Below are 461373 nucleotides of genomic sequence, written 5' to 3' on the forward strand. Positions count from 1 at the left end.
GTCTCCCTCCACGGTAATTACGTCGGCCAGGGCTCCCACTTCGGCCAGCAGCTTCTGATCGCTGTCGATCACCGTGATGTCGTGTCCGTTTCCGCTGAGCATCCGCGCCAGATGGCTCCCCATCTCCCCGGCTCCCGCTATTACGATTTTCATACGCGCATCCGAATTAAATCCGCATTCAATCCGCAGCCGTTCAGTACGGCACGGCCCCCGACCGCTACCGGCCGGGCAACATTCTTGCAATTTATCTTACAAATATATACATTTGTCCCCGAAAGCCAAAATTTAAACCCGTAAAAACCGTCCCGCCATGCCCGCCTGGTTAATCGTCCTGCTCTGCGCCATCGCCGCCGTCGCCTTTTTCGTCGTGGGGATGTCCCTCACGCTGATGATCAAGGGGCACCACATCGACTCGGAGATCTCCACCAACAAGGACATGCAGCGCCTCGGCATCAAATGTGCCGTGCAGGAGACCCGCGAGGCCGACGGTTCGGCCGAGTGCTCCGACAGCCACACCGCCGCCGGATGTTCCGGGAACTGCGGAGCCTGCGACATCGAGCACAAGACCGCCAAATAGTTCCCGGAGTATCGACAGCCCCGGCCACCCGCCTTCCCGACCGCCCGACACGGCACTCCTCTCCACGAAAAATCCCGGCATCCGCATCGGACGCCGGGACCTATAATATAAACAGGTGCGCTCTGCCGCCCGCTCAGAACGGGCAGAACTTCGACCGGCAGTGGAACCACGGATTGTGCAGGTCCTCCTCGTTGTAGCGCAACACCCCGTCGTCGGGCAGCGACCGCGTCGTGCCGCCCGCTTCCGAAAGGATCAACTCCCCGGCTGCCGTATCCCATTCATAGGTGTGGGTCGTGCGCACGTAATAGTCGACCCGACCCTCGGCCAGCAGGCAGAACTTGTACGAACTCCCCTGCTCGACAACCTCCAGGTCCGGGTAGCGCTCCCGCAGGCGCGCCACGTACTCGTGCGTCTCGGGGGTCTGGTGCGAGCGCGACAGCGCAACCCGAAGGTGGTCGTGATGCGCCTCCGAGGCCAAAGGAAGCGGCGTCCAGTCCCGCACGATCTCCTCGTAGGTGTACTCCGCACCCGCATCGGGTACAATCCGCTCCTTGAGGTAAGAACCCGAATCCCGACCCGCAATATACATCTTCTCATAATAGGGTACGTAGATCACCGCCCCCATGCAGACGTTGTTCTCCATCAGCGCGATGTTCACCGTAAACTCGTTGTTCCCCTTGATGAACTCCACAGTCCCGTCCAGCGGGTCCACCAGCCAGTAGAGCTCCCAGTTGCAACGCTCCTCGTAACGCATCTCGCGCCCCTCCTCCGAAAGAATCGGAATCCGCGTCGGCCCGAGATACTCCCGGATCGTCCGGTGTGCAACCCGGTCGGCCTGCGTAATCGGGGTCCGGTCGTCCTTCAGGCTGATATCGTAGTCGTCGAGATTCTTGTATACTTGCATGATCGAGGCTCCAGCTCTGACTGCCGCATTGAACAGCGGCGGCAGCAGATACATACGCACCTTGTCGTTTATCATCGTCGCTCGTAATTTTAGATCGGAATGTTCTATTGCCATCGTAAAGGTAACAAGAATTTATGAGACCGGAAAATTTTTCGAACCACAACACACCTCTTCCCGTCAAAGAGTACAGATTCGATCCGAAAATCGCCACTCGCTCCCGCCAAAACCGTGCCTCGGACACCCTTCTCCGATTTTTTTCTCGTTTCTGTATGGTTTCTCGAAAAATATTCCTATATTTGCAACCCGAATTCATTCAATTACACGTAGAATGTACGTAATCGTAGAGATTGCAGGTCAGCAGTTCAAGGCTGAAAAAGGTCGGAAACTTTATGTTCACCGTCTCCAGGGCGAAGAAAATTCGTCCGTAAGTTTCGACAAAGTCCTGCTCACAGACAACGACGGTCAGGTCAAAGTCGGTGCACCTGTTGTAGAAGGCGCCGCAGTAAAGTGCAAGATCCTCAAGCATCTGAAGGATGACAAGGTTCTGGTTTTCAAAAAGAAACGTCGCACCGGATACCAGAAGTGCAACGGACACCGCCAGTACCTTACCCAGATCCTCGTGGAAGAAATCGTTGCATAAACCTTTAAAAACTGAAGCATCATGGCACACAAGAAAGGTGTAGGTAGTTCGAAGAACGGCCGTGAGTCGGAAAGCAAGCGACTCGGCATCAAACTGTTCGGTGGTCAGTTCGCAAAGGCGGGCAACATCATCGTTCGTCAGCGTGGAACGGTACACAATGCCGGTGAGAATGTCGGCATGGGCAAGGACCACACGCTCTTCGCTCTCGTAGACGGAACCGTCGAGTTCTGCAAGAAAGGCGAAGGAAAATCGTATGTCAGCGTAACCCCGCTGAGCGAGTAATTCCTCGCGCGGGAAACGCCCCAACTTCACAAAAGAGCCCCCTCGATGAATCGAGGGGGCTCTTTTCGTGTCAGGGCCGGGTCCGGAAGCGCCCCGAAAGTGCCGCCTTCACGAAAACGCCGCCTCTCCCCAGCGGAAAAGCGGCGTCACAGGATCACTCCGGGATTCCGAAAGCCCCTATTCGGCAGCCGGCGTACCGCGGAATTCGGCAACCACCTGCCCGCCGTCGAGCAGCTTCAGATCCGAACCCTTGATTTCATAGCTGTCCACACCGTCGAGCATCCGCACGAACGAATCCTCGTACTCCATTTCGGGGCAGGCCATCCGCGTCATGCCCAGCGGACCCATCTTCAGGCTCTTGCCCGTGCGTTCGTATTTGCCGAAAAAGCGGTTGCAGTTGGTGCGTCCGGCCACCAGCGTATCGGCGGCATTGAACTCCAGCGTGAAGGCATCCTCCTCGGCGTCGACGGCCGAAGCCGGAATCGACTCCATCCTGGCAAGTTTCCACGTGGTACCCTCCAGCGGCAGTTCCTTCTGCGAAGAGTCTCCGCACGCGGTCATGGCGAAAAGCAGCGTTGCAGCTGCAAAAATCCGTGTCATCATCTTTTTACCTTTTTATTATAATAGTACAACTCCTGCCCCCGGAACCCTCAAATCACAGGCCAAAATTCCAACCGGGGCCGGTCCGCAAAGATAGCCAACAGAATCGGCAAAAACAATCCCCCGAAAGGCAAAAAGCCCCTTTCCACGGATTTCCCGGCAAATAATCTTTGCACTTGTCGCATTTTTTCTTACTTTTGCATCGTTTTCCCCAGAAAACGGTCCCGTAGCTCAGTTGGATAGAGCAGCAGATTTCTAATCTGCCGGTCGCGCGTTCGAGCCGCGCCGGGATCACTTTTTACCCCTTTCGCCCGGCTTTTTTCACCTTTTTTTTGGCCAGACCGTTTTTTTTCCCTACATTTGCACGCTTAAAAGCCCGAACGGGTGAGCGTTTTTACTTTATTAACAAAATTTTATAGCAAATGGCTGTTAAAATTCGTCTGGCACGTCACGGTAAGAAGGGATACGCCTTCTATCACATCGTTGCCGCAGATAGCAGAGCGCCACGTGATGGTAAATTCATCGAAAAGTTGGGTACCTACAACCCCAACACGAATCCTGCTACGATCGATCTGAACTTCGAGAAAGCTCTGGATTGGTTACTCAAAGGCGCACAACCTACGGATACCTGTCGGGCTATCCTCTCCTACAAGGGTGTACTCTACAAGAAACACCTGCTGGGTGGCGTGGCTAAAGGTGCCTTCACCGAAACCGAGGCCGAGGCCCGCTTCAACAAGTGGTTGGAGGCCAAGACCGGAAAGATCGAAGCCAAGACCAACAAGATCGCTTCCGACGCCAAGTCGGCCGAGAAAGCCCGTCTGGCTGCCGAAACCAAGATCAAGGAGGAGCGCGCTGCAGCAATCGCCGAGAAGAAGGCTGCTGCCGAAGCTGCTGCCCGTGAGGCCGCAGAGGCTGCCGCTGCCGAGGCTGCAAACGCCGAGGAGGCTGCTCCCGAAGCTCCCGCCGCCGAGTAAGTTCGGCACAGGAGGGGCGAAAAGCTCCCCGCCGCCGAGCAAGTTCGGCACAGGAAGGGCGAAAAGTTCCCCGCCGCCGAATAAGCAGGTTTTCAATTTTGATAAAACAGGAGATCGCCCGAAGGGGAGATTTCCTGTTTTTTTTGTACTTTTGCCCCAAATCCTTTCGCAAATGGCTCTATCCGCTGGACGCATCAACAAACTCTTCGGAACCGACGGGGGCGTCATGCTCTCGCTCTACCCCGCGTTCCCCGACGATTTCGACCCCGCCGCCACCCCGCTCATGGTCACCATCGACGGCCTGGAGGTCCCGCTCTGGTGCGACCGCTTCGAACGCCGAGGCATCTCGGGGGCTACCGCCACCTTCGCCGATTTCGATACCGAACGCCGCGCCGAGGAGCTGCTGGGGCTCGAATTCCGCATCGAGGAGCCCGACGATGAGGATGATGACGAATTCTATCTCGAAGACCTCATCGGATTCGCCGTGGTGGCCGAAGAGGCCGGAACCGACCAAAAAAGCTCCGGGACCCTCACGGACTACTACGACAGCGACGCAAACCCCCTCTTCGAACTGGAGATCGGCAGCCACCGCGTCCTGGTCCCCGCCGTCGGGGAGTTCATCGCACACATCGATTTCGAGGGCCGCACGATCCATCTCGTCCTGCCCCAGGGTCTCTTAACGCTCGAATAGCATGGCTCGCGTAGTAATCGGTCTCTCGGGCGGCGTCGATTCGTCGGTCGCCGCCTGGCTCCTCAAGGAGCAGGGACACGAGGTCATCGGCCTCTTCATGATCAACTGGCACGACACAACCGGTACGCTCGAAGGCGACTGCCCGTGGCACGACGACCGCGTCTTCGCCGAGCTCGTCGCCCGCAAACTCGATATTCCGCTGCACGTCGTCGACCTCTCGGCCGAATACCGCACCCGCGTCGTCGACTACATGTTCGCCGAGTACGAACGCGGCCGCACACCCAATCCCGACGTGCTGTGCAACCGCGAAATCAAGTTCGACGTCTTCCTGCGCGAAGCCCTCAAGCTCGGCGCCGATTACGTCGCAACGGGCCACTACTGCCGCAAGGCCGAAGAGACCCTTCCCGACGGCCGGGTCATCTACAAGCTCCTCGCAGGCAGCGACCCCAACAAGGACCAAAGCTATTTCCTCTGCCAGCTCTCCCAGGAGCAGTTGAGCCGGGCGTTGTTTCCCGTCGGCGGGCTGCTGAAACCCGAAGTGCGCCGCATCGCCGCCGAGCAGGGGTTGGCAACCGCCAAACGCAAGGATTCGCAGGGCATTTGTTTCGTGGGCAAGGTCGATTTGCCGACCTTCCTCCAGCAGAAACTCGCCGCCAGGCGCGGCAACATTCACGAAATACTCCCCTCGTGGCCGAAATTCGTGCGCGCGGAGGTCCCAGCCCCCGGTGCGGAGCCCTCCGACGAACAGTTGGCCCGGCTGGCCGAACCGTGGCACTACACCGTGCGCGACGGCAAGAAGATCGGCGAGCACAACGGAGCCCACTACTACACCATCGGTCAGCGGAAGGGGCTCGGAATCGGAGGCCGCAAGGAGTCGCTGTTCATTCTCGCCACGGACACCGCACAGAATGTCATCTATGTGGGTGAGGGCGACGCCCATCCGGGTCTGTGGCGTCCGGCATTGCGGATGTTGCCGGGGGAGGTGCACTGGGTGGACCCCGCTCGGGAGTTACGGGTCGGCGAAAGCGCACGGTTCGCGGTCCGCATCCGTTATCGGCAGCCGCTGCAGGGTGCGCGGTTGTTCATCCGTGAGTCGGGGGCTTATCTGCTCTTCGACGAGCCCCAGCGCGGCATTACGCCGGGGCAGTTTGCCGCCTGGTATGACGGCGACGAACTGGTCGGCTCGGGTGTAATCGACGCTTAGCTCGCCTAAGAGGCGGGCGCATACGACCGTCGGGAGCGGTGTTTTGTTTCCGAACCTTTCAACCTTCCTTCGCCCACAGAACCCGGTTCTTAACCGGGGCTTTTTGCATCGGCAAAAAGCGGTTTTATTTGTTTTAAATCAAAAAAGCATTTCTATTTTCCACAAAAGCACCCAGTTATTACTGAGCATCGATTGTGTATACGCAAGCATACGATTTAAGAAGTTGCATAGCTTTACGAATCAAAACTGTGCCACTTGTGATATATCCGATCGACCAATATATTATTGACGCAATTCGCAAAGAGAGAAAACGCCAGAATATTTCGCAATCCATGCTGGCGTATGGAATCGGTGTATCTAAAAGTTTCATCGGACAGGTCGAAAGTCCCAAGTACAATATCAAGTACAACCCTCATCACATCAACGAGATCGCCAAGTACCTCGGATGCTCACCCCGGGATTTCTTGCCTGAGAAACCGCTTTAACAACTTATGCCCTTATAACAAAAGTTTCTCAAAAAATCACCGTGAAACCGAAAAGCGAATTCGATCAGTATGTCAGCGCAGCAGTTCGCCAAAAGCGTATTGCCCAGGATATTACGCAGGCAGATCTGGCAATCGGAATCGGTGTAACCGACGGTTTCATCAGTCAGGTGGAGAGCCCCAAACGTCCATCCAAATACAATCTCAACCACCTGAACAGAATCGCCAAATACCTCGGCTGCTCGCCCCGCGATTTCCTGCCCGAAAATCCCCTTTAACCCGTCAGCCGCCCATGTCGCGTTCGCTGTCGATCCTCGCAATCCTCGTGCTGGCAAGCCTTGCCGCCGCGGCCAAAAGTCCCGTCGGAATCGTCTTCTATGACGTCGACCGCATCTACGACACCATCCCGGCACTCTTCTACGACGACTCCGACTATACGCCCGAAGGGCGTTACGGCTGGAACTCGGAGCGCTATACGCGCAAAATCCGAAATACCGCCGCCGTGATCGACTCCATGGCCCTCGACATCGTGGCCCTGTGGGGCGTGGAGAACGAACAGGTCGTCCGGGACCTCTCCGCCGCCTGCCGCGAAGCGTACACCTATCTCCACCGCACGCTCAATACACTCGACGGCATGGACTTTGCCCTGCTCTTCTTCGCCGACCGCTTCGCGCCCGAACGGGTCGAAACCGGACGCCGCTACCTCTATGTGGAGGGTGAATGCGAAGGCCGGACCCTGGGGCTGGTGCTCTGCGGCGATGCCCGCACGACCGAATGGCTCGTCGCGGACCTGAGGGAAGAGCATCCCGGCGTGCCGCTCGTCGTCATGGGAAGGGTCGGAAGGATCCCCGCCGAGCGGTTCGGACTCCGCGACGCAACGGCCCGCGTCGAAAAGGCCGGAAGAGGCAACATCCGCCGGGCCGGACGCTGGGAAATGAGGGACCGGATGCTGGTCGACACCCTGCTCGACAGTTCGGATGCCGATGTCTTTGCCCGCCGCTATCTGGTTGACCAAAAGAGCGGTAACCCCCTCAGAACCTATTCACGCGGGGTTTACAGGGGCGGATACGGATATTCGCTTCCCGTATTCGTATATATCCGCTGATGAGATTTGTTTTTTTAGAAAAGTTTTCGTATTTTCGCAATCCCTCCGGAGGAAAAGTTCATTTTAATACGCGGTCGAGATGTCGTAACCGCGATTTTTTCGGATCCGAAGGGTTGATTTTGTGAATTTTTATTTATTTTTATAGATACAATCCAAATTCAGAAAACTATGGCAGACGTTAAACGAGTCTACACCTTCGGCAACAAAGAGGCCGAAGGAAACGGCAAAATGCGGGAACTGCTCGGCGGCAAAGGCGCAAACCTCGCCGAAATGAACCTCATCGGCATTCCCGTACCCCCGGGCTTCACCATCACCACCGAGGTGTGCACCGAATATTACAGCCACGGAAAGGAGGCTGTCATCAAACTCCTCAAACCCGAAGTCGAAAAGGCCATGACCAATATCGAGAAACTCACCGGCATGAAGTTCGGCGACAAGGAGATGCCCCTGCTCGTTTCGGTACGCTCGGGAGCCCGCGCCTCGATGCCCGGTATGATGGACACGATCCTCAACCTCGGTATGAACGACCAGGCCGTCGAAGCCGTCGCCAAACGTACCGGGAACCCCCGTTTCGCCTGGGACTCGTACCGCCGTTTCGTACAGATGTACGGCGACGTCGTGCTCGGCATGAAACCCGTCTCGAAAGAGGACCACGACCCCTTCGAGGAGATCATCGACACTCTCAAGGAGAAACGTGGCGTAAAGAACGACACCGACCTGACGACCGACGACCTCAAGGAGCTCGTCAAGGAGTTCAAGGCCGCCGTCAAGAAGCAGACCGGCGAGGAGTTCCCGACGAATCCCTGGGACCAGTTGTGGGGTGCCATCTGCGCCGTCTTCGGTTCGTGGATGAACGAGCGTGCCATCCTCTACCGCAAACTCAACAACATCCCCGCAGAGTGGGGTACGGCCGTCTCGGTGCAGGCCATGGTATTCGGCAACATGGGCAACAACTCCGCAACGGGTGTCGCCTTCTCGCGTGACGCCGCCACGGGTGAAAACATCTTCAACGGCGAGTATCTGATCAATGCCCAGGGCGAGGATGTCGTGGCTGGCATCCGCACCCCGCAGCAGATTACGATCGAAGGCTCGAAGCGCTGGGCCAAGGCGCAGAACATCTCCGAGGAGGAGCGCAAGAGCAAGTATCCTTCGCTCGAAGAGGTCATGCCCGAGGTTTACAAGGAGCTGAACGAGATTCAGCACCACCTGGAGCAGTACTTCACCGACATGCAGGACATCGAGTTCACGATCCAGGACGGCAAGCTCTGGATGCTGCAGTGCCGAAACGGGAAACGCACGGGTGCCGCCATGGTGAAGATCGCCATGGACATGCTGCGCGAAGGCCTGATCGACGAGAAGACCGCCGTGCTGCGCTGCGAGCCCGCAAAACTCGACGAACTGCTCCACCCCGTCTTCGACAAAAAGGCTATCGCTACGGCGCAGGTCATCACGAAGGGTCTGCCCGCTTCGCCCGGCGCCGCAACGGGTCCCGTGGTCTTCTTCGCCGAGGATGCCGAGAAGGTCTATGCCAAGAGCGGCCAGAAAGCCGTCCTGGTACGTATCGAGACCTCGCCCGAGGACCTCAAGGGCATGTTGGACGCCGCAGGTATCCTGACCGCACGCGGAGGTATGACCTCCCACGCCGCCGTCGTGGCCCGCGGTATGGGCAAGTGCTGCGTATCGGGTGCCGGAGAGTTGCAGATCGACTACAAGGCCCGCACCATTCAGGTCAACGGTTTTACCGTCAAGGAGGGCGACTGGATCTCGCTCAACGGTTCGACCGGCGAAGTCTATCTGGGTCAGGTAGCCACGAAGGCCGCCGATTTGAGCGGCGACTTCGGCAAGCTGATGGAGCTGGCTGCCAAATACTCGGTACTGAAGGTCCGCGCAAACGCCGACACCCCGAAGGATGCCGCACAGGCATTCGAGTTCGGGGCCGAAGGTATCGGTCTCTGCCGCACCGAGCACATGTTCTTCGAGGGTGACCGCATCAAGGCCATCCGCGAGATGATCCTCGCCGACGACGAGGCAGGACGCCGCGTGGCCCTGGCCAAGCTGCTCCCGATGCAGCGCGGCGACTTCGAGGGGCTCTTCAAGGCCATGAACGGATATCCCGTGACGGTGCGCCTTTTGGACCCGCCCCTGCACGAGTTCGTGCCCCACGATGAGAAGGGTCAGAAGGAGATGGCCGAGGAGATGGGCGTTTCGCTGCAGAAGATCGTCGCCAAGGTCGAGGCGCTTGCCGAGTTCAACCCGATGCTCGGCCACCGCGGCTGCCGCCTGGGCAACACCTACCCGGAAATCACCGAAATGCAGGCCCGCGCCATCATCGAGGCCGCCATGAACGTCAAGGCAACGGGCATTCCCGTACACGTCGAAATCATGGTCCCGCTGGTCGGAAACCACAAGGAGCTCCGCTACCAGAAGAACATCATCGACTCGACCGCCGAGCAGGTCTTCACCGAGCGAAACGACAAGATCGACTACATGGTCGGCACGATGATCGAGGTGCCGCGCGCCGCCGTCACCGCCAACCAGATCGCCGAAGTTGCCGAGTTCTTCTCGTTCGGTACCAACGACCTCACGCAGATGACCCTCGGATTCTCGCGCGACGACATCGGCAAGTTCCTCCCCATCTATCTGGAGAAGGGCATCCTGAAGAACGACCCGTTCCAGATCCTCGACCGAAACGGCGTGGGACAGCTGATCCGCGAAGCCGTCTTCAAGGGACGCGGCACGCGCCCCACGCTCAAGTGCGGAATCTGCGGCGAGCACGGTGGGGAACCTTCGTCCGTGGAGTTCTGCCACTACGCAGGTCTCAACTATGTGAGCTGTTCGCCCTTCCGCGTGCCCATCGCCCGCCTGGCCGCCGCTCACGCCGCCCTCAACCAGAAGTAATCCGGGCTCTGCTCGTCGTTCGGAAAACCCGCAGTTTACGCTGCGGGTTTTTCTTTCGGTTGACAAAACAGCAGGATTCGTTGATTTTTCTTGGCAGAAAGTCGGATTTTTTTTATTTTTGTATATTGGTAAACTTTTGGACGACATGTTCAACAAAAACTACGGGAATATGAAAAAGATTCTTCTTTCGGCGATCGCCGCGCTGTTCGCGGTAACGGCTGCTTCGGCTCAGGATGCAGGAAATTGGGCAGTAGGCCCCCGCATGAACATCTACACCAATACGGGTGAAACCGTTGTCGGCCTGGGAGCTTACGGCCGCTACAACTTCGATGGCAACTGGCGCATCGAGCCTTCAGTCATGGCTCTGCTGCACGAAGGTTGCTCGCTCGACATCAGTTGCGATGCCCAGTATGTCTTTCATGTGGGAAGCGGATGGCATCTTTACCCTGCTGCCGGTCTGACGGTCAATGACATCGGCCGCTGGGCCGCCGGTCTCAACATCGGAGGAGGATTCGACGTCGAGGTTGCACAGAATTGGGATATTTCCGCCGGATTGAAATGGCAGCCCATGTTCGACGACATTCGTCCGAATCCCGTCGTCATCAGCGTCGGCGCCAGCTACAAATTCTGACCCAAGAAGGGGGGGGGTGAGAGAGAGTGTGTGTGTGAGTGAGTAAGAGAGAGAAGAGTGAGTGAGTGAGTGAGTGAGTGAGGAGAGAGTGTGTGAAAAATCAGGCTCGCTTCCTTTGCCGAGCCGACCGGGTCCCCTCAAAGGGAAGCCCTCCCTGCCCCGAAAACATAAAAAACGTCTTCCGAATGGAAGACGTTTTTTTATGACAGAGAGCAACCAGGAAAGCCCGGAGAAATGCGGCACGCATCCGGATATGGCATCAGGGAACAGGCTCAACGCGCCTCGTTCACGCGGATCATTTCGAAGATCCGGTAGCCGATCGGGGCATACGACCGCCATGCGGAGCGTTTGGCCCGATAGGTCCACGGCTGCCCGTCAATATAGAGCGTTACAACGGGCAGATGTGTCTCGTCGAAGAACCCGCAGAGTTGCGAAGCGTCCAAATCGAACGTATAGCGGTGTTTCCAGTCCCGCTTCCCGGGTTCGAGGTAGAGTTTCTCAACCGGGCCCGCCAGCACCACCCCGCCCGAGACAAAACGCACGGAATCCACCTCGTCGGCACGCGCCATCCGGCACGTGAAGTTCAGCGTCGCACGCCCCTCACGGTGCTCCTTGTAGGTGATGTCGAAGGTCAGATCTCCCGCCTCCGGATGTTCGAACAGCGTCACAGGGAAGGTATGGTAGATCACCCCGTCCGCCTCGGCCTTCGAGACGTAGTGCGGACGGATGTTCTGCCCCGCGGCCGTCAGTGTGGCCCCGGCGAACAGCACAGCAGCCGCTCCCCGTAAAAAGCGATCAGTCACCGTAGACAATGATGGTGTAGATCGTATAGACCCCGACGTAGGATTTCGACTGGTAGTCCACGTGGTGGATGCGCGTGATGCCGGCTTCGCGCGCCGCGGTCTGGATGCTCGCATCCCCCATGGCCACCACGCCGACATAACCCTTCACCTCGGCCGTTCCGACCTTGCTCGATCCAGCATTGCCCGTCACGGCCAGGCCGTCCTTTACGTCGGTATAGACGCCGCCTACGACCGGCGACTTGACACAGCCCGTGCCCAGCAGGGCCGCAGCAAAAAATGCGCAGGCAAGAAATTTTTTCATGCTATCTGGTTTTGTAGGCGCAACGGTATTTCCCTTTCGCCAGGTTCAACAGTTTACCCTTGAGCAGCTGCCGCCGCAGGGGCGAGATCCGGTCCGTAAAGACCTTGCCCTCGATGTGGTCATATTCATGCTGAATGACCCATGCCTTAAGGCCTGAAAACTCCTCGTCGTGCTCCACGAAGTCCGTATCCTGGTAACGGATCCGGATCGACAGCGAGCGCGGCACGTCGGCGTAGATCCCCGGAAACGAAAGGCAACCCTCGTTGTAGGTCTTCGTCTCGGCGGAATATTCATAGATTTCGGCGTTCACGAACGCCCGCTTGTAGTCGGCGCACGACGGGTCCTCCTCGGCCCACGGCGTGCAGTCGACGATGAAGAAGCGCAGGTTCCTGCCCACCTGCGGGGCGGCAAGGCCCACACCTCCGGCTTCCTCCAGGGTGAGGAACATATCCTCCTCGAATTTCTTCACATCGAGGCTCTCGGGCGTCACCGGTGCGCAGGGCTTCCGCAGCACCTCGTCGCCATAGATCACGATCGGATAAATCATCGGTTGAATTCCATGTAACTTTGTAAAATAATCGTGGCGGAAATCTTGTCCACCAACGCCTTGTCGCGGCGGGCCATCCGACCGATGCCGCTTTCGAGCATCGTGCGGTGCGCCAGCACCGAGGTGAAACGCTCATCGTGGAAAACCACCTCCTTGTCGGGCCACCTCTGTTGCAAACGCCTTGCCAAAGGCTCGATGAAACGCCACGTCTCCGACGGCGTGCCGTCCATCTGCAAGGGCTTCCCCAAGACGACGGTCGAGACATCCTCCCGCGCGAAGTAGTCCGCCAGCCAGCGTTCCAGATCCTTCGTCGCAACGGTCTCCAGACCCCCGGCAATCAACCGCAGAGGATCGCTCACCGCGACCCCCGTGCGTTTCGTACCGTAGTCGATGGCCAGAATCCGTCCCATTCCGGAAGAGGTCGTGCGCGGCTACAGGTTCAGTTTGCGGAACAGTTTGCGGTAGGAGCACTCCTCGTCGACCAGACGGTAGAGGTCGTCGATGGCGACGCGTTCCTGCTGCATCGTGTCGCGGTAGCGGACCGTCACGGTGTTGTCTTCAAGCGTCTGGCCGTCGACCGTCACGCAGAACGGCGTGCCGATGGCATCCTGACGGCGGTAGCGCTTGCCCACCGAATCCTTCTCGTCGTAAACCACGTTGAAATCGTACTTCAACAGGTCGACGATCTTCTGTGCGACCTCCGGCATCCCGTCCTTCTTGACCAGCGGCAGCACGGCAACCTTCACCGGAGCCAGTGCGGCCGGGAAACGCAGCACGACACGCGAATCGCCGCCTTCCAGCGGCTCCTCGGTATAGGCCGCCGACATCACCTGCAGGAACATGCGGTCCACGCCGATCGACGTCTCCACCACATAGGGCACGTAGCTCTCGCCCGTCTCCGGATCGAAATACTGCAGTTTCTTGCCCGAAAGGCGCTGGTGGTTCCCCAGGTCGAAATCCGTGCGCGAGTGGATGCCCTCGACCTCCTTGAAGCCGAACGGGAAGTTGTACTCGATGTCGGTGGCGGCGTTGGCGTAGTGGGCCAGCTTCTCGTGGTCGTGGAAGCGGTAGTTGTCATCCCCGAAGCCCAGGGCGCGGTGCCAGGCCATCCGCGTGTTCTTCCACTCGTTCCACCACGCCATCTCGGTGCCCGGGCGGACGAAGAACTGCATCTCCATCTGCTCGAACTCCCGCATCCGGAAGATGAACTGACGGGCCACGATCTCGTTGCGGAAGGCCTTGCCGATCTGCGCAATACCGAACGGCAGCTTCATGCGGCCCGTCTTCTGGACATTCAGGAAGTTCACGAAGATACCCTGCGCCGTCTCGGGACGCAGGTAGATCGTCGAAGCACCCTCGGCCGTCGAGCCCATCTGCGTCGAGAACATCAGGTTGAACTGGCGCACCTCGGTCCAGTTGCGCGTCCCCGAAATCGGGCAGGCGATCTCGCAGTCGAGGATGATCTGACGCAGCTCCGCAAGGTCGTTGGCATTCATCGCCCCGGCAAAGCGGCGGTGCACCTCGTCGCGTTTTGCAGCCGTCTCGGCCACGCGCGGCGACGTCTCCCGGTATTTCGCCTCGTCGAAGTCCGCTCCAAAGCGCTTGCGGGCCTTCTCGACCTCCTTCTCGATCTTTTCATCCTGCTTGGCCAGCCACTCCTCGATCAGCACGTCCGCACGGTAGCGTTTCTTCGAGTCCCGGTTGTCGATCAGCGGGTCGTTGAACGCCGCCACGTGGCCCGAAGCCTCCCACGTCTTGGGGTGCATGAAGATCGCCGCGTCGAGCCCCACGATATTCTCGTGCAACTTGACCATCGAGTCCCACCAGTAGCGCTTGATATTGTTCTTCAGCTCCACACCGTTCTGGCCGTAGTCATAGACCGCACCCAGACCGTCGTAGATCTCGCTCGACGGAAATACGAACCCGTACTCCTTGCAGTGAGCGACCAGCTTCTTGAAAAGTTCCTCCTGAGTCATCGTATTCTGTTTTACTGATTTTCCAAAAGGCAAAAATACAAAAAATTAAGAAACCTCGGCCCTCGTACCGATTTTATTTCCACTTTTGCCGATGACGGCAACCCGTTCCGGCCGCGGCAAATCCGAAAACACCGTTTTCTCAAGGTCCCATGATCACCTTTCCCTATTTTTTCGTATCTTCGTTCCGCCAAATCCCAAACATATGCTGCCTATTACGGAACGCAAACAAATCATCGGCCTGATTCAGCGGGAGGTCATCCCCGCCATCGGATGTACCGAACCCATCGCCGTGGCGCTGTGCGTAGCCCGGGCCGCCGAAACCCTGGGCACGGAGCCCGAACGGATTTCGGTGCGGCTGAGCGCCAACATCCTCAAGAACGCCATGGGCGTCGGGATCCCCGGCACGGGGATGATCGGACTTCCGATCGCCGTGGCACTCGGGGCAACGATCGGACGCTCGGAGTACCAGCTGGAGGTGCTGCGCGACGTCACGCCCGAAGCCGTCGAACACGGTCGGCGGATGATCGACGAAAAACGCATCGCCATCTCCCTGAAGGAGGGTATCACCGAGAAACTCTATATCGAAACGGAGGTCGAGGCCGCCGGACACCGCGCCGTGGCGATTATCGCCGGAGGCCATACGGCATTCGTCTACGTCGAACGCGACGGCGAAGCACTCCTCGACAAACGCAGCGCCTCATCCTCGAAGGAGGAGGATGGTGAAGTGCCCCTGACCCTGCGCCGCGTCTGGGAGTTCGCCATGACCACGCCGCTCGACGAGATCCGCTTCATCCTCGAATCGAAACGGCTGAACAAGGCCGCAGCCGAAACCTCCTTCACCGGGGAATACGGGCACTCTGTGGGCCGCACGCTGCGCTGCGACCGCGAACAGCGGATCATGGGAGACAGCATCTTCACCCGCATCCTCTCCTATACCTCGGCAGCCTGCGACGCCCGCATGGCCGGGGCGATGATCCCCGTGATGAGCAACTCCGGAAGCGGGAACCAGGGTATCGCCGCAACACTTCCCGTCGTGGTCTACGCCGAAGAGACGGGGGCTTCGGAGGAGCAGATGATCCGCGCCCTGACGCTGAGCCACCTGACGGTTGTCTACATCAAGCAGAGCCTCGGACGCCTCTCGGCACTGTGCGGCTGCGTCGTGGCGGCAACGGGGTCGAGTTGCGGCATCGTCTACCTGATGGGCGGCAGTTACGAACAGGCTGCCGCTGCGGTCAAAAACATGATTGCCAACCTCACGGGCATGATTTGCGACGGCGCTAAGCCGAGTTGCGCCATGAAGCTCACGAGCGGCGTCTCGACCGCCGTACTCTCGGCCATGATGGCCATGGACGACCGTTGCGTCAGCCCCGTGGAGGGAATCATCGAGGAGGATGTCGACCACTGCATCCACAACCTCACGGCCATCGGGCGCGACGGAATGAACGAAACCGACAGCCTCGTGCTCCACATCATGACCCACAAGGGCTGAGAGGTCGAGTAGCCACAAGGGCAATGGAGGGGGGGGCCGGAGAGGACGAAGGGGCCGAAGTATCCGAAAAGGCCCTGGAAGGCCTGGAAAATCCACAAGGGCAATGGGGCCGAAGGGACTGGAGAGATCGGAGAGATCGGAGAGATCGGAGAGATCGGAGAGATCGGAGAGGTCGAAAAGGCCCGCCGGGATTCCGCCCGACAGAAAAGCACCCCGGCTGCGGATGTCGCGGCCGGGGTGTTCCGTATCGTATCCGTTTCCGGAAGCCGTTACTTCTGGAAGATGGTCTTGACGATGATGTTCGTGGCACCCTGATGGCGGGTCGTATAGTCCTTGGCGATCCGGCTGGTCTTCTGCAGGAAAACCTCGTTGTCACGCAGCGGCGTGAACCAGTCGCGCAACTCCTCGTAGTTCGAAACCGAACGGGCCGCCCCCAACGTCACGAGATCCCGGGCCTCCTTGAATTTTTCGTAATTCGGGCCGAAAGCAATCGGCAACCCGAATGTCGCGGCTTCGAGCGTATTGTGGATCCCCACCCCGAAACCGCCGCCGATATAGCTCCACGTTGCGTATCCGTAGACCGAGGAGAGCAATCCCACCGTATCGAGAATCAGCAGCTGGCGCGTTCCGTATCCCGTGCGCGAGGTGCACTGCGTATAGCGCAGGGCTCCGCCGCGGGTCTCCTCGATGAGCCGGGCAATGCGCCCCTCGTCCATTTCGTGCGGCGCGATAACGAACTTCACACCCGGATTGTCGTTCATCAGCCGGATCAGCAACTCCTCGTCCGGACCCCAGGTCGAACCCGCCACAAACAGCCGGTCCTCCCCCTTGAAGCGCTCCACAATATCGACGTGCTTCGCCGCCCGGGCAATCTCCGCTACCCGGTCGAAACGGGTATCCCCCGCCACCAGCACATTGTCGAAGCCCAGCGTGGCCAGCAGCTTCTTCGACTCCTCGTTCTGGACGAACATCACGTCGAACGACTCCAGCGCCTGGCGCCACATCCCGCCGTAAGGGCGGAAAAAGACCGAATTGCGGCGGAAAATCGCCGACACGACATAGGTCCGGACCTTGCGGCGGCGAAGTTCGCGCAGCAGGTTCAGCCAGTATTCGTATTTGACAAAGACGGCGATCTCGGGGTGCGCCGCATCGAGGAACCGCCGGGCATTGCGCGGCGTGTCGATCGGCAGGTAAAAGATGTAGTCGGCACCCTTGTAATCCTTGCGGATCTCGTATCCCGACGGCGAGAAAAAGGTCAGCAGAATCTTGTATTCGGGATGCAACTTCCGAAGTTGTTCGATGATGGGACGGCCCTGCTCGAACTCCCCGAGCGAGGCTACATGGACCCAGATGATGCGCGCCGCAGGATCGATACGTTCCTGCATCCGCCGGAAAAGATCCTTACGCCCTTCGAGCCACAGTTTGGCTTTCCGATGGCGCGGCGCCACGAGCCGAATGGCCCAGACGTAAAGCATCAGACCGAAATTATAAAACCACATCAGCAGTCTACGGTGTTGAATTTTTCTTTTTATCGGGAGCCCCTCAAAATTTATCGGAAAACCCCTCAAAACCGACTCCGCCCGGAACCCTCTCTCACGCAGTCCATCAGATTCATCCGGGCCTCACGCCCACACAACCCGCCGGATTCACCCCCGGAATTGTTCAGCTTGGCAAAGATAGCATATTTTGACATTTCTGCAAAATTACCAGTTGTATTCCATGGCGTTTTCAATCAGCTCCACCCGGGCCTCCCCATCCGCAGCCATTTCAACGGCCGCCACGTCAAACTGAACCTCTCCCGTCCAGCCCGTCGTCCGAAGATAACAACCCGCCGCCCGCGTCAAAGCCCGGAACTTGCGCCGCGTGGCCGCCGCCTCGGGCGGCGTCAGCGAACCCGACCGCCGGGTCTTGACCTCCACGATGTGCAGCACCTCCCCGTCCGTAGCCACCAGGTCCAACTCGTCCCGCCCCTGCCGCCAGTTCTGCGCCAGAATCGAGTAACCCTTCGCCCGGAGGCACTCCGCCGCCGCGGATTCGCCCGCATGTCCCGTTTCGGCCGTCGTCATCAGTGGAGAATCCGTTGGATGGTGTTGGCTCGCTCCATCGCCGCCTTCAAACCGTCGGCATCGTCGCGTTCGAGCATCTTGCGCAGGATCTGCAGCTGGTGGATGTGCTCGCGCAGCACATCCAGGACGTTATACTTGTTGCGCAGCAGGATCGGGACCCACGTCGCCGCGGAACTCTTCGCCAAACGCACCGTACTCTCGAAACCGCCGCCCGCCAGATCGAAGATATGCCGCTCCTCCCGCTCCTTTTCGAGCACGGTGAGCGCCAGGGCGAACGACGTGACGTGGGAGATATGCGACACGTAGGCCGTATGCAGGTCGTGCTCCTCGGGATCCATGTAGACGGCCGGGCACCCCAGCGTGCGGAAGATCCGCTCCACGGTGTGCAGGGCGTCGCTGTCGCTGCGCACCGTGTCGCAGAAGACGACGTTGCGGCCCGAAAAGGCCCCGCGCTGGGCAGCCTTCGGCCCGCTGTACTCCGTGCCCCACATCGGGTGCACGGCCACGAAGCGGCCCCGGCGGGCATGCATCGAGATCACTTCGCACAACTCGCCCTTGATCGATCCCATGTCGATGACGACCTGGCGGTCATTGACCCGGTTGAGGGCCTTGACGGCCAGCAGCGGAATGGCATCCACGGGGGTGGCCAGCACGATGAGGTCCGCTTCGGCGAGCCCCTCCTCGAACCGGACAATCCGGTCGGCCAGTCCCAGACGGAGCGCTTCGGCGGCGTGTTCCTCGGAACTCTCGACCCCGAGGATCTCTTCGGCCAGTTCATGGTCACGCAGGGCCAAGGCGAACGAGCCTCCGATCAGGCCCAGTCCGACGATCATTGCTTTCATTTGCTGTCGAATTTATGGCTTGTCCTCGTATCCGCCGCATTCGCCCCGCCCCACACCCGGCAGACGGGTTCCCGCGCCTTCCAACGGCCGGGCCCGTCGTTCGGAGCCCACCGCCGTCCGGCCCGGGAAGTTCCCGGTCCATCCGCAGGATGGCCGCAAATCGGTCGGATACCTATATTTATAATAAAAAAGAGAGGTCATCGCCGGGTTGCACCTCGAAAGTCTCGACCCCTTTCCTGAAGATTCGCATCGGACGCGAGCCAAGCAGCTCCAGGCGCCCTTCGTCATAGCGCAGCATACACCCCTCGCGCAGTCCGACCACCCAGCGCCGCGGATTGGCCTCGATGAACTCCAGGATCCGCTGCTCGCGCGTCTCTCCGGCGTGCCCCGCAGGGTTGGCATCCAGGTAGTGGGGATTGATCTGGAACTTCACGGCCCCGATGGCCCGGAACGACGCGGGTTCGACAATCGGCATGTCGTTCGTCGTCGAAATCGTCGGGCAGCAGACATTGCTCCCCGCCGACCACCCCACGTAAGGCGTCCCGGCCTTGATTTTCCGCAGAATAGCCTGCATAAGGCCCTGTTGCTGCATCTTCCGCGCCAGGGCAAAGGTATTACCCCCGCCCACGCAGACCGCCTCGGCCGTGCGGATCAGCGCCGCGGGGTCCTTCGCCCGGTGGACGGAGCGGACCCGGATGCCGAGTTCCGAAAACCGGGCCTGAACCTTCCGTTCATACTCCGCGTAGGAGAAGGTCACGGCGGCATAAGGTACGAAGACGACCTCCCGGATCCCCGTAAGGAACCGTCCGATTTCCGGCAGCGGATAGCGCAGGTATTCTTCCCCCGCATTGGTCGAATTCGAGATCAGAAGCAATTTCATAAAGCACTGTATTTTAAATCATTAATCGCAATTTTGTGCTAAATATCGAAAAAGTTGTGAATAAAAAATCACGGTCTTTTGTCAAAAGTAATAAAAAAAGTGTTACTTTTGCGCAAAATTACTCTGGAAATATACTGAACTGTTTCCAAATAATTGTTTAACTAAAAACTTAAGATTATGTCAGAAGTTCAATCAAAAGTTGTCGAGATCATCGTTGACAAACTGGGTGTCAAGGAGTCGGAAGTAGTACCCGAAGCCAGCTTCACCAACCACCTGGGCGCAGACTCGCTCGACACCGTAGAGCTGATCATGGAGTTCGAGAAGGCTTTCGATATCCAGATCCCGGATGAGGACGCTGAGAAGATCGCTACCGTAGGTGATGCTATCAACTACATCGAGGCGCACAAGAAATAATTTTTTTATCCGTATTTTCATTCACGGCAATTTAAGTCTTAAATTTATGGCAGAAAGAAGAGTAGTTGTTACGGGCATCGGTACGATCAACCCGATTGGTAATAATATTGAGGAATATTTTTCGAATCTGGAAAAGGGAGTCAGTGGTGCCGCACCCATTACTCATTTCAACGCCGAGAAATTCAAGACCCAGTTCGCTTGTGAAGTAAAAAATTACGACCCGAGCCAGTACTTCGATCGCAAGGAGGTCCGAAAATACGACCTCTTCACCCAGTATGCCCTCATCGCCGCCACACAGGCCGTCGAGGACTCGGCGCTCGACCTCGAAAAGGTCGACAAGGAACAGGTGGGTGTGATCTGGAGCTCGGGCATCGGAGGTATCAAATCCTTCTTCGATGAATGTCTGGGCTGGGCCGCTGGGGATGGGACCCCGCGGTTTAGCCCCTTTTTCATCCCCCGCATGATCTCCGACATCGCTGCAGGGTTCATCTCCATGAAGTATGGCTTCATGGGCCCCAACTACTGCACCGTCTCCGCCTGCGCTTCGTCGAACCACGGCATGATCGCCGCATTCGACGCAATCCGCTACGGAAAGGCCGATGTCATGGTAGCCGGAGGTTCCGAAGCTGCCGTCAATGAACCCGCCGTCGGCGGTTTCAACTCCATGCAGGCGCTCTCCACCCGCAACAGCGATCCCCAACACGCCTCGCGTCCCTTCGATGCCGATCGCGACGGATTCGTGATCGGAGAAGGAGCCGGAGCCCTGGTCCTCGAAGAGTACGAGCACGCCAAGGCCCGCGGTGCCAAGATCTATTGCGAAATCATCGGTGGTGCGGCTTCCGCCGACGCCTACCACTTCACGGCTCCCCATCCCGAAGGGAAGGGTGCCATCAAGGCCATGCGCGACGCCATCAAGGATGCCGGAATCCGTCCCGAAGAGATCGACTACGTCAACGTACACGGAACGTCGACCCCTGCCGGTGACCTCCCCGAACTGAAGGCCGTCGCCGAAGTCCTCGGAGAACACGTCTACGATGTCAATATCTCGTCGACGAAATCCATGACGGGACACCTCCTGGGTGCCGCCGGCGCCGTCGAGGCCCTGGCCTGCATCTTCGCCATGACCCACGGAATCGTCCCGCCTACGATCAACTGCGAAAACCTCGATCCCGCCATCGATCCGAAACTCAACCTCACGCTCAACACGCCTCAGAAACGAGATGTGAAGTGCTGTCTGAGTAACACGTTCGGATTCGGAGGACACAACTCGACGGTCATTTTCCGCAAACTGTAATATCCCGTAACGTCCGCACGCCGTGATCGATTTCATCCTGCGTCCGCTGCGGCGGAATTTCGGACGTGACCGTGCGTATTACAGAATGGTCGACGACCTGTTCGGGTTCATTCCCCACAACGTCGAGATCTACAAGCTGGCTTTGATTCACAAGTCAGCTTCTTTGATTTTGGAGGACGGACGGCCCATCAACAACGAACGACTCGAATACCTCGGCGATGCCGTCATCGAGGCTGTCACCTCCGATTACCTCTTCATCGAATTCCCCGACCGCGACGAAGGGTTCATGACACAGCTGCGGTCGAAAATCGTCTCGCGACAATCCCTCAACGCCCTGGCCGTCGAACTCGGACTCGACCGATACGTGGTTTCGAACGGCGGGGCCGGAATCGCTCAGAAACATATCTTCGGAGACGCCTTCGAAGCCATGATGGGCGCCGTCTATCTGGATCAGGGCTACGATTTCGTCAACCGGCTGCTGATCAACCGGATCTATTACCGCCACCTGAACATGGAGAAACTGACCGAATCGGAGACCGATTTCAAGAGCCGGTTGATCGAATGGAGTCAGAAAAACCACCACCGGATCTCCTTCCGCACCGAAACAGAAAAAGGCTCGGCAGCCAATCACCCGCTATTTTACAGCACGGTGATGATCGACGACATGGAGGTCGGACACGGATCCGGAGGCTCGAAAAAGGAGGCGGAACAACACGCCGCATTCTCCGTATCGCAATACCTGACTGACGAACAGTGCGCTACGCTGCTGGACAAGGTCGACCGCCTGTCGCGCTGACCGTCGGGCCGAACACAGCAACCATGGAGAACATTCGCAACAAAATGGCTTCCCGGGGCGTCGAAGCGCTCGATGACCGGGAGTTGCTGGCCCTGCTCATCGAGGATAAGGCATTGGCCGAGCTCCTGCTGAACACTTACGGAGGGTCGTTGGCCCGGCTCGCCGGCGAAGCCGAAGCCCGGCTGCGCATGGTCGGGGGACTGGGGCTGAAAAGGGCCCGGATGCTGCGGCTCGCCGCGGAGTTCGGACGCAGAGTCGCGGTGTCCGGAGCCGAAGATGCGGACTTCATCGCCACGAGCGACGATGTCGTGCGCCTGTTCCGTCCGCAGCTCGAACGCCTGCCCCATGAAGAGTGCTGGGCGGTGTACCTCACCTCCTCGAACCGCATCATCGAACGCCAGCGCGTAAGCCAGGGCGGAGTGACGGGAACGGTGGTCGACCACCGGCTGATCGTCAAACGCGCGCTGGAGCTGCTCGCCACACAGATTATCCTGATCCACAACCACCCCTCGGGAACCCCCGAGGCAAGTCCACAGGACAAGGCCCTGACCGATCGGATAGCCCGGGCCGCCGCGCTGTTCGACATCCGGCTGCTGGACCACCTTATCATTGCCCGTGACGGGGATTTCTCGTTCCGGCGCGAAGGGTTGATCAACTAACCGGAGGAGGAGGACAAGAGATCCGCATCCGCCTTAAATCGGGCGGGGCCGGGCGAGCGGGGAGGGGTATTTTTCCAAAAAACGGCGGAAAGGCCGGCTAAACAAGGCGGTTCGCGCAAAACTGGCGGCCGGGAACAAACGGGATTTCCAAAAACGGCGGAAAGGTCGGCAAAACAAGGCGACATCTACAAAAAAGATCGGGTGGCGAGGAGAAAAATTCTCCCTCCGCCCGATTTCGGTGTTCGGCTCCCTTCGATCGACAATCGACAGGGGCGAATCCTCGAAAAAAATGTCGCATCGGTATCCAAATCGCATAAAGATCTGATTTTTTCCGTATTTTCGCAATATGAAAGACCCGAAAAATCGAAAATGGAAGGTCCTCACGAGCGAGTATCTCTTCCGCAAACCGTGGTTCACCGTGCGGCACGAAAGTCTCGAACTCCCCGACGGCCGGCGTGTCCCCGACTACTACGTCCTCGAATACCCCGACTGGATCAACGTCACGGCCATCACCCGCGACGGACACTTCGTACTGATCGACCAGTACCGGCACGGTCTCGGCGAAACCTGCTACGAAATCCCGGCCGGAGTCTCCGAACCGACCGACAACTCGATGCTGGCCGCGGCACAGCGCGAACTGGCCGAAGAGACCGGCTACGGAGGCGGGGAATGGCAACTGCTTACGGTCGTGGCGCCCAATCCGGCCACGCAGACCAACCTTACCCACTGCTTCCTCGCAACGGGAGTCGAGCGCATCTCGGAACAGCACCTCGATCCGACCGAGGACCTGCGCGTCCACCTCATGACGCGCCGTGAGGTGCTCGAACTGCTCCGCACGAACCGCATCCGCCAGGCTCTGATGGCCGCTCCGCTGTGGCGTTACTTCGCCGAGCATCCCGAACCGGAGGATACCCGTCCCGGGCGATGATCCCCGCAACAAGCGAATCTCACACCCCCAAGACTTCTCCTCAAAATACGCATCCCATGCCGAACAAGATCTACGACTCGATCCGCACCGTCTACTTCTCACCGACCGGCACCTCGAAGAAGATTGCCGAAGCCATAACCCGGGGAATTGCGGCCCCCGCAAACGGGAGCACGGTCTTCACACTCCCGGGCTCCGCCTCCCGCCTCGCCGCGCAGACCATCGATTTGACGCACCTCTCCGAACCCGCAGCGGTCGAGCTCCCCGCCGAAACCGTCACCGTAATCGCCGCTCCCGTTTACGGGGGCCGCATCGCTCCGGTGGCCGTAAAAAGGCTGGCCGGGATTCGCGGATCGGGAGGTCCGGCCGTCGTGGTCGCCCTCTACGGAAACCGGGCCTTCGAACACGCCGTCGCGGAACTGGCCGCACTGGCGGCACATCAGGGATTCGTTCCCGTTGCCGCCGCGGCATTCGTCGGCGAGCACTCTTACTCGACCCCCGCGACACCGATCGCCGCCGGGCGTCCCGATGCGCAGGACCTGGCTGCGGCCGAGGCGTTCGGACAGGAGGTCCGGCAAAAACTCGAATCCGGAGATGCCGCCCCGGTCGATGCGTCGCAACTCAAGGACCGCCGGGCCCCAAGTCTGTCGACCCTGCGGTTCATCCGCTTTGTCCTCGGGTACCGCCGCCAGCAGAGACGCAATCCGGTGGTCTATCTGCCCGAATGTGATGCCGAACGATGCACGCAATGCGGGCGTTGTGCGGCAATCTGCCCCGTCGGGGCCATTTCGCGCGGAGACGAGACCCGCACCGATCCGGCACGCTGCATCCGCTGCTGTGCCTGCGTCAAGGGGTGCCCGACCGGAGCCCGCACCTTCCATACGCCCTTCGCCGAGGCGTTGTCCCGCAACTTCTTCCGCCGCAAGAAACCCGTCACCCTTCTGTGATCGAAAGACTTCCGACACCCGCTCCTCACGAACTCGACGCCCTCACCGCCCTTTGGGAACGGTCGGTACGCGCCACACACCGGTTTCTCAAACCCGGGGACATCGGCTTCTTCCGACGCATCGTACGCGAGGAGGCCCTCGCGGCCGTGGAGCTCTTCGTCGTCCGCAACGCTACGGGAGAGTTCGCAGCCTTCGCGGGGGTGGCGGGCGAACAACTCGAAATGCTTTTCGTCGACCCCGCCGAACGCGGAAAGGGAATCGGCCGCGAACTGGTCCGGCACGTCGTACGGCAGTGCGGAGTCCGACAGGTCGACGTCAACGAACAGAATGCCCAGGCGGTGGGATTTTAGGTAATGATGCCAAAAGTGGTTGGTGTCGTATTGGATCAAATGACCAGAATTGTACGATTCTGGTCATTTGCGTTTCTTAATAATTCCATCATTGCTGTTCAGGAAAAGATACCACTTTACAAAGTCCTTAAAATGTTGTTCCGAGAGTCCACGATGGATTCTTAAATTATCCTTCAAGTGACCGAAGAACGACTCAATAGAATTTGAAGATTTAGGTACATTAGGGTATCGCGTGTATGAAAACAGATCGGGTATGGCACGCTTGATATGCGAGACACTTCGATGCAGCATCTTATGCGTAAACCACCATCTTCCCGACAGCTCATCTACGGTTTTTTCATTGATAAATGGTTCGTGTCGCCGATACCAGTCAATAAAAGCCCGTATCCATAACTGTGCCTCATCATGTGTTTGTACTCCATTTAACAAGTGCACCAGTTCGAGGAGTTCCTGTGCCGCTACGGTCTGTGGTTTGCGTGTAATCCACGTCTCTATCTCTCGCGCTACATGTACCGTACAACGCTGCAAGATCGCCTCCGGACACACTTCCCGCACCGCTTTTATGATATTGGGAGATCCATCACAGGTGACACTCTCAATTTGAATGCCGACATCGCGTATAGCCGTTAGGTCTGCTTTCAAATCCCGCAGCGTTTCACTCCTGGTTATGCGATAGAGGAGGGTCATCTTGATGTTGTGATCCCGATATACAACCAGACAAATCTTATTTGAGAAGTAGGTGCCGTCGATCAGAAGATTTACCTTCTCGCGTCGCTGTATCTGCCATAAAGGGCACTGGGGCAAGAGCCGATAGAAGTATCTTTTTAGGGTGCGTTCGCTGTATCCGCTCTCACTCGCAAGGTCACAAATACGCTGTTTACCGCGAACCCAACGCGCGAACCATATAAACTTGTTTTTATCGGAAATCCAGTCTCGACGATCCGTAAAATAGCTGCCACAATTCTTACAATAATAGCGGCTGCAACCGCTACGAGTACCCCATTTTATTGTCTCTAAAAAGCCACAATGAGGACAGCGTATTTTTCGTTTTTTTGACATAAAAATAGAGATTAGTAGAAACCCGTTTCTACTAATCTCTATTTTATCCTTATAACTACCAAATATTATGTCGGTTACATTTTATACCACCAACCAATTTTGGCATCATTACCGGATTTTACGAACGGATGGGATTCCGCACCTTCGGGCGCGACCCCCTCGATCCGTCGGGCAAGCCCTACCCCATCCTGCATCTCAGGCTGGAACCATCCGCCCCGCCCCATACGGAAAAGGCGGGCGCCTTCTGACGGACGCTCGCCTTTCCCGTACCCGACGCAAACGGATCACTCCATGCAGCCCGCGACCGACAGCGGCTCGTCACCCACCTCGACCGTCACCTCCGAAAGTTCTCCCCGCGCATTCTCATAGCGGAACGTATAGCTCCCGTGCTTCTCCAGCAGGATGCGGAAACCGTCGTTCATGTCCTGTTCGGGAGCGGCTGTACGGCCCCCGCCCACCTGTTCCGCACCGCGGAAAACATCGACGTTCACAGCAACACGCCCCGCCGAGGTCCCCTCGACCGATGCCGTGCGGTACATCGTAAAGCGGACCGGGACGTGTGTTCCTCCAGCCAGCAGCGCCTCGGTGTGTGCGGCTCCGAATTCCCGGTAGCGGCGCGTGACATCCACGCCGTGGACGCTGCGCGACGTTTCACTCCACACCATCGGGAACCAGTCGCCCGTCGGCCGGAACGACACGGCATAAATCGCATGGGAACGCTCCCCCACCGTGGCCTGCCCCGCATCGGCCAGGAACCACGCACGGTCGAAATCCGTAAAATAATACTCCGTAAAGTGCCAGCCGCCGTCGAACCACACCTCCGTCCAGCTGTGGTTGCCGCGGTCGTCGTGCCACGCCGGGGTCCCGACGAACCGCGCCGGGATCCCCACCGACCGCAGGGCATCGACCAGCAGCACCGAAAGTCCCGTACAGGAGGCCATGTGTTGGCGCATCGACTCTGCGGGGCTCTGGTTGGTCTTCTCGCGCTGCGTGTTGTACTCCACGCCGACCCGCTCGACGATGGCGCGGTTCACCGCCTCGGCCGCTTCGCGCAGCGTCCGGCATCCGGCCACACAGGGCGCAAAGCGTTCGTAAAAGTCCGCCCGCCACGAGTCGCGCACCTCGTCGACCACGGCATAGGGCAACACCTCGTTCAGAAAGATCGAATCCGGCAGTGTCCTGCTCCACGGGAATTGCGCCCGAGCCCGGCAGGCACAGGAGACGTTCTCGCGCAGCAGGTCGAGCCGCATCGTATCGCGGTCGCCGCACGGCATCCAGGCAATCAGCCAGGCCATCGCTTCGCGTTCGGCGCGCGGCGTTTCACGCAGCAGCTGCCGCAGGCTGTCGGCTCGCGGGCTCCCGGAAAGGGCCGCATCGAGCAGCGGATCGTAACATGCGGGGATGCCGCTCCCGTAACGGCTGCCGCCGCAGGCGCAGAGGCCCACACTCAGCAAAAGGATCAGCCATCGTATCATCGTTCGAGTTCCTTGAGAATCTGTCGTACCAGCGCCTCGTCGGCACACGGAACCGCGTATTCGGGGATCCCCGCCACACCGCCCATCGAGACCCGCGGATTGCGGAAGCGCATCCGGCTCTCACGCCAGCCCCGGGCGCTGAAGTGCAGGGCATCGACCCCCGCCGCGGCCAGCAGACGGGCATTCGAGGCGTTCACGCCGCTGCCCGCCATGATTTCGAGGCGCCCGGCCGCCCGGGCGACCAGTTCGCGGAGCGTCGCAAGTCCCTCCACGGCGGTGTTGCAGCCGCCCGAGGTGAGGATCCGGCGGCAGCCGCACGCCACGACCGCTTCGAGTGCCTCGAACGGGTCGCGCGTCATGTCAAAGGCCCGGTGGAAGGTCACCTCCAGGCCGTCGGCCACCGCAACGAGCGCCGCGGTACGCACCCGGTCGACCTCGCCGTCGGGGGTCAGCACGCCCAGGACCACCCCGTCGGCCCCGCACGCCCGGGCAAAGCGGATCTCCTCGGCCATCTGCTCCAACTCGGAGTCGGTATAGCAGAAATCGCCGCCCCGCGGGCGGATCATCACCTGGAGCCGGATGCCCGGGACCTCACGCGCCCGGCGGATCGCGGCAGCCGAAGGCGTCGTCCCGCCCTCCCAGGGCGAAGCGCACAATTCAACCCGTATCACCCCGGCCCGGGAAGCGACCAGACACGAATCGACGGAATAGGCACAAAGTTCGGTTGTCATATACGCGATTTTTACAGCAGGTATCGGGGAAACGGGCTGCCGCACGACATTTCGCCTCGCCCCCCACACGGCATCACCGGTTCACGCCGCGCAACACCACCGTCACCGACATCGGACCATGGGCCCCGAAAACCAGCGCCTGCTCGATATCAGCCGTCTTCGACGGTCCCGACATGAAGCATCCGTATCCGAAATCGTCCACCTCGGGGCGCACGACGGCTTCGTGCATCGTATCCACCAGGGCATCCTGCGGGATGACAATCATCAGGGCCGTAGCGCCGAAATAGAGCGCCTTGTGACGAATATCCTGTGCGATCCACACCGCACCGTTCTCCGCCACGCCGAACGAACCCCGGACCACCCCCAGGTCCACATCCACCAACTCCCGCGGATCCTCCACCGCATCGGGATCAATCGTCGCCAACGTCACCTCGGGCAGCGCCGAGGCAATCCGCCGCGCCTCCGGATAACACCGGCGGATCACCCCGTCGAGGGTCTCCCCCGGCAGCATCCGCACGGCACGCCCCCCGGCCGCCTCCAGCCGTTCGGCAAACACCGCCTCGCGCGCCTCGAAACGCTGGGGAACAAAATCCATTTCCGGATACGGCGACTCGGGCATCCCGTCCGCCGCAAGACGTTTCAATATCTCTTCCTTGCTGTTCATCTTACTTCCTTTCCTCTTTTTTCCATCCGGCATTGAAACTCCGCGGCGCAAAGGGCGGCATGGCCCGCCCCGGAGCACTCCACGGATTCAGGCCGTTTTCGAGCATCCACCGAGGCAGTTTCCCGGCCGCACGCCCCAGTGCAATCGCCCCGTAAAAGCGGTGCGGACCGCCCATCACGAAATCCATCCCCTTCACCATCAGTTTCTTCTTCCGATCGGCCAGCCCCAGTTCATCGAGCTGCTGCCGCCACTGGTAGATCTGCTCCCCGAGGTCGATCTTCGCCGGGCAGACCCCCGAACACGAATAACAGAGCGAGCAGGCCGACACATTGCCGCGGTGACGCTCCGCAGAACGAAGCATCCCAAGGTTGATCCCCAGCGGCCCGGGAATGAAATAGCTGTAGGAGTAGCCGCCCGAACGCCGGTAGACCGGGCAGGTGTTCATGCAGGCCCCGCAGCGCAGGCATTTGAGCATGTTGCGGTGCCGGGCGTCGGCCAGCCACTCCGAACGCCCGTTGTCGACCAGGATCACATGGATCTCCCGCCCCGGAGCCGGACGACGGTAGAGCGACGTGTAGGTCGTGACGGCCTGGCCCGTCCCCGAACGCGCCAGCAGCCGCGTGAAGACCCCCAGGGCCTTCATGTCGGGAATCACCTTCTCGATCCCGAGGATGGCGATATGCAGGTCGGCGAACGACGTCCCCAGATCGGCATTGCCCTCGTTCGTGCAGACGGCCAGCGCCCCGGTCGAAGCCACGGCGAAGTTGACCCCCGTCATCGAAATATCCGCATCCAGGAATTTCGGACGAAGGGCCCGCCGGGCGGCATGGGTCAGGTAGGTGGGATCGCTGTTGCCCGCCTCGGTCCCCAGCTCCCGCTCGAACAGCGCACCGACCTCCTCGCGGCGCACGGCAATCGCCGGCAGCACGATGTGGCTCGGCGGCAGATGCAGCAGCTGCATGATCCGCTCCCCGAGGTCGCTCTCCACCGCCTCGACACCCCGCGCCTCCAGGTAGGGCGTCAACCCGCACTCCTCCGAAAGCATCGACTTGCTCTTGACAAGCCGCCGCCCGCCGTGTGCGCGGATCAGACCCCAGACCGTCTCGTTCAGCTCCGCGGCATCCGACGCCCAATGGACCGTCATGCCGTTGGCCGTGGCGTTGCGCTCGAACTCGCAAAGGTAATCCCCCAGATGGCTCAGCGTATGGAGCTTGAGCTCCGACGACAGGCGCCGCAGCGACTCCCACTCGGGGACCGTCGCCATCATCCGGTCCCGTTTCTCCCGGACGGCATACAGCGCCCGGTCGTGCCACGCCAGACGCTCGGCGTTGGCGACAAAGCGTTTTGCAGATTGGGAATGCGTACTCATGGCCTCGAATTCAAGATTTCAACCAGATGGATCGTCCGGATCGGAAGACCTTCCCGCGTGATGATCCCCTGCATGTGCATCAGGCACGACGAATCGGCTCCGGTAATGTACTCGGCTCCGGTGGCAAGATGGCGTTCGACCTTCGCCCGTCCCATGGCCACCGACACGGCGTTCTCCTCCACGGAGAACATCCCGCCGAACCCGCAGCACTCGTCACGCCGTTCGGGTTCGACAACCTCGACCCCCTCGACCAGCGACAGCAGGTCGCGCAACTTCGAACGGGGAGGCTCCTGCAGCTCGCTCGGCGACGAAAGGCCCATCTTCCGGACCCCGTGGCAGGAGTTGTGCAGGCTCACCCGGTGCGGGAACCGGGCGTCGAGATGCGTCGGTTTCACAACGTCGTGGAGAAATTCGCAGATCTCCCAGATCCGCGCATCCAGGCACGCATGTTCCCGGTAATCGGGCAGCAGCCGCGGGTAACCCTCCCGCACGAAAACCGCACAGCTCGCCGACGGCCCCACCACGTAGTCGTATCCGGCAAAGAGCCGCTCCATGCGTTCGGCCAGCTCCCGGGCATCCTTCTCGAAACCCGCATTGGCCATCGGCTGGCCGCAGCAGGTCTGATCCAGCGGGTAATCGACCTCGCAGCCCATATGCCGCAACAACTCATACGAAGCACGCCCCACGTCGGGATAGAGCGCATTGATATAACAGGGAATGAACAATCCGACTTTCATCCGTATTTCCGTTTGCCGGGCCCGCAACGCACGGACCCGCTTCAAAGATAATCCTTTTCCGCGTTCGCTGTTCCGTGTCCCGGACTTTTTTCCTCGAAAAACACCCCAAACGCCCCCAAAATGCAAAAAAAAGAGAGCCCCGCATTGCGGGACTCTCCCAAACCGGTTACCGACCGATCATTTGATCTCGATCTGGCGGGCAGTCGAAGCGGTCTCCATCACCTTCTTCTTCGGAATGTCGATGCTCATCACACCATGCTCCACTTTTGCGGAGATCTTCTCCCGCTCGACATTGTCCGGAAGCAGCAGACTCTGCTGGAACTGCGTGTAGGAAAACTCCCGACGCAGATAGGTGCCCTTGTGCTTCTTGTCCTCCTCCTTCTCCTCGTTGTGCTTCTCCATCGAGATGATCAGCTCGTTGTCCTCGTTGATATGAACCTTGAAATCCTCCTTGGTCATACCCGGAGCTGCGACTTCGATCTTGTACTCGTCGTCGTTCTCAAGGATGTTTACGGCCGGAGCCGTCGTGTTGCGCCGCTCCATCAACCAGTCGTTGTTCAGAAAATCGTTGAAAATGCTCGGCAGCCAGTTTTGATTCCGTCTTACAGGTACCATAGTTGTGTCCTCCTTGTTTATTTTGGTTTAACATTTGTTCTTGCGTCCCCGCCTCTTCCGAAGCGGTTTCAACCCCCAATGGAACAAAACCTGTGCCACAGCATGAAATCGGAAATTTTGTCACTATTTGTCACAAATCCCGACATTTCGGGACAGGTTGTGACAAAAAGTCAGCCATCCATGCAGACAAGACGACATCCGGCGATCTTTTCGTACCTTTGTGCCGGGGATCGGTCCGCCCGGCAGCCGGAGCGGTACCTTCCCGGAATGCCGAACCTGCAGACTCCGCCCATGGAACAGACCCTTTTTCGGTCGGCAACCCCTGCCGACGTCCCGCGCATCCTGCAAATCATCCGCCAGGCCCAGCGCCGCATGGCCGCCGCCGGAAGCCTCCAGTGGCAGGACAGATACCCCGCCCCCGGGAATATCGACGACGATCTGAAACACCGATACGGCCATGTGATCACCCGGGAGGGAGCGTCCGGGGGGCCGACGGTCATCGCCTACGGTGCGATTGTCTTCGACGGGGAACCGGCCTACGAGGCCCTCGACGGAGCGTGGCTCACCCGAGGCGACTATGTGGTCGTGCACCGGCTGGCCGTGGCCGACGAAGCACTGGGAAACGGAATCGGGAGGGAATTCCTGAAACAGACGGAACAACTCGCCCGCGAACGCGGGATCCGGGCCTTCCGCATCGACACCAATTTCGACAACCGGCGCATGTTGCGGATCCTCGCCCAAACGGGATTCGTGCGCTGCGGGAAGGTCGTATACCGCAGCGGCGAACGCGAAGCCTTCGAGAAGGTTCTCTGACTCCCGGAAGGCTCCTCAGAAACAGAACGGCACAAAAAATCGGAACCGAAACGAATGTTCGATCCCGAATCCTTTGCTCAAATGGACATGTACACTCCGTTACACAGCCTTTTCCTCATGTCGGGCGGTTTGCCGCTGCGTCTCGATCTCCTTAAAAAACTCCTCCAGGGAAATCCCGTAATAATCGCATAAATCGGCCAAAGTCGTCAAGGATATACTGTGGCGGCCGCTTTCGATCCGCCCGATATTCAGATCGGTGTCGAAACGGACATTCTCCTGGGTCAACCCCCGGGTCCGACGGATTGACTTCAACCGCTCGATCACCTGCTCCACCAAAATGTCATTACGCCGCTGTCGTTTCATAATACAAAGAAGCGGATTTCTGCACTCAAAAGTTACTACACACTTGTCATACGGTTCGGAATCCGCTATTTCCGGATGCCGGGCGGGGGCTCGAACCGACACTGCCAGATCCGCCCTACTATCGAAAAAAGAGCCGCTTCCGGAGTTCCGGCACACGCCCGACAAGGCAAATTGCGAACTGCGGCAAAGGTAAACTTTTTCCAATTTGCATCTGCCGGGCCGCGACCTGTCTTTGATGCGGTCAAAGATACGGAATTAACGACAAAAACAGGCGGGAGGAGACGAAAATCGGCCTGTACGGCGGATTCAGGGTGGAGGCGGTCGGTCGAAGGATGGGTTAAGGGCGGAAAAAATCGACATTTTTCATCGAAGGATTTGCAGATTCATTTTTTTTGTTTACCTTTGCACCACGATAGGACCGAAGAGGTTATCGTCGGATGGTGCCATAGCTCAGTTGGTAGAGCAAAGGACTGAAAATCCTTGTGTCCCCGGTTCGATTCCTGGTGGTACCACTTGAAAATCAACGGCTTACAGCGATGTAGGCCGTTTTTTTGTCTTTTTCGTAGCGGTTTTATGCATATTTAAACAGGTTGTTTAAACCGTTGTTTAAACCATGAGTACCACAATTGAGGTCGTTTGCTACAAATCCAAAGTATTGGCAAACAATGAATCACCGCTAATGTTACGAATCACGAAAGACCGGATACTGTTTCAAAGAGTGTGTCTAGGGGGGGGTAAATAAAAAAGTCTACAGATTTTTTAGATTTGTACAGGGAATCAACAAAAAACTAAAAAAGGAGTAGACTTATGGTGTTGACAAAGGAACAACTTTCCGAATTAATATGCAAACATTCGGAGCGAGAAAATGGTCTTCAGGATCTGTTGGAGATCTTATTGGAGAGTATGATGGTCTCGGAACGCCGGGAATATCTCCGGGAAAACTCCGCATCAGGAAATAAATGCAACGGTTTCCGTCCGGGGCATAGTTACGGTCATGGCCGTACGCTGACGTTCCGGATACCTCGAGATCGCTACGGGAATTTTCATCCCCGGATTCTGGCGATCCTGCGCCATCAGGAGGATGAATGCGAACGCCTTGCCGGAACGCTGTATACGAAAGGTCTTACGCAGGAACAGGTTGGCGAGGTATTCCAGGATATCTATGGCGAGCACTACAGCAAGGCGAGCATTTCGCGGATGCTGGACTACCTCCGAGAAGATGTCTCGCAATGGCTCACGCGCTCTCTGGAGGCTTATTACCCCATCGTCTTCATCGATTGCGTACACATGAAGATCCACCGCAAGCGGAGCGTAGAAACAGAAGCTTTCTATGTGGTGCTAGCTGTGCGTGAAGACAAGCGGCGTGAAGTGCTGGGGATCTTCAACAAGCCCACGGAGAGCGCCCTGGGCTGGGGCGAGATGCTCACAGAGCTGCAGGAACGAGGCGTTCGGAAGATCGGCCTGGTGTGTGCCGACGGGCTGAAGGGTCTGGAGGATGTCATCAGTGCGGTCTTTCCCGGAACCCCGCTACAACGCTGTACGACGCACCTGAAACGCAATCTGCTGAGCTGCGTGCGCAACGGCGACAAGGGCGAGCTGGCCGAGGATCTGCGACAGGTCTTCCGTACGGGGGATCGCAGCTATACGGTGGAGAGAGCCTGGGAACAATGGCAGGCGCTCTGTGAGAAATGGGGTCAGGATTATCGCAGTTTTCGACGACGGGGCGAAGACCCAGCCTACAAAGCCTACTTCACCTATCTGAATTACGAGGCAAGGATTCAGTCGATGATCTACACGACGAACTGGATCGAGCGTCTGCAGAAGGATTTTCGACGGGTTACACGCATGCGGGGAGCCATGCCCAGCGAGGAGTCGGTACTGCTGCTGATGGGTAAAACGGCCATGGATAAGAAGTCCTACCTGAGGCCGGTGCCGCGGATCGACCTGGATCGGGAATTATTCCCCGAGTGAAGACTATAACACAAAAATATGAACAACACGCCGCGGCGTGTTGTTCTAAATCAAGAATCGCTATATTTGCATATCTGAAGAATCTGAAGGCGCCTGCACAGACACACTTTTTGAAACACTACCAAAGACCGTAAGTTAAAATATTCCAGCATCGGTATTTCTGTCAATCCCGCATTGTGGGATTTCGAGAAAAACAGACCGCGTAGAAATTGCCCGAATCGCCTGCATATCGAACGCCTTATTGCAGATAAAATAGAAGCCTATCGTACAAAGATGATTGAATTGCAGGCCGAGAAAAAGGAGTTTACCGCGACATCGTTACATGAAAGAGTTGCAGACAAGACTACGAAACGCACCGTTGGCGAGGTGTTCCTATCACAAATTGAGAACTTAAAGCAAACGGGGCGAACGGGCTATGCGCTATCGCACAGAGAGGTCTACAATTCTTTGGTGAAATTCAACGGACATCTGAACATCTACTTTTCAGACATCGACACGGTTTGGTTGAAACGCATCCGCAGAGGCACGGAATCGTCTACAACGATAGGAAATTAAATCGAGAATCCGCCAACCATTGCCAGTTTTTGCGCCGGTTCAGGTCCGTTTCACGGCGGAGCAGCATCAACGACACCTACGTGCGTTCAAATAAAAGACGGATTTTCCCATCAATACAAACTCAAAAAACGAGGCCCGCTCATGTTATGAGCGGGCCTCATCGCATTACGACTTTCCCAATCAGAAAAGCGCTCCGTGGAAAGCGGCAGGTGCTTCACCGTCAACCAAAACGACCTGACCCATGGAATAGGAACCGAAAGTAACCGGCGACCAGTCGATCTTGAAGGTTTTACCCGACCAGAACAGCGGCAAGGCCGTATAAGCACTCGCAAAGAGAGCCCCGTTGCCGTAGGCATCGTCATCGAACGACATCCCGGTAACCGTAAACTGATCCTCCGTTTCGTTGAACGACAGGGAGTAGGTAACCCAGCCCTGATAACCGCTGCAATCGTATACCATCATCATGCGCGGAGCTCCTCCATCCGTCATGTAAAACTCCAGATCCAACTCCTGCAACTGCAACCTGTATCTCTGGGCAATCGACGTATAGGCCTGGACGAACAGATAGGCAAACTCATTCTCCGAAGCGGAATACGACGGATACATGTCCAACATCGAGGCCAGAACGGTATAAGTCTTATTCGGGCCCAGCATGTAATGGAGCGGAATAACCGGATCGGCCTGCGCATCGACAGTCTGCGGAGTCCCCGCAACCTCGGCCTCGAATGCCGACGCCGAAGCATCCCAGGCAAAACCGGTCAACGTCTCCCCGGCAACCTCGATCGGCTCCAGCAGGCTGATGTTCCCCTCCAGGTCGGTCAGCGTATAACCCGAAGACTGGATCACATTCCCCTCCGGATCCACATACGAAATGTCGATCGACCGTGCATTGAGAATCAGGCTCACCTTCGTATCGCCGACCATGAAGTAGCAATACTCGCCCGAACGGTAACGCTGCGCATTGGTGAGCACATCCATCAAACCGCCCGATTTCACCGAAGCGGACTCTTCGGCCGTGGCCTGCCGCAGCGTCGCCGCAACCCGGTTGACACGGCCCGTCAGCGAGAAGACGCCATCCGTGAAGGTCTCGACCTCGAACTCGAAATCCGTCTGAAGACCCATGTTTCCCGAACCGTGGCTGATGCCGTCGTCCGGATCGTTGATCACGGCCAGATACGAATAGGTGTCGAACGACAGCGTCGGGCGCTGCAGCGAACGAATATTGTAGGTCGAAGTCTTGGGAACCCCGTTCCACTGCGGATAATAGAGGTTGTCCGTATACATCGTCACCATGTTGTCATCGGTGAACTCCATGTAGAAACGGTAGTTGCCCTCGCTGGTCATCACGTCGAAAATCCAGCCGTTCTCGGCAGCGGCAAGCTCCGAAATGTAACCCTTGATCACCGCATCGACCCGCGCATCGGCACTGCCGTCCATCGTCACCGTCGACTCGCACGACGTCAGGAACGACAGGCCGAAGAGTAATGCTATTATGCTGATAGTTTTTTTCATGTTCTGTTGTTTTTTGAATGGAACTTACTCCGTCGGCGGCGTCGCTACAACCGTGGCAACGGCCTCCTGGACATAACTTTCAAGACCGCGCTCGCCCGTCACCTCATTGTCCAGGAACTGAATGCCCCAGGAGTTGAGCAGATAGGTCTCCACGATCGACAGCTTCTGCTGGAGGGCATTGTAGGCGTCGGTCTCTTCGGACTCCTGGGCGACAGGAAGCACCGTCTCGTCGAACCACTGCTTGCCGTAGACCAGAATCATCGAGAGAACCTCCACGAAATCCTCGTCCTTGCTGCTCATGGCATAGTTGCTGACAAAACCGCGGGCATAGGATTCCGGATTATAATCCTGAGACTGGTTCCGGTCGTACTCCTTCCATCCCGTCGCGCTGTAAAAGCCCGCACTGATGTCCTGATACGTCTTGTCGAACATCACCGTCTGGTGCAGAATATGGGCAAACTCGTGCAGAATGGTATGCAGGGCCTGCTTCAAACCCGCCTCGTCGGTCGGATCGAAATTGTTGGCATTGAGCAGCAGGATCTTGCGGGCGCCCTCGGCCTGGCCCAGCTTGATCGAACCGTTCTGGTATTCGGGGCTGCCGACCAGCACCACCTTCTTCGGAGACATCCGCTTGATGAAGTCCACGCCCGCGGCCTGGACATAGGGCTTGAACCACACGTCGCGGATCGCCGCCATCATGGGTTTCACGGCATCGTACTCCACGGGCACCAGCCGCGAGGCAAGCGTCGTGTACATCTGGGCCGCGTCCCAGCGATAAACCACTTCGATGTTGTAGGGCTCGGTGAAATTCTCATAGAGCCATTTGTCCAGTTCGTTGGCCGCCTCTTCCGTTCCGCCCAGACCGGGAATTACGATATCGTCGGCAATCGTCTCCTTTTCCCGACACGAGAGCGTCCCGAGGGCCAATCCCAGCAACAGGACACCATATAGAATCTTGGTCTTTTTCATACTCTTTCTTTTTGCTTTTTCTGTCATGACTAACTCCAGGGCTGAGGAATATGGTCGTAAGGATTCTTCTCAAGGCCCGAAAGCGATGCGGTCTCCGGGATCTGAATCACACGGCGGTCGTCGTCGGGCGTCAGCGTGCTGCTCTCGCCCGAAAGCATCGTGTGCGTAACCGGAATGTTCCAACGCAGGATGTCGAACCAGCGCATTCCCTCATAGATGTACTCCATGCGGCGGGCATCGAGTACGGCCAGAACCAGGCCCCGCTGCAGTTTGCCCTCGTAGGTCGAAAGATCGGCCTTAAAACGCCCTGCATTGAAATTGGAATTCATGTAGTGATCCGACAGCGTCAACACATCGGTGTAATAGTCTACGACCTTGTCGCGCGAATAGTAATACTGAGCGACATTGGTGCTCTGAACCCGCCGCTGGGAGAACATCGTCAGATCGGCCAGGGCCAGGTCGTATTCGCCCGTCATGGCGTAGGCCTCGGCACGTGCCAGCAGCGCCTCCTCCAGCCGGAACAGGGCTACCCGGACATACGGCTGGCCCGTATTGGCGTTGATGTTGGACACCTTGAAGTCCTCATAGATCTTGGGCAGGAAGCCCGGGGCATCCGCCGGAGCGCCATTGAACCCGTAGGTCGGCATGTGCCAGTTCACGCCCGACGCATTCGCGCCCAGAATCGCATTGAACTCCTTGCCCCCGTGCGTATAACGGGTATAGGCCGTCGACATCGCGGTTCTGTTGAGCAGCGAGTAGGGTTCCGCAGCCAATATGACGTTCGCATTGTCGGCATTGCTAAAGGCCAGCTGCAACTCCGTCGATCCCGAATACATGCTCATCGCGCTTCTCCAGTCGAACAGGTTGCTCACGCAGAACAGCGATGCGAAATCATTGGGATGCGGGATCTTGACCTCCGAACCGTCGGCATTGAGCAGGGGCTCCTGCTGCTGATTCACGATACTGGCCCAGGTCGTCGGCTGCGGGATCAGCTGGGAGGCATAGGAGATCACCGTGGGATAATCCCGCTCGAAGAGCGCGACACGCAGCGCCAGCATCCGGGCCGCATCGAGCGTAAAGTGGAACTTCGGCTGCTCGAAATCCGCGGACGTACCCACCCCTTTCAAGCCTTCGGAGAGGTCGTCCTTCACCTTGGCCAGCGTCGCCGAAACCGTTTCACGATCATACTGTTTGTTGACCACATCCTCCGGCTCCGTCACATAGGGGATACCCGGATTGGTTCCGCGGTTGGCCTCGTCGAAGAAGTCCGTGAAGAGCGTCAGCAGGCAGAAGTGCGCATAGGCCCGGCAAAGCAGCGCCTCGGCACGGTAGGGTTCGCTGCCCTTGGGGTTCCCCAGTTTGTCGAGCGCCTCCAGGGCATGGTTGGCCGCCGCAATCGCCCCGTAGCAGGAGGTCCAATAGGCTTCGGCATCGTCGGAGTTCTCCATGCTGGGGTACTCGTCCCAGCGATAGGCCGTATAAATGAAGGCAAAACTGGAACTCGGCTGCGTTCCGTCCATCGTGGCGCCGTGGTCGGCCATCCCGTCGCAGCGGGGTTCGAGCCACGTCGCATAGAATTTTCCCGGATAGGCCGTCACGAGCAACGCCTTGACCTTCTCCAAATTGTCTATCTGTGTCCGGTTATCGGGCATCTCATCGAGGAATTTGTTGCAGGAGGCAAAAAATACCGCCGCGGAAACGACCGACAACACTGCTATCAATTTTCTCATAACTGTCTCTTTGTTGTTTCAATAATGACTTAGAATCCGAGGTTCAGCGAAAGCGTGAACTGCGTGGTGGTAGGCATGGCCACACCTCCCGTATTGAAGAACTCGGGATCCTGGCCCTTGAGCGCCTTGTCCGCATAGATCAGCCACGGGTCCTTGACCGTCAGACGCAGGCTTGCGGTCCGGAAGAAGCGGCTCTTGCTGACCCACGCCGGGGAGAAATCGTAATTGAGCGAAATGGTCTTCAGACGGATGAAATCACCCTTCACGACCCGAGCCGTCGAATAGTTGTAGTTGACGTAGGGATAACCCACGTCGAGCGAGATCGACTGGTGCACCCAGTCCGAAATCGACGGCGAGATGTTGTCGCCCGTCATCAGGAAGCGGTTCTTGAATTCGTTCGACATGGCGTCCAGATCGCTGTACTGGGCGTTGTAGGCGGGCGTCAGACGGATCTTGTTCCCGGCCTGGTAGGTGAAGAAGGCGTTGAACGTGAAGTTCTTGAAACGAACCGACGTATTGAAACCGCCCGTGTATTTCGGGTCCACCGGGCCTTCGTATTTCAGGAAGTCGGTCTCCGTACCCTGCATGTTCACATCCTGGCTCTCCACACCGTCGGCATTGATGAACAGCGGAATACCGGTCTGGGGATCGAGCCGCGTAAAGGGAATCGAGAAGAGGCTGTTCACCGGATAGCCCTCCTTGTTGCCGCCCTCGCTCTTCACCAGATCGTAAACCGACGGTTGGTCCTTGGCGTTCTTGATCGTATTCTCCGAATAGCCGAACGTGAAGTTTGCGGTCCAGGTCACGTTCTTCGTCCGGATGAGCGTACCGCCCAGCGTGATGTCCACACCGTGCGAGTCGAGGTCGGCGTAGTTGGCCAGTTTCCACGACTGCCCGCCGATTCCCGAGGTCTTGATATAGGCGATCAGGTCAAAGCCCTGACGGTTGAAATAGTCGATCGAGAAGTTGAGCCGGTTGTCGAAGAGCGTGAGGTCGAAGCCCGCATTGAACTGGTAGCTCTTCTCCCACGTCAGTTCGGAGTTGGCCAGCGCATCGATGCTGATCTGGTTCTCGCTCCAGCCCGGACGGTATACCTGGGAGCTGTAATAGACGGCTGCGGCATTCGACGCATTGGGCATACTGGCCGTCAGACCGTAACTCAGACGCGCGCTCAGCACATCGATCCACTCCACATCCTCCAGGAAGGGTTCGTTCTGCAGGTTCCACTTGGCACCGAAGTTCCACGTAGGAAGCCACCGGGCGCTCGAACTCGAACCCAGCGCATTACTTCCGTCGTAACGCACCGTGGCCGAAACGGAGTATTTCCGGTCGAAGGCGTAGTCGGCATTGGCATAGAAGGCCACGAAACGATCCTGATAGGTCGTCGCCGTGAAGAGATCCAGCTGGCGGTCGTTCATCATGCGGTAGAACAGCGGGTTGTTGAAGACCACGCCGCCCATGTTGTACTGATAACCGGCCTGGATCGCCGTCTCCTCGTCACGCTCCAGGTACTTGATCTGCGTACCGGCCAGGATGCTCAGCTCATGCGTGCGGGCATTGTTCCAGACCTTATTGTAGGCGAACGAGGCGCGCACCTCGTAGTTGAGCATCGTATTGTTGGTCGTGTTATAGAAACCACCCTGCTCCATGACCGAAACCGGCTCGGCATTCGGGTCGTCGGGATTGGTCCACAGGTAGCGGTTCCGCTGGCGGATCGTCGAGTTGCCGTCGGCACGGTAGGCTCCGGCGACGTTCGACTCCTCGGTAATCCGGTGAACCTGGTCGCTCTTGACATAACGGAGCATTCCCGTGAAGTTGAACCGGAGCCCCTTGACGATGTTGTAGTCGAACTGTCCCTGCAGTTTGGCATCCATCACATTGAGCTGTATCTTGTTCTCCTGCAGCTCTTTGAGAATGTTGAACGGAGCGTAGTTCATCGTCACGTACTCCAGATTACCGTCGTTGTCGTAGGGGCGGACCGTCCGGCTCGTATTGAGCGCATAGCTGAAGGGGTTGATGTCGAAGTCACGCGACCACTCGCCGCTCACCACGTCGATCGACCGCTGATAGGATCCCGGCGCCTCCTGCTGACGCAGCGATGCCACGGCCTGGAAGCCGACCGAGATCTTGCGGCTGATGTCGTAATCGTTGCGGAAGTTGAGCGTATAACGGCTCACATTGTCGGCAACCGACCATCCGGCGTCGTTCATGAAACCGATCGAGGCGTAGGTCCGCGACTTTTCGGTACCGGTCGAGATGCTCAGCGAGTGCTCCTGAAGCAGGTTGTGCGTAAAGAGAAGATCGAACCAGTCGGTATTCGCCTTGGCATACTGCATCAGGAAGGCATTCCGCGCCTCCCGCGTATTGGCCAGTCCGAATCCGGTTTCGGGGTCGTAGGCCGCAATGGCATTGTACATCAGTCCGTAGACACCCGAATTCGAGGTGTTGACGATATCCTGATTGAGGAGGCCCTTGCGTTCGAACTCCGAATAGACGGCCATCTGGTCGGCGGAGTTCATGATGTCGAAATTCGAATAGCGCGGTTTGGTACGGATCGTGAAGTTGCCCGTATAGGAGATCCGGGGAGCGCCCTGCTTACCTTTCTTGGTGGTGATCACTACGACACCGTTCATGGCGCGGGCACCGTAGAGAGCCGTTGCGGCGGCATCCTTCAGGATGTCGAACGTCTCGATATCCGAGGCGTTGATACCGGCCACGGAGGATCCGAGCAGCGTCGTGGGGTCACCGCTCGAAAGCTGGTCGTTGGAGATGTTGACCACATCCTCCAGGACGACACCGTCCACGACCCAAAGGGGTTTGTTCTCACCGCTGAGCGACGTCACACCACGGATACGGACCTTGGGGGCCGAACCGAACGTACTGGAGACGTTCTGGACCGAGACACCGGCTACCTGGCCTTCGAGCATACGGCTCACGTCGGTCACACCGGCGATAGCTATATCATCGGCACTGATCTTGACCGAGGATCCCGTAAAAGTCTCCTTCTTGGCATTTTTGAAACCCGTCACGACGACATCGTCGATTGCGGTGGTCGATTTTTCGAGTTTCACGTCCACACGGGTCATACCCTTCGACACGGCGATCACCCGTTCCTGATACCCGAGGAACGAGACGATGATCGTTCCGGGGGTGGAAGGCAGCGAGATGGTAAACGCACCTTTCGTATCGGTGACGGTTCCGCTGGAGGTTCCCTTCACAGTCACGGTAGCACCGATAACCGGCATTCCGTCTTCGGAATCCGTCACGCTACCGGACACCTTAACCTGTGCAAAAGCACTCGACAAGCTCAGGTTAATGATGATTAACAGCAGTAAAAATTTTCTCATGCATAAATGGTTTAAAGGTGAGTGTACGAGTCCATAATGCCCGAAGGATGTATTCGGGTTCTTCAAGTTGAATGGGATAAAATGTTATTTCGCTGTTTTTTTAAAATAAAAAGTCCACAGGACGGGCATAACCGCCGGTTCCCTGATTGTGAGTATGTTGACACGACGATCCGCATAAATCCGCAAATTGTTGATTGTGAGCGGACAATCGATTTTTCCGATCCGAAGATGCTGGTGTTCCGTTACCGGGAGGTAACTCCGGACAAGGGATTATTCCTCTGAGAATATGCTCTTTGGATTTGACCATGGGAGATTCCGTCGTTACTTAAACGTTACCTTTAGGGATCGAAATCGTAGGTTATGAGTATGAGAAACACGTTTAAAATCCTGTTTTACGCCAAGAAAAATGCCCCGCTGCGGAATGGGAATATTCCGATCATGGGGCGCATCACCCTCAACGGCGAACGCACGCAGATCTCAACCCGCCAATCCGTCCCGCTCAAGCTTTGGAATGCCAGTCTGGGACGTGCCGTCGGACGGAGCAGCCAGGCGCTGCTCGTCAATGAGCAACTCGACCGGATCCACTATCGCATTGAACATTGTTACCACATGTTGCTTTGCGAACAGGTCCCGGTAACTCCCTGCATGATCAAGGAGCGCTATTGGGGAATCGATCAGCGAAAACACGGCCTGCTGGACTTTTTCCGCAGGCACAACGACGAATTTTTCCGCATGGTCGGAATCTCCCGAAGCAAGACGACCTATTATAAATACAGAAGCGTATACCGTCATCTTGAAAGGTTCATTCCGGAGCATTATGGGTGCAACGACATACATTTCAAAGAGATAGACCGCAAATTCCTGGCGGATTTTCACCGTTACATGATGTTGGAATGCAACCGCAAGAAGAATACGACCTGGGTCTATATGATTGCCTTCAAACATATCCTCATGCTGGCGCGGGAACACGGATACATGGATCGTAATCCGTTCGCCGACTACAAGTTGAGTTGCGAATCCGTCGCCCGGAACTACCTTTCCATGCCGGAACTGCGGAGCATCATACGCCTCAGACCCGAGTCGCCGACCCTGCAACTGATCCGGGATGCCTTTCTGTTCAGCTGCTTCACGGGACTCTCCTATATCGATCTCCGCAGGCTGACGCCCCGGCACCTCCAAAGGACACGCGATTGCCTGTGGATCCATACGTTCCGGCAGAAAACCGGCGTTCCGGTCCATATACGGCTGTTCGACGTGGCCTGTGCGATCGTCCGGAAATACCTGCCCGAGGAGTGTGACCGTCGGATATTCGACCTGCCGACCAACGGTTGGTGCAATGCGTGCCTTGAGCGGCTGATGGCCATGGCGGGCATCAGCCGTCGGATTACGTTTCACGCGGCCCGCCACACGTTCGCCACCACGATTACGCTGTCGCAGGGGATGGCAATCGAGACGATCAGCGAGTTGTTGGGACATAAAAGCGTGCGGACGACACAGATCTACGCAAAAATCACCCCCTCGAAACTCGAAAGGGAGATGATGCTTCTTTCGAAAAAGATCGACAGGCTCTATCAGGATCCGGTTCCGGTTGAAATCTGATCATCGTCCGAGGGCCTGGAAAGGGCCTGGAAAGGGGTGGAACCTGGAGAAAAAAAGGCGAAAAAGGGAATTTACGGCCCAAAAACCGCGAAAATGCCGGTTTCAAATTATAACTTACCATCCCCAAACACTGTCAAAATGCAATGTATTTTTACAATAAACGAGCAATAATATCACCTTGCTTGATTTTTTTAACCGTTAATTTGTAAAGCATTCCGCATTTATCTACCTTTGCCGTGGACTTTTTATTTTAAAAACAATTAAAATTAACGCTTATGGTAAGAAATTTCCTACTATCGTTAATTGCCATTGTGGGGGGGGGAGTGTTGCTCGCCTCCGCGCAAAGTAAGCAAGTAACCGGTACGGTTGCCAATACGGACAATCGACCGATCGCCGGAGCTACGGTTCTGGTGGAGGGTACGACTGTCGGTACGACAACCGATGCCAACGGACGTTTTTCAATCTCGGCTCCCGCTGACGGTACACTGAAAATCTCGTTCATCGGCTACCAGACCCAAACAGTATCAGTTGCCGGCAAGACCCAAATCAACGTATCCTTGCAGGAAGATACCCAGGCCATCGACGATGTGATTGTCGTGGCATACGGTACCGCCAAAAAGGAGTCCTTTACGGGATCCGTCAGCGCAGTATCCGGGGAGGAACTCAAAAAATTGCAGGTCTCCAACGTTTCTAAAGCTCTCGAAGGTCTTGTTCCCGGTGTTCAGGTAGCCTCCCAAACAGGACAGCCAGGATCGAGTTCCACCATCTCGATCCGAGGTATCGGCTCGATCAACGCTGGAAGCGACCCGCTCTATATCGTGGACGGAGCTCCGTACAACGGCAGCATCGCAGCCATCAATCCGGCGGATATCGAATCCATCTCCGTTTCGAAGGATGCCGTGTCAACCGCACTGTACGGTTCCCGTGCCGCAAACGGTCTGGTGATCATCACCACCAAAAAAGGTAACGCCACCCGCACAAATGTCCAGTTCGACGCTCGCGTGGGTGTCAACTCCCGCGGTATCGGCAATTACGACATCATGACCTCTCCCGACCAGTATCTGAAGACCTTTTATCAGTATCTGGTCAATACGGAAGGGGATGGAGCTACGGCAGCAAGCGTCATCTTGAATCGCTTGGGATACAATCCCTATATTTCGGCCACTCCCGACAAACTCATGACCGAAGACGGAGAACTCATCTCCACCCAGCGCCGTTATACGGATGACTGGAGCGACGAAGCGCTTCATGCCGGTCTGCGCCAGGAGTACAATGTCAGCATCTCGGGTGGAAATGACAAACTCAAGCACTTCATGTCTCTGGGTTATCTCAACGACGAGGGTATCATCAAGAATTCAGACTACTCGCGCTATTCGGGACGTGCCAATGCCTCCTACCAGGTCAACAAATGGGTCGACCTCTACGGAAATCTCGCCTATTCGCACGGAGAACAGAATGCACAGATGATCTCCTCGCTAGCCAATTACAACAACACGTTCATGTTCATCCAGAGCATCGCCCCGATCTACCCGGTCTACGCCTACGACAAGGACGGAAATCTGATCCGCGACGAGAACGGAGGTCGGATCTACGACTTCGGAGACGGCACCTATGGAACCCGCTCCTGGGGTAAGGGACAGAACATCGTGGCTACGGATAAGGCCAACAAGAATGAAACACTGACCGATCAGATCAGTGCCCGTGCCGGTATCAACCTGAATATCCTGTCAGGGTTGAAATTTTCGGCCAACCTCTCTTATGACCTGACCAATCAGCAGAATGTCAGTTTCATGACGCCTTCGTACGGCGACGCCAAGACCTACAACGGAACAGGAACCCGCTATACGCTCCGTGATCAGACCCTGACAGGCAACCAGTTGCTTACCTATGAAAAGAAGATCGGCAATCACGCCTTCAGCGTCATGGCAGGTCATGAGTCCTATAAATGGGAATACCGCTATTTCACGGGAACCAAGCAAAACTACTACGACCCGGAAAACAGCGAATTCAGCAATGCCATCTCCATGCAGAATCTCAACTCGTACACTTACGACGAAACGATTGAATCGTGGTTCGGAAGCATCCATTACGAATATGGCAATCGCTATTACCTGGATGCCAATATCCGTGGTGATGGTTCGTCCCGCTTTGCCAAGGAGAACCGTTGGGGTGTATTCTGGTCGGTTGGAGCCAACTGGCGGCTTTCGCAGGAAAATTTCCTCAAAGACGTGGCATGGATCAACAATTTGGCGCTCAAAGTCTCTTACGGTACGACCGGAAACAACCAGATTCCGAACTACTATCCCTACAAGGATCAGTATTCCGTAAGTCCCAACGGGGATGAATTCTCCGTCACCCAGGTCTATTGGGGTAATCCGGATCTGACGTGGGAGGTTTCCAACAACCTCAATGCAGGTATCAACGCATCGCTGTTCGACGCACGGCTCAACCTCAACGCGGAATATTTCCACAAGAAAACGAGCGACATGCTTTATGACATGCCGTTCTCGCCGTCAACCGGCATTCCCAGCAAGCCGATGAACATCATGACCATGATCAACAAGGGCTTCGAGTTCACGCTCAGCGCCGTTCCTCTGCGGACGAAAAACACGTCGCTGGAGGTAATCCTGACCGGAACGACCTATACCAACTCCGTGACGGATCTGCCGGCCGACAAAGTGGAAACGGGTATCACCCACCTCGCCTATTACAACATCAAGGACGGCGGCTCGGTATGGGACTTCTACGGGCTCAAATCGGCCGGAGTGGATCCCGAAACCGGAGATGCCCTTTACTGGCACCGTGAAACCGGAGAAAACGGAGAAGAGACGCTGAGCAAGGTAACCTATGAGAATGTGGATGCCGTAGGTGACAAATTCTATCTCGGTACGGCCATTCCCGATTTCATTGGCGGCATCACGGTCAACTTCAACTGGAAAGGGCTGGATTTCTCGATTGCCGGAAACTACCAGATCGGCGGCAAGGTGTACGATGCGATGTACAATGGCCTGATGCACGCCGGCACTTCGGACGGCGCCAACTGGCACAAGGATATTCTGAATGCCTGGACCCCCGAAAACACCAACACCAACGTGCCCAAACTCAACGGCGGCACCAATCAGACCCAGGCTCTGGATCCCTATATGATCAGCGCCTCTTACTTCAACCTGCGCAACATCACCCTGGGATACACCTTGCCGCAAAAGTGGGCAAAGGCCATCAAGATGTCGAGCGTGCGCATTTATGTTGCGGCGGACAATGTGGCCTTGCTGTCGAAACGAAAGGGTCTTGATCCGCGCCAGTACATTCAGGGACAGTCGCAGGCAAACTACTCGGTTCTGCGCACCGTTTCTGGCGGCGTTACCATCAACTTTTAAATAGCAGACAAACATGAAAGCAAATCATATCAAATACCTTCTCGTGCTGGGCACGGGGGCTCTGATTGCATCTTGTTCAAGTGATTTCCTGGAAACCGAGCCCACGAACGTAGTGTCGGGGGATCGGCAGAACGAGATACTCCTCGAAAAACCCGAGATGCTCGCCTCCATCATCAGCGGTGCCTATACGACTATTTACAGCGGTGATCCCTATATGAGTTCATCCCAGGATGACTATGGAATGTCCTCTTACAAGATCGCAACGGATGTCATGTGCGATGACATTGCCTTCTTCATCAACTCCGGAGGGTTCGCCTCCGACCAACAGTTGATCTTCCGGGAGCCGGATTATCGGCGCCCCGTTTCGATGTGGCGGCAGTTTTATCACATCGTATCCTCGGCGAACTCCGTTATTAAGGTTCTGAAGGATGTCGAGGGTACCAACAATGACCTCGATGCGATGTTGGGTCAGGCGTATGCTTTGCGGGGATGGGCCTATTATTGGCTCATCAACATGTGGCAGCAACCCTATGATGCCAATCCCGACGCATTGGGCGTTCCGCTGATTCTCGAAGAGGAATCCGAGAGTATCTCCGGACGGGCTCCCGTCAAAACTGTGTATGCACGCATCGATACCGACCTGTCCAAAGCCTGCGACCTGCTCAAAGACAAGCAACTCGGCAATACGGCCCTCAATGAATACGCCGCATCGGGAATCTATGCCAATGTGCTGATGTTCCTGGGTCGTTACGATGAGGCGGCCACGCGGGCTGAATATGCTACCAAAGGTGGCCGACTGGCCGGAGCCGATGAGTTGCTGGCCGGAATGAACAGCGTCTCGATGAGCGAGGTGATCTGGGGTTATGCCGTCACCGAGGAGTGGAATCTTGTCTACGGATCCTTCATGTCCCACATGAATCCTTATGTCGACGGATATGCGCCTCCCGGATACTTCCCGAAACTGGGTGCCAGCGCCCTGGTTGACAAAATCGATGCAAACGACATCCGCAAAGGATGGTTCGGATACAGCGAGACCCTCAATACCAACAAGTTCGACTTCTCCCAGATTGAGCAGGCCGGGTTCGCGGCCTATGTTCCCAACAAGTTTCTCTGCCCGAACAGTTTCCTGTGCGATCTGATCTACATGCGTGTAGCCGAGATGTATTTCGTCGCAGCCGAGGCCCACTACCTCAACGATGATGAAACGAATGCCCGCAAATGGCTCACCGACGTCATGTCGACCCGTATTCCGGGATACGATGCATCCGGCAAGTCGGGAGATGCGCTCTACGAGGAGATTTGCTTCCAGAAGCGGGTTGAGACATGGGGTGAGGGGTGCCGCATCTTCGATGCGAAGCGCCGCAACGAAACCATCGACCGAACGAAATCCACCAACTTTGCAGCATCTCTGGCCAGCACGGATGCCATGACATACAGCGCCCGGGACTATCGGATGATCTACAAGATTCCGACCTTAGAGATGGAGAACAACACGGAAATTTCCTCGGATCAGCAGAATCCTTGATGGAAATTAAGTCCACACCGAAATTCAGAATCACCTCTGTTGCAACGGCAACAGGGGTGATTTTTTTGTAGACTTCCTCGATATGAAATTTGCAGACAACCTTAAAAAAGGGTCTACAGGGAAAAGAAAGATTCATATTTCTGTTTTTTTCGTAAATTTGCGCAGAACAAAACTGGACGTTTATGGCAATCACTCAAATCGCACCCGGCATCCACTATGTCGGCGTCAACGACCGGACCACAACCCGTTTCGAAGGGCTCTGGTCGCTGCCCCAGGGCGTTTCGTACAACGCCTACCTCGTCGTCGGCGAAAAGGTCGCACTCATAGATACCGTCGAGGAGGCTTTCGGCAGCCGCCTCGAAGCCAATATCCGCGAAATAATCGGCGACCGCAAGGTCGACTACCTCGTCGTCAACCATATGGAACCCGACCACTCGTCGTCGATCACCGCCCTGCGGCGCATCTACCCCGACCTGCAGATCGTCGCCAATGCCAAGGCCCTGCAGATGATCGAGGGTTTCTACGGCCTCTGCGGCAACACGGTCGAGGTCAAGGAGGGCGACACGCTCGATCTGGGCGGCAAAAGCCTCTCGTTCCGCATGATCCCGATGGTCCACTGGCCCGAAACGATGGTTTCGTGGTGCCCCGAGGAGCAGGCGCTCTTCTCGGGCGACGCCTTCGGATGCTTCGGGGCCCTCGACGGAGGCATCACCGATTCCGAGGTCGATCCCGAACGCTACTGGGACGAGATGCGCCGCTACTACGCCGCAATCGTCGGCAAATACGGCGCTCCGGTGCAGAAGGCGCTCCAGAAACTCGCCGGGCTCGAAATCCGAAGCATCTGCCCGACCCACGGTCCCGTCTGGCAGGAGCAGATTGGCCGGGTGGTTGACCTCTACGACCGCATGAGCCGCTACGAAGGGGAACCGGGCGTGGTCATCGCCTACGCCTCGATGTACGGGAACACCGAGCAGCTGGCCGAGCGCATCGCCCGCGAACTGGCCGCCGAGGGGGTGCGCAACATCCGCATCTACAACCTCTCGTATGCCGATCCGTCGGTCGTGCTGCGCGACATTTTCTGTTTCGACACGCTGCTGGTCGGAGGGCCCACCTACAACGCCGGGCTCTTCCCGCCCGTAGCCGAGTTGCTCGACAAACTCGCCGCACGCTGCATTCCGCAGCGGCGCTTCGGCTGGTTCGGCTCCTTCACGTGGGCCGGAGCCTCGGTCAAACTGCTGGGAGAGTTCGCCCAGAAGATGAAGTGGGAAACGCTCGGCGCACCCGTGGAGATGAAGCAGGGTTTCTCCCCGAAAATGTACGACAGCTGCCGGGCCCTGGCGCATGACGTCGCCGAAAAGTTCCACGGCAAAGCCTGACGCCCAATGATGAGGATCGCCATCGTCGGGACCGGATACGTCGGGTTGGTTTCGGGCGCCTGTTTCGCGGAGATGGGGCTCGACATCACGTGCGTCGACACCGACGTGCGGAAGATCGAGATACTGAACGCCGGGCGGATCCCGATCTACGAACCCGGGCTCGAAGCGCTCGTCGGGCGGAACGCCGCCGCCGGAAGGCTCCACTTCACGACCGACCTGGCATCGTGCCTCGACCGGGTCGAGGTGGTCTTTTCGGCCGTCGGAACCCCGCCCGGGGAGGACGGTGCGGCGGATCTGAGCCAGGTGATGGAGGTGGCCCGCACCTTCGGGCGCCACATCCGCCGCTACACGCTGCTCGTCACGAAGAGCACCGTGCCCGTAGGCACGTCAGCCCGTATCAAGGCCGTGATCGAGGAGGAGTTGCAGGCCCGGGGCTGTGAGGTGCCGTTCGACGTCGCCTCGAACCCGGAGTTCCTGAAGGAGGGTGCGGCAATCAAGGACTTCATGTCGCCCGACCGCGTGGTGGTGGGCGTCGAAAGCCAGCGCGCCCGGGAGTTGATGGCGCGGTTGTACCGTCCCTTCCTGATCAACAACTTCCGCGTGCTCTTCATGGACATCGCCTCGGCCGAAATGACCAAATATGCCGCCAACGCCATGCTGGCAACCCGCATTTCGTTCATGAACGACATCGCCAACCTCTGCGACCGGGTGGGTGCCGACGTGGAGATGGTCCGCAAGGGCATCGGCTCCGACGCGCGCATCGGCAACAAGTTCCTCTACCCGGGGTGCGGATACGGGGGTTCGTGCTTCCCGAAGGATGTCAAGGCCCTGGCCCGCACGGCCCGCGAACACGGCTACACGATGCAGGTCATCGAGGCCGTGGAGCGCGTCAACGAGGCGCAAAAGAGCGTGGTCTTCGGGAAACTCCGCACGGCCTTGGGCGATTTGGCCGGGAAACGGGTGGCGATCTGGGGCCTCGCCTTCAAGCCCGAGACGGACGACATTCGCGAAGCCCCGGCCGCGGAGGTGATCGGGCGGTTGCTCAGGGCCGGAGCCGAGGTGTGCGTCTGCGACCCCGTCGCGGTTCCCGAATTCCTCCGCAAACACGGCGATTGGGAGTTCCGCACGGCCCGCACGATGTACGGAGCGGCAGAGGGGGCCGATGCCGTGGCACTGCTCACCGAATGGAAGGAGTTCCGGATGCCCGACTGGGCACAACTGCGCGGCACGATGCGTGGCGACGCGGTCGTCGACGGCCGCAACATCTACGACAAGCAGGAGGTCCGTGCCGCGGGGTTCCGCTACTTCGGAATCGGGAAGTAGGCGGCGGAAACGCACGGAGAGGCGGAGAGGCGGAGAGACGGAGAGGCGGAGAGACGGAAAGGCGAAATGTATAAGCAGCGTAATGCAGTTTAGTGCGGCGAAACGTCCCGAAACAACGGCAATTCACTCATCTCACGATCCCGGCCCATTGAGGGCCGGGATCGCCTGTTGCGTTCCGGAAATGAACAAAACCCGCCCACAAACGACCGCTTCGAAGTTGGGAATCCGCCGTACTTTTGCAGCGTCAAACTTCAAATCATGAACGGAAACAGCAAAACCTTCCTGCTCGTCCTGCTGGGGATGCTCACGGCATTCGGGCCCTTCGTCACGGACATCCGCCAGTTCATCGCCTCCCTCCACCGAAACACCCCTGCCGCCTCAATGCGACAGGGGTGTTCATAACACGCCGGGAATAAAAGGCCCCGGAATAACAGGTCCAACAAGTCCCCGGGAAGCGGAAAGCCGGAACTACTTGCGCACCTTGACGATGATCTTGCGCACCGTGCCCTCACCGACCATCGGGGCGTGGCCGTCCTCGGGGAAGAGCACCGTGAACTGGCCCGGACGCAGCGTGTAGTAGGTCTGGGGCTCATCGTCAAAGAGCTGAATATCCTTCTCGGCGTTGAATTCCGACTGCGGCTGGCAGAGGTCCTTGCGCTCGCTCCAGCCGAAGGTCTCCGACTTTCCGGAGATCAGCACCTGGATGTCGATATACTCGTTGTGGACCTCCAGTTTGGCATCCTTCTTCAGTTTGAGCTCCCGCTCCATGACGTTGACGTAGATATCCTTGCCGTCGAGTTCGTGGATTCCCGGCTCCACCTTCGTCCAGTCGGTCGAGGCGATCCGTTCGAATGCCTTCTGCATACGCGGGTTTACACCGTAGTAAAGCGCGCTGTTTTTCAGTGAATCTAAAATCATAGCTCGTCTGTTTAAGTTTGTAGATGGTCGTATTTCAGTTTTTATCCGTCTTCTTCAGGCGCACGACAACCGGATGGTGATCCGAATATTCGACCGGCAGGGTTTCGTAAGTCACCGGTTCGAGCCCCCTGCTCAGCACGTAGTCGATGCGCAGCGTGTTGAAAAAGCCCCGGAAGGTGTGCGAATAGCCCGAACCGCAGACCCGGAAGGCATCGCGCGAACCCCGGGCCATCGTCCGATAGACGTAAGACATGGGCGTATCGTTGAAATCGCCGCAGATGATGCGCCGCGTGCGGGTCTCCCCGACCACCCGGGCGATGCTGTCGACCTGGGCGGCGCGCAGGACGCTGTTCTCACGCAGGCGTTCGACGATGCTGCGGATCTTCGTCTCGCGGGCCGTATCCGAGAGGAAGCGGTGTTCGGTGATGTATTCGTTGTCCGCGGCGTTGATGGCCGTGGAGTGGAGGTGGTTGTTGAAGACCCGCACGGTGTCGTCGCCCACCAGCACATCGGCCCACACCGACGAGGCGGGGGTCAGCAGCGTCCGCGAACGCAGGATCCGGAATTTGCTCAGGATCGCCAGCGGCGCCTCATACATGGAGTCCGGAGCCGCCGTGCGGCCGAAACCCGCACTCTCGTACTTCTCCTCCAGCAGCGAAAACTCCTCGGACCGGGCCGCCAGCCGGGCATTGAACTCCTGCAGGCAGATGATGTCCGGATCCTGTTCGTCGATCAGCCGCAGGATGTCCTCCACGCTGCTGTGCCCGTTTTCGCCGTAGAAGCTGCGGACGTTGTAGGTCATCACCTTGAAGGTTCCGCGGTCGGAGTCCTCGGCCTCTTCATAGACGCGGCGGATGTCGGGACGCCAGAAGAGCGAGACCTTGAAGAAACCGACAGCCACGATCACGATCATCACACCGGCCCGGAGCCAGCGCCAGCGGATGATCCAGTAGAGCATCAGGATCACCGCCGCCACATAGGTGATCGGAGCGGCGAGCCCCAGCACGGGGAAGAACCAGACGCGCGAAGGGTTGACATGGGGCACGAAATAGGTCAGCACCAGGGTGACGGCAACCACGAGCGAGAGGGCCGTCATCACGCCGTCGAGGAGCCAGAGTGCCCAGCTGCGGCGGCGTTTGCCTGCGGGGCGCTCCCCGTATCCGGAGTAGTATTCGGAAGCCATGGTCTAAAAGCGGATCATACCGCGGCGTTTCCACCAGTAGAGCAGCAGGAAGCCCCACAACATACCGCCCACATGGGCGAAATGGGCGACGTTGCCCACACCCCGCCAGCCGAGGAAGAGTTCGATGACGGCATAAATGATAACGAACCACTTGGCCTTCATCGGGATGGGCGGGATCAGGAGCATGATCACGGCGTTGGGGTACATCACGCCGAAGGCCAGCAGCAGTCCCATCACGGCGCCCGACGCCCCGACCAGGGCCATCGGCTGTCCGAGCCCCCAGGCGATTCCGGCCTGGATCAGCGCCGCACCCACACCGCAGGCCATGTAGTAGATCAGGAATCGCCGCGACCCGAGGTCGTATTCCAGCGTGCGGCCGAACATCCACAGGGCGAACATGTTGAAGAAGATATGTTCGAAATTGGCGTGGAGGAACATGTAGGTGACGAACTGGTAGGTATGGAACTTATACCCGAGCATCCGGGGGCCGACCTGAAGCGCCCCGAACTCATTGAGAAAACGGTAGGCTTCGGGGATCAGCGCCATCGCCATATAGACGAGCAGGTTGATGATGATCAGGTTCTTGACAACCGGAGGGGTCTGAAAATAGCGATTCATTCGAGATCAATTTTTGCAAAGGTAACTTTTTTCCGCCGGATTACCCCAATTTGGCACGTAAATCTTCCGGGGTAATTTCGGCGAGGATGGTTTTGCCCGAGGGCGTGAAGCTGACGTTGCCCGTCTGGGCCAGGCGGTCGAGCAGCACCGCGGCCTCTTCGCGCGAGAGGTTCCGCATGCCGCATTTCGCACCCGAAACGGCCATCACCGCGGCAATCTTCTCGCGGCGCACGTCGGCCAGCGACACGGGCGTCGCAAAGACCTGCAGCAGATCGAACAGCAGTTGGTCCACCGAATCGGCGGGCAGGTCGGCCGGAGTTCCCTTGACCTCCACGGCCCCTGCGCCGCAAAGATCGAGGTCGAAGCCCAGGGCGGCGAACTCCACGGCATGTTCCTCCAGCAGGGCGTATTCGTCGCCCGAGAGGAGCAGCCGTTCGGGGAAGAGCAGCTGCTGGCTGACGGCCGAGCCGTGGCCCAGCATCCGGAGATACTCCTCGTAAAGGACGCGCTCACGGGCCCGGCGCACGTCGACCGCCACGAAGCGGCCGTTCAACAGTGCGACGAGGTAACCGCCCGGCAGTGGCAGCGGATCGGTGAATTCGGGTTGCGAGGCAATATCCAACCGCTGCTGTTCGAGAGTAACCGACGAGGGGATGAAGTCGAGCGAACTCTCCCCGAATCCGCCGTCTGCGGAAGGGGTTCCGAGGCCGTCGTCCGGGAGCGATCTTCCCGAGAAATCGCTTCCCGATTCGAAATCCTCGAATTCGTCGGACTCGGAGGAGGCGAGCACGCCGCCGCGCAGGAACGAAGGAATCCGGGCTCCTGCGCCCCGGAAGCCGGATGTCCCCGAAACACCCGTCCTCATCGACGGTCGTCCCGCTGCGGCGGCTCCGCCAGCTGAGGCTGCCGCATCCGCGTCACTGAAGGGGACGTCGAAACCCGTAAAATCGACATTCGGATCCGGAGCCGAAGGATCGATGTACTCATCGCGGAAGGGGTTGTAATCGCTGTTCGACATCGCCGCAGGCTCGCTGTAGACCGCACCTTTCTGCAGGACGGGAATCTCCAGCGCCCCTTCGCGGTCGAAATCCATCATCGGAACCGCACCGGTCTTGGCCAGCGTCTCGCGCACGGCGGCATTGACGATCTGCCATACGGCCTCCTCGTCGGCAAAACGCACCTCGGTCTTCTGCGGGTGGACATTCACGTCGATACGCGCCGGATCGATCGTCAGATAGAGGAAATAGGAGGGCTGGCAACTCTCCGGAATCAGCTTTTCGTAAGCTTTCAGGATGGCGCTCGTGAAATAGGAGATCTTGAAGAAGCGGCCGTTAACGAAGAGATACTGTTCGGTATTGCGTTTTTTGGCCGCGGCAGGCCGCCCGACAAACCCGTCGAGGCGTGCGATCGAGGTATCGGCCTCAACCTCCAGCAGATTCTGTTTGATATGGCGTCCCACCACGTCGACAATCCGCCCGGCCAGCGAGGCGGGCTGCAGGTTGTAGACCGGGGCGTCATTGGCATAGAGTTCGAAGGCCACCTGCGGGTAGCAGAGGGCGATGCGCTGGAATTCCGTGCGGATCTGCGAGGCCGACGTGGTGCTCTTGTCGAGGAAGCGGCGCCGGGCCGGGACGTTGTAGAAGAGGTTGCGCACGAAGAACTGCGATCCCACGGGACACATCACCGGGGTCTGCCCGACGAACTGACCGCCGTTGATTTCGGTCTGCGTACCCACCTCGTCACCCTCCTGCCGCGTGCGCAGTTCGACCTGCGCCACGGCGGCGATCGAAGCCAGGGCCTCCCCGCGGAATCCGAACGTATGCAGCGCATAGATATCCTCCACGACGCCGATCTTGCTCGTGGCGTGGCGGTCGAAGGCCATGCGGGCGTCGATGGGCGACATGCCGCAACCGTCGTCGACGATCTGGATGAGGTCCTTGCCGCCGTCGCGGAAGTTGACCTTCACCGAGCGGGCGCCCGCATCGAGCGCATTCTCCATCATCTCCTTCACCACCGAAGCCGGGCGGTTGACCACCTCTCCGGCCGCGATCTGGTTGGCGACGACTTCGGGTAAGAGTCTGATCTTGTCTGCCATTTACTACTCCTGTTCCTCCTGGTAATCGTTCGGGACAACGACGATCGGCGCATAGGGGTTGAACTCCCCTTCGGCCTGCGCAGCCGGAACCGGGCGTTGCGGAGACTGCTGCAACAGCAACCCCCAGTTGGCCAGCTTCGGATAGAGCAGGTAGATGAACAGCAGCAGCAGCACCGCTGCTCCGGCGATCTTGAAAAACCGCATCCGTCCCCGATCGTCGGTTCCGGAACGCCGTGCCGCACGCGCTTCGCGCTGGGTCCGGATGTATTGTCCGGGGGTGTATTCGCGGTCCGCATCTTCGGCGCGTTCACCGCGCAGTTCGGTGCGGCGCTGTTCGCGCGCCTCCTTTTCGGGGTCGTAGTAACGCGGGATATAGTTGAATTTGTTCGCGTGTCTTTTGAACGGGGTAAACATGGTATTGTCCTCTTTTTCGGTAAAGATACGAATATCTTTGCAAATTATTGTATTTCCGGGCTGAAAAGGCGGCCATGACGATACGACAAGCCCCTCCCGAAGGAGGGGTCTTCGTGACGCCGGGTCCGGACACAAGGCCGACAAGCAAGTTCCGAGAGCCGGCATCGGCCCACAACGGCCGCCTTTTGCCGACACCTGCCGCCTCTGCCGTTTCCTCCGTCTCCTGCCGTTCCTGTCGCTCCTGCCGTCTCCGGCCGCCCCTGTTTATCTCCTGCCGGCCCTGTTTATCTCTTGCCGGCCCTGTTTATCTCTTGCCGGCCCTGTTTATCTCCTCCGGCCCTGCCGCCTCCGGCCGGACGCAGCCGTCGCTACCGGAAGAAACTCTTCATGCGTTCGAAGATGTTCTGGTTCTTGACCGATTCGGCCCGCTGGAACGAGGGCTGGGCCGCCAACTGTTCGACCAGACGCTTCTCTTCGGAGGTGAGTTTCGACGGGATCGTGATGTCCACGACAACCAGTTCGTCGCCGCGTCCGTATCCGTTCACGTCGGGCAGTCCCTTGCCGCCCAGTCGCAGCACCTTGCCGGCATGGGTTCCCGGGGCGATCTTGATCTTGGCACGGCCGTCCACGGTCGGGACCTCCACCGTACCGCCCAGCAGCGCCGTCGTTACGGTGATGTTCAGGTTGTGGATCAGGTCGTTGCCGTCGCGGACCAGTTCCGGATTGGGCTCCTCCTCGATGACGACCTGCAGGTCGCCGTTCACGCCGCCCTGACGCGCCGCATTACCCTTGCCGGTAACCGTGAGGACCATTCCCTCGCCCACTCCGGCCGGGATCTGGATCTCGACGACCTCCTGGCCGCGCAACGTTCCTTCGCCCCTGCACTTGTCGCACGTCGCCGTGATCACCTTGCCCGTGCCGCCGCACGTCGGGCAGACGCCCTGGGTCTGCATCCTTCCGAAGAAGGTGTTTTCCACGCGCGTAACGTATCCCGTTCCGTTGCAGGTCGAACAGGTTGCGTAGGCATTGGCGTCCCTGGCGCCCGAGCCGCCGCACTTGTCGCACGCCACGGTCTTGTTGATCTTGAGTTTCTTGGTGACGCCCGAGGCGATCTCGGCAAGCGTCAGCCGAACGCGCACCCGGATGTCCGACCCGCGGTTGACGCGGCGCGAGCCGCCCCCCGACGAGCGGAATCCGCCGCCGAAGTGTCCGCCGAAAATATCGCCGAACTGCGAGAAGATGTCCTCCATGGAGAATCCCCCGCCGCTGAAACCTCCGAAACCTCCGGCACCGCCGCCTGCCGCGCCGCTCATTCCGGCGTGTCCGAACTGGTCGTAACGGGCCCGCTTGTCGGGATTCGACAGCACGTCATAGGCTTCGGCGGCCTCCTTGAACTTCTCTTCGGCCTCCTTGTCCCCGGGGTTCTTGTCCGGGTGGTATTTGATCGCGGCCTTTCGGTAGGCCTTCTTGATCTCGTCGGCGTTGGCATTGCGCTCGACGCCGAGCACTTCGTAATAATCTCTCTTCTCTGCCATGGCCTTACTCTCCTACGACAACCTTAGCGAAACGCAGCACCTTGTCGCCCAGCATGTAACCCGTCTGGACGACATCGATGACCTTGCCCTTCATCTCCCCGCCGGCCGCGAACTTGGCCACCGCCTCCGCAATGTCGGCATCGAACTCCTTCTCTTTCAGATCCATTTCGACAACACCCTTTTGCCGCAGGGCCTCGGTGAACTTCTGCGAGATGAGCTGCACGCCCTGCCGCAGGGCCTCCACGTCATCGCTCTTCTCCATGGCCGCCACGGCGCGCTGCACGTCGTCGCGCACCGGAAGCATCGCCAGCAGGACGTCGCGTCCGCCGGTCTGCACGAGGTCCATCTTCTCCTTGAGCGTGCGTTTGCGATAGTTGTCGAATTCGGCCTGCAGGCGCAGGAACTTGTCCTTCCACTCGGCCACGGCCTCCTCTACGGCCTGCGCCACGGCTTCGGGCTGTTCCGAGGAGTCGGCATCGCGGTTCACGGCGTCATCGTCTGCCATTTTGGCAGACTCTTCGGCGGCTGCACCTGACACATTGGCATCTGAGGCCGCTCCGCCCGAAGGATTCACGCCTTCCGAGGCCGGTTTTTCATCCTCTCTAACAGCCTCATTATAAACCTTTTCCTTTTTCATATCTGGTATTTTTTTCAGTTTCCGAAGGATCTTTCGCACAAATTGCATACCAACGCTATCCGATGATGAATATGGCCGGGCGTTTGTTCAGTTCGGGCAGCGCCATCCGGCGCCACTCCCCCACCGTCCGGGTTTCGATCCGCTCCGCGGGAGCCGTGAGGTCCGCAGCCACCGTCAGGCGCGTTTCGGGTGCCAGGGTCTGCAGGAACTGCTCCAGGAGTTTCGCATTGCGGTAGGGCGCCTCGATGAAGAGTTGCGACTGCCCTTCGCTGCGGGCCCGCCGTTCGAAGAAACGGATGGCCTTGCCCCGCTCTGACGGCTTGACGGGCAGGTAGCCGTTGAAGGCGAACGACTGCCCGTTCAGCCCCGAAGCCATCAGGGCGAGAAGGATCGACGAGGGCCCCACGAGCGGCACGACCCGGACTCCGCGGCGGTGGCAGGCTTCGACGACCAGCGCCCCCGGATCGGCCACGCCCGGCACACCGGCTTCGGAGATCACCCCGGCTGAGCGTCCCTCCAGAATCGGAGCCACCAGCTCCTCGACTTCGCGCCCGGCGACCGTATGTTCGTTCAGTTCGCGGAACTCCAGCGTGTCGATCGGCCGCGCGACACCCGCTTTCGAGAGAAACCGCCGCGCCGTGCGGGTATTCTCGACGATGAAGTAGTCCAGTGCGTCCATCACCGCGCGGTTGGCGGCGGGCAGCACGTCCCAGGGTGCCGTTTCGTCCGAAATCGGGCACGGGATCAGGTAGAGGGTTCCGTAAGCCATTTACTCCTTGAGATAGATGCGTTTGACACGGCCCGATATGGAGGTCATGATCTCGTAGGGGATCGTATCCAGTACGCGGGCCATGGTTTCGAGGTCGTTGCCCGGGGCGGCCGAGAAGACGACGGCCTCGTCGCCCTCCTCCACGCCCGGAATATCCGTAATGTCGATCATGCAGCTGTCCATGCAGACCCGCCCGACGATCGGGGCCGGCTGCCCGGCGACGAGCATCGACCAGCGCCCGCACCCGAGGTGGCGGTCCAGGCCGTCGGCATAGCCGATCGGGACGGTGGCCGTGACGGTCGTGCGGGTCAAGCGCCCGGCGCGGCCGTATCCGACCGCATCGCCCGCTTCGAGGTGCTTGATCTGCACGATGCGGGTCTTCAGCGCCGAGACGGGCCGCAGCGCCGGATTGTGCTGCCATCCGAAGCCGTAGAGCCCCAGCCCGAGGCGGCACATGTCGAACTGCGCCTCGGGGAAGCGCTCGATGGCCGCCGAGTTGGCCGTATGGCGGATGACGGCGTAGGGCAGCGCCTCGACGAGCTGCGTGCTCATGCGGTCGAAGCGGTCGATCTGCGCCCGCGTGTAGGCATCCTCCCCGGGCATGTCGGCGCAGTTCAGGTGCGAGAAGACCGAGGCGACCTTCACGGCCGGGAGCTCCTTCAGCACGTCGCACAGCCGCCCGATCTCCCCCTCCATGAATCCCAGGCGGTGCATTCCGGTATCCAGCTTGACGTGAATCGGATAGCGGATCTCCCCGGCGTGGTTCACGGCCCGGGCGAAGTCGTCGAGCGACCGGAAGCTGTAGATTTCGGGCTCCAGGCGGTTGGCGATCATCTGGTCGAAGCTGTCGGCGTCGGCATTCAGCACGACAATGGGCATCGTGATGCCGCGTTCGCGCAACAGCACCCCCTCGTCGGCAAAGGCCACGGCGAGGTAGTCGACCCGCTGGTGCTGGAGCATCTGCGCCACCTCGAAATCCCCGGCGCCGTAGGAGCCGGCCTTGACCATGGCCACAAGTTTCGTACGGAAATCGAGTTTCGACCGGAAATAGTTGAGATTGTGCGTCATGGCGTCGAGATCGACCTCCAGCACGGTGGTATGGCTCTTGTGCGAAAGGGCGTGGGCCAGCTTCTCGAAGCGGAAATCGCGGGCGCCCTTCAGCAGCACGGCACGCCCGGCCACGACGCGGCGCCCGATCCGGGCGATGCACTCGTCGGTCGAGGCGTAGAAAACCTTGTCGCAGTCGAAGAGCGCGGCATAGCGTTTCAGTTTGGGACCGATCCCCACGAGGGTGTCGATTCCGGCCCGGGCAACCATCCCGGCCACCCGGCCGTAGAGTTCGTCGTCCGAGAGGCCGCTCTGGGCGATGTCCGACAGGACGAGCGTGCGGCGGCGCGTCAGGGCCACGCTGTGCAGGTAGTCCAGCGCCAGCGCCAGCGAATTGAGGTCGAGGTTGTAGGCGTCGTTGATGAGCACCGAATCGTTGATTCCGTCCTTGACTTCGAGACGCATGGCGACCTGCGGAGCCGCGGAGAACGACGGGGCTGGGAATCCCATTGCCGAGCAGAAGGCCTCGACGATCTGGGCGTTGCGGCGCGAGGCCTCGTTGCCGATCACCGCCTCGGGAAGCTGCGGAGCCGCGGCCGCATCGAAGAGTTTCCGTTCGGCGAAGCGCGAGGCGATCAGGCGCCCGAGGGGTTCGTAGTGGCTGTGGTAAATGATCACCCGGGCGCGGTGTGCCAGGACCATCTTTTCGAGACACTTCTGTTCGAGATTGAGGAAATTCTCCTGATGGGCGTCGCCGATCGAGGTGAAGACCACCACGTCGGGGCGGATGATACGTTCGAGGCGCTCCATCTCGCCGGGTTTCGAGATTCCGGCCTCGATCAGCGCCAGTTGTTCGTCGCCCTCGATCATCAGCACCGACAACGGCACGCCCAGCTGCGAATTGTAGCTCTTGGGCGAGCGGTAGCACTTCATCCCGGCAGGCAGCTCCTCGGCGATCCACTCCTTGATGACGGTTTTTCCGTTCGAACCGGTGATTCCGACGACCGTACCCCTGAAATGGGCGCGGTGATAGGCCGCCAGGCTCTGCAGCGCCGCGATGGCGTTCTTCACGACCACATAGCCGCACCCGGGCAGTTCCTCGACGGGGCGTTCGACCAGGAAAGCCCGCACGCCGCGGGCATACATCTGCGGGATAAAATCGTGCGAGTCGTGATTGGCCCCGCACATGGCGACGAACATCGGGCAGCAGCCCAGTTCGCACGAGAGCGAGCGGCTGTCGGTGACGACCGACCGCACATCGGACTCCTCGCCCGAGAAGCGACCGCCGACGATGGCGGCAATCTGCGAAAGTTTGTAATTCATCTTTTCCGCAACTTTTATAGCATCCGTCCGGCCTTCCCCGGGGCTTTCCCAATCCCGACGGCAATCCGGACCTTTCCGAATTCACGCGCCATTACGAGAGATCGAACGTCACGATCGTAATCCCGGCACCGCCGCGGTCGGCGTGTTCGTCGACAGCAGAAACCACTTCGGGCACGGTCCGGAGGTAGCGGCGGATCTCCTCCTTCAAGGCTCCGGTGCCCTTTCCGTGGAGGATCGTCACCGACCCGACGCCTACCATCAGGGCGTCATCCACCAGGTCCTGCACCGCCTCCAGCGCCTCCGCCGCGCGCATTCCGCGCACGTCGATGTGGTCCTTGAAGTTGAGCTTGCGCGACGAGATGTCGACCGACACGACGGTCCGGGCCGTTGTCGGGCGCGTGGCCTCGCGGTATTCGTTGTTCGAGACGACCGTCAGCGATGCCTTGTCGACCGTCGTGAGAATCTGCCCGAAGGCCACCTGCGCCCGCTTGCCCTTCACCGACTGCACCACGCCGACCATCGCCTGCCCGGCCATGCGGACCTTCGACCCGACCTCCACCTCACGCGGTTTTTCGGGCTCCGCCGCCGACTTCTCCGAGCCCTTTTCGCCCTGGCGCTCGCGCCGCTCGGCACGCCGCTGGCGCCGCCGCTCGATGCGCTCCATCTCGCGGGCCACCTGCTCGTCGCGCTCCGACGCATCCTCCTTCCCGACCGTCTCGCGGAAATCGTCCAGTTCGCGGCGGGCCAGCCGCGTCAACTCCTTCTCGGCCTGCGCCTCGCGGATCGTCTTGATCGTATTCTCGATCTGCCGGTTGGCGTCGGCAATCAACCGTTGCGCCTCCTCCTTGGCACGTTTGAGAATCTCCTGCCGCTCGGCGCGGATCTTCGTGAGCTGCTCCGCGTAAGTCTGCTCCAGCTCCTCGACCTTGCGGTCCGTCAGCCGGATGCGGTCACGCTTCTGCTCCCAATAGTGCTTGTCGCGGGCGATCTCGCGCAGCTGCTTCTCGATATTGATATGATCCGAGCCGGCCTTCTCGCTGGCCCGGCGGATGATCTCCTCCGGAAGCCCGATCTTGCGGGCGATCTCCACGGCAAACGAACTGCCCGGCTTGCCCGTCTCCAGTTTGAAGAGCGGCCGGATGTTCTGCACGTCGAACATCATCGCCCCGTTGGCAATCCCCTCCGTATTCGACGCATAGTATTTGATATTGGCATAGTGGGTCGTGATGACGCCGTAGCACCCCTTCTCCAGCAGGCGTTCGAGAATCGCCTCGGCAATCGCCCCGCCGATGACCGGCTCGGTGCCCGACCCGAATTCGTCGATCAGCACCAGGGTCCGCGGCGACGCCCCGGCCAGCATGTGCTTCATGTTGAGCAGGTGGGAGGAGTAGGTCGACAGGTCGTTGTCGATCGACTGCTCGTCGCCGATGTCGATGCAGAGGCTCTCGAAGACGGGCAGCTCGGAGATCTCCGACGCCGGGACCGGGAACCCGCACTGGAACATGTACTGGACGATGCCGGTGGTCTTCAGGCAGACGGATTTTCCGCCGGCATTGGGTCCCGAAATGACGAGGATATGCTTGCGGCGGTCCAGCTGCAGGTCGAGCGGGACGATTTCGCGCCCAGAGGCGCGCAAGGTCTGCTGCAAGAGCGGGTGGCGGGCGTTTTTGAGCACCAGCCGGTCGTCGGTCGAGAGGATCGGCTTCACGCATCCGTTCTCCGAGGCCCAGCGCCCCTTGGCGCGCAGCATGTCCATCTCGGCCAGGTAGTCGCCCGACGCGGCGATCAGCTCCGCATCGGGACGGATCCCTTCGGTGAACTCCGTGAGGATGCGCACGATCTCGCGCCGTTCGGCATATTCCAGCTCACGCAACTCGTTGTTGATCTCCACCACCTCGACCGGTTCGACATAGAAGGTCTTTCCGGTGGCCGACTCGTCGTGGATGAAACCGTTGAGCTTGCGTTTGTTCGAGGCCGAGACGGGGATCACGGCCCGTCCGTCTCGGATCGAGATCTGGGCGTCGCTCTCGACGATCCCCGCCCCCTTGGCGGCGGCCAGCACGGCCTGCAGCCGTTTGGCGGCCTGTCCCTCGCGTTCGCGGATCGCACGGCGGATCTCCTGCAGCGCCGGGGAGGCGTTGTCCCTCACGTTGCCGAAGCGGTCGACAATCGCCTCGATGCGCCGCACGATCTCCGGGAAGGCCTCCACGCCCCGCGTGCGGGCATGGAGCGTCGGGTAACGCTCCGCACGGTTCAGGATGAACGACACGATGCCGCCGATCGTCGTGAGGGCACGGTCGAGGGTGACGACCTCCTCCACGTCGAGGAACGAACCCTCGACGCGCAGTTTGGCGACAAGCTGATCGACATCGGGATACTCCCCGCCGGGGAAGTCGCGCTCCATTTCGAGCACCAGACGCATCTCGTCGGCCAGGGCCAGGCGGCGCTCGATCTCACGCGGGGAGGTCGAAAATCCCTCGGCAGCGATCCGTTCGCGGGCGGCCTGCATCGTACAACGTTCGGCAACCTGTTCCCGCAGGCGGTCGAACCCGATTTTCTGCTCGAAAGTGGCTGGATAGATCATGTGTGAGGTATCGAAAAAATCGGTCCCGCGGCTCGCCCGGGACCGAAGCATTTTACATTTCGGGATTTCAGCGCAGAGCCTTGAGCGAATCCCGCCGGGCCCGTTCTGCGGCCTTGGCGGCCTGGCGTTCGGCCTTGGCCTGCATCTTCTCGGGACTGCGGCCGAAGAGCGAGAAGTGGACATAGCGGCCGGGGTACTGCTCCAGGTTGGCCAGCAGCGAGGCCAGGTTGTCGCTCGCCTCGTTCAGCGACTCGTAGAGCGACGGATCGTTCAGCAGCCGTCCGACGGTCCCGTCGCCCTCCTGGATGCGCTCCAGCAGGAGATTCATCTCCCCGACCGTTTCGGAAAGCTCCCGGGCGAATCCCGCATCGGCCAGTTCCGTGGTGATACGGTTCAGGTTTCCCATCATGCTGTCGACCCGCGGGGCATTCTCGCCCAACATTTCGGAGAAGGCCGTCAGGTTCTCCACGGCAGAGGCAAGATTCTGTTTTTCGGTATCGAGCAGGTCGGCCAGATCGCCCGACATGGCATCGAGATGCCGTAACGTTCCGTTGATACTCTGCGCATTGTCCTCCATCAGGAGATTCAGGTTGTCGAGCGTCCGCGAGAGGTCGGCGGTCACCTGCGAGATCTTTTGTTTGAAGAACTCCAGCTCCGACCCGGCCATATCCATCAGATCGCGGCCCCGCACCGAACGCAGCGTATCGCCCTTTTCGAGATACTCCGACGACTTGCCGTAGACGATTTCGATAGCCTTTCCGCCCATGAATCCGTCGCTGAAGATCCTGGCTTCGGAGTCCTTCGGGATGCGGAACTGGCGTTTGATGGTGAACTGCAGCACGACGTTGTCGCTGTGCTGGGGATCGAGCGAGATGCCGGTGACCGTTCCGACCTTGACCCCTTTCAACATGATGGGCGAGGCGGCCTGGATTCCGCTCACCTGGTCGTAGGAGGCGTAGTAGACCGCATTGCGGCTGAGGATGTCCAGTCCCTGCAGGAACCGGATTCCGGCCCAGGCGGCCACGATCATCGTCACGGCGAATATGCCGATCTTGACTTCTCTTTTCATATGCTATTTTACTTTCTTACAATTTGCGTACCCCGGCAGCAGACGACAAAGGCATCGGGGAACGTTTTGCGGACTTCAGCGACCCTGCGCTGGGCGGCGGCGCGCGAACCGTACTCGCCGACACCGTACTTGTAGGGGAATCGTCCGTCCGAGAGATATTGTTTCACCTTGCCGCGGTAGGCCCGGAACTGCGCGGAGTTCAGCGGAACGGGCTTGGATGAAGCGAGCACCTGCACCGTATAGCGCAAGGGTTCCGATGCCGCAGCACCTCCTTTCGCCGATCCGTCCTTTGCGACCTTCTCCTCCTTTTCGCCCTTGGAGGAGTTTTTCCCGGCCGGCTCGGCCTTCGGGTCGGGTTTTGCCGCGCTCTTCCCGGCGGAGGAATCCGCCTTCGCGGCATCTCCGGCAGCGGGTTTCGAGGCGGATTTCGAGGCGGCGGGAGCCTCCTTTTCCGTCCCGGCGTCCGGCTTCGCACGCTCCGCGGCGGCACCCTCCTCGGCCATGCGGGTTTCGAGCACGTAGGACGAATACTCCTTCACGGCGCGGTAGATCGACGCGGCGATTTCGTTCTGGCCCTTGTCCGACTTCATGTAGGCCAACTCCTGGGCATTGGTCATGAACCCGATCTCGGTCAGCGCACCGGGCATGTCCGTGGCATACAGCACGCGCAACAACTGCCGTTTCACGCCCCGGGAGTTGCGTCCGGCCTTGGTGTACTGCGTCTGGATGCAGCGGGCGATGGCCATGCTGTACTCGCCGTAGGTGAACTGCAGGTTCTGGATATAGGCCCGCACGATGGCAGCGGTTCGCTCGTCCGACATGTCGATCAGGTCCTCGCGGTTGCTTTCGTAGAGGGCATTCTCGTTATAGCGCTGCTCCTTGGGGGTCTCGCCCATGATGAGCGTCTCGACGCCCCTGACAGCCGTGGCCCGCGGCGCCGCATTGGCATGGATCGAAATGAAGAGATCGCCCCCGGCGTTGTTCGCAATATCGGCCCGTGCCTGGAGGTCCGTCGCCAGATCGGCTCCCAGGGCCTTGTCGGTGGTTCGCGTGTAGACGACCTTGACGCCCGGCATTCCCTCCTCGATGAGTTTGCCGAGCTTGAGGGCCACCTTCAGCGTGAGGTCCTTTTCGTAGACGCCGCCGTAGTGAGCTCCGGGGAATTTGCCGCCGTGCCCGGCATCGATCACCACGACCCCGACGCCGTGCGCAATATTCCCCGCGGCAACCGCGTTTGTACAGACGGAGGCAACCGCGAAAGCGAGGAGCAGCAAAAGGCGCGTGCGCATATTTAATGGTGCCAAGTGCAAGCTTTCTGTAATTTTTTACCTATCTTTGTCGAGCCGAAAACGCGGCAGGAGGGCTTCCAAGGCCCGATCCGGGCGTTTTTGCCGACCTGTCGGCAAAGGTACGGAAAATTTTTGGAATTTTGGATAAGGTAAGGGCAAAATATCTCTTGTCGGCGGCCGTGCTCATGCTGTTCGCCCAGGGCGTATTGGGCGGCATGGCACCCCGCACCGCCCCGTTCCGGCTCGGAGAGGATACCCTGTTGCAGGCGCACGCCGTTCCCCGGGACGCGGACTCCGCAGCTCGGGCTTCCACGGCATCTGCCGTTTCGTCCGAGCCGCCCGCATCCTCCGCACTCTCCGCCCCCACATCGCCGTCCGCTTCGGTTTCGCGCCGCGAAGCCCGCCGCGAAGCCCGCCGTGAAGTCCGGGCCGCCCGCGAACAGGCCCGGCGCAACGCCGCCTTCAACGCCCTGAGCCAGCAGGAGAAGGATTCGCTCTTCTCGGCCCAGGTCGATTCGCTCATCGCCCTGAAGAGCGATTCGCTGGAGATGCGGGCCGACTCGCTTGCCACGGATTCGCTCGCCGCCGACACGATGCGGCGCGACACGGTCAAGAAACCCCGGCCGGCCGGGGCATTCCTCGACGACCCGATTTCGGGCAAGAATACCGACTCGCTGGTCTACGACGTACGCAACAAGCTGGTCTACATCTACAACCAGGGCGACGTGACCTACCAGAACAGCAACCTCAAGGCCGACTTCATGCGCATCGACATGAACTCGAAACTGGTCCACGCCTACGGCAAGCCTGACTCGCTCGACGGCAAACCGATCGTCACGAAGCCCGAATTCTCGGACGGTTCGGCCTCCTACCAGATGGACACGATCACCTACAACCTCGATTCGAAAAAGGCCAAGATCAAGGGTGTGGCCACGCAGCAGGGCGACGGCTGGCTCGTGGGCGGGAGCGTGAAGAAGATGCCCGACAACACGATCAACATCCAGCACGGCAAGTACACGACGTGCGACGAGACCGACCACCCGCACTTCTACCTGGCGATGACCAAGGCGAAGGTGATCCCCGGCAAAAAGGTCATCACCGGCCCGGCCTATTTCGTCATGGAGGATGTCCCGATCTACTTTCTCGGCATTCCGGAGGGCTTCTTCCCGATCAGTTCGGGGCCGAAATCGGGACTTCTGATGCCCACCTACGGCGAGGAGTATTCCAAGGGTTTCTTCCTGCGCGACCTGGGCTACTACTTCACGCTGGGCGACTATGCCGATCTGGCCGTGCGCGGAGGCATCTATACGCTGGGGTCGTGGGAGGCTTCGGCCGCCTCGCGCTACATCAAGCGCTACAAGTACAGCGGCAGTTTCAACATGGAGTTTTCGAGCGTGAAGACCGGCGAGAAGGGAGAACCCGACTACATCAAGCAGAACAACTTCCGCGTACAGTGGACCCACTCGCAGGATGCCAAGGCCAACCCGGGCTCGACCTTCTCGGCCTCGGTGAACTTCGCCACGAGCGGTTACAGCCGCTATTCGGCAACGAACCTCAACGACATTCTCGCCACGCAGACCAACTCGTCGATCTCCTACTCGAAAAACTGGGCCGGTACGCCCTTCTCGCTCTCGGCGAACATGGCCGTGTCGCAGAACTCGCAGAACCAGTCGCTGTCGATCACCCTGCCGACGGTGGTCTTCAACGTCTCACGCTTCTATCCCTTCAAGCGCAAGGAGAAGATGGGCAAGGACCGCTGGTATGAGAAGATCTCGATGCAGTACACGGGAAAGATGACCAACTCGGTGACGACCACCGAGTCGGAGATCTTCTCGAAGAAGACGCTCGACAACATGAAGAACGGTATCGAGCACTCGATTCCGGTTTCGGCGTCGTTCAACCTCTTCAACTACATCAACGTGACGCCCTCGGCCAACTACACCGAGAAGTGGTACTTCAAGAAGGTGGAGTACGAGTGGAACCCGGTGACGAACAAGACCGACACGCTGCCGACGAACTACGGATTCTACCGTCTGTACAACTATAACTTCAGCGTCTCGACGTCGACGACCGTCTACGGCATGTACGACTTCACGAAGAAGCGCCGCGACCGCAAGATCCAGGCCATCCGCCACACGCTGACGCCGTCGATCAGCTTCTCCTACGCCCCGGACTTCAGCGATCCGAAATACGGATACTACCTGACGCGCCAGACCGACTCGACGGGCCGTTTCACGACCTATTCGCCCTATGCGGTCAACGCCTACGGCGTCCCGTCGTCGGGGCGTTCGATGTCGATGAGCTTCTCGCTGTCGCAGAACCTCGAAATGAAGGTGCTCTCGAAACGCGACACCTCGGGCGTGAAGAAGATCAAGCTCATTGACGAACTGCGGGCCAGCGGTTCGTACAACTTCCTGGCCGACTCGATGCGCCTGTCGACCATCTCGCTGTCGTTCCGCTCGACGATCTTCAAGAACTTCGGCATCAACCTCTCGGCGACGCTCGACCCCTACCGGGTAACCCCGCAGGGCGTGCGTTACGACAAACTCTTCTTCCCGGGGCGCATCACCTCGACGGGCTGGTCGTTCGGCTACACGTTCAAGTCGCGCGAGGACAAGAGCACCCCGGCGGTGAACGACATCACATCGATCCCTCCGGAGTACCAGAACCCCTACTACGACCCCTACGGGCAGATGGACCCCGTGCTGCGAAGGCAGTACATGGCCCAAAGCTACTACGACTTCTCACTGCCGTGGAACTTCGGATTCAACTACGCGGTGAACTACTCGGTATCCTACGTCAACAACGGCACGACGGGCTACCGCAAGAACGTCACGCAGACCATCGGTTTCAACGGCTCGGTGAACCTCACCCCGAAGACGGGTATCACGTTCCAGGGCGGTTACGACATCAAGGCCAACAAGCTGACCACCTCGTCGGTGTCGATCACCCGCGACCTGCACTGTTGGCAAATGTCCTTCTCGTGGATACCGTTCGGTTACCACCGTTCGTGGAGTTTCAACATCGGCGTGAAGGCGGCCTCGCTGTCGGACCTGAAGTACGACAAGTCGCAGTCGATGTACGACAACATGTATTAAGGAGGGGAGGCCTCTTGAGGGCCCGGTAGAGCCGGGAAAAACGGCGAAAATAAAGATATAAAAAGGAGCGGTTTCCGACCGCTCCTTTTTTGCATACCCCGGGACACGCCGCCGGCTCAGTTCCGCGGGGCCGGATCGCGGTCGATGTAGTTCGGATAGAGGAATTCGGGCATCCCGAAGGCCAGGATCGCACAGACGCGCCGATCCCCGATCCCCAGCATCCGGTTCAATGCCTTGTGACGGTCCTGGCGAATGGCCGTCAGGACAAAACCCATGTAGATCTGGCTCACGCCCAGAGCCTCGGCCAGGAGCGAGGCGTTCTGACAGGCGAGATTGGCATCCTCGGCGCCGAAACGGCTCGCACGGGGCGCATGGATGAAGAGCAGGGCCGTGGCGCCGCGCAGGATGCGGTCGCGGCCTTCGGCATACTCACGGCGCAGCCGCGCGAAGACCGGCAGATAACGGTAGGCTCCGGGCATCAACGGCTTCAGCCAACACCTAACCAGCGGATTCGAGAGCAGACGCTCCAACCGCCGGAAAATCCGCAACGTATATTCGGTCACTTCACGCAGCCGTTCGGGTTCCGTGACGAGCGTATATCCCAACTGCCGGGCATTGCTGGCCGTCGGGGCGCGGTCGGCGGCGGCAATGATGCGGTCCATCCACTCGGGCGGCACGGGTCGGTCGGAAAGCGCACGGTTCGAACGCCGGACGGCCAGCAGCAGCTCCACCTGTTCGGGCGTCGGCAGGTCGCGGCGCGCGAAGGCGTGGACACGCTCCGGCGGGAAGGCTTCGTGCCCGACCGCCCCTGCGGGGCAGGCCGCGACACAATGCCCGCAGCGGATGCAGTTCTCCGGTTTACGGAGCGACACGACGCCCCGGGGCGCCTCCTGCACGAAGATCTGCGACGGACAAACCCTCACGCAACGCCCGCAACGGATGCAGGACTCCCGAACACGAATCTCCATCCGATCAATGGCTGACCTTCCCGATGGCCTCGGGATTGTGCTTGTAACGGAAAATGAAGGCGAAGACCACGGCTACCACCAGGGCATACCCGGCAAAGATAAGCCACGTGGCAGGCCAGCCGCCCTCAACACCCTCCCGGGCGACGAGATAACCGCCCTCCCAGCTGCAGTAATGGGAGACGATCTTCCCGGCAATCCAGGTTCCGACCGAAGCGCCGATGCCGTTGGTCATCAGCATGAACAACCCCTGGGCACTGGCCTGCATGGGTTTCGCGGCCTCCTGCTCGACGAAGAGAGCCCCGGAGACGTTGAAGAAGTCGAACGCCACGCCGTAGACGATGCAGGAGAGGAACAGGAGGATGATCCCCACGGAGCTCTCCGTCGTTCCGATCCCGAAGAACCCGAAGCGCAACACCCAGGCGAACATGGCCATCAGCATCACGATCTTGATGCCGAACCGCTTCAGACAGAACGGGATCAGCAGGATGCACAGCGCCTCGGAGACCTGAGAGACAGAGACCAGCAGGGTCGGATTTTCAGCGAACCAGCTTTCGGACATCGACGCAAAGCTGTTGATATAGGGGGTTGCGTATCCGTTCGTGATCTGGAGCGAGACGCCCAGCAGCATCGAGAAGATGAAGAAGATGGCCATTTTGCGCTGTTTGAAGAGCACGAAGGCATCCAGACCGAGGCGCTGGGCCAGGGATTTGTGCTCCTTGCCGGTCGAACGGACAATCGGGCAGGCCGGAAGGCTGAAGGCATACAATCCAAGCAGGAGTCCCAGGGCGCCGCAGACGATAAGCTGCATGTAGGTGAACTGTGCGGCCATGGGTACGAGCGCAAGGGTTTCGGCCCCTTCGAGGTTCTGCGACTGGATGCCGAGGCCCCCAAGCCCGACGAAATTGACGAACCACATGGCGGCGATGAAGCCGACGGTCCCGAAGACGCGGATCGGCGGGAAGTCCTTGACGGTATCGAAGCCGCGGCTCTTGAGGATCGAGAAGGCCACGGTATTCGCAAGGGCGATCGTCGGCATGTAGAAGGCCACGCTCAGGCAATAGGCCGTAAAGATCGGGGTAATGGATGTCGCCTCGCCGGCGATGGTTTGCATCGTGGCCTCGTAGCCGAACCAGGCGGCCAGCAGCATGAAGAGTCCGGCCGTCAGGTGAGAGATGCCCAACAGGCGTTGGGGTTGGATGAATTTGTCGGCTATGGCCCCGATGATTGCGGGCATGAAAATCGACACGACCCCTTGCGCCACATAAAACCAGGAGATATAATCGCCCAATCCCACACGGCCCAGGAAATTGCCGATACACACCAAATAAGAGCCCCACACGGCGAACTGGAGGAAGTTCATGACGACGAGTCGCAGTTTAATTCCCATAATCCAATGATTTACAAAAAGTTTTAAGTTCCATTCGGTTTATCTCCAAGGAGATTAAAACAAATGTACGAAATTTTTTTCGGAATTTTCTTTGCAATTGCAAAATAAAGTTCTACTTTTGCATCACCAAAACGTCATTGAGCTATGGTGTAATGGTAACACAACAGATTCTGGTCCTGTTATTCTTGGTTCGAATCCAGGTAGCTCAACACCGAAGGCCGCTCCGAATTCCGGGGCGGTTTTTTGTTTGGGAGATGTGGGGGGGGGCGTCAGGCTTCTCTACTGCGTCCCGCCGCCCCACTGCAAAGATCATCGCCGCTCCGGATTCCGGGGCGGTTTTTTGTTGGGAAAGATTCACGGCCGCTTCGGGTTCCGGGGTGTTTTTGGGTTGACAGGACACAGCCAACCGGACTCCGGAACGCTCTTTCGGTTAAGGTCTCTCTGCCCCCTCCCGAAAAATAGTGCCGGAAAAAAGCGGCCCCGCCCGAAGGCTGGAGCCGCTTTCTGCATTCCGGAATCCCGCTCGCCGGGTCCAGAGGAATGGCTATTTCCCGAGCCCCATGCGCTCGATCAGCGCCCGGGTTTCGGGCTTGTGGCCGCGGAAACGCACGTAGAGCTCCATGGGATGCTCCGTGCCGCCCTTTTCGAGGATATTCTCCCGGAACGACGCGGCTACCTCCTGATTGAAAATACCCTTCTCCTTGAAGAGCGAGAAGGCATCGGCATCCAGCACCTCGGCCCACTTGTAGCCGTAATACCCGGCGGCATAACCGCCCGAAAAGATGTGCCCGAACGAGGGGGCCATCGCCGTGCCCGACACGACGGGCAGGACCTGCGTGGAAGCCATCGACTCCACCTCGAAGGCCTCGACATCCCCCTCGAAGGGTTCGGTCAGCGTGTGCCAGGCCATATCCGTGAATCCGAACGACAACTGCCGCACGTTGGCGTAGGCCGCCAGGTAGTTCTGCGCGGCGACGATGCGCTCGACGATCTCCGCGGGAATCTTCTCGCCGGTCTGGTAGTGCACGGCCCACAGGTCGAGGTACTCCTTCTCGGTGGCCCAGTTCTCCATGATCTGCGACGGAAGCTCCACGAAGTCGCGGTAGACGCTCGTGCCGGTCAGCGACTCGTACTTGCCCTCGCCGAGCATTCCGTGCAGCGAGTGGCCGAACTCGTGGAGGAAGGTCTCGAATTCGTCGAAGGTCAGCAGCGAGGGGGTCGTGGCCGTGGGTTTGGTGAAGTTCATCACCAGCGACACCAGCGGGCGGGTCTCCTCGCCATCCACGACCTTCGCGCCGCGGAACTCGGTCATCCAGGCCCCCGAGCGCTTCGAAGCCCGCGGGAAGAAGTCCAGATAGAGCACTGCCATAAAGCGTCCGTCCCGGTCCGTGACGTCGTAGGCCGTCACGTCGGGATGGTAGACATCGACCTGCGTATTGGGCGTGAAGTTCAGCCCGTAGAGCTTGTTGGCCAGCAGGAAAACCCCTTTCTTGACATTTTCGAGTTCGAGGTAGGGCTTCACCAGCTCGTCGTTCAGCGCATACTTCTCATTTTTGTACTTCTCGCTGTAATAGGCCCAGTCCCAGGGCATCAACTCGCCCTGGAAGCCCAGCGAAGCGGCATACTCGCCCACCGTGCGGTAATCGGCATCGGCCCACGACTTCGTGGCCGTGAGGAGTTCGTCGAGGAACTGCTCGACGGTCGCCGTGCTCCCGGCCATGCGCTCCTCCAACACATAGTCGGCATAGCACTTGTGCCCCAGCAGGTTGGCGATCTTCAGCCGCGTGTTGACGATCTTCTTCACGATCTCCGTGTTGTCGAACTCCCCGCCCAGGGCGCGCGAGCTGTTCGCCCGCCACAACTGCTCCTTGAGTTTGCGGTTCGTGGAGTAGGTCATGAAGGGAAGGTAACTCGGGTATTGGAGCGTCACGGTCCACCCCTTCTCCCCGCGGGCGGCGGCCTCGGCGGCCATGCCCTCCTTCACGAATCCCGGCAGTTCGGCCACGACCTTCGGATCGGTGATGCGGAGCGTAAAGGCGTTGGTGGCAGCCAGGGCGTTCTGCCCGAACTGCAGCGTCAGGGCCGAAAGCTCGGAGGTGTACTGCCGGTAGAGCTCCTTGTCGGCCTCGGAGAGCGCCGCGCCGTTGCGGGCGAAGCTCTTATAGGTCTTTTCGAGCAGCATCCGGTCCTCCTGCTTGAGGCGCCCCGGGTGTTCGTAGACAGCCTTCACACGCGCGAAGAGCTCCTCGTTGAGCGAGATGTCGTTGGCCAGTTCGGTCAGTTTGGGCTGCACGCGCAGGGCGATCTCCTGCATCTCGTCCGAGGTGTCGGCCTCCAGCAGGTTGAAGAAGATCCCCTCGATGCGCGACAGAAGGGCGCCGCTGCGTTCGAGGGCGACGATCGTATTGCCGAAGGTCGGCTTTTTGGGATTTGCGACGATCGCCTCGATCTCGGCCCGCGAGCAGGCGATGGCGGCATCGAAGGCCGGTTCGTAGTGTCGGAGTTCGATCTTCGAGAAGGGCGGCGTGGCGTGCGGGGTCTCCCACGCGGCCAGCAGCGGGTTCGAAAGATCCAGTTCGGGCAGTTGGGCCTTGGGAATCGAATTGTCGGCACAGCCTGCCGCCATAGCGGAAATTGCCATGATCAGAATTGCTTTTTTCATATAAGGTGTTGCTTCTTGGTATTTCGGTCTCTCCATTCGGGCGAGGGCGTCACTTCACCGGAACGTCCCGGACAGGCGCTTTTCCGGCGGGGGCAGGCATCGCGGCCAGCGAGTCGGCAGGGGCGGGATCGGTCCAGAGTCCGCGGCTGCGCAGCATGGGGCGCTTGTCGGGATCCTTGCCGCGGAAGTCGCGGTAGAGGGTCATGCCGTCGGCCGAACCGCCCCGGGCCAGCACCTTGCGGCGGAAATCGTCGGCGATGCGCTTGTTGAAGAGGTCGCCGCTCTCGCGGAAGGCCTCGAAAACATCCTTGTCCAGCACCGCGGCCCACGTATAGAAATAGTAGCCGGCCGAATAGCCGCCGTCGAAGATGTGCGAGAAGTAGGGATAGCGGTAACGCGGTTCGATCTGCGGGATGAGGCCGCGCTTGTCGAAGAGCGCCTCGCGTTCGAAGGCCACGGGATCGAACGGCGCGTATTCGGTCATCGAGTGGATGTCCATGTCGGAGAGCGACGCGGCGATGAGTTCCGTGGTCATGAAACCCTGGTTGAAGAGGCGGCTGTTGCGGATCTTGTCGATCAGGTATTGGGGGATCACCTCGTTCGAGCGGTAGTGCACGGCGTACTGCTTCAGCATCTCGGGGTCGAAGGCCCAGTTCTCCATGAGCTGCGAGGGGAGTTCGACGAAATCGCCCTCGACCTCCGTCAGCCCGCGGTAGCGGACGTCGTGGAAGAGGAAGTGCAGGGCGTGTCCGAACTCGTGGAAGAGGGTTTCGGCCTCGTCGAGCGTCAGCAGCGCCGGGGTGTTGGCCGTCGGACGGGTGAAGTTGCAGACGATCGACACCACGGGAGCCACCCGATTCCCCTCCTCGTCGTAGGTCTGCTCGACGTAGTTGCCGCACCAGGCGCCCTGGCTCTTTCCGTCGCGGGGGAAGAAGTCGAAATAGAGGATGCCGAGGTGCGACTCGTCGGCGTCGAGCACCTCGTAGGCCACGGCCTCGGAGTGGTACAGCGGCACGACAACAGGCCGGAACGTGATGCCGTAGAGGCGGTTGGCCAGGAAGAAGATGCCGGTCTGAACGTTCTCCAGCGAGAAATAGGGTCGCAGCATCTCCTCATCGAGGGCATACTTCTGCTTGCGCAGCTTCTCGGCGTAGTACCACCAGTCCCACGAGGCGAACTCCCCGTCGGGGAGATCCTTGCGGAAAAGCGCCTCCATCTCGGCCAGCTCGCCCTTGGCACGGTCGAGCGCCGGGGTCCAGATCTCGTCGAGCAGGCCGTAGACGGCATCGGTCGTGCGGGCCATCTCGTCATCGACAACATAAGCCGCATAGGAGGGGTAGCCCAACAGGTGGGCCTTCTCCGTGCGCAGGCGGACGAAGTCGTTGATCAGCTGCTTGTTGTCATACTCGTCTCCGTTGTTGCAGCGGTTCAAGTAGGCCTTGTAGATCTCTTCGCGCAGTTCGCGTTTCGAGGAGTAGGTCAGGAACGGGATCAGGCTCGGTTTCTGCAGCGTGAAGGCATACTTGTCCCGTTTGCCCAGCTGTGCGGCCTTTTCCCGGGCCTGCTCCCGGACATTGGCCGGAAGGCCCTCCAGCTCCCCCGTGGAGAGCATCAGCACGTAGTTGTTGTTCTCCGAACGGATGTTGTTCCCGAACTTCACGGCCGCCAGCGACAGCTCCTCGTTGATCTGCTTCAGGCGGGCCTTCTGTTCGGCGTCGAGCAGCGCCCCGGCCCGCACGAACTTCCGGTAGGTCTTTTCGAGCAGCCGCGTCTGTTCGTCATCGAGGTCGAGCGTCGCACGACGGTCGTAAACCGCCTTGACACGCTCGAAGAGCTTCCCGTTGAGCAGGATCTTGTCGGCATGGGACGCCAGCAGCGGGGCCACCTCAACCTGGATCTTCTCCAGCGCGGGGGTGTTCTCCGCGGCGCAGAGCATGTCGAAGATCAACGCCACCTGGGCGAGCATCTTCCCGGAGTTGTCGTAGGCAAGGATGACGTTTTCGAAGGTTGCCTCGTCGTTGTTCGACGTGATGGCGTCGATTTCGGCGTCGTGAAGCGACATGCCGCGCTCCAGCGCCGGGAGGAAATGTTCGGGTTCGATCCGGTCGAAGGGCGGCACGCCGTAGGGGGTGTTCCACTCGGCGAAAAAGGGATTTTCACCCACACGCTTCTCGGATTTGCAGCAAACGAGTGTCATGGCCAGAAAAAGCGTCGATAAACCGATGATACGTTTCATGAATCGTGTTATTTTATGTAACTTTGCGGGCCGCAAGCCCGACATCCGGCGGAAGGTCCCGCCACGGGATCCCGGGAGCGTCCGACAGGCGTCCGCGCCCGTTCCGTCCGGCATTCGGCTCAGGCATGACAAAGGTACAATAAAATTCCGTAAATCAAACAAGCGCGTTCCATGCAACTCTTCTATGCTCCGGACCTCGAACCGCCCCTGTACACGCTGGGCGAAGAGGAGTCGAAACACTGCGTCCGCGTGCTGCGGCTCGGGTGCGGCGACACGATCCACCTGACCGACGGCCGGGGGAACCTCTGCCGGGCCGAGATCTCCGATGCCGACCCGCGGCGCTGCACGGTGCGGATCGTCGAGACACACCCCGAATTCGAGAAGATGCCCTACCGCCTGGTCATGGCCGTGGCCCCGACGAAGAACCCCGACCGCTTCGAGTGGTTTCTGGAAAAGGCCACCGAGGTGGGCGTCACGCAGATCGTGCCGCTCGAAACGGCGCACAGCGAACGGCGGAGCTTCAAGCCCCTGCGGGGCGAGAAGGTGATCACCGCGGCGATGAAACAGTCGCTGAAGGCCTACCGTCCGGAGCTGGCCGGATTGACGCCGTTCCGCGAGGCCGTATCGGCACCCTTCGAGGGCCGCAGTCTGATCGCCCATTGCGAGCCGCCGCACACGGCAAACGGCAAGGCACTCCTCGCCGCGACCCTGCGTCCGGGCGAGGCCGTGCGGATCTTCATCGGACCTGAAGGGGACTTCTCGACGGAAGAGATCGGCTTCGCGCTGTCGCACGGCTTCGAGGAGATCACGCTCGGGCCCCAGCGCCTGCGCACCGAAACGGCCGCCGTCGTGGCCACGGTCATGACCGCCACGGCTAATCTGCTGCCCCGCAACGATTGAGAGCCTCGCAACGAATCCCCTGTCGAAACAACATTTACTCCCGGAAAAATATGCTTTTTCTCTACACGCTTCTGTTCCTGGCCCTCATCGCCGCCGCGATCTTCGCGTCGCCGCTGCGTGCCAAGGTCTGGACAGCCTTCACGCTGACGGCCGCCGGAGCCCTGTGGATCACGGTCCGGGCCCTCGGCGTACTCGCCGGAGGCACCCCCGAGGTGCTGTGGTCGGTGGCCGCCTCGCCGCTCGGCGGCGATTCGGGATCGATGGACCCCCTTTCGGCGCTCTTCGCGGTGCTGATCTCGATCGGCGCCGTGGCCTCGGTGCTCTACTCCCGGGGCTACCTGGCCCACACCCTCGCCACGAAATCCCCGGCCCACGTCTCGCTGCACTACACCTCGCTCACCGTCATGTACTACGCCATGCTGGGCGTGGTCTGCTCCGACGGCGGTTTCTCGTTCCTCTTCTTCTGGGAGCTGATGACCGTGGCGTCGTTCCTGCTGATCCTCTACGACGCCCAGCGGCGGGAGGTGAGCCGCGCAGCCCTGGCCTACCTCATCATGATGCACATCGGCTTCGTGCTGCTCGTCGTGGGATTCGTACGCCTCGACGCCGCCTGCGGCTCGGCGACGTTCGACGCCCTGGGCGAATACTTCCGCACGCAGAAGGCTCTGCCGCTCTTCCTGGTCTTCCTCGCCGGATTCGGCATGAAGGCCGGCATGTTCCCGATGCACGTCTGGCTCCCCGAGGCGCATCCCGCCGCCCCGTCGCACGTCTCGGCCCTGATGTCGGGCGTGATGATCAAGACGGGCGTCTACGGCATTCTGCGCACCGTGGCGGCACTGGGCGATCAGCCCGTGCTGCACACCGCCGGGGTGATCCTCCTCGCGCTGGGAATCGTCACCGGGCTGTGGGGCGTGATCCTCGCCGCCACGCAGAACGACGTGAAACGCCTGCTGGCCTACTCCTCGATCGAAAACATCGGCGTAATCCTCCTCGCCACAGGCGTCGCAGCCCTCGGAAAAGCTTCCGGCAACCAGATCGTCGCGCTGTGCGGCATGGCCGGAGCGCTGCTCCACACACTCAACCACTCCTTCTTCAAGTCGCTGCTCTTCTTCGGCGCCGGAAACATCCTCTCGCAGACGCACACCACATCGCTCGACGCCCTGGGCGGACTCTCGAAACACATGCCCCTGACCTCGATCCTCTTCCTCACGGGTACGGCGGCCATCTGCGCCCTGCCGCCGCTGAACGGCTTCATCTCCGAACTGCTCATCTACCTCGGGCTCTTCGACGGGATCGCCTCGGGAAGCGGCATCCTCGCCTCGGCGGCCGGGCTGGCGGCCCTGGCGCTGATCGGAGGTCTGGTCGTGCTGGCCTTCACGAAGCTCTACGGCACGGTCTTCCTCGGCGCACCCCGCTCGCACGAAGTCGCCGAAGCCTCCGAAGTCGACAGTCTCCGCATCGCCGCCATGGCGCTGCCGCTGGCCGGGATCCTCTTCGTGGGGCTCTTCCCCCGGGCGGCCGTCACGGGGGTGACACACGCCACGGGATTCTTCCTCCGCACCCCGCCCGACGCCGCCGACTGGCTGCTCAGCCCGACCCTCACGGCCGCCGGGCGGGTGGCCTGGCTGCTGATCGTCGTGGTCGCCCTTCTGCTGTGGCTCCGCCGCCGCACGCTGCGCGGCCGCCGCGTGGCCGAAGGCCCGACCTGGGGCTGTGGCTTCACGTCGCCGAACGTGCGGATGCAGTACACCGGCGAATCCTTCTCCGAAGGGCTGCAGTCCATCGCCACTTCGCTGATCCAGAACAGCGGTGAAGGCTCCCCCGTGGGCAAGGGCGAGATCTTCCCCGACGCCCACCGCTTCGATATCGGCCACCGAGACCGAATCGGACGCCTCTTCTCGGCGTGGTGGGTCGAACTGCTGCGCCTGATCAACCAGCGCGTGATGCGCCTGCGCACGGGCAAGATCAACCACTACGTGCTCTTCGCCCTGGCCTTCCTCGTCCTGGTATTCCTGCTGTCGATCTGTAACGTCATCTGACCATGGCACTGCTCAATACACTCCTCATTCTGCTGGCAGCCCTCTGCATCCCGGGGGTGATCAACCGCACGCGGGCCCGGCTCGCCGGACGCCAGGGAATCCGCTTCGCCCAGCACCTCTACGACGTGAGGCTGCTGCTGCGCAAGGGCGCCGTCTACTCCACCACAACCACCGCGCTCTTCCGCACGGCCCCGTCGGTCATCCTGGCCTCCTCGCTCGTGGCCATGCTCTTCATCCCGGTGGGCGACCTGCGGCCCGTCATCTCGTTCGACGGCGACTTGGTGGCCTTCGCCTACCTGCTGGCCGTGGGCCGCGGGGCGCTGATCCTCGCGGCGATGGACACCGGCAGTTCGTTCGAGGGAATGGGCGCCAGCCGCGAGGCGCTCTACGGCGCACTGGTCGAACCGGCGCTGATGCTCTCGTTCGGGACCCTGGCGCTGATCTCGGGCCACACCTCCTTCACATCGATCTTCGAGGCCGACGCCACAGGCGATGCGAAACTCATCGTCGTGCTGCTGCTGGCGGCCTACGTGCTGACGAAGATCGTCTTCACGGAGAGCGGCCGCGTACCGGTCGACGACCCCCGCACCCACCTCGAACTGACGATGATCCACGAGGTGATGTGCCTCGACTACTGCGGCGTCGACCTGGCCTGGATCAAGATCTCGACGTGGATCAAAAGCGCCGCGCTGTCGATGCTGGCAGCCGATGCCGTAGCCGCGGCGGTCTGCCCGCGGTGGTGGTTCGCGGCGCCGCTGGCCGTCCTGCTCACAGGGCTCTCGGTCGGGATCGTCGAGTCGACCCAGGCCCGCAACAAACTCGTCCGCAACACCACCTTCATTCTCACCATCACGGCACTGGCCGCCCTGGTCTTCTTCACGGGCTACCTGCTGCAACTTAACATCGGTATCCAATGATTCTGCCGCTGATTCTCCTCTATGTCGTGACGCTCATCTACCTCTCGATCACGGAGCGTTTCCGCAACTTCGCCTCGCTGATCGGCCTGCAGGGGTGGCTGCTGTTCGGTATCGCGCTCGTGCGCCTGCACGCCGCCAACCCCGCCGAACTGGCCTTCGTGGCCCTCGAAACCCTGCTGTTCAAGGGCATTCTGGTTCCGTGGCTGCTCTTCGCCGTGATCCGCCGCACGCGCATCAACCGCGTGAAACGCTCCGGATCCTCGCAGTCGGGATCGCTGCTGCTCTCGCTCGTGGCGCTGGCCGTGAGCGCCTCGCTGACCTACTACATCGCCGATTCGACGGTCGACCTCGTCTTCTTCGGCGTGGCCCTCTACTCGCTGCTGAGCGGCCTGATCCTCATCGTCCTGCGGCGCCGGATCTTCTCCCACATGGTCGGGTTCCTCGTCATCGAAAACGGCGTGTTCCTCTTCTCGACGGCCATCGGCGTGGAGATGCCCCTGTTGATCAACTTCGCCATCCTGCTCGACATCCTCATCTCGGTGCTGATGCTGGGCATCTTCTTCACCAAAATCGACGACAAGCTCCACGCCGACGACGCCGATTCGCTGACCAACGTAAAGGACTGACACCATGATCGCTTACCTCATCGCAAGCATCCTGATCGCTTCGGCGGCCTTCCTGGTCCGCCGCGAGCGGCAGCTTTTCCATATCGGACTGCTCTTCTACGCCGTGCAGGCGGGTTTCGCCGGAGCGATCCTCGTCGGAGGGCTCTACGGCCAGGAATCGACCGGCTGGTTCCGCTTCGACGCCCCGGGCACGCTCTTCTACGTGCTGCTGTGCATCGTCTCGGCCTTCGCCTACTTCCATTCCGAAGCCTACCTGCGCGAGAACGACCTCTCGCAGACCCGGACCTACTCGGCCCTGGTAATGCTGCTGACGGCGGCCATCACGGGGGCCTACTTCGCCTCGAACCTGGCCGTGACGTGGATCTTCCTCGAAGCCACGACGCTCTGCTCGGCGGGGATCATCTACCACCGGCGCACGGCCCAGACCCTCGAAGCGGCCTGGAAATACGTCTTCGTCTGTTCGACGGGCATCGCCATGGCCTACCTGGGGATCCTGCTGCTGGCCGCCGCCACCGAATGCGAATCGCTCGACTACGCGGCCGTCGCCGCAGCCGCCCCGCACGGAAACGCCCTCTACCTGAAGACGGCCTTTCTGCTGATCCTCTGCGGCTACAGCTGCAAGATGGAGCTCTTCCCGCTCCACACCGTGGGCATCGACGCCAATTTCGCGGCCCCGTCACCGGCCTCGGCGCTGATCTCCACGGGACTGGTCAATGCCGGATTCCTGGCCATCTACCGCGTCTACAAGGCACTCGCCGATACGGAGGTCTTCCCCTGGGTGTGCTCCGTGCTGCTGATCGTCGGCGTGCTGTCGCTCGCCATCGGGGCGCTGTTCCTGCGGCGCACGAACAACTACAAGCGGTTCCTCTCCTACTCGACCGTCGAAAACATGGGCATCGCCGCCATCGGTCTCGGCGTGGGCGGTCTCGGCGTCTGGGCCGCGGTCTTCCACGTCGTCTGCCACACCTTCGTCAAAAGCAGCCTCTTCCTGCAGATGGCCGTCGTGCGCCAGGTCTACAACGGCTACCGCATCAACCGCATCGGCGACTACATCCACATCAACCGCGTCGGAGCCATCGGACTGCTCACCGGAATGGTCGTCCTGATGGCCTTCCCGCCCTCGCCGCTCTTCATCTCGGAGCTGCTGATCCTGCGCGAGACAATCGCCGGAAGCCAATGGTGGCTCGTCGCGGGGATGCTGCTGCTGCTCTGCATCGTCATCTACTCGTTCTGCTCGCGCATGATCCGCCTCTGCTACCAGCCCAACCAGGACGAACTCCACCCCTCGAAGGTCGACCGGGCGCTGTCGTGGTCGGCCCTCTCGCTGCTGGTCGCCGCCATGGTGCTGGGGTTCTGGCAGCCGGAATTCCTGCGTGAACTGATCGACCAAATCGCAATGCCATGAACTGCCTCGTAACCGACAATACCGCGGGAGCCATCCGCCTGGAGGAGATTCCCGAAATCGCCTACGCCGACTTCTACGAACTGATGCGCGGATGGCTCGCCGACGAACGCTACCACGTGGCGCACTACTTCGCCCAGCCGTCCGGCGACCGGATGCGCTTCTACTGCCTGGTGCTGGACGACGCCGAGGGGCGTGTGCTCGTCACCTCGCACGCCACGGGCTACTACGACGAAACGGCCCTTCCGTCGCTCACGGCCCGCTATCCGCAGCTGCACCCCTTCGAGCGGGAGATCGCCGAACGCTACGGCGTGCGGTTCGACGGGCAGCCGTGGCCCAAGCCGCTGCGCTTCCCCTTCGACCGCTACGACCGCCGCAGCTCGATCGACAACTACCCCTTCTACACGATGGCCGGAGGATCGCTCCACGAGGTCAACGTGGGCCCGATCCACGCCGGGATCATCGAACCGGGGGCCTTCCGCTTCATCTGCAACGGCGAACAGGTCCTGCACCTCGAAATCGCCTTGGGATACCAACACCGGGGCGTGGAGGCAGCCTTCGCCGCAACGGAAAACAGACTGCGTCAGATGTGCCTGGCCGAGGCCGTAGCCGGAGACAGCGCCGTGGCCCACGCCACGGCCTTCGCCGAAGCGGTCGAGAAGCTCACGGGCCGCGAACGCCCCGCCCAGCTGGACCGTGAACGGGCCGTAGCCCTCGAACTCGAGCGCATGGCCATGCAGATCGCCGATACGGGCGCCCTGTCGATGGATACGGGTTACCAGTTGGGGCAGGTGGCCTGCGAGGCGCTGCGCACGATGACGATCAACACCACGCAGGCGTGGTGCGGCAACCGCTTCGGCAAGGGGCTGATCCGCCCCCACGGCACCAACCACCCGCTGACGGCCGAAAAATCGGCGATGATCCGCAGGAACGTGGCCGAAATCGCCCGGCGTTACGACGAGGTGCGCCGCGACATCGAGTCGTCGCCCTCGTTGCTGGCGCGTTTCGAGCAGTGCGGCGTGGTGCCGCGCGAGGAGATGCGGCGCATCGGCGGTGTGGGCCAGGCGGCGCGCGCCAGCGGCCTGGGGCGCGACATCCGCGCGACACACCCCTGGGGATCGTTCGGTAAATGCCTGCACCACACGCCCGTCATCGAGGAGACGGGCGACGTGATGGCGCGCCTCACGGTCCGCAGCCGCGAGGTGGCCCAGTCGGCCCGCTACATCGACCGCCTGCTGGAGATTTACGAGCACAAATACGGAGATCTCGAAAACCCGTGCGAAGGTCCCGACTACACAACGCGGCTAACTCCCTCGTCGCTCGCATTCGGACTGGTCGAGGGGTGGCGGGGCGAAACCTGCCACGTCGTCGTGACCGATGCGGAGGGGCGCCTCGCGGCGTGCCGCATCAAGGACCCGAGCCTGCACAACTGGCTGGCCCTGGCGCTGGCCGTGCGCGGCGAGGGGATTTCGGATTTCCCGATCTGCAACAAGAGTTTCAACCTCTCCTACTGCGGCCACGACCTCTGATCCGCACCTGCCGACCCCGAAGCCCCGGTTCCGCCGACCGGGGCTTTTTCATGCCCGCCATCCCGATCGGGGGCCACGGGACATAAAACGGCAAAAAATCCCGCTTTTTCGCGGAAAAATCCCCGCCGGACGAGACAGGAAATCCGAACTTTGCCTGCGGAAAACCCAAAACACGAACCAACCATGAAACAACCGTACCTGCTTCCGGCAGCGCTGCTGCTCTTCGCCCTTCCGACCGCCTGCGGATCGGACAAGGGCGATGAAACCCCCGAACCCGCCGACCCGATCCACACGGTCGTCGTGGCCGCCGACGGCTCGGGCGACTACACCACCGTACAGGAGGCCTTCGACGCCCTTCCGGTGGACAACAAACCCCACATCGTGCGCCTGCGCCCGGGCACCTATGAGGAGAAGGTGACCCTGACGTCGCGGCACCCCTACGTGACGCTCATCGGCGACGATGCCGCCACGTGCATCATCACCTGGGACGACTATGCGGGCCGCGACAACGGTGCAGGCGGAACCCTCGGCACCGCGGGAAGCCAGACCTTCCTGGTCGAAGCCAACGACTTCACGGCCAGCAACGTCACCATCGCCAACACCTACGTCAACAGCCAGGCCAACATCGCCGCCGACGGCAAGGATTCGCAGGCCGTCGCTGTCCAGGTCAAGGGGGACCGCGCGGCCTTCTACGGATGCCGCATCACGGGCTATCAGGACACGTTCTACGGCCGCGGCACGGGGCGCGTCTACCTACGCGGCTGCTACGTCGAGGGCAACGTCGACTTCATCTTCGGCTCGTCGACCATCGTGGCCGACCGCTGCACGCTCCGCATGAACCGCAACAACAGCGTCGTGACGGCCCCGTCGACCCCCGCCGACCACCAGTACGGCATCGTCTGCATGGACTGCACGATCACCTTCCCGTCGAGTTCCGAAAAAGATTTCGACGGCGCATCGTTCTCCTACTTCCACCTGGGCCGCCCGTGGAAGGATGCCCCGCGTGCGGTCTTCATCCGTTGCGAGGAGCCTGCGGCGCTGAATCCCGCGGGGTGGACCACGATGTCCTGTGAACCGGGGCTCTTCGCCGAATACCGGTGTACGGGCGAAGGGGCCGCGGCCGACCGGCTCGCACAGCGTGCCAACGGCGGCCGCCAGCTCACCGATGCGGAGGCTGCGGAGTATACCGTAGCGAAGATCTTTGCCAAAGGGAGCGCCACGGAGTACGCCGTCGACTGGTTTCCGGCGGAAACCTTCACCGATCCGGGGCAGAACTGACCATCCGGCGACAGCCTTTTCCGGACCGGAGCCGAAACGACCCTGCAAATCCCCGGAAGTCCCCGCCCCGAAGACTCCACCCTCTCGGAAACCTCACCAACCTCTTTCGAAAAACTTTTTCTTCCACGGGCCGGAATCCCGAACAGGGGAATCCGGTCCGTGTTTTGCGTAATTCGCGGAAAAGAGTTGTACGAACCGCGGCTTTTCCTTATTTTTGCGGGGATACAAAATCTACGCACATGATTTTTCCGAAAATACGGGTCCTGCGCAGCCACGGACGTCAGGCGATTCCGGACCTCGATGCCGTGGAACTGACTGCGGAGTTCCGGGGACGCCCCGAACTGACCTTCACGGAGGATACCTCCGAAGCGGAACATGCCGCGGCCATCTGCCCCACGGGAGCCTTCACGGCAGAACCGCTGTCGCTCGATCTGGGGCGCTGCCTCTTCTGCGGCGAGTGCGCCCGGGTGGCGCCGCGCAACGTGCGTTTCACGAACGACTACCGCATCGGTTCGCCTACGCGCGAGGGCCTTGTCCTGCACGCCGGGGATACGCACGTGCCCTTCGATCCGGAACGGGTGCGCCCCGCCATCCGGCGCTGCTTCTCCCGGGCGCTGCAGCTGCGCGAAGTTTCGGCCGGGGGCGACGCCTCGGTCGAAATGGAACTCAACGCCACGGGAAACGTCAACTTCGACCTCGGACGCTTCGGCATCGGATTCACGGCCTCGCCGCGCCATGCCGACGGCGTGGTCGTCTCGGGCCCGATCTCCGCGAACATGGCCGAGGCGCTGGAAATCTGCTACGACGCGGTCGCCGAACCGAAGATCCTTGTGATGTGCGGTTCGGAGGCTTGCTCGGGAGGGCTCTTCGCCGAGAGCCGGGCCCTCGACCGGCGCTTCCTCGACACCCACACCCCGGACCTCTGGCTCCCCGGCGCCCCGACCCACCCGATGACCTACATCGACGGACTGCTGACCCTGCTGGGCCGCAAAAAACGCGAATAAGCCAAAATCCGGAAAACAATGAACCGTCTGCGCACAATATTCGTCTCGTTCTTCAAGATCGGGCTGTTCACCTTCGGCGGGGGTTACGCCATGATCCCCCTGATCGAACGCGAGGTGATCGACAACCGCCGGTGGGTCGAGCGCAAGGAGTTCCTCGACCTGCTGACGCTGGCCCAGTCGGTCCCGGGGCCGATTTCGCTCAACACCTCGGTCTTCGTGGGATACAAGGTCCGCGGGCTGCGCGGGGCCGCCACCGCTTTGTTGGGGGTTGTACTGCCTTCGTTCGTCATCCTGCTGGCCATCGCGCTCTTCTTCGCCGACGTGCGCCACAACCCGGTGGTCGACGCCGCCTTCAAGGGGATGCGCCCGGCAGTCGTGGCGCTGATCATCGGACCGGTCATCTCGCTGGCCCGCGGCATGCACTGGTCGATGTTTGCAGTCATTGCCGCCTCGGCGCTGACCGTCTGGGGTCTGGGCTGGTCGCCGATCTACATCCTGCTGATCGCGGCGGCCGGCGGCATCGTCTGGGAGCTGTCCGTCGCCCCGCGGATTGCCAAACGCAACAACAAACCGAAAGCATGAATCCGACACAAGCCATGAAACACCTCCTGCCGTTCGTTCTGTTGCTCTTCGCAGCAATATCCGCCGGGCCCTCTTCGGCCCGGAATACGATCTCCGGCCCTACGCAGGCTACCGCCGGGTCCGCCTCCGCCACGGAACAGACCCGGGAAGCCCTGGAAAAATTCTACACGGAATACGCCCGCTGGATGTCGGCCAGTTGCGACGAGGAGATTGCGGAACCCGCATCGCCCCTGGATGATGCCACCCGCCGGAAGGTGGAAAAGGCCCGGGAAGAGAGCGGCGGAGACCCGCTCGTCCGGGCGCAGGACTTCAACAAGCGGTCGCTGCCGACGATCACGGTCGAACATGTCGAGGGCGAATGGTATGCCGTCGCCTATCTCGACACGTACGAAAACCGCTGCGTCATCATTCCGTTCCGCGCCCTGCTGCGCAAGGGGCAGTTGGTAATCACGGACGTTGTTCTCCCATAAAGCGCCCTGCAACATGCTCCTCCTCTGGCAACTCTTCGTCTCGTACCTCAAGATCGGATTCTTCGGATTCGGCGGCGGCTACGCCATGCTGTCGCTGATCCAGAACGAGGTGGTCGTGCAGCACCAGTGGCTCACCAACGCGCAGTTCGCCGACATCGTGGCCATCTCGCAGATCACCCCCGGGCCCATCGCCATCAACTCGGCAACCTACGTCGGTTATTCGGTGGGGATGCAGACCGGGCATCTCTGGTGCGGCGTGCTGGGATCGGTGATCGCCACCTTCGCGGTGTGCCTTCCGTCGCTGACGCTGATGATCCTCGTGGCGCGCTTCTTCCTGAAGCTGAAGGACAACCGGTGGGTCGAGGGGGCCATGCTGGGGATGCGCCCGGCGGTGATCGGCATGATCGCCGCGGCGGCCCTGCTGCTGATCTTCCCCCACAGTTCGGATCCCGACGAGCAGAACTTCATCGACGCCTGGAGCTGGGTGCTCTTCGGCGGGGTTTTCCTGGGGTCGTGGCGCAAGGTGAACCCGATCCTGCTGATCGTCCTCTCGGCCGTGGCGGGGATCCTCATCTATTACGTCTTCGGGTATTAGCCCCGGACGGAGCGGCGGCCACTACATCACGGCCAGCATGGCTCCGCCGGTCAGCAGGAGCATCAGGAAGGCAATCAGCGAAAGGATGCCGAGCACCGCGACGACCGTTCCGATACAGCCCCAACGTTGTATGCCGTCGGGCAGCGGGTCGGAGATCAGGGCGACGATCAGCCCCACGAGTGGCGTGAAGATCAGACTGATGAGGAACGCCCAGCCGAAGCCGATGCGGCGACGGCTGCCGATAATTCCCACCAGCACCGAGAGCAGGCAGCCGCTCAACACGCCGAACAGGACGGTAAAGATCAAAGTCATACTTCGCAGTTTTTTGGGTAATGATGCCAAAAGTGGTTGGTGTCGTATTGGATCAAATGACCAGAATTGTACGATTCTGGTCATTTGCGTTTCTTAATAATTCCATCATTGCTGTTCAGGAAAAGATACCACTTTACAAAGTCCTTAAAATGTTGTTCCGAGAGTCCACGATGGATTCTTAAATTATCCTTCAAGTGACCGAAGAACGACTCAATAGAATTTGAAGATTTAGGTACATTAGGGTATCGCGTGTATGAAAACAGATCGGGTATGGCACGCTTGATATGCGAGACACTTCGATGCAGCATCTTATGCGTAAACCACCATCTTCCCGACAGCTCATCTACGGTTTTTTCATTGATAAATGGTTCGTGTCGCCGATACCAGTCAATAAAAGCCCGTATCCATAACTGTGCCTCATCATGTGTTTGTACTCCATTTAACAAGTGCACCAGTTCGAGGAGTTCCTGTGCCGCTACGGTCTGTGGTTTGCGTGTAATCCACGTCTCTATCTCTCGCGCTACATGTACCGTACAACGCTGCAAGATCGCCTCCGGACACACTTCCCGCACCGCTTTTATGATATTGGGAGATCCATCACAGGTGACACTCTCAATTTGAATGCCGACATCGCGTATAGCCGTTAGGTCTGCTTTCAAATCCCGCAGCGTTTCACTCCTGGTTATGCGATAGAGGAGGGTCATCTTGATGTTGTGATCCCGATATACAACCAGACAAATCTTATTTGAGAAGTAGGTGCCGTCGATCAGAAGATTTACCTTCTCGCGTCGCTGTATCTGCCATAAAGGGCACTGGGGCAAGAGCCGATAGAAGTATCTTTTTAGGGTGCGTTCGCTGTATCCGCTCTCACTCGCAAGGTCACAAATACGCTGTTTACCGCGAACCCAACGCGCGAACCATATAAACTTGTTTTTATCGGAAATCCAGTCTCGACGATCCGTAAAATAGCTGCCACAATTCTTACAATAATAGCGGCTGCAACCGCTACGAGTACCCCATTTTATTGTCTCTAAAAAGCCACAATGAGGACAGCGTATTTTTCGTTTTTTTGACATAAAAATAGAGATTAGTAGAAACCCGTTTCTACTAATCTCTATTTTATCCTTATAACTACCAAATATTATGTCGGTTACATTTTATACCACCAACCACTTTTGGCATCATTACCGTTTTTTGAATATTCGACATTTCGGAGTCCTCCACGGCTATGCCTGGCCGAAAAAGAGGTACTGCAGCAGAATCCAGAACAGAAAACGGACAAACGACCCGGCCAGTGCCATGAGGGCGGTCGTGCGCGGCCGCACGCGGTAGAAGCCCAGGGCAATCATGAAGACCACGCCGATCACCGGGACCCAGAAAAAGGGCGCCAGCCACACGCCGAAGCGGTCGACACGTGCTTTCTGACGGGTCAGTGCCTCGGGACGCACCTTGAAGACGCGTTCCAGCCACTCCCATCGGGCGAACCATCCGAGCCAGTAGGAGGTCATGGCCCCGAGCCAGTTTCCCACCGTCGCAAGAAGCAGGCACGCCACGGGATCGGCCCCGGCAGCGAGCATTCCCACCAGCAGCACATCGGAACTCATCGGCAACACCGTTCCGGAAAGGAACGTTCCGATGAAAAGGCCCGGATAGCCCAGATTCAGCAACCACTCCATCGTTTCCGGCCGTTATCGGGTAAAGCGGTAATAGGTGCCGAGGGGCAGCTCCTTCCCGGCGCGGTCCGCAAAGCACAATTCACCCCACTGTTCCTCTCCGGGGGCACCGAAAGCCTGCCGCACGGCCGTGCGGGCCAGCGTGGAGGACAAGCCCATCGAGTAGAGATTCAGCACGAGAAACGCCCCGCGGGGCTCCAGCAGCCGGGCGCAGCAGTCGAGCATCTCGCCGATCTGGTCTTCGAGGACCCACTTCTCGCCGTTGGCTCCGCGTCCGTAGGCCGGAGGATCGAGGATGATCCCGGCATAGCAGCTGCCACGGCGCACCTCGCGGTGCACGAACTTCAGGGCGTCCTCGACGATCCAGCGCACGCCGTCCAGGCCGCTCTGCTCCATGTTCTCGCGGGCCCACGTCACGACCTGCCGGACCGAATCGACGTGCGTCACCTCGGCGCCCGCAGCTCGCGCCGCGAGGGTCGCACCGCCCGTATAGGCGAAGAGGTTCAGCACCCGGGGAGCGGCAGAGGGGCGGTCGGCCGCAGCAGGGATTCCGCATCCGGAAGCCGTCCGGCGACCGTCGTCCGCACCGGATCCCGGCACGGCGCGGAAGCCGCCGGAAGCCGGGTGAGCCGGGCAAGCCCCGTCGGCCGCACCGCCGAGCCGCCGCACGTTGTCGTAGATAAAGTCCCAGTTGGCGGCCTGTTCGGGAAAGATGCCGACGTGCTTGAACGACGTGAGGGCCAGGCGCATCCGCAACTTCGCCGCCCGACAGGCATAGGTCACCGACCAGCGGTCGGGCATCTGCGGCGCAAGACGCCACTCGCCTCGTTCGTCGCTACGGGCGTCGCGCAGAAACGACGCATCGGCCATCCGCCGCCACTCCGCTTCGGGGAGTGTCCGCCGCCAAATGGCCTGCGGTTCGGGACGCCGTGTGACGTAGCGTCCGAAGCGTTCGAGCTTCTCGAAGTCGCCCGTGTCGATCAGTTCGTAATCCGGGAAATCGGGAGTCAGTTGCTGCTGCATGGTATTTCGTGGATTTTATTTGCGTTCATCTGCTGCGGGGGAACTCCGGCGGGGACGTGCGCCTTCCCGACGGGGCTCCTTGACCAGCGACATCTCGCACGCCGCACAGTCGAACACCAGCCGGAAACGCTCCGCGCCGTGCTCGAGATAGAGGTCGCCGCCGAGGCGCGAGCCTTCGCCCAGGCACTCGCCGATCTCGCGGCGGATGCAGTAGGCCGAGCGCATCACGGTGTGCCCCACGGCCGAGGCGGCGCGTTCCAGCGGCGGTTCGATCTCCCGCACCCCATGGTCGCGGTAGAAAGCCTCGGCGAGGCGGTTGGTGACATTCTCCTCGGCGGTCAGACGCTCCGCCGGGTAGCGGGCCGCGCGGTTTTCGGGCAGGATGCGGTGCGGCAGGGAACGTGCAAGCCGCGCCTGCAACAAGGCGCCGAGGGCTTCGCGCCGTACCCCGGCGGCCAGCGAAGCCGGAACAAACCATTCGGCGCCCCGCACCTCGACTTCGCGCACCGCAAAGATCGTATCGCCCGACTTCATCGCCTGCGCACGCAGCGCCGCGGCATTGGCTTCGGGGTTTCGGGCCCGGTCGGGCGGCAGGGTGCGCGACGCTGCGGCCGAAAGCCCCTCGCAATCGGTGCAGCGGATCGAAAACACCCCTTCGGAGGCCTCGACCACGGCCCGCACCGGAATCACGCGCCGCATCCGGCTGCGCTCCAATGCCAGGTTGAACCGCCGGTCGTAGTTCCGGAACACCTCCGCTCCGGGAGTGATCCCCTCCATGCGGTTCGGGGTGATACGGCGCCCCTCAACGGCATTGACGTTCGTGCCCGTCGCGCCGTGCGGCGTGAGCAGGCAGAGCCCGTCGCCCGGGGCGAGGTCCGCATCGGCATCGAGCGTGAAACTCCCGCCCGCGACCCGCACCACGCGGCCGATCCGCTCGCCGACCGACTTCGGGGTGTCGAACGACGCCACACCGGGATGTTTCCCATCGAAGAAGTATTCGGACTCACCGCGCGTAAAGCTCTTCGCGGGGTCGGGCATAAAGTCCGGAACGCTCTCCCCGACCGATGCACGGCACAGGCCCGGACGTGCGGCCAGCACTTCGTCGAGCGCCCGGCGGTAGTAAGTCACGACGTTGCGGATGTAACCGGTATCCTTAAGGCGCCCTTCGATCTTGAACGACGCCACACCGGCATCGACCAGTTCGCCGAGGCGCTGCGAGAGGTTCAGGTCGCGGACCGACAGGAGGTGTTTTCGCGAAATCAGCGTCCGGCCGCTGCGGTCGGTCAGATCCCACGGCAGGCGGCAGGGCTGGCTGCAGGCCCCGCGATTGCCGCTACGCCCGGACATTGTCCGCGAGAGGAAGCAGCGGCCGCTGTACCCGACGCAGATCGCCCCGTGGACGAAGACCTCGACCTCGGCCGTCGTGGCGGCGCAGATGGCCCGGATCTCGTCAAGCGAGAGCGCCCTTTCGAGAATGACGCGCGAAAAACCAGCCTCGGCCAGGAAGCGCGCCCCTTCGGGCGTGCGGTTGGAGACCTGCGTCGAGGCGTGCAGTTCCACGGGAAGGTTCATCCTGCGCAGGGCCATGTCCTGCACGATGAGGGCGTCGACTCCGGCATCGATCAGCTCGCGGGCCTGCCGTTCGGCATCGGCGAGCTCCTCGTCCCAGAGCAGCGTATTGAGCGTGGCGTGGACCCGCACGCCGAAGCGGTGGGCATATGCCACGACGCGGGCGATCTCCTCCGCGCTATTCCCGGCGGCCTGCCGCGCCCCGAAGCGCGCGCCTCCGATATAGACGGCATCGGCGCCCGCATCCACGGCCACGACGGCCGAGGCATAATCTTTGGCCGGAGCCAACAGTTCGACGGTTTTCACACGGATTGAATTTTGCACAAAAATAAGACAATTTTAGGAATTGTTTTGTAATTTTGTCGCTCGTAACGCGAAAACACAAAAAACATCCGATACCATGCTTACGATCAAGCAAATCCGCGACGACCGCGAGGCCGCGATCCGCAAACTCGCCAAGAAGGGCGTCGACGCCGCCCCCGTCATCGACCAGATCCTCACGCTCGACGACCGCCGCAAGGCCATCCAGCTCGAACTCGACAACACGCTGGCCGCCCAGAACAAGGCCGCCAAGGAGATCGGCGCCCTGATGGGGCAGGGACGCCGCGACGAGGCCGAGGAGCGCAAACACTTCGTGACGGACCTCAAGGAGAAGTCGACACGCCTGCAGGCCGAGTCGAACGACGTGCAGCAGGAACTGCAGGCCGCGCTCGTCACGCTGCCGAACTTCCCGGCCGAGATCGTTCCCGAAGGCAAGACGGCCGAGGACAACCTCGTCGTAAAACTCGTCGAGAGCTACACCACGCTGCCCGAGAACCCGCTGCCCCACTGGGAGCTGGCCAAGAAGTACGACATCATCGACTTCGACCTGGGCGTGAAGCTCACCGGGGCCGGATTCCCCGTCTACAAGGGCAAGGGGGCCCGCCTGCAGCGCGCGCTGATCAACTACTTCCTCGACTGCAACACCCGCGCCGGATACCTGGAGGTCGAACCTCCGGTGATGGTCAACGAGGCGTCGGGATTCGGGACCGGACAGCTCCCCGACAAGGAGGGGCAGATGTACCACGCCACGGTCGACAACTTCTACCTCGTGCCGACGGCCGAGGTGCCCGTGACGAACATCTACCGCGACGTGATCCTCGACGAGAAGGACTTCCCCGTAAAGATGACGGCCTACACGCCGTGCTTCCGCCGCGAGGCCGGCTCCTACGGCAAGGACGTGCGCGGCCTGAACCGTCTGCACCAGTTCGACAAGGTGGAGATCGTGCAGTTGTCGCTGCCCGAGGTTTCCTACGAGGCCCTGGACGGCATGGTGGCCCATGTGGAGACGCTGGTCAAGTCGCTCGGCCTTCCGTACCGCATCCTGCGGCTCTGCGGCGGAGACATGTCCTTCACCTCGGCCCTGACCTACGACTTCGAGGTCTACTCCGAGGCGCAGAAGCGCTGGCTGGAGGTTTCGTCGGTCTCGAACTTCGAGTCGTTCCAGGCCAACCGTCTGAAACTCCGCTACCGCGACGCCGAGAAGAAGATCCACCTGGCCCATACGCTCAACGGTTCGTCGCTCGCCCTGCCGCGTATCGTGGCAGCGCTGCTCGAAAACTTCCAGACCCCGGAAGGAATCCGCATTCCCGAGGTGCTGATTCCCTATACGGGTTTTGATATTATCAAATAAGTTTCTATATTTGCACTACACACATTAACCATAAACACGAAAAACAATGGCTTACAAAATCACTGATTCCTGCGTAGCTTGCGGGACCTGCATCGGCGAGTGCCCGGTAGAGGCCATCTCGGCCGGCGACATCTATGTCATCGATCCCGACAAGTGCATCGACTGCGGCACCTGCGCAGGCGTTTGCCCGAGCGAAGCAATCGTTTCGGAGTAACGAACGGCAATAACCGTCAATCACGCCTCGGGATGCTTTCCGGGGCGTGTTTTTTATGCCATGTGCCCATGATGCGGCTACTGTTTTACGTGGGGATACTGCTCCTGACGGCCTGCGGTCCCCGCTCCCGGAGCCTCGAACAAGATCTGGAACAACTCGCGGCAACGCTCCCCGAGGCCCGGATCGGCATTGCCGTCCGCACACCCGACGGGAAGACCATCGCCCGACAGGACACGCTGCTGCCGCTGTTGAGCGTCTTCAAGTTCCCGCTGGCCCTGGCCGTGCTGGACAAGGCCGCCGCGGAGGGAACTCCACTCACGACGCCCGTCGAGGTGGGCCCCGAATGGCTCGATCCCGGCACCTACAGCCCGCTGCGCGACTCCCTGCCGGCGACGGGCGGAGGGGTGACGCTCGGCGAACTGTTGCGATACAGCACGTCGCTGAGCGACAACATCGCCTGCGACCGCCTGCTGGCCTACGTCGGAGGCCCCGACTCCGTGGAGCGCTACGTGCGGGAGAGGGCCGGGATCGAAAGGTTCCGGATCGCCGCCACGGAGCGCTCGATGCACCTCGATCCTGCCAACCAGCGGATCAACGTCGCACGCCCTTCGGCCGTCTGCGCACTCTTCGCCCGCTTCCTCGAAGGCGGGCTGCTGGCACCGGAACATGAGGTCCTGCTGCGGCAGTTGCTGGAGGGCGCGACGACCGGCGCGAACAAACTCCGCGCAGGGCTTCCCGAAGGGGTCGTCCTCGGCCACAAGACCGGTTCGTCGGACCGCACGCCGGAGGGGCTCCGCATCGCCGACAACGACGCCGGCTATGTCGTACTGCCCGACGGCCGCCGCTACTGCGTGACGGTGCTGGTCACCGACTCCCCGGCCGACGATGCGGCGAACGCAGCTGTGATTGCGGCCATCTCGAAACGCATTTACGAACATTTCACCGAAAATCAATAACATGAACGACCTCGAAAAGATGCGCTCGGGGCGCTGGCTCCACGCCGTGACGCCCGAAATCGGCTCCGCCCTGCTCCGCGCCGAGGAACTCTGCTTCCGCCTCAACCAGTTGCCGCCCTCCCGCCGCGAAGAGCGCGAGACGATCATCCGGAAACTCTTCGGCCACGCCGGCGAGGCGCCCTGCCTCCACAGCCCGTTCCACTGCGACTTCGGGGCGCAGATCTCCGTGGGGGACCACTTCGTCGGGAACTTCAACCTCACGATCCTCGACGAGGCTCCCGTGACGATCGGCAGCCACGTCTACATCGGCCCCAACGTGGGAATCTACACCGTACACCACGCCCTGCTGGCGGACCAGCGCAACGAGGGGATCATGCAGTCGCTGCCCGTCGTGATCGGCGACAACGTCTGGATCGGCGGCAATGCGGTCATCCTGCGCGGGGTGACGATCGGCGAGGGGGCCGTGATCGGTGCCGGGAGCGTCGTTTCGCGCGACATCCCGCCGCGGGTCATTGCCGTGGGGAATCCCTGCCGCGTGCTGCGTCCCCTGACCGAAGCCGACCGGATTGCGACGTCGGAGATCGACTGATCCGCCGGGAAGGGAGGGGCCAGACACCGGAACGGAGGCGGCCAGACAGAGCAAGAAACGGGCGGATATTGCTTCGGAGACGCAACAAGCGGCTCCGACAGGACCGAACGCCACAAAAAGCGGCGGCACACCCACGACCGTATCAAGCAGCACGGCCGAAACGGATGCGGACCGGACAAAAAAGCGGCGGTACACCCTTTGCCGGGCGTGCCGCCGCTTTTCATCGAAGGCCGTCGCTATTCGTACAGGAGGTATTTTGCCCGGAGCTGCCGGAAAGCCGCGGCTTCGGGCTCCCAGCGGGCCCGGATCTCGGCATCCGTGGCCCCGTCGAGGATCATCTTGCGGATCCACCCCACGCCGACCAGTTTCTCGAACATCGGCGTGAAGAAAGACTCGCCCAGCCCGAGATCGGCACAGGCGTCGATGACGTATTGCAGCGAAAATCCGGTCATGCGGGCCTCGTCAAGCGGCAGACGGCTCAAATCCTCGCCCCGGCACAGGCGGCCTTCGAGCGGCGGATGTTTTGCCCCGGGGGTCGGGCGCGGCGTGAAGGTGAAGGTCCGCCCTTTGAGATCGGGGTGACCGTAGATTTCGAACGGCTTGTCGGTGCCGCGCCCGAGGCTCACGACCGTCCCCTCGAAAGGGCACAGCGCCGCATAGAGGTAGACGGCCCGCTGCGTCGGGAGATTCGGCGACGGCGCGACGGGAAGCACGTACTCCGTGGCGTGGGTGTAGTTGCGGCACGGGACTACGGTCAGGTCGCACCGCCGGGCCCACCCCTCACCTACGGCCATGCGGGCGATCTCGCCCATCGTCAGGCCGTGCAGCACCGGGATCGGCAGTGCCCCGACGCCCGACTTGTACTTCCTGTCGAGCAGCGGCCCCTCGACCTTGTCGCCGTTGGGGTTCGGGCGATCGAGAACGATGACCGGCCGTCCGAATTCGGCCGAAGCATCCATCATCCGCAGCATCGAGATATAGTAGGTGTAGAAGCGCAGCCCGACGTCCTGCATGTCGACGACCAGCACGTCGAACGAACGCATCACCTCGTCCGAGGGGCGCAGCGTGCGTCCGTCGTAGAGCGAGCGGATCGGAATGCCCGTGCGGGCATCGACCGACCCGGCGACCTTCTCCCCGGCATCGGCCGTGCCGCGGAATCCGTGTTCGGGCGAGAAGATCGCCACGACATCGAAGCCGCTTTCGTGGAGCAGATCGACCAGATGGACCCTTCCGGCGGCATCGACGGTCAGCGGGCGCCCAGCAGTCCCCACGGCTCCGGGCATCGCGGCCACGGAGGTATGGTTGGCCAGCACGGCGACGCGACGCCCGCGCAGCAGCGGGAAGTAGGCGGCCGTATCGGTCATGCCGACCAACACGCCGGAGCCCTCCGGTCTGTTCCCTGCCGCGGCGGGCACCGGCATCACGATCGCCGCCACACCGACGGCGACCGCCGCAAGGCCCGCAACAGCCGCGGACCCGATCGAGAAAAGGCGCTTTATCATATGCTTCACCGTTGATTTTCAGCTATCTTGGAGAGATACAATCGAAAAATCCTCCGTCATGAGAACGCTCTGGTTGCTGCTCCTGTTGGGATCGGCCATCCCGGTCCGGGCCGCTGAGTTCACCGATTCAGCCCGTTTCAGTCGGGGCACCCGGAATACCCTTCCCGCCCCTTCCGCACGCTGACGGCTCCGGAGGTGTGCGAAGCCTGCTTCCGCGACCGGATACTGCGCCGCCGATACGGAGACAAGGTGCGCACGGCAACCTCCGGCCCCGGCTCCCGACCTCCGGTCTCCGTCCAGCCCCCTGGTCACGACTCCCCGGCCCCTGGGCTATGCCTGGCCGCCGAACTCCATCAGGTAGGCCTTGATGAAGGCATCCAGATCGCCGTCCATCACCGCCTCCACGGCCGAGGTCTGAACCCCCGTGCGGTGGTCCTTCACACGGCGGTCGTCGAAGACGTACGAGCGGATCTGCGAGCCCCACTCGATCTTCTTCTTCGAGGCTTCCAGCGCCTGCTGCGTGGCCATGCGCTTGTCCAGTTCCCGCTGGTAGAGCTTCGACCGCAGGATCCGCATCGCGTTCTCGCGGTTCATCAACTGCGAGCGCGTCTCCATGTTCTCGATCAGATATTCGACCGGTTCGCCCGTATCGGGGTCCTTGCCGTGGTAGCGCAGCCGCACGGCCGTCTCCACCTTGTTGACGTTCTGACCCCCGGCCCCCGACGAGCGGAACGTGTCCCACTCGATGTCCGCCGGGTTGATCGTGATCTCGATCGTGTCGTCGACGGCCGGCGAGACGAAGACCGACGCAAAGGTCGTCTGCCGCTTGTTGTTGGCGTTGAAGGGCGAGAGACGCACCATGCGGTGCACGCCGTTCTCGCTCTTGAGGTAGCCATAGGCGTACTCACCCTCGAACTCGATCGTGCACGACTTCACACCCACCTCGTCCCCGGCCTGGTAGTCCAGCACCTTGACCTTGTAGCCGTGGGCCTCGCCCCAGCGCGTGTACATGCGCAGCAGCATCGACGCCCAGTCCAGCGCCTCGGTGCCGCCCGCCCCGGCGTTGATGTCCATGATGGCGCCCAATTTGTCCTCGTCGCGACGCAACATGTTGCGCAGTTCGAGCTTCTCGACCTTTTCGAGCGTCGCGGCGTAGTGCGCGTCCATCTCCTCCTCGCTCACGACCCCCTCCTTCACGAAGTCGGGCATCAGCGCGAGGTCCTCGACATCCTTGCGGATCGCATCGTAATCCTCGACCCACGCCTTGATCCCCGCCACCTTGCGCAGCTGCTCCCGCGCCCGGTCGGGATCGTCCCAGAAGTTCGGCTCCTGGGTCTTCTCCTCCTCGTTGCGCAGGTCGATGCGCTTCTGCTCGATGTCCAGGCAGCGTTCCAGCGCCTCGCGGCGCGTTTCGAGTTCCTTGATCTGTTCGGATAAAACCATATCTCTTTCCCGTCTAAAATTGCTCGTGGAGTTTCCGTGCGGCGAACTCCAGGATGAAATCCGCCGTGCCCTCGTCGCCCAGCACCGAAGAGTTCACGCACAGGTGGTAGGTCGCCGCCTCGCCCCAGGTCCGCGAACTGTAATAGTTGTAGTACGAAGCCCGCTGTTCGTCCGTACGCTCCATCAGGGCCCGGGCCTCCGCCTCGGTACAGTGCAGCCGCCCGCAGAGACGTGTACAGCGGTCCCCTTCGTCGGCCGTGATGAAGACGTTCACACACCGCGGATGCTCACGCAGGATGTAGTCCGCGCAGCGTCCCACGAAGATCGCCGATTCGTTCGCCGCGATGTTGCGGATCACGTCGCTCTGGATCCGGAACAGCGATTCGTTGGCCAGAATGTTGTTCGAATTGCCGCCTTCGTAGCCCGTGAACGGAGCCCGCAGGTAGCCGATCAACGTTGCAAATACCCCTTTGCGGCTCCGTTCGTCGGCCTGCTCGAAGCACTCCGCACAGAGACCGCTCTCGCGGGCTGCCAGGTTAATGAGCTCCTTGTCGTAGAGCTTGACACCCAGCCGCCGGGCGATGATCTCGCCGATGAGTTTGCCGCCGCTGCCCAACTGGCGGCCGATATTGATAACGAATTTTTCGCGTTCCATAGGTCATTGCGGGTTTTCGGCGGAAACGGCAGGCTTCATGGCCCGGAATTTCCGCAGTTGGTAAGTCAGCATGAAGAAGGCCACGATCGAGGCCAGGAGGTCCGACAGCGGCATCGAGCACCAGACGCCCCAGCTGCCGTCCCACGGCGTATAGGCATCGAAGATGTGCGGCAGGAAGATCAGGAACGGCATCAGGAACAGCAGCTGCCGCGACAGCGACAGGAAGATCGCCTTCGAGGCCATGCCGATACTCATGAAGAAGTTCGTGGCCACCATCTGGAAGCCGATGATCGGATAGCAGATGAAGGTGATACGCATTCCCTCGATCGAGAGCCGAATCAGCTCCTCGTCGGTGGTGAAAAGGCTTACGGCCAGGCGCGGGAACAGTTCGCCGATCAGGAATCCGGCCGTCGTGATGCACGTGGCGCCGATCATCGTCAACTTCAGGACCCGCAGCACCCGGTCGAACTGCCGTGCGCCATAGTTGTATCCGGCGATGGGCTGCATTCCCTGGTTGATACCCATGACGATCATCACGAAGAAGAAGCCGAGGCGGTTGACGATACCGTAGGCGCCGATCATCAGGTCGCCGCCGAACTCCTTCAGCCCCTTGTTGATCAGGATCACGATGAAGCACGCCGCAAGGTTCATCAAAAAGGGCGACATGCCGATGGCCAGGATGTCGCGGACGATCTTGCGCCGCAGGCGGTAGATGCCGCGCCGGAAATGGAGCAGCTCCCCGCGGTTCGAGAGGATGCGGAACTGCCATATCAGCGAGATGATCTGCGCCAGCACGGTAGCGATGGCCGCGCCGCGGATTCCCCAGTCGAACCAGAAGATGAAGATCGGGTCGAGGATGGCGTTGATGATCACCGTATTGATCGTGGCATACATCGACTTGCGGGGGTGTCCGGCCGCCCGCAGGATGGAGTTCAGGCCCAGGTAAAGATGGGTGATGACATTTCCCAGGAGAATGATGACCATGTACTCGCGGGCGTAGCCGATCGTAGCCTCGCTGGCCCCGAAGAAGTAGAGGATCGGGTCGAGGAACAGCAGGGCGAGGATCCCGAATCCGATACCGATGATGCAGTTGAGCACCACGACGTTGCCCAGGACGCGCTGGGCCGTTTCATAGTCCCGCTGCCCGAGGCGCATCGACACGAGGGTCGCGGCACCCACGCCGACCAGCGATCCGAACGCTGCGGCGAGGTTCATCAGCGGGAAGGTCAGCGCCAGACCCGAAATGGCCAGCGGGCCGACGCCATGGCCGATGAAGATACTGTCGACCATGTTGTAGAGCGAAGATGCCGTCATGGCGATGATCGCCGGCACGGCATACTGAATAAGCAACTTGCGGATTCGTTCGGTTCCGAGCTCCAAAGCCGCTACTTTGAGTTCCGCCATAAATTTTTTCTATTGTTCGCTTAGAGATTCCTCATTCACTTCTTTTTCCAGGCGTGACGTCCGGAGTGCGGTCCGGGTCTTCACGGCAAGACTCCTTGCAACCCCTGCCGCAACATCCTGCACCCATGCAACCCCTGCCGCAGCGTCCCGCGGCCTCGCAACCCCTACAGGGGCACCGCGCGGTCGAGTTTTTCAAACCAGGCGCGGTAGATCTCCGGATCGGTCGAGAGGCCCAGCTCCTCGGTCGTGAAGACCGAGGCCTCGCCCGAATACCATTGTCGTGAGACATAGACCGTCAACCGCACCTCGCTGGTGAGGTGTGCCGGCTGCACAAGGAAGCTCAGACGCCGGATCTCCCCGGCCATCGGCACGAGGGTCAGTTCTTCGGACGGCAGCACCTGCCGCGCCACAACGAGCCCCGAGGCCCGGTCGGCACTCTCGATCAGACAGCCTTCGGAGAGCAGCACCCCGAGCAGCAGGTCGTAGCACTCTTCGGCGTCAACCGGCATCCGGTGGCGGCAGAGGGTGTCCAGCTGCCGGGCATCGGGCATTCCTTCGGTGACCGACGTCCGCTTGCGGCTCTGCAGATAGACATTCGACGAGCAGCCCGCAAAGAGCATCGCGGCAACGACCGCCGTCATGCACACCGCCGTTATCCGGCAGACGCCCCGGGTGCTGGCCCCGGCCCTGTTTTTCGCGCTCCTTCTCTCTTCCATCCTCCGTTTTTTGGCTATTCGAGTTCCCAGTCCGAGCCGTCCTTGCGGTCCTTGACACGGATTCCGGCGGCGGTCAGCCCGTCGCGGATGCGGTCCGAAGTAGCCCAGTCCTTCGCGGCCTTGGCGCCCTGACGGATGTCGAGCAGCATCTCCACGAGCGGCGTCACGTAGTCGCGTCCGGCAGCCGTTCCGGCGGCCTTTTCGTCGCGCAGGCCCAGGATGTCGAAGGCGTAGCGGTGCACGGTGGCTTTCAGCGCTTCGAGGTCTTCGGCCGTGATGGTCTCCTTTCCGTCGGAGAGCAGGTTGATCGTACGCACCCAGTCGAACAGCGCCGAGATGACCATCGGCGAGTTCAGGTCGTCGTCCATTGCCGTCCGGCAGCGCTCCTCCAGCTCCGCGGGCTGCACGGTCGATGCGGCCGCGGGCCTGATCTTGTCCAGCGTCTCGATACCCTTCATCAGGCGGTCGAGGCCCTTTTCGGCGGCCTGCAGCGCCTCGTTCGAGAAGTCGAGCGTCGAGCGGTAGTGGGCCTGCAGCACGAAGAAGCGGATCGTCATCGGCGAATAGGCCTGGGCCAGCAGGCGGTGGCTACCCGTAAAGAGCTCTTCAAGGGTGATGAAGTTCCCGAGCGACTTGCCCATCTTCTGGCCGTTGATCGTGATCATGTTGTTGTGCACCCAGTAGCGTGCCGAGTCGTGCCCCAGCGCCGCGGTCGACTGAGCGATCTCGCACTCATGGTGCGGGAACATGAGGTCCATGCCTCCGCCGTGGATGTCGAAACGCTCCCCGAGGTAGCGCGTCGACATGGCCGAGCACTCCATGTGCCAGCCGGGGAAGCCGTCGCTCCAGGGCGAGGGCCACCGCATGATGTGCTCCGGCGAGGCCTTCTTCCACAACGCGAAGTCATACGAATGGCGCTTGTCGGACTGTCCGTCCAGTTCGCGCGTGTTGGTCACGATGTCGTCGAGGTTGCGGCCCGACAGACGTCCGTAGTTGTATTTTTCGTTGTACTTCTCGACGTCGAAGTAGACCGAGCCGTTCGACTCGTAGGCGAATCCCGCGTCGAGAATCCGCTTCACGAAGGCGATCTGCTCGATGATGTGTCCCGAGGCGCAGGGTTCGATCGAGGGCGACTCGACGTTCAGCGCATCCATCGCGCGGTGGTAGCGCTCCGTATAGTAGTGGGCCACCTCCATGGGTTCCAGCTGTTCGAGGCGGGCCTTCTTGGCGATCTTGTCCTCGCCCTCGTCGGCATCGTGTTCGAGGTGCCCCACGTCGGTGACGTTGCGCACGTAACGGACCTTGTACCCCGAAGCCTTGAGGTAGCGGAACAGCAGGTCGAAGGTTACGGCCGGACGGGCATGGCCCAGATGCGGGTCCCCGTAGACCGTCGGTCCGCAGACGTACATCCCGACCCGTCCCTCGACGAGCGGCTCGAACTCCTCCTTGCGGCGGGTGAGCGTATTGTAAATCACAAGTTTGGATTCCATAATTTCCTCCGTTTATCGTCGTTTTGAACGGGTAAAGATACGAATTTTATGCGTTATCCCGAAAAATTATCGTACCTTTGCCCTGATTTATGATAAATTTTCAGGATTTAGGACTCTCCGCGCCGCTGTTGCGCGCCATCGAAGAGAAGGGTTACGAAAACCCCACCCCCATTCAGGAACAAGCCATTCCGCCCGTACTCCGGGGCCGCGACCTGCAGGGCTGCGCCCAAACCGGTACGGGCAAGACCGCAGCCTTCACGCTGCCGATCCTCCAGCTGCTCGCCGCAGAGCCGCCCGTGCGGGGCCGGCGCGAGATCCGGGCGCTGGTCCTCACGCCGACGCGCGAACTGGCCATCCAGATCGACGAGTGCTGCCGCGACTACGCCCGCTATATGCCGATCCGCCACTGCGTGATCTTCGGAGGCGTGAACCAGCGCCCGCAGGTCGAGGCGCTCCAGCAGGGCGTCGACCTGCTCGTCGCCACGCCCGGACGCCTGCTCGACCTCATCGGCCAGGGCTACATCTCGCTCACGCACCTGCGCTTTTTCGTCCTCGACGAGGCCGACCGGATGCTCGACATGGGCTTCATCCACGACATCCGGCGCATCCTCCCGCTGCTGCCCGAACGGCGGCAGACGCTCTTCTTCTCGGCCACGATGCCCGCGGAGATCGCCGCACTGGCGGCCCGGATCCTCCACGACCCGGAGCTGGTGTCCGTGACGCCCCCGGCATCGGTCGTCGAAACCATTGCCCAGCGGGTGCACTTCGCCGAGAAGAGCGAGAAAAGCGCCCTGCTGATCGACCTGCTCCGCCATTCGGAGGCGCGTCAGGTGCTGGTCTTCACCCGCACGAAACACGGCGCCGACCGGCTCGCCCGCATCCTCAACAAAACCGGGATCGAGGCGGCGGCCCTCCACGGCAACAAGTCGCAGAACGCCCGCGTGAGGGCGATGAACGATTTCAAGTCGGGGGCGTGCCGCGTACTGATCGCCACGGACATCGCGGCCCGCGGCATCGATATTGACCAGCTGCCGTTAGTGATCAACTACGAGCTTCCGGAGGTGGCCGAGACCTACGTCCACCGCATCGGCCGCACGGGACGCGCCGGACGTGACGGTGCGGCGTGGTCGTTCTGCTCGGAGGCCGAGTTGGAGTACCTGCTCGACATCCAGCGGCTGACGGGTTTGACGATTCCCGTCGAGGGGGAGGTTCCGGAGTATGCCGCCCGGGCGCTGGCCGAAGCCGAGCGGAAGCAGGCCGCAAAAGCGGGTCGGCGATCCGCCCCGCACTCTGCGCCGAAAGCGGCCCCAGCCCCGAAGAGGAAAGAGAAGGAGGCACGCCCCGCCGCAAAACCTGCCGGGGCCCCCGCAATCTCTCCACAGGCAGAGGCCCAGGAAAAGGCCGAAAAGGAGGAACCGGGGGAAAAGACGGGGAAGACCCCCCAACCGCAACCTTCCGAGCATCTCGAAAAGCCCGAAAAGAGGGAATCTTCCGAAATTTCCACAGCGGAAAACGCTCCGAAAAAGCGCCGCCGGAGGCGTCACCGCGGACAAGAGGCGGAGAACGGAGCGGGACACGGGCCGGAGGAAGCCGGTGCCGAAAGGGCCGAACCTGCAGCGATGGAATCGTCCGCCGCAACGGCCGAAACCTCCGGGACGAAACCCGCAGCCGGAGTTTCGCGGCCTTCGCACGCTGCGACCAAACCTGCCGAACCCACCGGATCGAGATCCGGGGCCGCACCGGAAGCCGCGGCCGGATCACAGCCCGCATCCGCCACCTCCGCCGCATCCACCCCGGAATCCGGCGACAACCCCCGGAAGAGACGTCGGAAAAAGAGTGCGCCGACGGCAGATTCCACCGTCGGGAGCGCCCCGGCATCCCCCGCCGCCGAAAAGGCCCCGAAAACGGCCGCGCGACAGAAACCGGCAGAATCGGCCCCGGAAAAACAACCGTCGGCACGCCCCGGGACCAAACGCAACACGCCGAATCCGTCGGTACGCCCCGAAAAAGCCCGGACACGCAGCACGCCCCGCCCCAACGAGGAGGAGGAAGAGCCGAAAACCGGGATCGAACGCGCCCGGGAACGGCAGATGCCCGACCATGAAAACGAACAAATGGAGGCACAAAAACGCAATCCACACACGAACGATTGGAAAAACCGCGTTAAATCATTACTTTTGCGATCATTCCGGAAATAGACGGGGGGGGGTGAGCGGAAAAGAGCCCGCACGGTTCCCGACCCGTCCCTTCCCGAAACAGTAATAGTATTTAGGAACAGAACGACATGCATCTTTTCAAACGCTGGAACAACCTCGTCGGATGGGGCGTCTTCGCCATTGCGGCCGTCGTCTACCTGATGACCATGGAACCCGTGTCGAGTCTCTGGGACTGCTCGGAGTTCATCGCCACCTCCTACAAACTCGAAGTCGGACACCCGCCCGGAGCCCCGCTCTTCATGATGCTGGCCCGCCTGGCCACGCTCTTCGCCTTCGGGAACCCCGACTACGTGGGCATGGCCGTCAACGCCATGAACTCCCTGGCCAGCGCCTTCTGCATCCTCTTCCTCTTCTGGACGATCACCCACCTGGCCCGCCGCCTCGCCACACGCAACGGCGCCGAACTCACCACCCCGGGGATCGTCGCCATCCTCGGCGCCGGGGCCGTCGGAGCCCTGGCCTACACCTTCACCGACACCTTCTGGTTCTCGGCCATCGAAGGCGAGGTCTACGCCCTCTCGTCGATGTTCACGGCGCTGGTCGTCTGGCTCATGCTCAAGTGGGAGGAGCAGGCCGACCAGCCCCACGCCTCGCGCTGGATCGTACTGATCGCCTACCTCATGGGACTCTCCATCGGCGTGCATATCCTCAACCTGCTGTGTATCCCCGCGCTGGTCTTCATCTACTACTTCCGCAAGAGTGACCGCGTCACCTGGAAGGGCATCGTCGGAACCACGCTCCTCGCCGGAGCGCTGATCGTCTTCCTGAACAACATCATCATCCCCTACACCGTCTGGTTCGGGGCCCAGGTCGACACGCTCTTCGTCAATACCTTCGGGCTGCCCGTCAACTCCGGAATGGCGGTCTTCGCCCTGGCGCTGATCCTCGGTCTGGGCTGGGCCGCGTGGAAAGCCCACCAAAAGGGCCGCGTGGTGCTGAACCTCTTCCTGGTCTCGACCACGATGGTGCTCGTCGGCTTCTCGTCCTACGCCTCGATGACCATCCGCGCCGCGGTCAACCCGCCGATGAACTCCAACAACCCGAACAACCCCCACGCCCTGCTGTCGGTGCTCAACCGCGACCAGTACGGCAGCCGCCCGCTCGTCTACGGCGCCCAGTACTCGGCTCCGCCCGAGGGCGTCGAGGAGAAACACGTCTGGTACCTCGACGAGGACGGCAAGTACAAACGGACCTCCGTACTGACGGGTTACACCCACGCCCCGGAGTTCATGACCCTCTTCCCGCGGATGTGGAACTACGCCAAGGGCGAGAAGGAGTACAAGCAGTGGGCCGCCTACCGCACGAAAACCGAGACGCTGCGTGACGAAAACGGCGAGATCCAACGCGACGCCCAGGGCCGCCCGCAGCGCGGCGAGGTGCTCGACTACGGCCGCAAGCACGTCTATACAGACCCCTACGGCGATACGCGGACCATCGTGGAGCCGACCTTCGGCGAAAACCTCCACTTCTTCTTCAACTACCAGCTCTCGTACATGTACTGGCGCTATTTCCTGTGGAATTTCGTCGGACGCCAGAGCGACATCCAGCCCTCGCGCACGACCATCACCGACGGAAACTGGCTCTCGGGAATCGACTGGATCGACGAGATGTACCTCGGACCGCAGGACAACCTGCCGCGCGAAATCGCCGAAAACAAGGGCCGCAACACCTACTATTTCCTGCCCTTCCTGCTGGGGCTGATCGGTCTGATCTACCAGTTGAACCGCGATCCGCGCAACTTCTCGATCGTCATGTGGCTCTTTATCATGATGGGCGTGGCGCTGGTCTTCTACTTCAACACCTCGCCCGGCGAACCCCGTGAACGCGACTACGTATATGCCGGATCGTTCTACGCCTTCTCGATCTGGATCGGATTTGGGGTGCTGGCCCTGCGCGACCTCTTCGAGAAGTGCACCAAACGCCGCAGCGCAGTCCCGGCAGCGGCCGCCATACTCGTGTCGCTGAGTGTCCCGGGAATCCTCGCGGCCCAAAACTGGGACGACCACGACCGTTCGCGCCGCACCATGGCCCGCGACATCGGCTGGAACTACCTCCAGTCGACACTGCCCAACTCGATCATCCTCAACTACGGAGACAACGACACCTTCCCGCTGTGGAACAACCAGGAGGTCTACGGCGTGCGGCCCGACGTGCGGATCATGAACACGTCGTACCTCGGGGGCGAATGGTACATCGACGAGATGAAGACCCGGGCCAACGAGGCGGCCGGCGTACCCTTCTCGCTGCCCAAGCACAAGTATACCTACAACAACGACATGATCTACGTCACGAACAGCATCGACCGTGCGGTGGATATCCGCGAGGTGATCGACTTTGTGCGCAGCGACGACCCCCGGAGCCAGATCAAGCTCTCGGACGGTACCATGGCCGACTACATCCCCACGAAGCGCATCGCCCTGCCCGTGAACAGGGAGAATGCCATCGCCTCGGGGATCGTGGCCGAGAAGGACCGCGACAAGATGGTCGATACGGTGTATATCAACATCAAGCGCAATTCGCTGGACAAGAACCAGCTGATGATCCTCGACATGCTGGCCAACTTCGACTGGAAGCGTCCGATCTACCTCACGCAGGTCTACATCATGCAGGATCTCGGGCTGATGGACTACCTCCAGTTCGACGGCTATGCCTACCGTTTCGTGCCGATCCTCACGCCGGTGCAGAACCCCTACGAGATCGGGCGCATCGACGCCGATTACGCCGCGCCACTGCTCAAGGAGACCTTCCGCTACGGAAACCTCAACGATCCACGGGTTTACGTCGATTACTTCATCCAGTACAACCTCTCGGCCTCGCACGCCCGCGACTCGTTCGCCCGGGTTGCCAAGGAGTTGCTGCGCGAGAACCGCGTCGACGAAGCCGTCGAACTGCTCGACCTCGGGCTCGAAAGACTCCCGACGTCGCAGATCCGCTTCACCGACTCGAACACCTATCCCTTCCTCGAAGCCTACTACGCCGCCTCGGCCATGGGCGCCGAAGGGGCTGCCGAAAAGGGCGACGCCCTGTTGCGGGAATATGCCCACACGCTGATCGAGTACATCGAATACTACCTGCGTTTCGACGGCGCCCAGGGCGACATGGTTTCGGATCTGATCGACGAAAAGCTCGACCAGCTGGGCGATGTCTACTACCTGGCCAGCTATGCCGGGCGCCGCGACGTGGTGGCCGAGCTGAACGACTACTACCGGACACTGGGTGTCTCCGAAGAGAACCTCATCGACGTGGGCGATACCCCGACGGCCGATTCGGTCGGGTTGCAGGCGGCGGAATAACACGCCGCCGAAAGGCGGGAAAGCCCCCGGTCAGCCCGGATCAGCATCCTCCAAAGACAGGAAAACCGCTCCGATGATTCGGAGCGGTTTTCCTGTCCTTATTGTCCCCGCAAAGAGCTTTTTGTCGGACCGGAAAATCCGGCCTGCCCGGCAGACCCGGGACTCAAGCCCCGTCACGACTTCTCTACCGCAGAGCCGCCCTTGGGGCTCTCCTTCGGTGTCGGCGTATTCTTGTTATTATAGAGGAAACGCTTGATCTTCTGCGTCGGGGTCTTCTCGAACTCCTCCTTCTCCTCCACCACTTCGGAGATCCGCGAGAAGCGGTTCACCTTCGCATTCACGAAATCCATGATCTCCTTCTTCAACTGCTCGGTCTTCGCCTCCCAGGCCTCCTTCTTCGTCGCCCACTCCTCGCGCCAGTCGTCGATCATCGACTCGATCTCGTCGCGGTTGAAGTGCACGAGCGCCACCAGACGCCCCTCCTGTTCCGTGACGATCGAATCCGCAATGCAGACGTGCGAATTCAGCACGCTCTCGATGTCCTCCGGATAGATGTTCTCGCCCCCCGGGCCCACGATCATGTTCTTCAGACGCCCCTTGATGTAGAGCCAGCCGTCCTTGTCAAACTCCCCGAGGTCGCCCGTGCGGAACCATCCGTCCGCCGTAAAGACCTCGGCCGTCGCTTCGGGATTCTTGTAATAACCTTGCATCACGCTCGGAGTCAGAGCCACGATCTCGCCCTGCCGCGTTTCGGGGTTCACGTTTTCAAGCCGCAGCTGCACACCCGGGGCCTGCGGGCCCGTGGATCCGAGGCGCACCTGCGAAGGCGCCGCTCCGGCCAGCAGCGGGGCCGTCTCCGTCAATCCGTAACCGATGGCATAGGGGACCTTCGCCTCCAACAGGAAGCGCTCGGCCCCGCCGTCAAGTTTCGAACCGCCGATGCCCAGGAACCGCAGCCGGCGGCCGAAGAGTTTCATCAGCTTCTTGCCCGCCACGCGGTGCAGGTAGCGGCGCAGGAACCCGATGCGGTAGAGCGCGCGCCAGAAACCGTTCGACTGGAACTTGGCCAGCACCTGGTGCCGGTAGATCTTCTCGATGACCAGCGGCACGATGAGCATCACCGTGGGACGCACGCTCCGCAGCGCCGGCATCAGCGCCGAAGCCGTGGGCGGACGGTCCAGGTAGACCACCCGCGCCCCCATCGAGAAGGGGTAGATCATGCCGATCGAGCACTCGTAGGTGTGCGACAGCGGCAGCACCGAAAGGAACGTATCCTCACCGTCGACCGGGAAGATGGCCGCCGAGATTTCGATCTGTTTGCAGAGGGCCTCGTGGGTCAGCATCACCCCCTTGGGTTTGGAGGTCGTACCCGAGGTGTAGATGATCACGGCCAGGTCGCCGGGCTGCGGAATCCCCGTAGCACCCGCCTCGCGGACATGCTGCGCGATGACTCCGAGGTTTTTCGTGCGCACCACGACGTTCAGCCGGTCGATGGTCCGCCGCGAGAGTTTCGTAAAGAGGCGGTCCGAAACGAGCAGCGCCTTGGCTTCCGAATGTTCGATGATCATGTCGAGCTCCTCGCCCGAGAAGTCCGGGAGAATCGGCACGGCAATCATCCCGGCCGACGTAATGGCCAGATAACAGACTCCCCAGTTGGGCATGTTGCTGCTCAGCAGGGCCACCTTGTCCCCGGGACGGAGCCCCGAGGTGGTCAGGATCTCCTGCACCCGGGCAATACGACGGCCCGCCTCGGCATAGGTCACATCCTCACCGTCGAACATCGAGTAGGCGATTCGGGACGCGAACTTCTCCACGCTGTTGCGGACCAGTTCGTAGAATGTATTTATAGTCATGACGTGTGTTCTTGTAATCCGTTATAATAACGCGATATCCGGTGCGAAATTACGAATTTCCGTCCAAAAAACACTATTTTTGACATAAATTATCAACATGATCGACCTTTCGTATACCAAAAGGCTGGCTGCAGGGATCGGATTCGACCTCTGCGGCCTCGCGCCGTGCCGGCACCTCCCCGAAGCCGAAACCCGTTTCCGCGAATGGATCGGGAAGGGGTATCAGTCGTCGCTGGAGTATCTGGAACGGAATGCGGAGAAACGGTTCGATCCCCGCAAACTGGTCGACGGGGCCCGCACGGCCGTGGTCTGCGCCGTGGGCTACAAGAACCGCGTGAGCGACGGCTATCCCGACGGGCATCGCACCAAGGTCGCCTCCTACGCCTGCGCCGAGGATTACCACACGGTGCTGCGGCGGATGCTCCGCCAGTTGCTCGACGCAATCCGGGAAGCGTGGCCCGAAGTCCGCGGCCGCGCCTTCGTCGATACGGCACCCCTGACCGAAAAACTCCTCGCCGTGGAGGCCGGGCTGGGGTGGATCGGACGGCAGTCGCTGCTCGTCACCCCGCAATTCGGGAGTTATGTCGTCCTGGGCGAGCTGATCCTTACCGAAGAGGCCGACCGTTACGATGAGCCGTTCGGCGGATCACGCTGCGGGAATTGCCGTGCCTGTGTGGAGAACTGCCCCACGGGAGCCGTCATGCCCGGACGCGGCATCGACACGGCACGCTGCATCTCCTGTCACACCGTGGAACGGAAACCCGACACGGAGATCGGCCTCGACGGCTGGATCTTCGGATGCGACGCCTGCCAGAGCTGCTGTCCCTGGAACCGCCGCGCCCCGCAACACCGGAACCGGGCTTTCGACCCGGTTTTCGATCCGCTGACGATGGATGCCGCCGCGTGGTACGGAATGGACGATGCACAGTTTGGCGAACGCTGCGGACGCACTCCCCTTACGCGCAGCGGCCTGGAACGCATCCGCGGCAACATCCGGGAACGTAGAGCAACCGACGGCTGGAAGAGCGGAGCGGATGCCGAAGAACGGCAGACGCCCTCTTTGCACTGACAAAGAAGGCGTTCGCCATATCGGAGAAGATCTGTCCGCGGTCCGGGGCTCCGTCACCGGCCGTACGCCGCAGAAGGTCAATCCCGCTGGCAACGGACCGGAAGCCCGAAACCCCGGGGATCGGCGTAGCATTCGTAGACCGTCGCCGAGGTCAACCCGAAGGTCCAGGCCCCGAACGAGTCGGAAGGCGCAGGCGAACTGGTCCAGTAATAACCCGACGGCGTGAAGAAAAAGGCCCCGTATTCATCGTAACGATAGCCCACACCGGGATAGTAGGTCGTCGAAGAGCCGTTGTAGATGAAGTTCCAACCCTGGACGAACGACCCCGACACCTCCGTCGTACCGCTCGATACCGACGCCGTGGCGCCCGTCTGCGTGAAGGCGCTGAAGACATAGGGATGCGGGACCTTCCAGCCCGGCGGGCATGGGTCGAACAGCGTCTTGGTCGTCTCCTGGCCCACGGTCGTGCCGTTCGGATTCCCCCACAGCGCATTGTTGCGGCAGGCCGCGGTCGTACCCTGCCCCCCGCCCCAATACCAGTCGTAGGAGGAACTCCGGGTCGTGGCGATGAACGTATCGGGATGCGCCGTGGCATACCACGTGTTGCCCGTATAACCGACATACTGACCGGGCGATCCGGTCGTCTGGACCGCCGTCCGCTCCGAAAGGTAGTTGTAGGGGTTGCTGTCGGCATCGTAGACCACGTCGCCCCACGGAAAGGGATCCTTGCGGCCCCACTGGAAAAGCGACGCCCGGAACGACCGCGCATAAGGTCCGTCCTCCTTGTAGATAGCCCCCAGGTTGCGGTCCATCATCTGCGCCGAACCCGCCCCGTAGGCCGTTTCGTAGGCCGGATACATCGTATAGACCTCGGCTGCCGCCTGCAGCTCCTCGTTGGTCTGGTCCGTAACCCAGATATGCCAGCTCCACAACGCCTCGTCGGACGAAGCGTCGGCATAGAGCCCGATTACGGCATTTCCGCCCAGTTCGGTGGGGCGCTCGGTCAGCGCAAAGGTGATCTTCCCGTCGGCATAGGTGATGCTCCCCGGCTCGATCAGCCACGGCTGGCTCTGCCACAGCAGTTTCGCATACCCTCCGCCCGTAATCCTGGCCGAAAGCGTGCGCCCCTCGTAGCGCTGCACCGCCTGCCGGAGACTGTCCGGGATGACGCCGTTCCCGGCCACCGTGGCATCGAACGAATAGCTCTGCGAGGGCGTCGAAACCACATAGCAGTTCGCCGTCTCGCCCGACGACGAGAGTTCGACCGTGGGACCTGCGGCCGTTCCCGTCGCAACCTCGTGCGTGATGACCGGCATCTGGGCCGGTGAAATCACGATCCCCGGCATCGACCACGTTGACGTATAGCCGTCCGTCGTGCTCACCACGACGTAGACCACACCGCCGCCCTGCGAATAGTCCGCCGGATTGACCGTCAGGTAGGCCTTCACGGGCTCCGTCCCGAGCGTCGGAGGCTCCGAAAAGGTCACCCCGCAATAGTTGATCTGCGCCGCTCCGCCCGCATAGGAGGCCGTCGCGGGGCTCGACGACGTCAGGTCGAACGAAAAACGGCCCGTCATGTTCGCCGTCCCGGAGACCGTGCCCGACAAGGAGACCGTCGCGGCATCCGTCCCGAAGAGCATCACCGACCCGACACGCTTCCCGGCCATCGTTCCCGAACCCGTGAGGTCGACCTCCACCACCGCAAAGGCGTGGCTGAAGGTCAGCGGCCCGAAATCGCCCGTGGTGCTCGTCACGGCGCCGGCCACCAGGAAGTCGTTGGTTCCCAGGTGGGAGGAGTCGCCCGACGAGGATTGCGTCTGTTGCGTGGCGAGCGTGAAAGAGACGCTCGACGCACTCGACGCCCCGGTCTCCGAGTAGGGGTAATAGGCGTAGAGCGTATAGGAGGTAGCGCCTTCGGTCAGCGTAATCTCCCCGCTGAACGTCCCGCTGGAGGAGGCTTCCGTCCCCTCGAAGGTCAGCGGGGCGTTGGCGGTCGTGAAGGTACCGCCGCTCTCGACGTAGACCCCGATCCGGTCACCGGGGCTCCACTGCACGTTATAGCCGTCCGGTGCCAGTTGGGTACGGGTTTCCGAGGCCGCGGCCTCGATCCGGATCTGGCGTGTCACCATCCGCTGCGGGGCCGTATCCCCGGTCCGGTCCGTGGTGCAGGCACACGACAGCCCGCACACGACCACGGCAGCAATCAATCGTCCGATCATCCCCACTCCTCCCGGTCGAAACCTTCGATATCGCCATCCACCGAGGAGACGGCGAAGCCTCGTTCAAGGCAGATCTCCAGGACCTCGACTTCGGGGCTTATGTACGTTTGTTTTTCCATGATTCCAGTATATTAGAGAACCGGTATCAGGTTCGCACATATCGTACCAAAGTATCGTTCGACCGTTTCAGAGGGCACAAAAAACAGCCTCGGCGCAATGGCCGAGGCTGTTTTTCTCAGGCTGATCGGGACCGATTACTTCTGCAGTTCGGCAAGGGCAGTCTTGGCATTCTCGGCAGCCGGACCGGCCGTCACCTTCTGGAAGGCCTCAATGGCCTGCGGCTTCATCTCCTTGGCGTTGTAGGCTGCACCCAGCAGGTAGTACATGAGGCTCTTGTCCTCCTCGTCGACCTGAGCCTCGGCGGCAGCCTGGCCCAGTTCGATCACCTTGTCGTAGTCCTTCTTGCCGGAGTAGGCCTGCAGGCGCACGTTCTGGAAGAGGGCGCTCGCCGGGTTCTTGGCCAACTGGGCGTCGGCCATCGTGATGATACCGTCGAAATCACCGGCACCCTGCATCTCGGCCACCTTGTTGTTCGTGTAGAGGGCCATCATCTCCTTGGCCTTGGCTACGTCCTCGGCGTATTTCGGGTGGGTCTTGGCGGCAATGGCCTCGTAAATCTCCATACCCTTCTCGTACTCGCCCATCTCGCAGTAGCTCATCGCCAGGTTCAGCGCCATGCCCGTATTGTCGGGGTCGGCCTTGTAGCCCTTCTCGAAGATGCCCGCAGCGGTCTTGTAATCCTTGTTGTTGAAGGCATCGCCGCCCTGGATCTGGTAGATCTTGGCCACCCAGCCGTTCGACTTCGACATCTGCGTCATGTCGCCGTAGAGCTCGGCCAACTCGGCGGACTTCGAGAAGTTCTTCAGCGCCTCGTCGTAGTTCTGGCTCTTGATGGCCGCACCACCCAGATAGTAGTAGCATTTGGGGAGCGTAGCCTTGGCGGTTGCCACCTGCGAGGCCACCTCTTCGTTGTCGATACCCAGGTCGATCACCTGCTCGAACTTGGCTGCAGCACCGGCGAAATCCTTGGCGTTGAACGCTGCACCGGCTTCGTTGAAGATTGTCGTAACATCCTGAGCCGAAAGCGAGAGAGCAGCCATCAGCGCCACGGCCGAAACAAAAATCTTTTTCATGCTTTTCCTATTCTTTTTGTTGAGTTTGTGCGATCGTGCACCCCTTGCAGGGCACGTTGGGTACAAAAATACGAAAAAAAATCCACTTTTGCCAAATCTAATCCCGCAAACCCGCGAAAAAAGAGGTTATCAACGCCTCGCATTCCGCGGCGAGCACCCCCGACGTTACGGTCGTTTTCGGATGGAAAACCGTCCCGCTGTAACGGCGGTAGCCCTTCTTGGGGTCGTCGGCGCCCCACACCACGCGGCTCACCTGCGCCCAGCCGATCGCCCCGGCGCACATGATGCACGGCTCGACGGTGACGTACAACGTGCACTTCTGCAGATACTTGCCACCGAGCGTCGAGGCTGCGGCCGTCAGGGCCTGCATCTCGGCGTGGGCCGTCGGGTCGGAGAGCGTCTCCACGAGGTTGTGCCCCCGGCCGATCACCGCACCGTCGGCCACGACAACCGCCCCGATGGGCACCTCCTGTTGATCCAACGCTTTCCGGGCCTCGTTTAGTGCGAGGCGCATGAATTTTTCATCGATTTGCCGCTGTTCCATAACGATTTTTCGGCAAAAAACGCGATTTTTTCCCGGATTTCCAAATCCTCCGCCGCCCCGAACCGCCGCCGGCCCCCGCCGTAGCGCCCCGGCCCGCGAATTTTTCACCCGCCCCGCCGCCCGATCCGCAAAAGTTACGGAAAAAGTTATTAACTTTGCGGGTTGCCAAGGACAAACTAACTTACACACACCATGTACAGAACACATACTTGCGGGTGCCTGCGTGCCTGCAATGTCCACGAAACGGTCACCCTGGCCGGTTGGGTACAGAAAGTCCGCAACCTCGGGGCCATGACCTTCATCGACCTGCGCGACCGGTACGGCCTGACGCAGATCGTCGTCGAGGAGCACTCCCCGGCCGAAGCCCGCGAAACCGCTGCCCGCCTCGGCCGCGAATGGGTCATCCAGGTCGAGGGCGAGGTCGTCGAACGCCAGTCGAAGAACCCCAAGATGCCCACGGGCGACATCGAAGTCTCGGCCCGTCGCATTACGGTGCTCCACGAGGCCGAGGTCCCGCCCTTCACCATCGAGGAGGTTTCGGACGGCGGCGATGACCTGCGCATGAAGTACCGCTACCTCGACCTGCGGCGCCCGCCCCTGCAGCGCAACCTGATCCTGCGTCACAAAATGGCCCAGGAGATCCGCCGCTTCCTCTCCGATGAGGGCTTTCTGGAGATCGAGACCCCCTATCTGGTCAACTCCACGCCCGAGGGCGCGCGCGACTTCGTGGTCCCGAGCCGCATGTCCCCGAACCAGTTCTACGCCCTGCCGCAGTCGCCCCAGACCCTGAAGCAGCTGCTGATGGTCGCCGGATACGACAAGTATTTCCAGATCGTGCGCTGCTTCCGCGACGAGGACCTGCGCGCCGACCGCCAGCCGGAATTCACCCAGATCGACTGCGAGATGTCGTTCGTCGAGCAGGAGGACGTACTCGGAATCTTCGAGCGCTGGGCCAAGCATATGTTCAAGACCGTGCTGGGCATCGAGTTCCCCGAGCCGCTGCGCCGGATGCCGTGGATCGAGGCCATGGAGAAGTACGGCTCGGACAAACCCGACCTGCGTTTCGGCATGGAGTTTTCCGACCTGACCGACCTGGCCAAAGGGCACGGATTCCCGGTCTTCGACGACGCCGAATACATCACCGGTTTCGCCGCCCCGGGCTGCGCAACCTATACCCGCAAGCAGATCGACGCCCTCACGGAGTTCGTCAAGCGGCAGCAGATCGGCGCCAAGGGCCTCATCTGGATCCGCCTGGAGGCCGAAGGCGGCGTGAAGTCCTCCATCGACAAATTCTACGCGCCCGACGAGGTGCGCGCCATGGCCGAGCGCTGCGGCGCCAAGGCCGGCGACCTGGTTCTGGTCCTCTGCGGCAAGAAGTTCAAGGTCCTCACGCAGCTCTGCGCCCTGCGTCTCGAAGTGGCCCAGCAGCTCGGACTGCGCGACCCGAAGAAGTTCGCACCGCTGTGGGTCGTCGACTTCCCGCTCTTCGAGTGGGACGACGAGACGCAACGCTACTACGCCGTACACCACCCCTTCACCTCGCCCAAACCCGAGGACATCGCCTATCTCGACAGCGATCCGGGACGCGTACGGGCCAACGCCTACGACTTCGTCTGCAACGGCACGGAGATCGGCGGAGGTTCGATCCGTATCCACGACTCGAAACTCCAGGAGAAGATGTTCGAACTGTTAGGCTTCACACCCGACGAGGCGCAGGCCCGTTTCGGCTTCCTGATGAACGCCTTCAAGTACGGGGCACCCCCTCACGGAGGCCTGGCCTTCGGATTCGACCGGCTCTGCTCGCTGTTCGGCGGCTCGGAGTCGATCCGCGACTACATCGCCTTCCCGAAGAACAACGCCGGGCGCGACGTGATGCTCGACGCCCCGGGCTACATCGACCAGGCTCAGCTGGACGAGCTCTGCCTCGACCTGCGCAAACCCGAGGCATAACCCCTCTGCGGCCATTCGGCAGCAAGCAAAACGGTCCGGAATTCCGGACCGTTTTTTATCGGATCAGCCGCAGTTCTCGGATTCACGAATTCACCCCCGGAAGGTTGCGCACCACCCACCAGAGGGCGAACAGCACGCAATAGGCATAGGCCACCCAACGGTGCTGCACGATCGGCCGCAGACGCCCGGCCACCCGGCCGCGGTCGAGCGACGTCCAGGCCACGGCAAGGAAATAGGGAACCGAGACAACGAGAAACAGATTGAACTGCACCGCCTCCCCCAGACGTCCGTGCAGCAGGGCGTGCAGGGCACGCTGTCCGCCGCAGGCCGGGCACTCCCAGCCCGTCAGTGCATGGAACGGGCATTGCGGCAGCCAGGCGCTATGCGACGGATCGACCGCATAGTAAAGGGCCGCCATCCCCAGCAGCGCTATCGGGATGGCGAGCCAAAGCGACCTGCGTGTCAATCAAAGGTCGAAAAAGGGCAGCGAAACGGCCGCCGCGAAGACAAACACCAGAAGCAGGTAAGCCACCCAGCAGAAGGCCGCAACACCGACCGAAACCCAGGTCCACGTCCGGGCATTCCGGGCGGAACGCCGGGCCGCTTCATGATTGCCGGCAAACCAGTAGCTGTCGACCTGCGAAGCGTAGACAATGGCCACGATGCCGAAGGGCAGACAGCAAAGGATCGTGCTGATGATGGCCCAGGCCAGGAAATTGTCGGGTTTCACCTCCTGGGGCTGGGGCGCGGAGGCTGTCGAAGCGGAATTTGCAGACTCGGGAGTCGATTGGGGATCGAGAATTTCCATATGATCGAAACAATTTGGGATTGAACGGTTACAAAGATACGATTATTTTCGGAAAATTCCCTTTCCGGCACCGGCAAACCCGAGGAAGAGCGGTCTCCGGTCCTCTGCCGGGCGCAGGCGGAGGAGCCGCCGGTTTAAGAAACCGGTTTTGTGGGCTGCTGGGTCTTACAAGGGTCTGACCCTTGAATCCGCGTCACCCGCTTCCTTTCCGTCATTCCCGCGAAAGCGGGAATCCAGGATCGCATCAATTCCCGTCATCCCCCGGATAGATTCCCCGTCAAGCGGGGAATGACCGGTTCAAGAGACCGGATTTAGGGGCGAAGGCATGTCTGAAAGATTCGGAAGCAAATCACCGCTCCCGACCGTCGAGGTACGAAACTCTTTTTAGTGGGAGGTTTGTGCGTTGGAGGCCTCCGGCTTGATGAAAAAACCGAGAAGAAAGATGCGGACTAAAAATGCGAGCGCCGGGGACGGTTTGCTTGCAAACCCGCGAATAGTCGCCCGGCGCCAATGTTAGGCCGCGTCTTGCCGGTTTTTTCATCCTGCCGGTCGGTTTTTGCGGCGCTTTTTGCCGACCCAAAAAGCGCCCCTTTAAGAAAGGGGTTTTGTGGGCTGCTGAACCTTTAGTGGTTCCCGAAGCCTTTACCCGCATACGACCGACGGTCGGGAGCGGTGATTTGCTTCCGAATCTTTCAGACATCCCTCCGCCCATAGGACCCGGCTCTTAGCCGGGTACCTTTTGATGGCAAAAGGTACCCAAAACCAGCCGCAAGTTGCTTTTTGCGGGGCCGCAGTTTGGCGTCGCGGAAACGGGCGCCTGACGCGGGTTTGCAAGCAAACCGGCCCCGTTTCTTGTCGCGCCGCCTGCGCTGCGCCCTCTCTCCGCAAAAAGCAGAATGCGGCAGCAAGGCCCTCCTAAGAGGAGGGTTCTATGGGCTGCTGAACCTTTAGCGGTTTCCGAGCCTTGAATCCGCTCCGACCGCCGACCGCCCCGTCATTCCCGTCATTCCCGCGAAAGCGGGAATCCACCCGGCTAAGAGCCGGGTTCTATGGGCGCGGGCTTAAAAAGCCCGTTTTATGGGCGAAGGTGTCACGAAGGGTTTTCGACCCGGTTCTGCGCTCCCGCCCTTAAAAAAGGGAATTTTTCGCTATCTTTACGGCGTAAAAATCTTCCAAACCATGTCCAATACCCCTCTGGCCGAACGCCTGCGCCCCAAAACCCTCGACGAATACATCGGACAGGAGCACCTCGTAGGCCCGAAAGGCGTCTTCCGCAAGTTCTTCGAAACGGGAAACGTTCCCTCGTTCATCCTCTGGGGTCCCCCGGGCGTGGGCAAAACCACGCTCGCCAAGATCGTCGCCTCGCAACTCGAACGGCCCTTCTTCACCCTTTCGGCCGTCACCTCCGGCGTCAAGGAGGTCCGCGAAGTGATCGAGTCGGCCCGCAAACAACGCTTCTTCGACCAGCGGCCCCCGTTCCTCTTCATCGACGAAATCCACCGCTTCAACAAGTCGCAGCAGGATTCGCTGCTCGGGGCCGTCGAGCAGGGGATCGTCACGCTGATCGGCGCCACGACCGAAAACCCCTCCTTCGAGGTGATCTCCCCGCTGCTGAGCCGCTGCCAGGTCTATATCCTCCGGGCGCTGGAGGACAAGGACCTCCAGACGCTGCTCGACCGCGCCCTGCGCACCGACCTCGAACTGCGCGAACGCGAAATCGAGGTCCGGGAGACCGGAGCGCTGTTCCGGTTCGCGGGGGGCGATGCCCGCAAGCTGCTCAACATCCTCGACATCCTCGTCGGGGCCACCGACGGAAAGGTGACGATCACCGACCAGTACGTACAGGATTGCCTCCAGGAAAACATCGCCCTCTACGACAAGAACGGCGAACAGCATTACGACGTCATTTCGGCCTTCATCAAGTCGGTGCGGGGCAGCGACCCCAATGCCGCCGTCTACTACCTGGCGCGGATGCTGGCCGGAGGCGAGGAGCCGCGGTTCATTGCCCGGCGGCTGGTGATCCTCGCCGCCGAGGACATCGGGCTGGCGAACCCCAACGCGCTGCTGCTGGCCAACGCCTGCTTCGACACGGTGCACAAGATCGGGATGCCCGAGGCACGCATCCCGCTGGCCGAGGCGACGATCTACCTGGCAACCTCGCCCAAGAGCAATTCGGCCTACATGGCCATCGCCAAGGCCCTCTCGCTCGTGGAGCACGACACGACGAACCGCCCCGTGCCGCTCCACCTGCGCAACGCCCCGACCAAACTCATGAAACAGGCCGGATATGCCGACGGTTACAAGTACGCCCACGATTACGAGGGGCACTTTGCCGAGCTGGAGTTCCTGCCCGAATCGCTCGCGGGAACGAAGTTCTACGAACCCGACCCGCAGAACGCCGCCGAGGCCAAGATCGCCGAACGCATCGCCCGCCTCTGGAAAGACAAATACAAATAACAGCCGGGCAAGCCACGCGGCAAAGGCTCCCCGGACACACGGCAAAACGACACATATGAAAAAGATAGGGATCATCTCCGACACCCACGGGACCTTCGACGAGCCGCTGCGGGAATTCCTGAAGGAAGTCGACGAAATCTGGCACGCCGGCGACATCGGCTCGCTCGAACTGGCCGACCGCATCGCCGCGTTCAAGCCCCTGCGCGCCGTCTGCGGCAACATCGACGGCGGCATGACCCGGCGGGTCTATCCGCCCTTTCTCTCGTTCGAGTGCGAGGGGGTCCGGGTGCTGATGACCCACATCGGCGGCTACCCCCGCCATTACGACCCGCGCGCCGTCCAGCAGATTCAGGCCCTGCGGCCCAAGCTCTTCATCGCGGGCCATTCGCACATCCTCAAGGTGATGTACGACCCCGTCTACGAGCTGCTGGCCGTCAATCCCGGGGCCGCCGGGGAGTTCGGATTCCAGAAGGTCCGGACCGCCATCCGACTGACGTTCGACGCCGGGGAGATGCGCGACATGGAGGTCGGCGAATGGCCCCGGAGCTCAGCCAGATAGCCTTCCGGGAAGGGTTCGGCCCCCAAAATGAACAATATCGCCCGCATAATAAACACAAGCGTCCGTCCGTTAGTTGAGCGAATTCTAACGACGACGCAACATGCAACTGAAAATCTCAAAAACGCTGGAGGGTATCATCGCCCGGGTGGCTTTCAACACCACCAAGGCGGGAACCACCCACTCGCTCAAGGATTTCCTCACGCTGGAGCTGCTGCGTGAAGAGGGATCCCTGGCCTACCAACTGCTCTCCTCCCGGCTCAAGGACTGGGAGCTCTATCAGGTATGCCTGCGCATCGAACGGGAAATCGCCGCACCCCGGCAGCCCGATGCCCGAACGCCCGAAGAATTTTACCGGCACTTCACCGAAGAACTGCTCGCAACCCCCACCGCCGCCAAAAGCGTATCCACGGCCCACGCCCTGCAACGGATCGCCGAAGACCGCTCGACGGCAACCGCCCGGGTGCTGGAGATGTACGGCGTGAATGCCGAAACCATTGCCCGGGACCTGCGGAAATTCGCCGTGGGAGACGACTTCCGCACCGAAATCCCGGTCGTCAACCTCCTCGATTTCCACGAGGAGAACAAACCCGCCGAAAAGCACGCCCTGCTCGAAAAGTTCGGGTCGGACCTCACGCGCCTGGCCCGCGAAGGGAAGATCGACCCCGTCGTGGGGCGCGACGCCGAGATCGAGCGCGTGGTACAGATCCTCTCGCGGCGCAAGAAGAACAACCCGATGCTCATCGGCGAGGCCGGTGTGGGCAAGAGCGCGATCGTCGAGGGACTCGCCCTGCGCATCGCACGGGGCGAAGTCCCCTACACGATCGCCGACAAACGCCTCTTCGCACTCGACATCGCGGCGCTGGTCGCCGGGACGAAGTTCCGGGGCGAATTCGAGGAGCGGATACAGCAGCTCCTCGACGAACTGCGCAACGACCGCCGCACGATCCTCTTCATCGACGAAATCCACACCATCGTGGGGGCCGGGGCCACACAAGGAAGCCTCGACACGGCCAACATCCTCAAACCGGCCCTGGCCCGGGGCGAGATCCGGACCATCGGCGCCACGACACTCGACGAATACCGCGAAAACATCGAGTGCGATGCGGCCCTCGAACGGCGGTTCCAGAAGGTCATGGTCGAACCCACGACCGCGGAGCAGACCCTCCGCATCCTGCACAACCTCGCCCCGCACTACGAACGCCACCACCGTGTCCGCTACACGGATGCGGCCCTGAAGGCCTGCGTGGAGCTCGCCGGGCGCTACATCCCCGACCGCTGTTTCCCCGACAAGGCCATCGACATTCTGGACGAGGCGGGTTCGCGGGCCCACCTCCGTTCGGCCTGCGAGCCCGAGGAGCTCCGGAACATGGAACAGGAGCTGCACGACGTCCGCCGCGAACGCCGCGAAGCCGTCGAGGCCCTGGTCTACGAAAAGGCCGCCTCGGCGCGGATGCGCGAAATCGCCCTGCGCTCGAAACTCGACGAAAGCCGCGCCGAATGGCAGCGCTCGCTCGAACACAACCCCGCGGAGATCACCGAAGAGCAGATCCGGCAGGTCATCACCTCCATGACGGGCATTCCGGCCGAACGGCTCTCGGATGGAGAAACGGCCCGGCTGCAAAGTCTCCAGGAGCACCTCGCCCGGCGGGTCGTCGGACAGCAGGAGGCCGTGGAACGGATCGCCGGGTCGATCCGCCGGGCGAGGGCCGGGCTGAAGGACGAGAACCGCCCGATCGGCATATTCCTCTTCGTGGGGCCCACGGGCGTAGGCAAGACCCTGCTGGCCAAGGAGGTCTCGAAGTGGCTTTTCGACGAACGCCGCGGCCTGATCCGCATCGACATGAGCGAGTATGCCGAAAAGCACAACGTCGCCCGCCTGATCGGTGCACCCCCGGGGTATGTCGGGTACGGCGAGGGTGGGCAGTTGACCGAAGCCGTGCGGCGCCAGCCTTATGCCGTGGTGCTCTTCGACGAGATTGAGAAGGCCCATCCCGAGGTCTTCAACGCCCTGCTGCAGATCTTCGACGAGGGACATCTCACCGACGGTGCGGGTCGCCGGGTCGACTTCCGGAATACGATCCTGATCATGACCTCGAACGTCGGATCGAAAGCCGCGGCCCGGCGCTCGGTGCAGGTCGGCTACCCCACGGTCTCGAAGCAGGCCGCCCTCGACGACGCCCCGCAGTCCGAATACCAGAAGGCTCTGGAGCAAACCTTCACGCCGGAGTTCCTGAACCGCATCGACGACATCGTTTCGTTCCGCACGCTGGAGATTGCCGACGTGAAGCGGATTGTCGACCTGGAGCTGCAGGGGCTGCTCCGTCGCGCCAGGCGCCTTGGATACAAGGTGAAGGTTACCGACGGAGCCAGGCGCCGTCTCGCCGCCATGGGCTACGAAGCCCGCTACGGAGCCCGCGCCCTGAAGCGCACGCTCACGGACCAGGTCGAAGAGCCCCTCTCCGAACTGATCATCGACGGCAAACTCCCCGAAGGCGGGACCGTAATCGTCGAATCGGACAAACAGCGCGGCATCCGCCTGCGCGTGGCGTGACCCCGGCGGGCCGCCCATGTCCGAAGCGGGTCCAACGCCCGCTTCCGGACCGGAAAAGGAGAATCCTCCGCAAAAGGGTCTCCTTTTCTTTTTTCCGGGAAGAATTTCGTACCTTTGCAGACCAAAAATCGCGAATATGTATCGTTTTTCAACATACAAGGAGCAATACAGGCAGAATCTGAAACTGGCCTTTCCCGTGGTACTCACCCAGTTGGGGCAGATCCTCACGCAGTTCACCGACAACCTCATGGTCGGCCGCTACGGCGGTGACGACCCCCTGCCGCTGGCGGCCGTATCGTTCGGCGGAACGGTCTTCTTCATCCTCTTCATCGCCTCGATCGGCATCGCCATGGGCATGACACCCCTCGTCGGCGAGCTCTACGCCCAGAACGACCGCGAAAAATCCGCCGGGCTGCTCCAGAACGGAATCCTCTTCTACGGACTGCTCGGCGTGGTCATGGCCGCCGTGCAGTATGCACTGATCCCGCTGATGTACCACCTCCGGCAGCCCGTCGAGGTGGTCGACGCCGCCATCCCCTACTACAAGATGCTCGTGTACAGCATGCCGGCCGTGATGCTCTTCTTCGCCTTCAAGCAGTTCCTCGAAGGCGTCGGCAACACCCACGCCGAGATGTACGCCACGATCATCGCCAACGTGGCCAACATCGGCTTCAACTACCTCTTCATCTACGGGCACTGCGGAATGCCCGAAATGGGCGCCGAAGGAGCCGGGCTCGGGACCCTCCTCGCCCGTGTGATGGGGATGGTGCTCATCATCGGCTATTTCGTCTCGCGCTCCCGCTACCGGCTCTACCTGCAGCGTTTCTCGCGCCGGAAATTCTCCCGGACGGATGTCCGGCAGCTGCTCCACATGGGCGGGCCGATCTCACTGCAGATGTTCCTCGAATCCTCGGCCTTTGTCGGAACGGGCATCATGATGGGATGGTTCGGGGCCGAAGCCAAGGCGACCATCAGCGCCAACCAGATCGCCATGACCATCGGAAACTGCGCCTTCATGATCGTCATGTCGATCGGCGCCGCCACGACGATCCGCGTATCGCACTGCTACGGAGCCCGCAACATCGGCGAACTCTCGCTCGCCGCCAAGGCCTCGTACCACCTCGTGCTGGCCTGGAACGCCTTCGCCGCCCTGGTCTTCATCTCCCTGCGCCACTTCATCCCCACGCTCTTCACCACCAATGCCGAGGTCATCGCCATCGCTTCGCATCTCCTGGCCTTCGCCGCCCTGTACCAGCTCTCGGACGGCATTCAGAACGTCTCGGTGGGCATCCTCCGCGGCATTCAGGACGTCAAGATCATCATGCCCATCGCCCTGATCTCCTACTGGATCCTCAACCTTCCGGTGGGCTACCTGCTGGGGTTCTCGCTCGGGATGGGGCCCTCGGGGCTCTACGTCGGATTCACCTTCGGGTTGTCGACCGCCGCCCTGCTGATGATCCTGCGCATCCGGCGCAGCGTGCGGCGGCTCTACGCGGTGAAATAAAAAATTTTTCGTATCTTTACGCAAATTATACCCGAAATGGAGATCGAAAAACAACATAAAGGCGTCTACAAGCCCGAAGTGGGCCGCGGCTGCGCCTTCCGTGAGGACGGTTCGGAACCCGAAGCCAGAATCTGCAACGGGTGTTTCAAACTCCACGAAACCCCCTGGCTCGAAGAGTTCCCCGTCAATGAACCCTCGGAGATCGTCGAGGTGCGATTCAAGAATACCCGCCGTTCGTTCTATCAGAACGTCAACCACCTCGACCTCAAGCGCGGCGACATCGTAGCCGTCGAGGCATCGCCCGGACACGATATCGGTATCGTCTCGCTGACCGGCGACCTTGTGGCCCGCCAGATGCGCCGCACGGGTTTCAACCCCTACAACGGCGAATTCAAGAAGATCTACCGCAAGGCCAAACCCTTCGATATAGAACGCTGGCAGGAGGCCATCGCCCTCGAACACGAAACGATGATCGCCTCGCGCCAGATCGCTGCCGACATGGGACTCAACATGAAGATCGGCGACGTCGAGTACCAGGGCGACAAGATCAAGGCCATCTTCTACTACATCGCTGATGAACGGGTCGACTTCCGCGAACTGATCAAGGTCTTCGCCGAACGCTTCCACATCCGCATCGAGATGAAGCAGATCGGCGCCCGCCAGGAGGCCGGACGCATCGGCGGACTGGGCGCCTGCGGACGCGAACTGTGCTGTGCGTCGTGGATGTCGAGCTTTTCGAGCGTCACGACCGGCGCCGCCCGCGTGCAGGACATCTCGCTCAACCCCCAGAAACTCGCCGGGCAGTGCTCGAAGCTCAAGTGCTGCATGATGTACGAATACGACACCTATGTCGATGCCCGCAAGGATTTCCCGCGGCTGCGCGAGCCCCTGCAGACCGTCGACGGGGAGTGGTTCCTGGTCAAGAGCGACGTGCTGGCCGGGACGATGAGCTTCTCGTCGTCGAAGGAGACGATGGCCAACGTCACGACGCTGCCCGTTTCGCGCGTGAAGGAGATCCTCGCGCTGAACCGGCAGGGTAAAAAGGTCGAGCAACTGCAGCATGAAGACGACATGCGCCCGACGGTCGAGGAGCCGACCTACCGTTCGGAGGAGGACAGCATCACGCGCTTCGACCAGACCAAGCGCCGCAAACGCGGCGGCCGCAACAAGAACCGCGGCGGACAGAACAGACAGCAGGAGGGCGCCAACGGACAGAACGGACAGGGCCGACAGCAGAACGGGCAGCAGAGTGCCTCGGCAGACTCTTCGCGGCAGGGAGGTCCGTCGGAAGAGCGCGGAGCACAGCCGCGCGAAAACCGGTCCGAGCATCCGCAGCGCCGCAACCAGCGGGGCCGGAACGGCGGAAATGGCGGGAACAACGGGAACGGCAACTCCGGAGCTTCGGGAAATAACGGCAGCGAGGGCGCTGCAAACTCCGGCAACGGCGAACAGCAACGGCAGGAGAACAGCCGTCCGGGCAACCGCGAAAACCGGGGTCCGAAGCCGGAGAACGGCAACCGCGAAAACCGCCGCAGCAGCAACCGCCGCCGCAACAACGGAGAGCGGAACGACGGGAACAACGGCAACGAAAATCCGCCCCGCAACGAATAGCAGACGGAAAGGGTGAAGCGGAACTTGCGAGATACGCTTCTGACGGGGCTTCTGCTCGTCGGAGCAGCCGGAATAGCCGGAGGCTTCGCAGGCTGCACATCCCCGTACCAGACCGCCGCCACGGATGTCAACCCGGCAGGCTGGGAGCGGACGGCCGAACTCCGTCTGGAGAATGCCGACACCGTGACGCTGCGCGATGCCGCGCTCTTCGTGCGCTACGACGAACGCTTCGCGGAAGACACCCTCACGGTGCAGATCGCCGCCATCGCACCCGATTCGCTCCGGTTCGAAGAGCGGTTCCTGCTGGCCATCCCCCGCACGAAAAACCCCGCGGCCCTGACGGGCGAGGCACTCATCCCCTACCGCTGTCGGATCCGGCTCGCCAGTCCGGGCGAATACCGGTGGTGCGTGACGCCGGTCCGCAGCGTCCGCGGCGTAGAGGCCGTCGGGCTCCGCCTCTCGAAGAGCAACTGACAGACGGAAGGGATGCGACCGGCCGGTCGCATCCCGCCACCGAACCATAACGCCAAGCCAACAAACCCATGGGAAAAGACAAACTCCGCCGCTTCCGCGAGAACCTGACCTTCGCGTGCTTCGTACAGCCCGAATTCGAGGAGGTTTTCCGCCACGACCATCCGCTGAAGGGGCACTGGAACCGCGATTTCTTCCATAACGACCACCCCATCGTGCTCGAACTCGGCTGCGGGAAGGGGGAATACACCGTGGCGCTGGCCGAGCGCGACCCCAACCGCAACTACATCGGGATCGACATCAAGGGGGCCCGGATGTGGCGCGGCGCGAAGACCGCCACCGAACGCGGCATGAGCAACGTCGGATTCCTCCGCACGCGAATCGAATTCATCAACGGGCTCTTCGCCGAAGGAGAGGTCGCGGAGTTGTGGATCACCTTCCCCGACCCGCAGCTCAAGACCCGTCGGGCCAAGAAACGCCTTACCTCGCCGTTGTTCCTCGAATACTACGCCCGGCTGCTGCGGCCCGACGGAGTAATCCATCTCAAGACCGACTCGAAGCATCTCTACGCCTATACGAACGAGGTGATCCGCCATTTCGGGCTTCCCTGCGAGGTCTCCGAGGCGGACATCTACGGCTCGGGGTATGCCGACGAGGTGCTGTCGGTCAAGACCGCCTACGAGGAGCGCTTCCTCGGCATGGGGCTCCCGATCACCTACACCCGCTTCCGCCTCGACGGGCAGCGCGACTTCCCCTGGTTCGACTGGGAGGAGGACGACAAGCTCGAAAAGGACGACGAGGAGGTGCGCAAAACCGGACGTTGAGTCCGGTTTTGCGTTTCGTTCCACCAGCCCCGCCGTACGGCGGAATGGGACAGGCTACTCCAGATCGAGCAACTGCATGATGCGGTGTGCGAGTTCCGTATTGTCCATTACGCCGGTAATACGGTCGGCCCCCGTGCCATAGAGATAAACGGGAACCATCGTGGCCGAGTGGTTGCCGGTCGAGAAGTGGTAATAGATGCCACCGTCGGGACGGGTGAAGTCCTCCTCGCAACTCGGAATCGAAAGGCCGCCGGTTTCATGATCAGCCGTCACGACAACCAGCGTCCCGGGCGTACGGTCGGCATACTCCATCGCTGCAGCCACCGTCCGGTCGAAGTCCCGCAACTCGGCCTGCATCCACGCAGCATCGTTCGCATGCCCGGCCCAGTCGATCTGCGATCCCTCGACCATCAGCAGAAAGCCCCGGTCGCGACGGGCAGCCTCGCCCGACAGGATCCGCAAGGCACAACGGGTGGCCCGGGGCAGGAAATCACCACGTCCGGGAGCTGCCGGAAGGGCACAGTCCGCCACGACGCACAACACGCGTCCGCGGGTCAGCGTGTCCGCCTCCGCGAGCGAATCGGCAACCAAATACCCGCGCCGGCGAAAGGCGTCCAGATAGCTGCCGCCCGCGGGGCACTCCTCCGCAAGCGCCTTGCGGCCACCCCCGAACAGCACATCGACGCCGCTCGCCAACAAATCGCGGGTGATGGATAACGTATCGTTCCGGTCCGGCACATGCGCGTAGAAAGCCGCCGGTGTGGCGTGCTGCAACCCGCATGTCACGGCAATGCCAACAGCCATTCCCGCCCGGTGGGCCCGTGCCATCATCGACGTCAGAGGCCGACCCTCGGGGTCGATGCCGACCATACCGTTCGCGGTCTTCGACCCCGAGGCGAGAGCCGTACCCGCAGCCGCCGAATCCGTCACCCGGCTGTTGGCCGAACGGGTGCGGATGAGGGCCACGCCCCGAGCCCGATCGAACGAGGTCAACGTATCGCCGTACCCGGTCTGTAACATCGCCACCTGCGACAACCCCATCCCGTCACCGATCAGATAGATCAGATTGCGTACAGGTTCCCTTTCCGAAGCCCCGGCCGAAGCCGTCAACAGGCTTAGCACCAACCAGAACAAAATCCGCTTTTTCATGTTTCCAATTCGATTTCGGGACGAAAATAATCCCTTTTCCCGAACTTTTTACTACATTTACACTACTTTAACCCACATGTAACATGGATGTAAAGATCGCCCCGGACTGGAAGGAGATCCTCGCTCCGGAATTCGAAAAACCCTACTTCGCCCAACTTACCGACTTCGTCCGCCAGGAGTACGCCTCCCGGCGCATCTTCCCCCGCGGGAGCAATATCTTCCGGGCCTTCGACAAGTGTCCGTTCGAGCAGTTGAAGGTCGTCATCATCGGACAGGACCCCTATCACGGTCCCGGACAGGCCAACGGGCTCTGCTTCTCGGTCGGCGACGGCATTCCCTTCCCGCCGTCGCTGCAGAACATCTTCAAGGAAGTGCACGACGACACCGGAACGCCGATTCCCGCCAGCGGGAATCTCGACCGTTGGGCCGAACAGGGCGTACTGCTGCTCAACGCCGTACTGACGGTCCGGGCCCACGAGGCCGCCTCACACGCCGGGCGCGGCTGGGAGACCTTCACCGATGCCGTCGTGCGGGCCATTGCCGAGCGCAAGCAGGGAATTGTCTACATGCTGTGGGGCAGTTACGCCCAAAAGAAGGGGGCCATCGCCGACCCGCAGCGCAACCTCATCCTGAAGGCCGCACACCCTTCACCGCTCTCGGTTTACCGCGGGTTCTTCGGCTGCCGCCACTTCTCCCGTGCCAACGAATACCTCCGCTCTGTCGGCAAAGAGCCGATCGTGTGGTAAAAAACCTTAAAATAACGACCTACGGATGAGACACTTCGCACTACTGATCGCAACAGCGCTGCTGATGCTTGCACCCCAGGCCCTCCGGGCACACGATTACGAAGACGCCACGATGCGCTTCACCGTTCCCGACGATTACACCTACCAAGCCTTCAACAACGAAACGCAGGGCATTACGGGCTTCACGGCTGAAAAGGAGGGCGTCAAAATCACCCTTTTCCGCATTTCGACCGACCAGTGGATCGACCGTCCGAAATGCCTTTTGCAGCGCGACGACAAATGGTTTCCCTCACTGGCAAAACTCCCCCTCATCAGCCAGTCCACCCCGCTCTGGGAGCGCTACGACAAAGTGAGCGACTACCGCACGGACAAGGGCTACCTCCGGGTCTACCGTTACGTCGACGGCAAGGGAATCGGTTTTCTGGTCGCCGAAAGCAAGGATGCGGATTGGGAACATGCCGACCGGATCGCCTCCAGTCAGCGTTACAAGGTGACGGTGGTCTACCTCCTCGACCGGGGCTGGTACCTGCTCTCGAAACTGCTGGGCTACATCGCACTCGCGTTCGCCGGGTGGTGTGTGATCTTCGCCCTGCGGGAGAACGCCCGCAATACCCGGATGTGGATGGTCCTGTTGCTGATCGCCATAGCAGGCGGCCTGCTGACCTGGTTCGAACCGTTCTTCGGACGGAAGCTGTGGATGATCATCACGGCCGTCGCCCTCGTCATCTGCGTTTTCTCGTTCAACGGCATGGACTCCTCCGACAGCGACGATCCGGGCAGCGACTACGACGGGACCGGCACCACGATCCGCTACGACGTATAAAAAAGGGTAATGATGCCAAAAGTGGTTGGTGGTATAAAATGTAACCGACATAATATTTGGTAGTTATAAGGATAAAATAGAGATTAGTAGAAACGGGTTTCTACTAATCTCTATTTTTATGTCAAAAAAACGAAAAATACGCTGTCCTCATTGTGGCTTTTTAGAGACAATAAAATGGGGTACTCGTAGCGGTTGCAGCCGCTATTATTGTAAGAATTGTGGCAGCTATTTTACGGATCGTCGAGACTGGATTTCCGATAAAAACAAGTTTATATGGTTCGCGCGTTGGGTTCGCGGTAAACAGCGTATTTGTGACCTTGCGAGTGAGAGCGGATACAGCGAACGCACCCTAAAAAGATACTTCTATCGGCTCTTGCCCCAGTGCCCTTTATGGCAGATACAGCGACGCGAGAAGGTAAATCTTCTGATCGACGGCACCTACTTCTCAAATAAGATTTGTCTGGTTGTATATCGGGATCACAACATCAAGATGACCCTCCTCTATCGCATAACCAGGAGTGAAACGCTGCGGGATTTGAAAGCAGACCTAACGGCTATACGCGATGTCGGCATTCAAATTGAGAGTGTCACCTGTGATGGATCTCCCAATATCATAAAAGCGGTGCGGGAAGTGTGTCCGGAGGCGATCTTGCAGCGTTGTACGGTACATGTAGCGCGAGAGATAGAGACGTGGATTACACGCAAACCACAGACCGTAGCGGCACAGGAACTCCTCGAACTGGTGCACTTGTTAAATGGAGTACAAACACATGATGAGGCACAGTTATGGATACGGGCTTTTATTGACTGGTATCGGCGACACGAACCATTTATCAATGAAAAAACCGTAGATGAGCTGTCGGGAAGATGGTGGTTTACGCATAAGATGCTGCATCGAAGTGTCTCGCATATCAAGCGTGCCATACCCGATCTGTTTTCATACACGCGATACCCTAATGTACCTAAATCTTCAAATTCTATTGAGTCGTTCTTCGGTCACTTGAAGGATAATTTAAGAATCCATCGTGGACTCTCGGAACAACATTTTAAGGACTTTGTAAAGTGGTATCTTTTCCTGAACAGCAATGATGGAATTATTAAGAAACGCAAATGACCAGAATCGTACAATTCTGGTCATTTGATCCAATACGACACCAACCACTTTTGGCATCATTACCTAAAAAAGAATCCGGACGCCTCAGGCATCCGGATTCTTTCATTCTCAAAGCAAGGTACTATCCCAAATAGGATTTCAGCAGTTTGCTGCGCGACGAGTGGCGCAGGCGGCGGATCGCCTTCTCCTTGATCTGGCGGACCCGTTCGCGCGTGAGGTCGAACTTCTCGCCGATCTCTTCGAGGGTCATCTCCGAGCAGCCGATACCGAAGAAGTACTTGATGATGTCGCGTTCACGCTCGGTGAGGGTCTCCAGGGCCCGGTCGACCTCCGTCGAGAGGGATTCATTGATCAGCCCGCGGTCGGCATTCGGCGAATCGGGGTTCACCAGCACGTCGAGCAGCGAATTGTCCTCGCCGTCGGCGAACGGTGCGTCGACCGAAACGTGGCGCCCGGCCACCCGCAGCGTATCGGTCACCTTCTCCTTCGGGAGTTCCAACTCCGTAGCCAGCTCCTCGGGCGACGGCGTGCGTTCATGCTCCTGTTCGAAGCGCGCGAAGGCCTTGTTGATCTTGTTGAGCGATCCTACCTGGTTCAGCGGCAGGCGCACGATGCGCGACTGTTCGGCCAGGGCCTGCAGAATCGACTGACGGATCCACCACACGGCATAGGAGATGAATTTGAAACCGCGCGTTTCGTCGAACTTCTCGGCGGCCTTGATCAGGCCGAGGTTACCTTCATTGATCAGGTCCGGGAGGCTCAATCCCTGATTCTGGTATTGTTTGGCGACGGAAACCACGAAGCGCAGGTTCGCTTTGGTAAGTTTTTCCAGGGCCTCCTGGTCTCCTTTCTTGATTCGCTGGGCGAGTTCCACCTCTTCCTCCACCGTGATAAGCTCCTCCTTGCCGATCTCCTGCAGGTATTTGTCCAGCGAGGCGCTTTCGCGGTTGGTGATGGACTTCGTAATCTTTAACTGACGCATATATTAACTTAACTATCCTAAAACTGTCACACCTGGGAGCCCGCCTGCGGACAAGAGCCTATTCGACGAACATGTAGCTTGCCGAGCGGCCGTTGGGATAGACGCCGTCGATCGAACGGACCTTCTCGGTCATGCGCTGCATTTCGCTCAGCGAATAGACCGGGCGGTCGTTGATGTGCGTAATCACAAATCCCTGCTTGACGCGGGCCCGGGCCAGAATTCCGTCGGCCTTGATGCCGACCACCTGTACACCGCCCTTGATCTCGAGCTCACGGCACAGTTTGGTTCCCGCATCGGCGAACTTTCCGCCGAGGGCCTCGACCACGTCGACATCCTCTTTGGTCATCAATTCCGTTTTACCAGCCTTATTACGCAAAGTGACCGTAAATTGTTTCACCTCGCCGTCCCTTTTTACCGATAATTTGACCGTATCGTTGGGTCGGCGCTTGGCGATCTGCTCCTGCAGGGTCGACGGCTCGGTGATCTTCACGCCGTCGACGTCCAGAATCACGTCGCCCTTGCGGATCCCGGCCTCCGAAGCCGCACCGCCCTCGACGACACTCGCCACATAGGCACCGCCCAGCTCCTTGATGCCCAGCTCTTCACCCTCGGCGTCGAGGAAATCCTGATCCACCACACGGAACTGGATGCCCAGCAACGCACGCTGCACGACGCCGAACTCCTTCAGGTCGACCACCACCTTGCGGACGATCGACTCCGGGATGGCGAACGAATAGCCCACATAGCTTCCCGTCTGCGACTTGATGAGCGTATTGATGCCGACCAGCTCTCCGTGCGTGTTGACCAGCGCGCCGCCCGAGTTGCCGGGGTTGACCGCAGCGTCGGTCTGGATGAAGGATTCGATGCGGAAATCGTTCGGGATGGCACCCAACTGACGCGCCTTGGCGCTCACGATCCCGGCCGTGATGGTCGACTGCAGGTCGAACGGCGAGCCGATCGCCAGCACCCACTCACCCAGGCGCAGGGCGTCCGACGACCCGAAGGGCAGCGTCGGGAGATCCTTGGCCTCGACCTTCAGCAGCGCGAGGTCCGTCGCGGAGTCCGTACCGATGAGTTCGGCCTCGAACGTGCGGCCGTCGTTGAGTTTCACCTTGAGTTTCGAGGCGCCGTCCACGACATGGTTGTTCGTCACGATGTAGCCGTCCTCGGAGATGATGACACCCGAGCCGCCGGCCCGCTGTTCGCGGTACTGCGGACGGCCGTCACCGTAGCCGTAACCGTAATCCTGCGGAATGCCGAAGAACTCCAGGAAGGGATCATAGCCCCGGCGCGGCATCTCCACCTGCTGGATGGCCTCGATGTTCACCACGGCCTTCACGGCGTTCTCCGCGGCGTAGGTCAAATCGGGGTATTTATCGTTCTGATACGACGTGAAATGGTTGCCCAGCGACGGAGTACGTTCCACTTCGCGCTCGACATAGGCGACTTCGGTTCCGCGATTCCCGACCACGGCCCAGGCCGTGAGTCCTCCGGTTGCGGCCGCCAGGGCTGCAAAGCCCAAAAATAAAAATGCCTTTTTCATAGTTTCAAGAGTTTAGTGCTTGTTTTTGAGCGGCAATTTTCCTGCATAGGCATTGTTCTGAATCTCCTTTCGAGGGATAAACGGACAACATTGTCCGGTTAGTATGTCCGCTTCGCACAAAAAAATCGGGACACCCTCCCCGGATGTCCCGACCGTACAAGTTCCGTGCACTAAAGTCCGAACTCCCGGCGGATGGCATCCACGGCATCGAGTTTTTCCCAACCGAAGAACTCGATTTCACGCTCCACCTCACGGCCGTTCTCCCAGACCTTCTCCACCTTCGTGTAGGGGCGGTTGCCGAAGTGTCCGTAGGAGGCCGTAGCCTCGAAGATCGGGTTCTTCAGCCCGAAGCGCTTCACGATGGCTGCCGGACGCAGGTCGAAGAGCTTGCCGATGCGGCGGGCGATCTCCCCGTCGGTCATCCCTTCGAGGGCCTTCGGGCGCGGCGAACGGTAGGTGTCGACGTAGATCGACAGCGGTTGGGCGATGCCGATGGCGTAGCTCAACTCTACGAGCACCTGGTCGGCAACGCCTGCCGCCACGAGGTTCTTGGCGATGTGCCGCGCGGCATAGGCCGCCGACCGGTCCACCTTCGAGGAGTCCTTGCCCGAAAAGGCGCCGCCGCCGTGGGCGCCGCGCCCTCCGTAGGTATCGACGATGATCTTGCGGCCCGTGAGGCCCGTATCCCCGTGAGGGCCGCCGATCACAAACTTGCCCGTGGGGTTCACGTGCAGGATGTAGTCGTCGCCGATCAGCTCCGCCAGCTTGTCCCCGGCCCGTTCCAGACGCGCCTTCACGCGCGGAATGAGGATCGTGCGCACATCCTCGCGGATGCGCTCCTGCATCTGCCGCTCGGCCTCCTTCTCGCTCAGGCCACTGCCCGGGCGGATGAACTCGTCGTGCTGCGTCGAGACGACGATCGTATGCACGCGCAGCGGTTTGTTCGTTTTTTCATCATACTCGATCGTCACCTGCGACTTCGAGTCGGGGCGCAGGTAGGTCATCACCTTCCCTTCGCGGCGGATGACGGCCAGCTCCTTGAGAATCACATGCGAGAGGATCAGCGTCGCAGGCATCATCTCGCGCGTCTCGTTGCAGGCGTAGCCGAACATGATGCCCTGGTCACCGGCCCCCTGCTCCTCCTCGGCTTCGCGCTCGACGCCCTGGTTGATATCCGAGGACTGTTCGTGGATCGCCGAGAGAATGCCGCACGAGTTGCAGTCGAACTGGTATTCGCTCTTCGTGTAGCCGATGCGCTCGATCACGCGCCGGGCCACGCCCTGCACGTCGACATAGGCTTCCGAACGCACCTCGCCCGCCACGACCACGAGTCCCGTGGTACAGAGCGTCTCGCAGGCGACCTTCGAATTGGCGTCGTGGCGCAGGAATTCATCGAGAATGGCGTCGGAAATCTGGTCCGAGACCTTATCGGGGTGCCCTTCGGACACCGACTCCGATGTAAACAAAAAACCCATTTTGATCCGTTTTTTGAGGTTAAACGTATAAAATGGGAAAAATTGGCTGTTGAGAATAAAAAACGTGCTGTTTTAGCGATTTTTTATTGTGGTTTGCAATCAGTCAAATCTTTCCACATCTCCCCGCTTGACAGACGGGATCGCAAAGATAAGGTTTTTTTACGGGTTGACAAGCAATTTTTTCGAGTTTTTACAAAAATTGCACGCGCGTCCACCCTTACCTATAAATATAGACAGCAAAAGAGAGGAACGACCCGACGGTCTCTCCTCTCCTTTGCTTATCGGTTCCGGGAACTGCCGGCCCAACATCTTCCTCACCTCGGCGGCGGCTCGAAAACCGTTGCTGCCGGGTGATCCGTCCGGCTGCCTACTTCTTCAGCATCTTCTTCACCTCGGCAGCCACCGTCGCGCCATTGTAGCCGAACTTCTCGTCCAGCACCTTATAGGGAGCCGAATAGCCGAAGTGGTCGAGTCCGTGGATCATGCCCTGCTCGCCGACGAGCCCCAGCAGGTTCACCGGGAGCCCCGACGTCATGCCGTAACGCGGCAGCCCGGCCGGCAGCACCGACTCCTGGTACGACTTGGGCTGGTCGCGGAACACACCCTCGCTCGGGACACTCACCACACGCACGGCAATGCCTTCGGCCGCCAGCAGTTCGGCACCTTCGACCAGCGTCGAGACCTCCGAACCCGAAGCGATCAGCACCGCAGCCGGCTTCGCGGCATCCATCACCACGTAACCGCCTTTCGCAATCTGTGCGGCCTCCTCGCGGCGGCTGGCTCCCAGCGTCGGCAGGTTTTTGATATTTTGACGCGACAAAACCAAGGCCACGGGACGGTGCTCCTCGACGGCCAGTTTCCAGGCCATGACCGTCTCCTCGGCATCCGCCGGGCGCAGCACGACCATCGAACGCTCGCCCTGGTGGTTCTTCAGGTGCTCCATCAGGCGGATCTGCGCCTCGTGCTCCACGGGCTGGTGCGTCGGGCCGTCCTCGCCCACGCGGAACGAGTCGTGCGTCCAGACGTAGACCACGTGCAGGCGCATCAGCGCCGCAAGGCGCACCGCAGGCTTCATGTAGTCCGAGAAGACGAAGAACGTCCCGCAAACCGGAATCACGCCGCCGTGCAGCGCCATGCCGTTCATCACGCAGGCCATCGTCAGCTCCGAAACACCCGCCTGAAGGAATTTTCCGGAAAAGTCGCCCTTCGCAAAGGCTTTTGTCTTTTTCAAAAATCCGTCGGTCTTGTCCGAGTTCGACAGGTCGGCCGAAGCCACGATCATGTTGTCGATCTTCTCGGCATAGACGCCCAGCACCGTGGCCGAAGCGGCCCGCGTCGCGATGTCGGCCTTCATCTCGATCTGCTTGTAGTCGATCTCCGGCAGCTGGCCCGACAGGAACGAATCGAGTTTGATGGCCAGTTCCCTGTGCTCGCTGCGCCACGACTTCTCGACGGCAGCCTGCCGCAAAGCCCACTCCCGCAACGCCTCCCGGCGCTCGGCAAAGACCTCGCGGCTCTCCTCGAAGACCGCAAACGGATCGTCGGGATCTCCGCCCAGGTTGCGCACCGTGGCGGCGAAATCGGCCCCGGCAGCCGTCAGCGGCTGTCCGTGGGTCGAAACCCTGTTCTCGTAGCTCTCCCCTGCGGGGCCCTTGGCGCCCTTGCCCATCACCGTGCGGCCGATGATGAGCGTCGGGCGCTCCGTCTCGCTCTCGGCGGCAACCAGCGCCTCGCGGATCTCGTTGATGTTGTGCCCGTCGATCGACAGCACGTTCCAACCCCACGCCTCGTACTTCATGGCGACGTTTTCCGTGTCGACCTCATCGACTTTCGTCGAAAGCTGGATGTTGTTCGCATCGTAGAACATCACCAGGTTCGACAGCCCGAGGTGTCCGGCAATCCGGCCCACACCCTGCGAAATCTCCTCCTCGACGGCGCCGTCCGAAATGTAGGCGTAGGTCCGGTGAGCCATCCACTCGCCGAAGCGCGCCACCATGAAACGCTCGGCGATGGCGGCGCCCAGAGCCATCGCATGACCCTGACCGAGGGGTCCCGACGTATTCTCCACACCGCGCATCACATCCACCTCGGGATGCCCCGGCGTCACGCTGCCCCACTGGCGCAGCGACTGCAGGTCCTCGGTCGTATAGTGTCCCGCCAGCGAAAGCGTCGCATACAACATCGGCGACATGTGGCCCGGATCGAGGAAGAACCTATCCCGGAACGGATAATCCATCCGGTCGGGGTCGTAGCGCAGGAACTCGGCAAAGAGCACCGTGATGAAATCCGCGCCGCCCATCGCACCGCCCGGATGCCCCGATTTGGCCTTTTCCACCATCGCGGCCGACAGAATGCGGACATTGTCGGCAACACGCGTCAGTTTTGAATTCGTTGTAGACATAGAGTTAGTATTTTTTAACAGGTTTTTCAGGTTCCGGCCGGTCTATTCCCGGCAATCGGGAGCCCGGCAGCAAAGATAGCAAAAAAGCAAATAAAAAGAAACTATCCGACTTGCTTAAGCTCCAAAATTTTTGCTTTTTCTATCTTTTTCTTTGCATAGGGCAGGGTCACGGTAAACTTTCGCGCATCGGTCGACGGGAGGTCGAACATCGTGTCCATCATCACCGCCTCGCAGATCGAACGCAGGCCCCGAGCCCCGAGCTTGAACTCCACGGCCTTGTCGACGATGTAGTCCAGCACCTCGTCCGTGAAGGTCAGCTTCACGCCGTCCAGCTCGAACAGGCGCACATACTGCTTGATGATGGCGTTGCGCGGCTCGGTGAGGATCGAGCGCAGCGCCTCGCGGCCCAACGGCTGCATGTAGGTCAGCACCGGGAGGCGCCCCACCAGCTCGGGAATCAAACCGAAGGACTTGAGATCCTGGGGCGTGACGTACTGCATGAGGTTCGAACGGTCGATCGGGTCGGCATTGATCCGCCCGTAGCCCACGGCACGGGTATTGAGCCGCTGGGCGATCTTGCGCTCGATGCCGTCGAAGGCCCCGCCGCAGATGAAGAGGATGTTGCGCGTATCGACCTGGATGAACTTCTGTTCGGGGTGCTTGCGCCCGCCCTGGGGCGGGACGTTCACCACCGTCCCTTCGAGGATCTTCAGCAGCGCCTGCTGCACACCCTCGCCCGAAACGTCGCGCGTGATCGACGGGTTGTCGCTCTTGCGGGCGATCTTGTCGATCTCGTCGATGAAGACGATGCCGCGCTGGGCCTGCTCGACGTCGTAGTCGGCCACCTGCAGCAGCCGCGAGAGGATGCTCTCGACATCCTCGCCCACATACCCTGCCTCGGTGAGCACCGTGGCGTCCACAATCGTGAAGGGGACCTTCAGCAGCCTGGCGATCGTGCGGGCCATCAGGGTCTTGCCCGTTCCGGTGGGCCCCACGAGCACGATGTTCGACTTGTCGAGCTCCACCTCATCCTCCTTCGGGGCGTAGAGCAGCCGCTTGTAGTGGTTGTAGACCGCCACGGACAGGTAGCGTTTGGCGTCGTCCTGACCGATGACGTACTGGTCGAGGAACTCCTTGATCTCGGCGGGTTTCAGCAACTCCTCCTTCCTGAACGGAACGGCTTTCGAACGGCCCTTGCGGTCCGTGGCGACCTCGTTGTCGACCAGGATCCGGTAACCGTTCTCGATGCACTTGTTGCAGATGTTGGCCCCGTCCACGCCCTGGAACATGATCTCCACTTCCGAGCGTTTGGCGCCGCAGAACGAGCAGCTGTCGCCGCCGTTCCTGTTGTTATTGTTGTTTCGGTTCTGTGCCATGCGGGTTATTTCTCACGTTTGGAAAGCACGTTGTCGATCAGGCCGTACTCCTTAGCCTCCCGGGCCGAAAGCCAGTAGTCGCGGTCGGCATCCTTCTCGATCTTGCGGACCGACACCCCGGAATGGGCTGCGAGGATCTCGTAGAGTTCGCGTTTGGTTTTCAGGATCTCGCGGGCCGTGATCTCGATGTCGGAGGCCTGGCCCTGGGCGCCGCCGAGCGGCTGGTGGATCATCACCCGCGAATGGGGCAAAGCGGCCCGCTTGCCGTGGGTCCCGGCCGTGAGCAGCACGGCGCCCATCGAGGCGGCCAGCCCGGTGCAGATGGTCCCGACGTCGCACGAGACGAGCTGCATCGTGTCGTAGATCCCCAACCCTGCCGAGACGGAACCCCCCGGGGAGTTGATGTAGATCTGGATATCCTTCTCGGGGTCGACCGACTCGAGGAAGAGCAACTGCGCCTGGATGATATTGGCGGCATCGTCGTAGATCGGGGCTCCGAGGAAGATGATGCGGTCCATCATCAAGCGGGAGAAAACATCCATCGTGGCGACATTCAACTGGCGCTCCTCGATAATCGTCGGCGAGACATAGGCCGCACTGATCGACTGGAAATCATGCAGTTTCAGCGAACTGATCCCGCAATGCTTTCGCGCGTATTTTTCAAATTCGGACATATTTTTTCAATCTGGTTTCATTCCATCCCCTGAATCGGCAGCAGGCACCGGAGGGGGGGGGTGAAGAATTCGGCCCGGTCCGGGTTGCCACCTGCACAAGAAAAGGACTTTGCAAACATCGCGCCTGCAAAGTCCAAAGATAATCAAAAATCGGCGAATAATCCTAAAGCTCCTTTGCCAATTTCGCGAAATCCTCGGCGGAGACGGACTTTTCCGTCACCTTGATCTTCGATTTCACATCCTCGACGACCTTCGTCTCGAAGAGCTTCTCGTAGATCTTCTGTCCCTGCTCCTTGTCGGCAAGGATCTTCTCGGCGTAACCGGCCAGCATGTCGTCCGGAGCCGACGGCATTCCGTACTGCGCGAACTGGGCGGCAGCCAGCGCCTTGGCCTCGGCCGTAGCCTCTTCCTTCGTCACGGTGAGGTTGTCGGCCTTGATGAAGTGCTTCTGGAGGTAGTTCCAGGTGAACATCTTCAGGAACTGGTCGAAATCCTTCTCGATCTCCTCCATCGTGAACTTGCCCTCGTTGATCGTGTAGAGCCAGCGCTTGAGGAACGCCTCGGGCATCTTCAGATCGGCCTTCTTGACGAGATAGTCGCGCAGTTGCAGCGTGAAGAGGTAATCGCTCTCGCGGCGCAGCTCGCTCTCGATCTGCGTGTCGATGAGCTTGTCGAATCCGGCCTCATCGGTGACATCCCCCTGCGGGAAGGCCATCTTGAAGAACTCCCCGTTCAATTCGGGCTCGGCGAACTTGCGGATCTTGGTGATCTCCATCTCGAACTCGGGATTGATGCCCTCCAGCTCGTTCTCCTTGACCTGCAGGCAGGCGGCGCGCTGTGCCGGGTTCTTGTAGAGCTCGTTGATGTTCACGTGCATCTTGTCGCCTACCTTCTTGCCCTGGAAAGGCTTGCGCTCCTCCTCCGACATCGAGATCAGCCCCACGTAGGCGTCGGCCACGTTCATGTCGCCGTTGTCGAGCGTCACGGTCAGCGCCTCGTCCGAAGTCACCGTATCGACATCCACCAGGCGGCCGTAGCGGCGCAAGTAGTTCGAGCGGTAGTCGTCGTGCATCTTCTTGTCGACCTTGATCTTGTTGTAGGTCAGCTTGTCCTTGTCCGAGAGCTCGAGGTTGATGGCCGGGGCCTCACCGATCTCGAAGACGAACTCGAATTCGGTGTTGTTCTCGAAGTCGAAAGCGCCCTGCTCCTCGGCCGGGATTACATCGCCGAGGTAGTCGATGCCCTCCTTCTGGAGGTATTCGAAAACGGCATTGGAGGCCGTGCGGTAGGACTGCTCGGCCACGACACCCTTGCCGTACATCTTGCGGATGATGCCCATCGGGACCATGCCGGGGCGGAAGCCCGGGATGTTGGCCTTGCGACGGTAGTCGCGCAGCGCCTTTTCGACCTCCTGGCCGTAATCGGCCTCGCCGACGGTCACGCGGATCAGCGAGTTGTTCTCGCCGTGTTGTTCTCTTACAATGTTCATAATGAATGTATTATATCTGATTTCTAACGTTTTCCGCTCGGAATCGGGAGGCAAAGATATGAAATTATTCCCATCCCGGCAACAGAAACTCCCATAATATAAAGGAAATTATGATTTATGGTTTGCTTTTCGTAACTTTGCAGGATATATCGCTCCGAAAGATGAAACTTGCAACGATCCTTTTGCTGACGACGCTCCTGCTCTCCGCCTGCGGGAACTCCGCGGCACGCTCCGCCAGGCGCGCGCCGAAGGGTGCCGCAACCGCAGCCGCCGTGCAGCCCGAACCGAAACAATACACCTACCGTGTGAAGGCCTCCTACCCTCATTCGACGAAGGCCTACACGCAGGGGCTGCTCTGGCACGACGGGCAACTCTGGGAGGGGACCGGACAGCACGGCGAGTCGGTGGTGCAGACCCTCGATCTCGAAACGGGCCGCAGCCACGAGATGGCGCGCCTGCCGCGCTCGGAGTTCGGCGAGGGGATCGCCATCCTCGGCGGCGAGCTCTTCCAGCTCACCTGGCAGTCGAACACCGTGCACGTCTACCGCCTGACGGACTCCGGGCTCGAAAAGGTACGCGACCACCGCTACCCGGGCGAGGGATGGGGGCTGACGACTGACGGCGAAAAGCTCTACATGAGCGACGGCTCGGCCAACCTCTACACGGTGGACCCGACGACTTTCCGCCGCGAGAAGCGCGTGACGGTCACCTGGCGCGGCGAGGCGGTGCCCTACCTCAACGAGCTGGAGTGGATCGACGGCCGCATCTGGGCCAATGTCTACACGACGGACCAGGTGGTCATCATCGACCCGGCAACGGGGCGCGTCGAGGGGGTTGTGGACCTCGCGGGGCTGCTGCCCGCCGGGGAGCATACGCCGACGACCGACGTGCTGAACGGCATCGCCTGGGACCCCGACTCGAAACGCCTCTTCGTCACGGGCAAGAACTGGAGCAAACTCTTCGAAATAGAGATCATCGAACAATGATACCGACAGATACGAAAAACGACACGCTGCAGGCGCTTCTGGCGCGCCGCATCCTGCTGCTCGACGGCGGATTCGGCACCATGGTCCAGGGCTACGGGCTGCAGGAGGAGGCCTACCGCGGCGAACGCTTCCGCACGTGGGACGTCCAGCTCAAGGGGTGCAACGACCTGCTCGCGCTGACCCGCCCCGAGGTGGTGCGCGAAATCCACGAGAAGTACCTCGCGGCCGGTGCCGACATCATCGAAACCGACTCGTTCAATGCCAACGCCGTGTCGCTGGCCGACTACCGGCTCGAAGCCTTCGCCTACGAGATGTCGCGGGCCGCGGCCGAGGTGGCCCGTGCGGCGGCCGACGCCTTCACGGCGCGCAACCCGCAGAAACCCCGCTTCGTCGTCGGCTCGATGGGCCCCACGAACCGCACGGCCTCGATGTCGGCCGACGTGGCCAACCCCGCGGCCCGCGAGGTGACCTTCCGGCAGCTGGTCGACGCCTACACCGAGCAGGCCCGCGGCCTGATGGACGGCGGGGCGGACGTGCTGCTCGTCGAGACGGTCTTCGACACGCTCAACGCCAAGGCCGCGCTCTACGCCATCGACCGCCTGTGCGAAGCGCGCGGGCAGCGGATCCCGGTGATGGTCTCGGGAACGCTGGCCGATGCCAGCGGCCGCACCCTCTCGGGGCAGACCGTCGAGGCCTTCGCCGCTTCGGTCGCGCACGCCCGGCTGCTGTCGATCGGCCTGAACTGCGCCTACGGCGCCCGGCAGCTGATGCCCTACCTCGAACGGCTGGCCGCCGTGGCCGAGACCCGCATCTCGGCCCATCCGAACGCCGGGCTCCCGAACGTCATGGGCGGCTACGACGAAACCCCCGAGATGTTCGCCGAGGATGTCGGCGAGTACATGCGCCGCGGGCTGGTGAACATCGTCGGCGGCTGCTGCGGAACCACCCCGGCGCACATCCTCGAACTGGCGAAGATCGTCGGCCGCTATACGCCGCGCCCGCTGCCCGAGCCGCGTCACGAAACGGTGCTCGCCGGGCTGGAGCCCCTGCGGGTGGTCCCCGAGGCCAACTTCATCAACATCGGCGAGCGCACGAACGTCGCCGGATCGGCGAAGTTCGCCCGGCTGATCCGCGAGGGCAACTACGAGGAGGCCCTCTCGGTGGCCCGCGCACAGGTCGAGGCCGGGGCGCAGGTGGTCGACGTCTGCATGGACGACGGACTGATCGACGGGCCCGCGGCGATGCGGACGTTCCTCAACCTGATGGCTTCGGAACCCGAGATCGCCCGCGTACCGGTGATGGTCGACTCCTCGAAGTGGGAGGTACTTCAAGCGGGACTTGAAGTGACGCAGGGCAAGTCGGTGGTCAACTCCATCTCGCTGAAGGAGGGCGAGGCGGAGTTTCTGCGCCGTGCGGCGGAGATTCACCGCTACGGAGCCGCCGCCGTGGTGATGCTCTTCGACGAACGCGGCCAGGCCGACACCTTCGAGCGCAAGATCGAGGTTGCCGAACGCGCCTACCGCCTGCTGACCGAAAACGGCTTCCCGGCCGAAGACATTATTTTCGATCCCAACGTGCTGGCCGTCGCCACGGGGATCCCCGAACACGACGGCTATGCCAAGGCCTTCATCGACGCGACACGCTGGATCAAGGAGCACCTGCCCCATGCGAAGGTTTCGGGCGGCGTCTCGAACCTCTCGTTCGCCTTCCGCGGCAACAACGCCGTGCGCGAGGCGATGCACTCGGCGTTCCTCTACCACGCGATCCGCGCCGGAATGGACATGGGGATCGTCAACCCCCAGATGCTGCGCGTCTACAGCGAGATCGAACCCGCGCTGCTCGAACGCGTCGAGGATGTGATCCTCTGCCGCCGGGCCGATGCCGCCGAACGCCTCACGGAGTATGCCCACGAGGTGCAGCAGACGGCCCAGACCCAGCCACAGGCCCCCGATGCGTGGCGCAGCGGCTCGCTCGAAGAGCGCATCGACCACGCCATGCTCAAGGGCATTGCCGACTGGATCGAGGCGGATGCCCTGGAGGGTTACCAGGCGCTCGGAAGCCCGATGGAGGTGATCGACCGGCTGCTGATGCCCGCCATGGAGCGCGTCGGCGTATTGTTCGGCGAGGGCAAGATGTTCCTCCCGCAAGTGGTCAAGACGGCCCGCGTGATGAAACGCGCCGTGGCGGTGCTGACCCCCTACATCGAACAGGGCGCCGCCGTGTCGGCCCATTCGGCCGGGAAGGTCGTGATCGCCACCGTCAAGGGCGACGTCCACGACATCGGCAAGAACATCGTCGCGGTGGTGATGGCCTGCAACGGATACGAGATCCGCGACCTGGGCGTCATGGTCGAGGCCGAGCGCATCGTCGACGAGGCCGTGGCGTGGGGCGCGCAGGCGATCTGTCTGAGCGGGCTGATCACGCCGTCGCTCGACGAGATGGCCCACGTCTGCCAGGAGTTGGAACGCCGCGGACTGCGCATCCCGGTCATCATCGGCGGCGCCACGACCTCCGAACTCCACACGGCCGTAAAGATCGCTCCGGTCTACTCCGGCGCAGTGGTCCACTCGGCCAACGCCAGCCAGAATACCCAGATCCTCGCCCGCCTGACCGGCGACGGCGCCGAGGCCTACGTCGCCGAGGTGAAGCAAAAGCAGGCCTCGCTCCGCGAAGAGTATGCCCGCCGGCTGCGCGAACGCGACCTCATCCCGATCGTCGAGGTCCGCAAGGCCCGCCGCGGGGCACCGGCACACCAGCCCGTCAAGCCGCTCCACCCGGGGCGCATGGTCTTCCCCGACTTCGACATCGCCGATGCCGAACCCTTCATCGACTGGAACTTCTTCTTCCCGGCCTGGGGGCTCAAGGGGCATTATCCGGAAATTCTCGACCATTCCGAAAAGGGTGCCGAGGCCCGCAAGCTCTTCGACGACGCACAGGCCCTGCTGGCCCGGATCAGCGACCAACGGCTGCTGACCCTGCAGGGCGTCGTGGGGATCTTCCCCGCCCGTGCCGAGAAGGACGACATCATCGTCACCGACACCAAGGGGCGCGAAAAGCGGCTCCCGATGCTCCGCAACCAGACCCGCGGCGAGGAGAACCGCTCGCTCGCAGACTGGATCGCCCCCCAGGGCGACTGGATCGGGTGCTTCGCACTGACGGCCGGAATCGGTCTGAAAAAACTCGAAGAGCAGTTCCGCAGCGAGGGCGACGACTACTCGGCGATCCTCTCGAAGCTGCTGGCCGACCGCCTTACGGAGGCCTTTGCCGAGGCCGTGCACACCTTCGTGCGGCGGCAGATGTGGGGCTACGAAACCTCCGAGAAGCTCGACATCCCGCGCATCATCCGCGGCGACTACCGCGGGCGCCGCATGGCCTTCGGATACCCCGCCTCGCCCGACCACTCGCTCAAGCGCGAGGTCTTCGACCTGCTCGCCGTCGAGGCCACGACCGGAATGCACCTCACGGAGAACTGGATGATCGATCCCGGCGAGGCGCTCTGCGGGCTGATGTTCGCCGACGCCGAATACTTCTCCGTCGGGACCATCGACACCAAACAGCTGCTCGACTACGCCCGCCGCCGCGGACTGGAGGTCGAACAGATCAAGAAACTCATCCCCAACAACCTCTGACACGCATCATGAACGTAGTCGATATTATCCACGAGGCGATCGCCACGAAACGAACCAGGTTCGCCTTCGAACTCCTCCCGCCGCTCAAGGGCGACGGAAGCCAGAAGATTTTCGCAGCCATCGAGCCGCTGATGCCCTACGACCCGGCCTACATCAATATCACCTTCCACCGCGAAGGAATCAAGGAGACCGTGCGCGAGGACGGCAGCGTCGACTGGCACGTCGTCCGCCGACGCCCCGGAACGGTCGGCATCTCGGCCGCCATCCAGCACCGCTACGGCGTGGAGGTCGTGCCCCATCTGATCTGCGGCGGCCTCTCGAAGTACGACATCGAGGACACGCTGATCGACATGGATTTCCTCGGGCTGCACAACGTCCTGGCCCTGCGCGGCGACAAGTCGCAGAACGAGCGCCGGTTCATGCCGCACCCCCAGGGCCATGCCCACGCCATCGACCTCGTGCGGCAGATCGACGGCATGAACCACGGCCGCTTCATCGACGGAGAGGTCGAGGAGTGCCACCATTCGAAATTCTCGATCGGCGTGGCCGGCTATCCCGAAGTCCACTTCGAGGCCCGTGACATCACCTCCGACATCGCCCACCTCAAGGCCAAGATCGATGCCGGAGCCGAGTACGTCATCACGCAGATGTTCTTCGACAACCGCAGGTATTTCGATTTCGTGCGCCGCTGCCGCGAGGCCGGGATCACCGTGCCGATCATCCCGGGGCTGAAACCCCTCTCGACGCTCCGCCACCTGGAGGTGCTGCCCGAGACGTTCAGCGTCGAGATCCCCGAAGAACTCGTCCGCGAGGTGAAGGCCCATCCCGAAAGCGTCAAGCAGATCGGAACCGAATGGACCATCGCCCAGAGCCGCGAACTCATGGCCGCAGGCGTCCCCGTGCTGCACTACTACACGATGAGCCGCACGACCAACATCCAGAAGATCGTCGCGGCGCTCTTCTGACAACGATACCGGTGGGCGTGCCGCCTCCGGAGCCTTTCGGAGCGCGCCCCGCAACTGAAACCTTCAAATTCCCATGGAAAGCGAATTAGAGATCACACCCGTCGAATTCCGGCGCCACCTGCACGCCCATCCCGAACTCTCGTTCCGGGAGCACGACACGGCCGCCTTCATCGAAACGCAACTCGACCGGCTCGGAATCGGACACCGCCGAATCGCCCAAACCGGCGTGCTGGCAACCATCCGGGGGACGAAAACCCCCGAAAACGACAAACATGCCGTCGTGCTGCGCGCCGACATCGACGCCCTGCCCATTACCGAACAAAACGACGTCCCGTGGCGGTCGCAAAACGACGGCGTCATGCACGCCTGCGGACACGACGTCCATGCCGCCGTGCTCTTCGGGGTTGTGCAGCAGCTCGCCGCCGCACCCGCATTCCGGGGTACGGTTCTGGCCCTCTTCCAGCCCGGCGAGGAGTGCAACCCCGGCGGCGCCTCGCTCGTGCTGGCCGAGAAGCCATTCGACGGCTACGATATCCGGGCCGTCGTCGGCGAGCACGTTGAATCGCAAATGGAGGTCGGTACCCTGGGATTCCGGGCCGGGAAGTACATGGCCGCCAGCGACGAACTCCGCTTCCGCATCCACGGATCGGGCGGGCACGGCGCCATGCGCAAGCAGCTCAAGGATCCCGTGGCCGCCGGGGCTGAATTCCTCACCCGGCTGCTCGCCCTCAACGGCGAGGAGTGCGTCCTCTCGATCGGGCGTGTCGAGGCCGCCGGAGCCACGAACATCGTCCCCGACGAAGTCTACATGGAGGGGACGCTCCGCACCTTCGACGAGCAGGAACGCGGAATCATCCACCGCCGCATCGGCAACATCGCCGCGGAGATCGATTCCCGCTACGGCGTCTCGACGCGCGTGGACATCAGCCACGGCTATCCGTGCGTCGTGAACGACGAACTGCTCGTCAAACGCGCCGTGACCCTCGCCAAGGCCGACGGCCTGAAGGTCGAGATGCTGCCCCTGCGCACCACGGCCGAGGATTTCGGGTTCTACTGCCGCCAGTACCCCTCGATCTTCTACCGGCTCGGCGTGGGAACCGCCGCCGGTCGCTCCCATACGGGCTCCTTCAACCCCGATGAACGTGCCATCGATACGGGTATCGGATTCATGTACAGGCTGGCCCTGCAAATTCTGGAAAAATAATGACGACGATGAATAAGAAACAGCAACGACGTTCAGACAAAGGGGCGAAACGCTCCGACCGCGCGGAGATCATTCTCCACCTGCTCCGGGATTTCCCGAACACACAATACACGCTCAAATACCTCGCGTCGGTATCGGGCGGCGCCTCGAAGGAGGGACGACGCGAAACCTTCGAGATCCTCAGCCGACTCTTCGATGAAGGAATCGTCGAGGAGTGCTCGCGCGAAAAGTACCGCCTCTCGCAGCAGCACCGCCCCCTCTACGAAGGAGTTGCCAGCATGACCCAGTCGGGCGCCGTCTACGTCGCGGTCGAAGGGCTCGAAGAGGAGATCTTCGTCAACCCCCGCAATACGGGCAACGCGCTCGACGGAGACCGCGTCGAGGTGGCCGTCATCCACCGCAGCCGCGACGGAAAATTCGAAGGCGAGGTCACGCGCATCCTCGAACGGAGCCGCAAACCCTATGTCGGCATCGCCGAAGTCGGGGCCCATCAGATCTTCGTCCGGGCCGATTCGCGCCGGATGCCCATGGACATCTACCTATCCCGACGCACCTATCCCGACGTGCGCGACGGCGAGAAGGTCGTCGTGCGCATCGTCGACTGGCAGCCCGGAAGCAAAAGCCCCGTCGGGGAGCTCGTCGAACGCCTCGGCATCGCCGGGAACAATGACACCGAGATGCACGCCATCCTGGCCGAATACGACCTTCCCTACCGCTTCGAACCCGAAGTCGAGGAGGCCGCCGCAGCCATCGACGATCGTGTCACGGCCCATGAAATCGCCCGGCGCCGCGACTTCCGCAAGGTGACGACCTTCACCGTCGACCCCGCCGACGCCAAGGATTTCGACGACGCACTCTCGGTGCGCAAGGTCAAGGACGGCGTCTGGGAGATCGGCGTACACATCGCCGACGTCACCCATTATGTCAAACCCCACTCCGTCATCGACGACGAGGCCGTCGAGCGCGGCACCTCGGTCTATCTCGTCGACCGAACCGTCCCGATGCTCCCCGAACGCCTCTCCAACGAGCTCTGCTCGCTGCGCCCCAACGAGACGAGCCTCTGCTTCTCGGCCGTCTTCACCCTCAACGAGAACCTCGAAATCCTCGACGAGTGGTTCGGGCGCACGGTCATCCACTCCGACCGCCGCTTCACCTACGCCGAAGCCCAGGAGGTGATCGAAACCGGACGCGGCGACTTCGCCGAGGAGATCCTCACCCTCAACCGGCTGGCCCAGGCCCTGCGTGCCCAGCGATTCAGGAACGGCGCCATCTCCTTCGAACGCGAAGAGGTCAAGTTCCGGCTCGACGACGACGGAAAACCCCTCGGCGTCTACTTCAAGGAGCAGAAGGAGTCCAACCAGATGATCGAGGAGTTCATGCTGCTGGCCAACCGCCGCGTCGCCGAATTCTGCGCACACCGCCGCAACGAGAAGGGCCGCGCCATCCCCCGCACGATGGTCTTCCGCGTCCACGACGCCCCGAGCGAGGAGAAACTCGACCGTTTCCGGCAGTTCATCCTCCGCTTCGGACACGTTTTCAAGGCCTCGAAGGGCCGCGCCGTGGCCCGCGAGATGAACAGGCTCTTCAAGCAGATCAAGGGCTCGACCGAGGAGAACGCCGTCTCGACGATGGCCGTGCGCTCCATGGCCAAAGCCTTCTACACGACCGACAACATCGGCCACTACGGACTCGCATTCCAATACTACACCCACTTCACCTCGCCCATCCGCCGCTACCCCGACATGATGGTCCACCGCCTGCTGGCACACTACCTCGACGGCGGAAAGTCGGTCGACAAGGAGCCCGTCGAGGAACTCTGCGCAAGGGCCTCCGACCGCGAGATCGTCGCCGCCGAAGCCGAACGCGCCTCGATCAAGTACAAGATGGTCGAATTCATGAAGCAGCACATCGGCGAGGAGTTCGAAGGACACATCTCCGGACTCACCGAGTGGGGCGTCTACGTCGAGTTGGACGAAACCCACATCGAGGGCATGTCCTTCCTGCGCGACATCGAAGGCGACTTCTTCTTCTTCGACGAGCAGCAGTACGAGATCATCGGCCGCTCGACCGGGATTCGCCTGACCCTGGGTGACGCCGTGCGCATCCGCGTGAAGCGCGCCGACCTCCAGAAACGACAGCTCGACTTCGAGCTGCTGCTGCCGGGCGTCGAGGCCCGCCGCGGCCGCAGCACCGACGAGCGCGGCAAAGGCCGGGGCCCAAAGGTCCGCTCCTCGACCCGCCGCAGGGGCCGCTGAAAGGCCTGACATGCTCCTGTCCCAACAAAAAACCCGCCTCGAAAGGCGGGTTTTTCCGTACGGTCCGGAAGATCAGATGGCTCCGGCGATCAGGAAGATGGCGGCAACCGTCAGAATCGCGTACAACTCCGGGAAGGCGGCCAGAATCAGCGTCTTGCCCATCACGTCGTGGCCGTTGCCGATTGCAGCGATGCCGTCGGCGCAGACCTTGGCCTGATAATACGACGACGCCAGGCAGACCAGACCCGTCAGCAGTCCCGCACCGAAAATGGCCGCACCCTGCAACAGGGTCATCGACTCCGTCAGGAAGCCCTTGATGATGAAGTAGCCCACGAAGCCGTAAAGGCCCTGCGATCCCGGGATAGCCGAGAGGATCATGTAGCTGCCGAAGGCTCCGGCATTCTTCTTCATGGCGCCGATCGACGCCTGGCCCGCCACCGACGTGCCCACGCAGCTCGCTACGCCCGAAAGGCCCACCATCAACGCTACGCCGATGTAGCCCAAAATAATTGCAGTTGTTGTTTCCATAGCTTTACTTGTTTTTCAGTTATTTGTTATTGATTTTCTTGTTCCAGTTTGCGGAGCGGGTCGAATGTCCGCATCGTCATTTCGAAACCGGCGTTCTTGTAGAACTCCACGAACGTCAGACGCATCGGGTGCACGAACGACGAGATCGTCGACATGAACAGGTTGATGCCGTGGCCGATCAGCAGGATCGGAATCATGATCAGCAGCCGCGTCACGATCCCCGCACCCTCGGGCACGAATCCCGCCGCCAGCGCATTGAAAACCGAGGCCAGGATACCGCCCGAAAGGCCGATGGCAAAGAGACGGATGTACGACAGCACGTCGCTCAACAGTCCCGTAATGTTGTTATAGAGATCCCAGAGGCCGGCACCGAAGTTGATGAGCGGGTTGCGCTTCGGATTGTTCAGCAGCAACAGCAGCACGGCACCGAGGCCCAGCGCCACGTAGAAGGCCACCGACCCGGAGGTGAAGCCCGGGATGGTGATCCCCGCCATGGGCAGCGCCATGGCCAGCACGCACGACACCAGGATGATGAACCAGCCCAGCTGTCCGAAAGCCTGCGTGATGCCGAAGCAGCGCGCCGTCGTCCAGATGTTGAGCGCCATGCCGAAGAGGATCTGCACCACGCCGATCGCCAGCGCGATGGAGAAGAATTTCCCCTGGAAATCCAGGAACGGAACCGTCGGGAACCACTCCGACATGGAGATGCCGAAGAACGAGCCGCAGATACCGCCGAAGACGATCGTCATGATGCCGCACAACGTGGCGAACCACGCCGCCTGGCGCATCATGCCCGGCTTGCGGTTCTTCGAAAGCATCCATGCGCCCAGCAGCGTCAGGATCGCTCCGTATCCCGCATCGTTCAGGCAGATGCCGAAGAAGAGCATGTAGAACGGCGCAAAATAGGGCGTCAGGTCCAGCGTGCCGTATTTCGGACGAGCATACATGTCGCCCACCAGTTCGAAGATCCGCGCGAACCAGTTGTTTTTCAACTTGACGGGCGTATCGTCCTCCGGCGTGGGGTCGCTCTTGATCCACACCACGTTGGGATACGATTCGAGCAGGGCGTCGACCTTCTCCGAGGTCTCCGTCTCGGCCCAGCCCTCCATCACCAGCAGCGTGCCGTCGGCCTCCTGCTGCGCCGTAGCCGTAACGCGTACCTCCTGCAGGCGCTCCTTCAGCGTAGCGCCGTACTCTGCCAGCAGCTTCTCCGAAGCCGCCACGCGCGAGAACTCCGCATCCAGCGCCGCGAGTTTTGCACTCTCCTCCGCAATGCGGCGCTCCGCCTCGCGGATATCCATGTGCGGCGTCTTCATCTCCTGGGCATCGAGCGTAATCTCCTCGCCCGGAGCCGCCACCACGACGAACCAGACCGTCGAGTCGTTGCGCGAGATCTCCGAAATCGAATAGTGTTCGGACCACTCCGCCGCCTGTTTGTCGTAGGTATTGCGCTGGGTGAAGAAGTAGCGCAGGACGATACCCTCCCCGGCGAGCCGCTCCGTGCGCGTCACGTCGAACGGCCCCCACGGGCGCAGTTCGTCGGCGGCTTTCTCCAGCCGCGCAATCTCCGCACGGATCGCCGCCGCATTCCGCTGCGCCGCCGCATAGTGCTCATAGGCCTCCTCGCCCGAAGCGAACGCCGCGGCACCTGCATCGCAACGCCCCTCCTCTTGGCGGAACGCCTTCAGAAACTCCGCAGCCTTCGTGCAGCCCTCGATGTCGAGCAGCAGCTGACGGTCCTCCTCCGAGGGCTCCCAACCCGTCGTGGTGATGTCCACCAGCCCCAGGTCGCGCAACTTCCCGATGAAGTCCTCACCCTGTGCCGCATAGAGCACAAAGTCGTATTTCGACATTCTGGCTATCATAACATCGCGCCCTCCCCGGCGGCCTGTTGTTTGGTTTTCACGATCTTCTGGGCCGATTTCGAAAGGTTCTCCTCGTCCTCCATGAAGCGTTTGATCTTCCGGATGGCGTCCTCATAGCCCGGGATCTGGACCTTTTCGTAGAGGTTCACCTTCTGCGTCGTCTTCCGGCGCGCAAAGTCCAGCAGCTCCATCCGACGGTTGTAGACCTCGAACTCCAGCCCCAGACGTGCCAGACGCTTGAGGATGTCGATGCCGTCGGCGAACCACGCCGGAGAGGAGAACAGGTCGTAGGGCTTCTCCTCAAACCGCACGTCCTCCAGTTCCGGAATGCGCACGCCCGCAATCTTCCGCAGCCCAAGATCCACGTCCGAAATGCGGAGAAGGTCACTGTCGAACTCCCCCCACAGCGAAACCATGTAGTCGTACTCCCCCTTCAGGGTTTCGAGACGACGCCGGTAGTCCGCCGCGGAGTCCTTCGCCTTCTTCACTTCGGAACGCAGCGCCGATTCCTTGCTCTTGATCGTAGGAAGCGCCTTCTGGCGCATCTTCAGTTGCTTTCCGAGTTCGCCCAGCGAAGTCTTGTTGTATTGAAACTTGATGGCCATCGTGCGTTACGCCTCCTTCCAGTATTTCTTGATCAGTTCCTCCTTGATGGCGACCTCTTCCTTCGAGAAATACTTCGCAAAGAGGCCCCATGCCGTATCAAGCATCTCCGTGATGCCGATGTTCACGTCGATCGCCAGCAGTTTCTCCGAATAGTCACGGGCGAATTTCAGCGCCCGCTCGTCGTAGTCCGAAAGGTCGAAACCGTTTTCGAGCTTCGTCTTCGCGTTGGCGGCGTCGGCGTAGAGACGCACGCAGGCGTTCATCACCTGCGGGTGGTCTTCGCGCGTCTTCTTGCCGATGACGAGCTGTTTGAGTCGCGACAGCGAACGGAACGGGTCCACGATGACCTTGCCCGTATCGGAGTCGTTGCGCAGGAACAACTGACCCTCCGTGATGTAACCCGTGTTGTCGGGGATGGCGTGCGTGATGTCGCCGCCCGAGAGGGTTGTCACCGCGATGATCGTGATCGAGCCGCCGTTGGGCAGCTGCACGGCCTTCTCGTAGATCTTCGCCAGGTCCGAATAGAGCGAACCCGGCATCGAGTCCTTCGACGGAATCTGGTCCATACGGTTCGAGACGATCGCCAAGGCGTCGGCGTAGAGCGTCATGTCCGTCAGCAGCACCAGCACCTTCTCGCCCTTGTCCACGGCGAAGTACTCGGCGGCCGTCAGCGCCATGTCCGGCACGAGCAGACGCTCCACGGGCGGGTTCTCCGTCGTGTTGACGAATGACACGATGCGGTCCAGCGCCCCGGCGTTCTCGAACACCGACTTGAAGTAGAGGAAGTCATCGTTCGTCAGTCCCATGCCGCCCAGGATGATCTTGTCGGCCTTGGCGCGCAGCGCCACGTTGGCCATCACCGCGTTGTAGGGCTGGTCCGGGTCGGCGAAGAACGGAATCTTCTGGCCGGTCACGATCGTGTTGTTCAGGTCGATGCCCGCGATACCCGTGGCGATCAGCTCCGAGGGCTGGATACGCTTGAACGGGTTCACCGTCGGGCCGCCGATCTCCCGGGCCTCGCCCTCGACGATCTCTCCGCCCTCCAGCGGCTCGCCGTAGGCGTTGAAGAAGCGCCCGGCCAGCGCGTCCGAAACCCGCAGCTTCGGCGGCTCGCCGTGGAAGATGACCTCCGAATCGGTCGAAAGGCCCTCCGTACCGGCGAAAACCTGAAGCGTCACGTTCTCGCCCATAATCTTCACCACCTGGGCCAGTTTCCCGCCCACCGTGGCCAGTTCGTCGTTGCCGACGCCCTGCGCCCGCAGCGTCACCGTCGCCTTGGTGATGTTGTCAATCCGGGTATATATCTTCTGAAATGCGCGTGTTGTCATGGCTTATCTGTTTTTTTCACTCACGTACTCTTCGATCTGACGCTTGTAGTCCTCGAACTTCTCCGACTTCCACTCCGAGTAGTTCATCTGGCGGAAGAGGTTGATCAAACCCTTGAAGAACTGCGAGCACTCCTCGAAATCCGCAAACGAGAACGACTTGCGGCAGATCCCAAGCACCATCTCGTACATCATCTTCTGACGCTCGATCGGGCAGTTGGCGTCGATGTCGTCGAAGGCATCCTGCTGCAGGATCACGAAGTCGATCAGCTCCGACTTCCAGAACCGCTCGTGGTACTCCACCGGCACGCCGTCGTCGCCCAGGATGTTGATCTGGTCGTTGGCCTCCTTGCCGCGCTGCACGAGCGTCTTGCCCGCATAGACGAGGTCCACCCAGTCCTTCTCGATGTGCTCGTCGAGGTATTCGCGGATCTCCGGATACTCCAGGTATTTCGAATAGGACTCCAGCGGGTCGATGGCCGGGTAGCGCTTCGAGTCGGCGCGGCCCTGCGACAGGGCGTAGAAGCAGCGCGCGGCCTTCTTCGTCGATTCCGTAACCGGCTCCTTGAGGTTACCGCCCGCAGGCGAAACCGTACCGAGGAACGTCACCGAACCCGTCTGGCCGTTCGTGAGCGTCACCAGACCGGCCCGCGAGTAGAAGTTCGAGATGATGGCCGAAAGGTCCATCGGGAAGGCATCCTGACCCGGAAGCTCCTCCAGGCGGTTCGACATCTCGCGCAGCGCCTGCGCCCAACGCGACGTCGAGTCGGCCATAACCAGCACCTTCAGGCCCATCGAACGGTAGTATTCGCCGATCGTCATACCCGTGTAGACCGAAGCCTCACGAGCCGCGACGGGCATGTTCGACGTATTGCAGATGATGATCGTACGCTCCATGAGCTTGTGGCCCGTGCGCGGGTCGACCAGCTCGGGGAACTCCTTGAAGATCTCCACCACCTCGTTGGCACGCTCGCCGCACGCCACCATGATGATCACGTCGGCATCGGCCTGTTTCGAAATCGCGTGCTGCAGCACCGTCTTGCCCGCACCGAACGGCCCCGGGATGAAGCCCGTACCGCCCTCGGCCATCGGGTTGAACGTATCGATGGCACGCACGCCCGTCTCCATCACGCGCGACGGACGAGGCTTCTCCGTATAGCAGCGCACGGCCTGCTTCACCGGCCACTTCTGCACCATCGTGATCTCGTGATCCTCCCCTTCGGAGTCGGTCACCACGGCGATCGTATCCGTCACCTTGTAGGTCCCGGCCTTCGCCACGCTCTTGACCGTATAGTTCCCGGTCATCGTGAACGGGACCATGATCTTGTGCATGACCCACTGCTCCTTCACCTCGCCCAGCCACGATGCGGCCGACACCTTGTCGCCCGCCTTGGCCAGCGGCGTGAACGCCCACTCGGCCTCGAAATCAACCGGGTCGGTGATCGATCCGCGGGCGATGAACAGCCCCTCCATCTTTTCGAGGTCGTTCTGCAGACCGTCGTAGTTGCGCGAAAGCAGGCCCGGCGCCAGCGTCACTTCGAGCATGTGCCCCTCGAATTCAACCCGGTCGCCGATCTTCAAGCCGCGCGTGCTGTCAAAAACCTGTACATAGGCCGAATCGCCTATGACCTTGATGACCTCGGCCATCATCTTCGTACCACCCGTCCACACATAGCAGATCTCATTCTGGCCCACAGGTCCGTCGGCCTTGACGATCACGATGTTGGATATGATACCGTTTACACGTCCTGTCGTTTTCATCGTATTTTTCATTGTTTATTTTCAATCAGTTCCCGGCCGTCGAGCCCCGCCATCAGGCGGTTGAACATCTCCCGGCCCCGCTCCGCGTCGAGGCGCGTCCAGCGGGCCACGATGTTCACGCGGACCAGGTAGGAGAGAATGGCGTCGAGGTCGAAATAGTCGAACGTCGCCAGCTCCACGGCCTCCGTCCAGCGGATCAGGTCCAGTTTGCGCTCCTTCTCCACGAGGTTCTGTTCGTCGTTCACCGCCGCGATCACCGCGTCGATGCAGGGGAGTTCGCCCCGCAGCCCGAAATCGGCCGCCGAACTGCGCTGCAGCTGCTCCGCGACGTCACCGCCGCCCACGATCGAATCCTCGATCGGACGGCCCGTGGCCCGGGCGGCAATGGCTGCCGTGACGTTCCGCAGGTCCCGGTCGAACGCCGACCACGCCCGCAGGAACCGGCTCCGCGAACGCGCACACACCGCATAGTAGGCGCCGAACAGCTCCCGTTCGAAACGCTGCGCCGTATCCACCGACTCGGCATCCTCGCCTTCGGGATCGGCGTAGGCACGCACGACCCGCGCCACCGCCGCGGGAAGCCGCCGCGGAGCCTTCAGCTCCTCCTCCAGCTCCTCGCGCGTGAGGTTCCCCAGCGGGTTGTACGACGAACGTCCGCCGCGCAGCGCCGCCAGGTTCTCGCAGTCGTAGTAGCCGTAAAGCAGGCGAACCTCACGGGCATCGTTCCGCTTCACCCCCTCCAGAATCTCCCCGACGATCTCACGGGCATCGAAACCCTTCGTATCGGAATCGAGCGTATACTCCCGGAGCGAGGCTACCAGACAGTAATATTGGTTTGCGAACATCTCCTAAGCCTTGAACAAGAGTTGGTAAACCTTATCCCGGAGGTATTCGCCCAGCAGCGCCTCCAGATCGGCATCCGTAAACGAAATGTAGTAGCCGCCATCCCTGGCGCCCACCTTGAAGCCCGTCTTCACCTCCTTCGACCAGCCTACCTCGATGCCCGCATCGAGCAGCGTCTTGGCACTCTTGGCAAAGGCAGCGTCGAGCTGCGCGCGGGCATCCTCCGGAAGCAGCGCCTGCAGTTCGACCTTTCCCGAATCGGCGCCGTTCCAGTTCTTCGCCACCGAAACGAGCATCTCACGGATGAACGTCGCATCCAGCGCCGCAGCCTTGACCCCTTCGCCGATCGACTTCGCGACGATCAGCGACGCGATCTCCGACTTGATCTTCGAAACGGCCTGACGCCCGGCAAGCGAAATCTCCGTCAGGGTGTTTTTCTCCACATCCTCGGCCTTGGTCTGCGCCTTGCGGACGATCTCCGCGGCCTGGGCCTCGGCTTCCGAGACGATCTTCCGAGCCTCGTCCCGGGCTTCCGAAACCAGCTTGTCGGCATCGGCACGACCTTTCTCCAAACCCTCGTCGTAGAGCTTCCGGGTCAACTCTTGCAGTTTGTTTTCCATAGTGTTATCGTATTTTAATTATCGTTTTTCATTTTCGGATACAAATATAAGAAAAGATTGCGCACAAACCGCAGCCACAAACAACAAATTATCCTCTTTTGACAAATTTATGACACAAAATGGGTAATGGTCGCAAAGGAATCGCCCCCGCCCGCAAAAGCGGGCAGGGGCGACCAGGCCTCCGGAACCGGATGCTAACGTACCTCCGGAATGCCGTAGATATACTCCACGGGCGACTTCTTGAAACGCAGGATGCGCGTATCCTTCGTCCCGGCACCGTTCTTCGTCATGTAAAGGTTGCCCATTCCGCCGTTCATGTACCATCCCGAACCCTGCGGAGAGTAAACCGCAAAGAGAATGTTGTTGTAGTGGCCCGAGTGCTTGATGCCGTCCGAATTCCACTGCGCCCCGGGACCGTACCACGTGACCCCCTCGTCGGACGGGAAATCGGTACTCCACATCCGGATGCTGATCAGGTCGGTCAGCGCCAGCGTCCCCACCACCAGGTCGTTGCGCCGCCGCTGCGTCCGGCTCACCCGGGAGTGACCCTCCCAGGGTTCCCGGAGCGTATGCGTACCGTCCCACATCATCCAGATGTAGTCCGTAGCGTCGAAGACCCGGTTGAACTCCTCCATCGTCGGAAGCTCGTAGCCGTCGGGCGACAGGGCGTCGGGCGCGAGTTTGTTGATGTGCGCGGAGACATTCGACGAAAAGTCCTCCATCACCGCAACGCCGTCCTGGTCCACGACCCGCATACCCTGGCCGTTGTCTCCCTGATAAGCCCAGCCCCAGAGGTCGTAGAACTCCTCGGCCGGACAGCTCGCCAGGTAGTCGATGACCCGTTTCCCGGCCTGCACCGCAGGGTCCGCCGACGAAAGCACCTGATCCTCGAAACGCCGCGAATTGCCCCGGGCGTTGTACTTGCACCACCAGACGCCATGAAGCCACGTCACCGGAAGCCCCCAGTTGCGGCGAACCACCGTATACTCCTCGCGCATCGACCCGTCAGCCCGGTTGCGGACAACCAGCCGGGCCGCCTGACGGCGTCCGTCGGCCGTCGGGTCGTTCGGACGCCAGCCGCCCAGCACCCGGAAGGCATTCTCCCGGTCGGGAGCCGCCGAAACCAACACCCAGGGATCCTCCCCCTCGTCAAATTCGGCCACCAACTCCTTCTCCGCTGGCAGCACGAAGAGACCCAGTTCGTTGTCGATGTAACGCCCGAAATCCACCTCGTAGTCCGCATTGTCGAAATCCAGACCGCCCTCAACCCGCGACGGATTGGCCGCCAGAGACAACAGAATCCGATCCTCGGGATAGAACTGCTCCAGCCCCTTGCGGCGGAAACGGACCTCCACCTCCGCCGCAGGCCGGTTCGGAGCGTAGAGCGACTTGCGGATCCGGAAGCGGTTCATGTCGTCCGGACCGCTGCCCGTCGAGACCTCCTCGACCGTCAGCGGGAACTCCGCCAGCGGAGCCACCTCCAGCTGGCTGTCGCTCTCGACCGTCACCAGCACCTCCGTAAAGGTATAGGGCAGCAGAAGCGTCCGGCCCCCGTCCGCCACCTGCACGTCCGCGGGAATCGTCGAGCGGCTCTCATCGATCCGCAGCGGAGAATCCGTGTCGGGATACAGCCCGGTATCTCCCCCGTCGCCCCACGCCTCGACCTGCAGCGAAACATCCGTATCGGTGACATCCTTGCGCAGCGTCACCGTATAGATCCGGTTCCGCTCGATCGGCCGGGGCATCGCCCTCTCCAACGAGAAAGGCTTCCCGTCGATCCGGCCTTCGAGCCGGACCCGCAGGTCGGCATTCTCCTGTTCGTAGAGATAGGCCACGCCGGGCGTATCCTCCGCAAGCGGCAGCGGCTGCAGGGAGGTCTGTTCCCCGCGCTCCGCCCCGGCGGGCGTCGACACCCGATCCCGGGCAAACAGGTAACCCGTGCGGGCGGCATCAAGCAGCGTGAACGACTCGACCGAAACGCGCCCGGCCACCCGCAGGCGCAGATCGACACGCGCCGTGCCGTGGGTGAGCGTCAGCGGCACCGAGGCCGTTCCCCCCGGGAGCGATTCCAGGTCCAGGCACCCGGTCGAGAAGGTCACCGTCGGAGCATCGGACATCCCGACCGTCGCGTCAAGCCATTCCGTCTCCGAAAGCCCCGGAGCCAATGTCCCGGAAAGGGTCGTCGGGCGGGCGTTCGCCACCACGTAAAGCCTTCCCGAAAGGCGTTCGAGGCGCAAGTCACAACCGCCCTCCGATACGGGCAGCGACTCATAAACTCGCGTCAGCAGCCCCTCCTCGAAAAGATAGGCGTGCATCTCTTCGATCGCATCCTCCCCTGCGACCGCACCGGCATCCCCGGCCATCGAAAACGGCGCCGCAGAGACTCGGACCACCCGCTCCGCGGCGGAGTCCCCCGAAGCGTATTCGAGGCTCTCCGTGCACGAAGCAAGACTTCCGGTCAGGGCCAGCAACGCGGCGGCCCGTATCCATAAGCTGTTATTCAATGTCATCATACGATTATCATATCATGGAGTGGTTCCGGGCATTCCCGGAGACCGATTATCGGCGCTGCGGGGTCAACTCCGTATCGCTGCCCTCCTCCCACTCGTCGAACGAGATGTCGAGGCGCACGTCGATCACATCCTTGCGGACCGTCAGCGTATAGATCTTGTTCCGCTCCAGCGCGCAATCCAGCGTCTTGCGCAGCGTCGTCGTCTTGCCGTCGATCTCCGCCTCGACAACGATCTCCAGGCCGTCGTTCTCCTGCTCGTAGACGTACAGCACGGCCTGCGTATCTTTGGTCAGCGGCTCCGAAATCGCCGCTACGGCATCCTGGCGCGTCACGTCGGCAGGCGAAAGATCACCCTCGACCGGGAATAGATAGGCCGACTGTGCGGCATTCTTCAACGTGATGCCCTTCACCGACGCCACGCCCGCCGTGCGGAGCTGCAGGTCGAAACGGGCCACACCGCGCTTGAGCGTCACCGGAAGTTCCGTCTGCGCATTCTCCAGGCCGTCGAGCCGGAGCTTCCCCGAGAAGAAACGGGCCGGAGCCGCATCCTTCATCGCCACCGAAAGCTGAAGCCACTCGCTTTCGCTGATCGAACGTTCCTGAAGGGCATTCAGGTCCACAAGGCCCTCGGTATTGGCCACCACGTAGAGCGTTCCGGTATGGCTGTCGAGCTGGATGCCGTAGCCGCCGTCGACCGGCGTCGGGGCATCGTAGACCTTCGACAGCGTACCGCCCACGAAGAGGCAGGCCCGCAGATCGGTCACATCATTCTCCCCGGCGAGCGCCTGTTCCGCGCCCTCGAAGTTCGCCAGACGGGTCTTTACCAGCGGGGCCGGACCCGGTACCGGAAGCGTCTCAACCGCTTTCGTGCAGGAGATCAAGCCCGCACCCAACGCCATTGCAAAAGCCAAAGTCTTTACAGTCACCCTGTTCATGTTCTTTTTCATGTTTTTTTCCTTTTAGTTGTTTTTCCGTTTGTTTGCTATTGATTCCCGTGCGGGATTTTCTATTCATACATATACTCGACAGGCGTCTTCACACAACGCACCACGCGCGTCTTCGTCATATTGTTCGCCACGAACTTCAACCAGTTCTGCCCCGGGCGCTGCGCATTGGCATAACCCTCCATCATCCAGGTCTTCGAGGCGTTGCCATGGGTGGCCAGCAGCAGCGACATCCGTGCAATGTTCCCCGGCGTGGTGTCCCACTGGTGTCCCAGACCGGCCAGCACCCAGACCGAGCCTCCGGAACGGAATTCATAGATTGCCATCGTCCCGTAGGTCTGTCCGAAAAACTCGGCATCCCGCTCCTGGATGCGGACCGTCAGCTCCTCGCCCGCCGCATTCCGGTAGGTCCGTTCTCCGACGCCCCCGATGTTGTAGTTCTCGTTCTGCGCGAAGAAGGCATAGTCGTCGTAGCCGGGAACCCGGTAGCCGTAAGGGGCCATCATTGTCGGATCGAGCGTCCCGAAGTTCTGCCCCGAAGAGGCCATTCCTTCGTGGTAGAAAACGGAACCGTCGTGCCGGAGCGGAAGTCCCTGCAGGTTCCCGGCCTGGTACTGGCCTCCCAGAAGCTCCAGCAGATCCGCATCGTCGACCGACACCAGATAATCCGCCAGTTCGGCATCCGCAGCCGGATCGTCCTTTATCAGAACCTGATCCTCGTAGCGCGAAACATCGCCCCGCAGGTTATATTTGCACCACCACGTGCCGCCGATCTCCACGACCGGGAGGCCCCAGTTGCGGCGGCGGACCGCATAGCGCTCGACGGCTTCTCCGCCGGCGTCGGCAATCACCAGAAAACCCTCCTGCATACGTCCGTCGGCCTGCGGATCGTTGGGCTTCCAGCCGCCCAGCAGACGGTAGGCTCCCTGGTCCGGCACCAGCGACATCCAGTGCGACTCGCCGGACGCAAACTCCACCCGGAGCTCGACCCCTTCGGGGGCCGTAATGCGGGCCAGTTCGCCCTCGATGTAGCGGCCGAAATCGCAGACGCCCGTCTCATCCAACTGCAGCAGGCCCTCGATCCGGACCGGATTGGCCTTGAAGACCAACACCACACGTCCCGACATCACACCGTTGCGGGCAAGCGTCAGCCCAATATACTCGGCGGTCGATCCCGGTATCCGCAGCGGTGTGGAGACCGAAACCGCGGCCACCGGTTCCAACCCCCGCGTTACGGGCTCCGGCGTCACGCTGACCCCGCGGACCTGTCCGTCGACAATCACCTCCGAACCCGCCTCGGCACGCAGCACCAGGCGCAATTCACTGGCCACATGGGGTATGTAGAGCGTATCGCAGGCCTCGTTGAGCCGTGCGCCCGCGGGCAATTCCGAAGCAGCGGCATCGATCATTCCCCGCAGCACCGGAGAAGATTCCGTTGCGGAACCCGCTTCCCAGTTCCCGGCCATCACCGTCACGCCGGCATCGGCGCCCCGGCCATAGACCTCCAGCGTATAGACCGTATTGCGGAGCAGCTGCGCCGGAAGCGCATTTTTCAAGCGGTGCCATCCCCCGCCGAAACGGACCAACACTTCTACCTCCATACCGTCGTTGGGCTGTTCGCAGAGGTAGAGCAGCGTCTCGCGGGCCGCCGTCAGCGGAGCGTCGCCGTAGTCGCGCCGGAAATCCGTCCGCAAGGCCGACGTCGGCGTCGACGGCGTACCGTTCTCTGCCACATAACCCCGGTCGGCAACCCGCCGGATCGTTACCGAATGGACCTCGACCTCCGCATCGCGCGAAAGCAGGTCGATACGCGCCACGCTCCGGCGCAGATTCACGCCCCGGGATGCGGACGTAAGTTCGGCGCCGTCGAGCACGAGGCTGCCGGTCATCGCCAGACCGTCGAACGTCATCTCGTCGAGCGAGGCTTCGAGCGACCGGAACGTTTCGAGTGTCGTCGTCTCCGGGACCAGCGACCCGAAAGCCCCGATCCCCGCGGCATTCACCGCCAGGTGAAGCTCGCCCCGCGGCGATGCCGACGAGAAGGTATAAATCCCTTCGTCGCCCGACGGGATTCCCGGAATCACCTCGCGGAGCGTCCCGCCCTCGAAGCGGTAACCCGTTACCGTCCGGATCACCGATTCGGAACCGGAAGCGTCGGAGCCCGCCGCCGCCACCGTATTCAGGCGCACGGACAACGGCGCGGCGGTCGGTACGGCGGCCGACATCGCATCGCCCGCACAACCCGCACCCGACAAAAGCATCGGCAATACGGCCGCAAAATGGAATAACAGATATCGTCTTTTCATGATTTACGGATACAAGGTAGGGTTATCGGATGTATTCAGATAGGAGGGCGAGTCGATCGGCATTTCGTTCAGATGGTTGACATAGAAGTTGTTCATCAGCTCCTGCGCCCAGGGCCCGTAGGTGAACGAACTGCTGTGGTTGTAGCCCATCACGTGTCCCAGCTCGTGGAACATCGTGTCACAGGCATACGGATGCGTATAGTGATGCAGCCACGCCCACTGATAGGCCCCGAAGACATTGCCTCCGCCCAGTCCGATGACACCGTGCCCCGGGTAGACCAGCCCCACGATCAGGTTCCGCGGCTGACGCATCTGCGCAAGCACCGTCTCGGGTGTCACCTTGTCCTCGACTCCGCCGTTGCCGTAGAGCCGGTCCTGGTTCTCGCGCAGAATCTCCTCGTGTTCGGGCATGTCGATCATGTAGGTGAAGTTCAGGAAGAAGGCCACGACCTCCCGGCAATGCACCGGGCGTATGCCCATCCAGTTGCCGGCCGGGCCGCCGTTCGGAAGATCGGGATCCCCGCCGTAGAGCCCGAACGCAATGGTCCAGCCGTGCAGGATCCCCTGCAATTTCGCCCAGTAGGGGTCCTCCGATTCGATCCGGAACTCGATGCCCGTCAGGGCCTGCGCATCCAGTTGCGGGAGCTCGACCCACCGGCCCGATTCCGACAGGCAAAGTGTCGGACGCTGTACCTGCGGAAGCAGCTCGTAGAAATCCGCAAACGGCGGAATGCTGTCAAACCAGGCCAGATCCAGATATTCGTTGTCGACCTGCGGAATCCGGGCCCGGACAAGCACCCCGGAGAGGGCCCGCGGCGAATAGAAGCGTGCGTGCAGCTCCCCGGCATCGGTCACCGAGAGTTGGAGCGGCGACGCCGTATTGAAACGCCGCTGTGCCGGATCCGTATAGATGTTCTTCGATTCGCCGTCCTGGAGAATCTGGGCATGGGAACCCTCGTCGTAGGCCCGCTGCGTGATGAACATCGTCCCCGACACATTGTCCGGATGGGACACCGGCGTATGCACCAGCCCGATGCGGTTGGCCTCCACCCGGTCGAGCTCGAACTCGTAGAGACGACGGACCCGGCCGCCCCGGTAGGTGCGCGTCTCGATCTCGATCTCCCCGCACAACGAGGCAGGTTCCAGCGACGGCAGGAACAGACAACTCGCCGCCGACTCCAGATCGACCTCCAACGACAACTCGTCACTCTCCCCGACAAACAGGCCCGAACCGGTCAGTCCCGTACGGAAACGGGCTCCGGTCAGCAGTGCCCGCTTCGACAGCTCGGCCGTGCGGACATAGGGATTCTCATAGGCGAACGTAAAGTCGACCCGCCCGACGATGCGCTGCTGCACGGTCTCGGTTCCCGAGATCACGCTCGACGCAATCCCCGAGGAGTCCATCTCCACGCGGACCGTAAACGGTGTCTGCGAATAGAAATATTCGGCCTCGAGCGGCTTCCCGAGATCCTCCGGGAAACTCACCCACGTCTCGTTGATATGGCCGATCGGGCGGATCGTCACCCGGTCATTCCGTTCATCGCCGCGGATGCCCAGGACCAGCAGCCGGTACTCGCCGTCGCGGAGCCCCTCGATCCGCAGCACCGAGGCCGACGCGTCGTACAGCCCCTTCAGATCGCCCACTGCAGTCCCCGAAGCATCGATCACCCGGAACTCGACCCGGTCGTAATCGGCCAGCCGAAGATGCGGCGAACGGGTGGCATCCCCCTCGTAAGCGGCATAGTTGAGATGGAAAACCGCCTGGCCCGCCTCCGGAGCCGACGGTGCGGAATGCCACGCGTCCCGCTCGCAGGAGGCCAGAAACAGGCCAACTCCCAAAACAACAGAAAATATTCGCTTCATTTGGCGCTTTTATTGTTATATTTGTATCCATCCGTGCCGATTCCCGCTCCGTGCTTCGCGGACCGGGATCTCTCCGGAACGGCAGCAAAAGTAGTATCCCGAAAAGAGCTTTGGCGTAACAAAGGTTACGGCAAATCTCCAATCCGCAAACAAACACCGTATGGAGTGTGAAATTTACGATATGCCTCTCTTCCGCGGAGGAGACAGGACACGGATGGAAACCATCCTGCAAAAATCCCCGGGCCGCTATGCCTCGTATCAAAAGGGGGATTTCATCGCCCTGCAGCACAGCGCCTGCCGTTCGCTGCTGCTGCTCTGCGAGGGCAGCGTCTATGCCCAGATGACCAGTTCCGAAGGCCGCGAACTGACGCTCGACACCCTCTCGGCCCCCGATACGCTCGCCTCGGCATTCATCTTCGGAACCGAAAACCGCTATCCCGTATCGATCATCGCCAACAGCGACTGCCGTCTCTGGGTCGTGGGGCGCGAGAGCATCCTGCAGATCATCGAACAGGACAATGCCGTATTGCGGAATTTCCTGACCATCCTCTCCGACCACAGTCTCTTCCTCAGCCGACGAATCAACGAGTTCGCCCTGCAGAGCCTCTCGTCGCGGCTCGTGGGCTATCTGAAAGACAACCACGCCATCCGCAACCTGCAGGAGACAGCCTTCATTCTCGGCGTGGCGCGCCCGTCGCTCTCGCGCATGATCGCCCAGATGGTCGAACAGGGCATCGTACAAAAAACATCCGAAGGGTATGTGCTCAGGTAGCCGTCATCCCGGTCCGCACAAAAAACGCCCCGGTTCGTCAGCGGTCCGGTATTTGTAGGTAAAGAGAAGCGCAGAAAAGAGTAAATATCTTGTTTACAGGTGTTTAATTCTCTGTTCTGCATATGCTCCGAGCAATAAAATTGCACATTCGGGCAGGTTTAACGGTGAGTTGTGTTACTTATCCGTTACCTGCCCGAAATGCTTTAATTTGCATTTAAGACAGTCGTTTTCAGTTTGTTGCATCGAATTTCCGCATAACAAATAACTTGACTAAACGTTTAACAAAACCACAAAGTTCAGGTTATCATGCAACGCAGCACTTTCAAAGTCCTTTTCTATGTGAAAAGGCAGTCCGAAAAATCGGGTCAGGTTCCCGTTATGGGCCGTATCACCATCAACGGTACGATGTCGCAGTTCAGCTGCAAACTCACCGTTCGTTCTTCTCTTTGGGATGCCAAAGCGAACAAGGCGGCAGGTAAGAGCCTCGAAGCACAGCGCATCAACGAAAAGCTGGAAAATATCAAAACCAATATCGGCAAACAGTATCAGCGTCTCTGCGACCGGGATTCATACGTTACGGCTGAAAAGGTCCGCAACGCCTTCCTCGGTATGGGCGATGACTGCCGTCTGCTTTTACAGACTTTCGACGAATACCTTGCAGACTTTCTCAAACGCGTGGGCAAAGACCGCGCCTATTCGAGCTATGACAATTACCGCAAACGCCGTAACCGCCTTGCCTCTTTCCTCGAATACGAATACCGTGTAAAAGATATTCCTTTCAAAGAACTGACGCGTGATTTCATCGAAAAGTTTGTGGTCTACCTCTCCTCGGTACAAGGGATGCGTTCCGGGACGATCCATTCTACACTCAAGAAGCTGAAACTGACGACCTACACGGCGTATAAGAACGGCTGGATTGCCGCCGATCCTTTCGCCGGGTTCTATGTCAAAGCAGAATACGCTGAACGTCGCTACCTCTCGGCCTCGGAATTGCAGGCCGTGATGAATGTCAAGCTCCCCAATTACCGAACAAGCATTAACCGGGACGTCTTCGTCTTTTGCGCCTTTACGGGCCTGAGCCACGCGGACGTGGTGAAACTTACCCATGCGGACATCCATACGGACGATAACGGGGAGCATTGGATCATCGACAAACGGCAAAAGACAGGTACGCAGTTCCGTGTCAAGCTCCTTCCCGTCGCTGAAATGCTCTACAAGCGTTATAAGGATACATATCGCACAAGCGAGAAGGTTTTTCCGCTTAAAGGCACTTATAAAACACTGAACATGTCGTTACGTCATGTTGCCAGACATGCTGGTCTGTCGTTCAACCCGACGATCCACATGGCGCGGCATACCTTTGCCACAACGGTCACGCTTACGCAGGGCGTACCTCTGGAAACGGTCAGCAAGATGCTGGGACATAAACATATCACCACGACCCAAATCTACGCCAAAATCACCAATGACAAGATCGGCCGGGATATGGCGGCATTGAGCGAGAAACTGAACGGTATCTTCAAGGTCGCGCAGTAATCCGGCGCGATCCCGGAATAGCGCATATCTAATATCCCTGTCATCTCTTTCCGCCGGCAGGGAATTTATCGCCGGAGATGAAAATCCGCAAGGCCATGCGAATCGCCCGAGGGGCGAGCCTTGCGTATTTCCATCCCCGGCGTTTTGCTGGTCTACCGTCGGAAAAGGCGACATTCTGCGGCTCCTGACGATCCTGTTCTGATGTTCAGCCGCGAGCGGCCTGCCCGTTCGACGGCCCTTTCCGTCTTGCTATCTGCCGTCGAAATGCCTCCGCTTTTTCAAAACGGCCTTCTGCTATTCTTCTTCTCGTGGAGATAATTCAGCTCGTCGCGGTAAATGTCCATGACGAACCGCAGCATATTGTCAACCAAGGCCGTTAATCTTGTATTATCGTTTCCCAGCAGGTGGAGAATTGTCGATACTTTACGCTTGGTTTGGGCGCTGACGTAGATCGCAGAGCGGTTACGGCAATCCACCGACGCGAAGAGCGTGCGTTCGAAATCCGGCAGCGCGATCTTTTTACGCCGGAATCCGGAAGACTCCTTTACGGGAGTCGTTTGGGTGCCGACGTCTGTTTTTTCAGCAGTCGGTGCCGATGCTCCGGATACCGTTTCCGATGTGTTTCCCTCAGGAGTGTCCGTATCTTCCTCTTCCGGTTCGGGAATCCTGCGGACGACTTTCGAATCCAAAGGGGCCTGTCCGGCGATCATCTGACGCATCAGCTCCTCGTCGACTTCGATACGGGGATGTTTAGAAGGATTGGGTGCAGGTTTGTCTGTTTCTTTCAATGAATCCATGGTGCAACGTTTTTGAGATTGATTGTTAGCTATACTGTCGTAAAGCGTGTATGTCCGGTTTTATGTTTTAAACCATTCAAAATATCGTTTTCCGTTTCATGCGGTTTATATCGGGATAACGGCCGGCGAATCCATAGGAACCAGTCCGGCGATCATCCGACGCATCATCTCTTCGTCGACCTCGATATGGGGACACTTTAAAGGTTTGGGTGCGAGTTTGTCTTTTTCTTTTAATGAATCCATGGTACAACATTTTTAAGATTGAATGTTCGTTTTGCAGTCGTAAAGCATGTGTGTTCGGTTTTATGTTTTAAACCATTCAAAATACCGTTTCCCGTTTCATGCGGTTTATATCGGGATAATGAACGGAATAAGAAAACCGACCTTTCATGCTGCAAGATACAACCGGGTGAAATACCTTGGTTCCGATGTCCGCTCCAGACCGCTCCAGTCCGCACCGATGGATTTTTTTTGCCCCGAAACGGTTGTAATATTACACCGGGAACCGACCCGGCTCCGGAAGCCGCAACGGAGGATTTTCGAAACTTTGGTCAGAGATTCTCCGGCGCGGATTTTTGTTATCGCCAGATAACAGCGAGCTGTACCTTTGTCCGACAAACTGCGTTTTGTCCGACAAAGGTGCTCGCTCGGCGAGGCCGGGGTCGCTCCCCAGTCGCGACCCTTTTTTCAAGCTATCTATGGATACCAACCCAAAACTGACAGACATGACCGGAAAGAAGCCCCGAACGCCGAGTTATAAATACTCTTTCCGGCTTAACGAAGAGCAGAACATCCGTTTCAACGAGCTGCTCTGCAAAGCCGGATCGGAGCATAACCGCAGCCGGTTTATCGTAAAACGCATCTTCGGCGAGGAGTTCGTTGTCGTCAGACGCGACCCCTCGACGGTGCAATTCGTCACACGGCTGAACGACTTTTATTTCCAATTCCAACGTGTGGCGCAGAATTATAATCAGGTCGTGAAAGCTATCAACGCCCACTTTTCCAACGTCGCAATCCCGCATCAGATCGCTGTACTGGAACAGCGAACGAGGGAGTTGAAAGCCCTCAGTATCGAGATTCTCAACCTTGTAAAAAAGCTGCGCAGTGACTACAATGCTTCTGTCCACAACAAACAATATCTCAATAAATGAAAACATCTGTGTGACAATGCAAAACAGGGATACTAGCCATTTTTATCCGGTTTTCCCTTTCCCTGAATACAAATGCAAGATTATCGATTTATATTACTTTAGTTAACAGGGAAGAAAAAATATGCTATTTTTTATCAGTACTTTTTTCACACTTCGCTGTCCTTATGATAAACCACCTAAAAACCATAAAAATGAACGGAACTATACGCACATTTCTTCTGATGCTCCTCTTGAGCACAATAATGCCCGCCATAGGCCAGACGGCCGGCAAAGGTGTACAAACCAAGGTCATCTCCCACCGTGGCTACTGGAAAACCGAAGGATCGGCCCAGAACTCGGTGACCTCCTTCCTGAAAGCCGACTCCATCGGCAGTTACGGTTCCGAACTCGACGTGTGGCTGACGGCCGACAGCGTCCTTATCGCCAATCACGACCGGGTATTCAAGGGTCTTGCCATGGAAACCTCCCTCTCGGGAGATATTCTTGCGACCAGACTCAGTAACGGAGAGTATGTTCCCTCTTTCGAAGCCATACTCGGCGCCATGCGGAAAACATCGGCAACCCGGCTGATTCTGGAGATCAAGAACCTCAAAGACAAGTCGAAATACCCTTACGAAGTAGGGCTCGTCGCAAGGCTGCTCGAAAAATACGGTGTCGCCGACCGCACCGAGATCATCGTCTTCGCCCACGAACTGGGAGCGGAGTGCATCCGGCAGATGCCCGGAACGCGGGTCTTCCACCTCAACGGCGACCTCACCCCGACCGAACTCAAAGAGCGGGGATATGCCGGAATGGATTACCGCAACACTATCCTAAAAGCCAACGAACACTGGGTCGCCGAAGCACACGCCCTCGGGTTGGAAGTAAATGTCTGGACGGTGAACACACGGGAAGAGATGGAGTATTTCCTCAATCTGGGCGTCGATTACATCACGACGGATGAACCCGAACTGCTTCAGGCGTTGATCCGGGAACGCAGCGGGAAATAGCGGAAAATTTTTCAAAAAACAATTTTTCCCGGGAAATAAGTACTTTCCCGGGAGATGATTGTTCTTTATTACAGACAACCCAGACCACCGACCCCATGAAAACCATCCAAAAACTCACTGCGGCGATCCTCCTTACGGCATCGTGCGCAGGCATGTCCGTCTCCTGCGTCCCGCGGAGCGAAACGAAAAACTTGAAAATAATCTGTTACAACATCCTTTACGGGATGCGGAGGGATACGACCCAGGGAAAACGCCTGTTCGCGGAATGGGTTCGGCAACAGAATCCGGACATCCTGGCCCTGCAGGAAGTCAACGATTTCACGCAGTTCACGCTTGAAACGCTCGCCGCCGAATACGGCCACGACTACGCCGTCATCAGCAAGGATCCGAAACTCATTCCGGGTTCGGTCGGATCGAGGACTAAATTCCCGGTGTCGATCTCCTCCAAAACGCCTGTCGTTAACGTGGACAAGGTTCTGGATAATATGTGGCATGGCTTCATCAAATGCAAGGTCGAAGGATACAACGTTATCGTCCTGCACCTGAACCCTCACCTGTACGAAGCCCGCCGCCGGGAGATCCGAACCGTTCTCGAAACGGTAAAACAGAGCGGTCCGTTCGAGAAATGGATCATCATGGGCGACTTCAACACGGTTTCGCCCCTCGACAGCGCGGTCTATGCCGACGGCAAATACCTGCAACGGAAAAAGGAGCAGGAGAAAGTGCACACCCGCAACAACAACCTCCCGGACGGACAACTCGACTTCGCCGTCAGCCAGGCGATCCTCGACTTCGGGTTCGTGGACGCCGGGTGGGCGGACAGGGAGAACTACCGGAAAGACGGCTTCACACGCCGCATCGACTTTATCTACGTCTCCCCCGACCTCCGGGACCGGATCGTGAGCTGCCGGTATATCACCGACGACTTCACGGCCGCCTATTCCGACCACATCCCGGTGGAACTGGTTCTGAAGCACGATTCCGAATGATCCCTTTTCCATATCCGTAAAATTTTCGTATTTTTGGATAAATCCGACAACCCAATAGCGTGTCCCGATGTACCAGAAGGAGATAATCGTACAGGATTCTTTGTGGCAATCGTTCGTCAACGGAAGCCGGGAGGCCTATGCCCGGCTCTATGAACTCTATGTCCGGCCGATGTACCTCTACGGACTGCACTTCTGCGACGACAGGCAGATCATCGAGGATGCCATCCACGACATATTCGTCCGCATCTACGTCAACCGGGAACGGCTGCCGGAGCTGAAGAACGTGAAACTCTACCTGCTCATCTCGCTCAAAAACACCCTGCTCAACCATGCCAACAGCAAGAGTTTCCGGTTCCGGATGGACATCTCGACCTGCCGCCAGCTCCACGACCAGACGGATCTGGAAGAGACGATCGTCAGGAAGGAGGAGAACGACCGTTCCAAACAGCTCGTCGCCGAAATGGAGAAGAACCTCTCGGCGCGCCAGAAGCAGGCGGTCTATTACCGGTTCGTCGAGCAGTTGCACTACAACGAGATCGGTGCGATGATGGAGATCAACAGCCAGTCGGCCAAAAACCTGGTCCATTCGTCGATCAAAAAAATCCGCGAGATCTATCCCCACCTCTCCGGGGCTTTCCTGCTGCTGCTTTTCAACTCCCTGTAAACGTTCTCGCCGGCAAAAAGAGTACTTTTCCGGTTCCACTCTGTCCTTATACCAGAAGCAACGACAACGCATGAAAAGAGATTACACCCATATCAGCACGGAGGAACTGCTCCAAGACGATTTTTTCATCTCGTCCATCATCAATCCCACGGAGGAGACACAAATATTCTGGGAGTGCCGGCTGGCCGACGGGAATATCGACCCGGAGATTTTCTGCGAAGCCCGCAATATCCTGCTCTCCCTGAACAGGCCGCCTCACCGGGCCGACGTTCCCGAAGAACGTATCGAAAAATTGTGGAAACGCATCGAAGGTTCGGTGCACGGCCTGCGACCCGCACGGCGCCGCAGACCGGCAGCGAAGAGATGGATGTGGCCGGCCGCGCTGGTGGCATCGGCGGCATGTATCGCCGTCGCCATCGTACTGCGCCCCCTGACACCGGGCGGCGGAATGACGACCATAAACGGCACCGACATCCGCAGCCTGGCCCACACGGAGGATACGGACCACATCAAACTGGTCCTGGGCAATAAGGTGGTCGAGATGCCGGGGGACGAAGCGCACGTGGATTACAGCCAGGAGGGCCTGACAGTCAACGAACAGGAGATCGCCGAACAGGAGAGGGAGCAGGGAAAGCTCAACCTGCTGGCCGTGCCCTACGGCAAACGCTCGACGCTGATCCTCGCCGACAGCAGCCGGCTGTGGATAAATGCCGGAACGAAAGTGATCTACCCTGAAAAGTTCGCTGGCGACCGGAGGGAAATCTACGTCGACGGAGAGGTGTACGGAGAAATCGCCCATAACCCGGCATGGCCGTTCGTGATCAAGACCAAACGCGCCGGCATCGAGGTTCTGGGAACGACCCTCAACGTCAACGCCTATGAAAAGGAGGAGGAACTGTCGGTGGTGCTGGTTGGCGGAAAGGTTGCTGTGACCAACGCCAAAGGCCGCAAATCGGAACTCGCCCCGAACCAGATGTATTTCTCGTCCGGGGAACACGACTACATCACGGCGGTCGACGTGGAGGAGTACGTCTCCTGGAAGGACGGCAACTACAAGTTCCGCAACGAAAAGATCGCCACCATCGTCAAACGGCTCTCCAAATACTACAACATCAACATCGTGGCCGATCCCTCGACGTCGGGGCTCACCTGCTCCGGAGAACTCATCCTCAAAGACGAACTCATCCGCGTACTCGATGTAATCTGTAACACCGCCCAAATTCAGTACACGTGGGACAGCGAAAAACGCACCTATATGCTGCACCGATAACCGACCTAAGTCTAACCGAAAAACCTGAATTGCCTATGATAATACGATAAAGCCCCCCCCAAAAAAACAAGGCAGGCGATCCGCTAAAACCTCCTGCCCTGCGTCATTTGACATTACGGTAATAGGTAAACCATCAAATAACTTTACAAATATATGAAGAAAAAACCGGACTTTAAAACTTGGGCCGCAAAGATACTCCGGCCCCTTTTGCTGACGCTCCTATGCATTCCGGCATTTTCGTCGACTGCATCAGCCCAGAGCGAAAGAAAAGTATTTTCCGTTTCGGTCGAAAACAAGTCGATGTCGGAAACGCTCGACGAGATCAGCCGGATCAGCGGTTACTCGTTCTTTTACTACGACGGGCTGTTCAGTTCGGCCCGCAAAGTGACCCTCAAAACCACCAACCTCACCATCCGCCAGACCCTCGACAAACTCTTCGAAGGAAGCGAGAACACCTACGCCATCGACGGACAGCAGGTATTCATCCGCCGGGCCCCGGCAAAAAAGCAGCAGGCCCCCAAATCCGAGACCATAACCGGATGGGTGCTGGACAAGAACAACGCCCCCGTTTCGGGAGCCACCGTCATCGTCGCAGGCACGAACAAAGGCGTCACCAGCGGCATCCAGGGCGGATTCCAGCTGAGCGACATCACGCTTCCCGCGACGCTCAACATCTCGTTCCTCGGCTACGAACCCCGCACGGTGGTCGTCACGCCGCAGAACAAGGACCAGTTGACGGTCGTGCTCAACGAAGAGTCCAAACTGGTGGACGATATCGTGGTGGTCGGCTACGGAACCCAGCGCCGCGGTCTGGTATCGAGCGCCATCAGCAAGATGGTGGTCGACGAGAACAACCAGCGTCAGGTGGCCAGCCCCGGACAGCTGCTCCAAGGCCGTGTGGCCGGCGTTATTTCCACGACGGGATCGGGAAACCTCGGCTCGGGCGAACGTATGAGCATCCGGGGTATCTCCTCGATCAGCGCGGGCAACGAGCCCCTTTACGTTATCGACGGCATTCCGATCACCAACGAAGACGCCAATATCTTCAACTTCGGAGAGACCATGAGTTCCATGGCGACCATCGCCGTCTACGACATCGAGTCAATCGAAGTCCTCAAAGACGCGGCATCGGCCGCCATCTACGGATCGCGGGCCTCCAACGGCGTGGTGCTCATCACCACCAAGTCGGGCCGCGAGGGAAAAGCCACGCTTCGGCTCAACTTCCAAGCGGGCATCTCGCAATTCCCCAACCTCCGGAGGGTGAAGATGGCCAACTCAAAACAGTATATCGAAGCCTATAACGAAGGCGTCGACAACTACAACCGCCAGTACGGTTATCAAGTCGGGGACGCAGACTACCAAGTCCACATTCAGAACCCCTTCGGCACGATGCCCGACACCGACTGGATGAAGATCGGCACGCAGCTGGGCCGGAGCTACAACGTCGATGTCTCCGTGTCTGGAGGCAACGCCAAGACCACCTATTACGTGGGCGGAAGCTATAACGACCAGACCGGCGTCATCCGCACCAACGCCATGCGCAAGGCGAACCTCAAGGCCAAAGTGACGCAGAAATTCGCCAAATGGCTGGAGGTGGGCGCCAACGTTTCGGGCAATTATATGAAGAACGACCAGATTCCCGGCTCCAACATCGGCTCGTCGATCCTGGAACGCCTGATCCACCAGCGCCCTATCGACCATGTCTATACACCGGGGGGGGGTATTACACCGGCGGCACTCCCCAACTCACGTTCCACAACCCCGTGCAGATCCTCGACGAGCAGATCGCCTATATCGAGAATTACCGCATCTTGGGCAATTTCTTCGCCAAGTTCAACTTTTTCGACGACAAACTGCAAATTCAGGCCAACTACAACGCCGACCTGAGCTTCACCTACGACTATACCTACTATAACGAGAACCATCCCTACGGTACGGGCGTGGGACGTCTGGTGGAGGCTTACCGCCACGTGCCCAACACCACGTTCGAGGTCTACGCCAACTATAACGACAAGTTCGGCGACGTCGATTTCAGTGCCATGCTGGGCCACTCCTATCAGGATGTGACCCGCAAGCAGAATTACGTCGACGTGCGCGGATTCCCCTCGCCGTCGTTCAACATCGTCAATGCCGCTGCGGAATTCTACAACGTTACCGGAACGCTCAACGAATACGCGATGGAATCCTATTTCGGACGTATCACCGCAGGCTACAAAGACCGCTACATGCTCACCGCAACATTGCGCACGGACGGTTCGTCGAAATTCGCCCCCGAGAACCGCTGGGGCTGGTTCCCCTCCGTTTCGTTCGGATGGAACCTCGGCAACGAGCCCTTCATGGAGGACTCGGGCATCGACCTGAAATTCCGCGCCAGCTACGGACGCACCGGCAACCAGGAGGGCATCAGCCCCTGGGCCTATCACGCCAAGATGTCCGGCGGCAAGAACTACGGAGGACAAAGCGGTATCGCGGTGTCCGACTTCGGGAACCGGAATCTTCGCTGGGAAAAGGCCGACCAGTATGACGTCGGATTCGACCTGGCCTTCCTGAAAGGCAAGGTCAACATGATCTTCGACATCTACCAGAAAAACACATTCGACCTGCTTTACAACAAGCCGGTGGCCGCCCATACGGGAACGACTTCGACCCTCTCGAATATCGGATCGATCCGCAACCGGGGCGTAGAATTCACCCTCAACACCCACTTCAACTTCGGCAAGCACTTCTCTTGGCTCTCGCAGTTCAACATCTCACACAACAAGAACATCATCAAGTCGCTCACGGGCGAGGACATCATCGCCTCCAACCGCATCCTCCGTGCAGGCGAGGAGGTGGGTTCATGGTACGTGTTCGAGCAACTCGGCATCTACCAGTACGACGGAGAGGTTCCCGATCCGCAGTATGCCGACGGAATCCGGGCCGGCGACGTCAAATGGAGGGATGTCAACAACGACGGACAAATCACCGATGAAGATCGCGTAATCCAAGGCTCTTCGAACCCCAAGTTCTTCGGCGGATGGAACAATACATTCAAGTGGAAGGGTCTGCGCCTTGACGTCTTTTTCACTTACCAATACGGCAACAAGGTGCTGGCTGAATGGATGATCAACGCCGCACGTCTCAGTCACACGTCGAACGTACTGGCGTCTCAGGTCGAAAACCGGTGGACGGGCCCGGGCAGCACCAACGAATACCCGCGCGCCATCTTCAACCGGGCGACCCCCAACGTGCGCAACTCATCGCGTATCCTGCACGACGGCTCTTTCATTCGGCTCCGCAGCCTCGTCCTGGGATACGAATTCCCGGCGGCAATCACGTCGAAGCTCCGCATGAAAGGACTCCGCATCTACTTTCAGGGCGACAACCTGTTCCTCATCTCGAAATATCCCGGCTGGGATCCGGATGTCAGCAAGGATCTCAATCCGTTGTATTACGGCGTCGACCGGCTTACCGTACCCCAGCCGCGTATGTTCACTTTCGGTATCAACATAACCATCTAAACGGAGAGCGAAACCTATGAAAAAGATACTATTTCACTTCACACTCGTCGTCCTTGCAGCCGCAGGCTTTTCCTGCGCAGGCGACCTCGACAGATTTTCCCGCTATTCGATCCCGCCGGAAGCCGTCACCGAAGCCGACCTCCCGGCCATGCGCATGGGCGTTTACAGCAGTTTCCAGAGCGGCGGACCCGGGGTGCGTTCCTATATCATGTTCGACATCCTCGGCGGTAACATCCGTGGGAATTCGGGAACTTCGAAAGACCAGATAAATTCGATGCTCTCGTCGCTCAACAGCTACCAGAACACTTCGTGGGCAGGCTATTTCTACATCCTGTACCAGGTCAACAACCTCATCAAAGCCGCGGAAAAATACCCTGGGTCGTCGGAAGCCACGCTGGCACTCGGCGAATCCCACTATTTCAGAGCATACCTCTACTACTGCATGGTAACCCGCTGGGGCGACATGCCCATCCTCCGGGAGAATACGCAGGAGAACGTGCCGCGCGACCCTGCCGAGCAGGTATGGAATTTCATCGAGGAAGAGTTGGAGCTGGCACTGGACCTGCTCGGATCGAGCAAAAGCTATTATTACGTGTCACACGACGCAGCCGTCGCGCTCATGGCACGCGTGAAGCTGAGCCGAGGCAAGAAAACAGAGGCCGCCGAACTGGCCGAAAGCCTGATCGGCAAGTATAAACTCGACGATTTCGAAAAGATCTTCCGCAAGGCAGCCAACACGGAGATCATCTTCGCCTTCGAGAATCTCTCGGAGGAGTCGGGGCTCAACATCAGCGACCTGTTCTACACCTATGCTCATGAGAACAAAGGCCAGGGGGTCTACTATCCCACCAAAGACCTGCTGGCGGTCTTCTCGGACGAGGACAAGCGCAAGGAGATCACCTTCACCAGCGTAGCCGGACAGACCCTCTTCAACAAGTATCCCAGCGGACAGACGGGCAAGGACCCGGTAATCGTCTCGCGTGTCGCCGAGATGTACCTCATCAGCGCCGAAGCTCAGGGACGCCCCAACGGACTGGCGCGACTCAACGAGTTGCGCGAAGTCCGTGGACTGACGGCGATCAACCCCGCCCCGACCACGGACAAGGCGTTCATGGACGCCGTGATGGACGAGCGCCGCAGGGAACTGGTGACCGAGAATTTCCGCTATTACGATTTGGTTCGTACCGGCCGCGCCGTGGAGGAACTGGGCATCCAGTCTCATCAGGTACTATTCCCGATACCTGGCCAGCAACGCCTGCTCAACCCGCTGCTGGGACAAAATCCCGGATACGGGGACTGATTATGCAGCCGAAAACCAAGTCTTATTGTAAAAAAGACCGTTATGAAAACCAACAATAAAATATTCTTGAAAATCCGACTGTTGTTTTGCCTTTTTGCATTGTCCACAACTCTTTGGTCGTGCAACGATACTCCTGATTACAATGATGCGTACGACAATACAACCGCCACAACGGCTGTTGCCCAAAAACTCGTCGCGGGCACGGGGCTGATCGGCCATATGATCGATGACCGCACCTGGACCGTTACCGACGGTGTGGAAGCCACCGAAATTGCATACGTCTCGTACGAAGGTTACACGACAAAGATGTTCGTCGTCGAGGTGGACCTCTCTAATCCCGCCATTTCCATCGCGGCGTCGCTGCCCGACAACGGCACGACGTTCAAGATGCAGTCCATGACACGGCAGGCCCTTGCAGCCGATGCCGCCGGCAACAAGGTCTGGGCAGGTTTCAACGCTGACTTCTTCAATATGACGACTGGCGTACCCCGCGGTCCCGTACACCGGAACGGCGTCATGCTGAAAAACACCTTCGACAGCGGCGAACGCAGCGTGTTCTACATCACCCGGGACAAAAAAGCCGCCGTGGCGCACCGCGACGACTATCCTGCGGTCAATGCCAGCGGCGTGATCCAGGAGGCCGTGAGCGGCGGCGTGATGCTCATGACGGAGGGTGAACTCGTGACGCAAGAGGAGGAAGGTCTCGAACCGCGCACGGCGGTAGGCGTGTCGGAAGACGGAAAAACGGTTTGGTCCCTCGTCGTCGACGGCCGGAATTGGAGTTATTCCAACGGTATGCGCTATCAGGAACTGGGGCTCTGTTTCCAAAGCATCGGAGCGCACGATGCAATCAACCTCGATGGAGGAGGCTCCACGACATTCCTCGTCCGCACTACGCCGGAATTCACCGACGACCGTTTCAAGGTCTGCAACTGGCCCTGTGACAACGGCGGCCAGGAGCGGGCCGTAGGCGACGGGCTCCTGATTATTTCCAACCAATAAATCCGATGAAGATGAAAAACATAAGCACCTATTTCACCCGGACGGCATATGCACTTCTGCTCCTTGCCGTGTCAGCGGGATGCGAAGCCTTTCCGACCGACGACAGCGGATTCACCCCCGAAACGCCCGAACTCTCCATCCGGGCGAACGAGGTGGAGAACGTGCCGCGCGAAAAAACGACCCTCACCATCCCCGTTGAATCGAACCTACCGTGGCGTGCAGGCACGGATGCCAGTTGGATCTCGTTCGAAAAGGCCCGCGGAACAGGTGACGGAGACTGCATCATCTCCGTTGCACTCAACACCTCGCGCGACGAACGGACGGGGACCGTCCGGATCTGGATCACGGACGATGCGGTCAAAACCTTCCGCATCACCCAGGCGCCGACCGTCGCCGGAGAAAATCCCATGGACTATTACGTCAAGACGGACGGCGACGGTACGGCCGACGGACTGTCGTGGGCAAATGCTACCACACTCGAAAATGCCTTGAATATGGCGGTGTTTGGTGATAAGGTACACTTGGCTGCCGGGACATATACTCCCTACGCACCTGTAGCGGGCGGAAGCCTCGACAATGCGAGCGACAAAACGTTTGAACTGAACTCTAACATTACCCTCATCGGAGGCTATCCCTCCGATGCAACGGAAGGAGCCATATCCGCCCCCGCAGTCAATGAGACGATTTTCAGCGGTGAAACGGAAAACGGAACAGTATCTCATGTGGTCGTCGTAACTGCAGTTCCCGATCCCGATTTCCGATTGAAAATACAGGGGATTACGATCACTGGCGGAAAGGCACAGACCAACCGGAAAGTTACGATCAACGGAACTTCGGTAGATGCCCGATCTGGAGGCGGTATTGTAATCGTCGCTTCGGCCGTCGACTTCGTAAATTGTAAAATCAAAGACAATACAGCACAGAACAATGGCAATATCGTACTCCACAATGGATCGGATGTCAAATTCGAAAATTGTGTAATTTCGGACAATATCCACTCCGGCAATAACGGCGGCGCCGGTATTTACAACGACACTTCCACGCTGACTGTCGATAACTGTACGTTTGAAAATAACCGTACCTCCCATTTCGGCACAGCAATCTATGCTGTCAATACCAATGCAAAGTCGTACAATTATATCTACAATTCGACCTTTACGAAGAATGTGGCCGATCACAACACTCGTCAAGGAGGTGCAATCTATGGTCGCGAAAACTCCGAAACCGTGATCGTTAACTCCACGTTTATGGGTAATACGGGCGGCAAAGGCGGTGCCATCGCTGTATACGGCGCAAATGGCAAGACGACGAAGTTAGACATTGTTAACTGTACGATTACAGGTAATACGGCAAAGTCATACGGCGGGGGAATCAATATTTCCAACAGCTATTGCATCACGAGAATATACAATACGATCGTCTCAGGCAACAGCGATCCTAAAAACTCGGATCTTCAACTTGACGATGACGGCGGCCAAGCCGTGCTTTCCGCAGGACAGTCTTATGTCAACGGAAGTCAGATATATGACGTCAATAGCATTCTTTTGCAGGATATATCATTCGATGCGGAAACGATGCTTGGTCCGCTTTCCGATAACGGAGGCAAGACACAAACCGTTGCACTGAAGGGACCGGATAATCCGGCTCTTACCAACGGCATGGGAGTGCCAATGTTGAGAGCATTGCAGATTGAATATTCACAGTGGATATCGAAAGATGTAATCATTCTCGATCAACGCGGAGTAAGTCGTGACGGAAAGGCCGTGATTGGTGCCTGGGTCAACGAATAGGACATACCCAGAATTTGGAAACAGGCAATCTGCCGGAGCAAGAGGAAGCTGGGATATTCCGCCTCGTTTCGACAGATTGCCTTTATTATCAGTAATTCAAATAAAAATGAAACGATCCTTATTTTTGTTATGCGCTGTTGTCCCGGTCCTGCTGTCCGCAACGGCGTTCGCTGCGAAACCCGCGAAAAAACAGCAGGAGGCCGAAAAGGTCGAAAACATAATCCTGATGATCGGTGACGGAATGGGGCTGGCCCACGTCACGGCCCTGATGATCGAGAACGAATACCGCCCTATCCAAATGGAGCGGGCTCCGGTGACCGGATTCGTGAAGACCCATTCGGCCAACAATCGTGTAACCGACTCGGCCGCCGCGGGAACGGCGTTCTCCACAGGCCGGAAAACCAACAACTCCCGGCTCGGGCTCGACAGCGCGGGAAACCGCCTGCACACCATCCTCGAAAAAGCCGATGCCCGCGGTATGGCGACGGGTGTAGTGGTTACCTCCGGAGTCGTCCACGCCACCCCCGGGGCATTCTTCGGCCATTCGATGGACCGCCGCAAATACAAGCAGGTGGCCCTCGGCCTGCTCGACACCGACATCGACGTGCTGATCGGCAGCGGCCGTCAGTATTTGGAGGAGGGTGATCCGAGCATCATCGGGAAGCTCGAAAAGAGGGGCTGCCTCGTGGTCCGAAGCCTCGAAGAACTCGACGACGTTTCCGAAGGCCGGGCCATGGCACTCTATCCGGGCGACAACTACGGCATCCCCACCATCGCCGAAGGCCGTTCGCCGGAATACCTCCCGCAGGCCACGGCCAAGGCCCTCGAAATAGTGACGAACAACAGCCGCGGAAAAGGCTTTTTCCTGATGGTGGAGGGTTCGCTCATCGACAAGATGTGCCACGCCAACGACGCAGCGGGTATGCTCGCCGAAATACGGGATTTCGACAACGCCGTGGGTGTGGCCCTGGATTACGCCCAGGCACATCCCGGGACACTGGTAATCATCCTCGCCGACCATGAAACCGGCGGGCTCGCCATACCCTCGGGAAATGCTGATTTCCATCTGTCCGAAAGCGGCATCGGATATGTCTGGGGCAGCGTGAGCCACACCGCGTCGATGGTGCCGCTGTTCGCCTACGGGCCCTGCGCGACCCGTTTCGGAGGGGTATTGGAGAATGACGAAATAGGTCGAAGGATGCAAGAGGTCTTGGGATTGCAGCCATGAACATGAAAAAGACATTTTACATCCTCATACAGGCCGCCCTGCTCACCACAGGATGCTGCAATACGCCGGCGGACGATCCGTTGTCACGCACGTCCGACATGGCTGGATGGTCGATAGACGTCGTAGCCCCCGGCTGCGTGTGGTACAACTATACGGGATTCTACCTCCCGACGGGAGCCAACCAGACTATCAACGTCCTCGAAATAGACCTCTCGCACGGCGGATATTCGCTCTCGGTCGTACACAGCGAAGAGGCCGATTCGCTTTCGGCATTCGCCCTCCGCGCGGACGCCTTCGCCGGGATCAACGGCTCCTATTTCGAACCCGGCGTATCGTTCGTGAAGACGGACGGGAAGGTCCGGCGCGAAGTGACCGTGGACAAAACCCACACCCGTTACTGGAAGCACGAAGGGGCATTCTTCCTCGATCCTGCCACGGGAAAGGCCGACATAGACTATGGCGACAACGCCTCCTACCTCGCCAGCACTTATTCCACCGTACTCTCGGGCGCCCCGATGCTGATAGCCGATTACGAACCTGTAGGCGAAACGTTTGCGGCAAATCCGGACAGCCTCGACCTGCGCACGCTCGACTACGAAGATTACCGCCGCCATCAGGGTGTGCGCCATCCGCGGGTGGCGATCGCACTGACCGAAGACGGCCGGGCGCTACTCATCACCGTCGACGGACGCTGGTGGACGTCATCGGGAATGACCGCGCAGGAACTGACCCGGATGCTTGTCCGGCATTTCAATCCCCGCTGTGCATTGAACCTCGACGGAGGCGGCTCGACCACGATGCTGATCGGAAACCGGGGCGTACACGACACCCATGTCGTGAACTTCCCCGCGGACAACAAACGCTACGACCACTACGGCCAGCGCGCCGTCAACAACGTGGTATTGGTGAAAAGGAACGATTAACGCACGACATCCCATGTTCGACAAAATAAAAACCTTTTACGGAATCAGCAAACCGGTTCCGCCGTTGCAGTGCGGCCCGAAGGAACGGGACAGGCTCTACCGCAGGCTCCGCTTCCAGAGTTTTCTGGCCGGAACGGTCGGTTACAGTCTTTACTACGTCTGCCGCACCACGCTCAACGTGGTGAAGAAACCGATCATCGACAGCCATGCGCTGGATGCGCAGCAGTTGGGCATCATCAGCTCCGCGCTGCTCTTCGCCTATGCCGTCGGAAAGTTCGTGAACGGACTGCTGGCCGACCACAGCAACATCAAACGTTTCATGGCGACCGGACTGACGGTTTCATTCATCGCCAACCTCTGCGTGGGACTGCTGGGTCTGTTCTCCGGCGGAGGGACCCTCGCCACGACGACCCTGTTCGTCGTCTTCGCCGTCCTGTGGGGCATCAACGGCTGGAGCCAGTCGATGGGCGCCGCCCCGGCGATCATCGCGCTGTCGAGGTGGTATCCGCTCAAAAAGCGCGGCACCTATTATGGATTTTTCAGCGCCAGCCACAATCTGGGCGAAGCCATATCGTTCGTCTTCGTGGGACTCGTCGTGGGGTTCGCCGGATGGAAATGGGGATTCGTCGGGTCGGCCATTGCCGGAGCGATGGGCGTGGCGGTGATCCTGCTCTTCCTGCACGACACGCCCGAAAGCAAGGGACTGCCGCCGGTGGAGGTGCTCTCGGGCGAGGCCGGGGACGAAACGGAGGTGGAACGGGAATCGGTCGGCGCGGCCCAGAAAGCCGCGTTCGGAAACCCCTACATCTGGATACTCGCCCTGGCCAGCGCCTGCATGTATGTCAGCCGCTACGCCATAAATGGCTGGGGCGTCATCTTCCTCCAGGAGGTCAAAGGCTTCCCGCTGGCAACGGCGACCCAGGTCATCTCCGTCAACGCCTTTCTCGGCATCGCAGGGACGGTCTTTTCGGGATGGATGTCCGACAAATGGTTCAACGGGAGCCGTTACAGTATCGCCGTGACGTTCGGCGTGCTTTGTTCCGTGTCGCTCGGTCTGTTCCTGTACTCCGGCTCAGGCATGTTCATAAACATCCTTTCTATGGTCCTGTTCGGCATCGCCATCGGGGTCCTGATCTGTTTCGTGGGCGGTTTGATGGCCGTCGATCTGGTCCCGCGCCGGGCCAGCGGCGCAGCGCTCGGGATCATCGGGATCGCCAGCTATGTGGGTGCGGGGATTCAGGACATCATCAGCGGCGCCCTGCTCGACAAACACAAAACCGTCGTCGACGGCATCACGACACACGATTACAGCGTCGCATCGGTATTCTGGATCGCCGCATCGGTTCTGTCGTTCCTGCTGGTAGGGGTCGTCTGGCGCAAGGCGTCGAAAAACAACCGGCAGCCAAGCTGAATGAAAACGGCACGGCATACGTCACATAAATCGTAAATCAAACTATTTCCTCCGACATGAAAAAATCACTATTCCCATTTTTCGTCATCACCTTGCTCTGTGCTACGGCAGCATACGCCCAGCGCGGGCCCGAATGGCTCAAAAACGCCGTGATCTACCACATCTACCCCTCGAGTTTTCAAGATAGCGACGGCGACGGCATCGGCGACCTCGAAGGCATCCGCAGCCGGCTCGATTACGTGAAAGCCTGCGGGTTCAACACCATCTGGCTGAGTCCTGTTTTCGAAAGTCCGTTTGAAGACGGCGGTTACGATATCACCGACTACTACAAAGTAGACCCGCGTTTCGGAACCAACACGCAATTGGTCGAGTTGATTCGCGATGCACATGCGAAGGGAATCCGCATCTGCCTCGACCTCGTGGCCGGACATACGTCGGATAAACACCCGTGGTTCCGCCAGTCACGCAGCGCCGACACGAATCTGCAATACAGCGATTACTACATCTGGAGCGATTCGAAATCGAGCTTTCCGACCAAGAAGTTCGTGAAGAGCGATGCACCCCGCAACGGCAATTTCCTGAAAAACTATTTTGAAGTCCAACCCGCTCTCAACTACGGTTACGCCCATCCCGATCCCGACGAACCCTGGCAGCAGGGATATGACGATCCCGGGCCGAGAGCCGTACGGCAGGAGATCAAGAACATCATGGCCTTCTGGATGGACAAGGGCGTGGATGGATTCCGCTGCGACATGGCGATGAGCCTGGTGAAAAATGACGACCGGAACCACACGGCCACCGTCCGCCTGTGGCACGAAATGCGCGAATGGATCGACGCCCGCTATCCCGAGTGCATCCTCATATCGGAATGGAGCCAGCCCAGCGAAGCCATCCCTGCGGGTTTCCATGTCGACCTGATTATCCACAACGGCGCAGGTTCCGACATGTACAGTCCGCTGATTTGCAATACCAACGACAAAAATCAACCGACCGTTTGTTATTTCGATCGCGCAGGCAAAGGACAAATCCGCAGTTTCGTCGATCGTTATACGAAGGAGTGGCATGCCACACGCGAACAAGGTTATCTCTCGATGCCCACATGCAGCCACGACATCTGGCGCCTGAACCGCAATCAGCGCAATACACCTGAAGAACTGAAAGTCACGATGACCTTCTTCCTGCTCATGCCGTGGGTGCCGACCGTCTATTACGGCGAGGAAATCGGCATGCGCAACATAGAGGACGCTCCCATCAAGGAGGGAAGTTTCGCGAGACGCAATCGTAGCAGCTGTCGCACGCCGATGCAGTGGGATGCGACGCCTAACGCAGGATTTTCGACGGCCGACGCCGCGAATATCTTCCTGCCGGTCGATCCCGATCCGGCGCGGCCGACCGTAGCGGCACAGATCGACGATCCGCACTCGCTGCTCTCCTACACGCGCGGCCTGCTGGCCCTGCGCGCCGCGACCCCGGCTTTGGGGACTTCGGGCGACTGGCGCTATGTCAGTGACCCTAATCATCCCTATCCGATGGTTTATGCCCGCGAATCTGCAGGGGAGAAATATATCGTAGTGCTCAATCCTTCGGCACAACGTGCTACGGCACAATTCCCCGAAGAAGGCGCCGTCGCAGAAATCGTCTATGGCAGCGGAGTGCCGGCACGCTATACGGTTCGCAAAGATCTGGCATCCGTCAAGGCGGAACCGGTGTCCGCTACCGTGTTGCGCATGAAATGACTTGCCATTCTACGACATTGTTTCATTTTAACCATTCTCTTTGAACCGATATAAGAGTTTGAACAGCACACATGATCTTTCAACTGTATGTATATGTCAGACTCGTATGATGCAGTATTGGGAATGACATACAAGACTGCCAACGAGCCCCGGAGCAAATATCTCCGAGGCTCGTTGTATCCAAGTTTCAGAAGATCCAGGAACCTCCTGCGAATTTTCAAAATACGATTATATGAAATAAATCAATACTCAATATTGAAAACTCAAAAAATGAATAGAGATGTTACAGAATATCCGATCCTTTTGAAAAAATAGTTTTTATCCTTTTTCCGCGTTTTTCGCGGCCGTGTCCCTTGTCCCCTCAGAACACAAACAAGCTTATACGACATACAAATACCATGTCAACTATATTCAGTTTTGCTGCGCCCAGAAAATTTAAGCCGGCGAGTACACTTCATAGGCTGACCAAAAGAGAATTCGTCTGATAAGTATCCGTGCGAGATCTGTAAAAAGCCTTCGAAAATGGGATTGTTGCTTCGAACCGCCGTCACATTTCCAGAATTGGAAATAAAAAGGGTTTGGTTGAGAACCAGCCATCAGGACATAGATGCAGTAAAAATATCAAATCACCGAAATCTCAGGTTTATTTAGCAGAGCAATTTACTTCCACATACCTCATGAAAATAACTGTTTCGATGTAGGGACTCGAGGTTGGATGATGTCTCGACAGTTAACAACCTATTCTGGCAATGTTTGCAGAAATTCGCCTGGATATTCAACGTTATGATTAACAACCTCAATCACTATAAGGACTATTTTTCAATTCAAGGCAATGCATTTCAGAAACCATGAGACATAATAGCAAATTTGTAATTTGCCTATCCCGAAATTTTTTCATACCTTGCAATAGGTTATTTGAAATGCGGTATTTGAGCGCAAGACGCTGAAAACAAACCGTTGCTTTCTCGTTACCTACTCTCCTATACAAAAATGTAACGACTCGATAAATCAAGTCGTTACATCATTATAATCCCGAACCTCGACAGAACCGGGGCGTTTCGCCTCTGAATGCACGCGGCTACTGGTGTTGCGGGCGCAGCAGGTCCTGCACCACCTTCACCGGCGAGAAGGTCGTGATGGGCACATCCACGAAGATCGTGTTCCAGCGCGCCATCGCTCCGTTCCACAGACCCGGCAACTCCTGGGCCCGCAACTCGCGTCCGCCGCTCGACTTCGACGAGATGAAGCCCGTCGAGGGGTCGGTGTACTGCCGCAGGTCGAATTTCCCTCCCTTCGAGGTCTTTACCCCGCAGACCAGATCCACCGGATTGAAGTGCGTGGCCGATTTCATCAGCGGCATGTCGTCGGGGCCGATCTGGCTCGACTCGGCAATCTGCAGCGATTCCGTGCCGTCGGGGTTCCCGACCCAGAAGGGACCGCCGCCCGGCTCGCCCTCGTTGCGGACCATGCCGCAGACGCGGATCGGACGGTCGAGCACCGCACGCAGCAGTGCCGCATCGTAATCCGTCGGCAGTTTCACGCACAGCCGCTTCTCGATGAACTCCGCAATCGGGGCCAGCTCGCAGCCCTCGGTCTCCAGCGCCCGCAGGTACTCGAAGGCCTGTTCCTGGAGTTCGAGCAGCACGCCCGCCAGCACCTTCTTATAGCGGATCGTATCGCCGCGCTGCGCATCGGTCGTCACGTTGTCGATGTTCTTGATGAAGATCACGTCGGCGTCGATCTCGTTCAGGTTCTCGATCAGCGCACCGTGGCCCGCCGGGCGGAAGAGCAGCCGTCCGTCTTCCTGGCGGAAGGGCGTGTTGTCGGGGTTCACGGCAATGGTGTCCGTCGCGGGCTTCTGCACCGAGAACGAGATGTCGTAGCGGATGCCGAAGCGTTTTTCATAAACCGGGACCTTCTCGGCAAGCAGCGTCTTGAAGCCCTCCATGTGTTCGGGCGAGACGGTGAAGTGGATGCGTGCCACACCGTTCGACGAGGCGTAGGCGGCGCCCTCCACCAGGTGCTCCTCAACGGCCTTGCGGGCCCCTTCGGGATAGGCGTGGAACGTCACCAGCCCTTTGGGTTTATGGCCGTAGTTCAGCCCTTCGTTCACGATGGCGTCGACCGTCGCGCGGTCGTCGGCGTCCTCGGGAAGCACCGCTTTCAATTCGGGTGCGAAGGCGAACTTGTCGAGGTTCGACAGCAGCGTGTCGATGCCCTTGCCGCGCTTGCCCTCGTTGACGAACTCGAAGAGCTCCTTGAACATGCGCGTCGCGGCGCCCGACGCCGGGACGAACTTCACGATTCCGAGCCCCGCAGCCGCCTTTTCATAACGGGCGACGGCCGCATCGGCCTGCGCAGCATCGAGTATCACGATTCCGTCCGCAGGCGAGGCCGCCCGCACCACGTTCAGCCACGGAAACCCGCGGCGGAAATTTTCCAGTTGGGTTTCGACCCGGGCGGGTGTCAGCCCGTGGTCGGCAATTTGCTGTAAATCCTGTTCGGTAAACATATAGGTTATGGGTTTTATGCTATAAAGTTAGGCAAATTATTCGTAACTTTGCGCATCATGATCCGAGAATTTCACCAAATCAGCCTGCGCGACCGCAACAGTTTCGGCGTAGAGCAGCGGGCGGAGCGCCTCATCGAGTTCGAAAACGCCGATGACCTGCGCGAAATATTCTCCGCAGGAGTCCCCCCGCGCTGGATGGTCCTCTCCGGAGGCAACAACATCCTCTTTACGCAGGACTACGACGGTTTGCTCCTCACGCCCGTTGCGCGACAGATCACGACCCTCGAAGAGCGCGGCACGACACTCCGCGTGCGGGCCGAAGCCGGGGTCGAGTGGGACGACCTCGTGGAGTGGGCCGTCGAACGCGGCCTCTGGGGGCTGGAAAACCTCTCGCTCATCCCCGGGAAGGCCGGCGCCGCCCCCGTGCAGAATATCGGAGCCTACGGGGCCGAAGCCGCCGATACGATCCGCCGCGTGGAGATGTTCTGCGTCGAAACCGCGACGATGCTCACGCTCGACGCCGCACACTGCGGATTCGGATACCGCGAAAGCGTCTTCAAACACGCCCTCAAGGGGCGCGTCATCATCACCGCCGTAGAACTCGAACTCTCCCGCACGCCTCGGCCCCGGCTCGGGTACGGCGACGTCGAACGCGAGGTCGAGGCCCGCGGCGGCGCCACGCTGCGCAACATCCGCGAGGCGGTGTGCGCCATCCGCCGCTCGAAACTCCCCGACCCCGCCGTGCTGGGCAACGCCGGGAGTTTCTTCAAGAATCCCGTCGTGGAGGCCCCGGTGGCCGAGGCCCTGCTGGCCGAATACCCCGACATGCCCCACTACCCCGCCCCCGAGGGTCGCGTGAAACTGGCCGCGGGGTGGCTCATCGACCGCGCCGGGATGAAAGGACACCGCGAAGGGAATGTCGGCGTACACGACCGCCAGGCCCTGGTGCTGGTGAACCACGGCGGAGCTACGGGCGGCGAGGTCCTCGCCTTCGCCCGCAAGGTCCGGCAGCGCGTCCGCGACAGGTTCGGCATAGAAATCGACACCGAGGTCAACCTCTTATAAGCGAAACGATGACACTGATCGAAGCCTTTCAACGCTACATCGACGAAAACAACCTCGTGACGCACGACGACCGCATTCTGCTGACCGTTTCGGGCGGCGTGGACTCGATGGTCATGCTCTCGCTCTTCGTCCGCTGCGGGTACGCGGTGGGCGTTGCCCACTGCAACTTCCAGCTCCGGGGCGCCGAAAGCGACGAGGACGAAGTGCTCGTCGAGGAGGAGGCCGCACGCTACGGCGTGCCGTTCTACAACCGCCGCTTCGAGACCGCGGCCGAGATGGAGCGCACCGGCGAGTCGATGGAGATGGCCGCCCGGAGGCTGCGCTACGCCTGGTTCGACGAGTTGAGCCGCGCCGAGGGGTACACCGCCGTGGCTATCGCCCACCATGCCGACGACTCGATCGAGACCTTCTTCATCAACCTGCTGCGCGGAACCGGGCTGCGCGGCCTGACGGGCATCTCCACCCAGGTGGGGAAGATCATCCGGCCGCTGTTGTTCGCTTCGCGCCGCGAGATCCTCGAATACGCCGCCGCGAACCACATCCCCTACCGCGAGGATTCGTCGAACCGCTCGACCAAATACCTGCGCAACAAGATCCGCCTGGGGCTGATTCCGCGCATCCGCGAGATCAACCCCAAGTTCACGAGCCTGATGTGCCGCAACCTCGCGCGGCTGACCGACGCCCAGCTCTTCATCAACCACGGCATCGAGCGCATCCGCGACCTTGCGGTGACCTCCGCGGAGGGGATCGACACGATCCATCTCGACCGCATCGACCCGGCCTTCCCGCAGGAGTTCGTGATCTACGAGCTCCTCAGTTCGGCCTACGGATTCAAGGGCGACGTGATCGACGCCCTGTGCCGCGCCCTCGGGCAGGGAGCCTCCGGACGCCGCTTCTATGCCCGTGACCACGTGGCGGTGACCGACCGCGGAAGGATCCTCGTGGCGCCCATCGCCCCGGATGACGAATGCGTCGTGACCGTGGAGAAGGGCGCCCCGCGCAGCTACTGCGGAAATGCGGTCCTCTACTACGAATACTGCGACATCGACACGATCAAGAATTTCGGCGTCCCGGAGCAGATCGCCCAGGTCGATGCCGACCGCCTGCAGTTCCCGCTGACGCTGCGCCGCTGGAGGGAGGGCGACTGGTTCATCCCCTTCGGCATGACCGGCCGCAAGAAGGTCAGCGACTTCCTGATCGACGCCAAGGTCTCGCTGCCCGAAAAACAGCGGCAGTTCGTGCTGTTGTCGGGCGACGACATCGTCTGGCTCGTCGGCCGGAGGATCGACGACCGCTACCGCCTGACCTCCGGGACCGAAAACGTGTTGCGAATCACCAAAGAGATCGTCTGACATGGCCAAAGGCACGTTGAAATTCAAGGACTCGGTCGCCGAGTACGAACGGCTCACGGGCGAAATCGCTGCCCGCAGGTTCGCCGGCATCTACCTGCTCATGGGCGAGGAGGGGTACTTCATCGACGCTGTGGCCGAACAGCTCGCCGCGTCGATCCTCGACGAGGCCGCCCGGGCCTTCAACCAGATCACCGTCTACGGCCGCGACTCGGACGCCGGGCAGGTCGTGAACCTCTGCCGCCAGATGCCCATGATGGGCCGGTACCAGGTGGTCATCGTCAAGGAGGCCCAGCATCTCAGGAACCTCGACAAACTCTCGCTCTACACGCAGAAACCCTCCCCCACGACGATCCTCGTCATCTGCCACAAGGAGAAGAATGTCGACAAGCGTTCGGCCCTCTACAAGGGGTGTGCGGCCAACGGCGCGGTCCTCGAATCGGTGCGGCCGCGCGACTACGAGATCGCGGCGTGGTTGCAGCAGTTCATCCGCCGCCGCGGGCTGGAGATCGACCCCAAGGCGCTCGCGATGCTTACCGACCACCTCGGGACCGACATCTCGAAGATCGCCAACGAACTGCAGAAACTCACCGTCTCGCTGCCCGAAGGCACGCGGCGCATCACCGACCGCGACATCGAGGCCAATATCGGCATCTCGAAGGATTTCAACAACTTCGAGCTCTGCAAGGCGGTCGTCACGCGCGACATGGCGCGGGCCCTGATGATCGCCGACCACTTCGCCCGCAACCCGAAGGACAATCCGCTGCTGGTGACCGTCATGGCCCTGTTCAACCAGTTCCGGGACCTGTTCGTCGTGAACTACCTGCGCTGGCTCGCGCGGCGCCGGAACCAGCCCTTTCCGCCGGACCAGGAGCTGATGCGCATCCTGCGCAAGAGCAACACCTTCATCCTCGGGGAGATCAAGCAGAACGCCGCACTGTGGGACAACCGCAAGGTCTTTCAGGTGCTGGGGCTGCTGCGCGAATACGACGCCAAGAGCAAGGGAATGGGTTCGGGCGGCGCCTCGGACGGCGAGCTGCTGCGCGAGCTGCTGTTGAAAATCTTCCTGCTGTGACGGACCTCTACCTCTACCAGACGGTACATGTGGCCCGCGGCCGGGCCCTTCACGTCGCGGAGCACGCCGCGGTGCTCGACGCCGCGTCGCGCGAGTGGTTCGGACGCCCCTACACCCCCTCGCCCGGGGCGCTGCGCACCCGGATCGAACTCGTGGCCGAAACGGAGCACTATCCGACCGCCGTATCGGGATTCGTCCGCATCGAACTGCGGCCCGACGGCGAAGAGCGGCTCCTGCCCGCCGGCATATCGCTCTACGACGGCTATGCCTACCGGAGCGTGCAGCCCGCAGCCGTGACGGTACATTACGAAAATCCCTTCACCTCCGCTCCGACCTCGGTTCGGGAGGCTGCGGCGGCCTGGGCCCGCCGGGTCGCAGAACGGGCCGGAGCCGAGGTGGCCATACGCTGCGACGCCGCGGGGATTTTCCACGAGGCCGAGGATGCCCCGCTCTTCGCCATCGTGGGGCGCACGGTGCTGGCGGCACCGGGACCCGAAAGTGTCGAGCGGGCCATCACCCGGCGGGCCGTGCAGGCCGCCGGGCTGGAGTACCGCGAAGAGCCGTTCGGGATCGGAGAGCTCCGGGGGGCGCCCGCCGCAGGCGCGGCCCGCGGCGGGCTGTTCAACGGAACGGCGGATCATGAAGGTCTCTTTGCGGGGGTGGGAAACTGTCGGATCGACGAACTCTTCTTCACCGACCACCGGGGCATCACGTCGCTGTCGCACTGCAACGGATTGCCGTTGATGACCTTCCTGGCCGAGCGGATCGCCCAAGCGCCCCTTTAAGAAAGGGGTTCTGTGGGCGGAGGAACCTTTGAAGGGTTTCCGGTCCGGTTCTGCGCCTCGACGATCCTGGATTTCCGCTCAAGGCGGAAATGACCGGTCTAAGAGACCGGTTTAAGAAACCGGTTTTAGAGGCGGAGGGATGTTGAAAGGTTCGGAAGCAAATCACCGCTTCCGACTGTCGAAACGCGGAACCCTTTTTCATATTCATAAGGAGGATTGGGCGTTGGTGGCCCCGGCTTGATGAAAAAACCGAAAAGAAAGATGCGGACTAAAAATGCAAGCGCCGGGGACGGTTTGCTCGCAAACCCGCGAATAGTCGCCCGGCGCCAATGTTAGGCCGCGTCTTTCCGGTTTTTTCATCCGCCGGTCGGTTTTTGCGGCGCTTTTTGCCGACCCAAAAAGCGCCCGGCTAAGAGCCGGGCCCTATGGGCGGAGGAATGCCGAAAGGTTCGGATCCGGTTCCACGCCTCGACGATCCTGGAGTCCCGCTTTCGCGGGAATGACGGTGAGGATGTCATACCCCGCACACTCTCCGTCATTCCCCGTCAAGCGGGGAATGACCCCTTTAAGAAAGGGGTTTTGTGGGCTGCTGAGCCTTACAAGGTTTCCGAAGCCTTTACCCGCATACGACCGACTGTCGGGAGCGGTGACTTGCTCCCGCCAGTTCAAGGCGCCGGTTTTAGAGGGAAAGGAGCGTTTTTCCAAAAAAATAGAAACCGGATGCTTCCCGAACATCCTATCTTGCGGGTAAACCAATCCCGCAGACCATGAAAAAATACCTTATCCTCTACGCCGTGCTCGTCACGGCCGCACTTATCTTCGCCCTGCGCCACTACCGCGGCGAAAACCAACGTCTCACCCAGAATCAGGAGGCCCTGGCCGCAGACCTCACCCACTATCGCACCCGGGCCGGAGAAGAGGCCGCCTCGGCCCAGGTCCTGCGGCTGCGCTGCGCGGAGTTCGAACGCCTCCGGGCCGAAGATGCCGCGGAGATCCGCCGCCTCGGCATCCGCCTCCGCCGCCTCGAAGCCACGGCCCGGCTCGCTTCCACCACGCAAACCCGCTTCCAGGCCCCGCTGAAAGACACCATTGCCGTGCGCCGCGACACTTCCGGAATACTCGATCCGACCGGCAGCCCGCAGTTCGACACGCTGAAAACCTTCCGCTGGCACGACCCCTGGATCCGCATCGAAGGGAGCATCGCCCGGGACTCGGTCCGCTGCCGCGTGAGCAGCGTCGACACACTCCGGCAGGTCATCCACCGCATTCCCCGGCGCTTCCTCTTCATCCGCTGGGGAACCAAGGCCCTGCGGCAGGAGATCGTCTCCTCGAACCCCCATACCCGGATCGTCTACGCCGAATACATCCGGATCGAACGCTGAACGGCCCGGGTCCCCGCCGGAAAAGATTGCACATCCGGAAACTTATGCGTAATTTTGCCCGGAGAAAACCACAATCCATCCAACTGCTGCCATGACAACCGAATCTTCCAGGCTGCTCCGCGCGGGATTTCTGCTGACAGCCGCCCTGCTGTTCTCCGCAGCCACCGCCGCACCCCGCGGCAACGCCCCGAAAAAGCCACTCGCCCCGAAAGCCGAAGGGATCACCCGGCTGGTCACCTACAACGTCGGGGTCTTCAACAAATACATCGCGGACGACTATCCGCTCATCACGGCCATGATGCAGGAGATCGACGCCGATGCCGTCTGCATGAACGAACTCGACAGCTGTACCAACCGCACGGGCCGGGTCTTCCAGCTCGGACACATCGCCGAACTCCTCGGCGGCTGGGACGTCAACTACGGCGCCGCCATGACTTTCGACGGCGGCAAGTACGGCGTGGGAATCGTCAGCCGCGAGAAAGCCCTCCGGACCTTCTCCGTCGTACTGGAAAAGGGCGCCGGAGCCGAACCGCGCGCGCTCGTCGTCTCGGAGTTCGAGCGCTTCGTGCTCGCCACGGCGCACCTTGACCACGTCTCCGCCGAACAGCAGGCCATCCAGGCCGCCACGATCAACCGCATCATGCAGGAACGCTACGGAAAATCGACGAAGCCCGTCTTCCTCGGCGGCGACATGAACGCCACGCCCGACTCCGAGACGCTGCGGATACTGCGCCGCGCCTGGAAGGTACTGACACCCGCCGATCCCACCTATCCGTCCAACGATCCGCGCAGGTGCATCGACTACATCTTCCAACTCGACAACGGCGCCAGGTGCGGGATCGTGCAGGCCCGGGTCCTCGACCGCTTCGAGGCGGGCGACGTGAAGAAGGCGTCGGATCACCTGCCCGTGGTGCTGGACATCCGCCTCGACGGGGAGTAACCGGCGGCCGGAGGTCCCGGACTTCCGCTTCGGAAAAACGCCGCCCGGCCACGCCGGAAGGATGCCGTCGGCCACACGGAAGAGACACCCTCCTCCGTGCCGGAAGATGCAGCCCGCAGCACGGGAGAGTGCCCCGCCGAAAGATGCTACCCGCCCATGGGAGAGTCACAATACGCCGTACAGCCCCTCCGGACGAATAATCGCCGGAAAACGTGCGGGGTTTGCGTTTTTTTTCTACCTTTGCCGAATATGGAGCGCACTGCAATATTCCCGGGGTCGTTCGACCCCTTCACCCGCGGACACGCCGCCCTGGTCGAGGAGGCCCTGAACCTCTTCGACCGTGTGATAATCGGCATCGGCAACAACACGGCCAAATGCGGACTGCTGACCGTCGAAAACCGCAAACGGCTCATCGACGACATCTTCCGCGACGAGCCCCGGGTCGAGGCCCGGATCTACACCGGACTCACGGGCGAATTCGCCGAAGAGGTCGGAGCCTGCGCCATCATCCGCGGCGTGCGCAATACCACCGACTTCGAGTACGAACGCACCATGGAGGCCACCAACCACCGGATCTATCCCGCATTGACCACCGTGATGCTCTTCACCCCGGCCCCCGTGGCCGACATCTCCTCGTCGACGGTCCGCGAGGTGCTCTCCTTCGGGCGCAACGTCGAAGAGTTCCTGCCCCAAGGAATCGACATAAACCAATACCTCTAAACGAACGACTATGATGGAATTCACGGCCGAAATGATCGCCGGATTTTTGGGCGGCGATGTCCTCGGCGACAAAAACGCCTCGGTACACACCGTATCCTCGATCGAGGAGGGAAAAGCCGGTTCGCTGGCCTATCTCACCAACCCCAAATACGAACCCTATCTCTACACCACGCAGGCCTCGATCGTCCTGGTCGACCGCTCGTTCGAGCCCTCGCAGCCCGTTGCGGCGACCCTCGTCAAGGTGGATGACGCCGCCGCCTGCGTCCTGCGGCTCCTCGAAATGTACAATGCCGCCAAGCCCCGCCGCCAGGGAATCAGCCCCCGGGCCGCCGTCTCGGAGCAGGCCTCCGTCGGCGAGGAGTGCTACATCGGCGACTTCGCGGTCGTTGAAGAGGGGGTTCGGATCGGGAAAGGGTGCCAGATCTATCCCCAGGTCTACCTCGGACGAGGGGTCACCGTCGGCGACAACACGACGCTCTACCCCGGCGTGAAGATCTACGAGGGGTGTACGGTGGGCGCCCGCTGCATCCTCCACGCCGGAGCCGTGATCGGCGCCGACGGTTTCGGATTCATGCCCAACGCCGAGGGCGGGTTCGACAAGATTCCCCAGTTGGGCAACGTCATCATCGAGGACGACGTCGAGATCGGCGCCAACACCTGCATCGACCGCGCCAAGACCGACTCGACCGTCATCCGCCGCGGCGTGAAACTCGACAACCTGATTCAGATCGGCCACAACGTCCAGATCGGCGAAAATACCGTCTCCTCGGCGCAGACCGGCATCGCCGGGACCTCGCGCGTGGGCCGCAACTGCTTCCTGGCCGGACAGGTCGGCATCGCCGACCATGTGACGATCGGCGACCGCGTGAAGGTCGGCTCCAAGAGCGGCATCGACAAGAATGTCGGCGACGACGAGATCCGCTTCGGCTACCCCGCCCTGCCCGGAATGCAGTACCACCGCTCGTCGGCCATCTTCAAGAACCTTCCCGAACTGGCGCGCCGCGTTGCCGAACTCGAAAAGCAAATCAACGAACTCAAAAAATAAGAGACCATGAAAAAATTCTTCATCTTTGCAGCCTCCGCCGCCCTGCTGTGGAGCTGCAGCCCCAAGAACCAGTATGTCATCGAGGGGCAGATCGAGGGTGCGAACCCCACGGTCTACCTCTTCACCCAGGAGAACAACCTGCTGGATTCGGCAGCCGTGAAGGACGGCTCGTTCCAGATCAAGGGCATTGCCGAGGAGCCGCAGGTCGCCGTCCTGCGGGATGCCCGGGAGGAGAGTGCGACGTTCGTCGCCATGCTGCTTCTTGAGCCCGGCACGATCACCGTCAGCGATGACCCCGACAGCCCCTTCCGCAAGCGCGTGAGCGGAACCCCGGCCAATGATGCCAGCACCGCCTATGGCGATGCCGGGAACAAACTCGTCCAGGAGTACCGCGACAGCGCCACTACCGAGGAGCGCCGCACAGCCATCGAGGAGGAGTACGATGTCCTGACCCGCCAGACTGTCGACCAGAACCGCGACAATATCTTCGGCGCCCTGCTGCTGGCCCAGCAACTGGGATTCGACCTCTCGGGACAGGAACTGCTGGATGAAATTGCCAAATTCTCGCCCGAGATGCAGCAGAACCAGCTCCTCGTCGACCTCAAGGAGCGCGCCGAGGCCAAAATGAAAACCGATATCGGCCAACCCTACATCGACGTCGTACAGCCCGATGCCGACGGCAACGAGGTGTCGTTGAAATCGGTGGTCGAGAACCCGGCAAACAAGTACGTGCTGCTTGATTTCTGGGCTTCGTGGTGCGGTCCCTGCATGGGCGAGGTCCCCCACCTGAAAAAGACCTACGACGAATTCCACAAGAAGGGATTCGAGATCTTCGGCGTCACCTTCGACGACAACCGCGAAGACTGGCTCGATGCCGTCAAGGAGAACAAGATGAACTGGGTGCACGTCGGCCTGCTGAACGGATTCGACAACCAGGCCGCCAAGGATTATGCCGTCAATGCGATTCCGTCGAACTTCCTGATCGACAGCGAGGGCAAGATCGTCGCCAAGAACCTGCGCGGCGAGGCCCTTTACGAGAAGATCGCCGAGCTGCTCCAGTAATCCGCATCCGGCAATCGGTCCGAGGCCCCTCCCTTCCGTCCGGCGGAGGAGGGGCCTTTGTTCCGGGTCCGGGCCGCAAAATCCCGTTTTCCGCAAAACCATTGCAAAGGGCATGAACACCCCGAAAACATACCGCATCATGGGCATCGATCCCGGCACGAACTACATGGGTTACGGCGTGCTGGAGGTCGAGGGGCGCACGGTGCGCCCGGTGGTGCTGGGCGACATCGACCTGCACAAGCTGACCGACCCCTATGCCAAGCTGCGTTACATTTTCGAACGGGTGGGCGCCCTGATTGAGCAGTATGCCCCGCGGGAGGTGGCGCTCGAATCGCCCTTTTTCGGAGAGAACGTACAGTCGATGCTCAAACTGGGGCGGGCACAGGGCGTGGCGATGGCTGCAGCGCTGAGCCGCGACCGGGCGGTCTTCGAATACGCGCCGATGCGGATCAAACAGGCAATTACAGGTCGGGGGTCGGCCACGAAGGAGCAGGTGGCGGCGATCGTCTGCCGGATCCTCACGATCGACCGTCCGCCCCGGCGCCTCGATGCCACGGACGGCATGGCGGTGGCCCTGTGCCACTATTTCGCCACGGTGAGCCCGTTGAATGCCGCGCTGGGCGAAGAACGGGTGAAGGGGCTCGGAGGGGGCAAGAAAGCGGTTTCGAAAGGCGGGTCCCAGAGTTGGGAGCAGTTTTTGAAGCAGCATCCCGACCGGGAGGTGAAGTAAGGGTACCTGGAAGAGCCCCCGGGAGAGGCGGCAACGGAGAGGGAAGAACCGGGAGAGGCCGTACCGGGGTGGGAAGATTCGGGAAAGGCTGCGATGCAGGAAGGCCGGAAAAGATTGCGACCGGAGAGGAGTGACGGAGGCGCCGATGAAAGGAGACCCATAACAAACTGACAATCTGACAAAAGCGAATCCGAGAAGAAAGAAAGGCTTCGATTCCGAAATTTTTTTAAAAGATTTATTTGCGAGATTCGGAATTTTAGCGTACATTTGCACTCGCAATAAAGGAAAGGCGCCGTAGCTTAATTGAATAGAGCATCTGACTACGGATCAGAAGGTTACAGGTTTGAGTCCTGTCGGCGTCACTCTCAAAATCAACCACTTACAGCAATGTGAGTGGTTTTTTTGTGTGCTGTTTTGGGCAGTTTTTACCGTGAAATCGGGGATTTGTTTAAACCAATGTTTAAACCGAAAATCGGTTATGAACACTACCCTCACAACCGTTCTGTACACCTCTAAAACCCTATCCAACGGCACCCATCCCCTCATGTTGCGGCTCACGAAAAACCGCCGAATCAAGTACATCAGCCTGCACATTTCGCTCGATGCCAAATTTTGGGATTTTGACAAGGGGCGTCCCAAACGGAACTGCCCCGAAAAGGAGCGCATAAATGCACTGATCGAGACCAAGACAAAAGAGTTGCAGGAACAGATCATGGACTTCAAGACAAGCGACAAGGAGTACACGTTGAGCACGTTGGTCGAAAAGGCATCCCGCAAAGTCGTGCGCCAAACCGTCGGTGACTATCTGAACGCCTACATCGACCGTCTGCTGGCCGTGAACCGTGTCGGAAACGCCAAGACCTTTCAGGAACTCCGCACCTCGCTGACCCGATTCTGCCATTCGCTGGACTTCTACTTTCTCGACATTGACACCGAGTGGCTGAAACGCTACGAGCAATGGTTGCGGGTGGAGCGACACTATTCGGACAACTCCATCGGCATCCGCTTCCGCTCGTTGCGCGTTCTCTACAACAGTGCCATCACCGACGGTCTCATCAAAAAGACGGACTACCCTTTCGACACCTTTAAGGTAAGCCGATTCAAAGAGGCCACAGCCAAACGGTCGCTCACCAAGGAGGACATTCGGCGGATCATGGATTGCAAAGTGCGAACACTGACCAAGTACCCCAAACCGTTCCTGCAACTGGCAAAAGACTTGTTCATGTTCAGTTATCTGTCATGCGGAATCAATCTGACCGATATTCTGCACATCCGTTATGCCGACATCGTGGACGGGCGACTGGTTTTCAACCGTCAGAAAACGGGCAAACTCCTCTCATTCCAGTTACAGCCCGAAGCCCTTGCCATTCTCGACAAGTACCGTCAGCCGAACACACTTCCGCAGGATTACATCTTTCCCGTGCTGAAACGAACCGTCCACGTCTCGGCCCAGCAACAATACGGACGTGTGCAACGGACAAACAAGCGGATCAACCGTTATCTGAAACTCATCGGTGAACACCTGCACCTGCCCATCCCGCTGACGACCTATGTTGCCCGCCACAGCTTTGCCACCGTGTTGAAAAGGTCGGGAGTTTCAACCTCCATCATTTCGGAATCGCTGGGGCACAGTTCGGAAAAGATCACGCAAATCTACCTCGATTCATTCGAGAACTCGCAGATTGACGAGGCCATGCAACATCTGCTTTGATCCACAAAAAACGAGGGGTGCACGGTTGTTTTAACCAAAGCACTCCTCGTTTCAATTCCGAGAGAAGAAAGGTTGCGGATTTTTCGAACTTCTGCTGACGCAACCTCGACGGATTCCTATTCGTCTTTTACTCTATCCTCGGTCAACTGGCCATCGGCTTTCGGTTTGTCCTCTGTCAGCGGCTCTGCAAACATCTGGATTTTCGTGCCGAGAACGCTTTCGACTCCGTACTCCATCACTCGGCGAACAACGGTCTTTCCTTCGAAAACAACGTGTTCTGCCACATTGTCTTTATCGAGACCGTTCTTCTTACAGTACTCTCCAAAGTCAACGAGATTGGTCAGTCTGCGAGCCTCGTTCTTAATGTCGTAATTGACACGCTTGGGGTCGCCGTAAGTTCGGTTCGCGGCTTCATGCAAGCACATCCGTTTGGTCTCGGTGTTTTGCAGGGCTGACGGCAAGTTGTTGAACATTCGCCTTGCGGCGGTCAATGCCACCCAGACAGGTGCGCTCGGACTACGCCTGCTCTTGTTGTCGTTTTTGTCGTTTCTGTCTTTTTTGTCCTGTTGCCCCTTTGCAGATGCTGTTGAATCGGTTGCGGCTGATGCCGTGATTTGATCGTTGGTTGCACTCTCGGCAGCCGATGAAAAATTATTTTTTGTCATAATAATATATTTTAATGTCGTTAGCTTCATTGCTTCCGACACTGCAAAGGTGGGGCTACGCGGACATAAATACGGGGAGCAAGAAAAAGGCCCGTTTTTACTCTCCCTCTATAAATTACCAATAAACAGCAGGTTGAGTTGCAGAAACACGGCCTTTACAGGACTTAATAATTCCTTTCAGGGAGTCGTCGCTATATAAAAAGCTATCGTTTCTGGTGAATTCGTAGAAATAGCAGATACGCGAAATCAACAGCAGGCGATTCAATGAAACACTTTTGTCTGGCTGCTTCGGACGTTTATCCCCCAATATGTTATTCAACATATTCCGATATATCTGTGTTGCCAGATAAATCCGATACGATGAATTGGTAAAAACCTCCTCGAATTTCCCCGTTTCAATGGAACAATACCGAATCGGCTTGTCTTTGCATTCCCGTTGATAAGTCTCCCGCAACCATTCTAACAAGGCCCGCTTCACTACTGGAAGAATTTCGATATTCTTTTTGCCCTTTTTAAAGGTGATCTCTATCTCCTTATCTGTAAAATCCTCCCCTAGTTTTTTGAACAGTTCCTGTACGGCCTTATTTAACGATGTTGGTCTTATAAGAGCGCAGTTCTTAAACGAGGCCTCGACATAATCGTAAATAAAGACCAGTGCAAACCAAAACTTCTCGACATCCAGCCCCAGACCTTTAACTGTTGCAATTATATCCTCGTTCGCAAGATAATCCGCTTTGGTAAAAGGCATCTTGATCTTACCCGTACAATAACGATATTCGAATTGCAGAGTTTGCGCTCCGAAGGTTTCTTCGTTACAACCACAAGCAACATCAATATACTCGCTCAACTCTGGGTTTGAAGGATCCCAATCCCGACACACAATTCTATCGGTGTCTTCAATTAACATCGTTTGGTACATTTGCATACGGACTTCTTCACGCGTCGTTTCGTCCATGGTCTCCATTATTTAGCGGTTGGCAATTCAAAATTACAGTTTTTCAGGACTAACAGCACCTCGACGCCATATAAAAACCTCTAATAAGACTCTCAATATGCGTTTCAAGCGAATAACAGAACAACGACGCCATATAAAACCCACTAATAAGACTCTGCATATCGACATCGAAACGCGTTTCAGAACAACGTACTATGTAAATACCCGCTAATAAGACCTTTTGAGCGTTTCTCGGTCGATCGAATTCATTTCAGCATCCGTACAACAGGCATATATAGCCATTTAAGGCTGGAATAAAAATGTTACAATAAATTGCATTCGACCTTTTTTATTGAAAATAAAAGTGTTACCTTTGTAATACACAAGAGGAAATATCAATTTGGGGTGTCGATAATTCTACGTCCATAAGAAAGGAGGTGCATCTTGCATCTCTTTTTCTTATCTCAAATTGCTATAATTTTTGATCCTGAAATAGACATCCTCTATAATAGATAAGTAGATAGAATCCAAAAAAATAACAGATTCGATAACAAGAGATTTTTATAAATTTTCAAAAAATTACTTCTATGGAAAAATGAATTATAAAAGCCCCCAAAGGCGCTGAATACCTTTCGGATTTTTTGACTGAAATTCCTGTCAACTGCCTTTTTAACAAGAAAAAAACAGGGTGCGGAGCTACTGAATTGGCTATCCGCAACTCAATCCCTACTCTTATTGCCATGCCTTATGTGGCATTGGTCAAGAACAAGACCATTTATCGAAAAGACCATATCTCCGTGTTGGGTGTTTACGAAGGTGTTACCGAACAAGAGATTATCGACTACGCCCGTAATCATACACCTTTGAAGATTGCCGTTACTTACGACTCTTTACCAAGAACCATACAAGCGTTGGAGATTGCAGGCCTGACCCCTTATAAAGATCTCTTTCTTTTGATCGACGAATGGCACGTGTTGTTCAATGCCTATTCGTTCCGACATCACGCCATTGCATCCTTACTGGATTATGCGGCTAAATTCGAGCGTGTGACCTACATGACAGCAACACCGATCGAGCGGGAATATATATTGGATGAAATACGGCATCTGCCAACCTGCGAAATAAATTGACCTGACCTGACCCAAGTAAATGTACGGGCTCGGCAAACCAACAAACCAGATCAATACATCATCCAAGAATGCCAAAAGGTTCTGCAAGGCAATCTCCCCTACAATCTGCATATCTTTGTAAACAGCGTTCAATTTATTGCAAGGATAATCAACGCCCTCAAGGCTACTCCTGAAACAGTCAAGGTCGTTTGTTCTACAAGCGGGGAAAGCAGACAAGAGAATCAAAGCAAGTTAGGCGAAGACTTCCCAATAAGCCAGCCCTCCGATCTTGTAAAGAAAATCAACTTTTACACCTCAACCTGTTTTGAAGGGTGTGATATATACGACGAGAATGGTGTGACATTCATCGTCAGCGATGGACGAAAAGCACACACTCAATTGGACATTTCGACTCTGTTCACGCAGATATGTGGTCGCGTGCGAAACTCCCGTTACAAAACTCAAATCATCCTTGTCTACTCTTCGACCAAATACAGTTCGGCTGTCACACTCGATGATTTTGTCAAAGCTACCAAACGGACATTAGACGAGGCCAAAAGTTATGCCGCCGAAATAAATTCATTGAGTGATGCAACACGGATTAAAACGCTCTCAAAGATTCCCTATATCAACGAGCAATATGTGCGAATCGAAGAGAACAAGCTGGTTGTGGATAAAAATCTGGCCAACATAGACATCGTAAACTTCAAGATATGCCATCAGATTTATGCCACTTATATCACTCTTACCAAGGAACTACGGCAATACGACTACAAGATAGTGGTACAATCTTACGACTACATCCGTGAAAAATTGGAGAAACAACCTTCGGCCCGTATCCCCTTCAAGGATCTGTTCAACGAATACAGCCGTCTAAAGTCACAAACCGAATCGTTTTTCGTTGTGGATAGTCTTGCTCAACAACGGGCTGTCATTGAACGTCGGAATCCGTTGGTCAAACAAGCCTACGAACAATTGGGAATCGAGAAAGTCAAGGCGCTGAAATACCATGTCGGCAATATTCGCCGCGAACTGGTCAAAAGTCTCAAAAAGGGAAGCGATTATAAGATTGTAAAGATGATAGACATGAAATTTCAAAAACAGGAACCCATTCCCAAAAGCCAAATAAAGGAGGATTTGCAAGCTATTTACGATTCGTTGGGATTAAAGCAGATTGCCAAAGCGACAGACCTTGCCAGATGATACGAAACCAAGGACGCCACAATTCGCAGGAATGGGAAGCAGATCGCCTGCATAACCATCATACGAGACAAGTGAATCACAAAAGAATAGCATGGGACACTGAAAAACTCCGATCGACACGACACGTGGATCGGAGTTTGTTTTTATACACACCATTCAAACAGGCAATCCCATTTTCGATCCCCGCCCCGTTTTATTTGGGAAAGGATCTTTTTGCACCTATCCTCTTATTAAGAATCCACATCTATTTCTGTTCCTGCATTTCCGTTCTGAAAAGCCCATCTAAAAGGCAGGCATGATGCTCATTCGATGATCGAAAAGATTCTTTACAGAGTTGAATGCGCTCGGATTCAATTCCCTTTTCGATGGAGTTATGTTTCTATGGTTATTTGGGAATTTCTAATCACAAATAATCATGAGCACAATTCAAGAACAGGCACGACGCATGACCGATCTCCATGTCTTGTGGGGACAAAGTTCGGTAATCGACGAGTTAATCCAAGCAGGACGAATCGACGAAGAGTACATCTATCCCTTTAATGGGGAAGAGGTGTTGGAGTGGTGGTTGGTGACATCATGGCTGGCCGACCGATTGAGAGAACAGGGCGAAATCATCATCGACGAACTGGGCTGCCATTGGTGGGGACGAACGTCAAGCGGACAGGCCATTTACATGGACCATGTAATTGAACAAATCTGCGAGGACAATTAACCCCATGTTACAACGAACAAAGTTCTAAATCCAGATTAGTGGCTCTTGGAGAAAAACTTTGTTTTGGCGAAATTTGTGTTGCAACAACCCTGAAAAAGAGGGTTTATGCCATTGCATTTCCAACGATTGTTTCCTACTTTTGCAGGAGACATATTGAATTACGGAAGTGTAACTTTATTCTCGTGCGACGAACGTAGGAAATTCATAGCACAATAGAGAGAATAGGTGGCATGACTCTCCCGTCATATCCTTCTCGGATACGGCGCGGGGTTGTTGCTTATTTTATCTATTGGGTTTCCTACGACCTGTCGCACTAAAATAAAGCTCCAGCCCTGCGCTTTCTTTATTTACTAACTTGCCATCATAGGGTTGGAAATGGCAATATATGATTATGGGACCCGTCAATACTTATAACTTTATTGAACGATCGCAGAAACTCATCAAACAATACAAGGAACTAAATCTCCCTCCTGAAGAATATTACGATGTCACATTGCTGCTAAATGCATGTGTTGGATTGCTATTTATAGCTCATGAAAAACACAAAAACAAAATACCTAATTACACACTTAAATATCCGACATGGGGAATAAACCCTAACTACATTAAGTGTTGCCAAATATTTGACAAAAAGAAAAAGAATTATAGACCAGAAAGAATAAGTTTACAAAGTGTTTGTAAGCATATCCGAAATTCTATTGCACATTGTCGTTTCAGGTTAGAAAATACGAACTCCTCAAAAATTGATCAGATTCATTTTGAGGATTATGATAAAAATAGTCTAACTTTTAGCATGACTATTCCGTTACAGAATTTTACAATTTTCACAACAACAGTATCCCAATATATTCTCAATTTACACAGCAATCAAAAATAAGAAATAAAAATTGTTATGATTTGGGATCGAATAGTCAAATGGTTTCGAGACATGTCAGAGCGGCGTAAATTATTAAACGAATGGAATGATAGTGCCAGAGATGCTTATGTTTCAGGAGCAGTTCCTTCGTTATTAGAAGCCTCGACATCTTGTGGAAATAGCAACTATCGACATGAAATGTCAAAATGGATGATGTCTGGATTTCGAATCAAAGTTAAAAGTGGCAGACCTTTGACAAAAGAAGAATTAATAGCTATTGGTAGAATCATTCTTTACAACAATCAATTAGTTCGTCGTATTGTTGTGTTAGGATGGGATACTCTTGAAGTTTATGATGCAGCGAACAAAAAAGGTGTCCAATGGGCTTTTAGGGATTTTATTAGCTTAAAATTAAATTAGTTATGTACTGTACGAATTGTGGACAACACGTGGCTGATAATGCAAAATTTTGTTGGCATTGCGGGGAGCGCATAACACAACATAATTTGACAACTACACCTGAAGCCATCGACGATCTGGTTACGAACAAAGCCGAAGAGATAATGGTCCAAGAAGATAATATTTCATTCTCTGATCTTGGAACAAATGACTACGTAGCCAAAAAAGCCTCGTTCATAGGAAGCGTAAACGATCCAGAAACTACAAATCCGTCAATTGTTAGCAATTGTGAAAATAGACCTCGATACAAAGAGACCCGCGATACTATTACAAATTACTTATTACGAATAAAAAAAGAGGACACAATTACGCATTCTGTTTCATATTGCATATTAAATACCAACACCAACAACCAGAGTGAATGGTTTGATTACATTAACTATTGCGGATGTGGCATTTTTTATATCCAAAGAAATGGTTTAGGGGGATTAATGGAAGAGTCATTTGCAAACTATCAATTGTGGAATCAAATAAGCAATGACCAAGGTCTCTTCTATTGTGTCGAGAAAAATAACAAATGGGCTATTATCACTATCCAGCATAAAAAAATAGAACAATTAACGGCTTATGAATACGATTATTCTTATCCTTTTATAGAAGGCGCCGCTATTGTTAAACAAAATGATAAATATGGCTATTTTATTTATGATGAAGATGCCAATATAACACGAATAATTCCCTGCATTTTAGATGACGCTCAAGAATTTATAACAAACTCCATAACATGCGACGCCTCTATTATCTATCAAGGGCAATCTTACAAAATGGATAAAGAAGGGGATTTATACATAATCCAAAAAAAGCGAAATTGGCTATTCTTCGGAATAACAGGTTGTTTTAAATTATCACTTCTCAGTTTTGTCATTATATTATATAAAATACCATTAGAAGGAATGTCATACCAAGAAGCATCTCATGCTCCCATATGTACAACAGATATTATCATACTACTTATAGGGACTGCTTGGATTATAATATCTTCAATAAAATACCTTAAAAAGGATGATGTCTATGTGTTTCAAAAGAACATAGCCAAACCCCTCCATAGCAACAAATGAAATATATAATAAGCATATTCGCCTTGTTCTTTACTGGTTGCGGGGGTCTAAAACAATCTCAACAATCGAATGCTGAATCTAACGATTTAGTCTACAAACAATATTTACAATTTCAAGACTATATGTTATTTGGAATTGGAGATAAAGATATGGCGATCGAAAACCTTTTTAAGTCCGCAGAGGCTGGTTGTGGAGAGGCGCAAATCGAATTGGGTGGTTGTTATGCCTACCGCCCCGATTTGATTGGGCGAGAGAAACCGAATATTGATTCAGCTATTATCTGGTGGTGCAAAGCCGCTGAACAAAACGAGTGGATGGCTCAACGGAATCTGGCATACTACTATGCGGACAAACAAGACTGGGAACAAGCAAACTATTGGTTGAAACAAGCCAAAAGGAATGGATACAAAGACAAAGAGTTGCAAAACAGAATAAACAGGAATTTGCAATGACCAACTATCTACTCCTCCTATTCGCCCTGTTGTTTGCTGGTTGCGGGAATCAAAGTTGCGGGAATCAAAAACAAAAACGACACCTGCGACACCAAACACCATGCGATTCTGTAATCATACCTATCCAATCATTTATCAAGGAGATTACAGAATCCTCATTATGGCAGAAGGGAGCATATAATGAGCCAGACTCCACTTATTTAGATTGGAGGCAAATAATAGAATATTATCGGGCTTCCAATTATCCAAAATCCAAACACCTGTTTTTATCTTTAGATGAAGATGATTCTTTTAATATCACGCAACCTCCAAGGCCTTCGGATATTCATTACATAGACACGATGTTGATGCTTACTTACTCTTGTTCATCCCATCAATTGGCAGCAGCATTCAATCGAGAGTTAGAAAAATATCTATCCCAACCCATTACCTTCCAAGAAACTCTTCCATTATTTGAAAATAGCCAAGGAGAAAATGACACAGTAACATTATTTAACCTGTCCCCTGACGGGATTTTTGTTATGAAAACTCCTGATAAAAAATATAAAATCTACAGTTACGACGACAACACAGGTGGTACAGGTCGCAATTATTGTACCTATATTCAATATTTGAAAAATGGCAAAACTGAATGGCGAAAATTACCCGATGGCTTACCACAAATCCGCAAAATATACGCCTTTAAACATCAAGGATTCACCTATTACGCAATCATTAGTTTCCAACGAAATTTTGGTTGTTCCTGGACTGAATTCTTTAACATAGTTACGCTTGAAGATGGAGAGATTATTCCCCATCCTGAATTTTATCCCCACGACATTCAAAATCGACTTTACACCATATACGATAGAGAAACCCGTCGTAAGGAATTGACAGAACATATTATCAAGGAGTGTTTGGGAGCAAACGAACAAAATGTAGCCGATGTGGTCGAAGAGTGTCTGAATGAAGAAGAGGCCATTGCAAGAGCGAATATTGACGAAGAGAAAAATCATACCCATTCTATTCTATTTCCGAATCTGCAATCTGGGATTGATATAGATGTCGATTTTGACCCCAAAAATCTATCCGTTTCTTATAATGACGTAATTTACACAGGCGGAGAAGAAGGGCAATATGGATTATACAAAACCATAGGTAGAAAAAGATTCCAGTTAAATACGAAACATTAGATTTTTACTAAAAGGGACACCCCGAAAACAAATTGTGGTAATCCAATTTCAAAGAACAGACTTCGTAAGAGGCAAATAAGTCTTTTTGCGAGGTCTGTCTCTTTCTTACTTAATCATACCTTCTCAATTCACTTATTGTTTAACCAACATTGGATTTACTCGATTGTGTAAACCAACGTGTAAACCGATAGAAACAGCCGCACAGGAAACGGGCGACTGCCGACCGAAGCAACTCTTGTAACTATCTGTCAGTCAACCTACATTTGCACTCGCAATCAAGGAAAGGCGCCGTAGCTTAATTGAATAGAGCATCTGACTACGGATCAGAAGGTTACAGGTTTGAGTCCTGTCGGCGTCACAAGGAAAGAGGGTCTGAAAAGGCTCTCTTTCTTGCGTTTAGGGAGGTTGCCCATCCGTGCGGCAACCTTTTCTCCATAAAAGTTTTATGTCTTTAATTCCGCCAACGGGTAATATAACCTATACATCACCGTATAGGCATGGTTATATAATCGATCGGACTTATTGTCAATAATACTAATACACCTCTTGAAGAAACCATAAAAGGCGTCTCCGAGTTTGGGAACAATAAAAATCAGAAAGCTTCGGTCATATTCATATAGAAAAGCACGCCTTTCTGTCCTGGCTCTCGCCCAATGTCCATTCGGAAGTTTTTCTTCGGTTGTACCTGGATACGGAGGCCTGCTCCGTAGTTCCATTTCCATCGGGTCCATTTCGTTGGATTTTCTCCGATGGTTCCGGTACCGCCCCATACCACGAATCCAAGTTTCGACCAGAAGGAGCCTTTACGGTACGATTCCTCGCTTCCGAACATATGTCGGTACTCCACGATTCCGTACGCCATCGATTTATCCCGGTATTTTCCCCAATAGTATCCACGCAGGTCGAACGGAGAGCCGAACATCGGAAGTTCGGTAAAAGGGATGTCGCCAAATCCCATTTGCGTTCGCGCTGTCCACCCCAACACGCTGCGACGATTGAAAAGAGGAACAAAATGCCGATACTCGAGATCGAGCAACTGATAGTTGTAGGTACTGCCCAATGGTTTGAGATAGAAGGTTCCCATGGCACTAAGCAGGAGACCCTGTGAAGGAGTTGCAATGTCATCGCGGGTATCATACTGAACGATTGCACCTGCACCGACACCGGTATAACGGGACTTGTATTTTGTAAAATAGGGATCGGAAGCCATTACCGGATTAATATCGGTCGAGGAAGAATGGTTCAGGTCAATCAAGGTTCCCAAATAGAGCGAGGGCCGGACTTCCCACACAAAACGCGGATGGAACTGAAATGCCTGTTTATGGAATTCAGTCGTGTTTTCTCCCTTTCGAGTGTGTTCAATCGCGTTGTACCCAACTCCGTAGTAGTTGCTCGGCTCATCGCGGAACGAATACTTGAGGTAGATGCGGAATCGGTTCTGTCTCATAAACAAAGCGCCGGTGCCGCTGACTACAATCGTGCCGTTGAGCGACAAATTGAATCCAACAGGCAGATATGATCGTTGTGATACCGAATCCGCCCTGTTTATCCGGAATGATGTCAGCATTGCACCGCCAATTCCGAACGATGCTTCAGGGGTATAGGACGGTCCACCGAGAACGGAGATCCAGAGATTTTTACGCTGCCGGATCGAATCACGGCGCATCTGCCGTAATTCGGACTTCGATCTGCAAGTCCCCATTACCGGTCTGTCGACGCTGCTGTCAGTACGAATCGAATCCTGATTTTGAGCCGCGCTGTGGATTGCGAACACACATAGCATCGATGTCAGTAGAGACCGGAAGCGAGCTGCAATCATAGCCGATACCCCCACTGTTTCACGGCTTCGCCCCAATACCGCTCGACTGTCAGCGTCGTTTGCAGGTCGAAGACGTATTCCTTCTTGCGGAATGCGCGCTGCGAGGCCAGATAGTGTTCCATGGCCGGACGTACCCGATTGAAATCGCCCAGCGACAGCCGGTCGTAGATCTGCCCGACGATCGGAAGCGGATCGGCCTCCAACTCCTCGAAGCGAACCTCGAAAAGCTGTCCTTCGGGAATCAGCTTCTTGTCGCGCTCGTAGCATTCGTACAGCGCCCGGTAGTTGAGCAGGATCTCGCGCTCGAGCTCCTCGGCCGGGATCGTCTGCATGCGTACCGCCTCAAGCGTCGAACGGAAAAAGTTACGCGTCGATTCGTAGACGACATACGGATTGCGCACCAGATAGATGAACTTCGCGCGCGGATAGCGCTTCAGCAGCATCCCGACACGTCCCGTGTGGGGCGGGTTTTTGCTCAGGAACTGCCGCTTGCCCGAGACGTACAGCGCAATGCGCATCACCTTGTCCTGCGCTGCGAGAAACTCCTCGCGTTCCTGCTCCGTGGCGGAGGCGAAGGTGAGGAACCGGTCGCGGTATTCGGCCATACGGCGTGGGAACATCCAGAAGTGGTAGTGCGAACACGGCGTCATGTTGCTCAGCGCGAACTCCTCCTCCTGCGGGAGGTCCGCACCCAGCTTCATCGAGTCCGTAGGCCGCGACGACGGCATCACGGCCGCCATGCACCGTTTGAAAAAGGGGCGTCCCCACAGCATCAGGTGCGGGAAGACGGTCTGGTAGGTCGAGCAGTAGCCGAACCGGTCGTCGCACGACAAGAGGTTGTGTGCATAGGTCGTGCCGCTGCGCCAGTGGCCGATGATGAAGACCGGGTCCTCCACCTCCGGCATGGCAGGCAGCGCGGCATAGCGCCGTTCGTTGATCCCGAAGAAGGGGTCGAGCAGCTGCCGGACGTGTTTCGTCAGCCGGTATTTGCTGCGGTAGGCCTCGTCGATCTCCGCTCCGCGTGTCACGGTCTCGAAGGTCCTCCGGTCGGCGCCGACAAGCGTGTTGACCGGCAGGTCGTTGAATTTCAGGTTGAGAATGCCCATGACGGTACCTTATTTACGGATGGTCTTGATGTCGATGCCCGTCTGTTCGCGGAGCAGCCGGCAGAAGTCGGCGATCGCGGCGTCGTGCTCGGGTCCGATCGCACTTCCCGAAAGATTGACGGTAATGCGCTCCGCGGCGTCCCCGTCCGGAGCGGCGTCGGCGTCGGGTGCGACGATCATACCCACGGCCGACGTGAAGTTTGTCACGGGGTCGATCAGGATGAAGGCCCCCGTCTGCCGGTTTTCGCGGTAGCTGTCGAAGAGCAGCGGGGCGTCGGTCACGAGCGACACCAGCGCGATTTCGTTGAGTTTCATGCCGTCGGCCTCGACCGTCTCGCCGACGTTGATCTCCACGCGGTGGTGGATCGCCTCGACATGGGCACGGGTCGTGTGGGTCGTATGCTTGAGGTAGAAGGCTTTCGAGCGGTCGAGCGGGTGCTCGTCCATCCAGACCATCATGGCGCGGAAACGGTGCCCGACATGCGGCAGCGAATCGGGGTGTACGAGCATCTCGCCGCGCGAGAGGTCGATTTCGTCTTCGAGCGTGAGCGTCACGGATTGCGGGGCGAACGCTTCTTCGAGGTCGCCGTCGTAGGTGACGATGCGGGCGATGTGCGACGTGCGGCCCGAGGGGAGCGCGACGACCGGATCGCCGCGGCGCACGATGCCGGATGCGATCTTGCCGCTGTACCCGCGGAAGTCGGCATCGGGACGCAGCACGTACTGCACCGGGAACCGGAAGTCGTGCAGGTTGATGTCGAGGTCGATCGGGACGGTTTCGAGGAAGTTCAGCAGCGAGGGTCCCGTGTACCAGGGCATGCGGGGGCTGGGGTCGACGACGTTGTCGCCTTCGAGCGCCGAGAGCGGGATACATTGCAGGTCGGGGATGTCGAGGTGCTGTGCCTCGATCCAGGCCCGGTATTCGCCGACGATCTCGCGGAACCGTGCCTCGGAGTAGTCGACGAGGTCCATTTTGTTTACGGCCAATACGATGTGGCGGATCCCGAGCAGCGAGACCAGGTAGCTGTGGCGGCGTGTCTGCGTAATGACGCCCGTGCGGGCGTCGACCAGAATGATGGCCAGATTGGCCGTCGAGCCGCCGGTGATCATGTTGCGCGTGTACTGTTCGTGTCCCGGGGTGTCGGCGATGATGAACTTGCGGCGATTGGTGGCGAAGTAGCGGTAGGCGACGTCGATGGTGATTCCCTGTTCGCGTTCGGCTTTCAGGCCGTCGCACAGCAGGGCATAGTCGATATGGTCGCCGGCATTGCCACAGCGTTTGCTGTCGCGCTCGAGGGCGTCGAGCTGGTCTTCGTAGAGCTTCTTGCTGTCGAAGAGCAGCCGGCCGATGAGCGTCGACTTTCCGTCGTCGACCGATCCGGCGGTCAAAAAGCGCAGCAGGTCCTTGCGTTCGTCCTGTGCGAGAAATTCCTCTATGTTGCGTGCCATGCTGATTCCCGGTTAAAAATATCCTTCTCGTTTTTTCTGCTCCATGCTGCCCTCCTGGTCGAAGTCGATCACGCGGGTCGTGCGTTCGGAGCGTGTCGTGATCATCATCTCCTCGATGATCTTCTCGATGGTGTCGGCTTCGCTCTCGATGGCGCCCGTCAGCGGGTAGCAGCCCAGCGTCCGGAAGCGCACCTTGCGCATCGTGGCCTTGCGCCGCAGCTCCTCGGGCATGCGGTCGTCGTCGACCATGATCAGGTTGCCGTTGACCTCGACCACCGGGCGCTCCTTGGCGAAATAGAGCGGCACGATGGGAATGCGCTCCTGGCGGATGTACTGCCAGACGTCGAGCTCCGTCCAGTTCGAGAGCGGAAAGACGCGGATGCTCTCGCCCTCGTGTACGCGCGTATTATAGATGTCCCACAGCTCGGGACGCTGGTTCTTGGGATCCCACTGCTGGAACTCGTTGCGGAACGAGAAGATGCGCTCCTTGGCGCGGCTCTTCTCCTCGTCACGCCGCGCACCGCCGAATGCCGCGTCGAACTTGTGCTTGCGCAGGGCCATCAGCAGGGCCTGGGTCTTCATCAGGTCGGTGTGTACGCGGCTGCCGTGGGTGAAGGGCCCGACGCCCGCTTCGTAGGCCTCCTTGTTGTATTCGACGATCAGGTCCCAGTTGTACTTTTTGGCATAGGTGTCCCGAAATTCGATCATTTCGCGGAATTTCCACTTCGAGTCGATGTGCATCAGCGGGAAGGGGACCTTGCCGGGGTAAAAGGCCTTTTCGGCCAGCCGGACCATCACCGACGAATCCTTGCCGATGGAGTAGAGCATGACGGGGTTGCGGAACTCGGCCGCAACCTCGCGGATGATGTGTATGGCTTCGGCTTCGAGCGTTTTGAGATGGCTCAACTGATACTCTTTCATATTATTTTTCGGTTCTGATGTTGCCGATCCGGTCGGCATCCGATGGTATTTTTTTGTTCTGTGAGATCCGCGGCAGAAGCTCCTGCAGCATCTGCGCGACGCACTCTCCGGAGCTGCGCCCCGAGGTGTCGATGCGCAGCTCCGGCCGCTCGGGCTCCTCGAAGGGGGCCGAGATGCCCGTAAAGTCGCGGATCTCTCCCCGCCGGGCCTTGGCGTAGAGGCCCTTCACGTCGCGGCGCTCACACTCCCCGAGGGGCGTTGCCACGTACACCTCGCAGAAATCCTCCGTGCCGACGATCTCCCGGGCCATGCGGCGCAGTTCGCGCGTCGGGCTTACGAAGCATGCCAGCACCACGACGCCCGTGTCGACGAAGAGGCGGCAAACCTCCGCTACGCGGCGAATGTTCTCCCGGCGGTCGGCTTCGGAGAATCCCAGCCCGGCATTGATGCCGCAGCGGACGTTGTCGCCGTCGAGGATCCGGCAAAGGATGCCGCGGGCCGAGAGTTCGCGTTCGAGGGCGATTGCCAGGGTGCTTTTGCCCGAGCCGGAGAGTCCCGTGAACCAGACGACGGCGCCGCGGTGTCCGAGCAGTCGCTCCTTGTCCGTTCGGGATTCCATGCGGTCGAAGATTGGATGAATGTTTTCCATGGAGCAAAGGGGTTAGGCGGCTACAGCCTCGAAGGGCCAGAACAGCGGGATGAGCGTCATCGACACGACGAATGCGATGATGTTCAGCGGCAATCCGATCCGCACAAAGTCGCGGAACCGGTAGTTTCCGATGCCCTGCACGATCATGTTGGTCTGGTAGCCGATCGGCGAGGAGAAGCTGCACGATGCGGCGATGCAGATCGCAACGAAGAAAGGCATGGGATCCATGCCGAGCTGAGCGGCGGCCGACAAAGCCACGGGAAAGGCGAATGCCGCCGCGGCATTGTTGGTGATGAATTCGGTGATGAGGTTGGTTGTGATATAGAGTACGGCCAGCACGATCCACGGCGATGCGACGCCCGAGAGCCCCGTGAGTCCGGCGGCGATCCAGTCGGCAAGGCCCGAGTTGACCATGGCACGGCTGATGGCCAGCGCCGAGGCGATCGTGATGAGGATGTCCCACGAGATGAATTTCGTGTATTTCTTGGCCGGGAAGATACCGAAGCAGGCCATCAGCACCGCTACGATGCAAACCCAGAAGAACATGTCGAGCGTTCGGCCCGGAATCAGATCCGCCATGAAGGGCATGCTTCCGAACGTGGCCCCGGCGATCATGATGACCAACAGCCCCAGGGCCAGCCACTTCTTCCAGCGCGGGCAGGCGGGACGATGCTCCGAACCATTGCTCAACATCAGGAAGACGCGCGATTCGCCCCATGTCTCGATGAACGATCCGTCGGTATCGAGCACCAGCGTGTCTCCGGCCCGGAATACGGCTTTGTCGAGCTCCTCGATCTCCACGCCGTTGCGTCTTACGGCCCGGATTTCGGCTCCGTAATGGCTCTTGAAGTCGAATTCGCCGAACGGGTGGTTGATACCCGGGAAGCGGGGGCCCAAAACGGCTTCGACCAGGTGAGTCGGCTCCTCGTTACGGGCCGTCTCTTCATTGGGTGTATCCCCGGGCAGGCGCTTGTCGCCGAAGAAAATCAGATACAACCCTCCGACAAGGGCGATGCACCCTCCGACCTTCCCCAATTCGAACATCGTGAATCCCTCGAATCCGGCGTCCAGCATCATGCCGTGCACGACCAGATTGGTCGACGTACCTATCAGCGTGCACATGCCGCCCAAAATGGCTGCGTAGGAGAGCGGTATGAGGAATTTTCGTACGGCGAGTCCCGATTTCCGGGCCCACTGCTTGATAATCGGGATGAAAACCACCACGACGGGGGTGTTGTTCAGAAAGGCCGATACCGAAACGATCGACGGCAGGATGCGCAGATATCCCTTGCGTACGGACATACCGCGTTGGGCGGGCAACAGCCATTTGACCAGATGTCCCAGCGCGTCGCTGCGACGGACACCCTCACTGATCAGGAACAGTAACCCGACAGTAATCATGCCTTCGTTGGCGAATCCTGCAAGGGCTTCCTGGGGCGACAGAATACCCGTACACATGAAAAACACCACGCCCGAGAACAGCACGAAGCCGGGCCTGAGCCAGTCGGCAATCAGCGCTCCCAACATCAGGCAAAGACCAGCGAAGACGATCCAAATGTCAGGAAAATTTATCATTATATCTTTGTTTCGAGAGCAAAAATATTATTTTTCCTGTTCTAATCAAAATAATACCAGCACGGCTTCAGTCTTAAATTTCCCGGCTTCAGTCTTTTTTGTATTTTTTACCTAAGTACATGACAAAAATTTGAATACATCAAATTTCGGGACATAAATTGGTCGAAAAAGCACGTTGGAGATTTCCTCCAAGCCGTACTTTACTAAAGATTTGGCTTTACGTCCATGTTTCAATGTCTTTATAGGCTTTACGTTTTCATCTTTATGTTCCCCAACGAGATACGCCCATACAAGAGCAATACAAACCATTGCCAGAAGTCTTGCAATCCGCTCTGTGTCGCGCAAATGCGTGTCTTCGATATTGAATCCGGAGGATTTCATAGCCCGGAATGCGGTCTCGATCTCCCATCGCCTTTTATAAGTGTCGACACCCTTTTCCGGGCGTTTGAAGCAGATGAGGATCTGAAGTTCAGGCACACCGTCGGAGTTCTTGATTCGGCTTCCGGCAAGATAAACGTACTCACCTTTGTGCAGGAAAAGCTTGTAATAAAATCTTTCCTGCCCCACTTTCAGGGAATTGAAGAGCCACCATGCACGGATTCTTTCCCCTGTGGAAGGCTTGACAAGCCAGAAATTCTGCCGGATCCGGATATAATATCGTATATGATTGCGGTTGAGCCAACCGATCCAATCCTTGCCGACAAACTCCCGGTCGGCAACAAGAGAGTCGATGCATTCGGAGCCGAACAGCCGGACAAATCGTTCAACGATTGCCTTGCGTTCCTTCCAATTGGAGTTCCCTTTCTTAGGCAGAAGGCTGAACATCAATGGGAATGCAATCCCCTTGTATGCCACGCCGAGCATGAGGATGTTGATGTTGAAATCACCGAACTTCCAGTTTGTACGGTCCATGCTCAGCACCAGCCCTGTCTTGACGGGAAGCAGAGAGTATATCATCTGCGCCACAAGGTCAAAGTTGAGGGCGTACTTGGCTATGAATCTTTGAATGCGGCGAAGGTTGGAGTCCCTTTCAACAGAGGTTGGCATTGCCGCCGCGAGTTTATGGAGGCTTACGGTCTGTACTACACACAGGGCATGGAGCATGAAAGCCATAAACTTTATGCGGGCCAGATTCATCGATTTCCCAAAATGTTCTTGCATCATCGGAAGGATTTGGTTAACTTTGCCCAAGTCCTTAAAGTCAGTTGTCTTCATACGAAAAAGCGGGCAAACTTTTCTTTAAAGATACTGATTCTTAGGGACTTTTGCAAATATAAACAACTAATAATTAGGCATATAACAACATAATTTATATTTTGTCATCTACTAAAATTTTTTACAACAAAATTGGGCCTTGCCTTTGATGATCGATAGAGGAGAAAGGGGCCAAACACAAGAACAGAAATGATGCTTCGAGCGGTTATTATCCTGTCAAGATCTAAAAATGAAATGGTTAGATTAATCAAGTTTTATTATTCTTATTTGCGCATGCAGTATTTTTAAATTTCTTCATTTATAAAAACGAAAGCTTTCAAATGAAAACGGATTGTCAAACAAATTTTATTGTTAAAATGAGACGTGTTTTTTTGAAAAACTGGATGGTAGCGGCTCTCTTCGCTGCAGTTAGCTGTGGAATGGTGGCATGCGACGATGATGACGACAATGGGGGAACGACTCCGCCGCCGACCGAACCCGATATTACGGCTGTTTGCGGTGAATATACCGGAACGATGGCTATCGTTGACGTTGTTGCACCCGTAAGTGACGACGGGACTGATGAACCTGCCGGAACATCGGTCGATGCTACGGTGACGAACGAGGCGATCGAGTTTGCCAATTTCCCGGTCCGCGATCTGATCGTCAAGATCCTCGGAACCGAGGATGGGGTCGACGAGATCATTGCGGCAATCGGCCAGATTGACTACAACGTGCCCTATACGGCCCAGATAAGTGAAGATAAGGCCTCCGTAGCCATGACCCTCAAGCCCGAAGTGCTGAAACTGACGCTACCCGGCAGTGGGGAAGAGGATCCTGGAACCGAAATTGAGGTGACCATCGAAGCGACGGATGGGACCTACACGCTGGAGTCGAAGGCACTCGAATTCGGGCTCGCTGTAGCGGGTGTGAAGGTGGCAGGCGTCGATCTTCCGGGTTTCGAATCGTTCTCGCTGGATTTCGACCTTGCAAAAAAATAGATCCGGTCGGTATCACCGACTACAACAAAGCCTCCGGAACCCTCCGGAGGCTTTGTTACATTGTCTTCACCTTTTTGAGAGTGGTTGTGTTTAGATGGAGTTCACCAATACACTCCACGGAATTGCAGCCCCAGTACGGAAGACTTGTGCGATCCTTACCATCCATTCGAGTAGCTGTTACATACGCAAGGCCGGTTACGCGTTCGATGGTTATACATGAAAGACTTTGCTGATGGCATTTTCCATGTTTTCGGTTGTCTCCTGATCAGCGGCAGCGTAACCTCACATACCATCAAGCGGTATTGCGTGTAAATTTATCGACCTCAGCTATTTAACCAGGCCTTAATACGCTCAGTCGCTCCTTGGAAACAGGAATCCGTTCCGGACAGGACGGTTCCGTATGCACAACTACCCCCCCCCTCTGGAAATAGGGTTCTATTTTGCGGATCGCTTTAACATTGACAATCACCTGCCGATTGGCCCGAAAAAAAGAATTTGGGGTCGAGCTCATCGGTCAAGGTATCCAATCGCAAGTTAAGCACGTATGAACGGTTGTCGCCGGTTATCAACTGAGTCGTTTTGTTGTGCATATAGGAGAAAAACCACTGGACTTCCAGAAAAACAAGAAAAAGCGTAACTTTGAACCGAGGATAGCACGGACAAATTCAGACAAAGGAAGACAGTCTGCTGTGACTAAATTATGGTCTACGCAATTAACAATCAGATCAATAGTTTTATTATTAGAGATCTAAGCTAATATATCCCGCTCCCAGCGGGTTCACCGGAAGTCCGGCGGTCGGAAGACTGCCGGATATTTTTTGTTTGCGGAGACAGGGCAAGGCAGGAGGCACTCACCTTCGGCAGCCCCCTCTCCGAAACCCCGAACCGTCCTGCAGACAACATCGGCAGCCCGGGGATCCGACTCTTCTTTCAACAAACCTTTCCGCTTATTTTCACAACCTTTTATATCATTTTTAAAATAAAAAAACAATTTTATTTAAATAAAAATTGCCAACTATACAAATATTAACTATTTTTGCCGTCACAAAACAACTCCGAAGTCCAATACTTTGCCCGAGAGTCGAAACATTGTTTCCCGGGTTGTGCAGATGGATATTGAACGGCTCAGTATTCCCGGAGAATAACACCGAAACTGTCTTATGCGGATTGATACATCAGTCATACGTGCCTGTAGTGTGCTTGCCATGCCCGGTTGCGGGCTGGGCATCATCCGTTTATCCGACCGGGGGGGGGAAATTTCACTGAGACGGTCTATGCGGATTAACACCTCGGTCATACTTGCCTGTATGATGTGCCTGTTATGCCCGGTTACGGGCCGGGCATCATCCGTTTATCCGAACGGAGGGGGGGGGGAATTTTACTGAAACGGAATCTCCCGATTCATCATGCGTTGTCGACAGATTCGCCCTCTATTACTGGAGAGACAGAATCGACCTCGACGAAGCGTATCTCGACAACAAGCGGCAAATGGAGCGGATCCGGCTCTATCTTGCCAATTCACCGCAGATCGACAGCATCACCATCTATGCCTACGCCTCTCCCGAAGGCGTCTATGAACACAACGTCTGGCTCGCGGAAAAACGGGCCGAGGCCGCAAAACGCTTCGTCCTGGCCCACATCCCCCAGGAGCGCAACTTCAATCCGGAGCGGATCCGGCTCTGCCCCATGGAGGAAAACTGGACCGGACTGGCCGAAGAACTCGAAGCCAACTACCACCGGAACGACCGCGAAAAAGTCCTTGCCATACTCCGGGCTCCCGTCCGCAACGACACCAAAAAATGGAGACTCCAGCAACTCGACAACGGATATACCTATAAGTATATCATCCGCAGGCACATGCCCAGGCTGCGTCTGGCAACCTGGATCTGCATCTGGCAGAAGCCCTATCAGGAACCGGTAGGGAAAGAGGCGGCTTTCGCCGTATCCGAACCCGAACCGAGCCCCCTGACACCGCTGCACGTCGAGCCGCTGCACATCGAAAGCCCCCGGGAGAAAAAAACCATCCTCGCCCTGAAGACCAATCTGCTCTACGATGCGGTCACGGCCCTGAATTTCGCCGCCGAGGTCCCCTTCAACGAAAAGTTCTCGATTCTCTACGAGCACCATTGCCCCTGGTGGCTTTCGAACAGCAACCGGTTCTGTCTGCAGTATCTCTCCTTCGGAGGCGAATTCCGGTGGTGGTTCAAACCCAAAACCAGGCCCGAATCCGCCCGCAGGGTACAGCGCGACGCGCTGGTCGGACACTTCCTCGGGCTCTACGGCATGGGCGGGAAGTTCGACCTGCAGGCCAACCGGACCTTCTGCTATCAGGGCGAATTCTTCAGCGCAGGCCTCACATACGGCTATTCGATGCCCATTGCCAAGCGGCTCAATCTCGAATTTTCCATCTCGGCCGGATATGCCCGGATCCCATACAGACACTACACCCCCACGTCCGACTGGGAGATCCTCATCCGAGATCGCAACAAAACCGGCGTCTGGCACTATTTCGGTCCCACCAAGATCGAAGTAGCCCTCAGTGTGCCCCTGCTCATCCGGAAAAAAGCGAAAGGAGGTAGCCGATGAAACGTGTAACGAAGTGGTTTTTCCTGGCCGCGACACTGACGGTTACGGCAATCCTGGCCACGCGATGCGAGCGCCGCCCGCTGGTCGAGGCCGGGAACACGCACTACGTCCGGGTATATCTCGACGAAGAGATCAAAAACGTGACGACCGGATTCTACGACTCGTCGCTCCCCACGCCCGAATACGCGACGCCCGACGTGCTTCGCGTGGTGCTCTACGACCAGAAAAACAACAGGACCGCCGCAGAGCGGTACCTGAGGAACCGGAATACCGACGCCCGGGGCACCTACTTCGACGGATACATCATCGCCGAACCCGGAGACTACCGGCTCCTGAGCTACAATTTCGGAACGGAATCGACGGTCATCGACCAGAGCCACATCTATGACGGGGCCATGGCCTACACCAACGAGATCTCTTCGGTGCTGAAGAACTCCCTCTCCGTGCGTGCCGACGACGAGGAACGGATCGTGTACGTCCCCGACCATCTGTTCGTCGACCGCAACGAAACGCTCCATCTCGATTACGGGCCCGATATTGATACGCTGCAAAATTCCGCCGGAGACCACTTCACGGCCGGGAGCATCGTCCTCTCCTACTATCTTCAGATCCGGGTCAAGGGGGCCGAATGGATCTCGTCGGCCGTAGGGCTGCTCTCCGGGATGGCCGGGTCGGCCATGCTGCATGACGGCAGCGGACGTTCCGAGGACCCCGTTACGCTCTATTTCGAGATGCAGCGCGGCGGCATGGATTCCGACGAGCCCTTTATCTACGCCACCTTCCACACCTTCGGGAAGCTCCCCGACCGGAACAACAGCCTCGCCGTCACCTTCGATGTGCGGACCACCGACGGCAGGGCGCTGACCACAACCCTCGACATCACGGACGAGTTCTCCAAACCGAACGCCATCGATCACCAATGGATCCTGCTCGACGAGGTGCTCGTCATACCCGAACCGCCCCAAGATTCCAACGGAGACGGGTTCACGCCCGAGGTGGGCGACTGGGAGGATATTCAAATAGACATCATCATCTGACATTCAACCGCCAATAAACAACAAACGGAAAACGAAATTTTTTAACTCATTCAAACTTATTAAATCTCAAGTCACATGAAACGAATTCTGCTTTTTGCAACTGTTGCCGGTGCAGCACTTGCCAGTTGCGTCAAAAACGAAAGTGAAAGCGGTATGACTGCATCGGATTCGAAGATCTCCTTCGAAGCACCTGTCGTAGGTACCACAACCCGTGCCCAAGTCGGTGAGATCGGCGATGTATATCCGACCGAAGAGAGCTTCAAGGTCTGGGGCTGGTACCACGAAGGGGACTACACGACCTTCGAAGATCAGGACAACGGCTGGAAGAACTACATGACCGATACTGACGGGAACCCCGTCGTGGTGGAATATGACGGAAGGAGCAGCTGGGATTCGGAAACGGACTACTACTGGCCTAAAACCGGTAAACTGACCTTCGCCGCCTACTCTCCCGCGGATGCCGTAGGTACCTACACGCACACGGACGAAGGTCTGCAGATCACTGGCTTTACGGTAGCGGCTGTCGGTGGTGCACAGTATGACCTGATGTACAGCGACCGTGCCTACAACCGCACCTCGTCGACTGATCAATACACCGGGACCGCTTCGCACGACTATGATGGTGTTGACATTGTTTTCCACCACGCCCTTTCGTCGATCGTCTTCAAGGTGGGAACCGATACCGACTACACGAATGCCGACAACACCTTCAAGATCAAGAACATTACCATCAAGAACGTGTACGGTGCCGGTATCTTCAACGAGGGGCTGACCGACGGGGACGGCTCCAAAACTCGCATTCCGGCATGGACCCCTACGGGAGAGCCCAACAACGAGTACGTGGCCTTCTCAGGTGACTTCACCGTACCCAATGACGGAACGACTGAAGAGCCGGTCGATACTTCGACCGATCCTAACGCCGAACCTACCGATCTGATCCTGCTCCCGCAGTCGTTAAATAGTGATACTCCCGTCATCGAGATTGTCTACACGTACGGTACGGAGGCTTCGGGCGAAATCCAACACACGGTCGAATACAAACTCAACCAAACAGACGACAAAGAATGGAAGCCCAACAAGCGCTATACCTACAACATCATCTTCGGGTTGAACAAGATCTACTTCGAGCCGATTGTCGAAGCTTGGGATGATGTAGAAGTAACTACAGACTTCGAGATCTAATAATCACTCTCTAAAACCGCCCGCGGAGGCGATTCCAACTCCGCATCTTGCCTGCGGACGGGGTGATACCCGCCGCAGGCCCTAAAATGACCTGACAGCATGAAAAAAACGTTTTATCGAATCCTCCTCACAGCCGCGATCCTCCCGACCGTCGGCCCCGGTTGCGTGAACGAGGAACGCGAGCACCACGACCCCGTCGTGCCGCTCGCCTTCGAACCCGTCATGCACGCTCAGGTCCGCGCCGGGGAGACCCCCGACAACACCGGCGACACCGGCAACAACTCGTTCGGCGTCAGCGCCTGGACCCTCGACCGGAACGAGACCTGGAGCACCGGGTCCGAAAACGCCGAACCGTTCCTCGACCGGGAAAAACTGCTCCGCGACGGCGTTTTCTGGTATCCCGAATCGAAACCCGACTGGCCCCCCTATCAATACAACCTCGCCTGCATCGGATTCGCACCCTTCGATGCCGCCGCCCGATGCGACAACTCCCAGGGAGTCGTCTTCGACGATGTAGACACCTCGACCGACCCCGGCGACCTGCGCTATACCCTGCTGCAGGCCAATCTGTCCAAAAACCGGAACGGAGGCGTCATCTCGCTCCCGATGATCCCCGCCCTCTGCGAAGTCAGCTTCCGCGTGAGAGGCGTCTCCGAGTATGAAACCGCCCGGATCTACGTCCGCAGCATCTCGCTCGAAAACGTCAAACTGAAAGGCAGTTTCCACTCGCTGCCGAACCCCTCCTGGGACCTCCAGAACCTCACGGGAGAAATCAATTTCTTCGAGGGCGACTGGCCGGTCGACTATTCGCCCCAGGAGATCGGCGAAACCCGCCGGATCATCCCCCAGGATCTGGATGCCTCGCTGCGAATCGCCTACGATGTCGTCGCCCCGTCGCAGGACCGAATCCCCGAGGAAGTGTTCGGACTGGAGATCAAACGGTCGCTCTCGGCCGGGCACCAATATACCTTCACGCTGGCCGTCAGCACCTCCGGCGTCGAGGTCATTCAGGAAAATCCCTCTCAAATCGACTAACATCCGAAAACCGTATGATTCGAATATCCAAATACCTGATTCCGTTGCTGGCAGCCACAGCCTGGGGCTGCAACGACCCTGATCGTACGGATGGACCGGCTCCCGCGGCCGGGAACAGCCCCATCAGATGGGATGTCGCCAGCGTGACATCCCCCGGAACCCCAAGCCGCTCGCTCGTCGGACCCGCCCCCGAAGAGGGCCAGACCCCCGACTGGATCACCCTCGAACAGGCCTGCACCCCCACAGCCGCGGGCGGCAAAGGGCTGGCTATCGGCATCTGGGCCGACTATACCTACGAGGATCTCCAGGGTGACGAAATCACCATAAAAAACCTCTTCAGCGGAACCCGGCTCATCTATGCCAATAAAACGAACGGGAACCCCTACAGCTACTGGAACTACGAAGGCGAAGACCTCTACTGGTACATCGGCGGCAGGTACAAGTTCCGCGCCTTCTTCCCCCAGAAGATCAGCGAAAACGTCATCTCGTCGACCAGCGCCACCACCTTCGTGATCGAATACCCCACGCACAACCTCCAGGAAGACCTCCTGCTCGCCTACAACGCCGTCGATACAACCAATCCCCAGGTCGACCTCAGCAAACCCGTCGGCCTGCACTTCAGCCACGGACTGGCCGCCATCCGCTTTATTATCAAGGCCAACTTCGCAACCGAAGACAAACTCACTTCGTGCTACTTCCAGAACGCCGATACGCGCGACTTCGCAACCTCCGGCATGTTGGCCTACGGCTCCGAGACCGAAACCAAAAGCATCTCCTGGAGCCTGGGATACTACCCTCCCGTCACCGAGAAGATCTACTACTGGCAAAACTCCGGAATCACGTTCTCGACCGACGAACACGGATCGACAACCTCGGCAACCGCATACTCCGCTACGGGAACAACCAACGGGGACCTCTTCACCGGAAACAACGGATGGGTGCTGATCCTCCCGCAGGCGTCGCCGGGCAGTCTGAAATTCTGCTTCACGACCCAGAGCGGCGGTGATGCCGTCTTCACGGTGACCATCCCGCAGGTGACCGAACGCATCGACAACGGCGACGGAACATTCACCGAAAGCACGGAGTACCTCCCCGGAAAACGATATACCTACACGGTGTCCATCAGCAAAACCGACCTTGAGCTGACCCTGACGGTCGCCGACTGGAACGAACGCGAATCCTCGCACAGCATCATCTTCTGACAACGACTTAACCGAAGCCATCATGTACGGTAATCTCAATAAATGGTTCTTCCCTGCAATGCTTCTGGCAACACTCTACGGCTGTCAGAAGAGCGACCTCGTCACCCAAAAAGAGACGCAGGATGTGAGGGAACCGGCCAGTCTCGTGCTGACAACGGATTTTTCGGCCCTGATCACCGCCGGTGAAGGCACCCGCGCCAACATCGATCCCGTCGACAATACCATCCAACACGTCACGCTCTTCCTGATCGACTACCTCGACGACCGGCTCGTCGCCTACCGGCACATCTGCCCCGACCCCAACGGCCCTCTCCATGCCTATGACGATACCGACGACCAAAACGGGTTCGTCAATGAGGCAACCGGAGAGATCGACCCGTCTCTCATCTCGGGAAAAACCATCCGCGTCACGTTCGACTACAACAACACGAAGAACGGATTGGCTGAAAAACTCACCCGCGGAACCTACGTGCTGCTCGCGGCGGCAAACTACTCGGAGTCGGACAAATTCGGCGATCTGGGAATCGCCACGGAGATCAAAAGCCTGCTCGACCTCTTCGACGGAAACTCGGCAGTCGGTATCAGTAATTTCAAGGACAACCACAGCGACTTCTATAACCTGGCACTGGAAATCCCCGAGGTAACGGAGAACGGGACAACCTACGACCCCTATATCCGCCCGGGCGATGTCTCGATCCCGCTGTGCACCACCCAGTACCTCCATCTGATTTCGGGTGTGAACCGCTACAACGCCGAACTCAAGCGCACCTGTGCCCGGATGCGGATCGACGTGTGCAACTACAGCGAATTGCCGCTGACAATCAATAGCCTGGAGTTCAGCTCGAACTTCACCCAATCGAACTGCTACCTCTTCTCCCGGCTGGACCGCTTCGAGAACTACGAGATCGAGAACAACTACCGGGGAAAGGGGGCTCCGGTCTCCGACAGCGGGAATGCCCTCACGCCGTTCACCCCCGGCACGGTGGAGCAGGGGACGACAACCGTTTTCGACGGCCTGATCTACGAAAGCTACGACCCGGACAACAACTACACCTACACGATCGACGTCGGCTATACGGGAGAGGGCGACATCACGCGCTATGAACTCGCCAACAACGGGCAGCCCGTTTCGTCGTTGAGCGACGTGCAGAGCATGGGGCCCTATTTTCTGATCAGGCACAGAAATGGCGGTTACCTCTACGTACAAAATGACCAGCCGTATGCCACCACGGGCACCAGTCCGTCGCCCCAGACGATCCTCGACAACTGCAAGGAGAACAACGACTATTACAATTACGTCTGGGAACTCGAATATGCTTCCACCGGGAACTACTACCTGCGGAACGTGCAGACAGAGGATTACATCGGGCGGATCACTTCGATCGACGGGACCCGACTGTCCATGGTCGGCAAGGAGAGCCAGTACACGGCGGCCGACACCTTCAAAGTGTTGAGCATCACATCCAACAACCAGACCTATTTCGTCTTCCGCTCGAATAATTACTATCCGACGGCCTATATCAATGTCTGGCAAGGGACCAGCAATAACATTGCGGCTTATAGTAGCCCCGACACCGGATCGCAGTTCTTGCTCTATCCGGTCACTCGGGTCACTGGACTGAAAAGCCGTCAGGAGGTCGTGCTGCGGACCATCGACAAGACGAGCGGCGTGGTAAGCGACGTCCACGAAATCCAACGCAACGACTACATCCACGTCCTCGTCGAGGTGTCGTACAACCCCGACAAGGGCGACTTCGAATTCGTCGTCAATGACTGGGAAAAAGGCGGCGGCGAGATAACCTTCAACTGATGCCGGAACCATGAAACGATCGATACTTTTCTGCTGTCTCTGTTCGCTGCTGCTGGGCAGTTGCATCAAGGACCCCGAACTCGACCCGACACAGGTCGGTGAGGGCGAAGTATGGACGACACTCGACTTCACCCATACGGACTACGACCAGATCCGCATCACGACCCGCTCGACCCTCGGGCCGATTGCCGAGGCCCGCGTCTCGAACATCTACGTCTTCCTGTTCAACAGTGCCGGAGAGCGCGTCTACGGACACTACTTCGACGACGAGAACAAACTTTCAACGCGCAACGAAGTCGTCGCCGCCAATACGAACTGCTGGATGGTCAACAACCTCGTGAGCGAAGGCGGAGAGACCCACGGTACGATCCGGATGAAGATTCCGCAACTGACGGGAGGTACCTTCTGGCTCGTGTCGAACCTCGACACCGACATGCTGAACCTCTCACCTGAGAAGTTCAGTTTCATCCGCACGATCGATGAGCTCAAAGCGCTGACGGTATTGCTCAATCAGGAGATCACCTCGCGCAACGGCTCGTTCACCATGACCGGAAGCGCCGCAAACATCACCATTACCGATTCCGGGATCTCCCAGAACGGGGAGTCGGTCGTCATTCCGCTGAACCGGCTCGATGCCAAGATCGAGGTCCGCGTCCGCGCCGCCGTCGGCAATGAGACGCTGGTCAATGGTTCCGGATCCACAACCACCCAGCGGATCAAGGGCTTCACGCCCGAATCGTGGCAGGTGGTCAATCTGCCCAAAGGATCCTACCTGATCGAGCACGACGCCGCAGACGACGGTCACGATGCCGATACCGGGTTCTTCGACAGCCCGACGACCAATTTCGAGACCCAGAGCGAAGAGAGTTTCTCCTACGAACAGAGCGACGGGACGTCGGTCAAGGTGACGGCTCCCGTCCACGGATTCTCGTTCTACATGTATGAGAACCGCCCCGAAGCCAAAAAAAACGTGACGGAATACCACCAGCGCGACAAGCGGATCAAGGACGATACCGGAGCCTACGACACGACGGACGGGCTCTGGGAGAATGCGCCGGAGACCTCCACCTACCTGGTTATCAAGGGTGAGGTAGCCATGGATGTCGACGTCTCGGCCGAAGCCAAGGACCAGACGCTCAACGCCGCAGTCACCTACTACATCCACCTGGGTGACATCGGCAGCATCCCCAACGGCCTGAACGACTACCGGGTCAACCGCAACACCCACTATACCTACACCATCACCATCAAGGGCGTGGAGAACATCCAGGTCGAGGTCGAGACGAAGACCGAGAACGAATCGGGAGCCACGGGGCACGTCTATATCGCCAGGGAGTCGATCTACACCTTCGATTCGCACTATGGCCAGCGAGTCTTTGCCTTCGATCAGGCGTCGATCACCTCGGAGAATGTCACCTGGTATGTCAAGACCCCCTTCGGGCGAGAGGGTATGCCCGAGGTTGTCAATGGTGCAGAGATCCCGAACGGGCTGGATTACAAGTGGGTGTCGTTCCGGATCAACGACATCGAGGCCTCGGGGCAATACAGCCACCGGAATCAGAAATACGACCCCGACGAGGTGATGGACATCATCGAATTCTGCGACTACATCCGCGAGCAGAAGGAACGTTTCATCCAGAACCGGACCAACGATTTCCGCATGGAGGAGGACCCCGAGCTCAAGCGGCTCTACCCTGACCGGCCGGATATTTATACCCGCTACCGGATCTATGCCACGATCTTCGTCGACGAGTTCTACTACGACAAGGACCCGATTTCGGGTGAGGTCCGTACCACCTTGTGGAAGGAGTTCGTCAATCAGCCCAACCGGATGATGCACATCCTCTGCGATACGAAGTTCAGTCCCGACGGAGACAGTTCAACGACCGGCAGTGTCGTGACGATCCGGCAACGTTCGATCCAGACCATCTACAACACCGAGGATGAATCCACGCAAACGGCCTGGGGCGGAGAATCCATCGATGAAAACGAGGGTCTTCTCTGGTTCTACAACCGCAACGAAACGCATGCGGTAGAATCGGTCTATCCGTATGTCGACACGGACTACGGGAACGACTCGCGGGCCAACGGGCTCTACAATACGGCCCGGCTCTGGGAGTTGACGGACGGAACGGGCAGTTACAAGAATGCGCTGTGGGACGATTACCTCGACTACGATCGGGAGAATGACCACGAATTGATTTTCCTCAAGGACGACGACGATCTGGCTACGGCACGTTATGCGTGCCTGATGCGGAACCGGGACGACAACGGAGACGGGATTATCGAAGCGTCGGAAATTCGGTGGTACCTTGCCTCACTCCAGCAGTTGACAGCGCTTTACATTGGAGATCAGGGGCTTTCCAGCGAGGCCAAGCTCTACGACCAGTTCAACGGATACGGAAAGGACGAGGTGGATGAATACGGGTCCCAGCTCTGGAGACGACACATCATCAGCAGCACCCGGTGGGGAAACGGGTCGACAAGCAACTATCCCGCGATGCTCTGGGCCGAGGAGGGATTGTCGACGAGTGCCTACAAACAGTACGCCAATACGAAACCGGGGCGGTATACGGTGCGATGCGTCCGCAATCTGGGCATGGACCCCGCCTCCGAGCAGGAGGCCATCCAGGCGCTCAACGACGCGGATCGGACACCCGAGGTTTCGATACGCTTCCAGACCGTCGAGGAGAACCATTCAGCCACATCGGTTTATCGGTTCGATCTGTCGAGAATCAACAAAAAATCAATCCGTTACTACACGTCCCGCGAACTGGAACCCGGAGACGAATATGCGGAATCCGCACGGGTATACAGCAAGTTCGAGACCGGGCCGCTGGTAAGCTACTCGGGGAGTTATGGCAATCTGAAGTCCATGATCGAGCGTGGAGAGAGTCCATGCCCCGAGGGTTATCGGGTGCCGAATATCCGCGAAGCGAGTCTGATGGCGAACTACATTACTTCGGATGTCAATCCACACTGGTGGCCAGATTACGCCTATGTAAACACCTACTATTCGTTCGGAACTCTTGGTAAGAATTACGACGGGACGAGTACTACGTGGTTCTACAAAGTTAATCACATCACCGTCAACGGATCGGCAACGAGGATTCGTTGTGTCCGGGATATTCAGTAGTTTCGGAGAGAGAGGCTCTCAGTCGGATGGATTCCCCGCTTGACGGCGAATGACATTCTCTCCTGGATTTCCGCCTTGAACGGAAATCCAGGATCGCCAAAGCCCAGAACGGCTTCGGAAACCCCTCGCTGATACCTTCGCCCATAGCGCCCGGTTCAGAACCGGGCGCTTTTTGGGTTGCGGCGCTTTTTATCGACCCAAAAAGCGCCGCAAAAACCATCGTCCCAAATTACGGACCTCAGCACCCCGGCCGCGTCTTTTTTCACGACGTCGGTGCATCGGAATCATTTTTTGCGTATATTTGCGCAACACAAGAGGGGTGCCTTCGAGGAACTACGGTACAGACACCGGGAATGGTGACGCAGCGTCGATGCCGACCCTGCTGATTCCAAAACGATGCCGTCCGGACGCTTTCACGAAAAGGCTGAGATCATACCCTATGAACTTGATGCGGGCAACACCGACGAAAGGACTTGTTCATAGACCGTAATTTCTCACGGGCACATCTTCTGCAAATTACGGATTTCGCATGGAAGTATTCATCAATCGCAAACCTATCGGGGTCGAGGCCCCGATGAGCCTCGACGAGTTGCTGACGCGGGAGGGTATCCCGTCGGAAGGGGTCGCCGTAGCGGTGAACAACCGCGTGGTGCCGCGCGGCGAGTGGGCCGCGACGCCCGTCGAGGAGGGCATGAAGATCACCGTCATCCGAGCCGTCTGCGGGGGATGATGCGGCTCGTCGTCATCACCCGGGAGGAGTTTACGGCCGAGGAGCCGGAGACGATCCTCCGCCTGCTGGAGGGCGGGATCGAGCGCATCCACCTGCGCAAGCCGGGAGCCGCGGAGAAGGAGATGCGGCGCCTCATCGAGTCGCTGCCCGCGACGTGCTACCCGCACCTGAGCCTCCACGACCACCTGCCGCTGGCCGCTGAGTACGGGCTCGGGGGCGTGCATCTCAACGGCCGCAATCCGATACCGCCCGCCGAGTTCCGGGGCGTGGTCAGCCGTTCGTGCCACTCGCTGGCGGAACTCGAAGCCGCGGCTCCGACGACCGGTTACCGTTTTCTGAGCCCGATTTTCGACAGCATCTCGAAGAGCGGCTACCGTGCGGCATTTTCCGGGGAAGCGCTGTGCGAAGCTGCGGCTCAGGGGATTATCGACACGCGGACATTGGCGCTCGGGGGCGTGACACCCTCCCGCCTGCCACAGGTCCGGGCGTGGGGGTTCGGGGGTGCGGCGCTGCTGGGCTGCATCTGGCGCGACACCTCGGCGGCGGGACTGCGGCGCACGCTCGCCGAAATCGACAAATATAAAAAGGAATAACATGCTTCAATTCATCACACACCGGAACGGGCGTTACGACGAGATCTCCGGGACACGCGCCGTACTGGAAGGGGGCTGCCGCTGGGTGCAGCTCCGCATGAAGGATGCCCCGGACGAGGAGTTCCTGCGCGTGGGGCGCGAGGTGGGACGGCTGTGCCGGGAGTACGGTGCGACGTTTCTCGTAGACGACCGCGTGCATCTGGTCGCCGAGCTCGGGGCCGACGGCGTACACCTGGGCAAGCACGACATGCCCGTTTCGGAAGCCCGCCGACTGCTGCCCGCCGGGACGACCATCGGCGCGACGGCCAATACGTTCGAGGAGATCGCACGCGCCGCAGCGGCCGGGGCCGACTACATCGGACTGGGCCCGTTCCGCTTCACCGAGACCAAACGCAACCTGAGCCCGATCCTCGGGCTGGAGGGTTACCGGGCGATCTTCGAGCGGTGCCGCGCGGCGGGGATCACGCTTCCGGTGGTGGCCATCGGGGGGATCACGGCCGCGGACGTCGCAGCGATCCTCGACACGGGAGCCACGGGCATCGCCCTCTCGGGGGCACTCCTCGGGGCCGAAGACCCGGCGGAGGAGACCCGCAAAATCATGAAAATCCTAAATCATCACAAACTATGAACGAATTGATAATCGGCGGACGGACGTTCCGTTCGCGTCTGTTCGTCGGCACGGGCAAGTTCTGCTCCAACGAGCTGATGTCGCGTGCCATTGCCGCCTCGGAGACCGAAATGGTCACCGTGGCCATGAAACGGGTCGACATGGCCAACCCGCAGGACGACCTGCTGGGCCACATCCGCCGTCCGGGCATCCAGCTGCTGCCCAACACCTCGGGGGTTCGCAATGCCGAGGAGGCCGTGCTGGCGGCGCAGCTGGCCCGCGAGGCCTTCGGCACGAACTTCATCAAGCTGGAGATCCACCCCGACCCGAAATACCTGCTGCCGGACCCCGTCGAGACGCTGCGCGCCACGGAGGAGCTGGCCCGGCTGGGTTTCGTGGTGCTGCCCTACATCCAGGCGGACCCGGTGCTGTGCAAACGTCTCGAAGAGGCCGGTGCCGCCACCGTCATGCCGCTCGCGGCGCCGATCGGCACCAACAAGGGGCTCGTCACGCGCGAGATGCTCGAAATCATCATCGAACAGAGCAACGTCCCCGTCGTGGTCGACGCCGGGTTGGGGGCTCCGTCGCACGCCGCAGCGGCCATGGAGCTGGGCGCCGACGCCGTGCTGGTCAATACGGCGATTGCCGTGGCGGGCGATCCCGAGCGGATGGCCCGGGCCTTTGCGCGGGCCGTCGAGGCGGGGCGCGAAGCCTACGAATCGGGACTGGGAGCCACGGCGCGCCACGCCGAAGCGAGCAGCCCGCTGACCTCGTTCCTCGATTAATCGCACACGGAGATGTTTTCAGAGGAATTAGCGAAATACGACTGGGAGGAGACCACCGCGCGGATTCTCTCCAAAACGGCCGCCGACGTGGAGACGGCCCTCGGCAAGGAGCATCTGACACTCGACGACTTCATGGCGCTGGTCTCGCCCGCCGGGGCGGCCTACCTGGAGCCGATGGCGCAGCTGAGCCGCCGCTACACGCAGGAGCGCTTCGGCAAGACCGTCTCGATGTACATTCCGATGTACATCACCAACTCCTGCACGAATTCGTGCGTCTACTGCGGCTTCAACCGCCACAACGCCATTCCGCGGGTGATCCTCACCCAGGAGCAGATCGAGGCGGAGTGCCGGGCGATCCGCGAGTTGGGGCCTTTCGAGAACCTGCTGCTCGTGACGGGCGAGAACCCGCGGGCCGCGGGCGTCGACTACATCGAGCAGGCGCTGCACACGTGCCGGCCCTACTTCAACAACCTCACGATCGAGGTGATGCCGCTTGCCGCCGAGGAGTATGAGCGGCTGACCCACGCGGGCCTGAACGGTGTGGTCTGCTTCCAGGAGACCTACAACCGCAGGAACTACAACATCTACCACCCGGCGGGCATGAAGTCGAAGTTCGAGTGGCGCGTGAACGGTTTCGACCGCATGGGCCAGGCCGGGGTGCACAAGATCGGCATGGGCGTACTGATCGGGCTGGAAGAGTGGCGCACGGACGTCACGATGATGGCCCTGCACCTGCAATACCTGCGCCGCCGCTACTGGAAGACGCGCTACAGCGTCAATTTCCCGCGGATGCGCCCCTCGGAGGGTCATTTCCAGCCCAACGTCGTGATGAGCGACCGCGAGCTGGCGCAGGTGACCTTCGCCTTCCGGATCTTCGACCACGACGTCGACATTTCGTACTCGACGCGCGAGCGGGCCGAGTTCCGCAACCACATGGCGACGCTGGGCGTGACGTCGATGAGTGCCGGATCGAAGACCGACCCGGGGGGCTACCGCGTCTACCCGCAATCGCTCGAACAGTTCGCCGTGAGCGACGAGCGCACCCCGGCGGAGGTCGAGGCGGCGATCCGCCGCGAAGGCTACGAAGTGGTCTGGAAGGACTGGGACAAAATCTTCGACTGACGATGCCCGGCAACGAACGCTACGCACGGCAGACGATGCTGCCGGAGATCGGCGAGGAGGGGCAGCGGCGGCTGGCTGCCTCGGCGGTGCTGATCGTCGGGCTCGGGGGGCTGGGTTCGGCCGTAGCGCCCAGCCTCACGGGCGCCGGCGTGGGGCGTCTCGGGCTGGCCGACCCCGACACGGTCTCGGAGAGCAACCTCCCCCGGCAGACGCTCTACACCGAATCGCAGATCGGACGCCCGAAGCCGGAGGCGGCCCGCGAACGGCTCGCGGCCCTGTCGTCCGCCACGCGCTTCGACCTCTACCCCGAGGGACTGACCGCCGCGAATGCCCGCGAACTGGTCGCAGCCTACGACCTGGTGGTGGACTGTTGCGACAACTTTGCGACGCGCTACCTCCTCGACGAGACGTGTGCGGCCGTGGGTCGGCCGTGGGTCTACGGCTCGATCGGGGCATTCCACGGGCAGGTGAGCCTCTTCAACGGACACGGCAAACGCCGCTACACGGAACTCTACCCCGACCGCGAAGCGCTGTGCGCCCTGCCGCCCGCCGCTTCGGGGGTTATCGGGCCGACCCCGGGGGTCGTCGGAGCCCTCGAAGCCGCCGAGGCGATCAAATGGCTCGTGGGCTTCGGCGAACCGCTCGACGGGCGGCTGCTGACCCTCGACTTGAAAACCATGCAAACCGAAACGATCGAATTTTAAGACAAAACAGATGGGAAAAGGATTCGACCAGTACGCATCGGCCTACGATGCGTGGTTCCTCGACAACCGGAACGTACTTTATTCGGAGGTCAACCTCGTGGCCTCGACACTCAAGGACGCGGGACGAGTGCTCTCGGTGGGCTGCGGCAGCGGCCTTTTCGAGAAGATCCTGCGCGACGAATACGGCATCACCGTCACCGACGGCATCGAGCCTTCGGAGGGAATGGCCTCCATCGCCCGCAAACGGGGCATGAACGTCACCGTCACGACGGCCGAAGCGGCCGACTTCGGCAACGGCGACTACGACACGCTGCTCTTCAACGGCACACCGAGCTATATCGGCGACCTCAGGGGGGTCGTGCACAAGGCCTATGAGGCACTGCCCGCGGGCGGGCGCATTATCCTGATCGACGTCCCGAAGGAGAGCTCCTACGGGCTGTTGTACAACCTGGCCAAGGCGGTCGGGACGTGGGACCACCCGCTGCTGGCGGGGTGCTACCCGCCCAACCCCTACCCGATCGAGTTCGTCGACGTGGCTGCCTGGCGCACGACGGCCGAGAAGGTTGCGCTGCTCCGCGAGGCGGGTTTCACCGACCTGGAGTTCGCGCAGACGCTGACCTCGCACCCGCTGACGTCGAACGACGAGGAGGAGCAGCCCGTCGAAGGGTACGGCAAGGGCGACTACGTGGCCGTGACGGCCTATAAACGCTAAATGTCCGCAACGATGAAACGCTGGAGCGACGAGGCGTGGGAGGCAGCCCTCCCGACCTTCGAAAAGATTCTCCGCCACCCGTTCGTCGGGGCGCTGGCCGCCGGGACGCTTCCGGCGGAACGCTTCCGGTTCTACATCCGCCAGGACGCCCTCTATCTGGACGGCTATGCTCGACGGCTGGCCCACGTGGCCGCACGACTGCCCCGCAAGGAGCAGACGGAGGCCTTCCTGCACTTCGCCCTGGACGGCATTGCCGTCGAACGGGCCCTTCACGCGCAGTTCCTCGCGGGCGATCTGCCGGCACCCGGGGAGATGAGCCCGACGTGTCTGTTGTACACTTCGGTGCTGGAGGCGCAGGCCACGGCACCCGTCGAGGTCGAAGCAGCGGCCGTGCTGCCGTGCTTCGTAGTCTACCAGCGGGTCGGCGAGGCGATCCTCGCGCAGGCCCGGGCCTCGGAGAACCCAGGCGCCGCAGGGAACAGACCCGGCCCGGGCCACAACAGCGGCACCCCGACCCCCGACGGCAGCACGGCCGCCGGAGCAAATCCGAACAGCGGAGAGCAGCACCTCACCCCGCTTCTCGAAAATCCCTACCGGGCATGGATCGAGACCTATGCCGACCCGGCTTTTGCGGCCTCCGCGGAGCTTGCCACGCGGATCTGCGACGAACTGGCCGCGGCCGCCGGAGCGGAGACCCGTAGCCGGATGACGGAACTTTTCGTGCGCTGTACCCGCATGGAGTGGCTCTTCTGGGAGAGCGCCTGGAATCTCGAAAACTGGAAAATATGAGCAACGAAACGAAAAAACACTACAAACGCGCGCTGACCATTGCGGGCAGCGACCCGAGCGGCGGCGCAGGCATCCAGGCCGATTTGAAGACCTTTTCGGCATGCGGATGCTTCGGAACATCGGCCATCGTGGCCGTTGTGGACGAGAATACGGTGGGGGTTACGGGCGTGCACCCCATCCCGGTTGATTTTGTCACGGGCCAGATCCGCTCGGTGCTGGACGACATCGGCACGGACGCCGTGAAGATCGGGATGCTGCACTCTTCGGAGTTGATCCGCGCCGTGCGCGACACGCTGGCGCCCTACGGCCTGCGCAACGTGGTGCTCGACCCGGTAATGGTGGCCACGTCGGGCGACGCCTTGCTGCAGGGGGAGGCCGTTGCGACGCTGCGCGACGAGTTGATTCCGACCGTGCGGGTCATCACGCCGAACATTCCCGAAGCGGAGTTGCTTCTGGGGCAGCAGATCGACCGGCAGTCGCAACTTCCCGACGCGGCCCGGGCCTTGTCCTGCGGGGGGCGGGTATCTGTTTTCCTGAAGGCGGGGCACCTCACCGACGAGGAGCTCATCGACATTTTCTACAATGCCGAGACGGACGAGGTTATTCCGTTGCGTTCGCGGCGGGTTCAGACGGTCAACACGCACGGCACGGGCTGTACGCTGTCGTCGGCGCTGGCGGCGTTCCTGGCTCGGGGGTTCGAGTTGAGCGAAGCGGCAGCGCGAGCGAAGGCGTATATTGCCTCGGCGATCGAGGCGGGAGCGTCGTATGAGATCGGGCACGGGCACGGTCCGGTGCACCATTTCCACGGCTTCTGGGAATAACCCGGCTAAGAGCCGGGGGGGGGCGAAGGTGGCTTCAAGGGGTTTCCGATCCAATTCTGCGCTTCGACCGTTAATCGCGGTGATTTGTTTCCGATAGGGGTTGTATGCGGGTAAAGGCTTCGGAAACCGCTAAAGGTTCAGCAGCCCACAAAACCGGTCTCTTAGACCGGTCATTCCCGCTTTCGCGGGAATCCAGGATCGTCGAGGCGCAGAACCGGATCGGAAACCCTTCTCTGAGACCTTCGCCCATAAAGCCCGCCTTTTAGGCGGGTGGATTTCCGCTCAAGGCGGAAATAACGAAACCCGCTACGCACGGGTTTTCCAGCAAAATCCGATATTGAAATAGGAATAAATCAGGAATAAGCTACTTATAAACTTTTTCTCAAAGAGAGAGGTAATGATTTGGCAACAGTCGCAAATTCCGTGATATGCGGTGTATTTCTGTCTAACAACTCTTTTGGTTACAAAGATACAATAATTCAAATGGGACAGCAATAAGCATAACACTAATTTAATTGCTCCAACGCATTAAAAATTTCATCCAACTTCGGATATATTTCAATTACATTGGGCTCGCCACGTTTATTCATCATTTCCACCTGCTTCATAATCTTGTTTTTGATAATGGGATAATCATGGGGAGCTACAAGTCGCGAACTTTTCAGATAAAGGAATATCCAATCTACACCCACGTTGGGCAATATGCTTATTTCATTATCCAATAATGGCTGAACATTATTATGGTAAAAATCCTCCACGGTTGCATAACGGGTAAAAACAGCCTTGGCATTCTTTTCCACTTCCTCTTTCAGGAGGGAAAATCGTTCATCGTATCGACTATCGTCTTGCGGAAAATAGAAATAATTGTCTGCGTTAAGCATTTTCCCATCGAACCCTATGGTATAATTATCGCGCTGGTCTTTTCGAGATTTTGGAGAAAATGGTTCAAACCACCTGTGCAGAATATCAAAACGCCTGCCATATATGGGATAAATTCGCAATGCCGGTTTATCTGTTTCCATGTCCCAACTTCGGGGATATGTCTCTAATTCAATAGATTCAAAGCCATCGGAAGTTGTCCTTATCAACCCTTGTCCCTTTAGCTTGAATTCGGACAAATACTCACTTGAAGCTATTAATTGTTGCAAAATTTCATTTTTGTTCATCTCTCGTGCTTTAAGAAATAATCGGGTGGAAATATCAGGACAATAGCTTATTACCCCGTCCTTAAATAGTGTCCATCCCTATCTCCTTCGACCAGCGCAGTCGAGAAACCGGCGCGCTCCTTGTCGGCCTGGACGTTGAACGCCAAGGTATCTGCATCCGCTACCCGGCAGGTAGCGGGATGGTTTCGCCCCGAAGCCCGTTATTCCGCCCCGCGGGTTTGATTTTTCAGTTTCTCCTGATCCTTGCGGTAAATCTGATAGGAGTTTACGAAGTTCTGCCAGACGATGTAGGCCGTCGGGGCGATCGAGGAGACGGGATTCAGGAATGACTGAGCCATCCAGACTGCCAGCACGGTGTTTTTCTGGCCGAGCGACTGACCTCCGGCGGGGGGATCGCCGTAGCGGCGCCCGATTGCGCGACCGACCTTGAACTGCACCAGGCAGATCACCAGCGCCGCAAAGGCCAGCCACAACTCCGTGGAGACCGAGGCGTCGTGCAGGTCGATGATGAAGCAGGTCGTGCGCCCGATGATCACGAGCAGCGACATCAGCCACATGTAGAAGGAGATCTGCCCGTGCTCCCCGATCCACTTGGCGAGTTTCGGGAAGACGAAGCGGAAAAATTGCGCGGCAGCGAAGGGCCCGACGAGCAGCGGGGCGATCCGGGCGAGGATCTGCGCGAAGGTGCATTCACCCGTTCCGGTGAAGGTCAGGATGACGGGCGCCACCAGGGCGATTGCCATGTTGCAGATGAGGCTGTAGGTAGCCATTGTGGCGACGTTTGCGCCGAGCATCCCTGCGATGACCACGGCGGCCATCGCCACGGGAGCCAGGACGCAGACCATGGCTCCCTGCGCCACGACGTCGTTCAGCGGCAGCAGCAGCAGATAGACCGCGATGCAGACCACGACCTGGAAGAGCAGCAGCCAGACATGCAGCATCGAGGGTTTCATCTGTTTGGGGCTGACGCGGCAGAAGGTGACGAAGAGCATCAGGAAGATCAGCGTCGGAGTGATCATCTGATGGCTTGCGGTTTCGAGGGCCGCAATCGGGCGGCACAGCAGCGCCCCCAACACCATGGCCGAGGGCATGGCAATGGTTCTCACGTTGCGTTGCAACTGTTCGAGCAGGTGCATTTTATGCGAGGAGTTCCTTGACCTTGGTCGAAATCTCCTTGCCGTCGGCACGACCGGCCAGGCGTTTCGAAGCTACCCCCATCACCTTGCCCATCTCCTTCATCGACGTAGCGCCGACTTCGGCGATAATGGCCCGGACTTCGGCGGTCAGCTCCTCCGGAGTGAGCTGCTTGGGCAGGAACTCCTGATAGACAGCCACCTGGGCCAACTCCTCCGCGGCCAGGTCGGGGCGGTTCTGCCCGGTGAAGATCGCAGCGGAGTCCGTGCCCTGCTTGGCGAGCTTCGAGATGATCTTCAGCACGTCGGCATCGGGCAGTTCGGCCACTTCGGGACCGGCGGTCTTGGCTTCGATGATGTACTTCTTGGCGTTTCGGAGCGCACTCAGACGCACCGTATCCTTGGCCTTCATGGCCTCCATGATTCCTTTCGAAATCTGCTGTTCCAACGACATAGCTCTGTAATTTTTAACGAATAAAACAATTTATTTCAACCCCTTCTTCATAAGGAAGTCCAATACGTCGCGCATCAGCCGGTCGCGTTGCACGCCGTCGCGGATCGTCTCGAACGGGAAGCTCGCCACAAAGGTCCTTCCGGTGGTTTCGCACGCCACGGCCGCCGTACCTCCGTCATCGTCGTAACGCATCACGGCAAACGCCCCGTCCCCGGCCGGACACAGGGCATCCCGCCGCTCGACGACGTAGCAATCGGGGCGGTAGAGCGTGTTGAAGCGGTACTCGCCGCGCGAGAAGTCCGGATGGGCCGTCACGACACGGATCCGGCCCGTACCCGACTCGCGGCAGGTATCCAACCGGCAGCGCAGCACCTCTTCGGCAAAGGCCCGCCCGGCGGACTCCGCCTCAGAGTCCCCCACAAGGTCCGAAAGGACGTAAGCCCCCGAGACGAACAACGCCCCGCCATCGGCCAGATAGCGCCGCAACGCCCCCTGCAGGGGCTCCGGGAAGGCCGTGAACGAAGGTTCGCCGAGTCCGCGGCCAATCGGCGTCTTGCGCTGCTTGCCCAGAATCAGGTCGACCGCGCCATAGCCCTCCAGCGCGACGCGCCCCTCCCCGACGGCCCGGGCCGATGCCGAACAGAACGAATAGCCCGCCGCGACGATCGAACGGCCGTGCAGGGCCGGATAGTCGAACGTATTGCCGCCGATCACGTCGGTCTCGTAGCTGCGGTCGCAGGCCCCAAGGGCGATGCTGTCGATGTTGCAACGCGCCTGCGCGAGGTCGAAGACCCGCTGGGGGCCGATGAACGAGATGTCCACGCGGTCGGGCACCCCGCCGTCGAGGTCCATGCGGAACCCGGCCAGCGAGTCGCACCGCACGCTCTCGGGCCCGCTCACGCGGTCGAAACCGTTGACCACCAGCACACGGCCCCTTTCCTCGGCCGCACGGCACACCGCCAGGGTCTCGCCCGGAAAACTCTCCCCGCCGTCATTCACGGCCGTCACGCGGTAGCTGTAGACGTGTCCGGGCTCCTGTTCGACGGTCAGTTCGGGCCGGTCGGTCCGGCGGCCGTTGTCGAATCCCCCGTCATCGCGCCGCGTATAGACCACATAGGCCGTCGGGGCGGCCGAGGGTTCCAGCGGATCGGTCGCGGGTTGCCACGAGAGCCGCACCCGGTTGTCCGGGGTGAACTCCGCGGCGAACGACGTCACCGGAAGCGGTTGTACCACCACTTCGGATAATCCGTATTGCGAGCCGACATAGCGAAGGATACCCTTGTAAACGGCCCGGCTCACGAGGAACCGGAAACGCGGGTCCTGCCCCAGCCGCATGTCTGCGAAATTCTGGTGCGAAAGCAGTTCGAGCAGCATGGTCGGAACCCCCGGGACCCGCGCTTCGTAGTAGGCGCGGTTCCAGATCCCGCGCCGCTGCCAGTCGGGTTCGCAGGTGCGGCGGATATCCTCCACGACCTGTGTCTGCACGAGGTCCGTCAGGTCGCGCGAACGGTAGCGGTCGGCTCCGCCCTCGAACTTGCCGCCGTGCTCCCGCGTGTAGCAGATGCCCAGCGTCCCGACGATCCCGTCGCCGTCGCGCACCCCGGCATCCGAGTGGAAGGCCAGGGCCATGTCGAGCGGGATGTGCAGACCCGTGGAGTCGGGCAGGCGCTCCGAACCGCCCAGCAGGGCGTTGACCCAATGGGCCCGCGACATGTAGTCGTCCTTGTAGTCGTCCTTATGGTCTTTCGGCGAGTAGACCGTCTCGGGGAACCCGGCCCATTGCAGCCAGTAGCGCGCCCCCTCGCAGAAACGCGGGTAGCCGCTCGTCTCGGCCACATATTCGCGGCCGGGCTGCCGCAGCGAGTCGACCGGCGTGCGGGCCACGTTTCCGAACCCTCCGCCCACCTTCACGGCATCGGCCGAAACCAGCCGTCCGGCACGCCGCGAGCGGTTCGTCAGCGTCACGATCGGCTGCTCGCCCGGGGCGAAGGCGAAGTGTCCCAGGTAGATCCACGTTCCGCCGCCCATCGTCTGGTTGACGGCGAATTCGGTCTCGCCGCCCAGGTGGTGCACCGTATAGCGGGCATCGTCGACACTCTCCGGGGTCGATTCGTAACTCACGTAGACGGCATATTCGCCCCGCTCGGGGATTGCAACACGCCATTCGGCCTCACCCGACGGACGGTGCGTGACGCTCCGGATCCGACGCGTCGTCCCCTCCCGGAAAGGGTTTTCACCGGTCAGGTAGACCTGTCGGCGGTGGGCAAAGCCCGCACCGCCCGCTTCCCAGGTCCCCTGTTCGGTATATTCCCGTTCGGCATCATTATCCGCCAGCACCTCGTGGCGCTGCACGTCACGTTCGCGCGGCAGCAACACGCACGCCCCGGCGTTTTCGAGCATCGGGACCAGGTACGGCAGCACGTAACTCTGCGTATAGAGGTCCTCGCAGGTCTGCCACAGCGCCGAGCGCTGCCACCGCCAGCGGTTCTCCGGCTGGTCGAAATAGCGCCCGTGACTCTGCCACACGGCGATATGGCGTCCCGCAAGCCCCGCGGTCGGGGTCGGGACAACCGTCGAGAGGCGCGTCACCAGCGGACGGTCCGACACGCCGGAACGGTTGGTGAAGAGGACGAGTTTCCGCTTCTCGACCAGCCGCCGCACCTGCGACGCATCGCGGCAGGCCAGCGGAATCAGCTCCGAAACCTCGCGGTTGTCGGTGTAGAGCTCGATCTGCGCCTTGCGGAACTCCGCCGGGAGCAGCGCCCGCACCGAATCGCGCATCGCCCGCGTATTCGCCTCGCGGAAGGGGTAGTATGAAAGTCCGATCGAGGCGTAGATCCGCACCGTGCGGCGCGAAGCCTTCACGCCCTGCACCCGCACAGGAATCGGCTCCGCCTTCTGGTAGCCGCCCGACACCTCGCGCGAAACGATCCGCGAAAGGGTCCGGGCAATTTCGGCCCGCGTCGCGGAGCCGATCCCCGCGGCCGTTGCTTCACCGAAAGCAAAAAGTAAAACAAGCAGATATAACAGTCTATTTTTCATTCTTTTGCGATAGTATCCACATACCGATCATCGTAAAGGCGGCATTGTAGATCAGGAGTTCGAAACCGATTTGGTAATCCCACGCCTCGCGGGCCCATGTCTGCAGCAGGGCGCTCAGCACCGGAGCCAAAACCGCCACCGGCGGGATCCAGCGGTCACGCACCCGGCGGCGCGTCACCATCCCGAAGGCAAACATCCCGAGGATCGGACCGTAGGTGTAGCTGGCCACCTTGTAGACCAGGTTGATCACGCTGTCGTCGGCCCAGTATTCGAAGGCCAGGATCACGGCCGCCATTCCCAGCGCCATCCCCACGTGCACCCCCTTGCGCAGGCGCGTCAGGCGCACGTCGTCCATGCGTTTCGGACCCTCGAGGATGTCAACCGTGAAGGAGGTCGTCAGCGCCGTGAGCGCCGATCCCGCAGCCGAATAGGTGCTTGAGATAAGCCCCACAACAAACAGAATGCCAACCACAAGCGGAAGCCCGCCCTCAACCGCCACCAGCGAAAATACCTGGTCGCTCTTTTCCGGAAGCGCCATCCCGGTCCGCGCCGCGTAGAGGTAGAGCAGCCCCCCCAGCACCAGGAAGAGGAAGATCACGAAGATCTGGCTCACGGCCGTCAATACGATGTTCTTCTGCGAGTCGCGCGGCGTGGCGCAGCTCAGGTTCCGCTGCATCATGTCCTGGTCGAGTCCCGTCATGGCCACCAGCAGCACGATCCCCGCCGCAAACATCTTCCAGAAGTAGCGGTCCGACGAAGGGTCGTCGAAGAAGAAAACCCGCGACATCGGAGAGGCCGCCACCTCACGCGCCGTCTCCCCCACCGAAAGGCCCAGCGCCTGCATGATGAAGAGAATCGACAGCACGAGGCTCCCGACCAGGCACAGCGTCTTGAGCGTATCGGTCCAGATCAGCGACTTCACGCCCCCTTGGTGCGTATAGAGCCACACGAAGGCCATCGTCACCAGCGCGTTGGCCCAGAACGGAATGCCGTAGTGCGCGAAAACCAGCACCTGCAGCACCGCGCAGACCACGTAGACCCGCAGTGCTGCGCCCAGCATCTTCGAAATGAAGAAGAACCACGCTCCGGTGCGGTGCGAGGCCACGCCGAAGCGGTCGTCCAGATATTCGTAGAGCGAGACCACACGCAGGCGGTAGAAGGTCGGGATCAGCACGTAGGCCACGACAAACTGGCCCACGGTAAAGCCCGCGACCATCTGCATGTAGGAGAAGGAGTCGGCGGCAACCGACCCCGGGACCGAGATGAACGTCACGCCCGACATCGCCGCCCCGATCATCGCGAAGGCCGCCATATACCACGGCGTGCGGCGGTTCCCGGTGAAGAAGCCCGCATTGTCGGCACGCCGGCCCGAGAGCCACGCAACGGCGAACAGCACGGCAATATAGCCCAAAACGGTACAGATGACGGCAACGGGTGTCATGGCGGATTCTTCGGATTTCGGTGCGGGAAAGGGCCCCGGCTGCCCTGCAAACTGGCGGCGCACGGCGTTCCCTGCACGGTACATACATCGGCAAAGATACGAAAAACCTCGGAATAGTGTGCTCCCGGCGTATCATTCCACGCAAGGGGACAACACGACGACTGCAGACTCCCGACCGAAAAGGCACGCATCTCGTCCGAACAGTTCACAATTCCGGAAATTTTCCTTATCTTTATCGAAAACAGGAGGAATCGGCTGCTTCGTCAGGCCACAGTCGTCGGGCGCCCGCCGCTTCCTGTCTGCGGAGAAAAACGGAACGACCCCATAACCAAAACCCAAATTCGAAAAGTATGGCTTTTTTCAAGGAATTCAAGGAATTCGCCATGAAAGGCAATGTCATGGACATGGCCGTCGGCGTGATCATCGGAGGCGCATTCGGAAAGATCGTCTCCTCGCTCGTGAACGACATCCTCATGCCCCCGATCGGGGCGTTGATCGGAAACACCGACTTCTCGCAGCTCCGGATCGATATTTCGAAGGTCCGCGACGTAACGTCCGGTGCCATGCACTCCGTCGAAGGGCTGGTCAGCGGGACCAATGCGGCAGCCCAGGCTGCACCCGTGGAGCCCATTTACTGGAACTACGGCGCATTCATCCAGCAGTGCGTCGATTTCGTCATCCTCGCCTTCTGCGTCTTCCTCATGGTCAAGCTGATGAACCGGCTCATGAAGAAAAAGGCCCAGACGCCGCCCGCCCCGCCCGCGCCTTCGAAAGAGGAGCTGCTCCTGACCGAAATCCGCGACCTGCTGAAGGAACAACGCAAGTAAAACAACAAACAATTTGAAATTCAGCAGAATCCAGTTCTGTATATGCAGAGCTGGATTTTCATTTCAAAATACAATATATTCCATTCGAAAATAAATCATGTTTCGATATTTGTTTTTTCGAAATAAAAAACTATTTTTGCGAAAGATAACCCTTAAAAACCGAAAGCCATGAAAAGCCCGTTCAAAGCCGCCGGAATCGGCGTACTGGCACTCGCGTCAACCGCCTGCTCCCAGCAGGAACCTCAACGGCCCAATATCATCCTGATCCTCGCCGACGACCTCGGAAGCGAATGTATCGGCTGCTACGGCGGAGTCAGTTACCAGACCCCCTGCATCGACTCACTCGCCCGGCAGGCCATCCGATTCGAAAACATGCACGCCATGCCCCTCAGCACCCCTTCGCGCGTGCAACTCATGACCGGGATCTACAACGACCGAAACTATGTCAACTTCGGATACATGAACGACGACGAGCACACCTTCGCCCACCTCGCACAACAGGCCGGGTATTCCACGGCGATCGTCGGAAAATGGCAGCTCGGACGTTCCCGGGAGATGGTCTCCAAACTCGGATTCGACGAATGGTGCCTCTGCCAGCTCGAAATCTACAAGGAACTCGCCGGGGACAAGGCCACCGACCGCTATGCCTTCTCTTATCTCGACAACAACGGTCGCTACGATTTCAGCTACTACGGACCCGACGATGCTCTGCGCTATGCGTTCGACTACATCGACCGCCAGGCCGCAGCCGGAAAACCCTTCCTGCTCTACTACCCCACACCGCTGGTCCATACGCCCCACGTCCCCACCCCCGACTCCGAGTGCTGGACCGACAACCCCGAAACCCGCTTCATACACGACACCCGGCACTTCCCCGACATGGTCGCCTATCTCGACAAACAGGTCGGGAAGTTCGTCGACAAACTCCAGGCGGACGGTCTCTGGGACAACACCATTCTGATCTTTGTCGGTGACAACGGAACCATGGAGCAGGTCGTCTCGAAAATGAGCGACGGCCGCGAAATCAAGGGCGGAAAGGGAAATGCGACCTCCAACGGCACGCACGTTCCCTTGCTGATCGCCTGGGGTGACAAAATCAAGTCCGGGCGCGTCAGCGAACGCCTCGTCGACATGACCGACTTCATGCCCACGATGGCCGACGCCATGGGAATCGAGGTCCCCGAGGAGTGGCGCATCGACGGCATCTCGCTCTATCCCGAACTCTGCGGGCTCGAACCCCTCCAGCGAGAATTCACCCTCGTGCACTTCAACCCCCTGTGGCCCCACAAGCCCTATCCGCGAGCCGCCCGCTGTGCATTCAACACCGAATACAAGTATTATTGGGACGGGCGGTTCTACCACTTCTCCGAGGACCCCATGGAGCAGCACCCGCTCGATGTGACGGAGTGCCCGCCCGAGGTGCAGGAACTCTACGCCAAGCTGAAGGCCAAGGTCGACGAAATGCCCGACTGGTATCCCGACAAGCCCGGGGCCCCGCGGCACGGTGATTACAAGAGCTTCTACGACGCCAATCCGCAGCAAGCCAAATGATGGATCATTGACGTATTGACGGGGTAGCAGGCTGGCACTTCGTCTTCCGAAAAAGCCCTGCGCCGGAACAGGTCCGGCGCAGTTTTTTTACGCGGCGCTCTTCGATCAGACAGGGCTTCAAACCTCCGACGGCGTATCGTCAGCGTCCTTTTTCGTGGCATACTCCTGGAGAACGTAGGTCGTGAAGATCGGGAAGAACATCATCCCTAACGACGGCAGCAGCACGCAGACCACTTTCCCGACGGCCGTGACCGGAAAAATCGCAGCTCCGACCGACGTGACGTTCATCCACGCCCACCACAAGGCGTTCCCGAAACCGTGGAGTTTCGGGTTCACCAACACCTCGTAGTCGTAGAATACCAGTGCCGAGAGGTAAGTGAAGGCCACAACCGTGAAAAGATAGGCCGCAAGCAACCACTGCATCCGGCTCCCCCGCACCATCCACTGCACGATAATGAACATTGCCAGAAAAGCCCGCAGCATCGAAATCATTCCGACCAGGATGCCCCAGTCGTGGGTCATGCGGAGATCCGCCCACGACAACAGCGTCAGGTACGGAATCGAGATCAGCAGGTAGAACAGATGTTGTACGAAAAAACGGAGTTTCCGCGCGGACTGGACCAGCCGAAACAGGAAATCGCAGAGAAAAACCATGCAGACGAAAAACTGGATCGTCAGGTAGGTGTCGGACAAATGGGTGTGGTCCCCGGCGAGAATTTCCCACGAGAGGGCCACAAGCAGCGTAATGCCGGCCAGGAGTTTCAGGATGCCCAGGGTGTCGGTAAATCCGGGACGGGAGGATTCGGATGGGGTCATTGAATTTTATTTTTCGCGCAGAGGTCTCAAAATCGGTGCCACGACCCGGTACCGAAAGTTTTTCCCGTGTTTTTTCGTCCGAATATTTTGCAGGTTCGGATTTTTCGATTACCTTTGCACACGCTTTCAGCAATGGCGGGATAGCTCAGCTGGTTAGAGCGCATGATTCATAATCATGAGGTCGAGAGTTCAAGTCTCTCTCCCGCTACTGAAAAGGACCGAATCTGGATTCGGCCCTTTTTTTGTTGAGACAAGAGAGAGGGGGGGGCTTGCCTTCATCTGTTCAATGACATTCGCCTTAATCGTTTCAAAATCAAATGAATTACCCATAATTAAAGTGTGTCTGTAAAGTTAATCTCTTTCTCCCTTTACTTCACACTCTTTAGTTTACAGGCTCGCATATCCTGAACGTTCCATTGCTGATGTGCTCTATGTAGACACAATGCTGCGTGCTCCGGCAATCAAGACGTCACGTCTGAAAGCCGACCAGAACGACGGGGTTGTTTATAACTATATGTTCGCATGGGATACACCGCTTGACGGTGGTTCTGCCATATCCTATCATTGTTCCAAACTGCCGTTTATACTCAATAATATATCTATGTCAAAGGCTTCCGCTGTCGGAGGTAAGCTGGCAGAAATACTTGCAGACTGCATGAGTGCGGCATGGATTAACTTCGCAAAAAACGGGAATCCCAATCATTCTGGGATTCCATACTGGCCAGCATTCACACGAGAATATGGATACATTATGATTTTCGGGAATAAATGTATGGTAAAGAAGAATCATGATTATGAGTTGATGAAACTTCTTGTCCCGGATTATGTATTTTAGGCTGGATAATCGGTAAAAACTGAGATTTTTACCGATTTTTTTGTATCACCGCTTCCGACGGCTCCAATTATCTTTGCAGTGGTAATAATTAAAAAATCAGAAAGATATGAAATCAATAGCCATTATGGTATTCATGCTTCTGACTTTTACAGTCGGAACAAAGGCCCAAGAAAACCGGAAGGCATTTACTGCCGAGGAACAGGAGATCGTCGATTTGTCCGACTGCAAGTGGAACTGGATGTCAGAGAAAAATGTGGAAAAGTTGGCGGAGCTGTTCCATGAGAACTCGCAGTTTGTCCACATGGGTGGCTATTGGGGCAAACAGCAGGAGCTGGAAACCATTCGCACGGGTGGCATTTGGTATAAGAAAGCCGAGATACACGATGTACAGGTGAAATTTGCTGCAGGAACGGCAACGGTTTACAGCCGGATACATTTGAATTCGGTGGTTGGAGGCAACGCCGTGCGGTTTCCTTTTATCGTTACGGAAGTATATGTGATGGAAAACGGGAAATGGCAACTCTCAACCCTTGCTTTCACGAAAACCTTAGATGAATAATCAGACAAAAACGGATATGAAAATCAGGATTTTATCTATCACGGCCATGATGGCAATATCATCCATTGCAGTATATGCGCAGCGTGCAGAAAACTTCCGGCAGCCTTATCCCCTGGGCGACAAACAGTATGAAGAAGCTACGGACGGCGCTGAAACCCGTTATGCCGAGGCTAACAAGGTGCTTGCCCCGAGAGAGCAGGCCATCGTTGCAGTCGCATCTTATACGGGGAAGGGCGATTTGGAAAATTTGAGACAGGCTTTTGTCCAGGCATTGGATGCGGGGATGACAGTCAATGAAATAAACGAAGTACTGATTCACGCCTATGCATATTGCGGATTCCCCCGGAGTTTGCGGGCTATCCAGACTTTCATGCAGGTCGTGGAGAAGCGAAAGGCTGACGGCATAACGGATGCAGTCGGCAGGGAAGCATCCATTGTCAGGGATAACAGAAGCCGCTATGAACGTGGCCGTGATGTGCTTGCCGAAATTTCAGGCATACCTGCCGATGCTCCGAAAGCAGGATACGCCCTGTTTGCTCCGACAATCGAGCGATTCCTCAAAGAGCATCTTTTCGCCGACCTTTTTGAGCGCGATCTGCTGACCTGTCGGGAACGTGAACTCGCCACGGTGTCGGTCCTCGCCGGAGTGGGCGGCGTAGAGCCGATGTTCGGGAGCCATGCCGCAATATGTATGCATCTTGGAGTTACACCGGAACAACTTTCGGCTTTGCTGAACATCGTGGAGATAAACCTCGGCAAGACATATTCGGAACCGCTTCGCAAAGTGTTGGACCAATTGACGGAAAAGAAATGAAGAAAATAGTTTTATCGGCATTGTTGCTGTCAGTTGCGGCAACAGCCGGAGCACAAGAGCCTGTAACAATAGTAAAACAGGGACACTTCCCGGCAGGAGGCACAACCATACAGCGCCCGGGGACATACGATAACAGTAAATTTGTCGGATGGGCCGAGCAGGAGGAGACGGGACAGAGTTATCGTGCCGACCACGCCTTCGTCGATTTTCAGATTCCAGCCGGCGCCCATTGTCTGCCGCTGGTCTATGTACACGGTTACGGAGGTTCGGGCGTCTGCTGGCAGATGACCCCTGACGGCCGCGACGGATTTGCCACGCTGATGCTGCGTCGTGGATGGAGCAGCTATGTCGTGGATTTGCCCGGACGCGGACGGGCCGGAAGAACGTCCGCGACAACAACGGTAAAACCTGTCGCCGATGAAATGTTCTGGTTCGATATATGGCGCATAGGCATTTGGCCTGATTACAACGAAGGTGTACAATTCCCGAAAGACTCCGCATCGCTTTCACAGTTCTTCCGTGAAATGACTCCTGACATCAGCGACCATAAACAGGATGTCCCGGCCCTCAGAGCATTGGCAAAACGTATCGGGAATCATATCCTTGTCACCCATTCGGCAGGAGGCTTCCCTGGCTGGATGTCAGCCATACAGAATAAGGAAGTGAAAGCTGTCGTTTCGTATGAGCCTGGCGGCTTCGTATTCCCGGATGGCGAAGTACCGGAACGTATTGACGGACTGACCGGAGGTGTGGCGGGCACGCCCGTGCCGATGGAACAGTTCCGCCGGCTGACGGAGATTCCGATCGTGCTCTATTTCGGAGACTATATCCCCGAAACACCGTCCAAAAACCTCGGTGACGAGAATTGGCGCGTACGTCTGCAGATGGCCCGCAAATTCGTGGAAACAATCAACCGGCACGGAGGAAATGCAACATTGGTCGAGCTTCCCAAAATAGGAATTTATGGAAACACTCATTTCCTTATGCAGGACTTGAACAATGATGAGTTGGCAAGATTGCTCGATGAGTGGCTGCGAAGTAAATTTATTGAGCACAAAAATTTGTAAAAAGTCATATCTGTCTCAAAAGAGTTGTCCATAAATTAACTATGGACAACTCTTTTGCTTATCATGAGATTTTTACAAAGTTGTTTTATCTCCAGCGCTGAACCAGAATTAAATTCACATCTTATTGATTATCAAATATAATATGTTCTTTACTCTGTGATTTGATACCATAAAGTTCCCCTTGTTTATAAACCCTCAATCCTTTCAATTGCGATAATCGCAACTTTGAAGATTGAGGAGATTTTATTTAATATCATACGGCAGATTGTCAAGATAAACTTTACCTAATCACAGATACCCGATCCCCACAAGCCCAGAGGCGCATTGGTTATTCAATCATTTGGAGAACCGGTATCGACAAACCATGCATTGCAATATCTTCCAGGGGATGTGCCCTTTAGTTACAGATATAGGACTGTCCCTCTATCCCATCTTCAAACTTTCCCCAAACTCGCATTATACTTTTGCCGGAAAAAGAGCTGAACATGAAACGTGTAGCATTACTTCTGACATTTTCCGTTTGGGGCGCCATTGCATACGGACAAGGGCAAGAGCATTCTCTCTCCTATTATATGGAGGCTGCCAAACGGAACAGTCCTCTGCTGAATGATTACCGCAACCAGATGCAAATGGAACAGGATGAGTTGCAGCGGCTGAAAGCAATGTACCGTCATTCCCGGCTGGAGGTGAACGGGGATTATCTATTTGTACCGATCGTATCCAAAGACGGAGGGAGGACTTCTTTCCAATGGAACGCACATAACGCCACGGATTATGATGGATATGACCTTGGCGAAAGCAGCGGATTCCTACACGCAGGGGTAACCTGGACACAGCCTTTGTTGGGCAACTCTTCCTACAAGGTGGTACAGGAGCAGTCGCGGATAAACACTGAAATTGTCCGCAATCACATCCGCCTGGAGGAGCATCAGTTGGAGCGTACTGTGACGGAACAATACCTGCTTTGCCTTCTCGACCAGACGCAAGCGGCATTTGCGGATTCCGTTGGTGCGGTACTCGTGCACCAAGAAAAAACAGTCGGGCGCCTGGTGAAAAACGGATTGGCCAAGGAATCAGACCTGCGGCTGCTTGCCATTGAGCGGGCGGCCAACGAGGAACTGCGCCTTTCGTCCCTGCAGTCTTACCATACACACCTGATGGACCTGAACCTGCTGTGCGGCATCGAGGATACGGCAAACGTGGCTTTAGCAAATATCGGCGTGGAACAGCGTACGCCTAATTTATATGGCAGCAGCCTTTTCACTGAACAATATCGGTTGGACAGCCTGAACACGGTGGCATCGCTGCGTTCGTTCAATCTGCAATACAAGCCCCGGCTGGACCTGTTTGTAAATGGCGGCATGCAAGCGGGCGACTATGCCGGATGGTACAGGCATTTCGGCATGAGCGCGGGGCTGACCTTCCGTTGGACGATATTCGACGGCAGACAGAAGCGGTGGAAGGAGCATCAGGCTGAATGGCAGCAACAAAGCATACGGACATATAAGGAAAATGCCGAATACCGGAGACAAATGCGTATCCGGCAATGCCTCTCCGAACTGGACAAGTATGACCAACGGGCTGTCGCCCTGGAGCGGCAGCTTGCCAAATACGACGAGGTGTTGTCAGCCTACGCCAAAGAGGTGGAAGCCGGGCAAGTGTCTGTGCTGGGTTACATCACTGTCCTGCGCAACAAGATACGGGCAGAAAGGGATTGCCTGCTGCTCCACACAAACAGACAACTTGTCGTGGCTACTTATAATTATTGGAATTATTAAACTGAAACGATATGAAGACGATACTCATTTTATGGTTGGCATATCTTTGCCTGACCGCTTGTAGCGACGGGCAGACAGAACAGGCATCTGAAGCTGAACCTGCCACGGAAGTAACCTTGGCACACCCCGTCCGTGGATGTATTCCGCAAGAAACCCTCCTCACGGCGACCACATCCTATCAATGTAAAACGACCGTTACCTCCCCGATAGCGTCATTCGTCACGGAAGTACAGGTGAAGCCCGGCACAAGGGTTCAGACGGGGCAAACTCTTTACCGGTTGCAGAGTAAGGAGCGACACGCATTGGGGAGCAATGAGAACCTCATCGACATAACAGCCGAAAGGGACGGTATTGTGCTCGATGTGCAGGCACAGCCGGGAAGCTACGCAGCGGAAGGCACAACGCTTTGCACCCTCGTTGAAGCGGCAAGCCTTGTGTTTGAAATAAACGTACCCTATGAGCAACGGGCGTATGCCGGGGCTGGAAGCCGTTGTACATTGGAACTGCCCGACGGCGCACACCTCACGGCTACCGTCCAATCCCCGTTGGCGGTGATGAACACCGCATCCCAATCGGAGCGGGTCGTAGCCATCGCCGAAGCACCATTCCTTCCCGAAGGGATGAACGTGAAAGCCATCTTCACCTCCCGAAACATCTCGGAGGGTATAACCGTATTGCCCAAGTCTGCCGTGCAGAGCGACGAAACGCTGACGGAACATTGGGTGATGCGGCTCGCCAAGGACAGCACCGCCGAGAAAGTTCCGGTAAGCATCGGAAACAGCACGACGGACAGCATCGAAATCCTTTCGCCAATACTCTCGCCCGGAGAACTTATCGTTGCCACGGGAGGTTACGGGCTCACGGATGGGGCAAGGGTTGCTATCATTCAATAAAGTACGACTATGGACAAGATGCAGCGACAAAGTTTCCACCAGCTTTACGCCAAACCCATCCTCTTTGTGGGTGTGCTGCTCCTGCTTGCCGGATTCTATAGTTACACCCGGATGCAGACCAACCTGTTCCCGGAAGTTCTGTTTCCGCGTATCACCGTCATTGCCGCGGCATCTTTCCTCGTCACATGGCTGTTGCTCCCCGTGCTGCACCTGATGACAGGCTACAGGAAGCAGCTGCGTCCGAAGTCGCCGGATGTGAAAGGACTGGAAGAAGCGTCCATCCGAAAGGTGCATTTCCTCACTGTTGTCTATCGGAAACCTGCCGTTGCCGCTGCCTTTGTCTTGCTTCTGGGCTTTGGCGGCTGGTATGCCTCCACGCAGTTGGCTTCCGGCTTTTTACCCGATTTGGACGAAGGGACAATCGTGCTCGACTACCACTCTCCGGCAGGGACGGACATTGAAGAGACCGACCGCCTTTGCCGTCAGATGGAACGCATCATCCTGGCTCACCCCGATGTGGAGACCTATTCGCGCCGCACGGCTCTCGGCATGTCGTTCAAAACACGTCCTGCGAACTTCGGCGACTACCTTATCCAGTTGAAGAAAGACCGGGACAAAACCACGCCCGAAGTCATCAGCGACTTGCGCAGCAGTATCTCGCAGGCTGTTCCCTTAATGACCGTCAGTTTCGGCCAACGCATCGCTGACCTTTTGGGCGACCTGATGAGCACCGCCCAACCCATTGAGGTCAAGATATTCGGTGATGATTATGCTGCCCTGCAGCAGATAGCGGCACGGGCCGAAAAGATAATGCAGTCCGTGTCTGGCGTAGTTGACATCGACAACGGGCCGGTGCCTGCCGGAGCTTCTATTGTGTTCATCCCGGATGAAAACAAACTCTCGTTGTTCGGCATTTCCCTGACCGACTTTCAGGAGCAACTGCAAGCCTATACGGGCGGAATCCCCTTGTCGGCCCAGGCGAATATCATCGAACCGCATCCCGCTCAGGCGGCAATGACAGGCGGACTCCAAATCGGTTCCGTGCAGGATGGCGAGCAGATGCGCCGCATCCTCCTGCGATTCACAGACTTCCCTGACAATTCTCCCGAACTCCTGCGCCGCCAGCCCGTTTTCCTGCCAGATGGCTCCATCCGTCCGCTCGAAACTCTCTGCGACATAAGGATAATACCCGGCGAAATAGAACAACGCCGCGAGGACTTGAAAAGCAACATTACCCTGACTGCCCGTTTGGAGGGGCGCGACCTGGGCAGTGCGGTTCAAGACCTGCAGCGGGAGTTCAAACAACAACTCCATCTGCCATCCGGTTACAGCATCTCCTTCGGAGGTGCATATTCCGAACAGCAACAGTCATTCCGGGAATTGACTGCCATCCTTCTCCTTGCGACATTGCTGGTGCTTACGGTGCTGATGTTCCTCCTGCGGGAGTGCCGCTCAACGTCAGCAGTTACACGGGCATCATCATGATTGTGGGCATCCTGGCGGAAAACAGCATCTTTACCGTCTGGCAGTACAAGACCAACCGCAGGAACGGCGGCACGGTGGACGAGTCGGTGGACTATGCCATCGCCCTGCGCATCCGTCCCAAACTGATGACCGCCATCTTCGCCAAGGTAGGGGTCAAGGAGATCAATTCGGATTTGGCGACCGCTATCCGCACTACGGTGATATTGTTCGTTACATGGGGTATCGTGCTGTTCGGTTCTCACATGGGAGAGATGAAGGACATCCCGCGCCATTCGTGGCTGTTCCTCGTGTTGAGCGGCGCGGCTACGGGCTTGTCGTGGTTATTTTATTTCAAAGCATTGCAAACGGGTGACGTGTCGCGGGTCGCACCGATCGACAAGTTGAGTGTGGTCATAACCATCTGCCTGTCGTTCCTGTTCCTGAAGGAGCCTCTCTCTCCGAAGGTTATATTGGGGGCAGCGCTGATCACATGCGGAAGCATCATCATGTTACTGAAATGAAACTGTTGATTATAGAAGACGAAAAGGAACTGTCGGACAATATCGTCGCGTACCTTAGTTCCGAAGATTATGTGTGTGAACAGGCGTTTACCTACAATGATGCCAAGATGAAGGTGAACATCTATGACTACGACTGCGTGCTGCTCGATCTGATGCTTCCGGGTGGAAACGGGCTGGACATCCTGCGCGACATCCGTTCCAAGCGGAATCCCGTGGGTGTGATTATCGTCTCGGCAAAGGACGCTATAGATGACAAGGTAAAGGGATTGGAAATTGGCGCAGACGACTATCTTGCCAAACCTTTCCATCTGGCGGAACTTTCGATGCGGATCTATGCCATTATCCGCCGCAGGGAATTTGCGGCTAATAACCTGTTATGCAGCCATGGCATTGAAATCAACCTGCCCGTCAGGTCGGTGAGCGTAAAGGGAAAGCCCGTGGTGCTGACCCGGACGGAATACGAACTGCTGCTGTTCTTCATCGGTAACGGGAACCGGGTAGTGTCGAAAGCCTCAATCGCCGAACACCTCAGCGGTGATATGGCAAACATGCTGGACAACCACGACTTTGTCTATACGCACATCAAGAACCTGAAGGCGAAGCTGGCGGAGGCAGGCGTAAGGAATTGTGTCAAGAACGTGTACGGAACCGGATATAAATGGATGGAACCATGAAAAGCCTTTCCCGTAAGATGCTGACGCAGTTTGTCGTCTGCATCACGATATTGCTTGCACTTGCCACGCCTCTGTTTTATTTCCTCACCAAATGCTATTATGCCGAGGATATGATAGACATCATAGAGGCGGTGGAGCAAGGGCAGCCCATCCCCACGCTTGATCTGGAGGAGGACATCATGCAGGGCGTGATGCTCCAGTTCGGGCTTATCGTCGGAGTGTTGGCGGTGGCGATCGTGCTGACCCTGCGCCTTATTTCACACCGGCTGTGGCAGCCGTTCGACAAAACCTTGCAGCAGATAGAGAACTTCCGTCTGGAGGACAGCAGGTTGCCCACGCTGCCCGACACCGGCATCAAGGAGTTCGCGCGGCTCAACCATTCGCTTGAAACCTTGATGCGTAATAGTCTGACCAGCTACCGTATGCAGAAGGAGTTCACCGAAAACGCCTCACATGAGTTGCAGACCCCACTCGCCGTCTTCCAAAGCAAGCTTGACCTCCTGCTCCAACAGCCCGACCTGACCCGCAGGCAAGCGGAACTGATACAAGGGCTGTACGAGGATTCCAACCGCCTGGCCAGCCTCAACCGCAACCTCCTGCTGCTCGCCAAGATAGATAACCGACAGTACGGGCAGATGGAGAAAATCCGTCTGACCCGCTTTCTCGATGGACTGACCCCATTCCTGCAAAGCATATCGGGCGACATTCTCCTCTACGAAGATTTTACGGACAGTAACCTGACGGTCTGTGCCAACCGCACGTTACTCGAAAGCCTCGTCAATAATCTTGTGGTCAACGCCGTCCGCCACAACCGCCCGAAAGGTGAGATCTATCTTACCGTCCAGGGAAGGAGATTGACAATAGCAAACACCTCCGATGAACCCGCACTGGATGCACGGCTCATCTTCAACCGCTTCTACCGTCCCTCAGAGAGAGCGAAAGGCAACGGTCTTGGGCTTGCCATTGTCCGTGCCATTTGTGAGTACCACGGTTGGACCGTAGAGTATCGCTACGGGGAAGGAATGCACTGCTTCACTGTAAATTTCTGAATCCGCGTGGTATCCGTCAACGAAAAGCAACAAGCCATTTTCAATAGCCGACAGGCTTAGAAGTTTCAGGCATGCCATAAATGGAATAAAAGTGTTTATCGCACAGGAGCATAATGCACACATACATGTGTCGGCCGCTATAGTTGCCGTGGTTCCCGGTTTTATGTTCAATTTATGTTACCTGGAATGGATTCCCATTTTGACTGCCATTGCAACGGTATTTATTGCGAGATACTTAATACTGCCATTGACCGTTTGTGTGGTTTCGTCCAACCGGAACATATCAGGCAAAAAAAGAAATAAAGGTCCTGGCCGCCGGAGCGGTCTTGACAAGTGCGGCGTTAGCCATGACAACAGAAATAATACGGCTTCATGCTTGAACAATCATTCATGTCAAACACGAAATAGCTTTCTTGCAGTCACTTCAAAATATCCCCAAACTCACCTTGTACTTTTGCCACGACTTAAAAATCAAATATGTACATGGCAAAGAGGATTTGGGTTATCATTGTAAACTGTTTCTGTTTGCAGGTCGTCTATGGAGCGGAGATACAAGGGGGGGGGAAAGGTACACTACGTTGAGGCTGGTTACCAATGGCAGACGAATGAAAAGTTCATCGACCGGGTGACATCCTCGCAGGCTTTCCGTATGACTTATGTCGGTGTGCCTTTGGTCGCGGGCGGTCTCCTTATCAAGAGTGAGGACGACCATTTCCGCAGCCTCCGCAACGACTATCTGCCAAGATTCAACCGCCATGCCGATGATTATCTGCAATACCTTCCGGTTGCTGCCATGCTGGGGATGAAATTGGGTGGCATGGAGGGACGAAGCTCCTGGGAGCGGATGCTGGTATCGGATGCTTTTTCGGCTCTGCTGATGAGCAGTGTGGTCTATTCTCTGAAACAGACCACCCATGTGAGGCGTCCCGATGGTTCCAATGACCACTCCTTTCCTTCAGGACATACTGCCACCGCCTTTATGACTGCCACCATGCTGACCAGGGAATACGGACACAAGAGCCCGTGGGTAGGCATAGGAGCTTATGCTGTCGCAACCACTACAGGATTGATGCGTATGGCAAACAACAGACATTGGTTGAGCGATGTGCTGACAGGGGCGGGTATCGGTATCCTTTCTACCGAATTGGGTTATTATCTGGCAGACCGCCTCTTCAAAGAGAAAGGCATCAACCGTTTTCCGGAAGACGTGTGGCCATTTGAACGATGGGAGAAACCATCTTTTCTCAGCCTCTATGTCGGGATGAATGTGCCGTTAAGCGGATATGACCTTGACGAAGGGCACGAGTTCAGCACCTCGTCGGGCAGTACGGCAGGTATGGAAGGCGCGTGGTTCTTCAATCCATACATGGGGGTGGGCGGGCGTTTCACCGCTTCCAACACCTCCATTATCGTGGACGACAAAGAGGCTGAGGCAAACACTTTCGATGCCTTGTCGCTCTGTGCGGGCGGCTATTTCTCCTATCCCTTGTCCTCCCGTTTCCTGATAGGCGGCAAACTCTTGGGCGGCTATGTCCACTATCCGCAGTTGCAGCTATCTGATGAGACCATTCCCCGACGGGATGGAATCTGTTTCGGTAGCGGTGTTTCATTGACCTTCCGTGCCACGAGACATTATGGAATGAAACTATTTTTGGATTACAATCTGATGCCGTCACATAGCTGGAGGAGTGGAGAATGGATGAACACGATGACGGCAGGATCGGCATTTATGATTTTATTTTAGACAGAAATGAGTTTCTGTAAGGCCTGTTGCAAACATGTCGATTATGCTGAATATATCAGACATATATTCAAGGCTGACAAATTCTTATCAGAGGACTGCGTGAAGTTGAAGAAGTTGTATGATACATCAGAATTTCAGTCTTTGGGTAGAGAAATAGGCATGGGCTCGGCCTCTTTCTTTCGGATGAGGTTTTACCCAAAAACAGTTGGCCGGTATTACGGATTGCGTCAAAGACTACCATCTATTTTATGTTCCAACGGTTAGCATAGAGGACATGGAGGTTCTTTTTGCATGTAAGAAAGGTTTCCGTATCAGGGTAAATAATATCCGCTACGTGGCTTGCTTTTCGATGCCCTTTCCCCTATTCTAATTTCGGACATTACTGTAAATAATAGCGATATAATTGAAGTTAATGCAGAAGAGAAAGATTTAGATATTTTTGATGTGAGAGAAAATTTTGATTCCAAATGTAGAGAATTTAACGAGTTAATGAACAATTCATCAATTCAACATAAGCCTCTCCCGGGAATCGGGACCTTCACCCTCCTCCCTCCAACCAAAAAAGGCCGCCCCTCCGGCAGGAAGGGCGGCCTCGCTATCGAAACTTTTCAGATGATCAGTACTCCATCTTCGCAAGGCGGACATAACCGTTGTAACGCCACTTGGCATTCTCCTCGGCAGCCTTGAAGAGCTCCTCGGCTTCGGCCGGGAAGGACTTCTGCAGCGACGTGTAACGAACCTCCTTCATCAGGAAGTCGCGGAACTTCGTCCAGTCGGGCTCCTTCGAATCCAGCACGAACGGGTTCTTGCCCTGCTCCTCCAACTGCGGGTTGTAGTGCCACAGATGCCAGTATCCGCACGCTACGGCCTCCTTACCCACGGTTTGCGTGCGCGTCATGCCGCCCTTGATACCGTGGTTGATACACGGTGCGTAGGCGATCACCAGCGACGGGCCCGGATAAGCCTCGGCCTCCTTCAGCACGTTGAACAGCTGCTGCTGCGAACCGCCGATCGAAACCTGAGCCACATAGACATAACCGTAGGTCATGGCCATGGCGCCGAGGTCCTTCTTGCGGATGCGCTTGCCGCTCGATGCGAACTTCGCAACGGCGCCCACCGGTGTCGACTTCGACGACTGTCCGCCCGTATTCGAGTAAACCTCCGTGTCGACGACGAGGATGTTCACGTCCTGACCCGTAGCCAGCACGTGGTCCACACCGCCGTAACCGATGTCGTAGCCCCAGCCGTCGCCACCGATGATCCACTGCGATTTCTTGATGAGCCAATCCTTGTGCTCCAGGATCTTCTTGCAGTAGTCGCAACCGCAAGCCTCCATCAGCGGGATCAGGCGTGCCGTCACCTCGGCCGACTTCGACGACGAACCGCGGTTCTCGATCCACTCCTTCATCACGCCCTTCAGTTCGTCCGAGCACTTCGTGCAGTTGGCGATAGCCTCCTCCATGGTCATCTGAATGCGGTCGCGGAGCTTCTCGATTCCGAGGTGCATACCCAGACCGAACTCGGCGTTATCCTCGAAGAGCGAGTTTGCCCAGGCCGGGCCCTTGCCCTCGGCGTTGGTGCAGTAGGGGGTCGACGGAGCCGAGCCCGAGTAGATCGACGTACAGCCCGTAGCGTTGGCAACCATCATCTTGTCACCGAAGAGCTGCGAAAGAGCCTTGATGTAGGGCGTCTCGCCGCAACCGGCGCAGGCTCCCGAGAACTCGAAGAGCGGCTGTGCAAACTGCAGGTTCTTCACCGACTTGGTCTTGTCGACCACCTGCTTGTAGCCGATATTTTTGGTGATGTAGTCCCAGTTCTTCTGCTGCGGGAGCTGCTCCTCCAGCGGGCGCATGACGAGAGCCTTCTCCTTGGCCGGGCAGATATCCACGCAGTTGCCGCAACCCGTACAGTCGAGCGGCGACACCTGGATGCGGAACCTGTACTCCTTGGTTTCGCCCAGACCCTGCTTCCACTCGACACCCGAAGCCGCAGCCTCGGCCTCCGTCGCCAGGAACGGACGGATCACAGCGTGCGGGCAGACATAGGCGCACTGGTTGCACTGGATACAGTTGGCGATCTTCCACTCCGGCACGTTCACGGCGATACCGCGCTTCTCATAGGCGGCCGTACCGTTCTCCCACGTACCGTCCTCGCGGCCGTTGAAGGCCGAAACCGGCAGGTCATCGCCCTTCAGGCCGTTGATCGGCTCAACGATGTTGCGCACGAACTCCGGATACGAAGCGTGCGACGGGGTTTCGAAGCCCTTGTCCTCGATCTGGGCCCACTCGACCGGTACGTCGATCTTGATGACCTCCTTGCCGCCGGCATCAACGGCTGCGTAGTTCATGTTGACAATATCCTCACCCTTCTTTCCGTAGGATTTCAGGATGGCGTGCTTCATCTCCTCAACGGCCTTCTCGAACGGAATCACGTTGGCGATCTTGAAGAAGGCCGACTGCATGATGGTGTTCGTGCGCGATCCGAGGCCGAGTTCGGCGGCGATCTTCGTGGCGTTGATGATGTAGAAGTTGATCCTGTTCTTGGCCATGTAAGCCTTCATGTGGTCGGGCAGCGTGGCGCAGGTCGTCTCGGCGTCGTGTACCGAGTTCAGCAGGAACGAACCGCCGGGTTTCAGGCCCTTCAGCACGTCGTACTTGTCGACATACGACGGAACGTGGCAGGCCACGAAGTCGGGCGTCGTAACGAGGTAGGGCGACGTGATGGGTTTGTCGCCGAAGCGCAGGTGCGACGACGTGTAGCCGCCCGACTTCTTCGAGTCGTAGGAGAAGTAGGCCTGGCAGTACTTGTCGGTCGTACCGCCGATGATTTTGATCGAGTTCTTGTTGGCACCCACCGTACCGTCGGCGCCCAGGCCGAAGAAGAGGGCCTCGAACGTACCGGGTTTGGCCAGCGAGATCTCCTCGCCGACGGGCAGCGAGCGGAACGTCACGTCGTCGACGATGCCGACGGTGAACTGGTTCTTGGGCTCGGCCATTTTCAGGTTCTCGAAGACGGCAAGCATCTGGGCCGGGGTAGTGTCCTTCGACGAGAGGCCGTAGCGGCCGCCGATGATCAGCGGCATCTCGCCGCACGGCAGCGAGTGGCGGTTCGTGGTGAAGGCCTCGACGACATCCAGATAGAGCGGGTCGCCGTTGGCGCCGGGCTCCTTCGTGCGATCGAGCACGCAGACGCGTTTCACGCTCGCGGGCAGCACCTCCATCAGGTACTTCACGGAGAACGGGCGGTAGAGGTGTACGGTGATCACACCGACCTTCTCGCCCTTGGCGCGCAGGTAGTCGACCGTCTCCTTGATGGTTTCGGTCACGGAGCCCATGGCGATGATGATGTTCTCGGCATCCTCGGCGCCGTAGTAGACGAACGGCTTGTACGCACGGCCGGTGATCTTCGAGATCTCCTTCATGGTGTCGGCCACCATGTCGGGCACAGCCTCATAGAACTTGTTGGCAGCCTCGCGCGTCTGGAAATAGATGTCGGGGTTCTGGGCCGTACCGCGCGTAACGGGGTGCTCGGGGTTCAGGGCACGCGCGCGGAACGCCTTCAGGGCATCGCGGTCGAGCAGGGCCGTCAGCGAAGCCTCGTCGATGAGTTCGATCTTCTGGATCTCGTGCGAGGTGCGGAATCCGTCGAAGAAGTGCAGGAACGGCACGCGGGACTTCAGCGAAACGAGGTGAGCGACACCTGCGAGGTCCATGACCTCCTGCACGGACGAGGTGGCCAGCATGGCGAAACCGGTCTGGCGGGCAGCCATCACGTCCTGATGGTCACCGAAGATCGAGAGGCACTGTGCGGCCAGGGCGCGGGCCGAGACATGGAAGACGCCCGGGAGCAGCTCGCCGGAGATCTTGTACATGTTGGGGATCATCAGCAGCAGGCCCTGCGAAGCGGTGAACGTCGAGGTCAGGGCGCCGCTCTGCAGCGATCCGTGAACGGCACCGGCGGCTCCGGCCTCCGACTGCATCTCCACGACCTTCACGGTCTCGCCGAAGATGTTTTTCCGTCCCTGCGCAGCCCACTCGTCCACGAGTTCGGCCATCGTCGACGACGGCGTGATGGGATAGATGGCCGCAACCTCCGAGAACATGTAAGCCACATGGGCCGCAGCGTAGTTACCATCACAGGTGATAAATTTCTTTTCTGCCATTTCAGTTAAATTTTAGATGATATTTGTGTGTCTGTTCACTCTTCACGATCCGGCCCGGGCAAACGGGCGTTGCAAATATACGAATTTCAACCGAAAAACGAAGCCTATTTTTGTTCAAAAAACATGTAAAATTTTACCGTTAACGATGTTAGGGAAATAACAGCAGGCTGTTATCCGGGTAACAACGAAACGGCGGGAAATCACCGAGTTGCGGAACTGGTTAACCAATAATACGTTACCCCAACGGCCCCGATCGGGCCGACAACCGCACTCGGCAGGAACATGCCCGCTCCCCGATGGACTCCACCCTGCAGACGGGTTGGCGTTCAAGCGGTTTTTTCGTACCTTTGCCCGCATGATTCCCTATACGCGAAAAATACTGTCCAACGGACTCGTCGTCGCGGTCAACCGCGACCGGGCGTCGAAACTCGCCGCCGTGAACCTCCTCTACCGGGTCGGGGCCCGCAACGAAGACCCCGCCCGCACGGGATTCGCCCATCTGTTCGAACACCTCATGTTCCGGGGCACACGCGCCGTCCCGAATTTCGACCTTCCGGTGCAGATGGCCTCGGGCGACAACAACGCCTTCACGAACAACGACTACACGGACTTCTACATCACCCTTCCGAAAGACAATCTCGAAACGGCGCTGTGGCTCGAGAGCGACCGCATGGAGGGGCTCGACATCACGCCCGAAAAACTCGAAACCGAGAAACGCGTGGTGATCGAGGAGTTCCGCCAGCGCTACCTGAACCAGCCCTACGGCGACCAGACGATGCTGCTCCGGGCGCTGGCCTACCGCACCCACCCCTACCGCTGGGCCACCATCGGGCTGACCCCAGACCATATCGCCCGGGCAACGCTCTCCGACGTCGAGGCCTTCTACCGACGCTATTACCACCCGTCGAACGCCATTCTCTCGATCTCGGCCGACCTCGACGAGGAGCGGATGCTCGGCCTGGCCGAAAAGTGGTTCGGGGGACTTTCCGACACCCCGGCACCCGCGGGCCCGATTCCGCAGGAGCCTCCGCAGACGGAGGCCCGGCGTCAGGAGGTCGAACGCGACGTCCCGGCCACGACCGTTTCGGTGGCCTACCACATGTGCGCCCGCACCGAACCCGACTTCTACACGGCCGACCTGGTTTCGGACCTGTTGGCCGGCGGCGATTCGGGGCGCCTCTACACCCGTCTGGTCAAGGAACGCAACCTGCTGTCGAGCGTCAACGCCTACGTCTCGGGCGATGCCGACCCGGGGCTCTTCGTCTTCACGGGGCAGTTGCTCCCCGACACGACCCCCGAAGCCGTGGAAGCGGCCTTCCGCGAGGAGATCGAGGCCCTGCAGCGCGATGCCGCAACGGAGTACGAGATCGAAAAGGTCAAGAACAAATTCGAGGCCAACACGCTCTTCGGTGAACTGAACGTCATGAACAAGGCCATGAACCTCGGCTTCTACGAGATGCTCGGCGACCCGGGGCTCATCAACCGCGAAGTCGACCGTTACCGGGCCGTTACCCCCGACGCGATCCGCTCGTTCTGCCGCCGCATCCTCGCCCCCGAAAAGAGTTCAACCCTCATCTACCGCGCAAAAAAATGACTCCTCCCCGCATCAACCCTTCGGAAATCGACGTCCAACTGGCCGAAAAAAGCGTGCTGGCAAACGGCATCGCACTCTACACGCTCCCGTCTGCGGATTTCGAGGTGCTGCGCATCTCGTTCGTCTTCCGTGCCGGGTCGGCCGTGCAGACGGCGCCCTTCTCGGCCTCGGCGGCCGCAAACCTCCTGGCCGAAGGCTCCGACCGCCGGAGCGCCCGGCAGATCGCCGAACAGCTCGACTACTACGGCTCGTGGTACGACGTAAACATCGACCGCGACTACGCCTATATCAGTTTCGCCACGCTTTCGAAGTTCTTCGACCGGACGCTCGACGTCGCCGCGGAGATCCTGCTCCGTCCGGCCTTCCCCGAAGAGGAGCTGCGCACCTACGCCGCCAAGCGTCGCCAGCGGCTCGCCATCGACCGCACGAAGGTCGATGTCCAGGCCCGCGAAGCCTTTGCCCAGGCGCTCTTCGGTCCCCGGCACCCCTACGGCATCTCGTCGGACGAACGGCTCTACGACTCGCTGACACGCACCGATGTCGCGGACTTCTACCGGCGTTTCTACACCGCCGAAAACTGCTTCGTGGTGTGCAGCGGCCGGATCGGCGAACACGAACGCCAAGCCATCGGGGCGCTTGCGGAGCAGCTTCCCCACGGTCCGTCCGGTGGCGGCGCCGCCGCATTCCCGGCCCCCGAGACCGTCCACGAGGCATTCGTCGAGCACCCCGGGGCCGTGCAGTCGGCATTGCGGCTGGGGCGTCTGCTCTTCCCGCGCCAGCATCCCGATTTCGTAGGGATGCAGGTCGTGGCCACGGCCCTCGGCGGCTACTTCGGGTCGCGGCTGATGCAGAACCTTCGCGAACGCAACGGATACACCTACGGCGTGGTGGCCGCAATGGTCAATTTCGAACGTGCGGGCTACTTCGCCGTGGCCACACAGGTCGGCTCCGACGTCACGCAGGCCGCCCTGCAAGAGATTTACCGCGAAATCGAACGCCTGCGCACGGAGCCGATGCCGGCCGAAGAGTTGGAATTGGTAAAGAACATGATGACGGGCGAGATGATGCGGATTCTCGACGGGCCGTTCGGGATTGCCGACGTCACGATCGAGAACATCCTCTGCGGCTTCGACAACCGCATCATCGGCGAGAACATCCGCCGAATCCGGAGCATGACGCCCGCCGATGTGCAGCGTCTGGCCCGGAAGTATCTGGCGCGCGAAGATCTCGTAACGGTCTCCGCCGGTTTAAGAAACCGGTTTTAAGGGCGGAGGGGCCTTTGTGGGGTTTCCGATTCGGTTCCGCGCCCGGTTAAGAACCGGGTTTTAGGGGCGGAGGTGACTGTGAAGTGTTTCTGATTCAGTTCCGCGCTTCGACCGTCAGGAGCGGTGATTTGATTCCGAAACTTTCAGGCATCCCTCTGCCCTTAAATCCGGTCTCTTAGACCGGTTCCGCACTCTCGCCGGAAGCGGATCAAGAGTTGGCGGCGGGTTGAGTGCCCGGAGCGGGAGGCTGGAAAGGCTTGATCTTCCTGCACCCGCTCAACTCAATCCGTCGACAACTCCCGCTGGAGGCGACGTGCGGATGGTTTTGGTGGCACCTTTTGACACCAAAAGGTGCCCTTTAAGAAAGGGGTTTTAGGGGCGAAAGTGGCTGTGAAGGGTTTCCGATCCGGTTCCGCGCCTCGACCGTCGTATGCGCCCGCCTAAAAGTCTGGTTCAGAAGCCTATAGAACCAGACTCTTAGGCGGGCGCTCCGCTACCCAGCGGGTCAGCTCGACGAACTCCGCAACCGAAAGCGTCTCGGCCCGCCGCGTAAAGAAGGGGTGCTCCTCACCGCCGAAATCCCCGAAAACCGCTTTCAGTGAATTGCGCAACATCTTGCGCCGCTGTCCGAACGAGGCCTTTACGACCTTGACAAACAGGGCCTCGTCGCAGTCGAGCCGCTCTACGCCGTTCCTACGCAGGCGGATCACGGCGCTCTTGACCTTCGGAGGCGGACTGAAGACCGTCTCGTTTACCGTGAAGAGGTATTCGATGTCGTACCACGCCTGCAACAGCACCGACAGGATGCCGTACTCCTTCGATCCGGGCGGCTCGGCGATCCGCACGGCCACCTCCTTCTGGATCATCCCCACGCATTCGGGAACGAGGTCGCGGTTTTCCAGCACCTTGAAGAAGATCTGCGACGAAATGTTGTAGGGAAAGTTGCCGATGATGCGCAGCCCCCCGGGGAAGCGCTCCCGCAGGTCGAGTTTCAGGAAATCACCCTCGATCAGCCGGGGTGTGAAATCCGGGTAGTGCGCATGAAGATATTCGACACTCTCGGTATCGATCTCGGCGCCCCAGGTCACAAGGTCGTCGCGCCGCAGCAGGAACTGCGTCAGCACACCCATCCCGCACCCCACTTCCAGCGTATCAGCAGGTGCTTCGGCCGAACCGCCCGAGAGGGCTTCGGCAATCTTGCGTGCGATGTTCAGGTCGGTCAGAAAGTGCTGACCCAAGGCCTTTTTAGCCCGGACCTCCGTCATTTCTTCGACCGTCGGTTACGTTTTTTCTTTTCATCGCGTTCGCGGGCTCGTTTCTCCCGGGCCATACGCCGCTGTGTGAGGCGGAACGTATAGAGCAGACCCACAAATCCGATACCCAGCAGCAGCACCCAAAACCAGACGGCGATGCCCCGCTCCATAAATTCCAGTGCGTAGATAATGCCGGCAATGGCCAGAACCATGCCGACCAGGCGCACGACCTGCATGAAATTGAACTTCATCTCACTTCTCTTTTTTAGCGGTTTTACGGATCCGATGGTGCAAGGCCCCGAACGTCATCGCCGCCGAAGCCAGCGCCAACAGCAAAGGTACATACCACAGATCCTGCCCCTCGGCTACGGAGACCCTCCAGCCCGAAATCACAGCTCCAAGAAAAAACACTACGGCCAGCACGGCCATCACACGATCGATCATCCGCATCGGCTAAGGAATTTTATGCCTGTCCACCTCGTCGAGATGTCTGCGCTTCTTTTTGTGGAACTCATTGTAAACCATTCCGGCGGCTGCGGCGACGAACAGGATGCCGATGATGAAGTCAAAAGCATGGACACAATTGGAATGGGTAAACTTCCAATACACATTGGTCCCGAGCCACACCAACGTCAACACTAAAAAAACAAGGGCAAGTGTAAAAGTCTTTTTGTTCATAGGCGTAGTCTTTAGGTTTTATCGATTTGGGGCCTGTCTTCCCGTCCCTTGCGGGAACAACCCGGCTCCGAGATCTTTTTCCCGTCCGCTCGTTTCCTCTCCTCTTCCTCCTCTTCCTCTTCTTTCTCTCTTCCCTTCTCTCCTCGCTCCGCCCCCGGCCGGTCTCTCACTCTTCTCCCTCTCTTCTTCACTCTTCCTTCCCTCTCTTCTTCCTTCCTTCTCTCCTCTCCTTCTCCCCCCCCGGCCGTACCGGTTACCTCATCACGCCCCGGTCAGTTGCCCTGTTCGCAGATGAACTTGATGCGCACGAGGCGGATCTCTTCCTCTGTGTAGTCAGCGCCCAACTCCTCGATGGCGGCATCCAGCGAATCGCTCTCGGCATCCTCCTTGAAATAGAGGTAGATGTCCTCGATCTTGTCCTCGTCCATGAACTCCTTCAGATAATAGGAGATGTCGAGTTTCGTGCCGGCATTGACGATGGCCTCGATCTCGGTCAGAAGTTCGTCGAAGTCGAGGTCCTTGGCGCGTGCGATGTCCTCGAAATCCATCTTCCGGTCGATGGACTGGATGATGAAGATCTTGTTGCCCGACTTGCTGGCCACGCCCTTGACGACCATGTCCTGCGGACGGATGATCTCCTTCTCCTCGACATAGGCCTTGATGAGCTTGATAAACTCCTCGCCGAATTTGCGGGCCTTGCCCACACCCACGCCCGTGATGTTTTGCATCTCTTCGAGCGTGATCGGGTACTGCATGGCCATATCTTCGAGCGAGGGGTCCTGGAAGATCACGAACGGAGGCAGTCCGTGCTGTTTGGCTACCTTCTTGCGCAGGTCCTTGAGCATGGCGAAGAGCTCCTCGTCGGCCGCCCCGCCCTTGCCCATCGGCGCCACGGCTTCGGCCTCCTTCTCCTCCTCGTCGTAGTCGTGGTCGAGGGTCACCGTCACGGGGTAAGGCATGGCGATGTAGTTTTCGCCCTTCTTGTTGATGGAGATGAGTCCGTAGTTTTCGATGTTCTTGTCGATCAGCCCGAGGATCAGCGCCTGCCGCAACACGGCGCCCCAGAAGCGGGCATCGTGCTCGGCCCCGGCTCCGAACCATTTCGAGGTATTGTGTCCGTAGCTCTTGATGAGGGCTGTATTCTTGCCCACGAGCACGTTGATCAGGTAGTCGACCTTGAACTTGTCGCCGATGTCGCGCAGGGCCTCCAGGGCCATTTTCAAGGCTGCACGCGCATCGACCTTGGGTTTGGGGTTGCGGCAGTTGTCGCAGTTTCCGCAGTTGTCCTCGGTGTACTCCTCGCCGAAATAGTGCAGCAGGGTTTTGCGGCGGCACATCGAGCTCTCGGCATAGGAGACGGTTTCGAGCAGGAGCAGCTTCCCGATCTCCTGTTCGGCAACGGGTTTCCCCTGCATGAACTTTTCGAGTTTCTGAATATCCTTATAACTATAAAAGGCCAGGCAATAGCCCTCTCCGCCGTCGCGTCCGGCGCGCCCGGTCTCCTGGTAATATCCTTCGAGCGACTTCGGGATGTCGTAGTGGATCACGTAGCGCACGTCGGGCTTGTCGATGCCCATTCCGAAAGCGATCGTGGCGACGATCACCTCGACGCGCTCCATGAGGAAATCGTCCTGGTTGGCGGCGCGTGTCGCGGCGTCCATACCGGCATGGTAGGCCCGGGCACGGATACCGTTGGCAATCAGGAGTTCGGTCAGCTCCTCGACCTTCTTGCGGCTCAGGCAATAGACGATGCCGCTCTTACCCTCGTTCTGCTTGATGAAACGGATGATGTCGTGGTCGACGTTGTGCTTGGCACGGATCTCGTAGTAGAGGTTCGGGCGGTTGAACGACGACTTGAAGACCGAAGCGTCGGACATGCCGAGGTTCTTCTGGATATCCATCTGCACCTTGGGGGTTGCCGTGGCCGTGAGGGCGATCAGCGGGGCCTGCCCGATTTCGTTGATGATCGGGCGGATGCGGCGGTACTCGGGCCGGAAGTCGTGGCCCCATTCCGAGATGCAGTGGGCCTCGTCGATGGCATAGAACGAGATCTTGATCTTGCGCAGGAAGGCGACGTTGTCCTCCTTGGTAAGCGATTCGGGGGCGAAATAGAGCAGTTTGGTCTTGCCGTCGAGCACATCCTGGCGGACCTGCGCCACGGCGGTCTTGTTGAGCGACGAATTCAGGAAGTGCGCGATGCCCGACTCGGCCGAGAAGGTGCGCATGGCGTCGACCTGATTCTTCATCAGGGCGATGAGCGGCGAAATGACGATCGCCACTCCGTCCATCAGGAGAGCCGGCAGCTGGTAGCACAACGATTTGCCCCCGCCCGTAGGCATCAGCACGAAGGTATCCCTGCCCTCCAGCACATTGCGGATCACCGCCTCCTGATTCCCCTTGAATGACGAGAAACCGAAATACTCTTTCAGTTTGTCATGCAAGAGAGAAGAATCGAACTGTTTCATTTCGCCGTTTGTATGCATTAAAAGAAAATTCAACGTAAAGATAAAAAACTTTTCGGAAAAAAGCATAACTTTGTGAAAATTTTATACTGTACATCATGCGCCTTTACACCAGCGAACTGGTCAAGAAATACAAGTCCCGGACGGTGGTCGACCATGTGTCGATCGACGTAAACCAGGGCGAGATCGTCGGGCTGCTCGGCCCCAACGGCGCGGGCAAAACCACCACCTTCTACATGATCGTCGGCCTGATCAAGCCCAACGAGGGGCGGATCTTCCTGGAGAGCGACCAGGGGCAGGTGAGCGAACTGACCGGGCTGCCGGTCTACCGCCGGGCCCAGTTGGGTGTGGGTTATCTGGCGCAGGAGGCGTCGGTATTCCGCCGCCTGTCGGTCGAGGACAACATCCGCGCGGTGCTGGAGATGACCGACTACTCGAAAGAGTACCAGGCCGAACGTGTCGAGGCGCTGATCGAGGAGTTCCGGCTCCAGAAGGTCCGCAAGAGCCTCGGGATCCAGCTTTCGGGCGGCGAGCGCCGCCGGACCGAGATCGCCCGCGCCGTGGCCATCAACCCGGCGTTCATCCTGCTGGACGAACCCTTCGCAGGCGTGGACCCCATCGCCGTGGAGGACATACAGTCGATCGTGGCGACGCTCAAGCACAAGAACATCGGCGTGATCATCACCGACCACAACGTCGACGAGACGCTGGCCATCACCGACCGCACCTACCTGCTCTACGAGGGCAAGATACTCAAGACCGGTACGGCCGAGGAGCTGGCTGCCGACCCCATGGTGCGCAAGGTCTACCTCGGACAGCACTTCGAACTCAAGAAGAGCCACCAGCTGACCCAGGAGATGAAGAACCGCAAGGGCGAGGAGATGCGCCAAAACGCCGGCGACGATACCCGGAAGGTGTAAAAAAGTCTGGTTTAGGTTAGGAAATATGGACAAAACGGTTCCACCGGGCCGCGTCAAAGGCACGCTGACGCCGCCCTGCTCGAAAAGTTATGCACAGCGTGCCCTGGCGGCAGCCCTGCTCTCGGAAGAGCCCACGGTGCTGCGCAATCTGGAGTTCTGCGACGACACCCGTTCGGCGCTGCGCTGCATTGAGACGCTCGGCGCCCGGGTCGAACAGGTCGACCCCACGTCGCTCTCGATCAAGGGAGGGCTGAATCCCCGGGGCAACCGCCTCGACGTCGGGGAATCGGGGCTCTCGACACGGCTGTTCACCCCCGTGGCCTCGCTCTGCCCGACCCCCATCGCCATCGAAGGCCGCGGGTCGCTGCTCAAGCGCCCGATGACGATGATGCTCGACCCGCTGCGGCAGTTGGGCGTCACGGTGCGCGACAACGGCGGGTTCCTGCCCATCGAGGTGTGCGGGCCGATCCACGGCGGAGAGGTCGAAGTCGACGGTTCGGTCTCGTCGCAATTCATCACGGGGCTGCTGCTCTCGCTGCCGCGGGCCGAAAGCGACACCACGCTGCACGTGCGCAACGCCGTCTCGACCCCCTATCTGGACATGACGCTCGACACGGCCGAACGCTTCGGCATCGAGATCAACCAACGCGACTACGAGGAGTTCTACATCCCGGGGCGCCAGCACTACGGCGCCACCTACTTCAGCATCGAGGGCGACTGGAGCGCCGCGGCGATGCTGCTGGTGGCGGGCGCCACGGCCGGGGAGATCACCGTTCGCAACGTCTCGACGCTCTCGAGACAGGCCGACACGGCCATCTGCACGGCCCTCGTGCGGGCCGGTGCCGCGGTGATCAACGAACCGGATGCCGTCACGGCGGTCCACCGCCCGCTGCAGGGCTTCGAATTCGATGCCACGAACTGCCCCGACCTCTTCCCGGCGCTGGCGGCGCTGGCGGCCGCGGCCGACGGGGTGAGCACGATCCGCGGCACGTCGCGCCTGGAGTACAAGGAGTGCAACCGCGCCGAGGCGATCCGCGAGGAGTACGGCAAACTGGGCATCGAGGTCGACACCTCGGAGGAGGACGTGATGCGGATCCGCGGCGGAACGATCCACGCCGCCCGAACCCGGAGCCACGGCGACCACCGCATGGCGATGTCGCTGGCCGTGGCGGCGCTGCGCACGGACGGGGCCGTGGAGATCGAAGGGGCGGAGAGCGTTGCCAAGAGTTATCCGAGATTCTTCGAGGATCTGGAGCATGTCCGGGTGTAAAGGGGTACGAAAACGAATCGACGATGAATCAATACGGAGTAAATTTCCGGCTCGCCATCTGGGGCGAGTCGCACGGGCCGCAGGTCGGCATCACGATGGACGGCGTTCCGGCGGGCATTCCGCTCGCAGAGGCCGATTTCGAGGCCGACCTGGCGCGCCGCCGCAGCGGAGCCGCGGGCACGACCCCGCGCCGCGAACCCGACCTGCCGACGATCGTCTCGGGAATCTGGAACGGCCGCACGACCGGCGCGCCGCTGACCGTGACGTTCGCCAATACGAATACCCGCTCGCAGGACTATGCCAATGTCGAGCGCCATTTCCGCCCGTCGCACGCCGATTGGGTGGCCTACCGGAAGTTCGACGGCTGCAACGACCCGCGCGGCGGAGGCCATTTTTCGGCCCGGCTGACCGTGGCGCTGGTCGCCGCAGGGATCGTGGCCAAGAAGATGCTGCCCGAGAGGGTGCGCTTCACGACGCGCCTCACGGAGATCGGCGGCTGCAGCGACCCGGCGCGCTTCGACGAGGTGGTACGCACGGCATCCGCCGACCGCGACTCGGTGGGCGGCGTGGTCGAATGCCGTGTCGAAGGGGTTCCCGCGGGGCTCGGCGAGCCCTTTTTCGATTCGGTCGAGAGTTGTGTGGCCCATCTGCTCTTCTCGATCCCGGCGGTCAAGGGGGTGGAGTTCGGAAGCGGGTTCGCCGGAAGCCGGATGCGGGGTTCGGAGAACAACGACCCGATCGTCGACGCCGAGGGGCATACCCGGACGAACCACGCCGGAGGAATCAACGGCGGCATCACGAACGGCAACGAGGTGGTGGTGCGTGCGGCGCTGAAGCCCACGCCGAGCATCTCCCGCCCGCAGGAGACCTATAACCTCACAACCGGACGGGTCGAAGCACTGGAGATCCGCGGACGCCACGACGCCTGTGTGGCGCTGCGGGGTGCGGTGGTCGTCGAGGCCGCCGTAGCCATCGCCCTGGCCGACCTGATGAAGCGATGACGTCCTTTTCCGGTCCAGAGACCTTCCCGATCCGCCAAATACCTGCCGCCCCCGAAATGACCTGCCGCGAAACCATCGACTCGCTCACCGAACGGCTTTCACCGCTCTACGACCCGCGCGAAGCCCGGGCCATCGCCCGTGTGCTGGTAAGCGAACGGGCCGGGATTCCGGTCTCGGCGCTGCTGACCGATCCCGGAGCCGAGCTTCGGATCGAAGGGCTGGAGCAGGATGCCGAACGGCTGGCAGGCGGGGTTCCGCTGCAATACGTCGTCGGGACGGCCGAATTCTACGGACGCCGGTTTGCGGTACGCGAAGGGGTGCTGATCCCGCGCCCCGAGACCGAGGAGCTGGTCGACCGCATCGTGCGCAGCGAACGCGACGCACAAAGCGCCCCGTCTCAACAGGCCGGAGAAGCCCCCGGCACCATCCGCATTCTGGACGTAGGAACCGGCAGCGGCTGCATTGCGGCCTCGCTGGCGCTGGAACTCCCCGAAGCGGAGGTTTTCGCCGCAGAGATCGCGGACGAGGCGCTGGCCGTGGCGGAGGAGAATTTCCGGAGGCTGGGCGCCCGCGTGACGCTCCGGCGGGCCGATGCCCTCAACGGTCTGGAGGCGCAATTCCCCGAAAAATTCGACCTCATCGTCTCGAACCCGCCCTATGTCCCGGCAAGCGACCGCGCGGCGATGCACCCCAACGTCCGCGACCACGAACCGGCCGTGGCGCTGTTCGTCCCGGACGACGACCCCCTGTGCTTCTACCGCGCCATCGCACGCGCCGGGCGGCGGATGCTGCGGCCCGGCGGGCGGCTCTGGTTCGAGATCTACGAACACGCGGCGGAGGCGATGCGCAAAATGCTCGCCAGGGAGGGTTACACCGATACGATCGTCTACAAGGACCTTTTCGATAAAGACCGGATCACATGCAGCCGACGGAAGTAACGAAAAAACGCGAAAAACGCACCAAAACGCCCGAACAGGCCCTTGCGTCGCTGATGCGGCTGTGCGCCCGGGCCGAAAAGTCGGAGAGCGACGCCCGGCGTCTGATGCGTGGCTGGGGGCTCTCGGAAAAAGACGCCGAGGGGGTGCTGGCACGGCTCGTGCGCGAGCGGTTCATCGACGATGCCCGCTATGCCGAGGCTTTCGTGCGCGAAAAGCTGCGGCTGAGCGGATGGGGCGAGTACAAGATCCGCACGGCACTCCAGCGCAAGGCAATCCGCCGCGAGGTGATCGATGCGGCACTGGCGCAGGCCGACCGGCAGGGAATGGGCGAACGCCTCGCACAACAGCTTGCCCGCAAGGCCCGGACGGTGAAATACGCCACGCCCTACGAACTGAAAACCAAACTCATCCGATACGGGCTTTCGCTCGGATACGACTACGAGGCGGTACTGGATACGGCCTCGTCCCTCGTCAAAGATACGGACTCATGCGACGAATTCTGACCCTCTTCCTGCTGCTGATCCCTTGGGCCGAGGCTCCGGCCCAGCGGCTCGATCCTGACGACTATATCTACCCGATCCTCCAGGAGTCAAGGCTCTACTCGGCCAACTTCGGCGAACTGCGCCCCGGACACTTCCATGCCGGAGTGGACATCAAGACCGACGGCGAAGTGGGTCGTCCGCTCGTCGCCGTGGCCGACGGTTATGTCTCGCGTCTCTCGGTCTCGGGCGGCGGCTACGGTCGCGCCATCTACCTCACGCTGCGCAACGGCACGACGGCCGTCTACGGCCACCTGCAACGTTTCCGCGACGACATCGAGGAACATGTCCGCACGGAGCGTTATGCCCGCCGCTCGAACGGCGTCAGCCTCTGGTTTGAGCCCGATGTCTGGCCCGTGAAGCAGGGCGACGTGATCGGCTACTCGGGCAACAGCGGTTCGTCAGGTGGCCCGCACCTGCACTTCGAGATCCGCGACACCCCGACGCAACGGCTCTACAACGTCGTCCGCGAAGGGGTCATCCGCCCCTCGGACAACCTTCCGCCCCGCATCATGCGGGTCCACTACTTCGAGATCGACACCGTGGGCGGCGTTCCGGTTCGCAGTACGCCGGAGAGCTACGCCGTGGTGCGCGACGCCGGGGGTCACTACCGTCTGACCCGCAACGAACCCGTCGGCGTAGGGCGCAAGGGCTACTTCGTGGTTGAGGTTTCAGACCGCCGCAACGGCGTCTATAACACTTTCGGGGTGTGGCGCATCACGGCCAGCCTCGACGGAAAGCCCTACTTCGAGTACCGCATGGACGGCTTCACGCACGATTTGTCGCGCTGCAGCGACGCCGTGAGCTGCTACGCCCTCAAAATCGGCTCGCGCAACGAGGTGGTCCGTCTGGCCCAACTGGCCGGAGCCCCCGATCTGTTCTATCCGGTAATGGAGGAGCGCGGCGTAATCCGCACGGCGGCAGGTGACCGCCATCGCATCCGGATCGAGGCCGAAGATGACTGCGGAAACAGCTCGTCACTGGAGTTTTCGATCGAAGGCCGCGGGGAGGAGTTCCACGCCATGGCCGATTCGGCTGCCGTGGCGCTCTTTCCGGGTCGGAATTCCGTCGTGAGGGCCGATTCCGAAGCCGAAATCCGCATCCAGCAGGGATCGCTCTACGAACCGCTCTTCCTGCATCCCGAACGTCTCGACACGCCTCAAGGCGGATCGGGCGTCGTCGTGCTCTCCCCGGCCTACCGGTTCCTCGAGGCGACAACCCCGCTGCGGACTCCGGCGCTCGTGACAATCCGCACGCAGGTGCCCCGGAAGTTGCAGCTCCGCACCGTACTGGCCGGTCGCGGCCGCAAGGGCGGACTCTATCACGTCGGAGGAAGCTACTCGAACGGTGCCGTCACGGCCGTCACCCGCACGACGGGCGATCTGGTCGTCGTGGCCGACACGCTGGCACCTGCGATCCGGCCGCTCTTCACCGAAGGGGCGAACCTTGCGGAAGCGGAGGCGTTGCGGTTCCGCGTCTCGGACAACTTTTCGGGGATTGCGTCCTGGGCGCTCCGCATCGACGGCGAGTGGGTTCCGTGCGACCGTTTCCCGATGAAGGGGACGCTGGCGTACCGCTTCGACACGCCGGCCACCCGCCGCAAGCACGCGATCGACCTCACGGTCCGCGACGGCTGCGGAAATACGGCCCGTTACACGGGGACATTCGTCCGGTAGACCCGGAGGCAAAGCCTACTCCAGCGCCGTGTAGACAACCATCGATTCGGGATCGACGCGAATCCGTTCGCCGGAGCGTCTGGTCAAGACTGGCCACGAGGTACTTGCGCGACCCCCAGTTTCCGTAGGGTCCCGGCCACATGTCGTAGCCGGCCTTCGAGGAGATGAAGAGTTCGTCGCGGTAAGGCCGGAAGGCGTGGTCCATCAAGCGTCCGAAGTTCTCCTCGGCCGTTCCGTAATCGGGGCCGTAGTTGTTGGCCAGGTCGAAGTGGACGTGCAGTTGAAATCGCGGAAAGGTTCCTCGCGCTCGAAGAGTCTGCACTTTACGGTCGAGGCGTCGGAGCACGACGGCTTCATCACCGAAGCGGGGCGTTGGACGCTGAATTTCGACACCGGAAAGAAGATCCGCGGCATCGGGGAAAACATCAACCGGGACCCGCGTCCGGGCAAGAACCCGAAATACACGTACGACTATCTGCTTCCGAAGCTGTCGGCCAACGGCGTCAACTTCATCCGCACGTGGCTGCAGTCGTCGGCCTACCCGAACGAATGGCGCTGGAACGAGGGCTCCGAGGCCTACGAGGCCTACGAGAGGCGCAAGGATCAGCGGGCAAACAACACCGAAAAGAGAGATCAGCAGCGTCCGATTTCTGCCAATCTCCCTTTATAATCACATCTCCCCAATAGCCGCTGATTACATCTTAAATCGCCAGGACAGCGTCAGTCGCGAGAAAATCGGATGCCGAGTTCGTAGAGCAGATACAGCGGCAGGAACACGATGAGCAGCGTAAACGGATCGCCCGACGGCGTGATGACGGCCGCAAGGAACAACAGGACAACCACAGCATGTTTGCGGTACTTGCGGAAAAACGCTCTGTTCACAAGTCCCAGTTTCGACAACAACCACGACAGCAACGGCAGTTCGAAAACCAGCCCCATCACAAAAATCATCATCAGGAAATTTCCCATGTAGGAATTGAGCGAAATCTGATTAACGATCATCGGACTCAACTGGTACTCTGTCAGGAACCGAAACGTGAAGGGAAAAACCAGAAAATAACCCACCGCGCAGCCCAGGAAGAACATGCCCGTACCGAAACTAAAGGCCGCCCCCACACTCTTGCGCTCCGAAGCGAACAACGCCGGCTGGATGAAGCGCCATATTTCGAAAATCAGGTAGGGGAACATCAGCACCAGCGCAAACCAGAACGACGTCGTGATATGGGTCAGGAACTGCGAGGCTACGTTAATGTTGATAATCTCGACACGATAGTTGTCATTGCTGAAATCGGGTAAAAACGAACTTCCCCCACCCAGTCGCGACAACCAGCGGTAGAGCGGGAAATCAGACGTGGTAGGCGCCAGGATAAAGTGGTCGAACAGGTAGGGCATCAAGCTGAAACTGACGATCATGAACACCAGCAGGACGCCAGCCACGCGCAGGAGCGAATGACGCAAGTCCTCAAGATGTCCCCAGAATGTCATCATCTGGTTGTCTTCCATAGGGCGGTCAATGGATGTTTCAAAGGAGTATCCGGCTATCATTGCGGATAGCCGGATACTCCGATTGGGCAATTAGATCATTCGGCGTAAGAAGCCTTCACGAAAGGAGCTTCAAGCAAGTAGTCACAACATTCGCGCACACTGCGCATTACGTCACCATAGCTCGATCCCTCCATCTCGACGATGATGTTCTCCACACCGGCAGTCCCGGCATGACGGAAAATGGCATCGTAACCGACCATGCCACTCTGTCCCACTTCATTGCGATCCTTGATATGCAGCAGACGGAAACGACCCGGATAGCGTTTAAAATAGTCGACCGGGCTGGCCTGGCCCATGACCGTCCAATAGACATCCATCTCGAAGAATACCTTGTCGGGGTCCGTGTTTTCAAGCAGATAGTCGTATATCACGCGGTCCTCGATCTTGTCGAACTCGTGTGAGTGATTGTGATAGCCGAGCTTCAGACCAGCGGCATTGCAGCGAGCACCGATCTCGTTGAAATAGCGGCAGTAAGTGGAGAGTTCGTTGAGTGTGGCAAGTCTGCGCATCGACGGGATAACGATATACTTCGCCCCCGCAGCCTTGTGAGCTGCTATGCACTCATCCCACCATTTAAGGGCGTTCGTAAAGTCACCCTCCGCCAGTTCCTCGTCGGTGAGGTTGACCGTGCAGTGCGTGGAAAGCATCTTCAGCCCTGCCGCCTCAATATCCTTGCGAAACTGCTCGGGGGTCTGACCGTAGAGTTTGCCGTCAGCATAGCTGGCCGCCTCGACAAAGGTATAGCCCATATCAGCGAGCTGCTGCAGCACGGGCCTGTAATCGCCCTGGCTCTTGCCAAAGGCGCCGATCAGGTCGCGCACCGAATAGAGCTGGATCCCCACCTCCTTCTTCAAGGCCTTTTCCTTCCCAGTCCCCTCGCCAACGGAGGCGGCTGTTCCACAGGAGAACAGCCCCCCTCCGAGAACGAGAAGCAGGCATGGGACCAATAAGAATCTGAATTTCATGGCCTGCCAAAAACTAATCGAGCACTTTTACACGAATATTGCGGAACCAGACGTCATCGCCGTGATCCTGGAAGCCGATATAGCCCTCATGATTTTCACCGCCGCAATTGTTGAGCAGTTCAAATGCCAGCGGCCATTTTTCCGGACTGAATTTGCTGTTTTCGAGCATCTCGGTCCACTGAGGCGTCCAGAGGTGATATTCAACGACATTGGCGTCGTTCTGCCCGTGTATGACAGTGCCCTTGTAGACCATGATTTTAGCCTTGTTCCACTCCCCGAACGGTTTGGCATTCTGCGGAACGGCGGGGATCATGTCGTAGAGCGATGCCGACTTGCGATTGCCGTCGACTCCCAGTTTGGCATCGGGATGGTTTTCGTTGTCGAGCACCTGGTATTCAGGGCTTGAGATGTAGATCGGTTCGATTTGCTGTTTGCCGTCTTTCGTCGTGGCAACCTCCTGGGCCAGATAAAGGATACCCGAATTACCGCCCTTCGAGACCTTCCACTCCAGCTCCAGTTCGAAATTCTTGAACTTGTGGGCGAAGATCAAATCGCCGCCTTCACCGGTCTGGGCCTCTCCGGTTCCCGAACCGTTGAACTTGATGGCTCCGTTGTCGATTGTCCAGCGTGAGGGCACATCGCTCTTGCCGTAGCCGCGCCATCCGTTGAAGGTCTTGCCGTCGAAGATCGTGTAATAGCCGTCCTTGTCCTTCGGGAACGAGGCCAGGTCTACCTGAGGATTCTCCAGCACCGTGTATTCGGGTTTGGCCGGTACCGAGCTTTCGGACCTCGTCCCGGCAGCATCGCTATTCTTGGCTTTGTTGCTGTTCCGGCCACCGCAGGATACGAGCAGGAGCGCACAGGCTGAAAATAAAAACGTCTTTTTCATAGTCTCTTCCGTATTTAAATTTAAGTTCATGTTTAAGGTTGTCTTTCTTGTAGATTCCGGGAGCAGCCGATGCCTCAAAGCGGCATATCGGGCAGTTTCCAACCGTCCCGGTAGGTGTGCTTGATGAGCTCCTGAGCGAACTGTTGCGCATTCACAGGATCGGTCCACGTCTTGTCAAAGGTCGGGTGGCCATCCTTGATATGGAACCCGTCCTTGATAACCGTGCGGATCGTCGCGTCGTCCGGGATATTCGTAAAGCGCATGTTCTCACCATCCCAGAGGAGTTCGCGGTTGAGGCTCTGCAAGCGCACGGCCAGCACGCCCATCACAACCATTTCATTGAATGGCCCCGCCTCGCTGAAGTCCGAAGCGCTCGGCACGCGGTCGTCGGCATCCTCCTTGCAGGCGCGCACCCAATCCATCTGGTGCGACTCCTTGATCTCACGGAGCATCTTCGGAGCGTTGGGTACACGGCCCGATACGAGATAGGGGTTCACGCCGTAGCAACCGCAAATGAGCGTATCTTTCGTGCCGTAGAAGATAGCGCCGCCACCCTGCATATTGAGATCCTTGCCGGGCTCCAGTCCCGCGGGACGCTCGGGGAGCAGGCCGCCGTCATACCAGTGCACCTCGACCTCGGGCATGGCGACTTTCGGCAGATTGTCTCGGGACGGGAAGACGAACTTCACATGCTGCGCGTTGGGAGCCGACTCGGTGAGCAACAGCGTCGAGCTGCCCTGTACGCGCGTCGGATAGCCGAGTTTGAGCGCCTTGAAGACCGGGTGCAAGATGTGGCAGGCCATGTCACCCAGTGCTCCCGTACCGAAATCCCACCAGCCACGGAAATTCCATGGCGTATAGGCCGAGTTGTAGGGGCGGAATGGAGCCGGGCCGATAAATGCATCCCAATTCATCGTCTTCGGCACCCGCTCATCATTCTCGGGACGCGCCAGTCCTTGCGGCCAGATCGGACGGTCGGTGAAGGTGTCCACGCGACGCACCTCGCCGATCTCGCCGTTCCAAATCCATTCGCAAACCTTGCGAACCCCCTCTCCCGAAGCTCCCTGGTTGCCCATCTGTGTGGCCACCTTGTGCTTGGCGGCCAGTTTGGTCAGCAGACGCGACTCATAGACCGTGTGTGTCAATGGTTTCTCAACGTAAACGTGCTTGCCGGCGGAGATGGCATCTGCGGCAATGATCGCATGCGTATGGTCCGCGGTAGCGACCATCACGGCATCGGCCGATTTGAGCAGTTCGTCGTACATGCGGCGATAGTCATTGTACCTCTTGGCGGCGGGATAACGCTCGAATACGTGTTCTGCGTATTTCCAGTCGACGTCGCAAAGTCCGATGATGTTCTGGCTCTCCAGCCCGCGCAGAACGGATGCTCCGCGTCCGCCGATACCTACACCCAGGATATTGAGCTTGTCGCTCGGTGCGACGTGGCCGAATTGCTTGCCCAGCACCGTGCCGGGAACGATGGTCAGGCCGAGGGCGGCCGCTGCTCCTGTTTTCAGGAACTTCCTTCGAGACATTTTGTTTGCCATGGTTCTTGGAATATTTTAAGTTTGTGGTCAGGTTGCCGATTATCCGTTATGTCTATGTTATCTGCCCGCTTTCGTATCCTGATCAGGATTCTCAATCTCCTTCTCGATATTGTTCATCCCATCCTTGAAACTGCGGATGCCCTTGCCCAGTCCCTTCATCAGTTCGGGAATCTTCTTGCCGCCGAAGAGCAGTAACACGATCAAAGCGAGGACGATGATTTCACCCGCTCCAATGTTGCCGAGAAATAACAAATGATCCATAGTCGTATTTTAAGGTTTATATTCAATATTGCGGTTCTCTCTTTCAAACATGCCGCTGATGCAACAGCCCGTATCCGTTCTTCATGGTCCTGCGGCGTTCACGGATCGCCTCCAGTTCGCCGAGATTCCCGATCGAAGGCAAGTCGTTGCGGCGGGCATCCTCCAGGAATCGCCAGGCATATTCCGAGGCGATCGCCGCATCGCGGAAGCTCGGAAGCTCCCGGCAGCGTTCGCCGCTCTCAAGCGACCGGGCGAAGCGGCGGCACAGCACGTCGATGTTCTTGCCGCCATAGGGCTGAATCAGCCGATGCGTCTGCGTCACGCCGTGCAGTTCGACGACCGCAGTCTTGAAGTCGTGCGTCATGCGTGCAATCCCCTGCGTACCGATGATGTCCACATAGGAGTTGTGGGTCTGCGTCTGGGCCAGTTGCCCGTAGACGTGTCCCTGGGTTATGTCGAACACCACGCCGTTCTCGAACGTACCGTGGCACTGGAGCCACCACGGGTCCTTGTAGTTCCACATGCGCACGGCCTGCGCATGCCACGTCTTGAACTCCGAACAGGCATACCAGCGGGCGATGTCCACGTAATGCATCCCACAGTCATGAAACGCAGGTCCTTCGTATTCATGCCCTTCGCCGGGGGCCAGCCCCGGAGTCATGTGGCATACCCGCACAATCGCCAGTTCGCCGATTTCGCCCTGTGCAATGAAGTCTTTGATCGTCTTGTGATACCACGAATTGCGCAAATAGAGGTTGACCGTCGAAAGGAGCGGAGTGCTTTCAGCCAGTTCCACAGCCTTCCACTCGTTCTCCATGCTGTCGGCGATCGGTTTTTCGGCGATCACATGCTTGCCGGCGGCAAATGCCCTTTCGATCTGTTCACGACGCGAATCGGCCAAAGCGAAGAGTCCGACCACCTGAACTTCAGGATCGTCGAAGATGATCTGCTCATCGGATACAACCTTTGCCTCGGGAGCCACCCTACGGGCGAGTTCGCAGGCCTCTTCATTCACATCACAGATATAAACAACCTCAAACTTTCCACTCTTCCGCATCTCTTCGAGATAAAAGTTTCCCATGCGGCCGAACCCGATCAAGCCTGTTTTTATTGCAGCCATTTTTTGTGCCGAAAGGTTAAGTACAAGACAAAAATTGCAGTTATGGTTAATTAGTTGATTATCAGCTTATTATATTTTAAAAAAATCCTTGGAAAGTTCAGTACCTTTAAAGAAAAGGTCCCGGAAAAGTTCCCGCTTTTCGGATGAAGACAACTGAACCCAAGAATTTGGTCAAAGTTAACCAAATCCTCCCAATTATGCAAGAGCATTTTAAAAAAAATTGATAAATTTGGCACGCATAAATTTCATGGCTTGCATGCTTCATGCCTTATGTGTGGTACAGACCGTAAGCCTCCATAAGCTTGCGGCGGCAATGCCGGCTTCTGTCCAAAGGGAGCCAGGATCAAACTTGTCCATAATACCGGAAATACGGAATAGCGGTAATTCTACAACCAGAAACTTTATTTTATGCAAACGGTTTCCATATGCGGATGTCTATAAAAGCCATTGATCCAATTTGGATGCCGCCATGTGGCGGCACCCAAATTGGACAGGCTGTCATAGTGTGGGATTAAAGTGATGTAACGACTTGATTTATCGAGTCGTTACATCCTTGTATAGAAGAATAGGCAACGAGAAGGTAACGGTTTATTTTCAGCATCTTGCGCTCGAATACCGCATTTCAAATAACTAATTGCAAGATACGAAAAAAATACGGATTTGACAAATTTGCTAAAAAGGGCGGTATTCTAACGCATGGATATTCCATTTTCTCAAGCATACAAAGTTTTGTTGGAAGAAATAGAACAAGAAATTATCATTAGTGTCAGAACACAAAATGCTCGAACAGTTTTATGTGTCAGTTATGATGAATGAGAATCATCGAGACAGAAACAATCATTAACTTATTTTTTCCTCTCAAAGAAGAGTTCGGGCAATATGATCTTTATCTCTTTTGCAACTTTCTCGCTCTGCCAGTAGACAATGAAATTTACCATTGCACGTTTTAATTCGTACCCTTGCCTATGCAGCCTTTCATAATGTTCCGACATAAAATTTCGAGAAAATTTCAACACGGATTGTCCATTTCCATCCAAGCATTCGTCTCCCCTGACATATAAAGTATCGCCGCTTCTGATGCGAGCGATCTGTGGTTGTCGTTGAATGAAATAATCCAGCCATATATCGCTGTGAGTCAGGTGTATCGCCAACTCTTCCGGCGGCGAATAATCGATTTTATCTTCCATATATTCAACATCTTCCGAAGAAATACCATCGAGGAAATCGGAATTCAGGTGAATGGTCAGGTCCCGTCGTGCCCTTGTCATGGCAACGTACAGTTGTCGGATTCTTTCGTCCAAAGACAAATTGAAGTTGTTCAGCATCAAAAAAACATGATCGAACTCTTTGCCTTTTACCTTGTGGATCGTCGAAACGAATATAGTCTCTCCGCTTTCACCGAAGAAATCATTCAATTTAGACTCTCTGATAAAAAGCTCCAAATCGGATTTGTATCTTCTTTTAGGATTTATCGTTTCAAAATCCCGAATTAAACCCAAACAACTTTCCAGTTTACTATTGTTCTGAAACACGGTTTGCAACTCCTTCTTCGCCTGCTCCCATACATCATCGTCAATCAGGAAAATATCTTCCACCGAATGTAACCGGGAAAGAAAAAAATTGATTTCATCGAGTTTCAACAAGCAGAATCCGCTGTTATCCTGAATCAATTGTGCCGGCATCCCGTTTTTAAGCAGAAGCCCTGACACCTGCAAAGCCTCGTCATTCGTACACGTAAGCACACAAACGCTTCCGCGAAGTTCGACGGATAGAATCACAAGCCCCGCGAGAAGACCTCCGTGATGAGCCGCATCCCGCTGCTCCCGGCCACGCTCGAAATACTGCGCCGCTACGAGCACGACGAAGTATGCGTCGCACGATCACGGGTGCTCCCCACGCCGAGCAACCAGAAGATGAACGCCTACATGAAAGAGATCGCGGCCGTGTGCGGCATCGACAAGGTGCTGACCACCCACTGCGCCCGCCACACCTTCGCCTGCATGGCCGTCGAATACGGCATGCCGATCGACGTACTGGCCAAGATTCTCGGCCACTCGAACACCAACATGACGCGCCACTACGCCAAATTCTCCGAGACGGTCATCGGCCGTGAAATGGAGGCGTTCGGCGAGCGGCTGGCGTCGGCTACTTGATACCTGAAAGGATTCGGCCAAAAGCGCTCCTCGAATGAGGGGCGCCGACGCCTATCGCTGGCTCTCTTCAATCAGAGAGTTGCGCAGCAGATCCAGAAACCGTGTCAGCCGCAATTTGCGGTTGATGACCCCACGGCGGCACTGAATAGGATTGTTGATGCGGACGTTGAACATCCACGAGAACAACTCGACCAACTGTTCCACATTGGCACGGGTACCGTCGATACGCCGTCCCACGCCGGCAGTATGCAACGCCGTAATCAGCTCCATGAGATCCGTCGGCGTGAACGGCTCGGCCAGATAGAGCGTCGAGCAGGGTTTGTCGCTCTGCGGCAACCGGTCCGTGACCGCAGGATGCTCGATACGCAGGTAGACCATCCGTATCTCGAAGTCCAGATGCGCGACGGCACCTTCCCAAAGCGCAACAAGCGCCGCCGGACGCCGTTCCTCACAGGCACACAGCCGCACGAGCCGGTTCCGGGCACGGGACAAGGCGTGTAGCATGTCGAGCGGCGTACAATGCTCCGATGCAACGAAACGTTGCACACTTCCTATAAAACGCGCATAGGACGCTTCCAAGCGTTTAAAATCGCATGGTTCGGCACCGTCCTCCAGCGACGTGCAAAGCTGTTTCACAAAACGACTCTTTTCCAAAAGGCGCAGATTATGCGATATATTCTTTTTATCGGGTTTCATTTTTCAAGATTTTTTTTGTTTTCTGTTTCTGACTTACAATTCCGTGTGGGCAAAGTCGCAGGGCAGCCCCCGTGAACGGAAGGCGGCGTCACGACAGAAAACATCGAACCCCGGAGTTCGAAACTCCGGGGTTCGATAACGGGCGGGCAAACCAACGCTCAATATTATTTCATATTAAGGGCAATACAGACAGTACATTCTACACGAGGGAGGATTCAGAACACGGCGCAGGCTTCGAGCGAGATGGTTGCCAGATGCAGACGCCTACCGGCGCCTGCGACGGCAAGAGGAGCCATACCATAGTCCAGCGACAAGCGCACCCCGAAATTACGGGTAGCCAGAAACGTCGAGCCAAGACCCGCACCAAGGGCAAAGCCCTCACGCCATCCTGCCGGGAGGGTCCCCGCGGCTTCGTTGCGCTGGAAGCCACTGCCGCCCAGCAGGCGTCCTCCGAGAAGCCAGCGCGCCGAAAAAGGCCACGAACCCGCAACGGGCGTGGGATTGAAGAGATGTAACAACTTGATTTATAAAGTTGTTACATCTTTGTATGGGAGAATAGATAACGAGATGGCAACGGTTTATTTTCAGCCTATTGCGCTCAAATACCGCTGCGAACTTGCAGGTGTTGCAATCATAGAGATCGTTCAGTGTTGTACAACTCGACCAATGTCCATAAGCTACACACAGAAAATAGGGAAACCATATTCCACCGTGCATTTCAGTCGCAAATTATCCCGAAGGACAACTTCCAGCAGCTACAGATCCTCAGTTGGCAAAAGACGACTGGCTCGACTTCTTATGAACTGGCTCCCAAAACCACTACCATAATAGCAAAAGGCGAGAAAAAGCAGTTGCTCAAATTGAAATCTCAAGTCGTAATACAAACGGGTAGTGTTTCAAAAAGTGTGTCTGTGCAGGCGCCTTCAGATTCTTCAGATATGCAAATATAGCGATTCTTGATTTAGAACAACACGCCGCGGCGTGTTGTTCATATTTTTGTGTTATAGTCTTCACTCGGGGAATAATTCCCGATCCAGGTCGATCCGCGGCACCGGCCTCAGGTAGGATTTCTTATCCATGGCCGTTTTACCCATCAGCAGCAGTACCGACTCCTCGCTGGGCATAGCTCCCCGCATGCGTGTAACCCGTCGAAAATCCTTCTGCAGACGCTCGATCCAGTTCGTCGTGTAGATCATCGACTGAATCCTTGCCTCGTAATTCAGATAGGTGAAGTAGGCTTTGTAGGCTGGGTCTTCGCCCCGTCGTCGAAAACTGCGATAATCCTGACCCCATTTCTCACAGAGCGCCTGCCATTGTTCCCAGGCTCTCTCCACCGTATAGCTGCGATCCCCCGTACGGAAGACCTGTCGCAGATCCTCGGCCAGCTCTCCCTTGTCGCCGTTGCGCACGCAGCTCAGCAGATTGCGTTTCAGGTGCGTCGTACAGCGTTGCAGCGGGGTTCCGGGAAAGATCGCACTGATGACATCCTCCAGACCCTTCAGCCCGTCGGCACACACCAGGCCGATCTTCCGAACGCCTCGTTCATGCAGTTCTGCGAGCATCTCGCCCCAGCCCAGGGCGCTCTCCGTGGGCTTGTTGAAGATCCCCAGCACTTCACGCCGCTTGTCTTCACGCACAGCTAGCACCACATAGAAAGCTTCTGTTTCTACGCTCCGCTTGCGGTGGATCTTCATGTGTACGCAATCGATGAAGACGATGGGGTAATAAGCCTCCAGAGAGCGCGTGAGCCATTGCGAGACATCTTCTCGGAGGTAGTCCAGCATCCGCGAAATGCTCGCCTTGCTGTAGTGCTCGCCATAGATATCCTGGAATACCTCGCCAACCTGTTCCTGCGTAAGACCTTTCGTATACAGCGTTCCGGCAAGGCGTTCGCATTCATCCTCCTGATGGCGCAGGATCGCCAGAATCCGGGGATGAAAATTCCCGTAGCGATCTCGAGGTATCCGGAACGTCAGCGTACGGCCATGACCGTAACTATGCCCCGGACGGAAACCGTTGCATTTATTTCCTGATGCGGAGTTTTCCCGGAGATATTCCCGGCGTTCCGAGACCATCATACTCTCCAATAAGATCTCCAACAGATCCTGAAGACCATTTTCTCGCTCCGAATGTTTGCATATTAATTCGGAAAGTTGTTCCTTTGTCAACACCATAAGTCTACTCCTTTTTTAGTTTTTTGTTGGTTCCCTAGACAAATCTAAAAAATCTGTAGACTTTTTTATTTACCCTCCACCAGACACACTCTTTGAAATAGTATCTACAAACGAAACAGTTTCATGAAGTGACGTTGGGCACATTATCGTATTATAGACAATGCCGATTTTACACGCGCCTCTTGTATGGTTCGCTTCATTCCAACCATCTTAATATCGCCGTGATTCGGAAATAGTGTATGGCTGCGATCATGTGATAAGTCAAGAAGCCATGCTATATACAGAATTAATTCAGGGCTTTTGGAGCGGATAGACATAAACTATCATCCGTTGGCTAGAGTCAATTCTTTGTGTGGGAACACACTGCATCGGAACACCTATTTCGAGGAGATGGAGAATATCATGAATGCTTTCGCCGCTGAATGTAGCATGATAGCGCGTTTCGGCAAGAGATGAATCCTGAATGACGAAATCTACAGGATATATTTGCGACAGACGCGCAAGCACAGCGTCAAGACGGTCGTTGTTGAACATCAGTTTACCGTCCTTCCAAGAGTATTTTCTTTTATTTTCGGGGTCCTGCGATAATTCCGCGGAATTACCTCTAATACATAGACGCTCTCCGGGTGATATGACGAAATGCCTATTGGCACCGACATTGACATCAACGTGCCCTTCAACCAGAGTGACGTCAACCGAAGACTTTTCGTAAGCATTGACATTAAATGCAGTACCAGTGGCTATTATGTCAATGTCGCCGGTACATACGATGAATGGATGCTTTTTGTCGGCTTTGACCTCGAAATAACCTTCGCCCTGAAGAACGACACGCCGTTGGTTCTCGTCGAACACAGCCGGATATTCGAGCGAACTGTTTGCGTTGAGCCATATGTGTGAACTATCGGGCAACTGAGTCTGCAACAGCCCCCCGAACGGTGTCGATAAACTCAACATAGGGATACTACCGCCTTCCGAAGGCGTGCGTAATAGCAGGTAGGCTACTGCCACGGATAAGATAGGTACCATTGCCGCAGCAATACGCAACACAGACAAGCGTCTGGGAAAACCTTTACTCATCTTTCGGTGGAGATACGACAACGCCTTCTCGGTGTTGATGCTGTCAGGAGCAAATGGAGGATCCAACACTTCATGCAGGGCGCGTTTCTGTTCGAAAATGCGCCGATTGTCAGGCGATGCTGCCAACCACTCTTTGAGCAGAGAAGACTCACGCTGGTCGGCGGTACCTTTCAGAACGTTTTCGATTATGTGGTCTATCTCAGGAGATAGCTCGGTGTATGTATTCATATCCATATCAGTTCAGGAATAGAAATAATAAAACAATCAACCAATAGCGGTTAAGTATTTTTCGGAAATGGTTTTTAGTCCGTGCAATGCGGTCTTCGACTGTACGCACCGAAATACCCAATGCAATGGCAATTTCGATGTATTTCATGCCCTGATGGTGGCTCATGTACCATGTTTCAAACTCATTTTTGCCCAAAGTTGCTTCGGCAAAGGATATGAGCCTTACAAGGTCGCTGTAGAACAATGGTCTCGAAGTGTTATTATCGTCTATAAGATACGGTAACATTGAGAGGTACTCCGAACTGTAGCGTTGAACTATGGCCTGATGATGCAATTTGTTGAGGCATGCGTTCTGAACGCTTCTAAGTAACCAAGATTTGAGGTTCAAGACTTCCGGCATTATCGCGCGTTTCTCCCATAGTGTGAGAAAAACCGTTTGTGCGATGTCTTCGCAGTCTTCACGTCGTCCCAAAAACCGGCCGCAGAACATCACGATATCAACATAATATCTTCGAAAAATACAATCGAAAGCCCGGCGGTCGCCTTCGCATACCGCCGACAGCAGAAACTTATCTTCATTATCGTAATTATCTCGGCCCATTATACGATTTTTGCTTTGTGTCACTTTAGTGGGGTGATGGATGCATGTGGGTTATTCTTTACTAATTTTTGCTGCGAAACCTCCACCGGGAGCAAGGTGAATAGTCTTTACAAATCCGACTGGCTCTTTTTCGCGTCTGTAATCGGTGGCGTCACGATGAGCGTTGCGACCGTCAACATACCAGTCGCCAACATAATCACCGTCAGGCAGGAATGAAAGGTCGATTGTAATGTCTCGCGCTGTCCAATTGGTGATTCCGCCAATATACCAGTCGTTACCTTTGCGGCGCGCCGTTACACAGTATTCGCCCATTTTTCCGTCGAGTACTATCGTTTGATCCCACACTGTGGGAATGTCGGCTATATAGTTAGTACACTCTTGTTCGCTCTCATAGTTTGTAGGCGAATCGCAAAGCATGTTCAAAGGAGAGTCAAGCACGGCATAAAGAGCGAGTTGGTGGCAGCGCGTGCCCTGACTCATAGGTTGAGAGTTGCAGGGACGGTAAGTCTCGCGGGTACCGTTGAGCATAGCCCCCTGAGTATAGTCCATAGGGCCGCCAGCTTGGCGTATGAACGGAATGAAGGTATCATAGCGAACTTGGTCAAGGCTGATATCGTAGCCTTTGAGACGTTCGAGTCCGTTAACGCCTTCTGTGTTGAGTACGTTGGGCCATTTGCGGTTTATTCCGGCCGGCATATGAAAGCCGTGCAGGTCGAGCACCAAGTGATATCGAGCTGCCGTTTCGGCAGCCTTGTCGATAAACTTTTCCAGTTTTTGGTCGTTGCGGTCGAAGAAGTCGACTTTAAAGCCTTTAATACCCATGTTGGAGTAATGCCGGCACACTGCTTCGAGGTCTTTCTCGAAGGGCGCGTAACCTGCCCACAATATGATACCCACTTCTTTGTCTGCGGCATATTTTACTAAGTCTGGCAAATCAATTTGTGGCGCTACGCTGAATAGGTCGCCACATCCGGATACGCTCCAGCCGTCATCCATGATTATGTATTCTATGCCGTTTTTGGCGGCAAAGTCAATGTAATATCTGTAGGTATCCTGATTAATGCCGGCCTCGAAGTCGACGCCTTTGATATTCCAGTTATTCCACCAGTCCCACGCGACTTTGCCGGGTTTGATCCACGAAATATCCTCGATACGACAGGAAGCAGCAAGTTGGTAGGTAAGCTGGCTTTGCGCAAGGTCTTTGTCTTGGTCGCCAATGATTGCGATACGCCAAGGCAATGTGCAAGCGCCGTTGAGACGTGCAATGTATCCTTCACGTTCGTCAACAATCTTCTGAATGTTTAGATATCCGCCTAGACTCTCCTTTTTCGGATAACGCGGCAGCACGCCTTTAAGCGTCGTTTTCTCATCGCTCAGAAGAAAAAGGCCGGGGTAACAACTGAGGTCGCTTTCTGTCAAGAGCACCTTGACATCGTGGGCTGGCTCTATGGCCAGTGGCAGAAACGCCATGCGTTCAGGGTCGAGCTTGGAGAGCGGAACTTGCACGTATTCATTTTCGAATGAATTAAAGAACTGGGATTCTAAATCGTTGCAACGGTCTTCGCGGATATATCCTACTGTTGCCAAAGCATCGGAGTCGAAAGAGTACAACACTTTTTCGTCGACAACGTTGACGGGATTTTCGCCTGTATATATCCAACGGTATGCTACTCCGTCGATGTAGGCGCGGAACTCAATTTTCCAATTTTTGTCCGTATTGAAAGTGAGTTGATTGTACTTGTCTGCAATGAATGAATTGCGGTAGAAGGGCGACTGCAATGTGGCGTCGCCGCTTTTCGCTTCGGGTGATCTGGCGATGCCCATGTTTCTCCCGTTTTCGAGCCGAAGGGCGGCAGAGCCCGTAAACACATCTTTACCGTTGAAAGTAACAACATAGTCGAGATTCTCGCTGATGGTAGCTTTGATGGCACCGTCGGGCGAAACGAGTGTGTGGTCGCGAGATGTGGCTGGCAGAAATATAGCCGAAAACAGCAGCAAAAAGATTACTTTTTTCATTCGTGGTATATTGACTAAGTAAAGTTATAAATATTTAACGGGAAAGTAAAGAAATTGCAACTGACAAATCGTTGACAATCGTTGCGGAGGACACAGCGGCACTCATACCCACACTGCGAATCGGGCCAAGGGCGTTTTCGAGTCTCTGAATACCTTGGATATCGCCGTCAGCGGTCATGAATTCGCGCAGCAGGCGTATTTTCTCGCTGAGTTGTATTCCCTCGACAAGGCGTTCGTAGCGTACCGACGAGCGGCCGTCGGGATAGATGAAGAAGGTGTCGCCAGGGCCAAACATACGCCAGCGAGTGTCGGTCATTGGCTTATCATTCCAATTTTGGAACGACCAATGCAAATATCCGTCATAGCCTACTGCGGTTGAGTAAACAGGAAGGAAGGAGCTGTCGGCAGGATCGTTGTTGCTGAACTGCCCTGGTGCGGGATCTGCACAACAGGTGTATCTCATGCTTACCATGCCTTTGTTGCGCCGGCGTTGCAATTCTTCTTCACTGAAATAGCTGTTGCGTCCGAGTGAGTAAATTGCGAGTGCGTCGACGAGTTCTGGGTGATAGCTCCCTGCAAGCCCCATTTTGAAGCCGGGCACGGCTTTATTGGCAACGGCGAGGGCGTCCAACATTTGATCGAGACCACGTTCATCCATGAAGATATATGATTTTTCAAACCAGCCTTTTTCGCGCAAATGCATGGCAAGTGATTGGAGTGTTGCCGTCCATAACTCTTTATACTCGGACGACGATGTAGGAGCGTCAAGGAAACGATACTCACCCGAAACACTGTCGAGATAGCGAAATTTCATCTCCCAAGGTACCATAGTGAAGCAATCTATAGCCTTATCTATGCCTTGCCCGGCCATAAACTCCACATATCTGTCGAAGATGGTATAGTCAAAGCTCCACGTTCCATCGGATTCGCGCACGGTCTCGACCATAGGCTCGAATTTATCATTGCTTTGTTCGCCCCACGGTTCGTAGAACAGCACGGTGGTGACCGCCTTTTGCCCTGCACGCGCCATGTATTCGGCATATGGTTTAAGAAGTTCAAGGTGTTTGTCGCTCCATGCCGGCACGTCGTAATAGCGCGATACGGCATATGGCTGTTGCCACAGGTCGAGATAGAAAGCATAGTCTTTCGGCTCGGGTAGAGTACTACCGAGTACATCAATGCCGAGCCTGATTTCAGTCAAGGTCTTGTCGCTGCCGGCCTGAAGGAGCGAGAGGGTTGCATTATAACGTCCCGGCGCTATGTCGCGGGGCACTTCTACTGTACACCATACGGGTCGCACGCTGTTAGGCGGCATTGAAACAGTGGTATTGGGAAGATCTATCATGTCGGCTATCGTGTATGCCGGAATGGTATCGACATCGAAATAACCGCATGCCCGCACATCGTTTGTCCATACATAGCGCATGAGCATGGCATTTGAGCCAGTCAACGTTATCTTTTTGCCATCGTTGTCGGTAAATTCCGACAATTCGACCCTGACTGGACCCATTGCCTTACGGCTTACTACAAGTGCCTCGATTCCTATGCGTTCTCCTCGCCAAGCTGTGATAATAGTGTCTGTGCAGAGACCTGACGGAGGTGTCGCAAATTGACGGTAGTGCTGGTCTTTCGACACCCAAGAGAACGTGAGTGCTTTGCCGCGTTTTTGCCAGCCCGACTTATCGACCGTCGATGTATCTACGGGCTCTGGATTGTTCGGCGAGATCATGGTTTGGACTGTTACCGCAATCATTGCGGCCGTTGTCAGCAGAAGTTTCAACATATTAATTTTCTAATTTTTTAATTGTACCGCCATCAAAAATAACGGCAAGCGATGAGTGGAGATTGGTATACAGAGTGGTGATTTGCGGCTCGTCGGCAATGACGTGCAGGCTAACGCCACGGCGTTCAGCAGAGCAGTTGTAGGCACCGATGCTTCCGTCCGGGCGTTCAATAACAAAGGCGTTGCAAAGTACGGTTTCAGCAATGAACTTGAAACACTCGTGCACGTCGTTATCCGACGATACAATGGTCTGCCAATCGGCAATCATTGGCACATACTGTTCGCCTATGATGATTTGACGGTTAGGGTAACATTCTGGGTGCGGATTGCCGTAGGTGTCGTTGTCTGCTGTATATGCGTTGTCAGGTTCACACACCTGCACTGCCTGCACGAATGGATCGACGACAAAGGCCCAATTTAAGTCGCCTGTCTTGTGGTCGATGAGTGCGGCGAAAGCAGTTGCAGCGTCGAATGTTTCGCGAATCCACCGTTCCTCGCCGGTCAGCAGATAGGCGTAGTAGGTTGCATAGGCACGCCAGGCACTCCATCCATGTGGCGACGACAGCATGTTAGGCAGCATGAAGACATCGTACTGTGCCTCCCAAAAACGCAGCGTGCCTCCGCGGCGTCGAGCATCAGATACCCGTAACTGCGTGAGACAGTCGTGACCATCGAGCAGTTTGAGCATGGCATCAGTATAATATCGCCGGGTTTTGTAATCGTTGGTGCGCAGAGCAAGTTCGCCAAGTTGCAGAGCCGAGCAACTTATCATGCCGTCTTCGTAAGTCATCTGACCTTCAGTCTCTAAATTACCGTCGATGGCGGCGAGACGATCGATGGCGCGGTGAGCTGATGCTTCAAGTCGAGCCGCTTGTTTTTTTCGTCTTGCAGCGCGCTCGGCGTCGGCAAACTCAAGAAGGCTTTTTGCAGGATAGATAACAGAGGTATAGTCGGTATTTCCATTCATATATGCACCATCGGCACGCTGGCAACTCATCAGATAGGCCGCGAGGCGCTCGCCCAGATCAAGATCGGCCTCATTACCATAGGCCATATATCGGTCGGCAAGCATGCCGATGGTCGATGAAACATTCTGTATGCGATACTCATATTTGTACGGCCGTCCTGTTGAACGATCGAAAACCTTGTCGATTATCAGATCAAAACGGCTGTTGAGCACGCTATCGATTGCCGGATCGGGCATAATACGGGCAGCCTCAAAAGCAGAGTGGAAGCCATACCAACTCTCCACGTGAGACGTCGGTTTTTGCTTGTAGCGGTCAGCGGCGAGGCGTGCCAGACTGAGGGTTTTATGCCATGGATTGCGTACTGCAACACTTCCATTGGCCTGACGGCGGCCATCGCTCACTTCAACAGCCATGATACCGGGTTCTGTGGCGCGGAATCTACCGCGCCACAAGGTAGTATCGATTCTTTGTAAACATATCTTTTTACCTCCTACGGTCATCTCGGGCGCAGTGCCCCACACATCGATTATGAGCGTGTCTCCGGGTGCGCATGAAGTACGCTCCATTGCAATCACAGGCGCACCGGTATAGCGGTAGACTGTTTCTTCGAAGCCGTCGAGGCTATCGAGATCGATGATTTTTACAATCCATGTACGTTCTTCACCCGGTTCAAGTTGCCATAGGTAAGGATGATGTTCGGGCAGAGGACCGCGGCAAAGCATATCGAGGTTGAGACACTCTATGCGATGGCCGTAGAACCAATGCGGAGCCGGATCCTGATAGCCGAGGTTGTAGTCGAGACTCCACGATGCTATAGGGTCGGCCGACACTACGGCTTTTACCTTGCCGCCGGGCGACTGCATATAACCATAGAAATGGTCGGGCTCACACACAGCCAGAGTGGGAAAGAACTTGTCGTACCAATCGGGATATTTGTCCATATACGTATCTACGCCGAGTTTGATACCAGCCTTGATGGGTTGGAAAGGCGTACGGCGTGTGTTACGCAGATGTAGTGTGACGATCTCAACCCGGTCAGCACTATCTATCGTAATTGAGTATTCGATTCCTTCGGCAATGCTATCGCCCCCAGCCTCTATGGCATAGAACCGGTGTTCGGCTCCCGATACCATCAAAACAGCAGATAGTGCGATTAATGAAACGATATATTTCATCTATTGGAAAACGCTAAAAGATTATTTATTTTCAAGAGGTCGATAACAGTATCCTTCAGCTTCGTAAAGTGGCAGAAGACATCTAAGCCGACCAATGAAAGCGTCAAAATCTTTCGGGGCGTCACACCATTGCAATTCAGCCAGTGCCGCCATGCGCGGAAGCGCCATATATTGCACTTCACGGAAGGAAGGGATGAACTCTGTCCACACATTACCCTGAACGCCGATTACATTTGCCGCTTGTGCGGGAGTGAAATATTCGGGCACGGGTCGATAGGCATATACCGAGTCGAGTGGAATTTTGCGCCAATAGGGGGCGCCTATGGTATCTCCTTCAGCATATTGGTAATCGAAATAAAGATGCGTGTTGGGTACCTTGATTACACGGTAGCCATGTGTGGCGCCGTCCTGTCCGCCGTCTTGCGGGCCCCGCCACGACATTACTACGGCCGTAGTGTCGAAACCATTATCTATGATTTCATCCCAACCTATCACGCGGCGGCCTTTGGCTGCGAGTCGGTCGGCAGCATACTTCATGATATGGTTCTGAAGTTTTTGCTCGGCGGTACTATATGCGTCGTCCTTCAACCCTAACACATGTATTTTCGATTGACAGGCAGAGCATTTTTCCCACTTGCCATGGGGAACTTCGTCGCCGCCTATGTGTACATATTCAGACGGAAAAATATCGGTTACTTCGTCGAGGACTTCGTCGAGAAAAACATATACGTCCTCGTTGCCAGCACAAAGGATGTCGTCACTGACGCCCCAGCGACACATCACCTCGTAAGGGCCGCCGGTACAACCCAACGATGGATAGCTTGCGAGTGCCGCTGCCATATGTCCGGGCAGGTCTATTTCGGGAATTACCGTGATATGGCGGTCTGCGGCGTATGCCACGATGTCGCGCATCTCAGTTTGGGTAAAACAACCGCCGTAGGGAATGCTGTCGTATTTTTCGCTTGTGCCGATTATGGTGCCGCTGCGCACAGAGCCTATCTCAGCGAGTCTCGGTCGGCTTTTGATTTCCATTCGCCACCCCTGATCATCGGTGAGATGCCAGTGGAAGTGATTGATGTTATGCAACGCCAGCATATCGATATACAACTTCACCGAATCGACAGGGAAGAAATGACGTGCGCAGTCGAGGTGGGCACCGCGGTAGGCAAAGCGCGGAGCATCCTCGATCATCACAGCAGGATAAAGCACATCTTCTCCCTTACCCCCGCGAATCGCCTTGCGCAAGGTTTGCAAGCCATAGAAAGTGCCCGCAGCATCAGCACCGTCAACCACTATGCTGTCGGCGGAAACCGTGATACGGTATCCTTCGTGAGTAGCATTGCAATTGGAAGCAGTGAGCCTTATATACCCTTTCGACGGTGCTTTGCCGATTATGGCTGGGCGGAAGCCCGTAAGAGTCTCAATATATCCGGCAAAAAGCTCAGCGTTGACAAACTGTGTACTGTCGGCAATCACAAGACAAGTCGAGGGAGTGAGGCGGAAGTCACCCCCACTACTTGTAAGTATAGAACAAGGCAGTGGCACTACGTTGTAGTCGGCTTCGACAGCCGTTCGGTGTGTACACGATGCAGCAACAGACAAAATAAGCGTATAGAGGAGTTTTTTCATAAGTATTCAAAAACATATCCATACCGTATAATTCATGCTTCACACGGCATGGATATGTGGTGATATTTGTTATAAAATAACCACCTTGCACACGGCAGAGCCACGGCACTTGATGTTGACATCCTTAACGGAACCAACTGCATACGCCTAAATCGAAGTATTCTGCAAATACGTAGCTATCAGTGGCGATGCTGTCGATGCCTGCCTACATGTTTTCGGTGATTGTCATTTTTGCAGATTGTCAGTTACTTTTATACGTGACGATCGCTTTGGTAATACCATCGATATATTTTATGGTCCAGACTCCGGCATAGGGAATGTTGAGATAGCAATTGTTTTTCAAATCCTGAGGTTTGCCCCACGCAGATTCTTCCATGGAAAGAGGTATGATGGATGTGCCATTGATTGGTCCGTCGGGGTTCCAAAGGGTTCCGTCGGCCTCTCCGGCAGCTATTTGTTCCGGAGTTGCGGTATATACGTTCAGCGACTCTTGCTGTGTTGTTGTGATCACGAGTGTGGCTTCGCCGTCGATAACATCGACTACCGCCTTCGGATTCTTCGGATCCGAGTTAGTGACCATACCGTTTACATCGACATTCGACCCCAGCAAATAGATTTTTTCAGGCGTATCGGGGCGAGGAGCAGCCTTATACGTAACAATTGCTTTGGAGATATCGTCGGTGTATTTTATGGTCCAGATTCCGGCACAGGGTATGTCAAGGAAACTGTTGTTTTTCACGAACTGAATTCTGCCCCATGCAGATTCTTCCATGGAAAGAGGTATGATGGATGTGCCATTGATTGGTCCGTCGGGGTTCCAAAGGGTTCCGTCGGCCTCTCCGGCAGCTATTTGTTCCGGAGTTGCGGTATATACGTTCAGCGATTCTTTTTGGGTGGTTGTGATCACGAGTGTGGCTTCGCCGTCGATAACATCGACTACCGCCGTCGGATTCTTCGGATCACAGTTAGTAACCATGCCGTTTACATCGACATTCGATCCCAGCAAATAGATTTTTTCAGGTACATCGGTACCCTGTGTGTCATTTGTTAGTTTTACGATTTTACAGCCATGAGCAGGCACGGTTGGGTGCAGTTCGGAAGCCATACCTTCGTTGGCGTGACGCCAAAGGTCACGTACCTTGTATTCGCCGGAAAGACCGAGTTCAGAGAGATGCAGAGAAAATTCCTTGGGCTCGTCCTCCCGGTTGAAAAAGCCCACAATATGGCTACCGTCGGTCATGGTACCGTGCCATATATTGCTGCCTTGGCTATTAAGGGTTTTGTCGAGTGGATGACCGACAAAACGGTCGGTGTTGAGAGCCAGCATCTCGATGTTTGTATAAAAGCGTAAATTATCGCCGATGGTCGTGGGTCGGTCGCTAGCAGCAATGGGGCCGCCAGCAAGCAGTTGCAACGAAATTACAAACTCTTTCTCAGCATCGGAGGCGTAAGTATTGAGACGTGTGAAGTCACCGTCGAGTATCACCTTACCTTTGCCGGCGAGGTGACTCCAGTAGGTGAAACCGTCGAATTGATTCCGGCAATTAGGCCAATTGGGCCAACTCTTGCCTCTCTCATAGCCGGAAGTAAAACTCCATGTCCCATCCCATGTATCGCTTACTATACGAAACATGTTGCCGTATTTCGACTCAAGTTCAGCGTCGTTGTAGAGGTTGGGCATTACAAGTGAGAGAAAGATACCGTACTTTTTAGCCGACTCGGCGCACCATGATAGTGCTTTGGCATAGTTCACACGACCGTAACCGGGACCACAATAGTCTTGTTCGAGACGGCTGTAACCATCCTCATACCAGTTGAGGAAATCCATACGAATCATGTCGACACCCATTTCATGATAGTATTTAAAGAAACCGTCGATCCATTCGCGTGCGCCCGGGTGTGTAGCCAGTCCCCAAACATGCCATTTGTCCTGATGACCGGGGTGCTCCACAAAATCATCGCTATTAGGGTCATAGATCAGCGAGCCTGCGGTATACTGCGTTCCCGGTATCAGTACATCTTTGTCACAGTGTATCCACATGGGGTTGTCGTAAATACCTACGCGTATGCCACGCTCATGCGCTGCTTCGACCAAATCCTTTAAAGCCAGCGATGATTGGTGAGTCATGTACGGCGAACCATTTTCAGCGCGGAATGTGCCGGAACCGTCTGTACACACCATGTCGTAACCATAGGGCAGCAACTCTTTCTTTACCCAGTCTAGCACTTCTATCCATTGTTCGAGAGTATATACGCACTCATCAGGGCCGCGGCCTTCGGATTCGCCGGTTTTCATATATTCGTATATAGACCAGTATAGAGGTGCCTTATAAGAGTGCATATCCTCTATCTGTGGGAGCGGCGGCAGTGAGACTTTATCGTAACTCGACGGGGCCTTCATTTCGTTGAAACCGTTATCCTTGCAGGCGCCCACCAACAATATGGCACACAAAGCCAATACCAATACAGTTATATATTTTACTTTCATGTCGTTATCCAATGTAGTTTCTATTTAAGATTCATTTGGGAGGTCTTTATGAAATATTTACCAGCCTCGACCTACCAGTTATTCTTCGTCCACCTTGCCGTCATATATACTGCTATAGGTGTTGTTGCCAAGGTTAAAACTGAGAGTGTAGTAGCCGCGTGTGGTCACTTTCCACTGTTCATCGGGAGCGTCGCGGCGCGGGGCCTGCATGGGTCTGTCGACGATGGTCTCCGTACCGATTTCCTCTCCATCGACTAGGGGATGCACAAAGGGTTGAGCCCAAGTACCTATTTCGAAGCAGAGTTTAAATGTACCCGGATTGAGGATACCACGATAGATATACACGTTAGCTTTATCTTCAGAAGGGATGAGCTGGTCAGGATTGTTTATATCCCAATCGGGATTGTTAGGCGTAACGTCGCCGATAAGGTATACGTTGCTCAACGGCTCTTCGGGCTGCTCACCTTCGTAGATGCTGCTCCATGTGAAGTCTCTTAAGTCGAACGTCAGCGTATACACGCCGCTATCTGTCACTTTCCAAAGTTCGTCTTCTCCACCTTTTCGCGGTGATTGCATCTTTTTATCGGTTACATTCTGGGTACCGATAGGTTCATTGTTAATCATGGGGTGAATGAAAGGTTGTGCCCATGTACCGGTTTTGAAGCAAAGTTTAAATGTCCCCGGATTGAGAACGCCCTGATACGTCCACAAGTAAGGGTCTTCTTCCGACTGGACAAGCAGGTCGGGTTTATCGATGTCCCATGTCGGATTATTGGGCGTGGTATTACCGACAAGGTAAAGCGCCTTGACTTTCGATGGCAACTCGCCGCTGAGTACCTTCAGTTCTTTCTCGCCTTCGCATGCCGTGGCGACAAAGAGACACAAGGCTACTGACGACAAAAGTATATGCTTGATTTTAAACATCGTAAATGCTATTTTAGAATTAATATCCGGGATTCTGTTTCAAATTGCTGTTGGTATTAAGCACCTGTGTGGTCAGTGGGAAAATCTGATAATGGTCGTCGGCGTCGGGATTCTTGTCCCACCAGCGGCCTGTCGAAAATTTGCCGAAGCGTATGAGGTCGGTGCGCCGACGTCCTTCAGCAAGAAACTCGCGGCCCCACTCATCGAGCATCTCGTCCATATCGAGTTCAGCTTCGCCTTCGGGTGCGTAGAGTACGGTGCTGTAATTCTTTTCAGGATAATAGCGGCGGCGAACGGTATTGAGCAACTTGGCTGCGGCATCAATTTCGCCTTTGCGGAGTTTGCACTCTGCAAGCGAGTAGATTATCTCTGGAAGACGTATTTCAGCGTAGTCACTTTCGAGTTGGCCCTCGTCACTGTCGGCATAGAACGGATATTTGGCGAAATGCCATCCAGAATTATGGTCACCGGTACTGAGATTGCTTTCCTTGTTGTTGGGCCACTGGGTCGGAGCCAAGTCGTGGAAAAGGCCGACAGCGTCGCGAATATAGATCGTATAGTTCTGTCCTGTGGCCGTGAGACGTTTCGTTTTGCCGTCTTCCTGATATTCAAGATAGCCATAGACGAACATGCCTTCGCGCCTGCTGTTGCCGAGATTGCGATATTTTACCATTCGGCAGTCGTCGGGGTATTTGCGGAACTTGTTCACGGTCATGCCTAACTCATAGTTGTAGAGTTTGCCGTAGAGGTCGTAACTGGGCGAACAGGCGAACTGGGAATTGTGTGTACCGGCCTTGCATCTAATGTCGCCGAAATACTTATTCGAGTTATGAGGTACGGTACACCAGTGGGTTTCCTGCTGATAAGCCCAATAGGTATATCCTCCCGACGATGGGAAGCCAAAAATCATTTCATCGCTGGTGTCGTTGTTCCAATCGAATACGGCATCCCAGCGGTCTTCGACTTTGTAGGGCCCGTATTCACCGTCGAGGATTCGTTGTGCATACTTTGCGCAGTCATCATAGCGGTCTTCGCCAATCCATGCTTCCGCGTTGAGGTAGAGACGCACAAGCAATGCGGCAACGCCAGCCTTGGTCCAGCGTCCCTGAACATTTGACTGACTACCGAGACTCTGTTTCTGCTCGATAGGGTCGAGACATTCGAGAAGCTCTTTTTCTATGAACCTGAAGGTTTCTGTGGGAGGAGCCTGTTTGATATCTTTGGGCAACGATTTGCTGAAATCCGTCCAAATGGGGATATTGCGGAATGCATCGAAGAGCTGAATGTAAAACCATGCACGAAGAGCGCGTGCCTGCGCAGTAAAATTGTTGAAATCAGCTCTGGTAAGGCCGAAATCGTTTGGATTGAGACGCGCGAGTTCTTCAATGACGAAATTACACTCACCCACGCCCTGAAACCCGGCAACCCACATTCCGCCGATATGGGTATAATAAGGGGCATATTGATCATATTGGTGATATTGCAACATACGCCATACGCCGCTGTCGTCCCACCAGCCGTCACGTTGCGGAGTAATCAACTGGTCGCCGGTCAACTCCTGTGGGGTATGGAATTGAGTAACTGTCCAATAGGCGTGTTCGAAAGGGCGATAGACCACACGTTTGACGTCGAGTGCGGTATGATAGTAATTCTGCGTACCTACAGAACTATAGAGGGTCTCGTCAAGGTCGGTGCATCCCGCAAGGACGCCACAGACCACTATCGTTGATAGTATATTGCGGATTAATTTCATGGTCGTTTGATAGTGATGATTAGAAATCTACTTGCACTCCGAGAATAAATTGTCGGGTGCTCGGATAATAGGTGCGAGTACTTGATGCACCCGGTGTAAGGCCGTTGACATTGTATGTCGACGGATCGACGCCCGAGAACTTCGTGATTGTAAACACGTTGTTAACAGTGCCATAAATGCGCACGCCGTCGATGAAGCGATAATTGTGAGTTTTGAACGTGTATCTTAAGGTCAACTGATCGAGTTTGAAATAGTCTCCACGCTCAAGAAAGTAGTCAGTAACAGCATGCGACGCCGTGGGGCTTATGGCGAAATTTTTGCCGAAGGCTTTCTTGAGCACGTTGCCGGTAAACTTACGAGTGCCATAATAATAGTCATGGACATTGAATATGTCGAAGCCGAAAGCGCCCCGGAAAAAGAGAGACAAGTCGAAATTGCGATAGCGGAAGTTGTGGGTGGTAGAGAGGTTGAATTTGGGCAGACCATTGCCTACGATTGCGCGGTCGGTTTCGTCCGCCAGCGCCATCTGGATAATATCACCATCTTTGTCATATACCATCCATTCGCCAGCGTCATTTATACCGGCATAACGCCACATGTAGAAGTTGCCCACAGGCTGTCCCACTTCAATACGCTGAAGATAATAACCTAAAAAGGGGCCTTCGACAGCGGCCTCATCGTAGTAGTCTTCTCCGATATAATTCGAATTACTGAAACTTATGAATTTGTTTTTGTTCGTAGAACCTATCACATTGAAACTATAGGTGAACTTTCGGGTTGCAACGGGGGTGAAATCGAGTTCGAACTCGAAGCCCTGATTCGACATTGAGCCTACATTAACCGTGGCTCTCTCATGCACAAAAGGCGGCACAGCGACATGATACGTTCCCAGCAAATCTTCGGTGCGGCGGTTATAATAGTTGAGTGAACCTCCGAAGCGATTATTGAACATCGAGAAGTCGATGCCTACGTTCCAGTTTTTGCTTTTTTCCCAATGAAGATCGGGGTTGACGTTGTTTTCCGTAGCCCAGACCTGAAGGAATTTACCGTCGATAAGATAATGGCCGAAGCCTTTCATCGTAGGAATCGACTGATAACTGCTGAAGTCCTGATTGCCGGTTTCGCCGTAGTCAGCACGGATTTTGAGTTCATTGAGCCAGCCGCGGGCATTCTCCATGAAAGACTCCTGACTTATGCGCCAGCCGACCGATACAGCCGGGAAATTGCCCCATTTGTGTTTGGCGCCGAACTTCGATGAACCTTCGTGGCGCAGCGAGGCTGTTACGAAATATTTCCCATTCCAATCATAGCTTACGCGACCGAAAAAAGATATGAGCTTGCAATCATTACGGTAGCTACCCATGCCGATTATACCTTCTTCGGAAGCATATTCACCAGAGCCAAGGTTATCGGATGTAACGCCGTCGTTGGCAAAGTCGGAATTTTCGGCATTGAAACCGCTATTATGCCAATAGGCATAGCTGTATCCTACCATGGCCTTAATGTTGTTTTTACCGAATCTGGCAGCGAAATTCGTCAGCCACTCAAGCTGATACATACGTTCTACATCATTAGAACGAGAAGCCTGACCCGAATGTCCGCTGTTTACAGCGATTGTTGTATTAGAGGGAGTGAAGCCCGATCGGTCGTAGCTATATTGCCTGTCGGCGAAAGTCAGTTGGGTGTTGAGGATGATGGGGCTGGATATCTTTTTCGACAACAATGGGAGCAGATTGAGCCTTGCCGTGGCATCCCAGTCGAGCAAACGCATGTCTGTATGTGATTTGACAAGTTTTTGGGTCTCAACGGGGTTTGTGCTGGCTGCCTGACCTACGAAATTATAGTACATCGACGGATTGGTAGGGTCCATCAGAGGCGTAGTAGGGTTGGCCTCAAGAGCGAGTTTGAAAACGCTCCAGTCGGAATTGTCGCTTGATATCACGCGCGGTGCGAGGTTGACAGTAAAAGTAAACAGACCGCCTTTCGTAGTGTGTGTAATAGAGGCGCGGCTACCATACTCCTCTCGTTTGGAGCGCAGGTCAATACCGTGGGCATCACGGTAGTCGACACTGACGCGGTAGCTGGTGCGCTCGTTACCACCCGAAAGACTCATCGTGTGCTTGTGGGAGAAACCGGTACGGCTAACACCGTCGAGCCAGTCGTAGTTGCCGCCGAGATCACCTCCTCCCGTATCGCTCCATGCGAGACGGACTTTACGGAAGTCATCGGCACTCATCATGTCGAGTTCTTTCTTCATTTTATCCCACGATAGAGTGAGGGCATAGGAAGTGTGCACCTTACCGTCTTTGCTGCCTTTCTTGGTTGTGACAAGTATTACGCCGTTGGTGCCGCGCGTGCCATAAATGGCCGATGCCGCGCCGTCTTTAAGCACATCGAAAGAGGCAATGTCTTGGGGGTTCACGTTTTGAAGGCTGCCACCTGGAACGCCGTCGATTACGATGAGCGGGCCAAGACCGGCCTGACGAGAATTGACACCGCGTATCTGTATGCTCGATGTCACATTAGGATCGGCAGCACCGGTATTAACAATCGAAACACCCGGCACTTTACCTTTGATAAGCGAAGCCGGGTCTGATGAACTGATGGAGAGAAAGTCTTTCTCGCTTACGTGACTTATAGCCGAGGTCAATTCCTTTTTATCCATAGTGCCATAACCGATGACCACAACGTCGTCAAGAAGTTCGGCGTTTTCGACCATTACGATGTCGAGCGGGTTATCATCCGATGCTTTTTTATGCACCGACACACAGCCTACATATGAATAAAGCAGCGTAGCCCCGGCAGGGACCTGAATCGAATAGTTGCCATCGATGTCTGTGGTAACGCCTGCAGTGCCGGATGTTACCGACACCCCAATAAGAGGCTCGCCTGCGCTGTCGGTCACACGACCACGGACGGTAATCTTTGCTTCCGATGCCGCTGACTTGACATTCGATAGGATTATTTGCTGTTTTACAACTTTGTATGTGAGATTGCGCTCAGGCAGAATTTGCTTGAGAACAGCCGATAGAGCCTCTTTCGAAACTTTGATAGTGACCGGAGCTTTTCCGGAGACATGGTCGTTGTTGTAAAAAAAGCGATAGCCCGTCTGTTGTTCAAGCAACGACAATACTTTCTCTAATGGTTGCCGATCGACATTAACAGTTACTTTCACCTCCTGAGCCGAAGCGGTAATCGTGAATAGCAATCCAAACAATAGGGATAGCCACCTACCGGCAGGATGTCGTTTTAGGGTTGGAATTTGTTTCTTCATACGGTTGCATTTTTTAAACCTTGTATATTAAAGACAAACCAGACACCCCTACCCACGGGCAAATGTGAAAAATATGCAAAAAATGAAGCCGAAGCTCCGTATGCCCATGAGAATCGATCTCAGTTAGATAATTGGCCTTTAAATAATTTTTTGCGTGTGCACCGTGGGTCTTTGCGGATTGTTTGTCTTTTATAAAGAATAATCTATAATTGCAGACATGCGTATTACCTATATCGATCCGCTCGTTAATGAGATGCAGTCTTTAACTACCCGCCGGATCAGCCCAGCACCGTGAAGTTCCGAATCACGGCAGACGCCCTTGCATTCCATAACTTCGAAAAAGAACACATCGTCGAACCTTGTAAATTCTTGTTCAAAATCGGAGCCTTGCCCGCAGGTTTTCGGGCGACACTATCTTTCAAACTATAAAACGAATCATGAAAAAGTATCTATCTCTTCTTGCCTTTTGCGCCCTGACGACGGCGTCGGCCCAACCCCCTGCCCCGCAGACCCGCTGGACCATTGCCAACGACCACGCCATTCGTTGGTCAGTAGACGGCAGCCGACTGCCCCATAATGACCATGTGGAGATGAGCGGAGAACAAATATCCGCACGACTGCACTATGGCGTGGAGAGTGACGGACGCTTCACGCTGACCCGTACGCTCGTATGGCCCATGCTGCGCATGCTTCCCAATGACACGTTCGGCGGACTGACCCGCGATTTCCCGCAGAATTTCCTCGACGCCGTACGCATCGACGGGAAAGCGCTCGCTGCCGAGCAGGTCGAATACCTCCGGTTGGACGGCCTGCTGACCGTCGTGAGCCGATACGGCGACATCGAAGTGACGCGCTGCCTGTTCCCCTCACCCGCACGGGCGGCATTCTGTGAGCAATACACTCTCCGCAACGCCGGACCGACCACCGTCGCCGTCGAGCTGAACCCCGTGCGCGACGAAATTCGCACCGACGCCGACGCCGGAGTCGAGGGCAGTTATACGCTCATTGCGGCGACGGATTTCGTCCGCAGCAGAACCCTCCGGCTTGCGCCGGGCGAAACGTGCATTTTCGGAGCTTCGGTGCGCGGGCTCAAAACGCCCGAAGTCGAACTGCCCCTCGACATCTCTGCCGAACGGGCGCAACGCGAAGCCTTTGTCGCCGAGGTGTGCGGCAATCTGAGTTTAGAGTCGCCAGAACCCGTGCTCAACACGATGTTCGCACTGGCCAAGGTCCGCGCCGCAGAGTCCGTTTTCCGCACACGCGGAGGACTCCTCCACGCTCCCGGAGGCGTCTACTACGCCGCCATCTGGTGCAACGACCAACCTGAGTATGTGAATCCTTTCTTCCCGCAGTTAGGTTACGCCAAAGGCAACGAAGCGGCCCTGAACAGTTTCCTGCATTTCGCCCGCTACATGAATCCCGAATACCGGTACATTCCATGGTCGGTGATCGCTGAGGGATACGACACCTACGGTCCATTCGACCGCGGCGATGCAGCGATGCTGGCTTACGGCGCAGGGCGCTATGCCCTTCAAATGGGCGACATCCGCACGGCGGAAGCCTTGTGGCCGCTCATCGAATGGTCGCTCGAATACTGCCGGCGCAAACTCAACGAACACGGCGTCGTCGCTTCCGAAGCCGACGAACTGGAAAAACGTTTCCCGGCCGGCGATGCCAATCTCTGCACCTCGTCGCTCTACTACGACGCCCTGCGCTCCGCGGCATGGCTCGCCGAGCAGACCGGACGGCCGCAACGGCTGGCCGACGAATACCGCCGCAGGGCCGAAACGCTGCGTGAAAACATCGAACGCTTCTTCGGTGCGACGATCGAGGGGTACGCCACCTACCGCTATTACGAGGGCAACGACATCCTGCGTTCGTGGATCTGCATTCCGCTGGTCATGGATATTTTCGAACGCCGGGAGGCGACCGTGGCGGCCCTGCTCTCCCCGCGGCTCTGGACCGAAAACGGAATGCTGACCGCAGCCGGAAGCGACACGTTCTGGGACCGCACCACGCTCTATGCCCTGCGAGGCATTTATGCCGCAGGCTTCCGAGAAGAGGCTACCGAACGCCTGCGATTCTACTCGCAAACCCGGCTCCTCGGCGAGCATGTGCCTTATGCCGTCGAAGCGTGGCCCGAGGGCGATCAGCGCCACCTCTCGGCTGAGAGCGGACTCTACTGCCGCATCGTCACCGAAGGTATGTTCGGATTCCGACCGACGGGATTCCGCTCGTTCACGCTCACACCTCAACTGCCCGACGCATGGAACCAGATGACCCTGCGCCGGATGTACGCCTGTGCGGAACGGCCTTACGACATCATCGTGAAGCGCACCGGGAAAAAACTCCATATACGCATCGAACGCGACGGCTCCTGCATCCGAAAATACACCGCAGACAACGGTACGACGATACGAATCGAATTGTAAGAACAACGACATGAAACATTGGTGGATATTATTCTTGTTATCTTGTTGCGTATGGCAAACTAAAGCTGTTGGAATTGACACGCTGACGGTTTACAGTCCTTCTATGCGTAAAAATGTAGACGCATTGGTTTTGTGTCCTGCTGGTTATTCGCCGACAAAAAAATATCCGGTGGTTTACTTGTTACATGGATATAGCGATGCTTGGAATAACGGTTGGCTGAAAAAATGCGATGGTTTGGAGGCGTTGATTGACCATTATGAAATGATCGTAGTCTGTCCGGATGGAGGATTCAGCAGTTGGTATTATGACAGTCCAGAAGATCCCTCATATAAATATGAAACCTTTATAACCCGTGAATTGATTCCTGCTGTCGATTCCCGATTCGGCACGGTCGCAGATCGCACGGGACGAGCTGTCGCCGGTTTGAGTATGGGCGGTCATGGAGCTTTTTATCTTGCATTCCGCCATCAGGAGATTTTCGGCGTAGCGGGAAGCATGAGCGGGGGCGTCGACATTCGATCTTTTCCCGATCGTTGGGACATCGCCTTACGGTTGGGACCGCAAAACCAATATCCCGAACGCTGGGAATCGCATACGATAATCAATATGCTCGACCTCTTGAAGCCGAATTCTCTAGCTTTAGTGTTTGATTGCGGAACAGAAGATTTTTTCTATGACGTCAATGTTGCGCTGCATGCTAAACTCCTCGACCGAAAAATTCCGCATGACTTCTATTCCCGTCCGGGAGGACACGAATGGCAATATTGGAGCAATGCCATCCGCTATCAATTTGTATTCTGGGATAATTATTCACTACTGTCCCGTAAAAGTGGATAAATAGTTCTTTGAAATTATTGAAATATAGTCAATTACACGGTTTTTTGAAATGAAACGGACTTGATTTTGCAACTTTGCAGTCTAATACAAATGGCTGCTATGTTCCAAGACAAATACGTATTCTCTCAATTAACCGCTTTTCTGAACAGGACTCAGTTCAACAACTATGTTCGCAAGTATGATGGCAACAGATATGTGAAACATTTTACTTGCTGGAATCAGATGCTCGCGATGATGTTTGGACAACTGAGTAACCGTGAAAGCCTGCGAGACTTAATCGTTGCTTTCGAGGCGCATAGGGCCAAGCAATATCATCTTGGTTTAGGTCGTGAACCGATAGCCAAAACAACTCTTGCGACAGCCAACCAGAACCGTGATTACAGAATCTTCGAAGACTTTGCATTCTATATGATGAAGGAAGCCTGCGAGAAGCGGACGACCAACATCCTTGACATTTCCGGAAAGAAATATGCGTTTGATTCAACAACGATTCCGTTGTGTCTTGCAACATTCCCATGGGCAAAGTTCCGAAGCAAGAAAGGAGGGGTGAAAGCTCATGTCTTATACGACATTGAAGCACAAGTTCCTGCTTTCTATACCGTAACCACTGCTTCAAAGCATGATTCCACAGCAATGTCTTCAATCCATTATGAACCAAATGCTTATTATATATTCGACAGGGCTTATGACTCCTTTAAAGAACTCTATAGGATACATCTTACAGACTCTTTCTTTGTTGTCAGAGCCAAGACAAACTTAAAGTATAAGACAGTCAAATGGAAGCGAAGAATGCCAAAGAACATAATGACAGATGCGGAAGTGAAACTGACCGGATATCTCTCCGAGAAAAAATATCCTGAGTCATTCAGACTCGTCCGATATTACGACGAAGAGGATGACCGTGAGTTCACTTTCTTGACGAATGCAAAACAACTTTCTGCACTGGATGTCGCCAATCTTTATAAGAAAAGATGGTTAATCGAGCTGTTCTTCAAATGGCTCAAGCAGCATCTCAAGATAAAGAAATTCTGGGGCACAGCAGAGAACGCTGTTCGCATACAAATCAGTGTGGCTATTATCACGTACTGTCTTGTGGCTATTGTCCAACATGATATGAAGTTGAAACGTTCAACCTATGAAGTTTTGCAAATTCTCAGCATATCATTGACTGACAAAACCCACTTGCGTGACCTGTTCGACAAGACTAATTTCAATGATGTCAAAGATCTAAATGATCCCCTGATTCCGGGGCTTTTTGATTAATTGTTTAACTCGTCCCATTTTAACGGGACACTAATGATAAAATATTATGAGAAAAACTTATCTATTGCTACTGATGCTCGGCTGTACGCTGGCCGGGCATGCTACTTACCGAGGGAGGGTCTATGTAGACTCCAACCGGAACGGAGTGTATGACAAAGGAGAGAAAACTCTTCGCAACGTATGTGTATCAGACGGGCTTCATGTGGTTAAAACTGGAGCAGACGGCACCTATTCATTGCCCGGACACGAGCGCCAGCGCTTTGTGTTCATTACCACCCCTTCCGGTTACAGTGCGGAAGGAAAATATTATCTGCGGACCGAAGGGAATCAAGAAGGACAGACATACGACTTCGGTTTGCAGGAATGGAACAGGTGCATCGGAAAAGATGGAAGCCACCGTTTTGTTCACGTGGCCGATACGGAGATTTTCAACACGGTCAATCAGGAAGACTGGGCGAACGAACTGCGTGACTATGCTGCTAATGAGAAAGTGGCATTCATGGTGCATACCGGCGATATTTGCTACGAGAACGGGCTGATTAACCACATCCGGCTGATGAATACTTCCAACATGGGCTGTCCGGTTTTCTATGGCATAGGGAACCATGATTTGGTAAAAGGGAAATATGGAGAAGAATTGTTCGAAAGCATTTACGGTCCGGTATGTTACTCGTTTGATGTCGGTTCCACCCACTACATCATGACCCCGATGCTGGGCGGCGACTATCAGCCCAGTTATAAGGCACGCGATGTATTCCGCTGGGTAAAAAACGACCTGGAGCAACAGCCGGAAGGCAAGCCGGTGATTTTCTTCAATCACGACCTGATAAGCTACACCGACCAATTTGTATTTGATTTGGGTGACGGAGAAACACTCGATTTAAGTGCTTACAATGTGAAAGGATGGTTTTATGGACATTGGCACAGTCACTTTGTACAGCAGCAGGGGCGCATACGCACCGTATCGACTTCTACTCCCGACAAGGGTGGAATAGACCATGCTACTTCTGCCTTCCGGGTCGTAGACATTGACCGTCAGGGCAATATCGAAAGTCGCTTGCGATACACCTACATTCATCAATCCGTTGCTTTCGCCTCCATAGCTAACGATGTGTGCGTGCAAGACGGAACAGGCGATTTCCTGCTTTCCATCAATACATACCACACTGCAGCCCCTGCCAAGAGTGTTACTTGTTCATTTACTGACAATAACGGTGCTTCCTTGGCTCCTGTCAAATCTCTGGCTCCGCAAAGCGATTGGAACTGGCGGGCTCATTTCAGGCTTCCCGAAACCTGCCGGGGCAGACGTATCTTTGTAACTGCCACCGTCCGTTTCTCAGACGGAAGTATTGCTAAGGAGCGGACTTCATTTGTGTACGATTCGCCTCATAACGTCTTGCATGCCGATTGGGTAACCAACCTGAAAGCCAATCTTCTTTATACGCAACCGGTGGTGGCAGAAGGAAAAGTCTTTATTGCTTCACTGGATGAAGAGTTGAGAGGGGAAGCGGCTGTATTTGCTCTCGATGCAGAAACCGGCAAACAGTTGTGGCGTCATGAGGTACGTAATTCCATCAAAAACAACATAGCCTATGCCGAAGGTACGGTGCTTGCACAAGATGCGGAAGGTTACCTTTACGCTCTGGATGCCGGTACGGGTGCGGTGAAGTGGGAAAAGAAACTGGCCCTTGACGGATTGCCACTCGTGCTGGAAGGACTGACTGTCGACCGCGGGAAGGTCTATGCCGGTACTGGACACGGATTGGCTGTTTATGATATAGCCTCCGGCGAACAAATCTGGAGAAATGTAGGTTGGCAACGGAATCAGGCCGCTACTTGCCATCCTCTTGTGACTGAAGATGTATTGGTCATGGGTACTCAATGGAGCGGACTCTATGGGAATGATCTGAAAACGGGTGACTTGCGATGGAAGCTGGAAGAACCTGATATTCGGGAAAGAGGAGCTACACCGGCTTATGTCGACGGGCTGCTTTACATGGCATCCGGTAATGCCTTCTTTGTAATAGAACCGTCTACAGGGCATATCATCCTGCGAAAACCGCTGCCTTTCAGTGCCAATACGAATTCTACTCCGCTGTTAACCGACCGCCTGGTGATTTTCGGGACGCAAGGCTGCGGACTGGTTGCTCTCGACCGTGAGACTTGGGAAGAAGTCTGGCGCGTGCAGACACGTCCGTCATTGATTTATACCTCGCCCTATTCGCGTCATCCGGTAGCTACTGTCGATTCATCACCCATCCTGGTGGGAGACATCGTTTACTTCGGTGCTTCGGACGGTATCTTGTATGGAGTAAACTGGCAAGACGGGCAGGTTGTCTGGAAGCACCGGACGGGAGCTCCTGTATTCTCCAGCCTTACCAATGTTGGAAACCGCTTGTTTGCCGCTGACTATTCCGGAAATGTCTACGCTTTTACATTGCCTGAATAAATCTAAGGTATAGTCGTTAAGAAGAAGTTGAGCCAATGGCAGAAAGACGAAGTGTTGTCGTCAGACTGCCATTGGCTCAACTTTTTCTCGTTATATATATTTCTCTGTTACTGATAGAATGCATCAGGATAGCTTACCATTCCCTGCACGTCGTCCAGCCCGTGTTCTTTCAGTGCTATGGCCATGCAACACGGGTCGGGAGCATCAAACGGAAATTGAATCCCGAACGATGAAGCTTTCTGATAGCCAAACTTCGGATAGTAATCTGGGTGGCCAAGAAGCACTGCTGCTCCATAACCCAATTCCGAAGCGGACAAATAGCGCCGTTCGGCATATTGGGGCCTGACATGGAACCCTGTAAAAGGATCGACGAGAAGCCACCCGTTCTTATACGCCGTATAGGTCATCAAACGCAATTTCTTGACCCCGGCACTGATCGTTCCGGAAGCAAGACCTTTTACCGAGGAGAGGTAAACGACGAACTTTTCGATAAAGTCCCGCTTCAGCTCTTTGAAAGGAATGTCCTTGACGTGGTATTCGTATTCGAGGAAAGCGGCAAGACGCCTGCGACGCAGACAGTAATCCTCGTAGGTGGAATAGGCGCGGTCTTTGCCCACACGCTTGAGAAAGTCTGCAAGGTATTCGTCGAAAGTCTGTAGCAACAGGCGGCAGTCGTCGCCCATACCGAGGAAGGCGTTGCGGACCTTTTCGGCCGTAACGTATGAGTCCCGGTCGCAGAGACGCTGGTACTGTTTGCCGATATTGGTCTTGATATTCTCCAGCTTCTCGTTGATGCGCTGCGATTCGAGACTTTTGCCGGAAGCCTTGTTGGCTTTGGCATCCCAGAGAGAGGAACGAACGGTGAGTTTGCAGCTGAACTGCGACATCGTACCGTTGATCGTAATACGACCCATAACGGGAACCTGACCCGATTTCTCGGCTTGCCTTTTCACGTAGAAAAGGACTTTGAAAGTGCTGCGTTGCATAATAACTTGAACTTTGAGGATTTGTTAAACGTTAAGTCAAGTTATTTGTTATGCGGAAATTCAATGCAACGAACTGAAAACGACTGCCTTAAATGCAAATCAAAGCATTTCGGGCAGGTAACGAATAAGTAACACAACTTACCGTTAAACCTGCCCGAATTTGCAATTTTATTGCTCGGAGCACATGCGGAAAAGAGAATTAAATGCTTGTAAACAAGATATTTACTCTTTTCTGCATTCTCGTTTACCTACAAACCCCCGGCTGGAGACAGATCGGGATGAACATTACAGAACGATGCTCATGGATGGAGAACGAATTCGATCTCGAACCGCCATGGCCGGGCATGCACAACATACTTGTCCAGCGGTTTGGGGCCGCAGCTTTCATTGCCGACGGGAGCCATCCGGTGATTCACGCTGAAGATGACCCGTCCGCACGGTTGCAACCGGTCCGTATGCCGTGCTTCGGCAATATCCATATTGCGGTACTCCTTGACCGATACCTCCAACGGCTGTGCGCCTCTCACTTGCAGACCCTGCCCGGCCAGGTCATGCAATGAAGCCCACCGGACGGCGTATTTGTTCCCATTCTCCTGCGGATACGGGTAGTTGACCCATTGTTGCTCGACCCGGCCTTTCCACAAGCCGTACCGGGCCCCATCCTGTTTGTCGGAATAGGACTCCCAGGGTCCTTTGCCATACCACTCAAAGTATCTGTAGCGGTCCTCAAGTTCCCAATCATACCCCACGCGGGCTACTTCCGGAGCCTTGTCCGAAGGTTGTATATCGGAGGTCAGCCGAATCCGCCCCGAGCCATCGAACCCATAGGTTTCCTGGACGGCAAAGGAGACCTCACCCCGGCCGACAAGGGCGTAAGCAACGCGGATAACGAACAGACTGTCCTGCCACATTCCCGACACGGAATCGACACGCCGTTTCAGATCATGGTAACCGGCATCGACCCAAAGGTTCGTCAAACGGCCGCCCCGTGCATCGGGATAGAACCGGCCATCGATGAAGTGCCCGATCCGGCCCGTCCCGTCATTGTCAATGGGGGCCCGCCAGAAATCCAGTTTGGGGCCGTCGGCAGCGACAAGCCGACCCGTGATGTCATTCACGGAGGCAATCTTGCCGTTCCGTTTGTCGAATTGAATCTCGAAATTACCGCTTCTGATCATATAGGAAGAGGTGTCTTCGCTTACGGCCGGCCGGCCCTGCATGGTGCAGGTCTGCAAGGAAAAGTCCCAGGGCTTGAGGATAAACTGCTCCCACGCAATCCGATAACCGGCTTCACACCACGGGGTTTCAGCCGATGTATGCAGGGAAAGGATCAGGATATACTCCTTGCCGTCTTTCATGCCAAACGATTCGACGGGCACCTTCAGGACTCCCCGCTGCCGCGGAGCCAGATACAAGGAGGGTAAAATACCTTTCTGAATCTCCACACCATTTTCCAGCAAGGTCCAACAAAGGCGGAAGTCATTCAACGCCGTAAAGAAAAATTTGTTCCAGACCTCGACCTCTCCGTTCTCCAAATCCCGGGGATAGAACTCGACACTCTGGTAAACCTTCCGGACCTCCCTGATTTTCGCAGATCGATCGGACAGGTCGGGGAACATGATTCCGTTGTTGCAGAAATTGGAGTCATTGGGCTCATCCCCGAAATCTCCGCCGTAAGCCCAGAAAAATTTTCCGCCCGGCTTGTTGCACTCCTCAAGGGCATACCTGCGCATCGAATCGGGGATCTGCATACCGTACACCGAATGGTCCTCCGCACTCATCACGATGCCCTGGTCCACCCAATCCCAGATCGCGCCGCCCGAGATCCGGTCATACTTGTCGAATTCGATCCAGTAATCTTTCAGGTTCCCCATCCCATTCCCCATGGCATGGGCATACTCGTTGATCATGATCGGCCGAGGATCCTCCGCTTCGGCCAAAACCCGAATCATCTCCGCGGAATGATAGCGGCCGGAGGTATTCGGAACGGCACTACGCCATACCCCTCCGCCAAGGACATCACAGGAGACCGGATCGTTTGAGAAATGGTAGTGCGTAAAACGGGTAGGATCGAGCCGTTTGGCTGCCTTATGCATCGCCTGCATGTTGATTCCGTTGTCGCTTTCGTTGCCCAAAGACCACTGTACCACGCTTGGATGGTTCTTGTCACGCTCCACCATACGGACCATTCGCTCGACGTGTGCCGACATCCAGGCCGAATCCCGGGCCGGAGTCCCTTCCCGGTAGCCGAAGCCGTGCGCCTCGCAGTTGGCCTCGTCGATCACCATCAGGCCGTACTCGTCGCAATAGTCGTAGAGCCACTCCACTGCCGGCATGTGGGCCGTCCGGACCGTGTTGATGTTGTTGCGTTTCATGGCCAGAACTTCCTTCTGGACCCGATCCTTCGTCACGTATTTGCAGCCGAACGGATCCGTCTCCACCCGGTTCACGCCTTTCATCTTGACAGGCTGGCCGTTCAGCAGGAAACACTTGTCGCGGATTTCCAGTTTGCGGAACCCCGTCCGCGTATTGATTACATCCACGACACGTCCGCGGAGATCCTTCAGGACCGTCACCACGGTATAGAGATTCGGAGTCTCATCCGTCCACTTCCGGGGATTCGCCACCAAGAACTGCGTCACGCAGGTTTGCCTCTTTCCCGGAGCAATCCGGCCTGTCCGCACACGCGCCGAACTGATCTCCCGGCCTTTATACAGCAACCGGGTCTCTATAATCCACGAAGACGACTTCCCGGTCCGATTGTCCACCTCCGTTTCCACATGCAGGGAGCCGTCGCGATAGTCCGCATCCAAATCCGGTTTGACGAAAATATCAGACACATGGGTGCGAGGTGTCGAATGCAGGATCACGTCTCGAATAATGCCGCTTACCCGCCAACCGTCCTGATCCTCCAGGTAGGAGCCGTCGCTCCAACGGAAGACCTGCACGGACACGGTATTGGTTCCCTTTTTCAGGTAGGGTGTAATGTCAAACTCCGACGGCAAATACGAATCTTCGGCATATCCCACCTTCCGGTCGTTGATCCAAAGATAATAGGCCGATGAAACTCCGTTGAGGCGAATGAAGATTTCACGCCTCTGCCAATCCTCCGGTACAACGAAATCCGTCCGGTACGACCCCACCGGGGAGCCATTCTCGCCCAGTCCCTGGATAAAGGGAGGGTTCCGCTCAAAAGGATATTTTATGTTCGTATATATCGGAGTCCCGAAACCCTGCATCTCCCATGGCCCCGGGACCTGGATATTGTCCCACCCCGACACGTCGTAGGACGAGGCGTAAAAGCCTTCGGGACGGTCCGTCTCGTGATGAACGTATTTGAATTTCCAGATCCCGTTCAAACTGATCTCCCAGGGGGAAGGCCGTCCGTAATCGAGAGCCTGCGAAACCGAAGAGTAATGTTTGAACGTTGCGCGCATGGGTTCCCGGCCCCATCCGCTGACCTGCGGATCCTCCCATTCGGCGGCACAAACCGCCGAATGGGTGAAAACCGCCATCACCAACAATATGAATAGATTCCTTTTCATTGTATCAACCGCCATAAGGATATATCTCCGCAATACTGGAAACCGTATCGCCCCTGAAGTTCGAGGTGATCAGAAGCATCAGGAAACGCCCCGTTGCAGGAGACACATCGAAGATTTGAGAGGTCGCATCGTTGGGGAGCTGCACGGTTGCAACCTTTTTCCACGATGCATCTGCCAGAGCTGCCTGTATTTCCGTGAGACTCGACTCTTCCAGCCCTTCCAAAGGTGCGATGTCGTCGCCGATATAGATTTCGACATCCTTGCAGGTGGCCCTGCCTTCGCGCGGGAGCCATTCGATCTGTTCGATAAAGTGCTCTTCCAGCATGTCGATCACCAGATAGTGCGGCAGCGGGGTTTGTGTCTCTCTCCAGGCCGAATGCCAGTAGGATGCCGGATTTCCGTCCAGAATGGCTTCCGGGTGCCCGTAAAGGGGATATGTGCCTCCACCGTCTTCGCCGGGTTCGGAGGTGTTGTAGAGCACCACTTCCCAGCCCGTACGGTCGAGTTTCGCCCCGTAGATGTCAATTCGGATACAGTAGAGCGAATTTTCGTCCACTGTGAACCGTGAACTTGACTTGAGCCGGACAGGCAGCATGTAGCGTCCTGCTTCCGCGACCTGCTCCCTCCCTATTTCCAGAAGGAAGGTGGTCGAGGTCTTGCCTGCTTCGATCGTCCCAGAGGTTTCAAGCGAGTATTGCTCCTCCGTCAACAGCTTGTAGGAGGTAGAATGTTGCCGGTTGTACTCCTCCACATACGTTTCGTCGACCATGAGTTCCACGTCGATGTCCCACTCGTTTTCCGCAAGGTCCAGCAACGCCTCGAGGGAGATCCGAATGTCTCTTTGCAGGGATTCGTTGTCGGTGTAGCTGACGTCACCGCCGCCGTCGGCAAATGCGATCTGCACCTCCTGGATCTGCGGCTTGAGAATTACCAGCGACTTGTCCACATTAATCTCGGCCGATGTCTGACGAATCGTCAGGGGCAATACGGACCGTTCGTCCATGGTACGCAACTGCTCCATGTCGAATACGATGTCTACGGTCTGGCTCAGGTCGTCATAGGAGCCCGAGAATGTGAATTCTCGCCGGGGCAGATTGTAGGCCTTCGGAGGCATCAGTACGAAATCCTGACCGTTTTCTTCGTTGTATTCGGCCAGTTCCTCTTCCGTCAGTTCACCGATACGCACCGATACGGGATCCTTCAAGACTCCGGACTTGCAGATCGCCAAGGTGAACGTTCCGGTCGTTTCACCAACATCCAGATAGTCGATCTGGCGGATCTGATAGCTATCCAGGTTGTCAACCATGAAGTATACTTTTGACGGGACCCTGTCCTCGGCTGCGATGTCTATGATCTGTTTGTCGCAGGAACCCAGCCAGACGGAACAGATCAGCAATATCATGATTCGTTTCATATTCATCGTATTTTGTTTTTATGAACTACCATCCGGGATTCTGGACCATCTGGTTGTTACGATCCATTTCACCCTGCGGGATCGGGAAAAGATACATCTTCTTCTCGAAGACCCGGTTTTCGACCACCGTCCTCTTGTAGAAGTCTTCCGAAGCAAAGCCCACCCCAGCTGCGATGTTCATGCCGTAGATCGGACCGTTGTCTCCGTACATCCGGTGATCCACGGCGTGTTTCGTGTCAATCTTATCCGAAAGCAGGCGACGCCGTGTCGTGAAATACCGGTCGCCTTCGAAACAGAGTTCCACCTGCCGCTCGCGGATGATATACTCCAATTGGGCTTCCCTGTTGCCCTTGATCTCGGGGTAAGTATCGAAGATGCTCGGAAGCCCGGCCCGGCTACGGATCAGGTCCCAGTATTTCTTGATGTCGGCATTTCCGGGATCGTACTCGTTCAATGCCTCGATGTAGTTCAGATAGATCTCGGCCAGCCGGATATAGGTGCCGTTTCTCCATTCGCTGTACTGCGACCGGTAGGGGCTGCTGTCGAAATTGACATATTTCAGCATTGTATAGCCCGTCGTCGAGTGGTCGGCATTACCCGAACCGCTCATCCCGCTGCTGTAAAATTCGGCACGGCCCCAGCCGTCCTTGTTGAGTGTCGAGGAGAAGAGGTCGCGGTCCTCCGGAGCGACCTGCGGAACCGGCCGGCCGTTGTAGAGGATAGCCGCATAGAACCGGGCTTCCCGGTTGGCATACATGTTCCGCTCTCCGACACGGTGCCCCCAACAATTCCGTTTGCGGATTTCGCTGACATCGTCGTTGGTCCAGTTCGGATGGGGCGTGGTGGCAAAGCCATCCTCCACGTAACCCGAGGCCACGTCGTCGATGGTCCGCCCGTTGTTCATGAAAAAGGCGTCCACAATGCGCTGCGTCGGCCCCAGTCCGCTGTAGCCGCCCGGACGGGGTGTAGCATGCCTCTCCAGGTTGTTGAAATCGCCCTTGGTCGTGCCCCACAGGTATTCACAATTCCACTTGACCTGGTGCACGCCCTGTACCGAACGGAACGGATTGAACGCTCCGTCGTTGTTTTCGTCGTTGCGATAGAGGCGGATGGCATAATCTCCGGTCATGCTCTCGGCGGCAGCGATCACGGCATGTGCTGCGTCGGCGGCATCACGCCACTTTTGCTCGCTGTATGCCGTATTGACCAGCGGCGTACCGTCCTTGTTCACGAAATCCGCATAATCGGGATTCCCGTTCCATTGCGGACTTGCGGCCATCAGTCTGACCTGGGATTTCACGGCCAGGCACGCCATCTGATCGGGCTTGCCCAACCAGGTCGGGTTGGTCTCCCGCCATGTCAGGGGCAGCGCGGGCATGGCCTCGTCCATCATCCGGCAGATGTATTCGACACACTGGTCGTAAGGTGCGCGCGGGAGGTTCAGATTATCCCGCCAGTCGAGTTCGTTTTCGATGAGTACGAACGGGCCGTACTGACGCAGAAGAATCCAATAATAGTAGCCGCGCAGGAACTTTGCCTCGGCTATATATTGCGTTTTCAGGCTCTCCGAGAGTTCATAACACTTGTCAACATTGTTCTCGAAGACGAAAGAGGCACGGATCGACTTGTAACAGTCGCCCCAGATGTTGTAGTAGTTCGTAGTCGGATTCCAGCTTCCGACATTGATACTCGACGGATAGTAACGCTCCCAGACGATGTCCATCTCATCGGATATTGCAACCCACGGTGTACCGTTCCAGAACATGCTGTTGGGTTCGGGGAGCTTCGCATAGATGTTGTACAGGTACATTTCGGTTTCATCCTGCTTTTCCCATACCATATCCATGGTCTTTTGGTCATCCGGCATTTTGTCCAGGAAATCGCAGGAGACCGCGGCAAAACAGGTGGACAGCAGGAGTACCCTGAGGTATTTGTTCGATATAATGTTGTTCATATTGCTGCTGTATGTATTTTTAGAAATTCACTTTTATACCGAAATTGAATTTTCGCTGCATCGGATAGGCGTCGCCCCGTCCCTTGCCAAGTTCGGGATCCCACATTTTGAACTTCGAGAACAACGCAAGGTTGGAACCGTGGAAATAGACACGCAATCCCTGCATGTGGAGCGCTTTGAGAACTTTTTTCGGGAAATTGTATCCGATTTCGAGATCGGAAAGCCGGAGGAAGCTGCCGTCGTACTGCCATTTCGTCGAGGAACGATAGTTGTTCTCGGTGTTTCCGATGCTCAGACGCGGATAAAAAGCATCCTGACGCGGATTGTCGACGGTCCAGCGATCCAGGGCCTCGACGAAGAGGTTGCCTCGGTCTCCACCCTCCTGGAACGGAACGAATCCCTCACCGCCGAGCATGTAGCTGACGAGCGCCTGCCCTCGGAAGAAGACGCCGATGTCGATTCCCTTGAACCCGACCTGCAGGCCGAACCCGTAGGTAAGTTCAGGAATCGTCGGATAGCCGATGGCAACCTCGTCATACGAGTCGATCACGCCATCGCCGTTGACATCCAGGTATTTCACATCACCGGGACGCACCTGGCCGAAAGTCTGGGTAGGACTGGCGGCGATCTCCTCCTCACTGGTGAAATAGCCCAGCGCAATAAGGCCGAAGGGCTGATTGTATTTCTTTCCCGTCCGGTTCTGGTAGGAGTATTTCCAGGCCGGTTCGTCCTGGAAGACCACCCGGTTGCGCGCAAAGGTCGCATTGGCATAGGCCCGCAAGGAGAAGTCGCGGAACGTATGCTGGAACTCCATGGTCCCGTCAATACCCCAGTTGGACATTTCGCCGATGTTGGCAAAAGGCTGGCTGTTGATACCCACAATGTCTGGCAGAGATGTGCGTTGTACCAGAATATCGGTACGCCGCTCATGGAAATAGTCCACCTCCAGGGTCAGTTTCCGGAAGAATTCAGCCTGGAATCCCGCGTTTGCTTTCAAACCTTTTTCCCACGTCAGGCCGACAACGCCTTCACGGTTCTCGCCCGTTCCGGAATACCCCACGGGGTCGGACCCGAAGCTGTAGCCGCCCAAGCCGGCTCCGACAAGGGTCAGATAGGCGTAACGCTGATTATTGGGCAGGGCTTCGGAACCCACGAGACCCACGGACCCCTTGAATTTCAGCATCGAGATAACGTTTGAGATCCGGCTTTGCTTCCAGAAATCCTCCTCGGAGATCAGGTAGCCCACGGCACCAGCCGGGAAGACACCGAAGCGTTCGCCTTTCGGAAAGTTCTCCGAACCGTTGTATCCCAGATTGAATTCGAGGAAATAACGCAGGTCGTAGTTGTAGGTTGCACGGAACGCCAGACCTTGCTTGCGGTAAGGCAGCGACGAAATCGCATCGTCTGCACTTTTCCGGTAATCGCGCTGATAGTACATGGCCATCAGCCCCACGTTGTGCACGTCACCGAATTTCCGGTCATAGTTGATCTGCCCTTTGAACTCCATGGCCCGGTCGCTGTAGAGGCTTTTGCCATAGCCCATGTATTCATTGCCGATATAGGTCTGCACCAGTTCCAGTTCATTGGTCTCCGGATTGCGTCCGTTGGCCAGGTAGTAGGACTCCATTTTCGTCCGGTTGATCTTGGTTTCGTTATAGGTGTCGAACGAGAAGGCCACGTTTGCCTTGAGCCCCTTGAGCGGTTCGAAGAGCTCTCCGAAATCCTGGGTCAGCCGGACCTGTCCCAGCAACTGGTTCTTGTACTCGGAGGTGTATCCCGAACCCATAAGCCGTTCCGCCGGGTTCTGTACCGTACCCGACCGGACGCCAGCCCATACATAATGCGTGCTCCCGTCCTTGTTGACACCCATCGGATAGCGAACCGGCAGCGAAACAGGGTTCGCCACATAGACCTTTTCATAGAGGTCGGAGTTCGATACGCCCGGATAGTGCCCGTCGATCACGTAACCGCCCAACTCGATGTCGAGCCGTGTCGACTTGGTGATCGAAACATCGACATTCGTGCGGAAATTGTAACGTTGCACCTTGATGTTCGACGAGTATTCGTTCTGCGGATCCTCATGGTAGTTGCCCAACTCGCCCATGTTGCCGAACGATACGAAATAGCGCGCGACTTCGCCTCCGCCGGTGACGTTCAGTGTGATCTGATGGTTGCTCGATGTCTTTTTATAGATCTCGTCCAGCCAGTTTACATCCGGATACAGATAGGGGTCGGTTTGCAGCCGGGTAGCCTCGATCACCTCTTCCGAATAAACCTGGCTGCCCGCGGCCTCATTATACAGCCTCATGTAATCTACGCCTCCGAGCAGTTTCGGGACCCGGGTCAGCGTGCTGATTCCATATTCCATTTTAAGGTCGATGTTGGGCTTCTTGGAAACCGTACCCCGGCGCGTCGTGATCACCACCACGCCATTGGCTGCCCGCACTCCATAGACCGCGGTAGCCGAGGCGTCCTTGAGGATGGAGACACTTTCGATCTCCTCCGGGTTGATATTCGCCATGTCGCGCTCCACGCCGTCCACCAGAACCAGCGGCGACTGGTTGCTGCCGAAAGTCGACAGACCACGGATCCAGAACGATGAGTTGTCATAACCGGGCTCTCCGGAACGCTGCACGGCGACAACACCGGCCATACGTCCGGCCAGAGCATTGGTCAGGGATCTCGACGGAACCTTCAGATCGTTGACATTCACCGTGGTGACGGCTCCGATGACGCTGGCCCTCGCCTGCTGTCCCATACCGACTACGACCAGCTCCTCGATTTCCTGGACATCCTCCTTCAACACCACGTCAAGAGACAAGCTCTTGGGGACTTCCAACTTCTGGGTGATAAAGCCAAGGAAACGGAAAACCAACACCTGACCGGGGGAGGCATTGATCACATAATATCCCTCCGAATCAGACAAGGTCCCGGTGGTTGATCCCTCGACGGTTACCGTTACCGCCGTCAGAGGTTGTCCCTGACTGTTCAGAATCTTTCCTTTCACCTGAGACGGGTCAGGATCATCTTCTGCGGCCATCGCATCGACGAACATCATCGGCAGGAACAGCAGCAGAAATATTCTGCACATCCTGCCTGTTTTGTGCAATACGCATGAAAAGTTCATAATGGTAGTAGATTTCATCTGATAAGTTTAGGTTTTGAGTTTTGTGGGAATGTCTCGTTGTCGGTTCCCGTCATCCGGAGTCCATACCGGTGTTTTTTACGCTAAATCAGTCATAACTCAATCCCTGCCGGCGTGCTTTCGTGACTTGCCGCAACGGAGCACGCCGGGATTCTTTAATCTGCAGGGATAAGATCTGATACGTTGAGCCTGTAGGATAGACGCGCAACCGCTTTCCGGCAGTTATCGTCATCCCCTATCCGGTCAGTTTGCCGGAGCATAATATGCATTGTAATTCGTCGTAACGCGGTCGATCCAGAAAACCTGACCGTAGGAATCAGTGATCTTCAGGCTTTTCTTGGAGTTCATGCTTTTGGGTTTCACCCGATACTGGTGGTCTGTTGTCACAGGTTCGGGTTGGTAGTCGGGTTCCCAAATGGTGTATATCCAGTCGTTGATGGAGTAGTCGTAACCATTCCACCGTTCCATCTTGGCCGAGAACTCACCATCCTCATACAACTCCACCGTCCACTCCGGCGTACTGTTCCACACGTTGCAGTAGACGTATTGCCGCAGTTCCGGATCGTTGTTCCAACCCGTGAACCGGGTCTGATCGTACAAACGAGCCTGCATCTGCTCGTCGTAGCCGCCCGCTTTATAGATGCCGTTCTTGATGGTCGCCCCCTCGACGAGATATTTTGCGTAGCCGAGCGGAGTCCCGTCAATGCAGATCGAACTGTACCAGTACATGCCGCAGGCGGCTCCGACCACATGCTCCTGAATGCCACCGTAGTCATTGTGGGAAAGGTGGAAATTCGTATGCGTATGTCCCGAGAAGATGCGCGTCTCGTATTGCGAGATCAGGGACATCAGCGCCGCACGCTTGGTGAACGAAGCCCGGTTCCGTATCGGCCCGTGCGCACACACGATCAGCAGTTTGTCCTTAGGAACATACGACAGGTCCTGACGCAGCCATTCGATCTCGTCATCGTTCAGGTCGACCTCGTAGCCGTCCGGGCCGTCCTGAATATCATCCAGAATCACGAAGTGCGCATGCCCGTAGTTAAACGAGTAGTTCACCGGTGTATAGTATTTTTCGAACGATCGCAGCGTGCTTATGTAATAGTTGTAATCGCTGGATTCATCGGCCTCACGCCAATCGCGGTCGTGGTTCCCGATCACATGGAAGCAGGGGATGTCCAGATTCGAGAAGACCGTCGCGACCTCTTCGAACATTTCCGGATTCCAGTCGCAGACGTCACCCAGCGTGATGGCAAAGGCCGGCAGGGTCTCCTCCGATACGTTGTCGTTCAGGTCGAGCAGGATCTCGTTGACAAAGCGTGTCATCTGCTGCCGGGTCTTGATCTGCGGGTCGCCGATGGGATAGAACAGGAATGATTCGGGGACGCCACCCTCCAGGCGCGTCAGCGTAAAATCCTCGCGGAGCACCTTGGTCTGACTGTTATCGATGGCCCGGAAGAAATCCGGGATCTGGTTCTCCTTGACCTCGATTTTGCAATCTGCCGGATAGCTGATGATGACATTACGCGCATTTTTGTTTCGCGTGAGCTGGTAAACGCCCTCTCCGTCGGTCTGGGTACAAGAGTACCCGTCCGACACCACGACTCCGACGGCCGGTGTACCGTCCTCATATTTGACCTTTCCGACAAGATTCTTGCCTTCCTCGACTTCGATATCCGCCAGCTGGTCATTTCCGCCACCGCTTCCGCTGCCACCCGGGACCTCGGTATCTTCCGAGGTTCCGGCAGAACAACCTGCAAACGATGTCAGCAAAAACATCAACAACACTAATGTTCGCATACTCTTTGGGGTGTTATTAAAGTTAACTCATTTCGAATTATTCGCATCACTTCGAATAGACGTTGCCCGATACGGTCACTTCGCTGATTTTGGCACCGTAGATGTAGTTTTCGTAGTTTTCGGCCGTAATAGCCTGTGCCGCAGCAACGCCCAGATCCTCTGCCGAAGCGTCGTAGTTGCCTATGCGGCCCTGTACGGTACAGTTCTGGATGGTTGTGGGGCCGTCGGGCGATGCCCATCCGCAGATTGCGCCCTTTTTGCCCAAACCGCCCGCGTCACCCAAAATGGTCCCGGTATTGGTGCAGCCGTCGACGATCGCCGGGGATTTGTCGAGATACCCGACGATTCCGCCGAAACCTCCGGCCTTGTCGGCTCCGATCTCGGGATTCCCGCCGCCGTAGATGATGTCGCCCTCGTTGACGCATCCGCGGATCGTTGCACCGCGGTAGGTCCGGGAGGCGATGCCGCCGATATGGCAGACATCTCCCGCATTGTAAAGCGCACGGACATATCCGCTATTCGTGCAGTTTTCGATCGTACTGCCGTTCTGGGCTTCGCCGATGATACCGCCGCCGTAGGCCTTGCGCGTGCTCAGGATGTCGATGTTCCCGGAGTTCGAGCAGTTGCGTACGGTCGATGTGCCCGACATGTTGGCCCCGACGATTCCGCCCGTATGCAATGCTGAATTCGTTGTCATGTTCGCGGTAAGGTTGCCCTGGTTCGTACAGTTCTCGACCACACCTTGGGCTGACCCCTCGATGGCGCCTACAATGCCGCCGAACCGCGAGGTGCTCTTCGACGCCGCTACATTGAGGTCGCCCTCGTTGTGGCAGTCGGAGACTTCAAACGAATCCCCGTTGAATCTGATGTATCCGATGACACCGGCAATCGAGATCGGTTTGCCGGCCTCGTTGGGCGCTTCGGCTGTCATGTCTGCATGGTTGCGGCAACCTGTCAGCAACAGTTTCGCACCGTCAAGATTCCGGCCGATAATTCCTCCGGCCTCATATTCCGAACCGGCATCATTGGATGCCACCAGGGAGAGCGAGCCGTAGTTGTCACAATCGGTCATCGACACGCCCTGCGTGTACCCGACGATGCCGCCGACGCGCGAATAGTGGGGATTGGTGAGGATGATGATCTGCCCGGCCTCGTCGTTGGTGCACGAAACGAATGTCGCTTCGATGCCATGGCCCGCGATACCGCCGGTATAGATCTCCATGCGGTTCGAAGCGGCCGAGGCCGTATTGTTGCTTTGGATCGTACCTTGATTGTGGCAGCCGGTTACGGTCGTACCCGTTTCGGCCGAGCCGACTATGCCACCGATGTTAAGACTCGGATATGTGTCCCGGACCCAGTTGCCTCCCGAAAGGGTGAGTGATCCGGTATAGGTGCAGGAGCTGATTTCGATGGTGCTGTCATCTTCGCTGTGGCTCAACCCGATCAGTCCGCCGATGTAGACGCAACCCAGGCCGGCCTTTACCGTGGCTCCGGAAGTGCAGTTCTGCAACTTTCCCCCCCCCTCGATGACGGCTGCGAAGGCGCCCGTCTTGATGATTTCGTCCACATTCTGGGCGACCGTGTTGCGCACGGACTCGAAAGAACAACCCTCCCCCAGCGTGAGGTTGCTGACCGTTCCCTTCAGCACGCCGATCAGCCCGACGTGCACGCCGTCGTTTTGGCAAACGAGGTTTGTGATTGTCTTGCCCGTACCGTCGAGCACGCCCGTAAATTCCGGCATCGGTATCCACTCGACTCCGCTCATGTCAATATCGCGGCGAATTACCACTTGTCCCGATTCGTTCTGCCATTCGCCGCCATCGGCAACTCCCGCGGCAAAAGCCACGAGATCTTCGGCATTGAAAATACCTTCCGAACGGGAAAGGGTGGAAACGGAGAGTTCCGGCGTGAAGTCCGAGAAGCCTACTTCCGACCAGGCCCGGACCTTGACAATATATTGGGTTTCAACGTCCAGTTTGTCAATGACGATCTCAGTCAAATCGGTTTCAATCTCAGTGAACTCGTCGTCATCCTCCATCTTATAGGAGACGAAGTATTTGGAAGCACCCGACGAAGCATCCCATGCCAGGCCGATCCGCGTCGACGAGACTTCGTCCGTTACGACCCTCATGTTGAGCGGCATATCCGGCACGACCGGAGCCAACGTTGAGAGCGTCACTTCAACACTCCAGTCCGAATTGTTCTCTACGGCTCCCGAAGAATTGGCTCTTACCCTAAACACGTATTCAGTCTGTGACTCAAGGCCGGAAATCAAGGTTTCCGTTTCGAAGCACTCCTTTTCGTAAAAATTACGCACATCGGCTTCGGCATAGGCCACGGTATAGCTGGCCACGGAAGCCGGATCACTCGTCGTCCAGGTCAGACGTACCGAAGTCTGGGAGACGGCATCCGCCGCCACATTCTGGGGAACGGGAAGTTTCGATCCACTCTCGTCCGCAGCATCTTTTTCACAAGATGAGAAAACCAAACCAGATAGCAAAGCGATGAAAAATAAGCGAGATTTTTTCATATGCAGAAGTCTTTTGTTACGCAAATTTACTTTAAAAAAATACACAAGTCATGGAGTAAAAACAGAAATGTAGTATCCATCGGACGCTTAATGGTTAGAAACTAAACGTTTAGAGGTACACAGCCGGCGAAAAAAGGTAGATTCTTAATGAGATTTTATTATATAGAACCCTCTTTTCATACCTCTTGAACTGCCGGAATATCCCAAAAAGGGCAAAATCGACAACGGATATTTCCGACCGGAATAAATCTTTATGACTCTACTATTTTATCCGCACATTAAGTTACAAACAATTGATATACAGCGCAAAACACACATCATTCATCTATATTTACGGATCAGACCGGTTCTTCCTGCCTGTTTTTAAAATATATTTGTGAAGATCATTAAACGGAGCATACGGGCACAGGATGCCTGTTGGTATATCGAAGTAACCGTAATTTCAGCCATTAAACTAATTTCAGAAGAAGCATGAAACGAGTTCTGAGTCTACTTATTATTATTTTTGTGGGTCAAGTCGCTTGGGGACAGCATTTCCATGTTGGATCGTACAACATCCGAAATGCAAACAAAGCCGATGAGCAGCGCGGAAACGGATGGAGGTTCCGGTGCCCGGGGATTTGTGACATGATCGCTTACGAGGACTTTGACCTGATAGGCATGCAGGAGGTGCTCAAAACCCAACTCGACGATTTGTTGCGGAGTCTTTCGGATGACTATGCCTATGTGGGGTGCGGACGCAACGATGGAAAAATGGAGGGTGAATATGCCCCCATCCTCTACAGAAAAGAACGGTTCAAACTGTTGGATTCCGGGATTTTCTGGCTCTCTTCGACACCCGATACTCCGAGTGTCGGGTGGGACGCGAAGTATCCGCGCATCTGCACCTGGATACAACTTCAGGACCGTACATCCGGGAAAAAACTCTTTTTTCTGAATACCCATTTCGATCATGTCGGCAAACAGGCCCGGATCGAAAGTGCCAGGATGATTGTGAACTGGATTAAGGAACGTCAGGCGCGGAATCGTCATGCCGTCTTCATCCTCTCCGGCGATTTCAATGTCGACCAGCGGAGTCCGAGTTACCAGGAACTCACCAAAGGCAGCGTGCTGAAGGACTCCTACACGGTGGCTGGTGTCCGCATGGCCCAAACCGGCACGTTCAACGGTTTCGACGTACACTGTTGGACCGACAAGCGAATAGACCATATTCTGGTTTCGGACAACATTGACGTGCTTCGCTACGGGCTATTGACGAATCTGTATTGGAAGACGGACAATGCGGGGAAATGCGATGTCAGACTTATGTCCGATCACTTTCCGGTGAGTGTGTATCTGCAAATCCCGTAGCGTATATGTATGGGCGGATAAAGGATTTTTATTCTAAAAGCCGGCCGGCGGAGATCCACCATGAAGCCGGGAGTGAGGAGTGCAGCCGACTCTACCGTCGGCTGCGCTTCCAGAGTTTTCTGGCCGGGACCGTAGGATACAGTCTCTATTATGTATGCCGGACAAGCCTTAACGTAGTAAAAAAACCGATTCTCGAAAGCGGGGCTCTTGACGCCGCACAGTTGGGACTGATCGGATCGGCATTGTTGTTCGCGTATGCCGTCGGAAAATTCGTCAATGGATTCCTATCCGACTACAGCAACATAAAACGCTTCATGGCGACCGGACTCATTGTCTCCACATGTGCCAATTTCACGGTCGGGATGCTCGGACTGGCCAATGGCCTGCAGTGGATCGGGAACGGGACGCTTTTCCTCGCATTCGCCATCATGTGGGGCATCAACGGCTGGAGCCAGTCCATGGGGGCGCCGCCGGCCATTATTGCATTGTCCCGTTGGTATCCTCTTTCAAAAAGGGGAACCTATTATGGATTTTTCAGTGCCAGCCACAATATCGGAGAATTTCTCTCCTTCCTGTTTGTCGGGCTCCTTGTTGGGTTGTTCGGTTGGCAATGGGGATTTGTCGGATCATCCGTGGCCGGTATCATAGGCGTCATCATCATCGTGCTATTCCTGCATGACTCGCCGGAAAGCAAGGGATTGCCGTCCATAACAGTCCTGACCCGGGAAGGGGAGACGCAAACGCCCCGGAATACGGCCCGGGAAACTTCGAATATCCAGAAACGGGTCATCGGCAACCCGTGGGTCTGGGTGCTGGCGTTGGCCAGTGCCTTCATGTATGTAAGCCGTTATGCGGTCAACGGATGGGGTGTATTGTTTCTCCAGGAGGAAAAAGGCTATTCATTGGCACTGGCCACACAAATCGTATCGATCAATGCGTTCCTTGGAATCATCGGCACCGTCTTTTCCGGATGGCTTTCCGATGTGTTGTTCCATGGCCGTCGCGCGATGCTGACCTTCTTTTTCGGTGTATTGTGCACAATCGGGCTCTGCCTGTTCCTGTATGGCGGACAAAGCCTCCCGGTCAGCATCATCGGCATGGTGCTGTTCGGAGTCGCTATCGGAGTCTTGATCAGCTTTCTCGGAGGGCTCATGGCCATTGATATCGTGCCCCGCGAGGCTACGGGTGCCGCGCTGGGGATTGTCGGTATGGCCAGCTACATAGGAGCCGGATTGCAGGATATTGTCAGCGGACATCTGATCGAACAGGACAAAAAAATCGCAGGCGGGATATTGGACTACGATTTTCAATCCGCATCGGTATTCTGGATCGCAGCCTCGGTCATCTCGTTTTTACTTACCCTGCTGATCTGGTACAAAACAGATAAAAAACAAAATAAAACGAACTAATCGCATGATGAAAAAAGTCCATATCATTATCGTCATGACAAGCCTTTTGTTTGCGGCTTGCGGACCCCGTTGCAATTCCGATGGAAAGATTTTCGAGTCGGACAATTCCAAGGTCAACGAAGCTTGGGAGCTGGCCTACAGAACCGTGCTTTACAACGTTCGGGACAGCATTCTGGCCGCCGGAGCCGACTATGGCGGCGAATGGACACGCGATGTGGCCATCAACACATGGAATGGAGCGGACTTTTTCATTCCGGAGGTGGTTGAGCGCTCGCTTTGGCATGTCACCAACAACCGTCAGACTATCGGCCATCAGTACTGGGATAAAATCATATGGGTGCAGGGAGCCCTGTACCATTTCCTGCTGACGCGTGATACGGTTTTTCTTCGGGAGGCGTACACCTGTGGGGCTAATACCATCCGGCAACTGGAAGAGGAGGCATACGACAAGGAATACGGTCTGTTTACCGGATCATCCGTATTCAACGACGGTGTTTCCGCCTTTGAAGAACCGATATACGATGTCGGGAAGCCCAATTCATCGAGTGTGTTGGCCCACAATACTCACGGCATAAAATGCCTGAGTACGAACTGTGCGTATTACATGGCATACCGCGCTCTGAACGAAATGCATAAAGTGCAAACCGGTTCAGAGAACCCGGAATTTGTGGAAAAGGCACGGACCCTGCGGAACAATATCCGCAGGAACTTTTACAATCCGCGGGGGCAACTTTTCTATGTTATCGACGAACAGGGGCACATCCATAAGCATCAGGAAGCCTTAGGTATCGCCTTTGCCATTCTTTCAGGTGCAATAACCCCGCAAGAGGGCCATTTTACGGTGATTCGCAACGAAACCACGAAATACGGCATTCCGTCCATATCTCCCACGTTCAAACGTTTTTCCAAAGAATATCCCGGCAGGCACAATCGCCTGATCTGGCCCTTCGTGAATGCCTTTTATGCCAATGCCGCTCTTGAGACCGGCGATTGGAAGATTTTCGAACATGAATTTTATTCCATGGCGGACCTAGCGTTGGATGAAGATAAGGGCGACTACAATTTCTATGAGATTTTCGATCCCGAAACCGGCAAACCGGAAGGAGGTCATCAATCCGGGAAAGCCCAGTGGCACTCCCGCAGACATCAGACCTGGTCTGCAACGGGATATATGTCCATGATCCATTACGGCATTTGCGGAATCCGGCCCCAACTGCAGGGCCTGTCGTTCGAGCCCTATCTGCCCCAGGGGATCAACCGGCTCTCCATCCATGGGCTTAAATATGGGAAGATGCTCCTTGACATTGACTTGAAAGGACAAGGCTACCAGATTGTAGATTTACGCATCAACGGAAAGAGATCCGACTCCCATTTCATCCCGGCCAATCTGACCGGAAGACAACATGTGGAAATCCGGCTGGAGCGGCCTAAATTCCCCTGATCCGAGGCTCAGTTATGCGTCCACATTGTTAGACAGACATTTATGGAACGGAGGGGACCTTGCGGTCCCCTCCGTTCCATAAATGAATCTGCAACCGGTCGGCTCATTGCGGATCGGGCACTATATTGCCGATCTTTCGAACCATCACTTCAAAATCGTCCCGGGAAACAGCCGCCCGGTTGCGGGCTTTGGTCCGGTAATTATATACGGTAGTGATCGAGCAGCGCAGGAAGGAAGCGATTTGTGCACTGTCCGTAATTCCCAGCCGCAACAAGGCGTAAATACGCAGTTCCCGATTCAGCAGGTCGCCGGATTTCAGCACGATCTGTCCATCCTTTTCGAGCAGCGAATTGAAATCCGTTACGAATGAGGGATACAGACCCAGGAATACCGTATCGAAATGGCGATAGAGTTCGTCGATCTCGTTCTTGGCAAATTCCGTCGACTTCAACAATCGGAACAACTCAGCCAACTGCCGGTTCATTGCAAGCCGGTTCAGGGTTTTCCTATAGTTCTCAAACTTATCAATATAACTCGAATGCAGATCAAAGAACTGGATAATGTACCGCTCCTTGACAACATTCGATTCGGTCAGCAGACTATTCGTCTCGATGATCTTCTTATTTTGTTCAAGCAGTTTGTCGTTTGTTTCGGAAAGGCGTTTTTTAATTCTGGAAAGTTTTTTCATCTGCCTGATAATCTGGGCAGTCAGCAGAATGAGACATGCCAGCAGCAAACTGATGAACAACAGATACATCTGAAGGCGGTGTTTGACGGCATTCTCCTTGTCACGGAATGTCGCATTGATGATCGAATAAAATTCGGCCATCTGAGTAGTGCGGAGTTGTGCTCCGCCGAACACGGCATCCTCGACAGCCGACTGTGCATATCGAAAGGCCCGTTCATCCGATCCTTCCTTAAAATAGATCAGCGCGAGATTCTGGAGTGCAGAGGTCTCCTTGATAGCACAGCGTATATCGGTTATAGCTGATATCGTATAGTATTTTTTTGCCAGATCCGGTTGCCCCATCCGCTGATACAGCTTCGCCATCTGGTGAGTAGAACTGGCATAATCGGGCGTTTCCTCGGGCGTTTCAGACAACAGTTCGCTCAACATACGCTCGGCCTGGGCATAAGCCGATCTATCGCCACCACTCATGAGTTTGGTCACATAGTTCGAGCGATAGGTTCTCGAATCCTTTGGCGCCACCTTCAGGAGCGAATCCCGCAATGCCGTTTCGATTTCCTGGAATTTATCCTGGGAACTGGCCATTCCATAGTGGTCATAAAACTGGATATAGGCTTCATAATACCGGCTTTTAAGGTCATCGGGCAACCGGGAAATATCAATGGACTTGAGGATGGCCATGGACTCGATGTACTTTCCCGAAAACGAATACAGGGGAGCCAATTGCAGCAAGGACTGGTTCAGTTTATAACAGGACCCCAATTCCCGGGCGATGTCTACATTCCGTTCGATATAAACGATGGCGGAATCAAGCATATATTTGCGGTATTCGTCGTAAAGTCGCTGATTGATCTCATATTCCTGTTCAGGTTGCAGAATGGAGACCTCAGCCATCCGCTTCAAATCGGCAATGTTCCGCTCTTTTTGTTGTGTAAACATCCGTTTGTTCTCGATGATATGGTCCAGATAGGCGGTCTGCTTGTCCAGTCTGCCCTTTTGGCATCCGGTCAACGCGAACATACATACCGATATCAGCATCGGTATAACCGTATTTTTCATTTTAAGTTTCATGTCAATGCAGCGAATACAAGGGTTGTTTCGAGTTTTAAAGATAGTGATTTTTTCCGGTGTTTATTCATGTGGCGGATTCATGAGGCAAGCCACGGCAAGGCTCTCGCCGTCGGATAAAACAAGGTACTGCTTTCGCATTCAGCATATTGCTTTGGGAATAGAAGACCCATTCGTTTCTAAAGGATTCGTTCAATCTGCAGCCGTTTTTGTTTTTTCCTTTGGAACATATCAACGGCTGGATTTTTCGGTCCGACCCATCTCGATAGAACCCCATCCGCTTTTTCGTCTGAAGCCTCGTCCGCCCCACAAAAACGGCCGGGTTTTGCCCGGCCCGTACTCTTTCCCCCCCCCGCACCTTCTCTCTCCTCCGCCTTTCCGACCAACAACAAAAAAACGGTCGGATCTCTCAATCCGACCGTTCAGGTAGCGGGAGGAGGACTCGAACCTCCGACCTTCGGGTTATGAGCCCGACGAGCTACCAACTGCTCCATCCCGCGATATATCTTCCATGCCCTCTTCCTCTTCCGACCGCTTCCCAAAGCAACCGCTTCCAAACCGACCGGCCTCATCAGGGGGGGCTCTTTATCGCTTTTGCGTGTGCAAAGATAAGTCAAATTTTTCTTTCCTCCAAATCAAAATTCGCCCGAGACCTGTTTTGTCGGCGCATACCCACCTTTTTATCAGCCGCTTACGCCGAAAAAAATTATTTCAGAGCCCCGGCTACGATCTCCGCCAGATCGCGCACTTCGCCTTTCGTTCCGCGTCCGATGGCCTTCTTGCAGAGCGGGCAGGCCGTCACGATCACATCGGCCCCCGTAGCCTCCAGCTCTCCGGCCACGGCCCGTGCAATCTGCACCTGCTGACCGTCCGAAATCGCCGTATTGGCCACCGAGGATCCGCAGCAAAGGGCATTCTCGCGCGTCGACGCCGGTTCGAGCAACTGGCCCACCGCTTCGATCACGGCCCGGGGTTCGTCGTAAATCCCGCTTCCGCGCCCCAGTTCACAGGGATCGTGGTACGTGAAGCGCGTCGTGCCGTGCTCGGGCTTCAGGCGCCCGACGCGGATCAGCCGCAGGATATACTCCGAATGGTGGAGCACCTCAATGCCCGGCAGGTCGTAATCCTCGCGGAAGACTTTCAGACAGATCGGGCACGAAGTCACGAGCGTCGTAATGCCGTGTTTGCGGAAGAGATCGGCGTTGTATTTCATCATCTTGCGCGCGGAATCGGTCTCCCCGGCGAGCTTGAGCGGACGCCCGCAGCAGACCCCGCCCTCGCGGTCGGCCCACCAGACCTCCTCGCCCGCCGCCTCGAAGATTGTCGACATGGCCGTCAGCGTCCGGGGCGTGAGCAGCGTCATGCAGCCCGCGAAGTAGCCCACCTTGCCCTCACCCGACGAGCGGTCCAGCCCCGCAAAATAGCCGTAACGGCGTTCGTCGGGGACGTTGTGCATCTGGTCTCGGGAGTTGAGGCGCAGCGTGTTGAGGTCGATGTTTACGGGGCATTTCTCGACGCAGCGCCCGCACATCAGACAGTTGTCGGCCACCTGAAGCCGCAGATGGCCGTAGCGGCGGTCGCGCAGGAAATAGACCGACTGCACGTCGTTGATTTCCAAGACGCTCTGCAACTGACAGGGGTCGATGCAGATGCCGCAGCGCGAACACGCCTCGATCTGGAAATGGTCGTACGACGACTCCTTCTCGCCGGAGCGGACCCCGTATCGCCGCAGGAAGATCAGCGGGATCTCCGTGAAGATGTGCATGTAGCGCGAGAAGGGCAGCGCCACGAAGAAAACCCCGAGACACGCGGAGTAGAACCACCAGGCGGCGGATTCGAGCGTCATGAGCGGCATGACACCGATGTGCGCGTCCATCCATCCGCCGAGGCCTCCGGTGAGGAATCCCCCGCCGCCGTAGAGGGCGCAGGTAGTACTTTCGGCCAGCAGCCGCGCCGGGAAGATGAACCACAGGGCCGAGAGGGCGATGCGGTCGCCGAGGACGTGCTTCGTCGTGCGGCGCATCCCCATGGCACGCGAGTAGAGCCGCTTGCCCCAGGCCAGCGCCACGCCCGAAAGGACGAAGAGCAGCAGCAGGTCCATCAGGAAGTCGAACACGGGTTTGTGTTCGAGGCTCGTGGCGAAGTATTTGAAGAAGATGTGGCCCTGGATCGGCACCCAGCAGAAGCCGAGATAGGCAATCGTCTCGATCCATCCGGTGATGATCAGCAGGAACCACCCGAAGGCGAGCGACATGTGCATGTAGCCCAGCAGGGGGTTGACACGGAAGATCCGGCGGTGCAGGAGCGATTCGCTCACGACCTCGCCGATCGCCGCAAAGGTACGCCGCGTGGGCAGTCCGCGCAGGATCCGCAATTTGTCCTCGCGCGGCAGGAACCAGAGCCATCTCCCCCACTTCCACGCCACGATCAGGAACATCAGCGCGGCGCCGAGGATGAACGGCAGACAGAAAGGAGCGTAGAAAGTCATCGTCAGAAATCCCCCAGTTTACGTTTGATCAGCATCACCACGCCCCGGGTGTTGATCCCGCGGGGGCAGACCAGGCGGCATTTGCCGCACAACATGCACTTGTTCATCTCCTCGTAGGCGCCCTGGTACTCGCCGCGGCGGACGAGCGTGTGGACCTTACGGAAGTTGAACGACGTAAGGTTGCCCGCGGTGCAGATCGCCGTGCAGGCCCCGCAACCGATGCAGGTCTGCAGTTCGGGCATTTCGCGCAGGATCTCGTCGCTCTTGCGGAGGTTGTTGCGGTCGAGATCGATGGCCCGGGGCTTCGAGATCGTGTATCCGAAATTGATCGCCGCCATCGCTATGCCTCCGCGTATCGGACCGCGGCATCGGCCGCTGCGGTCGCTTCGTTCAACGTCTCGCCGATGCTCTTGGGAGCGGTCACGGCCCCGGCGTAGAAGATGCCGTCGACATTGCTGCAGACATTCCCCAGGAAGAGATCGCGCGGAGCCATAAAGCCGCTCGACGCACGGTCCAGCCCGGCGCCTTCGGCCAGCCGGGCATTGTCGTCGTTGGCCCGCATCCCGATGAGCAGCACCAGCATGTCGACACTCATGCGCAGCGGACGCCCCGTCAGGGTATCCTCGGCCTTGATCTGCACGCGCCCCTCGATCGTGGGGCTCGCCTCCGAGATCCGGCCGCGCACGAAGTGGATGTTGTATTTCTGCTGCGCCTCGCGGTACATCTCCTCGTAACCGGGACCGAACATGCGGATATCCATGTAAAAATTGAAGACGTCAGCCTCGGGGAAGAGCTTCTTCATCTCCATGGCCTGCTTCACGCCCGTGATGCAGCACACCTTCGAGCAGTGCTGCTGGCAGACCTTCTCGTCGCGCGAGCCGACGCAGTGCAGGAAGGCGATGCGGCGCGGCGCCGTACCATCGGCCTTGGCCACACGCCCCTCGTTGAGCATCCGCTCGATGTCGACCGACGTGAAGACGTTGTCGTAGATGCCGTATCCGTACTCCTCCTTGATCGAGGCGTCGAAGAGCGTGAATCCCGAGGCGACAACCACGGCCTCGCCTTCGAGCGTACGCCCGTCGGCGAGCCGCACGCGCCGGGGCTCCAGCCCCACGACCTCGGCGGAGGTCAGCACCTCGATGCCGCACTCATTGATGCGCTGCCGCAGGGCGGTCAGGACCTCCTCGGCGGGCGTGAACGACGGGAAGAGGAGATGCCAGCCCCGGAGTTTGCCGCCCAGTTCGGGCTCCTTCTCGACAATCACGGGCTCGGCGCCCTGTTCCGCAAGGCGCAGCGCGGTCTGCATACCCGCCACACCGCCGCCTATGACGATGATTCGTTTCTCCATTACTCTCTGATGTCGTATATCGTGTCCGTCGGGCAGCAGTTGACCACCGCCGACGCTGGTTTACCGATGTATTTGCCGTTGCGGCCCAGGTACTTGGCCGCGGGGTCGTATTCGATGCCCATCTTGTCCAGCAGGGGCTCGACATCGACCTGGTGCATCTGGATGCCCAGCGCCCAGGGGTCGTAGCCCAGCACCAGCCCGGCCATCTCCTCATAGGTCAGGACCGGGATTCCGTACCCGTTCTGGCCGTAAGTCGTTCCCTCCATCTCGGCGATGGCGTACTGCCACTTGTCGAGGAACATCGCGCAGCCCGGGCAGTTGGCCACGATGAAGTCGGGGTTGTAGGGGGCCATGCTTTCGAGTTTCTTGTGCGAATTGGCGATCGAGTAGCCGCGGTTGGCCTGCACGAGGTAGTTGCGGAACCCGAAGCCGCAGCAGTGGCGACGCTCGGGGTAGTCGACCACCTCGCCGCCCCACGACTCGATCATGCCGGCCAGCACGTAGGGAAATTCCGAACCGCCAATACCGGATTTCGGAAAAATCTTGGCGTAGTGGCAGCCGATGTGTTCGACGACCTTCAGCGGTTCGCCCGTCACGGCGTTGACCAAGCGATGCTTGGCCCGGGCGGCAATCTCCTCGCGGAAGTGGAACATCACGTCCGACGTATGGGCGACGTTGGCCGGTTTGCGGAACTCGCGGCCCGTGGCCTTGAAGAGATTCTCGCGGGTCTTCTCCTCCGTCTCGGGGAATTCGTTCCAGGTGGAGAGCACCTCGCAGTAGATCCCGAACGAGGTGATGCACGAGGTGACGAAATTTTCGTACCCGGCCTCGTTCATCAACGAGAACTGCCGGGCCACGACCGTCATAATCGTCTCCAGGGGCACGATATCCGAGTGGTAACCGATTCCGGTGCAGGACGAGTGCTTCGGATCGTCGAGCAGATCCTTGCCGAGGTCGTTTTGCAGAATGTCGATAAAGGCCTTTTCGCTGCCCGGGAAGAAGTTCTGCCGGATGCAGCTGCGGGCATAGTAATAACGGTCGTCGGCAATCTCCTTCTGATACTCCTGCCAACTTCTGCGCTTCATCATCTCTCTAATAGTGCTCGTTACTGTTGTTGCAGAAGACGTCCATCATGTATTGCTGATCGGCGCCCTCTTCGTAGCCCATTTCGCGGGCCTTGCGGTCGGAGTGTTTCTCGATGGTCTCGAACATCTCGCTGCCGCCGCTGACATCGAAAATGCGGCGGATCTCATCGAGCGACTCCTCGTCGATGCGGCGCAGGGCTCCGGCCCCGTGGCGCATGTAGACGGGCGAGAACTGCCCGTAGACCTCCTTGTCGTGGTCGTAGATCCACTGCCAGACGGTTCCCTGTTCGGGGTGGAGTTCGGGTTTGATAAGCCGCGGAACGAGGCAGTAGCCCGTGCGGAGGATATTCTCGCCGATAATGCGTTTCAGGGCGAGCTGCTGGCGGCCCTTCTCGCTCTCGACGAAGAAGCCGAGTTTCTGCGACAGCGTGCGCAGCGCCTGAATGACATACCCCGGGGTGTTGCCGCGCGGGCAGCGCGGGCGGCACGACATGCACTCGCCGCAATACCAGATCGTATCGCTCTTCAACAGCGCCTCGATGGCATCGTCATCGCGGGTCTGGACGATCGAGACGATCTGCCGCGGGTCGTAGTTGTAGAACTCGGCCGCGGGGCAGACGCCCGTACAGACGCCGCAGTTCATGCAGGCTTGCAGCCCTTCGCGCATCCGCACGTCCTCCATCAGCATGTCGAAATACTTTCCCATACCTTCTATGAAACAAAAAAACCTTTGCAATGCAAAGGTAGACAATCCGCGCGGGTCGCACGGTGGTATAAATACCTAATTTAACGCCGCTCCCAACACTCAAAGACGAAGGGCCAGGGGTACTCCCTGCCGCAGGGAAACGCTTCGGAAGAGACGAGACGCCACTGCGCCTCATCCCACTCCGGGAAACGCGTATCACCCTCATAATCATGAAAAACGCGGGTCAGATAGAAGCGGTCGGCACGGGGCAGCGCCTCGGCGTAGATCTGCGCCCCGCCGATGATGAAGACCTCCTCGTCTCCGGGAAACAGCGCCAGCGCCTCGTCGAGCGAATGGACCACCCGACAGCCGGGAATCTCCAGCTCCTGCCGTGAGACGACCACATTGGTGCGGTTCGGGAGGGGCCTCCCGAGCGACTCGTAGGTCTTGCGCCCCATGACGACGGGATGCCCCGAGGTGAGGGCCTTGAAGTGTTTCAGATCCTCGGAGATGTGCCACAGGAGCGCATTTCTGTCGCCGATAACGCCGTTTTGGGCAACGGCCACGATCAGTGAAAGCATAAAACGCGTACAATAAATATATAAGTCCGTTCGTATTTTATCGGCACCGGATCGCTTCCGGCCGCCATTTCCGTTGTCCCGGATACCCGGTCAAGCCGGGAATGACAAAAGGAGACCGGAAAAACAAAGGGGACAACACCCCCTTAGTTTCCCATTTTCCATTAGTCAAAACGACATCGGGGCCTTGATCGCTGGCCAGGGGTCGTAGCCTTCGAGCGAAAAATCCTCGTAGCGGAAGTCGAATACCGACTTTACGCCGGGATTCAGCCGCATCGTCGGCAGCGGCCTCGGTTCACGTGTCAACTGTTCGGCAGCCTGCTCCAGGTGGTTCAGATAGAGGTGCGTATCGCCCAGCGTATGGATAAACTCCCCGGGCCGCAGCCCGCACGTCTGGGCCATCATCATCGTCAGCAGCGCATAGGAGGCGATGTTGAACGGCACGCCGAGAAACGTGTCGGCACTCCGCTGATACAGCTGGCACGACAACCGCCCCCCGGCCACGTAGAACTGGAACAGCACATGGCACGGCGGCAGGGCCATCTGCTCGATCTCCGGGACGTTCCACGCCGAGACCAGGATCCTCCGCGACTCGGGATTCGTGCGGATCAGCTCCTCGGCCCGGGCGATCTGGTCCACCACCCCGCCGTCGGGCCGCGGCCACGAACGCCACTGGTAGCCGTAGACATGGTTCAGATCCCCGAAGCGGTATCCGTCGACGGGCGACTCCTCGCCTGCCGCCGCCAGGAAGGCCTCGCGGTCGAGCGGCAGCACCCCGTTCCTTATGCAAAGCTCATTGTAGTAGCGGAAGGCGTCGTTGTCCCAGATATGTACACCATTCTCAACCAGATATTTGATATTGGTGTCGCCCCGGAGGAACCACAGCAGTTCGTGGATCACCCCCTTCAGGAAGACCCGCTTGGTGGTCAGCAGCGGGAAGCCCGCCTCCAGATCGAAGCGCATCTGGTGTCCGAAGACCCCTTTGGTTCCGGTTCCGGTGCGGTCGCCGCGCACGACGCCTTCGGTCATGATCCGATGCAGCAGATCGAGGTATTGTTTCATGATTGCAAATGTTTCAACGTCAGGTCATTCCTTTTCCCGGTCGCCGCACGCGACACTTCCAGTCCCGCTCCGGAAACGCACGCGGAGCAAAGGAGCGGTTCAGGCATCCAGGTATTTCAGCGTCATCTCTCCCCGGTCGTCCAGCACGGCATAGGCGGGATTCTTCTCCCATCCCCCGAGGTTCACGACATGCAGCGCCCCGTCGCGGAAATCGCGTGGGAAGTGCATGTGCCCGAAGACGAAATGGTCGACATCGTGCCCGGCGGCATACTCCCGGGCATATTCGATCAGCGGTTCGGTCAGCGAGGCATCGAATCCGCCCTCCGTACCCTCTCGCCGGGCCTTTTCGTCGGCCGCATCGTGCCCTTTTCGGGACTTTCCGCTCCACCAGTGTCCGAACTTCAGCGCCCAGTCGGGGTGCAGGCCCCACGAGAAGAGCCACTTCAGCGTCCGCGAGCGGAACCCGCTGTTCAACAGTTTCAGCAGCGGCTGTCCGTCGATCTTCATGTTGTCGCCGTGGGCCACGAAGACCCGTCGGCCGTGGAGCGTCAGCAGTTGCGGCGAGGTGTAGATCTCCATGCCGCACTCGCGCGTGAGGTAGTCGCCGACCCACATGTCGTGATTCCCCGTAAAGAAGACCACGCGGATGCCGCGGTCGGTGAGTTCGGCGAGTTTGCCCAGCGTACGTACGAACCCCTTGGGGACCACACGCCGATATTCGAACCAGAAGTCGAAGATGTCGCCGACGAGAAAGATCGCCTCCGCATCGCGGGCCGCGGCATCGAGCCACGCCACGAACCGCCGTTCGACCTCCCGGGCCGCAGCGTCGCCACCCGCCCCGAGGTGTACGTCGGACGCGAAATAGATCATCATCGGGTCAGTTCGTCGAGTTCCCGTTCCAACTTTTCGCCGTAGATGTCGCGGGCGACGATCGTGCCGTTCCTGTCGATGAGGAAGTTGGTCGGGAGTTTCTGCACGTTATAAAGCCCCAGGGCCGCGGAGCCGCGGCCGCGCAGGTCGCTCACCGACACCCAGGGCAGCTGCTGCTCCTGCACGGCGGTGATCCAGATGGCTTTCGAGGTATCGATGGCCACCTGGTAGACCTCGAATCCCACGGGGGCATCGGCATACTTGCGGTAGATCTCCTTCAGGTCGGCATTGAGCGTATTGCTCGACCCCAACTCCGCGGACCAGAAGTCCAGCAGGATGACCTTTCCGGCCAGCGACGAGAGGCGGATCTTCTTGCCGTAGATGTCCATCAGCTCCAGATCGGGATACCCCGACTCGGTGATGCGCGACGAGAGGCTCTGACGGGCTTCCATGCGGGTGATCTCGGCCAACAGGGTCTGCAGATAGGGCGAATCGGGATAGCTCTGCTCCAGGGCTTCGGCCACCGTGCGGTAGTAGACCACGTCGCTGTCGCCGTTGAAGAGGTAGGCATCTCCGGGCAGCCGCTGGTAGAGGGCATAAACCGCGGACAGCGAGGACTTGTTTTCGATGATGAAGCGCAACTGTTCGCGGCGGATGCGGTAGTACTCGGCCGTGTACTCCGAGGCGAGGTTCTTGCGCGCCTCGTCCGTAAGGTCCGGTTCGGCGAACCGGGCGGCGAGGTCGTCCAGTTGCTGGGCACCGTTCACGAACGCCTGGTAGAACTGCCGCAGCAGATCCGATTCGGCGGATCCTTCGACCGTATAGTTGCGCACGACACTCCCCACGGAACTGACCGTCAGGCGGTCTCCTCCGGCCAGCAGCAACGGTATGCGTTCGCCGTTGTAGATGATATTGTAGAGAACCGGGGTCGGGGGAACCTCCTTGAGCCGGAATTCGTAACTGCCGTCCTCAGCCAGGCGGGTCGAATCGACGATCGACGGCGAGAGCGGAGCGAGCTGTTCGAGATAGACCTCCCGGGCGTCGTTGCCGACGAAGCGACCCGAAATCTTCACTTTCGACGACTGGCAGCCGCACATCACCGCCGCCGCCAGGAACGTTCCGAAAAGCGTTTGCTTATTCATGAATGGATGTTTTCGCGGTTAATGGTAGTAAAGATAACGATTTTTCCGCAAATGCGTACCGCTTATTTCGAAGAATTGCGGTGTGCGCCGTTATTTTTCACGAAAGTACGGTGCTGCTGCTGGTTGCGGTTTTTCTGCTGCCGCTGCTGCTGATGCTGCGGGCGGTGCTGCTGGCCGTTCTTCTGGGGACGTGCCGAAAAGGGCTGTTTGTAGTCGCTTCGGAGATTATTCAAGGCCACTTCGTCGATTTCGATACTCCCTCCGGACATGCGTTTGATGTCCTTTACGATCACTTCGTTGTTGGGATGCTCCTGATTGTACTCGTAGCTCTTCGTGCGCATGTAGCGGGCCAGGTTGTCCACGGCGGCCGTCACGGCCCGGGGATTCTGCACGGTGGAGAGGCTGCCGATCATCCGCTCGACGTATTTCCCGTAGTGCTTGTAGGTGATGCGACCCTGGGTATAGGGCATCCGGTTCGGGGCCACGGTCAGTTCCTGACGCGTCGGCCGCGGATAGGGAGAATCCACATCCAGCTGGAAATCAGACATGATAAAGAGATGGTCCCAGAGCTTGTGGGTAAAGTCCGCGGTATCGCGCAGCAGCGGGTTAAGGTTGCCCATGACGGCGATCACGGCCCGGGCCTGCCGGTTGCGTTCGTGTCGGTCCTCGATCTCCATGAGCGAATCGATCATCTCCTGGATATGGCGCCCGTACTCGGGCAGGTACAACTTGCGTCGTGTGTAGTTATAGTTCTTTTTCATAGTGTATGTACGGTCCGGTGTAGTGTTTCAAATCGTCCGCCGAAGTGTCCGGGCGGTCTCCCGCGATGGACCGATTCAAGATGTTTTCATCCGGGCCCCCACCTCCCCGCCCCTCTTCCCGAAATTGGTTTTACGCCGCAGAAAGCCCTACCTTTGGGATCGGAAGCCGTGCAAAACAGAGGCTTGACCGGAGTTTGTCTTCGGCAAAAGTAGTAAAATTTCAGGAAAAACAAGCTATGGCAAAAGTTTTAATTCTGGACCGATCAAAAAGCGTGCGAAACGTACTGCGCGAACGGTTGGAATACGAAGGATTTTCGGCCGAGGCCGCCGAGGACGAAGCCCAGGCGTCGGAGTTGTGCGGGCGCATTCCCTTCGACGTGATCATCTCGGACACGGAGTGCCGGGTTCCCGACGCGGGGATCCCGCTCATCGCGCTTTCGGCGGACCCGTCGATCGACACGGCCGTAGCGGCGGTGCGCAACGGCGCCCGGGATTTCCTGACCAAACCCGTAGACATGAACCGCCTGCTGCAGTCGCTGCACCGGGCCATCGACCAGTCTGTCCCGGCCCCGGCGATTCCGGTTCCGGGTTCGGGTCCGGCCCCGGTCCGCCGGAGCCGCCGGGCACACCCCGCCCGGGCCGAGGAGATCATCGGGCTGTCGCCCGAGATCGAACACGTGCGGCAGCTCATCGACAAGGTGGCGCCATGCGAGGCCCGGGTGCTGATCACCGGAGAGAACGGCACGGGCAAGGAGCTCGTGGCGCGGTGGCTCCACGCGAAGAGCCCGCGGGCCGGGGCGCCGTTCGTCGAGGTGAACTGCGCGGCCATCCCTTCCGAGTTGATCGAAAGCGAGCTCTTCGGCCACGAACGCGGGGCCTTCACCTCGGCGGTCAAGCAGCGCAAGGGGAAATTCGAGCAGGCCGACGGCGGGACGCTCTTCATGGACGAGATCGGCGACATGTCGCTCGCCGCACAGGCCAAGGTGCTGCGGGCGCTGCAGGAGAGCCGCATCAGCCGCGTGGGCGGCGACAAGGAGATCGAGGTGGACGTACGGGTCATCGCAGCCACGAACAAGGACCTGCGTGAGGAGATCCGCAAGGGGAGTTTCCGCGAGGACCTCTACCACCGGCTGGCGGTGATCGTCGTGCGGGTCCCGGCCCTCAGGGAGCACCCCGGCGACATTCCGCCGCTCGTGGAGCACTTCATCCGCACGATTGCCGCCGAATACGGCACGCCGCCGAAACCGATCGTACCCGAAGCGCTCGCGGCCCTGCAGCAGATGCCGTGGACGGGCAATATCCGCGAGCTGCGGAACGTAATCGAGCGGCTTATGGTCCTCTCGGGCGACACCATCACCTCCGAGGATGTGAAAAGTTACTGCTGAGCATCCGCCCCGGGACGAAGGCCGAGACCGCAGCGGGATTAGAGCAGTCCCAGCAGCTCTTCGGGACGGTCGATCAGGTGCCGGGCCCCGGACTCCGCCAACTCGGCCCGTTCGCGGAATCCCCAGGTCACCCCGACGGAGCGTACTCCGGCCGCCGCCGCGGTCTGCATGTCCACGCCCGAGTCGCCGACATAGAGCACGCGCTCCTTCGGCGTCCCGGTCCGGGCGAGAATCTCCTCCACGACCGCCGGATCAGGTTTCAGCGGCACGCCCGGACGCTGCCCGAAGACCGCCGCAAACGCCGCGTCCGGGAAAAACAGGCGGATGAGCTTTTCGGTCCCGGCCTGGAACTTGTTCGAGGCCACGGCCATCCGCACCCCCCGGCGCGCGAGTTCGGCCACCACCTCCGGAATCCCCGCATAGGGTTTCGTATGGCGGTCGATGTGTGCGGTGTAGTACGCCACGAAGTCGGCCCGCACGAGGGCGACGTTCTCCGGCGTGCGCAGCGGCTCGGGCAGCGCCCGTTCGACGAGACGCATGATGCCGTTCCCGACGAAGCGGCAATACTCCTCGTAGGAGTGCTGCGGGAGCCCCCGCACAGCCAGTACGGCATTGCAGGCGACGGCCAGGTCGCCGATCGTGTCGAGCAGCGTGCCGTCGAGGTCGAAGATGACGAGTTCGGTATTCATTTTCCCTTTTTGATCTTCCAGCCGACGGCCGCCACCAGGAGCGACATCAACGGCGAAACGATATTGAAAATACAGTAAGGCATGTAGACGAAGGTCGAGACGCCGAGGACCGTGGCCTGGGTCATGCCGCAGGAGTTCCAGGGGATCAGCACCGAGCAGACCGTGGCCGAATCCTCGACCGAACGGCTCAACAGACGCGGTTCCAGCCCGCGTTCGGCATAAAGGTCCTTGAACAGGCGCCCCGAGAGGATAATCGAGATGTACTGGTCAGCGGTGCAGAGGTTGAAGAAGATCCCGGCGCCGACCGTGGAGGCCACGGCCGAGAAGGTCCGGCGCACCCAGCGCAGGAAGATCTCCGTGAGCGAACGCAGCATCCCGCTTCCGGTCATCACGCCGCCGAAACACATGGCACAGATGATCAGCCACACCGTATTGAGCATTCCGGCCATACCGCGCGTGGCGACGAGTTCGTCCAACTGAGGCGTTCCGGTCGAGATGGCCGTGGATCCGAAGCAGGTCGAGAGCACCCCGCGGAAGGCGGTCATGGCGTCGAGTTCCGCTCCTCCGGCCACCTGCATCACCAGGTCGGGCTGCGCCGCGAGCATCGCCACGCAGGCGAAGACCACGGCACAGAACAGGGTCACGATGGCCGGGAGCTTACGGGCGATCAGGATCCCGGTGGCCAGCGGCACGAGCAGCAGCCACGGCGAGATATGGAACGTCGAGGCCAGCGTTTCGGCGTAGAGTTCGGCGTGGGTGGCGGCACCGTGGTCGAGGGTCAGCCCGGCGACGGTGAAGACCCCGAGGGCTACGAGCATCGACGGCACCGTGGTATAGAGCATGTAGCGGATGTGGGTGAAGACGTTGACACCGACGGTCGAGGAGGCGAGCACCGTGGTATCGGACAAGAGCGAGATCTTGTCGCCGAAATAGGCTCCGGAGATGATCGCTCCGGCAACCCACCCTTCGGGGAATCCCATGGCGCGTCCGATTCCCATCAGCGCCACGCCGATGGTGGCGATGGTGGTCCACGAACTGCCGGTCATGAGCGACACGACGGCGCAGATCGCGCACGATGCAACAAGGAAAAACGACGGATGCAGGACCTGCAGTCCGTAGTAGATCAACGTGGGGACGACACCCGAGACCATCCACGTTCCGGCGATGGCGCCGATGAGCAGCAGGATCAGGATGGCCGACGCCGAAGCGCGGATGTTGTCGATGATGGACTCTTCGAGCACGGCCCAGCGGCAGCGGTAGATGCCGATCGAGAGCATCACGCAGACCGACGTGGCCGACAGCAGGGCGATCTGGCTTCCGCCGTTGATGGCATCGCCGCCGAAGGCGCGGATCACAACGTAGAGCAGGGCCGTCAGGACCACCAGCGGGATGGCCGAGATCCAGGGCGAAGGCGATTTCCGGGAGGTCGTTTCCATATTCGTCTCAAAAACATTCCAACCTTTCCGGATGCAAAAGTAGCAAAATCCGGTGAAAAAAGTTCCATCCGCCCGAAAACGCAGCCGTCTCGCGGCAGCACTCCCGGTATGACCGGCCGGTCCCGAGGCCGGGCCTTTCCATAAAACAGGGTGCGGAGTTCTGTTCTCCGCACCCTGTTTGTCCGAATTCCAGGGATCTTCGTCTCCCCCTCTTCACCGGATTATTTATTCTCCTCGGCAGGGCCTCCGCCGAAGGGATACTGGTGATCGTGCACGTCGTCGAAACGCATACCCTTTTCATAGGTGCGCATGGCGCGGCGCGACATACCCATCGACGAGAAACCGCCGTCGTGGTAGAGGTTCTGCATGGTGACCTTGCGCGTAAGGTCGGAGAAGAGCGTCAGCACGTAATCGGCGCAATCCTCGGCCGTGGCATTGCCCAGCGGGGACATACTCTCGGCGAAGGACATCAGGTCGCCCAGTCCGAGTACGCCGCTTCCCGCGGTGGTCTGCGTCGGGGACTGCGACACGGTATTGATGCGCACGTGCTTCTCACGGCCGTAGATGTATCCGAAGCTGCGGGCGATCGACTCCAACAGGGCCTTGGCATCGGCCATGTCGTTGTAGCCGTAGAGGGTACGCTGTGCGGCGATATAAGAGAGAGCGACGATCGACCCCCATTCGTTGATGGCGTCCTTCTTGCGGGCGACCTGAATGGCCTTGTGGAAGGAGATGGCCGAAATATCGAGCGTCTTGGCCAGGTAGTCGTAGTCGAGGTCATCGTAGGTGCGGCCCTTGCGGACGTTGGGCGACATGCCGATCGAGTGGAGCATGAAGTCGAACTTGCCACCGAAGTGCTCCATGGTCTTGTCGATGAGGTTTTCGAGGTCCTCGACGCTGGTAGCGTCTGCCGGGACGACGATCGTATTGCATTTTTTAGCCAGTTGGCTGATGGTTCCCATGCGGATCGATACGGCGGTATTGGTGAGGACGATTTCGGCACCCTCTTCCACGGCGCGTTCGGCCACTTTCCAGGCTATGGACTGCTCGTTCAGGGCTCCGAAGATAAGTCCCTTCTTTCCTTTCAGTAAGTTGTATCCCATCGTATTTTGGTTTAAAAATTCGGGCAAATATAACACTTTTTTTTCAATCGGAACTTTTTCACGGTGCGAAGAGGGTTCGGGAGCGGAGTCTGCAAGGGTCGTCAACGCCAGCCGATTCCGGGCTTGGCGATACCCTGCGAGGAATTTTTCAGAGGAGCATTTTGCCGGAGGTTTTTCCGGACCGTGAGCGAAATCCATTTCGGGAAACGGCCCGGAAAAACAGAACCCGACGTTTTTTTTAAAATCCGTCGGGTTGTGACCCCTCGTCCAGCGGGGGGGGGCTGGCGGAAAGTGAGGGATTCGAACCCCCGGAACCTTGCGGTTCAACGGTTTTCAAGACCGCCGCGATCGACCACTCCGCCAACTTTCCGGAGACAAAAGTAGTACCGATTTTCCATTCCGCCAAATCTTTATCGGGAATTTCACGCTGCACACTCCTCCGCAGGCAAAAAAACAGAGGAATTTTTCGCTTTATTCAAATTTTCCGTATCTTTGTCAACAAGTTAGGTTATCCTCTTCACGCACAATGCCATGAACAAAACCCAGTTGGTCGAAGCCGTAGCTCTCGACGCCCATCTCACGAAGGTCGAGGCCCGCAAGGCCGTTGATGCCATAATCCGGGTCACCGTGCAATCGCTCCGCGAGGGCGAGCGTCTGACACTGACGGGACTGGGAACGTTCAGCGTACAGCAAAAGGCCGAACGGGTGGGACGCAATCCCCGGACGGGTGCTGCCGTGAAGATTCCGCCGCGAAAGGTCATCAAGTTCCGCCCGACGGTGGAGATCGAATAACCCGCATGGGGAGGGGTGCCCGACGCCAAGGAACAGGAGATCGAGCCACCCGATAGCGGAGACCAAACATCCGGATTGCGAAGCCGACAGGCCGAACGCCCCACGCGGGAAAGTTCCGCCCGCCGGCCGAAACAGAGACACAGAAATATGCCGAAAATTTCAATGCGGGCCGTCGAGATGCCGGCCTCTCCGATACGCAAACTCGTTCCGCTGGCCGATGCGGCCCGTGCGCGGGGGATCAAGATCTACCACCTGAATATCGGGCAACCGGACCTTCCGACGCCGCAGGTGGGGCTCGACGCCCTGAAGCACATCGACCGTAAGGTCCTGGAATACAGCCCGAGCGAAGGCTATCGGTCGCTGCGCGAGAAACTGGTCACCTATTACGATCAGTATCAGATCAAACTCAGCCCCGAAGAGATCATCGTCACCACGGGGGGTTCCGAAGCCGTTCTGTTCGCCTTCATGACCTGCCTCAACCCGGGCGACGAGATCATCGTCCCCGAACCGGCCTACGCCAACTACATGGCCTTCGCCATCTCGGCCGGAGCGGTGATTCGCCCGGTGGTCTCGTCGATCGAGAACGGCTTCGCGCTGCCGCCGATCGAGGAGTTCGAGAAACTGATCAACGAACGTACCCGGGGCATCCTGATCTGCAATCCCAACAACCCGACGGGTTACCTCTATACGCGACGGGAGATGAACCAGATCCGCGATCTGGTCAAGAAATACGACCTGTTCCTCTTCTCGGACGAGGTCTACCGCGAATTCATCTATACGGGTTCGCCCTACATCTCGGCGTGCCATCTCGAAGGGATCGAGCAGAACGTCGTGCTGATCGACTCGGTGTCGAAACGCTACTCGGAGTGCGGCATCCGCATCGGGGCGCTGATCACCAAAAACCGGCAACTGCGCGACGCGGTGATGAAATTCTGCCAGGCGCGCCTTTCGCCCCCGTTGATCGGACAGATCATCGCCGAGGCGTCGATCGACGCCCCGCGGTCGTACAGCACGGAGGTCTACGAGGAGTACATCGAACGGAGGAAGTGCCTGATCGACGGTCTGAACCGCATTCCGGGGGTCTACTCGCCGATTCCGATGGGGGCATTCTACACGGTGGCGCGGCTGCCGGTAGACGACAGCGACAGGTTCTGCGCCTGGTGCCTGGAGCACTTCGAATATGAGGGCGAAACAGTGATGATGGCTCCGGCTTCGGGATTCTATTCCGACCCGGGGTGCGGGCGCAACGAGGTGCGCATCGCCTATGTGCTGAAGAAGGAGGACCTGGAACGCGCCCTGTTCCTCTTGAGCAAGGCCCTCGAAGCCTACAACAACCGGGCATAGTCCGGAGGCTTCCCCAATATCGAAACGGTTCCCGGATCCGGGAGCCGTTTTTTTGTTGCGGAAGGCATCGGGCGAATCGGCCAAAGCTATACCATATATTCCAATTTTTACGAATTTCAGACCAAAAAGTTTGGCCCGCGGGGATAGTTTTTATACTTTTGCCCCCGATTTTGCGTGTCGTGAGACCCGCCCAATAGAAACCAAACCATTGATTATGAAAAAACTTCTCCTTGTTTTGGCTGCCACAGCCATTGCCATGGGGGCATTTGCCGAAGGGTACCAGGTCAACAACTTTTCGGCTCGTCAGGCCGGTATGGCCAACGTCGGAACCGCGATGAAACTCGGTTCGGAGTCCATCTATTTCAACCCGGCCGCCACGGCTTTCCAAACCTCGAAATTCAACATTTCGCTCGGTGCGACGGGTATCCTCTCGTCGGTTACGGCCTCGACGCTTCCCGGCCTCGACAACGGCTACGTGAGCGAACTGCAGGAGACCTCGGACAACAAGATGTCGACCCCGCTGCACATGTATATCAACTACAAACCGTCGGACCGTTGGGCCGTAGGCCTGGGCTTCTACACGCCGGACGGCTCGTCGATGAACTGGGGCAGCAACTGGTCGGGAGCACACCTGATCCAGGAGATCAACCTGGCGGCCTATACGGTACAGCCGACGGTTTCGTTCAAGATCTGCGACCGGCTGTCGATCGGTGCGGGTCTGATGATCACGTGGGGCAACTTCGACCTGTCGCGTTCGCTGCTCTCGCAGGCGACCCGCCAGGGACTGATTACCGGAATGCTCGATCCGAATATCACCCAACTGACCGCCGCAATCGGCAGCGGAGCCCTCACGGGCGAGGAGCTTGCCCAGGCTCAGGCTACGCTGCAAATGCTCCAGCAGGGAAAAGGCTACCTGGAGAATACGATGGATCAATCGATCGTGTCGGCCAAGCTCTCGGGCAATGCCAATGTAGCCGTAGGCGTGAATGCCGGCATTCTGTGGGACATCAACGACCACTGGTCACTGGCGATGAGCTACCGCTCGCGGATGAACATGAAGGTGGACCGCGGCCGCGCCGTCATGAACATCGCTCCGGAAGCCGCGGCGCTGATCGAACAGCTCGGACAGCTAAGCAGCAATACGCAACTGATTCCGGCTCTCGACAAGGGGACGTTCCACACCGAACTGCCGTTGCCGACGACCGTGACGTGGGGCGTGTCGTTCCGCCCGAACGCCAAGTGGCAGATGGCCGTCGACCTGCAGTGGATCGGCTGGTCGGCCTACAAGGACCTGAACGTTGCCTTCAACGAGACGGAGCTGGGTATCAAGGACATCTACTCGGTGAAGAACTACTCGAACACGTTGTCGGCGCGTTTCGGAGCGGAATACGAGGCGCTGGACTGGCTGACGGCACGTGCGGGTATCTACTTCGACGAGAGCCCGGTGGACAGCAACTACCTGAATCCTGAAACGCCGTCGATGACGAAGATCGCCTACTCGCTGGGCGCCTCGTTCCAGTTGGCGCGGAGCCTGGCTCTCGACCTTGCATACTGCTACGTTTCGTCGGCGGATCCCGAGCGTACGGGCTCCTACCCGATCTACGGCTATTCGAGCGGCCAGCTTGAAGAGGTCTTCACCCGCAACTACAAACTCCACGCCCACGTGCTTTCGTTCGGCATGCGGATCAGTTTCTGAAAGTTTGCAAAAAATTACTATATTTGCGGAGCGCTTTGCAGGAAGTGCTCCGCAAATATTTCGGCCTCATAGTTCAAGGGATAGAACGAGGGTTTCCTAAACCCTAAATTCGCGTTCGAGTCGCGGTGGGGCTACCAGGAGGGGGGGGGCACGGAGAGGGCCGCAGAGAGGGCTACAAAGAATGGCCACGGAGAGACCCTCGGAGAAATGGCCACGGAAAAAAGATCACAGGGGGGGGGTAAAGCCTCTCCCTTTTCGGTTGCGGAGACGGGGCTGCCGCTCCGCAGCAAAAGGAATCGGGAGGTGAGGGCACCTCCTTTTTTCATGAAATTTATCTATCTTTGCGCCGTCAAGAACAGAGAAGAGATGGAATCGCTGAAAGAACTCTACAAGATCGGGAACGGTCCTTCGAGCAGCCACACGATGGGTCCGAAACGGGCTGCGGAACGCTTTGCGGAGCGTTGCCGGGGGGTCGACGCCTACCGGGTCACGCTCTACGGTTCGCTGGCCGCGACGGGCAAGGGACACCTCACGGACGTGGCCATCCGCTCGGTACTGGAGCCCATTGCCCCGACCGAAATTGCCTGGAAACCCGAGATCACCCTCCCCTTCCACCCGAACGGAATGCTCTTCGAGGGGCTAAAGGAGGGTGTGACAGTCGATTCGTGGACGATCTACAGCATCGGCGGCGGGGCGCTGGCCAACGAGACGTCGCGGCTGGAGGTTCCGCGAAGCATCTACCCGATGACGACAATCGCGGAGATCAAGGAGTGGTGCTACCGCGAGGGCAAGACCTACTGGGAGTATGTGAACGATTGCGAAGGCCCCGAAATCTGGGACTATCTCGATACGATCTGGAGTTCGATGTGCGAGACGATCCAGCGGGGATTGAACAACGACGGGGTACTTCCCGGGGGTCTGAAGGTGGCACGGAAGGCCTCGACCTACTTCGTAAAGTCGAAGAGCTATACGGGTTCGCTGGCTTCGCGGGCGAAGATCTACGCCTATGCGCTGGCGACCTCCGAGGAGAACGCCTCGGGCGGCATCGTGGTCACGGCTCCGACGTGCGGATCGAGCGGTGTGGTTCCGGCGGTGCTCTACCACCTGTCCACGTCGCGGGATTTCCTGCGGATCCGGATCCTGCGGGCGCTGGCCACGGCGGGGCTTTTCGGCAACGTGGCGAAGACGAACTCCTCGATTTCGGGTGCCGAGGTCGGGTGTCAGGGTGAGGTGGGCGTAGCGTGCGCCATGGCGGCCGCTGCGGCGTGCCAGCTCTTCGGCGGGACGCCCTCGCAGATCGAGTACGCCGCCGAAATGGGGTTGGAACACCATCTGGGACTGACGTGCGATCCGGTTTGCGGGCTGGTTCAGGTTCCGTGCATCGAGCGGAACGCCATCGCGGCGGCCCGGGCCCTGGACGCGAACTTCTACGCGACGCTGTCGGACGGCGCCCACCTGGTCTCCTACGACAAGGTCGTGGAGGTGATGAACGAGACGGGCCACAACCTGCCGAGTCTCTACCGGGAGACGGCCGAAGGGGGCCTTGCCAAGCGTTACGACCGCAAATAATGGAGGCCCGGAACGGAAAGGTGCTTCTGAAATCGGCAGCCGTCTGGCTGGCCATCGTTCCGTGCGCGATTCTCAACGGCGCCTTGCGGGAAGGCGTGCTCCGTCCCATGCTGGGCGAGTCCGTTGCCCTGCCCGTCAGCGGGCTGTTGCTGATGGGCATCATCCTGCTGCTCTCCTGGCTGTTTATCCCGCGTCTGGGCACACAAGGCCATCCGATCCCCGCCTGGCGAATCGGACTGTTGTGGTTTGTACTGACCGTTGCTTTCGAAACGGGTGCGGGCATTGCACAGGGAGCCGACCTCTCCGCGCTGCTCCACAACTACGACATGAGCCACGGCAACCTTTGGCCGCTTGTCGTTCTGTTCACCGGATGTGCCCCACGCCTGGCTCTCTGGCTCCGTCGTTAAACCGCCCCACCCTCCTATCGCGCCGACCCGGGTCCTTCAGCCTGGCCCTCATCCACGACCCCACGGCATCCCACCCTCCGAATCGGTTCCTGAAACCGGGCCTTTTCGCATGGTCCGTCCACCACCATCCTTGTTTCGGGTAATGATGCCAAAAGTGGTTGGTGTCGTATTGGATCAAATGACCAGAATTGTACGATTCTGGTCATTTGCGTTTCTTAATAATTCCATCATTGCTGTTCAGGAAAAGATACCACTTTACAAAGTCCTTAAAATGTTGTTCCGAGAGTCCACGATGGATTCTTAAATTATCCTTCAAGTGACCGAAGAACGACTCAATAGAATTTGAAGATTTAGGTACATTAGGGTATCGCGTGTATGAAAACAGATCGGGTATGGCACGCTTGATATGCGAGACACTTCGATGCAGCATCTTATGCGTAAACCACCATCTTCCCGACAGCTCATCTACGGTTTTTTCATTGATAAATGGTTCGTGTCGCCGATACCAGTCAATAAAAGCCCGTATCCATAACTGTGCCTCATCATGTGTTTGTACTCCATTTAACAAGTGCACCAGTTCGAGGAGTTCCTGTGCCGCTACGGTCTGTGGTTTGCGTGTAATCCACGTCTCTATCTCTCGCGCTACATGTACCGTACAACGCTGCAAGATCGCCTCCGGACACACTTCCCGCACCGCTTTTATGATATTGGGAGATCCATCACAGGTGACACTCTCAATTTGAATGCCGACATCGCGTATAGCCGTTAGGTCTGCTTTCAAATCCCGCAGCGTTTCACTCCTGGTTATGCGATAGAGGAGGGTCATCTTGATGTTGTGATCCCGATATACAACCAGACAAATCTTATTTGAGAAGTAGGTGCCGTCGATCAGAAGATTTACCTTCTCGCGTCGCTGTATCTGCCATAAAGGGCACTGGGGCAAGAGCCGATAGAAGTATCTTTTTAGGGTGCGTTCGCTGTATCCGCTCTCACTCGCAAGGTCACAAATACGCTGTTTACCGCGAACCCAACGCGCGAACCATATAAACTTGTTTTTATCGGAAATCCAGTCTCGACGATCCGTAAAATAGCTGCCACAATTCTTACAATAATAGCGGCTGCAACCGCTACGAGTACCCCATTTTATTGTCTCTAAAAAGCCACAATGAGGACAGCGTATTTTTCGTTTTTTTGACATAAAAATAGAGATTAGTAGAAACCCGTTTCTACTAATCTCTATTTTATCCTTATAACTACCAAATATTATGTCGGTTACATTTTATACCACCAACCACTTTTGGCATCATTACCTTGTTTCGCAACCTTAGCCATACAAAAAAATCCCCTCTCGAATCGAGAGGGGATTTTTTCATGCTGGCAGAAACCGGAAGCGCTCTCCGCTGGAGAGCTGGCCTCCAGTCACGGCCGTTACTGAGCCATCTGGAGCTTCTCCAGATCGGACTTGGCGCCGACCACGAGATCTTCGTACTCGCGCAGGCCCGTACCGCCGGGGATCAGGTGACCGCAGATGACGTTCTCCTTGAGGTTCTCCAGCGGATCGACCTTGGCCTGAATGGCGGCTTCGTTGAGGACCTTGGTGGTCTCCTGGAACGATGCCGCGGAGATGAAGCTCGACGTCTGGAGTGCGGCGCGGGTAATACCCTGCAGCACCTGGGTCGAGGTTGCGGGCACGATGTCACGCACCTGTACGGGGCGCAGGTCACGGCGTTTGAGGCTGGAGTTCTCGTCGCGGAGCTTGCGCAGCGAGACGATCTGCCCGGGCTGCAGCGCCGTGGAGTCGCCGGCATCCGTCACGACGACCTTGTCGTAGAGTTCGTCGTTGACATCCATGAACTCCCACTTGTCGACGATCTGGTCCTCGAAGAAGCGGGTATCTCCCGGATCCTCGATCTTGACCTTCGACATCATCTGGCGGACGATCACCTCGAAGTGCTTGTCGTTGATCTTCACGCCCTGCATACGGTATACCTCCTGAACCTCGTTGACGATGTACTCCTGCACCTTCGTCGGGCCGAGGATGTTGAGGATGTCGCTCGGGGTGATGGCGCCGTCCGACAGCGGGCTTCCGGCCTTCACGTAGTCGTTCTCCTGAACGATGATCTGACGCGACAGCGGCACGAGATAGCGTTTCACATCGCCCTGTTTCGAGGTGATGATGATCTCGCGGTTACCGCGCTTGATCTTTCCGAAGGTCACCTCGCCGTCGATCTCCGAAACGATGGCGGGGTTCGACGGGTTGCGGGCCTCGAAGAGCTCCGTAACACGCGGCAGACCTCCGGTGATGTCGCCTCCGGACTTGCCGACGGCACGCGGGATCTTGATCAGAATATCTCCGGCCTTGATCCGGGCGTTGTCCTTGATGACGATGTGGGCCGAGACGGGCAGGTTGTACTGCTTGACCTCCTCGCCCTCCTTGTTCTGGATCTTGATGACGGGGTTCTTGGTCTTGTCCTTGGACTCGATGACGACCTTCTCCGAAAGACCGGTCTGCTCGTCGCGTTCGTCGCGGTAGGTGACGCCTTCGATGATGTTCTCGTAGACGGCGCGACCCTCGTACTCCGAAATGATGACGGCGTTGTAGGGGTCCCACTCGCAGATCAGGTCGCCCTTCTTGACCTCGGCACCGTCCTCCATGTAGAGCGTGGCACCATAGGGCAGGTTGTGCGTATAGAGTACGATTTCGGTCTTGGGATCGACGATCCGGAACTCCGACTGACGCGAAATGACAATATCGATGGGTTCACCGGCGGCATTCTTGCCCTTGACGGTGCGCAGTTCGTCGATCTCCAGACGTCCTTCGTACTTCGAGATGACATTGGTCTCGACGGCCGTACCGCCGGCCACGCCACCGACGTGGAACGTACGGAGCGTCAGCTGCGTACCCGGCTCGCCGATGGACTGTGCGGCGATGACGCCGACGACTTCGCCCTTCTGGACCATGCGTGCCGTAGCGAGGTTGCGGCCGTAGCACTTGGCGCAGACGCCGCGGCGGGATTCGCAGGTGAGTACCGAACGGATTTCGACGGACTCCAGGGGCGACTTCTCGATGGCTTCGGCGATCGGCTCGGTGATCTCCTCCCCGGCCTTGCACAGCACCTCGCCGGTCAGCGGGTGGATGACGTCGTTCAAGGCCACACGTCCGAGGATCCGGTCGTAGAGCGTCTGTACGACATCGTCGTTGCGCTTGATGGCCGTAGCGGTCAGACCGCGCAGCGTACCGCAGTCCTCCTCGTTAATGATGACATCCTGCGCCACATCGACCAGACGACGGGTCAGATAACCGGCGTCGGCGGTCTTCAGGGCGGTATCGGCCAGACCCTTGCGGGCACCGTGCGTGGAGATGAAGTACTCCAACACCGAAAGTCCCTCCTTGAAGTTCGAGAGGATCGGGTTTTCGATAACCTGCTGACCGCCCTCGACACCCGACTTCTGCGGCTTGGCCATCAGGCCTCGCATACCGCTCAGCTGACGGATCTGCTCCTTCGAACCACGGGCTCCGGAGTCGAGCATCATGTAGACGGGGTTGAACCCGTCGTCATCGCGGACGAGCGTATCGATCACGGCCTTGGTCAACTTGGTATTGATGTTGGTCCAGACGTCGATGATCTGGTTGTAACGCTCGTTGTTGGTGATCAGACCCATGTTGTAGTCCTCCATGATGGCGTCGGCACGGTCGTAACCCTCCTGAACGAGTTTCTCCTTCTCCTGGGGGATGATCACGGCATCGAGGTTGAACGACAGACCGCCCTGGAAGGCCATCTTGTAACCCATGTCCTTGATGTCGTCGAGGAAGTTGGCCACCTTGTCGGCACCGGCCTTCTTCATGACCACGGCGATGATGTCGCGCAGCGAACGCTTCGTGAGCACCTCGTTGATGTATCCGACCTCCTTGGGCACCACCTGGTTGAAGAGGATGCGGCCGATGGTGGTCTCCTTCAGGACGCGGACGGGGTTGCCCTGCTCGTCCAGATCGTCGACCAGACACTTCACGATGGCGTGCAGGTCGGCGCGCTTCTCGTTGTAGGCGATGATGGCCTCCTCGGGGCCGTAGAATACCTGCCCCTCACCCTTGACGCCCTTGCGGGGCTTGGTGATGTAGTAGAGACCGAGAACCATGTCCTGCGACGGCACGGTGATCGGGGCTCCGTTGGCGGGGTTGAGGACGTTGTGCGACCCGAGCATCAGCAGCTGGGCCTCCAGGATAGCGGCATTGCCCAGCGGGAGGTGCACGGCCATCTGGTCACCGTCGAAGTCGGCGTTGAAGGCCGTACAGGCCAGCGGGTGCAGCTGCATGGCCTTGCCCTCGATAAGTTTGGGCTGGAAGGCCTGGATACCCAGGCGGTGCAGCGTCGGGGCGCGGTTCATCAGCACGGGGTGGCCCTTGATGACGTTTTCGAGGATGCCCCAGATGACGGGATCCTTGCGGTCGATAATCTTCTTGGCGGACTTCACCGTCTTGACGATGCCTCGCTCGATCAACTTACGGATCACGAACGGCTTGTACAGTTCGGCGGCCATGTCCTTCGGAATACCCATCTCGTGCATCTTCAGCTCGGGGCCGACGACGATGACCGAACGGGCCGAGTAGTCGACACGCTTACCGAGGAGGTTCTGACGGAAACGTCCCTGCTTGCCCTTGAGCGAGTCGGAGAGCGACTTGAGCGGGCGGTTCGACTCGTTCTTCACGGCGTTGGACTTGCGGGAGTTGTCGAACAGCGAGTCGACGGCCTCCTGCAGCATACGCTTCTCGTTGCGGAGGATGACCTCCGGAGCCTTGATTTCGATCAGACGCTTCAGGCGGTTGTTGCGGATGATGACGCGGCGGTAGAGGTCGTTCAGGTCCGAGGTGGCGAAACGTCCGCCGTCCAGCGGCACCAGCGGGCGCAGCTCGGGCGGGATCACCGGAATGACGCTCAACACCATCCATTCGGGTTTGTTCTTGCCCTCCGAAGCGCGGAACGACTCGATGACGTTCAGACACTTCAGGGCTTCGGACTTGCGCTGCTGCGAGGTCTCGGTCGAGGCCTTGTGGCGCAGGGCGTAGGACATCGAGTCGAGGTCTACCTGCTTCAGGAGCGTGTAGATGGCCTCGGCGCCCATCTGGGCAACGAACTTGTTGGGATCCGAGTCGTCGAGGGCCTGGTTGCCCTTCGGGAGGGCTGCCAGGACGTCGAGATACTCCTTCTCGGAGAGCGTCGCCAGACGCTCGATGCCCTGTTCCGAAGCGGCTCCGGGGTTGATCACCACGTAGCGCTCGTAGTAGATGATGGCTTCGAGCTTCTTGGAGGGGATCCCGAGCAGGTATCCGATCTTCGACGGCAGCGAGCGGAAATACCAGATGTGTACCACCGGCACGACGAGGGAGATGTGGCCCATGCGTTCACGCCGCACCTTCTTTTCGGTGACCTCGACGCCGCAGCGGTCGCAGACGATCCCCTTGTAGCGGATCCGCTTGTACTTTCCGCAGTGGCACTCGTAATCCTTCACGGGACCGAAGATGCGCTCGCAGAACAGACCGTCGCGTTCGGGCTTGTAGGTGCGGTAGTTGATGGTTTCGGGCTTGAGCACCTCGCCGCTCGACTGGGCCAGGATCTCCTCGGGGGAGGCCAGGCCGATCGAGATGCGGCTGTAACCATTATTCAGTTTATTGTCTTTGGCAATTGACATATCTGTTTTCGTTTACTTGTCCTCTTAAACAACCTTACTCCAATTTCACCGAGAGGGCCAGACCGCGCAGTTCGTGCAGCAGGACGTTCATGGCCTCGGGGATACCGGGTTTCGGGAGGTTTTCGCCCTTGACGATCGCCTCATAGGCCTTGGCGCGTCCCATGACGTCGTCGGACTTGATCGTCAGGATCTCCTGCAAGATGTTGGCGGCACCGAATCCTTCGAGCGCCCAGACCTCCATCTCACCGAAACGCTGGCCGCCGAACTGGGCCTTACCGCCGAGGGGCTGCTGCGTGATGAGCGAGTAGGGGCCGATCGAACGGGCGTGCATCTTGTCGTCGATCATGTGCCCGAGCTTGAGCATGTAGATCACGCCGACCGTAGCAGGCTGGTCGAACTTCTCGCCCGTACCGCCGTCGTAGAGGTACGTGCGGCCGCTGTGCGGGAGCCCGGCCTGCGCGGTGTACTCGTTGATCTGGTCGAGCGAGGCTCCGTCGAAGATCGGGGTGGCGAATTTCAGTCCGAGTTCGCGTCCGGCCCAACCGAGGACGGTTTCGTAGATCTGCCCGAGATTCATACGCGAAGGCACACCCAGCGGGTTCAGACAGATGTCGACGATCGTACCGTCTTCGAGGAACGGCATGTCCTCGTCGCGCACGACCTTGGCCACGATACCCTTGTTGCCGTGACGTCCGGCCATCTTGTCACCGACCTTCAGCTTGCGCTTCTTGGCGATGTAGACCTTGGCCATCTGGATGACGCCCGTCTGGGGGAGTTCGTCACCGTTCGTGAGGTTGTACTTCTCGCGCTTGATGGCGGCGTCGGCCTTCTTCCACTCAATCGTGTAGTTGTTGACCGTGGCCTCGATGAGCCCGTCGACATGGGCGTCGCCGGTCCAGTTGCAGGTCCCGAGGTTGAGATAACCCATCTCGACGCCGGTCTTCTCGTCGGCCGACTTGCGGGCGATCTCCTCGAGCATCTTCTGCGAGAACTTCGTCCCCGCGGGATAGAGCTCTACGCCGAAGTAGTCCGCAATGCCCGTGGTGGTCTTGCCCTGGAGCAGCGTCCAGAGTTTGCCGACGAGGCGTTTGGTCAGTTCGGCGATCTCGGCTGCGAACTTCTCGTCGAGTTTGTCGAGCTGGGCCTTTTCGGCGCTCTTGCTCTTCTTGCCCTCCTTGTTGGCGCGGCTGTAGAGCTTGGTGTCGATCACCACGCCGTGCAGCGAAGGCTGTGCCTTGAGCGAAGCATCCTTCACGTCGCCGGCCTTGTCGCCGAAGATCGCGCGCAGGAGCTTCTCCTCGGGCGAGGGATCGCTCTCGCCCTTCGGGGTGATCTTACCGATGAGGATGTCTCCCGGATGGATGTTGGCGCCGATGCGGACGATACCGTTTGCATCGAGGTCCTTCGTGGCGTCCTCCGAGACGTTCGGAATATCGGACGTCAGCTCCTCGACACCGCGTTTCGTGTCGCGCACCTCCATGATGTACTCGTCGACGTGCACCGACGTGAAAATATCCTCACGCTGGATACGCTCCGAAATCACGATGGCGTCCTCGAAGTTGTAACCCTTCCAGGGCATGAAGGCCACCTTGAGGTTGCGGCCCAGAGCCAGCTCGCCGTGCTGCGTCGAGTAGCCTTCGGTGAGGATCTGACCCTTGGTCACGTGGTCGCCCGTGAGGACCGTCGGCTTCAGGGTCACCGAGGTGTTCTGGTTCGTCCGGCGGTAACGGGGCAGTTCGTAGGTCGTAATCTCGGGTGCGAACGAGGTGAGGATCTCGTCCTCCGAGCGCTCGTACCTAATCTGGATCTTCGTGGCATCGGCGAAGACCACCTCGCCGTCACCTTCGGCCACAATCTGGATGCGGCTGTCGGAGATCATGTCCTTCTCGATACCCGTGCCGACGATCGGGGCTTCGCAGGTTACCAGGGGCACGGCCTGGCGCATCATGTTCGAACCCATCAGGGCACGGTTTGCGTCGTCGTGCTCCAGGAAGGGGATCAGGCTGGCGGCGATCGAGGCGATCTGGTTCGGGGCGACGTCCATGAGGTTGACCTCGCTGGCGGTCACCACGGGGAAATCGGCACCTTCCCGCGCCTTGACACGGTCGGGCTCCAGGAACGAGCCGTCGTCACCGAGCGGGACGTTCGACTGAGCGACGATCTTGCCCTCCTCCTCCTCGGCCGAGTAGTAGCGGATGTGGGAGTTGTCGAGGTCGACCTTTCCGTTCTCGACGGTGCGGTACGGGGTCTCGATGAATCCCATCGGGGAGATGCGTGCATAGACGCACAGCGAGGAGATCAGACCGATGTTCGGGCCTTCGGGCGACTCGATCGGGCAGAGACGTCCGTAATGGGTATAGTGCACGTCGCGGACCTCGAAACCGGCGCGGTCACGCGACAGACCGCCGGGGCCGAGTGCCGAGAGGCGGCGCTTGTGCGTGATTTCGGCCAGGGGGTTGATCTGGTCCATGAACTGCGAGAGCTGCGAGGTCCCGAAGAAGGAGTTGATCACCGACGAGAGGGTCTTGGCGTTGATCAGGTCCACCGGGGTGAATACCTCGTTGTCGCGGACGTTCATGCGTTCGCGGATCGTCCGAGCCATGCGCACGAACCCGACCGAGAACTGGTTCGAGAGCTGCTCGCCGACCGTACGCACGCGACGGTTCGACAAGTGGTCAATATCGTCGACGTCGGCCTTGGAGTTGATCAGCTGGATCAGGTACTTGATGATGGCGATGATGTCCTCGCGGGCCAACGTGCGAATAGCCGGATCGATGTCCAGATCCAGCTTCTTGTTGATGCGGTAACGTCCGACATCGCCCAGGTCGTAACGCTTGTCGGAGAAGAAGAGCTTCTCGATGACGTCGCGGGCAGTGGCCTCATCGGGCGGTTCCGAAGCGCGCAACTGCCTGTAAATGTAAACTACGGCCTCTTTTTCCGAGTTGCAGGGGTCCTTCTGGAGGGTGTTGTAGATGATCGAGAAGTCGATACCCGAAAGGTTCTCCTTGTGGAGGAGGATGGTCTTGGCACCGCTTTCGATGATCTGGTCGATATGCTCCTCTTCGAGCACGGTCTCACGGTCGACGATGACGTTGTTACGCTCGATGGAGACGACCTCGCCGGTATCCTCGTCGACGAAGTCCTCGACCCAGGTCGAGAGGACACGAGCGGCGAGTTTGCGCCCCACGGCCTTCTTGAGCGTGGCCTTGGAGACCTTGATCTCGTCCGCGAGGTCGAAGATTTCGAGGATCTGCTGGTCGGCCTCGTAGCCGATGGCGCGCAGCAGGGTCGTCACGGGCAGCTTCTTCTTGCGGTCGATGTAGGCGTACATCACGTTGTTGATGTCCGTTGCGAACTCGATCCACGAACCCTTGAAGGGGATGATACGTGCCGAATAGAGTTTCGTACCGTTTGTGTGCATACTCTGCCCGAAGAAGACGCCGGGCGAGCGGTGCAGCTGGGAGACGATGACGCGCTCGGCACCGTTGATGACGAACGTACCGCGTTCGGTCATGTAGGGAATCGTCCCGAAATAGACGTCCTGAACGACGACTCCGAAATCCTCGTGTTCATCGTCCGTGCAGTAAAGTTTCAGCTTGGCCTTGAGGGGGACGCTGTATGTCAAGCCGCGCTCCAGACACTCCTCGATCGAGTAGCGGGGCGGGTCGATATAGTAGTCGATAAACTCCAGAACGAAATTGTTCCGGGTATCCGTAATGGGGAAATTTTCCTGAAAGACCTTGTAAAGGCCCTCGTTCTTACGGTTTTCGGCCGTGGTGTCCATCTGGAAAAAGTCCCGGAATGATTTAAGCTGCACCTCCAGCAGATCGGGATAGGGAACCCGGTTCTTGATGGAGGAGAAGCTAATTCTCTGTTGTGATTTTGCTGCGGACATCGTAGAAATCCAAATTAGTTGAGTAGTGATGGGGTTCCGGCCCCAAAATGTCCGGGGGTAATAATCCCGGCAATGCTCCCGCAAAAAGGCAAACCGCGCCCGGGGAGCATTCATCCGCCAAAGACCGGACACAGCTCCTGCTCGGCACTTCCAGTCTTTAGACCAAGAAAAGGCATAGAGCCTACACCGTGGTAAGCCCTATACCTGTTCGTGATTTATCGCGGCTTAAGCAGCAATGCTACTTGAGCTCAACTTCAGCACCTGCCTCTTCGAGCTGGCCTTTGATCTGCTCAGCCTCCTCCTTGGAAACGCCCTCTTTCACAGCCTTGGGCGCACCGTCAACGAGAGCCTTGGCATCACCGAGCGAGAGGCCGGCGATATCCTTCACAGCCTTGATAACCTGGAGTTTGGCCTGGCCGGCGTTCTTCAGGATCACATCGAACGTCGATTTCTCGGCGGCAGCGGCCTCACCGGCACCTGCAGCGGGAGCTGCGACAGCGACAGCGGCAGCAGCCGGCTCAATGCCATACTCCTCCTTGAGGATCTGAGCGAGTTCGTTAACCTCGGTAACCTTCAGGTTTACCAGTTCTTCAGCGAGTTTCTTTACGTCTGCCATAATTGTAAGCTTATTAATTTGTTTTAGATTCTTGTTTGTGAATTAGTTGTTTCTCGATTCGAGCGTCTTCACGAGGCCCGCAATCTTTTGGCCTGCATTAGCCTGCAGTGCGGAAATAACATTCTTGGCCGGGGACTGCAGCAGAGCGATAACGTCTGCGATGAGTTCCTCCTTGCTCTTGATGTTGCAGAGGGTGTCCAGTTGGTTGTCTCCGACATAGACGCAACCCTCGGCGAAAGCTGCCTTGAGAACGGGTTTGTCGGATTTCTTGCGGAACTCCTTGATCAACACCGCGGGGGCTTTGGCCACGTTGGCGAACATGATCGAGGTGGGACCCTCCAGAACTTTTACCAGATCAGCGTCGGCCTTATCCACCTTTTCGAGGGCTTTGCCCAGGAGGGTGTTCTTGACGACCACCAGTTTGACATCGCTTTCGAAGCACTTGCGGCGCAGGGCAGCGGTCTGCTCGGCGTTGAGCGTAGCAATATCGGCGATGTAGAAGTGAGGATAAGCCTGGAGCTGCTCGGCGAGGCTGTTGATTACAACCAGTTTTTCTTCCTTAGTCATCTTCTGTTATCCTCCTGTTATTTGGTTTCTACTGATTTGGCATCGATCTGCACACCGGGACTCATGGTGGTCGAGAGGTAGATACTCTTCACATAAGAACCTTTGGCGGCAGCGGGTTTGAGTTTGATGATCGTGCTGAGCACCTCCCTGGCATTGTCAACGATCTGCTCTGCAGTGAACGACACCTTACCCACCGTCGTGTGGATGATACCGAACTTGTCGACCTTGAAGTCGATCTTACCGGCCTTGACTTCGGTCACGGCCTTGCCGACCTCCATGGTTACCGTACCGGTTTTGGGGTTCGGCATCAGGCCGCGGGGACCGAGGATACGGCCCAGGGCACCGACCTTGCCCATCACGTTGGGGGTACAGATAATCACATCGACGTCGGTCCAACCGCCCTTGATTTTGTCGACGAACTCGTCCAGTCCGACGAAATCAGCACCGGCAGCTTTTGCTTCGGCCTCTTTCTCGGGGGTGCAGAGCACCAGGACGCGGACGGTTTTACCCGTACCGTGGGGGAGCGTAACGACACCGCGGACCATCTGATTGGCCTTGCGGGGGTCGACGCCCAGACGTACGTCAATATCAACGGAAGCGTCGAATTTCGTGAACGTAATTTCCTTCAGAAGAGCGGCAGCCTCCGAAAGTTTGTAAGCCTTTCCGGCTTCCACCTTGGCGTAGGCGATCTTTTGATTCTTTGTCAACTTACTCATCTTCTTCTGTCATTACAAGTTAGGAAATTCACCGACGACACTGATACCCATACTGCGGGCCGTACCGGCTACCATGCGCATAGCGGACTCCAGGGTGAAGCAGTTCATGTCGGACATTTTGTCCTGGGCGATTTCCCGGATTTGGTCCCACGTCACCTGACCGACCTTGCTGCGGTTGGGCTGAGCGGAACCGCTCTGTACTTTTGCTGCTTCCTTGAGCTGGATTGCTACGGGCGGCTGTTTTACAACGAACTCGAAGGACTTGTCGCTGTAGACGGTGATGATGACCGGAAGAACCTTACCCGCCTTGTCCTGGGTACGGGCGTTGAATTGCTTGCAGAAGTCCATGATATTGACTCCCTTGGAACCCAACGCGGGACCAACCGGGGGCGAAGGATTGGCGGCACCACCTTTGATCTGCAATTTAATAAATGCAGCAACCTCTTTTGCCATAGTTTTCCTTGGTTAATTATTCTTTTTCTACTTGAGTGAAACCCAACTCCATAGGAGTTTTGCGCCCGAATATCTTCACCGATACCGTGAGTTTCTTGCGCTCGTTGTCGACTGCCTCGATAGTACCTTGGAAGCTCGAGAAAGGACCGTCCGTAACCTTGACGGTCTCGCCGACAAAGAAAGGTATTTCGTTTTCCTCCTCCATGGCGTTCATTTCATCGACGCGGCCGAGGATGCGCGCGACCTCCTGTGGACGGAGAGGTGTAGCGATCATCTTGCGGCTGTCCTCTTTGGTATCGCCGAGGAAACCCAGCACATTGGGAGTATTCCGAATCAGAATGGGGATCTGTCCTACGAAAGCCGCCTCCACCAGGACATAACCGGGGTAAGAAACCTTCTCTTTGGAAACTTTCTTGCCGTTGCGGATGGTATAGACCTTTTCGGTGGGGATCAGCACCTGGGAGATGTAGTCTTCGAGGTGGTTGTGGCGGACTTCGGCTTCGATGTACTCTTTGACCTTAGCCTCCTTTCCGCCGATAGCCCGGACTACATACCACTGTTTTTTAATTTCGCTCATTTCTCACGACAGACAATTATCGCCCGAGATTACCCAGGGTCTTGTAGATGACGGCCATGAGGTTCTCGAACGTAAGGTCCATAGCCAGGACGACAATGGCGAAGATGACCGAAGCCACCATCACGACGATCGTAGAGCTTTGGAGCTGCGGGAACGTGGGCCACGTCACCTTGTTGACAAGCTCGTTGTAGGACTCTTTAAAGTAGTTGAACATAATACCTTAAACTTTTGCTTTGGCAGGAGCAGAGAGATTCGAACTCCCATCAACGGTTTTGGAGACCGCTATTCTACCCTTGAACTATGCTCCTGAAAAGAGGCGGTGTGCGGAACACCGCCTCGGGGTATTGGGTTGATCAGACCTTATTTCACGATCTTGAGGATCTGACCGGCACCTACCGTACGGCCACCCTCGCGGATTGCGAAACGCAGACCCTCGTTCAGGGCTACCGGGTAGATCAGCTTCACGGTGATGGTCACGTGGTCGCCGGGCATTACCATGTCGACGCCTGCGGGCAGGTGAACCTCACCGGTTACGTCCATCGTACGCAGATAGAACTGGGGACGATAGTTGTTGTGGAACGGCGTGTGACGGCCACCCTCCTCTTTCTTCAGGATGTAGACCTCGGCCTCGAACTCGGTGTGCGGGGTGATCGAACCGGGCTTGGCAACGACCATACCACGCTTAACCTCCTTCTTGTCGATACCACGGAGCAGCAGACCTACGTTGTCGCCGGCCTCACCCTCATCGAGCAGTTTGCGGAACATCTCGACGCCGGTGCAGGTCGAAGTCAGGGTCTTCTCCTCCAGACCGATGATCTCGACGGGATCACCCACGTGGATGATACCGGTCTCGATACGGCCCGTTACGACGGTACCACGGCCGGTGATCGAGAAGACGTCCTCGATAGGCATCAGGAAGGGCTTCTCGTTGTCGCGCTGCGGCAGGGGGATATAGGTATCTACGGCATCCATGAGTTCCATGACCTTCTCCTCCCACTTGGCCTCGCCATTGAGGGCGCCGAGGGCGGAACCGCGGATCACGGGAGCGTTGTCACCGTCGTAGTCGTACTTCGAGAGCAGGTCGCGGACCTCCATCTCGACCAGGTCGAGCATTTCGGGGTCGTCTACCATGTCGCACTTGTTCAGGAACACGACGATCTTCGGCACGTTCACCTGACGGGCGAGCAGCACGTGCTCGTTGGTCTGGGGCATCGGACCGTCGGTAGCGGCAACAACCAGGATGGCACCGTCCATCTGAGCGGCACCGGTAACCATGTTCTTCACATAGTCGGCGTGTCCCGGGCAGTCTACGTGAGCGTAGTGGCGGTTGGCCGTCTGATACTCGACATGGGCGGTGTTGATCGTGATACCGCGCTCTTTCTCCTCGGGAGCGTTGTCGATGGAGTCGAAGGAACGGAGCTCCGAAAGACCCTGCTTAGCCAGAACGGTCGTGATAGCAGCGGTAAGGGTGGTCTTACCGTGGTCAACGTGACCGATGGTACCGATGTTTACGTGCGGTTTCGACCGGTCGAATTTTTCTTTTGCCATAGTATTAAATATTAAGTATTGTTAAAAACTACTTCCAAGTTTTAAAATCCATTCGTTTCAATCCGCAAGACAAGCGGGCGACACAAATCTCCGGTCTTGGAACCGGAGTTTTTGTATCACACGCTGCGTGCGTTGGAGCGGAAGACGAGGCTCAAACTCGCGACCCTCAGCTTGGAAGGCTGATGCTCTATCAACTGAGCTACTTCCGCAAAAACATACCGTATCGGAGTGAGTGCCTGTTCGTGGGAAGCGCGGGGAAGGGATTAACGATCCGGGGCTTCGCATTTTGCCGTTCCGACCGGTTTTCAGTGGGAAGTGATGGATTCGAACCACCGAAGGCGTACGCCAGCAGATTTACAGTCTGCCCCATTTGGCCACTCTGGTAACTTCCCGTTTTTGAGGATCTTTCGATCCACGGCGCCGACCGCATCAGTTGTCCGAGTGACCCCGGGGTCGGCATCCGAGCCGATGGAGGGATTCGAACCCACGACCAGCTGATTACAAATCAGCTGCTCTGGCCAACTGAGCTACATCGGCAATTATTCACCGTTTTGGATTGCAAAAGTAGGCATAAAAAATTTATCGGCCAAATAAAAGCGGGATAAATTTTTCATTTTTTCACTCTTCTCAAAGAACGGCGCCCGATCGTCGAGACTTCAGGGGCGAAATCGGGTGCAAAGATAGGAAAAGTTTTGGATAACGCAACAGGTTCCGCAAAAAATATCATCATTCGGAGCCACAACCGTCACGGGACGGACCGAGGTGGCGTTTTCACCGGTTTTCACCAACTCATCACCCCCCCCCTTCTCCTCCTCCTCTTCCCTTCTTGCCTCCTCTCCTTCTCCCCCCCCCTCTCTCAAAAAAAGCGGATCCGCCCCACCGGCCGGACCCACACATCCAATCGCTCAGGACGAAACCCCTACTGCTTGCGAGCCGAATGGATCAACCGGGCGGGAGTCGCATGCAGGTAATTCTTGCAGAAACGGCTGAACTGCGTATAGTGGCGGAATCCGTATTTGTCCATCAACGCCTTGGTGCTGTCCTCACCGTCGCGAATATCGGCGAGGATTTTCCGGGCCTTCTGCTGCAGCATCCAGTGGTAGACACTGTCATGGAAATGTTCGGCGAACCGGCGTTTGAAGACCGAGAGGCTCATTCCGGCCAAAGCGGCGAGACCGGCCACACTCTGCACCCGGTCGTAATTGTTGCAGACGAAGACGCGGAAGTTGTCCCGGGGCTGCATTATGGTCTGAAAGAAATAGGCTTGTTCGGTCGGGGTGTAGAGCAGCTTGATCATCATGAAGAGTTCGGAAGCCTTCATGCGGTGATAGCGGACGCAATCGGACATCTGCGGGACCATGAAACACGAGGAGATCAGCTGCTCGACAAAGGGGTGCATCGAGAGCATGGGGAGCGTCTCGACGGGGATCTGCGAATCGTAATCGTCACTTCTGTCGAGCAGGTCCTGACAGCAGAACTCGACCCGGAGGATAAGAGATAGCACGACGACCCGGGTATCGGCATCCTGCGCCGTAGCGACGAACGACCCGTTTCGGTCGAGACAGACGCACTGTTTCGAGGTGGCAAGGCGGGCAATACCGGTGCGGTTATCGGCGTTGTGTTCGATCCTCAGGGATCCGGAGAGGACGAACAGGATACGGACGACGTGACCGGCCGGGAAGGAGAGCCCCTCTCCGGCGGCCAATGAGAGTTGGGAGAATCGGCAGTACGAGGAGTCTCCAATGCGCCGGAACGGCGCCGGGAAGGTAGGACAACTACTACAATCCGCAGAACAACACTCTTTCAAAGCCGACTCCTCAAACTGCGGTTTGGGTTGAGAATCCATACACATGTGAAAGTTTGAACAAAGGTATGAATAAAATCCCGAAAAGGCAACGAAAGGGTCGCCGGGATACAAAAAAAAGCCGCCCGGGAGACCGGGCGACCATTTTCGGAGGGGGGGGGTGGCCCCGCCCCGGAATTGTCACTTGTAGGAGATGATCAGGATCTTCGAGGATTCCCAGAAGCGGGCGGGGTCCGTAATGCGGAGTTTTTCGACGGTTTTATCGGCACTGGCGGCCAGTTCGTAGGAGTCCTCGGGGTGTGACGACACGACCGTCACCCGTTTGTGCCCGACGGGGATTTCGGCGAGCAGGCGCGAATCGGCCGCGGTGAAGCTGTCGAGATTCCCCGTAGCGCCGACGGTGAGGGTCCGGCCGATGAATCCCTGTTTGTTGATGATCTGGGCGTTCCGCAGCTCCTTTTCGGATCCGACGATGTAATACACGGTATGGAGCTGGTTTTGGAGTTCGACCTTTTCGGAGCTGAGGTCCTCGATCCGGGCGCTGCTTTGGGCGACCTCTTCGGCAAGGGATTCGACCCGGAGGCCCATCTGTGCGAGGTTTTCGCGCAACCGATCCACTTCGGACTTTTTGTCTGCGAGCTGCCGGTTCAGATCGGCGATCATCTTTTCGAGGCCGTCGATGCGGAGGTTTGCCTTGCGCAGCAGGGAGGCGGAACGCTGCAGGGAGGCGATTTTGGCTTTGTTTTCCTGCAGGAGCCGGTCGATGGCGGCAATATCGTTGTTGATCTCCTCGACGGGGCGGCGACCGCCTTCGGACTCACCGGCGACGGTGATGAGGTTTTCCCGGGACTTGATCATGGCGAGATTTTCCGAGATGGCGTTGATGTCGTCGAAGATGAGGTGGATGAGCGAATCCTTTTCGCCGACCACGACGGCCAGGGAGTCCCGCTGGTTTTCGACGCGCACGGCGGACTGCCTGCTGACGCAGGAGGTAAAGGCAAGCGCGGCGATTGCGGCCGCGGCCATCGACTGCAGGATAGCGGATTTCATAAGCATTTGAGTTTTAGCGGATTCTGTTTCTATTTGCCTTCGGGGGCAAAGATAGGCATAAAACGGCGATTTTGTACCGGATTTGTGCAGGAGTCCGTAAAAAAAAGACGGACCGCACGCTATGTGCAGTCCGTAACTCATCGACGCCGATGCGACGGTTTACTTGTTGGCGTTCTTCTTGTCGTAGCGTTTTGCGTATCGGCTCATAAACTTATCGACGCGACCGGCGGTGTCTACCAGCTTCATCTTGCCCGTATAGAACGGGTGCGAGGTGTTGGAGATTTCCATCTTATACACGGGATAGGTTTCGCCGTTCACTTCGATGGTTTCTTTTGTCGAAACGGCGGACCGACACAAAAACACGTGGTCATTGGACATGTCCTTGAAGGCCACCAAACGATAATTTTCCGGATGAATACCCTTTTTCATTTGTGTTTGTGTTTTTGATTCATGCTTTTGGCGGGGACAAAGGTACGAATTTATTTGCAAGAAACAAGGGGGAAGGGTAAAATTTTCCTTTTTCGTTGATTTTGACGTTTGCGGAATACGGATTGTTTTCTTATCTTTGCGCTCACGAAGCCGCACGGGGGTGCGGTATTTGGGGCCCATAGCTCAGTTGGTCAGAGCAGCGGACTCATAATCCGAAGGTCGTGGGATCATGCCCCTCTGGGCCCACGGAAAAGGGACCTTCCTGAAAAGGAGGGTCCCTTTTTCGTGTGTGACAGGCATCCCGTCGGGCCCGTGCAACCCGTTCCGGCGAAACGTTCGGCCCTGGGGAGCCGCCCGTCCCGCAGGCTGCCGGGAATCAGTTTCCTGACTTTTTGGCGGCATCGTCGCTGCGGATCTCCTTGCGACGGATCTTGCCGCTGATGGTCTTGGGCAGCGACTCGACAAACTCGATCACGCGCGGATACTTGTAGGGGGCGGTAATTCGCTTGACATGGTCCTGCAACTCCTTGACCAGTGCGGCATCGGCCCGGTCGCGGTATGCGGCTGCAAGGACGATCGTCGCCTTGACGACCTGCCCGCGGATTTCGTCCGGCACGCCGGTGATGGCGCACTCGACGACGGCTGGATGGGTCATCAGGGCGCTTTCGACCTCGAAGGGGCCGATCCGGTAGCCCGAGCTCTTGATCACGTCGTCGGCACGCCCCACGAACCAGTAGTATCCGTCCTCGTCGCGCCAGGCCACGTCGCCCGTATAGTAAACGCCGTCATGCCAGGCCTCGCGCGTGCGGTTTTCATCGAGATAGTACTCCTTGAACAGACCGACGGGTTTCCCGCCGTCGGTACGGACGACGATCTGCCCCTGCTCTCCATCCTCGGCCGGACGTCCGTCGGGGGTCAGCAGGTCGATCCGATACTGGGGATTGGGTACGCCCATGCTGCCGGGCTTGGGCTCCATCCAGGGGAAGGTTCCGAGCGTCAGGGTGGTTTCGGTCTGCCCGAATCCCTCCATGAGGCGGATTCCGGTCTGGGCGAGGAAGGTGTCGTAAACCGAACCGTTGAGCGCCTCCCCGGCCGTCGTGCAGTACTCCAGAGACGAGAGGTCGAACTTCGAGAGGTCCTCGCGGATCATGAACCGGTAGATCGTCGGAGGGGCGCAGAGCGAGGTGATGCGGTACTGTCCGATCTTGCGGAGGATCTCCGCAGGGGTGAACTTCTCGTGGTCGTAGACGAAGAGCGTGGCTCCGGCGATCCACTGCCCGTAGAGTTTTCCCCAGGCGGCCTTGGCCCAGCCCGTATCGGCGATCGTCAGGTGGAGGCTTCCCTCGTGGAGGTTGTGCCAGTAGCGGGCGGTAACGATATGGCCGAGGGGATAGGTGAAGTCATGCGCCACCATCTTGGGTTCGCCGGTGGTTCCCGAAGTGAAGTACATGAGCATGATGTCGTCGTTTTCGTTCGCGTGTTCGGGTCGCACGAAAGGCTCCGCGGCCTCGATTCCGCGGTGGAAGTCGAGGAATCCTTCGGGGACCTCGGGTCCTACGCTGACCAGGGCCTTGACCGTGGGGCTTTCGGGCATGGCGGCGGCGACGTGGTCGGTGATGACCTGATCTCCGGCCACGACGATGGCCTTGATCGACGCGATATTGCAGCGGTAGACGACATCCTTCCTGGTAAGCAGGTGGGTGGCGGGGATCACCACGGCGCCGAGTTTGTGGAGGGCCAGCACCGAGAACCAGAATTCATAGCGGCGCTTGAGGATCAGCATCACGGGGTCGCCCTTTCCGATGCCGAGGCTTCGGAAATAGGAGGCCGTCCGGTCGCTCTGGCGCTTCAGGTCGGCGAAGGAGAAGCGCTCTTCACGCCCCTTGTCGTCGGTCCAGAGCATGGCCAGCCGGTCGGGCTGTTCGGAGGCATAGACGTCCATGACGTCATAGGCGAAATTGAAATGCTCGGGCACCCGGATATGCAGGTGCTGCCGGAACTCCTCCTGCGAGGAGAAGTCGGTCCGGGTCAGGAATCGGGAGACAAGATCCATACCTCTTATAATATTATGGCCAGAAAACGGACCGTTTTACCATCGAGTGCCTTCATGCCGTGCGGGAGTCCGGAGTCGAAATAGAGGCTGTCTCCGGGTTCGAGTTCGATCTGTTTTCCGTTGAGTTCGATGAGCAGGCGCCCTTCGAGGACATAGTTCATCTCCTGTCCGGGGTGCATGTTGAGGTGCATGGGGGCATCGTCGGGCGCGGGTTCCACGGTCACGATGAAGGGATCGATGCGGCGGTCGCGGAATCCCGCGGCGAGGGCTTCGTACTTGTAGGCCTTGCGGCGTTCGACGGAGACGCCCTTCCCGGCGCGGGTAATGAAGTAGGAGTTCATGCGGGGTTCCTCGCCGAACATCAGCACGTCGAGGCTGATGCCGTAGTGGCGGGAGATGGTCTGCAGGAGATTGACCGAAATATCGGCCTTGCCGCTTTCGAGTTCCCGATACTGTTCGAGGGAGATATGACAGCTGTCGGCCACCTCCTGTTCGGATAAATCGAGGACTTCGCGCAGCCCGCGCAATCGGGTTGCGATCGAGAGAATGGGATCGTCGCACATATTTTTTTCGTTTAGAGGTGAGACCGCCGCCCTAACCATGCGGCGATTGGCCGTAAATATACGAAAAATTTTTCAAAACTTCGGAAAAAGGGCTCTAAAAGTTCCGGGCGGGCGATTTTCCGGGCCCATCGAGTCAAAAAAACGCCCTGATATTTTGCATTTCGGCGGAAAAAGGCTATATTTGTCCCCAACGAAACGAAGAGATGACGATTTTCAACCATATCCATCATCACCGCAGCCACTTCACCGAGGGGTAGACGATCATGTATGGACAGGAGGGAAAACGGACAAGCATACCGACAAACATGAAGCTCACCCCTTGCGGGGTGGGCTTTTTGTTTGGCGCGACCGCAAGGGAGAGTTTCCGCAAAGGGAACGACAACCAAAAAACAGAATAGAGATGCTGAGAATAGCGATTCAGGCCAAGGGCCGATTGAATGAACAGAGTACGAGCCTGCTTGCGGAGGCGGGCATCCAGGTCGCCGAGAGCAAGCGCAAGCTGATCTCGCAGGCCGAAGGTTTTCCGCTGGAGGTGCTGTACCTGCGCGACGACGACATTCCGCAGGCGGTTTCGATGGGCGTTGCGGATCTGGGGATCGTGGGGCTGAACGAGGTAGCGGAGAAGGGTTATCCGGTGGAGCAGCTCATGGACCTCGGGTTCGGGGGTTGCCGCATTTCGCTGGCGGTCCCGAAGGGCACGGAGTACCCGGGTCCGGAGTTTTTCCGGGGCAAGCGCATTGCGACCTCCTACCCGAACATCCTGACGCGCTACTTCGCCGAGCGGGAGATCGAGGCTGAGATCCACCGGATCGAGGGTTCGGTGGAGATTGCCCCGGCGGTGGGGATGTCGGATGCGATTTTCGACATCGTGTCGTCGGGCGGGACGCTCATCTCGAACGGACTGGTGGAGGTCGAGAAGGTCTTCTTCTCGGAGGCGGTGCTGATCGCGCACCCGGGTCTGGATGCCGGGAAGCGGCGGGAGGTCGGGCAGCTGACCTTCCGGCTGAACTCGATCCTGGAGAGCCGGGGGATGAAATACGTGCTGATGAACCTCCCGAAGGAGCGGTTGCAGGAGGCGATCCGGATCCTGCCGGGGATGCGGAGCCCGACGGTTCTGCCGCTGGCGCAGGAGGGGTGGTGTTCGATCCACGCCGTCATTGCGCAGGAGCAGCTCTGGGAGCGCATCGAACGGCTGAAGGAGATCGGTGCGGAAGGCATCCTGGTCCTGAATCTGGAAAACATGATCCGCTAAAACGACGAACGATGGAACGACTGACCATTTACAATAATCCGGCCCGGGTCGAATGGGCGGCCCTGACCGAGCGCTGTACGCGCCGCGAGGAGGAGATCACCGAACAGGTTGCGGCGATTCTCGACGAAGTGCGCAGCGGGGGCGACCGTGCGCTGCGTGCGATCACGCAACGCATCGAGGGCCGCACGCCGGACCGGCAGGAGGTTCCGGCCGGGGAGCTGCAGGCGGCCGAAAAGGAACTCTCCCCCGAACTGAAGGAGGCACTGGCTGCGGCGAAGGCGAATATCGAGGCTTTCCACCGGGCGCAGCTTCCGGGCGAGGTGCGGACGGAGACGCAGCCGGGGGTGACGTGCCTCCAGCGGGCGGTACCGATCCGGCGCGTGGGGCTCTACATCCCGGGCGGAAAGGCGCCGCTCTTCTCGACGGTGCTGATGCTGGCCGTTCCGGCGCGGGTGGCGGGCTGTCGGGAGGTGATTCTCTGCACCCCGGCGCGCCCCGACGGCACGATCGCCCCGGAGATCCGCCATGCCGCATGGTTGTGCGGTGTGGACCGCGTCTTTGCCGTGGGCGGGGCACAGGCCGTCGCGGCGATGGCCTACGGTACGGAGAGCATCCCGCGCGTGGACAAGATCTTCGGGCCGGGGAACCGCTACGTCACGAAAGCCAAGCAGCTGACCGGCGCGAACGTCGTGGCGGTGGACCTTCCGGCGGGGCCTTCGGAAGTGCTGGTGCTGGCCGACGACGGAGCATCTCCGGCATTTGCCGCCGCGGACCTGCTTTCTCAGGCCGAGCACGACGGGGACAGCCAGGCGGTGCTGGTCTGCGCCTCGATGGAGTTCGCCCTTGCCACGCAGCGGGCCGTCGAGGAGCAGTTGCGGGCGCGGCGCCGCGGGGAGATCATTCGCGAGGCGTTGCAGCAGAGCCGGATCATCATCCTGAACGACCGCGACGAGCGGATCGCCTTCTCGAACGCCTACGCCCCGGAACACCTGATCCTCTCGATGGATGAGCCGTGGGAAGCCGCCGCGCAGATCACCGATGCCGGGAGCGTCTTCATCGGGCCGTGGTCGCCGGAGAGTGCCGGGGACTACGCCTCGGGGACGAACCACACGTTGCCGACGGGCGGCTGGGCCCGCTCGTACAGCGGGGTGAACATCGATTCGTTCCTGCGGAAGATCACCTTCCAGGAGCTGACGCGCGAGGGTCTCGCGGGGCTTGCGCCGACCATCGAGACGATGGCCGAGGCCGAGGGGCTGGACGGCCACGCCGCGGCGGTACGGCTTCGTCTGGAGGCCTCCGGCGCCACGTCTTCGGAGGCCGAATAAGCCCTCCGCATGATTTCACAACGCAGACAACAAACGACCCATGAAATCCCTTGAAGAGCTGGTCCGGCCGAACATCCGGGCCCTGAAACCCTACTCCACGGCGCGCGACGAGTACGCCGGCGGGGAGATCACGACGTGGCTCGACGCCAACGAAAACCCCTACGACAACGGGCTGAACCGCTACCCTGATCCGCACCAGCGGGAGCTGAAGCGGCGGATCGCCGCGCTGAAGGGGGTGCGCGAGGGCCGGATTTTCCTCGGCAACGGCAGCGACGAGGCGATCGACCTGGCCTACCGGATCTTCTGCCGTCCGGGCCGGGACAACGCGGTTTCGATTGCCCCGACCTACGGCATGTACCGCGTGGCGGCCGACACGAACGACGTGGAGATGCGCGAGGTGGCGCTGGGCGCCGACTTCTCGCTGCCGACCGACGCGCTGCTGGCGGCAGCCGACGAACATACGAAACTGCTGTGGCTCTGCTCGCCGAACAACCCCACGGGCAACGCCTTCCCGACCGGGGAGATCGAACGGCTGCTGCGCGAATTCGCGGGGATGGTGGTCCTGGACGAAGCCTATATCGACTTCGCCGCGGAGCCGGGCTTTCTCCGTCGCCTCGACGAATTTCCGAACCTGATCATCCTGCAAACCTTCTCGAAGGCGTGGGGCATGGCGGGGATCCGCCTCGGCATGGCCTTCGCCGCGGAACCCGTTGCGGAGCTCTTCGCGCGGGTGAAGTATCCCTACAACATCAACGGCCCCACGCAGCGGATCGTTGCCGAACGCCTCTCGACGGACATCGCGCCGCAGGTTGCCGAGCTGCGCTCCGAGCGTGAGCGCATGGCGCAGGCCCTTGCCGCCTGCCCGGCCGTGGAACGGGTCTACCCTTCGGATGCGAACTTCCTGCTGGTGCGCACGGCGGCGCCCGACCGGCTCTACGACACGCTGATCGCCGCGGGGGTGATCGTCCGCAACCGCTCGCGGATCCCGGGCTGCGCCGGATGCCTTCGCATGACGATCGGCCGCCCGGAGGAGAACGACCTTCTGTTGCAAACCGTCCAAAACTTCCGCCCATGAACACGCTGAAAAAAGCCCTCTTCATCGACCGCGACGGCACGATCATCACGGAACCGGCCGACGAACAGATCGACAGCCTCGACAAGCTGACGTTCGTTCCGGGCGCCATCTCGGGACTCAAGGCCCTCGCGGGACTGGATTTCGAGTTGGTGCTGGCTACGAACCAGGACGGCCTGGGGACCGGCTCCTTCCCGGAGGCGACCTTCTGGCCGGCGCACGAAAAGATGCTTGCGACGCTCGGCGGCGAAGGCATCCGCTTCGACGACGCACTCATCGACCGCACCTTCGAGCGCGACAACGCCCCGACGCGCAAACCCCGCACGGGGATGTTTACCCGCTACCTGAACGGGGCATACGACCTCTCCGGAAGCTACGTCATCGGCGACCGCGTGACGGACCTCCAGCTGGCCCGCAACCTCGGGGCGCGGGGCATCCTGCTCCGCCCGGCGGAGGAGGGCCGGCGGATGGCGGAGGAGGCGGGGGTTGCAGAGACCTGCGTGCTGGCGACCGACTCGTGGGCGGAGATTGCGGAGTTCATCCGCCGCGGGGAGCGGCGCGTGGAGGTGCAGCGCAACACGCGCGAGACGCAGATCCGCGTACAACTGGACCTCGACGGCCGGGGCGACTTCAACGACCGCATCTCGACGGGCCTGCGCTTCCTGGACCACATGCTCTCGCAGATCGCCCACCACGGCGGGGTCTCGCTGGCGGTGGAGGCGCACGGCGACCTCGACATCGACGAACACCACACCGTGGAGGACGTGGCCATCACGCTGGGCGAAGCCATCGACCGGGCGCTGGGCTCGAAGGCCGGGATCGCCCGCTACGGCTTCGCGCTGCCGATGGACGACTGCCGGGCGCTGGTGCTGCTCGACTTCGGGGGCCGGATCGACTTCGAGTGGGAGGCGGAATTCCGCCGCGAACGGGTGGGCGACGTCCCTACGGAACTGTTCCGCCACTTCTTCCAGTCGCTGTGCTGCGCCGCGCGCTGCAACCTGCAGATCGCGGCCCGGGGCGAGAACGACCACCACAAGGCCGAAGCGATCTTCAAGGCCTTCGCCCGGGCGCTGCGCATGGCCGTACAGCGGCAAGGCTTCGGATACGACATACCCAGCAGCAAAGGAGTCCTATGATAGCCGTTGTCGATTACGATACGGGCAACCTGCGCTCGGTTGCCGATGCGCTCCGGCGGGCCGGAGCGGAGTTCACGCTCACAGCCGCCCCGGCCGTGCTGCGCGCCGCCGACCGGGTGATCCTCCCGGGTGTGGGCGAAGCGTCAAGCGCCATGGCGAAGCTGCGGGAGCGGGGTCTGGACAGCGTGATCCCGGCGCTCACGTGCCCCGTTCTGGGGATCTGCATCGGGATGCAGCTCATGTGCCTTTCGAGCGAGGAGGGCGACGCCGAATGCCTGGGGATCTTCCCCACGCGGGTGCGCCGCCTCGACGCCGATCCGGAATTTGCATCCGTTTGCGGCGGGCATCCGGAACTTCCCGACGCGGACAGCCGCACCGCCGCTCCGGAGGGCACGCCGGCCGCATCCCGGCTGAAAGTGCCCCATGTGGGATGGAATACGGTCACGGCATTGCGCACGTCGCTCTTCTCGGGGCTTCCGGAGGAGAGCTACGTCTACTACGTGCACTCCTATGCGGCGGACCTCTGCACGGCGACGGCCGCCACGACGGAGTACGGGCGGCAGTTCAGTGCGGCGCTGGCGCGTGACAACTTCTACGGCACACAGTTCCACCCGGAGAAGAGCGGCGCGGCGGGAGCGACAATAATCGGTAATTTTTTAAAACTCCAACCATGAATATCACGATTATACCGGCTACGGACCTGATCGACGGCCAGTGCGTGCGGCTGACGCAGGGCGACTACGCCAGCCGGAAGACCTACTACCGCGATCCGCTCGATGCGGCCCTACGCTTCGAGCAGGCGGGGATCCGCCGCCTGCACATGGTCGACCTCGACGGCGCGAAGGCCTCCGAACCGCGGAATCTCCGGGTCCTGGAGCGCGTGGCGACACGCACCTCGCTCGAAGTGCAGTACGGCGGCGGCATCAAGAGCCGCGAAGCCCTCGACAGCGTCTTCAATGCCGGGGCTCGGCGGGCCATCTGCGGCAGCATCGCCGTGCGCCATCCGGAGCTTTTCGCCCAATGGCTCACGGAGTTCGGGCCCGAACGGCTGATCCTCGGGGCCGACATCCGCGACGGAAAGGTGGCCGTGCAGGGGTGGCTCGAAACCGCCTCGACAAGCGCCGCCGAGCTGATCGAAGAGTTCCTGCCACAAGGTGTTGCGCAGGTTATCTGCACCGATATTTCACGTGACGGCATGCTCTGCGGCCCCTCGGCGGAGTTCTATGCCGCCCTGCAGCAGCAGTTCCCGACGGTCGAAATCACCGTCAGCGGCGGAATCTCGTCGCTGGAGGACATCCTCCGGCTCGACGAAAAAGGTCTGCGGAGCGTCATCGTCGGCAAGGCGCTCTACGAAGGACGTATCACCCTTGAAGAACTCGAACGATGCTTGCAAAACGGATAATTCCCTGCCTGGACATCCGCGACGGTCAGACCGTCAAGGGAATCCACTTCGAGGGGCTGCGGCAGGTCGGCGACCCCGTGGAGCTGGGCGCGAAGTACGCCGCACAGGGGGCCGACGAACTGGTCTACCTCGACATCAGCGCCTCGGAGGAGGGGCGCCGGACCTTCACCGGTCTGGTCACCCGCATCGCGGCCCGCATCGACATCCCCTTCACCGTCGGGGGCGGCATCTCCTCGGTGGAGGATGCCGGGCGGCTGCTCGACGCCGGGGCCGACAAGGTGACGGTCAACAGCGCCGCCGTGCGCAACCCGTCGCTGATCGACGCCATTGCGGCCAAATACGGTTCGCAATTCATCGTGGCGGCGATCGACGCCCGGCAGGTCGACGGCCGCTGGGTTGTCACGACCCATGGCGGCAAACGCCCCACCGACCGCGAACTCTTCACGTGGGCCCGGGAGACCGTCGAGCGCGGCGCCGGGGAGATCCTCTTCACCTCGATGGACCACGACGGCACGAAAAACGGCTACCCTTGCGAGACCTTCGCGCGGCTGGCCGGGCTGCCCGTGCCGATCATCGCCTCGGGCGGTGCCGGGACCGTGGACCACATCGCCGAGGTCCTCACCCGCGGACGGGCCGATGCCGCCCTGGCCGCCAGCATCTTCCATTACGACGAAATCCCGATCCCCGTCCTGAAGCGAGCGTTGAACCAACGGGGCATCCCCGTCCGACTTTAAAGCAAACCGATAAAAAATACGAAAAACACGAAAATCCCATGAAAATCCAAGCCGTTCCGTTCTCGGAACTCAACCTCGAAAAACTCCCCGACGGACTTGTTCCGGCCGTCATTCAGGATGCCCGCACCCTGCAGGTGCTGATGCTGGGCTACATGAACCGCGAGGCCTACGAAAAGAGCCTCGCCGAAGGGCGCGTCACCTTCTACAGCCGTTCGCGGCAATGCCTCTGGACCAAGGGCGAGACCAGCGGCCACTGGCTCGACATCGTTTCGGTGGCCGCCGACTGCGATGCCGACACGCTCCTCGTGCGGGTCATCCCCCACGGCCCCACCTGCCACACCGGATCGAAAACCTGCTTCGGAGAGGCCGTGCCCGAGACCGAAGGCTTCATCCGTTACCTGCAGAGCGTCATCCAGGGGCGCCACGCCGAGATGCCCGAAGGCTCCTACACCTCGAAACTCTTCACGCGCGGCGTGAACAAGATCGCCCAGAAGGTCGGCGAAGAGGCCGTCGAGACGGTTATCGAAGCCGTGGCCGGGAACCGCGACGCCATGATTTACGAGGCTTCGGACCTCATCTACCACCTGCTCGTGCTGCTCGAAGCCACCGGCTGCACGATTGCCGACCTCGAACGCGAACTGGCCCGCCGTCACTCCTGACCCCCGGGCCGGAAGAGGCCGGAAAAGGGCAAGAGAAGGGCAAGGGAGGGGCTGAAGCAGCCCTCGAGACCCCGCCACAATCCCGGAGGCCGCATGGCCCGCTGTACGGTCCCCCGGAATCGCGTAAAACGGACATTCCGCCTGTGAAAACCTGCAAGTTTTGCCGCCGGAACGTCCGTTTTTGTGTAAATTAATGCTATCTTTGCAACGAATGGCCGCCGGAGCGCGGCGGGAAACGGGCCGCCCGCCCCGGAGACAAGCCGTTAATCGCATAGAAACCAAAACAATACATCATTATGGAATTCGAAGGAACCGTCTACAAGATAATGCCGGTCACGAAGGGCACTTCGGCCCGAGGGGAATGGCAGCGTCAGGATGTCGTTTTCGAGATGAACGAAGGGTCGTTCACGCGCAAGATCTGCGTCACCTTCTTCAACAAGCCCGACGACGTAGCCCGACTGAAGGAGGGCGCCGCCTACCACGTCTCGGTGAACATCGAGTCGCGGGAGTACAACGGCCGCTGGTACACCGATATTCGCGCCTGGCGCATTCAGCCCAAGCAGCAGGAGGCTGCAGCTCCGATACCGGATCTGCCGCCCATCGTCGAGGAGCCGGCCTATACACCCGCTCAGGAGGCCGACGACCTTCCCTTCTAAAGTCCGGAGTGGAGGGGGGGGCAACCAACCCAAAACGGCAACCCGCTTTATGACGGGCTGCCGTTTTTTATATCCCTGAAGCGTCCGGAGGGAGCGGGCCGGGGTTCAATCGCCACGCATCAGGGCGGAGGGAGGGGGGGGGTGAGGTGAAGCAGGGAAGCCGTTGGGGTTCCTCTCCTCACAACAGAAGGTAATGATGCCAAAAGTGGTTGGTGGTATAAAATGTAACCGACATAATATTTGGTAGTTATAAGGATAAAATAGAGATTAGTAGAAACGGGTTTCTACTAATCTCTATTTTTATGTCAAAAAAACGAAAAATACGCTGTCCTCATTGTGGCTTTTTAGAGACAATAAAATGGGGTACTCGTAGCGGTTGCAGCCGCTATTATTGTAAGAATTGTGGCAGCTATTTTACGGATCGTCGAGACTGGATTTCCGATAAAAACAAGTTTATATGGTTCGCGCGTTGGGTTCGCGGTAAACAGCGTATTTGTGACCTTGCGAGTGAGAGCGGATACAGCGAACGCACCCTAAAAAGATACTTCTATCGGCTCTTGCCCCAGTGCCCTTTATGGCAGATACAGCGACGCGAGAAGGTAAATCTTCTGATCGACGGCACCTACTTCTCAAATAAGATTTGTCTGGTTGTATATCGGGATCACAACATCAAGATGACCCTCCTCTATCGCATAACCAGGAGTGAAACGCTGCGGGATTTGAAAGCAGACCTAACGGCTATACGCGATGTCGGCATTCAAATTGAGAGTGTCACCTGTGATGGATCTCCCAATATCATAAAAGCGGTGCGGGAAGTGTGTCCGGAGGCGATCTTGCAGCGTTGTACGGTACATGTAGCGCGAGAGATAGAGACGTGGATTACACGCAAACCACAGACCGTAGCGGCACAGGAACTCCTCGAACTGGTGCACTTGTTAAATGGAGTACAAACACATGATGAGGCACAGTTATGGATACGGGCTTTTATTGACTGGTATCGGCGACACGAACCATTTATCAATGAAAAAACCGTAGATGAGCTGTCGGGAAGATGGTGGTTTACGCATAAGATGCTGCATCGAAGTGTCTCGCATATCAAGCGTGCCATACCCGATCTGTTTTCATACACGCGATACCCTAATGTACCTAAATCTTCAAATTCTATTGAGTCGTTCTTCGGTCACTTGAAGGATAATTTAAGAATCCATCGTGGACTCTCGGAACAACATTTTAAGGACTTTGTAAAGTGGTATCTTTTCCTGAACAGCAATGATGGAATTATTAAGAAACGCAAATGACCAGAATCGTACAATTCTGGTCATTTGATCCAATACGACACCAACCACTTTTGGCATCATTACCCAACAGAAAGCCCGACGTATCGAATACGTCGGGCTTTCCATGCCCCCTTCCTCACGGGAGGAGCGAAGTAGAAACTATTTCGCGGGTTCTACGGCAGGCGTCTCGGCCGTTGCCGTCGAATCGGCAGGCGCCGGCTCCTCATACGGAGTCACGTCGATCAACTCGACCTCGAACTCCAGCGCCTCGTTCGGGCCGATGTCACGACCGGCACCGCGCGGGCCGTAAGCCAGGTCGGAGGGGATCCACAGCGTGATCGTTCCGCCCTTGCCCACGAGCTGCATACCCTCGGTCCAGCCCGGGATGACGCGGTTCAGCGGGAATTCCACAGGCTCGTCCTTGTCGTAGTCGTCCGGACGGCGCTGCTTGAGCATCTCCTGCTGCTCCTTCGTGCGGTTTGCGAATTTCGACGTATCGAAAACCTTGCCCTCACGGGTGCGGCCCGTATAGTGGACCTTCACCACGTCGCGCGGATCCTTGGCCATCACCGTCGTATCGCCCATGTTGTTCACCTTGTAGAGCAGGCCCGATTCGGTCTTCTTCACGCCCGATTTCTTCTCGATCTTCTCCAGCCAGGCCTTCGAAGCGGCAGCGTTCTCTGCGGGGCGCTTTATCATGAAGTAGTACTGCAGGTACTGGTTCACGGCATCCTCATTCATCTTGGCGTTGTTGTCGCGGACGTTCTGCATCGCCTCGACAATCCAAACCAGCTGGATCGGCATACCGCTCTGGGCAATGTTGTAGCCGATGTCGCTGCCGAAGGCATACGACAGGTCGGTGCGCTCCTCCTCCGACTCGAACATCTCCGGATCGGCGGCCGGATACTCCACCTTCGTGGAATCACCCCCTGCAAGACGGATGCTGTCCGCCTCGGCACGCTTCTTGGCGATGGCCTGAGCGCGCATCCCGCGCTTCGACATGAAATATTCCTGCAGCATCTTCAGCGCATCCTCGTGCGGCTGCGAAGCCTTGCCCAGGGCGCCTTCCCGGATACCCTCGTCCACGGCCTTGAAGTCGAACGGAATATCCTTCATCTCGTAGTTGATCCCGTAACCGATGTTCGCGCCCAGCGCATACGACAGCGAGTCGAATTTCGACAGGCTGCCCATCTGAACTCCGGTCTTGTTGCCCCCGCAGGAGGCGAGCAGTGCCGCACCCGCAAGTGCTGCAACAAAAAAGACTTTTTTCATGATCGTTTGACTATTGTTTTGATGTTTGCCTTTGTTTCGTACGCACAAAGATAGTAAAATATTGTATGATCGGTCGATTTTATCCACGTAAATTATCTGCGGCGGAACCGATTCGCGTATTTATCCACATCCAGCAACTCGATCTCGTAGTAAAGCGTGGCATTCGGGCCGATGCCCAGCGCCTCGTCCCCCTCGGCACCGTAGGCCATGTCGGCGGGCATCCACGCCTGGATCCTGCCCCCCGCACCGATCAGCTTCAAACTCTCCTGCACGCCGCGGTTCAGATTCCGGAGCGCCGACCGCACCGTATCGCCCTGCTCATAGGAGGAGACGATATCCTTTCCATCGGCCGTGCGGATCACCCAGCGCAGCACCACGCTGTCCCGGTCCGACGTCGGGATCCGGTCCTGGTCCCCGACCTCCTCGACCGTGTAGGTCACGCCCGAAGAGGTCCGTGCATACGAACGGTTCGACTTCGCAATGTCGGCCAGGAACTGCTCCTCGTAGGCCCGGGCTTTCTCCGGGAGCGCGTAGTTCACGTAGCTCAGGTAGAAGGTCTCCGCCGCCTCGACCGTCATGCGCGGGTCTCCCTCGAAAATGTCCCGAATCCCCTCGCAGACCGCCGCCACGTTGAGCGTCGAATCCATACGCTGCAGGTTCAGACCCACATTCATGCCGATGACATACGCCACCGAATCGAGGTCGGATTTCAGTTTCACGCCGTTCGTCGACTTCTTCGAACAGCCGACGGCCAACACGGCCGCCGCAAACAAAAGAATTCGTTTCATGCTTTTTGGTTCTTACGCGAAATGAACAGAATCAGGAGGCCTCCGAAGATTGCGGCAGCCACCGAACCCATCAGAATGGCGATCTTGCCCCGGTCGATCAGGTCCGGATCCGTATAGGCCAGCGAATCCACGAACAGCGACATCGTGAAACCGATACCTCCCAGGCACGCCACGGCAAAGAGCATCCGCCAGTTGGCACCCGCAGGCATCTCGGCCAGCCCCGAACGGACCGCAGCCCAGCTTGCCAGGAAAATCCCCAGCGGCTTGCCGATCAGCAGTCCGAAGAAGACGCCCATGCCCACCGATCCGATCTCCGCCGAGTAGTGGAAAATGTTGATGTACTCCAGCGAGGTGATCTCCACCCCGGCATTCGCCAGCGCGAAAATCGGCAGGATCAGGAACGTCACATACGGCGACAGGGCATTTTCAAGGCGGTAGCTCATGCCGATCGAATTCGCCGTCAGGTGGGACATCCGGCGCAGGTAAAAACGCTGCTCCTCGTTGGGGAAGGACTCCTCGTTCCCGGCCTGCAGCAGCCGCGCCTTCAGCCAGTCCATCTTGTGTGTATAGTACTCCTTGCTGTAGCGGGGCTCCATCGGGATGAGCATCGCCATGGCCACGCCCGAGATCGTCGAATGGACGCCCGAATAGTAGAACAGGCTCCAGACCACGATGGCGGGGACCAGGTAGAAGATCATCCGCTTCTCGCCCATCCTGTTCATGAAATAGACCACCACCATGATGGCCACGGCCAGCAGCAGCAGATCCAGCTGCACCTTCCCGCCGTAGAAGAGCGCGATGACCAGAATCGCCCCCAGGTCATCCGCCACGGCCAGGGCCGTAAGGAATATTTTCAACGAAACCGGGACCCGGTCGCCGAGGATCGACATGATGCCGATGGCAAATGCGATGTCGGTGGCCGTGGGGATTCCCCATCCGTTGGCAGCCGCCGTCCCGTAGTTGAACAGCGTGAAGATCACGGCCGGGGCCAGCATTCCGCCCGCTGCGGCCAGCACCGGAAGGATCGCCCGGCGCACGCTCGAAAGCTGTCCGTTGACGACCTCACGCTTGATTTCGAGACCCACCGTGAAGAAGAAGATCACCATCAGGCAGTCGTTGACGAACGTCTCGACGTCCATTCCGCGCGGGAAAACCCAGTCGATCAGCCCCTGCGGGGAGCGGATGATCAGCGAAAGGTCCGTTTCGAGCAGATCGTGGTAGTAGCCTTTCGTCGCTGGAAGGTTCGCCAGCAACATGGCGATAAGGACGCAGACGACCAGAACAACACCTCCCGCCCAGGGGGCCTCGATGAAGTTGCGTCCGCGAAGGCCGAGTGCGTGTCGACCGCGTACCCAACGGTACATGGAAAAGAGCCGCATCTATTTCTGATTTTGTTGATTATTGGATTTGAGGGTCAGGCCGCACAGCTTCCACAACATGCGGGCTCCCGCAATGGCGTCGATGCGCCCCTCCGGGGACGGAGCGACCTCCACGATATCGAACCCTATGATCCGGCGGCCCGAACGCGCCAGCGTGTCGAGCAGCCAGATCGCCTCGTTGAATCCCAGCCCCCCGCACACCGGGGTTCCCGTATGGGGGCAGTTCTCGAGCGTCAGGCCGTCGATGTCGAAACTCACGTAGACCTCCTCCGGAAGCCGTTCGACGATCTCCCGGCACTGCGCATCCCACGTCTCGCCCCGGAACCGCCCCCCGGACAGCGACAGGTCGTCGAAGGTCTCGATTCGCTCCGACGAGGCGGCCAGCGCAGCCTCCGTGGCGCTGAAGTCCCGGACAGCGACCTGCACCAGGCGCGTCACCTGCGGGATGTCGCGCAGCACGTTGTACATGATCGAGGCATGGGAGTATTCGAAACCCTCGTAGGCTTCGCGCAGATCGCAGTGGGCATCGATGTGCAGGATCCCGAACGAGGCGTGGCGGGCTCCCAGGGCCCGGATCAGGCCGTAGGGCGTCGAATGGTCGCCGCCGACCAGCCCCACGATCTTCCCCGCATCGAGCCACCGGGCGGCCTGGGCCTCGATGTTGGCGTTCAGGGTCCGGCTCCCTTCGTTCACCCGGCGGACCTTCCGCACCACATGGTCGTCATCGAGGCTTCCGCCCCCTTCGAGGTGGTCGATCACCCGTTCGGCATCGCTCCGCAGGCGCTGCGAAAGCTCCAGCAGCGTATAGTCCACGTCGGCCGTGGCGATACCCCGGCGCCAGACACCCGGGGCCAGGGGATCGTGGAAATCCAGCTGCGTCGACGCCTCGATGATCGCATCCGGGGCATAGGCCGTTCCCGCCCCGTAGGAGACCGTCACGTCCCACGGCGCCGAGATCAGCACCAGTTCCGAGGTCTCGGGTTCGAACGGCAGGCCGAAATAGGTTCCGGTGGCCACACCCACGCCATCCGGGTCGAAGGTTTTCTGTTCCATAGCGAGCTTTTGAAAGACAAAGGTACTAATTTTTACCTATATTTGCGCATCCGTCCGCAGATTATAACGGCGGGATCGTTCCGAATATCATGAAGATTGTAGCCGATAATGCCATTCCTTTTCTAAAAGGGGTTCTCGAACCCTTCGCCGAGGTGCGCTATCTCCCCGGGCGGGAAATCGCCCGCGACGACGTCCGCGAGGCCGATGCGCTGGTGACCCGGACCCGGACGCGCTGCGACAAGCGGCTTCTGGAGGGCTCCCGCGTGCGGATGATCGCCACGGCGACCATCGGATTCGACCACATCGACCTCGACTGGTGCTCCCGGAACGACATCGAGGTGGCCACGGCCGCCGGATGCAACGCCCGCGGCGTGCTGCAGTGGGTTGCCGCCGTGCTCGCCCGCCTCTCCCGCACCCAGGGCTGGAGGCCCGAGGAACGAACCTTGGGAATCATCGGGGTCGGACACGTCGGATCGCTCATCAAAAGTTATGCCGAAGCGTGGGGTTTCCGCGTTCTCTGCTGCGACCCCCCGCGCGAGGAGCGCGAGCACTGCGGGTTCCTCCCGCTCGACGCCGTGGCCCGGGAGGCCGACCTGCTCACCCTCCACACCCCGCTCGACGACTCGACCCGCCACATGGCCTGCGAGCGTCTCTTCCGGAAGATGAAGCCCGGAGCCGTCATTATCAACTCCTCGCGCGGGGAGGTCGTCGACGGAGAGGCCCTGCTCCGAAGCCCGCTGCAATGGGTGCTCGACGTCTGGGAGCATGAACCCGCCCTCAATCCCGTGCTGCTCGACCGAGCCCTCCTCGCAACCCCCCACATCGCCGGGTACTCCCTGCAGGGGAAAGCCAATGCCACGGCCCTCGCGGTAGCGGCGCTGAGCCGCCATTTCGGGCTGCCGCTCGACGGGTGGTACCCCTCCGAAGTGACCCCCTCCGTACCGCATCCGATTTCGTGGCTGGAGCTTTGCAGAACCATTCCGGAGGTCTACGACATCGAGGCCGAAAGCCGTCGGCTGAAGGCGGACGTCTCCCGCTTCGAGGCCCTGCGCGACCACTACGAATACCGCCGCGAATATTTTTAGAGGAGGGGGGGGGCAGCCACCGAGACCGCCGCAAAGCCGGAACCACCAGAAAACCGGGTGGGTCAGCCGCCGGAACCGCAGAGGTGCCGGGATCGCAAAAACCGGAAGCGCAAAGAAGCCGAAAACACCGCGGGACGAATCTGCAGGCCCGGTCCTGCGGCAGGTCCGGACCCTCCGAACGGCAAAAAGTACACAATTGGCTTTTTTTCATTATCTTTGCGCGCGAATATGTACCGTAAGATCATAAAGCCCTTGCTCTTCTCGCTCTCCATCGAGCGGGCACACCGGGCCGTCATCCTCCTGCTGCGTGTCATCGGACTGATCCCCGGGGGGCGCTGGCTGCTGCACAAATGCTACGCCGTGGAACACCCCGCCCTCGAACGCGAGGTTTTCGGCATCCGTTTCGCCAATCCCGTGGGCGTCGCAGCCGGATTCGACCGCAACGGCGAGGCTTTTCGGGAACTGGCGGCAATGGGCTTCGGATTCGTGGAGATCGGAACCATCACCCCGCAGCCCCAGTCGGGAAACCCCCGGCCCCGCGTCTTCCGGCTCCCCAAGGACCGCGCCATCATCCACCGCATCGGACTCGCAAACCGCGGACTCGAAACCTCGATCCGCCATCTGCGCAAGCCCCATGAGGGCGTAATCGTCGGCTGCAACATCGGGAAAAACACCGCAACGCCCGTCGAGAATGCCCCGGCCGACTACCTGAAACTCTTCCGCAATCTCTACCAGTACGCGGACTACTTCACCGTAAACATCAGCTGCGACAACGCCTGCCGCGACGGGTCGACCCATACCCGGGAACAGATCCTCCGCATCCTCGAACCCCTGTTCGACTTCCGCCGCGGGCAGAACCAGTACCGGCCCGTCATGCTCAAGGTATCGCCCGACATGCCCGACGAGGTGGTCGACCGCGTGGCCGACATCCTCCTCGAAACCCCGCTCGACGGAATCGTCGCCACCAACGGCACCTACTGCCGGGAGGGGCTGAAGACCAGCCGCAAAGCCCTCGAAGAGATCGGAAACGGTCGCCTCGGAGGTGCCCCGCTGACGCGCCGTGCCGTGGAGATCGTCCGGCGCATCCACACCCGTTCGGGCGGGACGTTCCCCATCATCGGGGTGGGCGGGCTGATGACCCCCGACGACGTGCGCGCGATGCTCGACGCCGGCGCCGATCTCGTACAGCTCTACACCGGATACATCTACGAAGGCCCGGGGCTGGTCGGCGAGATCTGCCGCGCCCTGATCGCCGATGAGGAGCGCCGTCGGGCCGAGGCGGCAAAAACCGAAGCAAAGGCTCCGGAAAACGCCGGAAACGCCGGAACTTCAGCCATTGCGGCGGAGGCCCCCGCCGGACATTCGGAAAAATCCCCGGAAACAGCATCCGGAACCTCCGGAGAACCCGCCGGGATGTCGGCGGGAAGCGCCCCGGAACACTCCGGAAAACAGGCATAAATCCATGAAAGCATCGATCATTACCATCGGCGATGAGATCCTCATCGGCCAGATCGTGGACACCAATTCGGTATCCATTGCCAAGCACCTCAATTCGGCGGGCATCGTCGTCCGCGAGAAGATCTCCATCGGCGACGACCGTTCGCAGATCGTCGAAACCGTCACGCGGTCCATGGAGAACGCCCAGGTGACGGTCATTACCGGCGGACTCGGCCCCACGAAAGACGACATCACCAAAAAGACCCTTGCGGAGCTCTTCCACAGCGAGATGCGCTACGACGAGACGGTCGCCGCACACGTCGAGAAGATGCTCACGGCACGCGGCATCGAATTCAACGACCTGAACCGCTCGCAGGCCCTCGTCCCGGCATGCTGCACCGTGCTCTTCAACGCCTACGGCACCGCTCCCGGCATGTGGTTCGAACGCGACGGGCATGTCGTCGTCTCGCTGCCCGGGGTTCCCTACGAGATGGAGCACCTCATGCAGGACGAGGTCATGCCCCGGCTCAAGGCCCACTTCTCGCTGCGGCAGATCGTCCACCGCACGATGATCACCGCGGGGCTGGCCGAATCGATGCTCGCCAAACGCATCGAAAACTGGGAGAACGCCCTCCCGCCCTACCTCAAGCTGGCCTATCTGCCCAACCCGGGAGCCGTGCGCCTGCGCCTCTCGGCCTACGAGGTCGAGGGCGAAAGCGTCGCCCGGGAGATCGACCGCCAGTTCGAAGCCCTGCGCAAACTCATCCCCGAATACTTCATCGGATTCGAAACCGCCTCGATCCAGGAGCTCGTCCACGGCATCCTCACCGAACGCGGGCTGACCCTCGCCACGGCCGAAAGCTGCACGGGAGGCGTCATCGCCGCGCGCTTCACCGCCATGCCCGGGGCCTCGGCCTACTTCCGCTGCGGCGTGGTCGCCTACAGCAACGAGGCGAAAGCCGACATCCTGGGTGTCGATGCCGACGACATCGCCCGCTACGGTGCCGTGAGCGAGCAGGTCGTCCGACAGATGGCCGAAGGCGTACGCCGCGTCGCCCGCGCCGACTACGCCGTCGCGACCTCCGGAATCGCCGGGCCCACGGGCGGAAGCCCCGAAAAGCCCGTCGGAACCGTCTGGATCGCCGTCGCCACACCCCGCCAAACAATCGCCCTGTGCAAACAGTGCGGCGCCGACCGCAGCCAGGTCATCGACCGCGCAAGCGCCTTCGCCATCGCCCTGCTCCGCGACGCCCTCCAGGGAAAATAGGAACCCGATACGAAAAAAAGCCGGGCGCTTTTGCGTTTTGACGAAAAGGTTGTATATTTGCAGGCCCTAAAGAGGCTTTAACAAAAACATCAACAACCATGAAAGTTTGCGAAATCACAGGCAAGGTGGCCGTTGTGGGCAACAACGTTTCCCACTCCCACCACAAGACCAAACGCAAATTCAGCCCCAATCTGAAGACGAAGCGTTTCTGGTCCGAGCAGGAAGGCCGCTGGATCACCCTCAAGGTGTCGGCCGCCGGCATGAAAACCATCAACAAGAAAGGGCTCGCTGTCGCACTGCGCGAAGCCGTTGCTCCCAAAAATCTCTACTAAAATCCTAATCCATGGCAAAGAAAGGCAACAGAGTGCAGGTCATCCTCGAATGCACCGAGCAGAAAGAGAGCGGCGTGGCAGGAATGTCCCGTTACATCACCACCAAAAACAAGAAGAACACGCCCGAACGTCTCGAACGCAGAAAGTACAACCCGTTCCTGAAGCGTGTAACCGTACACCGTGAAATCAAATAGTTAGAACAGACCTATGGCAAAGAAAGTAGTCGCAACGCTGAAAACCGGTACCGGCAAGCAGTTCACCAAGTGCATCAAGATGGTCAAGTCGGACAAAACCGGAGCATACATGTTCAAGGAAGGCGTTATTGCAAACGACCTGGTGAAGGATTTCTTCGACGAGAAGAAATAACGTATTTTAAGAGTCCGTCTCTTAAATACAAAGGGCATCTTTCGAAAGATGCCCTTTGTGTTTCTACCCCCCCCCAGCGCCCCGCTTTATCCCCGCGGATTTGGTGATTCCGTACGAAATTCATACCTTTGAAAGAAAAATCCATGTCTATCAGAACCATCGCCTTTTTCAACTGGCGCTATCCATATGGAGGCGGCGAGGTCGTGACGTTCAACCTGGCCCGGTTTTTCCGGGAAGCCGGGTTCCGGGTGCTCCTCTACACCGGAGAGCTCATCCGCGAAAAACTCCGGGCCCTGGACACGGAGACCCTCGAACTACGCCCCCTGTCCGCGCCCGGAGGCTGCAAAGCCAACGCCAACAAGGAGTTCCTGATCGAATCGATCCGGCAGGAAAAGGTCGACGTCATCATCGTGCAGGGTGTCATGGAGTTCCCGAGTGCCGCGATTCGCCAGGCCACCTCCTGCAAGGTCATCTTCTGTCTGCATAACAAACCTTTCTGGGAGATTCAGTTTCTCCGCGAGCAGAAGCCGTCCCAGATCGCCAATCCGACCCTGGCCCGCCGGATCGAATACCTCCTGCTCCGCAGGCCCGTCTACTGGCTGACTCCGAAACTGAAGAAACGGGTTACAAAGGATTATGCCCGGCTGCTGCGCTCCGTCGACAAATGCGTGCTGCTCTGCGACGAATACCGCCGCGATTTCGATGCCGCCCTGACTGCGAGATACGGCCCGGAGATCATACAGGGAAAGACTGCGGCCATCCTCAATCCGCTGACCCCGGCACTGCCCGGCCCGGAAACCGGGAAACAGAAGCGGGTGCTTTACGTCGGACGGCTGGTCCACACCCACAAACGGGTCGACCGGCTGCTGAAGATCTGGCGGCGGGTAGAGCCCCGGCATCCCGACTGGCAGTTGCAGATCGTCGGAGAGGGCGAGGAGCGCGAACGGCTCGAACGCGATGCCGCCCGCTACGGGCTCGCCAACGTCCAATTTCTCGGATACCGGGACGACATGCCCGCCATCTACCGCGCTGCGTCGGTCATCTGCCTGACCTCCAACTTCGAAGGACTTCCCATGAGCCTCATGGAAGGCCAGCAGTACGGGGTGATTCCCGTTTCGTTCGACTCCTATGCCGGGATTCGGGAGATCGCCTGCAACGGCCAGGCCGGAATCACCGTTCCGGCATTCAGCCTGCGCAAGTATGCCGACCGGCTCAACGACCTGCTCGACGATCCGGAGGCACAAGAACGGCTCCGCCAGCAGGCGCTCCTCGCCGCGAAGCGCTACGACCCGCAGACCATCGGGCAAGAGTGGCTTCGCCTGTTCGAAAAACTATAATCGAGATGAAAAAAATCGCGTTTACCATCTTCCGTTACGGAGAGGGGATCTTCGGCGGGACCGAAGCCCATTGCCGGATGCTGGCCGAACACCTGGCCCCCTACTATCAGGTCGAGGTGCTCACCACGACAATCCGGTATCCCGGATGTCCGGAACAGGATTTCCCGGCCGGGGAGAGCCTCGAAAACGGAATTCTCGTGCGTCGGTTCCAGTGCGAATCCCGTCACGAGCAATATCGTCAACGGCGGAAACCCGGGTGTCGGGCCCGAAGAGTGCGGTACCGGCTCGATCAGGCCGGGCTTTTGGCTCCGCTGGCCTCGATACACCCCGTCTGGACGTGGAACCTCGAAGCAGAACACAACTTCTTTATGACCTACGAGGAGTATGCCCCCTCCCTGGCAGAATTCGTCCGCACGCACAAGCAGGAGTATGCGGCCATCCTGCCGATCTGCTACTACTTCTCCACCACGATCTTTACGGCGCTCTCCGCCCCGGAGAAGTGCATCCTCATCCCGACGGCACACCCCGAGAAACCGCTCTATTACAGCACCTACTCGCACATCTTCACCCGAGTGGCCCACATCGCCTTCAACACGGTCTCCGAGCAGCGCCTCTGCCGGCGCATCTTCGGCCGGCACATGGCGCCGAGTTCGATCGTCGGGGTCGGGATCGAGACGGCGGAGTCCCTTCCGTGGGATTCCGTGCGTGAAAAGTTCGGGTTGCCCGAGCGCTATGTGCTCTATGTCGGGCGGCTCCACTCGGAGAAGGTCGGCAACGTGGTGCCCGAGTTCATCCGGTACCGGAAAAAGTACGGGGACGACATCCGGCTGGTACTCGTCGGGCCCGGCACGTTGAAGTCCCTGCACATCCCCGAACACCCGGCCGTGATCGCCACGGGAGCCGTCAGCGAGGCGGAGAAGAGCACGATCATCCGTCATGCCACGGTGATGGTCAACCCGTCGAGGATGGAGAGTCTGTCGCTGCTGCTGCTCGAAGCCCTGCACAACCGCATTCCGATGCTGGTGAACGGGAAGTGCGAGGTGATGAAGGACCATTGCAAGCTCAGCGGCGCGGCGCTCTGGTACGATTCCGGGCGCGATTTTCGGAGAAAACTCCATCGGTTGCTCTCCGACGAAGCGCTTCGCCGCCGGATGGGCGAGAAGGGGCCGGTCTACGTCCGCGAGCATTACGGCTGGGAGGTCGTCATTCCCAAACTCCGGGCACTTATCGAGAGCCTCTAAGTTTTTTTGAGAGGGGGGGGGCAGCCCCGGACAGCGGCCGGCGGAACAGCAGGAAACTGAACGGAGCAACAGGCCGGACGCCGCGGAGCCCCATCCCGAGAACGGACCGAAAAAAGGCGGATCGACAGTCGATCCGCCTTTTCCTTTGCCCGCCCCCGTATCAGAACCGGTGCACGGCCCGCACGAGGAACTTGTTGTATTTCGGAATCTCGACCACGTAGGGCGGTTCGATATTCATATGCGAAGTCTGGGCACTCTTCTCGTCCAGTTCCGTCGAGGAGAAGTAGTAGACCATCCGGTCCATCCGCTCGCCGCCGGCATCCTTCAGTGCCTCGTTGAACCTGTTCCGGGCCTGACGGTCGTTGCGCATCCGCGTGCCGCCGTTGTAGTTGTGGCCGATGGTCAGCAGCTCGTCGATCGCCGGGAGGTACCAGCCCTCGCCCTTGTCGCGGCACCACTTGAAGGCCGGGAAATCATCCCACGAAAGGCCGTTCGCCTCGATATAGCGCGCCACCTTCTCCATGTTGTCCCGGCCGTCGGTACGGTTGTCGGCCCCAACGACCCGCAGGTCCGGTTTGCGGAACTCGCTCCAGTGAAGGTAGATTTCATCCAGCGAAATCACCAGCCCGTGGCGCTTGTCCTCCGAAAGCTGGCACACGACGCCCTTCACGCCGTCCCGGTCGTAAAGCTCCCCGATCTCGTACTCCTTGAGCACGTACTGTCCGCCGGGAGTCTGCGACATCGCCTCCGAAGCCTCCGGGGTTGCCGGGGTTGCCGGGGTGAGCGGCATCGCCGGAACGCTGCGCGTATAGTATTCCGTCTCGCCGTTGGCGTAGCGGATATAGTGGATCTCGACCACGGGAAGCACGTAGGTCGGGCCCTCCGGATTGGAAAAGCGCTTGTAACGCACGTTCTCCGGGGTGATCTCGATCACCTTGGCTTCGACCTTCGTCGAGTCGGTCTTGACGATCAAATCCTGAGCGGCGGCCGTGAAGACCCCGCAAATGGCTGCAAGCAGCAACAGTAAACTTCTTTTCATCTTCTCGCAAAAGGGTTTGTCGCAAAGATAACGCTTTTCCAAACATTCTTGTTATCTTTGTCCCGAGATAAATTTTTCGAACATGGCTTTTTTCGATATTTTCCGCAAAAAACAGCAGGAGACACCCGTCTCCGAGGAGCAGACCCAACAACAGCGGCAGGAGCTGAGCGCCGGGCTGGAGAAGACCAAAACCGGGCTCTTCTCGAAACTCGCCCGCGCCGTTGCCGGACGCTCCACGGTCGACGCCGACGTACTCGATGATCTGGAGGAGGTGCTCATCACCTCGGACGTCGGGGTCGAGACCACCGTGAAAATCATCCGCCGCATCGAGGAGCGCGTGGCCCACGACAAATACATGAATACCTCCGAGCTGCAGTCGATTCTGCGCGAGGAGATCGCCGACCTGCTCGAACAGGCCCACGGATCGGCCGAACATTTCGGGCTCGACGCCCGCGAGGGCGAACCCTACGTGGTGATGGTCGTCGGCGTGAACGGAGCCGGGAAGACCACCACGATCGGGAAACTCGCCGCACAGCTCACGAAGGCCGGGCGGAAGGTCTGGATCGGAGCCGCCGATACGTTCCGCGCCGCGGCGATCGACCAGCTGCAGGTCTGGGCCGACCGTGCCGGGGCCACGATGATCCGCCAGCAGATGGGCTCCGACCCCGCCTCCGTGGCCTTCGACACGCTCACCTCGGCCAAGGCCAACGGGGCCGATGTCGTACTGATCGACACCGCCGGGCGCCTGCACAACAAGATCAACCTGATGAACGAGTTGACGAAGATCCGCAACGTCATGTCGAAGGTGATCCCCGGGGCGCCCCACGAGGTGATGCTCGTGCTGGACGGCTCGACCGGCCAGAACGCCTTCGAGCAGGCCCGCCAGTTCACCCAGGCCACGCAGGTCACCTCGCTCACGATCACCAAGCTCGACGGCACGGCCAAGGGCGGCGTGGTGATCGGCATCAGCGACCAGTTCCACATTCCGGTGCGCTACATCGGCATCGGCGAGGGGATCGACCAGCTGCGCATCTTCGACCGCCGGGAATTCGTAAACGCCCTGTTCGGAGATGAAAAAAATTAACGTCATCACGCTCGGCTGCTCGAAAAACACCGTCGACAGCGAGCACCTCATGGCCCGGTTGGCGGCGGCCGGATACGAAGTCCGTTTCGACAGCGACCGCACCGATGCCAAGGTGGTCGTCATCAACACCTGCGGGTTCATCGGCGACGCCAAGCAGGAGTCCGTCGAGATGATCCTCCGTGCCGCCGAGGCCAAGAAGGCCGGGAAGATCGAACATCTGTTCGTCATCGGATGTCTCTCGGAGCGCTACGCCGACGAGCTGCGCACCGAAATTCCCGAGGTCGACGAATACTTCGGAGCCCGCACCTGGGACGGCATTGTCCGGGCCCTCGGGGCTGCCGAAGACCCGGCACTCGCCACCGAACGCCACCTCACGACCCCGAAGCACTACGCCTACCTGAAGATCTCCGAGGGCTGCAACTGGAAGTGCGGCTACTGTGCCATTCCGCTCATCCGCGGGCCGCACGTCTCGGTGCCCATGGAGGTGCTGGAGGAGGAGGCCCGCAAACTGGCCGCGCAGGGCGTCCGCGAGTTGATCGTCATCGCCCAGGACACCACATACTACGGGCTCGACCTTTACGGGAAGCGGCGGATTGCCGAGTTGCTGCGCCGCCTGTGCCGCATCGACGGGATCGAGTGGATCCGCCTCCACTACGCCTATCCGGCGGCATTCCCCGAAGAGCTCATCGAGGTGATGGCCTCCGAACCCAGGATCTGCAAGTACCTCGACATCCCCTTCCAGCACATCTCCGACGCCCAGCTCACGGCCATGTTGCGCCGCCACACCAAGGCCGAGGCGCTGGAGCTGATCCGGCGTCTGCGCACGGCGATTCCCGACCTGGCCCTGCGCACCACCCTGCTGGTCGGCTACCCCGGGGAGACCGAGACCGATTTCGAGGAGCTGCTCGACTTCGTGCGCGAGGTGCGCTTCGAGCGGCTCGGCGTATTCCCCTACTCCGAGGAGGAGGGGACCTATTCCGCCCGCGAACTCCGCGACGACGTTCCCGAGGAGATCAAGCAGCAGCGCGTGGACCGCATCATGGCCCTGCAGAACGAAATATCGCTCGAAAACAACCGACGCCGTGTGGGACGCATCGAGCGCGTGCTGATCGATTCCCGGCAGGGCGACTGGTATGTCGGACGCACGCAATACGACTCGCCGGAAGTCGATCAGGAGATTCTCGTCCCGGCCGACGGGAAAAGGCTCCGAAAAGGACATTTTTACGACATAAAGGTAGTACAGGCCGAAGATTACGACCTCTACGGGGAACCCGTTGCAAAATAATTTGTTTTTTTCTCCTTTTTTCCCTACCTTTGAAAAGCGAAACGGACCTTTCCGAAACCGATGGCCGAAAAAAGTGTGATAACGAACATCGAAGCCCGTGTCAGGCAGTTGATTGACGACCACAAAAGGCTGTCGAAGATCTGTGACGATCTCGCCGCACAACGGGACGCCTGGCGCTCCGAAAAACGGATGCTCGAAGAACGGATCAGGGAGCTGGAGGCCGAAGTGGCCCGGATGCAACTCGCGGAAGGGCTCGCGGGAAGCGGAACCAACCGCGAAAAGGCAAGAGCACGTGTTAACCGGCTGATGCGGGAGGTAGACAAGTGCATCGCTTTGCTGGGACAGACGTCGGTAAACCCCGAAACCGACAACGCCCCGGAATGACGGTTCCGACAGGATGCTGGATGTGACGGTCGATGTAAACGAAAAAAAAGAAAATGTCGAAAAAACAGGCGATAACCCTCAAGATAGCAGGTAAAAGCTATCCATTCAATATCGAAAGCGGAAAAGAAGAGGTCTATCGACTGGCTGAACGGGAGGTTAACAGCTATCTCGTGCTGATAAAACAACAGAATATCAAAGGCTGGGGAGATCAGGATTATCTCGCAATGGCAGCCCTGAAATTCGCAATTGCAAATGTCGCCATGCGGCAGAGCAGGGAGGTCGACAACGAAGACCTCAACAAACTGGAAAAAATCGGCACCGAAATAGACTCATACCTCAACACCCTGAAACCCTGAAAGGTGGGAGGGGCAATTGAAACCCGCGCATAAAAAGTGAGCGGAGTGTGAGAGACAAGGAGAGGAAGAGGCGAGAGGGAGAGGCGAGAAGAGGAAGAGCGAACGAGAGGAGAGAGAGGTGGGGAAGGAGAAGGAGAGAAGGAGAGAAGGAGAGAAGGAAGCGAAAAAGAGGGGAAAGGGAACTGTTACGAAAAGGAAACCGAAGGCCGAAGGTGCCGAAATCCGGAAGCCCGACGACAAGATAGCTCAGGTGCCGAAAACACCGGACTGTTCCGAAACAAACTGCGTTCTTATACATACGTCAGAATCTACCCGCATAGATTCCTTAAAGCTTTGCGAAACTGAACACTTTTTAAATTGGGGTAACTTGCGATGCTTCAAAATCAGGCCCAGTACCCGCAACCCGGGGAGTGCGTTACGGCGCACCGTTGGAAGATTGCGATTGTCGGAGCCCCCACACATGACTGATCTGCAGATTCGTCAAACAAGAATAAGGAAGACTATGCGGTTTTTTTATTTGAACACTCTAAACACCTGTTTAACAATTAAAAACACGTAAAGTACAATGTATATCACCATTTTGGCAGCATGTATCTCCGCGGTGGTTGCCGTCGTAGTTTACGCCGTCGTTATCAACTTCGTGGTCAAGAATACCATCCGCAAACGACGCGAAACTGCACTCAAGGAGGCCGAAGCCGAAGCCGAGATGATCAAGAAGGAGAGAATCCTTCAGGCCAAGGAGAAGTTTATCCAACTGAAAAGCGAACACGACCGACAGGTCAACGAACGAAATCAGAAACTCGCACAAAGCGAACAACGCGTCAAACAGCTCGAACAGAACCTCCAGAACAAGGAGCGCGACCTGGAAAACAGGCTCAGGGAAAACGACCGGCTCAAGGAGCAGATGCAGAACCAGATGCAGCTCATCGAGCACAAGAAGGAGGAGATCGACCAGGTGCGACGCGAACAGAACGTCCGCCTCGAACAGATCTCCGGAATGAGCGCCGAGGAGGCCAAGAACATCCTCATGGAGAACATGAAGGCCGAGGCCAAGACCGAAGCCGCCGCCTATATCAACGAAACCATCGAGGAGGCCAAGATGACCGCCACGAAAGAGGCCAAACGAATCATCGTAGCCTCGATCCAGCGTGTCGCAACCGAAACAGCCATCGAGAATGCCGTCACGGTCTTCAACATCGAGAGCGACGAGGTAAAGGGCCGCATCATCGGACGCGAAGGACGCAACATCCGGGCCCTGGAGGCCGCAACCGGCATCGAGATCATCGTCGACGATACCCCCGAGGCGATCATCCTCTCGGGATTCGACCCCGTGCGCCGCGAAATCGCACGACTCGCACTCCACCAGCTCGTCACCGACGGCCGCATCCACCCAGCACGCATCGAGGAGGTCGTGGCAAAGGTCCAGAAGCAGATCGAGGAGGAGATCGTCGAGGTCGGGAAGCGCACTGCCATCGACCTCGGAATCCACGGGCTCCATCCCGAAATGATCCGGCTCATCGGTAAGATGAAATACCGTTCGTCCTACGGCCAGAACCTGCTCCAGCACGCACGCGAAACCGCAAATCTCGCAGGGATCATGGCGGCCGAACTGGGCCTCAACCCCAAGATCGCACGTCGTGCCGGGCTCCTGCACGACATCGGCAAGGTGCCCGACGACGAGCCCGAACTCCCGCACGCCATCATCGGCATGAAACTCGCCGAAAAGTACAAGGAGAAGGCCGAAGTCTGCAACGCCATCGGCGCCCACCACGACGAGGTGGAGATGACATCGCTCATCGCGCCGATCATCCAGGTCTGCGACGCCATCTCCGGCGCACGCCCGGGAGCACGCCGCGAGGTGGTCGAGAGCTACATCAAGCGTCTCAAGGAGATGGAGGACATCGCACTCTCCTACCCCGGCGTCGTGAAGACCTACGCCATCCAGGCCGGACGCGAGCTGCGCGTCATCGTCGGGGCCGACAAACTCTCGGATCAGGAATCCGAAGGGCTCTCGCACGATATTGCCAAGAAGATCCAGGACGAGATGACCTACCCCGGACAGGTGAAGATCACCGTCATCCGCGAAACCCGCGCCGTGGCCTACGCCAAGTAGGACCGGAGAGGCGAATCCAAACGGGGGGGGGTGAAACCGCGATTCCCCCGCTTGAAGAATCCTTCGGAAACCTCCGGAGGATTTTTCATAAAGGATGCCCCCGGGTAGGACCCCATACCGCACCGCAAACGCCATGAAAAACGCACAACCGCTGAACCCCGAACTCACAAGCTACATCGAACAACGAATCCTCCCCCGCTACCGGGAATTCGACCGCGCACACGACGAGGAACACGCCCGCACGGTGATCCGCCGAAGCCTCGAACTTGCCGAGGCTTACGACGTCGATGCCGATATGGTCTATGCGATTGCAGCCTACCACGATACCGGACTGGTCAACGGACGCGAAAACCACCACCTCGATGCCGGACGTATTCTCGCCGCAGACCGCACACTGCGCCGCTGGTTCTCGGAGGAGCAGATCGATACGATGCGCGAGGCCGTGGAGGACCACCGCGCCTCGGCAAAACACGCCCCGCGCTCCATCTACGGAAGAATCGTCGCCGAAGCGGACCGGATGATCGACCCCGAGACGATCATCCGCCGCACGGTCCAGTACGGACTGGCCCACTACCCCACCCTCGACCGCGAAGGGCACTATGCCCGCTGCATGGAGCACCTGCAGCAAAAATACGCCGAAGGGGGCTACCTGCAGTTATGGATCGAAGAGTCGGAGAATGCCCGGCGCCTCGAGGAGCTGCGGCAAATCATCCGAGAACCGCAACGGATCCGGAGACTCTTCGACGAGGCTTTCGACCGGGAAAACATCGAAAATATCGGCTGAACTTCGAGAAGCGGAGGACAAAACGACGATGCCAAAATTCCTTTTGGACAAGAGCCAAAAAATTCGTATCTTTAGGGCTCACATGGTATGAAATTCCTCTTCGCCAAATACGGACTTCTGTTCATCGGACTGCTCTCCTTGCCGGGCATTCCCGGCATCCTCGCTGCCGAACTGTTGCACAGCAGGTTTTCTCTCGTCCTGCCCGACCAGTTCCCGACCAACGAGGTCCGGGACCTCTTCCAGGACTCCGACGGATACATCTGGATGGGCACCGATTGCGGACTGTTGCGTTATGACGGATACGATCTCATCACCTACGATCAAAATCTGGCGCCCGGAATCGGATTCAATGCCTTCGTCAACACGATGGCCGAGGATCGGGACAAAAACATCTGGATCGGAACCGAACACGGGCTCTTCTGCCTCGACAAAATATCCGGAAATGTCACGGCGGCCGATTGCGGAGAGCTCGCCGACGACAATGTTTCGGCCGTCTTCTGCGATACCGGAAACGGGGTCTGGGCTGCCGGAGAGAAGGGTCTCTTCCGAAAAGGATCCACCGTACGGAGATTCTACCAGATGGACATCCGCGACAACAACGGAGAACTCATAACCGGCATCACCTCGGTGATCAAGGACCGGAACGTCTGTCTGTGGATCGTTTCACAAAACTGCGGACTGCTGCGATACGACATCCGGGAAAAGAGAACATACGTATACGACGATCCTCTGCTTCGTGCGGCCCGTGTCGCCTTCTGCGATTCCGAAGGAATCATCTGGATCGGGACCGCTGGAGCCGGACTGCTGAGGCTGAAAAACCCATACAGCCCCTCCGCCCCGGAGTACGTCCGATATCGTCACACGTCCGACGACCATTCTCTTCTTGACGATTCAATCTCCGACATCGCCGAGGATCCGTCGCAGGGGATTCTGTGGATCGGAACGTCCAGCGGTCTGAGTGTTCTGCATGACAAATACGACCCCGCCTCGTTCGAGAACTTCAAATCCGGATCCAGAATCGGAGAACTCCCCTACAATCATGTCACCTCGCTGCTCCTGACCAGGGACAGCCAGGTATGGGTCGCAATGGAGGGCGGCGGCGTCTGCAAGACCCAGATGCGCGAGTTCCACTTCGCCGACAACTCCTCCTACAACCTCCGTACACTCTACAATACGAGCTCCATCCAGAGTCTTCACTACATCGGCGACGGAGATTTCTGGATCGGAATGCCCGATGTCGGACTCGTCCACTACAACATCCACAGCGGACAAGTCCGCAATACGTCGCAAATACCCGGGTTGAGCCGGATGTCCGACAACACCACCGTCACCTCGATCCTCCACAGAAAAACCGACGGAACATACTGGTTCGCAACCAACGATACGGGAATATGGATCTATGACCCCGCCCGTGGAAGCCTCAGGCAGATGGATCGACACAACACCCCCGCCATGCACGACGACCGAATCCATGTGCTCCGCGAGGACCCTCTTGGCAATGTCTGGATCGGGACACGGCGCGGTTTCTGCATCCACACCTACGACGGACATACGCTATCGCCCGAAACATGGTGGGGCGGAAAGATCGGACTCTGTCCCGCGAATCCGGATGTGCACGACATCTGTTTCGACAATGATGGAAGAGTCTGGATAGCCGTATACGCCGAAGGCATCGTGAGATTCGATCTGCGGAACAAGGAGTGCCGGCGTTTCCTCAAAGAGGACGGATTACCCGACGAATGCATCGTTTGCCTGGCCGTCGATCCGCACGGAAGCGTCTGGGCAGGCTCCTCCCACGGAATTGTCGTATGCCCCACCCGCAGCGAACGTTTCCAGCCCGTGACATCGCTCCCCGCACAGGGCCGCATGCGCGTAACCAACATTCTGAAGGATACCAACGACCGACTCTGGATCTCTACGGCCAATTCGGTCTATTCGCTCTCGGCCGACGCCGACGGCAACATCGAGAACATCAATACCTATCAGGTCTCCGGAGAGACCCGATCCTTCTATTTCAACCGCCATTCGGCCGCCTTGCTCGACTATTCCCGCATCGCGTTCGGCGGATCGGACGGGCTGAGGATCTTCACCGGGAGCCGTGCCTTCCAGCGAAAGACGACTCTGCCGCTCGTATTCACGGATTTCAAGGTCCACAACCGCTCGTTGCGCAGCATGCCCGAATCCGAGCGCAGGCAAATCGCGGACAAGGATATCGCATACGCCACCTCCATCCGGCTCAACCACCGGCAGAACAATTTCAGTATCGAATTCTCCGTACTCTCGTTCCTGTCGCCGACCGACAATATCTTCCAATACCAGCTGGACGGGGTGGATCCCAGTTTCGTCACCGTGGACTGGCGACACAGAACCACCTTTTACAGCAACCTCCCCGCCGGGACCTACACCTTCCGACTGCGGGGTGCCGGAAGCAACGGTGTATGGTGCAGTAACGAAAAAACGCTGTCGATACGAATCGATCCACCACCCATGCAGTCCTGGTGGGCCATTCTCATCTATGTGGTTCTGTTCCTCACCCTGATCTACGCCGCGTTCCGCTTCACTCGCTACCGGCTGCGCATGGAACACGAGATCCGTATCTCACACCTCGAACAGCAGCAAATCGAAGAGCTGAACCGCGTGAAACTGCAGTTCTTCACCAATGTGACACACGAACTGATGACGCCGCTGAGTATTCTGCTGACGTCGCTCGAAGGGCTCAACAACGGAATCGGCGAACGACGCACGCTCTACTCCATCATGACGGTGAACGCCACACGGCTCATGCGTCTGATCCAACAGATCCTCGAATTCCGGAAAGCCGAAAGCGGGAATCTGAAACTCCGCGTTTCCAGAGGCAACCTGACGGCTTTCGTACGCAAGTGCGGCGAAGCCTTCAAACCGCTGGTCGACAAAAAGGAGCTGACCTTCTCGTTCGATTCCGATCCCGAGAATATCTCCGGATGGTTCGATCCCGACAAAGTCGACAAGATCATCTACAACCTGCTTTCAAATGCCGCCAAATATACCCCCTCCGGAGGCCGGATCGGAATCTGCATGCGGCTGTGCGAGGAGGCTGCCGAAATCGAGGTCGCCAACAGCGGAGACCTCATGAACAAAGAGACCATCGACAACCTTTTCAAGCGCTTCTACGACGGCAAATATCGGAAGTTCAACACAATAGGAACCGGTATCGGATTGTCGCTGGTCAAAGATCTCGTCACCATCCACAAGGGGCAGATCTCCGTGACGAGCACCCGGGAACGCGGGAACTGTTTCCGCGTGACCCTGCCGATCCTGCCCGATGCCTACACACCCGAGGAGATCGACGACGAAACCGACGATCGGACCGACGGTTTCAATGCCGTGCTTGAACCTCCGCTGGCTCCAATCCCGCCACAGCCGGACGACACATCCTCAGCATCCGACGAGGAGGAGCTGACCCCGCTGTCCGAAAACACGGATCCGGAACTCCTCGACACGCCGGAAAGACGACATACGGTCATGATCGTCGACGACAACGAGAACCTCCGGGAGCTGATCCGCCATCTGCTCGAACGCCGTTTCCAGATCATCACCGCAGCCAGCGGGCAAGAGGCCATCCAACGACTGACGGAACATTCGGTCGACCTGGTGGTTTCCGATGTCATGATGGAGGAGATGGACGGACTGGAGCTCTGCCACTGGATCAAAAGCACGTTCGAATATTGCCACATCCCCGTCATCCTGCTGACCGCACGCCACGGTGATACCAACCGTGTCGAAGGATACAATTCGGGGGCCGACGGATACATCACCAAACCGTTCAGTTTCCAGGTGCTGCTCGCCCGGATCGACAACCTGCTCAAACAACAGGCCACGCGCAGTTCCCGCTTCCGGAATCAGGTCGTCTTCGAGGTCGAAAAACTCGAGTACACCTCCATGGACGAACAATTCCTGCGACAGGCGATCGACTGCGTGAATGCCCACATCGCAGACAGTGCCTTTTCACGCACCGATTTCGTCCGCGAGATGAACACCTCACGCACGGTGCTCACGGAAAAGCTGAAATCACTCACGGGATTGACGCCGGCGGCGTTTGTCCTCGACGTACGTCTGCGCGCCGCATGCACCCTGCTGGAAAAACAGAGGCACATACGCGTGGCCGATCTTGCCTACGCCTCGGGATTCAATGACCCGAAGTATTTCAGCATGTGTTTCAAGAAGAAATTCGGATTCTCGCCCCGAGAATATGTGGAACAGCTCTCCAACCCGGAGAAGAAACAGCCGCAGACAGATAAAAAATCTGAATAACAGCATTTTGCCACATAATCCTCAACGGTGAAAATTGTCCGGAATTTTTCTTCCGATGAAATTTTACGGTCAAATTTCCCCCGTTTGTTCCCTTGTTTTTTCGGAATTTTGGATTCAGAAAAGCGGATGCCGCACCTGCAGGTCTGCGGACATTCGATCAAACAGAATCCAAAATCCTAATTCTTACCTTTATGAAGAAACTCTATTCTTACCGCGTCCTGGCCACCAAGAGTCTTGCTCTGGCGACGGCCTTCCTCTTCGCGTGCTCGAATGACGACACACCAACCCCTCCACCCTCCGGTCCCGACAGCGACGATCCCGGAGTAGAGGTGGCCGCTACACCGATCAAGAGTCTAAAGGCCACTATCGGCGAGGAGACCGTAACCGCTACGGTGGACGATGAACAGAAACAGGCCTCGCTGAACTTCGATTATGCCGAAGACTTCACAAGCGTCACTCTTGCCGTCGAAACCAATACGGGCTGGAAGGTCCAGGCTCCGGCCGAACTTGACGGTATCGACCTTTCGACGGATCCCAGCATCACCTTCGCCTCCGACGACGACCAGACGATGACCTATGACCTCGTGCTGGCGACGAACGCCAATCCGATCGACGTGTCGAAACTGAGCGTAGCGGGAGCCTCCGTAAGCATTTCGCCCGACAACGCCTCCCGCATCATCATCACCTTCGATGCGAATGCCTCGACCACCGTCGAGATAACCTTCGCCGATGGAGCGCTCAAGGAGGGTGCCTCGATCTCGGGAATGAGCGGGAACATACTGACCCTTGCATTCGGTGCCACGACCGAACAGGAGGTCTCGGTGGTGATCAACGGCAAGGAGCACAAGTATACCTTTGTTCTCGAGATGCCCGCACTGGCCGATGAATTCCTCAAAAAACTGAAAACCGTGGGCGACTTCATTGACAAGACGGCCGAATATGCATTCGCCTCGAAATACGACTATATCAAGGTATACAACGCCACCACGCTGAACAACATGCCGGGCGCCACCAATGGCAAGGGAGAAGACGGAAGCAGCACCTCGGAACCCGTACACTGGACAAACAACAGTTCGCTGGAGGTTCAGGAGGCCGCCATGCGGTGTCTGGGCGACTGCACGGATGCGGACTTTACCCAGACCGTCACGGGTGTGAACTTCACGATCGTGACCGTCGACAAGTCCAAGGTCAGCGGCAAGATCGTGGCCAGCAGCGAAGATCGCGGATTCTCGATCGACGGTTCCGAGGGTCTCATCGCCATGAGCGGAAATGTCGTCGTGCGTGAAGACCAGAAATTCCGTAACAACCTGATCGCCGTCGGCGGCACCACCCTGGCAAACAGCCTCTCCTGGTCGACAGCGTTCCGGACAGCTATCGCCTTCGACAAAGACGGAACCATCCATTTCGTACTGGCCGGACTGGATGATACGGACAACTCGATCCGGCAGCTTCCCTTCTGCGAGGACCAGACCGACCACAACGCCGTGCTCAGCGACAACGAACGGGACAAATACTATTACGGTGCCAACTACAAGAACAAATTCCTTGCATCCTGGGAATTCGACATGCAGAGTGTGGCAACAGCACACATGCTCATGATTCTAAACGGAGAAGCCAAGGGTTGGCGCTGGGGCCTGCTCAATGACGGAAACAGCTCATCTCCCGGCAACGCAACCGCATACAATGCAAGAGCCCGCCGCACCTTCATCGGCGAAACCGAGGACAAGATCGTCTTCGCTACCGAAACCGGAGATGGCGTACTGATGTCTCAGGGCGGGCGCGTGCTGCAGGTTGCAGGCTGCACCAATGCCACGGCAACCTCCCGTCACGACGGATGGATGAACGTTGCGGACACAAACGGCGGCTCGACCGAATACTATCCCTCGATCTACGTCGACGGCGTAAATGTCTCGGGTGGAGCATCCAGCACGTGTCCTCTCTGCTACAAGATCGTCTACAACGCCAAATAACCTCTGAACACATGCCCGGCCGCAGGCCCCTCCTGCGGCCGGATCGCTCAAACCGGAAATACGGCGACTCGATGCTCTGCGGAGCACCGAGTCGACCGGATTCCCGAACTGAACCGCACCCCGACATTCAACCAATCATGAAACCCAATTTACGCAACCGTTTCGTACCGATCCTGGCCCTTTTACTGCTCGTCCTGTTCGGAGGCGCCTGCTCCGAAACCCCGGACAACATTGCCGAAACCATCCGTGGAGAGGCCTTCTCCGCACTCTCGGTGACGGCAAACAACGGTGAGACGGTCCAGGCCGTCGCCATCGACGAGAAAAACTACTCGCTGGCTTTCGATACTGCCGACGAGTTCGACAAATGTTCCATCCGCGTAAGCCTCAATCCCGGCTACACGCTCATCTATCCCGAAAATCCCGAACAATTCGACCTCGGGACCTCTCCCGTGATCCATTTCAACAACCCCCAGGGACGAATCATTAAATACTGGCTCTCGGTACGCTCCAACTCGCTGCCGCTCGTGGACGCCTCGAAGATCTCGGTCGAAGGCAGCAGCACCTCGGATGACGTGACCCTCTCAAGTGCGACAAAAACCCTGACCGTGAACTACGCGCTCGGCATGGACATGACGGCCATCACCCTCATCTTCGGCGACGGGTCTCTGCTCGACGGGGGTTCCGTAGGCACAGACAACCGCGCAACGTTCGATCTCTCGAAAGGCAAAGACGAAACGCTGCTCGTCGACATGAACGGAAAACAGGTCGCATACACGGTGCAGATCAATTTCGGCCGCGTAATGGCCTCACCCTCGTCCATCGGTATGCGCGACGTGACAACCCAGTTCGTCGAGGAGGGATCCCCCTTCACCGTCTACCAGGCCACCTCGTTGCCCGCCGTACCCATACTCAACGAAGGTCAGCCCGAAGAGCCCGAATTCTGGACGAACGGCAACTACGGAAACAGCCTCGACGCCCAGCTGGCGGCCATGAGTTTCCTCGGAGACTGGGCGTCCAACCGTCCCACGACCGTACTCAACAACCAGTCGCTGACCGTCATATTCGTCGATCCGCAGAAAGTATCCGGCAGCATCAGGGCCGACGACGCCGGCGGTCTCGAAATAGACGGTTCGATGGCCGATTTCGTGATGACCGGCTGCTCGAAGGAGCTGCAGAGCGAGGTGGTATTGGAGGAGCGGATCGTCGATCAGAAAATAAAGACCCTCGGAAAGGGCTATTTCCGGGCTTGCGTGGCATTCGACCGGGAGGGCGGGCTGCATCTGACCGGCGCGGCTCTCGCGCCCGACAACCTCGCGCCAACCGATATCTCGCAATACCGGGAAATGGCCTTCGTAGATCCCCAATACTACGGGCTGCTCACCGATGAAACCATGGCCGAGCACTTCCCGCAAAAGGCGAAATATGCCGATTATACCTCCGACTGGTCCTTCGATGCGAAATGTTTCGCAACGGCCTATCCCCGGATCATCTGGGACGGAAATGCGCTGAGGTATCAAACCAGCATCGCAAACGACGGATACGGCGACTCGTCCGGGAACGGAACGGCCTGGAACGGAGAACGCACCCGCTGTTTCATCGGTACGACGTTCGACGGAAGAATCGCCTTCGCCGCCTCGAACGGCAAAAGCGGCATGCTGCAGATTGCCTGGCTACTGCAGAAACTGGGCTGGCGATACATGTACTATGTGGGTGGATCGTTCTATGCCGACGACGAATTCCAGCCGACCATCTACCTCTACGGGAATCGGGTCTGCGGAGCGGAATACCAGACCGCCAAATACCTGTTGACCTTCGATGCGAAACAATAACGCTTAACCGAACCGAATCATGAAAAAAATACCCTTCTGTCTGTTGCTCGCACTCTGTGCCGCGTGGGGTCCGATGAGCTCGACGGCTGCGGAAAATACGGCGGGAACAACCGCCGGACAGCAGAGCCGCCGCACCGTCGAATACTCCGGCCGCGTGCTGGACGCACGGACCAACGACCCGCTCGTCGGAGCCACGGTCATCCTCAAAGGTACAACCATCGGAACCAGCACCGACATCAACGGGGAATTCCGGATCGGGGTCCCCGAATCCATCCGCACGGTCGAACTGGAGGTCTCCTATATGGGTTATCGCTCCGAAACGGTTCAATCCGTACAAACCGCAGAGATCGTCATCCGTCTGCAGGAGGATGCGACCTCTCTCGAAGAGGTGCAGGTCATCGCTTACGGGCAGCAGAAAAAGGTCTCCGTGACGGGCGCCATCGCCTCCATCGCCACCAAGGACCTGCTCAAATCCCCGAGCGGAAGCCCCGCCAATGCACTTGCAGGAGCCGTCACCGGCATCTCCTCCGTGCAGATGTCCGGACAGCCCGGAGCCGAGGATCCCTCAATCTATGTCCGTGGAACCGGTTCGCTTTCGAATGCCACGTCGCAGCCGCTGATTCTGGTCGATGGCGTCGAGCGTTCGTTCTTCCAGATGGACCCTCATGAGATCGAAAGCATCACGGTCCTCAAGGATGCCTCCTCGACCGCCGTCTTCGGGGTCCGGGGCGCCAACGGCGTCATTCTCGTAACCACACGACGCGGGGACAAGGGAGCTCCCGAAATCTCGTGGAACTCCTCCTTCGGTCTGACCCAGACCCTGCGCAACCTGACCGGTGTGGGCAGTTACGACTACGCCCGCATCTATTCGGAAATCGAAATGTCGGACACCCCGGGACTCACCGAAGACAAGCTTACCTTTTCGCCCTATGTCATCGAACGGTTCCGAAAGGGTGACGACCCGATCATGTTCCCCGACGTCGACTGGAACGATTACATCTTCAAGAACCTCGCCTGGCAAACCCAGCACAGCGCAACCATCTCCGGAGGTGGTGACCGCGTCCGTTACTTCGTCTCGGGCGGATTCCTCGAACAGGACGGAATGCTCAAGAAGATGTACGAGAACTACGATCCCAACTACAACTACAAACGGTTCAACTACCGTTCGAACATCGACATCGATCTGACCCGAACCACGCTGCTCAAACTCAACGTCGGCGGGAGAACCGGTACAAGACGGGAGCCCGTGACCGATGCCTTGTGGCAGAAAATCATGTGGGCTACGCCCTTCTCAAGTCCCGGATTCGTCGACGGAAAATACATCACCAACACCCACAGCAGCTACATTCCCCTGGCCGAACTTTCAAGTGGTCTGGACTACTACTACAACTGGGGATACCGGAAGGTACGCTCCAATGAGCTGAATCTCGACCTGGCACTCGAACAGGAACTCGATATCATCACCAAGGGGCTCAAGGTCAATGTCAAGGGGGCCTACAACACCAGCCATTCCGTCATCAATCAGTATGGCGTGACGGCCGGCGACAGTGCCTACTCCCCCTACTACCTGGGATCGATCACTCAGCCCGGGATGGACGTCTCGGATCCGGAATTCGACAACACCATCATCTACAAGACCGACGGCGTTACGGGCATGGACGAGCCAATGAGCTACTCCGAACCCGCAACCTCACGCGGCCGGAACTGGTACCTCGAGGCAAGCATCAACTACCAGCGATCGTTCGGCGACCACGACGTCTCGGCGCTGCTGCTCTACAACCAGTCGAAAACCTATTATCCGGCCGAGTACAGCGACATCCCCACTGCCTATGTCGGATACGTCGGCCGGGCAACCTACTCCTACAAGAAACGCTATCTGCTCGATTTCAACATCGGATACAACGGTTCGGAGAATTTCGCTCCCGGGAAACGATACGGCGTATTCCCCGCCGGATCCGTCGGTTGGATCATCTCGGAGGAGAACTTCATGAAGAACCAGCAGGTCGTCGATTTCCTCAAGATCAGGGCATCCTACGGACTGGTCGGAAACGACAAGTACAGCGGGGCCCGCTTCCTCTACCGGCAGGGGCTCTGGTACGGCGAACACTCGATCCGCAACACCGGCGGAAGCTACAGCTTCGGAAGCGAATTCACCGGCATGCAGTACGACGCCGTCGAGGGAACGATCGGCAACGACGAAGTGACCTGGGAAAAGGTCCGCAAACAAAACTACGGCATCGATCTGAAGATGTTCGGTTCGAGACTCTCGCTGACGGCCGACTACTTCTTCGAGCACCGTTACGACATTCTCTCGGCGAGGAATACACTCCCTTCGATCGTGGCCGTCAGCCTGCCGCTGATGAACCTCGGCGTAGTGGACAACAAAGGCTTCGAGATCTCGCTCGGATGGAACGCCAACGCCACCAATCTCAACTGGTGGGTACAGGGCAACGTCTCCTATTCGAAAAACAAGATCATCTACATGGACGAGGTCACGCCGAACTATCCCTGGATGGCGCAGACCGGACGCAGCACAGGGTTGAACTACGGATACCTCTTCGACCGTTTCCTCTCCGAGGAGGATTTCGACGAGGCCGGGAATCTGAAGGTTGACGCCAATGGCAAACCGGTCCTGCCCGTCATGTCGCTGGCAAATCCCCGGCCCGGAGACGCCCTTTTCAAGGATCTCAACGCCGACGGTGTGATCGACGGAAACGACAAGACCTATTTCGGATACAACGATCGCCCCGATTACGTCTTCGGTCTTCTGGGCGGCATCCGTTGGAAAGGATTCGAGATCTCCATGCAGTGGACGGCCGGACTCCATGCCTCCAGAATGCTCTCGGGAGAGTACCGCGAACCGTTCGGAAGCACGAACTCCCGGGCGCTGCTCAAGTTCCTTGCCGACGACAGCTGGACGCCGCAAAACCCCGACGCACGATTCCCGCGTCTGACCTTCACCAACAAACAACACTACCTCGAGGACTCCGACCTGTGGCTCATGGACGGTTCCTACCTGCGGCTGAAGGTCCTTGACGTGGGCTACACCTTCGAGAAGAACAAATTCTTCAACAAACTGGGTGTCAAGTCTCTGAGAGTCTATTTCAGCGGATATAACATGCTGACGCTCTTCTCCGAGCTGAACGACATGGACATCGATCCCGAGGGTACGACCGGCGGATCATCCATCGATACGTATCCCAACATACGCATCTTCAATTTCGGAGTCAATATCACCTTTTAACTGACCGCTCATGAAAAAATCGATCATAAACCTGTTGTCCTTCGCAATCGCACTGGTGTGCGGAGCCGGTTGTGCCGACCTGAAATTCGGCGACGACTTTCTGGAAAAGACCCCCGGCGTAGACATGACCATCGACTCGATCTTTTCGCGCAAGCTCTACGCCGACCGTGCGCTGACCGGAGCCTATGCCACCATGCGCTCCTGTCTGACACTCGGAAGCAACGAGAACTTCCCCAACGAAAGCGACAATGAATACGGATACAAACCCGCCGCCGACAAACTCGGATGGGACAACCTCGATGCCCTGACCGACATCATCAACAGCCACATGAGCTACGGCGGTGCCGCATCGGTCTACTATTCGGGGACCTACAGCGCCGAAACCGAGAACACCAGCACCAGCACCAAAATGGGCTTCAACCCGTGGCAGGATGCCACCTGGTGGGGAATCCGACGCGCCCTGCTCTACATCGAAAACGTCGACCGCGTTCCCGACATGACCCCGGAGGAAAAAGAGCGGGGAAAGGGGGAGGCCTACATGATCATGGCCTGCCATTACCTCGATCTGTTCCGGAATTTCGGCGGAATACCGCTGCTCAAGAGCTCGGTCAACGTCAGCAACCTCGACGGGGTGGACTTCAAGCGGCAAAGCGTCGAAGAGACCCTGAAGTATATCGTCAGCCTCTGTGACGAGGCCGCGAAACGACTTACGTGGACCGTCAACGCCTCCGAGGACGGACGTTTCACGAAAGCCGCGGCCATGGGGCTGAAGATCCGCGCACTGGCTTTTGCGGCAAGCCCCCTCTTCAATGCTCCGGCACCCTACGCCCCGGCACAATCGCCCACGGGCGCCAACGCATCCAAAGTCTCGGCCCAGGATGCCGAAAGGATGATCTGGTGGGGGAACTGCTCGACGGAGCGGTGGAACGATGTGGTGACAGCCTGCAAGGAGTTTTTCGAGGAGAACACCCGAAACGGAAACATTTATGCACTCGTCGACACCGACAACCCCGCCGAGGACTTCTCCAAATGCTATGCGGACCGCAACAACGGCGAGATCCTGATCTCGACAGGCCGGCAGGTTGAAAAATTCTACGATCTTTATCACACCTACTGTTTCGGGCCTTCGGTCGACCCGATCACCGGAAACAAGAACTGGGGATGGGGCGGCAGCTGCGTGACGCTCAACTATGTCGACCTCTTCCCCTCGAGTACCGGAGAACCGGCCCGTTACAGAGACTGGATCGCACGAAACGGACACAGCGGATCGGAGACAAACACCCCCTTCGTAGACCGAGACCCGAGGCTCTCCGAATCCGTGATGGTCATCGGCGGAAAGACATTCCGGGGGCGGCAACCCGAGATGTGGATCGGAGGCACCGAGCGCGGCGAGAAAAATGCCGGACGCGCCATCTCGGGATTCTGTATCCGCAAATTCTTCTGGGATTTCAATCCCGAGACCTACCACTACAAGGCCGTCTGCTCGCCCTATCTGCGTCTGGCGGAGATCTGCCTCACCTATGCCGAGGCCCTCAACGAAACCGGACAGAGCGAGCAGGCCAAGGAATGGCTCGACAAGACACGTGACCGCGCCGGACTGCCCGCCATTACCGATGCACAGCTCAAACGTCTCCATCCCGATGACGAGTTGGCCCAAGCTCCCGATTACCCGGAATTCCTCGGCGACAAACGCCTGCGCGAGGAGATTCTCGACGAACGGGCCCGCGAATTCTGCTTCGAGGAGGTCCGCTGGTACGATCTGGTGCGCTGGAAGCGAAGCGACATCCTCGAAGAGCCCCTCTACGGCATCACGATCACAGGAAACGCCTCCGCCCTGGAATTCTCCGATCCGCAACCCGAACCCGTCCGCGCCTGGACCAACAATTTCGATCCGAAATGGTACCTGAGCGCATTCCCCTCGGATGAGGTCAACAAGGGATACGGGCTCGTGCAGAACCCCGGTTGGTAGACGATTGTTAAACAGACAAATTTCAAACGATGAAAAAAGCATATTTCGCATTGCTGTTCCTGGTTGCTGCATTCGCCCGGGCCGAAGCACAGGACGTGAAGGTCTGCGTCACCGACCATTGGAACAGGCCGCTGAGCGAAGTCGCGATAACGATAGCCGACGACCGCACGGTCGCCGCACGGACCGACGACCGCGGAGAGGCGGTGATCCAGGCACCCGAGGGCTCCAGGATCACGCTGACACTTTTCAACCGGAAAAGCAAGACCGTCCGTGTCGAAGGTTCCCGACTCAATGTCCAGCTCTCCGAAAACGACCGTCTTCTCGATCTGGGCTATGACGAACGCATCTCGAAATCGGAGAGCACCGCGGCACTGGCTGCCGCCGCATCCGAAGAGATCGAGGCATCAGGGGCACCCTCTCTGATGAACAACCTCTACGGACTGATCCCCGGACTGGGGGTCTACCAGGGCAATAACCTTCCGTGGGACAGCTCGCCGAATCTCTACGTCCGAGGCCAGGGCTCCTTCGGCGGCAACCAGGTGCTGGTCCTCGTCGACGGAATCGAACGCGACATGGCACAAATCAACCCCCAGGAGGTCGAAAGCATCACGGTCCTTAAGGATGCCGCATCGCTCGCCCTCTACGGAAACCGCGGAGCCGACGGCGTGGTGGTCATCACCACCAAACGCGGCGGCGACCACGGTCTGCGAACCCGCATCGATTACAATTTCGGCGTGCAGACCCCGTTCCGCGTCCCGGAAATGGCCGACGGATATGCCTATGCCGAAGCCGTGAACGAGGCCCTTGCAAACGACGGTCTCACACCGCGCTATACCATGCACGACATGAGGCTGATCGCAAACGGAGAGCGTCCGCAACTCTTCCCCGACATCGACTGGAACGCCCTTATCCTCCGCCAGGCCGCATTCACACACAACGTAAACCTCTCCTTCGACGGAAGCAGCAACCATATCCGCTATTTCGTCTATGCGAACTACAACAGCAACCGCGGATTCCTCAACAACACGGAGATGAACGACGGATACTCCACCCAGGTGGGAATGGACGCACTCAAGGTCCGCTCGAACATCGAGGCCCGGCTGACGAAAAGCACCGTGGCGCGCGTCAACCTCATGGGGCGCCTGATGCAGTATCAACAACCCAGCACCGGGACGGATCTGGCCGGTATGTACAATACGCCGGCCTCTGCATTCTATCCCCTGGCTCCGCAGTCCGAGGGCGGAGGCTGGGCCCGCAGCAAACTCTTCGACAACCCTCTGGCACAGCTGGCGGCACGCGGATACAACACGGTGCTGCAACGGACGCTCTTCGCCGACCTGACGATCGATCAGGATCTCTCGATGCTTACCCCCGGGCTTTCGCTGCAGGTGCGCGTGGCCTACGACAATTCGGCCGACATCACCGATTCGAGGAGCTGCAACTACGGCTACAAGGAGGTCGCCCCGACAACCGACTCCTACGGAAATGTCGAGAAGATCTCCTATACGGCCTACGGCAACGACAGCAACATCTCGTTCAACAGCTGGCTCTCGGCGGCCATGAACCGTACGTCCGTATGGGCAAAGGTGCTCTACGACCGCTCCTTCGGCCGGCACGGCATCTCGGCGCGTCTGATCTTCAATGAGAACCGTTCGGACTACCGCGGCGCAAACAATTCCTACATGTATCGGGACGGAATCGCCTCGGTGGCATACAACTATGACTCCCGCTATCTGGTACAGGCCGTCGTGACATACGGAGGCGCCAGCCAGATGCCCTCGGGCGACAAATACAGGATCTATCCCGCCGTATCGGCCGCATGGATCGCATCCCGGGAATCGTTTCTGCGCAACGTCGAACAGCTCGACCTGCTCAAGTTGCGCGCATCGTTCGGCGTAACCGGAATGAGTGCACGACTCTCCTACGACATGGACAAGCAGTTCAACGGAGCCGGGAATTCATACATCTTCGTCGGATCCGTTTCCCAGTACGGTACGGCCCAGGGAGCCCTTCCCTCCACCGGAATCGAGCCCGAACGGGAATACCGAAGCAACATCGGTCTCGAACTCGGACTGTTCAAAAGCCTGACCTTCGATGCCGACCTCTTCTACAACGAACGGCACAATATCCGTGTCTCGTCCGACGCCACCCTCTCCGGGGTGTTGGGAATCGGAGCCCCCGACGTCTTCACCGGAAAGGTCCGCAACTACGGATGGGAACTCGCCCTGGGGTGGCGCAAACAATCCGGCGACTTCGGATACGGCATCCGCGGACAGGTATCCTACGCCAAGAATGAGATTCTTCAGAAGGAGGAGGGATACAAGCCCCACTGGTATATGTATGCCAGGAACAATGCAATCGACCGTTTCTACGGGCTGATGGCCGAAGGGCTCTATCAGACGGAGGATTTCAATCCGGACGGTTCGCTGCGCGCCGGACTTCCCGTCTCGACCTATCAGAGCCACGTACAACCCGGCGACGTGAAGTACTTCGACCTGAACGGTGACGGAAAAATCGACGCAAACGACTGCGCCTACCAGCTCTATGCCCCCCTGCCGCAACTCTACTACGGCATAAACATCGAACTGAAATGGCGTGGCCTGGGGCTGAGCGCCTACTTCCAGGGGACCGGGCGGTCGACGGTCGCCACCACGCTGGCGAGCATCTACCAACCGCTCTACGGCAACGACAAAAACGTCTCGGAGCACTATCTGGAGAACCGTTGGTCGACCTACAACCCCCAGGGACGCTATCCGCGGCTGACAACACTCTCCAATGCCAACAACTTCGCCGCGAGCTCTCTCTGGACCGAACGCGGGGACTTCTTCAAGCTCAGAACACTCTGCCTGTACTACAAGCTGCCACGGCATCTCGCAACGAAAATCCGGATGCGCGAATGCAGTCTCTATGTCAAGGGCATGAATCTCTTCTCGGCCGATCACGTCGGAATTCTCGATCCCGAGTACATCAGCACCGGATACCCCTCCGCTCGCAGCTACCAGGTCGGCCTCAACCTCATCTTCTAACACTTCCCGTACGATGAAAAAATCCATTGCAATCCTCCTCGCTGCCCCGTTGCTGCTGGCTTCGTGCAGCGATTTCCTGGAGCTCAACGAATCGGAATACCACACCGTCAAATACCAGTTCTCGACCTTCAGCCGGGTGAAACAGAGCGCCACAAACGTATACGGATATGTGCGCGACGGGCTGGCCGACGTCGAAGAGACGATGCTCGATGCCGCTACCGACGATGCCGTCTATGTCTGGGAAACAAACAACATCAAACGTTTCTATGACGGCAGCTGGTCCCCCGTGAACCTCATCGACGACCGTTGGGACGAGCTCTACGCGGCCATTGCCGCCGCGAACTACTTCCTGGAAAACTGTCCCGAAGATTTCCCCGAGGCCAAATACCAGGACAACTACGCCGAGGATCTCAAGCAGCTGAAAAACTATCCGTTCGAGATCCGGGCCCTGAGAGCCTATTTCCATTTCGAACTGCTCAAACGCTACCGCTCGATCGTCATTGCCAACCGTTCCTTCACCAAAGAGGAGGTCAACACGCTCGAACCGGCAACCTACGACAGGACCGTCGAATGGATCGTCGACGAATGCGACGCCATCATTCCCTCGCTGCCCGTGACCTATTCGGGATCCTATTACGGCGAAGTGGGACGTGTGACCCGCGGAATGGCACAGGCCCTCAAGGCCCGGGTGCTGCTCTACGCGGCCAGTCCCCTGAACAATCCGACAGGAGACCGGACCCGGTATCTGAGAGCGGCTGCTGCTGCCAAAGAGATCATCGACAGCGGCGTCTATTCGCTCATCGACGAACAGACCACGAACAACGCATCCGCAAAAGGGTTGATCTTCGGGAAACTCTGTCCGCTAAGCTCAACCTTCGAAGCCGCCAATTTCCCGATCGGATACGAAGGCGGGAACACCGGAATATGTCCCTCACAGAACCTGGCCGAAGCGTTCGACATGCGCAACGGAACGGTCTTCAACCGAAACGACGAGGGACACTGGCGCAACCTGCTTAACGCCTCGATGCGTGATCCCCGCTTTGCAAAGACCCTGCTCTACAACGGAGCCCTGTTCAAGGATCAGTACATCCAGTCCTATACCGGAGGACGCAACGGACTCCCCCTCGACGGGGCCTCCGTCACCTCGTACTACCTCTACAAGCACATCCAGGAGGAGACCAGTTTCGTAGCCGGCAGCGAGACCTATTTCCAGCACGTGTACCCGCTGTTCCGCTACGCCGAAGTCGTACTGAACTACGCCGAAGCGCTGGGAGCCGCCACGCAGAACGCCGCCTTCACCGGAACGCTCGATGTCGACGGTGTGGACGTCGCGTTCGACCTCTCGCCGCTGGAGGCGCTGAACCAGGTAAGAACCCGTTACGGAATGCCCGCAATCGCCTCGGTAGTCAATTACGACAGTTTCGAAACACGGCTGCGCAACGAACGTCGTGTGGAACTGGCCTTTGAGGGGCATCGTTTCTGGGACATCCGCAGGTGGAAGATCGGCCCGCAGACCACACGTCTCTACGGATTGGAGATCACGAATGCGAACGGCTCGATCTCCTATACCCGCAAGCTGGTACAGGAACGCATCTGGGACGACAAGATGTATTACTATCCCCTCTCCGAGGCCGAGCTGTACAACAACCGGAATCTGATACAGAACGAAGGTTGGAATTAATGACAAAACCATAATCATCCATGCCATGAAAACGATTTTGGCGACATTAGCCTTTATGAACACGCTCTTCTTCATGTCGACAGCCTGTTCGCAAGACAACACCGAATACTTCATACCCGCATTCGAATCCCAGGAAGGATATGCCCCCGATGAGATCCGGAGCTGGCCCCACGCCGTATTCAGTTTCAACGATCGGAACTGCACCGACGTGCAAATGGCCGAATCCAGACAGGGGATCGGGCAAATCGCCTCAAGCGGTTACCGGACGACCATCCTGGCCTGCAGTTCCATGGAAAACATCGACTTTTCGTCGTCACAGCCCGGAGAAAACCCATACGAATATATTCTCCGCATCCAGGATATGGATGCCGACATACCCCAGGTGTGGATGCAATGCACCTCTCTGAGCGAAGCAGGGAAGGCCATCACGCTCACACCGCTGACATCGGCACTGAAGATCCGGATGATCGACGCTCCCGACAACCTGGAATCGGTGGAGCTCGTCCTGCCCGAGATGAACGATGCCCTCTATCTGTTCACCGGTGTGACCGAACCGCTCGGCAAGGCGAAAAGCAAGACCGTACACCTCGGCGCCGCGGATACCGAAAAAACGCTTTATCTGTTCCCGATGCACGCATCCGGTTCATGGAGCCTGAACTTCACGATCGAGATCGACAACGCGGAATATCCCGGCACGCTCGTGATTCCGAACGGAATCGGGGCCGGAGAGGCGCTGGAGGTGGATTTCGACTTCTCGAAGCTCGCAACGGGCAGTTACGAGGTCTCCTACCGGGAGGCTCCATACGGCGACGCCCCTGCGCTGCTGGCCTCCAACACGTTCGAAAACGCAAAATACGACGACACCTTCAAGGACAAGAACCCGTATTACAACGTCTACGTGCTGCAGGGTTCGATCTGGAAATCCGTAGAGGTGCACAATGCCCTCTGCTCCAACGCCCCGCTCTATCACGAACAGATCTGGAACGACTGGAACAACTCCAAAGGGCTGCGCGACATCATGTGCTACACGCTCTTCATGGATGATTTCAACGGGCCCGTGCGGGTTCGCGTCGAGAAACGGGAAGGTTTCTCGCAGGCTCAGGTACGCCCCTCCACCTGGAACATCCCGACCGAGCTTGTGGCTGAAAACACCATCGAATTCACCCTCCCGAGTTGGGAGCGCCGCAAGGTATCCGTCGAATTCGACGGGGACCGCTACCACAACCTCTTCATCCTCCCCAACCGTCCGGATCCGAACCGGGAGATCTATGCGGACGGTACCGCAGACCGTTATTTCAAAAACAACGTCTACTACTTCGGCGGCGGCAAGGAGTACACCCTGGCCGAAAACGACCCCATCAAGCTCACCTCCGGGCAGACGCTCTACATCGACGAGGGTACGACCGTCTACGGCCGTGTGGAGGCCCGGGGCAGCAACATCACCATCGCCGGTCGTGGCACGCTCTCCGGAGCCAAGCTCGAACATAAGGGATCCCAGTATTCCGAAGGAAACATTCTGGTTGACGTCCTCAACAACAACGGATCCAACAACTGCTCCGGGCTTCGTATCGAGGGAATCACGATGATCGATACCCCGAGCTGGTGTCTGCGCATCTTCAACACCGACGACGTGACCATCGACAACATCAACATGATCCACTGGATCCTCAACGGTGACGGCATCGACATCTGCACCGGGAAGCGGATTTCCATCACGGACTGCATGCTGCGCACATACGACGACTGCATCACGCTCAAGGTCCGCCACAACGCCAAACCCATCGGTCCGATCGAGGATGTGACGATCGAGCGCTGTCTGGTATGGACCGAACTGGCCCGCGGCATCGTCGTGGGGCCCGAATGCGGCGACATGACCTCGCTCTCCTACCAGACCGGCGGCATCTCCGACGTAACCGTCTCCAACTGCGTGGTGCTGGAGGCCTCGCGGGCCAATGACGAGAATTTCGAGAATGCGGGACTTGCCGTCATGGCGGAATCCGCCGGATCGAATGCGCCGGGAGTACCCGGTCCCATCGACAATATTCTGTTCGAGAACTGCGTGATCGACAACATCCACGTCTCCGGCAGGCCCATCACCATCACGGCCCGCACACACGAAGACGGAACATGCACCATCTCGGACATCACCTTCCGCAACGTCGAGATCATCTCCCAGAACGGATGCCGCGTATCGGGTATCGATCCGCAAGGAAACACCTTCCGGAACCTGACCTTCGAAAACTGCCTCTACAACGGACTGAAAATATCTTCGCTCGATCCGGCCATCCTCACGTGTACGGGTATCGACAACGTAACCGGACTGAAATTCCAATAACGAACCCATAAAATGCCGATGTCGGGGGGGGTGAATCCCCGGCATCGACAACCAACAAACCAGACAAACAGATGATACGATTTCAGAAACTGATTTTACCGATCCTGGCCGGCCTGCTGTCAGCATGCGGACAACCGCAATGCGTCATAACGCCCCGGCCCGAACACTTCGAACGCAAATGCGGATACTTTCCGTGCGACAGCGCCCGCGTTGCGGAAGGGGAGATCCCCGGACTCATCCGGACGATCGACACCGCGGCCGAAGGCCTTCGTGCCGAAGGGTACAGGTTACTCGTGACCCGGAAGGGCATCAGCCTTACGGCACGTGACTCCGCCGGGCTGTTCTACGGAGAGCAGTCCCTGCGCCAGTTGGCCTCCGCAAAGGGAATCCCCTGCGTGGAGATCACGGACAATCCCCGTTTTGCATACCGGGGCATGCACCTCGACGTCTCCCGACACTTCTTTCCCAAGGAGCAGGTCTTCAAGATCCTCGACGAGATGGCCCGCTACAAGCTCAACAAGTTCCATTTCCATCTGACCGACAACGGAGGCTGGCGCATTCAAATCGACAAATATCCCCTTCTGACCCGGCTCGGATCCCACAGAATGGAGATCGACTGGCTCAAATGGTGGGACTTCGGAGACAAGCACTATGTTCCGGAGGGAACCCCCGGCGCATACGGCGGTTATTTCACCAAGGAGGAGATCCGTCAGATCGTAGCCTACGCCGCAGAAAGGCACATCGAGGTGATTCCCGAAATCGAGTTCCCGGCGCACTCCGACGAGGTGTTCGTGGGATATCCCGAACTCTGCTGCACGGGGAAACCCTACACAACCGGAGAGTTCTGCGTAGGGAATCCGGCCACGCTGCAGTTCGCCAAGGACGTTCTGACCGAGATCATGGAGCTCTTCCCCTCGAAGTACATCCACATCGGAGGTGATGAAGCCCGCAAGATCGCGTGGAAAAGTTGTCCGAAGTGTCAGCGACTGGCCCGTGAGGTCGGCGGACTGGAAGCCGTGCAATGCTATCTGGTGGAGTCGCTCGAACAGTTTCTCGTCGAACACGGCCGCGCCATGATGGGATGGGACGAGATTCTGAAGAACAACCTGCGATCCTCCTCCGTTCCCATCTCCTACCGCGGACAGCGGGGTGGCATCGAGGGGGCGAACCGGGGACTCAACGTCGTCATGTCGCCCGGCGAGATGATCTACTTCGACTGGTACCAGGCGGATCCCTACACACAGCCCCGCGCCATGAGCGGATACACCCCGATCAAAAAGGCATACAGCTTCTATCCCGTTCCCGACACCCCCGAAAAGGCCGCCTCAAACGAGTCGTTCATCAAAGGGGAGTACGTGGACCCCGGCTCGGTGGAATACATCTATAACGGCGCCTCGAAATACGTGCTCGGAGTACAGGGATGCATGTGGACCGAATTCGTGGACACGAAGGAGCATCTGGAGTACATGATGTTCCCGAGAATGCTGGCGGTCGCCGAGATCGCCTGGACCCCCCAGTCGCTTCGTGACTGGCACGATTTCCGCCGCCGGGTCAATCAGGAGATTCCCCGGCTCCGCGCCCGAGGCATCAACGCCTTCCAGTTGAGCAACGACGTGGAAATCTCCGTGACCCGACTTCCCGACGGCAAAAAAGCCCTCGTAACGCTGGATACGGAGAAATATCCCCTCGAGGTCCGCTTCACGCTCGACGGAACGGACCCGACCCCGGAATCTCCGCTCTACCGGAAACCTTTCAAGGTGAAAATCGGAACGACCGTCAGTGCCGCCAGCTTCGACGCGACACGCAATCCCGGCAACATCGCCCGCGTGGACGTAAACGGACATCACGACATCCAAAACTATTACCCGTACCTCGAAACCCCCGAAATCCATGCTTCGATCGAACCGTAAATCCACCACACGACGCCGAATCGCCCTGTTTGCAGGGATTTTGCTGCCCCTCTGCGGCCTGGCCGGCACACCCCGGCTGGGCACCGATCCGCTGCACCGCGTGATGAAAGCCCTGTCTCTCGAAGAGAAGGCCGCACTGCTCGTGGGTGCCTCCATGGAGGATTACAGCGGAGAGGGTTCCGTTGCCGGACGGACTCTGCGCCACATCGCAGGATCGGCGGGAACGACCGTACCCCTGCCGCAATACGGAATTCCGCCCACCGTAATGGCCGACGGGCCCGCCGGACTGCGGATCGATCCGCATCGTGCGAACGACCCGGCGACCTACTATTGCACGGCCTTCCCCGTAGGAACCATGATCGCATCGACATGGAATACGGAGCTGATCGAGCAGGTCGGCGCGGCCATCGGAAACGAGGTACTGGCATACGGCTGCGACGTCATTCTCGGTCCGGGCATGAACATCCAGCGGCACCCGCTCTGCGGCCGCAACTTCGAGTATTACTCCGAAGATCCGCTGTTGAGCGGTAAATGCGGCGCAGCCATGGTCCGCGGCATCCAGTCCCAGGGGGTGGGAACCTCCGTCAAGCATTTCGTCGCGAACAACCAGGAGGGACTCCGTCTACAGAATGACGCCCGGGTTTCACAACGCGCCCTGCGCGAAATCTATCTCCGGGGCTTCGAAATCGCCGTCCGCGAAGGAAAACCCTGGACGGTCATGTCCTCCTACAACCGCCTCAACGGCCCCTATACCCAGGAAAACCGGGAACTGCTGACCACGGTTCTCCGCGAGGAATGGGGTTACGACGGAATCGTCGTCACGGACTGGATCGGGAAACGCAACACCGTGGCCCAGGTACAGGCCGGGAACGATCTGATGATGCCCGGCGAGGCCGCCCAGGCCCGCGAAATCGTCCAGGCCGTGCAGGACGGGACGCTCGCGGAAGAGGAGGTCGACCGTTGCGTCCGCCGTATTCTCGAGTACGTCATGCGGACACCCCGATTCCGGGGACACGTTCCCTCGAACCGTCCCGATTTCGAACGGAATGCCGCCATCGCCCGGCGTGCCGCAGCGGAGGGCATGGTCCTCCTGCGCAACGAAAACAATACCCTACCCTTGCCGCAAGGAGGTCGAATCGCCCTGTTCGGAGTCAACGCATATGATTACATCGCCTGCGGCACCGGAGCCGGATACGTCTACTCCTCCTACAAGGTCGACTTGAACCAGGGGCTCGAAAACGGCGGATTCATCCTGGACTCCGTAGCCGATGATCTCTACCGCAAATATGTCTCCTTCGGAGAGGCTCTCTACGCCGAACAGAACGAACGGCTCGTCCTCGGCAACAGGTTCTACACGCCGGAGAGCCCGCTGACGCCCGAATTCATTGCGGCACGTGCCGCGGCAAACGACATCGCCGTAGTCTCCTTCGGGCGTCTGGCCGGAGAGGGGAACGATCGTCCGACAGCGGATTTCTACCTCTCGGAGGCCGAACGCACGCTTCTGGAACGGGTCTGCGAGGCTTTCCATGCCGAGAACAAGCGCGTTGTCGTCGTACTCAACATCGGCGGGGTTGTCGAAACCGCCTCGTGGCGGGAGCTCCCGGATGCGATTCTCGTCAGCTGGCAGGGCGGACAGGAGGCCGGGAATGCCACGGTCGACGTGCTGAGCGGGAAAGTCACCCCTTCGGGACGTCTGCCCATGACCTTCCCGATGGATTACACGGACCACCCTTCCACGCGGAATTTTCCGCTGAACTATCGCTCCCATCGCGGAGACTGGGCGGACGATGCCCCGGAGCGCAAAATCCGCAACCTCGGATACACCCTCTACGAGGAGGACATTTGGGTCGGATACCGCCACTTCAGCACTCGGGCTCCGGAACGAGTCGCCTATCCGTTCGGATACGGGTTGAGTTACACGACCTTCTCGTGGGATGACGCCGCCATACGACACAACGGAAAGAGGTGTCAGGTTACGCTGCGCGTCACCAATACGGGCACACGACCCGGCAAGGAGGTCGTAGAGCTCTACACGGCAGCCCCCGAAGGCGGAGTGGTCAAACCCGTACGGGAGCTGAGAGCCTTTGCCAAGAGCCGCGAACTGCAGCCCGGAGAGTCGCAAACCGTCACGCTGGAGTTTGCAATCGATGATCTGGCATCCTTCGACGAGGAGGCCTCGGCGTTCGTCACGCAGGCCGGGGAACACACCGTGGAACTGGCCCGCTCGGCGGATGACATTCTGCTGCGGCTGCCCCTTACGGTCCGAGCCAAAACGAGACCCGTACACCGGGTGCTCCAGCCTCGGGAGCCGATCGTCGGAAGCGATCAAACGTCCAGGCAGTAATTCCCAGAATCGATTCCCTTCGCAGAGGGCAAAAATCAAAACTTATGAACAGAAAAACTTGGTTCCTCACGTTGTTGCTGGTGCTCTCCGGAGCGCTGTACAACTGCTCCGAGGCCGAAAACAGCACGGAGGAGACATCCGGGATTTCCGGAGGCAACGATAACGACGGTGACGGGGATACAGGAGCGATCGAAGAAGCGATCGTACCCTGGGACACCGAGATTCCCTATGCAGCCTGGGGGAAACCCGATACGCTGGCCTGCTATCCGATCGGTCCCGGAGTCGATTACATCGCCATCAACTACGAGAAGGCCCCGCTTCGAGTCTTCGTCACACGGGTCGATCTGACCAATCCGGAGAACGACATCGAACATTTTCAACTCGACATCCCCTCCACGGGATATGCGGTCTCGAAACAGTGCGAACTCAACTGGGATCTCTACGGGAAACGGGTCGTCTCCGCCGCCAACCACGATTTCTTCTACGGTTCGGCCGGAGGCTATGTCCCCATGGGCAGCAACGTGCGGAACGGACAGGTGACTCACGCCAATTACCTCAACACGTCGAAAGGCAACATTCAGGTCCTGGCCTTCGACCAGGAGAAACATCCGAAGGTGTTCCATGCCACGCTGAAAATGCGGGTGTTCTTCGAAAACGGCAAAAGCCTGCCTCTGGATCGCACCAATCTGAAATGGTATACGGGAAACACGATCCCCGCGGATGAGCTCGACAAGATCGAGGCCGTCTTCTTCAATGCCCATTACGATTATCCCGCATACGAGAATACGACCAACCTCGACGGTACGTTCGTGGAGGTGAGGCCGCTCGAGGAGTTTACGACGAACAACGCCGACGGCACCCGGTGTGAGATCCTGCGCATCGCCGATGAAAAGATCCCCATGACGGGCATCTCCACGGAGGAGAGCTTGCAGGAGCGCAAAAACTACATGCTGGTATTCCGGGGTTCGAAACAGACGGATTTCAAATCCTACGGCATACAGGTCGGGGAGGAGGTTCGGATCCGCAACTACTACGACTTCTCCGATGCGGACTGCTGGGGCGAGGCCCCGGAGAACGTCCGACAGGCATTCGAGGCATATCCTGCAATCCTCAGGGACGGGCAATATTACAGCGAGTCCAACTGGTGTGTGGACCACCTGACGCAGCAACAGCCCCGTACGGCCGCCGGGATCTCGAAAGACGAAAAGACGTTCTACCTGGTAGCCGTCGACGGACGCTCGCAGAGCAGCCGCGGCGTGAACACCGAAGAACTGGCCGGATTCTTCCGATCGTTCGGGTGCGATTTTGCCGTGAACTTCGACGGCGGAGGATCCACGGAGATGGTGATCCGGGAAGGCCTCGACAAGGATGACTTCAGGATCGTCAACACCCCTTCGGACGGAAAGGAGCGCAGCGTAATGAACACCATACAGGTCATCTCGAAGGTCGAGGCCGACACCCGAATCGCCGGCTACACCTTTCTCAGACCGTCGCTGGAGGTTCCGGAGAATACAAAGACCGCCCTTCCGGAGATTCTTGCCGTGAACCGCCACGGCGAAATATTGAATCGCAACGTTCCGAAGAGCAATTTTACCTGGCGATGCGTACCGGAAGGCTTCGCCTCGATCCAACAGGGAGAGATCACGACCTCCGGAATCGCGGAGTACGGATACCTGTATGCTGAAAAAGCGGGATATGCATCCTTCCGGCTCAAAATAAAATCGATCCGCTGACGTTTTAATAAGAAGGGGCGCAAGCAACCTTCCTGACCCTGCGGACAATCACCCACGTCAAACCGTTGAAAACATGAAGAAACTACTTTACCTGCTGACCTGCACGCTGGGCTGGAGCGCCTGCTCCAGCGTACAGATCACCCCGGCCATTCCATCCGATCCGAAGATCGAGGCCCGGGTCGAGAAGATCCTCAAGGAGCTGACCCTCGAAGAGAAAATCGGCCAGATGTGCCAACTCACGGTCGGAATGGTCACGGACAGCAGCGACCCCGAGAACCCCTTCATCAGCGACGCCCTGCTCGACACGGTGATCGGACACTACAAGGTGGGCTCGATCCTCAACATCCCCTTCGGTGTCGGGCAACCTCCCGAGGTGTGGCTGGAGGTGATCAACAAGATCCAGCAACGCTCGCTCGACGAACTGGGAATCCCCTGCATCTACGGCGCCGACCAGATCCACGGAGCCTCCTATACGGTCGGAGCGACCTTTTTCCCGCAGAACATCAACATGGCCGCAGCTTTGAACGACGAGCTGATGTACCGTGCTTCGGAGATCTCCGCCTACGAGACCCGGGCATGCGGCATCACCTGGAACTTCGCACCGGTCATGGACCTGGGGCGCGATCCCCGTTGGTCGCGCATGTGGGAGAGCTACGGCGAGGACGTATACATAAACTCCCGCCTCGCTGCCGCATCCGTACGGGGATTCCAGGGTGAGGATCCCAACCACATCGGATCACAACGGGTGGCAGCCTGCATCAAACACTTCATGGCTTACGGCGTGCCGGTCTCGGGAAAGGACAGAACCCCTTCGTCCGTGACCCGGAATGCCCTGCGCGAGAAGTATTTTCTGCCCTTCCTGGAATGCATCCGCGCCGGAGCTCTCTCGCTGATGGTCAACTCCTCCAACAACGACGGCATGCCGTTCCACGCCGACCGTGAGCTGCTCACGGAATGGGTCAAGGAACAACTCGCCTGGGACGGCGTCATCGTCACGGACTGGAACGACATCTACAACCTCTACGAACGGGATCGCATCGCATCCAGCCGCAAGGATGCCGTGCGCATCGCCATCAATGCCGGCATCGACATGGCAATGGTCCCCTCCGACTGGAAATTCTGCGACTATCTGCGCGAACTGGTCGAAGAGGGGGCGGTCAGCATGGACCGCATCGACGATGCCGTACGCCGCGTCCTGCGCATGAAGATGCGTCTGGGGCTTTTCGAGCATCCGTTCCCGGAGGTTGCCGAGTTCGACAGGTTCGCCTGCCAGGAGTTTGCCGACGTTGCCCTGCAGGCCGCAGAAGAGTCGCAGGTGCTCCTCAAAAACGAGGAAGGGCTGCTGCCCCTCGACCCCTCGGCACGCATCCTGCTCACAGGTCCCAATGCCAACGCCATGCGGTGCCTCAACGGAGGATGGTCCTACTCCTGGCAGGGCGAGCGCTGCGACGAATTCGCCGGAGCCTATCATACGATCTACGAAGCACTGAAAAACAAGTTCCGGCACGTCACCTGGATCCCCGGTGTGGAGTATGGATCCCCGGACGAAGAGTGGCAGACCGAACGTGTGACGGGGATCGACAAGGCGGTGGCTGCCGCCCGCAATGCCGATGTCATCATTGCCTGCATCGGTGAAAACTCCTATTGCGAGACCCCCGGGAACATGAACGATCTGAATCTGTCCCGGAACCAGCAGGAACTGGTACGGGCCTTGGCCGCAACCGGGAAGCCGCTGGTGCTGGTGCTCAACGAGGGACGTCCGCGTCTGATCCGCGAGATCGAACCGCTGGCCCGCGCCGTGGTCGACATTCTCCTGCCTGGTAATTACGGCGGCGACGCCCTGGCCAATCTGCTGGTCGGAGAGGCAAACTTCAGCGGACGACTGCCATTCACCTATCCCCGCTGGCCCGACGCTCTGGCCACCTACGATTACAAGCCCTGTCAGCAGATGGGGCCGATGGCCGGAGAGTACAACTACGACGCCGTGATGGATGTGCAATGGCCGTTCGGACACGGTTTGAGCTACACGACCTTCTCCTATGCCAACCTGCGGGCGGAACACACGGAGTTCCAGGACGGGGACACGCTCACCTTCTCGGTCGACGTGACCAATACGGGCAACCGCGCCGGGAAAGAGTCCGTGCTGCTGTGGTCGAGCGACCTGGTGGCAAGTCTCACCCCCGATATCATCCGGCTGCGCAACTTCGAGAAGATCCTCCTCGAACCGGGACAGACCCGCACGGTAACACTCTCGATTCCGGCCTCGGATCTTGCGTTCGTGGGCTTCGACGGCCGTTGGCGGCTCGAAGAGGGCGACTTCCGGATCCGCATGGGCACGGAGACTCTCTCGATCCGGTGCACGGAAACACACGTCTACGACACACCCAATATCCGATAAAAAAATCAGTCCATGAAGAAACTGCTTTTATCCGGCGTCGCCCTGGTCGCGGCGCTGACGGTTCTCGGATCCGAGAACTCCCCAGCCATTGTGCCCGTTCCGCAGCAGGTCGTCTGCCATCCGGAACGTTCGATCGATCTCTCTGCCGCCACCCGCATCTCGGTTCCGGATGCGGACAAGGAGCTGGAAGAGGTGGCGGAACGTGCCGCGCAGACCTTTGCCCGGGAATACGGGCTTGCATGGAAAGTCGACAGAAAAGGCTCCGACGGAATCCAGCTCAAGCTCGATCCAACGCTTGACAAGGAGGCCTATCGTCTCGAAATCGCTCCGACAGGAGTTCGCGTGCAGGGCGGATCTCCGGCCGGCGTTTTCTACGGCATGCAAACCCTGCGGCAGCTCATCGGCCAGTACGGCACTTCGCTCCCGGAGATTCGGATCGAGGATGCTCCAGCGTTCGGGTACCGCGGGGCAATGCTCGACTGCGGACGCCATTTCTTCCCGGTGGAGGAGGTCAAGGCCTTCCTCGACATCCTGGCGCTGCACAAAATCAACCGCTTCCACTGGCATCTGACCGAGGATCAGGGATGGCGTATCGAGATCAAACGTTATCCCGAGCTGACAAAGATCGGCTCGCGACGTGCCGAAACGGTTCTCGGGCACAATACGGAAATCTATGACGGTGTACCCTACGAGGGATACTACACCCAGCAGGAGATCCGAGAAGTGGTGGCCTATGCCGCCGAACGCTTCATCGAGGTGATTCCCGAGATCGAGATGCCGGGGCACGCTTCGGCGGCTCTCGCAACCTACCCGTGGCTGGGATGCACCGGAGACGGATACAAGGTACAGACCCGCTGGGGCGTCTTCCCCGAGGTCTTCTGCGCCGGGAAAGAGTCGACCTTCGAGTTTCTGGAGAACGTCCTCGCGGAGGTCATCGAACTCTTCCCTTCGAAGTATATCCATGTCGGAGGCGACGAGTGTCCGAAGGCAAGCTGGGAAGTATGCCCGGCCTGCCAGCAACGGATCCACGACGAACAGTTGAAAGATGAACACGAACTGCAGAGTTATTTCATCCTGCGGATGGAAAAATGGCTCAACGAACACGGCCGCAACCTGATCGGATGGGACGAGATTCTCGAGGGCGGAATCTCGCAGAGTGCCACGATCATGTCCTGGCGCGGCTCTGCGGGCGGCATTGCGGCGGCCCGGGCCGGAAACAAGGTCATCATGACTCCCAACACGCACTGCTACCTCGACTACTACCAGACAAAGGATCCCCAGCGTCTCGAGCCCTGGGGCATCGGCGGATACATCCCGGTGAACAAATCCTACGCACTGGACCCCTACGACCAGCTGACCGAAGCGCAACGCCCCTACATCCTCGGTGTACAGGGGAATACCTGGACCGAATACATCGGCTCCTTCGCACACGTACAGCACATGGCGCTGCCGCGGCTGGCGGCCCTCGCCGAAGTGGGTTGGTCCTACGGTCGGCAGGATCTTGCCGACTTCCGGCGGCGCATGGAGGTTCTGCGCGGTCTTTACGACCGCCTGGGATGGCATTATGCACCCTATTTCTTTGACGGAACCGATGAATAGCAGCCTCTTCCTCACGCTTTTCCGCCGAGGGGCGGTGCTGTCGGCAGCGATGCTGTGCCTCGGCGTGTGCCCGGCGGCGGAGAGCCCCATTCGTATCCACACCGACCTGACGGATCTCCTCCTCAAGGTCGACGAACAAGGGAGACTCTGTCAAAGCTATTTCGGTCCGGCGCTGCAGAATGAACAGGAGCTGGCGATGCTCCCTCCGGGCAACGAGGCCTTCGCAACTCACGGCCCGGGGAATCAGTTCGCACCCGCCCTGCAAATGACCCACCCCGATGGGAACACCTCCCTGCAACTCGTCTACGAGAAGCACCAAACCTGCAGGCTCGACGAGGGGATCACCCAAACCACCGTCTCGCTGCGTGACAGGGCCTATCCGGTCGAGGTGAAGCTGATCCTTACGGCCTTCGAGCGCGAAAACGTGATCAAAAGCCGGACTGAGATCCTGCACGACGAACGGGGAAGTGTCACGCTGCACGCATACGCCTCGTCGATGCTCCGTCTGCAGGCCGGGAGCTACCATCTCACCGAATTCTCCGGAGACTGGGCCCGAGAGGCCAACCTCACCGAGGCCCGGTTGACCTTTGGCAAGAAAATCCTCGACTCTCCGCTCGGGACACGTGCCAACATGTTCTGTTCGCCGATGTTTGCCGTGGCGCTCGATACTCCGGTCTCCGAAACCAACGGAACGGTGCTCCTCGGGACGCTGGCCTGGAGCGGCAACTTCCGTTTCACCTTCGAGGTGGACCAGAACAACGAATTGCGAATCCTCGCAGGGATCAACCCCTTTGCATCCGAATATCCCCTGTCGCCGAAAAAGGTGTTCCGGACCCCTGAATTCATCTTCACGCTCAGCACCCGGGGGATCGGAGAGGCGAGCCGGAGTCTGCACGACTGGGCCCGCCGCCACCAGCTCAAGGAGGGTGAGCAGGGTCGGATGACCCTGCTCAACAACTGGGAGGCGACCTTTTTCGATTTCGACGAAGAGAGGCTCTGCGCCATCATGGACGACGCCCGGGAGATCGGCGTGGAGATGTTCCTGCTCGACGACGGATGGTTCGGGAACAAGCACCCCCGGCACGACGACACGCAGGGTCTCGGAGACTGGATCGAGAACCGCGAGAAACTCCCCGGCGGAATCCCCGCACTCACCCGGGCCGCAAAAAAACGGGGAATACGTTTCGGATTGTGGATAGAGCCCGAAATGGTGAATCCCCGCAGCCTCCTCTACGAAAAACATCCGGACTGGATACTCCGATATCCCAACCGCGAAGCGTGTTATTTCCGGAATCAGCTCGTTCTGGACCTCACAAATCCCGAAGTGCAGGAGTTCGTATTCGGCACCGTGGATCGGCTTATGTCGGAGAATCCCGACATCGCCTACTTCAAGTGGGACTGCAACAGCCCGATCATGAATGCCCATTCCCCCTACCTGGGATCCGAACAGTCTCGGCTCTGGGTCGATTATGTCAAGGGGTTCTACGCGGTACTGGAACGCATCCGCGAGAAATATCCCGATCTTCCGATGATGCTCTGTTCGGGAGGCGGTGGAAGAACCGACTACGGAGCCCTCCGCTATTTCACGGAGTTCTGGCCCAGCGACAACACGGATCCCCTGGAGCGAATCTTCATCCAGTGGGGATACTCCTGCTTCTTTCCCCTGAAAAGTCTGTGTGCACACGTGACAAACTGGAACCGGTCGACATCGATCAAGTTCCGGACCGACGTGGCCATGATGGGCAAGCTAGGATTCGACCTCGTCGTCAAGAAGCTGTCGCCCGACGAGATCCGATTCGTACAGCAGGCGCTGAAAGATTACAAACGCCTTCGTCCTACGATTCTCGACGGCGATCTCTACCGGCTTGTTTCACCCTACAGCGGGCAGCATGCGGCCCTCCAGACCGTAGCGAAAGATCGGTCCCAGTCCGTTCTGTTTGCCTATGACCTCAACCCACGCTATGGAGAGCCGCTGCAACCCGTACGCCCGGAAGGCCTCGACCCGGACCGTCACTACCGCATTCGCGAGATCAACCTCATGCCGGGCGAAAGTTCCCGACTCGCACTCAACGATCGCGTACTGAGCGGCGATTACCTGATGAAAGTCGGACTGGAGATCTTCTCCACGGAACGGGCCCGCAGCACCGTTGTTGAACTGACGGCCGAATAGCTTCCGATACGGGAGAAAGAGATCAATCGTTCCCCGATGAAGGCCCGCTCCTGCCGCACAACAAAAGCGTCCCCGAATCCGAAAGATTCGGGGACGCTTTTCATATCAGTCGTACGATACCGGCGTGGCATTGTACGGCAAAGCCTATTCGGCATCGTGCGGGAAGTACTTCATGTACTGCACGCGCTGGTAGAACTCCCCTTCCGAAGAGCCGTAATCCATCCGGCCGCGGAACGACTCCAACGTATCGAAGCCGTGGCGTGCAGCCCACTCGTCGATGAACGACCCGATCTGGCCGATCACCTCGTAACCGTGCTTGTGGATCGCCGTGCAGACCTGAACCGCCGAAGCCCCGCAAAGCAGCGCCTTGACCGCCGCAGCACCGTCGTGTACACCCGTCGAAACCGAAATGTCCAGTTGAGGCAGCGCGTGCGAGCACAGGGCCGTACTGCGCAGCACGTGACGGAGTTCCGTCGGCTGGCTGAACGGATCCGCAGGCTGAAACGTCATTTTCTCGATGTCGATGTCGGGCTCGAAGAAGCGGTTGAACAGCACAACGCCCTTCGCACCACGCGCCAGCAGCGTGTCGCACGTCGACAGCACGTTCGTCAGGCGCATCGGCAACTTCACCGAAACCGGGATCGTCACCGCCGCACAAACCTTGCGAACGATGTCCGCATAGTGCTGCTCGATCTCGGTGGCCGAGACGTGGCGGTCCGTAGGAAGCAGGAAGATATTCAGCTCCAGAGCCGAGGCCCCGGCGGCCTGCATCGACGTCGCATAGTCGATCCACGCATCGCCCGAACCCACGCAGTTGATGCTGCCGATCACCGGAATGCCCGTCTTGGCGGCATCGGCGACCAGTTGCAGCAACTCGGCCTTGTAGGCGTCGCCCAGGTAGCGTTCGAGGTACTCCCCGGCGTCACCGTAGCCCTCCATCTTGTCCAGCGAGGCCGCCTGGCGGTAGATCTGCTCCTCGAAGATCGACTTCAGCACCACGGCGCCCGCACCCGCACGGACGCACGACTCGATATGAGCCAGGTTCGACGTGTAGGGCGAACTGCTCACAATCACGGGACCCGACAGTTGAAGTCCCAAATATTCCGTTTTCATGATTTTCCGTATTTGGTTCGTTAGACAAAAGGTATCTTGACCACTTCGGCCTTCACGGGCTTCTCACGGATGATCACCGCAACCTCCGTACCGGGTTTTGCGCAGGCCGTCTCGACGTAGCCCAGCGCCACGCCCACCTTCAGGCACGGCGACATCGTGCCCGACGTCACGTGGCCGATCTCCCGGCCGTCCGCAGCCGCCAATTTGTAGCCGTGGCGCGGAATGCCCCGTTCGACCATCTTCAGGCCCACCAGCTTGCGCGTCACGCCCTCGGCCTTCTGGCGCTCCAGCAGCTCCCGATCGATGAAATTCTTCCCTTCGGCGAACTTCGTGATCCACCCCAGGCCCGCCTCCAGCGGCGAGGTCGTGTCGTCGATGTCGTTGCCGTAGAGGCAGAAGCCCTTCTCCAGGCGCAGCGTGTCCCGGGCCCCCAGGCCGATGTTCTTCAGCCCGTATTCAGCTCCGGCCTCCCAGAGCGCCTTCCAAAGCTTCGCGCCGTCCTCGTTGGCCACGTAGATCTCGCACCCCCCGGCGCCCGTATAGCCCGTGATCGAGAGGATCGCCCGGCAGCCGGCAACCTCCATCTTCTTAAAGGTATAGTACTCCATCCCCTCGACCGGTTCGGCGCACATCTTCTGCACGATCTTCATCGCCAGCGGCCCCTGCACGGCCAGTTGGCAGATCTCGTCCGAAGCGTTGTAGAGCTCCTTGCCCGGGCCCGCCTCCATGCCGAACTCCCCGCGGCCTACGGCGCAGATATGCGCCCAGTCCTTGTCGATGTTCGCGGCGTTGACGCACAGCATGTAGGTCTCGGCATCGATCCGGTAGACCAGGATGTCGTCCACGATCCCCCCGCGCCCGTTCGGCATACACGAATACTGCACCTTCCCGTCGTAGAGTTTCGACACGTCGTTGGTCGTGATGCGCTGCAGCAGCGCTTCGGCCTTCGGTCCCTTGACCCAGATCTCGCCCATGTGGCTCACGTCGAAGACCCCGGCGCCCTGGCGCACGGTCATGTGCTCGTCGGTGATGCCCGTGAACTCGATGGGCATGTTGTAACCCGCGAATTCGGCCATCCTGGCTCCCGCGGCAATGTGATAATCGGTAAATACGGTGGTTTTCATATAGGTGGTTTGGTTATTACTCGCGGCGTTTCACGCCCAGGCGCGGGCAGCGGTGGAACTCCTTCGTGCGGTCGAACAGGTAGCGGTAGGTCGTATGGATCTTGTGCCGCGTGGCGCAGACGTAGGTCTCGATCATGCGGTTCATCACCGGGTTGAAATCTCCGATCCAGGCCAGTTCCATCGTCTTGTAGGGATTCTTGGTCAGCTCCAGGAACTCGTAGTATTTCACCATGATGGCCGACTCCACGCCCTTTCCGTGAAACTCCGGCGTGATGCCGAAGATGATGCCGAAGATCCGGTCGCACGACTTGCGGACCTTCAGGTCCCACATCAGCCGCAGCTTCTGCCACAGCCCGAACTTGCCGTTGAACTTCCCGATCAGGCGGTTCAGGTCCGGAACCGTGATGAAGAAGCCGATCGGCTCGTCGTTGAAATAGGCGAAGAAGATGATATGCGGATCGATGATCGGCTTCATCTCGCGGACCATCATCAGAGCCTCCTCCTGCGTCATCGGACGAACGCCCGAAAAGAGCGCCCACGCCTTGTTGTAGATCACCCGGAAGTTCTCGGCCGCCTCCTCCAGATTCTTCATGTCGATCGTCTCGACGCGGTAGCCCGGAACCGTATAGAGCCGTTCGGCCCGTGCGAAGATCTGTTTGTTCGCCTCCGAATTGTTCACCCGCCAGATGAAACTGTGCTGGTTGAAGTAGTTCCGGAAACCGTAGTTTTCGAACAGATCCTTGTAGTAGGGCGGGTTGTAGGGGTTTTTGTAGAGCGGCTGGAACTCGTAGCCCTCGACCAGAAGCCCCCACCAGTCGCGCCGCTGCCCGAAGTTGATCGGACCGTCCATCGCCTCCATGCCCCGGCTCGCCAGCCACATCCGCGCGGCGTCGAACATCATGTCGGCCACCGTCTGATCATCGATCGACTCGAAGAAGCCGCTGCCGCCCGTCGGCTGCTCCTCGATGGCCGCCTTCTCACGGTTGTAGAACGCAGCAATGCGCCCCACGACCTCGCCCGAAGCATCCCGGACCACCCAGCGGATCGCTTCGCCGTCGGCGAAAAGCTCGTTCCGAGCCGGGTCGAAGACCTCCAGCACATCCTGGTCCAGCGGGCAGACCCAGTTTCGGTTGCCCTTATAGATCCGTTTCGGCAGGTTCAGCCACTCCCGCTCCACGGCCGGCGTCGTCACCTCCTGCAACGTATATTTTCCCTGATTCATGATTCTACGGTTATTTTCGACGTTTCCAACGTCCAAAGGTAACAATTTTTTCCTTATTTTTGTTCATCTATCAAATTTCGAATCCGAATGAACAAAAGCCTCGAACAGTACATGCCCGACGGGAGCAAACTCCCCTACCGGTTCATGAAATACCGGATCCACAAGATCCTCCTCGTCTGCTGCAGCTACGACGGATACATCCTCGAAGAGGACGGACACATCGAATCCCAGATCAACCAGGAGTATATCGACCTCAACATGTCGAACCCCCCGTCGCTCACCCGCGTGAGCTCCACGGCCGAGGCCCTCGAGGCCCTGCGCGAAGACGACTCCTACGACTTCATCCTCACGATGTACAACGTCGGAGAGCCCGACGTCTTCGCATTCGCACACATCGTCAAGGAGCGGCACCCCAACATCCCCGTCGCGCTGCTCACCTCCTTCTCCAAGGACATCTACCGCCGCATCGAGGAGCAGGACCATTCGGGCCTCGACTACATCTTCTCCTGGCACGGAAACACAGACCTGATCATCGGTATCATCAAGCTCATCGAGGACAAGATGAACGCCGACGAGGATATTCTCGAAGGGGGCGTGCAGGCCATCCTCCTGGTCGAGGACTCGATCCGCTTCTACTCCACCTACCTGCCCGAACTCTACAAGCTGATCCTGCTGCAGAACACCGAGTTCCTGAAGGATGCCTTCAACGAACAGCAGCAGGTCCTCCGCAAACGCGCCCGCCCCAAGATCCTCCTGGCCCGCAGCTACGACGAGGCCACGGAGCTTTACGACCGTTACCGCAAAAACCTCCTCGGCGTGATCTCCGACGTGGGGTTCATCCTCCACCGCAACGACCCCTCCGACACCGAAAAACTCGACGCCGGGATCGACCTCTGCCGACGCATCAAGCAGGACAACCCCCTGATGCCCGTCCTGCTGCAGTCCTCGCAGACCTCCTTCGAGGAGCAGGCCCGCGAACTCGGGGCCGGATTCATCGCCAAGAACTCCAAGACGCTCCTCTCCCAGCTGAGCGAATACATCGCCAAGGAGTTCGCATTCGGCGACTTCGTCTTCGAAGACCCCGAAACCGGCGCCGAAATCGGACGCGCCAAGGACCTCACCCAGATGCAGCAGATGATCGCCACGATTCCCGACAGGGCCTTCGAATACCATACCTCGCAGAACCACCTCTCCAAGTGGCTCTATTCGCGCGGCCTCTTCCCCCTGGCCGCCTCCATCCGCCAATACAACAAAAGCCACTTCTCCACGGTCGAGGAGCACCGCCGCGTCCTCGTGAACCTCATCCGCGACTACCGCACGCTCCTCGGACAGGGCGTCGTCGCGCGATTCGACCCCGAAACCTACTCCGACGCCGTGGCTTTCGCCCGCATCGGCGAAGGATCGCTCGGCGGCAAGGCCCGCGGACTGGCCTTCATGAACTCCATGCTCATGAAGCACCACCAGTACGACAAACACGACAACGTCCGCATCATGATCCCCCGCTCGGTGGTCATCGCTACGGAGTACTTCGACGAGTTCATCCGCCGGAACGGACTCCAGTACATCATCTCCCAGGAGTTCTCCGACGAGGAGATCCTCTCGGAATTCGTCACCTCGACCATGCCGCAACGCCTCCAGGAGGAGCTCAAGGCATACATCCGGACCGTACGGACCCCGCTGGCCGTGCGCTCCTCCTCGAAACTCGAAGACTCCCACTACCAGCCCTTCGCCGGGATCTACTCCACCTACATGATCCCATACACCGACAACGAGGACCAGATGCTGCGACTCCTCCTGCGCGCCGTCAAGAGCGTCTACGCCTCGGTCTACTTCGCCGCGTCGAGGGCCTACATCGCCACCTCGCAGAACCTCATCTCCGAGGAGAAGATGGCCGTCATCATCCAGGAGGTCTGCGGAACGGAGCAGAACGGACTCTGGTTCCCCACCTGCTCCGGAGTCGCCCGGTCGATCAACTACTACCCCATCGGCGACGAACAGGCCGCCGACGGCGTCTGCAACGTCGCCATGGGGCTCGGGAAACTCGTCGTCGACGGAGGACGCACCCTCCGCTTCTCGCCCCGATACCCGCAGAAGGTCCTCCAGACCTCAACCCCCGAACTGGCCCTGAGCGACACCCAGACCGAGATCCTCGCCCTGAGTCTCCGCCCCGAGGAGTTCCGCACCTCGATCGACGACGCCGTGAACCTGCGCCGTCTCTCCCTGCGCGAAATCGCCGATTTCCGAAACTCGAAGTTCGTCTGCTCGGTCTGGGACCGCGAGAACGAGCGCATCTCCGACAGCCCCTTCGACCGCGGACGCAAGGTCATCACGTTCAACAACATCCTCAAGTACAACACCTTCCCCCTCGCCGAGATCATTTCGGACATCCTCCGCATGGGCGCCGAGGAGATGCGCTGCCCCGTCGAGGTGGAGTTCGCCGTCAACATGGACGTCGCACCCGGACGCAAGCAGATCTTCAACCTCCTCCAGATCCGACCCATCATCGACAACCAGGACAACCGCGCCATCGACTGGTCCGCCGAAGACCCCGGACAGGCCCTGATCTACGGAGAACAGGCCCTCGGAATCGGCATGATGGCCGACCTCGCGGACATCATCTATGTCAAGAACGGCACCTTCGACTCGCTCTCCACCGAGAAAATCGCCGCGGAGCTCCTTACGCTCAACAACCGGATGCGCGACGAAGGGCGTTCGTACATCCTCGTCGGACCCGGACGCTGGGGATCCTCCGATCCCTTCCTCGGCGTGCCCGTCAAGTGGAACCACATCTCCGAGGCGAAGGTCATCGTCGAGTGCGGAATCGAAAAGTTCGAGGTCGAACCCTCCCAGGGTACCCACTTCTTCCAGAACGTCACCTCGCTCGGCGTCGGCTATCTGACCATCAGCCCCTTCCGCGGCGACGGGATCTTCCGCGAAGAGCGCCTCGACGCCATGCCCGCCCATTACGACGGGACCTATTTGCGGCAGGTGCGCTTCGAGCGGCCCCTCTGGGTCTGCATCGACGGACGTTCGAACAGGGGAATGATTCGGGAAAATACCGATGAATGAAAAATTTCCTGAAATTTTCCCGAAAGAAGTTACAATCCATAATAAAAATTGTTATATTTGTAACAAAAGAACGCCAAACCTAAAAACTTCTGTGCTATGAACGTTAACAAAATCATGACCGACCTCGAACGCAAGCACCCCGGTGAAAGCGAATACCTCCAGGCCGTGCGCGAAGTGCTGATGACCGTCGAAGACGCCTACAACCAGCACCCCGAATTCGAGGCCAACCGTATCGCGGAACGGATCGTCGAACCCGACCGCATCTTTACGTTCAAAGTCGTATGGGTAGACGACAAGGGCGAAGTACAGACCAATATCGGCTACCGTGTCCAGTTCAACAACGCCATCGGCCCCTACAAGGGCGGATTGCGTTTCCACCCCTCGGTCAACCTCTCGATCCTCAAGTTCCTCGGCTTCGAGCAGATCTTCAAGAACGCCCTCACCACGCTCCCCATGGGCGGCGCCAAGGGCGGCTCGGACTTCAACCCCAAAGGCAAGTCCGACCGCGAGGTCATGCGCTTCTGCCAGGCCTTCATGACCGAACTCTGGCGGCACATCGGTCCCGAAACCGATGTCCCGGCCGGTGATATCGGCGTCGGAGGCCGCGAAATCGGATTCCTCTACGGCATGTACCGCAAACTCGCCCAGGAAAATACCGGCGTCCTGACCGGAAAGGGCATGACCTACGGAGGTTCGCTGATCCGTCCCGAGGCCACCGGTTTCGGCGCCGTCTATTTCCTGCGCCAGATGCTCGAAAAGGCCGGGATGGACATCAAGGGCCAGACCATCGCCATCTCCGGATTCGGGAACGTCGCCTGGGGCGCCGCCACGAAGGCCACGGAACTCGGGGCCAAGGTCGTCACGATCTCCGGACCCGACGGGTACGTCTATGACGAAGAGGGCCTCAACGCCGAAAAGATCGCCTACATGCTCGAACTCCGCGCCTCGAACAACGACGTCGTGGAGCCCTATGTCGAGAAGTTCCCCAACGCGAAGTTCTTCCCCGGCCGCAAGCCCTGGGAGGTCAAAGTCGACATCGCCATGCCGTGCGCCACGCAGAACGAGCTCGACGGCGAGGATGCCAGGAAACTGCTGGCCAATGGCGTGAAGATCGTTGCCGAGGTTTCGAACATGGGCTGCCGCCCCGAAGCCATCGACGCCTTCATCGCCGCCAGGATCCCCTACGGACCCGGCAAGGCCGTGAATGCCGGCGGCGTGGCCACCTCGGGACTCGAAATGACCCAGAACGCCCAGAAGCTCAACTGGACGGCCGAAGAGGTCGATGCCAAGTTGCATCAGATCATGTCGTCGATCCACCACGCCTGCCTGGAATACGGCACCGAGGCCGACGGCTACATCAACTACATGAAGGGCGCCAACATCGCCGGATTCATGAAGGTCGCCAAGTCGATGGTCGAGCAGGGAGTGCTGTAAAGCATCCAACCCGAAGGACAAAAAAAAGGATGACCTTGCGGTCATCCTTTTTTTCATCGTGGGCTCCCGCCCCACGCGGCGAGAAGTCGGCCGGGCCGGGAACCTGCCGGAATAATGGGACCGCCCCTGTCAATGGGCCCCGAAAGAGGACCACTCAAGATATAGGGCAGCCGTTCGCGGCTCCTTCCGGAGTTTAAGGTTCACCTTCCGGCCATCGCGCTCCACCACCCGGTACTCGGATTTTTTCTCCTGAAGCACATCCCCCACACGGTACCCGACGAGGTCGGCCGGAAGTCCTTTCCCGACATAGGTCACCCGGAGAAGGTCTTTCGAACCCTCGACCGATTCACAAAGGAGATTGGCCAGTTCCACGCGGTACGATTCTGTGGCGGGAGAATACGGGAAGCAGGCCCAAGACGCCACGGCCTTGTATTCATCCAGAATACCGAACTGCCGGTCCGTGACATGACGGTTGAATTTCAACTGATAGACGATCGGGGGCACCCGTTGGGCAGAATCCCTCAGCCGTTTGGCATCCAGCAGACTAAGTTCGAGGTACAGATCGGTCAATACCGTTGTTTGGGTATACCCGCCGCTGCGTTCGACATGGGAGTGTTCCCGCGTTTCATAATGATAATCCGTCCGGGTCCAATTATAGACCCGTCGGGTCGTACGACCGTCACTGATCACCGTCGTCGTCGGAGGGACATACGTAGCCTGAAGCGACTCGTCCTTGTCACGTGCGATCATAACCAGCAGATCGGGATCGTCCGTATCGCGTACCAGATAGGGAAAGAACTGGCGGGCAAAGACCTCCATGATCTCCTTGTCCATCAACGGGTCGTTGCCCGTCAGGACAAAATCGTAGGTATGGAACTGCTCCCAGTCGATGTCCGAATCCCAAAAGCGCAATATTTCGCCCTTACCCTGGGAGCGAGACTGCTCAAGTTGTTTCTCCGTCTCCTCCAGCAAGGAGCGGCTCGAGCACTTTTCCGTCATCAGTTGCTGGAACATCCCGGCAAGCTGCGAATCATCGCACCGCGCCGTTGAAGGCCAATGGGCCAGGTCAAGCAACCGGACCCACTCGGGAGCCTGTCGGGTCCGGAAATGGAGGTCGAACGACAAACCCGTTCCCCGACAGCCCAGCACATGATTCTCCGAGCCATCCAACAGCCGGTAGAACTCGTCTTCGGTCATGCCGCGCGTCGACACGCCATCCACCGTAAGGATCACAGTGCCGGGGACCAAGCGATAGGTTTCGGGGTCGCCCGGCTGCGGGATAACCTCAAACCAAAGGGCCTGCTGGTCGGGCATCCCGTTAGCATTGAGCACCGTAACAGGGCAGGCATCACCGGACCGCTTCTTGGCAATATAGAACGACCGCGTCACGGTCAGATACTCGGGGGCCCACCGTTCGAGGCGCTCCACTTCGAACGGACGCGGAGGCTTTGGCAACAAACGGATCGACTGGGCCGAAATCGGGGACAGAGCGGCCACTCCAACGAGCAGCGCTACCATCCTGGAAAGAATACGTAACATCTCGACAAGTATTTAAGGGTTAGAGAAGGCATGCCGATACGTTCCCGCCTCTCCCGCACAATCCCCGATCCCCTGTGTCTTACGGGCCTCCCGCACGCGACACAGCCAAGCTCCATTTTCCCCAAGGAAGAAGCAGGTAAAATCGTAATAAATATACGTTTTTTTTTTGTGTCAGGATCGCTTGACGACAAAAAAAAGCGGAATGCCGAAGCAATCCGCTCTTATCGTCCGGAGAAACAGGCTACAGCCGCGCCTTGATCGCTTTGGTAGCCTCCTCGTAGCCCGGCTTCTCCAGCAGGGCGAACATGTTCTTCTTGTAGGCCTCCACGCCCGGCTGGTCGAACGGATTCACACCCAGCAGGTAACCGCTGATCCCGCACGCCTTCTCGAAGAAGTAGAGCAGCGAACCGATCACCTCCTCCGAAATCTCCGGAATCTCCACACGAAGGTTCGGAACCCCGCCGTCCACGTGGGCCAGCTGTACGCCCAGTTCCGCCATGCGGTTCACCTCCGAAATCCGCTTCCCGGCCAGGTAGTTCAGGCCGTCGAGGTTTTCCGAATCGGCTTCGATAACGACCTTCGAGGCCGGACGGGCCACCGAAATGATCGTCTCGAACAGCGTCCGCTCACCCTCCTGGATGTACTGGCCCATCGAGTGCAGGTCGGCCGTTAGCGTCACGCTTGCCGGGAAGATGCCCTTGCCCTGCTTGCCCTCGCTCTCGCCGTAAAGCTGCTTCCACCACTCGTTGATATACTGCAGTTTCGGTTCGTAGGAGCCCAGGATCTCGATCTTCTTGCCCGAAGCGTAAAGTGCGTTGCGCACCGTGGCGTAGATCGCCGACGGATTCTCGGCGAAGGGTACGCCCTCGGCCGTCGCCTTCTCCATCTCCTGTGCCCCGCGCACCAGGGCGGCAATGTCGACGCCCGCCACGGCCAGCGGAAGCAGACCTACCGGAGTCAGCACCGAATAGCGTCCGCCCACATCGTCCGGAATCACGAACGTCGGGTAGCCCTCCTGCGTCGCCAGCGTCTTCAACGCCCCGCGCGCCTTGTCCGTCACGGCCACGATCCGCTCGGCGGCCTCCGCCTTGCCGTAGCGCTTCTCGATCTCCGCCTTGATCAGCCGGAAGGCGATGGCCGGTTCGGTCGTCGTGCCCGATTTCGAGATCACGATCGCCGCAATCGAGTGCTCCTTCACCGCGTCAAGCAATTCGGCCGTATAGTCCTCCGAAATGTTCTGCCCGGCAAAGAGAACCGTCGGGCTCTGCTGCTCCTTGTGCAGCAGCTTGAACGGGTCGCTCATCGCCTCCAGAACCGCTTTCGCGCCCAGGTACGACCCCCCGATTCCAATGCAGATCACCACGTCGGCCTTCGCACGAAGCTTTGCCGCCGCAGCGTTGATCGCGGCAATTTCCGAGTCGGTGATCGACGACGGGAGGCGCACCCAACCCAGAAAATCATTCCCCGCACCCTTGCCCGAGTGCAGCAGCGAATTGGCGGCCTGTGCCTTGGACTCCATCTCGGCGGTAATCTCTACGCCCGCCTTCGAAATGTCTACTTTTACGTTTTTCATATCGTGTCAAATTAATTTGGTTGTCAGTGCCTGCATCTCCTTGCGGGCCGATGCCCGCTCGTAAAGAACCCGGTAGACCATCTCCGCGATGGGCATCTCAACCCGGTGCCGCGTGTTGATATGGCGGATGCAGTCCGCCGCGAAGTACCCCTCGGCCACCATCGTCATCTCGTTCAGCGCACTCTTCACCGTACACCCGTGGCCGATCAGCAGCCCCAGGCGCCGGTTGCGGCTGTAGTTCGAGTAGCACGTCACCAGCAGGTCCCCCAGGTAGGCCGAGACCTGCGTGTCGCGGCGGTCCGGATAGCTCTCCTCCAGGAAGCGCGTCATCTCCCCGGCCGAGTTGGCGATCAGCACCGCCAGGAAGTTGTCCCCGTAGCCCAGGCCCACGGCCAGGCCCACGGCCAGGGCGTAGATATTCTTCAGAATCGCAGCATATTCAATGCCATAAAGGTCCGTCGAATAGCTCAGGCGGATGTTCCCCCCGGCAAAGCGCGAACCGATCAGGCGGGCATTCTCCAGGTCCGTGCACACCACCGTCAGGTAGGAGAGTTTCCCGCGCGAGACCTCCTCGGCGTGCGAAGGTCCCGTAAAAAGCCCCAACTGTTTGTAGGAGAGTCCGTAGCGGTCGTGGATATACTCCACGACCGTCTGGTAGTCGCCCGGAACGATGCCCTTGATGGCCGAAACGATGAATTTCTCCTTCAGCGAAACGGTCAGCGGAGACAGGATCTCCTTCAGGTAGGCCGACGGCGTGGCCAGGATCACCACCTCCGCATCCCGGACCACGGCATCCAGGTCGTCCGACGGCGCGATGACCGACGGATCGAACTCCAGATCGCTCAGGTAACGAGGATTCCGGCCCTCGCTCCGCAGCGACTCCAAAACCTCCGGATTGCGGACGTACCACCCCACCCGGCGCCCGTTGGCCGCAAGAAGACCCACCAGGGCCGTCGCCCAACTGCCATAACCAATTACCGCACAGCGCGCATCGGCGCCGATTTTATATTCCATACGGGAATCTGTTTATGCTACTATCCTACAAATATAGCAAAAAAAGCAGATTGTCACGCTCCCCTGCCCGGAATTTCGCCTTTTCAAATCCCGTTTTACCGGGCAAACCGCCGCCGCCGAAAAAAAATACACCTTGAGATAGACGTTTTTCCGGGGCTTTTTGCTACCTTTGTCCAGATATGTCGGCTCCCGACGCACCGAAAATCGGCAGATCCGCATATGTAATTGTAAATAACGACTTTACAAAATATAGTGTTGGGGTAGTTTTATGGGAATCTTTTCTTTGACTCAGGAGTTGGCCATCGACCTCGGTACGGCCAACACGCTCATTATCTATAACGGGAAGGTCGTCGTCGACGAACCCTCGATCGTCGCACTCGACGTCCATACCGGAAAACTCGTCGCCATCGGCCAGCAGGCCCGCCAGATGCATGAGAAAACAAATCCGAACATCAAGACCATCCGCCCGCTCAAGGACGGCGTGATCGCCGACTTCAACGCCACGGAGCTCATGCTCCGCGGCATGATCAAGAAGGTCAAGACCTCCGGAAGCCTCTTCGCACCGTCGCTGCGCATGGTCATCTGCATCCCCTCGGGATCGACCAACGTCGAGATCCGTGCCGTGCGCGACTCCGCGGAACACGCCGGAGGCCGCGAGGTATACATGATCTACGAACCCATGGCCGCAGCCCTCGGTGCGGGACTCGACGTCGAAGCCCCCGAAGGAAACATGGTCATCGACATCGGCGGCGGCACCTCCGAGATCGCCTGCATCTCCCTCGGCGGAATCGTCTGCTCCGAATCGATCAACACCGCCGGAGACGTCTTCACGAACGACATCCAGAGCTACATCCGCCAGCAGCACAACATCCGGATCGGGGAACGGACCGCAGAAGCCATCAAGTGCTCGATCGGCGCCGCCGTCTCCGACCTCGAAGAGGCACCCGAGGATTTCGTCGTAACAGGACCCAACATGCTCACGGCCCTGCCCCAGACCGTTTCGCTCTCCTACAGCGAAATCGCATACGCCCTCGAAAAGTCCCTCTCGAAGATCGATGCCGCGCTGATGAAGGTTCTCGAATCGATGCCCCCCGAACTCTACGCCGATATTGTCAAGAACGGAATCTACCTCGCAGGCGGCGGCGCCCTCATCAAGGGGCTCGACCGCCGGCTCAACGAAAAGACCGGAATCCCGTTCCACATCGCCGAAGACCCCCTGCGCGCCATCGCCCGCGGGACGGGTATCGCCCTGAAGAACATCAACCGGTTCTCGTTCCTCATGCGCTGAGGCACGGAACACGGACTTTTTGCGAAACGGATTGCGGGCCTCGGTCCGCAATCTTGAATTAAGGTCAATCCCCCGCTTTAACCGAAAAACGCCGTGCGCAAGCTGATCGAGTTCGTCCGGAGCACCTACGTCGTCGTGCTCTTCGTGGTGCTGGAAGCCGCAGCCATCGGCTACTATGCACACTCCTCCAGCTATACCCAGGCCCGGCTGCTCGCCCGGTCGAACCAGGTCGCCGGCGGTGTGCACGGTTTCTTCGCCGGGATCCGGCGGTACCTTTTCCTCGGACGCGAGAACCGGCAACTCGCAGAACACGTCGCACGCCTCGAAGAAAAACTCGCCCAGTACCAGGAAGCCGAAACCGAAGCCCGCCTCGACGCATACCTCCGCGATATAGGCGAATCCAAATACCGGTTCGCCGCCGCCGCCGTCGTCGGGAGCACCCTCAACCGGATGCAGAACCTCCTGACACTCAACCGGGGCCGCGAAGACGGCATCGAGGAGGAGATGGGCGTACTGGCCCCCGACGGTTCGCTCGTCGGATACGTCGTCGCCTGCACGGACCGGTACGCCGTCGCCATGTCGGTACTCAACACCTCCTTCCGGACCAGCGGGAAAATCGCGCAATCCGAATACTCCGGATCCATCTACTGGGACGGCGCAGATCCCGGATTCGTGATGCTCGGAGAACTCTCCAAATACGCCGACCCCCAACCCGGACAGGAGGTCGTCACCGCGGGACTCTCCGAATACTTCCCCGCCGATATCCTCATCGGATGGGTCGAAAGCGCACAACTCAACGAAACAAAAACCTCGTATACCGTCCGCGTGCGGCTCGCCGCCGAAATGTCCCGGCTCAACGAGGTCATCCTCGTCGCAGACCGCGACCGATACGAAATCCAGGACCTCCAGCACAGCGAACAGGTCGAACTTCACTCCCGAGTCAACTGACATGTACCGAACCATTCCATACATCGGGCTATTCGCCGCCGTCGTCCTCCTGCAGGTATTCCTCTTCGACAACCTCTCGATCAGCGTATACCTAAACCCCCTCGTGTACGTCGTCTTCATCGCCCTGCTGCCGCTCGACGCACAGCCCGTCACGGTCCTCGGATCCGGGCTCCTGCTCGGAATCACCATGGACTGCGCCATGGGTGCCGCGGGAATCAATACCATCGCCACACTCCCCATCGCCTTCTTCCGCCCCTCGCTCGCCGAAATGATCTGCGGCCGCGAAAACGTCCGGGAAGGCGGAATCCCCGCTCCCGACCGCCTCGGAACCCGAAAATTCTTCCTGTTCCTCCTCGCCCTGACGATCATCCACCACACGATCTTCTTCCTGCTCGAAGCCCTCTCCTGGAGCCTGATGCCCCACACGATCCTGAGAATCGTCATCAGCTCCGCCATCTCGGTGGCGTTCGGGTGGATCATCGCACGCATCTTCACCGCAAAAATCTCCGCGCGCGTATGAGGGACTCCGAAAGCTTCCTGAGAATGAGGACCCTGCAGGTCATCGTGATCTTCATCTTCGCGGTGCTCGTCGCCCGCCTGGGCTACATTCAGCTCTTCGACTCCCGCTACGCCGAACTCGCCGAAGCCAACGTCCTGCGCCACGTCGTGCAGTACCCCCCGCGCGGCGAAGTCTTCGACCGGAACGGAGAGTACCTCGTCCAGAGCCGCGAATGCTACGACCTGATGGTCATCTACCGCGAAATCGACAAACGGGGATTCGATACCGCCCGCCTCTGCGACGTCGCCGGAATCTCCCGCGCAAAACTCGAACGCGAACTGGCCAATGCCCGGGTCCGCCCGCGGGCCCCCCGCGTGGTGACAAGCTACATCCCCAAGGAGGACAAACTCCGCTTCGACGAGGGCAATTTCCGCGGATTCTACACCGTCTACCGCACCGTGCGGCAGTATCCCCGCAAGATCGGAGGCAACCTCCTCGGGTACGTCAGCGAGGTCAACGACACCTACCTGAAACGACACCCCGAATACAAGGTGGGCGATTACGTGGGCATGAGCGGCGTGGAGTCCGCCTATGAACCCGAACTCCGCGGCACAAAGGGCGTCAAGATCCAGGAGATAGATACCCACGGGGCCATCAAGGGTTCCTACATGGACGGTCGTTACGACTCCGTTCCCGAACCCGGGAACTACCTCGTCAGCACGATCGACGCCCGGCTGCAGCTGCTCGGCGAAGAGCTCATGCGCGGAAAGGTCGGGGCCGCCGTCGCCATCGAACCCTCGACCGGCGAAATCCTCATGATGGTCTCCTCGCCCACCTACGACCCCGACGAGCTGGTCGGACGCGAACGCGGAAACAACTACATGAAGATGCTCTACAACAAGCGCAAACCGCTGTTCAACCGCGCCGTGAAGGCCAAATATCCCCCGGGGTCGACCTTCAAGCTCGTCCAGGGGCTTATCGGGCTGCAGGAGGGCGTGCTCCGGCCCTCGGACCTCCACGTCTGCCACAACGGCTATCAGGCCGGGCGGCTCAAGATGGCCTGCCACTCCCACGCCTCGCCCCTCGACCTGCGCTTCGCCGTCGCCACCTCCTGCAACGCCTACTTCTGCTACGTCTTCCGCGACATCCTCGACAACCCCAGATACGGAAACGTCAAGGAGGGATTCGACGTCTGGAAGGAGTATGTCGAGAGCTTCGGATTCGGCCGCAAACTCGACTCCGACTTCCTCGACGAAGGGAACGGGTACGTCCCCGACCGCGCCTACTACGACCGCCAGTACCGCGGGTCGTGGAACTCGCTCACCGTCCTCTCGCTCTCCATCGGGCAGGATGCCCTCGGATGCACGCCCCTGCAGCTGGCCAACCTCGCCTGCATCATCGCAAACCGAGGCTACTACTACATCCCCCACATCGTCAAGAAGGTCGAGGGGCGCGATTCGCTCGACCGCCGCTTCTACGAACGCCACTACACGAAGGTCGACCCCAAACACTTCGAACCCATCGTCGAGGGCATGTGGCGCGGCGTGAACGTCGGAGGAACCTCCACGATGGCCCGCCTCGAAGGCTGGGACGTCTGCGGAAAGACCGGAACGGCCGAGAACCCCCGCGGCCGCGACCACTCCACGTTCCTCTCCTTCGCACCGAAGGACAACCCGCGGATCGCCATCTCGGTCTATGTCGAAAACGGAGGATTCGGAGCCTCGGCCGCCCTGCCCATCGCCAGCCTCCTCGAAGAGTACTACCTCACGGACACGATCCGCCGACCCTACCTGCTGGATTATGTCAAAAACATGCAAATCCACTACCCCGCCTATGACAAGTAACCGGCACAACGGTATTCTCGACGGCGTGGACCGCGGAACAGTCCTCCTCTACGTACTGATCGTACTGGCCGGATTCGTTTCCATCTTCTCCGCCTCCTACGACGACTCCGCAGCGCAGACATTCTCCTTCTCGCACTTCTACATGAAGCAGCTCGTCTGGATCGGAATCGCCTGGGTCACGGCACTCGTCGTCCTGCTGCTCGACGAACGATACTACCACATGTTCGCCTATCCGGCCTATTTCGCCGGGCTCGCGTTCCTGGTCGCCGCCCTGCTCTTCGGCCGCGAAGTCAACGGGGCCAAAGCCTGGTTCGAATTCGGTTCCGTCCGCATCCAGCCCGTCGAGTTCGCCAAAATCGCAACGGCGCTCGCCCTGGCCCGCGTCATGAGCAACTACTCCTTCTCGATCAACCGCCCCGCAGACCTCTTCAAGGTCGCACTGGTCATCTGCATCCCCCTGCTGATCATCATCCTCCAGAACGATACCGGATCCGGAATCGTCCTCGGATCGTTCCTCTTCGTCCTCTACCGCGAAGGCCTCAACAAGTGGCTGTGCATCCCCGTCCTGCTGATCGGAACCCTGTTCATCGTCTCGTTCCTCCTCTCCCCGATGATGCTCCTGCTCTGCCTGATCCTCGTCTGCACGCTCTCCGAAGCGATGATGAACGGGCACTGGCGCTCGCGCATCATCTTCCTCGCCGCGCTGATGCTCGCCTCCATCCTCCTTTGCCTGATCATGGCCCTCATCAGCCCCGGGACCCTCGACCTCTACCACAGCCTGCTCCTGATGACCCTCGCCGCCGTGGCCTTTGCCGCCGTGTACGCCTACCGGTCGCAGCTGACCAACATATTCATCACGCTCGGACTCTTCGTCGGATCACTCATCTTCCTCCCCACGACCGACTACATCTTCAACTCGATCCTCAAACAGCACCAGCGCGACCGCATACTCAGCTTCCTCGGAATCATCAGCGACCCCCTGGGCACCGACTACAACGTCAACCAGGCCAAAATCGCCATCGGATCCGGCGGCTTCGCCGGAAAGGGGTTCCTCCAGGGTACGCAGATCAAATACGGATTCGTCCCCGAAAAGCACACCGACTTCATCTTCTGCACCGTTGGCGAAGAGTGGGGATTCCTCGGAACAACCTTCGTCCTCGTGCTGCTCTGTCTGCTGATCCTGCGGCTCATGCGCATGGGGGAGCGTCAGGAGGAGCCATTCGGGCGCATCTACTGCTACTGCGTGGCCTCGATCCTGCTGTTCCACGTCCTCGTGAACGTAGGCATGACCATCGGTCTGATGCCCGTCATGGGAATCCCCCTGCCCTTCATGAGCTACGGAGGTTCGTCGCTCATCGCATTCACCATCCTGCTCTTCATCGCCGTGCGCCTCGATGCCTCCACCCGACAGTTTTCACTGAACAAATTTTCCTGACAACATGATACACTACAATCCCAAAGGTCTGACCGCCAAAGAGGTCGAAAAAAGCCGCGCCGAACACGGCAACAACATCATCACACCCCCCAAGGACGACTCCGCCTGGAAACTCCTCCTCGAAAAGTTCCAGGACCCGATCATCCGCATCCTCCTGCTCGCAGCCGTGCTCTCGCTCGCCATCGGATTCGTACACCGCGACTTCACCGAGTCGATCGGAATCGTCTGCGCCATCATCCTCGCCACATGCGTCGGTTTCTGGTTCGAATGGGACGCACAGCGCCGCTTCCGCCGCCTGAACCAGGTCAATGACGACATCTCCGTGAAGGTCATGCGCGAAGGCTCGATCCGCGAGATCCCCCGACGCGACGTCGTCGTCGGAGACGTCGTCTACATCGAGGGCGGCGAAACCGTCCCGGCGGACGGCGAGCTCGTCGAGGCCGTCTCGCTGAAGATCAACGAATCGACCCTCACCGGAGAACCCGAAGTCGACAAGACCGTCGACCCGGCGCACTTCGACCCCGAAGCAACCTATCCCTCGAATGTCGCCATGCGCGGGACGACCGTCGCCGACGGATACGGCGTCCTGGTCGTAACGGCCGTCGGAGACGCCACCGAGGCCGGGCGCGTCACCGAGCAATCGACCGTCCAGAGCGAGGAGCAGACGCCGCTCGACCGGCAGCTGACCCGGCTCTCGAAACTCATCGGCCGCGTCGGAATCCTCCTCTCCGTGCTGATCTTCTGCGTCATGCTCGCCAAGGCCGTCTTCGTCGGAGGGCTGCTCGATCAGGACTGGCTCTCGATCTCGCAGCAGGTGCTGAACATCTTCATGGTCTCGGTGGCCATCATCGTCATGGCCGTACCCGAAGGGCTCCCCATGTCGATCACCCTCTCGCTGGCCATGTCCATGCGCCGGATGCTCAAGACCAACAACCTCGTGCGCAAGATGCACGCCTGCGAGACCATGGGCGCCGTGACGGTCATCTGCACCGACAAGACCGGAACCCTCACCCAGAACCGGATGCACGTCCAGGAACTCGTCCGCTACGACGCGCTTCCCGACCGCGACTTCGCCGAGGTCGTCGCGCTCAACTCCACGGCCTTCCTCGATGCCGAAGGGCAGATCATCGGAAACCCCACCGAAGGGGCTCTGCTCGAATGGATGCGGCGCGGCGGAAACGACTACGAGGCGTTGCGTGCCGCAGCGAAGATCGTCGACCGTCTGACCTTCTCCACCGAACGCAAGTACATGGCCACGATCATCGAAAGCGGGATTTCGGGACGCCGCCTGCTCTGCGTGAAGGGTGCGCCGGAGATCGTGCGCGCGATGTGCGCACCGGACGGGCACGATGAAAAGGTTGCCGAACAGCTCGCCGGATTCCAGAACCGCGCCATGCGGACCCTCGCCGTGGCATGGGCCGAGACCTCCGCGGCGGAGTGTACGGAGGCCGTCCGGGCCGGAGGTCTGCACTTCGCGGCCGTGGCTGCCATCTCGGACCCCGTGCGCGAGGATGTTCCGGCCGCCGTGGGCCGCTGCCTGGAGGCCGGGATCAGCGTGAAGATCGTCACCGGGGACACCCCCGCTACGGCCCGCGAGATTGCCCGACAGATCGGACTCTGGGACGATGCCGTCGACGGCGAACGCAACCACATCACAGGAGCCGATTTCGCCGCGGCCACAGACGAAGAGCTGCTGGACCGCGTGCAGGAGCTGAAGATCATGTCCCGCGCCCGACCCCTCGACAAGCAGCGCCTCGTCCGCCTGCTCCAGCAGCGCGGCGAAGTCGTCGCCGTCACCGGCGACGGAACCAACGACGCCCCGGCCCTCAACTTCGCAAACGTCGGGCTCTCGATGGGTTCCGGAACCTCCGTCGCCAAGGATGCCTCGGACATTACCCTCCTGGACGACTCCTTCACCTCGATCGCCACGGCCGTCATGTGGGGACGATCCCTCTATCGCAACATCCAGCGTTTCGTGCTCTTCCAGCTCACAATCAATTTCGTGGCGATCCTCATCTGCTTCATCGGCGCGTTGTTCGGCACCGAAATGCCCCTCACTGTCGTCCAGATCCTCTGGGTCAATATCATCATGGACACCTTCGCCGCCATGGCCATGGCATCCCTGCCCCCCAGCGAGGAGGTCATGCGCGACAAACCTCGCGCCCGCGACGAATTCATCATCTCTCGGGGCATGGCCCGCACCATCGTGACGTGCGGTGGAGTCATGGCCGTCGTCCTGCTCGGAATGCTCTTCGGATGGACCCTCCGCGACGGAGACCTCTCCATCCGTCAGCTGACCATCTTCTTCTCGACATTCGTCTTCCTGCAGTTCTGGAACATGTTCAATGCCAAAGGATTCGAAACCCGGCACTCGGTCTTTACCGGCCTGAAGGGGTGCCGCGAATTCTTCCTCATCCTCGCCGCAATCGGTATCGGGCAGTTCCTCATCGTCGAATTCGGCGGCCAGGTCTTCCGCACCGTGCCCCTCTCCTGGAAGGAGTGGCTCGAAATCATCGGATGCACCTCCCTGCTGGCCATCGGCGGCGAGATCATCCGGGGAATCTGCAGAAAAAAATAGCCGCAAAAAGTCGGATGCGATGTTCAGACGCCCGATCCTCCTCCTGCTGATCGCCTGCGCCGGGTTCGAGGCCGCTGCCCAGCCGTCCGACAGCGTAGACTGGAGCGCCGGCGGCAAATTCCGAGAACGAATCGACCGCCATACCTCCACGAAAGCCTACCGAATGCTCTACGTCGGGGCTCCGCTGATCGTCGGAGGCGTCGTCATGCAGGCCTACGACTCCGATTTCCGCCGCCTTCGCAACGGATACGCACAATCCTTCCATCAGGAGTACGACGACTGGCTCCAGTACGCCCCCGCCGGAGCGATGCTCGCGCTGAAGGCCTGCGGTGTCCAGAGCCGCAGCTCCTGGGGCCGGATGCTCGTCTCGGACGCATTCTCCACAGGGTTGATGGCCATCGCCGTCAATTCGCTCAAGTACACCTGCCGCGTGAAGCGGCCCGACGGCTCCGCCCGAAACTCCTTCCCCTCGGGACACACCGCAACCGCCTTCATGACCGCAACCATGCTGCACAAGGAGTACGGGCACCGAAGCCCCTGGTACAGCATCGGCGGATATGCCGTCGCCACCGCTACCGGAATCACCCGGCAGCTCAATAACCGCCACTGGATGAGCGACGTCATGGTCGGAGCCGGAATCGGAATCCTCGCCACCGAATTCGGATACTTCCTCGCCGACCTCATCTTCAAGGAGAAGGGGCTCAACATCCACGAAACCTTCTCGGTCTACGACCGGTACCGCCACCCCTCGTTCCTCGGATTCGGAATCGGAATAACCGCCGTCCCGGGAACCTGCAGGCCCTACGACGGGATGCAGATGAAAATCTTCTCCGGCCCCACCACATCCATCCAGGGAGCCTGGTTCGCATCCCCCTACTGGGGAATCGGTGGACGGCTCGCCTGCTCAAACCTCCGCATGGAGGTCAACGGCCGGATTCAGGACGACAACCTCGAAAGCGCATCCGTCTACATCGGTCCGTACTTCTCCTATCCGGTCTCGCTCCGCTGGCAGGTCGGCAGCAAACTCCTCGCCGGATACGAATTCTACAAGAGCTGCAAAACCCATCTGCGGACCCTCCCCGGAAGAAACGGGCTGGCCGTGGGGACCGGCATCTCGATGAATTACCTCGCCATGCAGAACCTCGGCGTGCGTTTCTCCGTCGATTACGACCTGGCCCCGGGAATCACCCGGACTTCGTACCAGCCGCTCCACAAACTGACCCTCGGCATCGAGGTCTGCGCCGCATTCTGACCACGGGTCGGCAGCGGCCACGGGAAACCCTCCGGGCGGAAATCAGAAAAACGGGCTGTCGGCAATTGCCGACAGCCCGTTTCCCGTCCGGGATCCGTCCGAAGCATCAGAGGAACCGATGCTGGACTGACGCACTCCGGGAAGAGGCCGAAACCGAAGGCTCCACCACATAATCCGGAAGTTCGACCCACGTGTAGACCGAGACAATGTCCTCCGAAACCGACCGCCAGCGGGTCTCCGTCTCCGTCCACGATTCAATGATATAGGTATCCGACCACGACGTATCGTCCGAATAGCGGCCCGAAATGATCCGGTTCGAATCCGGGTCCTCCTCAATCACATAGGTCCCCGTCAACTTCTCATAACCGGCCGTCGAGGTCTCCCCGATCTCCTGATAAAGGGTAAAGGTCCCATCATCCCCGAACTGCAGGTAGACATAGCCCGCAATCGCCGTATTGTCGTTCCACGACGTAAGTTCCCACGCATGGACCGCAGAGGTCGCTCCCGGATCGTCTCCGCCGCTCCCGTCATCGCCGCCTGCATCGCCGCCGCTCCCCTTCGAGCAGGACGCGGTCCCCAAAACACTCAAAAGCACCAGAGCAAAAAGGGTCAGTTTCGATTTCATAAGCATTCGTTTTTCCGCAAAGGCACGGTTCGCAAAGATAGGAATTGAATCAGGATTTCCAAAATATCCCCCGAAAATCCACCATCCGGGCCAGACTTCCCGCCCCACGGCACAAAAAAATGCACGGCACGCAACG

The 461373-nt window shown here is 58.3% G+C and carries 364 protein-coding genes, 14 tRNA genes, 7 pseudogenes and 1 riboswitch (1 of these 386 running past the window's edge); of the genes and pseudogenes, 209 read left to right on the plus strand and 176 right to left on the minus strand.

Annotation, left to right across the window (positions count from 1 at the left end; genetic code table 11):
• On the minus strand, nucleotides 1-153 hold the start of the coding sequence (gene trkA / locus ABGT65_RS00630) for a Trk system potassium transporter TrkA (RefSeq protein WP_346699299.1). Its footprint begins 1188 nt before the window's first position; only the first 153 of its 1341 coding nucleotides appear in the window; its start codon is at nucleotides 151-153; the stop codon falls past the left edge of the window.
• A gap of 157 nt (nucleotides 154-310) precedes the next feature.
• On the opposite strand from trkA, the gene ABGT65_RS00635 reads away from it, so the two are divergent.
• Entirely contained in the window at nucleotides 311-577 is a 267-nt protein-coding gene (locus ABGT65_RS00635; RefSeq protein WP_346699300.1) for a hypothetical protein, read from the plus strand.
• A 133-nt stretch (nucleotides 578-710) separates the two neighbouring features.
• Here ABGT65_RS00635 and ABGT65_RS00640 read toward each other — a convergent pair whose 3' ends face one another.
• A complete protein-coding gene (locus ABGT65_RS00640) occupies nucleotides 711-1556 on the minus strand; it encodes a 3'(2'),5'-bisphosphate nucleotidase CysQ (protein ID WP_346699301.1) in 846 nt (281 codons plus the stop codon).
• A 253-nt stretch (nucleotides 1557-1809) separates the two neighbouring features.
• On the opposite strand from ABGT65_RS00640, the gene rplU reads away from it, so the two are divergent.
• Both rplU and rpmA read left to right on the plus strand, forming a co-directional pair.
• Nucleotides 1810-2121: a 50S ribosomal protein L21 gene (rplU, locus tag ABGT65_RS00645; protein WP_022308068.1), complete on the plus strand. Its 312-nt coding sequence runs from the start codon at nucleotides 1810-1812 to the stop codon at nucleotides 2119-2121.
• A gap of 21 nt (nucleotides 2122-2142) precedes the next feature.
• Nucleotides 2143-2403, plus strand: a complete 261-nt coding sequence (gene rpmA, locus ABGT65_RS00650) for a 50S ribosomal protein L27 (protein ID WP_290535291.1) — start codon at nucleotides 2143-2145, stop codon at nucleotides 2401-2403.
• A 177-nt stretch (nucleotides 2404-2580) separates the two neighbouring features.
• Here rpmA and ABGT65_RS00655 read toward each other — a convergent pair whose 3' ends face one another.
• Nucleotides 2581-3006, minus strand: a complete 426-nt coding sequence (locus ABGT65_RS00655) for an META domain-containing protein (protein WP_346699302.1) — start codon at nucleotides 3004-3006, stop codon at nucleotides 2581-2583.
• 217 nt (nucleotides 3007-3223) lie between these two features.
• Between ABGT65_RS00655 and ABGT65_RS00660 the strand changes: the two genes are divergently transcribed.
• The 9 genes from ABGT65_RS00660 to ABGT65_RS00700 all read left to right on the plus strand — a co-directional run bounded on the left by ABGT65_RS00660 (nucleotide 3224) and on the right by ABGT65_RS00700 (nucleotide 10988).
• Nucleotides 3224-3297: transfer RNA gene (locus ABGT65_RS00660), tRNA-Arg, on the plus strand.
• Between the two features lie 128 nt (nucleotides 3298-3425).
• Nucleotides 3426-3977, plus strand: coding sequence for a 30S ribosomal protein S16 (locus tag ABGT65_RS00665; protein WP_346699303.1), 552 nt, complete (start codon nucleotides 3426-3428; stop codon nucleotides 3975-3977).
• 172 nt (nucleotides 3978-4149) lie between these two features.
• Nucleotides 4150-4668, plus strand: coding sequence for a 16S rRNA processing protein RimM (locus ABGT65_RS00670; protein WP_346699304.1), 519 nt, complete (start codon nucleotides 4150-4152; stop codon nucleotides 4666-4668).
• A 1-nt stretch (nucleotide 4669) separates the two neighbouring features.
• A complete protein-coding gene (gene mnmA, locus ABGT65_RS00675; RefSeq protein WP_346699305.1) occupies nucleotides 4670-5872 on the plus strand; it encodes a tRNA 2-thiouridine(34) synthase MnmA in 1203 nt (400 codons plus the stop codon).
• A gap of 257 nt (nucleotides 5873-6129) precedes the next feature.
• Nucleotides 6130-6357: a helix-turn-helix transcriptional regulator gene (locus tag ABGT65_RS00680; RefSeq protein WP_346699306.1), complete on the plus strand. Its 228-nt coding sequence runs from the start codon at nucleotides 6130-6132 to the stop codon at nucleotides 6355-6357.
• Nucleotides 6358-6398: 41 nt separating this feature from the next.
• Nucleotides 6399-6632 (plus strand): helix-turn-helix transcriptional regulator, encoded by a 234-nt coding sequence (locus ABGT65_RS00685; protein WP_346699307.1) that lies wholly within the window; start codon nucleotides 6399-6401, stop codon nucleotides 6630-6632.
• A gap of 14 nt (nucleotides 6633-6646) precedes the next feature.
• A complete protein-coding gene (locus ABGT65_RS00690) occupies nucleotides 6647-7459 on the plus strand; it encodes a hypothetical protein (protein ID WP_346699308.1) in 813 nt (270 codons plus the stop codon).
• 168 nt (nucleotides 7460-7627) lie between these two features.
• Nucleotides 7628-10357, plus strand: coding sequence for a pyruvate, phosphate dikinase (ppdK, locus tag ABGT65_RS00695; protein ID WP_346699309.1), 2730 nt, complete (start codon nucleotides 7628-7630; stop codon nucleotides 10355-10357).
• 169 nt (nucleotides 10358-10526) lie between these two features.
• Complete coding sequence (locus tag ABGT65_RS00700) at nucleotides 10527-10988, plus strand: outer membrane beta-barrel protein (protein ID WP_346699310.1); 462 nt, start codon at nucleotides 10527-10529, stop codon at nucleotides 10986-10988.
• A 272-nt stretch (nucleotides 10989-11260) separates the two neighbouring features.
• Here the strand turns inward: ABGT65_RS00700 and ABGT65_RS00705 are convergent, their stop codons facing one another.
• The 5 genes from ABGT65_RS00705 to ABGT65_RS00725 are packed head-to-tail and all read right to left on the minus strand — an operon-like array spanning nucleotide 11261 to nucleotide 14615.
• Complete coding sequence (locus ABGT65_RS00705; protein WP_346699311.1) at nucleotides 11261-11791, minus strand: hypothetical protein; 531 nt, start codon at nucleotides 11789-11791, stop codon at nucleotides 11261-11263.
• Nucleotides 11784-12092 carry a TRL-like family protein gene (locus ABGT65_RS00710; RefSeq protein WP_346699312.1) on the minus strand — a complete coding sequence of 103 codons (309 nt, stop codon included), beginning with the start codon at nucleotides 12090-12092 and terminating at the stop codon, nucleotides 11784-11786. The genes ABGT65_RS00705 and ABGT65_RS00710 overlap by 8 nt, the downstream gene beginning before the upstream one ends.
• Before the next feature lies 1 nt (nucleotide 12093).
• Nucleotides 12094-12639, minus strand: a complete 546-nt coding sequence (def, locus tag ABGT65_RS00715; protein WP_346699313.1) for a peptide deformylase — start codon at nucleotides 12637-12639, stop codon at nucleotides 12094-12096.
• Nucleotides 12636-13049, minus strand: a complete 414-nt coding sequence (ruvX, locus tag ABGT65_RS00720) for a Holliday junction resolvase RuvX (protein ID WP_346699314.1) — start codon at nucleotides 13047-13049, stop codon at nucleotides 12636-12638. Before ruvX ends, def begins: the two co-directional genes overlap by 4 nt.
• 21 nt (nucleotides 13050-13070) lie before the next feature.
• The gene (locus ABGT65_RS00725) at nucleotides 13071-14615 is read right to left on the minus strand and encodes a glycine--tRNA ligase (protein WP_346699315.1); all 1545 of its coding nucleotides are present in this window, start codon (nucleotides 14613-14615) and stop codon (nucleotides 13071-13073) included.
• Between the two features lie 205 nt (nucleotides 14616-14820).
• Between ABGT65_RS00725 and ABGT65_RS00730 the strand changes: the two genes are divergently transcribed.
• On the plus strand, nucleotides 14821-16104 hold the full coding sequence (locus tag ABGT65_RS00730) for an L-serine ammonia-lyase, iron-sulfur-dependent, subunit alpha (RefSeq protein WP_346703029.1): 1284 nt from the start codon (nucleotides 14821-14823) through the stop codon (nucleotides 16102-16104).
• A gap of 269 nt (nucleotides 16105-16373) precedes the next feature.
• Here ABGT65_RS00730 and ABGT65_RS00735 read toward each other — a convergent pair whose 3' ends face one another.
• The 4 genes from ABGT65_RS00735 to pepE form a co-directional block, all read right to left on the minus strand.
• Nucleotides 16374-17603, minus strand: coding sequence for a glycosyltransferase N-terminal domain-containing protein (locus ABGT65_RS00735; RefSeq protein ID WP_346699316.1), 1230 nt, complete (start codon nucleotides 17601-17603; stop codon nucleotides 16374-16376).
• A gap of 204 nt (nucleotides 17604-17807) precedes the next feature.
• Nucleotides 17808-18173: a YraN family protein gene (locus ABGT65_RS00740; protein ID WP_346703030.1), complete on the minus strand. Its 366-nt coding sequence runs from the start codon at nucleotides 18171-18173 to the stop codon at nucleotides 17808-17810.
• The gene (locus tag ABGT65_RS00745) at nucleotides 18170-19012 is read right to left on the minus strand and encodes a prephenate dehydrogenase (protein ID WP_346699317.1); all 843 of its coding nucleotides are present in this window, start codon (nucleotides 19010-19012) and stop codon (nucleotides 18170-18172) included. The genes ABGT65_RS00740 and ABGT65_RS00745 overlap by 4 nt, the downstream gene beginning before the upstream one ends.
• Before the next feature lie 178 nt (nucleotides 19013-19190).
• Entirely contained in the window at nucleotides 19191-19892 is a 702-nt protein-coding gene (pepE, locus tag ABGT65_RS00750) for a dipeptidase PepE (protein ID WP_346699318.1), read from the minus strand.
• Between the two features lie 177 nt (nucleotides 19893-20069).
• Here pepE and ABGT65_RS00755 point away from each other — a divergent pair, with 177 nt between their 5' ends.
• The 7 genes from ABGT65_RS00755 to ABGT65_RS00785 all read left to right on the plus strand — a co-directional run bounded on the left by ABGT65_RS00755 (nucleotide 20070) and on the right by ABGT65_RS00785 (nucleotide 25277).
• Nucleotides 20070-20306 carry an acyl carrier protein gene (locus ABGT65_RS00755; RefSeq protein ID WP_346699319.1) on the plus strand — a complete coding sequence of 79 codons (237 nt, stop codon included), beginning with the start codon at nucleotides 20070-20072 and terminating at the stop codon, nucleotides 20304-20306.
• Nucleotides 20307-20352: 46 nt separating this feature from the next.
• Complete coding sequence (gene fabF / locus ABGT65_RS00760) at nucleotides 20353-21600, plus strand: beta-ketoacyl-ACP synthase II (protein WP_346699320.1); 1248 nt, start codon at nucleotides 20353-20355, stop codon at nucleotides 21598-21600.
• A gap of 22 nt (nucleotides 21601-21622) precedes the next feature.
• On the plus strand, nucleotides 21623-22396 hold the full coding sequence (gene rnc / locus ABGT65_RS00765; RefSeq protein ID WP_346699321.1) for a ribonuclease III: 774 nt from the start codon (nucleotides 21623-21625) through the stop codon (nucleotides 22394-22396).
• 23 nt (nucleotides 22397-22419) lie between these two features.
• Nucleotides 22420-23055: a DNA repair protein RadC gene (gene radC, locus ABGT65_RS00770; protein WP_346699322.1), complete on the plus strand. Its 636-nt coding sequence runs from the start codon at nucleotides 22420-22422 to the stop codon at nucleotides 23053-23055.
• 346 nt (nucleotides 23056-23401) lie between these two features.
• A complete protein-coding gene (locus tag ABGT65_RS00775; RefSeq protein WP_346699323.1) occupies nucleotides 23402-23983 on the plus strand; it encodes an NUDIX hydrolase in 582 nt (193 codons plus the stop codon).
• Between the two features lie 56 nt (nucleotides 23984-24039).
• Entirely contained in the window at nucleotides 24040-24927 is an 888-nt protein-coding gene (locus tag ABGT65_RS00780; RefSeq protein WP_346699324.1) for a 4Fe-4S binding protein, read from the plus strand.
• Nucleotides 24924-25277, plus strand: coding sequence for a GNAT family N-acetyltransferase (locus ABGT65_RS00785; RefSeq protein ID WP_346699325.1), 354 nt, complete (start codon nucleotides 24924-24926; stop codon nucleotides 25275-25277). The genes ABGT65_RS00780 and ABGT65_RS00785 overlap by 4 nt, the downstream gene beginning before the upstream one ends.
• A 63-nt stretch (nucleotides 25278-25340) precedes the next feature.
• Here the strand turns inward: ABGT65_RS00785 and ABGT65_RS00790 are convergent, their stop codons facing one another.
• The 7 genes from ABGT65_RS00790 to ABGT65_RS00820 form a co-directional block, all read right to left on the minus strand.
• Nucleotides 25341-26336, minus strand: a complete 996-nt coding sequence (locus tag ABGT65_RS00790; RefSeq protein ID WP_149873922.1) for a transposase — start codon at nucleotides 26334-26336, stop codon at nucleotides 25341-25343.
• 284 nt (nucleotides 26337-26620) lie between these two features.
• Entirely contained in the window at nucleotides 26621-27811 is a 1191-nt protein-coding gene (locus ABGT65_RS00795) for a transglutaminase-like domain-containing protein (RefSeq protein ID WP_346699326.1), read from the minus strand.
• The gene (locus tag ABGT65_RS00800) at nucleotides 27808-28542 is read right to left on the minus strand and encodes a copper homeostasis protein CutC (RefSeq protein ID WP_346699327.1); all 735 of its coding nucleotides are present in this window, start codon (nucleotides 28540-28542) and stop codon (nucleotides 27808-27810) included. The genes ABGT65_RS00795 and ABGT65_RS00800 overlap by 4 nt, the downstream gene beginning before the upstream one ends.
• A gap of 73 nt (nucleotides 28543-28615) precedes the next feature.
• Nucleotides 28616-29206, minus strand: coding sequence for an LUD domain-containing protein (locus ABGT65_RS00805; protein ID WP_346699328.1), 591 nt, complete (start codon nucleotides 29204-29206; stop codon nucleotides 28616-28618).
• A 1-nt stretch (nucleotide 29207) separates the two neighbouring features.
• Entirely contained in the window at nucleotides 29208-30575 is a 1368-nt protein-coding gene (locus ABGT65_RS00810) for an LUD domain-containing protein (protein ID WP_346699329.1), read from the minus strand.
• On the minus strand, nucleotides 30572-31312 hold the full coding sequence (locus ABGT65_RS00815) for a (Fe-S)-binding protein (RefSeq protein ID WP_346699330.1): 741 nt from the start codon (nucleotides 31310-31312) through the stop codon (nucleotides 30572-30574). The genes ABGT65_RS00810 and ABGT65_RS00815 overlap by 4 nt, the downstream gene beginning before the upstream one ends.
• Nucleotides 31313-31489: 177 nt before the next feature.
• A complete protein-coding gene (locus tag ABGT65_RS00820; protein ID WP_346699331.1) occupies nucleotides 31490-31927 on the minus strand; it encodes an Hsp20/alpha crystallin family protein in 438 nt (145 codons plus the stop codon).
• Nucleotides 31928-32107: 180 nt separating this feature from the next.
• On the opposite strand from ABGT65_RS00820, the gene ABGT65_RS00825 reads away from it, so the two are divergent.
• Nucleotides 32108-32740 (plus strand): GNAT family N-acetyltransferase, encoded by a 633-nt coding sequence (locus ABGT65_RS00825; RefSeq protein WP_346699332.1) that lies wholly within the window; start codon nucleotides 32108-32110, stop codon nucleotides 32738-32740.
• A 99-nt stretch (nucleotides 32741-32839) separates the two neighbouring features.
• Here ABGT65_RS00825 and ABGT65_RS00830 read toward each other — a convergent pair whose 3' ends face one another.
• Nucleotides 32840-33103, minus strand: coding sequence for a helix-turn-helix transcriptional regulator (locus ABGT65_RS00830; protein ID WP_346699333.1), 264 nt, complete (start codon nucleotides 33101-33103; stop codon nucleotides 32840-32842).
• Nucleotides 33104-33542: 439 nt separating this feature from the next.
• Here ABGT65_RS00830 and ABGT65_RS00835 point away from each other — a divergent pair.
• From ABGT65_RS00835 to ABGT65_RS00850, 4 genes and pseudogenes are all read left to right on the plus strand, one after another.
• Nucleotides 33543-33615: transfer RNA gene (locus tag ABGT65_RS00835), tRNA-Phe, on the plus strand.
• A gap of 295 nt (nucleotides 33616-33910) precedes the next feature.
• Nucleotides 33911-35074 carry an IS256 family transposase gene (locus tag ABGT65_RS00840; protein ID WP_346699334.1) on the plus strand — a complete coding sequence of 388 codons (1164 nt, stop codon included), beginning with the start codon at nucleotides 33911-33913 and terminating at the stop codon, nucleotides 35072-35074.
• A 132-nt stretch (nucleotides 35075-35206) separates the two neighbouring features.
• Nucleotides 35207-35383, plus strand: a pseudogene (locus ABGT65_RS00845) (Arm DNA-binding domain-containing protein); the annotation flags it as partial.
• A gap of 57 nt (nucleotides 35384-35440) precedes the next feature.
• A complete protein-coding gene (locus tag ABGT65_RS00850; protein WP_346703031.1) occupies nucleotides 35441-35629 on the plus strand; it encodes a phage integrase SAM-like domain-containing protein in 189 nt (62 codons plus the stop codon).
• A 180-nt stretch (nucleotides 35630-35809) separates the two neighbouring features.
• Here the strand turns inward: ABGT65_RS00850 and ABGT65_RS00855 are convergent, their stop codons facing one another.
• The 4 genes from ABGT65_RS00855 to ABGT65_RS00870 are packed head-to-tail and all read right to left on the minus strand — an operon-like array spanning nucleotide 35810 to nucleotide 43187.
• The gene (locus ABGT65_RS00855; protein ID WP_346699335.1) at nucleotides 35810-37141 is read right to left on the minus strand and encodes a DUF4302 domain-containing protein; all 1332 of its coding nucleotides are present in this window, start codon (nucleotides 37139-37141) and stop codon (nucleotides 35810-35812) included.
• A gap of 24 nt (nucleotides 37142-37165) precedes the next feature.
• Nucleotides 37166-38110 (minus strand): substrate import-associated zinc metallohydrolase lipoprotein, encoded by a 945-nt coding sequence (locus tag ABGT65_RS00860; protein WP_346699336.1) that lies wholly within the window; start codon nucleotides 38108-38110, stop codon nucleotides 37166-37168.
• 29 nt (nucleotides 38111-38139) lie between these two features.
• Entirely contained in the window at nucleotides 38140-39840 is a 1701-nt protein-coding gene (locus ABGT65_RS00865) for a RagB/SusD family nutrient uptake outer membrane protein (RefSeq protein WP_346699337.1), read from the minus strand.
• 29 nt (nucleotides 39841-39869) lie between these two features.
• Nucleotides 39870-43187 carry a SusC/RagA family TonB-linked outer membrane protein gene (locus tag ABGT65_RS00870; protein WP_346699338.1) on the minus strand — a complete coding sequence of 1106 codons (3318 nt, stop codon included), beginning with the start codon at nucleotides 43185-43187 and terminating at the stop codon, nucleotides 39870-39872.
• Nucleotides 43188-43553: 366 nt separating this feature from the next.
• Here ABGT65_RS00870 and ABGT65_RS00875 point away from each other — a divergent pair, with 366 nt between their 5' ends.
• From ABGT65_RS00875 to ABGT65_RS00900, 6 genes are all read left to right on the plus strand, one after another.
• Nucleotides 43554-44786, plus strand: a complete 1233-nt coding sequence (locus ABGT65_RS00875; RefSeq protein WP_346699339.1) for a site-specific integrase — start codon at nucleotides 43554-43556, stop codon at nucleotides 44784-44786.
• Between the two features lie 275 nt (nucleotides 44787-45061).
• Complete coding sequence (locus ABGT65_RS00880; RefSeq protein WP_346699340.1) at nucleotides 45062-48163, plus strand: TonB-dependent receptor; 3102 nt, start codon at nucleotides 45062-45064, stop codon at nucleotides 48161-48163.
• Nucleotides 48164-48176: 13 nt separating this feature from the next.
• On the plus strand, nucleotides 48177-49688 hold the full coding sequence (locus ABGT65_RS00885) for a RagB/SusD family nutrient uptake outer membrane protein (protein ID WP_346699341.1): 1512 nt from the start codon (nucleotides 48177-48179) through the stop codon (nucleotides 49686-49688).
• A 182-nt stretch (nucleotides 49689-49870) separates the two neighbouring features.
• Entirely contained in the window at nucleotides 49871-51064 is a 1194-nt protein-coding gene (locus ABGT65_RS00890) for an FprA family A-type flavoprotein (RefSeq protein ID WP_346699342.1), read from the plus strand.
• 9 nt (nucleotides 51065-51073) lie between these two features.
• Nucleotides 51074-52387: a UDP-glucose/GDP-mannose dehydrogenase family protein gene (locus tag ABGT65_RS00895; protein WP_346703032.1), complete on the plus strand. Its 1314-nt coding sequence runs from the start codon at nucleotides 51074-51076 to the stop codon at nucleotides 52385-52387.
• Between the two features lie 258 nt (nucleotides 52388-52645).
• Nucleotides 52646-52789, plus strand: a complete 144-nt coding sequence (locus ABGT65_RS00900) for a hypothetical protein (RefSeq protein ID WP_346703104.1) — start codon at nucleotides 52646-52648, stop codon at nucleotides 52787-52789.
• A 66-nt stretch (nucleotides 52790-52855) separates the two neighbouring features.
• Here the strand turns inward: ABGT65_RS00900 and ABGT65_RS00905 are convergent, their stop codons facing one another.
• From ABGT65_RS00905 to ABGT65_RS00960, 12 genes are all read right to left on the minus strand, one after another.
• On the minus strand, nucleotides 52856-53305 hold the full coding sequence (locus ABGT65_RS00905) for a YhcH/YjgK/YiaL family protein (protein ID WP_346699343.1): 450 nt from the start codon (nucleotides 53303-53305) through the stop codon (nucleotides 52856-52858).
• A gap of 34 nt (nucleotides 53306-53339) precedes the next feature.
• Nucleotides 53340-54488: an endonuclease/exonuclease/phosphatase family protein gene (locus tag ABGT65_RS00910; protein WP_346699344.1), complete on the minus strand. Its 1149-nt coding sequence runs from the start codon at nucleotides 54486-54488 to the stop codon at nucleotides 53340-53342.
• A 3-nt stretch (nucleotides 54489-54491) separates the two neighbouring features.
• Nucleotides 54492-55106: a rhomboid family intramembrane serine protease gene (locus ABGT65_RS00915; protein ID WP_346699345.1), complete on the minus strand. Its 615-nt coding sequence runs from the start codon at nucleotides 55104-55106 to the stop codon at nucleotides 54492-54494.
• Nucleotides 55107-55146: 40 nt separating this feature from the next.
• Entirely contained in the window at nucleotides 55147-57201 is a 2055-nt protein-coding gene (gene mutL, locus ABGT65_RS00920; RefSeq protein WP_346699346.1) for a DNA mismatch repair endonuclease MutL, read from the minus strand.
• A 3-nt stretch (nucleotides 57202-57204) separates the two neighbouring features.
• The gene (locus ABGT65_RS00925) at nucleotides 57205-57615 is read right to left on the minus strand and encodes a hypothetical protein (protein WP_346699347.1); all 411 of its coding nucleotides are present in this window, start codon (nucleotides 57613-57615) and stop codon (nucleotides 57205-57207) included.
• A 368-nt stretch (nucleotides 57616-57983) separates the two neighbouring features.
• The gene (gene dnaJ / locus ABGT65_RS00930) at nucleotides 57984-59150 is read right to left on the minus strand and encodes a molecular chaperone DnaJ (RefSeq protein WP_346699348.1); all 1167 of its coding nucleotides are present in this window, start codon (nucleotides 59148-59150) and stop codon (nucleotides 57984-57986) included.
• Between the two features lie 4 nt (nucleotides 59151-59154).
• A complete protein-coding gene (locus tag ABGT65_RS00935; protein WP_346699349.1) occupies nucleotides 59155-59787 on the minus strand; it encodes a nucleotide exchange factor GrpE in 633 nt (210 codons plus the stop codon).
• Nucleotides 59788-59842: 55 nt separating this feature from the next.
• Nucleotides 59843-60556 (minus strand): SAM-dependent methyltransferase, encoded by a 714-nt coding sequence (locus ABGT65_RS00940; protein WP_346699350.1) that lies wholly within the window; start codon nucleotides 60554-60556, stop codon nucleotides 59843-59845.
• On the minus strand, nucleotides 60557-62926 hold the full coding sequence (alr, locus tag ABGT65_RS00945; RefSeq protein WP_346699351.1) for an alanine racemase: 2370 nt from the start codon (nucleotides 62924-62926) through the stop codon (nucleotides 60557-60559).
• A gap of 91 nt (nucleotides 62927-63017) precedes the next feature.
• A complete protein-coding gene (locus tag ABGT65_RS00950; RefSeq protein WP_346699352.1) occupies nucleotides 63018-65510 on the minus strand; it encodes an endonuclease MutS2 in 2493 nt (830 codons plus the stop codon).
• Nucleotides 65511-65577: 67 nt separating this feature from the next.
• Entirely contained in the window at nucleotides 65578-66579 is a 1002-nt protein-coding gene (locus tag ABGT65_RS00955) for an MlaD family protein (protein ID WP_346699353.1), read from the minus strand.
• 8 nt (nucleotides 66580-66587) lie between these two features.
• A complete protein-coding gene (locus ABGT65_RS00960; protein WP_346703033.1) occupies nucleotides 66588-67868 on the minus strand; it encodes an N-acetylmuramoyl-L-alanine amidase in 1281 nt (426 codons plus the stop codon).
• A 140-nt stretch (nucleotides 67869-68008) separates the two neighbouring features.
• On the opposite strand from ABGT65_RS00960, the gene ABGT65_RS00965 reads away from it, so the two are divergent.
• Nucleotides 68009-70966: a putative LPS assembly protein LptD gene (locus tag ABGT65_RS00965; protein ID WP_346699354.1), complete on the plus strand. Its 2958-nt coding sequence runs from the start codon at nucleotides 68009-68011 to the stop codon at nucleotides 70964-70966.
• A 116-nt stretch (nucleotides 70967-71082) separates the two neighbouring features.
• On the opposite strand, the gene ABGT65_RS00970 is transcribed toward ABGT65_RS00965, so the two are convergent.
• Nucleotides 71083-71934 carry a nitroreductase family protein gene (locus ABGT65_RS00970; protein WP_346699355.1) on the minus strand — a complete coding sequence of 284 codons (852 nt, stop codon included), beginning with the start codon at nucleotides 71932-71934 and terminating at the stop codon, nucleotides 71083-71085.
• A gap of 4 nt (nucleotides 71935-71938) precedes the next feature.
• Nucleotides 71939-73321: an MFS transporter gene (locus ABGT65_RS00975; protein WP_346699356.1), complete on the minus strand. Its 1383-nt coding sequence runs from the start codon at nucleotides 73319-73321 to the stop codon at nucleotides 71939-71941.
• A gap of 138 nt (nucleotides 73322-73459) precedes the next feature.
• Here ABGT65_RS00975 and ABGT65_RS00980 point away from each other — a divergent pair.
• Nucleotides 73460-73530, plus strand: a tRNA-Gln gene (locus ABGT65_RS00980).
• A gap of 335 nt (nucleotides 73531-73865) precedes the next feature.
• Here the strand turns inward: ABGT65_RS00980 and ABGT65_RS00985 are convergent.
• Both ABGT65_RS00985 and ABGT65_RS00990 read right to left on the minus strand, forming a co-directional pair.
• Entirely contained in the window at nucleotides 73866-75947 is a 2082-nt protein-coding gene (locus ABGT65_RS00985) for a M3 family metallopeptidase (RefSeq protein WP_346703034.1), read from the minus strand.
• Between the two features lie 85 nt (nucleotides 75948-76032).
• Entirely contained in the window at nucleotides 76033-78219 is a 2187-nt protein-coding gene (locus tag ABGT65_RS00990; RefSeq protein WP_346699357.1) for a M3 family metallopeptidase, read from the minus strand.
• A 171-nt stretch (nucleotides 78220-78390) separates the two neighbouring features.
• On the opposite strand from ABGT65_RS00990, the gene ABGT65_RS00995 reads away from it, so the two are divergent.
• From ABGT65_RS00995 to ABGT65_RS01045, 11 genes are all read left to right on the plus strand, one after another.
• A complete protein-coding gene (locus ABGT65_RS00995; protein WP_346699358.1) occupies nucleotides 78391-79119 on the plus strand; it encodes an RsmE family RNA methyltransferase in 729 nt (242 codons plus the stop codon).
• Nucleotides 79120-79169: 50 nt separating this feature from the next.
• A complete protein-coding gene (locus tag ABGT65_RS01000; RefSeq protein ID WP_346699359.1) occupies nucleotides 79170-81158 on the plus strand; it encodes a proton-conducting transporter membrane subunit in 1989 nt (662 codons plus the stop codon).
• A 2-nt stretch (nucleotides 81159-81160) separates the two neighbouring features.
• Nucleotides 81161-82075, plus strand: a complete 915-nt coding sequence (locus tag ABGT65_RS01005) for an NADH-quinone oxidoreductase subunit H (RefSeq protein ID WP_346699360.1) — start codon at nucleotides 81161-81163, stop codon at nucleotides 82073-82075.
• Nucleotides 82072-82701 (plus strand): hypothetical protein, encoded by a 630-nt coding sequence (locus ABGT65_RS01010; RefSeq protein WP_346699361.1) that lies wholly within the window; start codon nucleotides 82072-82074, stop codon nucleotides 82699-82701. The genes ABGT65_RS01005 and ABGT65_RS01010 overlap by 4 nt, the downstream gene beginning before the upstream one ends.
• A gap of 4 nt (nucleotides 82702-82705) precedes the next feature.
• Nucleotides 82706-84106, plus strand: a complete 1401-nt coding sequence (locus ABGT65_RS01015) for a proton-conducting transporter membrane subunit (RefSeq protein ID WP_346699362.1) — start codon at nucleotides 82706-82708, stop codon at nucleotides 84104-84106.
• A complete protein-coding gene (locus ABGT65_RS01020) occupies nucleotides 84103-85632 on the plus strand; it encodes an NADH-quinone oxidoreductase subunit C (protein WP_346699363.1) in 1530 nt (509 codons plus the stop codon). The genes ABGT65_RS01015 and ABGT65_RS01020 overlap by 4 nt, the downstream gene beginning before the upstream one ends.
• Before the next feature lie 183 nt (nucleotides 85633-85815).
• The gene (locus ABGT65_RS01025; RefSeq protein WP_346699364.1) at nucleotides 85816-86910 is read left to right on the plus strand and encodes a pectinesterase family protein; all 1095 of its coding nucleotides are present in this window, start codon (nucleotides 85816-85818) and stop codon (nucleotides 86908-86910) included.
• A gap of 239 nt (nucleotides 86911-87149) precedes the next feature.
• Nucleotides 87150-87914 carry an NADH:ubiquinone oxidoreductase gene (locus ABGT65_RS01030; protein ID WP_346699365.1) on the plus strand — a complete coding sequence of 255 codons (765 nt, stop codon included), beginning with the start codon at nucleotides 87150-87152 and terminating at the stop codon, nucleotides 87912-87914.
• 18 nt (nucleotides 87915-87932) lie between these two features.
• Entirely contained in the window at nucleotides 87933-88496 is a 564-nt protein-coding gene (locus ABGT65_RS01035; RefSeq protein WP_346699366.1) for a chromate transporter, read from the plus strand.
• Complete coding sequence (locus ABGT65_RS01040; RefSeq protein ID WP_346699367.1) at nucleotides 88493-88966, plus strand: hypothetical protein; 474 nt, start codon at nucleotides 88493-88495, stop codon at nucleotides 88964-88966. Before ABGT65_RS01035 ends, ABGT65_RS01040 begins: the two co-directional genes overlap by 4 nt.
• 13 nt (nucleotides 88967-88979) lie before the next feature.
• Entirely contained in the window at nucleotides 88980-89561 is a 582-nt protein-coding gene (locus tag ABGT65_RS01045; RefSeq protein ID WP_346699368.1) for a chromate transporter, read from the plus strand.
• Between the two features lie 21 nt (nucleotides 89562-89582).
• Here the strand turns inward: ABGT65_RS01045 and ABGT65_RS01050 are convergent, their stop codons facing one another.
• From ABGT65_RS01050 to ABGT65_RS01070, 5 genes are all read right to left on the minus strand, one after another.
• Nucleotides 89583-89873: a hypothetical protein gene (locus ABGT65_RS01050; RefSeq protein WP_346699369.1), complete on the minus strand. Its 291-nt coding sequence runs from the start codon at nucleotides 89871-89873 to the stop codon at nucleotides 89583-89585.
• A gap of 80 nt (nucleotides 89874-89953) precedes the next feature.
• Nucleotides 89954-90949, minus strand: a complete 996-nt coding sequence (locus tag ABGT65_RS01055) for a transposase (RefSeq protein WP_149873922.1) — start codon at nucleotides 90947-90949, stop codon at nucleotides 89954-89956.
• A 150-nt stretch (nucleotides 90950-91099) separates the two neighbouring features.
• On the minus strand, nucleotides 91100-91549 hold the full coding sequence (locus ABGT65_RS01060; RefSeq protein ID WP_346699370.1) for a DedA family protein: 450 nt from the start codon (nucleotides 91547-91549) through the stop codon (nucleotides 91100-91102).
• Nucleotides 91550-91561: 12 nt separating this feature from the next.
• Nucleotides 91562-92569, minus strand: coding sequence for a class I SAM-dependent methyltransferase (locus ABGT65_RS01065; RefSeq protein WP_346699371.1), 1008 nt, complete (start codon nucleotides 92567-92569; stop codon nucleotides 91562-91564).
• Nucleotides 92570-92584: 15 nt separating this feature from the next.
• Nucleotides 92585-94444, minus strand: a complete 1860-nt coding sequence (locus ABGT65_RS01070; RefSeq protein ID WP_346699372.1) for a U32 family peptidase — start codon at nucleotides 94442-94444, stop codon at nucleotides 92585-92587.
• Between the two features lie 94 nt (nucleotides 94445-94538).
• On the opposite strand from ABGT65_RS01070, the gene serS reads away from it, so the two are divergent.
• From serS to ABGT65_RS01090, 4 genes are all read left to right on the plus strand, one after another.
• Nucleotides 94539-95810, plus strand: a complete 1272-nt coding sequence (gene serS, locus ABGT65_RS01075; protein WP_346699373.1) for a serine--tRNA ligase — start codon at nucleotides 94539-94541, stop codon at nucleotides 95808-95810.
• A gap of 46 nt (nucleotides 95811-95856) precedes the next feature.
• Nucleotides 95857-96024, plus strand: a complete 168-nt coding sequence (locus tag ABGT65_RS01080) for a DUF362 domain-containing protein (protein WP_087260820.1) — start codon at nucleotides 95857-95859, stop codon at nucleotides 96022-96024.
• Between the two features lie 68 nt (nucleotides 96025-96092).
• The gene (gene bla, locus ABGT65_RS01085) at nucleotides 96093-96980 is read left to right on the plus strand and encodes a class A beta-lactamase (RefSeq protein WP_346699374.1); all 888 of its coding nucleotides are present in this window, start codon (nucleotides 96093-96095) and stop codon (nucleotides 96978-96980) included.
• A gap of 1 nt (nucleotide 96981) precedes the next feature.
• Nucleotides 96982-97569 (plus strand): sugar O-acetyltransferase, encoded by a 588-nt coding sequence (locus ABGT65_RS01090; RefSeq protein ID WP_346699375.1) that lies wholly within the window; start codon nucleotides 96982-96984, stop codon nucleotides 97567-97569.
• Between the two features lie 236 nt (nucleotides 97570-97805).
• Here the strand turns inward: ABGT65_RS01090 and ABGT65_RS01095 are convergent, their stop codons facing one another.
• The 6 genes from ABGT65_RS01095 to cysS form a co-directional block, all read right to left on the minus strand.
• The gene (locus ABGT65_RS01095; protein ID WP_346703035.1) at nucleotides 97806-98990 is read right to left on the minus strand and encodes a DUF1343 domain-containing protein; all 1185 of its coding nucleotides are present in this window, start codon (nucleotides 98988-98990) and stop codon (nucleotides 97806-97808) included.
• A 411-nt stretch (nucleotides 98991-99401) separates the two neighbouring features.
• Nucleotides 99402-100514 (minus strand): peptide chain release factor 2, encoded by a 1113-nt coding sequence (gene prfB / locus ABGT65_RS01100; RefSeq protein ID WP_346699376.1) that lies wholly within the window; start codon nucleotides 100512-100514, stop codon nucleotides 99402-99404.
• A gap of 13 nt (nucleotides 100515-100527) precedes the next feature.
• Nucleotides 100528-101169: a cytidylate kinase-like family protein gene (locus ABGT65_RS01105; protein WP_346699377.1), complete on the minus strand. Its 642-nt coding sequence runs from the start codon at nucleotides 101167-101169 to the stop codon at nucleotides 100528-100530.
• A 3-nt stretch (nucleotides 101170-101172) separates the two neighbouring features.
• Nucleotides 101173-102573, minus strand: coding sequence for an MATE family efflux transporter (locus ABGT65_RS01110; protein WP_346699378.1), 1401 nt, complete (start codon nucleotides 102571-102573; stop codon nucleotides 101173-101175).
• Nucleotides 102574-102737: 164 nt separating this feature from the next.
• A complete protein-coding gene (locus ABGT65_RS01115) occupies nucleotides 102738-103289 on the minus strand; it encodes a hypothetical protein (protein WP_346699379.1) in 552 nt (183 codons plus the stop codon).
• A 14-nt stretch (nucleotides 103290-103303) separates the two neighbouring features.
• The gene (gene cysS, locus ABGT65_RS01120; RefSeq protein ID WP_346699380.1) at nucleotides 103304-104779 is read right to left on the minus strand and encodes a cysteine--tRNA ligase; all 1476 of its coding nucleotides are present in this window, start codon (nucleotides 104777-104779) and stop codon (nucleotides 103304-103306) included.
• Between the two features lie 92 nt (nucleotides 104780-104871).
• Between cysS and ABGT65_RS01125 the strand changes: the two are divergent.
• Both ABGT65_RS01125 and ABGT65_RS01130 read left to right on the plus strand, forming a co-directional pair.
• Nucleotides 104872-105984 (plus strand): annotated as a pseudogene (locus tag ABGT65_RS01125) (DEAD/DEAH box helicase); the annotation flags it as partial.
• A gap of 1079 nt (nucleotides 105985-107063) precedes the next feature.
• The gene (locus ABGT65_RS01130; RefSeq protein WP_346699381.1) at nucleotides 107064-110288 is read left to right on the plus strand and encodes a DUF2723 domain-containing protein; all 3225 of its coding nucleotides are present in this window, start codon (nucleotides 107064-107066) and stop codon (nucleotides 110286-110288) included.
• A gap of 173 nt (nucleotides 110289-110461) precedes the next feature.
• Here ABGT65_RS01130 and ABGT65_RS01135 read toward each other — a convergent pair whose 3' ends face one another.
• Nucleotides 110462-112141: an AMP-binding protein gene (locus ABGT65_RS01135; RefSeq protein ID WP_346699382.1), complete on the minus strand. Its 1680-nt coding sequence runs from the start codon at nucleotides 112139-112141 to the stop codon at nucleotides 110462-110464.
• A 97-nt stretch (nucleotides 112142-112238) separates the two neighbouring features.
• Between ABGT65_RS01135 and queG the strand changes: the two genes are divergently transcribed.
• Entirely contained in the window at nucleotides 112239-113210 is a 972-nt protein-coding gene (gene queG / locus ABGT65_RS01140) for a tRNA epoxyqueuosine(34) reductase QueG (RefSeq protein ID WP_346699383.1), read from the plus strand.
• A gap of 77 nt (nucleotides 113211-113287) precedes the next feature.
• Here queG and ABGT65_RS01145 read toward each other — a convergent pair whose 3' ends face one another.
• The 4 genes from ABGT65_RS01145 to ABGT65_RS01160 all read right to left on the minus strand — a co-directional run bounded on the left by ABGT65_RS01145 (nucleotide 113288) and on the right by ABGT65_RS01160 (nucleotide 117166).
• Nucleotides 113288-115429, minus strand: a complete 2142-nt coding sequence (locus ABGT65_RS01145; protein ID WP_346699384.1) for a fimbrillin family protein — start codon at nucleotides 115427-115429, stop codon at nucleotides 113288-113290.
• Nucleotides 115426-115548 carry a hypothetical protein gene (locus tag ABGT65_RS01150; protein ID WP_346699385.1) on the minus strand — a complete coding sequence of 41 codons (123 nt, stop codon included), beginning with the start codon at nucleotides 115546-115548 and terminating at the stop codon, nucleotides 115426-115428. Before ABGT65_RS01150 ends, ABGT65_RS01145 begins: the two co-directional genes overlap by 4 nt.
• Before the next feature lie 135 nt (nucleotides 115549-115683).
• On the minus strand, nucleotides 115684-116622 hold the full coding sequence (locus ABGT65_RS01155) for a tetratricopeptide repeat protein (protein WP_346699386.1): 939 nt from the start codon (nucleotides 116620-116622) through the stop codon (nucleotides 115684-115686).
• 97 nt (nucleotides 116623-116719) lie between these two features.
• Nucleotides 116720-117166: a nucleoside deaminase gene (locus tag ABGT65_RS01160; RefSeq protein WP_346699387.1), complete on the minus strand. Its 447-nt coding sequence runs from the start codon at nucleotides 117164-117166 to the stop codon at nucleotides 116720-116722.
• Between the two features lie 192 nt (nucleotides 117167-117358).
• Here ABGT65_RS01160 and aspS point away from each other — a divergent pair, with 192 nt between their 5' ends.
• On the plus strand, nucleotides 117359-119116 hold the full coding sequence (aspS, locus tag ABGT65_RS01165; RefSeq protein WP_346699388.1) for an aspartate--tRNA ligase: 1758 nt from the start codon (nucleotides 117359-117361) through the stop codon (nucleotides 119114-119116).
• 82 nt (nucleotides 119117-119198) lie between these two features.
• On the opposite strand, the gene ABGT65_RS01170 is transcribed toward aspS, so the two are convergent.
• Both ABGT65_RS01170 and ABGT65_RS01175 read right to left on the minus strand, forming a co-directional pair.
• A complete protein-coding gene (locus ABGT65_RS01170) occupies nucleotides 119199-119582 on the minus strand; it encodes a DUF2752 domain-containing protein (protein ID WP_346699389.1) in 384 nt (127 codons plus the stop codon).
• Entirely contained in the window at nucleotides 119583-119924 is a 342-nt protein-coding gene (locus ABGT65_RS01175) for a CD225/dispanin family protein (RefSeq protein WP_346699390.1), read from the minus strand. It abuts the gene before it with no gap.
• Nucleotides 119925-121103: 1179 nt separating this feature from the next.
• Between ABGT65_RS01175 and ABGT65_RS01180 the strand changes: the two genes are divergently transcribed.
• The 7 genes from ABGT65_RS01180 (at nucleotide 121104) to trmB (ending at nucleotide 129901) form a co-directional block, all read left to right on the plus strand.
• The gene (locus tag ABGT65_RS01180; RefSeq protein ID WP_346699391.1) at nucleotides 121104-122381 is read left to right on the plus strand and encodes a replication-associated recombination protein A; all 1278 of its coding nucleotides are present in this window, start codon (nucleotides 121104-121106) and stop codon (nucleotides 122379-122381) included.
• 55 nt (nucleotides 122382-122436) lie between these two features.
• A complete protein-coding gene (locus tag ABGT65_RS01185; protein WP_346699392.1) occupies nucleotides 122437-122940 on the plus strand; it encodes a metallophosphoesterase family protein in 504 nt (167 codons plus the stop codon).
• A 100-nt stretch (nucleotides 122941-123040) separates the two neighbouring features.
• Nucleotides 123041-125491 (plus strand): ATP-dependent Clp protease ATP-binding subunit, encoded by a 2451-nt coding sequence (locus ABGT65_RS01190; protein ID WP_346699393.1) that lies wholly within the window; start codon nucleotides 123041-123043, stop codon nucleotides 125489-125491.
• Between the two features lie 136 nt (nucleotides 125492-125627).
• Entirely contained in the window at nucleotides 125628-126995 is a 1368-nt protein-coding gene (locus tag ABGT65_RS01195) for an MATE family efflux transporter (protein ID WP_346699394.1), read from the plus strand.
• Nucleotides 126996-127031: 36 nt separating this feature from the next.
• Complete coding sequence (gene ricT, locus ABGT65_RS01200) at nucleotides 127032-128606, plus strand: regulatory iron-sulfur-containing complex subunit RicT (protein ID WP_346699395.1); 1575 nt, start codon at nucleotides 127032-127034, stop codon at nucleotides 128604-128606.
• Between the two features lie 12 nt (nucleotides 128607-128618).
• Entirely contained in the window at nucleotides 128619-129080 is a 462-nt protein-coding gene (locus ABGT65_RS01205) for a hypothetical protein (protein WP_346699396.1), read from the plus strand.
• A 68-nt stretch (nucleotides 129081-129148) separates the two neighbouring features.
• Nucleotides 129149-129901: a tRNA (guanosine(46)-N7)-methyltransferase TrmB gene (trmB, locus tag ABGT65_RS01210; protein WP_346699397.1), complete on the plus strand. Its 753-nt coding sequence runs from the start codon at nucleotides 129149-129151 to the stop codon at nucleotides 129899-129901.
• 54 nt (nucleotides 129902-129955) lie between these two features.
• On the opposite strand, the gene ABGT65_RS01215 is transcribed toward trmB, so the two are convergent.
• Nucleotides 129956-131050 (minus strand): alkaline phosphatase, encoded by a 1095-nt coding sequence (locus ABGT65_RS01215; RefSeq protein ID WP_346699398.1) that lies wholly within the window; start codon nucleotides 131048-131050, stop codon nucleotides 129956-129958.
• 83 nt (nucleotides 131051-131133) lie between these two features.
• On the opposite strand from ABGT65_RS01215, the gene ung reads away from it, so the two are divergent.
• The 3 genes from ung (at nucleotide 131134) to ABGT65_RS01230 (ending at nucleotide 133733) form a co-directional block, all read left to right on the plus strand.
• A complete protein-coding gene (ung, locus tag ABGT65_RS01220) occupies nucleotides 131134-131796 on the plus strand; it encodes a uracil-DNA glycosylase (protein ID WP_346699399.1) in 663 nt (220 codons plus the stop codon).
• A 25-nt stretch (nucleotides 131797-131821) separates the two neighbouring features.
• On the plus strand, nucleotides 131822-132619 hold the full coding sequence (locus ABGT65_RS01225; RefSeq protein ID WP_346699400.1) for a hypothetical protein: 798 nt from the start codon (nucleotides 131822-131824) through the stop codon (nucleotides 132617-132619).
• 118 nt (nucleotides 132620-132737) lie between these two features.
• The gene (locus ABGT65_RS01230) at nucleotides 132738-133733 is read left to right on the plus strand and encodes a transposase (protein ID WP_149873922.1); all 996 of its coding nucleotides are present in this window, start codon (nucleotides 132738-132740) and stop codon (nucleotides 133731-133733) included.
• Between the two features lie 121 nt (nucleotides 133734-133854).
• Here the strand turns inward: ABGT65_RS01230 and ABGT65_RS01235 are convergent, their stop codons facing one another.
• The 3 genes from ABGT65_RS01235 to metK form a co-directional block, all read right to left on the minus strand.
• A complete protein-coding gene (locus tag ABGT65_RS01235) occupies nucleotides 133855-134715 on the minus strand; it encodes an RNA polymerase sigma factor RpoD/SigA (protein ID WP_087260869.1) in 861 nt (286 codons plus the stop codon).
• Nucleotides 134716-134773: 58 nt separating this feature from the next.
• Nucleotides 134774-136258 (minus strand): Do family serine endopeptidase, encoded by a 1485-nt coding sequence (locus ABGT65_RS01240; protein ID WP_346699401.1) that lies wholly within the window; start codon nucleotides 136256-136258, stop codon nucleotides 134774-134776.
• Between the two features lie 170 nt (nucleotides 136259-136428).
• Nucleotides 136429-137733: a methionine adenosyltransferase gene (gene metK, locus ABGT65_RS01245; protein ID WP_346699402.1), complete on the minus strand. Its 1305-nt coding sequence runs from the start codon at nucleotides 137731-137733 to the stop codon at nucleotides 136429-136431.
• Nucleotides 137734-137775: 42 nt separating this feature from the next.
• Here metK and ABGT65_RS01250 point away from each other — a divergent pair, with 42 nt between their 5' ends.
• Nucleotides 137776-138087 carry a hypothetical protein gene (locus ABGT65_RS01250; protein ID WP_346699403.1) on the plus strand — a complete coding sequence of 104 codons (312 nt, stop codon included), beginning with the start codon at nucleotides 137776-137778 and terminating at the stop codon, nucleotides 138085-138087.
• A 13-nt stretch (nucleotides 138088-138100) separates the two neighbouring features.
• On the opposite strand, the gene ABGT65_RS01255 is transcribed toward ABGT65_RS01250, so the two are convergent.
• The 4 genes from ABGT65_RS01255 to ABGT65_RS01270 all read right to left on the minus strand — a co-directional run bounded on the left by ABGT65_RS01255 (nucleotide 138101) and on the right by ABGT65_RS01270 (nucleotide 143673).
• Complete coding sequence (locus ABGT65_RS01255; RefSeq protein WP_346699404.1) at nucleotides 138101-140134, minus strand: transketolase; 2034 nt, start codon at nucleotides 140132-140134, stop codon at nucleotides 138101-138103.
• 101 nt (nucleotides 140135-140235) lie between these two features.
• Nucleotides 140236-141510, minus strand: coding sequence for an ATP-dependent Clp protease ATP-binding subunit ClpX (gene clpX / locus ABGT65_RS01260; protein ID WP_346699405.1), 1275 nt, complete (start codon nucleotides 141508-141510; stop codon nucleotides 140236-140238).
• A gap of 5 nt (nucleotides 141511-141515) precedes the next feature.
• Entirely contained in the window at nucleotides 141516-142184 is a 669-nt protein-coding gene (gene clpP, locus ABGT65_RS01265) for an ATP-dependent Clp endopeptidase proteolytic subunit ClpP (RefSeq protein ID WP_346699406.1), read from the minus strand.
• Nucleotides 142185-142347: 163 nt separating this feature from the next.
• Entirely contained in the window at nucleotides 142348-143673 is a 1326-nt protein-coding gene (locus ABGT65_RS01270; protein ID WP_346699407.1) for a trigger factor, read from the minus strand.
• A 161-nt stretch (nucleotides 143674-143834) separates the two neighbouring features.
• Between ABGT65_RS01270 and ABGT65_RS01275 the strand changes: the two genes are divergently transcribed.
• The 5 genes from ABGT65_RS01275 to rnr all read left to right on the plus strand — a co-directional run bounded on the left by ABGT65_RS01275 (nucleotide 143835) and on the right by rnr (nucleotide 152712).
• Entirely contained in the window at nucleotides 143835-144659 is an 825-nt protein-coding gene (locus ABGT65_RS01275) for a glutaminyl-peptide cyclotransferase (RefSeq protein ID WP_346699408.1), read from the plus strand.
• Nucleotides 144656-148288 carry a methionine synthase gene (metH, locus tag ABGT65_RS01280; RefSeq protein ID WP_346699409.1) on the plus strand — a complete coding sequence of 1211 codons (3633 nt, stop codon included), beginning with the start codon at nucleotides 144656-144658 and terminating at the stop codon, nucleotides 148286-148288. The genes ABGT65_RS01275 and metH overlap by 4 nt, the downstream gene beginning before the upstream one ends.
• 8 nt (nucleotides 148289-148296) lie before the next feature.
• Nucleotides 148297-149253 carry a methylenetetrahydrofolate reductase gene (locus tag ABGT65_RS01285; RefSeq protein WP_346699410.1) on the plus strand — a complete coding sequence of 319 codons (957 nt, stop codon included), beginning with the start codon at nucleotides 148297-148299 and terminating at the stop codon, nucleotides 149251-149253.
• Between the two features lie 91 nt (nucleotides 149254-149344).
• Nucleotides 149345-150457 (plus strand): M20 family metallopeptidase, encoded by a 1113-nt coding sequence (locus ABGT65_RS01290; RefSeq protein ID WP_346703036.1) that lies wholly within the window; start codon nucleotides 149345-149347, stop codon nucleotides 150455-150457.
• A gap of 8 nt (nucleotides 150458-150465) precedes the next feature.
• On the plus strand, nucleotides 150466-152712 hold the full coding sequence (rnr, locus tag ABGT65_RS01295; RefSeq protein WP_346699411.1) for a ribonuclease R: 2247 nt from the start codon (nucleotides 150466-150468) through the stop codon (nucleotides 152710-152712).
• A 72-nt stretch (nucleotides 152713-152784) separates the two neighbouring features.
• On the opposite strand, the gene ABGT65_RS01300 is transcribed toward rnr, so the two are convergent.
• The 11 genes from ABGT65_RS01300 to ABGT65_RS01350 all read right to left on the minus strand — a co-directional run bounded on the left by ABGT65_RS01300 (nucleotide 152785) and on the right by ABGT65_RS01350 (nucleotide 167885).
• Nucleotides 152785-153240, minus strand: coding sequence for an ATPase (locus ABGT65_RS01300; protein WP_346699412.1), 456 nt, complete (start codon nucleotides 153238-153240; stop codon nucleotides 152785-152787).
• 26 nt (nucleotides 153241-153266) lie between these two features.
• Nucleotides 153267-155105 carry a V-type ATPase 116kDa subunit family protein gene (locus ABGT65_RS01305; protein WP_346699413.1) on the minus strand — a complete coding sequence of 613 codons (1839 nt, stop codon included), beginning with the start codon at nucleotides 155103-155105 and terminating at the stop codon, nucleotides 153267-153269.
• A complete protein-coding gene (locus ABGT65_RS01310; protein ID WP_346699414.1) occupies nucleotides 155102-155710 on the minus strand; it encodes a V-type ATP synthase subunit D in 609 nt (202 codons plus the stop codon). The genes ABGT65_RS01305 and ABGT65_RS01310 overlap by 4 nt, the downstream gene beginning before the upstream one ends.
• A gap of 6 nt (nucleotides 155711-155716) precedes the next feature.
• Nucleotides 155717-157039: a V-type ATP synthase subunit B gene (locus ABGT65_RS01315; protein WP_346699415.1), complete on the minus strand. Its 1323-nt coding sequence runs from the start codon at nucleotides 157037-157039 to the stop codon at nucleotides 155717-155719.
• Between the two features lie 3 nt (nucleotides 157040-157042).
• Complete coding sequence (locus ABGT65_RS01320; protein WP_346699416.1) at nucleotides 157043-158797, minus strand: V-type ATP synthase subunit A; 1755 nt, start codon at nucleotides 158795-158797, stop codon at nucleotides 157043-157045.
• An 8-nt stretch (nucleotides 158798-158805) separates the two neighbouring features.
• Nucleotides 158806-159642 (minus strand): DUF2764 family protein, encoded by an 837-nt coding sequence (locus ABGT65_RS01325; RefSeq protein ID WP_346699417.1) that lies wholly within the window; start codon nucleotides 159640-159642, stop codon nucleotides 158806-158808.
• A gap of 3 nt (nucleotides 159643-159645) precedes the next feature.
• Complete coding sequence (locus ABGT65_RS01330; RefSeq protein ID WP_346699418.1) at nucleotides 159646-160260, minus strand: hypothetical protein; 615 nt, start codon at nucleotides 160258-160260, stop codon at nucleotides 159646-159648.
• A 194-nt stretch (nucleotides 160261-160454) separates the two neighbouring features.
• Complete coding sequence (locus tag ABGT65_RS01335) at nucleotides 160455-162773, minus strand: hypothetical protein (RefSeq protein WP_346699419.1); 2319 nt, start codon at nucleotides 162771-162773, stop codon at nucleotides 160455-160457.
• Between the two features lie 46 nt (nucleotides 162774-162819).
• Nucleotides 162820-163719 carry a hypothetical protein gene (locus tag ABGT65_RS01340; RefSeq protein WP_346699420.1) on the minus strand — a complete coding sequence of 300 codons (900 nt, stop codon included), beginning with the start codon at nucleotides 163717-163719 and terminating at the stop codon, nucleotides 162820-162822.
• A gap of 59 nt (nucleotides 163720-163778) precedes the next feature.
• On the minus strand, nucleotides 163779-166022 hold the full coding sequence (locus tag ABGT65_RS01345) for a hypothetical protein (RefSeq protein WP_346699421.1): 2244 nt from the start codon (nucleotides 166020-166022) through the stop codon (nucleotides 163779-163781).
• A 3-nt stretch (nucleotides 166023-166025) separates the two neighbouring features.
• Complete coding sequence (locus ABGT65_RS01350; protein WP_346699422.1) at nucleotides 166026-167885, minus strand: hypothetical protein; 1860 nt, start codon at nucleotides 167883-167885, stop codon at nucleotides 166026-166028.
• Nucleotides 167886-168045: 160 nt separating this feature from the next.
• On the opposite strand from ABGT65_RS01350, the gene ABGT65_RS01355 reads away from it, so the two are divergent.
• Together ABGT65_RS01355 and ABGT65_RS01360 are read left to right on the plus strand one after the other, a co-directional pair.
• On the plus strand, nucleotides 168046-168657 hold the full coding sequence (locus ABGT65_RS01355; RefSeq protein ID WP_346699423.1) for a Crp/Fnr family transcriptional regulator: 612 nt from the start codon (nucleotides 168046-168048) through the stop codon (nucleotides 168655-168657).
• A 306-nt stretch (nucleotides 168658-168963) separates the two neighbouring features.
• Nucleotides 168964-170193: a site-specific integrase gene (locus ABGT65_RS01360; protein ID WP_346699424.1), complete on the plus strand. Its 1230-nt coding sequence runs from the start codon at nucleotides 168964-168966 to the stop codon at nucleotides 170191-170193.
• A gap of 278 nt (nucleotides 170194-170471) precedes the next feature.
• Here the strand turns inward: ABGT65_RS01360 and ABGT65_RS01365 are convergent, their stop codons facing one another.
• Nucleotides 170472-170990, minus strand: coding sequence for a DUF3408 domain-containing protein (locus ABGT65_RS01365; RefSeq protein WP_346699425.1), 519 nt, complete (start codon nucleotides 170988-170990; stop codon nucleotides 170472-170474).
• Between the two features lie 105 nt (nucleotides 170991-171095).
• Complete coding sequence (locus ABGT65_RS01370; protein ID WP_015546617.1) at nucleotides 171096-171233, minus strand: hypothetical protein; 138 nt, start codon at nucleotides 171231-171233, stop codon at nucleotides 171096-171098.
• 482 nt (nucleotides 171234-171715) lie between these two features.
• On the opposite strand from ABGT65_RS01370, the gene ABGT65_RS01375 reads away from it, so the two are divergent.
• The 14 genes from ABGT65_RS01375 (at nucleotide 171716) to ABGT65_RS01440 (ending at nucleotide 188943) form a co-directional block, all read left to right on the plus strand.
• Nucleotides 171716-172141, plus strand: coding sequence for a mobilization protein (locus tag ABGT65_RS01375; RefSeq protein ID WP_346699426.1), 426 nt, complete (start codon nucleotides 171716-171718; stop codon nucleotides 172139-172141).
• Between the two features lie 191 nt (nucleotides 172142-172332).
• Nucleotides 172333-173130 (plus strand): glycerophosphodiester phosphodiesterase family protein, encoded by a 798-nt coding sequence (locus tag ABGT65_RS01380; RefSeq protein WP_256128587.1) that lies wholly within the window; start codon nucleotides 172333-172335, stop codon nucleotides 173128-173130.
• Between the two features lie 95 nt (nucleotides 173131-173225).
• A complete protein-coding gene (locus ABGT65_RS01385) occupies nucleotides 173226-174119 on the plus strand; it encodes an endonuclease/exonuclease/phosphatase family protein (protein ID WP_256128588.1) in 894 nt (297 codons plus the stop codon).
• Between the two features lie 67 nt (nucleotides 174120-174186).
• Entirely contained in the window at nucleotides 174187-174783 is a 597-nt protein-coding gene (locus ABGT65_RS01390) for an RNA polymerase sigma factor (RefSeq protein ID WP_346699427.1), read from the plus strand.
• A gap of 70 nt (nucleotides 174784-174853) precedes the next feature.
• The gene (locus ABGT65_RS01395; RefSeq protein WP_217954942.1) at nucleotides 174854-176053 is read left to right on the plus strand and encodes a FecR family protein; all 1200 of its coding nucleotides are present in this window, start codon (nucleotides 174854-174856) and stop codon (nucleotides 176051-176053) included.
• Between the two features lie 300 nt (nucleotides 176054-176353).
• Nucleotides 176354-177940 (plus strand): TonB-dependent receptor plug domain-containing protein, encoded by a 1587-nt coding sequence (locus ABGT65_RS01400; RefSeq protein ID WP_346699428.1) that lies wholly within the window; start codon nucleotides 176354-176356, stop codon nucleotides 177938-177940.
• Entirely contained in the window at nucleotides 177823-179553 is a 1731-nt protein-coding gene (locus tag ABGT65_RS01405) for a SusC/RagA family TonB-linked outer membrane protein (protein WP_346703037.1), read from the plus strand. Before ABGT65_RS01400 ends, ABGT65_RS01405 begins: the two co-directional genes overlap by 118 nt.
• A 16-nt stretch (nucleotides 179554-179569) precedes the next feature.
• Nucleotides 179570-180853 (plus strand): RagB/SusD family nutrient uptake outer membrane protein, encoded by a 1284-nt coding sequence (locus ABGT65_RS01410; RefSeq protein WP_346699429.1) that lies wholly within the window; start codon nucleotides 179570-179572, stop codon nucleotides 180851-180853.
• A gap of 42 nt (nucleotides 180854-180895) precedes the next feature.
• The gene (locus ABGT65_RS01415; RefSeq protein WP_346699430.1) at nucleotides 180896-181855 is read left to right on the plus strand and encodes a phosphodiester glycosidase family protein; all 960 of its coding nucleotides are present in this window, start codon (nucleotides 180896-180898) and stop codon (nucleotides 181853-181855) included.
• An 11-nt stretch (nucleotides 181856-181866) separates the two neighbouring features.
• Entirely contained in the window at nucleotides 181867-183645 is a 1779-nt protein-coding gene (locus ABGT65_RS01420) for a right-handed parallel beta-helix repeat-containing protein (protein WP_346699431.1), read from the plus strand.
• A gap of 106 nt (nucleotides 183646-183751) precedes the next feature.
• The gene (locus tag ABGT65_RS01425; protein ID WP_044054018.1) at nucleotides 183752-184873 is read left to right on the plus strand and encodes an alkaline phosphatase; all 1122 of its coding nucleotides are present in this window, start codon (nucleotides 183752-183754) and stop codon (nucleotides 184871-184873) included.
• Nucleotides 184874-184875: 2 nt separating this feature from the next.
• A complete protein-coding gene (locus tag ABGT65_RS01430) occupies nucleotides 184876-185796 on the plus strand; it encodes a phosphodiester glycosidase family protein (protein WP_346699432.1) in 921 nt (306 codons plus the stop codon).
• A gap of 13 nt (nucleotides 185797-185809) precedes the next feature.
• Nucleotides 185810-187207 (plus strand): MFS transporter, encoded by a 1398-nt coding sequence (locus ABGT65_RS01435; RefSeq protein WP_346699433.1) that lies wholly within the window; start codon nucleotides 185810-185812, stop codon nucleotides 187205-187207.
• A 56-nt stretch (nucleotides 187208-187263) separates the two neighbouring features.
• The gene (locus ABGT65_RS01440) at nucleotides 187264-188943 is read left to right on the plus strand and encodes an alpha-amylase family glycosyl hydrolase (RefSeq protein ID WP_346699434.1); all 1680 of its coding nucleotides are present in this window, start codon (nucleotides 187264-187266) and stop codon (nucleotides 188941-188943) included.
• Between the two features lie 1078 nt (nucleotides 188944-190021).
• On the opposite strand, the gene ABGT65_RS01445 is transcribed toward ABGT65_RS01440, so the two are convergent.
• The gene (locus ABGT65_RS01445) at nucleotides 190022-191455 is read right to left on the minus strand and encodes a DUF4301 family protein (RefSeq protein WP_346699435.1); all 1434 of its coding nucleotides are present in this window, start codon (nucleotides 191453-191455) and stop codon (nucleotides 190022-190024) included.
• Between the two features lie 57 nt (nucleotides 191456-191512).
• Here ABGT65_RS01445 and murB point away from each other — a divergent pair, with 57 nt between their 5' ends.
• From murB to ABGT65_RS01505, 12 genes are all read left to right on the plus strand, one after another.
• Nucleotides 191513-192520, plus strand: coding sequence for a UDP-N-acetylmuramate dehydrogenase (gene murB / locus ABGT65_RS01450; protein WP_346699436.1), 1008 nt, complete (start codon nucleotides 191513-191515; stop codon nucleotides 192518-192520).
• 8 nt (nucleotides 192521-192528) lie between these two features.
• Nucleotides 192529-193872, plus strand: coding sequence for a tRNA lysidine(34) synthetase TilS (tilS, locus tag ABGT65_RS01455; protein ID WP_346699437.1), 1344 nt, complete (start codon nucleotides 192529-192531; stop codon nucleotides 193870-193872).
• Nucleotide 193873: 1 nt separating this feature from the next.
• Nucleotides 193874-194944 carry a DNA polymerase III subunit delta gene (gene holA, locus ABGT65_RS01460; protein WP_346699438.1) on the plus strand — a complete coding sequence of 357 codons (1071 nt, stop codon included), beginning with the start codon at nucleotides 193874-193876 and terminating at the stop codon, nucleotides 194942-194944.
• Entirely contained in the window at nucleotides 194941-195729 is a 789-nt protein-coding gene (locus ABGT65_RS01465) for an aminotransferase class IV (protein WP_346699439.1), read from the plus strand. Before holA ends, ABGT65_RS01465 begins: the two co-directional genes overlap by 4 nt.
• 767 nt (nucleotides 195730-196496) lie before the next feature.
• Nucleotides 196497-197111, plus strand: coding sequence for a DUF6549 family protein (locus tag ABGT65_RS01470; RefSeq protein ID WP_346699440.1), 615 nt, complete (start codon nucleotides 196497-196499; stop codon nucleotides 197109-197111).
• Between the two features lie 91 nt (nucleotides 197112-197202).
• A complete protein-coding gene (locus ABGT65_RS01475) occupies nucleotides 197203-198051 on the plus strand; it encodes an endonuclease/exonuclease/phosphatase family protein (RefSeq protein WP_346699441.1) in 849 nt (282 codons plus the stop codon).
• Between the two features lie 249 nt (nucleotides 198052-198300).
• Complete coding sequence (gene coaD, locus ABGT65_RS01480) at nucleotides 198301-198771, plus strand: pantetheine-phosphate adenylyltransferase (RefSeq protein ID WP_346699442.1); 471 nt, start codon at nucleotides 198301-198303, stop codon at nucleotides 198769-198771.
• Nucleotides 198772-198781: 10 nt separating this feature from the next.
• Nucleotides 198782-199816 (plus strand): UDP-3-O-(3-hydroxymyristoyl)glucosamine N-acyltransferase, encoded by a 1035-nt coding sequence (lpxD, locus tag ABGT65_RS01485; RefSeq protein ID WP_346699443.1) that lies wholly within the window; start codon nucleotides 198782-198784, stop codon nucleotides 199814-199816.
• A 6-nt stretch (nucleotides 199817-199822) separates the two neighbouring features.
• Nucleotides 199823-200878 (plus strand): TlpA disulfide reductase family protein, encoded by a 1056-nt coding sequence (locus ABGT65_RS01490; protein WP_346699444.1) that lies wholly within the window; start codon nucleotides 199823-199825, stop codon nucleotides 200876-200878.
• A gap of 139 nt (nucleotides 200879-201017) precedes the next feature.
• Nucleotides 201018-201608, plus strand: coding sequence for a crossover junction endodeoxyribonuclease RuvC (ruvC, locus tag ABGT65_RS01495; RefSeq protein ID WP_346703038.1), 591 nt, complete (start codon nucleotides 201018-201020; stop codon nucleotides 201606-201608).
• Between the two features lie 288 nt (nucleotides 201609-201896).
• A tRNA-Arg gene (locus ABGT65_RS01500) sits at nucleotides 201897-201970 on the plus strand.
• Nucleotides 201971-202086: 116 nt separating this feature from the next.
• Nucleotides 202087-203319, plus strand: coding sequence for a site-specific integrase (locus tag ABGT65_RS01505; protein ID WP_346699445.1), 1233 nt, complete (start codon nucleotides 202087-202089; stop codon nucleotides 203317-203319).
• Nucleotides 203320-203435: 116 nt separating this feature from the next.
• Here the strand turns inward: ABGT65_RS01505 and ABGT65_RS01510 are convergent, their stop codons facing one another.
• On the minus strand, nucleotides 203436-203984 hold the full coding sequence (locus tag ABGT65_RS01510) for a hypothetical protein (RefSeq protein WP_346699446.1): 549 nt from the start codon (nucleotides 203982-203984) through the stop codon (nucleotides 203436-203438).
• 115 nt (nucleotides 203985-204099) lie between these two features.
• Nucleotides 204100-204939, minus strand: coding sequence for a hypothetical protein (locus ABGT65_RS01515; protein WP_346699447.1), 840 nt, complete (start codon nucleotides 204937-204939; stop codon nucleotides 204100-204102).
• 620 nt (nucleotides 204940-205559) lie between these two features.
• On the opposite strand from ABGT65_RS01515, the gene ABGT65_RS01520 reads away from it, so the two are divergent.
• The 8 genes from ABGT65_RS01520 to ABGT65_RS01555 all read left to right on the plus strand — a co-directional run bounded on the left by ABGT65_RS01520 (nucleotide 205560) and on the right by ABGT65_RS01555 (nucleotide 212297).
• Nucleotides 205560-206048: a DEAD/DEAH box helicase family protein gene (locus tag ABGT65_RS01520; protein ID WP_346699448.1), complete on the plus strand. Its 489-nt coding sequence runs from the start codon at nucleotides 205560-205562 to the stop codon at nucleotides 206046-206048.
• 336 nt (nucleotides 206049-206384) lie between these two features.
• The gene (locus ABGT65_RS01525; protein ID WP_346699449.1) at nucleotides 206385-207230 is read left to right on the plus strand and encodes a hypothetical protein; all 846 of its coding nucleotides are present in this window, start codon (nucleotides 206385-206387) and stop codon (nucleotides 207228-207230) included.
• Between the two features lie 415 nt (nucleotides 207231-207645).
• Nucleotides 207646-207942, plus strand: coding sequence for a hypothetical protein (locus ABGT65_RS01530; protein WP_308654001.1), 297 nt, complete (start codon nucleotides 207646-207648; stop codon nucleotides 207940-207942).
• An 892-nt stretch (nucleotides 207943-208834) separates the two neighbouring features.
• Complete coding sequence (locus tag ABGT65_RS01535) at nucleotides 208835-209218, plus strand: hypothetical protein (RefSeq protein WP_346699450.1); 384 nt, start codon at nucleotides 208835-208837, stop codon at nucleotides 209216-209218.
• Nucleotides 209219-209220: 2 nt separating this feature from the next.
• Nucleotides 209221-210315, plus strand: a complete 1095-nt coding sequence (locus tag ABGT65_RS01540; RefSeq protein WP_346699451.1) for a zinc-ribbon domain-containing protein — start codon at nucleotides 209221-209223, stop codon at nucleotides 210313-210315.
• Nucleotides 210312-210767, plus strand: coding sequence for a hypothetical protein (locus tag ABGT65_RS01545; protein ID WP_346699452.1), 456 nt, complete (start codon nucleotides 210312-210314; stop codon nucleotides 210765-210767). Before ABGT65_RS01540 ends, ABGT65_RS01545 begins: the two co-directional genes overlap by 4 nt.
• Nucleotides 210764-211939 carry a hypothetical protein gene (locus ABGT65_RS01550; RefSeq protein WP_346699453.1) on the plus strand — a complete coding sequence of 392 codons (1176 nt, stop codon included), beginning with the start codon at nucleotides 210764-210766 and terminating at the stop codon, nucleotides 211937-211939. Before ABGT65_RS01545 ends, ABGT65_RS01550 begins: the two co-directional genes overlap by 4 nt.
• A gap of 284 nt (nucleotides 211940-212223) precedes the next feature.
• Nucleotides 212224-212297: transfer RNA gene (locus ABGT65_RS01555), tRNA-Arg, on the plus strand.
• Between the two features lie 234 nt (nucleotides 212298-212531).
• Here ABGT65_RS01555 and ABGT65_RS01560 read toward each other — a convergent pair.
• The 7 genes from ABGT65_RS01560 to ABGT65_RS01590 all read right to left on the minus strand — a co-directional run bounded on the left by ABGT65_RS01560 (nucleotide 212532) and on the right by ABGT65_RS01590 (nucleotide 220673).
• Nucleotides 212532-213758, minus strand: coding sequence for a BamA/TamA family outer membrane protein (locus tag ABGT65_RS01560; RefSeq protein ID WP_346699454.1), 1227 nt, complete (start codon nucleotides 213756-213758; stop codon nucleotides 212532-212534).
• On the minus strand, nucleotides 213755-214864 hold the full coding sequence (locus ABGT65_RS01565) for a sulfotransferase (RefSeq protein ID WP_346699455.1): 1110 nt from the start codon (nucleotides 214862-214864) through the stop codon (nucleotides 213755-213757). Before ABGT65_RS01565 ends, ABGT65_RS01560 begins: the two co-directional genes overlap by 4 nt.
• A 9-nt stretch (nucleotides 214865-214873) precedes the next feature.
• Complete coding sequence (cysN, locus tag ABGT65_RS01570) at nucleotides 214874-216313, minus strand: sulfate adenylyltransferase subunit CysN (protein WP_346699456.1); 1440 nt, start codon at nucleotides 216311-216313, stop codon at nucleotides 214874-214876.
• A gap of 12 nt (nucleotides 216314-216325) precedes the next feature.
• Complete coding sequence (gene cysD, locus ABGT65_RS01575; RefSeq protein WP_346699457.1) at nucleotides 216326-217234, minus strand: sulfate adenylyltransferase subunit CysD; 909 nt, start codon at nucleotides 217232-217234, stop codon at nucleotides 216326-216328.
• 1 nt (nucleotide 217235) lies between these two features.
• Complete coding sequence (gene cysC, locus ABGT65_RS01580) at nucleotides 217236-217883, minus strand: adenylyl-sulfate kinase (protein WP_346699458.1); 648 nt, start codon at nucleotides 217881-217883, stop codon at nucleotides 217236-217238.
• 12 nt (nucleotides 217884-217895) lie between these two features.
• Complete coding sequence (locus ABGT65_RS01585) at nucleotides 217896-219458, minus strand: SLC13 family permease (protein ID WP_346699459.1); 1563 nt, start codon at nucleotides 219456-219458, stop codon at nucleotides 217896-217898.
• 111 nt (nucleotides 219459-219569) lie between these two features.
• On the minus strand, nucleotides 219570-220673 hold the full coding sequence (locus tag ABGT65_RS01590) for an IS4-like element ISBf13 family transposase (protein ID WP_032528339.1): 1104 nt from the start codon (nucleotides 220671-220673) through the stop codon (nucleotides 219570-219572).
• A 356-nt stretch (nucleotides 220674-221029) separates the two neighbouring features.
• On the opposite strand from ABGT65_RS01590, the gene ABGT65_RS01595 reads away from it, so the two are divergent.
• The 17 genes from ABGT65_RS01595 to thiD all read left to right on the plus strand — a co-directional run bounded on the left by ABGT65_RS01595 (nucleotide 221030) and on the right by thiD (nucleotide 240504).
• A complete protein-coding gene (locus ABGT65_RS01595; protein ID WP_346699460.1) occupies nucleotides 221030-221653 on the plus strand; it encodes a DUF4840 domain-containing protein in 624 nt (207 codons plus the stop codon).
• A 1488-nt stretch (nucleotides 221654-223141) separates the two neighbouring features.
• Complete coding sequence (locus tag ABGT65_RS01600; protein ID WP_346699461.1) at nucleotides 223142-224239, plus strand: DUF3575 domain-containing protein; 1098 nt, start codon at nucleotides 223142-223144, stop codon at nucleotides 224237-224239.
• Nucleotides 224236-225276: a DUF5119 domain-containing protein gene (locus tag ABGT65_RS01605; RefSeq protein ID WP_346699462.1), complete on the plus strand. Its 1041-nt coding sequence runs from the start codon at nucleotides 224236-224238 to the stop codon at nucleotides 225274-225276. The genes ABGT65_RS01600 and ABGT65_RS01605 overlap by 4 nt, the downstream gene beginning before the upstream one ends.
• 153 nt (nucleotides 225277-225429) lie before the next feature.
• Nucleotides 225430-226458 (plus strand): fimbrillin family protein, encoded by a 1029-nt coding sequence (locus ABGT65_RS01610; protein ID WP_346699463.1) that lies wholly within the window; start codon nucleotides 225430-225432, stop codon nucleotides 226456-226458.
• Between the two features lie 99 nt (nucleotides 226459-226557).
• Entirely contained in the window at nucleotides 226558-227493 is a 936-nt protein-coding gene (locus ABGT65_RS01615) for a fimbrillin family protein (RefSeq protein ID WP_346699464.1), read from the plus strand.
• Nucleotides 227494-227507: 14 nt separating this feature from the next.
• Nucleotides 227508-228695 carry a fimbrillin family protein gene (locus ABGT65_RS01620; protein ID WP_346699465.1) on the plus strand — a complete coding sequence of 396 codons (1188 nt, stop codon included), beginning with the start codon at nucleotides 227508-227510 and terminating at the stop codon, nucleotides 228693-228695.
• 22 nt (nucleotides 228696-228717) lie between these two features.
• On the plus strand, nucleotides 228718-230505 hold the full coding sequence (locus ABGT65_RS01625; RefSeq protein WP_346699466.1) for a hypothetical protein: 1788 nt from the start codon (nucleotides 228718-228720) through the stop codon (nucleotides 230503-230505).
• 10 nt (nucleotides 230506-230515) lie between these two features.
• Nucleotides 230516-233641 (plus strand): hypothetical protein, encoded by a 3126-nt coding sequence (locus tag ABGT65_RS01630; protein WP_346699467.1) that lies wholly within the window; start codon nucleotides 230516-230518, stop codon nucleotides 233639-233641.
• Nucleotides 233642-233946: 305 nt separating this feature from the next.
• A riboswitch (TPP riboswitch) is annotated at nucleotides 233947-234130 on the plus strand.
• 40 nt (nucleotides 234131-234170) lie between these two features.
• The gene (thiS, locus tag ABGT65_RS01635; protein WP_346699468.1) at nucleotides 234171-234371 is read left to right on the plus strand and encodes a sulfur carrier protein ThiS; all 201 of its coding nucleotides are present in this window, start codon (nucleotides 234171-234173) and stop codon (nucleotides 234369-234371) included.
• Nucleotides 234368-234964: a thiamine phosphate synthase gene (locus ABGT65_RS01640; protein WP_346699469.1), complete on the plus strand. Its 597-nt coding sequence runs from the start codon at nucleotides 234368-234370 to the stop codon at nucleotides 234962-234964. Before thiS ends, ABGT65_RS01640 begins: the two co-directional genes overlap by 4 nt.
• Before the next feature lies 1 nt (nucleotide 234965).
• A complete protein-coding gene (locus tag ABGT65_RS01645) occupies nucleotides 234966-235592 on the plus strand; it encodes a thiamine phosphate synthase (protein WP_346699470.1) in 627 nt (208 codons plus the stop codon).
• A complete protein-coding gene (locus ABGT65_RS01650) occupies nucleotides 235589-236356 on the plus strand; it encodes a thiazole synthase (RefSeq protein WP_346699471.1) in 768 nt (255 codons plus the stop codon). The genes ABGT65_RS01645 and ABGT65_RS01650 overlap by 4 nt, the downstream gene beginning before the upstream one ends.
• 12 nt (nucleotides 236357-236368) lie before the next feature.
• Nucleotides 236369-237478, plus strand: coding sequence for a 2-iminoacetate synthase ThiH (gene thiH, locus ABGT65_RS01655; RefSeq protein WP_346699472.1), 1110 nt, complete (start codon nucleotides 236369-236371; stop codon nucleotides 237476-237478).
• Nucleotides 237479-237480: 2 nt separating this feature from the next.
• Nucleotides 237481-238182: a HesA/MoeB/ThiF family protein gene (locus tag ABGT65_RS01660; protein ID WP_346699473.1), complete on the plus strand. Its 702-nt coding sequence runs from the start codon at nucleotides 237481-237483 to the stop codon at nucleotides 238180-238182.
• Between the two features lie 10 nt (nucleotides 238183-238192).
• Nucleotides 238193-238894, plus strand: coding sequence for a methyltransferase domain-containing protein (locus ABGT65_RS01665; protein WP_346699474.1), 702 nt, complete (start codon nucleotides 238193-238195; stop codon nucleotides 238892-238894).
• A gap of 12 nt (nucleotides 238895-238906) precedes the next feature.
• Complete coding sequence (locus tag ABGT65_RS01670) at nucleotides 238907-239683, plus strand: TenA family protein (RefSeq protein WP_346699475.1); 777 nt, start codon at nucleotides 238907-238909, stop codon at nucleotides 239681-239683.
• The gene (gene thiD, locus ABGT65_RS01675) at nucleotides 239680-240504 is read left to right on the plus strand and encodes a bifunctional hydroxymethylpyrimidine kinase/phosphomethylpyrimidine kinase (protein ID WP_346699476.1); all 825 of its coding nucleotides are present in this window, start codon (nucleotides 239680-239682) and stop codon (nucleotides 240502-240504) included. The genes ABGT65_RS01670 and thiD overlap by 4 nt, the downstream gene beginning before the upstream one ends.
• A gap of 506 nt (nucleotides 240505-241010) precedes the next feature.
• Here the strand turns inward: thiD and ABGT65_RS01680 are convergent.
• The 5 genes from ABGT65_RS01680 to ABGT65_RS01700 all read right to left on the minus strand — a co-directional run bounded on the left by ABGT65_RS01680 (nucleotide 241011) and on the right by ABGT65_RS01700 (nucleotide 247740).
• Nucleotides 241011-241670 (minus strand): hypothetical protein, encoded by a 660-nt coding sequence (locus ABGT65_RS01680; protein ID WP_346699477.1) that lies wholly within the window; start codon nucleotides 241668-241670, stop codon nucleotides 241011-241013.
• 200 nt (nucleotides 241671-241870) lie between these two features.
• The gene (locus tag ABGT65_RS01685) at nucleotides 241871-242806 is read right to left on the minus strand and encodes a transporter (RefSeq protein ID WP_346699478.1); all 936 of its coding nucleotides are present in this window, start codon (nucleotides 242804-242806) and stop codon (nucleotides 241871-241873) included.
• A gap of 1 nt (nucleotide 242807) precedes the next feature.
• A complete protein-coding gene (locus tag ABGT65_RS01690) occupies nucleotides 242808-243257 on the minus strand; it encodes a GatB/YqeY domain-containing protein (RefSeq protein ID WP_346699479.1) in 450 nt (149 codons plus the stop codon).
• A 30-nt stretch (nucleotides 243258-243287) separates the two neighbouring features.
• Nucleotides 243288-246299, minus strand: coding sequence for a xanthan lyase (locus ABGT65_RS01695; protein ID WP_346699480.1), 3012 nt, complete (start codon nucleotides 246297-246299; stop codon nucleotides 243288-243290).
• Complete coding sequence (locus ABGT65_RS01700) at nucleotides 246289-247740, minus strand: sodium:solute symporter (protein WP_346699481.1); 1452 nt, start codon at nucleotides 247738-247740, stop codon at nucleotides 246289-246291. Before ABGT65_RS01700 ends, ABGT65_RS01695 begins: the two co-directional genes overlap by 11 nt.
• A gap of 350 nt (nucleotides 247741-248090) precedes the next feature.
• Here ABGT65_RS01700 and mscL point away from each other — a divergent pair, with 350 nt between their 5' ends.
• Nucleotides 248091-248567, plus strand: a complete 477-nt coding sequence (mscL, locus tag ABGT65_RS01705; protein ID WP_346699482.1) for a large-conductance mechanosensitive channel protein MscL — start codon at nucleotides 248091-248093, stop codon at nucleotides 248565-248567.
• 168 nt (nucleotides 248568-248735) lie between these two features.
• On the plus strand, nucleotides 248736-250118 hold the full coding sequence (locus ABGT65_RS01710) for a sulfatase-like hydrolase/transferase (RefSeq protein ID WP_346699483.1): 1383 nt from the start codon (nucleotides 248736-248738) through the stop codon (nucleotides 250116-250118).
• A 117-nt stretch (nucleotides 250119-250235) separates the two neighbouring features.
• On the opposite strand, the gene ABGT65_RS01715 is transcribed toward ABGT65_RS01710, so the two are convergent.
• The gene (locus tag ABGT65_RS01715; RefSeq protein ID WP_346699484.1) at nucleotides 250236-250934 is read right to left on the minus strand and encodes an ion channel; all 699 of its coding nucleotides are present in this window, start codon (nucleotides 250932-250934) and stop codon (nucleotides 250236-250238) included.
• Nucleotides 250935-251068: 134 nt separating this feature from the next.
• Between ABGT65_RS01715 and ABGT65_RS01720 the strand changes: the two genes are divergently transcribed.
• The 12 genes and pseudogenes from ABGT65_RS01720 to ABGT65_RS01775 all read left to right on the plus strand — a co-directional run bounded on the left by ABGT65_RS01720 (nucleotide 251069) and on the right by ABGT65_RS01775 (nucleotide 262332).
• Nucleotides 251069-251142: transfer RNA gene (locus ABGT65_RS01720), tRNA-Met, on the plus strand.
• Between the two features lie 216 nt (nucleotides 251143-251358).
• Entirely contained in the window at nucleotides 251359-251769 is a 411-nt protein-coding gene (locus ABGT65_RS01725; protein WP_346699485.1) for a carboxylesterase family protein, read from the plus strand.
• A gap of 106 nt (nucleotides 251770-251875) precedes the next feature.
• Nucleotides 251876-252328 (plus strand): nuclear transport factor 2 family protein, encoded by a 453-nt coding sequence (locus ABGT65_RS01730; protein WP_346699486.1) that lies wholly within the window; start codon nucleotides 251876-251878, stop codon nucleotides 252326-252328.
• Nucleotides 252321-253142, plus strand: coding sequence for a carboxymuconolactone decarboxylase family protein (locus ABGT65_RS01735; RefSeq protein ID WP_346699487.1), 822 nt, complete (start codon nucleotides 252321-252323; stop codon nucleotides 253140-253142). The genes ABGT65_RS01730 and ABGT65_RS01735 overlap by 8 nt, the downstream gene beginning before the upstream one ends.
• Nucleotides 253139-254209: an alpha/beta fold hydrolase gene (locus ABGT65_RS01740; protein WP_346699488.1), complete on the plus strand. Its 1071-nt coding sequence runs from the start codon at nucleotides 253139-253141 to the stop codon at nucleotides 254207-254209. Before ABGT65_RS01735 ends, ABGT65_RS01740 begins: the two co-directional genes overlap by 4 nt.
• 485 nt (nucleotides 254210-254694) lie before the next feature.
• On the plus strand, nucleotides 254695-255987 hold the full coding sequence (locus tag ABGT65_RS01745) for a TolC family protein (RefSeq protein ID WP_346699489.1): 1293 nt from the start codon (nucleotides 254695-254697) through the stop codon (nucleotides 255985-255987).
• A 278-nt stretch (nucleotides 255988-256265) separates the two neighbouring features.
• The gene (locus ABGT65_RS01750; protein ID WP_346699490.1) at nucleotides 256266-256880 is read left to right on the plus strand and encodes an HlyD family efflux transporter periplasmic adaptor subunit; all 615 of its coding nucleotides are present in this window, start codon (nucleotides 256266-256268) and stop codon (nucleotides 256878-256880) included.
• Between the two features lie 213 nt (nucleotides 256881-257093).
• Nucleotides 257094-258460, plus strand: a pseudogene (locus ABGT65_RS01755) (efflux RND transporter permease subunit); the annotation flags it as partial.
• A 30-nt stretch (nucleotides 258461-258490) separates the two neighbouring features.
• Complete coding sequence (locus ABGT65_RS01760; protein WP_346703039.1) at nucleotides 258491-258865, plus strand: EamA family transporter; 375 nt, start codon at nucleotides 258491-258493, stop codon at nucleotides 258863-258865.
• The gene (locus tag ABGT65_RS01765) at nucleotides 258862-259539 is read left to right on the plus strand and encodes a response regulator transcription factor (RefSeq protein ID WP_346699491.1); all 678 of its coding nucleotides are present in this window, start codon (nucleotides 258862-258864) and stop codon (nucleotides 259537-259539) included. The genes ABGT65_RS01760 and ABGT65_RS01765 overlap by 4 nt, the downstream gene beginning before the upstream one ends.
• Nucleotides 259536-260588, plus strand: a complete 1053-nt coding sequence (locus ABGT65_RS01770; protein ID WP_346699492.1) for a HAMP domain-containing sensor histidine kinase — start codon at nucleotides 259536-259538, stop codon at nucleotides 260586-260588. Before ABGT65_RS01765 ends, ABGT65_RS01770 begins: the two co-directional genes overlap by 4 nt.
• 538 nt (nucleotides 260589-261126) lie before the next feature.
• Entirely contained in the window at nucleotides 261127-262332 is a 1206-nt protein-coding gene (locus ABGT65_RS01775) for a phosphatase PAP2 family protein (protein WP_346699493.1), read from the plus strand.
• A 616-nt stretch (nucleotides 262333-262948) separates the two neighbouring features.
• Here the strand turns inward: ABGT65_RS01775 and nifJ are convergent.
• Nucleotides 262949-266494, minus strand: a complete 3546-nt coding sequence (nifJ, locus tag ABGT65_RS01780; protein ID WP_346699494.1) for a pyruvate:ferredoxin (flavodoxin) oxidoreductase — start codon at nucleotides 266492-266494, stop codon at nucleotides 262949-262951.
• 355 nt (nucleotides 266495-266849) lie between these two features.
• Here nifJ and ABGT65_RS01785 point away from each other — a divergent pair, with 355 nt between their 5' ends.
• Both ABGT65_RS01785 and ABGT65_RS01790 read left to right on the plus strand, forming a co-directional pair.
• On the plus strand, nucleotides 266850-268088 hold the full coding sequence (locus ABGT65_RS01785) for a pitrilysin family protein (protein WP_346699495.1): 1239 nt from the start codon (nucleotides 266850-266852) through the stop codon (nucleotides 268086-268088).
• Entirely contained in the window at nucleotides 268085-269353 is a 1269-nt protein-coding gene (locus ABGT65_RS01790) for a pitrilysin family protein (protein ID WP_346699496.1), read from the plus strand. Before ABGT65_RS01785 ends, ABGT65_RS01790 begins: the two co-directional genes overlap by 4 nt.
• A gap of 461 nt (nucleotides 269354-269814) precedes the next feature.
• Here ABGT65_RS01790 and rsmA read toward each other — a convergent pair whose 3' ends face one another.
• The 5 genes from rsmA to recQ all read right to left on the minus strand — a co-directional run bounded on the left by rsmA (nucleotide 269815) and on the right by recQ (nucleotide 273749).
• On the minus strand, nucleotides 269815-270618 hold the full coding sequence (gene rsmA / locus ABGT65_RS01795) for a 16S rRNA (adenine(1518)-N(6)/adenine(1519)-N(6))-dimethyltransferase RsmA (RefSeq protein WP_346699497.1): 804 nt from the start codon (nucleotides 270616-270618) through the stop codon (nucleotides 269815-269817).
• Nucleotides 270615-270857 (minus strand): hypothetical protein, encoded by a 243-nt coding sequence (locus ABGT65_RS01800; protein WP_346699498.1) that lies wholly within the window; start codon nucleotides 270855-270857, stop codon nucleotides 270615-270617. Before ABGT65_RS01800 ends, rsmA begins: the two co-directional genes overlap by 4 nt.
• Before the next feature lies 1 nt (nucleotide 270858).
• Nucleotides 270859-271056 carry a hypothetical protein gene (locus tag ABGT65_RS01805; protein ID WP_346699499.1) on the minus strand — a complete coding sequence of 66 codons (198 nt, stop codon included), beginning with the start codon at nucleotides 271054-271056 and terminating at the stop codon, nucleotides 270859-270861.
• A 3-nt stretch (nucleotides 271057-271059) separates the two neighbouring features.
• Complete coding sequence (locus tag ABGT65_RS01810; protein ID WP_346699500.1) at nucleotides 271060-271284, minus strand: hypothetical protein; 225 nt, start codon at nucleotides 271282-271284, stop codon at nucleotides 271060-271062.
• 272 nt (nucleotides 271285-271556) lie between these two features.
• Nucleotides 271557-273749: a DNA helicase RecQ gene (recQ, locus tag ABGT65_RS01815; protein WP_346699501.1), complete on the minus strand. Its 2193-nt coding sequence runs from the start codon at nucleotides 273747-273749 to the stop codon at nucleotides 271557-271559.
• Nucleotides 273750-273844: 95 nt separating this feature from the next.
• Here recQ and lptB point away from each other — a divergent pair, with 95 nt between their 5' ends.
• The 6 genes from lptB to ABGT65_RS01845 are packed head-to-tail and all read left to right on the plus strand — an operon-like array spanning nucleotide 273845 to nucleotide 280090.
• Nucleotides 273845-274666, plus strand: coding sequence for an LPS export ABC transporter ATP-binding protein (lptB, locus tag ABGT65_RS01820; RefSeq protein ID WP_346699502.1), 822 nt, complete (start codon nucleotides 273845-273847; stop codon nucleotides 274664-274666).
• 25 nt (nucleotides 274667-274691) lie between these two features.
• Nucleotides 274692-275936 carry a 3-phosphoshikimate 1-carboxyvinyltransferase gene (aroA, locus tag ABGT65_RS01825; RefSeq protein WP_346699503.1) on the plus strand — a complete coding sequence of 415 codons (1245 nt, stop codon included), beginning with the start codon at nucleotides 274692-274694 and terminating at the stop codon, nucleotides 275934-275936.
• Between the two features lie 23 nt (nucleotides 275937-275959).
• On the plus strand, nucleotides 275960-276937 hold the full coding sequence (locus tag ABGT65_RS01830) for a chorismate synthase (RefSeq protein ID WP_346699504.1): 978 nt from the start codon (nucleotides 275960-275962) through the stop codon (nucleotides 276935-276937).
• A 56-nt stretch (nucleotides 276938-276993) separates the two neighbouring features.
• The gene (prmC, locus tag ABGT65_RS01835) at nucleotides 276994-277875 is read left to right on the plus strand and encodes a peptide chain release factor N(5)-glutamine methyltransferase (protein ID WP_346703040.1); all 882 of its coding nucleotides are present in this window, start codon (nucleotides 276994-276996) and stop codon (nucleotides 277873-277875) included.
• Complete coding sequence (locus ABGT65_RS01840; protein ID WP_346699505.1) at nucleotides 277857-278378, plus strand: regulatory protein RecX; 522 nt, start codon at nucleotides 277857-277859, stop codon at nucleotides 278376-278378. Before prmC ends, ABGT65_RS01840 begins: the two co-directional genes overlap by 19 nt.
• On the plus strand, nucleotides 278363-280090 hold the full coding sequence (locus ABGT65_RS01845; protein WP_346699506.1) for a peptidoglycan DD-metalloendopeptidase family protein: 1728 nt from the start codon (nucleotides 278363-278365) through the stop codon (nucleotides 280088-280090). Before ABGT65_RS01840 ends, ABGT65_RS01845 begins: the two co-directional genes overlap by 16 nt.
• A gap of 67 nt (nucleotides 280091-280157) precedes the next feature.
• Here the strand turns inward: ABGT65_RS01845 and ABGT65_RS01850 are convergent.
• Nucleotides 280158-280361 (minus strand): annotated as a pseudogene (locus ABGT65_RS01850) (aldo/keto reductase); the annotation flags it as partial.
• On the opposite strand from ABGT65_RS01850, the gene ABGT65_RS01855 reads away from it, so the two are divergent.
• Entirely contained in the window at nucleotides 280287-280760 is a 474-nt protein-coding gene (locus ABGT65_RS01855) for a hypothetical protein (RefSeq protein ID WP_346703105.1), read from the plus strand. The pseudogene ABGT65_RS01850 and the gene ABGT65_RS01855 sit on opposite strands and share 75 nt — an antisense overlap.
• Before the next feature lie 50 nt (nucleotides 280761-280810).
• On the opposite strand, the gene tatC is transcribed toward ABGT65_RS01855, so the two are convergent.
• From tatC to ABGT65_RS01885, 6 genes are all read right to left on the minus strand, one after another.
• Nucleotides 280811-281593 carry a twin-arginine translocase subunit TatC gene (gene tatC / locus ABGT65_RS01860; protein WP_346699507.1) on the minus strand — a complete coding sequence of 261 codons (783 nt, stop codon included), beginning with the start codon at nucleotides 281591-281593 and terminating at the stop codon, nucleotides 280811-280813.
• Nucleotides 281594-281670: 77 nt separating this feature from the next.
• A complete protein-coding gene (locus ABGT65_RS01865; RefSeq protein ID WP_346699508.1) occupies nucleotides 281671-282600 on the minus strand; it encodes a sugar phosphate isomerase/epimerase in 930 nt (309 codons plus the stop codon).
• Nucleotides 282601-282613: 13 nt separating this feature from the next.
• Nucleotides 282614-283489 (minus strand): DUF1080 domain-containing protein, encoded by an 876-nt coding sequence (locus ABGT65_RS01870; RefSeq protein ID WP_346699509.1) that lies wholly within the window; start codon nucleotides 283487-283489, stop codon nucleotides 282614-282616.
• A 74-nt stretch (nucleotides 283490-283563) separates the two neighbouring features.
• The gene (locus tag ABGT65_RS01875) at nucleotides 283564-285036 is read right to left on the minus strand and encodes a Gfo/Idh/MocA family oxidoreductase (RefSeq protein ID WP_346699510.1); all 1473 of its coding nucleotides are present in this window, start codon (nucleotides 285034-285036) and stop codon (nucleotides 283564-283566) included.
• A 57-nt stretch (nucleotides 285037-285093) separates the two neighbouring features.
• Entirely contained in the window at nucleotides 285094-285297 is a 204-nt protein-coding gene (locus tag ABGT65_RS01880; protein ID WP_346699511.1) for a twin-arginine translocase TatA/TatE family subunit, read from the minus strand.
• A gap of 43 nt (nucleotides 285298-285340) precedes the next feature.
• Entirely contained in the window at nucleotides 285341-286417 is a 1077-nt protein-coding gene (locus ABGT65_RS01885) for a Gfo/Idh/MocA family oxidoreductase (protein ID WP_346699512.1), read from the minus strand.
• Between the two features lie 143 nt (nucleotides 286418-286560).
• Here ABGT65_RS01885 and ABGT65_RS01890 point away from each other — a divergent pair.
• Nucleotides 286561-286769 (plus strand): annotated as a pseudogene (locus tag ABGT65_RS01890) (IS4 family transposase); the annotation flags it as partial.
• Nucleotides 286770-287262: 493 nt separating this feature from the next.
• Here the strand turns inward: ABGT65_RS01890 and ABGT65_RS01895 are convergent.
• On the minus strand, nucleotides 287263-288099 hold the full coding sequence (locus tag ABGT65_RS01895) for a 3'-5' exonuclease (protein ID WP_346699513.1): 837 nt from the start codon (nucleotides 288097-288099) through the stop codon (nucleotides 287263-287265).
• A 93-nt stretch (nucleotides 288100-288192) separates the two neighbouring features.
• Between ABGT65_RS01895 and ABGT65_RS01900 the strand changes: the two are divergent.
• Nucleotides 288193-288570, plus strand: a pseudogene (locus tag ABGT65_RS01900) (site-specific integrase); the annotation flags it as partial.
• 51 nt (nucleotides 288571-288621) lie between these two features.
• On the opposite strand, the gene ABGT65_RS01905 reads toward ABGT65_RS01900, so the two are convergent.
• The 13 genes from ABGT65_RS01905 to ABGT65_RS01965 form a co-directional block, all read right to left on the minus strand.
• A complete protein-coding gene (locus ABGT65_RS01905; protein WP_346699514.1) occupies nucleotides 288622-289206 on the minus strand; it encodes an RteC domain-containing protein in 585 nt (194 codons plus the stop codon).
• Between the two features lie 275 nt (nucleotides 289207-289481).
• Nucleotides 289482-289784, minus strand: a complete 303-nt coding sequence (locus ABGT65_RS01910) for a hypothetical protein (RefSeq protein ID WP_346699515.1) — start codon at nucleotides 289782-289784, stop codon at nucleotides 289482-289484.
• A 492-nt stretch (nucleotides 289785-290276) separates the two neighbouring features.
• Nucleotides 290277-291440: an IS256 family transposase gene (locus tag ABGT65_RS01915; protein WP_346699516.1), complete on the minus strand. Its 1164-nt coding sequence runs from the start codon at nucleotides 291438-291440 to the stop codon at nucleotides 290277-290279.
• A 291-nt stretch (nucleotides 291441-291731) separates the two neighbouring features.
• Nucleotides 291732-292745 carry a FecR domain-containing protein gene (locus tag ABGT65_RS01920; protein WP_346699517.1) on the minus strand — a complete coding sequence of 338 codons (1014 nt, stop codon included), beginning with the start codon at nucleotides 292743-292745 and terminating at the stop codon, nucleotides 291732-291734.
• 7 nt (nucleotides 292746-292752) lie between these two features.
• On the minus strand, nucleotides 292753-293346 hold the full coding sequence (locus tag ABGT65_RS01925) for a sigma-70 family RNA polymerase sigma factor (protein WP_346699518.1): 594 nt from the start codon (nucleotides 293344-293346) through the stop codon (nucleotides 292753-292755).
• Nucleotides 293347-293397: 51 nt separating this feature from the next.
• Nucleotides 293398-295362 carry a glycoside hydrolase family 97 protein gene (locus tag ABGT65_RS01930; protein ID WP_346699519.1) on the minus strand — a complete coding sequence of 655 codons (1965 nt, stop codon included), beginning with the start codon at nucleotides 295360-295362 and terminating at the stop codon, nucleotides 293398-293400.
• Nucleotides 295363-295396: 34 nt separating this feature from the next.
• Nucleotides 295397-297145 carry a glycoside hydrolase domain-containing protein gene (locus tag ABGT65_RS01935; protein ID WP_346699520.1) on the minus strand — a complete coding sequence of 583 codons (1749 nt, stop codon included), beginning with the start codon at nucleotides 297143-297145 and terminating at the stop codon, nucleotides 295397-295399.
• A gap of 1 nt (nucleotide 297146) precedes the next feature.
• Nucleotides 297147-299288: a hypothetical protein gene (locus ABGT65_RS01940; protein ID WP_346699521.1), complete on the minus strand. Its 2142-nt coding sequence runs from the start codon at nucleotides 299286-299288 to the stop codon at nucleotides 297147-297149.
• Nucleotides 299289-299309: 21 nt separating this feature from the next.
• On the minus strand, nucleotides 299310-300917 hold the full coding sequence (locus ABGT65_RS01945; RefSeq protein WP_346699522.1) for a beta-N-acetylhexosaminidase: 1608 nt from the start codon (nucleotides 300915-300917) through the stop codon (nucleotides 299310-299312).
• Nucleotides 300918-301158: 241 nt separating this feature from the next.
• On the minus strand, nucleotides 301159-303417 hold the full coding sequence (locus tag ABGT65_RS01950) for a hypothetical protein (protein ID WP_346699523.1): 2259 nt from the start codon (nucleotides 303415-303417) through the stop codon (nucleotides 301159-301161).
• A gap of 66 nt (nucleotides 303418-303483) precedes the next feature.
• Nucleotides 303484-304329: a SusF/SusE family outer membrane protein gene (locus ABGT65_RS01955; RefSeq protein ID WP_346699524.1), complete on the minus strand. Its 846-nt coding sequence runs from the start codon at nucleotides 304327-304329 to the stop codon at nucleotides 303484-303486.
• Nucleotides 304330-304348: 19 nt separating this feature from the next.
• The gene (locus ABGT65_RS01960) at nucleotides 304349-306082 is read right to left on the minus strand and encodes a RagB/SusD family nutrient uptake outer membrane protein (RefSeq protein ID WP_346699525.1); all 1734 of its coding nucleotides are present in this window, start codon (nucleotides 306080-306082) and stop codon (nucleotides 304349-304351) included.
• Nucleotides 306083-306101: 19 nt separating this feature from the next.
• On the minus strand, nucleotides 306102-309356 hold the full coding sequence (locus ABGT65_RS01965; RefSeq protein WP_346699526.1) for a SusC/RagA family TonB-linked outer membrane protein: 3255 nt from the start codon (nucleotides 309354-309356) through the stop codon (nucleotides 306102-306104).
• A 437-nt stretch (nucleotides 309357-309793) separates the two neighbouring features.
• On the opposite strand from ABGT65_RS01965, the gene ABGT65_RS01970 reads away from it, so the two are divergent.
• The 4 genes from ABGT65_RS01970 (at nucleotide 309794) to ABGT65_RS01985 (ending at nucleotide 316338) form a co-directional block, all read left to right on the plus strand.
• Nucleotides 309794-311788, plus strand: coding sequence for a hypothetical protein (locus ABGT65_RS01970; RefSeq protein ID WP_346699527.1), 1995 nt, complete (start codon nucleotides 309794-309796; stop codon nucleotides 311786-311788).
• A 10-nt stretch (nucleotides 311789-311798) separates the two neighbouring features.
• Nucleotides 311799-312626 carry an alpha/beta hydrolase family protein gene (locus ABGT65_RS01975; RefSeq protein WP_346699528.1) on the plus strand — a complete coding sequence of 276 codons (828 nt, stop codon included), beginning with the start codon at nucleotides 311799-311801 and terminating at the stop codon, nucleotides 312624-312626.
• Nucleotides 312627-312725: 99 nt separating this feature from the next.
• A complete protein-coding gene (locus ABGT65_RS01980) occupies nucleotides 312726-313889 on the plus strand; it encodes an IS4 family transposase (RefSeq protein WP_278964211.1) in 1164 nt (387 codons plus the stop codon).
• 46 nt (nucleotides 313890-313935) lie between these two features.
• Nucleotides 313936-316338, plus strand: coding sequence for a PQQ-binding-like beta-propeller repeat protein (locus ABGT65_RS01985; protein WP_346699529.1), 2403 nt, complete (start codon nucleotides 313936-313938; stop codon nucleotides 316336-316338).
• 299 nt (nucleotides 316339-316637) lie between these two features.
• Here the strand turns inward: ABGT65_RS01985 and ABGT65_RS01990 are convergent.
• From ABGT65_RS01990 to ABGT65_RS02020, 7 genes and pseudogenes are all read right to left on the minus strand, one after another.
• Nucleotides 316638-317324: pseudogene (locus ABGT65_RS01990) on the minus strand (phage integrase SAM-like domain and Arm DNA-binding domain-containing protein); the annotation flags it as partial.
• 299 nt (nucleotides 317325-317623) lie between these two features.
• Nucleotides 317624-320869, minus strand: coding sequence for a glycoside hydrolase family 2 TIM barrel-domain containing protein (locus tag ABGT65_RS01995; protein WP_346699530.1), 3246 nt, complete (start codon nucleotides 320867-320869; stop codon nucleotides 317624-317626).
• Between the two features lie 4 nt (nucleotides 320870-320873).
• Nucleotides 320874-322283, minus strand: coding sequence for a BT_3987 domain-containing protein (locus ABGT65_RS02000; protein ID WP_346699531.1), 1410 nt, complete (start codon nucleotides 322281-322283; stop codon nucleotides 320874-320876).
• A 25-nt stretch (nucleotides 322284-322308) separates the two neighbouring features.
• On the minus strand, nucleotides 322309-324237 hold the full coding sequence (locus tag ABGT65_RS02005) for a RagB/SusD family nutrient uptake outer membrane protein (RefSeq protein ID WP_346699532.1): 1929 nt from the start codon (nucleotides 324235-324237) through the stop codon (nucleotides 322309-322311).
• A gap of 19 nt (nucleotides 324238-324256) precedes the next feature.
• On the minus strand, nucleotides 324257-327328 hold the full coding sequence (locus ABGT65_RS02010; protein WP_346699533.1) for a TonB-dependent receptor: 3072 nt from the start codon (nucleotides 327326-327328) through the stop codon (nucleotides 324257-324259).
• A gap of 297 nt (nucleotides 327329-327625) precedes the next feature.
• Nucleotides 327626-329182, minus strand: coding sequence for a calcineurin-like phosphoesterase family protein (locus ABGT65_RS02015; protein WP_346699534.1), 1557 nt, complete (start codon nucleotides 329180-329182; stop codon nucleotides 327626-327628).
• A 46-nt stretch (nucleotides 329183-329228) separates the two neighbouring features.
• Complete coding sequence (locus ABGT65_RS02020) at nucleotides 329229-331712, minus strand: fibronectin type III domain-containing protein (RefSeq protein WP_346699535.1); 2484 nt, start codon at nucleotides 331710-331712, stop codon at nucleotides 329229-329231.
• Between the two features lie 471 nt (nucleotides 331713-332183).
• Between ABGT65_RS02020 and ABGT65_RS02025 the strand changes: the two genes are divergently transcribed.
• The 3 genes from ABGT65_RS02025 to ABGT65_RS02035 are packed head-to-tail and all read left to right on the plus strand — an operon-like array spanning nucleotide 332184 to nucleotide 335912.
• Complete coding sequence (locus tag ABGT65_RS02025; protein ID WP_346699536.1) at nucleotides 332184-333062, plus strand: endonuclease/exonuclease/phosphatase family protein; 879 nt, start codon at nucleotides 332184-332186, stop codon at nucleotides 333060-333062.
• Between the two features lie 5 nt (nucleotides 333063-333067).
• Nucleotides 333068-334471 carry an MFS transporter gene (locus ABGT65_RS02030; RefSeq protein ID WP_346703041.1) on the plus strand — a complete coding sequence of 468 codons (1404 nt, stop codon included), beginning with the start codon at nucleotides 333068-333070 and terminating at the stop codon, nucleotides 334469-334471.
• 4 nt (nucleotides 334472-334475) lie between these two features.
• Nucleotides 334476-335912, plus strand: a complete 1437-nt coding sequence (locus ABGT65_RS02035; protein ID WP_346699537.1) for an MGH1-like glycoside hydrolase domain-containing protein — start codon at nucleotides 334476-334478, stop codon at nucleotides 335910-335912.
• 103 nt (nucleotides 335913-336015) lie between these two features.
• Here the strand turns inward: ABGT65_RS02035 and ABGT65_RS02040 are convergent, their stop codons facing one another.
• The 12 genes from ABGT65_RS02040 to ABGT65_RS02095 all read right to left on the minus strand — a co-directional run bounded on the left by ABGT65_RS02040 (nucleotide 336016) and on the right by ABGT65_RS02095 (nucleotide 347687).
• Nucleotides 336016-337671, minus strand: a complete 1656-nt coding sequence (locus tag ABGT65_RS02040) for a DUF6377 domain-containing protein (RefSeq protein WP_346699538.1) — start codon at nucleotides 337669-337671, stop codon at nucleotides 336016-336018.
• A gap of 424 nt (nucleotides 337672-338095) precedes the next feature.
• Nucleotides 338096-338168: transfer RNA gene (locus tag ABGT65_RS02045), tRNA-Met, on the minus strand.
• A gap of 206 nt (nucleotides 338169-338374) precedes the next feature.
• Complete coding sequence (locus ABGT65_RS02050; RefSeq protein WP_346699539.1) at nucleotides 338375-340156, minus strand: (Fe-S)-binding protein; 1782 nt, start codon at nucleotides 340154-340156, stop codon at nucleotides 338375-338377.
• A gap of 2 nt (nucleotides 340157-340158) precedes the next feature.
• On the minus strand, nucleotides 340159-340494 hold the full coding sequence (locus ABGT65_RS02055) for a 4Fe-4S dicluster domain-containing protein (RefSeq protein WP_346699540.1): 336 nt from the start codon (nucleotides 340492-340494) through the stop codon (nucleotides 340159-340161).
• 2 nt (nucleotides 340495-340496) lie between these two features.
• On the minus strand, nucleotides 340497-341504 hold the full coding sequence (locus ABGT65_RS02060; RefSeq protein WP_346699541.1) for an FAD-dependent oxidoreductase: 1008 nt from the start codon (nucleotides 341502-341504) through the stop codon (nucleotides 340497-340499).
• Entirely contained in the window at nucleotides 341504-342592 is a 1089-nt protein-coding gene (locus ABGT65_RS02065; RefSeq protein ID WP_346699542.1) for a heterodisulfide reductase-related iron-sulfur binding cluster, read from the minus strand. The genes ABGT65_RS02060 and ABGT65_RS02065 overlap by 1 nt, the downstream gene beginning before the upstream one ends.
• Before the next feature lie 4 nt (nucleotides 342593-342596).
• Nucleotides 342597-343295 carry a 4Fe-4S dicluster domain-containing protein gene (locus tag ABGT65_RS02070; RefSeq protein WP_346699543.1) on the minus strand — a complete coding sequence of 233 codons (699 nt, stop codon included), beginning with the start codon at nucleotides 343293-343295 and terminating at the stop codon, nucleotides 342597-342599.
• An 80-nt stretch (nucleotides 343296-343375) separates the two neighbouring features.
• Complete coding sequence (locus tag ABGT65_RS02075; RefSeq protein WP_346699544.1) at nucleotides 343376-343855, minus strand: dihydrofolate reductase; 480 nt, start codon at nucleotides 343853-343855, stop codon at nucleotides 343376-343378.
• Nucleotides 343856-344020: 165 nt separating this feature from the next.
• Nucleotides 344021-344914, minus strand: a complete 894-nt coding sequence (gene thyA, locus ABGT65_RS02080; RefSeq protein ID WP_346699545.1) for a thymidylate synthase — start codon at nucleotides 344912-344914, stop codon at nucleotides 344021-344023.
• 99 nt (nucleotides 344915-345013) lie between these two features.
• Nucleotides 345014-345784, minus strand: coding sequence for a UDP-2,3-diacylglucosamine diphosphatase (locus ABGT65_RS02085; protein WP_346699546.1), 771 nt, complete (start codon nucleotides 345782-345784; stop codon nucleotides 345014-345016).
• Nucleotides 345784-346926: a TlpA disulfide reductase family protein gene (locus ABGT65_RS02090; RefSeq protein ID WP_346699547.1), complete on the minus strand. Its 1143-nt coding sequence runs from the start codon at nucleotides 346924-346926 to the stop codon at nucleotides 345784-345786. Before ABGT65_RS02090 ends, ABGT65_RS02085 begins: the two co-directional genes overlap by 1 nt.
• Nucleotides 346927-346988: 62 nt before the next feature.
• Complete coding sequence (locus ABGT65_RS02095; RefSeq protein ID WP_346699548.1) at nucleotides 346989-347687, minus strand: DUF4290 domain-containing protein; 699 nt, start codon at nucleotides 347685-347687, stop codon at nucleotides 346989-346991.
• Nucleotides 347688-347923: 236 nt separating this feature from the next.
• On the opposite strand from ABGT65_RS02095, the gene ABGT65_RS02100 reads away from it, so the two are divergent.
• Nucleotides 347924-349072 (plus strand): sigma-54 dependent transcriptional regulator, encoded by a 1149-nt coding sequence (locus tag ABGT65_RS02100; protein WP_346699549.1) that lies wholly within the window; start codon nucleotides 347924-347926, stop codon nucleotides 349070-349072.
• A gap of 38 nt (nucleotides 349073-349110) precedes the next feature.
• Here the strand turns inward: ABGT65_RS02100 and ABGT65_RS02105 are convergent, their stop codons facing one another.
• The 4 genes from ABGT65_RS02105 to ABGT65_RS02120 all read right to left on the minus strand — a co-directional run bounded on the left by ABGT65_RS02105 (nucleotide 349111) and on the right by ABGT65_RS02120 (nucleotide 352670).
• Nucleotides 349111-349761: an HAD-IA family hydrolase gene (locus ABGT65_RS02105; RefSeq protein ID WP_346699550.1), complete on the minus strand. Its 651-nt coding sequence runs from the start codon at nucleotides 349759-349761 to the stop codon at nucleotides 349111-349113.
• Nucleotides 349758-351197, minus strand: a complete 1440-nt coding sequence (locus ABGT65_RS02110; RefSeq protein ID WP_346699551.1) for a Na+/H+ antiporter NhaC family protein — start codon at nucleotides 351195-351197, stop codon at nucleotides 349758-349760. The genes ABGT65_RS02105 and ABGT65_RS02110 overlap by 4 nt, the downstream gene beginning before the upstream one ends.
• Nucleotides 351198-351418: 221 nt before the next feature.
• Nucleotides 351419-352300 carry an SDR family oxidoreductase gene (locus ABGT65_RS02115; RefSeq protein ID WP_346699552.1) on the minus strand — a complete coding sequence of 294 codons (882 nt, stop codon included), beginning with the start codon at nucleotides 352298-352300 and terminating at the stop codon, nucleotides 351419-351421.
• A 282-nt stretch (nucleotides 352301-352582) separates the two neighbouring features.
• Nucleotides 352583-352670: transfer RNA gene (locus tag ABGT65_RS02120), tRNA-Ser, on the minus strand.
• 161 nt (nucleotides 352671-352831) lie between these two features.
• On the opposite strand from ABGT65_RS02120, the gene ABGT65_RS02125 reads away from it, so the two are divergent.
• The 6 genes from ABGT65_RS02125 to ABGT65_RS02150 all read left to right on the plus strand — a co-directional run bounded on the left by ABGT65_RS02125 (nucleotide 352832) and on the right by ABGT65_RS02150 (nucleotide 358108).
• Nucleotides 352832-353092, plus strand: coding sequence for an HU family DNA-binding protein (locus ABGT65_RS02125; RefSeq protein ID WP_346699553.1), 261 nt, complete (start codon nucleotides 352832-352834; stop codon nucleotides 353090-353092).
• A gap of 147 nt (nucleotides 353093-353239) precedes the next feature.
• On the plus strand, nucleotides 353240-354436 hold the full coding sequence (locus ABGT65_RS02130; protein ID WP_346699554.1) for a pyridoxal phosphate-dependent aminotransferase: 1197 nt from the start codon (nucleotides 353240-353242) through the stop codon (nucleotides 354434-354436).
• Nucleotides 354437-354650: 214 nt separating this feature from the next.
• The gene (locus ABGT65_RS02135) at nucleotides 354651-356132 is read left to right on the plus strand and encodes an outer membrane protein transport protein (RefSeq protein WP_346699555.1); all 1482 of its coding nucleotides are present in this window, start codon (nucleotides 354651-354653) and stop codon (nucleotides 356130-356132) included.
• 62 nt (nucleotides 356133-356194) lie between these two features.
• Nucleotides 356195-356269: transfer RNA gene (locus ABGT65_RS02140), tRNA-Arg, on the plus strand.
• A gap of 229 nt (nucleotides 356270-356498) precedes the next feature.
• Complete coding sequence (locus ABGT65_RS02145) at nucleotides 356499-357701, plus strand: L-serine ammonia-lyase, iron-sulfur-dependent, subunit alpha (protein WP_346699556.1); 1203 nt, start codon at nucleotides 356499-356501, stop codon at nucleotides 357699-357701.
• The gene (locus tag ABGT65_RS02150; protein ID WP_087263037.1) at nucleotides 357701-358108 is read left to right on the plus strand and encodes a hypothetical protein; all 408 of its coding nucleotides are present in this window, start codon (nucleotides 357701-357703) and stop codon (nucleotides 358106-358108) included. Before ABGT65_RS02145 ends, ABGT65_RS02150 begins: the two co-directional genes overlap by 1 nt.
• 202 nt (nucleotides 358109-358310) lie before the next feature.
• Here ABGT65_RS02150 and ABGT65_RS02155 read toward each other — a convergent pair whose 3' ends face one another.
• From ABGT65_RS02155 to ABGT65_RS02235, 17 genes are all read right to left on the minus strand, one after another.
• Entirely contained in the window at nucleotides 358311-359306 is a 996-nt protein-coding gene (locus ABGT65_RS02155) for a transposase (protein WP_149873922.1), read from the minus strand.
• A 230-nt stretch (nucleotides 359307-359536) separates the two neighbouring features.
• Nucleotides 359537-363796, minus strand: coding sequence for a DNA-directed RNA polymerase subunit beta' (gene rpoC, locus ABGT65_RS02160; RefSeq protein WP_346699557.1), 4260 nt, complete (start codon nucleotides 363794-363796; stop codon nucleotides 359537-359539).
• A 34-nt stretch (nucleotides 363797-363830) separates the two neighbouring features.
• Nucleotides 363831-367691: a DNA-directed RNA polymerase subunit beta gene (rpoB, locus tag ABGT65_RS02165; RefSeq protein WP_346699558.1), complete on the minus strand. Its 3861-nt coding sequence runs from the start codon at nucleotides 367689-367691 to the stop codon at nucleotides 363831-363833.
• 238 nt (nucleotides 367692-367929) lie between these two features.
• Nucleotides 367930-368307: a 50S ribosomal protein L7/L12 gene (gene rplL, locus ABGT65_RS02170; RefSeq protein WP_087263043.1), complete on the minus strand. Its 378-nt coding sequence runs from the start codon at nucleotides 368305-368307 to the stop codon at nucleotides 367930-367932.
• 42 nt (nucleotides 368308-368349) lie between these two features.
• Nucleotides 368350-368874 (minus strand): 50S ribosomal protein L10, encoded by a 525-nt coding sequence (gene rplJ, locus ABGT65_RS02175; RefSeq protein ID WP_346699559.1) that lies wholly within the window; start codon nucleotides 368872-368874, stop codon nucleotides 368350-368352.
• Nucleotides 368875-368891: 17 nt separating this feature from the next.
• Nucleotides 368892-369590, minus strand: a complete 699-nt coding sequence (gene rplA / locus ABGT65_RS02180) for a 50S ribosomal protein L1 (RefSeq protein WP_346699560.1) — start codon at nucleotides 369588-369590, stop codon at nucleotides 368892-368894.
• 12 nt (nucleotides 369591-369602) lie between these two features.
• Entirely contained in the window at nucleotides 369603-370043 is a 441-nt protein-coding gene (gene rplK, locus ABGT65_RS02185) for a 50S ribosomal protein L11 (protein ID WP_346699561.1), read from the minus strand.
• Between the two features lie 16 nt (nucleotides 370044-370059).
• The gene (gene nusG, locus ABGT65_RS02190; RefSeq protein WP_087263051.1) at nucleotides 370060-370620 is read right to left on the minus strand and encodes a transcription termination/antitermination protein NusG; all 561 of its coding nucleotides are present in this window, start codon (nucleotides 370618-370620) and stop codon (nucleotides 370060-370062) included.
• Between the two features lie 16 nt (nucleotides 370621-370636).
• Nucleotides 370637-370834 carry a preprotein translocase subunit SecE gene (gene secE, locus ABGT65_RS02195; RefSeq protein ID WP_308501934.1) on the minus strand — a complete coding sequence of 66 codons (198 nt, stop codon included), beginning with the start codon at nucleotides 370832-370834 and terminating at the stop codon, nucleotides 370637-370639.
• A 20-nt stretch (nucleotides 370835-370854) separates the two neighbouring features.
• Nucleotides 370855-370928 (minus strand) — tRNA-Trp (locus ABGT65_RS02200).
• 52 nt (nucleotides 370929-370980) lie between these two features.
• Entirely contained in the window at nucleotides 370981-372168 is a 1188-nt protein-coding gene (gene tuf / locus ABGT65_RS02205) for an elongation factor Tu (RefSeq protein WP_346699562.1), read from the minus strand.
• A 133-nt stretch (nucleotides 372169-372301) separates the two neighbouring features.
• Nucleotides 372302-372377: transfer RNA gene (locus ABGT65_RS02210), tRNA-Gly, on the minus strand.
• Between the two features lie 100 nt (nucleotides 372378-372477).
• Nucleotides 372478-372560 (minus strand) — tRNA-Tyr (locus tag ABGT65_RS02215).
• Between the two features lie 71 nt (nucleotides 372561-372631).
• A tRNA-Thr gene (locus tag ABGT65_RS02220) sits at nucleotides 372632-372705 on the minus strand.
• 382 nt (nucleotides 372706-373087) lie between these two features.
• The gene (locus ABGT65_RS02225; protein ID WP_346699563.1) at nucleotides 373088-374014 is read right to left on the minus strand and encodes a helix-turn-helix domain-containing protein; all 927 of its coding nucleotides are present in this window, start codon (nucleotides 374012-374014) and stop codon (nucleotides 373088-373090) included.
• Nucleotides 374015-374152: 138 nt separating this feature from the next.
• A complete protein-coding gene (locus tag ABGT65_RS02230; protein WP_346699564.1) occupies nucleotides 374153-375022 on the minus strand; it encodes a hypothetical protein in 870 nt (289 codons plus the stop codon).
• 159 nt (nucleotides 375023-375181) lie between these two features.
• Entirely contained in the window at nucleotides 375182-375451 is a 270-nt protein-coding gene (locus tag ABGT65_RS02235; protein ID WP_087263064.1) for a type B 50S ribosomal protein L31, read from the minus strand.
• A 172-nt stretch (nucleotides 375452-375623) separates the two neighbouring features.
• Here ABGT65_RS02235 and ABGT65_RS02240 point away from each other — a divergent pair.
• Nucleotides 375624-375697: transfer RNA gene (locus ABGT65_RS02240), tRNA-Ile, on the plus strand.
• Between the two features lie 130 nt (nucleotides 375698-375827).
• Here the strand turns inward: ABGT65_RS02240 and ABGT65_RS02245 are convergent.
• Nucleotides 375828-377504, minus strand: coding sequence for an AMP-binding protein (locus ABGT65_RS02245; protein ID WP_346699565.1), 1677 nt, complete (start codon nucleotides 377502-377504; stop codon nucleotides 375828-375830).
• Between the two features lie 5 nt (nucleotides 377505-377509).
• Complete coding sequence (locus tag ABGT65_RS02250; protein ID WP_346699566.1) at nucleotides 377510-378067, minus strand: cupin domain-containing protein; 558 nt, start codon at nucleotides 378065-378067, stop codon at nucleotides 377510-377512.
• 400 nt (nucleotides 378068-378467) lie between these two features.
• Between ABGT65_RS02250 and hisG the strand changes: the two genes are divergently transcribed.
• The 10 genes from hisG to ABGT65_RS02300 all read left to right on the plus strand — a co-directional run bounded on the left by hisG (nucleotide 378468) and on the right by ABGT65_RS02300 (nucleotide 387601).
• Nucleotides 378468-379319 carry an ATP phosphoribosyltransferase gene (hisG, locus tag ABGT65_RS02255; protein ID WP_346699567.1) on the plus strand — a complete coding sequence of 284 codons (852 nt, stop codon included), beginning with the start codon at nucleotides 378468-378470 and terminating at the stop codon, nucleotides 379317-379319.
• A gap of 11 nt (nucleotides 379320-379330) precedes the next feature.
• Nucleotides 379331-380644 carry a histidinol dehydrogenase gene (gene hisD, locus ABGT65_RS02260; RefSeq protein WP_346699568.1) on the plus strand — a complete coding sequence of 438 codons (1314 nt, stop codon included), beginning with the start codon at nucleotides 379331-379333 and terminating at the stop codon, nucleotides 380642-380644.
• A gap of 40 nt (nucleotides 380645-380684) precedes the next feature.
• Nucleotides 380685-381719: a histidinol-phosphate transaminase gene (gene hisC, locus ABGT65_RS02265; RefSeq protein ID WP_346699569.1), complete on the plus strand. Its 1035-nt coding sequence runs from the start codon at nucleotides 380685-380687 to the stop codon at nucleotides 381717-381719.
• Between the two features lie 5 nt (nucleotides 381720-381724).
• A complete protein-coding gene (gene hisB / locus ABGT65_RS02270) occupies nucleotides 381725-382852 on the plus strand; it encodes a bifunctional histidinol-phosphatase/imidazoleglycerol-phosphate dehydratase HisB (protein WP_346703042.1) in 1128 nt (375 codons plus the stop codon).
• The gene (locus ABGT65_RS02275) at nucleotides 382849-383526 is read left to right on the plus strand and encodes an imidazole glycerol phosphate synthase subunit HisH (RefSeq protein WP_346699570.1); all 678 of its coding nucleotides are present in this window, start codon (nucleotides 382849-382851) and stop codon (nucleotides 383524-383526) included. The genes hisB and ABGT65_RS02275 overlap by 4 nt, the downstream gene beginning before the upstream one ends.
• Nucleotides 383523-384254: a 1-(5-phosphoribosyl)-5-[(5-phosphoribosylamino)methylideneamino]imidazole-4-carboxamide isomerase gene (gene hisA / locus ABGT65_RS02280; RefSeq protein ID WP_346699571.1), complete on the plus strand. Its 732-nt coding sequence runs from the start codon at nucleotides 383523-383525 to the stop codon at nucleotides 384252-384254. The genes ABGT65_RS02275 and hisA overlap by 4 nt, the downstream gene beginning before the upstream one ends.
• Entirely contained in the window at nucleotides 384236-384988 is a 753-nt protein-coding gene (gene hisF / locus ABGT65_RS02285; RefSeq protein WP_346699572.1) for an imidazole glycerol phosphate synthase subunit HisF, read from the plus strand. The genes hisA and hisF overlap by 19 nt, the downstream gene beginning before the upstream one ends.
• Before the next feature lie 38 nt (nucleotides 384989-385026).
• Nucleotides 385027-385647, plus strand: coding sequence for a bifunctional phosphoribosyl-AMP cyclohydrolase/phosphoribosyl-ATP diphosphatase HisIE (gene hisIE, locus ABGT65_RS02290; RefSeq protein ID WP_346699573.1), 621 nt, complete (start codon nucleotides 385027-385029; stop codon nucleotides 385645-385647).
• A gap of 296 nt (nucleotides 385648-385943) precedes the next feature.
• Nucleotides 385944-386303 carry a DUF3127 domain-containing protein gene (locus tag ABGT65_RS02295; RefSeq protein ID WP_346699574.1) on the plus strand — a complete coding sequence of 120 codons (360 nt, stop codon included), beginning with the start codon at nucleotides 385944-385946 and terminating at the stop codon, nucleotides 386301-386303.
• Between the two features lie 302 nt (nucleotides 386304-386605).
• Nucleotides 386606-387601: a transposase gene (locus ABGT65_RS02300; RefSeq protein ID WP_149873922.1), complete on the plus strand. Its 996-nt coding sequence runs from the start codon at nucleotides 386606-386608 to the stop codon at nucleotides 387599-387601.
• Nucleotides 387602-387739: 138 nt separating this feature from the next.
• On the opposite strand, the gene ABGT65_RS02305 is transcribed toward ABGT65_RS02300, so the two are convergent.
• The 4 genes from ABGT65_RS02305 to ABGT65_RS02320 form a co-directional block, all read right to left on the minus strand.
• Nucleotides 387740-388852, minus strand: coding sequence for an FKBP-type peptidyl-prolyl cis-trans isomerase N-terminal domain-containing protein (locus ABGT65_RS02305; RefSeq protein WP_346699575.1), 1113 nt, complete (start codon nucleotides 388850-388852; stop codon nucleotides 387740-387742).
• 92 nt (nucleotides 388853-388944) lie between these two features.
• Nucleotides 388945-389640, minus strand: coding sequence for an FKBP-type peptidyl-prolyl cis-trans isomerase N-terminal domain-containing protein (locus ABGT65_RS02310; RefSeq protein ID WP_346699576.1), 696 nt, complete (start codon nucleotides 389638-389640; stop codon nucleotides 388945-388947).
• Complete coding sequence (gene nhaA, locus ABGT65_RS02315; RefSeq protein WP_346699577.1) at nucleotides 389637-391019, minus strand: Na+/H+ antiporter NhaA; 1383 nt, start codon at nucleotides 391017-391019, stop codon at nucleotides 389637-389639. Before nhaA ends, ABGT65_RS02310 begins: the two co-directional genes overlap by 4 nt.
• On the minus strand, nucleotides 391020-392072 hold the full coding sequence (locus ABGT65_RS02320) for an agmatinase family protein (RefSeq protein WP_346699578.1): 1053 nt from the start codon (nucleotides 392070-392072) through the stop codon (nucleotides 391020-391022).
• Between the two features lie 89 nt (nucleotides 392073-392161).
• Between ABGT65_RS02320 and ABGT65_RS02325 the strand changes: the two genes are divergently transcribed.
• The 8 genes from ABGT65_RS02325 to ABGT65_RS02360 all read left to right on the plus strand — a co-directional run bounded on the left by ABGT65_RS02325 (nucleotide 392162) and on the right by ABGT65_RS02360 (nucleotide 399137).
• The gene (locus ABGT65_RS02325; protein ID WP_346699579.1) at nucleotides 392162-393157 is read left to right on the plus strand and encodes a 4-phosphoerythronate dehydrogenase; all 996 of its coding nucleotides are present in this window, start codon (nucleotides 392162-392164) and stop codon (nucleotides 393155-393157) included.
• Nucleotides 393158-393385: 228 nt separating this feature from the next.
• Nucleotides 393386-394615, plus strand: coding sequence for a quinone-dependent dihydroorotate dehydrogenase (locus ABGT65_RS02330; protein WP_346699580.1), 1230 nt, complete (start codon nucleotides 393386-393388; stop codon nucleotides 394613-394615).
• A gap of 4 nt (nucleotides 394616-394619) precedes the next feature.
• Nucleotides 394620-395861 carry a competence/damage-inducible protein A gene (locus ABGT65_RS02335; protein ID WP_346699581.1) on the plus strand — a complete coding sequence of 414 codons (1242 nt, stop codon included), beginning with the start codon at nucleotides 394620-394622 and terminating at the stop codon, nucleotides 395859-395861.
• A 98-nt stretch (nucleotides 395862-395959) separates the two neighbouring features.
• A complete protein-coding gene (rpmB, locus tag ABGT65_RS02340) occupies nucleotides 395960-396193 on the plus strand; it encodes a 50S ribosomal protein L28 (protein ID WP_346699582.1) in 234 nt (77 codons plus the stop codon).
• A gap of 11 nt (nucleotides 396194-396204) precedes the next feature.
• Nucleotides 396205-396387 (plus strand): 50S ribosomal protein L33, encoded by a 183-nt coding sequence (rpmG, locus tag ABGT65_RS02345; protein WP_346699583.1) that lies wholly within the window; start codon nucleotides 396205-396207, stop codon nucleotides 396385-396387.
• A gap of 13 nt (nucleotides 396388-396400) precedes the next feature.
• On the plus strand, nucleotides 396401-396559 hold the full coding sequence (locus ABGT65_RS02350; protein WP_346699584.1) for a DUF4295 domain-containing protein: 159 nt from the start codon (nucleotides 396401-396403) through the stop codon (nucleotides 396557-396559).
• Nucleotides 396560-396702: 143 nt separating this feature from the next.
• Complete coding sequence (locus tag ABGT65_RS02355; protein ID WP_346699585.1) at nucleotides 396703-397896, plus strand: glycosyltransferase; 1194 nt, start codon at nucleotides 396703-396705, stop codon at nucleotides 397894-397896.
• Nucleotides 397897-397901: 5 nt separating this feature from the next.
• Entirely contained in the window at nucleotides 397902-399137 is a 1236-nt protein-coding gene (locus tag ABGT65_RS02360) for a glycosyltransferase family 4 protein (RefSeq protein WP_346699586.1), read from the plus strand.
• 160 nt (nucleotides 399138-399297) lie between these two features.
• Here ABGT65_RS02360 and ABGT65_RS02365 read toward each other — a convergent pair whose 3' ends face one another.
• Nucleotides 399298-400176 (minus strand): hypothetical protein, encoded by an 879-nt coding sequence (locus ABGT65_RS02365; protein WP_346699587.1) that lies wholly within the window; start codon nucleotides 400174-400176, stop codon nucleotides 399298-399300.
• A gap of 82 nt (nucleotides 400177-400258) precedes the next feature.
• Here ABGT65_RS02365 and ftsY point away from each other — a divergent pair, with 82 nt between their 5' ends.
• From ftsY to ABGT65_RS02470, 21 genes are all read left to right on the plus strand, one after another.
• Nucleotides 400259-401260 carry a signal recognition particle-docking protein FtsY gene (ftsY, locus tag ABGT65_RS02370; protein WP_346699588.1) on the plus strand — a complete coding sequence of 334 codons (1002 nt, stop codon included), beginning with the start codon at nucleotides 400259-400261 and terminating at the stop codon, nucleotides 401258-401260.
• Nucleotides 401247-402545 carry a 30S ribosomal protein S12 methylthiotransferase RimO gene (gene rimO, locus ABGT65_RS02375; RefSeq protein ID WP_346699589.1) on the plus strand — a complete coding sequence of 433 codons (1299 nt, stop codon included), beginning with the start codon at nucleotides 401247-401249 and terminating at the stop codon, nucleotides 402543-402545. The genes ftsY and rimO overlap by 14 nt, the downstream gene beginning before the upstream one ends.
• A gap of 60 nt (nucleotides 402546-402605) precedes the next feature.
• The gene (locus ABGT65_RS02380; protein ID WP_346699590.1) at nucleotides 402606-402929 is read left to right on the plus strand and encodes a hypothetical protein; all 324 of its coding nucleotides are present in this window, start codon (nucleotides 402606-402608) and stop codon (nucleotides 402927-402929) included.
• Between the two features lie 53 nt (nucleotides 402930-402982).
• Nucleotides 402983-403285, plus strand: a complete 303-nt coding sequence (locus ABGT65_RS02385; RefSeq protein WP_346699591.1) for a cell division protein ZapA — start codon at nucleotides 402983-402985, stop codon at nucleotides 403283-403285.
• Nucleotides 403286-403332: 47 nt separating this feature from the next.
• Nucleotides 403333-403530: a hypothetical protein gene (locus ABGT65_RS02390; protein WP_346699592.1), complete on the plus strand. Its 198-nt coding sequence runs from the start codon at nucleotides 403333-403335 to the stop codon at nucleotides 403528-403530.
• 320 nt (nucleotides 403531-403850) lie between these two features.
• On the plus strand, nucleotides 403851-405398 hold the full coding sequence (gene rny, locus ABGT65_RS02395; RefSeq protein WP_346699593.1) for a ribonuclease Y: 1548 nt from the start codon (nucleotides 403851-403853) through the stop codon (nucleotides 405396-405398).
• Nucleotides 405399-405531: 133 nt separating this feature from the next.
• The gene (locus ABGT65_RS02400) at nucleotides 405532-406182 is read left to right on the plus strand and encodes an HD domain-containing protein (protein WP_346699594.1); all 651 of its coding nucleotides are present in this window, start codon (nucleotides 405532-405534) and stop codon (nucleotides 406180-406182) included.
• 87 nt (nucleotides 406183-406269) lie between these two features.
• Entirely contained in the window at nucleotides 406270-410472 is a 4203-nt protein-coding gene (locus tag ABGT65_RS02405; RefSeq protein WP_346699595.1) for a two-component regulator propeller domain-containing protein, read from the plus strand.
• A 191-nt stretch (nucleotides 410473-410663) separates the two neighbouring features.
• On the plus strand, nucleotides 410664-412442 hold the full coding sequence (locus ABGT65_RS02410; RefSeq protein ID WP_346699596.1) for a hypothetical protein: 1779 nt from the start codon (nucleotides 410664-410666) through the stop codon (nucleotides 412440-412442).
• 137 nt (nucleotides 412443-412579) lie between these two features.
• Entirely contained in the window at nucleotides 412580-414271 is a 1692-nt protein-coding gene (locus ABGT65_RS02415; RefSeq protein ID WP_346699597.1) for a hypothetical protein, read from the plus strand.
• A 19-nt stretch (nucleotides 414272-414290) separates the two neighbouring features.
• On the plus strand, nucleotides 414291-417515 hold the full coding sequence (locus tag ABGT65_RS02420; RefSeq protein ID WP_346699598.1) for a TonB-dependent receptor: 3225 nt from the start codon (nucleotides 414291-414293) through the stop codon (nucleotides 417513-417515).
• Between the two features lie 10 nt (nucleotides 417516-417525).
• The gene (locus ABGT65_RS02425; RefSeq protein WP_346699599.1) at nucleotides 417526-419484 is read left to right on the plus strand and encodes a RagB/SusD family nutrient uptake outer membrane protein; all 1959 of its coding nucleotides are present in this window, start codon (nucleotides 417526-417528) and stop codon (nucleotides 419482-419484) included.
• A gap of 29 nt (nucleotides 419485-419513) precedes the next feature.
• Nucleotides 419514-422510: a SusC/RagA family TonB-linked outer membrane protein gene (locus tag ABGT65_RS02430; RefSeq protein ID WP_346699600.1), complete on the plus strand. Its 2997-nt coding sequence runs from the start codon at nucleotides 419514-419516 to the stop codon at nucleotides 422508-422510.
• Nucleotides 422511-422523: 13 nt separating this feature from the next.
• Nucleotides 422524-424191, plus strand: coding sequence for a RagB/SusD family nutrient uptake outer membrane protein (locus ABGT65_RS02435; protein ID WP_346699601.1), 1668 nt, complete (start codon nucleotides 422524-422526; stop codon nucleotides 424189-424191).
• A gap of 25 nt (nucleotides 424192-424216) precedes the next feature.
• A complete protein-coding gene (locus ABGT65_RS02440; RefSeq protein ID WP_346699602.1) occupies nucleotides 424217-426526 on the plus strand; it encodes a glycosyl hydrolase family 28 protein in 2310 nt (769 codons plus the stop codon).
• 71 nt (nucleotides 426527-426597) lie between these two features.
• On the plus strand, nucleotides 426598-428436 hold the full coding sequence (locus ABGT65_RS02445; RefSeq protein ID WP_346699603.1) for a family 20 glycosylhydrolase: 1839 nt from the start codon (nucleotides 426598-426600) through the stop codon (nucleotides 428434-428436).
• Nucleotides 428417-430780: a glycoside hydrolase family 3 C-terminal domain-containing protein gene (locus ABGT65_RS02450; protein WP_346699604.1), complete on the plus strand. Its 2364-nt coding sequence runs from the start codon at nucleotides 428417-428419 to the stop codon at nucleotides 430778-430780. Before ABGT65_RS02445 ends, ABGT65_RS02450 begins: the two co-directional genes overlap by 20 nt.
• 44 nt (nucleotides 430781-430824) lie before the next feature.
• Entirely contained in the window at nucleotides 430825-432513 is a 1689-nt protein-coding gene (locus ABGT65_RS02455) for a phosphodiester glycosidase family protein (RefSeq protein ID WP_346699605.1), read from the plus strand.
• A 73-nt stretch (nucleotides 432514-432586) separates the two neighbouring features.
• The gene (locus ABGT65_RS02460) at nucleotides 432587-434911 is read left to right on the plus strand and encodes a glycoside hydrolase family 3 N-terminal domain-containing protein (RefSeq protein WP_346699606.1); all 2325 of its coding nucleotides are present in this window, start codon (nucleotides 432587-432589) and stop codon (nucleotides 434909-434911) included.
• Between the two features lie 12 nt (nucleotides 434912-434923).
• A complete protein-coding gene (locus tag ABGT65_RS02465; protein ID WP_346699607.1) occupies nucleotides 434924-436510 on the plus strand; it encodes a beta-N-acetylhexosaminidase in 1587 nt (528 codons plus the stop codon).
• 49 nt (nucleotides 436511-436559) lie between these two features.
• Complete coding sequence (locus ABGT65_RS02470; RefSeq protein ID WP_346703043.1) at nucleotides 436560-438680, plus strand: alpha-galactosidase; 2121 nt, start codon at nucleotides 436560-436562, stop codon at nucleotides 438678-438680.
• 144 nt (nucleotides 438681-438824) lie between these two features.
• On the opposite strand, the gene ABGT65_RS02475 is transcribed toward ABGT65_RS02470, so the two are convergent.
• Genes ABGT65_RS02475 through ABGT65_RS02485 form a run of 3 tightly spaced genes read right to left on the minus strand, consistent with a single transcriptional unit; the run spans nucleotide 438825 to nucleotide 442139 of the window.
• Nucleotides 438825-439793: a dihydroorotate dehydrogenase-like protein gene (locus tag ABGT65_RS02475; RefSeq protein WP_346699608.1), complete on the minus strand. Its 969-nt coding sequence runs from the start codon at nucleotides 439791-439793 to the stop codon at nucleotides 438825-438827.
• Nucleotides 439794-439813: 20 nt separating this feature from the next.
• Complete coding sequence (gcvT, locus tag ABGT65_RS02480; RefSeq protein ID WP_346699609.1) at nucleotides 439814-440917, minus strand: glycine cleavage system aminomethyltransferase GcvT; 1104 nt, start codon at nucleotides 440915-440917, stop codon at nucleotides 439814-439816.
• Nucleotides 440918-440933: 16 nt separating this feature from the next.
• On the minus strand, nucleotides 440934-442139 hold the full coding sequence (locus tag ABGT65_RS02485; RefSeq protein ID WP_346699610.1) for a hypothetical protein: 1206 nt from the start codon (nucleotides 442137-442139) through the stop codon (nucleotides 440934-440936).
• A gap of 87 nt (nucleotides 442140-442226) precedes the next feature.
• Here ABGT65_RS02485 and ABGT65_RS02490 point away from each other — a divergent pair, with 87 nt between their 5' ends.
• Together ABGT65_RS02490 and gdhA are read left to right on the plus strand one after the other, a co-directional pair.
• Entirely contained in the window at nucleotides 442227-445208 is a 2982-nt protein-coding gene (locus ABGT65_RS02490) for a PEP/pyruvate-binding domain-containing protein (RefSeq protein WP_346699611.1), read from the plus strand.
• A 96-nt stretch (nucleotides 445209-445304) separates the two neighbouring features.
• The gene (gene gdhA / locus ABGT65_RS02495; RefSeq protein WP_346699612.1) at nucleotides 445305-446642 is read left to right on the plus strand and encodes an NADP-specific glutamate dehydrogenase; all 1338 of its coding nucleotides are present in this window, start codon (nucleotides 445305-445307) and stop codon (nucleotides 446640-446642) included.
• Nucleotides 446643-446771: 129 nt separating this feature from the next.
• Here the strand turns inward: gdhA and ABGT65_RS02500 are convergent, their stop codons facing one another.
• The 3 genes from ABGT65_RS02500 to ABGT65_RS02510 all read right to left on the minus strand — a co-directional run bounded on the left by ABGT65_RS02500 (nucleotide 446772) and on the right by ABGT65_RS02510 (nucleotide 450768).
• Nucleotides 446772-448181 (minus strand): hypothetical protein, encoded by a 1410-nt coding sequence (locus ABGT65_RS02500; protein ID WP_346699613.1) that lies wholly within the window; start codon nucleotides 448179-448181, stop codon nucleotides 446772-446774.
• Nucleotides 448182-448422: 241 nt separating this feature from the next.
• Nucleotides 448423-449754 carry a glucose-6-phosphate isomerase gene (locus ABGT65_RS02505; protein ID WP_346699614.1) on the minus strand — a complete coding sequence of 444 codons (1332 nt, stop codon included), beginning with the start codon at nucleotides 449752-449754 and terminating at the stop codon, nucleotides 448423-448425.
• A 6-nt stretch (nucleotides 449755-449760) separates the two neighbouring features.
• Nucleotides 449761-450768: an NAD(P)H-dependent glycerol-3-phosphate dehydrogenase gene (locus ABGT65_RS02510; RefSeq protein WP_346699615.1), complete on the minus strand. Its 1008-nt coding sequence runs from the start codon at nucleotides 450766-450768 to the stop codon at nucleotides 449761-449763.
• Nucleotides 450769-451036: 268 nt separating this feature from the next.
• Here ABGT65_RS02510 and ABGT65_RS02515 point away from each other — a divergent pair, with 268 nt between their 5' ends.
• The 7 genes from ABGT65_RS02515 (at nucleotide 451037) to ABGT65_RS02545 (ending at nucleotide 460612) form a co-directional block, all read left to right on the plus strand.
• Entirely contained in the window at nucleotides 451037-452056 is a 1020-nt protein-coding gene (locus ABGT65_RS02515; RefSeq protein WP_346699616.1) for a rod shape-determining protein, read from the plus strand.
• Between the two features lie 93 nt (nucleotides 452057-452149).
• Nucleotides 452150-453004 (plus strand): rod shape-determining protein MreC, encoded by an 855-nt coding sequence (gene mreC / locus ABGT65_RS02520; RefSeq protein WP_346699617.1) that lies wholly within the window; start codon nucleotides 452150-452152, stop codon nucleotides 453002-453004.
• A 1-nt stretch (nucleotide 453005) separates the two neighbouring features.
• The gene (locus ABGT65_RS02525; protein ID WP_346699618.1) at nucleotides 453006-453524 is read left to right on the plus strand and encodes a rod shape-determining protein MreD; all 519 of its coding nucleotides are present in this window, start codon (nucleotides 453006-453008) and stop codon (nucleotides 453522-453524) included.
• Entirely contained in the window at nucleotides 453521-455347 is a 1827-nt protein-coding gene (locus tag ABGT65_RS02530; RefSeq protein ID WP_346699619.1) for a penicillin-binding transpeptidase domain-containing protein, read from the plus strand. Before ABGT65_RS02525 ends, ABGT65_RS02530 begins: the two co-directional genes overlap by 4 nt.
• Nucleotides 455337-456782 (plus strand): rod shape-determining protein RodA, encoded by a 1446-nt coding sequence (gene rodA / locus ABGT65_RS02535; RefSeq protein WP_346699620.1) that lies wholly within the window; start codon nucleotides 455337-455339, stop codon nucleotides 456780-456782. The genes ABGT65_RS02530 and rodA overlap by 11 nt, the downstream gene beginning before the upstream one ends.
• Nucleotides 456783-456786: 4 nt before the next feature.
• Nucleotides 456787-459360: a calcium-translocating P-type ATPase, PMCA-type gene (locus ABGT65_RS02540; RefSeq protein WP_346699621.1), complete on the plus strand. Its 2574-nt coding sequence runs from the start codon at nucleotides 456787-456789 to the stop codon at nucleotides 459358-459360.
• A 19-nt stretch (nucleotides 459361-459379) separates the two neighbouring features.
• Nucleotides 459380-460612, plus strand: a complete 1233-nt coding sequence (locus ABGT65_RS02545) for a phosphatase PAP2 family protein (protein WP_346699622.1) — start codon at nucleotides 459380-459382, stop codon at nucleotides 460610-460612.
• Nucleotides 460613-460718: 106 nt separating this feature from the next.
• Here the strand turns inward: ABGT65_RS02545 and ABGT65_RS02550 are convergent, their stop codons facing one another.
• Nucleotides 460719-461237: a hypothetical protein gene (locus ABGT65_RS02550; protein ID WP_346699623.1), complete on the minus strand. Its 519-nt coding sequence runs from the start codon at nucleotides 461235-461237 to the stop codon at nucleotides 460719-460721.
• Between the last annotated feature and the right edge of the window lie 136 nt (nucleotides 461238-461373).

The organism is uncultured Alistipes sp., from assembly GCF_963931675.1.
In the GTDB taxonomy this organism is placed as follows: Bacteria; Bacteroidota; Bacteroidia; order Bacteroidales; family Rikenellaceae; genus Alistipes.

Bases quoted from the DNA above. Each gene is read 5' to 3' on its own strand.
- ABGT65_RS00655 (WP_346699302.1), bottom strand. From the start codon at position 3,006: ATGATGACACGGATTTTTGCAGCTGCAACGCTGCTTTTCGCCATGACC.
- thiD (WP_346699476.1), top strand. From the start codon at position 239,680: ATGAGCAACGAAACGAAAAAACACTACAAACGCGCGCTGACCATTGCG.
- clpX (WP_346699405.1), bottom strand. From the start codon at position 141,510: ATGGCACAGAACCGAAACAACAATAACAACAGGAACGGCGGCGACAGC.
- ABGT65_RS00825 (WP_346699332.1), top strand. From the start codon at position 32,108: ATGCAGACAAGACGACATCCGGCGATCTTTTCGTACCTTTGTGCCGGG.
- ABGT65_RS00960 (WP_346703033.1), bottom strand. From the start codon at position 67,868: ATGCGCACGCGCCTTTTGCTGCTCCTCGCTTTCGCGGTTGCCTCCGTC.
- ABGT65_RS01145 (WP_346699384.1), bottom strand. From the start codon at position 115,429: ATGATCGGACGATTGATTGCTGCCGTGGTCGTGTGCGGGCTGTCGTGT.
- ABGT65_RS02470 (WP_346703043.1), top strand. From the start codon at position 436,560: ATGCTGTGCCTCGGCGTGTGCCCGGCGGCGGAGAGCCCCATTCGTATC.
- ABGT65_RS01065 (WP_346699371.1), bottom strand. From the start codon at position 92,569: ATGCAGCAGCAACTGACTCCCGATTTCCCGGATTACGAACTGATCGAC.
- ABGT65_RS00710 (WP_346699312.1), bottom strand. From the start codon at position 12,092: ATGAAAAAATTTCTTGCCTGCGCATTTTTTGCTGCGGCCCTGCTGGGC.
- ABGT65_RS02445 (WP_346699603.1), top strand. From the start codon at position 426,598: ATGATACGATTTCAGAAACTGATTTTACCGATCCTGGCCGGCCTGCTG.
- ABGT65_RS01420 (WP_346699431.1), top strand. From the start codon at position 181,867: ATGAAAAACATAAGCACCTATTTCACCCGGACGGCATATGCACTTCTG.
- ABGT65_RS01285 (WP_346699410.1), top strand. From the start codon at position 148,297: ATGAACGTAGTCGATATTATCCACGAGGCGATCGCCACGAAACGAACC.
- ABGT65_RS02235 (WP_087263064.1), bottom strand. From the start codon at position 375,451: ATGAAAAAGGGTATTCATCCGGAAAATTATCGTTTGGTGGCCTTCAAG.
- ABGT65_RS02440 (WP_346699602.1), top strand. From the start codon at position 424,217: ATGAAAACGATTTTGGCGACATTAGCCTTTATGAACACGCTCTTCTTC.
- ABGT65_RS00900 (WP_346703104.1), top strand. From the start codon at position 52,646: ATGAACGGAAACAGCAAAACCTTCCTGCTCGTCCTGCTGGGGATGCTC.
- ABGT65_RS01830 (WP_346699504.1), top strand. From the start codon at position 275,960: ATGAATCAATACGGAGTAAATTTCCGGCTCGCCATCTGGGGCGAGTCG.
- ABGT65_RS02530 (WP_346699619.1), top strand. From the start codon at position 453,521: ATGAGGGACTCCGAAAGCTTCCTGAGAATGAGGACCCTGCAGGTCATC.
- ABGT65_RS00635 (WP_346699300.1), top strand. From the start codon at position 311: ATGCCCGCCTGGTTAATCGTCCTGCTCTGCGCCATCGCCGCCGTCGCC.
- ABGT65_RS02225 (WP_346699563.1), bottom strand. From the start codon at position 374,014: ATGGATTCTCAACCCAAACCGCAGTTTGAGGAGTCGGCTTTGAAAGAG.
- ABGT65_RS02145 (WP_346699556.1), top strand. From the start codon at position 356,499: ATGGAATCGCTGAAAGAACTCTACAAGATCGGGAACGGTCCTTCGAGC.
- ABGT65_RS01475 (WP_346699441.1), top strand. From the start codon at position 197,203: ATGACAACCGAATCTTCCAGGCTGCTCCGCGCGGGATTTCTGCTGACA.
- ABGT65_RS00855 (WP_346699335.1), bottom strand. From the start codon at position 37,141: ATGAAAAAAACTATCAGCATAATAGCATTACTCTTCGGCCTGTCGTTC.
- ppdK (WP_346699309.1), top strand. From the start codon at position 7,628: ATGGCAGACGTTAAACGAGTCTACACCTTCGGCAACAAAGAGGCCGAA.
- ABGT65_RS01225 (WP_346699400.1), top strand. From the start codon at position 131,822: ATGAGACACTTCGCACTACTGATCGCAACAGCGCTGCTGATGCTTGCA.
- ABGT65_RS01585 (WP_346699459.1), bottom strand. From the start codon at position 219,458: ATGATAAATTTTCCTGACATTTGGATCGTCTTCGCTGGTCTTTGCCTG.
- ABGT65_RS01400 (WP_346699428.1), top strand. From the start codon at position 176,354: ATGTCGGAAACGCTCGACGAGATCAGCCGGATCAGCGGTTACTCGTTC.
- tilS (WP_346699437.1), top strand. From the start codon at position 192,529: ATGACACTGATCGAAGCCTTTCAACGCTACATCGACGAAAACAACCTC.
- hisIE (WP_346699573.1), top strand. From the start codon at position 385,027: ATGAAAATCCAAGCCGTTCCGTTCTCGGAACTCAACCTCGAAAAACTC.
- tatC (WP_346699507.1), bottom strand. From the start codon at position 281,593: ATGGAAGACAACCAGATGATGACATTCTGGGGACATCTTGAGGACTTG.
- ABGT65_RS02475 (WP_346699608.1), bottom strand. From the start codon at position 439,793: ATGAAAACGGAATATTTGGGACTTCAACTGTCGGGTCCCGTGATTGTG.
- ABGT65_RS01600 (WP_346699461.1), top strand. From the start codon at position 223,142: ATGGAGCGGATCCGGCTCTATCTTGCCAATTCACCGCAGATCGACAGC.
- ABGT65_RS00755 (WP_346699319.1), top strand. From the start codon at position 20,070: ATGTCAGAAGTTCAATCAAAAGTTGTCGAGATCATCGTTGACAAACTG.
- rsmA (WP_346699497.1), bottom strand. From the start codon at position 270,618: ATGACGGAGGTCCGGGCTAAAAAGGCCTTGGGTCAGCACTTTCTGACC.
- ABGT65_RS01560 (WP_346699454.1), bottom strand. From the start codon at position 213,758: ATGATTGCAGCTCGCTTCCGGTCTCTACTGACATCGATGCTATGTGTG.
- ABGT65_RS01180 (WP_346699391.1), top strand. From the start codon at position 121,104: ATGTCCAATACCCCTCTGGCCGAACGCCTGCGCCCCAAAACCCTCGAC.
- ABGT65_RS01625 (WP_346699466.1), top strand. From the start codon at position 228,718: ATGTACGGTAATCTCAATAAATGGTTCTTCCCTGCAATGCTTCTGGCA.
- aroA (WP_346699503.1), top strand. From the start codon at position 274,692: ATGGACAAAACGGTTCCACCGGGCCGCGTCAAAGGCACGCTGACGCCG.
- ABGT65_RS01055 (WP_149873922.1), bottom strand. From the start codon at position 90,949: ATGTCAAAAAAACGAAAAATACGCTGTCCTCATTGTGGCTTTTTAGAG.
- ABGT65_RS01840 (WP_346699505.1), top strand. From the start codon at position 277,857: ATGCAGCCGACGGAAGTAACGAAAAAACGCGAAAAACGCACCAAAACG.
- ABGT65_RS01945 (WP_346699522.1), bottom strand. From the start codon at position 300,917: ATGAAAAAACTCCTCTATACGCTTATTTTGTCTGTTGCTGCATCGTGT.
- ABGT65_RS02060 (WP_346699541.1), bottom strand. From the start codon at position 341,504: ATGGAGAAACGAATCATCGTCATAGGCGGCGGTGTGGCGGGTATGCAG.
- ABGT65_RS01995 (WP_346699530.1), bottom strand. From the start codon at position 320,869: ATGAAAAGGAATCTATTCATATTGTTGGTGATGGCGGTTTTCACCCAT.
- ABGT65_RS01715 (WP_346699484.1), bottom strand. From the start codon at position 250,934: ATGACCCCATCCGAATCCTCCCGTCCCGGATTTACCGACACCCTGGGC.
- ABGT65_RS02050 (WP_346699539.1), bottom strand. From the start codon at position 340,156: ATGACTTTCTACGCTCCTTTCTGTCTGCCGTTCATCCTCGGCGCCGCG.
- ABGT65_RS01040 (WP_346699367.1), top strand. From the start codon at position 88,493: ATGAATCCGACACAAGCCATGAAACACCTCCTGCCGTTCGTTCTGTTG.
- coaD (WP_346699442.1), top strand. From the start codon at position 198,301: ATGGAGCGCACTGCAATATTCCCGGGGTCGTTCGACCCCTTCACCCGC.
- dnaJ (WP_346699348.1), bottom strand. From the start codon at position 59,150: ATGGCAGAGAAGAGAGATTATTACGAAGTGCTCGGCGTCGAGCGCAAT.
- ABGT65_RS01980 (WP_278964211.1), top strand. From the start codon at position 312,726: ATGTTCCAAGACAAATACGTATTCTCTCAATTAACCGCTTTTCTGAAC.
- ABGT65_RS01470 (WP_346699440.1), top strand. From the start codon at position 196,497: ATGAAAAAATACCTTATCCTCTACGCCGTGCTCGTCACGGCCGCACTT.
- ABGT65_RS01930 (WP_346699519.1), bottom strand. From the start codon at position 295,362: ATGAAAAAAGTAATCTTTTTGCTGCTGTTTTCGGCTATATTTCTGCCA.
- ABGT65_RS00700 (WP_346699310.1), top strand. From the start codon at position 10,527: ATGAAAAAGATTCTTCTTTCGGCGATCGCCGCGCTGTTCGCGGTAACG.
- ABGT65_RS02000 (WP_346699531.1), bottom strand. From the start codon at position 322,283: ATGAAACGAATCATGATATTGCTGATCTGTTCCGTCTGGCTGGGTTCC.
- ABGT65_RS01970 (WP_346699527.1), top strand. From the start codon at position 309,794: ATGAAAAAGTATCTATCTCTTCTTGCCTTTTGCGCCCTGACGACGGCG.
- ABGT65_RS00640 (WP_346699301.1), bottom strand. From the start codon at position 1,556: ATGATAAACGACAAGGTGCGTATGTATCTGCTGCCGCCGCTGTTCAAT.
- ABGT65_RS02540 (WP_346699621.1), top strand. From the start codon at position 456,787: ATGATACACTACAATCCCAAAGGTCTGACCGCCAAAGAGGTCGAAAAA.
- metK (WP_346699402.1), bottom strand. From the start codon at position 137,733: ATGGGTTTTTTGTTTACATCGGAGTCGGTGTCCGAAGGGCACCCCGAT.
- ABGT65_RS01035 (WP_346699366.1), top strand. From the start codon at position 87,933: ATGAACCGTCTGCGCACAATATTCGTCTCGTTCTTCAAGATCGGGCTG.
- ABGT65_RS00925 (WP_346699347.1), bottom strand. From the start codon at position 57,615: ATGTTTACCCCGTTCAAAAGACACGCGAACAAATTCAACTATATCCCG.
- ABGT65_RS01385 (WP_256128588.1), top strand. From the start codon at position 173,226: ATGAAAACCATCCAAAAACTCACTGCGGCGATCCTCCTTACGGCATCG.
- ABGT65_RS01605 (WP_346699462.1), top strand. From the start codon at position 224,236: ATGAAACGTGTAACGAAGTGGTTTTTCCTGGCCGCGACACTGACGGTT.
- ABGT65_RS02010 (WP_346699533.1), bottom strand. From the start codon at position 327,328: ATGTGCAGAATATTTCTGCTGCTGTTCCTGCCGATGATGTTCGTCGAT.
- ABGT65_RS01790 (WP_346699496.1), top strand. From the start codon at position 268,085: ATGACTCCTCCCCGCATCAACCCTTCGGAAATCGACGTCCAACTGGCC.
- ABGT65_RS01355 (WP_346699423.1), top strand. From the start codon at position 168,046: ATGGAGTGTGAAATTTACGATATGCCTCTCTTCCGCGGAGGAGACAGG.
- ABGT65_RS02115 (WP_346699552.1), bottom strand. From the start codon at position 352,300: ATGGGATACAACTTACTGAAAGGAAAGAAGGGACTTATCTTCGGAGCC.
- ABGT65_RS01735 (WP_346699487.1), top strand. From the start codon at position 252,321: ATGAATAATCAGACAAAAACGGATATGAAAATCAGGATTTTATCTATC.
- hisA (WP_346699571.1), top strand. From the start codon at position 383,523: ATGAATATCACGATTATACCGGCTACGGACCTGATCGACGGCCAGTGC.
- ABGT65_RS02500 (WP_346699613.1), bottom strand. From the start codon at position 448,181: ATGTTACGTATTCTTTCCAGGATGGTAGCGCTGCTCGTTGGAGTGGCC.
- ABGT65_RS00670 (WP_346699304.1), top strand. From the start codon at position 4,150: ATGGCTCTATCCGCTGGACGCATCAACAAACTCTTCGGAACCGACGGG.
- tuf (WP_346699562.1), bottom strand. From the start codon at position 372,168: ATGGCAAAAGAAAAATTCGACCGGTCGAAACCGCACGTAAACATCGGT.
- ABGT65_RS02040 (WP_346699538.1), bottom strand. From the start codon at position 337,671: ATGAAACTTAAAATGAAAAATACGGTTATACCGATGCTGATATCGGTA.
- ABGT65_RS01045 (WP_346699368.1), top strand. From the start codon at position 88,980: ATGCTCCTCCTCTGGCAACTCTTCGTCTCGTACCTCAAGATCGGATTC.
- secE (WP_308501934.1), bottom strand. From the start codon at position 370,834: ATGTTCAACTACTTTAAAGAGTCCTACAACGAGCTTGTCAACAAGGTG.
- lpxD (WP_346699443.1), top strand. From the start codon at position 198,782: ATGATGGAATTCACGGCCGAAATGATCGCCGGATTTTTGGGCGGCGAT.
- prfB (WP_346699376.1), bottom strand. From the start codon at position 100,514: ATGGTTTTATCCGAACAGATCAAGGAACTCGAAACGCGCCGCGAGGCG.
- ABGT65_RS02430 (WP_346699600.1), top strand. From the start codon at position 419,514: ATGAAAAAAGCATATTTCGCATTGCTGTTCCTGGTTGCTGCATTCGCC.
- ABGT65_RS01315 (WP_346699415.1), bottom strand. From the start codon at position 157,039: ATGACAACACGCGCATTTCAGAAGATATATACCCGGATTGACAACATC.
- ABGT65_RS01010 (WP_346699361.1), top strand. From the start codon at position 82,072: ATGATTCTGCCGCTGATTCTCCTCTATGTCGTGACGCTCATCTACCTC.
- ABGT65_RS02075 (WP_346699544.1), bottom strand. From the start codon at position 343,855: ATGCTTTCACTGATCGTGGCCGTTGCCCAAAACGGCGTTATCGGCGAC.
- ABGT65_RS01335 (WP_346699419.1), bottom strand. From the start codon at position 162,773: ATGATGACATTGAATAACAGCTTATGGATACGGGCCGCCGCGTTGCTG.
- ABGT65_RS02490 (WP_346699611.1), top strand. From the start codon at position 442,227: ATGAACAAAAGCCTCGAACAGTACATGCCCGACGGGAGCAAACTCCCC.
- ABGT65_RS02035 (WP_346699537.1), top strand. From the start codon at position 334,476: ATGATGAAAAAAGTCCATATCATTATCGTCATGACAAGCCTTTTGTTT.
- ABGT65_RS02250 (WP_346699566.1), bottom strand. From the start codon at position 378,067: ATGTGCGACGATCCCATTCTCTCGATCGCAACCCGATTGCGCGGGCTG.
- ABGT65_RS01915 (WP_346699516.1), bottom strand. From the start codon at position 291,440: ATGGTGTTGACAAAGGAACAACTTTCCGAATTAATATGCAAACATTCG.
- ABGT65_RS01025 (WP_346699364.1), top strand. From the start codon at position 85,816: ATGAAACAACCGTACCTGCTTCCGGCAGCGCTGCTGCTCTTCGCCCTT.
- ABGT65_RS01545 (WP_346699452.1), top strand. From the start codon at position 210,312: ATGAAATATATAATAAGCATATTCGCCTTGTTCTTTACTGGTTGCGGG.
- ABGT65_RS02095 (WP_346699548.1), bottom strand. From the start codon at position 347,687: ATGAAAAAGAACTATAACTACACACGACGCAAGTTGTACCTGCCCGAG.
- ABGT65_RS01940 (WP_346699521.1), bottom strand. From the start codon at position 299,288: ATGAAATATATCGTTTCATTAATCGCACTATCTGCTGTTTTGATGGTA.
- ABGT65_RS02125 (WP_346699553.1), top strand. From the start codon at position 352,832: ATGAACAAAACCCAGTTGGTCGAAGCCGTAGCTCTCGACGCCCATCTC.
- ABGT65_RS01115 (WP_346699379.1), bottom strand. From the start codon at position 103,289: ATGGAAGAGAGAAGGAGCGCGAAAAACAGGGCCGGGGCCAGCACCCGG.
- ABGT65_RS02295 (WP_346699574.1), top strand. From the start codon at position 385,944: ATGGAATTCGAAGGAACCGTCTACAAGATAATGCCGGTCACGAAGGGC.
- ABGT65_RS01875 (WP_346699510.1), bottom strand. From the start codon at position 285,036: ATGGCAAACAAAATGTCTCGAAGGAAGTTCCTGAAAACAGGAGCAGCG.
- ABGT65_RS02325 (WP_346699579.1), top strand. From the start codon at position 392,162: ATGAAGATTGTAGCCGATAATGCCATTCCTTTTCTAAAAGGGGTTCTC.
- ABGT65_RS02405 (WP_346699595.1), top strand. From the start codon at position 406,270: ATGAAATTCCTCTTCGCCAAATACGGACTTCTGTTCATCGGACTGCTC.
- ABGT65_RS00885 (WP_346699341.1), top strand. From the start codon at position 48,177: ATGAAAGCAAATCATATCAAATACCTTCTCGTGCTGGGCACGGGGGCT.
- ABGT65_RS01130 (WP_346699381.1), top strand. From the start codon at position 107,064: ATGCATCTTTTCAAACGCTGGAACAACCTCGTCGGATGGGGCGTCTTC.
- ftsY (WP_346699588.1), top strand. From the start codon at position 400,259: ATGGCTTTTTTCGATATTTTCCGCAAAAAACAGCAGGAGACACCCGTC.
- ABGT65_RS02550 (WP_346699623.1), bottom strand. From the start codon at position 461,237: ATGAAATCGAAACTGACCCTTTTTGCTCTGGTGCTTTTGAGTGTTTTG.
- queG (WP_346699383.1), top strand. From the start codon at position 112,239: ATGATCGACCTTTCGTATACCAAAAGGCTGGCTGCAGGGATCGGATTC.
- ABGT65_RS01510 (WP_346699446.1), bottom strand. From the start codon at position 203,984: ATGACAAAAAATAATTTTTCATCGGCTGCCGAGAGTGCAACCAACGAT.
- ABGT65_RS00995 (WP_346699358.1), top strand. From the start codon at position 78,391: ATGCAACTCTTCTATGCTCCGGACCTCGAACCGCCCCTGTACACGCTG.
- ABGT65_RS01390 (WP_346699427.1), top strand. From the start codon at position 174,187: ATGTACCAGAAGGAGATAATCGTACAGGATTCTTTGTGGCAATCGTTC.
- ABGT65_RS02515 (WP_346699616.1), top strand. From the start codon at position 451,037: ATGGGAATCTTTTCTTTGACTCAGGAGTTGGCCATCGACCTCGGTACG.
- rimO (WP_346699589.1), top strand. From the start codon at position 401,247: ATGAAAAAAATTAACGTCATCACGCTCGGCTGCTCGAAAAACACCGTC.
- ABGT65_RS00690 (WP_346699308.1), top strand. From the start codon at position 6,647: ATGTCGCGTTCGCTGTCGATCCTCGCAATCCTCGTGCTGGCAAGCCTT.
- ABGT65_RS01515 (WP_346699447.1), bottom strand. From the start codon at position 204,939: ATGGACGAAACGACGCGTGAAGAAGTCCGTATGCAAATGTACCAAACG.
- ABGT65_RS01740 (WP_346699488.1), top strand. From the start codon at position 253,139: ATGAAGAAAATAGTTTTATCGGCATTGTTGCTGTCAGTTGCGGCAACA.
- cysS (WP_346699380.1), bottom strand. From the start codon at position 104,779: ATGGAATCCAAACTTGTGATTTACAATACGCTCACCCGCCGCAAGGAG.
- ABGT65_RS01765 (WP_346699491.1), top strand. From the start codon at position 258,862: ATGAAACTGTTGATTATAGAAGACGAAAAGGAACTGTCGGACAATATC.
- ruvX (WP_346699314.1), bottom strand. From the start codon at position 13,049: ATGGGACGGATTCTGGCCATCGACTACGGTACGAAACGCACGGGGGTC.
- ABGT65_RS00725 (WP_346699315.1), bottom strand. From the start codon at position 14,615: ATGACTCAGGAGGAACTTTTCAAGAAGCTGGTCGCTCACTGCAAGGAG.
- ABGT65_RS01745 (WP_346699489.1), top strand. From the start codon at position 254,695: ATGAAACGTGTAGCATTACTTCTGACATTTTCCGTTTGGGGCGCCATT.
- hisG (WP_346699567.1), top strand. From the start codon at position 378,468: ATGCTGAGAATAGCGATTCAGGCCAAGGGCCGATTGAATGAACAGAGT.
- ABGT65_RS02435 (WP_346699601.1), top strand. From the start codon at position 422,524: ATGAAAAAATCCATTGCAATCCTCCTCGCTGCCCCGTTGCTGCTGGCT.
- ABGT65_RS01615 (WP_346699464.1), top strand. From the start codon at position 226,558: ATGAAAAAAACGTTTTATCGAATCCTCCTCACAGCCGCGATCCTCCCG.
- ABGT65_RS01370 (WP_015546617.1), bottom strand. From the start codon at position 171,233: ATGGATTCATTAAAAGAAAAAGACAAACTCGCACCCAAACCTTTAAAG.
- ABGT65_RS02230 (WP_346699564.1), bottom strand. From the start codon at position 375,022: ATGAAATCCGCTATCCTGCAGTCGATGGCCGCGGCCGCAATCGCCGCG.
- ABGT65_RS02410 (WP_346699596.1), top strand. From the start codon at position 410,664: ATGAAGAAACTCTATTCTTACCGCGTCCTGGCCACCAAGAGTCTTGCT.
- ABGT65_RS02365 (WP_346699587.1), bottom strand. From the start codon at position 400,176: ATGAAAAGAAGTTTACTGTTGCTGCTTGCAGCCATTTGCGGGGTCTTC.
- clpP (WP_346699406.1), bottom strand. From the start codon at position 142,184: ATGTCCGAATTTGAAAAATACGCGCGAAAGCATTGCGGGATCAGTTCG.
- ABGT65_RS01620 (WP_346699465.1), top strand. From the start codon at position 227,508: ATGATTCGAATATCCAAATACCTGATTCCGTTGCTGGCAGCCACAGCC.
- ABGT65_RS02070 (WP_346699543.1), bottom strand. From the start codon at position 343,295: ATGGGAAAGTATTTCGACATGCTGATGGAGGACGTGCGGATGCGCGAA.
- radC (WP_346699322.1), top strand. From the start codon at position 22,420: ATGGAGAACATTCGCAACAAAATGGCTTCCCGGGGCGTCGAAGCGCTC.
- ABGT65_RS01155 (WP_346699386.1), bottom strand. From the start codon at position 116,622: ATGAAAAAGATTTTTGTTTCGGCCGTGGCGCTGATGGCTGCTCTCTCG.
- ABGT65_RS01955 (WP_346699524.1), bottom strand. From the start codon at position 304,329: ATGTTTAAAATCAAGCATATACTTTTGTCGTCAGTAGCCTTGTGTCTC.
- rpmA (WP_290535291.1), top strand. From the start codon at position 2,143: ATGGCACACAAGAAAGGTGTAGGTAGTTCGAAGAACGGCCGTGAGTCG.
- ABGT65_RS01090 (WP_346699375.1), top strand. From the start codon at position 96,982: ATGAACGACCTCGAAAAGATGCGCTCGGGGCGCTGGCTCCACGCCGTG.
- ABGT65_RS01800 (WP_346699498.1), bottom strand. From the start codon at position 270,857: ATGAAGTTCAATTTCATGCAGGTCGTGCGCCTGGTCGGCATGGTTCTG.
- ung (WP_346699399.1), top strand. From the start codon at position 131,134: ATGGATGTAAAGATCGCCCCGGACTGGAAGGAGATCCTCGCTCCGGAA.
- ABGT65_RS01925 (WP_346699518.1), bottom strand. From the start codon at position 293,346: ATGGGCCGAGATAATTACGATAATGAAGATAAGTTTCTGCTGTCGGCG.
- ABGT65_RS01760 (WP_346703039.1), top strand. From the start codon at position 258,491: ATGACCGCCATCTTCGCCAAGGTAGGGGTCAAGGAGATCAATTCGGAT.
- ABGT65_RS01550 (WP_346699453.1), top strand. From the start codon at position 210,764: ATGACCAACTATCTACTCCTCCTATTCGCCCTGTTGTTTGCTGGTTGC.
- ABGT65_RS01185 (WP_346699392.1), top strand. From the start codon at position 122,437: ATGAAAAAGATAGGGATCATCTCCGACACCCACGGGACCTTCGACGAG.
- ABGT65_RS02455 (WP_346699605.1), top strand. From the start codon at position 430,825: ATGAACAGAAAAACTTGGTTCCTCACGTTGTTGCTGGTGCTCTCCGGA.
- ABGT65_RS01330 (WP_346699418.1), bottom strand. From the start codon at position 160,260: ATGGAAAACAAACTGCAAGAGTTGACCCGGAAGCTCTACGACGAGGGT.
- ABGT65_RS01775 (WP_346699493.1), top strand. From the start codon at position 261,127: ATGGAGCGGAGATACAAGGGGGGGGGAAAGGTACACTACGTTGAGGCT.
- thyA (WP_346699545.1), bottom strand. From the start codon at position 344,914: ATGAAACAATACCTCGATCTGCTGCATCGGATCATGACCGAAGGCGTC.
- ABGT65_RS00890 (WP_346699342.1), top strand. From the start codon at position 49,871: ATGGCAATCACTCAAATCGCACCCGGCATCCACTATGTCGGCGTCAAC.
- ABGT65_RS01425 (WP_044054018.1), top strand. From the start codon at position 183,752: ATGAAACGATCCTTATTTTTGTTATGCGCTGTTGTCCCGGTCCTGCTG.
- ABGT65_RS01325 (WP_346699417.1), bottom strand. From the start codon at position 159,642: ATGTTCGCAAACCAATATTACTGTCTGGTAGCCTCGCTCCGGGAGTAT.
- ABGT65_RS01060 (WP_346699370.1), bottom strand. From the start codon at position 91,549: ATGGAGTGGTTGCTGAATCTGGGCTATCCGGGCCTTTTCATCGGAACG.
- ABGT65_RS02055 (WP_346699540.1), bottom strand. From the start codon at position 340,494: ATGGCGGCGATCAATTTCGGATACACGATCTCGAAGCCCCGGGCCATC.
- bla (WP_346699374.1), top strand. From the start codon at position 96,093: ATGATGCGGCTACTGTTTTACGTGGGGATACTGCTCCTGACGGCCTGC.
- ABGT65_RS01080 (WP_087260820.1), top strand. From the start codon at position 95,857: ATGGCTTACAAAATCACTGATTCCTGCGTAGCTTGCGGGACCTGCATC.
- ABGT65_RS00790 (WP_149873922.1), bottom strand. From the start codon at position 26,336: ATGTCAAAAAAACGAAAAATACGCTGTCCTCATTGTGGCTTTTTAGAG.
- rpmB (WP_346699582.1), top strand. From the start codon at position 395,960: ATGAAAGTTTGCGAAATCACAGGCAAGGTGGCCGTTGTGGGCAACAAC.
- recQ (WP_346699501.1), bottom strand. From the start codon at position 273,749: ATGAAACAGTTCGATTCTTCTCTCTTGCATGACAAACTGAAAGAGTAT.
- ABGT65_RS02505 (WP_346699614.1), bottom strand. From the start codon at position 449,754: ATGAAAAACGTAAAAGTAGACATTTCGAAGGCGGGCGTAGAGATTACC.
- rplA (WP_346699560.1), bottom strand. From the start codon at position 369,590: ATGAGTAAGTTGACAAAGAATCAAAAGATCGCCTACGCCAAGGTGGAA.
- ABGT65_RS02105 (WP_346699550.1), bottom strand. From the start codon at position 349,761: ATGAATACCGAACTCGTCATCTTCGACCTCGACGGCACGCTGCTCGAC.
- ABGT65_RS02150 (WP_087263037.1), top strand. From the start codon at position 357,701: ATGGAGGCCCGGAACGGAAAGGTGCTTCTGAAATCGGCAGCCGTCTGG.
- ABGT65_RS02065 (WP_346699542.1), bottom strand. From the start codon at position 342,592: ATGATGAAGCGCAGAAGTTGGCAGGAGTATCAGAAGGAGATTGCCGAC.
- hisD (WP_346699568.1), top strand. From the start codon at position 379,331: ATGGAACGACTGACCATTTACAATAATCCGGCCCGGGTCGAATGGGCG.
- ABGT65_RS01410 (WP_346699429.1), top strand. From the start codon at position 179,570: ATGAAAAAGATACTATTTCACTTCACACTCGTCGTCCTTGCAGCCGCA.
- ABGT65_RS01680 (WP_346699477.1), bottom strand. From the start codon at position 241,670: ATGAACAAAAATGAAATTTTGCAACAATTAATAGCTTCAAGTGAGTAT.
- ABGT65_RS02400 (WP_346699594.1), top strand. From the start codon at position 405,532: ATGAAAAACGCACAACCGCTGAACCCCGAACTCACAAGCTACATCGAA.
- ABGT65_RS01535 (WP_346699450.1), top strand. From the start codon at position 208,835: ATGATTTGGGATCGAATAGTCAAATGGTTTCGAGACATGTCAGAGCGG.
- ABGT65_RS01670 (WP_346699475.1), top strand. From the start codon at position 238,907: ATGAAACGCTGGAGCGACGAGGCGTGGGAGGCAGCCCTCCCGACCTTC.
- ABGT65_RS02155 (WP_149873922.1), bottom strand. From the start codon at position 359,306: ATGTCAAAAAAACGAAAAATACGCTGTCCTCATTGTGGCTTTTTAGAG.
- ABGT65_RS01865 (WP_346699508.1), bottom strand. From the start codon at position 282,600: ATGAAATTCAGATTCTTATTGGTCCCATGCCTGCTTCTCGTTCTCGGA.
- ABGT65_RS00940 (WP_346699350.1), bottom strand. From the start codon at position 60,556: ATGGCTTACGGAACCCTCTACCTGATCCCGTGCCCGATTTCGGACGAA.
- ABGT65_RS02020 (WP_346699535.1), bottom strand. From the start codon at position 331,712: ATGAAAAAATCTCGCTTATTTTTCATCGCTTTGCTATCTGGTTTGGTT.
- def (WP_346699313.1), bottom strand. From the start codon at position 12,639: ATGATTTATCCGATCGTGATCTATGGCGACGAGGTGCTGCGGAAGCCC.
- ABGT65_RS01380 (WP_256128587.1), top strand. From the start codon at position 172,333: ATGAACGGAACTATACGCACATTTCTTCTGATGCTCCTCTTGAGCACA.
- gcvT (WP_346699609.1), bottom strand. From the start codon at position 440,917: ATGAAAACCACCGTATTTACCGATTATCACATTGCCGCGGGAGCCAGG.
- ABGT65_RS01805 (WP_346699499.1), bottom strand. From the start codon at position 271,056: ATGCGGATGATCGATCGTGTGATGGCCGTGCTGGCCGTAGTGTTTTTT.
- ABGT65_RS01845 (WP_346699506.1), top strand. From the start codon at position 278,363: ATGCGACGAATTCTGACCCTCTTCCTGCTGCTGATCCCTTGGGCCGAG.
- ABGT65_RS02510 (WP_346699615.1), bottom strand. From the start codon at position 450,768: ATGGAATATAAAATCGGCGCCGATGCGCGCTGTGCGGTAATTGGTTAT.
- rplL (WP_087263043.1), bottom strand. From the start codon at position 368,307: ATGGCAGACGTAAAGAAACTCGCTGAAGAACTGGTAAACCTGAAGGTT.
- ABGT65_RS01695 (WP_346699480.1), bottom strand. From the start codon at position 246,299: ATGAAAAATAGACTGTTATATCTGCTTGTTTTACTTTTTGCTTTCGGT.
- ABGT65_RS01710 (WP_346699483.1), top strand. From the start codon at position 248,736: ATGAAAAGCCCGTTCAAAGCCGCCGGAATCGGCGTACTGGCACTCGCG.
- ABGT65_RS00865 (WP_346699337.1), bottom strand. From the start codon at position 39,840: ATGAGAAAATTGATAGCAGTGTTGTCGGTCGTTTCCGCGGCGGTATTT.
- ricT (WP_346699395.1), top strand. From the start codon at position 127,032: ATGGAGATCGAAAAACAACATAAAGGCGTCTACAAGCCCGAAGTGGGC.
- hisC (WP_346699569.1), top strand. From the start codon at position 380,685: ATGAAATCCCTTGAAGAGCTGGTCCGGCCGAACATCCGGGCCCTGAAA.
- ABGT65_RS01020 (WP_346699363.1), top strand. From the start codon at position 84,103: ATGAACTGCCTCGTAACCGACAATACCGCGGGAGCCATCCGCCTGGAG.
- ABGT65_RS01985 (WP_346699529.1), top strand. From the start codon at position 313,936: ATGAGAAAAACTTATCTATTGCTACTGATGCTCGGCTGTACGCTGGCC.
- ABGT65_RS01000 (WP_346699359.1), top strand. From the start codon at position 79,170: ATGCTTTTTCTCTACACGCTTCTGTTCCTGGCCCTCATCGCCGCCGCG.
- ABGT65_RS01645 (WP_346699470.1), top strand. From the start codon at position 234,966: ATGCTTCAATTCATCACACACCGGAACGGGCGTTACGACGAGATCTCC.
- gdhA (WP_346699612.1), top strand. From the start codon at position 445,305: ATGAACGTTAACAAAATCATGACCGACCTCGAACGCAAGCACCCCGGT.
- ABGT65_RS02425 (WP_346699599.1), top strand. From the start codon at position 417,526: ATGAAAAAATCGATCATAAACCTGTTGTCCTTCGCAATCGCACTGGTG.
- ABGT65_RS01650 (WP_346699471.1), top strand. From the start codon at position 235,589: ATGAACGAATTGATAATCGGCGGACGGACGTTCCGTTCGCGTCTGTTC.
- nifJ (WP_346699494.1), bottom strand. From the start codon at position 266,494: ATGGCAGAAAAGAAATTTATCACCTGTGATGGTAACTACGCTGCGGCC.
- ABGT65_RS00775 (WP_346699323.1), top strand. From the start codon at position 23,402: ATGAAAGACCCGAAAAATCGAAAATGGAAGGTCCTCACGAGCGAGTAT.
- ABGT65_RS01490 (WP_346699444.1), top strand. From the start codon at position 199,823: ATGAAAAAATTCTTCATCTTTGCAGCCTCCGCCGCCCTGCTGTGGAGC.
- cysN (WP_346699456.1), bottom strand. From the start codon at position 216,313: ATGGCACGCAACATAGAGGAATTTCTCGCACAGGACGAACGCAAGGAC.
- ABGT65_RS01190 (WP_346699393.1), top strand. From the start codon at position 123,041: ATGCAACTGAAAATCTCAAAAACGCTGGAGGGTATCATCGCCCGGGTG.
- ABGT65_RS00810 (WP_346699329.1), bottom strand. From the start codon at position 30,575: ATGAGTACGCATTCCCAATCTGCAAAACGCTTTGTCGCCAACGCCGAG.
- fabF (WP_346699320.1), top strand. From the start codon at position 20,353: ATGGCAGAAAGAAGAGTAGTTGTTACGGGCATCGGTACGATCAACCCG.
- nusG (WP_087263051.1), bottom strand. From the start codon at position 370,620: ATGAGCGAAATTAAAAAACAGTGGTATGTAGTCCGGGCTATCGGCGGA.
- ABGT65_RS02420 (WP_346699598.1), top strand. From the start codon at position 414,291: ATGAAAAAAATACCCTTCTGTCTGTTGCTCGCACTCTGTGCCGCGTGG.
- ABGT65_RS01565 (WP_346699455.1), bottom strand. From the start codon at position 214,864: ATGGGCATTCTCAACCTGAAATTCAACGACCTGCCGGTCAACACGCTT.
- ABGT65_RS01235 (WP_087260869.1), bottom strand. From the start codon at position 134,715: ATGCGTCAGTTAAAGATTACGAAGTCCATCACCAACCGCGAAAGCGCC.
- alr (WP_346699351.1), bottom strand. From the start codon at position 62,926: ATGAATTACAAACTTTCGCAGATTGCCGCCATCGTCGGCGGTCGCTTC.
- ABGT65_RS01095 (WP_346703035.1), bottom strand. From the start codon at position 98,990: ATGCCGGTGCCCGCCGCGGCAGGGAACAGACCGGAGGGCTCCGGCGTG.
- ABGT65_RS01270 (WP_346699407.1), bottom strand. From the start codon at position 143,673: ATGAACATTGTAAGAGAACAACACGGCGAGAACAACTCGCTGATCCGC.
- ABGT65_RS00970 (WP_346699355.1), bottom strand. From the start codon at position 71,934: ATGGAGATTCGTGTTCGGGAGTCCTGCATCCGTTGCGGGCGTTGCGTG.
- murB (WP_346699436.1), top strand. From the start codon at position 191,513: ATGATCCGAGAATTTCACCAAATCAGCCTGCGCGACCGCAACAGTTTC.
- rplK (WP_346699561.1), bottom strand. From the start codon at position 370,043: ATGGCAAAAGAGGTTGCTGCATTTATTAAATTGCAGATCAAAGGTGGT.
- rpoC (WP_346699557.1), bottom strand. From the start codon at position 363,796: ATGTCAATTGCCAAAGACAATAAACTGAATAATGGTTACAGCCGCATC.
- ABGT65_RS02090 (WP_346699547.1), bottom strand. From the start codon at position 346,926: ATGAATAAGCAAACGCTTTTCGGAACGTTCCTGGCGGCGGCGGTGATG.
- ABGT65_RS00875 (WP_346699339.1), top strand. From the start codon at position 43,554: ATGAGAAACACGTTTAAAATCCTGTTTTACGCCAAGAAAAATGCCCCG.
- ABGT65_RS01885 (WP_346699512.1), bottom strand. From the start codon at position 286,417: ATGGCTGCAATAAAAACAGGCTTGATCGGGTTCGGCCGCATGGGAAAC.
- ABGT65_RS00665 (WP_346699303.1), top strand. From the start codon at position 3,426: ATGGCTGTTAAAATTCGTCTGGCACGTCACGGTAAGAAGGGATACGCC.
- ABGT65_RS01690 (WP_346699479.1), bottom strand. From the start codon at position 243,257: ATGTCGTTGGAACAGCAGATTTCGAAAGGAATCATGGAGGCCATGAAG.
- ABGT65_RS02460 (WP_346699606.1), top strand. From the start codon at position 432,587: ATGAAGAAACTACTTTACCTGCTGACCTGCACGCTGGGCTGGAGCGCC.
- ABGT65_RS02245 (WP_346699565.1), bottom strand. From the start codon at position 377,504: ATGGATCTTGTCTCCCGATTCCTGACCCGGACCGACTTCTCCTCGCAG.
- ABGT65_RS01640 (WP_346699469.1), top strand. From the start codon at position 234,368: ATGATGCGGCTCGTCGTCATCACCCGGGAGGAGTTTACGGCCGAGGAG.
- ABGT65_RS01150 (WP_346699385.1), bottom strand. From the start codon at position 115,548: ATGGAAAAACAAACGTACATAAGCCCCGAAGTCGAGGTCCTGGAGATC.
- ABGT65_RS01540 (WP_346699451.1), top strand. From the start codon at position 209,221: ATGTACTGTACGAATTGTGGACAACACGTGGCTGATAATGCAAAATTT.
- cysC (WP_346699458.1), bottom strand. From the start codon at position 217,883: ATGGAAAACATTCATCCAATCTTCGACCGCATGGAATCCCGAACGGAC.
- ABGT65_RS00985 (WP_346703034.1), bottom strand. From the start codon at position 75,947: ATGGCGGCAGGCTGTGCCGACAATTCGATTCCCAAGGCCCAACTGCCC.
- ABGT65_RS01785 (WP_346699495.1), top strand. From the start codon at position 266,850: ATGATTCCCTATACGCGAAAAATACTGTCCAACGGACTCGTCGTCGCG.
- ABGT65_RS02335 (WP_346699581.1), top strand. From the start codon at position 394,620: ATGAAAGCATCGATCATTACCATCGGCGATGAGATCCTCATCGGCCAG.
- ABGT65_RS01880 (WP_346699511.1), bottom strand. From the start codon at position 285,297: ATGGATCATTTGTTATTTCTCGGCAACATTGGAGCGGGTGAAATCATC.
- ABGT65_RS01590 (WP_032528339.1), bottom strand. From the start codon at position 220,673: ATGAAGACAACTGACTTTAAGGACTTGGGCAAAGTTAACCAAATCCTT.
- ABGT65_RS02130 (WP_346699554.1), top strand. From the start codon at position 353,240: ATGCCGAAAATTTCAATGCGGGCCGTCGAGATGCCGGCCTCTCCGATA.
- ABGT65_RS02300 (WP_149873922.1), top strand. From the start codon at position 386,606: ATGTCAAAAAAACGAAAAATACGCTGTCCTCATTGTGGCTTTTTAGAG.
- ABGT65_RS01310 (WP_346699414.1), bottom strand. From the start codon at position 155,710: ATGGCCATCAAGTTTCAATACAACAAGACTTCGCTGGGCGAACTCGGA.
- ABGT65_RS01895 (WP_346699513.1), bottom strand. From the start codon at position 288,099: ATGCCGGCACAATTGATTCAGGATAACAGCGGATTCTGCTTGTTGAAA.
- ABGT65_RS00805 (WP_346699328.1), bottom strand. From the start codon at position 29,206: ATGAACAGCAAGGAAGAGATATTGAAACGTCTTGCGGCGGACGGGATG.
- ABGT65_RS01630 (WP_346699467.1), top strand. From the start codon at position 230,516: ATGAAACGATCGATACTTTTCTGCTGTCTCTGTTCGCTGCTGCTGGGC.
- ABGT65_RS01275 (WP_346699408.1), top strand. From the start codon at position 143,835: ATGAAACTTGCAACGATCCTTTTGCTGACGACGCTCCTGCTCTCCGCC.
- ABGT65_RS02385 (WP_346699591.1), top strand. From the start codon at position 402,983: ATGTCGAAAAAACAGGCGATAACCCTCAAGATAGCAGGTAAAAGCTAT.
- ABGT65_RS01920 (WP_346699517.1), bottom strand. From the start codon at position 292,745: ATGAATACATACACCGAGCTATCTCCTGAGATAGACCACATAATCGAA.
- ABGT65_RS01435 (WP_346699433.1), top strand. From the start codon at position 185,810: ATGTTCGACAAAATAAAAACCTTTTACGGAATCAGCAAACCGGTTCCG.
- rplJ (WP_346699559.1), bottom strand. From the start codon at position 368,874: ATGACTAAGGAAGAAAAACTGGTTGTAATCAACAGCCTCGCCGAGCAG.
- ABGT65_RS02085 (WP_346699546.1), bottom strand. From the start codon at position 345,784: ATGATCTATTTCGCGTCCGACGTACACCTCGGGGCGGGTGGCGACGCT.
- ABGT65_RS01350 (WP_346699422.1), bottom strand. From the start codon at position 167,885: ATGAAGCGAATATTTTCTGTTGTTTTGGGAGTTGGCCTGTTTCTGGCC.
- hisF (WP_346699572.1), top strand. From the start codon at position 384,236: ATGCTTGCAAAACGGATAATTCCCTGCCTGGACATCCGCGACGGTCAG.
- aspS (WP_346699388.1), top strand. From the start codon at position 117,359: ATGTACAGAACACATACTTGCGGGTGCCTGCGTGCCTGCAATGTCCAC.
- ABGT65_RS02025 (WP_346699536.1), top strand. From the start codon at position 332,184: ATGAAACGAGTTCTGAGTCTACTTATTATTATTTTTGTGGGTCAAGTC.
- ABGT65_RS02030 (WP_346703041.1), top strand. From the start codon at position 333,068: ATGTATGGGCGGATAAAGGATTTTTATTCTAAAAGCCGGCCGGCGGAG.
- ABGT65_RS01960 (WP_346699525.1), bottom strand. From the start codon at position 306,082: ATGAAATTAATCCGCAATATACTATCAACGATAGTGGTCTGTGGCGTC.
- pepE (WP_346699318.1), bottom strand. From the start codon at position 19,892: ATGAAATTGCTTCTGATCTCGAATTCGACCAATGCGGGGGAAGAATAC.
- ABGT65_RS00880 (WP_346699340.1), top strand. From the start codon at position 45,062: ATGGTAAGAAATTTCCTACTATCGTTAATTGCCATTGTGGGGGGGGGA.
- ABGT65_RS02005 (WP_346699532.1), bottom strand. From the start codon at position 324,237: ATGAACAACATTATATCGAACAAATACCTCAGGGTACTCCTGCTGTCC.
- ABGT65_RS02465 (WP_346699607.1), top strand. From the start codon at position 434,924: ATGAAGAAACTGCTTTTATCCGGCGTCGCCCTGGTCGCGGCGCTGACG.
- ABGT65_RS01300 (WP_346699412.1), bottom strand. From the start codon at position 153,240: ATGGAAACAACAACTGCAATTATTTTGGGCTACATCGGCGTAGCGTTG.
- ABGT65_RS00895 (WP_346703032.1), top strand. From the start codon at position 51,074: ATGAGGATCGCCATCGTCGGGACCGGATACGTCGGGTTGGTTTCGGGC.
- cysD (WP_346699457.1), bottom strand. From the start codon at position 217,234: ATGAAAGAGTATCAGTTGAGCCATCTCAAAACGCTCGAAGCCGAAGCC.
- ABGT65_RS02330 (WP_346699580.1), top strand. From the start codon at position 393,386: ATGTACCGTAAGATCATAAAGCCCTTGCTCTTCTCGCTCTCCATCGAG.
- ABGT65_RS01110 (WP_346699378.1), bottom strand. From the start codon at position 102,573: ATGGCGGAACTCAAAGTAGCGGCTTTGGAGCTCGGAACCGAACGAATC.
- ABGT65_RS00800 (WP_346699327.1), bottom strand. From the start codon at position 28,542: ATGACAACCGAACTTTGTGCCTATTCCGTCGATTCGTGTCTGGTCGCT.
- ABGT65_RS00870 (WP_346699338.1), bottom strand. From the start codon at position 43,187: ATGAGAAAATTTTTACTGCTGTTAATCATCATTAACCTGAGCTTGTCG.
- rpmG (WP_346699583.1), top strand. From the start codon at position 396,205: ATGGCAAAGAAAGGCAACAGAGTGCAGGTCATCCTCGAATGCACCGAG.
- ABGT65_RS01530 (WP_308654001.1), top strand. From the start codon at position 207,646: ATGAGCACAATTCAAGAACAGGCACGACGCATGACCGATCTCCATGTC.
- ABGT65_RS02135 (WP_346699555.1), top strand. From the start codon at position 354,651: ATGAAAAAACTTCTCCTTGTTTTGGCTGCCACAGCCATTGCCATGGGG.
- ABGT65_RS01430 (WP_346699432.1), top strand. From the start codon at position 184,876: ATGAAAAAGACATTTTACATCCTCATACAGGCCGCCCTGCTCACCACA.
- ABGT65_RS00910 (WP_346699344.1), bottom strand. From the start codon at position 54,488: ATGGCTTCCGAATACTACTCCGGATACGGGGAGCGCCCCGCAGGCAAA.
- ABGT65_RS02450 (WP_346699604.1), top strand. From the start codon at position 428,417: ATGCTTCGATCGAACCGTAAATCCACCACACGACGCCGAATCGCCCTG.
- ABGT65_RS02380 (WP_346699590.1), top strand. From the start codon at position 402,606: ATGGCCGAAAAAAGTGTGATAACGAACATCGAAGCCCGTGTCAGGCAG.
- rplU (WP_022308068.1), top strand. From the start codon at position 1,810: ATGTACGTAATCGTAGAGATTGCAGGTCAGCAGTTCAAGGCTGAAAAA.
- ABGT65_RS01340 (WP_346699420.1), bottom strand. From the start codon at position 163,719: ATGAAAAAGAACATGAACAGGGTGACTGTAAAGACTTTGGCTTTTGCA.
- prmC (WP_346703040.1), top strand. From the start codon at position 276,994: ATGACCTGCCGCGAAACCATCGACTCGCTCACCGAACGGCTTTCACCG.
- ABGT65_RS00795 (WP_346699326.1), bottom strand. From the start codon at position 27,811: ATGATACGATGGCTGATCCTTTTGCTGAGTGTGGGCCTCTGCGCCTGC.
- rodA (WP_346699620.1), top strand. From the start codon at position 455,337: ATGACAAGTAACCGGCACAACGGTATTCTCGACGGCGTGGACCGCGGA.
- ABGT65_RS01215 (WP_346699398.1), bottom strand. From the start codon at position 131,050: ATGAAAAAGCGGATTTTGTTCTGGTTGGTGCTAAGCCTGTTGACGGCT.
- ABGT65_RS01810 (WP_346699500.1), bottom strand. From the start codon at position 271,284: ATGAACAAAAAGACTTTTACACTTGCCCTTGTTTTTTTAGTGTTGACG.
- ABGT65_RS01445 (WP_346699435.1), bottom strand. From the start codon at position 191,455: ATGTTTACCGAACAGGATTTACAGCAAATTGCCGACCACGGGCTGACA.
- ABGT65_RS01365 (WP_346699425.1), bottom strand. From the start codon at position 170,990: ATGGATTCATTGAAAGAAACAGACAAACCTGCACCCAATCCTTCTAAA.
- ABGT65_RS02320 (WP_346699578.1), bottom strand. From the start codon at position 392,072: ATGGAACAGAAAACCTTCGACCCGGATGGCGTGGGTGTGGCCACCGGA.
- ruvC (WP_346703038.1), top strand. From the start codon at position 201,018: ATGGGCATCGATCCCGGCACGAACTACATGGGTTACGGCGTGCTGGAG.
- ABGT65_RS01105 (WP_346699377.1), bottom strand. From the start codon at position 101,169: ATGGAACGCGAAAAATTCGTTATCAATATCGGCCGCCAGTTGGGCAGC.
- ABGT65_RS02100 (WP_346699549.1), top strand. From the start codon at position 347,924: ATGGCAAAAGTTTTAATTCTGGACCGATCAAAAAGCGTGCGAAACGTA.
- ABGT65_RS01770 (WP_346699492.1), top strand. From the start codon at position 259,536: ATGAAAAGCCTTTCCCGTAAGATGCTGACGCAGTTTGTCGTCTGCATC.
- ABGT65_RS02545 (WP_346699622.1), top strand. From the start codon at position 459,380: ATGTTCAGACGCCCGATCCTCCTCCTGCTGATCGCCTGCGCCGGGTTC.
- ABGT65_RS01415 (WP_346699430.1), top strand. From the start codon at position 180,896: ATGAAAACCAACAATAAAATATTCTTGAAAATCCGACTGTTGTTTTGC.
- rny (WP_346699593.1), top strand. From the start codon at position 403,851: ATGTATATCACCATTTTGGCAGCATGTATCTCCGCGGTGGTTGCCGTC.
- ABGT65_RS01935 (WP_346699520.1), bottom strand. From the start codon at position 297,145: ATGTTGAAACTTCTGCTGACAACGGCCGCAATGATTGCGGTAACAGTC.
- mutL (WP_346699346.1), bottom strand. From the start codon at position 57,201: ATGGCAGACAAGATCAGACTCTTACCCGAAGTCGTCGCCAACCAGATC.
- ABGT65_RS02310 (WP_346699576.1), bottom strand. From the start codon at position 389,640: ATGAAACGAATTCTTTTGTTTGCGGCGGCCGTGTTGGCCGTCGGCTGT.
- ABGT65_RS00990 (WP_346699357.1), bottom strand. From the start codon at position 78,219: ATGAAACGTATCATCGGTTTATCGACGCTTTTTCTGGCCATGACACTC.
- ABGT65_RS01595 (WP_346699460.1), top strand. From the start codon at position 221,030: ATGAGACGTGTTTTTTTGAAAAACTGGATGGTAGCGGCTCTCTTCGCT.
- rpoB (WP_346699558.1), bottom strand. From the start codon at position 367,691: ATGTCCGCAGCAAAATCACAACAGAGAATTAGCTTCTCCTCCATCAAG.
- ABGT65_RS02305 (WP_346699575.1), bottom strand. From the start codon at position 388,852: ATGAAAAAAGTCTTTTTTGTTGCAGCACTTGCGGGTGCGGCACTGCTC.
- ABGT65_RS01255 (WP_346699404.1), bottom strand. From the start codon at position 140,134: ATGTCTACAACGAATTCAAAACTGACGCGTGTTGCCGACAATGTCCGC.
- ABGT65_RS01730 (WP_346699486.1), top strand. From the start codon at position 251,876: ATGAAATCAATAGCCATTATGGTATTCATGCTTCTGACTTTTACAGTC.
- ABGT65_RS00905 (WP_346699343.1), bottom strand. From the start codon at position 53,305: ATGATTTTAGATTCACTGAAAAACAGCGCGCTTTACTACGGTGTAAAC.
- ABGT65_RS01160 (WP_346699387.1), bottom strand. From the start codon at position 117,166: ATGGAACAGCGGCAAATCGATGAAAAATTCATGCGCCTCGCACTAAAC.
- ABGT65_RS02350 (WP_346699584.1), top strand. From the start codon at position 396,401: ATGGCAAAGAAAGTAGTCGCAACGCTGAAAACCGGTACCGGCAAGCAG.
- ABGT65_RS00860 (WP_346699336.1), bottom strand. From the start codon at position 38,110: ATGAAAAAGACCAAGATTCTATATGGTGTCCTGTTGCTGGGATTGGCC.
- ABGT65_RS02275 (WP_346699570.1), top strand. From the start codon at position 382,849: ATGATAGCCGTTGTCGATTACGATACGGGCAACCTGCGCTCGGTTGCC.
- mscL (WP_346699482.1), top strand. From the start codon at position 248,091: ATGGCTTTTTTCAAGGAATTCAAGGAATTCGCCATGAAAGGCAATGTC.
- ABGT65_RS01305 (WP_346699413.1), bottom strand. From the start codon at position 155,105: ATGATAGCCAGAATGTCGAAATACGACTTTGTGCTCTATGCGGCACAG.
- ABGT65_RS00820 (WP_346699331.1), bottom strand. From the start codon at position 31,927: ATGGTACCTGTAAGACGGAATCAAAACTGGCTGCCGAGCATTTTCAAC.
- ABGT65_RS01965 (WP_346699526.1), bottom strand. From the start codon at position 309,356: ATGAAGAAACAAATTCCAACCCTAAAACGACATCCTGCCGGTAGGTGG.
- ABGT65_RS02415 (WP_346699597.1), top strand. From the start codon at position 412,580: ATGAAACCCAATTTACGCAACCGTTTCGTACCGATCCTGGCCCTTTTA.
- ABGT65_RS00950 (WP_346699352.1), bottom strand. From the start codon at position 65,510: ATGATCTATCCAGCCACTTTCGAGCAGAAAATCGGGTTCGACCGCCTG.
- ABGT65_RS02110 (WP_346699551.1), bottom strand. From the start codon at position 351,197: ATGGAAACGACCTCCCGGAAATCGCCTTCGCCCTGGATCTCGGCCATC.
- ABGT65_RS01230 (WP_149873922.1), top strand. From the start codon at position 132,738: ATGTCAAAAAAACGAAAAATACGCTGTCCTCATTGTGGCTTTTTAGAG.
- ABGT65_RS01135 (WP_346699382.1), bottom strand. From the start codon at position 112,141: ATGACTATAAATACATTCTACGAACTGGTCCGCAACAGCGTGGAGAAG.
- ABGT65_RS01440 (WP_346699434.1), top strand. From the start codon at position 187,264: ATGAAAAAATCACTATTCCCATTTTTCGTCATCACCTTGCTCTGTGCT.
- thiH (WP_346699472.1), top strand. From the start codon at position 236,369: ATGTTTTCAGAGGAATTAGCGAAATACGACTGGGAGGAGACCACCGCG.
- lptB (WP_346699502.1), top strand. From the start codon at position 273,845: ATGCGCCTTTACACCAGCGAACTGGTCAAGAAATACAAGTCCCGGACG.
- ABGT65_RS01345 (WP_346699421.1), bottom strand. From the start codon at position 166,022: ATGAAAAGACGATATCTGTTATTCCATTTTGCGGCCGTATTGCCGATG.
- metH (WP_346699409.1), top strand. From the start codon at position 144,656: ATGATACCGACAGATACGAAAAACGACACGCTGCAGGCGCTTCTGGCG.
- ABGT65_RS01505 (WP_346699445.1), top strand. From the start codon at position 202,087: ATGAACACTACCCTCACAACCGTTCTGTACACCTCTAAAACCCTATCC.
- serS (WP_346699373.1), top strand. From the start codon at position 94,539: ATGCTTACGATCAAGCAAATCCGCGACGACCGCGAGGCCGCGATCCGC.
- ABGT65_RS01195 (WP_346699394.1), top strand. From the start codon at position 125,628: ATGTATCGTTTTTCAACATACAAGGAGCAATACAGGCAGAATCTGAAA.
- ABGT65_RS02360 (WP_346699586.1), top strand. From the start codon at position 397,902: ATGAAAAAAATCGCGTTTACCATCTTCCGTTACGGAGAGGGGATCTTC.
- ABGT65_RS00955 (WP_346699353.1), bottom strand. From the start codon at position 66,579: ATGAAAAGAGAAGTCAAGATCGGCATATTCGCCGTGACGATGATCGTG.
- ABGT65_RS02355 (WP_346699585.1), top strand. From the start codon at position 396,703: ATGTCTATCAGAACCATCGCCTTTTTCAACTGGCGCTATCCATATGGA.
- ABGT65_RS01240 (WP_346699401.1), bottom strand. From the start codon at position 136,258: ATGAAAAAGGCATTTTTATTTTTGGGCTTTGCAGCCCTGGCGGCCGCA.
- ABGT65_RS00735 (WP_346699316.1), bottom strand. From the start codon at position 17,603: ATGTGGTTTTATAATTTCGGTCTGATGCTTTACGTCTGGGCCATTCGG.
- ABGT65_RS00780 (WP_346699324.1), top strand. From the start codon at position 24,040: ATGCCGAACAAGATCTACGACTCGATCCGCACCGTCTACTTCTCACCG.
- thiS (WP_346699468.1), top strand. From the start codon at position 234,171: ATGGAAGTATTCATCAATCGCAAACCTATCGGGGTCGAGGCCCCGATG.
- ABGT65_RS00745 (WP_346699317.1), bottom strand. From the start codon at position 19,012: ATGAAAGCAATGATCGTCGGACTGGGCCTGATCGGAGGCTCGTTCGCC.
- trmB (WP_346699397.1), top strand. From the start codon at position 129,149: ATGGGAAAAGACAAACTCCGCCGCTTCCGCGAGAACCTGACCTTCGCG.
- ABGT65_RS01700 (WP_346699481.1), bottom strand. From the start codon at position 247,740: ATGACACCCGTTGCCGTCATCTGTACCGTTTTGGGCTATATTGCCGTG.
- ABGT65_RS01030 (WP_346699365.1), top strand. From the start codon at position 87,150: ATGATTTTTCCGAAAATACGGGTCCTGCGCAGCCACGGACGTCAGGCG.
- ABGT65_RS01660 (WP_346699473.1), top strand. From the start codon at position 237,481: ATGCCCGGCAACGAACGCTACGCACGGCAGACGATGCTGCCGGAGATC.
- ABGT65_RS01005 (WP_346699360.1), top strand. From the start codon at position 81,161: ATGGCACTGCTCAATACACTCCTCATTCTGCTGGCAGCCCTCTGCATC.
- ABGT65_RS01395 (WP_217954942.1), top strand. From the start codon at position 174,854: ATGAAAAGAGATTACACCCATATCAGCACGGAGGAACTGCTCCAAGAC.
- ABGT65_RS01175 (WP_346699390.1), bottom strand. From the start codon at position 119,924: ATGGAAATTCTCGATCCCCAATCGACTCCCGAGTCTGCAAATTCCGCT.
- ABGT65_RS00830 (WP_346699333.1), bottom strand. From the start codon at position 33,103: ATGAAACGACAGCGGCGTAATGACATTTTGGTGGAGCAGGTGATCGAG.
- ABGT65_RS01360 (WP_346699424.1), top strand. From the start codon at position 168,964: ATGCAACGCAGCACTTTCAAAGTCCTTTTCTATGTGAAAAGGCAGTCC.
- ABGT65_RS02015 (WP_346699534.1), bottom strand. From the start codon at position 329,182: ATGCGAACATTAGTGTTGTTGATGTTTTTGCTGACATCGTTTGCAGGT.
- ABGT65_RS02485 (WP_346699610.1), bottom strand. From the start codon at position 442,139: ATGAATCAGGGAAAATATACGTTGCAGGAGGTGACGACGCCGGCCGTG.
- rnr (WP_346699411.1), top strand. From the start codon at position 150,466: ATGAATAAGAAACAGCAACGACGTTCAGACAAAGGGGCGAAACGCTCC.
- ABGT65_RS00815 (WP_346699330.1), bottom strand. From the start codon at position 31,312: ATGAAAGTCGGATTGTTCATTCCCTGTTATATCAATGCGCTCTATCCC.
- ABGT65_RS02525 (WP_346699618.1), top strand. From the start codon at position 453,006: ATGTACCGAACCATTCCATACATCGGGCTATTCGCCGCCGTCGTCCTC.
- ABGT65_RS01610 (WP_346699463.1), top strand. From the start codon at position 225,430: ATGACTGCATCGGATTCGAAGATCTCCTTCGAAGCACCTGTCGTAGGT.
- ABGT65_RS01320 (WP_346699416.1), bottom strand. From the start codon at position 158,797: ATGAAAACGACAGGACGTGTAAACGGTATCATATCCAACATCGTGATC.
- ABGT65_RS01870 (WP_346699509.1), bottom strand. From the start codon at position 283,489: ATGAAAAAGACGTTTTTATTTTCAGCCTGTGCGCTCCTGCTCGTATCC.
- ABGT65_RS01015 (WP_346699362.1), top strand. From the start codon at position 82,706: ATGATCGCTTACCTCATCGCAAGCATCCTGATCGCTTCGGCGGCCTTC.
- ABGT65_RS00935 (WP_346699349.1), bottom strand. From the start codon at position 59,787: ATGAAAAAGGAAAAGGTTTATAATGAGGCTGTTAGAGAGGATGAAAAA.
- mnmA (WP_346699305.1), top strand. From the start codon at position 4,670: ATGGCTCGCGTAGTAATCGGTCTCTCGGGCGGCGTCGATTCGTCGGTC.
- ABGT65_RS01050 (WP_346699369.1), bottom strand. From the start codon at position 89,873: ATGACTTTGATCTTTACCGTCCTGTTCGGCGTGTTGAGCGGCTGCCTG.
- ABGT65_RS01975 (WP_346699528.1), top strand. From the start codon at position 311,799: ATGAAACATTGGTGGATATTATTCTTGTTATCTTGTTGCGTATGGCAA.
- ABGT65_RS00840 (WP_346699334.1), top strand. From the start codon at position 33,911: ATGGTGTTGACAAAGGAACAACTTTCCGAATTAATATGCAAACATTCG.
- ABGT65_RS01375 (WP_346699426.1), top strand. From the start codon at position 171,716: ATGACCGGAAAGAAGCCCCGAACGCCGAGTTATAAATACTCTTTCCGG.
- nhaA (WP_346699577.1), bottom strand. From the start codon at position 391,019: ATGCGGCTCTTTTCCATGTACCGTTGGGTACGCGGTCGACACGCACTC.
- ABGT65_RS01685 (WP_346699478.1), bottom strand. From the start codon at position 242,806: ATGCACCTGCTCGAACAGTTGCAACGCAACGTGAGAACCATTGCCATG.
- ABGT65_RS00975 (WP_346699356.1), bottom strand. From the start codon at position 73,321: ATGGGAATTAAACTGCGACTCGTCGTCATGAACTTCCTCCAGTTCGCC.
- ABGT65_RS01665 (WP_346699474.1), top strand. From the start codon at position 238,193: ATGGGAAAAGGATTCGACCAGTACGCATCGGCCTACGATGCGTGGTTC.
- ABGT65_RS00915 (WP_346699345.1), bottom strand. From the start codon at position 55,106: ATGAATCGCTATTTTCAGACCCCTCCGGTTGTCAAGAACCTGATCATC.
- holA (WP_346699438.1), top strand. From the start codon at position 193,874: ATGGCCAAAGGCACGTTGAAATTCAAGGACTCGGTCGCCGAGTACGAA.